This is a genomic window from Variovorax sp. F042, from assembly GCF_057814215.1.
Genome location: NZ_JBVASX010000004.1, coordinates 1 through 444,766 on the forward strand (window position 1 = coordinate 1; position 444,766 = coordinate 444,766).

The following is a 444,766-nucleotide window of genomic DNA, read 5'->3' on the forward strand; positions in this document are numbered from 1 at the left end:
ATGGTGAACAAGCCTTCGGTGAATGTGTCAGGGCCGCGCATCGGAGCAGGTTTTGTGAGTCTGCTAAGACAACGCCTCAGGTCCACTTTCGCGGGACCATCCGGTGAGGTATTTCAGCAGCCTGCTAAGGGGGAGCGGAGCCGTCTGAATTCTGAACTTGTAGCGGATATCAGCAAGGGTCCAAGCCAAGACCATGAGCGCAAGTGCTGCCAAGAACTCAGAGAAGCCGAAGAACTTGGCCCCTCCCGCGTCAAGTGGAACGAAACACACAATCCATAGACACCGTTCGTTCACTGCTGCTCTCCTGCTTGTCGTCGGGTCTTCCGACCGGTTTGGCTCGGAACACCGGGCCGGTTCGGATCAAAGCAAGCCAGCTTGGCGCGGTCTGGCGGTCTCAACTGTATATGATTAGTTCCCGCCGCTCAGCTCGGATTGGGATGCGATGTGTTCCTTTAGTGCCTCGCGAGGTTGCTCAAAAATTGCGCATGATTTCTAACGTTGACCAGGTGCACCTTGGTCGGACGCTCAAGCCAACATCGTTCTTCCGAGTATCCCCGCAGCTGTTGCAGGCAATCCGACGGTTCGTGGAGACTGCACTGCTCCTGCTTTGTTCGCGACCGGAGCGACGCCATTGCATACGTGTCAGTTGCAGCGCAGCGTCGGTCCCGTGAGTCGAATTCAGTCCTCTGAGATGCGCCTGATTAGCTCAGCAACGGCCAAGGCAATAGGTGAGCGCAGGAGCATCTGAGGCTGCTCCATTGGCTGTATTTGCAGCAGCGCTCCCATGGTTCGACTCAGCTGGAGTCGCAGCGGCTTGGGCAACTGCGAGATTCTCGAATGCACCGCATGCGCAAGCGCGTTCTGGATTGGTGCCGCTTGCTGCGGTCGATTCGAGGCAAGTGCATCGAGGGCAGCCGAGAAATACTGGCGAAAGATCTTGGGGGATACGAGTTCGACCATTCCCAAGAGCATTTCGGCGGTCACATGCACGGCCGATGGCAGATCCAATTGAGGTCCGCGCATCGTGTTCAAGGCAGCCGTGACCGCGGGATCAAATGCGCCCGGATTGCGCCCGACCATGTACAGCAGATCCGCGGACCGAAGGTTGATGAACTCCTGGTTCCGCTCGATCTTGCTGCTCATCGCATCCACATACTGGGCATGGCTGATCAAGTCTTCGTCCAGCGCAGCCATCAACACGGGCTGCACGTTGACCGAGTTCGTGATCCCGACGGCAATGACACTTCGCCGAAGCCCAGCGTCTTCCGTCAGGAGGACCGCGTCACGCTCCAAGCAGAGGTACACGCAATCCAGCGTCGCATCGTCCAAAAGCAGTCCCAGCGTCCGGTGCTCGTCGGTCAAGATGGCTGGCCCCAACACGGGCGTGACCTCACACAGCTCGTCAATGCAGGACAGAATCTCCTGGAACAATTCAATGCGTCGAACGAGAAACCGGTGAGGCTGAGTTCGATGACCCGGGCCAGCTCCGTCATCCGGGAAGTCTTCGTGGGTCGGCAAACGCTTTTCTGTATCAAGCAGGCCAGAAAGCTCATCTCGAACCGATGTTGGAACGAGTGGCTTGCCGAGCAAGGGGGCAGCATTCCTGAATAGACCGAGGGCCACGAACTCCCCTAGCGTCAAGAGATCGAGCACGTAGCGTCGCTGGCGGGAGCGCAGTGTGGTGAGTTGTGCGTCGCGCTCCTCGGCAAGACCAAGGGAGACAAACATGGGGGCTTTGTCGTGAGGCCATCCCAGTACCAACTCGAGGGTGTGCTTCCCAAGCGTCTTGGCGAGCGTCGACAGAGGAAATTTCGAGTTCCGATAGCCCTCCAGGAGAACGCCTTCGCGTTGCTTCCTGGCCTGTGCTGGAGCGAGCAACTTGTCGACATCAATCTGCCCATCCGGGCCTTGAAGATTGACCGACCATGCGGGGCCGTCGTTGCTTGCCGCCGTGTGCAGCAGTATTCCGGCCCGTCGTGCCGCGAAGCTCAGGATGGTATCCATTCCTGCAATCTCGCACTCCACCGGGCCAAGATTTCTGTCAAGCACAACGATGTCGCCATTTGCCTTTCCCGCCAGAGCCTTTGCTACTGCGGAGTCGGCGCCGACGAGTTCGGGCCAGCTCGGGCGGGCCGACTGGTCCGTGTCTATGGCGATTTCGAACATTTCTCCGGGCGTCTTTAGGAGCACTGAAGTCCCGGGACCGGCCTGTTGTGCGGCAGAGAGTTCAGCGGGAAAGTTGCTGATGAATATCTGAGCCAGATAGGACCCGGCAATCATCGTGTCGCTGGGGTTGTCGCGCAGTAAGCGATAAAGCCGATGAAGTGCTTGCATCTGCAAGCCGTGCTGCAGCTCGTATTTGGCGAACTCGACTTCGGCCGCGGTGTGATTCCCGTCGAACGACGGGTTCGATGACAGGTAATCGGTGAGTTCACCCGGCACCGGCATCATCCGATACAGTGCCCCCACATAGTTCAGAGCCACCGTCGCATTCTGTGGGTATTGGGCAAGTTCCGTCCGAAGCAGGTCCGCGGTGCGCACCCAGTCGCCCTTGCGCCGAGCGAGCTCTGCCTCCAGTCTTCTGAAGTCCGACCTCTCCCGCACTGCGACCAGAAGCTGATCCATCAACTGCTGGGCTCTCATGCGTTGATCCGATTCGATCAGGCAATAGATGTACTTGTAAGTGAGCACATCAGCGCCAGGCGTATGCACAAGCCGTGCGTACAGCGCAGCCGCCTTTGCGTAGTCGCGCAGCTCCCGGAGCAGGTCCGCGGCCAGGGACACTTCGAGAGAGCTCGCGTCCTGGGCTGCTGCCAGTTCCTCAACGGCGTGAGCGCGCAATGCTGCGGCGAGATCTTCGCCCGAGCGGCTGAGCATCCGGGTCAGCTCGACCTGGCCTAGCATGTGCCTGGGGTGTGCGCTGACGTGCGCCTTGGCTTGCATGATGGCCTGCTCTTTGGCACCGGCAGTCCACAGCGCATGCACGGAAAGAACCGCAAGATCCTGCCGTTCGCGCTCGGACAGTGGGCGCGAGTCGAGTTGAGAAGCTGCGCGCTCGAATACATCCGGTGTATTGAGATTGGAGGCTGCCTCCGCGATGGCTACAAGTGCGACGTCGGGCATTTGCGCAAGTTGACCTTCGGCTAGCTTGCGCAGCCCATCTACATCCTTGGTCTCCTCGATCTCATCGATCCGCACGCGCAGGAGGTTGCTGGCGAAAGGGTGCCGCATCAGCGCCAGATTGGCGATCTTGCGCGCCCTTGCGACTTCGCCGAGCAAGAGCAGACAGACGACGGCATTGCTGGAAACCTCGAATGAGGCGGCGTCGTGCTGGATCGCGGGAATGGCGACTTCCAATGACTCATGAGCCAGCAATGCATCTCGGAGAGCCTGACTCTTGCCGGGCTCCAACTGTCCGAGCTGAGATGCCACAGGATCGCTCAGTGCCCAACTCAAAGCGGTTGCGAGCAGCAATCGGTTGAGCTCAAAAGACGGCTTCTCGTTCTTGGTGCAGCGTTGAATGAAGTCAAACGCCTCTTCAAGTCGCCCCTGTTGATGCCGGATTCCGGACATCGTGAAGAGCACATCAGTGGTATCGCGTAGGTGAGATGGAATGTCTTTTCCGGGGTCGGCTTCTCCGGATGCACGCTCGGCGGCAGCGCGCAACGCCCACAACAGGCTGCTTTGGGGGTACTTCTCGAGTCCTTCATCGAGAATCGCAAGGGCTTGCGGCGCGTCGCGCTGCAGCATGTGCGCATGCGCCTTGTTACGGTACGCTTTTTCCAGATCCGGCAGTATGGATGCGGCAACCAGATATTCGCGCGCAGCTTCTTCCGAGCGATTGGACATCAGCAGGGCCGACGCCTTGGTTGCATGCCAGCGGGACTGGGCGGGCGCATCGCCGAACAATGCAGGATCTCCGAGATTCTCCAGAAGCTCCAACACATCGAGCGGTCGACCCAGGAGAAGTTTTTCCCGGGCCAGATCCAGCTGCCGCGTGATCAAGGGTTGAGCTTGCGTTGCCTGCTTCGCTGCGGCCGCGTCGGCCAGTGCGCCAAGCACAGCGTCGGAAACGCCTTGCACCGCGACGAGTGTCGCCTCGGTCGTGTCCCGGATCTGCAGTAGCGCCCCGCCCGGAAATCCCGGGATGTATGTTCGGGCGACCTCCGGATGTTTTCGCAGCAGCGCCGACAGTTCACTCCAGAAGTGGACGGAGACTCCGCATTTGCCCTTCGTACGACGAAGACTATTGAGCTCCCGGACCTGGGTGACAAGGGCTGCCTTGTTGGCAGCGGTGGTTGCGAAGATGACGTGATCAACGACCACGGTCGATCCATCGAGCTTGTGGAGATCTCCCGTCACCGTCGCGAGGGTAAACGGTGTGCTGATGTAGTGCTTGCACTGGATGCCGACGTCTTTTCCGTTGACCGTGCCGATCAGATCCAGCCCGAACTGGCTCTGCCCTGTGCTGCCCAGCCGGTTGAGAAAGGGATCGTTCCAGTCCTTGCTGTACAGATGAAAGCACATCTCCTCGAAGAGCTCTTCTGTTTCAGGAAACTGGAGATCGTTGGAGACTGCCATTTTTTCTATAGTTTGCTGGGGACGGTGCGCTTCCGGTCAAACATCATATGAGGCCTGTGCTTACGGGTACTGCGATCGCCCCGGATCGCATAGGCCACATAGCATTCGCCGTTGTTGATGTTCCAGATGTGGACCTGCTCGTTCTCGGCCAGGTTGACCGCGTCGAGCAGGTCTTCGTCGATGGTGCAAGAGCCTTCGTAGTGCAGTTCGCAGTCGGTGACGGCGACGCGGTGGAGCGAGCGAAGGCTCGTCGAGCCACCGATGGCGTTTGCACTCGCAATCTTCATCCTTCGACCTCCGGCCCTTCGGGCCTTCTGGCCTTCTGGCCTGCGCGCTGCACTTGCTGAAAGGCAGGGGAGAGTGGTGGACGGGCTGGCTTGCTGTCCCTCTCACCGTAGCACGCCGTTCTCGCGGTCAAGGTCTGCGCGTGCTGTGCACGCTGGCGTCCTGGCGGCCGTCTGCGAACCCTGACAGCTGCGCTGCGCCGTGCGGCTTTCGGTTTCGGGCAATCCCGCCCGATTCACGGAGCCGACCATGTCGCACGATCTCTTTTCTTCTCTTGTTTCCTTCGAGTTCTCTGCTTCTGTTCCCCTCCTCGTTCGCGATGTGGCGGGCGAGTACCGCCCGGCCGAGGCCGACGAGGTGCTGCTCGCAGCGCAGCGACTTCTGGCGAGGCGGGTGCGTGGCAGCGACGCGCTGTCTTCGCCTGCTCTGGTGCGAGATTTCCTGCGTCTGCGGCATGGGGCGCTGGAGTGCGAGGTGTTCGCCGTCGCGCATCTGGATTCGCAAAACCGTGTGCTCGACTACGTGGAGATGTTCCGTGGGACGGTGGCACAGACCTCGGTGTATCCGCGTGAGGTGGTCAAGGACGCCTTGGCGCGCAACAGCGCCGCGCTGCTGCTGGTGCATGGGCATCCCTCGGGATCGGCAGAGCCATCGCTGGCCGACGAAGCGCTAACACAGACTCTCAAGACCGCGCTGTCTCTCGTGGATGTGCGGGTGCTGGATCATCTGATCGTCGGCGGCCGCGACATCTACTCGATGGCCGAGCATGGGCTGATGTAGCAAAGGGGGGCTTCGGCCCCTTTTGTATTGCCCACTCGCATGCGCGCTGCGCGCGTGCACCTGGCCAGCGGCCGATGCCGGCCGACCCCCTCGATCTGATCACTCCGGTGGCGGTATCCGCCACCTGCGCGCCGCGCTGTGCGCGGCTTGCCTGGCCTCTGCGTGCGCTCCTCCCGTCAAGGGTCGCTGCGGCGCCCGTGTCCTCGGCTTCGCCTGCGGGCCGCGCCAGCGCTTTCGCTGTTCTCCCTTGACGGCGCACTCGCGCCGGCCCCAGCCGGCCTGTATGGCCGCGAAAGGGCTTCGCGGCCCCTGCGGAGCCCAACACCCAAGGAGAGCGCCTATGCACAGACCTACGCCCTGAATCCAGTTTCGGTTTTTGTTTTCCCAGTTTTGTTTTCCAACGTCCCGACATGGGACAGGAGTTCGATCATGAATACTGTTGATGCGTCAGAAGTTTCCACCCTTGAAGCGGCCGTACCTGCGCAGAACATGGTGCTGGTGCCGCTTTCGCGGCTGCGTTCGCGGCCATCCAAGCGCAACGTGCGCCGCAAGGCACGCACGTCGATTGCTGCATTGGCTGCAAGCATCCGGCGTCTGGGCCTTCTGCAGAACCTCACCGTGATTCCTTGCGGCGATGACGGGGACTTCGAGGTCGTCGCCGGTGGGCGGCGCCTCGCGGCCCTAAAGTTGCTCGCCAAGAAGCGGCGCATCCCAGAGGATTGGTCGGTGCCTTGCATGCTGGTGGCCGACACGCTGGCGCGTACGGCCAGTCTCACCGAGAACGTGCAGAGGGAGGCGATGGGACCGGTCGAGGAACTGCTCGCATGGAAGGCGCTTGTGGCCGAAGGCCGTTCGGTCGAGGCCATCGCGGCGGACTTCGGTGTGACGCCGCTGGTGGTCAAGCGGCGGCTGCGGCTCGCCAACGTCTCGCCGCGCCTGCTGGCGGACTATCAGACCGGTGCTGTGACCCTCGAACAGTTGATGGCGCTCGCCATCACCGACGACCACGCGGCGCAGGAGGCCGCGTTCTACGACAGCCCGGCATGGCAGCGCAGCCCCGAGGCGCTGCGCGACCATCTGACCCACGAAGAGATCGATGCGAGTCGTGATGCGCTGGCCCGCTTCGTCGGGCTCGAAGCCTACGAGGCCGCAGGAGGCGGTGTGCGCCGCGACCTGTTTTCGGACGAAGAGCAGGGAGGCTATCTCACCGATGCCGGTTTGCTGGACACGCTCGCGCGCCACAAGCTCGCCGACGTTGTCGAGCAGGTTCAGCTGGAGGGCTGGGGATGGGTGGAGGTCGCGCCGCGCGCCACGGCTGCCGAGTTGCACGTGTTCCAGCGAGTGCGGCGCACGCGCCGCGACCCGAACAGAACCGAGGCCAAGCACATCGCCAAGCTCGAAGGGAAACAGAGCGAGTTGCAGGACCGCCTCGATGATGAAGATGCGGAACTGAGCGATGACGGCGTGCAGGCGCTGCAGGAGGAACTGGACCAACTCGGCAACGAACTGGAAGCGATCGAGCAGACCCTGATCGTCTACCCGCCCGGGACGGTGGAAGTAGCCGGTGCCGTGGTGTCGGTGGATCACATGGGCGGCGTGGTGGTGCATCGTGGACTGCTGCGCGAGGAGCAGTCCAAGGCGCTGCGGGCGCAGGAGCGGCAAGAAGCCAACGCGGCTGGTGTGGAACGCAACGGCCACGGTGGCGATGCCGATGAGCCGGCCAAGTCCGGTATCTCGGAGAAGCTGGCGAAGCGGCTGAGCGCCCATCGCACGGCCGCTCTGCAGGCCGAGGTCGCTCGGCATCCGCTGGTGGCATTGGTGGCCGTGGTGCATCGGCTCGCGCTACGCGTGGTCTTCAACAGCTACGGCTCGGGCGGCTCGCCCGTCGACATCATCGCCATCCCGCAGGACGGGCTGACGCAGCATGCCCCGGATGTGGGGGACTCGCCTGCGGCGGTGGGCATGGGCAAGGTCCGCGAGGCATGGGCGGCGCGCTTGCCGAAAGAGCCCAAGGCTCTCTTTGCCGAGCTGCTGGCCCTGCCGCAAGGCGAACTGTTGTCGCTGCTGGCGGTGTGCGTGGCTTCCACCGTCAGTGTGCTGGCATCCCGCGAGGACGAGGTGCCCGCCGCCGGGTTGGCCGAGGCCGTGAGCCTCGACATGCACGACTGGTGGGCGCCGACCGCCGAAGGCTACTTTGCGCATGTCTCCAAGGCGAAGGCATTGGAGGCGGTGCTGGCCTTTGCACCGGATCACGTGACCCGGCTGTCCAAGCTCAAGAAGGCTGAGATTGCGAGCGAGGCCGAAAGGCTCGCCGCCGGGACCGGGTGGCTGCCGGTGATGTTCAGGGCTGAGGCAGAACCGACCTCTGAGACGCCAACATCGTCGGGGATCGAAGCGGTGCTGGAAGCGGATGAAGCCGCTGCCGAGGCCGAAGACCGCGAGGAACTGGCGGCAGTCGTCTAAGCATGAGGCCCCGGCCGGAGGCCGGGGCCTTAGACGTGCGAGCGCAAACGCGCGCGGCAAGTGTGCCGCGCGCGTTTTCGTTTGCGGCGAGGGGGAGGGCGATGGCCACGCCGTGGCGGCGTTGCGTGTCCTAAGCAATCGGGATTTCCTGCGCCGTGGTGCTCCCCGGCATGCCCCGATAGGTTGGCTGCGCCAGCCCATCACGTGAGCATCGTGAGAGTTCCGATCCAGATGCGCACGCGTCTCTCGGATTCGGAGAGTTCGATGATTTCACCCCTCACATCCCCATGAATCAACAAGGCGTCAGCGAAATCAGCTTTGAAGAAACCTATGCGGTGTCGCATGACCAGACGGCACGGTCTTTGTTCGCGAGGCTGCCGCATGGCCGCGAATACGCGCAGACGTTGATCGAATGTCTGGCGACCGGGTACCTGGTCGCGGTTGTCGAGTCCATCTGCGTCCGCGAAATGCAGAGGCACATCGACGCGACGATGGAGGTGGTCGTAGGGCGCACCGTGCATATCGAGCATCTCGGCCCCATTCCACCGACGACACGTCTGCGACTGCGTGGATGGGTCGAGGGGTTGGGCGAGCGCAGTGCGACATTCCGTGTCCAGGCATATGACGACCACGAACTCGTGCTCGACGGAACCGTCACGCTGGTGGCGGCGCATCGGGCCAGCATCGAGTCGCGTATCGCCACGAAGGTCGATGCGCTTGCGGCGGCTCGCGGCGGCGGGCAGCGGGTCTGACGGCCGGGGACGACGGGTCATCCAGCGTCGGTCCCTCGCCGTGAATTTCTGACCTGCCTCCATGCCGCCGATGCCGATCACGTCTGTCGCCTCGACGCTGTGGGACGTTCCGGCGGCGCTTTCTTGGTCAGCCGGCTTGGACCTGGACTGCGTCCGAGTCCAGGCCGGAAAGCCGTTGCTGTGGGACCAGTGCCTGGGCCATGTGTCCTTTCGGGATCAGGTTCACGCCCACGGCCTTGTATTTGTCGTGAATCCTGGCGCGGGCACGGCGGCGCTTCTCTGCGTTGCGCTTCGCCTCGGGCTTCATCGCCGCAACCGTCCAGCCCGACAAATTTCCCCGCTGCTGTGCAGCTTCCTCGCGAAGCAAATTTCTCGGGCCTACCGGTCCTCCACTCGCGTTGCGGCCTTCGGTGCGACGCGCCCGGACCCGCGCCGTCCGGATCACGCCAAGGCCGCGACGGGCGCGGACCTGGTCAACTTCGAAAGGACTTCATCATGGCCAACATCGGCATCTTCACCGCACAGAACAACGGCTTCGCCGGCACGGTTCGCACCCTGACGCTCAACGTCAAGGTCAAGATTGCGCCCAGTGACAAGGAAAGCGAGAACGCCCCGGACTACCGCATCGTGGCGGGCACAGGCTACGAGATCGGCGCGGCATGGAAGAAGGTCAGCAAGGCAGACCGGCCCTACCTGTCGGTGACCCTGGACGACCCGTCGTTCCCGGCGACCATCTATGCCCGTCTGGTCGAGGGCGATGACGGCGCGCACAACCTGATCTGGTCGCGCAGCAAGGGCGACTGATCGTCGCCCGGCGCCCCGCCGACGGGCGGGGCGCTTCACCTCTGGACTCCAACAACGGCCCGCGCTTGTCGCGGGCCGTTTCACTGCTGCACGTCCGCACTGAATTCCGTAAGTACGGAATGGCGCCAATCCGTGTTTTTTCTGATTCCGTCATCTGCGGATCGGCGTCATCCCGACTTTGCGGTTCTACGGATGCACGAGCAGCAGTGGATGTGCGCTGGCGGTTCTGCGGACTCGTGGCTTTGTGCAAAGACGCATCACAGGTTTTGCGAGTCGGCGTAGATACGGATCGGTGTCGAAGGCATTCGTGCGTCTCCCGGCGGTGCCGGGCCGGGCTGTCGTGCTGCGCATCGAGCCGCCGATGGCGCCTCGCCCCTTCGGGCTTCCATCCCTGACGCCTGCGGCCTTCACTGCGCTCCCGGCCTGCGCGCTTCGCTTGCCACAAGGCAAGACGGGGAGGGGGCGGTTTGCTGTTCCCTGCATCGTTGCACGGCGTTCTCGCCGTCAAGGTCTGCGCGCACATCGTGCGCTTGCGGCCCGCGGCCGTCTGCGAACCCTGACGGCTGCGCTGCGTCGTGCGGCTCTGGTCTCGGGCAATTCCGCCCTGCATCCTTTCAAGGAAAGACCATGACGACGCTTCTTACCGACGAACAACGCGAGCAACTGCTGGCCAATGGCCGTGAATCGACCGAGAACCCCGACTTCGACCCGCTGCCGGTGGTCAAGCTGTTCACGCCCAACGCGGGCGCGACGTGGTTGCTGACCGAACTTGATTCCGAAGGCACCGCGTTCGGGCTCTGCGACCTTGGACAGGGCTTTCCCGAGCTGGGCTATGTGAGTCTGACGGAACTGGAGGGCTTGCGGGGGAGGTGGGGATTACCCATCGAGCGCGATCTTCATTTCGTCGCTGACAAGCGGCTAAGCGGGTACGCGCGTGAAGCGCGGCTGGCAGGGCGCATCGTGGCGTAGCGTGCCGCAGGCGCTGCTTCACGGCAGCGCCTTCACTCTGTCCGCGAGGTCTCGATGTCGAGCAACTCGCGATGTACACGCGCGAAAAGTTTGTCTACACCCTTGCCGTCACTGCCATAGGCCAGCGCCAGTAGCGTAAGTGGATGCACGTCCATGACATCGCAGAACTCGTTGATCTTGTTCAGGGTCGGACTCTTCAAGCCGCGCTCGAGCGAACTCATGTACGTACGACTCGACACATCCGAAAAAGCTTCCTGACTCAAGCCGCGGGCTTTCCGTACAGCTCTGAGAGCTGCAGGAAAGGAGTGCGTCGTCTTGGTCATTCAGGCGTTCGTAGGGGAACGGCAATGACAACCTATCGACCTCTATAGAGCTACAATCTATAGTGTTCAAATAAAAGTTTCGTGAGCACATCAGCTCTGCGCTGGCAATAAAGGCGGTTGTTGCAATGGCGTCGATTTGAGAGCCAATGGCATGACGCGACAACGCCTTGCTTGGTGCAGTGTGTCAATTTGACTTACAAAAATGCGCCCGGCGCATTAGCATGTCTCAGTCTCTAGGAGAAGCCATGGCATTCCTCACCGATGAGCAGCGTACCCAGATGCTGGCCAATGGGGCGGCCCGTGCTCGCGGTGAAGTGCTCGATCCGTTGCCGGTTGTCAAGCTCTACACGCTGGATGCGGGGCTTGTCTGGCTGCTCACCGAACTGGACGCCGATGGCGACAGGGCCTATGGCCTGTGCGATGCAGGGACAGGTTTTCCGGAACTGGGCGATGTGAGTCTGGCTGCCCTCGAAGCCGTACGCGGCCCCCAAGGTCAGCCCATCGTGGCCGATCCGCGCTTCAGGCCACGGCAGACCTTGTCGGCCTACGTGGCCGAGGCCCTGCGCGATGGGCAGATTTCAGACTGAACCGAAGCCGTTCAGGCTGCGAGTTCGGCAGGCGTCTTGCCACTTTCCAGCGCTGCCTTGAACCACGCCGGACGCGGGCCCCGACCACTCCAGACATTGCCGTTGCCGTCCTTGAATTTGGGAATGGAGGCCGTGGAGTGGGTCTTGGCCTTGACGGCCTTGACAGCCTTGGCGCGGCCGGCGGGTTTGGCTGCCTTGATGCTTGCGTTGCGCGCGGCAACGCCCAAGTCCTCTGCGGTGAAACCGTAGACCGCGATGGCCTCTTTGATGCGCGCGAGTACGCCGGCGGCTTCTTTCTTGCGCAGCACATCGGCTTGTGCCTGCAGTTGTGCAATCTGCTGCTGAACCTGGAGATACGTCTTTGCCATTGTTGAGTTGCCTCAGAAGAAAGAAATTGCGATTGTGATCCAAAGCAGAATTTCATCTTGCCGGGAGACGAACGTCCATTACCGTTGACGCAAAAGCGAACGGTCGTCGCAAAGGCGAGAAGGGAGGCCGCTCGGCATAGTTCGGCGGTCGGCATAGTCGGCCAAGCTCCACGGCCATGAGCCGTGCGCGTACCTCAAAGACCTGCTAAGGCCCCTGCCGAGGCAGCTGAATTGCTTCCCCACAACTGGCAACCCATCCGCTGACGCAGTCGACAGCTCTGCACCCCTCGTCGAGATGGGCGGCTCGCTGTGTACCCCACCCCTGTCCTGGCGTACGATGGATTTCCGTCCGTCCCGGACGGGCAAAGAATGTCACGATGCGCTTGGCAGACTTCATTGACGACAACGCCGAACCTATCCTTTCGGCTGCTGAGGCATTTGTTGCGACCATGCTGCCCGCTTCATCGCATCTGGATGCTGAGGCCCTGCGCGATCACTTGCCAATGATCTTGGCTGCGACGTCAAAGGATCTGCGCTCGGCCCAGACACCCCGTGAGCAACTTGCGAAGTCGCTCGGCCAACAAGCGCGTATCCATGGAACGCCGGAAACTGCCGCGCAAACACACGCACTGTTACGAGCAAAGGCCGGCTTCGATATTGAACAACTTGTGGCCGAGTACCGAGCACTGCGAGCTTCTATCCTTCGGCTGTGGTTTGACAGTGGCAAAGCAGGCGGCCCGGAAATGCAGGACGACCTGGTCCGCTTCAATGAAGCCATCGATCAAGCGGTTGCGGAGTCGGTCGCCTACTTCACCGCGGAAATGGATCGCTGGCGCCATGTCTTTCTAGGCGTGCTCGGACACGATCTACGTGGCCCCCTCAATGCGATTCTTCTTACGGCCGAGGTGCTCTCGAGAATGATCACGGTGGTCCCTTTGGAAAGTCACACCGTGCGGCTGATCCAAAGCGGCAAGCGCATGAAGACGCTGCTGGACGATCTGCTCGACTTCAGTCGCGCTTCACTTGGAATGGGGCTAGGCCTTCACCTTACCGAAATCGAGCTTGCAAGCGTTTGTGCTGAAGAGATCGAATTGCTTCGCACGGCCCTGCCTGACGTCGAGATCAGTTTCCATTCGGAGGGAGAAACCTTCGGTAGCTTTGATGGGTCGCGCGTGCGCGAGGCTCTTGGCAATCTGGTTACCAACGCAGCACGTTACGGTACGCAGAAGGCGGCGATCGACGTCGTGCTGATCGGCGATGACGGCCACGTGCAGCTTTCGGTAGCGAACGCTGGAGAGCCGATACCAGTGGAGAACATCCATGCGCTGTTCGAGCCGTTGCGAAGGGGACGTCCGTCGGACGAAGCGGCAGAGTCCACCAACCTCGGTCTCGGGCTGTTTATCGTCAGGGAGATAGCCAGGGCGCATGGTGGCCAGATCAATGTTATCTCGTCGTCTGGCACCACCGTCTTTACGCTGACGCTACCGCTTTCAGCGAGCGACAGCCAACGCGATCTGAACGTTCAACTCCCGTACTCGACCAAGCCGTAGCTGAGCGCGCAGTCGAACTGCAGCCAGTCGCTGTCGGGGCGCATGCCGCCGTAGCGGATCAGGTTGCGGGCGTCCTGCATCGAGAACAGGTCCTCGCCGGTCGCCATCGGGTTCTTGTAGTACTGGCGCAGCGTCGCCTGCAGCTCGAAATCGAGCGGGTCGCCCGGCTCCTCGTACCAGAACAGGTCGTACTGCGACAGCGCCTTGGCGTACTGGATGGCCGTGTCGAGGTCGAAGCGGCCGTTCGCGTCGACGCACAGCTTCTGGCCGTCCTGCAGCACCTCCATGATCGCGTCGATGCGGCGCAGGTCTTCGTCGAGCGAGGCGCCCCCGATCTTCTTCGTCACGACCGTGTAGCCGCGATCGATGTAGCTGCGCATCTCGTCCTGCAGCTTGCGATAGTCCTGGCCCGGGTAGTAGTAGCCGCCGGCCGCGTAGACGAAGATCTTGCGGTTGGGCCTGCCGTCGCCGTATCGGTCGGCGAGCAGTTGGAACAGCGGCTTGCCTTCGATCTTGGCCACGGCGTCCCAGACGGCCATGTCGATCGTGCCGATCGCCACCGAGCGCTCGCCGTGGCCGCCGGGCTTCTCGTTGGTGAACATCGCGTTCCAGATCTTGTGCGGATCGAGGTTGTCGCCCGTGTCGTCGACCAGCGAGGCGGGGTCCGCCTCCATGATGCGCGGGATGAATCGTTCGCGCATCAGCTTGCCCTGGCCGTAGCGGCCGTTCGAGTTGAAGCCGTAGCCGACCACGGGCTTGCCGTCGCGGATCACGTCGGTGATGACCGTCACCAGGCTGAGCGTCATCTTGCTAAAGTCGATGTAGGCGTTGCGGATGGGCGAGCTGATGGGCAGGGTCTTCTCGCGGATTTCGACGATCTTCATGGCTGTCTCCGAGGGTGTTTCGAGTACGAGCCTGAATGTTCGGAGCGTTCTGGTTTTGCGGCCAATGCTCAATTCCTCATCTTCCATGCGCTGGACGAACTGCTCATGAACCTGATCTGGCTTGAAGATTTTCGTGCGCTAGCCGCTTCGGGCAACTTTTCGCGTGCTTCCGAGGAACGCCACAGTTCGCAACCGGCGTTCAGCCGGAGGATCCGTAGCCTCGAGGAGTGGATTGGCGCCGACCTCTTCGATCGGACACACCAGCCCGCAAAGTTGACGGACGTCGGGGAATGGTTCGTCGGGGTCGCCGAGGAGGTGCTGGCCCGCGTTGCGAAATTGCCGGGCGAGGCCAAGCTGATCGAGGATGCCAGCGCCTCATCGCTTCGCATCGCGTCCACGCACGCGTTGTCCTTCACCTTCCTGCCCCGTTGGCTTCACAACCTCGGCCCGGCCAGCACTGTCGGGCAGATCCAGATCATGTCCGACGTCTTGCTCCGCTGCGAAGCGCTAATGGAGCAAAGCAAAGTGCAGTTCGTGATGAGTCACGTGCACGCGGCGGCGATCGGAGCGCTTGACGGCGAAAGCTATCGTTCCACACAAGTGGGCAACGACGTGATGGTGCCGGTCTCGCGGCCCGACGTTCATGGAGCACCGATTCACCGCCTCGAAGTCCCTGGCGGTGCCACCGTGTCTGCCCTTCTATACAGCGAGGAGTCCGGCCTCGGTCGAATACTGCGAGCGGTGCTTGGCCGTCGCTTGCAACGCCTGCCGTTGCACGCTGATTTCACGGCCCATGCGGCGTCCGTGCTTCGCACGATGGCATTGGATGGTCGCGGGCTGGGATGGCTTCCCTTGACATTGGTGGACGACGACCTGAAGCAAGGCCGGCTCGTGGCGGCCGCGAGCGAAGACTGGAACATCCCTCTCGAAATCCGGCTCTATCGCGAACGTGGGTCGAGCGGAAAGTCGGCCGAGGCCTTTTGGCGTGCCGTCACGGGCGAGCCCTCGCCGAACAGTCGCTAGCGCGCCCGGACCGCAAGCGTCAGCACTCTGCTTTCCTCAATTCTCAAGCCCTTCGAGTCGACCGGACTTTGTGCGCCCGCTGCGCGCGAGGGACGAGACCTGCGCGGTCACCGCCTAGCGTTGCGCGAATTGTGGCAAGGCGTCGTGTATCTCGTACCACTCGGCCTTCGAGCTGACGAAATAATGCGCGGTCGGCGGCGCCGGCAGCGGCGTATCGAGCGTCCCCAGCCGCAAGCGCACAACTTCGGGCATCGCATCGCGGCGACTGAAGATCGGCGAACCGCAGTTGAGACAGAAGAGGCGATGAACACCTGGCGAAGAATCGAATGCCTTCAGCGCCGACTCGCCCTCGACAACGACGAAGTCACTGGCCGCGACGGGCGCATTGGTCGCGAATGCGGTAGCGGTCGCCTTGCGACAGAGCGAACAGTGACAATAGATCGCCGCACCAAGCTTGCCGCGAACTTCGTATTTCACTGTGCCGCAGAGACAGCTGCCTTTATGCATGAAAGCTCCCATCATTGATTCGCCATCTTGGCGTGAACGTTTCCAGAAGATTGAAAAGCGATGTCCAGGGCGCACCGTGGTTCAACTAACGAAGTGCGATCTTGTCCTCGACCCGCACGGGCCGACCGTTGCTTCAGTCGTGGAGCGCACGATTGACGCGCAGCATGTCGTCGTTCGTGATCGTCGACCCGAGTTGGCCCAATCGCTGAAGTGCCAAGTCGCGCAAGCCGGGGGCTTTGTCCTTCACCGCCCGAGCTAGCGCATCCTTCAGCGCTGCGCTGCCCGCGATGTCCGTGCAGTACGCGGGCGTCCCGGGCTGCTGGCGCCAAGACTCGCCGAGCGTGCCCGCATCGACGCCCTCGAACCCGGCATCGTTGACAAGGCCGATGACGATCTTCTTCGCGTCGGCCTCATCGCCTGCCACCGGCAGCGCGATGCGTCCCGGCGAGCCAGCGGGTTGCCCCTGGGTCGCCAGGCTATGCGCCAGGATGCTGTTGAACGCCTTTACAACAGGGCGGCCAAGTTGCTCAGCCACCCACTGGCTCTCGGGCATCCCGCTTTCGATTGCTGCCACCGGCTCGTCGCGCATCCCAGGATAGTAGTTACCGGTGTCGATGACGACCACGTGCCTCGGCAGGCTGGCGAAGAGATCCTTCGGCAACTGCGGGATCGCCTTCTCCGGAATGGAGACCACCACGACGTCGGCGCCCTTGACCACGTCTGGCAGCGCAACCGCGGTCGCATCGGCCGCGCTCGCGATCTCGCGGAGGCTCGCGGGCCCGCGCGAGTTCGCAAGCGAGACCTGGTGCCCCGCTGCGCTGAACTTGCGAGCGAGGGTGGCACCAATGCTGCCAGCGCCGATGATTCCGATTTTCATGGTCATTCCTGTTTTGCCTTGAGGGGACGGATCACGCCCTGTGGGCGATTCCGATTCGCCTCCGCGCCCATGCTTCGGGTTGGGACTGCGTGCTCGCCGTCCCGCCTTTTCAAATGCTTGATGAGGTCGGCCTTCTGCGCAACGGCCAACGCGTTGCGAGAAGGCGGACACGATCATTCAACTGCGCGGCGCTTTGATGGTTGAGAACATGGTCAGCAGATTGCTGTACGCGCCACTGGCTGCCGCGTCGCGTATGGGCTTGGCGTGCTCCACGACAATTTCCTGCGCCTGCGGCGTGGCTTGCAGGAGATTCATGGCCTCCGAGAGGAAGTCCTCCAACGGCATGGCCTGTTCGCTTTCCTGCTGGCCCAAAAGAGTTGTCCGGACGCCCGGCGGCACGATCTCTATCACCTGGATCGAGGCGTCGGCAAGCTGGACACGCAAAGCCTCGGTGAACGAGTGGACGGCGGCCTTGGTTGCGCTGTACGTCGGCGTGGCGGGAAAGGGGACGAAGGCCAACGCCGAGGAGACGTTTAGGATGGCTGCGTCGGCCTTCTTCGACAGTTGCGGCAAGAAGGCGTAGACCATCCGAATCGAACCGAGCAGGTTGGTCGCAATGGTGTCCTCGGCGATCTGGAGGCAGCTAGGGTCGCGGACATCTTCCCAATGCATGATGCCGGCGTTGTTGATCAGGACGTTCAATTCCGGGTAGCGGGCGGCGATCGCTTCGCTTGCGTGGGCGATGGAAGCGCGGTCAGCGACATCGAGCACGACCGCTTCGATTCCCGGGTGGTCGGTCGTGATCCGGTCGAGCAGTTCCTTGCGTCGGCCGGCAACGATCACCTTGTTGCCAGCCTTGTGGAAGCGCAGGGCGAGGCCGAGGCCGATGCCCGAAGTGCCGCCTGTGATCAGGATAGTGTTGCCAAAAGTCTTCACGGGAGCCTTTCAAGATGCTTTGGGTAGAATCACCAATCGGACACCTGTCCGCTTGTTCGTGAAGCATAACGGACAATTGTCCATTTAGCAATCGGTTCGATAGGAGCACAAGTGCCGGAGATGGAAACACGCCTGCGTTCTGACGCGCTGGAGAATCGCGAGCGCATCCTGAAAGTGGCCATCGCCGAGTTGACTCAGCACCCGGACGTCGCCCTGAGCGCCATCGCCAAGAAGGCAGGGGTCGGCCAAGCGACCTTCTACCGAAACTTCCCGAGCCGGGAGGCGCTGGTCATCGAGGTCTACCGCTTCGAGATGGAGCGGGTCGCCAATCTCGCGACCGAACTGCTTCGGACCCGCCCGCCGGAGCAGGCCTTGCGCGAGTGGATGGATGGTCTTGCCCAGTACGCGGTGACCAAGGCAGGCTTGCCCGACGCGATCCGCCAGGCCGCCAGTGACCGCGCATGTCCGGGGACTTCATCGGGGTACGCTTCCGTGCCTGCTGCAGCCCAACTCCTCCTGGACGCCAACCACCAAGCAGGAACGATCCGTCCGGGAGTCACCGTGGATGACTTCTTTCTCGCGACCGCAGGCATTTGGCAGATCGATTCCCGAGGAGATTGGCAATCACGCCTTACTCGACTCATGGACCTCGTTATGGACGGACTGCGGGTGGGTGCCCCGCGCCTAACAGGCCGCTGAACTACCGGGTTTGACAATCCACCGACATCAGCGTGGCGGTACCGAACGGTCGCACAAACGAGCACTCCCCGAGAGCGGCCTTCGACGAGCGTCCGCAACGGGCACCGCATCCGGCCCTCTGGACTGGCGCTATCCCCGCACCACCACGAAATGCAGCGACGTCTCGAACTGCTTGAGTCGGTCCGACAGGTGAACATGATCGTAGCGATCGCCCATCCGATCCATTTCGTCTGCGCAGTCGCTCAGGAACTTTGATATCGCCCGCAATTCAATCGGCGTCGCATTGAGGGTGACTTCCGCAAGCGGCTGCGACGGAACCGTGTCGGGCGGCTGCCCGTCCTTATAGCCGTAGATTCGCACGGCAACTCCTTGGCTGTTTAGCTGACACAGCCTACCCGAAACGAGACGTTCGCGAAGGACTGCTCAGGGGCCGACAAGCGCCGACAAGAGCCATAGCGGCAGGCCTGCTGTTTCGGCAACACCGGCAAGCCCGTGCAACCGCACGCGATGATCGCACGGCCCGCCTGCCTGGTCGCGAACGCCGAATCGCGTGATCAGAAAGGCAGGTCGGGATCGAAGTCCGGCGGCCCGGGGTCGGGCACAAGCTGATCACGCCAAGCCTGCTGAGCCTGCTGTCCGTGCACAGCCCAGACGGCCTCGCGCAGAATCTGCAGGACTTCGAGCACTGCCAACGCCTGTTCGCCTGTCCAATGGGTCGGCACCCCGAAGGATGCGGGCGGCTTCGGGCTCGGGTTCACGCTGCTGTCTTGCGTAAGCGGGGTGCCGTCTTGCGCGCAGCGCGTTCGACCTTGCGCGCGGCCTCCCGTTCATCGGCTTCCTTCTGCCTGTAGGACTTGCCCTCGATACGCACGACCTCGGCACGGTGCATCAGCCGGTCGATCAACGAGACGACGCAGGCCGCATTGGGGAACACCTCGCCCCACTCGGCAAAGGGCTTGTTCGTCGTCACCACCGTGCTTTTGTGCTGGTAGCGCCGGCTGATCAGCTCGAACAGCAGATCGGCATGGCGGTTCGAGTACGACAGGTAGCCGACCTCGTCGATCATGAGCAGGTCCGGTGCTGCGTAGTGCCGAAGTCGCCGACGCAAGGCAGAGTCGCTGTCCAACGACGCCAGCTCGCCCAGCAACTGTGCCGCCGTGATGAACAGGGCGGTGCGCCCGGCCAGTACCGCCTGGTAGCCCAGGTTGCACGCGCACATCGTCTTGCCCACCCCATTGGGGCCGACAAGCACGATGTTGCTGGCGTCCTCGAGGAACGCTAGCGTCATCAGCTCCTCGACAATGGCGCGGTCGCAGTGCGTCGGCCACTTCCAGTCGAAGTCGGCCAGCGGCTTGAAGGGGCCGATACGTGCAGCTCGCAGGCGCCTCTCCAGGCTCCGGCGATGCTGCTCGGCAGCTTCCCACGCCAGCAACTGCGAGACCCAGCGGGACTGTTCGGCGTTGCCCATCACCTCGGGCCAGCGACTGAGCAAGCTATGCAGCCGAAGTTCGCCAGCTTGCTCGCGCAGGCGCTGCTCCTGAGCCTGCGCATCGGCCAGTGTTGCTACATCAATCGTCGTCATCGTCGTTCTCCTGTCGGTCGTACGAAGCCAGGTCATGTGCACGCACCGGCGCATCTCGGCGGGCGACGTGCTCGGGGAGTACCAACGTCACCGGCGGCGGAGTGCCGGCCGCCTCGCGCGCGCGTTCCAACGCCAGGCGCACGGCGTTGGGGTGCGGCACGCCGCGCTGCAACGCCTCGGCGATGGCGGCCTCCAGCGCTCGGGCGCCGTAGCGATCGAGCAAGCCGGTCAACACCGTCGCGGTCGAACTCAGGATCTCCCCACGCTCGGCGGCGAGCCGCAGAAACTGGACGCTGGCCGGTGCCGCCTGCGCCAGGCGGTCGCTGGCACGGTGCGCGCGGGCAGCGTGCTTACGCTCGACCAGGGCTTCGATATGAACGGTCTGCTCGACCTGCTGACCTCGATCCCAGCTGCGCACGTGGCTCACCAACTCCTGCGCGCCGTCGAGGACGCGGACCCGGTGTTCGTCGGCCAGTACGGTCAGGGCTCCGCGAACGTGAGTGTGGGGAACCGAGTAGTCGTTCAGGTCGAAGCGGACGTAGGGTGTCTTGCCTACGGTGACGGCCAGGCGTTCGGCCAGCGCGTACTCGCGCTCGGGCAACGCCAGCAGGTTGGGCTGCTCGGCATGGAAGGCCTCTCGGACGGTCAGCGCCGGATCCTGCGGCCAGCGTCGATCCGATGCGGGGCCCTCGCACCATTGGCGCGCCTGGGCGTTCAGGTCGTCCAGGTCGGTGTACTTGCGGGCGGCGAAGAAGTTGTCACGAACGTAGCGGATCGCGCGTTCCACTCGCCCCTTCTCGTTGCCGCGCGCCACGGCCACAGGCCGAGGTTCGTAGCAGTAGTGGGCGGCGAATTGCAGCAGCACCGGGTTGAAACGGATGGCATCACCGCGGCGCTCCAGGACAGCACTCTTGAGGTTGTCGTACAGAACGACCCGGGTACAGCCGCCGAACGCGGCAAAGGCCTCGGCATGGCCGCGGATGAACGTCGCTCCGTGGGCGTCGAGGAAGAAGCGCAGGAAGATCCGGCGCGAGTAGCTCAGCACCATGACGAAGGCCATCAAAGGGCGGCGTGCGCGGCCGATCTGCAGGTGGCCAAAGTGCCCCCAGTCGACCTGCGCCTGCTCGCCTGGCAGGGTGTGCAGTCGCAGGTAGGCCTCGGGCACCGGGCGTGGGCGCATGTTCGCGACGTGATGGCGCAACTGCGAGGCGCTACCGACGTAACCGCGCTCCATCAGCATCTGCAGCAGGCGCGACGACGTGAGCGTGGGGAACTTGGTCAGCGTCTCCAGCATGAACGGTCGGTACGGATCAATGCGGCACGGGCGAAGTGGCGACGGGTGGACGGGCGCGCTGTTGCCGCCGATCACGCGCCGAACGACGTCGCGGTGGACACGCAACTGCCGCGCGATCGTTCCGACGCGCCACTTCTCAACCGTGTACAGGCGGAGGATCTGCGCGACCAGGTCAGGGGCTATGGTCACGGCGCCACCCGGGTGCCAACGTGGCACGTGTAGCGTGGCGCAAAAAGCTCTGGCGAAGCCAGTCCGCCAGTGGAGCATCGCAGCGGCAGCAGCGCCGTAACGGTGGAGATGCCGGTGCGCCGGTGGCGGTCGTGGTGGAGTCGGTGACGTTGCTGCATGCCACCAGTGGAGCAGCGGCAACCCCCGGCAAGGAACCCTGGTGCGTCACTTTATGTTCGGAGCCAAGGCTGACGGTGCCCGCGACGCCGTCGTCGCCCTGAGCAGCTCGCAATGCGATGCGCTCGCGCCACCGCTGGGATCGCGCGGCATGACGGGCGCGCCCGCCGCGCGAGCGCTGGTAACGACAGGCGGCCTCGCGCCGGGCGAGATCGTGCTGCTGCCAGCAGGCGCGGCTGCAGTACCGGTTGCCGCGATCGCAGCGGCTGCACAAGACGACCTGCACACGGCACCCGACGCACAGGAACAGACGGGCTGGACGGTCCAACGACACCACCAGACTGAGCCGGTAGTGCTGGACGGGATCGTCCCAGCGCGCCACACTGATGCGGCACCACCTTCATCGGCACGGTGTCGGGCGCGGCGCGGTCATCAAGCTGCCAGGCGAGAGAGGACTGCCGCCGTGCCCATCTTCTTCGGCTCGCCTCGGGTTGTAAGCGAATTGAGCCAAGCCGGGCAGCCGCGAACGGCGGCGCGCGCCGCATCACTCTCGACGTCCGCCCCGGGAAGTGATGGCGATAGCCGCGAGAGCTGGAACGCAGATGTCGCACTGACCGGCCTGGTCGCCCTGCAGGGCGACCAGGCAAACAAGCCACTCATTGATCAGTTGCTCAGCACGAATTGCCTCGAGCCGCCGAAAGTCGGGCACTCAAACCAAATCCGCGTCCTCGCCGTCAAAAAATGGCGGTTCCTGACCAGCGTTCACACTTGCCCAAAGTCTGAGAGATGTATTCCGGGTCCGGAAGCGATCCGGTCATTATCAAGATGGGGCCGATGACCCGTGCAATTTGAGATAGCCGCGTATTCCATGTGCTGGCGCAGATGGACATCTTCGCGTCTTCGCAAGAGAACGCGAAGCCGCGACTGTCGTCGCTGAAAACCATTCGATTGATCCGAGTGTTGAGTCTTGTGTCATCTTGCCTCCAGATTGCCGAAGACGTTCGACCCGGTCGCTCGCTCTATGCGCGAGGGTACCTCGCCGAAAAGGCGACCCGATTGACCCACAGCTGTGGCAGGTTCCTTCGCTCAGAAGGAACCTGTCCATGACGAAGCGTGACATTGACGATCTGCCGCGCGCACCCTGGTGCGTGTCGGCCGCCTACTTCTACGCGTTGGACCTCGACGGCCCAGCGTTGGCATGGGAATACCTGCGCCGCCATCCACGCTATCGCGCCGAGTACGGCACCTCGATGCGACTGCGCTCCGCATGGCCCAATCGATGGGGGCTGCGTGTCGCGGAAGATCCACGCCTGGATGCGCGCGAGGCGTGCCCGCAGTGGCAGGCCGATGCCGAGGGCCTGCTGCATGTGCGCGTGGGCCGGACGCGAGGCACAAACCAAGGCGATGTGGCAGATCGCCGTTTTGATCTCTGGCGCGTGCCCGGTCGCAAGAAGCTGACGCTCGGCGACACCGATTTCACGCTCACTACCGAACTGCGCGCGCGGCGCGTCCGTGTGTTGCTGGACTCTCGCCTTGGCGACGGTGCGGACTACGTCTGCGCCGCGCCGCTGGTGCCAAATCTGCGCTGCCAACTCGATGACTTCAATGCGCAGGAGAAAGTGCTGGTGGGCCGCACGCCGGACGCGGTGTCTCCGCGGACTGCAAGCCGCTCAGCGCTGCTGCATCACCGCGCCTTGCAGGCGCTCGACGCTGCGCAGGCTGGCGCTTCGCACCGAGACATCGCCAAGGCCTTGGTCGGTCTGGAGGCAGCTGCGGCGCGCTGGCACGCGGATGGCGAACTGCGCGCGCAGGTGCGGCACCTGCTGCGGCGGGCCGAGGCATACATGCACGGCGAATACCGGACCCTGGCCGGAGTTCGCCGTAGCGCGGCAGAGTATCCCGGAGACGAATCCCTTCACTGAATATCTCCCTGCCGGTCACCACGCGCATTCCCCAGACTGTCTCCATCCGACCGCGAATGGCTCGCGGCCGATCCACAACGATGGAGTTCTTCATGGCACTGGGCAGTTCTTTTTCCTCCCGCGCGACAGCCGCTGCTTCGCCGCACTCACCAGCGGACGGCCAGCTTGATACGGTGGCGACCACAAATCCTGAATTCCTGACCACCGAAGAAGCCGCGACCTTCTTGCGGCTGTCGCCGCGCACGCTGGAGAAGCAGCGCGTGCTCGGCGGCGGTCCGCGCTTTCGCAAATTCGGCGCCCGTGTGGTGTACGCGGCCGTCGACCTGCGGGCCTGGGCGGATCGCAACACCTTCGGCATGACCTCGGATCCGGGCTACGTGCAGCGCGACTCTGTGCGCTGACCCTTCCCACAGGAACAGGGGGAGGTCACCATGCCCAAGCCACGTATCGAACGCGAACAGCTCGCGCTGTTTCGCGCGCTCCCTGGCGATATGGCCCCGCGCGATGCGCAGGACCTGATGGCCTACCCATTCTTCTCGCTGGCGAAGTCGCGCCGCACCGTGCCGATCCGCTTCGAGGCCGGTGGTATCTCGCTCACGGTCGAAGGTGTGCCCGAGCACGGCATCGCCACCATCTGGGATGCTGACGTTCTGATCTGGGCCGCCAGCCAGATCGTGCAGGCGCGCGACGAAGGCATCACGCCTTCGCGGCTTATGGTGGCGACGCCCTACGAGATCTTGCGGTTCGCAAAGCGCAGCACCGGCCAGACCGACTACCTGATGCTCAAGGCCGCGCTCGACCGGCTGCAGTCCACCACGGTGGCCACGTCGATCCGCCAGCAGGGTCGCCTCAGCGGCGGCAAGCGCCTGCATCGCTTCTCGTGGATCAACGAGTGGAAGGAACACGTGCGGTCGGACGGTCGTTCCGACGGCATCGAGCTGATCCTGGCCGACTGGTTTTTCTCGGGCGTCATGGACAACGCGCTTGTGCTCACGCTGGACCCGGCGTATTTCCGGCTTTCAGGCGGCATCGAGCGCTGGTTGTACCGGCTCGTTCGCAAGCATGGTGGCCGGCAGCACGAAGGCTGGAAATTCGACCTGCGGCACCTGCACCTGAAATCCGCCAGCCTGCAGCGGTACAGCGACTTCGCGCTGCACTTGCGGCGCCTGGTTCGACGTCAGTCCTTGCCCGGCTACTGGCTCGCGATCGAACGTGTGGGAGGTGCCGATTGGCTGCGGTTCCGGAGCTGGCCCCGAGGCATGGCGGATTCAGACTTATCCACAGTAGATGTTGAGCAGTCTGTGGAAAACCTGTGAGTGGGCTCGGGGAATCGCCCGCACGCCATTCGGGTAATCGCCCGCAAAGACCTCGGGTAATCACACGCACGGACCGGCCGGCAGGCCACGTCCAGCAACGGTTTCGAGGTTCCTTAACTCTCTAACTGAATTCATAACTTATGGATAAAAGAGAAAACGGCACTGCCCAAGAAACGGGCAGCGCTTCAACCAGGGCACCAGAAAACCGTCGACCAGAAAGGCAAGACGGCCCGGGCAAGGTGATCGCGTTGCTCAACCAGAAAGGCGGAGCCGGCAAGACGACGCTCGCCACGCACCTCGCCGGCGAGCTCGCGACTACAGGACGCCGCGTGACGCTGCTCGATGCCGATCCGCAGGGGTCAGCTTTGGACTGGGCACAACGTCGCCTTCAAAACGGCCAGGGGCGGCTCTACGGCGTCTTCGGACTGGCAAGGGACTCGCTGCACCAGGAGGCACCGCAGATCGCCCTGCAGGCTGACTATGTCGTGATCGATGGCCCGCCTCGGGTCGCGGCGCTCGCGCGCTCCGCGCTGCTGGCCGCGGACCTGGTGCTGATCCCTGTGCAGCCGAGCGCCTACGACGTGTGGGCCAGTCATGAGATGGTGCAGCTCGTCATCGAAGCGAGGGTGTTCCGACCGCAGTTGCGCGCGGCCTTCGTGGTCAACCGACGCGTGGTTGGGACGGTGATCGGGCGCGAGGCACGCAGCGCGCTCGCCGACCAGCCGTTCGCAGCGTTGCCTGCCGAAATCTCGCAGCGCATCGTGTTCGCCGACAGCGTGGCCGCGGGCAGGCTCGCGTGCGAAGTGGCGCCCCAATGCGCGGCCGCGCGCGAAATCGCGGCGCTCGCGCAGGCGGTGCGGGAGTTGCTGCAATGACATTGCCACCAACCGCGCCCCTGCAACGGCGTGCGCCGATCGGCCGCAAGCCTGCGACCGATCCGGCGTCAGCCTGGATACGCCGAGCCGACGCGCCCGATGCACCGACCAAGGCATCGGTTTATACAGCGCGCCTCACCATCGATGTGACGCCCGCGCTGCGTGGTCGCATCAAGGTGACTGCGTTCAACCGCGGGGTCACGGCGGCCGACATGCTGCGTGAGTTGCTGGAACGAGAGTTCGATGGGGGAGCACCATGACGCTGTCGAATGTCCGTGTCGCGCAGCCTGCACCCCAGCACGCGCAGCCATCTCGTCCCGCGCACGTGCCTTTGCTCGTGAAGGTGTCGCTCGCATTCGTCGAGCAGCGCGTGAATGTCTGGTTGCGCTTCGGCAAGCCGGTGCGCGAGATCATTCTGGATCGCTGGCGGCGCGTTGCCGTGTTCGAGCCGAGTGCAGTCTGCTGCCGCGTGAAGTGGATCGGCAACGACTACGGCACGGCGCTCTGGCAGCTCATGGTGCTGCAAGCACCGATGCCGTTCGACGACGCACAGCGTGTCGCTGGCGTCCTGCCTGGCGCACGCATCCTGCTGCGCGCCGATGGCGAGCGGCAAGTCAAAGCAGTACTCGAAGTGATCGACGCCATCGAGGCGTCGGAGATCGATCCATGTGCGGTGGCGGTGACCTACTGGCATACGATCGCCAACCGGCTGGCCGCACGCCAGCCGTTACCTGAATACACCGCCGAGCGGCACGCAGCGCATCTCGCACGCGGGGCGCTGCAATGACGCGCCGCATGTTGTTCGCATGCATGGGCTTCGGCCTGGCGGCGCTGTGCGCGCCAGCCTTGGTGACGATGCCGGTAGCCATCGTCTACAACCCGAGCGACAGCGTGCCGCGCGGCTGGTATCGCATCAGTGGCATCAGGTGCCCCGACTCGCTGCACGTCGGCAGCATCGTGCTGGCGCGGATCCCCGCCGCCGCGGCCGCGCAGGCTGCGCAGCGCGGCTACCTGCCGGCCGGCGTGCCGATCCTCAAGCGTATCGGGGCTGTGGCGCCGCAGTCGGTATGCGTACGGGAACAGGTCGTTCGTATCGACGGCGCAGCCATGGCGACCGCCCGGACGCATGACGGCATGCACCGGCCACTGGCTGTTTGGCAGCAGTGCCGGCCCCTCGCCAGGAACGAACTGTTCCTGCTCAGCGACACGAACCCGGCGTCGTTCGACAGCCGGTATTTCGGCCCCATCGCGGCTTCCGCCGTGCTCGGCGTTGCGCGGCCGCTGTGGATATGGGGTACGCCATGACGTCTAGTTTCTTCTTGCAGTCCGGTCGGGCGCGGATCTGCACGGCACATCACTCCGACACGCCTCCGTTCGTGCGACAAGCATGCACCGCTCGTGCGCGGTTGTTGCGATCAATTTTGCGCTGGACGTGCAGCTCAACTGCAGCCGACCCTGTGTCTAGACAGCATTTCGACGTACAGAGAGCCCGGCGCCGGCGTGCAGCGCCTGCTGCACTAGCGCTGCTCCTCGGGCAGCGTTGCGCACGTGGTGCGCGGCTGGCGCTAGGTCGGAGCCGGGAGCGGATGCGGGAGGCGGAGACCGAGGGCAAGATAAAAAGGGCGGCACGCCTCGGTCTGCCAAGCCAGTCTGCACGTCGGGTTGACGCGGCACGGTATCTTGAAGTTCCGGTGCCGCGTAGACAGTCGGCGCCGCCCGCCATCAGGGATGTCCGCGTGTCGTCTGCGGCGCAGTGCGCCGCGCCTCGCTGGAGCTTGCGCAATGGCGTCGCGTAAAGATTCGCGGGATGGCGACCGTTTCCGCGTCAAGCCGGCGGCGCCGAAGTCGCGTTCGCAGCGTTTCGTATCGCAGACCCTGAAGGCGGTTTCGAAGGCTGGCGCGAATGCTTCCAGTCCGCGCGGTGCGCGGCCAGCATCCACCTTCGGTCGCGGCCGCGTGGCTGCCGGCATCGCTGGCAAGCGCCTCGGCGCGAATGCCCGGCGCGTGGTCGTCAAGTCCCGTTTCGTTGTTCTGAAAAAAGCCGCCGCCGGATCGGTCGCCGCGCACCTGCGCTACATCGAGCGAGACGGCGTCACGCGCGATGGGCAGCGCGGCCGGGCTTACGGTGCCGCTACGGACGCAGCAGATCTCGAGGCGTTCGCGGAGCGGGGGCAGGGCGATCGGCACCAGTTCCGCTTCATTGTGTCGGCGCAAGATGCCGAGAAATTGGAAGACCTGCGCGGCTTCACGCGCGAATTGATGCGGCGCATGGAGGTCGATTTGGAAACCCGTCTGGACTGGGTGGCGGTCGATCACTGGGATACGGACAACCCGCACACCCACGTTGTGCTGCGCGGCAGGATCGGGGAGGCGAGGACGGGACGGGATCTGGTCATCGCACCGGACTACGTGGCCAACGGCATGCGGATGCGCGCCAACGAGATCGCCACCGAGTGGCTCGGGCCACGCACCGAGCTGGAGATCCACCGGGGGCTCCAGCGAGAGGTGGCGCAGGAGCGACTGACCAGTCTCGACCGGATGTTGTTGCGGCAGGCGGTGGGTGACGTGGTGGATCTGACTCAGGCGCGAGATAAGCCCACGGACCTGCGGCAACGTCAGAACCTTCACCGTGCCCGGTTGCAGCAGCTCGAATCCATGGGGTTGGCCGAGCGGCTCCAGGCGAACCGGTGGCGTTTGGCGCCGGGCATGGAGCGGTCCCTTGCTGTCATGGGCGAGCGCCGAGACATCGTCCGCGCGATGCAACGGGCAATGAGGGGCGAGCGGCGCGAACTAGCGATCGAGACGGTGCCGGCTATGCCGGTCGTCGGGCGCATCGCGGGCAAGGGCTTGGCCGACGAATTCCAAGATCGAGGCTATCTGGTGGTCGATGGCATTGATGGTCGGGTGCACTACCTGAAGTTGGCGCCAGGCGCAGACTTAGCGGCACTTCCGATTGGCGGAATTGTGCAGACGAAGCCGCCGGCCCAGGAGCGGGAGGTCGACCGCAATATCGCGGCCGTCGCGAGAGATGGCGTCTACAGAACCGCCGAGCATCTGGCCCGGCTCGAGCAGGCCAACGACCGGAGTCCGCAATCCGTCGTGAATGTCCACGTGCGCAGGCTTGAAGCCTTGCGCCGTACAGGCGTCGTGGAGCGTGTGGCCGATGGCGTCTGGAAGGTGCCAACGAATCTGACGATGAAAGCGCAGCAGCATGATGCGCAGAAAGCCTTAGGATTGACCATCGAGTTGCGCTCGCACTTGCGCGTCGATCAACAGGTACGCGCCAATGGCGCCACCTGGTTGGACAGGCAACTGATCGAGGGGGGTAACGGCTTGGCAGCGCACGGCTTCGGTGTCCAGGTACGCGATGCAATGCGCAAGCGCGCGGACTTCCTGATCGAACAGGGCCTCGCTGAACGCAAGGGCTGGCGCATTGTTCTGGCACGTGAACTGTTGTCGACTTTGCAGAATCGGGAACTGGCAGCGGTGGGCAGATCCTTGCAGGATCAGACCGGCCTCACCTACAGAAGGCCAGCGGACGGCGGGCAGGTCAGCGGCGTCTACCGCCGGAGCATCCAGCTTGCCAGCGGGCGCTTCGCCATGCTCGAGGACGGAGTTGGTTTCAGCTTGGTTCCCTGGCGACAAGCGATAGAGCGCAGCTTGGGTCGACAGGTCTCCGCCGTGGTGCGTGGGCAGTCCGTCATTTGGCAGTTCGGGCGGCAGCAGGGTCTGTCCGTTTGAGGAGTCCGATTACCCGGGCCTCAACCCTGAATGTGTCTAGCGGCGCGGAGACCTCGGCTTCTTTCTTGGCGCAATAGCGCAGATCGCCAGCGCCGATGCGAGGGAGCCATGTAGCACCTCGAGCCTACGGACGTACTCCGCAGGCCAAATGGTAAGGCTAGGTGTTTCCTCCAGCCGGCCCGGCGCGAGTGCGCTACGGGGCATTCCCGTTGCGATCGCATACGAGCGCCGGGGAGAGACGGCGGTGTTGGGGCGCCGATCAGCACGCATCTGCCCGGGGCGGGAAACTACTTAGCATAGGCAGATTAGTCTGTGTGGGGAATAGCGCCCGGACCGGCGCTCCCCAACAATGCCGGCATGCCTAGATTCTTTCCGTCTGCCGGCGTGTCGTTGCCATGATCGGCTACCTGCTGCGTCGCCTTTCGTCGCTGGCGGTGATCATCACCGGCATGGTGGCGCTCGTCTTCGTGATGACACGTACGTTGCCCGGCTCGCCAGTGGAGACGATGTTAGGCGCCAAGCCAACGGCCGAGCAGATCGAGCAGGCGCGTCATGAGTTGGGGCTGGACCAGCCGTTGCCAGTGCAATTTGGTCGCTTCGCATGGCAGGCGCTACGCGGCGACCTGGGCACGAGCCTGCGCACGAATCGACCGGTGGGGGAAGAGATTGCCGTGCGCCTATCCGCGTCGGCCGAACTGGTGACACTCAGCCTCTTGTTGGCGATGTTGATCGGCATCCCGATGGGCGTGTGGGCGGCAGCCGGCCGCGGAGGCCCGGTGGATTATGTCTCGCGGGTCGCCTCCGTGTCGTTGGTGGCGGTGCCGGCCTTCTTCCTCGGCGTGCTGCTGCAAATGCTGTTCTACGGCAAACTGGGTTGGCTGCCGCTGAACGGCCGCATCGACTCCACCGTGGCGATGAGCCATCCGGTGGTCACGCGCACCGGCTGGCTACTGATTGATGCCGCTTTGGCCGGCGAGACCGAAGTGCTACGCAGCGCGCTGCGCCACCTGGTGCTACCGGTCGCCACGTTAGGCGGTGCGACGCTAGCCACCATCATCCGCGTCACGCGCAACTTGATGGTCGAGGTGCTGGCTACGGACTATGTGCGCACCGCGCGTGCCTACGGCGTGTCGCGTCGCCGCATTCTGTTTCGCTTCGCGCTTAAGGCCACCTTTGTGCCCCTGCTTACCGTGATCGGCCTTACCTACGGATACCTGCTCGGTGGGAGTGTGATTGTTGAGTACGTGTTCGACTGGCCCGGCATAGGAGGCTACATCGTCGAGTCGGTAGTCGGTAACGACTTTCCAGCGGTGATCGGTGTGACGCTGATCGTCTCCACCGCGTACCTGCTGATCAATCTCGTGGTGGACCTGCTGTATTTCCGCCTTGACCCGAAGCTGTCCAGATGAGTGCCGCGCCCCTTCAATCTCAGTCCACAGTGACCGTGCAACCCCGGCGGGTGGCCGCACGTGGTGTGCGTCGCGTTGCCTCCGTATGCGTCCAGCACCCGCTGGTCGTCGGCAGTGCTGCCGTGCTCGTGCTGCTGTTCGCTGCCGGACTGCTGGCTCCGTGGCTGGGGCTGCAAAGTCCCACCGAGATCAATTTCGCCGACAAGCTGCAGCCGCCGAGTGCGGCGCACTGGTTCGGAACCGGCGTGCTCGGCCATGACCTGTTTGCACAGGTGATCTATGGCGCTCGCACCTCTTTGCTGATCGGCGTGGGAGTCGTGACCATTAGCACGTTCATTGGCGTGCCGATGGGCTTGGTTGCGGGGTACGCCGGCGGATGGCTCGATAGCCTACTGATGCGCGTCTCCGACGTGTTTCTGGCTTTTCCGCCGATGCTGTTGCCGATCCTCATGGTGGCGCTGCTCGGCCCCGGACTGGAGAACGCGATGGCCGCAGTCGCGGTGTCGTGGTTCCCCTGGTATGCGCGCATCGCGCGGGCCGCGGCTCTGGGTGTGAAGAATGAGAACTTCATCACCTCGGCTCGGGCCTTCGGCGCTGGCCATGCGCGCATCTTGGCGCGGCATGTTCTGCCCAATTGCCTCACGCCGATCATTGTGCAGGCCAGCCTCGACTTCGGCTATGCCATCCTCGCGACCGCGTCGCTGAGCTTCATCGGCCTGGGTGCCCAGCCGCCGACGTTGGAGTGGGGGCTGATGATCGCCAGCGGCCGCTCGGTGTTCCTCGAATACTGGTGGACGGCCACCTTTCCGGGCTTGGCAATCTTCGTCACCGTGCTTGCGGCCAACCTGCTGGGCGATGGCGTCAAGGACGCGCTCGATCCCAAGTTCACAGGGCGCGGAGCATGAGCGGACTAGTCATCGACGAGCTCGGCGTTCGCTTCGCCAAGCGAGACGGCGGCGTGTACCGGCCTATCCGTTCATGCTCGCTCACTGTGGCGCCGGGCGAAATTGTGGGGCTGGTAGGCGAGTCCGGCTGCGGCAAGTCGCTCACGGCGCTGGCCTCGATCGGCCTGCTGCCCGCTAGTGCTGAGGCCAGTGGCCGCATCCGCGTGGACGGCCGCGACGTCCTCGGTGCCGCGGAGCGCGATCTGGCCGCACTCCGCGGCCGCCGGGTGGCGCTGATCTTCCAGAATCCCATGTCGGCCCTGAACCCATTCTTCACGATCGGCGAGCAGATCGGTGCCGTCATTGCCAGCCACTTCGATCTCGACCGTCAGGCGATACGTGCCAAGGTGCATCAAGCGTTGGAACGGGTGCAGTTGCCTGCCACTGTCGCGGCCAAGTTCCCGCACCAGATGTCGGGCGGACAATTGCAGCGGGCCATGATCGGCATGGCGGTGGCTTGCGAGCCGGCGGTGCTGATCGCCGACGAGCCCACCACTGCTCTGGACGTGACGGTGCAAGCGCGAATCATGCACTTGCTGCGCGAACTGACCGGCGATGGCATGGGCCTGCTGCTGATCACGCATGACCTGGCACTTGTGTCGCAATCTGCTGAACGCGTGTATGTGATGTATGCCGGCCGCGTTGTCGAGTCCGGCCCCACAGCCGACGTGTTCCTGCGTCCCGCTCATCCGTACACCGCCGGGCTGCTGAACACCCAGCCGGTGCTCGGCCGCGGTAGGGCGCGGCTGGCTACCATCGAGGGCCGCGTGCCTGCGGCCGATGCTGAGGTGGCCGGCTGCCGCTTTCGTGACCGCTGCTCGAACGCCAATCAGCGCTGCACTCAACTTGCTCCTCAATTGGTGATCGCGCCGGAGCGCGTCGACGGCCATAACGCCGAGTGTCACTACCCGGTGGATCCACCTCGACTGGAGGTCACATGAACCCATCACAACTGGTTCGCGTGGCGGGGCTCAACAAGAGCTATCCCACACGGCGGGGCCGCTTGCCGGTGCTGCGCGACCTGTCGTTCGATATCGCCGTCGGCCGGTCGTTGGCCATCGTCGGCGAATCGGGTAGCGGCAAGACCACGGCCGCGATGTGCCTGGCGCGCCTCACCGAGCCGGACAGTGGTGCCGTCTTGCTCGACGGCCAGGATTTGATGACCGCGCCGTCGTCTGCGTTGCGCCGTCTGCGCCGCCGCTTTGGCGTGGTGATGCAGAATCCGCTGACCTCGCTCGACCCGCGAATGGCGCTTTGGCAGAGCGTGGCCGAGCCGCTGCATGTGCACGAGCCCGGGTTGCCTGCGGCCGAGCGCAAGCGTCTGGCGATCGGTTGGATTGAGCGCGTGGGCCTGAGCGCCACGCAGGCACACAGCCTGCCGCACCAGCTCTCGGGTGGGCAGCTGCAGCGGGTGGTCATCGCGCGGGCGCTGATTCTGCAACCCAAGCTGGTGATCCTCGACGAGCCTACCTCCGCGCTGGATGTGTCAATCCAGGCGCAGGTCCTCAACCTGCTGTGCGACCTGCGCGACGAGTTGGGGCTGAGCTACCTATTCATCACGCACAACTTGTCACTTGTGGAGATCCTGGCCGACGACGTGCTCGTGATGTTCGCCGGCGCCGCGGTGGAGCGCGGTCCGGTGGACGAGGTCTTCGCGCGGCCGCGCCATCCGTACACCAGCGAGCTACTTGCCGCGATACCAGGCGTCGATCCGCGGGTACGCAACTACTTCGACGTCACCGACCGCCTCCCGCGGCCGGTAGCTGCCGCCACCGGATGTGCCTATGCGCCGCGCTGCGAGCGTGCGCAGCCCCGCTGCAGCAACGAACGACCGGAGGTGGCCAGTGAGCCTTCACCGGTGTCCTGTTTTTTTGTATGAGGTTGGTTTGACATGAGCAAGTTCTCCCTTTCGGCGCTGCAGTTGGCGCTGCCTCAAGGCGACAATCGCGAGCGCATCGCGGCTGCAGTGGCGTCTATGCTGCGCCGTTATCCCTGGGTGCAAATGGTGCTGCTGCCCGAGCTCGCAACCTATGGCCCTGGAATCGACCAAGCACAGCCGAGAGGCGGCGAGGCCGAACGCTTTTATCAGCAGCTCGCTCAACAGCACGGCATCTGGTTAGTGCCCGGTTCGCTGTACGAGCGCGAGGGCGACCGCGTGTTCAACACGCTGCCGGTCATCGACCCGAGCGGCCACGTCGTCACGCGATACCGCAAGATTTACCCGTTCCGCCCGTTCGAAGCCGGCGTGACCAGCGGTGACCAGATTGTGGTTTTCGATATCCCCGGTGTTGGCCGTTTCGGCGTCTCCATTTGCTACGACGGTTGGTTTCCAGAAGTCTCTCGTGCGCTGGTGTGGCGCGGCGCTGAGGTCATCCTGCATCCGACGATGACGGGAACCCTCGATCGGCCGAATGAATTGGTCATCGCACAGGCAAACGCAATCATGAACCAGTGCTACTTCATCGATGTCAACAACGCTGGCGCATTGGGCAACGGCCGCTCGATCGCAGTCGGACCGGACGGCGATGTGCTGCACCAGGCGGGCGAGCAAAGCGAGGAACTCGTGCTGACGCTGGACCTGCAGCGTGTACGCGACGCCCGTCGCGACGGGTTCAAGGGCCTCGGTCAGGTGCTCAAGTCGTTCCGCGACACGCCTGTCCGGTACCCCTGCTACAACGAGGCGGAACAGGTCTCCGCATCACTCGAAGCGCTCGGCCCGCTGGCCCTGCGAGAAAGGTCCGTTTGATGAACCAGGGCCCTGCGCTGCGTGAGTCCGGTTCGCCGTAGCACTTCTCTTCCTTCATCCCTTTTCTTCCCGCGTACCAAGTGTTGGCAGCCGGCGGGAGCTCTTTAGACCGCGCACTTGCGAACAACTGGAGTCAACATGTTGACCGCTGACCTTGCCGCCCCAGACAGTTCCGTGCATCGCATCGTGGTGGTGGGGGGCGGCGCCGCTGGCCTGGAGTTGGCAACGCTGCTTGGCGACCGGCTGGGCCGCCGTGGCCGCGCCCACGTCACGCTCATCGACCGCAACCGCAGCCACTTCTGGAAGCCGCACCTCCATGAGATCGCCGCGGGCAGCATGAACCTCGGCCTGCACGAGCTGAGCTACATGGCGCAGGCGCATTGGCATGGATTCACCGACCGCATCGGCGAGATGACCGGGCTGGATCGTGATCGCCGCACTGTTCAGGTGGCGCCGCATCTCGATGAGCACGGCCAGCCGGTGACGCTGGCGCGCGAGTTCCCATACGACACGCTGGTTATCGCGGTCGGCAGCCAGACCAACGACTTCGGCACGCCCGGCGTGCGCGAACACGCGGTGGCGCTGGAAACACCTGCGGATGCTGAGCGCTTCCACCGCCGGCTGGTCAACGCCTGCATCCGCGCTCATGCGCAGGGCACGCCGCTGGCGCCGTGGCAGCTGAAGGTGGCCATCATCGGTGCCGGCGCTACCGGCGTGGAACTGGCTGCCGAGCTGCAGCGAACGACGCGCGAGCTGATCAGCTATGGTCTCGACAGGATCGACCACGCGCAGCATATCGGCATCCACCTCGTCGAGGCCGGCCCGCGCGTGCTGCCTGCCTTGCCCGAGAGGCTGTCGGCCGGTGCCCTTCGGCAATTGCAAGCCCGGCAGGTGACCGTGCACACCTGCGCTCGCGTTGCCGCGGTGGACGGGCAGGGTGTGCAACTCGCCGATGGCCGACGCATCGACGCCGAGTTGGTGGTGTGGGCGGCGGGCATCCGCGCCCCCGCTTTCCTGGCCGGGTTGGGATTGGAAACCAATGCACTGAACCAGTTAAAGGTGCTGCCGACGTTGCAAACCACGCAGGACGAAAACGTGTTCGCTATTGGTGACTGTGCCGCCTGTCCGTGGCTGGGCCGCGAACCGGACACCGTGCCGCCGCGCGCGCAGGCCGCTCATCAGCAGGCGACGCATGTGGCCGATGCCCTGGTGGCATGCCGTCTGCTCGGTCGGCCGCTCAAGCCCTGGCGCTACCGCGACTTCGGCTCACTCATCTCGCTGGGGCGCTACAGCTCGGTGGGCAACCTGATGGGCAGCCTTAAGGGGCGCACGCTTTGGCTGGACGGGTACTTCGGCTGGGTGATGTACCTGTCACTCTATCAGATGCACCAGCAAGCACTGCATGGTCCAGCAAGGGTCGTGCTCAACGTGCTCGGACACTTCTTCACGCGCAGCACCCGTCCGCGTGTGAAGCTCCATTGAGCTTTTGGGGCGAGGCACCCCAACGGGTTACGCCTACGAGGGAATGGTCGAAGCGGCAAGGAATTCACACAATGGCTGCACGTACCCGGTCGACGACAGATCGAACGGCAGCCCCTCAAACGGGCCGACCGATACAGAGTATGTGACCGTCACCACCTGGAAGTGGCAACAAGGAAGAGACAAATGACATCATTTAGCCGCATGGTCATCGCACTGGCGCTGGCGGCGCCGTTGGGCGTCGCGCTGGCACAGCCCGATAAGCCGTTGGTGTACGCCATGTACGCCGACATCAGGGACTGGGATCCGTCGATCGCCGCATCGACCGAAGTCAACCTGCTGTCCAATGTCTACGAGCCCTTGGTTTGGTACAACCTGCCGGGCAGCAAGCAGGCGCTGACGCCCGGCTTGGCCACGGCCTGGACTTCCAACGCCGACGGCACGGAGTGGAAGTTCACCCTGCGCCGGAATGTCAAATTCCACGACGGCGAGACGTTCGACGCCGCCGCGGCCAAAGCCTCAATTGAGCGCGTCAAGAAACTCGGCAAGGGCTCTGCCTACATCTGGGACTCGGTCGAATCGATCGCCACGCCCGATCCGCACACCTTGGTCATCAAGACCAAGGTGCCGGCCCCCGTGGACTTGATCGCGTCCTCGCAGTACGCTGCCTACATGGTGTCGCCCAAAGCCTTGGCGGCCGGAACCGACTGGTTCAACCAAGGCAATGACGGCGGGAGCGGCCCGTACAAGGTCAAGAAGTGGGTACGAGGCCAAGAGGTCGTGTTGGAGAAGAGCGATGCCTACTGGGGAGGCTGGAAGCCTAATCAGTACAGCGTCGTGCTCCTCAAGGTGGTGCAGGAAGCTGCGACGCAGGCGCAGCTCATTCGCTCCGGTGAGGCCGACTTCATCACTCTGCCGTCGGTGGATCTCGTCAAGGCTCTGGCAAAGGACCCGGGTATCAACGTGATGCAGGGGACGTCCTGGAAGAACACGCAGTTCCTCATCAACACCAAAAAGTCGCCCACCGACAACGTGCAGTTCCGCCGCGCGCTGACCTATGCATGGGACTACGGCACTGTGATCGACAGGATCTATGAAGGGGGCGTCACCCGCTCGAAAGGCGTCATCCCGTCGAGCATGTGGGCCTACGACGCCAAGTTGAACACTCCATCGTTCGACTTGGCCAAGGCCAAGCAACTGGTCGAGTCTTCCGGCGTGCCGAAGGAGCAGCGCAAGCTCACCGTGGCCTATATAGGCAACAGCGAGGAGTACAAAAATTCTCTGCTGCTGTTCAAGGCCAACCTCCAAAAGATCGGCGTTGAACTGGAGCTTAAGCCGGGACCGTGGGGCAAGATCTGGGACGACGCAAAAAAGCCTGAGTCGGCGCCGAACATGATTTCCATGACCTGGTGGCCAACCTACGCCACGCCGTCAGACTGGCTGATTGGCCTGTTCCGCACCGAGAGCCCGACGGTATTCAACCTGTCGCACTACTCGAATCCCGCCTACGACGAACTGGTCAACAAGGGTGTCGAGAAGGAAGCTAGCGACCGTCCGGCCGCCACTGACTTTTACGTCAAGGCCCAGCAGCTACTGCTCGACGACGCCGCCGCCATCTTCGTGGCCGACCTGAAAGGCCGCGTCATCCACCGTAAGACGGTGAAGGGTGTGGTGCTGAACCCGGCCTATGACGCGGTGAACTTCTACGCGCTGAGCCGCTGACCCTTACGCGCTCTCACCCGGCCGGCCGCTGCACCGGCAGTGATCTGTTTCGTCCATCTTCTCTGCAGGGGACTGCTATGGCAGCAGCCCCAGACTAGCTGTCGCCTGGTGTTGGCTGAATCGAAGGCAGCTAAAAAAATCCGAACCGGAGACAAACAATGACAAGCATCCAACTTCTAAAAGACCTGTGCGGCGCGGCTTGTCTCATAGGGGGCCTGAGTGCCTGTGGAACAGCAGGGCAGGTTAGTGGAACCCAGATCTATGCGCCTCTACCAGGTACAGGCGCGGTCGCTCGCACCGACGCCAACCTCGGCTACGCTGCCTTGATGGGTAGCTCCACGAAGCTGGTCGACTATGCAGCCTTTGCCGTTCCAAAGAACGCAGCCAACCCCAGCCAGATCTTCAAGGGCACATTGACGCTGAATGATCTTGGTACCACTGGCAACTTCAGTGAACAAGGTACCTCGCGTGCGGCTTTCTATAAGGACCCGGACCACTTACCCGCCTTTTCGTTTCAGTTCATTCAGACCGGAACGCACATCGTCCCCATCACGCGCGGCTTGATCGACACCAGCCATCCCAACTGGTCCTACATCCTGGAACCGGGTCGAGTTTGGGAGGAAGCGGACGACCAAGGTTACGCTCGCGCAGCCATTCCTTTTTCCCTGCAGGAGAAAAGCGCGAACTGCACCCATAACGGGGTGATGAGCTTTCTGTTCAAGTCCGACGGCAGCGTCAGCAAAGTTGCCTACCAGATCGCTGGCGAGACCTGCCAATACTTCAAATTCAATATGTGGGGCCTTGCGGCGGCTAGCTACACGCCGCAAACGATCGACAACGCCGCTGAAACAATTAGCGCGTACCAGGCAGAAGTTGCTGCACGTATGCCCACGAGGCCGATCGAGCAATTGGCCACCGACTTCCCCGCCTCTGGAATCGTGCCGGCAAATATCGGCAGTGAGCAATCCCCTTCCGCGAGAAGTCTGTGGGGAGTTGCCATCGACGGCATTAACTACGTCGGCGGCTGCGAAACACGCCATGGAACCTATCCGTTTTGCGAAGTCATCGACCTGCCTTCCTACTCGCTGGCCAAGTCGGTGGCCGGGGCGATCGGCCTGATGCGGATAGAGAAGAAGTACGAAGGTGATCAGAGCGCAATGACCATACAGGCGACGGTAGGGCCGTGTACCGGCAACCAATGGAGTGACGTGACGCTACTGAATACGTTGGACATGTCGACGGGCAACTATGCGAGCGCCGGCTATGAGGTGGACGAAGGCTCCGCAAAAGCATCCAGCGATTTCTTCAGGGTCAATACGTACAGCCAGAAAGTCGCTCATGCGTGCAGCTACTCCAGGATGTCCGCACCTGGAACAACCTGGGTCTATCACACCTCCGATACCTTTCTGCTTGGCTCCGCTCTCAGCACGATCTATCAACAGCGGGAAGGCGATACCAAGGACTACTACCGCGATCTGCTGGTGACCGAGCTCTGGAAGCCGCTGAAAATGAGCCCGACCACTTGGACCTCCACCCGCACCGTCGGCAATGTCGCCTATCCCTTTACCGGCTATGGCCTCACCTTTCACCATGACGACATGGTCAAGATCGGTGAATTCCTGAACAAGAACAACGCGTCGATCGGTGGTGTCCAGATGCTCGACAGCACCCTCTACAACCAGGCCATGCAAAGAACCAGCAACCACGGCCTGATCGCCGGCGCTGCCAGTTTCAGGTATCTGCACGGGTTCTGGGCTTGGAACGCGGGTAGCGCGGATTCAGGCGCGGCTGTCTGTCCCACTGCGAAGTGGATTCCCTTTATGTCGGGATTCGGCGGCATCGGCCTTGTCCTGCTGCCAAACGACATGGTGTATTACTACGTAAGCGACAACCACGAATATGGGTTCAAAAAAGCGGTGATTGAACTGAACAAGATCCGAAGTATCTGCAACTAGAAGTTGTGGTGTTGTGAAGCGAGTTGACCGGGAGCTTTGGTTTCGTTTCCAGTGCCTACGGACTGACGTGTTGACTCTTCAAACACTACGAGGCAGGGCTGGCCATGGAGTGCTTCAGTCTCGCGCACCGCTGTGGCGGGGCGGCCGAGGAAATTTCGTTGCTGTTGGAAGCACATGTCGAGCGTGTCGAGGCCAACGGGCGCAAGATCGTCCTTCCATCGTCGGTTCTGGGCACGCTGAACGATCGGGCGCAGCCGCTGGACTGCACGGTCAGTCCATTGGACAGCCCCTCTGCGGCGCAGAGCCGCGAGATCAAGCAGGTGCACTGCCACCTGTCCAGTCTCGGGGGCATGCCCCGGCAGAACGCCGTTCTGGTCGGAGAGACTGCCGTAGTCTCCGAGGCACTGAAGATGCAGGCCACCGAACCGACGGGTACGCTGGGCTGCTTCATGGTCGCATAATGGCTTGGAACCATGGGAATATGCCGGCCTCGGCCCATGCGCAAGCGGTGTGCACGCGATGATCGGCGATGCCAACGTGGGGTATGTGGTATCTGCTGCCGGCGAACCTGCCGCCAGGCCGGCGCCGGCGCATCTGTTGACTACCGACATGACCCTCAAGATCGACAGCCCGTTATGGCATCGCAACGTTGGCGCATTGATAGACGCGCTGGAAAAGCCCAACTTCTGGAAGATCCTCGTACGCTATCTGTCTGACATCGTCCGGTTCGACAGCTGGGTCGTGCTGTGCTTTCATGCTGCAAACCGGCCGGATGTTTACGTCGAGAGCCCGGGGTTGGACGGCGGAGAGGATGAGCTGTTCCGCGATTACCTCCACGGCTTCTACCTACTTGACCCCTTCTATCTGTCTTGCATCGAGGATCAGCGCGCCTGCCTGCAACGACTGGACGACGTTGCGCCCGACAATTTCGAGGCCGAGGAGTACTACCAGCGATATTTCCGCCTCAACGTGGTGAAGGACGAAGTACAGTTCAACCTGCCCGTGGGCCCGGGCAAGGTGCTTGCGCTGTCGCTGGGTGCCACACATCGCTTCACGCCCGACGAGATGGCGGTGATGTCCACCATCGCGCCCTGGCTCCTGGCTCTGATGCGCCAGCGTTTTCGCATCGTGGAGGCGGGCGAAGATCACTTCCCGCGCGAACGCCTGCCCGACGAACCCGTGCTGCCGCCACTGCCGGGCACTCACGGCCTCACCAAGCGTGAAATGGAGGTCATGCACTTGATGCTCAGCGGCTCCTCGTCGAAGTCCATCGCGATCAAGCTCCGTGTCTCCCCCGAGACGGTGAAGGCGCACCGTCGGCACATCTACTTGAAGCTCGGCGTGAAGTCGCACCCGGAGCTGTTTGCGATCTTGTTGAAGTCGCGTGAGCTTGCCTCCGGGCCCGTGGAGTGATCCCCACGTGACGGCGCTTGCGGCCGGGTTCTAGCGACATCAGGCCCAGCCAGCCGGTGGTCAATTTGATTGGCCCCGCTGATCACGATCGCACTGGCACGAACAGCCCATCGCATTGATTTGCTTGGCGGGCGTCGTGGCATATCGACGTACCGCATGTCGTCAATGTGCGCGATCGATTGCGAGCACCCGCGTTGCCGTTCAGCGCCGAGACGCCTCTGCCGGCCGCAACTTCGCCGACGACCAACACGGCGCGTCACGACGCTCGTGCAATCCATCTGTCCGCATGCTCTGCTGCTCCAAGTGTTCAGTTGGCGCGAAGCCGAGTCATGCCCGCCCGAGAGCGCGTGCCGCCTCTATGACCAGCGGCGCGAACCGCTGGGTGAACGATTCGCTCGTCCACTCCGATAAAGAGCCGGCAATGTGCACTGCCGCGACAGGCTGATTGCGACGGTCAAGGATCGCGGATCCGATGGCAATCTCGCCCAGCAGGCTCTCTTCCAGCGACAGACCATAGTTGAGCGACCTGGCCTCGGCGACCTTCAGTTTGATCTGTGCCTTGTCGGTCAAGGTCTTCGGCGTCAGTGGGGCCAGCGTCGAGCGCTCCAAGATGCTGTCGATCGCTTCTTCGCTCAGAAACGACATGATGGCTCGTCCTCCCGAGGAACAGTAAGTCGGGATGCGTCGACCCACCAGGGTCGCGAAAAACGTCTCGCGCTTACTCTGCCGACGCATCGCATAGATGATGGACAGGTCATCGAAAAGACTCAGGTCCACGCGCTCACCCGTCTGGCGCTGCAAGTCCGCCAGGATCGGCGTCGCACGCTCCACCAGCGGATTTCCGCTCAGGAAGTCAAAGGTCCGTTCGAGCAGCTTCTTGCCAAGAACGTAGCCGCGGCCGTTCGGGCCTTTTTCCAGATAGCCCAGCGCGGCCAGCGTATGAGCCATGCGCTGGGCCGTGCTGCGGTCGACGCCCGCCTGCTCGGCAAGCTCGTTCAGGCTCAGCGGTTCGTGCCGCGCACCCACGGCTTCAAGGACGCCCATGCTTTTGGCGACGGACTGCACGAACAAGTGGTCAGGGGCAGACATCTTTTGATTTTTCGACGAGTGAAGGAGGGAATGCTACCTACCTTGGAATGAGGGAAACAACTGAGTGCATCCTTCAAAAACGGTCACATAATATTGTTATGTAATTCGAGTGTACTGCATAGTAATACACCATCCAAACGGCGAAGCCGCAGCGGGTATGCATTTCGGGGTTTTTGTTGGTCTCTTTGAAGGAGCATTGATATGAAGCGAATCGTGACGCGTCGCGCCGTGCTGGCACTGCTGGCCGCTGCAGTCGCTCCCGTCGTTGGCGCCCAAGGCACCAATGACCCGGTCCGGCTTGGCGTGATGCTTCCGCTGACGGGCCCGGCTGCACTGGCGGGAAGTTCCATCTTGGAAGGCATTCGCTTCGCAGCGGACGAGGCGAACGCAAAGGGGGGGGTCAATGGCCGCAAGGTCCAGCTTTTTGTTGAGAACGATGAGGGTTCGTCCACGAAGGGCGTGACCGCGGTGCGCAAGTTGGTCGAGTCCGACAAGGTGGTCGCCATCAGCGGCACCTATGTGAGTGCGGTGGCGCTGGCGGCCTCGAAGGTGGCACGCGAGTTCAAGGTGCCGATGGTGTCGGCAGGCTCGACCTCGTCGAACGTGACGGACGCGAATACCTCCGGAGACCCATGGTTCTTCCGCGCTTTCCCTGGCAGCGACGAGCAGGCCGAGCAGTCGGCGCGAGACATCGTGAAGAAGCTCAATGCGAAGAAGGTTGCGCTGATCCAGGAAAACTCGATCTATGGCTCGTCGCTGGCCGAGCAGATGAAAAAGGTCATTCCGCAGTACGGCGGTCAGATCGTTGGCGTCGAAACCTACAACCCCGACGAGCGTGATTTCTATTCGGTGCTTACCAAGATCCGCACCAGGCAGCCCGAGGCCATCTACATCGCCGGTCTGATGGACGCTGGCGCTCAAATCATCAAACAGTCGCGCGAAGCAGGCCTGAAGGCCGAACTCGTGGGGTCCGGTTCGATGATGAGCGACAAGTTGATCGAGCTGGCCGGCCCCGCGTCGGAGGGATTCGCTGTGTCGTCGATGTTCGAGCCTTCCACGCCGAACAAGGTCGGCCAAGCCTTCGCGGCGAGCTGGCGCCAGAAAATGAAAAAGGACCCCGATGTGTACAGCGCGCTGGGCTACGACTCGATGCACCTGCTGATCGAGGCAGCGCGCCGCGCCCCGAAGGTCGACGGAGCATCGATGCAGTCGACCTTGAAGGGAATGAAGGACGTACCGTTGGTCCAAGGTCCGGATGGAACTCTCGCCAAGTTCGACGACAAGGGCAGCTGCAGCTTCAAGATCGGCTTGGCTGTGGTGCGCAATGGCAAACGTCAGTGGCTCCCGTTCGACTGAACGGAGCCGACCGGCAATGGAATCGCTCAGTCTGTTTCCGCAGTTCTTGGCCAACGGATTGGTCAACGGCGCCGGCTACGTGCTCGTGGCCGTAGGCCTGACCCTGGTCTTCGGCATCCTTCACATCGTCAACTTTGCGCACGGCGAGTTCTACATGCTGGGCGGCTATGCGGCCGTTACCGCTTCGGCAGCATTCGGTCTGCCGCTCATCCCGGCATTGTTCGTGGTGGTGATGTGCATGGCCGCTTTCGGCATGGTGGCCGAACGCGTCGTCTTCCAGCCCTTGGCCAAACGAGATTCGAGCAACGCGATCATCGCGTCCTTCGGCCTGTCGGTGCTGCTGCAGAACGGCGCCTTGCTGGTATTCGGCGCGCAACCGCAGTCTCTCAAAACCGATCTCGCCAGTATTCCCGTGCAGTTCGGCTCGGTCTTCCTGACGGCCCAACGCCTCCTGATTGTCGTCGTCGCCGTCGCAATCGTCACCGCGCTGATACTGGTCCTTCGCTTCACCTGGACTGGTCGCGCGTTGCGTGCCATGGCTCAACATCCGGTGGTCGCGCACATCAGCGGCGTGAACGTTCGCAAGATCGCCGTCATCACCTTCGCCATCGCCGCGGCCATGGCTGGCGTCGCTGGAGCGCTGATGTCCTCGGTGTTCCTGGTACAGCCGACTTCCGGCGCCATGCTGGTGATGAAGGCCTTCACCGTCGTCATTCTTGGCGGCATGGGCAGCGTTGGTGGCGCTGTCATCGCCGGTGTCGGTTTGGGGGTGATCGAGGCGATGGTCTCAGGCTACATCGGCAACGAACTGCGAGACATGATCGGCTTCTTCCTGGTCATCGCGATGCTCCTGATCCGCCCACAGGGACTTCTGGGCCAATCCACGGAGCGTTCCTGAGATGCGTCGATCTCCAGTGTTGCTGTTTGCCTTGGGCTTGCTGGCTCTTCTTCCAGCGATGGGAGTGGGCGGTTACGTCCTCAACATCCTGGTGATGATCTTCATCTTCGCCATCCTGGCGGTGAGCCTCGATCTGGTCATGGGCTGGGCCGGCCAGTTTTCATTCGCGCATGCGGCCTTCTTTGGCATAGGTGCCTATACGACGGCGATCCTCCAGAGAGAGTTCGGCACCAGCTTTTGGGTAAACCTGCCAGCAGGCATGGTGCTCGCAGGGCTGTGCGGTCTGCTCCTCGGGTTGCCTGCGCTGCGGCTCCGCGGTCATTTCCTGGCGATCGTGACCATAGCGTTCCAGACCATCGTCTATCTCGCATTGACGCAGTGGAAAGGGCTTACCGGCGGTCAGTTCGGCATCGAAGTGCAGCCAGTGCCCGGTTTCGCCTCGATCGGCCGCTTCTACTATCTGGCTCTTGGTCTGAGCGTCTGCAGCATTGCGATCGGCTGGTGCCTGACGCATTCGCGCCTGGGCATGGCTTGGCAAGCAGTGCGCGACGACGAAGTGCTGGCGCGCGCGATCGGCTTGAACACGACGGCCAGCAAGCTCGCCGCGTTCGTGATCGCTTCGGCACTCGCCGGTGCAGCAGGCGTGCTCGTCGCGCACCACATTCGCGGCGTGACGCCCGATGACTTCACGGTGCTGACCTCCGCAACCATTGTGGCGATGGTCGTCGTGGGTGGGCGCGGCACGATCTGGGGCCCGTTGCTGGGCGCCGCTGTGTTCACCGCGTTGCCAGAAGTGCTCGGCTTCGCGGCGGATTACAAATTGATCATCTTCGGTTTGCTCATGGTCCTTATGGTGATCGTCATGCCTCAGGGCGTGTTCGGCGCATGGGTTGGAAGGACGAAGAAATGAAGGCGCCACTGCTGCGATTCGACACGGTGACGCGCCGCTTCGGTGGGCTTGTGGCGCTCAACGGCATCAGCTTCGATGTCAGCGACGGCGAGATCGTTGGTCTGATCGGGCCCAATGGATCGGGCAAGTCGACCCTCGCGAACATCGTGACGGGCGTGCTGCCGCCGACCTCTGGGGCGGTCTACATGGGAGACACCCGCGTTTCCGGCATGGCTCCCTGGCGCATCGCTAGAGCCGGTGTCGCGCGCACCTTCCAAATGCTGCGCCTGTTCCCGACCATGTCGGTAGCCGAAAACATCGCCTTGGCAATGCACCCTGGTCTGAAGACGGGATACGGCGCATCGATCCTCCGTCTGGCGACAGCCGGCCACGAAGATGCCGCCGTCCGCGCCAAAACCATCGAGATGCTGGCGCTTTTCAACCTTGAGAAGTTCATCGACCAACCAGCCATGGCGCTGTCGATCGGCCAGCAACGCATGGTCGAACTCGCCCGCGGCTTGGCCACGGCGCCGCGCCTATTCGTGCTCGACGAGCCGGCCGCAGGTCTCTCACCCCCAATGGTCGACCGCCTGATCGAGGTAATTCATCGAATGCGCGCCGATTACGGTGTGACGGTGCTGTTGGTCGAGCATGTGATGCGCGTGGTGCAGGCCGTATGCGACCGCGTGGTGGTGCTTGACTACGGCGAGAAGATCGCCGACGCGGCGCCGTCGGTAGCGATCAACGACCCGAGCGTGGTCGAGGCGTATCTGGGAACAGGACGAGCGAAACATGCTTGAAGTCAAGAACATCGAGGCCGGTTACGGTCGATCGAAGGTGCTGTATGGCGTTTCGTTCTCTGTACCAAACGGCGGGCTGACGGCCGTGCTGGGCGGCAATGGATCAGGGAAGTCGACCACGCTGAAGGCCTTGGCAGGGTTGGTTGTGCCTGCAGCCGGCGAGATCCTGCTCGACGGCCGCCGGGTCGACCGAGTGCCGGCGCATGAGATGGCCGGAAGCGGGCTCGTGCTCGTGCCGCAGGGCAAGGAAGTTTTCGCTGGCATGTCGGTGGAAGAGAACATCCTCATGGGCGCCTACCACCGGCGCAGCGAGAAGGCGCAAATTCGCAGGGACCTCGACGAGGTCTATGGGCTCTTTCCCAGACTGGTGGTGCGCAAGAAGGCGCTGGCCGGCTTGCTGTCGGGCGGCGAACGCCAGATGTTGTCCATCGGCCGCGCGCTGCTTGCCAAGCCCAGCCTGCTGCTGCTCGATGAACCGTCGGCCGCGCTGTCGCCGAAGGTGGTCGGAGAAATCGCGGACATCATTCGCGATCTGCGCCAACGGGGCCTTTCAATCCTGCTCGTTGAACAGAACGTGTCGATGGCGTTGGAGTTGGCAGACGAAATACACATCTTGCGAGAAGGCCGCGTCGCGCATTCGTGCGTGAACGGGACGAATGTCGACTTGGCATCCCTTCAGCAGTTTTATTTGGGCGCTTCCCCGATGCCCGCCGCAGCTTGAAGGTGCCGAAGCCAATGCGTTTCAAGGACAAAAACGTCATCGTCACGGGCGCGGCCCGAGGCATCGGCCGGGCGACCGTCGAGCGCTTCGTCGCCGAAGGCGCGAACGTCTTGGCCGTCGATCTCGATTTCGGCGAAGCGGGCGGCATTGACATCGTGCACAAAGAGAACGCCGCGCAGACGCACACGCTGGCGCTAGATCTTTCAGGTGACGACGCGCCCCGGCGCGTCGTGGAGGCCGCGCGGCAACTCGGAGGCCATGTCGATTTCTTAATCAACAACGCTGGCGTCGGTGGCTCCAAGGCACTCGCGCTGTCCGACGACGCTCTGATCGATCGCATCCTGGCGATCAACCTGCGCGCGGTGCTGCGGCTCACGCGCGACATGCTGCCCGGCCTGGCAGACGGCGGCTGCATCGTGAATGTCGCCTCGGTATTCGGCGAAACCGGCTTCCCGGGGTCCACGGCTTATGCAGTCTCCAAAGCCGGCGTCTCGCAGTTCACGCGTCAACTCGTGGCGGATCTGTCGTCTCGCGGCATCCGGGTCAATGCAGTGGCGCCCGGCGTCATCCGCACGGCGATGACTGCACACCGACTGTCCCACGACGCGGACTACAACAAGGCCATGGTCGATGCCACCCCGCTGAAATCGATCGGCACCGGCGCACAGGTTGCCTCGGTCATTGCCTTCCTATGCAGCGAGGACGCCTCCTATGTCACGGGCCAAGTCATCGCTGTCGACGGCGGCTGGCTGGCCTGCCACTCGCACGCCTGAACACCACCTGGCGATCGTCAACTATTCCAAGGACAACTCTGATGAATGCTGTTTCTCCTGTGATCTGGCCGAATGGCGCACGTTGCGCGGTTATGTTGGCCTTTGATTTCGACGCGGAGACGCTATGGCTCTCCCGCGACCCCGCCAATGCCAAGCGGCCCGGCACGCTCTCCCAAGGCACCTACGGAGCCAAGGTGGGCGTGCCGAAGATCGTCGAGACCCTCAAGGATGCTGGCGTGCCCGCTACCTTCTTTGTGCCGGGTTGGACCGCCGAGCACCACACTGACAAGGTCGAGTTGGTACTCAAGGATGGCCATGAGGTCGGCCATCATGGCTACCTGCATGAATGGATCGACCCGGATAAGCCGGAACTCGAGGAAGAGGTGTTCGTCAAGGGCCTCGAAGCGCTGCAGGCCACCGTCGGCATCAAGCCCCTGGGCTACCGCTCTCCAGCGTGGGAGACGAGTCACAACATGATCTCGTTGATCCAGAAGTACGGACTGCGCTACGACAGTTCCCTGATGGACCAGATCAATCCGTATCGCCATGTACTGGCGGACGGCGCGGCGGGCCCGATTGAGCTGCCGGTGCATTGGAGCCTGGACGATGCGCCCTTCGCGCTCTTCTCGATCAAGACGCCTCGCACGATCGTTTCCAACGAGCAGGTGCTCGAAGTTTGGAAGGACGAGTTCCGCGAGATCTACCGCTGGGGCGGTCTGTACTCGCTGACGATGCATCCGCAAGTCATCGGCCGACCATCGCGCATCGCAATGCTGCGCGAGTTCATTGCATGGATGCAGGGCTTCCCGAACGTCTGGTTCGCCCGCGGCGGGGAAGTCGCCCAGGCGTGGGCCAAAGTGGAGGCCCACGCCTGAGTTCCATGCAAAATCAAGAGTACGTGAAGCTGGACGGCCTGGGCTTGGCCGCGCTGCTGCGAGCTGGCGAAGTTACTCCGAAGGAGTTGATGGAGTGCGCCATCCGCCTTGCCCGTGAACTCGCGCCGACATTGAACGCGCTGAGCTACGAACAGTATGAAGCGTCATTGGCGCTCGCTCGTGAATGGTCGCAACGCGGGACCTTCCGAGGCATTCCTTTCCTGTTGAAGGACTCCGGTCTCGCATCAACGCGATTGGCGTCGAGTCTGGGTTCGGCGCTGTTCAATGACATGCGGTACACCCATAACGCGACCTTGGTCGACCGTTTCGAAACGGCGGGTTTCATTCCCTTCGCGCGGACAACCGTGCCAGAGCTCTGCATGGCGCCGACGACCGAAGCGCTGCGCAATGGCGGCGCTACGCGCAATCCGTGGGATCCGGGCCGTTCTGCTGGCGGCTCTAGCGGCGGCGCCGCAGCGGCGGTGGCCGCGGGCATCGTACCCGTGGCTCACGGAAGTGACGGCGGTGGGTCGATCCGCATTCCTGCATCGTGCTGCGGCATCTTCGGCTTGAAAGCGTCGCGCGGGCTGGTCCCGATGGGTCCCTTCCGCGGCGAAGGGTGGGGCGGTCTCGCTGTCGATGGCGTATTGAGCCGCACGGTGCGTGACACTGCCGCCGCGATGGATGCCATCGCGGGAGCGGAAGCCGGTGCGCCCTATGTCGGTCCGGTGTTTGAGACAAAGTTTCTGGCCTCGGTCGAAGAGGGCTTGACGCGGCCATTGCGCATCGGGCTGTGGCGCAAGCCGTTTGGCGACTTGGCGCTGGCGCCCGAGTGTCTCGCGGGACTCGAGGTGACAGCCAAGTTGTGCGCATCGCTCGGCCATGACATCGTCGAGATGGAGACACCTTCTTTCGATTACGACGGCTTCGTCGATGCGCATGCCGAGGTGCTGGCGGCGAACATCGTTCTGTCTGTTGATGCACGCCTCAAACTGCTCGGACGGTACTTGCGCGAGGAAGATCTCGAGCCGGCTATTCGTGATGGCTACGAAATGGGAAAGTCGGTGTCAGCGAGCGTGTACGCCGCCGCCATCAATCGCTTCCATGCCATCGGTCGCTTGATGGACGCGTGCATGCACGGCGTCGACGTGTTGATGACGCCTGGACTCGTGCAGTTGCCAGCGCGACTTGGAGAGCTGGCAATGACCGGAAGCTTCAGCGGCTTCCGTCGTCGGGTGGGTCGCTACTCCACCTTCTTCGCGCTGATCAACGCCTCAGGCCAGCCGGCGGCAAGCCTCCCGACCTACTGGACAGCAGATCGTTTGCCTGTAGGCACACAGATCATCGCCCGCCTGGGGCGCGACGACCTGATTCTCCAGCTGGCGGCTCAGATCGAAGCTACTGGAGCCTGGCAGCCCACCTTAGGAACTCCATGACGAGCACCGTCCTGATTCGACTCTTAGCTTCAGAAGACTACGACGCGTGGTCGTCGCTGTGGAAAGGCTACCAGCGGTTCTACAACGTCGACATCGCGGAATCTGTGACTGCACGCACTTTCGCCCGACTACTGGATTCCGTCGAGCCGATGCACTGTGCGCTGGCGGAGCGGGATGGCACGGCCATCGGTTTGGTGCACTTCATCTTCCATCGCTCGACCTGGACTGAGGGCGATTACTGCTACCTACAGGATCTCTTTGTCGATCCTGCAAGCCGCAATACCGGCTCCGGGCGCAAGCTGATCGAGCACGTGTACGACGCGGCCCGGCGACGCGGTGCTTCGCGCGTCTACTGGCTCACCCACGAATCGAATATCGATGCAATGAAGCTCTACGACAAGGTGGCCGAACGACCGGGCTTCGTGCAATACCGGCGAGCTATCCCTTAATCCCTAGTGTGCATCATCCATGACTCGACGTTTAGAAGGCCGCGTGGCGGCCGTGACCGGGGCCGCGAGCGGCCTTGGAAAAGCCACCGCGTTGGCGCTGGCAAAGCAGGGCGCACGTGTGCTGCTGTTCGACCGCGACGAAGTCGGCTTGGCTGCTACGGCTGCCGCGTGCCCTCACTCCGTGACCGTTGTTGGGGACGCCTCATCGTCTGTCGATGTGGCACGCGCAGCCGAAACGGCCCTTCTTACTCTTGGGCCGGTGGAGTTGCTTGCGGTAGCGGCGGGGATCTTGGGGCCCGCGAAACCCGCAATCGAACTGGCTGAGGAAGAATGGGACCGATTATTCGCGATCAACGTTAAAGGTCCTTGGCTTGCAGCACGAGCGTTCATCCCACAGATGCGAGAGCGAGGCCGGGGTTCGATCGTGCTGTTCTCGTCAACGGCTGGATTGATCGGTTCTCGCTTCCTCTCTGCCTACTCCGCGTCAAAGGGCGCGGTCACGATGCTGACGCGCAGCCTTGCCCTTAACCACGCGGCTGAACATATCAGGGTGAACTGCATCTGTCCGGGAACGATCAACGGCCCGATGACTGATGCAAGCTTCGCGCAAGCTGGCGATGTCGCCGCGCAGGAGGCTCGTGCACAAATCATGCTTTCGGGCATTCCGTTGAGGCGATTTGGCGAGCCCGAAGAGATCGCAACCGCTGTGCTCTACCTGCTCGGGGACGAGGCAGGCTTCACAACTGGCATTGCACTTCCCGTCGATGGCGGTCGCACTGCTTAGCCATCTGTCCCGCGTTTGCGGCAGCGTCGAACCAGTCATAACGGCCGCTGTGTTGATCGTGCTGACACCATTGGGAGTGATTGCCGCTGCGCGATCGGCCATCGACCGCGTATGCCCGCGAAAGAACAAGCATATGAGTGCGTTATGAATTTATTGTCAAAAGCACAGAGCTACGAGTAAGTAGCTGAATCTGGCCGGCTTTCGAGTACGGACCACGAACGCCAGCTTCGCGACTACCCCGGCCCAATCTAGCGGGCCAAAGTCGCCTAACCAGGAGAAACCCACATGAGCAGTTACCTTCTTAACCGTCGCATATTTCAAGTCGCCCTAGCGGCCGGACTTGCGATGTCCACGACTCTTGCGCCGGCGCAAACGAACCCCGTCGCCGGCGGCGTCCTGAACGCGATCATCAATCCTGAGCCTCCGAGCCTGAATCTGGCGTTGCAGCAGGTCCAGTCCACGCAGATCGTGGCATCGAAGATCTATGAGAGTCTCTTGATCTACACGCAGAAGCTGCAGCCCACTCCGGGGCTGGCGCGAGCGTGGACTATGTCGGACGACCGTCTGACCTACACGTTTCAGCTCCAGCGCGGCGTGAGGTGGCACGATGGAAAGCCCTTCTCTTCGGCAGATGTGGTCTTCACGTACAAGAAGATTCTGGCGAATACGGCACGTGCCAAAGCGCTGATGGAAAACGTCGCGGATGTGATCGCGACTGACCCCAATACTGTCGTCTTCAAGCTGAAGCAGCCCTACTCGGCGTTTCTATACGCCTTCGACATTGGCGGCGGGGCCATTCTTCCCAAGCACTTGTACGACGTGCCGACCGAACTCGGCAGGAACCCATACAACAACGCCCCCATAGGCACCGGGCCTTTCAAGTTCTCCAAATGGGAGAGGGGGTCGCACATTGAGCTGGTGAGGAACAACGACTACTGGCGCCAAGGCCTTCCGTACTTGGACGGAATCACGTACCGCGTCATTCCGGATTCCGCTTCGCGGCGAGTCGCCCTGGAGCAGGACACGGTGCAGCAGGCGGTGGCTAGCGATCTCGAGCCGATCGAAGGTCCACGTCTGCGTAAGTTGCCGACCCTTACCGTTTCGACGGCGGGATCGGAGTACTGGGCCCCATTGCAGTGGATCGAGATGAACAACTCGATCGCCCCGTTCAACGACAAGCGGTTCCGCCAAGCCGTGATGCACGCCATTGACCGAGAGTTTGTGGTCAACAAAATTTTCTTCGGCCTTGGTACCGTCGCTACCGGCCCCATTAACCACATGACCCGCTTCTACGACCCCAATGTGAAGCAGTATCCATATGACCCCAAGCTTGCCGCCAAGCTGCTGGACGAGATGGGACTGGTCGCTGACTCGAACGGCGTGCGAGTTCGCACCACATTCATTCCGATGCCTTACGGCGAGGCCTACAGGCGGTTCGGGGAATACCTCAAGTTGTCACTTGGCAAGGTGGGGATCGCGGTAACGATCGAGAACGTCGATGTCGGCACCTGGGTCAAAAGGATGGGGGACGGCGACTACCAGATGGTGGCTAATGGTGTCTTCCAGTATGGCGATCCTGCGATTGGCGTGGCGCGGACATACCTGAGTACGAACATCCGCAAGGGCGTCGCTTTCACGAACACCTCGCAGTACCGCAATCCCAAGGTGGACGAGCTTTTCCTGAAGGCGGCGACGGTTCCGGATCAGGAACGGCAAGCGCTCTACTCTGAAATCCAGCGAATCCTTGTCGAAGATGTTCCGGTCGCCTGGATCGTGGACGCACAACAGCCGGTCTACCTCAGCAAGCGGGTGCAGAACGCGAACATCACCGCACTCGGTGCCGCAGGTTCTTATGCCGAAGCTTGGTTGTTGAAGAAGTAGTCCACATGCGGAGGCCGTAATGAGGGCTTGTGCTCGTCGTCACACCAGGCAGTTCTCGCTCTCGTTGACCAAAAAGAGGCATACGGCAGCCACGCTTTCAGCGCAGATCGCCACCGATTTCATTGTCCGGATGATGTCCGTGCTGTCTGCACAAGAGCGCGCTGTTCTAGACAAAGCACTGGAAAAGATGATCGCGCTCATGCATGAGGACTTCGATGGTGCCACCGCGCACTGAAGGTCAAAAGGAACGCAAGGCGCCGGCCGGCGCCAGCCATCTCGCGAGAAGCGAGCGAATCGAAATCAATTGGAGATAGCAATGGAAAAACAGCAGGAGCCGCTGCAACGCGGCGAGATACTGGGGGCGGTGGAGGCCCTCCGCGAAGAGGCGGTGAGCAAACTGTCCGAGCTGGTGAGCTACCCCTCGCTGCTCGGACAAGAGGCCGAAGCCCAGGCCGCCGTCGCGCGGACATTTAAGCAGCTGGGTCTGGAAGTCGAGCAATTCGAAGTAGACAAGGAAAAGATCCGCCATCACCCCGGGTACTCACCATCGCTTATTGAGTACAAAGGTAGAAACAACGTGGTTGGCGTTCACCAGCCCAAAGGTCCCGTGCAAGGTCGATCGCTCATCCTGAACGGGCACATTGACGTTGTCCCTGTTGGACATCCCAAGCTCTGGTCGACTCCTCCGTTCCAGCCCCGGGTCGTCGGCGACCGCCTCTACGGAAGAGGAGCTGCCGACATGAAGGCGGGGATCGTCGCGTATATGACCGCGTTCACCGCCTTGAGGAACTTGGGCTACGAACCTGCAGCGACCGTCTATCTCCAGTCGGTCATCGAAGAGGAATGCACCGGCAATGGTGCTCTCGCCTGTCTGGTGGAGGGCTATACGGCGGATGCCGCACTCATCCCCGAACCATCCGATGAGGGTGTAATGAGCGCCCAACTCGGCGTGTTGTGGCTTTCCATTGAAGTGTTCGGGATTCCGGTGCACGCGGCGCAGGCCCAGGAAGGGATCTCGGCCACCGCCTACGCGCAGTACCTCGTCGAACAACTGCGCGAACTTGAGCGGGCGTGGAACGAACCATCAGCCCGGCATCCGGTGTACTGCAATCACACCCACCCCATCAACTTCAACCTGGGGCGGATCCAAGGGGGGGAGTGGCCATCGTCGGTCCCGACCCACTGCAAAGTGGATGTTCGCATCGGCTACTACCCTGGCAAGAAGGCGGCGCAAGTGAAAGCCGAAATCGAGGAGGTGCTGCGGCAGGCCCACGCCAGCCACCCGCAAGCAGCTGCCTTGCAGTATGAGGTGGGATACGGCGGATTCCAGGGTGACGGGCTGGTGGTGGATATGGAGCAACCACTGATCGCCATGCTAATGGGCTGTCACAGTGACCTGTGGGAACGCCAGCCCGCACAGCGCGCCTTTACCGCCACGACAGACGTGAAGTTTTTTCACCTCTACGGGTCTATCCCGTCGACCTGTTACGGGCCCAGCGGCTCCAGCATCCATGGAATCGACGAATGGGTGTCTATCGACAGCATGCAGCGCGTGGCGGCTGTTTATGCCCTGTTCATCGCCCGCTGGTGCGGACTGAACCGCCTGCACTAAGGAAAGAACCCATGACAGACACCAGTCTCCCGGCGAGCTCCCCTCTCGGGGCCTCTCATAGCAATCGCGTGCGTGTCGCACTGAGATTTTTTGGAAGCCGTGCCATCAAGTCGGCCATCGTGCTTGTACTGATCGCGGTGTTCAATTTCATCCTCGTGCGCGCCGCGCCAGGCGACCCTGCAGAAATCATGGCGGGACTGTCTGGAGGAGCCGACGCAGCCACGCTGCAACAGCTTCGACGGGACTTCGGGCTGGACAAGCCTGTCTCAACGCAGTTGTTGAATCATCTCGAAGGGGTCTTTACCCTCGACCTAGGCTATTCATTCCGACAGCAAGAGAAGGTTGCGACATTGATCTTCGCGCAACTGCCCGCGACATTGTTGTTGACAGTATCCGCATTTGTGCTGGCAGTGGGTGTCGGCATTCTTCTGGGGATCACGGCTGCGCTCCATGCGGGCCGGTGGAAAGACACCGCAGTCACAACGATCGCACTTCTGGTTTATGCGACACCGAGCTTTTGGATCGGCCTGATGCTGGTGCTGTTGTTCGCCGTCAAGCTTGAATGGCTGCCGCTCTTCGGCTATCAGACGGTAGGCGCAGGCTACACGGGGATCATGCACGCGCTGGATGTGGGGCGGCACCTGTTGCTTCCTGCCGTGACACTGGGACTGTTCTACGCGGCAATTTATACCCGGCTCACGCGCGCATCGGTCCTCGAGGTGCTGAACATGGATTTCGTGAGAACGGCGCGTGCCAAGGGGTTGAGCGAGCCGCAGGTCATTCGGCGGCACGTCTTGAGAAATGCCTTGCTTCCCATCATCACGTTTGCCGGCCTGCAAGCCGGCGGTCTGGTCGGTGGCGCAGTGCTGATCGAAACCGTTTTCGGGTGGCCTGGGATTGGCCGGTTGGCATTCGAGGCTCTTGGCCAGCGCGACTACAACCTTCTGCTCGGAATTTTCTTCGTCGCGTCGGTCTTGGTCGTGATCATCAACATGCTTACCGACGTTCTCTACACCCTGGTCGATCCCAGGATCGAACTCAAATGAACTCGTACCTTCGACTCTTCCTGCGTCACCGCAGCGGCGTAATGGGGCTTGCCATCATCGCGCTGGTTTTCGTTATAGCGCTGGGGGCAGGCTTTGCTTTCCCCAGCGGCCCGTGGGACATGGTGAACGCGCCGTTCACGCCCCCATTCAGCGACGGTTCGCTTCTCGGAACCGACATGCTTGGCCGGGATATTGCGGCCGGGGTCGCGCACGGTGCGCGCATGTCGTTGCTCCTTGGCGTGGTCTCGACCGTCGTGGCCCTTGTCATCGGAACGACGATTGGCGCATTTGCGGGCTACTTCGGCGGGCAAGTTGACAACCTCCTTATGGGACTGACAGAGATATTCCAGACGATTCCCAGCTTTCTGCTGGCGGTCGTCCTGGTGGCAACCTTCAAGCCAAGCGTGGCGACGATCGTGTGGACCATTGCCATCGTGTCGTGGCCTCCATTGGCCAGGTTGGTACGTGCCGAATTCCTCACGCTGAAGCAACGCGAGTTCGTGCAAGCCGCAGCCCTATCAGGCCAATCCAACATGAGGATCATCTTTTCACAGGTATTGCCCAATAGCTTGTCGCCGATCATCGTATCCGCCTCGCTGATGACGGCATCCGCCATTCTGCTCGAATCGGGTTTGAGCTTTCTCGGCTTGGGTGACCCCAATGTCATGAGCTGGGGCTTCATCATCGGGGCCTCACGCAGCGTCATGGCGGACGCTTGGTGGATGAGTGCCTTCCCCGGCTTTGCGATCATGCTGACCGTGCTCGCGCTGAATCTTATCGGCGAGGCGCTCACCGACGTGATGAATCCGAAACTGTCTCAGGCGAGAGGAAAGTGATGGACATGCGTGTGTCAAAACCGATATTGCAGCTTCAAGGTCTTTGCGTCTCACAAGCAGGAGGCGACCGCCGGAAAGTTTTGCGCGGCGTCAGCTGGGATGTCCGGGCGAACGAGATCCTGTGCGTGGTTGGCGAGTCCGGCTCAGGGAAATCTGTGGCCGCTCATGCCGTGATGGGGCTGTTGCCCAAGGAGCAGCTCCATGTGACCGGCGGCAGCATCCGGTACGCCGGAGAGGACTTGATGACGGTGAGTGCAGACGAGCACAGGGGACTCCGCGGCAGCAAGATATCGATGATCTTTCAGGAGCCGATGTCCGCACTCAACCCGATCATGCGCATCGGGGCCCAGGTCGAAGAATTGTTCGAGCTGCACACGCGGCTGACGAAGCAGGAGCGAACGGCGCGTGTCATTGATCTCTTTCGGTCCGTGTTGCTACCCAATCCCGAACTCATTTACCGCGCCTACCCCTTTGAACTCTCAGGGGGCCAGCGACAACGCGTTGTGATCGCCATGGCCCTGGCCCTGGAGCCCGACATCATCGTTGCCGATGAGCCTACGACCGCGTTGGACGTAACAACCCAGGCCCAGATACTTCGCCTGCTCAAGGATCTACAGCGTCGTTTGCAGATCGGGGTCGTGATGATCACTCATGACTTTGGGGTGGTGGCGGAAATAGCGGATCGCATCGTAGTCATGAGAAACGGCGAAGTCGTCGAATCGGGCACCGCTGCCGAGGTCCTGCGAAGTCCCGTGCAGCAATACACGAAGGATCTGATTGATGCCGTGCCCGGTTTGCCGCAGAGCAACGTCGCCCGTTCATTCGATTCCGAGCCGTTGCTTTCGGTCAGCAATCTTGAGAAGAGATTTGGCCGACTTGGCCAACGCCAGGTGTATGCGCTCAAGGGTGTTTCCATGGCAATTCGCGCGGGAGAGATTGTCGGCGTCGTAGGCGAGTCCGGCTCAGGCAAATCCACCTTGGGGCGGGTCATCGCCGGGCTGACGGTGGCAGATCAGGGCAGCATCAAGCTGCAGGGCACCGAATTAGCCGGCAAGTCGCTTCAGCAGCGCGGACTGCATCGCAAAGACATCCAGATGGTCTTCCAAGACCCGTATGGATCCCTCAATCCCAGGCATCGTGTTGGCGATGCGGTCGCACAAGGACCGATCGCCTTCGGTGCGGACCCGAGCGGCGCACGCCAGAGAGCACTCGAACTCCTGCAGCTCGTCGGCTTGGGTGCTGATTCCGCCAACCGATTTCCGCACCAGTTCTCCGGCGGTCAACGACAGAGAATTGCCATTGCTCGTGCCTTGGCGCTCGATCCGAAGCTGCTGATCGCGGATGAAGCCGTTTCGGCACTCGATGTCTCGATCCAGGCGCAAGTCCTCGACCTGCTGGTCGGTATCACCAGGGATTTGAACCTGGCTGTCCTGTTCATCACTCATGACCTGCGAGTTGCCGCCCAGATTTGCGATCGCATTGTGGTGATGAAAGAGGGCGAAGTATGCGAGACCGGGCCTGCGTCACAGATCTTCTTTTCTCCTCACCATCTGTACACGCAAAAACTGCTGGATGCGATCCCAGGGCGCGAGAAGGAAGCAAGTACGTCGAGTCCTGCGGAGGTGGACGCGTAGCCGGAAACTGCGCGAGCGCGCGGAAGCGGAGGATCGCCAGGACCAAGGCCGCTCTTCAGTTCTGGAAGCTCATTTGTCGTCATGATTCACCCCGAGGTTGGCGATAGCGTGGTGAGGCACATCTTCAGCGCTAAAAACGCAGGTTCTATGCGCTCGTCGCTTACGCACGCATAGCCGAGCAACAGACCCCGGCGCGTACCGCCCGTTCGAACGTAGTAGCGTGAGAGCGGTCGCGTCAGGACTCCGCGCACCTCAGCTGCGCGCGAGATAGCTACGTCATCGGTGCCGTCCGGCAGGCGCAGCACCAGATGCAGCCCCGCGTTGCTGGCTTGCGGGTCGAGATATTCGGGACCGAGGTGCCGCAGGATCAAAGAGACCAGCAGCGCCCGGCGGCGCGCGTAAACCACGCGCATGCGACGGATGTGCGCGGCGTAGTGACCCTGTTCGATCAGTTCGGCGAGTGCCAAGTGCGTGAATGCATGGCCTTCTCGGTAGAGGTCAGCATGCGCTGTCCTGAATGAGCCGGCCAGCGCACGGGGCAGCACCATATAGCCGACGCGAAGACTTGGAAACAGAGTCTTGCTGAAAGTCCCGATGTAGATCACAGGCGCGTTGGGTTCCAGCCCCTGCATCGCCGGAATGGGGCGACCCGAGAATCGAAATTCGCTGTCGTAGTCGTCTTCGACAATCCAGCTTCCTGCCGATCGCGCAAAGTCGAGCAGCTCGCGCCTTCGAGCCAGGCTCATCACCGACCCAAGCGGGTATTGGTGAGATGGGGTTACGAAGATCAGCCTGGGCGGCTTGCTGCGGTGGGGCCAGCCGGTGTCGTCGCCCTCCACGTGCATGGGGCGGATCACCGCCGAGCCCATTTGCAGCACTTTATGAAAACCCCAGTAGCCGGGCTCTTCCACCCATACCGTATCGTGCGGGTCGACCAGCATTCGCATACTCAGGTCTATCGCTTGGTGCACCCCTTCCGTGACTAGGATCTGATCGGGCTCGCAGCGCACTGAGCGGGCCACGCGCAGGTGCTCGGCGATGGCTGAACGCAAGGCAGGATGGCCGCCCCCGTGTGAATATGTCAACAGTTCAGGGCGTGGCGATCGCCAGAGCCGCGCCAGAATGCGGCTGAATTGGCGATGGGGAAACAAGGTAACGTCTGGAACCCCGGGCATGAAGGCGCCCCATTGCACTGGCGCCGCCGAGGCATTGGCCAACAAAGACTGCGCTCGGCGTGAGAAACGCACTGATGCGCTTTCGTCTTCCATGCCGATGGCGTTCCGGCCCGTGGCGAGGAAGCTCTCGGGTGTGATGTTGGCTACGAATGTGCCGCTACCAACCCGTGCGTGCACGTATCCCTCTGCCTGCAGTTGATCGTATGCGTTGACGACCGTGTTGCGGGACATGCCCAGCTCGCGGGCCAAGTCACGTGATGCTGGCAACAGGCTCAGCGGCTGCAAGCTGCCATCGAGGATTGCCGCGCGCAGACATTCGTAGACCTTGCGGTTGAGCGTCGTGTCAGCGGTGCCTGACATGCGTTGAAGCACGAGGTCTGCGCAGAGGGACTTCATGAAACTCGAATTGGTTCCAATCATTTTACAGAAGTGGACCTTTCACATGGGACCAATGACAGTTCCAATTCGAGCCAAAGGAGCAAGACATGACAGTAACGACACTCACCAACGCCGATCTGCATCAGCGCCGCCTCGCCTCAACCGCTCGGGGCGTCGGCGTTCTCACCGATTTCTTTGCCGCCCGCGCGCGCAATGCCGAAATTTGGGACGTGCAGGGCCGACGTTTCATCGACTTTGCCGGCGGCATCGGCGTGCTCAACACCGGACACCTGCATCCGAAAGTCACTGCAGCAGTGCGAGCGCAGCTCGAATGTTTCAGTCATACCTGCTACCAGGTCGTGCCCTACGAGGGATACGTCACGCTCGCGGAAAAGCTGAACGAAATTGCCCCGATCGATGGGCCCGCGAAGTCCGCGTTCTTCTCGACCGGAGCTGAGGCCGTGGAGAACGCGGTCAAAGTTGCACGGGCGGCCACAGGCCGACCAGCTGTCATCGCATTCTCGGGAGGATTCCACGGGCGCACGATGATGGGTATGGCACTTACTGGCAAGGTAGCGCCTTACAAGATTGGATTCGGGCCGTTTCCGGCGGAAGTTTTTCACGTGCCGTTTCCAGGACCGAGCACCTCAGTAGCGGACTCAATCGCCGCGATTGATCAACTGTTCAAGAGTGATGTGGACCCTGCACGGGTGGCCGCCATCATCTTGGAGCCTGTCCAAGGCGAAGGTGGTTTCCATGTCGCTCCTGCAGATCTGTTGCATCGCCTGCGTGCGTTGTGCGATCAGCATGGGATGCTGCTCATCGCGGACGAAATCCAGTCCGGTTTCGGCCGCACAGGCAAGTGGTTCGCAGTCGAACACAGTGGCGTGCACCCTGACCTGATCGTTGTGGCAAAGAGCCTTGCGGGCGGCTACCCACTTTCAGCCTTGATTGGCAAGGCGGCCGTATTGGACTCGGCGGCTCCTGGCGGCCTAGGTGGAACCTACGCGGGCAACCCAGTTGCCATTGCGGCCTCCCATGCCGTGATCGAGGTGATGAATGAGGAGGGATTGCTCAAGCGCTCAACAGCGTTGGGCGAACGCTTGGTGACGCATCTCGAGCTATTGCGTCCGCGTGCACCTCAACTGGCAGAAGTCCGGGGCTTGGGTAGTATGGTTGCGGTGGAATTTTGTGAGGACGGAAATGAGATGCGACGCCCAGATGCCGCCTTCGCGAAGCGGGTTCAGCAGGCTGCGCTTGACGCTGGGGTGATCCTGCTGACCTGCGGCTCGGGAGGCAACGTGATCCGCTTTCTCTATCCGCTGACCATCGAAGATGCAACGTTTGACGAAGCTTTGACGATCGTTGGGAACGCGATTCTGGGCGCTGTGCAATGAGTAGCGAGTCTTGCATGCTCTCTCTCCCGTTCGAGCCTTCCGACCTTGCCTTGATTCGCGACCGGGCGATGATCGGCGGAACTTGGGTGTCTGCCAGTGACGGGGCCAAGTTTGCTGTTTGCGATCCTGCAACCGGTAAGCACTTGGCCCAAGTCGCCGACTGCGGCGCCGAAGATGCGGAGCGCGCAATAGAAGCCGCGCGTATCGCGCTGCCAGGATGGCGTTCGCGTCCGGCTAAGGAGCGGGCGAACCTGCTGCGTTGCTGGTTCGACCTCATCGTCTCCCATGGCGAGGATCTCGCGAGGTTGATGACCGCGGAGCAGGGAAAGCCACTTGCGGAAGCTCGTGGCGAAGTGGCTTATGGAGCAAGCTTTGTGGAGTGGTTTTCGGAGGAGGCCAAGCGCATCGCCGGCGAAACGTTGGCCTCCACTTGGGCTGACAAGCGCCAATGGGTGTCGCGCGAGCCCATCGGTGTCTGCGCCGCCATAACGCCGTGGAACTTTCCGATCGCGATGATCACGCGCAAGGTGGGCCCGGCCCTGGCTGCAGGATGCACGATTGTGGTCAAGCCCGCCGAACAAACACCGCTCTGCGCATTGGCGCTGGCCGAGCTCGCGACACGTGCCGGGATTCCCCCGGGGGTGCTGAACATCGTCACGGCGGGGCCCGCGAGGTCCGTGGAAGTGGGGATGGCGCTTTGTGCCAGTTCCACGGTGCGCAAACTCTCGTTTACCGGTTCCACGCCGGTTGGCCGCATTCTGATGCAGCAATGCGCGCCGACCATCAAGAAGCTGTCCTTGGAGCTCGGCGGGCTTGCGCCTTTCATCGTATTTGAAGACGCTGACATCGATGCCGCCGTTGAGGGTGCCTTGGTGTCGAAGTACCGTAACGCGGGCCAGACCTGCGTATGCACGAACCGCTTCTATGTCCACCGCAGTGTTTATGACGAGTTCGTAGCCAAACTCAGTATCCGGTCCACAGCGCTCAAAGTCGGCAATGGCTTCGATGAAGGCGTTCAAATAGGCCCATTGATCGATGCAAGCGCCGTGGACAAGGTCGACGAGCATGTTCGAGATGCGCTAGCTCACGGAGGTCGCGTACTCTGTGGTGGGCGAACGTTGGAAGGCCTGCTGTATGCGCCCACTGTTATTGCGGACGCCAGCGCGGCAATGCTGGTTGCCCGCGAGGAGACTTTCGGGCCGCTCGCGGCGGTGATCCCATTCGACACGGAGCAGGAGGTCGTTGCAGCTGCTAACGCAACTGAGTTCGGGCTGGCCAGCTACTTTTACAGCCGTGACCTGTCGCGCGCCATACGAGTGTCAGAGGCGTTGGAGTACGGCATGGTCGGCATCAATACCGGTTTGATCTCGAACGAAGTTGCGCCATTTGGTGGCGTCAAGCAGTCTGGGCTGGGCCGAGAAGGATCTCGCCACGGCATCGACGAATACCTCGAAATGAAGTACGTCTGCGCCGGGATCGGTTGACTATGGTGACAACTCAAGAATCGAGATGACGTCGCTGCGGGCTGGGAGATGTCCGCAGTCCCGGCAAAGTTCGCGTGCGCTACGGCTCCGAATCTCCCGATCGGGATTCATAGCGTTTTCGTCTTGAGCCGGGAGCTTTGGGGGATAAAAATCGATGGACTACCTCGATGTTGCGCTTTCGCGTCCGAACTTCGCTCGCGGCTTACGTCGCAAATCTCACCTGCGCTGAACAGCTCGACGAGGCGTCATGATTGAAATGAGGCATCTACGCTGTTTTATCGCCGTCGCGGAGGAACTGAACTTCCGTCGTGCTGCCGAGCGGGTGCATATCGACCAGACTCCGTTATCGCGCACCATTCGTGACCTGGAGGACCGACTGGGGGTGAAGTTGTTCGTTCGGGCGCAGAGGAAACTACATCTGACGCCCTCCGGGCAACTGCTGTTGAAAGAGGCCCGCGACATCTTTGTTCAAATTGAACGCGCCTATCGTGCGGTGAGAGAAACCGACGCATGCTACCGGGCGCCGCTTCGCATCGGCGTCGCGGACGGAATCGCCCAACCCAAACTCTCCAGGTGCTTCGCCAACTGGCGGGCCTTGGCATCCAGCATCCCGCTCGACATTGCCGAGATGCGTGCGGCCGAGTTGCTGGCTGCGTTGCGACGCGAGGAACTCGATGTCGGATTCTCCTTCGGTTTGGCCGACGATGAGGCTGTCGTTCAAGAGGTGGCATGGTCCTATCCGTTGGTTGCATTGCTCCCGCCCGGTCACGAACTGGCGATGCGTGACGCCCTGCCGATCTCTGAACTCCTGGCGTTCCCGATGATCGCCTTTCACCCCGACCGTCTGCCCGGGTTGCGCCGTCAGACGGACGCTGTGTGTCGGCATTGCACGGCAAACCCCATCATCGCTGGCGAAGCTAGGACACTCGCGGGCTACATCACCCGTGTGGCCGCAGGACTGGGAGTTGGAGTCGCAGATGCCGGCCATATGGAAACCCTGCGGCGTTCTGACGTGGTGTCCGTACCTTTGGCCGAGGACATGCGTGTCATCACGTACGTGCTGTACAAGTCTGAGAGCTACGATTTGCACGACGGTCTGCAACGCTTTTTGGCGCATGCCAAGACGCAGCATTGAACCGTGTGACGCGCTGTATTTGGCGCGACGCGACCTCGCGCCAACGGCGTTGGACAAGTCCGCGGTCATCTGAAATGCTATCGGCCGCCTGTTAGGCCGCGATCCTTCGCGCTCGGCCGTCGACAGGCTCAAAGCCACAACAACACACCCGACCAAGTACGCCGCGCCACGCTCGCGTGGGTGTGCGCGGCGGCACTTCCAATCCAGACTTCAGAGCGCGGTGCCGCTTCGGCATGCGCGCAGGGATGAACGCGGAGGTGACCTATGCCGAGAGGAGCGAACGGCATCCTGTTCGGACAGATTGTTGTAGTGGTGAGCGTCACGACGGGTGGCCTGTGGGCGGCTACCCAGTGGACGGCGTATGCACTGGGCTATTCGCCACGGCTCGGAGATCCTCGGTCGGAACTCTGGGGCGTGCCTGTCTACGCACCCTGGAGTCTTTTCGAGTGGTGGTACTGGTTCGATGCCTATGCACCTGGCGTCTTCTTGCGAGGTGGGATGATCGCGGCGTCGAGCGGGATCTTCGCTACAGGGGCCGCCATCGGCATGGCAGTGTGGCGCTCGCGCGTGACAGGGCGCGTTACGACCTACGGGTCGGCACGCTGGGCGGAAGCTGACGAGATCGCTAAGGCCGGTCTGATGAGGCCCGCAGGTGTATTCCTCGGCAGAACATCGGACAAGCACGGCGCCTATCTGCGTCATAACGGTCCTGAACATGTGATGACCTTCGCGCCCACACGGTCCGGCAAGGGCGTCGGACTCGTGGTGCCAACGCTTCTGTCCTGGCCTGGCTCGGCCGTGATCCACGACATCAAGGGCGAGAACTGGCAGCTCACGGCGGGCTGGCGTGCGCGCTTCTCACACTGCCTCCTGTTCAACCCGACCGATGCGCGCTCCGCGGCCTACAACCCGCTGCTCGAGGTGCGCCGCGGCGCGCACGAGGTGCGTGACGTGCAGAACATCGCGGACATCCTGGTCGATCCCGAGGGCGCGCTCGAGCGGCGCAACCACTGGGAGAAGACCAGCCACGCGCTGCTGGTCGGGGCGATCCTGCATGTGCTCTACGCGGGTGAGGACAAGACGCTGCGCGGGGTCGCGAACTTCCTTTCCGATCCCGCATGCCCCTTCGAGGTCACGCTGCACCGGATGATGTTGACGCCGCACCTGGGCGATGCAGTCCATCCAGTCGTGGCCTCGGCCGCCCGCGAGGTGCTCAACAAGAGCGACAACGAGCGCTCGGGGGTGCTGTCCACGGCCATGTCCTTCCTGGGGCTGTACCGCGACCCGACTGTGGCCGAGGTCACATCGCGCTGCGACTGGCGCATCGCCGACCTGATCTCGGCGAAGCACCCGGTCTCGCTGTACCTGGTCGTTCCGCCCTCGGACATCAGCCGCACCAAGCCGCTGATCCGTTTGATCCTCAACCAGATCGGCCGGCGGCTCACCGAATCGCTCGACGGCTCCGACGGCATCGCGCGCCTCCACAAGTTATTGCTGATGCTCGACGAGTTCCCGGCGCTGGGGCGACTGGACTTTTTCGAGTCGGCGTTGGCGTTCATGGCCGGCTACGACCTGCGAGCCTTCCTGATCGCGCAGTCTCTCAATCAGGTCGACAAGGCTTATGGCCCGAATCACTCGATCATCGACAATTGCCATGTGCGCATCGCGTTCGCCACCAACGACGAGCGCACGGCCAAGCGCATCTCGGAGGCGCTGGGGACGGCCACCGAGTTGCGTGCGCAACGCAACTACGCGGGGCATCGGCTCGCGCCATGGCTGGGCCATCTGATGGTCTCGCGCCAGGAGACGGCGCGGCCGTTGCTCACGCCGGGCGAGGTGATGCAATTGCCGCCCGACGAGGCAGTGGTGATGGTCTCGGGCCATCCGCCGATCAGGGCGAAGAAGCTGCGCTACTACCAGGACCGCAACTTCATACGGCGCGTGCTGGCACCACCGGCGCTGGCGGCGGGCTCTTACGCGGATCGTCCTGCGACACGGCCCGACGATTGGAGCGGACTGGCGCCGCTGATCGCGCCCGAGTCTTTGTCGTCTGCCGATGCGGCTGGTCTCGCCGACGAGGGCGGCTACCAGCTCAAGCCCGAGCTGGAGGTCGTGCGCGACCCGTCGGTGCTACACGAGGACGACGGACTGCTGGTGCTCGATGACGAGGACGACGTGCCGCTGCGGCCGCGCGACGTGGACCGTCAGCTCTCGCGTACGGCGCGCCTCGCCGCGCTGGACCCTGACGACGGGATCACGCTATGAGCCGAGCTCGTCTCAATATCTTCATCGAGCCGGAGCACGCCAAACGCCTGGATCGGCTGGCGGTGCACAAGGGTGTCTCGAAATCGGCCGTGGTCGCCGCCGCATTGGCTTCGTTCCTGTCGCCCGATGGCGGTGACCAGCGCGAAGCGGCGATCGCCAAGCGCCTGGACCGGCTCTCGCGCCAGTTCGACCGGCTCGAGCGCGACCAGAACATCCTGATCGAGACGGTGGCGCTCTATGTCCGCTACTTCCTCACCGTCTCGATCCCGGTGCCCGAAGGGCAGCAGGAAGCCGCTCGGGCGCAAGGGCGGGCCCGCTTCGCCCAGTTCATCGAGCAACTCGGCCGGCACCTGCAGCGCGGGCGCAGCCTGGTACGCGAGGTCCACGAGGAGATCGAGCCTGAAGCGGTGCCAACGCATGCAAGGCAGGGGGAAGCAGAGGAGGCCGCCGATGGTCCAGCCGTCTGATCGTTCTTCTGAGTCATCTCCAGGCGCCGGGGACAGCGCGGTGGCCCGACGTATCCGCATGCTGCGCACGGCCATGGGGCCGGAGATAGGGGCGGCCCTCGCGGATCCCGAGGTCGTGGAAGTGCTGCTCAATCCCGATGGCTCGCTGTGGGTGGACCGGCTCGGCACAGGCCGCGCGCCGACCGGCGCGGTGCTGCCGCCGCCGGTGGCTGAACGCATCATCCGTCTCCTGGCTGCGCACGTGCGCGCCGAGGTGCATGCCGGTACACCAATCCTCTCGGCCGAGCTGCCCGAGACCGGCGAGCGTTTTCTGGGCGTGTTGCCGCCGGTGGTGCGCGCGCCCTCGTTCGCGATCCGCAAGCGGGCACTGCGCATCATGAGCCTGGCGCAGTACGTCGCCGACGGGATCCTGACCGAGGAGCAGGCCACGTTCCTGCGACAGGCCGTCCGCGAGCGCCTGAACATCGTGGTGGCCGGCGGCACCAGCACGGGCAAGACCACGCTCGCGAATGCACTGCTCGACGAAATCGCCGAGACGCGCGACCGGGTACTGATCCTCGAGGACACAGTGGAGTTGCAGTGCCGCTCCGACGACCACGTGAGCCTACGCAGCGAACCGGGCGTGACCACGATGGCCGACCTGGTGCGCGCCACCCTGCGGCTGCGGCCCGACCGCATCGTCGTCGGCGAAGTGCGCGGCGCCGAGGCGCTGGACCTGCTCAAGGCCTGGGGCACCGGCCATCCGGGCGGCATCGCCACCGTGCATGCCGGTTCCGCGCTGGGCGCGCTCACGCGGCTGGAGCAGCTGGTGCAGGAAGTCTCCGTAACCGTGCCGCGCGCCCTGATCGCCGAGGCGGTTCACGTCATTGTCTTCATCGCCGGGCGCGGCCGCGCCCGGCGGGTGCGCGAGATCGCGCGCGTCGTCGGCCACGACGGCGAGGGCTACCAGCTCGATACCTCGACGGTGCCTGGATTTCCGTTGCTCTCTTCATCTCGTCCTGCCCCTTCAACCCCGTCGTCTTCTGGAGAACCGTCATGACGATTTCACGCAGTTCCGCAAAGCCGCTGCTGTACGCGGCCGCAGCGGCAATGCTCTTGCTGGCCGTCGCGCTGCCTGCGCGTGCGGCCGGTTCCAACATGCCCTGGGAAGCACCGCTGCAGTCGATCCTCGACTCGATCCAGGGGCCGGTGGCCAAGATCGTCGCGGTGATCATCATCATCGTGACCGGCCTGACGCTGGCCTTCGGCGACACCTCGGGGGGCTTCCGCCGACTGATCCAGATCGTGTTCGGCCTGTCGATCGCGTTTGCCGCGTCCAGCTTCTTCCTGACCTTCTTCAGCTTCTCGGGCGGAGCGGTGCTGGCATGAGCGAGTCGACTGCTTTCTCGGCGGGTGTTGCGCCCGGTTTCGAGATCCCGCTGCACAGGTCGCTCACCGAGCCGATCCTGCTGGGCGGCGCGCCGCGCACCGTGGCGATCGCCAACGGCACGCTGGCCGCCGCGGTCGGGCTCGGGCTGCAGCTCTGGCTGCCCGGCGTCGCGCTCTGGATCGTCGGCCACGCGCTGGCCGTCTGGGGCGCACGCCTGGACCCGCAGTTCATGCAGGTCTTCGCGCGGCACATCAAGCAGCGGCCGCTGCTCGATGTCTGAGGCGAGCAGGGAAATGCCATGCTGAACCTCGCCGAATACCGCAAGCGCCCGGCGCTGCTGGCCGACTGGCTGCCCTGGGCCGGGCTGGTCGCCCCCGGGGTCGTGCTCAACAAGGACGGGTCGTTCCAGCGCACCGCGCGATTCCGCGGGCCGGACCTGGACAGCGCCACGCAGGGGGAACTGGTCGCCACTTCGGCGCGGCTGAACAACGCGCTGCGCCGGCTCGGCTCGGGCTGGGCGCTGTTCGTGGAAGCCGAGCGGCGCGAGGCGGCCGGCTATCCCGAGTCGTCGTTCCCCGAGGCGCTGTCCTGGCTGGTCGACGAGGAACGCCGCGCCGCGTTCAAGGAGGACGCGAGTCATTTCGAGAGCCGCTACCACCTGACCTTGTTGTACCTGCCGTCCGAGGAATCGAAGGCGCGCGCCGCGGGGCTGCTCTACGAGAACGCCGGAGGTGAGAGCAAGGATGGGAAGGGCGGATCGGGTGGGTCGAACGGGTCGAACTGGAAGGCCCGGTTGGAAGCTTTCATTGACGAGACCGAGCGCTTCCTTGGCCTGCTCGAAGGCGTGATGCCCGAGATCGATTGGCTTGACGATGCGCAGACCTTGGCCCACCTGCACGGCTGCGTGTCCACGCGCCGGCATGCGGTCGCGGTGCCCGAGGTCCCGATGCACCTCGATGCGCTGCTGGCCGACGAGCCGCTGACGGGCGGGCTCGCGCCGATGCTCGGAAGATTGCATCTTCGTGTGCTCTCGGTGCGCGGATTTCCAACCGCGACCTGGCCTGGGCTGCTCGACGACCTGAACCGCCTCGGCTTCGCCTACCGCTGGAGTACGCGTTTTCTTTGCCTGGACAAGGCCGAGGCGGAGAAGGAGCTCGTGCGCCTGCGCCGCCAGTGGTTCGCCAAGCGCAAGAACATCGTGGCGCTGCTGCGCGAGACCATCTTCCAGCAGGAGAGCGCGCTGGTCGACTCGGACGCCTCGAACAAGGCGGCCGATGCCGACGCGGCGCTGCAGGAACTCGGCAGCGACCAGGTGGCGTTCGGCTATGTGACGGCCACCGTGACCGTGCTCGATGCCGACGCCACCGTTGCCGACGAGAAGCTGCGCGCGGTGGAGCGGGCCATCCAGGGCCGGGGCTTCGTCACGATCCCCGAGACCCTCAATGCGGTCGAGGCCTGGCTGTCGTCGATCCCGGGCCATGCCTATGCGAACGTGCGTCAGCCGATCGTCTCGACCTTGAACCTCGCGCACATGATGCCGGTGTCGGCCGTGTGGGCCGGGCCCGAGCGCAATGCGCATCTCGAGGGCCCGCCGCTGATCGTCACGCGCACCGACGGCGCGACGCCGTTCCGGCTGGTCACGCACATCGGCGACGTCGGGCACACGCTGGTGGTCGGGCCGACCGGCATGGGCAAGTCGGTGCTGCTCGCCACGCTTGCGCTGCAGTTCCGCCGCTATCCCGGCTCGCGCCTCTTGGCCTTCGACATGGGGCGCTCGCTGCGCGCCACAATCCTGGGGCTGGGCGGCGAGCACTACGACCTCGGTTCGGATGGCGAGATTGCCTTCCAGCCGCTCGCGCGCATCGACCAGGACGGCTACCGCACCTGGGCGGCGGAGTGGGTGGAGGGACGGCTTCGGCAGGAGGGCCTCGAGGTCGGACCGGCCGAGCGGGAGATGGTGTGGTCGGCGCTGACCAGCCTCGCCACCGCGCCGCCCGAGCAGCGCACGATGACGGGCTTGGCGGTGCTGCTGCAGTCGAATGCCCTGCGCCAGGCGCTCGCGCCCTACGTGCTCGGTGGTGCGCACGGGCGGCTGCTGGACGCGGACCGGGACCGGCTGGGGGCGTCCTCCATCCAGTGTTTCGAGATGGAGGAGCTGATGCACAGCAAGGCGGCCGTGCTGGCCGTGCTGGGCTACCTGTTCGCGCGCTTCGACGAGCGTTTCGACGGTGCGCCGACGCTGCTGATCCTCGACGAAGCCTGGCTGTTCCTGGACGACCCGGTGTTCGCCGCTCGCATCCGCCAGTGGCTCAAGACGCTGCGCAAGAAGAACGTCTCGGTGATCTTCGCGACGCAGTCGCTCGCGGACATCCAGAACTCCAGCATCGCGCCGACGATCGTGGAGAGCTGCGCGAGCCGGATCTTCCTGCCGAACCCACAGGCGACCGAGCCGCAGATCCGCGTGATCTACGAGGGTTTCGGGCTCAACCGCCGGCAGATCGAGATCGTCGCCACGGCGCAGCCCAAGCGCGACTACTACTACCAGTCGCGCCTGGGCAACCGGGTTTTCGAGCTCGGGCTCGGGCCGGTCGCGCTGGCGTTTGCCGGCGCGGCCTCGCCCGAGGATCAGCGTGAGATCGACCGCGTGCAGGCCTCGGTCGAGGCGTCGCCGTTCGCGCGCATGCCTTCGGTCTTCGCGGCCGCCTGGCTGCGCCATTCCGGTCTCGGCTGGGCGGCCGACCTCATTGCTTCGTTTCCATCTGCATCCCCATCTCTTTCCTCAACCCCGCAGGAGCCAATGCCATGAACCTCCCGTCTTCCTTCAAGCCCCGGATCGCCGCGCTGGTCGCGGTCAGTGCGATCGCTTTCGGCGTCGCCCCGCCGGCGCATGCCATCTTCGGCGTCGGCGACACCGTGTTCGATGCGTCCAACTTCATCCAGAACATGCTGACGGCGGCCCGCGCGCTGGAGCAGATCAACAACCAGGTCGAGCAGCTGCAGAACGAGGCGCAGATGCTGCGCAACCAGGCGAGGAACCTGCAGGGCCTGGACTTCAATGCGCTGTCCGAGCTCAAGTCGACGCTGTCGGCGACCAATCAGCTGATCCAGCAGGCGCAGGGGCTCGCCTTCAACGTCTCACGCATGGAGGACGAGTTCAAGCGGCTCTATCCCGAGTCTTTTTCAGCGGCGATCTCCGGTGCGCAGATGGCCGGCGATGCGCGCCAGCGCTGGCGCAACTCGCTCGAAGCCCTGCGCACCGCGACGCAGGTGCAGTCGCAGGCGATGCAGAACTTCGCCTCAGACGAACGGGCGCTGACCGATCTCGTGAACCGCAGCCAGTCGGCCACGGGCGCCTTGCAGGCGATGCAGGCGACGAACCAGCTGCTGGCACTGCAGTCACGCCAGGCGATCCAGGCGCAGCAGCTGCAGATCACGCAGGACCGCGCCGCGGCGCTGGAACAGGCGCGGCAGGTCGCGGTGCAGGAGCGTGCGCGCGAGGTGCGCCGGCGCTTCATGGGCAGCGGCACGCCGTACACGCCCTACAGCGTGAATTTCTATGGCAGCTGAGGGGAGACGTCCATGAAGAACCTGCCTTTCATCATCCCGGCCGTTGGCGTCCTCGTGCTCGCCGGCTGCGGCAAGTCCGAGCCTTCCCGGCCCGCGATCGAGTCCGTTGAATCCCTGGTCGCGAATCCCGAACGGCTGAAGGATCTGCGCGCGCAGTGCAAGGCCGACCATGCCGGCATGGGCGACGCGCAGTGCCATGCGGTGGCCGAGGCCACGCGCCAGCGATTCATGAGCGGGGCGCAGTCGCCGTACGCGAACGACCCGGTCCCGCCACGGGCGGCACCGGCTTCGCCGCCGGCCAGCTCGGACGCCAAGGACTGACGCGATGAAAGATGTCGCGGTCATCGATCGCTTTCTCGACGTTTTCTCGCGCTACATCGACTCGGGGTTCGGGCTACTGCACGGCGAGGTGGCGTTCCTGACGGCCACGCTGGTCGTGATCGACATGACGCTGGCCGGGCTGTTCTGGGCCATGAGCCAGGCGACGGGGCAGGGCGACGACGTGATCGCGCGGCTGATCCGCAAGGTGCTCTATGTGGGGGCGTTCGCTTTCATCATCGGCCACTTCAACCAGCTGGCCGGGGTCCTGTTCCGGTCGTTCGCGGGGCTCGGCTTGGTGGCGTCGGGCTCCGGCCTGACGCAGGCGCAGTTCCTGCAGCCCGGCCGGCTTGCGCAGGTCGGCATCGAGGCGGGCCGGCCGATCATGGAACAGATCAGCGAGATGACGGGCTTCCCCGAGACTTTCGCCCACCTGGACACCATCGCGGTGCTGTTCCTGGCCTGGCTGGTGCTGATCGTGAGCTTCTTCGTGCTCGCGGTGCAGCTCTTCGTCACCCTGATCGAGTTCAAGCTGACGACGCTGGCGGGCTTCGTGCTCGTGCCCTTCGCACTGTGGAACAAGACCGCGTTCCTGGCCGAGAAGGTGCTGGGCAACGTGGTGTCCTCGGGCATCAAGGTGCTGGTGCTGGCCGTGATCGTGGGGATCGGGACCGGCCTCTTCGCGGAGTTCCGCACGCCGCCCGGGGCCGAGCCATCCATCGACCATGCGCTGACCGTCATGCTGGCGGCGCTTGCGATGCTGGGCCTGGGGATCTTCGGGCCGGGGATCGCGACGGGGATGGTGTCGGGCGCGCCGCAGCTCGGGGCGGGCGCGGCGGCGGGCACGGCCCTTGGTGCGGCGGGCCTGGCCGTTGCCGGCGGCGCGGCCGTGGCAAGCGCGGGTTCCGCCGTGGCCGCGGGGACGCGCATGGCGCCCGGCGCAGCGCGTGCAGCCATCGGCGGCGGCGCTGCGGCCGCGCGCTCGGCCAGCGGCCTGGCGAGCGGTGCGAAGTCGGCCTATCAGGACGGCGCCGCGGCATCCGGCGGCGGTGGTGGTGGTGTGCGCGCGGCCGGTGCCGGCCTCGCCCATCTCGCGAAAACCGGTGCCGGCGCTGTCGGCCAGCGCGTCGTGTCCGGCGCCAAGGCGGTCAAGGACCGCGTGGCGAGCTTCGTGGCCGATGCCGCTGAGCCTGCCGCCACGGCCAGTGTTGCATCCACCGGTGCGGCCGAGGCCGGCGCACCGTCCCCCGAGCCCGCATGGGCCAAGCAGATGCGCCACAAGCAGCAGCTGAGCCATGCGGCCTCGACGACGGCGCATGTCCTGCGCTCGGGCGACCACGGCGGCAGCGGCACCGGGCCGAGCCTGCGCGACGAGTCCAACGCCTGATCCGGCTTCTTGAGGAGAACCATCCATGCGATTCAAGCGACCCCAGGTGCGGTACTCGGACACGCCCGAGCCCGTCACCCCGTATCAAGCTGCGGCGCAGGTCTGGGACCGGCGCATCGGCAGCGCGCGCGTGCAGGCGAGGAACTGGCGCCTGATGGCCTTCGGCTGTCTCTCGCTGGCGTTGCTGATGGCCGGCGGACTGGTCTGGCGCTCGGCGCAATCCATCGTGACGCCTTATGTCGTCGAGGTGGACAGCGCCGGCCAGGTGCGCGCAGTCGGCGACGCGGCCACGCCCTACAAGCCCAGCGACGCGCAGATCGCGCACCACCTGGCGCGCTTCATCACAGACGTGCGCTCGCTGTCGATCGACCCGATCGTGGTGCGGCAGAACTGGCTCGAGGCCTACGAGTACACGACAGACCGCGGCGCCGCGACGCTGAACGATTACGCGCGTGCCAACGATCCGTTCTCGCGCATCGGGGAGAGCTCGGTGGCGGTGCAGATCAACAGCGTGGTGCGCGCGAGCGATTCGTCGTTCCAGGTGCGCTGGACCGAGCGGCGCTACGTCAACGGCGAAGCGGCCGGGCTGGAGCGCTGGACCGCGGTGCTCGCGATCGTGCTGCAGGCACCGCGCACCGAGGAGCGGCTGCGCAGGAACCCGCTGGGCATCTACATCAACGGCTTGTCCTGGAGCCGCGAACTCGATGCGACGGACACAGTGAAAGGAACCAAGCCATGAAGACGGATTTCCGTAGAGGCGTATCTGCGCCGATCCTGCTGAGCGTAGTGGCGGTCGCCGCGGGCTGTGCCACGCAGGGCAAGCTGCCGCCGGCGATCCCGCTGGACGAGCCGGTGGCCGCCGCCGCGCAGCCGGTGTCGGAACCGGCCCCGCCCGTCGAGGTGGTGGAGGTACCAAAGCTTCTTCCGCTGCCTGGGCAGATGAAGGCACTGCCGAGCGCGCAGGAAGCCAAGTCGCCGCCTGAGCCCCTCGACGAGAAAGTACGGGTCTCGCGTGCCAATGAGGAGGCCCGCGTCGCACCGACGCGCGAGGGCTACGTCAATGCGATCCAGGTCTGGCCGTATGCCGACGGCGCGCTGTATCAGGTCTACACCAGCCCGGGCCGCGTCACGGTGATCGCGCTGCAGGCGGGCGAGGAGCTGGTGGCGGTCTCGGCCGGCGATACGGTGCGCTGGATCGTGGGCGACACGGTCAGCGGCAGCGGTGCGAACCAGCGGGTCCACGTGCTCGTGAAGCCCACGCGCGTGGGGCTGAAGACGAACCTGGTCATCACGACGAACCGGCGCACCTATCTGCTGGAGCTGTCCTCGACGCCGCGGGCCTGGATGGCGTCGGTGTCCTGGGAGTATCCGAAGGACCGAATGCTGGCGCTGCAGAAACAGGCGCGGGAGGCGCAGGCCGCGGCGCCTGTAGATTCGGGCCTGTCGGTGGAACAGATCCGGTTCCGCTACGCGATCAGCGGCGATGCGCCGTCCTGGAAGCCGCTGCGCGCCTTCGACGACGGGCAGAAGGTCTACATCCAGTTCCCGGGCGGCATCGCGCAGGGCGAGCTGCCGCCGCTGTTCGTGATCGGGCCGCAGGGCGACGGGCAGCTCGTGAACTACCGCTTCCGCTCGCCGTACTACGTGGTGGACCGCCTCTTCGGCGCGGCGGAGCTGCGGCTGGGCGGCTTCCAGGGCGGCAAGGCCGAGGTCGTGCGCATCGAGCGCACGGATGGTGGTGCCTCGGGGGCGCGGAGCGATGGGTCATGAGTCCGGAGGAAATCCAGCCACCGCCATCGGCCCAGGTCGCGTCCAAGGTCGCGCCGGAGACCGTGGCCCTGCGCGCGCAGCCCCGGTCGGTCGTGCGGCTCAACCGTCGCATGCTGGCGGTCGGCGCCGGCACCCTGGCCGCGGCCGTGTTCGGCGGCACGATGTGGTCGCTGCAGTCGCAGAAACGCGAGCGCAACCCGGCGGCCGAGCTGTACAACGTGGACCGCGTGGCGAGGGCGGATGGCTTGGACCAACTCCCCAAGGACTATGCCGGGATGCAGCCCGCATCGAAGCCGGTGCCACCGGTGCTGGGGCCGCCATTGCCGGGAGACCTCGGGTCGGCCATGGCGAAGGCACAGCAGCCGATGGAAATGCGTGCGGCGGGCAATGGTGTCGACCCAGCCCAGGCCGAACGGCTGGCGGCCGAGGAAGCGGCGCGATCCCCGGTGTTCTTCCGGCGCAGCGGCGACGGTGCCGCTGCGAAGCGCGGGGCTGTTGCCGAGAACGCCATGTCCGCGACTGCTACCGATGCGCCTGGACTGACGCCGGGCCAGCAGCCGTTCAATCCCTTGGGCGTGATGAACCCTGCCGTGGATTCGCCGGGCGACCCCGTGGCGGCGCAGAACCGCCAGGACCGCAAGGAAGCGTTTCTTGCGAAGGCCGGTGACACGGCCACGCGCAATCCCGGCAGCCTGCAGCTGTCGACTTCACCGTACCAGGTCATGGCGGGAACCATCATCCCGGCGGCGCTGGTGACGGGCATCAACTCCGATCTGCCGGGGCAGGTGATCGCCACCGTGACCGGGTCGGTCTACGACACGGCCACGGGGCGTCATCTGCTGATCCCGCAGGGCTCGCGGCTGATCGGGCGCTACGACAGTCAAGTGGCCTTCGGGCAGCGCCGCGTGCTGCTGGTGTGGACGCGGTTGATCCTGCCGGACACATCGTCGGTGACGTTGGATCGGTTGCCGGGGATCGACTCAGCCGGCTACGCCGGGCTGGAGGACGGCGTCGACTGGCACTGGGACCGCATCCTGGCCGGCGCGGCGCTGTCGACGCTGCTCGGTATAGGGGCAGAGCTGGCGGCACCGCAGAACCAGACGGATCAGGACGGCAATCGCCTCGTGATCGCCGTGCGCGAGGGGGCGCAGGATACGGTGAACGAGGTGGGGCAGGAGATCACGAAGCGCAACGCGAGCATTCAGCCGACGCTGACGATCCGGCCGGGGTTTCCGGTGCGGGTGATGGTGAGCAAGGACCTCATCCTGCGGCCGTACCAGCCGTTGTTCTTCAAGCGCGGGAGTTTGCAATGAGCAAGGGTGCGAGTCGTTTGAGTTTGGGCGCGCTGCCACGAGTGGAGAGCGTGAAGCTGACAATCGTAGTGCCGGTAGAACTCAAGGCGCAGCTCGAGGCCTATGCCGAGGTGTACAGCCGCTTGCATGGGCCGGCCGATGCGGTGGCGCTGGTTCCGCACATGCTCGCCGCGTTCATTGCGCGGGATCGAGGGTTTAAGGCCTTGTCCCGCAGCAGTGAGCCTCGACGCCGTGCCTCGATAGAGCGTCAGCTTCCCCCCGCCGGAGCAGAAGCAGCCTGAGCTGAATACGAAGGATCACTGGTGTGGAAACGGCCGTAACTCTGTTTTGACAACCGGTATTCAGCATTGAAGCTGCCCTATGGAGCGCATTCCTAGCTGGATACGGCATTTGAGACAGCTCGGCTCTACGGCTTGCGGTGCGATGGCTCATGCTGCAACATTAAATGCAGAGCATCGTCTGGTTGAACCGCTACTGTGCCCTTACCGATGAGCTATGGGAGCAGGTCGAAACAGACACGAACGCGATCGTGCACCGGATCGCAGACGGCAGATTGAAAGTGCTGCGGGCGTCGCTCTAGGCTCTTGAGAAGCTGGTGTTGTGGGCCTACTAGGTGGAACGCACGCACCCATGCAAGCTTCGGCCAGGACGGAGGACGTCTTGGGGAGCGAACGCGACTAACGCTCGCTTTCGAGAGATGCGTACTTCTACAATGGGCGTGTTCGATACCCTGCGCTTTGAACCTGCGGTTCCGAGAAGGGCGGTAGTGACCGCCTTACCGCAAATCCCTTATCCGCAATCGGGCGATATGCTCTCTTCGACGGTAGCTCCGGGAGTCAACGGAGACGGTAAGTTGCTGGTTCATCTCATGCATTGGGATCAAGGAAGTCTGATCCGCGCGACTGGCTGTTGTTCATGCCGAAGGGTTTGCCGCGTGTTGGTGGCTGGCCTGTCGTGTTCGCCGGGTCAGCCGCCCAGCCACCTTGCAGGACCTGTCACCAGCCATGGAAAGAACACCAGCACGAACATCACGATGAACTCCGCGAGCATGAAGGGAAGCACGCCTTTCGTGACTTCGTCCAGCTTCATCCGGCCGACTCCAGCCACCACGTTCAGCACCGTACCCACCGGCGGCGTGATCAGGCCAATGGCGTTGTTCATGATGAAGAGAACACCGAAGTAGATCGGGTCGATGCCCGCGGCCTTGATGACCGGCATCAGCACGGGCGTGAGAATGAGCACGGTCGGGATCATGTCCATTGCCGTTCCGACCATCATGACCAGCACCATGATGGCGATCAGCAGCAGTGTCTGATTGTTCATGAAGGGCTTCAGCAGATCCACCATCTGCCCCGGGATATCGGCGACGGTGATGAGCCAGGCAGAGACCATTGCGGCTGCGGTCAAGAACATGATCACCGCCGTCGTTTTGGCGGCACTCACGAACACACCATACAGCTGCTTCAGCGAAAGTTCACGGTACACCAGCGTAGACACCAGCAGCGCATACACGGCGGCAACTACCGCCGCCTCCGTCGGCGTGAAGACACCGAACTTCAAGCCCACGATGACGATGACCGGCAGCACCAGAGCCCAGGTGGACTCCTTCAGCGCTTGAATGCGCTCCGGCCAAGATGCCTTAGGGGGCGGAACAATGTCTTCTTTGTTGGCCACCAGGTACCACGTGACGGCGATGCTCAATCCCATCAGCAGCCCCGGCACGATGCCGGCCAAGAACAGCTTGGAGATCGATAGGTTGGCCGCAACGCCGAAGATCACAAAGCCGATGGATGGCGGAATGATGGGGGCAATGATGCCGGCGGATGCAATGAGCCCGCCTGCGCGCCCCTTGTCATGACCTGCCCGTACCATCATCGGCAACAAAAGCGCAGCCAGCGCCGCCGTGTCTGCCACGGCCGAGCCCGACAGCGCTGCCATGATGCACGCTGCCACAATGGCCACGTAGCCAAGGCCGCCGCGTCGGTGACCGACGAGTTGGAGCGCCAGGTTGACGATGCGCCGTGAAAGACCTCCCACGTTCATGATCTCGCCAGCAAGCATGAAGAACGGCACTGCCAGCAGCGGGAACGAGTCGGCGCCATTGATGACGTTCTGGGCGAGGATCTGAGCATCGAAGATGTCCAGGTGCCACATGAGGGCCACGCCAGAGAGCAGCAAGGCATAGGCGATCGGTACGCCCAGCGCCATCACGCCCAGCAGCGATCCGATGAAGATGAATATCGTCATGTCGTATGTCTCCGCGCGCTCAACGCTTGCTGGAGGTCTGGTTCTGACCGAAGTGCAATGCTTCAACCTGTGCCATGTCTTCGCTTTCCTGGCTCATGCTCAGATCAGCTTCAGTGGCGGAGCCTGAAACGATCAGCCAGAGCTGCACAAGCAGCAGGAGCGCACTGCAGCCGGCGAAAACCAGACCGGAACCGTAGAAGATCGCCATCGAGGCACCCGAGACAGGCGCCAATACCTCGCGATTGATGACGACCTGGGTCCAACTGCCGGAGAACAGCAGCCAGGTGACATAGAGCATCGTCGCGTGGGCCACAACCGCGAGCATCTTCTTTCCCCCCAGCGGCAGGCGCGAAACCAGCATGTCGGTCCCCAGGTGTCCATGCTCCTTCAGGGCCACTACTGCGCCGAGGAAAACCATCCAGACGAACAGCCACCTCGAAACTTCTTCGCTCAAGGCAATGCCCGAGTTCAGCGCGTATCGAAGGACCACATTGCCGAACACCAGAATCACCATCAGTGCAAGCAAGATGACCAACACTGCTTCAAGTAGGCGGCAAAAGCTGTCGATGAGTCTGTTCACGATGGGTCTCCAGTCGATCACTTGCGCATCTTGGCCAGTTCGGCATGGGCTTCCTTGACCAGCGCTTCGCCCACGACACCGGCGTACTTGTCGACGACGGGTTTGGCTTTCTCGCGCAGCCTGGCGCGTTCGGCCGGCGGCACGTCGTTAACGGTCATGCCGTTCTTGGCAAGTGCTGCCAACGCCTGGGAGGTGTACTCCGGAATCTTCATTCGCTGGAACTCCTTCGCCTCCATCGCGGCCTGGATGATCAGCGCCTTCTCGTCGGCGTTGAACCGATCCCAGCTCTTTCCGCTGACGAGCAGAACGATGTAGTTGTACATGTGCGCTGTCAAAGACATGTACTTCTGCACTTCGTACGCTTTCATGCTCGACGCGATCAGCGCGGTGTTGGTCATGCCGTCGATGGCCTTCTGCTCCATCGCGTTGTAAACCTCCGTGAACGACATGGCCACGGGATTGGCGCCCAGTGCGCCCATCAGGTCGACGTACACAGGGCTTTGAATCACGCGCAGCTTCAGCCCTTGGACGTCATCCGCCTTGTTGATGGGCCGCTTGCTGTTGTGGAGATGCCGGAACCCGAAGGCCGAGATCGGCATGCCGACCAAGCCCTTGGTGGCGAGCTTGTCGAACATCTGCTTGCCCACAGGCCCATCGATAAGGGCGGAAGCTTCCTTGTCGCTGTCGAGCAGAAACGGAAAATCGAGAAGTCCGAATTCCTTGACGACGCCGACGAGCGCATTGGTACCCATCACGGTCATGTCGATGGTGCCGCCCTGCAAGGAGGAGATCATCTGGACGTCGCCTCCGAGTGTGCCGTTGGGGAACACCTTGATCTCGATCTTGCCGCCGCTCTTTTGCTTCACGAGTTCGACGAACTTGTCGACACCGTTGAGGGCGCCCGTGTCAGCGGCCGTGACAAATGCAAGCTTGACCTTGTGATCCCTGATCTGCGCTTGCGCATGGCCTGTTGCAAGGGCCAGGCTGCATGCAAGTGCGGCTGCGATCCCTCGGAGGATCGACCGCGTTGAAATCGGTTGTGTACGAATGACCATCATTGTCTCCGGTGCGTTGAGTGCTTGGATTGATTTATGGATGCGGTACGGCCTGCCCACGCGGTGCGCAGGCATACGCTTGGAGGAAATCCGTCGTGTGCCTGGCAGCCGACTTGGCTCGCTCCAGCGTCGAGAAACCGGCTTCAGTTGCTACGGGTGTCTCGATGACCAACTGAAGGCCGGCCGGGAGCAGATCGAGTATTTGTTGCAGCGGTATCGCGCCTTCGCCAAGGTGCAGCCGCGAGGTGCGCGCTTCGGCCGCCAGCTTCTCCGGTGGCAAAGGCGCTGCAACGCAGTCGGACAACTGTGCGTAGGCGATTCTTTCCGCCGGTATCTGAAGCAGATCGGATGGCGCTGCACCGGCGCGGAAGAAGTGCAGGACATCGAGGATCAGGCCGGCATTCGCGCGCCCCGCCGCCTCGATCATCGCCAAGGCATCTCGCCAGGACTGAATGTCGCGATACATCATGAATTCGACGCCGACAGTGAGCCCAAACCGGGCAGCCTCGTCGCACAGGCGTCCGAACAGGTCGATGCGCTGTTCTCTCGACAAGTAGGTCGCGTTGTCGGCGAACTCCGTGCCGATCGACGAGATGTGCGTTGCGCCGAATTCGGCCCCGAGCTCCAGAGTAGGCCTGAAACGCTCGATGTCGGTTTGCGGGGACAGGACGAAGGCCTCCACGTCGAAGACGCCGACGCCCGTGTCCTTGGAAGCGGCCTTGATCTCCCGGATCGCGTCGGGCCGGCCGATGACTTCATGCTGCAGCGGCTGTGCGGTGGCGGTCATGAGCAGCAAGCCGACCTTGCCGAAGCCCGCTCCGGCTGCCGCGCGAATCAGTTCGGTTTGAGTGGTGCGGCCTACCGTGAGGTTGGCCAGGGACACGTGGTTGAGTTGGGTTTCTTTGATCATGGCTGATAGGGGCTTTGGGACGACGGCGCGAGCCGGGCTCGCTCGGAGTGGCACCTGTGCTGTCAATAGGTTGCTCGTCCACCCGTGAGATCGAAGGTGAAGCCGGTCGTGAAGCTGCAATCCGCGCTCGCGATCCACGCAACCATCGCCGCGAGTTCGTCGATCTCCATGAGTCGGCGCATCGGAATCTTCGCCTTTATCGATGCGATGAACTCGGGCGTCATCTGCTTGAGCAGGTCGGTCTTGGCCATCGTCGGCGCCACGCAATTGACCAGCACACCGGATTGCGCGAGTTCCTTCGAAATTGATTTCGTGTAGGCAATCACGCCACCCTTGGCTGCGGCATAGGCGCTTCCGTTTGGATTACCCTCTTTGCCCGCGACCGATGCGACATTGACGATGCGGCCGTAGCCGTTCGCGATCAAGTGCGGTATTGCCGTGCGACAGCAGTTGAAGACCCCGGTCAGGTCGATATCGAGCACGCGCTGCCACTGGTCGACGGGGTACTCCCAGGTCGGGGCGATGGGGCCGTTGATGCCCGCGTTATTGATCAGGATGTCGATGCGCCCGGCCGCCAGAAGGGCTTCGTTGAAGGCCTTCGCCACGGACGGCAGATCGGCCACATTGACCTGCTGCATCAACAAGGGTTCGAAGCCGGCCTGGGATGTGGTGAAGTTCTTGAAATCCAGATCCCACAGAATGATCCTGCGTCCTTCCGAGGCCAATCGCTTGGCGATGCCGAGCCCGAGTCCGCGGGCGCCACCGGTGACGATGGCGGTCTGAACTGGATGATGTGTCGTGGTCACTAGCTGTTCCTGATGCTGTGTTGCGAAAATTCGAAGCCCGCTGCGTGGCGGCCCGCGATGTATCCGAAGGTCATGGCCGGGCCGAGATTGATGCCGCCGGATGGGTAGTGGCCGCCCATCACGCTGGCCATGTCCGTCCCCACGGCGTACAGGCCGGCGATCGGCCGGTCGCTTCGGTCGAGCACCTGGGCCGCGCCATTCGTCTTGAGGCCGGCGAAGGTTCCGAAACTGCCGGGCAGCACTTTCACGGCATAAAAGGGTCCTCGCTCGATCGGTGCCACGCACGGGTTCGGCCCCGCGTTTCGCGGGTCCCCCTGCTTGCGGTTGTAGGGCGTGGAGCCACGGCCGAACTCCGGGTCCTCGCCGCGTCGCGCGTGCTTGTTGTAGAGCCCGACCGTTTCGGTCAGGCCCGCGGCGTCGATGCCGCAGAGCTTGGCAAGGTCTTCGAGCGTGTCGGCTCGCTGGAGATAGCCGCTGCGAATGGAAGGTCCTACGGGAATCGGAAACGGCCGTGCATGGCCGAGGCCATAGCGTCTCTGGAAGCGGTGATCGCAGATCAGCCACGACGCCACTTCCTGACCTTCAGGCACCTTCGCAACCATGGCCGCGGTGTAGTCGTAGTAGCCGTCGGCTTCATTCACGAACCGTTTGCCGTCCGACAGCACGCCAATCAGCCCAGGCTTGGCCCGGTCGATGATGTGCGGGAAGTGCCCGACGCTGCCATCGCCGTGTCGAACCCGCGAGACCGGCGCCCATGCCACAGGTGACGCGAGATCCGTCACCAGGCAACCGCCTGCCGATTCGCCGAGGGTGATGCCGTCACCAGCGCATGCGGTGGGTGGCAGCGCGAGATGCTCTTCGCCAGTCGATGTGCGAGGGAACAGCGCCTTGCGGCGGTTCGCGTCATGGGGGAATCCGCCTGCCGCGAGGACCACGCCTTTGGTCGCGCGAATTTCGATATCGCCTCGTGCCGAGGCCACGATGGCACCGCGCACTGCGCGGTTCTCCACGATCAAGCGCTTTGCGGGCGTGGACTCGATGAGTGTCACGCCCAGTTTCTCGGCGGACTTTGCCAGCCGGCCGATGAGTGCGACGCCATTGACCAATTGCATCGCACGTCCATACAGCGCCAGGTCTACCAGGTGCCGGATGAAGCGCCTGCTCACGTGGAGCAGCGACTTCAGCGAACGTGTCACGTTCAGGAAGGCCGCGAGGTCGGCGCCCGCCATGATCGGCATGCCCATGAACGAGGTTTCGCGCAGCGTCCTGCGCAGGCGCTTCACCAACGCACCGAGTTCGCGGCCGTCGTAGGGCGCGGCAATCACTTGGTGGCCTTGTGTGCCGGCGCCTGCGACCTTGCCGTGGATGTCGGGAATTCCGTTCCCATCGACGAACTGCAGGGCGGTTTGTTCCTCGAAAAAGGCGACCATGCGCGGGCAGTTGTCCAGGAACGCATCGATCCGCGCGGCGTCATATCGCGCGCCCAGTTCATTCTGAAGATAGGTTCGCGGCTGCTGTGGGTCTTCATGGATCCCTGCGCGCTTGGCGAGTGGATTGCCAGGAACCCACATCCAGCCGCCCGACCAGGCTGTGGCACCGCCGAAGACGGCTTCCTTTTCCACCACCACCACCTTGAGGCCATGCCACGCGGCCGTCACGGCCGCCGCCAGGCCCGAGGCACCGGAGCCGACCACGAGCAAGTCGCACTGCAGCGACTCGACATCGCTGCGCGTCTCGCTTGCCAAGGGCTCTGACATCCGCATCTCCTGTTCTTGCAACGACCCACCGTCGTCGCGAGAGCAGAATTTAGTGATCCGGCGGCGAAATCTCGCCTATCCGCCACCTGCCGAAAGATAGGTTGGAAAGCCCGTTCCGGGTAAACACCTACAGGAGCTTCGACTGGCGCGCCTTGGCAATCGCCTGGGCGCGATTGCGCACGCCGAGCTTCTCGAAGATTTGGCTGACGTGCCACTTGGCCGTACCCAACGTGATCACGAGCCGTGTCGCAATCTGTTGATTGGCAAGCCCTTGACTGACCAGGCGTAGCACCTCGAGCTGGGTCCCGGTGAGGCCTGCCGTGTTCGCCTCGACAACGTCTTCTTCCGCCGGTTGACGGAACTGTTCGAGGAGGCCGGTGACAAACGCTGGAGCGGTGCTGCTCACTTGGCGCAGCAGTCCGGCCAATGTGGCATCGCCGTCGAGGAACGGGCGAACATAGCCGCCCGAAGCGGCCAAGGACACGGCCTTCTCGAGATGTTCGAGCGTTGCGCTTCGGCCGCCGTTGGCGCGATGCCCCATCGCCTGTAGCACATGGACCGTGACGAGCATGCCGGTTTGCCCTTGGCTGCGACATGACCCCTCGACCGTGCCGAGCATGCGAAGCGCTGCAAGCGCGTGGTTGTTCGCGAGGAGCAAGCGAGCGTGCAGGAGTTGTCCCTCGACTGAAGAATCGACAGCGGCGCGAATCTCCTCGAAGGTTTCTTTCGCCGCAGCGACGTTTCCCTCACGAAGCTGGAGGTCCGCGATGGCGATGCGCACCATGCGCTGGCGCCGTGGATTGCGCGAGCGATCCGCCAGACCCTGGGCGGCCGCCAATGCGTTCCACGCCTGCTCGCGCGCACCGCGTGCATGGTGGACCTTGGCAAGGGAACATTCTCCCGCCAGCGTGTGGTACAGGTTGCCAAGCTGCCTGCAGAGCGCGACACCCGCCTCGAGCAGCTCGACCGCCTCATGCAATTCGTTTCGTTCATATGCCAGCATGCCCATCGGTATCAGGATGAGGCCGCTGATTGGTGCCTGCGCTTCGTCGGAAGGCGAACAGCGCTCCAGCGACGCACGGCAGAGCAACTGCGCCTCGCGCAACTGGCCCTGAGCACTCATCAACGGTGCAAGATGGGCTAGCGCGTCGAGCGCGGTCATGCGATGCCCGAAGGACCATCCCAGCTCGAGAGCCTGCCGCAGCATTTCGGTCGCCGGCTTCGGAAGGCCGGTGCGAAGCAGACCCAGCCCCTGGTAGAAGAGCGCCCAAACCCGGAAGAAAGAAGTGCTGCTTCCCAACTGATCCAGCGCCTGGCGCGACAGCTCGATCGCGCGGGCCGGATTGTCCGACGTGATCGCGAGAAAGGCCTGGAGCGCAAACAGGATGCCCCTGTGTTCCTGGGAGCTTTCCGCCGCATTCGGTGCGCCGGTCAAAGCGTAGTACTCCTCGGCTTCTACGGTGCGGCCGCTCATGAACAGAAGCCACGCCTGATACCCCGCAAGATCCTGATGCCCACGCACAAGGGACGTCGGCAGCATCTCGAGCCATGCCAGCAGCGTGGGCAGTTCGCCACGGGCAAGCATCTCCTCCACGAGACTGCGAAAGAGTCGCACTGCATCCGCGTCGCTGCGAGCCGCGAGTGCGTGCTTGATCGCGTCCTTTCCCATACCCTGCGATTCGAACCACGCGCTGGCTCGACGATGCAACTCGATCCTCTCCGACTCGGCAAGGCCTTCGCGAAGAAAATCCGCCAAGAGCTGGTGATACCGAAACCAGCGACCCTGGTCATCCAGCCGCCGCAAGAAAAGGTTGGCGCGCTCCACCTGGACCAGCATGTGCCGGCTGTCGGTGCGCTCGGTGACCGCATCGCAAAGATCGGCAGAGAAGCGATCGAGGATGCAGGTTTTCCGCAGGAAGTCCTGCAGCATCTGAGGTTGTTGGCGCATGACCTCGGCTGCCAGGTAGTCGATCACGTGCCGGTGCTCGCCACTGAATGCAGCGGCAACCTGTGCCAGATTCGCCGCCCCCTGCAACTGCACGTGCCGCTGTAGCGAGAGCGCGGCGATCTGGAGCCCCGCCACCCAGCCTTCGGTGCGGGCTGCAAGCGTCCGAGCCGAATCGGCGTCGAGTGCCAGCCCCATGCTCCGCACGAGGAATGCCGTTGCTTCGTCTGGCGTGAATCGAAGCTGGTCGATTCCAACCTCGTCAACCCATTGCCGAGTACGCCATCGGGAAAGCGGCCACTGCGGATCCTTGCGGGTCGCGACGATCAGACGCAAATGCTCTGGCAGGTGCTCGACGAGAAACGTCAGCGCCGCATCGAGTTCTGGGTTGTCGATCGCTTGATAGTCGTCGAGCACCAGTACCACTGGATGGTCCAGGTCGGTGAGATCGTCCAGCAACGATGCCATTCGATCCTTCGGGCTCGGCGAGCCTGCCCCGGAGAGGGGGGGCGTCGCGGAGTATTCCACGTCGACGCTGGCGCCTTGCAAGGCAGCTCTCAGATAGTCGAAGAAGCGCACCGGGTCGCTGTCGTCCTCGTCCAACCCGAGCCACGCCACGGCAGGTCGATCCACGGCTTCGTTGACCCAGGTCGAGAGCAATGTGGTCTTGCCGAATCCTGCTGGAGCGCAGAGAAGCGTCAACGGCTGCTTCAGTGATCCGGCCATCAAATCAAGCAGACGCGGACGCGACAAGCTCATCGGCTGCGCAGGCGGGAGTGCAAGCTTTGCCTTCAACAAGAGAGTTTGACCTGGGGTTCGCATTCCGTTTCGCCGTCCCGGCTTGCGCGATCCGCCCAGCCAACCGAGGCATTTGAACTTGGGCTTCGCATTCTGACTTTACATGCGCAGGTATCAACCGGTTTACTCGAGCTTACAGCACGGTCACTCCCATGACGTTCGTCTAGAAATGTCTGCAAATCGGTCCCTCGGGACTGGGCTTGGCGCGAGCGGGCGAGCCCGAGCAAGCTCGATCCCTATGCCGACCAGCTCGCGATCGGCGCGTGCCGCATCGGCGAATTCCTTCAGGTTGCGGGCGGCAATGGAGGGGTGGATGGCCAGCACCATCCGCCGCCTTGAAAATGAGTAGATGGGGCTTTGCGTGGGTCGGTCTTGGACGGAAATTAGTCTGTTAGCCGGGTCAGTTCTCGGTGGCAATCAAAACCCAGCATTCCGACCGAGCGCGAAGAGAATTAATAAATATGGGGTTTGTCCCAGGTCAACCAATCTGAGAAGCATCCTTTAATAATTATCCAAGTGGAGTACTTTGCTGAAGTTGCGAACGATGGCCGAAAACGTGACGCCGCGACCGGGGAGCCTGCAAAAATTTGCTACGCAGTTGAGCGGGGCGCATGTACTTGGTTCCGATTTGTCGCGGGTTGTTCGCTGGGATCAATGTCTTCATTGAAGGCGGCATGGATGCGAACGGTGCGGTTCGGAAGTTGCTGGTACTGGCAGCAACTTTGGCCAGCTGTGGGCGTATGCCGAGAACTGCTTCGCCAGGCGCTGGGCGCCCGGATGATTCAGGCATTACCATGTTTCGGTCACTGGGAGAATAAGGGCCATGCGCATTTGGAAAAGAGCTATGTCCGTCGAAGAAATCTCCACCAGCAACAAGGACACTGCGGCCAGCCATCTCGGCATCGAGTTCCTCGAGGTCGGCGACGATTTCATCCGGGGACGTGTGCCAGTAGACGCCCGAACCCGGCAGCCATTTGGCTTGCTGCATGGCGGCGTTTCCGTGATGCTGGCCGAAACGCTGGGATCTGTCGCGGCGCAGCTTTGTTGTGGAGAGGGCCTGCTCGCGGTGGGATTGGACATCAATGCCAACCACCTGCGTGGCGTGACGCATGGCTGGGTCACTGGCACTGCTCGGCCGATTCACATTGGGCGCAAGACGCACGTCTGGCAGATCGATCTGACGAATGAAGACGGCGAGCCGACCTGCGTGTCGCGTATCACCGTAGCCATCGTTGAGGCGCAGTAGACCTCGTGTGGCGCCTTGCCATGCAAGGCTTCGGCGGCGAGTCTGACGATGCGATCAAGCGATGTGAGCTTCGGATGTCAAGAAGGGATTTCAGGCCTTAAGGGTTGTGCTTCGGACACGAGCCTGTTCGAGTTGGCCCGTGCACGCTTTTGGCTCGCGAGCCCGACTGCCTCGCTCGAAGCTTCCGCTCGTGCTTCTGGGTGGAGTGCTGCTTTTGATCGACAACCCTGAGCCCGTCTCGAAGGACTTGCTCCACGGAGTACGAGGCCGGGCGTTACGGTCGTACGCATGTGCCTTGTTGGTGTCGATCGGAAGATCAGACAGTTTTGCGGTGCGTGCCGCAGTAAACGCGAGCCAGGTGTTCAACCTACCCCGCTGCTTATCTAAGCGGCGGGGTTCGAGAAGTGAGCACCATAGTCATGATTGGCAGGATCAGACCGCTGCGTGAGAGACAAGCTGGCGGAGTGCGAGATAGCGAGGATGACAGGGCTGTCGCGCAACACGGTGGCGAAGTGGCTACGCACCGTTAGTTCGAGGAGCCGAAGTACCGGCGCGACGCGTGTCTGAACAAGCTCAGCGCATTTGAGGCGACGCTGAGGCAGGCATTAACGGCCGAAGTGCGACGGCCCAAGAACGAACGACGCAAGACTCGTGCGCTGCATTCCGAGATCACTATTCAATCAGCGCGGTGGCACGCTTCTGCTTCGTCGCGCAACAGTTCGGCATGCACGGCGCGGAGGGCGCTATGGGTCGCGTGCGAAGCGTCCTTGGGCGGCTTTTTCGTATGTACACGGAATTCGCCCGGGAGGCCGTTGCCGGGTCGTAGATGGCGTCCTTCGCGTAGCTCAACTGGGGGCTGTGGGCTGCGCGACGCGATCTCCAAGGATCACCGGGCTTCTTGCTGGTCCAAGCTGAGCCGATCGGACATGAAGTCCAGAAAAGCGCGGATCTTGCTGGGCATGCCCTTGCGGCCGAGCACCAATGCGGTGGCATGCATCGAAGGGCTCTCCCAGCCCTTCAGTACTCGCAGCAGCCGCCCCGATCGCAGGTCGTTCGCACACATCACGTTCGGCAGCATGCTCAGCCCTACGTGGCCGATCGCCATCTCCCGCGCAATCGAGATATTGTTGACAACGACCTTGCCCTCAATGTTCGCAAATCGGTGCGTGGCCTCATTGCGCAAGGTCCAGATGCCGTCCGCACGCTGCTGCGTCGTGATGATGCAGTCGTGCCTGTGCAGTTCGTCCACTGATAGCGGCACGCCGCGGCGCTTGAGGTACTCCGGGCTCGCGTATACCCCACGCGTGATCGTGGCGAGACGGCGGTAGGTCAGCTCGGTGTCCTTGAGCGGTCCCAATTGGATCGTGAGGTCGTAGGGGTCTTCCCGGGGATTCACTGCGCGGCTGTTCACATCGACCTCCAGCTCGAGCTCCGGGTAGGCCAGCACGAACTCGGCAATGGCCTTGCCGATCCACGACACACCGAAGTCGATGGGAATGCTGACGCGTAGCGCGCCGCGCATGGCCGTTTGCAGCTGCAGCGTATCGACGCTCGCTTGGGCCACCTCGTCCACCACCCGCCGGCAATGCTCATAGAACCGCGCGCCGATTTCTGTCGTCGTCAGGCGGCGCTGTCCCTTCTTCAGCAGGATCGTGCCCACGTTGAGCTCGAGTTGCGTGAGCTTGCGGCTGATCGTGGACTTAGGCATTCCGAGTTCGAGGGCCGCGCGCGTGATGCTTTGCGCGTTGACCACGTCATAGAACAGCTGGAGCGAGTTCAGATCGAGTTTGTCGTTCATGGCGTGTTGTCTGTCGGCATCGAGGCAGGCGCGAGGTTAGTTGACAACGCCGCCGCTGCGCGTCTTTAGCGTTCCACGTCTGGAACGCCCGGTCCACATCCGATGCTATTCGGAACGCTGCGCGCTTCCTAACATCGCCACAAAGAGAGATACCGAGCGCAGGTCGCAAGACCAGCGACGCGCCATCCAAATCAAGAACGGAGACAACCAGTGAACAACTATCCAATTTCGCGCCGGGTGTTGCTGAAGGCCGCGTCGGCTTGGGCACCAGCCTCGGTGCTGGGCGTCGGCCTCGCGTCCGCGGGCGGCGTCAGCGCCCAAACAGGCCTCAAATGGGCCAACCTGTCGCCTGGCTTCACCACGCTGCTGACCGACTACATCGTCGCCAAGGGCCTGGACAAATCGAACAACCTGCAGCTGGGAAAACCCACGGCGTACACGGCCGTCACCACCTACTACAACGACTTCGTCGCCGGCAACTACGACGTGTGCATCGGCAGTTGGGATACTTTCGCCTCGCGCTACATCGCAGGCGTGCCGATGCAATACGTGTGCTCCGTGACTACGGGCAACATGATCAACATCGTCACGCAGGCCAAGGGTCCGGCGACGATCCAGGACATCAAAGGGAAAACCCTCGCCGCACCGCAGTCGACTGGCACCTACCGGATGATGCGCGCCGTGGTCAAGGAACTCGCGGGCATCGACCTCGAGACCTATGCGGTAGTGCAGAACGTGGACAACCCCGCCGCCTCAGTCACCTTGGTCATGGCCAACCGCGCGGACGCCGGCCTGACCTGGGAGCCCAATGTGTCGGTGGGACTCAAGCGCGTGCCCGACATGCGCGTGCTCTACAACGCGGGCGAGGAGTATCGCCGCCGCGTCAACCTCGACTTGCCGTACTTCGGCGTGGCCGTTCGCAAGGAGGCCGTCGCGCGCGACCCCCAACTCGTCGCTCGACTGAACAAGGCCTTTGCCGAGTCCATCGAGGGCATCAACGCCAGAACGCAGGACGCCGTGACCATCGCCGGCGCCAACTCGGGCATTCCCGCGGACGTGCTGACAACGGCCATTGCCTCGAAACGTCTCGAGTTCAAGCACGTGTCGATGCAGAACGAGCAGGGGCGCCGCAGCATCCTCTCGGCCAACGAGTTCCTGGTGCGCAACGGCGCGCTCACGAAGCTGGTCGACAACGGCTTCTTTGCGGCATGAACGGCATGAAGCACGCAGAACTCCCCGCCGGCGCCGCGGCGCCTGAAGGCCCACCACGCGCACCGGTGGCCACGGCGACGATGGCAAAGGCGCCCAAGGTGGCGAACGGGCGTGACCGCAGCGAATTCAAGGCGCTGGCCGTTGTCGTGGTGCTCATCTGCGCCGCAATGGAAGTCGCGAGCTGGTACGTGCCCGACTATGTGATGCCCTCGCCGCAGGCCATCGCCAAGGCGCTGGGCCAGCTGCTCACGACCGACTTGCTCCATGTGGCCATCACGTTGGGCCGTTTGTGCGTAGCGATCTTTTTCTCTGCGATTGCAGGCGTCGCCATCGGGCTGCTGATGGGCACGTCCAAACGGGTGGGGCCGTACCTGAAGGCGCTGGTGGTGGTCGATACCGGCATCCCTGCGCTGTCATGGATGCTGCTGGCCGTATTCTGGTTCAAGGACCCGGAGGCGCGGATCTTCTTCATCCTCACAGTGATCCTCCTGCCGTTCTATGCGCTGAACGTCTACGAGGGCGTGCGGGCGCTGTCGAGCGATTGGGTCGACATGCTGGAGAGCTTCCGCCCGACGCGCTGGCAGATGCTGCGTTACCTGGTCGCGCCGCACATCGTTCCCTACATCTTCCTGACCACCAAGTCGGTGATCGGCTACGCGATCCGCATGGTGATCTTCGCGGAGCTGGTGGCCTCGGCCTTCGGCATCGGCTCTCGCATGAGCTTTGCGCAGTCGACCTTTCGCATTGACCAGGTGCTGGCCTGGACCGTCCTGCTGGTGGCGCTCAACCTCGTCATCCAGTGGCTGGCCACCGTGGCCGAATCGCACTTGCTGGGCTGGCGCAAGGAAGTGAAGGTGCGCTGATGACAACGACCATCAATACACCCGTTCCCATCATTGAGCTGCGCGACGTGAGCAAGCGCTTCGGCAGCCACACCGCCATCGACCATCTCTCGATGGTGGTGCGCGAGGCCGAGACGGTGGCCTTGCTGGGGCAGACCGGGGCTGGTAAGAGCACCGTGATGTCGCTGCTGATGGGTACGTCGTCAGCCGACGAGGGCTCAGTGCAGGTGGCCGGCGTCGACCCGGCGATCGATTTCACCGCCTTGCGCGGCAAGCTCTCCGTGAGCTTCCAGACCGATCGCCTGCTGCCTTGGCGCACTGCGCGCGAGAACGTCGAGCTGGGCCTGCTGCTGCTCAAGCGCCCCAAGGCCGAAGCGCGCCAGCGCGCGCAGGAATGGCTGGAGCGCGTGAAGCTGGGCGACGCGGCGCACAAATACCCGTCGGAGCTGTCGGGGGGCATGCGCCAGCGGGTGTCGCTCGCGCGCGCCCTGGCCGTCGATCCAGCGCTGGTGCTGCTGGACGAATCGTTCAGCCAACTCGACCATGTGACCTCGCAGACGCTGCGGCGCGACTTTGCGGAGATCGTGCGCGAGCAGCGCAAGACCTGTGTCTTTGTCACCCACCGCATCGAGGACGCGCTCGAGATTGCCGACCGCATCCTCGTGCTCGCAGCCCCTGCGCGCGTCTGCCTCGAACTCGCGATCAGCGCCGAACAGCGCCAGGACGCGCAATGCATGGCGCACATGCACCGCCAGGTGGAGCGCGCCATCGGCGGCGAAGCGCCGCTGGCTTCCCCCATCTCCCCAACACACCACTAGTAAGAAAGCGGATCTTCAAGATGAGCTACCAGGACATCATCGTCGAGCAGGTAGAAGGCTGGCTGGAAATCACCATCCACCGTCCCGAGAAAATGAACTCGTTGCGCGAGACCACGGCCGAGGAAATCCTCGACGCGCTGGGCGAGGCGGAGTCGAACCGCGAGATCGCCGCCGCGATCCTGCGCGGCAGCGACAAGGCCTTCTGCACCGGCATCGACACCAGCGAATTCACCATCGGCGACAACGAGTACTTCGACTTCTATCGCAAGCGCCGGCGCTCGCGCAAGGTCAACGAACTGTTCCGTTCGCTGCCCGGCTACAGCAAGCCCATCATCAGCGCCATCGAGGGCTTCGCGCTCGGCGGCGGCCTGGAGCTGGCACTGGTCGGCGACATGATCGTCGCCGGCGCCAACGCCAAGTTCGGCCTGCCGGAGATCCGCCTGGGTCTGATGCCTGGCGGCGGCGGCACGCAAACGCTGCCGCGCCTCGTCGGCCCGGCGCTCGCCAAGGAACTCATGTGGACCGGCCGGCGCATCACCGCGGCTGAGGCGCGCGAGTACCGCTTGGTCAACCACGTGACTGAGGCCGGCAAGGCGATCGACAAGGCGCGCGAGCTGGCACGCACCATCGCCGGCAACGCACCGCTGTCGGTGATGTTCACCAAGGCCGTGATCGATCGCGGGATGGACCTGCCGCTGGCCGAAGGCATGGCCGCCGAAGGCGACGTGTCCTTCATGCTGTATTTCACCAAGGATCGCCAGGAGGGCTTGAGTGCCTTCCGTGAGAAGCGGACCCCCGATTTCCGAGGAGAGTAAGAGATGAAGAAGAGAGACATCGTGATAGGCGGCTACGCCGAGACCGCCATCGATTTCAAGACCGGCCGCAGTGCCTACGACCTAGCGGGCGAAGCGCTCGACCAGCTGCTGGAGCGCACCGGCATCGACAAGAGCGAGATCGACGGACTGTCGGTGACCACTGCGCTGTCGGAGGCGCAGAACCCCTTCTTCGCGGTCTACATGACCGAGGCGCTGGGCATCACGCCGACCTGGCTCAACTACGGCGGCATCGGCGGCTGCTCAGCCACCGGCGGCGTGGCGCGCGCCATGTCGGCCATACGCGACGGCATGTGCAAGCTGGCGGTCGTGATGTCGTCCGACGCGCCCAGCTCCGACTGGCGTTCCAACTACGGTGCCTACCGCAGCGAGTTCCAGGACCCGCCCGGCGTGCAGGGCCCGCCCGCGACCTTCGGCCTCTTGATGAGCCGCTACATCCACCAGTACGGGCTCGACCCCGAGGCGCTGGGCAAGATCGCGATTACCCAACGCGCCCACGCTTTGCACAACTCCAACGGCTACAAGAAGTTCCAGAAGGAACTCACGATGGAGGAGTACCTGAAGTCGCGCGTCATCTCCGACCCGCTGCGTGTGCTCGACAGCGTGATGTTCTGCGACGGCGCCAACGCCTTCATCGTCACCACTGAGGAGAACGCCAAGCGCCTCGGCCTGAAGAAGATGGTCTATCCGGTGGCCTACGGCGAGGTCACCAACTTCAACGGCGCCGACCCGCTGGCCGACATCACCCTGTCCGGCTTCACCAAGATTGGCCCCGAGGTGCTGCGCAAGGCCGAACTTGCGCCCAAGGACGTGCGCATGTTCCAGCCCTACGACGACTTCACCATTGCCGTGATGATGCAGTTCGAGGCTTTCGGCTTCTGCGAGCGTGGCGAAGGATCGGCCTACACGCTGCGCACCGACCTGTCCTTCAACGGCGACCTGCCGCTCAACACCGGCGGCGGCCAGATCTCGGCCGGCCAGCCCGGCCTGGCCAGCGGCGGTCTCAACCTGGCCGAAGCCGTGCGGCAGATGTTCGGCGAAGGCGGCAGCCGCCAGGTGTCAGACCCGCGTAACGCGCTGGTCACTGGCATCGGCGTGATCCCTTACGGTCGCAACTGGGGCACCAGTTCGGCCTTGGTCCTGGAGGCATGAAAAACATGAGCGATACCACCCCCACCACCGCCCCGGCCGCGCCGGTCCGACCCGTGCCGAAGCAGGGCGTCTACGTTGACAGCAAGCCCTTCTGGGACGGCATCGCGCAAGGCAAGCTGGTGCTGCAGTACTGTACCGTCGCAAAGCGTTTCCAGCACTACCCGAAGCCGGTCAGCGGCTTCACCGGGCGCCGCACGCTCGAGTGGCGCGAAGTCGCAGGCACCGGCACCATCTACGCCTGCACCGTGGTGCGCATTCCCGGTCCGGGGGTCGAAGGCCGCATCCCGCTGTGCGTCGCAACGGTCGAGCTCGACGAGGGCGTGCGCATCATCGCCAACGTGCTGAACTGCGCGCCGGCGGATCTGGCGATCGGCAAGCGCGTGAAGCTGGCGGTGGACCATCTGACGCCCGAGCAGCCATACCCCGCCTTCGAACTCGCCTAGGAGCACCATGCGTCTCGAACACTTCATGGCGGCGCACGCCCTGCGCACGCCGGCGAAGCCGGCCGTGGTCGTGGGCGCGCAGCGCCTGAGCTACGGCGAGTTGCTGTCGAGCTCGCGCTCTCTGGCCGCTGGGCTGCGGCGCGCCGGTGTGGTCCAGGGCGACCGCATCGTCGTGTACCTGCCCAATTGCGTCGAATTCGTGCAAATCATGTACGCGGCCTTTTCGGTCGGCGCCACGGTGATCCCGGTCAACACCCGCAACACCCCGCGCGAGTTGGTTTATTTTGCACAGGACAGCCAGGCCCGCGTGCTGGTGTTTCATGCCGAGAGCGCCGAGGCGATCGCAGCGCTGTCGGCCGAGTTCGTGGGCATCCGCCGCGTGGCGGTGGGCGGCGACGTGGCCGGCGCGGAGTCGTTCGAGATGCTTCGAACCCACTCCGACGAGCGCCTGCCGGAGCTCGCGCTGTCGCCCGACGACGCGATGATCCTCTACACCTCGGGCACGACCGGCAAGCCCAAGGGCGCGGTCCTCACGCACGCCAACTTCGTGATTGGCAACGCCTTCGTGAACGCGGTGGAGTGGGGCGTTACGGCGCACGACGTGTTCCTGGTGACCACGCCGCTGGCGCACCGCACGGGCTTGGCCCGGCTCATGAACTCGATGTGCCTGGGCGCCAAGCTGGTGGTGATGGAGCGTTTCGACGCGCAGGCCGCGGTCGAGACCATCGAGCGCGAGCAGGTTAGCGCTGCGGGCATGGTGCCCACCGTGGCCCGCATGCTGATGCCGGTGCTCGAGAAGGAGGCCGCGCGCTGCGCCAGCCTGCGCCACATCATCGTCACTGGCGAGGCGTTTCCGGTGGAGCTCAAGCGCCGCATGATCGGCTATCTGCCGCAGGCGCGGCTGCATTCCTTCTTCGCAATGACCGAGGTCGGCTCGGTCACAGTGCTCGACCACGAGGAGCAGTTCACCCACCCCGCGTCAGTGGGGCGCGTCACGCCGGGCGTGCAGGTCAAGCTGGTGGACGACAAGGGCCAGCAGGTGTCGGTAGAAGAGGTGGGCGAGATCCTGGTTCGCTCGGGCGAGGCCGGGCGCTTTACCACCATGAAGGGCTATTTCGGGCGCCCCGACGCCACCGCTGCGACCATCATCGAAGGCTGGGTCCACACCGGCGACATGGGCCGCTTCGATGTCGATGGCTACCTGTACATCGTGGACCGCAAGAAGGACATGGTGCTCAGCGGCGGCTTCAACATATACACCAAGGAGGTCGAGCAGGTGCTGATAGAGCACGCCGACGTGGCCGATGCCGCGGTGGTGGGCGTCCCCGATGAGATCTTCGGCGAGGCGGTGACCGCGTTCGTTGAGCGCCACCCGGGCTGCACGCTGAGCGAACAGGCGCTGCAGGAGCACACGAAATCCCGTATTGCCAGCTACAAGAAGCCCAAATACGTATTCTTTGTCGATGCACTTCCGCGAAACGGCATGGGCAAGGTGATGAAAGCCGAATTGCGCGAGATGGCGCTGGCGCGTTTGGCGCCGCGCGTGGTATGAGCGGCACCGCGGTGCCGTGGGACACGCAGGCAGCGCACTGGATCGGCGGCCAGTGGCTGCCGTCAGGCCACGCCTTCACGTCGATCAATCCGGCTGACGCATCGCTGCTAGGCCAGGCGCCGGATGGCGGCGTGACCGAGGCGCAGGCCGCGATTGACGCGGCGCGCCACGCCTTCGAGACCACCCCCTGGCGCCATAGCCCGAGGCTACGGGCGCAGGTGTTGCTGGACATGGCGGCGCGCCTCGCTGCCGATGCAGCATCGCTGGCGCTGCTGCTGACGCTGGAAAACGGCAAGGTGCTGCGCGAGTCGACCGGCGAGGTCGAAGGCGCTGCTTCGGAGTTGCGCTACTACGCGGGCATGGCCCGCAGCGCAGCCGGCCGCGTGGTCGAGCCGGCGCCAGGCGTTCGCTCGCTCATCACGCATGAAGCCGCGGGCGTGGTGGCGATCATCGTGCCGTGGAACGCGCCCCTGATCCTCTTTGTGCGGTCGCTCGCGCCGGCCCTGGCGGCCGGCTGCACAGTGGTTGTCAAGGCGGCGCCGCAGGCCGCGCTCTTCATGCACCGCGTGGCGCGGCGCATGGCCGAGACCGAGGGGCTGCCGACTGGCACGATCAATATCGTGCACGAGGCGGGCAGCGCCGTGGCGCAGGCTTTCGTCGCCTCGCCGGTAGTCGACGTCCTGAGCTACACCGGCAGCACCGCCGTGGGCAAGGCCATCATGGCGGCGGCCGCGCCTCAGCTCAAGCGCCTGTCGCTGGAGCTTGGTGGCAAGGCCCCCTGCGTGGTGTGCGAGGACGCCGACCTGAGCCTCGCGGTGCGCGAGATCCTCGCCGCCGGCATCATCCTGTCGGGACAGCAGTGCACTGCCGCCAGCCGGGTGCTTGTGCACCGCCGTGTGTATGCGGTTTTTCGCGATGCCATGGCGTCGGCCATGCGCGCGCTGCGTGTGGGCCCAGGTCACCTCGCCGAGAACGCGATGGGGGCAGTGATCGATCTTGCGAATCGCGACCGCATCCTGCGCCTGGTCGACGAACTGGGCGAGCGCCACCGTGTGGTGGTACGAGGGGGGGCCGTACGGGGCCTTCCCAGGCACGGTGCCTTCGTGTCGCCCACGCTGGTGGAAGTCGACGACCCGCAAACGCCGGCCGTCCAGGACGAACACTTCGCGCCATTGATGACCTTGGAGGTTTTCGACGACGACCGTGGCGCCGTCGCACTGGCCAATGCCACATGCTTCGGGTTGGGCGCGAGCGTGTGGTCGCGCGACAGCGCACGCGCGCAGCGCATCGCGCGCGAGATCCGCTGCGGCACTGTATGGATCAATGCGCACAACAAGCTCTTCGCGGAAGCGGAGGTCGGTGGCTACAAGGAAAGCGGATTCGGCCGGCTTCACGGCGCCGAAGGCATGCACGACTTCCTTGAGATCAAACACGTCTACCAGGAGATCGGCTGCCTCTGAGGCGGCCGCTATTTGCCACGATGCTCAGACCCGAATCGGCCGCGGACGCGGCCTTCCGCAACGAGGTACGCGACTGGCTCGCGACCCACGCGCCCGACGCGCTGCGTCACCGGACCTTCCGGCCGCTGCCGGTCGAGGGCATGCCCTGGTACCGCGCGCTGTCGCAGCGCGGCTGGATTGCGCCGCATTGGCCGCGCACGCATGGGGGCATGGGTGCCAGCGCGGTGCAGCAGGTGATCCTCATGGAAGAAATGGCGCGCGCGGGCACGCCCGACTTTCCGACCCAGGGCCTGAACCACATCGGCCCGCTGCTCATCGCGCGTGGTACGCCGGCGCAGCAACAACGCCACCTGCCGGCCATTCTTTCAGGCGACGCCATCTGGTGCCAGGGCTATTCCGAGCCGGGGGCGGGCTCGGATCTGTCGAGCCTGCGCACGCGCGCCGAGGTGCGCGGCGGCCCGGACGGAGACAGGCTCGTCATCAACGGCCACAAGATATGGACCACCTGGGGCCACCATGCCGACTGGATGTTCGCGCTGGTACGCACCACCACTGCCGGCAAGCCGCAACATGGCATCACCTTCGTGCTGATCGACATGAAGACACCGGGCATCCGGCGCCGGCCGATCCGCACCATCGCGGGCGACGACGAGTTTGCCGAAGTGTTCTTCGACGAGGTGGCAGTGCCGCTGGACAACGTTGTCGGCGAGATCGACAAGGGCTGGCTGGTGGCCACCGCCGTGTTGAGCGAGGAGCGGTTGCGCATTGGCTCGCCGGCCCAGGCGCTGCGCGCGCGGGAGCGCCTGCGCATGATGCTGCGTGCCACGCCTACGGACCGCTTGCCGCCCAGCGTGCGTGAGGCCGCCGCACTTGCCGAGGTGGAGGTCGAGACGCTCATCGCTGCCTACCTCGAAGCGGCCGAAGCCGCCGAACAGGGCATCGCAGCTGACAGCTCCTACCTGAAATTGCTGGCCACGGACACCGTGCACCAACTGCTCGACCTCGTGCAGCGCGTGGCGGGACCCGCCGCCGCGTTGCGAGATCCGGTTCGCCGGGGTGACGACCTGCTCGATGCCACCGAGATGTTCCTGCAGGCACGCCGCCTGGGCATCTACGGCGGGAGCAGCGAAGTGCAGCGCAACATCATCGCGACGCGGGTGCTCGGCCTGCCGGTCGCCGGAGCCAAGTCATGAATGCCGAATACAGTGCGCCCCTGCGCATGATTGCCGAGAGCGCAGCGGACGCCGCTGCCTCGTTCGGTGGCCCGGCCCGGGCACGCCGGGTGCATGAAGGCGGCCCCGCGTGGGAGCCCGCCACGTGGAGCGCAATCGCTCAACTTGGCTGGCTCGGGATCGCGGTCCCCGAATCGGCGGGTGGCCTGCAATTGGGCGCGCCGGCGCTGTGCGTGGTCGCCGAAGAAGGCGGTCGCGCATTGCTGGCGCCACCGCTCACGATGGGCATGGCCGCCGCTGCGGTGTTGGCCGAGGCGGGCGAGGTCGCGGTGCCGACGTTGCTGGCGCTGATCGAGGGATCGGCACACGTCGTGCTGGTGGATGCCGCCGGGTCCGCTGACGTCACCCTTGCGGCGCATTTGGCACCCGACGGCGACGCAGCCACGCACTGGCTGGTGGCTTGCGGCTCGGGGCACGAGTTCAGTGCGCGGCTGCTGGACCCCGGCGCACCTGGTGTTGCGCTCACCGTGCGCCACGCCGTGGATGGCAGCCGCTTGGCCGATCTGCACGTCGGCCGCGCCATCTGGAACGATGCGCCGCAGGTGCTGTCGGGCAGCGCGGGCGAGGCCGCCTGGCGGCACGGCCGGCACCTCGCGTGGCTCGGCGATGCTGCCTACCTCTGCGGCCTGATGGACGCGGCCCTTGCCCTCGCGCTCGACTACCTGCGTCTGCGCCGCCAGTTCGGCGTGCCGATCGGCAGCTTCCAGGCGCTGCAGCACCGTGCCGCAGCCTGCCATGTCGACGTGACCGCCACGCGCGCGCTGGTACACGAGGCAGCGCGCACGGCCGGCACCAGTAAGGAAGGCTGGGCTGCCGCGGCCGCCGTGCATCGTGCCGGCGCCGCGGCGCTGCGCGTGACCAAGGAGGTGGTGCAGTTCCATGGCGCGATCGGCTTTGCCGAGGAGCACGACGCCGGCCTGTACTTGCGCCGCGCCATGACCATCGGCGCGCGCCATGCGGGCGCAGCGCTGGCGGCGCTGCAAAGCCGCTGAGACACCCAAGAACAATGAGGAGACAACCGAAGTGAGCTATCCGACGATCGTTTTTTCAGGACGCACCTTCACCGCCGAATGGATGGAGGCCGAGGTTGAGCGCTTGTGCGCCGGCCTGGAGGCGGCTGGCGTGGCGCACGGTCAGACCGTGGCCATGATGATGCGCAACTGCCCGGCTTACGCGGCGCTGGTCCTGGCGTGCCGCCGCGCAGGTGTCTATTTCGTCTCGCTTAATTGGCACTGCAAGCCGCCCGAGGCGGCCTACATGCTCGAGGATAGCGGCGCTGCGATGCTTTTCGTGCACGACGACCTGCTCGCGCAGGTTGTGGCCGGGGTACCGACCGGCGTGGCCATCGTCGCCGTGCCGGCCGACGAAGAAAGCCCGGAGCCCGACGCCGGTGGCCGCGCCATGCGCTGGATCGACTTCGGCGTCGGCGTGCCGCCGATGGCAGCGCGCCCGCGCCTGCACTTCGGATCGGTGCAATACACATCGGGCACCACCGGCAAGCCCAAGGGCGTGCGACGGCTCACGCTTGCGCCGCAGGAGCGCGATGCGCTGGAGCTGGAGTCGCGCCGAATCGGCCGCATCGCCTCGGGCATGGCGCTGGGCGTGACCGCGATGTTGTGCGCCCCCATCTATCACAGCGCCTCCACCATGTACCTGGTACAGGCTTGCGACGCCGGTGCCACGCTGATCCTGGAGCCCACTTTCGACGCGCTGCGCGCGCTCGAACTGATCGAGCGGCACGCCGTCACCCACGCCTACCTGGTGCCCACCATGTACCGCCGGCTGCTCGCGCTGGGCGATGAGCAGCGCGCGCGCTTCAGCGTGGCCACGCTGCGCCACGTCACCTCCACCGGCTCACCTTGTGCACCCGATGTCAAGCGCCGCATGATCGACTGGTTCGGCCCCGTCATCACCGAGGCCTACGGCGCCAGCGAGACCGGCTACGTCACCTTCATCGATTCGCCCACCTGGCTGGCCCATCCCGGCTCGGTCGGCCAGGCGCTCGGCCCGGCGCGGCTGCGCATCGTCGATGACGAGGGCCGCGAGCTGGCCCCGGGGCAGATCGGCGCCATCTACGTGCGCCAGCCGGCGCTGCCCGATTTCACCTACGTGAACAACCAGGCGGCCCGCGACGCGATGGAGCGCGACGGCCTGGTCGCGCTTGGCGATGTGGGGTACCTGGATGAGGAGGGCTTTCTCTACATCTGCGACCGGCGCAACGACATGATCATCTCGGGTGGCGTGAACATCTACCCGGCCGAGGTCGAGTCCGTGCTGCAGGGCTTGGCGGGGGTGGCCGACTGCGCGGTGTTCGGCATTCCCGACGAGGAGTTCGGCGAGAGCGTGGCCGCGGCGGTGCAGCTGCGCCCCGGCGCGCAGCTCGATGCGGCCAGCATCCAGCACTTCCTGCGCGCGCACATCGCCAATTTCAAGGTACCGCGCGTGATCGAGTTTCATGCGCAGCTGCCGCGCGAGGACACCGGAAAGATCTTCAAGCGCCTGCTGCGCGAGCCGTACTGGCGCGAGCAGAACCGCAGGATCTGAAACATCCTTTGGCCGATGTGCACCTTGTGCGAAAGCGCGCCGTCGGCATGCCCGTCCAACCCCTTTCAGGAGCCTTCGCATGACATTTCCACAACTCCTTTCGGGGCGGCTTCGGCTGCCGCTGATCGCCTCGCCGCTGTTCATCATCTCGACGCCCGAACTCGTCATCGCGCAATGCAAGGCGGGCATCGTCGGCTCGTTCCCGGCGCTCAACGCGCGCCCCCAGGAAGAACTCGCGAACTGGCTGCAGCGCATCACAGATGCGCTGGCGGAGCATGACCGAGCACACCCGGAGCGGCCCAGCGCACCCTTTGCCGTGAATCAGATCGTGCACCGCTCGAACGACCGGTTGCAGGACGATCTCGAGGTGTGCGCCCGCTTCAAGGTGCCAATCGTCATCACCTCGCTCGGCGCGCGGCCCGAGGTGAACGACGCCATCCATGCCTATGGCGGCATAGTGCTGCATGACGTCATCGACAACGCGTTCGCGCGCAAGGCGATCGAGAAGGGCGCCGACGGACTGATTGCCGTGTCGGCGGGTGCGGGCGGGCATGCGGGCACGCAGTCGCCCTTTGCGCTGGTGCAGGAAATACGCCAATGGTTCGAAGGCCCGCTCGTGCTGTCGGGCGCCATTGCCAGCGGCCGTTCGGTCTTGGCAGCGCGCGCGATGGGCGCCGACTTCGCCTACATGGGCTCAGCCTTCATCGCCACCGAGGAGGCCAATGCGGCGGCGGCCTACAAGCAGATGATCGTCGACAGCGCGGCGCGGGACGTGGTGCACACCAGCCTTTTCACCGGCGTTCACGGCAACTACCTGCGCCCCTCGATCGTCGCGGCCGGACTCGATCCCGACAACCTGGCTGGCGGAGACCCCGGCAGCATGAATGTCGCCTCCGGCCGCATGAAGCCCAAGGCCTGGAAAGACGTCTGGGGCTGCGGCCAGGGCATCGGCATCATCGACCGGGTGGTGCCGACCGCCGTCCTGGTCGACAGGCTGGCCGCGGAATATGACGCCGCGCTCGGCCAGGTGCTGGGCCGTCAGGCCATCGCCGCCTGAGCCGCAACCATCGAATCAACAGCAGGAGACAAAAAAATGAAGACCGATACCCTCTGGACGCGGGCCGCGTTGCGGGCTGCCTTGTGCGTCGCAGCCGCGATATCGTTGCAGGCGGTGGCCTGGGCGCAGGGCGCCCCCGCCACCCTGGGCACCCCCGGTGCCGCCACGCTGACCAAGCCCGCGCGCATCATCGTCACCGTGCCGCCCGGCGGGGGTATCGACACCATCGCGCGCCGGCTCGCGACCCGCATGGCGCCCGTGCTCGGCCAGTCCGTGATTGTGGAGAACCGGCCCGGTGCCTCGGGCGTGCTCGGCGTGGACAACATCGTGCGCTCCGCGCCCGACGGGAGCTCGCTTATTCTGGCAGCGGGCTCCACCATCACCGTGCTCCCGCACCTGATAAAGAAGCTGCCGTACGACGCGACCAGGGACCTCACGCCGATTGCGCAGATCGGCGTGACGCCGCTGGTAATGCTGGTCAATGCCGACAACGTCGCGAAGACCGTAGCCGAATTCGTGGCCGCGGCCAAGAGCAGCCCGAACACCATGAGCTACGGCTCCTACGGCAACGGTTCGCTCGGCCATCTGATTGGCGAGGCTTTCAAGCACGGCGCGGGCGTCACCATGGTCCATGTGCCCTACAAGGGCTGTGCGTCGGCCATCAACGACCTGATCGGGGGACAGCTTAGTGCGGTGGTGTGCGACGTGGGTTCAGCCGCCGCCTTTCTGCAGCCCGGCAGCCGCCTGCGCGGACTGGCCATCACCGGCACACACCGCCTGGCATCGTTTGCGGCCATCCCGACCTTCCCCGAAGCCGGTTATCCCACGCTCGGGCCGCTGGTTGGGTGGATCGGCATCTTCGGACCTGCGAACATGCCCAAGCCGCTCGTCGCGGCGCTGGTGAAGGATTTCGCGGATGTGATGAAAACCGACGACATGCGTTCCGCGCTTGCGCAGATTGGCTACGACATCGGCGACCCATCGGCGGCGAATTTCGCAAGGACCGTCCAGCAAGACGGCGTGGTCTGGGGCCAGTTGATCCGCAGCATTGGCGGCATCACGCTCGAATAGTTAACGAGAAGAGAACCATGCGCGAAGCCGTCATCGTTTCCACCGCCCGCACGCCACTGGCGAAGTCCTTTCGCGGCGAGTTCAACATCACGCCCGGCCCCGAGCTCGCCGCGCACGCGGTGCGCGCCGCCGTGGACCGCTCGGGCATCGACCCCGAACGCATCGAAGACCTGATCCTGGGTTGTGGCTTTCCCGAAGGCACCACCGGCCGCAACGTCGCGCGGCAGACGGCCCTGCGCGCCGGCCTGCCGGTGGGCGTGGGCGGCGCCACCATCAACCGCTATTGCGCCTCTGGGCTGCAGGCCATCGCGATGGCAGCAGGCAACATCGTGGTGGACGGCATGTCGGTCGTCGTCGCCGGCGGGGTGGAAAGCATCTCGCGCATTGCGCCACGCGGCCCGGGCCCCGGCGATGCCGATCCTTGGCTGCTCGCGCAGCAACCCGGACTCTTCCTCTCGATGATCGAGACGGCCGACATCGTGGCCGCACGCTACGGCATCACGCGCGAGGCGCAAGACCGCTTTGCGACGCAGAGCCAGCAAAAGACCGAGGCCGCACAGCGCGCGGGCCGCTACCGCGAGGAGATCGTGGCCGTGACCGCTACCATGGCCGTGCAGGACAAAGCCACAGGCGCGGTGTCGCACCGCGAGACGACAATCGGCGAAGACAATTGCAATCGGCATGGCACCACCTACGAGGCGCTGGCGCGGCTGCAGCCAGTCAATGGGCCCGAGCGCTTCGTCACCGCGGGCAATGCCTCGCAAATGTCGGACGGCGCGGCTGCCTGCGTGATGATGGAAGCGCGCGATGCCGAACGCGCCGGCTTCGCGCCGCTGGGGGCCTTTCGCGGACTGGCCGTGGCGGGCTGCGAACCCGACGAAATGGGCATCGGGCCGGTGTTCGCGGTGCCCAAGCTGCTGGCGCGCCACGGCCTCGCGATCGACGACATCGACCTGTGGGAGCTGAACGAGGCCTTCGCCTCGCAGTCGCTCTATTGCCAGCAGCACCTGGGCATTCCGGACGAACGCCTGAACGTCGACGGCGGTGCCATCTCCATCGGCCATCCCTACGGCGTGACCGGTGCGCGCCTTGCTGGACACGTGCTCATTGAAGGGCGCCGCCGCGGCGCGCGCTACGCGGTGGTCACGATGTGCGTCTCCGGCGGCATGGGCGTGGCCGGCCTGTTCGAGATTTTTCGCTAGACCCGCATGGACCTGAACTTCACACCCGAAGACGAGGCCTTTCGCGCGGAAGTCTGTGCTTTCCTGGCCGAGCGCCTGCCACCGGTGCTGCGCCGGCGGGTGGCGGAGGGCCGCACGCTTCGCAAGGATGAGATGCAGCAGTGGCATGCCATCTTGCAATCGCGTGGCTGGCTCGCGGGGCACTGGCCGCGCGAGCACGGCGGAGCCGGCTGGAATGCGGTGCAACGCTTCATCTTCGAATATGAATGCGCGCTGGCCGACGCGCCGCGTATCGTGCCTTTCGGGCTCCTCATGCTCGGGCCGGTGCTGATCCGCTACGGCACCGAGGCGCAACAGCGCCACTGGCTGCCGCGCATCCTTGATGGCTCCGACTGGTGGTGCCAGGGCTACTCGGAACCGGGCGCGGGCTCCGACCTGGCGGCGCTAAAGACGTCGGCAGTGCGCGGGCACGATGCAGCGGGTCCGCACTACATCGTCAACGGCCAGAAAACCTGGACCACGCTCGCGCAGCACGCCGACATGATCTTCTGCCTCGTGCGGACTTCCAAGGACCCACGGCGTCAGCAGGGCATCAGCTTCCTGCTGATCGATATGCGCTCGCCGGGGGTCGAGGTGCGGCCCATCGTTACCCTAGACGGCGAACACGAGGTGAACGAGGTCTTCTTCACCAACGTGCGAGTGCCGGCGCAGAACCTCGTCGGAGAAGAGAACGATGGCTGGACCTGCGCCAAATACCTGCTTACGCACGAACGCAACGCGGGCATCGGCTTTTCGGTGGCGGCGCTGCAGCGACTGAAGGCCGTGGCGGCCAAAGTCGTGAGCGGCGGCCAGCCGCTGGACCGCGACCCGGCGTTCGCGGGGCGCATGGCGCGCGTGGAAATCGACCTGGAAAATCTGAAGACGACCAACCTGCGCGTGACGGCCGCTGTGGTCAACGGCGGCAGCCCCGGCGTAGAAAGCTCGGCCCTAAAGCTGCTCGGCAGCGAGATCCGCCAAGAACTCGCCGCGCTCGTGCGCCGCGCGGTCGGCTTGCATGCACTGCCGCACCTCGGCGATGCCGAAGCCCTGGCCGGCGCGCCCGCTGAATCGGTGAGTGCCGCCGCGCAGTACCTGAACAACCGCAAGCTCTCGATCTTCGGGGGCTCCAACGAGATCCAGCGCAACATCATCGCCAAGACGGTGCTGGGGCTATGAAGGACGCCGCATGAACTTCGAACCCACAGACGACCGGCGCATGCTGGACGAAGCGCTGCGGCGCATGCTGGCCCGGCACTACGATTTCGCACAGCGCCAGCGCATTGCGCAATCGGGCGAGGGGCACAGCATGGAAATGTGGCGGCATCTCGTCGATCTGGGGGCGCTCGGCGCGCTCTTCGGCGAGGCAGACGGCGGCCTCGGCGGCAGCGGTTTTGACATCGCACTGGTGTTCGAAGCGCTGGGCGGCGCGATGGCGCTGGAGCCCATGCTTGCAGCGCTAATGGCCGTTGCCGCGCTGGCCGAAGCGAAAACGGATGTGCAGCGTGCGATGCGGCGCGACATTGTGGCCGGCCGCAAGCTGGCCGTCCTTGCGCACGCCGATCCCGAGGCCCGCTACGAGGTTTCGCACGTGACGACACGTGCGCGGCCGAGCGATGGTGGCTGGCAGCTCGACGGCCTGAAATGCGTGGTGCGCCATGCGGAGCAGGCCGACTTTTTCATCGTCTCGGCCCGCACATCAGGTCGCGACGGCGACTCCGCGGGCATCAGCCTGTTCGTGCTTCCCGCCGCGACCTCGGCCATCATGCTGCGTGGCTACCCGTTGGCCGATGGTGGCCGGGGCGCGGACATCGCGTTGGACGGCGTGCAACTGCCGGCCGATGCGGTGGTCGGCACCGAAGGCCAAGCCTTTTCGAGCATCGAAGGCGCCGTGGGCGCCGGCGTGCTGGCACTGAGCGCACAGGCATTGGGTGCGATGGAGTCCGCCAAGCAACTCACCCTCGACTACCTGCGCACCCGCGAGCAGTTCGGACGATCCATCGGAGGCAACCAGGCGCTGCAACACCGCATGGTGGACCTGTGGTTGGGTATCGAGCAGGCGCGTTCAGCCGTCATCAACGCGGCAAACGCGCTGCAATCGGCCGACCGCGTCACGCGCGAGCGAGCGTTGTCGGCCGCCAAGGTGACCACCGGCCGCGTCGGGACGCGTGTGGCCGAGGAGTGCATCCAGATGCATGGCGGCATCGGCATGACGTGGGAGCTCCCGCTGTCACACCTAGCCAAGGGCCTGGTGCTGACCGAACACATGCTCGGCGACGAGGACCATCACTTGGCGCGCTATGTGTCGCTTGGCTGCGCGTGAGGGTTGCAACCTGGCGCGTGCGCATGGCTGCGGCCATGTCCTGCGATCGACGCATTGAGCTTCGCCTCTTCATTCGCGCCAATGAGTGGCAGCTTTTCGGCCGCCACGGCAACTGGACCTAGGCGCATCGGCGGTCAAGAAGTCAATCTCGCGCCGATCCGCGCAGGCGCTGGTGGCGGCGCTGGCCAGCATGTATCCGGAAAATCGCACGGAGACAACGCGTCTGGCCCGATCCATTGTGTGGCTTATACGTGAATGACAATCCTTCACTGGGGCGGGCGTGGCAAGCGTCGAGGCGCTGTCGGCGCGGCCTTGAAGCCTCCGCCTTTATGCGGGCGCGCCAAAGTGCCGCATCAGCACGGCGTCGAATGCCTCAGGCTGGTCGATGTTGGGCAGGTGTCCCGCCTGCGCGATGACCACGAGGACGGATCCGGAGATGCGCCCATGGATCTCGGTCATCGCTTGTGGCAGAACCCCATCGTTCGCACCCACGATCAGGGTTGTGGGCAGCGCGATCTCTGACACCCGGGCCAGGTAGTCGAGTCCCTGGATGGCGCGCGCGCATCCGACGAATCCGTCCACCGATGTCGACGCCGCGACTTGGAGCAGGCGCTGCGCGATGTCGGGGTGGGCATCGAGAAAGTCGCGGCCGAACCAGCGTTCGAGGGTGGGCCGCGCGAGCGCCGCGCAGCCTTCGCGCTCGGCGATGGCGATGCGCTCGTTCCAGGGTGCGGACGCCTCCGGTGGTGTGTCTGCACGCGCATCGCACAGGCATAGGCTCGCCAGCCTGTCGGGATGCGCAAGCGCCAGGCCGAAGCCACTCATGCCACCCAACGACAGCCCGACGTAGTGCGCCTTCGCGATGCCGAGTGCATCGAGCACCGCGACAGTGTCGGCCACCAGATGCTGCATGGAGGAGGGCGGTTCGTGGGCCACCGAGCCGCCATGGCCGCGCGTGTCTGCGCACACCACATGCCAGCCGCGCGAGGCCAGCAGCTGCGCCTGCTTGGACCACATGGCACTGCTGGAGAGGATGGAGTGCGCCATGTACACGGCGGGCGCGCGGGCGTCGCCGTGGCGATGCACCTGGATGCTGCCGGCCCCTGAGGGGAGGGCGATGTTCTGCGTGGTGACCTGCATGGGAGAAATTCTGAGCGCTTGAAGAAAATGGGATCAGTAGCCGGCGAAGAACTCGATCGCCACCTGCTCGGGCGGCACACCGCAGGCATCGAGACAGTCCTGCATGACTGCGACCATGGCGGTCGGGCCGACGATGTAGTAGCGGCAGGCCTGCCAGTCGGGCACTTCCTGCTGGATGAGCGCGGCATCGATCATGCCGTCGCGCCAGACGTGTGCGTCCTGGCCGCCCGATGAAGGGGGCGCGCGTTTATCCTCGGCAATCACATGCACAACGCGTAGTCGCGGCAGGTCGGCGCACAGCTGCGCGAGCTCGCTGCACCAGGCGGCGAGTGCGTGCGTGCGGTTGCCGTAGAGCAGTGTGACCGGCGGCACCGCCTTGCCGCTGACAGCCTGATGTTGCAGGTGGCGCAGCATGCTGTAGAACGGTGTGATGCCGATGCCACCGGCGAGCATCACGAGCGGCTGGCGCGGGTCTTCGGGCAACACGAAATCGCCCATGGCCGGGCTCAGGCTCACGAAGGCGCCGTCGGCACCGAGGGCGCATTGCGAGAGGTGGCGCTTGAATGCCGTATCGCGCATGCGCATCGCAACCATGAGGTGCGGATCATGGGGGGCGCTGGCGATCGACAGCATGCGCTCGCCGTCGTCCGAGCCGTCTTCCGGCGCATCGAAATCCGGCAGCTGGAGGCTGACGAACTGGCCCGCCTCGAAGTCGAAGCCGGCAGGGCGTTCCAGGAAGAAAGCCATCGTGTCCGTGGCGATGGGGGTACGCGCCAGCACGCGCACAGGGAAATTGTCGGGGTCTGTCATGGATAGATGTTCGATGTTGTCGGCCCGGCGAACGTGCGCCGCTGCCTGAATGGGAATTACCACGAGACGCTGATGTCCCCGTTTACGAAGGTCTGGCACGCCATGCGAAAGCCTTGTTCGAAATCCGCTTCCGAAAGGTGCTTGCGTTCTTTCGGCTTGACAGCGTCGGTGTGCTCCAGGCCGCTCTCGATGCGACATTTGCAAGTGCCGCACACGCCGCCGCCGCACTTGAAAGGAATGCCGCCTTGCCCGCGCAGCGACACGCGCAGCAGGTTGCTGTTTTCCGGCGCAGTCAGCACCTTGTTCGCATTGGTGATAAAGGTGACGCTGATCATGGGCGGCCGGCCTCCTGCGCGTCGACATGCACGAGGCGCACGTCCAGGCGGCCGAAGTTGACCAACAGCGCGAGTTCCTCGCGCGCGGCCTCGAGCGTGTCGAATCGCGGCAGAAACTTGGAGGGAACGAGGTTGCGCGTGGGCGGGTCGCCCTCGTCCACGATCGCGACTTTCACTGGCCGTTCAAGCTCGGCAATGACGAAGCGCGCGCGCCGCTGGCCGTAGAAGAAGTAGTCGTGGCTCTCGACGGGACGAAGGCCGTCGCACAGCTCGGTGCGGAACTGGCCGTCCTTGTTCGTGAGGATGACATATGCGTTTGGCATGTGTGTGTAAAGCGGGCGGTGTCAGGCGAGCGCCGTCTCGTCCTGGCTCAGTTCGATGTCGTGGTGGATCCAGAGCTGGCAGGCAAGCCGGAAGCCAGCGTCGAGCTGGTCGCCCAGCTGCTTCTGCTCTTTCCAGTTGGGTGCGGCCAGGTGTTCTCCGCCGTGCAACACCTTGCACACGCACTTGGAGCACTTGCCCATGCCGCAGCCGTAGTTGAGGTGCGGAAAAGGAAATTGCTTGATGCCGGCGCGTACGACAAGGTTGGTGTTCGGCCGCACCTCGCCCTCGAAGCACTGGCCGTCTTTCCTGATCACAACTTTGGGCATGAGCACTTGTTCCATGGTTCGCGGTGGAGGGGCGAATCGGCCGTGGTCCTCCCAGGCCGGATGCTTGGTGGCTAATGTCCAAGCGAAGCCGCTGCCGCGTCAAACAACATCACGACGGCCAATGCAAGGGATCAATAAAAGTGATATGAATTGCAGTTTTGCATCGCGCATACGTAGGATCACGCCATCCCCTCCAGGGGCCTTGTGCCGCGCGCCTCGCAGCTGCCGCGGACCGTGTTCATACCAACGAAGGAACAACCCATGACGGCATTGATGAGCAAAGAAGACTTCCGCCACGCGCTGGAGGAAACGGTGCGCGGAAAGAGCGCGAACAAGTCGCCCTTCAGCATGGCCTGGGCCGCGGGTCGGCTCTCGCGCAAGCACCTGGCGCGCTGGGCCGAGAACCACTACCACTACGTGGGTCCGTTCGCAGACTATCTGGGCTTCATCTACTCGCGCACGCCAGCGCACCTGATCGAAGTGAAGGACTTCATGCTGGCGAACATGTATGAGGAGGAGATCGGCGGTGACCGCCACACCGACCTGCTGATCCGCTTTGCCGAAGCCTGCGGTTCGTCGCGTGCTCGCGTGACCGACCCCGACAACATGCTGCCCTCCACACGCGGCCTGCAAAGCTGGTGCTATTCGATGTCGATGCGCGAAAACCCGATCATCGCAGTGGCCGGCATCGTCGTGGGACTCGAATCGCAGGTCCCGTCCATCTACCGCAAGCAGGCGCCCACGCTGCGCGAGCAGTACAAGTTCACTGACGAAGAGGTCGAATTTTTCGATCTGCACATCGTGTCCGACGAGATCCACGGCGAGCGCGGCTACCAGATCGTGGTCGAGCATGCCGATACGCCCGAACTCCAGGCTGCCTGCCTGAAGGCCTGCGAAGTGGGTGCGCAGATGCGGCTGCTGTACACCGCGGAGCTTTTCCGCGAGTACGTCGAGAAAGACTTGGCGCAGGAAGCGCTCGCATTGGCCGACTGAGCGGCCGATGCACTGCGGGCGCACCCGATGTGCCACTGCCCGATGAGAGAGCCGGGCGTTCGACGAGCGCCCGCGAGTTCCCCGATGAAGGAGACACACTATGCCGGTATCACGCCGCGGCGCCACCGCCGCCTTGCTCGGCAGCGCGTTCGCCCCCGCGCTCTGGGCGCAGCCCGATGCGGCCGGCAGCTACCCGGCCAAGCCGTTGCGCATCGTGGTGCCGTACCCCGCGGGCGGCTTCAACGACACGCTGGGGCGCATTGTTGGCGTGCACCTCACTACCGCGTGGAAGCAGTCCGCCGTGGTCGACAACAAGCCCGGTGCCGGCACGGCCATCGGCACGCAGGCCGTGGCGACGTCGCTGCCGGACGGCTACACGCTGCTGGTTGTGCAATTTCCGTTTGCGGCCAACCCGTGGCTCTACAAGCTCCCCTACGACACCGACAAGGCCTTCGACCCGGTGATCCTGGCGGGGCGATCGCCGATGGTGCTGGTCGCTCACGCGGGAAGTTCCTATCGCAGCGCGGCCGACGTGCTGGCGGCCGCCAAGGCGAAGCCGGGCGCCATCAACTACGGCACCTCGGGCCCGGGTTCATCGAACCACTTGGCCATGGTGCTGTTCGAGAATCTGGCTGGTATTCGAATGAACCAGATTCCCTACAAGGGCAGCACGCCGATGTTGACTGACTTAGCCGGAGGCCAGGTGGCGGTGGCGATGGACCTGCTGCCCAATGCGCTGCCGTTCATCCAGTCCGGCAAGGTGCGTCCGCTGGCCATTGCCGGCGCGCAGCGTTCGCCGCTGATGCCGGAGATTCCCACTGCAGCGGAGGCCGACGTCGCGGGCTACGAGGTGTCGTCCTGGCACGGCATCGTGGTGCCCGCAGGAACGCCGAAGCCGGTGGTCGACAAGCTCAATCGCGAAATGAACAGCATCCTCGAAATGGCCGACGTGAGGAAAATCTTCGCCCAGCAGGGCGTGGTGCCCGACGGCGGCACGCCCGCCCAATTCCACAGCTTCGTCGAAACCCAGAAGTCGCTGTGGAAGCGCGTTATTCAACAAAACCACATCACCGCAGCATGACCATCCAACAAGACGCTCTCAACCTCATCGACGGTTACTGGCAGCCAGCGGCTTGCGGCGCATGGGGCGAGCGCAACGATCCGTCCGATGGCACACCGCTCGGGCGCCACGCCGCATCGCAGTGCAGTGACGCCGAAGCCGCCGTGGCCGCCGCGCGCCGCGCGTTCGAGCAGCCGCAGTGGGCGCACGATCCGCGGCTGCGCCAAATGGTGATGTTGCGCTGGGCCGATCGCCTGGAAGCTCAAGCCGAAGTCCTAGCCGTACTGCTCACGCGCGAGAACGGCAAAGTGCTGGCGCAGTCGCGCGGCGAGATCGCCGGTGCAGTGTCGGAGATCCGCTACTACGCAGGCTTGACGCGCTACATGCCGGGCCATGTGTTTGAGGTGGAGCCTGGTGCGTATTCAACGTTGCTGAAAGAACCCGCCGGCGTGGCCGGCATCATCGTCCCGTGGAACGCGCCGGTGGTGCTGCTGATTCGCTCGCTGACCCCCGCGCTGGCAGCGGGCTGTACTGTGGTGATCAAGCCGGCGCCGCAGACGGCGTTGATCACCGCGCGGGTGATAGAGACGCTGCATGCCTGCGAGGGTCTGCCGCCCGGTGTGGTCAATCTGGTGAGCGAAGACGGTCATGCGGTCGCGCAGTACCTGACCGAGAGCGCGCAGGTGGATGTGTTGAGCTTCACAGGCTCCAACGCCACCGGTCAGCGCATCATGGCTGCGGCGGCGCCCACCATGAAGAAGCTGTCCCTGGAGTTGGGCGGCAAGTCGGCCTGCCTAGTGTTCGAGGATGCCGACGTCGAGAAGACGGCCGGTGCGATTGCCGCGGCCGCGACCATCATCAGCGGCCAGCAGTGCACAGCGGCGCGGCGCGTGCTCGTCCATGCACACCACTACAGCGCCATGCAAAAGGCGCTGACCGAAGCACTGGCTGCGCAGCGCGTGGCACCGGGGCTGACGCTGGGCGCGCAGATCGGCCCGCTGATCGACGCGCACGCCGCCCAACAAGTTAGCCAGCGCATCGACGACGCGCTGGAGGCGGCCGATGCGGTGCTGCTGCGCGGGCGGCGCGACGTGAACTTCGTCCACCCTTCCCTCGTCGCGCATCGTGATACGCATGCCTTCTTCGTGCAAGAGGAAATCTTCGGCCCGCTGCTGGTACTGGAACGCTTCGAGGACGAACGCGAGGCCATCGCCCGCGCCAACCACTCGGAGTACGGCTTGTCGGCTAGCGTCTGGACGCGCGACGGCGCGCGCGCCATGCGGGTGGCGCGCGCATTGCGCAACGGCACGGTCTGGATCAACGACCACAACAAGCTGTTCGCAGAAGCCGAGACGGGCGGCTATCGGCGCAGCGGGCTGGGCCGGCTGCATGGGTACGATGCGCTGATCGACTTCCAGGAAATCAAGCACATCTATCAGCAGGTCGGCACGGCCTGAGCCCGCACCGCAGCGTGCCACCGGCCTTCTACAATTGCTCTCCCTTGCGAGCCCGGTCAGCGGGGCAATTTCCAAGAAGGCCACCGTGGACCTGAGGCAAATCCAGTACTTCCTTGCGCTGTTCGAAGACGGCTCGATGACGCAGGCCGCCAAGCGGCTGGACGTCGTGCAGCCGACGCTGAGCATGCAGATCGCGAAGCTGGAGGAAGAACTGGGGCAGCCCTTGTTCGAGCGCAAACGCCGAGGCATGTCGCCCACCGCGCACGGACGCCTGATGTACCGGTTGTTTCTGCCGATCGTGCGCAACATCGACAACGCGCGCGAGCAACTTGCGCAGCGCAGCGAGGCCGTGACCGGCCACGTCTCGCTGGGGCTCATTTCCTCGGTGGCCGAGAGCGTGCTGGCCGACGCGCTGTCGCGGTTCAACGAAGCCTACCCGCATGTGGAGGTCACAGTATCGGTCGGCTACAGTGCCATGCTGATCGATTGGGTAACGAGCGGACAACTCGACGTCGCGATCATCAACGAGCCGCGGGCCAAGCTGTCGCTGGCCACGGAATCGCTCGCCGAGGAAGACATGCTGCTCGTAACGAGCGTGCAACACGGCCCGCGCCTGCCTGCCAACGTGCGCCTCGCGCGACTGGCCGAACTCGGCCTGGACCTGATCCTGCCCACGCGCCGTCACGGGCTGCGCGGCGTGTTGGAAGCGGCGGCTCGCCAGGAGGGCATTGTGCTTGCACCCAAATTCGAGGTCGACGTGCTGAGCACCATCGTGCGGCTCGTCGAGGAAACGCGATTCGCGACCATCCTGCCGCGCATCGTGGTGCAGCGCGCGGTCAATGAGGGCACATTGGCCATATGCCCGATTCTGTCGCCGCGCATCGTGCGCCATGTGGTCCGCGTCAGTGACCGGCGCAAGCCTCTGAGCGCTGCAACGCATGCGCTCGTGGACCTTGTGGCGGACGAGATTCGAAGGATACTGAGCGTTGGCAAGGCGAACAAATAGAGGTTCAATGCGCGGCGCGGCAAGCCCATCAGCTCAAGCGCGTCGGCGTAGACGCAGTGACGAGCCTCAGAATAAACTACCGCAACCCGGCCGATCTTCCAGACGGCGTGTGCGCAGGCTTCTGAGTTGTCATGCTCCCAAGAAAAAGCAACCGATGGCGGTCCGCTCGTCCAGCCAGTGAGCTGCGATCGCGTCAGGCCAGAGCCAGTGGTCATCGAGTTGCTCCGTGTCCAGTCGCAACCGACCGACCTATCCGCCGGCGGACTGGCTGATCCAGAATTTCCAAGCCGCGCGTGAGCGGATCGAGCAGATCGCGGCGACCGGGGCGCCCACGCCTCTGGAACAAGTGCAGTTGCTGTCCCCGGCGGCCAACCCCGGAAAGATCATCGGCGCACCCATCAATTACAAGGATCACATCGACGAAGCGAACGCCGATACCGAGATCAACCACGGCAAGACGTACACGGAACTCGACAAGTTCGGGTTGTTCCTCAAAGCCAACAGTTCCCTCATCGGCTGCAGCCAGGAGATCCAAATTCCCTTCGCGGACCGGCGTACCGACCACGAGGTGGAACTGGCTGTCATCATCGGTAGAACGGCAAAGCGCGTGTCCCGGGCCGTAGCACTCGACTATGTTCTGGGGTACTGCATCGGGCTCGACATGACGGTGCGTGGACCCGAATTTCCAACCTTCCGCAAATCGGCGGACACGTTCTGCGTTCTGGGGCCTTGGATGGTGACCAAAGACGAGATACCTGATCCGAACAATCTCGAGCTCAGCATTCGCGTCAACGGTGAGGTCAAGCAGTCATCGAACACGAAGACCTGATCTTCGACGTCCAGCGACTGATCGAGTATGCGTCTGCCATCTACACGCTGCATCCAGGGGACGTGATCATGACGGGGACCCCGGCCGGCGTCGGGCCCGTGGCCCCCGGCGATGTGCTGAACGCCTCGGTGCAGGGGATAGGTGCGATGTCGGTCCGCGTAGCCCGGTGAGCGGCGCGGCTATTCGCCTCACGTGCGGGCGCACGCATCACAACCGCCCCTAGGCCATGCCAAACGGAGCCGCAGTTCTGCCAACTTAAGGTTCAGGCGTTCGAACAAAGCGGCGGCAGGATGACTTCTCCACGTGCTCACGTTCTGCATTGTTTGCGTGTCCGGCTCGTACCGCTCTGATGGCGTGGACGATCACAACGTCGGGTGAAAGGTCGATGCGCCGTACTTCCATCCCGACATAGCGAGCATTCTTCGGAATCTCCATGCGGAGTCTCAGCCGCGCCTCAATGTCTGTGATGGCGCCTCGCCAAATTTCCGTCGATAGGCCCCGGCAAAGTCGCCAACATGAGTGAAGCCGTACTCGAGAGCGATGTCGGCCACGCGAATTCCGCCGCGGCTCGGCTTTTGCAGCGCGCCCCGAGCCGCTTCGAACCGCCTTTCTCGTAGCCACGTCATCGGACCTACACCGTGGCAAGACTGAAAGGCGGCGAACAGCGTGCGGCGAGACACGCCGCATTCGATGCAAAGCTCGTTCACCGAAACGTGGGCTTGCAGCCGCCGCATCATCAGCTCCTCGGCCTGCCTGACCACCCGCAACGAAGCTGAAAAGGTTGCATCTGCATGAAGCGCGGACTGCTGGTTGTGGGCATGCTGGGTCAGCAGAAGCGAGGCCAAAGCGTCCGCCAGCGATGCTTGCGCGAATTGCCGCGCCTTGCCGGCAAGCGGGAGCGCCGACGCGATGCCAGCCAGGGCGACGATACCGTGCCACGCCTGGATCAGCGGCGGTCGCGCAGGCAGGGAAATGTCGAAAACCAAGGGTGCCGTCAGCGGCCGGCCGGTCAGCCCCTGCCAGGCATCTGCAATCAATGAGCTATCAACGCGGATCAGCAGCTGGTCATATCCCTCGTGCACTTCCATCGAGAATGCGCGAACTGGACTGAACACGCCCGGACTGTGCGCAACCAGCTGGTGCAAGTCGCCGCCCTGGCGTACTTGCGCGGCTCCTCGAGTCGGCAGGCTGATCAGGTAGTAGCCCTGCAAGGCCTCTGACAGAGGCTGAAGCGAAACACGCGCTCCCCAGCGTGTGCGGTTGAATGACACCGGTCCCATTGGCACGCAGTCGAGCGTGCCATGGAACACATCGTCACGCCGCAGCCGCTGAAGCCGGATTTCGCCAAAGAAGGGCGCGGTTTGCAGAGGCGACTCGTCAACATCATGGCTGTCCGCCACACGGAAGCCCTGCAAGCTTGTGCCTCCATGATCGAACTCGATGGGAGGGAACGGTGTTATGGAGCTCACTGGAAACGACGATGGTCCGGCAGTAGTCGACTCACAAGAGCGTAATCCCAATTCGATGATTTGCTTGCACTCAATCCGCTGAATTGCACTGAGGCAGTAGAGCCAATGCCGCACACCACCGATGCTCCAGAACCCATTCCACGGAGACATCGCGATGCTTCATTCTCGACGCGCCATCATTTCATCTGCCCTCGCAGCCTCCGGCGCGGCCCTGGCCGGCTGCTCCGGAGCGCAGGCAGAACCGGCGCGCGTGCTTGCGCCAAAAAGCCCATTCCTGCTGGTTCACGGCGCCTGGCACGGCACCTGGTGCTGGGGCAAGATCAGCCCATTGCTGGCTGCCGCCGGCCACCCGGTGCTGGCGATTGACTTGCCAGGGCATGGCCTCAATGCGGCATTTCCGGCGGCGTTCGACGTTCAACCCCGCACGGCGGCACTGGCAACTGAGCCCTCACCGGTCGCGGGCATCACGTTGGCCGACTACGCTCGGGCCGTGTCCAATGCCGTTGAATCCCTGCTGGCCGCCGGCTTCCCGGCGCCGATCGTCGTGGGTCACAGCATGGGCGGTGGTGCAATCCATGCTGCCGCCGAACTGCTGGGCCCCGGCAAGATTGCGCGCCTGGTCTACCTCGCGGCATTCATGCCCAAGGACGGCCAGCCGATGGTGGCATTCCCCCCTGATGAACAGGCGCCCCCATCGCTTTTGACACCGCTGCTGCGCAGCGATCCTGGGGTTACTGGTGCTCTGCGACTCGACCCCGCATCCACGGACGAAAGCTATCGAGCGGGGCTCATCAACTTGTTTTACGGGAAAGTGGACACTGCAACAGCGCGCGCCGCGCTCAATCTGCTGTCGCCCGATATTCCGATCGGTGCAATGGTCACGCCAATTGCGACGTCGGTGCAGCGCTGGGGAGCCATCCCGCGTACTTATATCCGGACCGGCGCGGACAACACCATCCCGCCGGCGATCCAGGACCTGATGGTGGCGCAGGCGGACACCGCGACGCCTGCCAACAAGACGCAGGTGCTGCAACTGGACTCGGATCACAGTCCGTTCCTGTCCATGCCGCAGCAGTTGATTCGAGCGCTGCTCTCGGTGGCTTGAAGCGGAGGCGCAAGCAATGCGCCAGGGCCAAATGCATCGCCCGATCACCGATGTCTACAATGGGATGTCGACTGTCATCCAGATGGTCGGATTGCATGGGGGCATTTGCCTTGGGACATTCGCAGGCCGAAAAAGCGCAAAGTCGAGAGCGGATCCTGAGGGAGGCTGCCGACCAGATTCGAGACGGTGGACTCGAGTCCGTGAGCGTGGGCAAGCTCATGAAGAGCGTGAACCTTACGCATGGCGGCTTCTATGGCCATTTTGCATCTCGTGCGGATTTGCTCGCGCAGGCCCTGAGGCGAGCCCTGGTTGATGGTGTACGTCGGTCGGCGGTGAGGCAGAAATCGGCGCGTCCGCTCGGCTTCGCGGGCTTCGTCAGCGACTATTTGAGCACCAGGCATCGGGACTCCCGCAGCACTGGGTGCGCAGTCTCGGCTTTGATCTCCGATGTCGGACGCGCCGATGACCAGTCCAAGTCGATCATGGCCGGTTCCATCGAGGACTATATTGCCGCCGCTCGGCGCCACCTTGGCGACGACGACGATTCCAGAGCGATGTTGGCCGTCAGCGCCATGGTGGGTGCTCTGGCCCTGTCGCGGGCGATGACAGACCCTGCCCGTTCGGACGACCTGCTCCGCTGCGTGCGCGAGCAGTTGGTGGCGGTTAACGAGCCCAATGTGCGGGCGCTCTCAGGCACCCAGAACAAAGCCTGAGTCGCGCCTTGGGCGTGCAGCGTTTCCTTTGGCGCGCGCTCAGCACCAGCAACGCGACCAACAAGGACCATGGTGGCGCATCCTGCTTGATGCATCCCGTCTCCGGGTAAACCAGTGCAGTTGAAACATCTTCTGGCGAACAAATGCGACAGACAGGATGATAAGCGTCATGCAGAATGGGGCATGAACAGTGGATGGAGTCGGCAGTCGCAGACCCCACGGCCCGCTGGACGAACAACTGCGCCACCGGCTTGAAGGCGCACCATGGAGACTCGCAATGGCCGAGGTCCGGATCTTTTCCTACTTGCCCAATCCTCGTGTGTGGAAGGCGGTCATCGCCGCACGCATCGGCGGCGTCGATTTGGAGGTGCGGGGTGCTGCTGGCGCCGAACTCGTGGACTGGCTCTGGGACTTCGACGCACGCCCGTTGAGCGAAGTGTCTGCCGAGGAGCGCGCCGCCGCCGAGCGCGTGGGCCGCATCGGGTTCAAGGGCCGCAAGCTCTACAAGACCGACGCCTTTCTTGCAGCTCAGCCGTTCGGAACGGTGCCCGCGGCTTTCAGCGGGGACGGGCAGGTCGGCATCTTCGAGTCCAACAGCATCATGCGCGCAGTCGCCCGCCAGGCGGAGCAGAGCGGTCTATACGGCTGCGATCCATTCGAGGCCTCGCGCATCGACAGCTTTCTGGATGTCAGCCTCGTGTTCGGGCGCGACGCGCAGATATACCTCCTTGCCATGCAAGGCTCCGAACTCGCAGCGGACGTCCACGCTCGCGCCGACGAGGCGTTCACGACCTACATGACCGGCATCGACCGGGCCCTAGAGCCGGCCCGCCAAGTGCTTGTTGGCGAGGGGGTGAGCTTGGCCGACATCTGCTTCGCCTGTGAGCTCGCGCTTTTCCACAATGAACTGAGCCGAAGCGAAGCGCTGATTGCGCTCGGCAAGGCGCCGTTCCTGGCCGACGCCGATGAGCGGTTTCCGCGGGCCATGGCGCACTTCGATCGCCTCGCGAACGATCCGGCCTTTGCGCCCGAGTTCGGCCCCTATCTCGCGAAGTTCACAACCGAGCGCGGAGCCGGCCGCGAACGATCAACAACATTCACAACAACGGACCATCAAAGGAACCCCCAATGAAAACGATTGACTTCTACTTCGACTATCGCAGCCCCTACAGCTTCCTTGCACTGTCTCAGGTCCGGAAGATGGATGTCGAGATCGCCTTCCATCCGTTCGAGATCGGCGCCCTGATGAAAGCGGTGGGGAACGTACCGACGAGTATCACCTGCGCACCCAAAGGGCGCTACGTGATGACCGATATGGGGCGATGGGCGGCCCACTATGGGGTTCCGCTCAACCGACATCCCCATGGCTCGGAAATCGACGCCGGCCGCCTGTTGCGCGCCACGCTCGTGGCCGAGCAATTGGGCGCCATGCCTGCGGCGGTGGACGCGATCTTCAAAGCGTTTTGGTCGGTTCCGGCGCCGCTGGGGACGGCAGGCGAAGTCGCGACCCTCCTTGGCGCCGCGGGGCTCGACGCGGAGACGCTAGAAGCGCGGATGGACTCGCCGGCCGCGCAGGCCCTCTTGGACGAGGCAACCGCCGGGGCGGCATCGCGCGGCGTGTTTGGCGCGCCGACCCTGTTCGTCGGAGACGACATGTTCTTCGGCAATGACCGCCTGCACTTCGTGCAAGCTCGCCTGGAGCAGGCTGCATGAGGCCGCTTGTCATCATCACTGGAGTAGGGCCGGGCACTGGCTCGGCAATGGTCCGGCGGTTCCACGATGGCGGCTACCAAGTGGCCATGCTCGCGCGCACGGCCGAGCGCTTGACCGATCTCGAGAGCGAACTTCCGAACGCCTTTGCGGTCCCCTGCGATGCGGCCGACCCTGCGGCGCTAGCGGCCGCCCTCGACGCCATCGAGCAACGTGCCGGCGTCCCCAAGGTGGTGATCCACAACGCCGTGGGTGGGGCCTTCGGCAACTTCCTCGACATTGATCCGCAAGTCCTCCAGCAGAATTTCCAGATCAATGTCATGGCCCTGCTGCACCTGGCCCGGTGGGCGGCGCCGCGAATGGAAGCAGCTGGGGGCGGCGCCTTGCTGGTCACAGGCAACACCTCGGCCGTCCGTGGCAAGGCCGCTTTTGCGGGCTTCGCGCCGAGCAAGGCGGCGCAGCGCATCCTGGCCGAGTCCATCGCCCGGGAGATGGGGCCCCGGGGCGTGCACGTGTCCTTCATGATGATCGATGCAGTCATCGACGTGCCTTGGGCCCGCGCACGGATGGCGGACAAGCCGGATGAGTTTTTCATCAAGCCGTCCGACATCGCCGAAGAAGTCTGGCACGTAACCCACCAGCCGCGCTCGGCTTGGTCGTTCCTCACCGAAGTGAGGCCTTTCCGCGAGTCCTGGTGATCGGAGGCGTTCAGCTTCCATGAACCCGACTTCGCCCAACTCACAAGACACTCACATGCCGCTGCAACTCCGCTCCATCGTCCGCACCGGCGGCGAGCTTGAACTCTCGCTCGCCGAGGTGCCGATGCCCGAACCGAAAGCCGACGAGGTCCTCGTGCGCATCGACGCGGCCCCGATGAATCCGTCGGACCTGATGGTGCTATTCGGCATGGCCGACATGTCGACCGCGAGGGCCTCCGGCACGGCCGACCGGCCGGTCATCACCGCCACCGTGCCGCCGCGCATGCTGCCGGCCGTGGCGGGCCGTCTGAACGAGTCGGTGCCGGTCGGCTACGAAGGCGCCGGCGTCGTGGTCGGCGCCGGGCGTTCACCGGCCGCGCAGGCCTTGCTCGGCAAGACTGTGGGCGTGATCGGGGGCGCGATGTATTCGCAGTACTGCGCAGTCAACGTCGGGCAGTGCCTGCCACTGCCCGAGGGCACGACAGCCGCCGAGGGCGCCTCATGGTTCGTCAATCCGGTCACCTCCCTCGGCATGATCGAGACGATGAAGCGGGAAGGCCACACCACGCTGGTCCACACCGCGGCGGCGTCGAACCTGGGGCAGATGCTCAACAAGGTCTGCCTGAAAGACGGGATCGACCTCGTCAACATCGTACGCAAGCCCGAGCACGAGACGCTGCTGCGCGAGCTCGGCGCGAAGTACGTCTGCAACAGCACGTCGCCGACCTTCATGGCCGACCTGACGAATGCGCTGGCCGAAACCGGCGCGACGCTGGCCTTCGATGCCATCGGCGGTGGCAAGCTGGCCGGCCAGATCCTCATGGCGATGGAAGCTGCCGCGAACCGTAACGCGAAGGAATACAACCGCTACGGATCGACCGTGCACAAGCAGGTCTACATCTACGGCAGCCTCGACCGAGGGGCGACGGAATTCACCCGCGGCTTCGGCATGACATGGGGCATGGGTGGCTGGTTGCTATTCCCGTTTCTGCAGAAGGTCGGCGCGGCCGAGGTCGAGCGGCTGAAGCAACGCGTGGCATCCGAACTCAAGACAACCTTCGCAAGCCACTACACGCGGGAGGTGTCGATGGTCGAGGCACTGCAGCTCGACGCCATTGCGACCTACAGCAAGGCGTCGACCGGAGAGAAGTACCTGGTCAATCCGAACAAGGATCAGGGCTGACCGAGTCAGCATTTTCAACAGATGCCGATCTAAAATTAAGGAGTCATTTCCGTGAGCAACCGAACCCAATTTCAGGTACGCGCGGTATCGCCGTCCTACTGGAAGGTGACCTTCGAGAACGGGCCGATCAACCTCATCGATCCGGACACCATCGATGAGCTTGGCGATCTGGTGACACGCATGGAGCAGGACCCCGATCTGACCGTCGTCGTGTTCCAGAGTGCCAATCCCGACTTCTTCATGGCGCACTTCGACCTGAAGTCCGACATCCAGCGTGTGTACACGACGGCGCCGGGCCCCACCGGGCTCCTCTCCCATCCGGACACTCTTTTGCGCCTCAGCAGAGTCCCGGCCCTCACTATCTCGGCCATCAACGGCCGCGTCCGTGGGGCAGGAAGTGAGTTCGTCCTGCACACGGACATCCGCTTCGCCGGGCCCAACGCCATCCTGGGGCAGCCCGAGATCGGCTTCGGCGCCGTACCCGGCGGAAATCCGATGGGGCGACTGGCCGAGTTGGTGGGCCGAGGTCGCGCGATGGAGATCGTGGTGGGAGGAGACGACTTCCCGGCCAAGCTCGCCGCCGAATATGGCTACGTCAACCGCATTCTCCCCGAGGGCGAGCTGGACGAGTTCGTCGACACCTTCGCCCGCCGCATCGCCGGCTTTAGCAAGGCCGGAGTCGCCGGCACGAAGGAGTTCGTTGATGCGGCCACCGCAATTCCGGCGGGGGACTACGCAGCCGCTATGGCCGCCTTCAGGCGCACGGCGGGGCGTCCGGAGAACGCAGATCACGTGCGCAGCCTGTTTGAGCGCGGCTTGCAGCAGCCTAACGGAGTCGAACTCGACCTCGGAAAGCACGTCGCTGAGAAGTTCTGAGCCGCGCGGCCTGAACCGTCAGCCGGAAATACTGTTGTTCGGGCTCATGGCTGGCTCTAAGTCACGCGGAAAAGCCCTGCACAATCAGCCGCAGGCCGGCAGCCAAGTGCGGCTTCTGACCCTTCATGTGCGCTCGACCCGTCTAACTCTGCATCGGCTGCATTGCTTCTTCATGCGACGATGACCCGAGGGTGTCGCTGAAGTGGACGCACGTTCGTTCAAGCGCATTGCGCAAGTGCCCAACCCATCTGCGCAAGCGGCCGCGCACCGGCGCTCGCTTGCTTTGCCTGCGCGCTCGACGCCGTCCCGGCCTCCACACGTTTGGCAATTCCTTGCAGGATGCCGGCGAGCCGGAACATGTTGTAGGCGAGATAGAAGTTCCAATCGGCCATCACTGCGTCGGGGTCGGTGCGGCCGGTCCGCTTGCAGTAGCGGCGCACATAGCTCTTCTCGTCGGGGATGCCCAGAGCGGCGTGGTCAAGGCCGCGGATGCCGAGGGTAGGGCCCGGCTGGATGTGCCACGACATGCACTGGTAGCTCAAGTCGGCCAGCGGATGGCCGATCGTCGAGAGCTCCCAGTCGAGCACTGCGATCGCCCGTGGCTCGGTGGCGTGGAACATCAGATTGTCGAGCCGGTAATCGCCGTGCACGATCGACACCTGGCTCTCGTCGCGCGCGCTGGCCGGTATGTGCGCAGGGAGCCAGTCCATCAATCGATCCATCTCGGGGATCGGCTGCGTGATCGAAGCCTGGTACTGCTTCGTCCAGCGACCGATCTGGCGCTCGAAATAGTTGCCCGGCTTGCCGTAGTTCTCGAGACCCGCCGCCTTGACGTCTACGTTGTGCAGCGCCGCGATCACCCGGTTCATCTCGTCATAGATTCGGCTCCGCCGCGTGTCGTCGGCATCGGGGATCGATTGGTCCCACATCACGCGGCCGGACATGTACTCCATCAGGTAGAAGGCGCAGCCGATCACGGATTCATCTTCACACAGCAGGTACATGTCCGGGACCGGCACGTCGGTCGCGCGCAGCGCCCGCATCACAGTGAATTCACGATCGATCGCGTGCGCCGAGGCCAGCAGCTTCGCTGCCGGGCCGGGCTTGCAGCGCATCACGTAAGAGCGCTCCGGCGTGCTGAGCTTGTAGGTTGGGTTCGATTGCCCGCCCTTGAATTGCTCGACCGTGACTGGCCCCTGGAAGCCGTCGACTCGCGACTCAAGATAACCCCGCAGCGCAGCCAGGTCGAACGGATGAGACCCGGAGATGGGCTTGGTGCCGGTTTGAGCTTCTGTCATGTCCATGGTCTCGTGTTTGCCGTTCAATCGGTAGGTGCGGGGCAGTGGCTTGCCGGAAGGCAGTTCAGCCTTAGGTCGTCTGAAGGTAGACGCCCGGCTCGGCCGACAAGCCCTGCTTGATCTGCCGGGTGATCTCGTCGGCCAGCACCTCCTCGGCCCCGGCTTCGAGGGCGTCGAGGCTGCGGCGCACCACCTCCTCGGGGCTGGACTTCGGCTGATCGTTGCCGCGCGCCATGTCGGTGTCGACGAACCCCATGTGCAAGCCCAGCACTTGGGTCCCCTGGGCGCGCAACTCGTGGCGCAGGCTGTTGGTCAGCGACCAGGCCGCCGATTTGGTGGCGGCATAGGTCGCGAGACGCGGCGCGGTGATCCAACTCGCGAGCGACAGGACGTTCAGGATCGCACCGCCCCCGTGGTCGGCGAGCCCCGGCGCGAAGGCGAGCGCCATGCGCAGCGGTCCAAAAAAATTGGTCTCGAACTGGGCACGGGCAGCTTCGACGCTGCCCTCGGCCAGGAAGCCGCCAAGCGTCGCAATACCGGCATTGTTGATCAGCAGAGTGACATCGGCGCAATGGCGTGCCGCTGCGGCAATGTCATCGGGCCGAGTGACGTCGAGGCGGATGGCTTCGACGCCAGCCAACGTGACGCTGGCCGGGTCGCGCGCTGCCGCGTAGACCTTGCGCGCGCCGCGGGCCAGAGCGGCGCGGGCGAAAGCGAGACCGATGCCGCGGTTGGCACCGGTGATGAGGACGGTGGCGTTGTCGAGCTTCATGGTCGGGTCCTTGGAGGAAGTGGAAGAGACTGGGGTGCGGCGGTGAGGCGCCGAGTGAATACGACGTTCGTAGGCTTCATCGCTCTAGATCTGCGCAATGCCACCGTCGACGAACAGCTCGATGCCGGTGACGAAGCTCGATGCGTCCGAGGCCAGGAAGACTGCGGCCTTGCCGATTTCATCGGGTTCTCCAACCCGGCCCATCGGGATCTGGCCTGCAAAACCGTCGAGCAATCCCTGCTGATGTTCGACCGGCACCAGTCCCACCAGTCCAGGCGTCTTCGTCGGTCCGGGACTGAGGACATTGATGCGGATGTTGCGACCTTTGAGATCCAGAATCCAGCTACGAGCGAAGTTCCGAACTGCCGCCTTGGAGGCGCTGTAGACACTGAATGCAGGTACGCCATGTATCGAACTGGTCGAACCAACCAGGATGACTGTCGCGCCATCCGCCAACAGGGGAAGTGCCTTTTGAACTGTGAAGAGCACCCCCTTCACGTTGGTGCTGAACGTCTGGTCGAACAGCTCTTCCGTGATCGCGCCAAGCGGAGCCATGCGGCCGCCTCCCGCATTGGCAACCAAGACGTCGATGCGTCCATGGTGTTGCTTGACGGTATCGAAGAGGGCGTCGAGATCCTGCAAGCTGGAGACGTCGGCGCGGACGGCGGAGGCTTGATTCCCGATTTCGGCCACCGCGGCGTCTAACTCTTGCTGGCGCCGACCGGTGATAACGACGTTTGCGCCTTCGGCTGCAAACCGCTTGGCAATAGCCAAACCGATACCGGTGCTTGCGCCCGTCACGACGGCGATCTTGCCTTGGAGGGAGAGGGTCATCAATGGGCCTTTGGAATGGTCAGGCATGGAGGCGCTGGAGGGTGGATGAAGGACGTCATCGGCAAAGCCTTTACTCAACAGCCTTGCCCATCTCCTCGACCACCTTCTTCGCATCCCCAAAGACCATCATGGTCTTGTCCATGTAGAAGAGTTCGTTGTCCAGGCCGGCATAGCCCGCCGCCATGGAGCGCTTGTTCACGATCACCGTCTTGGCCTTGTAGGCTTCCAGAATCGGCATGCCGTAGATCGGGCTGCCCTTGGTGTGCGCCGCAGGGTTCACCACGTCGTTGGCGCCCAGGATGATTGCGACATCGGCCTGGCCGAATTCGCCGTTGATGTCCTCCATCTCGAACACCTGGTCGTAGGGTACCTCGGCCTCGGCCAGCAGCACGTTCATGTGGCCCGGCATGCGGCCCGCCACCGGGTGGATCGCGTACTTCACGGTGATGCCCTTGTCGGTGAGCTTCTGTGCGAGTTCTTTCACGGCATGCTGCGCGCGTGCCACCGCAAGGCCGTAGCCCGGAACGATGACCACCGTCTCTGCGTTGCCCAGGACGAAAGCCGCGTCGTCGGCACTGCCGGTTTTCACCGGCCGCTGCTCTTTCGCGCCGCCGGCCGCACTGACCGCCTCGCCGCCGAAGCCGCCCAGGATCACGTTGAAGAACGAGCGGTTCATGGCCTTGCACATGATGTAGCTCAGGATTGCGCCCGAAGAGCCCACCAGCGAACCAGCCACGATCAGCATCGCGTTGTTCAGGCTGAAGCCGATGCCCGCGGCCGCCCAGCCCGAGTAGCTGTTGAGCATCGACACCACCACCGGCATGTCGGCCCCGCCGATCGGGATGATGATGAGCACGCCCATCACGAAGGCCAGCGCCAGCATCGCGAAGAACGCCGGCCAGCTTTCGGTGAACATGAACACCAGCCCCAGGCCGATCATCGCCAGGCCGAGCACGAGGTTCAGCATGTGCTGGCCCGCGAACTGCACCGGCGCGCCCTGGAACAGGCGGAACTCGTAGGTGCCCGAGAGCTTGCCGAAGGCGATCACCGAGCCGCTGAAGGTGATGGCGCCGATGGCCGCGCCCAGGAACAGCTCGAGCCGGTTGCCGGCGGGAATGGGTGCGCCCTTGGCGATGCCTTCGAGCATGGCCGCGGGTTCGACCACCGCCGCCACCGCGATGAACACCGCCGCCAGACCGATCATGCTGTGGAAGAAGGCCACCAGCTCGGGCATCTTGGTCATCTCGACCGTCTTGGCGCGGTAGGCGCCGTAGCCGCCGCCGGCCACCAGCCCGAGCAGCACCCAGCCCAGGCCCATGAGGTGGCCGCCGGACAGGTTGTAGATCAGCGCGCCGGTGGTCACCACCGCGATGGCCATGCCAACCATGCCGAAGAGGTTGCCGCGGATGGAGGTGGTCGGATGGGACAGGCCCTTCAAGGCCTGGATGAAGCAGACGCTGGCAACCAGGTACAGCAGCGTGACGACGTTCATGCTCATTGGGCGGCTCCCGACTCGGCCTTGGGTGCCGCGGCCTTCTTTTCCTTCTTCTTGAACATCTCGAGCATGCGCCGGGTGACCAGGAAGCCGCCGAAGATGTTCACCGCCGCCAGCGCGACGGCCAGCACGCCCATGGTCTTGCCCAGGGTGGTTTCGGTGAGCGCGGCCGCCAGCATGGCGCCCACGACCACGATGGCCGAGATGGCGTTGGTCACGGCCATCAGCGGCGTGTGCAGCGCGGGCGTGACGGTCCACACCACGTGGTAGCCAACATAGATGGCCAGCACGAAGATGATGAGGTTGATAACGGTATGGGAAACGGGATCCATGATTTCTTCTCCTCGCGTGTTCGCTTATTTCTTCGTGACCTGGCCGTCCTGCGTGACGCGGCAGGCGGCGACGATGTCGTCTTCCAGGTCGATCTTGAGCGCACCTTCCTTCGTGACGATGAGCTTGAGGAAGTCGAGCACGTTGCGCGCATAGAGCGCCGATGCGTCGGCCGCCACGAGCGCCGCGAGGTTGGTCTCGCCGACGATGGTCACGCCGTGCTTCACGACCGTCTTGTCGGCTTCCGACAGCGGGCAGTTGCCGCCAACGCCATCGGCGCCCTTGCCGGCTGCGATGTCCACGATCACCGAGCCGGGCTTCATGGACTTGACCATGTCCTCGGTGATGAGCGTCGGCGCGGCGCGGCCGGGAATGAGCGCGGTGCTGATGACGATGTCGGCCAGCGCCACGCGCTTGGCGACTTCGACCTGCTGGCGCGCAAGCCAGCTCGGGGGCATCGGCTTGGCATAGCCGCCGACGCCGACGGCGGCTTCCTTTTCTTCATCGGTGTCGTACGAGACCTCGATGAACTTGCCGCCGAGCGATTCGATCTGCTCCTTGACGCTCGGGCGAACGTCGGAGGCTTCGATGACCGCGCCTAGGCGCTTGGCCGTGGCGATCGCCTGCAGGCCGGCCACGCCAACGCCGAGGATGACGACGCGCGCCGCCTTCACGGTGCCGGCGGCGGTCATGAGCATCGGGAAGAAGCGCTGGTATTTGTCGGCCGCGATCATCACGGCCTTGTAGCCCGCGATATTGGCCTGCGACGAGAGCACGTCCATGCTCTGGGCACGGGTGGTGCGCGGCGCCGCTTCGAGCGCAAAGCCGGTCAGGCCCGCGCCGGCCAGGCGTTGCAGGCCGGCCGCGTCGAAGGGATTGAGCATGCCGATGACGACAGCGCCGGACTTCATCTGTGCGGCCTCGGCATCGCTGGGCGTGCGCACCTTGAGCACCATGTCGGCGGAGAACGCGCCGGCCGGGTCGGTGATTTCCGCGCCTGCGGTCTGGTAGGCCGCATCGGTGACGCTGGCTGCAACGCCGGCCCCCGATTGCACGCGAACGGTATGTCCTGAAGCGACCAGTTTTTTTACCGTTTCGGGTGTAACGGCCACACGGGTTTCGCCGGCTGTCGTCTCGGCAGGCACGCCTATCTTCAACGTCACAGCGCGGCACCCAGCGAAGCGCGCAGCAATTTGCCGACGGCCGACCGAGGGAGCTTTGTCCGAAATTCGATGATCTTCGGCCGCTTGTACGCGGTGAGGTTTGCCGTCATGTGTTGTCTTATCGACTCTTCAGTGAGCGCGTCACTGCGAGGCACCACAACCAGTTTCACGGCTTCCCCCGTGAGCTCATCCGGAACGCCGACAGCCGCGCACTCAAGCACCTGGTCCATTTCAATGGCCACGGCTTCGATCTCGCTGGGATAGACGTTGAAGCCGCTCACGAGCATCATTTCTTTCTCCCGGCCAGAAATGCACAGATAGCCGTGTTCATCAATGCGGCCCAGATCGCCTGTCAGGAAAAAGCCGTCTTTCGTCATGAATCGGGCAGTTTCTGCGTCGTGCTGCCAATAGCCTTTGAATAGCTGTGGGCCTCGGACTGCAATTTGTCCAATCTCTCCCAGCGGCAGGGTCTCGAATTTCTCGTCAAGGATCAGTACTTCGGTCGACGGTGCTGGCGGCCCGACGGTTCCTTGGCGAATATCGCCGTGAGGCGGGTTGCAGCTCACCGTCCCGGATGTCTCGGAAAGTCCGTATCCCTCGCTGACGGCACAACCCGTTCTTTCGAGCCATCGGGCGGCGATAGGACGCTGCGTGGCCATTCCGCCAGCTGTTGTAACCCTCAGATGCTGCCAATCGACTGTGTCGAACTCAGGGTCATTCATCAAATTGCTGAACAGCGTGTTGATGCCGGGCAGCATGTGAAAGGGGGCTTCACGCAGTTTCGCCAGCATCTTTCCCGAATCACGAGGATCGGTAATCAGGAGCATGATTCCCCCCAGTTTGATGCTCGCCAGAAGTGTTATGAAGGAAACGATGTGATAGAGCGGCAATGCACATGCGAACACGGGGACAGGTATGTCTGCCAACGCGGGCTGAAACCAGGCGGAGTTCTGAGCAGTGTTGGCCAGTAGACCTTCATGAGAGAGCATGGCTCCCTTGGAAACTCCCGTGGTCCCGCCGGTGTATTGCAGAACCGCGGTGTCATTCTTGTCCAGCTTGGGTGTTGAATAGGTCGCGGACATCCCCAGGGAGAGCGCTTGAGGCATGTCGATGACTGATTTGGCGCCGGCACGGTCTGCGCGAAGGCTTTCTCGTGCGGGTTCCAAGGCAACGCGCAGGTTGCACAGAATCAAATGATCAATCTGCGTCTGGGTGAGGCCGTCCTTCACTGCATCGAACTGACTCTCGAGCAATATGGCCGCCTCAGCTTGAGCGTCCGAGACTTGCAGCAGGTACTCCCGAGCGGTGTAGGCGGGATTGACGTTGACCAATACCATCCCCGCTCGAATCACACCGATTGCCGCTATCACGTACTGGGGTGAATTGGGAAGAGCGACAGCTACTTTTGCCCCCGCTTCGAGTCCCAGCGTCTGCAGATACGCTGCGATTCCCAGGCTCAATGAATCCAGATCTGAATAGCTGAGTTCACTGCTTTCGTGACGAATGGCAATGCGATCGCCAAACTGATAAAACAAAGCACCGAAGAAGTCGGCAAGGGTCTGGTACTCTTTCAAGGGCTCGATGGTGTGAGGAACATGAGGCGGATACCATGCCAGCCATGGGCGGTTGTTCATGAGTTGCTCCCGCTACTTCGCAGTTGCAGGAAGGCCAGCGGTTGCCGGGAGCTTGATGAGCATCTTTCCGGTGTTTCCACCCTCGAACATGCGCTGGAGGGCGGTGGGGAAAGTCTCAATGCCCTCGAGCACGTCTTCGTAAGACTTGATCCAGCCGGCGGCCAGCCAACCGCGCAATGCATGCAGTGCCTCGGGATACCGCTTTTCATAATCGAAAATGACGAACCCTTCCATCGTGGCTCTGTTCATGAGCAGAGACATGTAGTTTTTGGGTCCGCTGCCACGGGCCACGTTGTTGTATTGCGAGACAGCCCCACAAACCACAATACGCGCACCGCGGCGAATGCGAACGAGAGCCAAATCGAGTACTTCGCCACCGACATTGTCGAAGTAAACGTCGACACCTTCCGGGCATGCTTTTGACAACTGAGCACGTGCGTCGGGCTGCTTGTAGTCGACCGCAGCATCAAACCCCAGGTTGTTGACGAGGTGAGCGCATTTTTCTGCGCCCCCCGCAATACCCACGACGCGACATCCCTTGATCTTGGCGATTTGCCCTACAACTGAGCCCACGGCCCCTGCGGCGCCAGATACCAAGACCGTGTCGCCGAATTTGAGTTTGCCTATTTCGAGAAGGCCGAAGTACGCCGTGAAGCCCGGAGTGCCAAGGGCGCCCATGTAAGCCGTTGCCGGAACATTTGAAATATCGATCTTCGTGAGATCGTTAGCGTCCATGGTCGCGAACTCTTGAACACCAAAGGCCCCTAGAACAGCGTCACCGACACTGAATCTCGCGTCCTCGGACTGCAGGACCAGACCCGCCCCGGCGGCCCGCATGACATCGCCGATGGCGATGGCCTCCATGTAGGACTTGCCTTCATTCATCCACGATCGCATGGCGGGATCCACAGAAATGAAGGTGACTGCCACGAGTACCTTCCCTTTTTCCGGTGCCTTTACGGCCGTCTTTACCTGCTGCCAGTCGCTTTCTTTTGGCAGCCCACTGGGCCGTTGCCGGAGAATGAACTGGTTGTTGGATAGTTGCGAAAAGTTGGTCATGGGATATCTCCAGAGTTCGGATTGTTTAAAGTTGTCGATGGGTGGAAAGATTCGCGAATTCAACAACCTGGCTTGCCATCAGTTGAATTTGCTGTACAACGGAAATCGATTGGCAGATGCCCTCGGAATCGAGCGGAGCTTCAGCGATGTTGATGGCGACGCCCATCGGGGTAGGCCACCCTCTCAGGGCATGCACGATCTCCCTCAAGGAAGCCATCGTTCCGACGGCCGCCTGCCATCCCCCCGCTACGGCCATGCACCCGACCGCTCGCTCGCTGAAATAGGGGCGCTTGTCGCTTCTGGTTTCCTCGGCATAGTCCAGCGCGTTCTTCATGAACCCGGAGACGGTGCCGTGATAGCCAGGCGATGCGATGATGATTCCGTCGGCTCTGCGCAATTCTTCAACGAGCTGCTGTGCTGCACCGTCTGCGGCGACGCTGGGCTCGTAAAGCGGTAAACGAAGCGAATGGGCACCGAGGAAGGTCGTCGTTGCTCCCGCCTTTTCAGCGGCGCTCAGTGCAAGCTGCAGATAGCGCTCGGCACTTGAACCGGGTCTTGTCCCACCCCCAATGCCAAGGATGCGTGGCGAGGAATTGGTCATCATGCGGCCTCGAAATACTGCAGTCGAGGTCCGCTTTCAACGGCGGACCAGTACTCGCGGATCAGCCTGTCCACCAAAGCGGCGGTCGGCTCAATCGCATTGAGCGATCCCACGCCATGGCCGGCTGACCACACCTTCGTCCAACGCTCGATGTCTGCGTTGTGCACCGGCTCAGCAGAGGCGAGTTCGTCCGCATTGATGCCGACCGCGGCCAAGCTTTTGCGCAACCAATACGCCGGCACGCCAGAAACAGCTTTGGTCAGGATCAGATCGTCGATGTCCGAGTCCAGCAACATTCGACGATAGGAGTCGCTGGCCATGGATTCTGGGCAAGCGATGAATGCCGTACCCATGGATGCGAGGTCCGCGCCGAGCGTTTCCGCAGCCCGAATACCCGACCCATTGATGATTCCCCCGCCCAAGACGATCGTCCCGCTGAAAAACTCTCGAATGGCGGGAACCATTGCAAAGGCGCTCATCATCCCGGTGTGTCCCCCCGCGCCGGCAGCGACCAGGACAAGTCCGTCGACTCCCAGCGACACGGCTTTCCGGGCATGCTGAACAGAGTTCACATCGGCAAACACCCGTCCGCCATACGAATGCACGCACTCGATGACCTCTTTCGGACTTCCGAGGGCCGTAATGATCAGTGGTGGCCGATAGCGCGCCACTACCTCAAGGTCTTGGTTGAGCCGCTGATAGCTTTTATGCACCAGCAGGTTCACGCCCCACGGCGCATCGGCCGGTCCGAGCTGGGTTGAGATCCGATCAAACCATTCGTCCAGGATTTCAACAGTCCTGGCATTCGCCGCCGGAACGGTCCCAATGGCACCTTTACGGCATGCAGCCACTACCAGCTCGACGGTAGACACCAGAAACATCGGCGCGATCAGGAGCGGCAGTTTCAACCGGCTGAGCCAGTCTTCAGGCATTGTCATTTGCGTCCTCAGAGCATTGCTGCGTTCGTCGGAAGGCCGAGATACAGCCGGCCCGTGAGTTCATACGTGGACTCGCTGACCATCATGTGTTGCGAGGCAGTCAAGACATCGCGCAGGCAGCGCTGCAGTGGAGAGTCGTCAAAGATCGCGCTGCCGCCCGCACAGGAATACACCCGGGTGACGACTTGGACCGCCTCTTCGCTTGCGTGTGTCGTCGCCAGTCGAAGGTCTCGGCGTAGCGCTACAGAAATCTTCCCCGAGTCGGTGGACGCCGACCATGCACGGTCCACTGCGTCAATCAAGAAAGCCCGAGCGGAGCGAAGCTGGGCTTCTGCCCTTGCGACATGCTGCTGAGTTGAGGGGCGCTCTGCCAGAAGACGGGCGCTGCCTTGGGGCGTCTTTTTTGTTGCGAGCTCTATCAAGCTGTCGATGGCCAGACGCGCAATGCCGAGCGCTACCGCCGCAATGCCGACGCCCAGAATGCAAAACACCGGAAACTTGAACAACGCACCTGGGATCGGCACGTCGGTAAGGATGGATGCCGACAGTCCGGCAGGCACGAATGCATTCTTTACGCTGTATTCATTGCTCCCTGTTCCACGCAAACCGAGCGTGTGCCACGTGTCGGCAATCGATACTTGCTCCGCCCGAAAAACCATGGAACGATTTTCAAGTGTTCCGTCCGCCAATTTTTCTGGCTTTCCGTCCTCGCCCAAAATCATGCACCCACCAGTGATGAAATCAGCGTTGTACGAGGCGGAGCCCCACATCCAACTGCCATTCACCAGGAAGCCGGATACCCCGTCGACTACCGTGCGGACCGCAGTCCCGCGCGGCGCGAATACGCCGGCCATTTTGATGTTCGGATTCTCGAAGAGTAATTTCGCTTCGGGACTGGGGAGATAGCCCCCGATGATGGTCGACGTGTTCGAGATAAAGGTGCACCATGCCGCCGCAGCATTGGCTTGCGCCAGCTTTTCTACGACGGCCACGAATGTATGTACGTCCGCCTCCAGACCGCCGAGCGCGCGTGGAACGAACATTCGATAGAGGCCGGCCTGAGCCAATCTTTCGGCAAGTTCGTTCGGCAGATGTCGTTCTTTTTCTACGGTGTCGTTTGCCGCTTGCAAGAGGGGGGTCAATTCTTGGCATGCGTAGAGCAGTTCATCACGCTGCGTCAACTCTGATGGTTCGTAATCAAACGTCATGGGTAATCCTTCGTTCGTTGGCGGATAGAGATTTCTGCAATCACGCGCCGATCACCGCACTGGTGCCGCCATCGACAACAATGGCATGACCGGTCATGTGTTTTCCGGCTGCGGAAGCCAGCAAAAGAGCAGCGCCTTTGAGGTCGTCTGGATCGCCCAGCCGGCCAAGAGGCGTGGTGCTGATGATTCTTTCCTCACCAAACGCCGCAATCACCCCATCGGCCATCTTGCTTGGGAACAGCCCGGGAGAGATCGCATTGACGTTGATGCCATGCTTGCCCCATTCGGCGGCAAGTGCACGGGTGAACGTGATGACGGCTCCTTTGCTGGTGTTGTAGGCGACGCATTCCATTGGCGCCGGATTTCCGCCGAGCCCGGCAATTGAGGCGATGTTGATGATGCGACCCCGCTTGCGCGGGATCATGCTGCCCACGGCAGCCTGTTGGCTAAAAAGAAAAAGACTTCTGATATTGAGATTCATGACGCGGTCCCACGCTTGAAGCGTGTGGGTCTCAGCCGAGGCACCCCAGGAAGTCCCCGCGTTGTTGATCAATATGTCCAGATGGCCGAGCGTTTCGATGGTTTTGGTGCAAACGCGTTGAACTTCGGACGGGTCGCTGGAGTCCGCCGCAATCCAAGAAGCCTCGATGCCAAGCTTGCGCAGATGGGCAGCTGCAGCCTCGAGTTCGGCCTCCTTTCTGGCTGTCAGCATGAGCCGCGCACCAGCACTGCCGAGCGCTTCGGCAATTTGAAGCCCTATGCCTCGTGACCCGCCGGTAATGAGAGCGGTGGAACCTTCAAGATCAAAAAGCGTGTTGGAATAGTTATTCATGGTTTCGCACTTGTGCTCCAAGTGGAGTAGTTGAGGGTAAAATTTTTTGACTTGACGATCTCGAGCGTCGATCAGGGGCGAGTCATCCGACAGGTTGAAGGTCGTGAAACCTCGTCAGCGGTGAACTCGCGAACGGGAGCGAATGTCTTGCCCGTGCCTTCGGCGCTGTAGGGAACTTGAGCGCTGACGCTCGTCCAGACGGTTACGAACAACGGCTGCTGGAGTTGGTGGTCCGATTTTCTCATTTCGACCACCCCGTTGAAGCCTTTGAATTTGGCTCCTTCCATTTGCTCTGCGACCCGAATCACTTCCGCAGATTGCGCCTGCTGGATCGATTTGCTTAACAGCTCGAATACAAGCGCAACACCATGCGTATAGAAATCCTCGTTGAACCGTTTCTGGAATTCCTTCATCCAGACGTTCATTTGACCACCCATGTTGTAGTGGCTGTAGGCGACCTGAAACACGCGATTGTCATCAACTTGGCGCAGGGCTGTTGGGGTGCCTGCGACGACTGCATAGTAGGTATAGAAAGTGCCTTTCCAGCCACTTTCTTCTGCGGCCTTGATCAGCAGTGAAAGGTCTGTTCCCCAGCTTCCTGTAATGATCGTGTCCGCCCCGGAAGCGCGAACTTTTGTCATGTAGGGTGAAAAATCGCGTATCTGCGCAAGCGGATGACGGTCGTCGCCAACAATTTCGACATCAGGCCGCTTCGCTCTCAAACCGGCCTTGGCGGCCTCTGCAATCTGGATGCCAGAGGAATAATTCTGGTTGATCAGGTAGACCTTCTTGACCGATGCCCGGTCTTTGATGAAGCTCGTCAACGCCTCCATTTTCATTGCGGTGTCGGCCTCGAAGCGAAAATGCCAGTAGCTGCAGTTGCTGCCAGTCAATTCCGGATCGGTCGCGGCATGATTCAGGTAAAGGACTTCTTTGCCAGGATTGCGCTGGTTGTGCTTTTCGATCGCGTTGATAAGCGCCAGCGCCGGCGCCGATCCGGTGCCTTGCGCAATGAATCGAATATCTTGATCTATCGCACTCTTAAGAGCTCCGAGAGTTTCGGTTGGACTCAACTTGTTATCGAAGCCAACGATTTCGAACTTCACGCCGGCGGGATTGGAGGCGTTGAACTTCTCCGCTAGGTATTGATATGACTTCAGGAGGCTGGTGCCGACGGAGCCCATGAGCCCGGACAAGGGTTCGATCACCGCGATTTTCACCACTTGGCCCTTCAGCACCGGCTTCTGGTTTTGCGCGAGTGCTTGTCTCGAAAGACCCAACCCAGCCACTGCCCAGGTCGCGATGCGGGCAAAGTGCCTCCGCGTGAAGGTTGTTGGTGTCATCTGGAAAGTACTCCAAGTGGATAAGTTTTAGTCCGGCTAATCTAGCTGCCGAGAGGGCGGGCGGAACTAGTACTTACCCGAGAACAGTCGCGCAGGTGATCAAGGCAGGGCTCTACGACCCACAACGCGGTGCCCTGATCCAACCCTCGAGCCCAAAAGCTCGGCCGAGGGTGCGAATCCCGAAGTTGGGTGACCGGGATCGCCATGGCTCTAGGGGCGACGCGACGGCCTGGTGCGCTGGGTGCCGGAGGGCCGTGGCCTCAGCAGCGCGCCAGACTCGTGAGAGCCGTGCGAACTCTCCATCTCGTCGTGCAGCGTTGATCTTTTGGTGCTGTGTGGCTCGCGAGGCGGAACTGCACGCGCTCGCCGTGACGGCGAGGGCTTCGTCGCGCTTGGCCTCTACGGCAGCTTGCGCAAGCCGAGAGCGAGATTCTGATGCGGACTCAAGCACATCCGAAGACGTGGGCGAGAAGCTCGAGTACATGCCGGCTTTGTCCGCGGTTCTACCACTTGAGGCCCGATGATCGAACGTCCTCTTCTGCTAAGCTGAGGATTCAGACGACTTTTAAGACCTTCCGTGAGCGCCTTTGCTGAACCCGATTTGCCACTAAGCGCGCGTGGAAGTCAGCGTCACAAAGACTTGATCGCAGCGGCGCTTCGCGTACTGGTTCGCGACGGGCATCATGCTGTAACTTTGCGAGCGGTTTCAGTCGAAGCCAATGCAAGTCATGGGGCGATCAACTATTACTTCGGTTCCCGAAGCGCCCTGATGTGCGCACTCGCCGAAGATGTTTGCCGTCGAATTGCAAACAACATTACCCTCGTCACACCTAAACTCGGGAAGTGCGCGGACGACGCCGATCGGTTCGCCACCATCCTTGCGGAACACAACATCAAGTACATGGTCAATGATCATGCGATGGGCATGGCGATCACCGAACTTACGCTCGCGGGATCGCGCGACTTAGAGTTAGGTAGCGTACTGGTGAAGTGGGGAAAGATACATGCCCGTCTGATGCGGGACAGCTTTCTGAAACTTGGGTCCAGTGATCCAGATTTGGACTATGCGTTTGTGTTGAATTGTGTTAATGGACTCATCATGGCGCAGCTCGCGATACCGCGCCGCGATTTCGAAGCACGTATTCTGCAGCCCTCATTGCTTCGGCTTGTTCGCGCGATCGCCAACGAAAAATCGACTGCCACGGAAGAAAAATAGCCCAGTCTCCGATAGTGACCTGCCCCGGTTTAATCGAGACTGTTTCCTCAACGCCGTGGCCGGTGGCGAGTCAATTTACCTCGGCCACCGATGGTCGGCCTACTCAGGCCGGGTGCCCTCAAAGGCGTTCTGCAGCAGTCGCCGGATCTCGCAGCGTTGTGCCGGTCCTGTCTCTCGCGGGTTCCAGTAGGGGTTGTTCACGACGAGATCCGCCGCGCGGTCGAGGTCAGCCTCCTTCATGCCCAGGTCCCGCAGCGCCACCGGCGCTCCGTTGTCTCGCGCCAGGTCGAACAGGCTTGCCGCGGCGCTGCGCGGCTCTGCCGACCCGAGTGCGCGTTCGATGCGGGACATGGCCTCAGGCACTGCCGGCGCGTTGAAGGCAATGGCCTGAGGCAGGACCACGGTGTGCACCTCGGCATGCGGCAGGTTGAAGCTGCCGCCGAGGATGTGGCACAGCTTGTGGTGAAGCGCCATTCCCACGCTGCCAAGTACCGTACCGCACAGCCATGCACCGTACAGCGCGTCTGCGCGGGCATCGACATCGTCGCTGCGCTGGCGGATGGCCGGCAACGACTTGGCGAGGGCGCGAATGCCTTCCTCGGCCATCAGGCTCATCACGGGATTGCCGTCGCGCGCATACAGACCTTCGGCCGCGTGTGCAATTGCATTCATGCCGCTCGTCACGCTCAAGGAAACCGGCAGCGTCAGCGTCAACTCCGGGTCGTAGATCACGGTACGAGGCAGCACGCGTGCGTCCTTGCCGGTCTTCTTCAAGCCGCCCTCGGTGATGCCGTAGATCGGCGTCATCTCGCTGCCCGCATAGGTCGTGGGGATGGCAAGGATCGGCAGGCCGGATTCCAGCGCAATGGCCTTGCCCAGGCCGGTGGTCGAGCCGCCACCAATGGCGATGGCGCAGTCCGCGCCCAGGCGCCGCGCCTCGTCGCGGGCCTCGCGTGCCGTCTCGATGGGTACATGCATGGCGGCGCGCGCAAATATGCCCACGGCGCGACTGCCGAGACACTCGGCGACCATCTGCGCCTGCCGCTGCTGCTCGGGCGTGCACAGCACCAGCGCACGGCGCGCCCCGAGAAGCTCGATCTCTCGTTCCAGATGCGCCAAGCTCCCGGCACTGAACACCACCCGCGATGGCCGGCCGTTATAGACGAAATCCTTCATGCGATCCCCGCCGTGTCGTGCTCAGCCCAGGCCTGGCCGGGCCGGAATTCGTAGTCCACCTGATGCCGGGCGATGCGGACGCCAGCCAATTCGTCGCGCACCCGCAGATGTTCCGGATGCACCGCATACCCAGCCAGTGCTTCCCACGATTCGAACTCGCTGTACAACACGACGTCGCAGGCATAGTCAACGTTGCTGGCATCTATACCGATCTCCAGGTGGAGCAACCCGGGAATGCAGCCGCGCAGGCCATGGAAGCCGCTTTGAATGCAGTCCATGTTTCGCTGCTTTTCTTCGGCCATGTCGCCGCTCACGTCCCACATGACGATGTGCCGGATCATTGCGCATCCTTTGCAGTTGCTGAAAAAGGCGAGATGTCAGGCATCCGCAGCGTCCCGCTTGTTCAGCACGAAGTCATATTCAACGACGTAGGAGCCGTCGGCCTGCTGCTTCCAATCGGCGATCAGCGACTGGCACACGCCGAACACGGCATCTGAATCAAGGTATTGGTCGTCGCTGCGGAACACGTGCGTGATCAGCTTCTCGTAGCCGTCGGCCTCGATCAGGAAGTGCAGGTGCGCGGGACGCCACGGATGCCGGCCGGTCGCCTTCAGGAGATTGCCCACAGGGCCGTCGTGCGGAATGGCGTAGGGGACGGCCAGGATCGAGCGGAAGTGATAACGGCCTTCACTGTCGGCGTGCACGATGCCGCGTGCCTGCGCATGGCCGATCTCCGGATGCTGCACGTCGTACAGGCCGTCCTCATCCGATTGCCACACGTCCATGCGGGCGTTGGCGATCGGCTTGCCGCCCATGCCGCGCACGGTGCCGCGCACCAGGCACGGAATGCCGCGCGCACCGTTGGAGATGTCGGCGCCAAGTTCGTAGTGGGGCGCCCCCTCCACGTGAAACGGGCCGAAGACGGTCGCCTCGGTGCAGCCGGCGGGCTTGTCGTTGTTCTGCGCCACCGTCAGCATCGACAGGCCCAGCACGTCCGACAGCAGGATGAACTCCTGGCGTTTGTCGTCCGTGATGTGGCCGCAGCGGGTCAGGAACTCGATGCCCTGGAACCACTCCTCTTCGGTCAGCGCTACGTCGCGTGCAAAGGCATGCAGGTGCTTCACGAGACTGTCCATGATGCGCTTGTGCCGCGGGTCGGCCGTCTGCGCCTGCCGCGCAAGCACGGCGTCGGTGATCGTGTGATGGTTCAGATTGCGCATGAGCGCTCTCCTTCAGTCCAGCTGCAGCTGGGTCCGCTGCGCGACCCTACCCCATTTGGCGAAGTCCTCCTGGCTGCGCCGCTCTGCCTCCTGCGTGCTGTAGCCCTCGACGCGCAGGTCCATCTCGGCCAGACGCGCCTTCACGGCCGGCGCCAGGAGCGCGGCACGCACGTCGCGCTGGATTTTCTCGACCGTGGCAGCCGGCAGGGCGGACGGTGCCATCAGGGTCTCGAAGAAAGTGGCATCGAATCCCGGATGTCCGCTCTGCGCGATCGTCGGAACCTCGGGCAGCAGGCCCGATCGTTCCTTGCCGGACACGGCGATCGCGCGCAGCCGCCCGCTCTGGACATGCGGCAGGACGACGGAGGAGACGATGAAGCCGCAGTCCACATGACCGCCCATCACGTCCTGCGCGGCCGGGCCGGGGCCTTTGTAGGGCACATGGGTGAGCCGGGTTCCGGTCGTGGCCAGCAGCATCTCCATGGCCATGTGGCTCGGTGTCCCGGCGCCGCCGGAGGCGTACAGCCGCGTCGAGGGCAACTGGACGAACTTCGCGAGAGACGGAACATCGGCCGCGGGATTGCAGACCAGCATCTGGTTGAAGCTCGCGAAATAGGTCACCGGCTTGAGCGAAGCCCTCGGATCGAAGCCCAGCTTCTTGTACAGATGGGGGTTGATGGTGAGGATCGTGTCGGGTCCGACGAGCAGCGTGTGACCGTCCCTGGCGTGCGCGACTTCCCCAGCGGCCAGGTTGCCTCCCGCGCCTGTCTTATTCTCGATAACAACTGGCTGATTCCAAGCCGCCTGGAGCGCGGGCTGTATCAGCCTGGCGATCACGTCGCCGGGCGTGCCCGGCGGAAATGCCGCCACCAGGCGGACCGGCTTGGTCGGCCAGGCCTGCGCGAAGACCGAAGGCGCCACCGCCAGGGCCATCGCAAGGGCGGCGAGACGAAGAAGCGGGGTGCTGACTTTCATGCCGGGTCTCCTCTCGTCGCATCGACGGAGATTGTTGAAGGGGTTGAAGTGACGCGAGACAGCACACGTGCCGCTTCGTCCGCGTCCGCGTCCGCGTCCGCGCCGCGCCATGCGACGATCTGGTCCGGGCGGATCAGCGCGAGCGGCGCTTCGTAGAGCTCGCGCAGGGCCGGCTGCGCCAGCCGGACGACGCGCAGGTCCATTGCCAGTTCGCGTGCCGCGGCTTCGAAGGCCTCGGTCGCGGGCGCATCGGGCCCCAGCGCGAGCAGGGTCCATTCGGTGTGGAAAACGTCGAACAGCGAGCGCCCGTCGTCGAGCCATGCATGCGGCGGCCGGCCGCCCGGACTGGCGGTGGGTGTGTAGGCATTCGGCTCGTCCGGCGGCAGCACGGCACCGTCGCCGACGATGATCGGCGAGGCGTCGTAGCGGCCGCCGAAGGTCACGCCCGGGATATTGAATTCGAGCCGGGCATGCGCGTCGAAGTGCAGGCCCGCGAGCTTGCGCTCGGCATCGCCCCGCGGGGAGGCTTCTTCCAGTTCGGGCTTTGCCGCGAAGAGCCCCACCGAGTCGGCGAACTTGCGCGCATAGCCGGTGTTGCGTTCGGCCAGCGGCCTGCGCTCGGCCTCGTAGCTGTCGAGCAGCGCCAGCGGTGCCTCGCCGCGGATCACGCTCGCGAGCTTCCAGCCCAGGTTGACCGCGTCTTCGACCGCCGTGTTGTAGCCCAGCCCGCCGGTGGGCGTGAACAGGTGGGCCGCATCCCCCGCGATGAAGACCCGGCCCTTCTGGAAGCGCTGCGCCACCAGCGCATGCCCGGCGAGCCAGGTGCCCATCGAAAGGATCTCGATCGGCACGTCGGCGCCCACCGCCTCGGAAAAGACACGGCGCGCATCGGCCTCGGTCCAGTCGTCGGCATCTTCGCCGGGGCGCAGCGCCGCATGGAAGGCGTACTCGGACACGCCGTCCACCGAGGCCATGAAGGCGCGCCTTTCGTGGTTGACGGCCACGTACATCCAGGCCTTGGGGTGGCGCAGCACGTCGATGAACTGCGGCGCGCGCAGGTAGATGGCGAACATCTTGCCGCCCATGAATTCGCGCTGGATGCCGCTCACGCCGCCCCATTCGATGCCCAGCTGTTGTCGGACTAGGCTGCGCGCGCCGTCGGCGCCGATCAGGAACTTCGCGGCCACCTCCTGCGCAGGGCCGCCTTCGCTCGGCCGCACCGTCGCGCTCACCGATCCACCGTCGTCGCTGAAGCGCTCCAGCCGCCAGCCATAGCGCACATCGGCCGAAGGCCAAGCCTGCGCATGGCGGCGCAGCGCCTGCTCGACGAATTTCTGCGACACGCGATGCGGCAGCTCGGCGGCGCTCCAGGACCCGGTCATCGTCTTGACCCTCACCGCGGCCTCTGCGGCCGTGGGCAGGCTGATGCGGGCCAGCTCATGGCCGGCCAGGCGCGTGAAGTAGGCGATGTCCGTCGGGTGGTCGGCCGGCAACCCGAGCGCACGGATCTCGTGCGCGAAGCCGAGCCGGCGGAAGTGCTCCATCGTGCGGGCCTGGGTCGCGTTGGCCTGCGGATTGAAGGCCGTGCCCGGCTTGGCATCGACCAGCAGGCAGCGGATGCCGCGGCGGCCGAGCTCGTTGGCGAGCATCAGGCCGCAGGGGCCGCCGCCGGCGATCAGCACGTCGGTGGCGATCAGAGGAGGGTGGCCGGCTGCAGGCCGGGGCGGAGCGGTCATGGGCTGTCTTTCTTCTTCTTGATGCATCAGTCGGCGCGGATGCCGCGTTCCCGGATGACGGCGCCCAGCCGCTTGAAGTCGGCCGCGCCCTTGTCGCCGAAGGCGGCGGGCGTGAGCGGCTCCGGCACGTTGCCGAGGGTCTCGATGGTTGCCCTGACGGCCGGCAATGCCAGCGCGCGGTTGACTTCGGCATTGATCCGCTGGATCACGGCCGGCCGCGTGCCGGCCGGCGCGTAGAGGCCGAACACCGCATCGGCGTCGAAGCCCTTGAGGCCGAGTTCGTCGAGCGTCGGCACCTCGGGCATCTGGGGCGCGCGCTTGAGGCTTGCGACCGCCAGCATGCGCAGCTTGCCGGTCCTGACGTGCTGGATGCTGATGCCCGGATCGAAGAGGAAGTCGATCTGGCCGCCCAGCAGGTCCGTCAGCGCGGGCGCCGCGCCGCGGTAGGGCACATGGATGGCCGTGGTGCCCGTCTGGCCCGTCATCATCTCCGCCGCGAGATGGGGCGAGCTCCCGTTGCCGGGCGATCCGAACGAGCGCTTCCCGGGGTTCGCCTTGAGGTCGGCGACCAGCCCCTTGAAGTCCTTGACCGGGCTGTCGGCGCGCACCACCAGGTAGAACGGCACCCGTGCAACGGATGCGACCGGGACCAGATCCTTCGCCGGATCGAAGGGCATCTTGGCGTAGATGTGCGGGTTGATCGACACCATGCCCCCGGAACTCATCAGGAAGGTATAGCCGTCGGCCGGCGACTTGGCGACGAAATCGCCGCCCAGGTTGCCGCCCGCGCCGCCCCTGTTCTCCACGAGCACCGGCTGCCCGAGTGCTTCGTGCAAGGGCGCGCTGATCACGCGAGCCAGCTGGTCGGCCGCGCCGCCGGGCGCGAAGTTGGCGACGATCTTGATGGGCTGCCGGGGCCAGTCCTGGGCGTGGGCGATGCCGCACGGTCCGAGGCCGAGCGCCAGCGCCGCGGTGGTGAGCAGGGATTTCATGGTCTGTCTCCTGCGCTTCATCAGAACGGATAGTGGCGGTCGGTGGTCTGCACCGTGAGCCACCGCAGCTCGGTGAAGGCGTCGATGCCGGCCTTGCCGCCGAAGCGGCCGTAGCCCGAGTCCTTCACACCGCCGAAGGGCATCTGCGCCTCGTCGTGCACGGTCGGGCCGTTCACGTGGCAGATGCCGGAGTCGATGCGGTTGGCCACATCCCAGGCACGCGCGATGTCGCGCCCGAACACGGCGGAGGACAGCCCGTAGGGGTTGTCGTTGGCCACGCGCACCGCTTCGTCCACGCCGTCCACACGCACCACCGGCTTCACGGGACCGAAGCTCTCTTCATGGTAGATGCGCATCTGCGGCGTGACGTGGTCGAGCAGCGTCGCGGGCATCAGCGTGCTGTCGGCCTTGCCGCCGCACACGAGTTTCGCGCCCTTGGCGAGCGCATCGTCGATCAGCGCGTTGCAGCGCTCGACGGTGCTCGCATCGACCACCGAACCCAGCACCACCGGCCCCTCGCGCGGATCGCCCAGCGGCAGCTGCACGGCCTTGGCGGCGAGCTTCGCGACGAAGGCGTCCGCGATCTTGCGGTCCACGATGATGCGCTCGGTGCTCATGCAGATCTGGCCGCTGTTGGCGAAAGCGCCGAAGGCGGCGCCGCTGACGGCGGCGTCGAGGTCGGCATCGTCCAGCACGACGAGCGGGGCCTTGCCGCCCAGCTCGAGCACCGCCGGCTTGAGGTACTTCGCGCAGGTCTGTGCGATCAGCCGCCCGACGCGGGTGGAGCCGGTGAAGTTCACACGGCGCAATGCCGGATGGGCAATGATTGCTTCAACCACCTCGGCCGCATCGGCCGGCGCATTGGTCACGAAGTTGACGGCGCCCGGCGGGAAGCCCGCATCGTTGAAGGCCTCGACGATCAGGCCGTGCGTGGCCGGGCTGAGTTCCGAGCCCTTGAAGACGACCGTGTTGCCGCAGGCCAGCGGCGTCGCGATCGCACGCACGCCGAGGATCACGGGCGCGTTCCACGGCGCGATGCCCAGCACCACGCCGGCCGGTCGGCGCAGGCCCATGGCCAGGCTGCCGGGCACGTCGGAGGGGATGACCTCGCCGCTGATCTGGGTCGTCATGCCGGCCGCTTCCTGCAGCATGCCGGCGGCCAGGTGCACGTTGAATCCGGCCCACGGCGCGCCAGCACCGGTCTCGGAGGCCATGGCCTCCGTCAGGGCCTGGGCCTTCGCCTCGATGGCCTGTGCCGCCTTCAGCAGCAGCGCCCTGCGTTCGCCCGGGCCGGTGCGGGACCAGGCCGGAAAGGCGGCAGCGGCGGCTTCGACCGCCGCCACCGCGTCGGCCTTCGTGGCGGCCGGCGCAATGGTCGCCACCGCGCCGTCGAGCGGATTGCGGCGCTCGAAGGTGGCCCCGTCCGAGGCCTGCCGGCTCTCGCCATTGATCAACATCGATATCGTGCCCATCGTCTTGTCTCCTTGTAGATATGGAAATGCGAAAAACCGTCAGGCCACTTCGATCTCGACCAGCATCGGTGCGGTCGAATGCAGCGCTTGTTGCAAGGCGGGACGCAGCTGCTCCGCGGTGTTGACGCGCAGCCCCTTCATGCCTTGCGCGCCAGCCAGCGCGACGAAATCGAGATCAGGCAGATCGGTGCCCGGCACATGCGCGTCGGGCCGGTAGCCGAAGATGCGGGCGAACTCGTACAGCGCGGCGTAGCGGCGGTTCTTCAGGATCAGCACCGTGACCGGCAGCGCCAGCTGGGCTGCGCTCCACAGCGCCTGGATCGCGTACATCGCCGAGCCATCGCCCACCAATGCAATGACCCGTGCGCCGGGCTTGCCAAGTGCCACACCCACTGCGGCCGGCAGGCCGAAGCCCAGGCCCCCGCTGCACATCGTGTAGAAGGTTTCCGACTCGAAGACCGGCAGGTGGCCGTGCATCACGGGCCGTGCGCTCGGGGCTTCCTCGACCAGGATGCTGTCCCGCGCGCGCACGTCGGCCAGCGTCTGCAGGACCCAGGCGACCGGCAGGCGTTCGCCGGGGTCGGGCTCTGCGACGCGCGGCGGCCGCACGTGGGCAGGTGGTGGCGGGCGATCCCGCGGCGTGCTGCACTCGAGCAGGTCGAGCAATCCCAGACGGATGCTGCCGACCACGGAAGTTCCGGTCGGCGCCCAGGCTGCGACCTGCGGATCGTCCGTGAGCTGCACCAGCTCGCATCCTTCGGGCAGGTGAGGCCCTTGGCCCGGCACGTGGTACGTGAACGCCGGCGCACCGAGCGCAAACACCAGGTCATGGCCGCCGAGCCGCTTGACGATGCGCTCGCGCATCGGCGGCAGGAAACCTGCCCACAGCGGATGGTCTTCCGGAAAGCTGCATCGGCCCGACATGGGCGCGACGTACACGCGGGCGTTGTGCCGCTCGGCCAACTCAACCGCTTCTTTCCAGGCCTCGTCGCGATCGACCGCGGCACCGACCACGAAGGCGGGGGAGCGGGCGCCATCGAGGGCCGCGGCAATGCGCGCGAGAAGGTCGGGGTCTGCGCGCACGTGGCGGCTGACCTCGCGTGCATCGACTGGCAGGGTCTGCACGTCCCAATCGTCCGACGGAATCGAGACCAGCACCGGGCCGCGCGGCGGCGTCATCGCGATGTAGTAGGCCCGCGCAATCGCGAGCGGAACGTCCTCGGCCCGCGCCGGCTCGACGCTCCACTTGACGTAGGGCCTCGGCAGCTCGGGCGCCTGCGTGGAGCCGAGGAAGGGCTCGAAGGGCAGGATCGATCGCGCCTGCTGGCCGGCCGTGATCACCAGCGGCGTGCGGTTGCGAAAGGCCGTGAAGATGTTGCCCATTGCGTGGCCGACCCCTGCCGCGGAATGCAGGTTGATGAATGCCGCGTTGTGGGTGGCCTGCGCGTAGCCGTCCGCCATGCCCACGACCACGGACTCCTGCAGCCCGAGTACGTAGTGGAAGTCTTCCGGAAAGTCGATGAACATCGGCAGTTCCGTCGACCCGGGGTTGCCGAACACGCTGGTCATGCCGAATGCGCGCAGCAGCCTGAAAACCGCGTCCCGCACGGTCAGGGTGCTGCCAGCCGAGAGGGATGCTTGCGCGGGAAGTTCGACGCGTCTGTCCATGAATGCTCCTAGATGAGGTCCGCAGTTTTGCGGTTCATCCGGTATTCATCAATACAATGAAATGTCTAGAACAAAATAGGCGGTATGCATACTGAAAAGCTCGACATGAACCTGCTCCGCCTGTTCGAGGCGGTGTACCGCCTGGGCAGCGTCAGCCGCGCGGCCGATGCGCTGGGGCTGTCGCAGCCCGCGGCCAGCCAGGGGTTGACGCGGTTGCGGCTCGCGCTGGGCGATGCGCTGTTCGTGCGCGCCAACGGGCGCATGCGGCCGACCCTGCGCGCGGAGCGGCTCGCAAGCGTCGTTCAGCCGGCCGTGGCCGCCATCGAGGATGTGCTGCGGGACGAAGACACCTTCGACCCTTCGCGCTCGCGAATGACCGTCCGGCTGCACATGAACGACATCGGCGAGGCCCGGCTGCTGCCGGAGCTGATGGAAGCCTTGCACCGCCAGGCGCCGGGCATACGGGTGCATACGACACCGCTGCAGCACGGGGAGATCACCGATGCCCTTGAAACCGGCGCCATCCATTTCGCGCTCGGGTTTCTGCCCTCGGTCAGCGGCACGGAGCGCGTCGATCTGCTGCGCGATCGCTACGCGGTGGTCGTGCGGGCGGGGCATCCGATGGCCAAGGCTTCGAAGGCCGCGGATGTGCGCATGACGATCCAGGACCTGCGGCGCCTCGAGTATGTGGCCGTGCGCTCGCACTCGGAGACCTTCCGCATCCTGCAGCAGCTCGGCCTCGACGGCCGGCTGGTGCTCAACTCGGCGCACTTCCTGGCGCTGCCGGCGATCATCGCGCGCACCGATTTTGCCGTCGTGATGCCGCAGGCGATCGCGCGCAGGTTCATCGAGCCGAAGCGCTATGCGGTGCTTCCGGCGGAGCTTCCCCGCAGCGCCTTCACCGTGTCGCTGCACTGGAGCCGCCGCTTCGAATCGGATCCGGCGCACCACTGGATGCGCAATCTCTTCATCGGGCTTTTCAAGGACCAGGGACGCTGATGGTGTGTGTGTCCCATGGGACACAAAGTGTCCTATAATGGCGTTCCTTCATCAGATCGGCTGGATCGCCGTTATCAAGGAGCGTGGCACATGCTTACCGCAGCAACTCACCAGCAGCAACTCGGCGATCGGGAAGCCGTTCCCGCCTGGACCGGCGTCGTGCGACACCTGCACATCACGCCCCGCGCCTTCCTTCCCATGGAGTCGTTCGACGAGTTGACGCTCGTAGCCGGCAAGGGCATCGAGGGAGACCGGTACATGATCGGCCGCGAGTCGGGCTTCTACTCCCACAAGCCGGAGGAGGGGCGGCAGATCACGCTGTTCGAGATCGAGACGCTGGAAGCCCTGGCGCGCGATGCAAACGTCCAGATGCTGCCTGAGGAGCACCGAAGAAACGTGACCGTGCAGGGTGTGCCGCTCAATCATCTGGTCGGCCGCCAGTTCTGGGTGGGCGAAACGCTTCTCGAAGCCACCCGGCTGTCCACGCCGTGCCGCCACATCGAGGAGATCCTGGGCAAGGCCGTGTTCGATCCGTTGATCAACAGGTCGGGCCTCAACTGCCGGATTCTGAAAGGCGGCGTCATCCGCGTGGGCGACGCTGTCCGCGGGGCGTGACATGCCGAAGGCGATCAAGCATCTCCAAGCTGTCGTCCGGCACATCGATGAGCCTCTGCCGGGCGTCAAGCGGCTGGTATTGGCCGACCAGGACGGCTGGCGCCTGCCTGCCTTCAGGCCCGGAGCGCACATCGATCTCCATCTGGCCAACGGGCTCGTACGCACCTATTCGCTCTGCAACGATCCTGCGGACTGCAGGAGATACGTTTTGGCCATCAAGCGCGAAGAACAGGGGCGCGGCGGCTCCCGCCACATCCACGACGAGCTTTGCGCGGGGCAGGTCATCGGTGTTTCGGTCCCGCGCAGCGGGCTGGAGCTGTCGTCCACCGGAATGAACATCTTTGTGGCGGGCGGCATCGGCGTCACGCCATTCGTCTCGGCCATCCTGGCGCTGGAGCGTGAAGGCAAGTCGAACTATCAGCTGCACTGGGCCAGCATGGGCGAGCCGAGCCTGATCGACATGCTGGAGCCGGCGGTCCAGGGCGGACGGGTCCACCTGTACAACACGCTCGAGGTCAGTCCGCCGGACATCCGATCCATCGTGGAGGGCTCCGGCCCTGACGCGAAGGCATTCTGCTGCGGACCCACGGGAATGCTCGATGCATTCGAGTCCGCTGTCGCCGAGTGGCCTGAAAGCCGCAAGCACGTGGAGCGGTTCACCGCGCCCAGGCTTGCTCCAACCTTGAACGCACAGCCATACAGCGTGGTGCTGGCCAGGAGCGGTCGCGAGATGGAAGTGCGGCCCGAGGTGGGCCTCCTGGCCACGCTGGAAGCGATGGACGCCGATATCTCCGTGTCATGCGCAGGCGGCATCTGCGGCGCATGCCGCACACGCTGGACCGAGGGGCCGCCGATCCATCACGACCGGGTATTGAGCGCGGAGGAGCGCGCCCATGAGGTGATCGTGTGCGTTGCGGAGTGCGCAGGGCCCCGGTTGGTGCTCGACCTCTAGGCTGCCGGGCGACACACTCGTGCCAGAATCGGACCCCGCAGCAATTTACAGAGGGTTGCAAGCAGCCGACCGGCCTGCCGCAGACCCGTTCAAAGCCTTGGCACTACACCTCAAGTACCTGCGCGTCCAAAGCGGATTGACGCTGGAGAACCTGGCGCGAGACTCGGGGCTCACGCGCAGCTATCTGTCGAAGATCGAGCGGGGCGTATCGACACCGTCGATCGAGTCGGCGCTCAATATCGCCAAGGCGCTGGGTGTGACGGTGGACCGGCTCTTCGGGCAACAGCCGGAGGAAGATGTCGTTTCGATCGTCCGGGGCAACGGGTCCATCGCGGGAGACCCCACGACGCATCTCTCGCTGGTCGCGGGCCTTCGCGACGACCGCGTGATGCGGGCATTCATCGTGCGGCCGGGAAAAACCCAGAAGCGCGGCCGGATCATGAGCCACCATGAGGGCGAAGAAGTCCTCTTCGTTCTCACCGGCCACATCGAGATGCAGATCGGGGCGCGCAAGGAGCGCCTGGAGCCAGGCGACTGCGTGCAGTTCGACTCCACCATTCCGCACAAGCTCACGGCGCTCACCGACGAACCGGCCTCGGCCCTTGTCGTGATTGCCGCCACCGCATAGGTCCTCGGTCGCGGCTCGCCCCGCAGCCTGAACCTCGGCATCAGCGCGGTGGCGCGAGCACCCCATCCGAAGAGAATCGCCTCAGCGTGGGCGCCGGCTTCAGCGGCGCTCCGGTGAGCTGCTGCACGGATTCAAGCGATGCCCCCTCAAAAAGCGCCTGCACGACGAATCCATCGGCGGTGACGTCGATGATCGCGAGATTCGTGAACACCTTGGCCACGACACCCACTGCCGTGAGCGGCAAGGTGCAACGCTCGACCAGGCGCGGCTGGGCGTCGCGCGTGGTGTGCTCCATCATCACCCAGATCTGCTTTGCTCCCACCGCAAGATCGATGGCTCCGCCGATGGCCGGCGGCGCACCGTTCAGATCGCCCGTGGTCCAGTTGGCCAGGTCGCCGTGCTGGGAGACCTGGAACGCACCCAGGATGGCGATGTCGAGGTGCCCTCCGCGCATCATCGAAAACGACAGGCTCGAGTCGAAGAAAGATCCGCCACGGGCGAGCGTGACGGGCATCTTCCCGGCATTGATCAGGTCCAGGTCTTCCTCTCCCTCGGCCGGTTTGGGACCGACATTGAGAATGCCGTTCTCGCTGTGGAGCATGACCGAGGCATCGGAGGGAAGATGGTCCGCCACGCCCGTCGGAGCTCCGATGCCGAGGTTGACGAAGCCTTGCTTGGGAAGCTGGTGGGCGACCAGGCGCGCGAGTTCCAGTCTGGATAGCGAGTTCATGCGGGCCTCGAGAGAAAGACGCGATCGACAAAGATGCAGGGGGTGATGATGCCTTCGGGATCGAGCTCGCCGGGCTCCAGGAGTTCGTCGACTTCCACCGCAACCACCTCTGCGGCAGTGGCCATCACCACAGAATGATTTCGTGCCGTCTTGTTGTAGTTCAGGTTGCCGAGCACATCGGCCTGTCGGCCCTTCAGCAGCGAGAACTGCGCGCGCAAGGGCTTCTCCAGCAGGAACTCGCGGCCATCGACCACGACCTTCTGCTTGCCCTTTTCGAACACGGTGCCCACGCCCGTCGGAGTCAGGAATCCGCCAAGGCCTGCGCCGCCGGCTCTGATGCGCTCCACCAGCGTGCCCTGCGGAACCAGCTCGAGTTCGACGTCTCCGGCCCGGTATTGGTCGGCGAACACGTCCGCGCTTCGCGGGTAGGAGCAGATGATCTTCCGGACGATGCGCGCACCAAACCAAAGCGAAAGATCCTGGCCCCCGGAGCCTGCGTTGTTGGAGATGACGGTCAATTCGCGCACCCCCAGGTCCAGGACTGCCTCGATCATTCCGCGCGGAACCCCCGCGCCGCCGAAGCCTCCGACCATCACCGTGTCTCCGTCGCGCAAACCGCTGACTGCGGCATTCGCATCCTTGACGACCACATTTCTCATCGATCAGATTCCTTTTGCGCGGGCGAAGGCCCATAGTCTTTGGCCAGACCCTTGGCGATGCGGTCGAGCAGCATCTGGCTGGTACCGTCGCCGAATGCCGCCAGCCGTGTTTCGCTCGACAGCATGGCAAGGCGGTGATCGGCGCTCGCGCCGGTGGCGCCCATTGCACGCTGGCACTGATCGAGTGCCCAGACGGCCACGTCGACGGCGAACTTTTTCGCCTGGGCGGCCAGCGTCAGGGCCGCCTTTCCTGTTTGCACGGCAATCGCCGCGCGCAGCACGAGTGCATTGGCCGCCTCCAGGCGCAGTGAAACCTCTGCGAGCTCCCACCCGAGTCCCTGGTGCCTGAGCAGCGGCTTGCCGAAGGCTTGCCTTGATTCCGCGTAACCGACCGTCTCTGCCAAGGCCGCCCTGGCAGAGGCGACGCACATTGCCGCGACATGAACGCGTGCGGCATTGACCGATGCCATGGACGACTTGAACGCCTGCCCTGGTGGGTCGAAGAGACACCACTCGGGAACGAAATGATCCTGGAAAACCAGGGATGCGAGCCTGAAGGACCGGGCGCCCGGCATGACGAGTTCTTCCCTTCGCAGCGTCGGCCCGTCAACCAGAGGCACCAAAAAAGACGCGATGTCGCCGGCCTCCGCGCCGACTGGGTCCTCAACTCTTGCAAGCAGGTTGGCGCACTGGATGATCGAACCGTTGGTGACCCACGACTTCGTGCCGCTGATCAGCCATCCACCGTCCACGCGCCGTGCCTTTGTCTTCAGCGCGGCCAGATCGCTGCCGCCGTCGGGCTCGGACATGGCGGGGGCGCACAGCGTTCGCCCGCCCAGCATGGCGCCCAGGAGCTCGGCACGTTGCTTCTCGGAGCCGAAGCGCGCCACGCGAGACACGGAGCCCTGCAGGTTGTTGATCGCAAAGGCGGCGGCAAAGCCATGCTCCGCCATCGTCTGGGCCACACGGATCTTGCAGAGGAAAGAGGCATCGTGGCCGCCGAATTCCCTTGGCGCTTGAAGCCCCAGGAAGCCTTCCTTTGCCCACCTGGCAATCCATGAGGCATCGTAGGCGCGACCCTGCGTGTGCGACTCCAGGAGGTGGGCACTGAATTCGCCGCGACAGAAGTCGCCGGCGGATTGAACGAGCGCTCGCTCCGCCGCGGACAGTCTCTCGTCGTAGAGGTCGTAGAAGTTCATCGGTTCGAATACTCGACAGTCGATCAGCGGGCCAAGGGAGTCGTCAGTGTTTTCGCCCAATCGTTCCAGAACACGATCTCCTTGGCCACCTGCTTGGTATACAGATCGGGTGTCGACACCTTCACCGGAACGGCGCCGAGCGTCTCCAACTGCGCCAGGAACTCGGGGCTCGTCACCACCTTGTCCAGCGCCGCCGCAATCTTCTGGACCACGGGGCCCGGTGTGCCGGCAGGCGCCGCAATGCCGAACCAAGGCGAAAGGTCGATCGGCTTGCTGCCAGCTTCCTGGAGCGTGGGAAGGTCCGGGAACGCGGGCGAGCGCTCCGGCGCGGCGACCGCAAGGGCCTTGATCTTTCCGGCCCGGATGTGCTGGGCGACTGTCGCCTCGGTGAAGAAGCCGACCTGCACCACGCCGGCCATGAGATCGGTGATGGGTTGCGCGCCGCCCTTGTAGTTCACGAACGTGAGCTGCGTGCCGTTGCGTGCATCAAACAGCGTTCCGCCGATGTGCGATGTCGCGCCGAAGGTGCCGCCGAAGTTCAGCTTGCCGGGGTTTGCCTTCGCGTAGGCGATGAGTTCCTTGATGCTGTGGATCGGCACGTCGGGATTCACGACGACGAGATTGCGCTGCTTGGCGACGTTCCTGACGTAGGCAAAGTCCTTGAGCTGGTCATAGGAAAGCGTCGGATTCAGGGCTTGCCCGCGCGTCTGCGAGGACTCCACCGCGACGAGCAGGGTGTAGCCGTCCGGCTTCGACTTGGCGACGGCATCGGCGCCGATGACGCCGCCGGCACCTGCGCGGTTGTCAACGATGACCGTGCCGTTGAGCTCCTTGCCGAGGCCCTGCGCAATCACGCGCGCAATGATGTCCGTGGGACCCCCTGGCGGGAAACCCGCCACGAGCTTGATCGGCTTTGACGGATACGGCTCGTCGGCCAGCGCGGTGGTGATGGCCAGGCAGGCGAGGCCGGCGGCGACAAGCCATTTCTTGATGGAGTGGGGCTTCATGAGGCTTCCTTCTGCAGAAGTGAGGAGGTGGTGGAAGTATTGGCTACAGGACACATTGTGTCAATTAGGACTCGTATCGGGGTTTGCGAGCAAGACTCGGGCCTGCGATCAAGTCGGGAAAAATCCGCAGATTCAATCCGCAGGCCCTGCAATGAAGTGCAGGTCGCCCAATGAAAGTGCATGCGTGTTCGCATGTTGGTGCGGCTTCGGCGGATGCGCGCACGCCTTCGAGAAAGCAGTGGATGATCACTAGACGATCGGTCTAGAATTGCCGCATGACAGAAAAACCAAAAACAGCCCTGGCGCGCGGCAGGCGGCCTTCGCCGGCGTATGCGGCAACGCGCGATGTACTGATCCGATGCGGGATGGAGCTGCTCACCGAGCAGGGCTTCAGTTCGACGGGCCTGGATGCCGTGCTGAAGCGGGCGACCGTGCCCAAGGGCTCGTTCTATCACTACTTCGCGAACAAGGATGCGTTCGGAGCGGCCGTGATGGACGCCTACGACGACTACTTCAAGCGCAAGCTAGACCGGTGGCTGTTGAACCAGGAACGCGCACCGCTCGATCGGCTTGCCGACTTCATTGCCGATGCATCCAGGGGCATGCGCAAGCACCACTTCACGCGGGGATGCCTGGTTGGCAACCTGAGCCAGGAACTGGGTGCCCTGCCTGCGAATTTCCGCGAACGTCTCGACGCCATTCTTGTCGGCTGGCAGGAGCGGGTGGCTCGCTGCCTGCGAGAGGCTCAGGCCGCAGGAACCATCTCGGCAACGCTGGACGTCGAGCAACTCGCCGAGTTCTTCTGGATCGCCTGGGAGGGGGCTGTGCTCCGAGCCAGGCTGGTGCAGTCGGACCGTCCCCTGGTGACCTTCATCGAGGCATATCTGTCCAGCCTGGGCGCGCGCGCCTCGGCCTCGCCCCGCCACGCGGCGGATCACTGATTTATTACTGGAGCGAAAACATGTTCAAAGGCATCGTCGTGGAAAAAGACGCGGAAGGCTACCGCGCCTCGCTGGCCGAGATCGATGAAAACCGCCTGCCCGCAGGCGACGTCACGGTCCGTGTCGAATACAGCACGCTGAACTACAAGGACGGCTTGGCCATCACCGGAAAGGGTCCCGTCGTCCGGAGCTTCCCCATGGTGCCCGGCATCGACTTTGCGGGCGTCGTGGAGCAGAGCGACCATCCTGAATTCAAGCCGGGCGACACGGTGGTGCTCAACGGCTGGGGCGTTGGCGAAGCGCATTGGGGCGGGCTTGCACAGCGGGCGCGCGTGAAGGGCGACTGGTTGATTCCGCTTCCGAAGCGTTTCAGCACCAGGGATGCCATGGCCATCGGGACCGCGGGGTACACCGCCATGCTGTGCGTGATGGCCCTGGAGCGGCACGGGCTCAAGGCGGGCGATGGGCCAGTGCTCGTGACGGGTGCGAACGGCGGCGTCGGAAGCGTTGCGATCGCGCTGCTGGCCAAGCTCGGGTACACGGTCACCGCGTCCACGGGGCGGCCGGGCGAGTCCGACTATCTTCGGCGCCTCGGTGCTGCCGACGTGATCGATCGCAAGGAGTTGAGCGAACCGGGCAAGCCGCTGCAGAAGGAGCGCTGGGCCGCCGCCGTGGATTCGGTTGGCAGCCACACGCTGGCCAACTTATGCGCACAGCTTCGATACAACGGCGTGGTCACTGCGTGCGGCCTGGCCCAGGGGCTCGACCTTCCTGGGTCGGTCGCGCCGTTCATCCTCCGCGGTGTAAGCCTCGTCGGCGTTGATAGCGTGATGCGGCCAAAGGCAGACCGTGTCGCGGCGTGGGAGCGGCTGGCGCGCGATCTGGATGGGCCGATTCTGGAAGACATTGCGGCCGAGATCGCCCTGCCGCAAGCGATCGACGCAGCCGCCAAGCTCATGCGAGGCGAGATCCAGGGCCGCTTGGTCGTCGACGTGAACGCGTCTTAAAAGAAGGCCGTTCATGACGTATCGAGTTGCCGAGGCCATCGTCGACAGCATGGTCGCGCATGGTGTGGACCGTGCATTCAGTGTTCCCGGTGAAAGCTTCCTGGCGCTGCTGGACGCGCTTCATGCGCGGGAGGACTTCGATCTGGTGACATGTCGCCACGAAGGCTCCGCGGCCTTGGCTGCGATCGCGGACGCCAAGCTGACGGGCCGTGCCGGCATCGTCATGGCGAGCCGGGGGCCGGGGGCTTTCAATGCCGCGATCGGCGTCCACGTGGCGGCCGAAGAAGCAGTCCCGTTGATCCTCTTGATTGGCCAGGTCGAAACGACGAACCTGGGCCGCGGCGCCGTTCAGGAAATCGATTCCGCCAAGGCTTTCTCCGGCTTGCTGAAATGGTCGGGGCGCATTGACAAGGCGGCAGCCGTCGCCGAAGTGATGGCCCGCGCCTTTGCCGCGGCTGCATCGGGAACGCCGGGGCCGGTCGCGGTCGAACTGCCCGAAGACGTGCTGACCGAACTGGTCGACCGGCAGCCCGCGCGCGGTCACCGCGTGGCGCTCGCCGAGGCGACCGTGGAGGACGCGGCGCGCGTGCACGCGCTGATCTCCAAGGCTAGCCGGCCGATCCTGATCGTGGGCGGTGAGTGCCGGACCGATGATTTCCGCAACAATCTCCAGGCGCTCGTCGGCCGATGGAACATTCCCGTTGCCGTCACCAACAAGAACCAGGATCAGTTCTCCAACGCGGACCCTCGCTGGGTGGGCCAGCTGAGCTTTTTCACGTCACCCGCGCACACGGCGCTCTTCAGCGAGGCCGACCTGATCGTCGCGATCGGCAGCCGCATGGGCGACGTGTCGTCCCTGGGATTCGCCTTTCCGCGGCAAGGCACCAATCCGCAGAAGTTCGTTCACGTGTATCCCGATCCGTCCATCATCGGGCGCCATTTCTCGGCGGAACTGCCGATCGTCTCGACGGCGCATGGCTTCGTGCGTGCCGCATTGCGCCATGGCGGATCCGGGGCGGTGTCGAGCCAGTGGCTCGAGCGGGTGCGCGCTGCGGCCGACCGTGCGCACGGCTGGCAGCCACAGAATGTGGTGGCGAACGACGTCCTGGGCCATACGATCATGGCGATCGCACGGTTGGCGCGGCACGATGCAGTCCTGACGACCGACTCGGGCAACTTTGCAGCCTGGGTTCACCGCATCTTCAAGATGACGCCGGCGAACCGGCTGCTCGGTTCGGCATGCGGAGCCATGGGAACGGGCGTCCCTGCCGGCATCGCGGCTGGCTTGCGCCATCCAGGGCGCGAAGTCCTCGCCTTTGTCGGTGACGGCGGATTTCTCATGAACGGCAACGAACTGATCACTGCCGTCGACAGGGGGCTGAACCTGCGCGTGGTGGTGTCGAACAACGGGTCATACGGCACCATCCGCACCCACCAGCAGCGGCACTTTCCCCATCGCGTCAGCGGCACGGACCTGGCCAATCCGGGGTTTGCAAGGCTTGCCGAGGCATTCGGTGCCCGCGGGTTCAGGATCGAGCACTCCAGGGATGCCGCAGGCATCGTCGAGCAAGCCATGAGCGTCGAGGGCCCGGTGTTGATCGAAGTCTGCAGTGATCCGGACATGTCGGTGGAGCGCTCACTCAAGTGGGAGTGAGCGCAGGTCCGTTGATTCGAAACGTCGTCGCGCGAAGCTCATAGCTGCTATGAGCTGTGCTGCATGGTGTCCCGTGCCGCAGCCCAGGATACTTTGTGTCATTACAAAGACACGGAGACACACCACATGGCTGAAGACTTGCGGTCCAAGGACTACTTCGACGATCGTGCCACCCAAGAGATGGCCAGGCATCTGGTGTCACCTCGCCGGACCATGAAGGAGACCTTGGCTTGCGCTTGCCGGATTCTCGCCATGACGGGGCAAGAAGCGGGTCTTGCAGGCCAGATCAGCGGACGCTCCGACAGGGCAGGCGCGTACTGGACGCTCAGGTTCGGGCTCGGCTTCGACGAAGCCACGCCGGACGACTTCATCGAAGTCGATGGCGACCTGAACACGCTGACGGGCAGCGGCATGCCGAACCCCGCGACGCGTTTCCATCTGTGGGTGTATGAGGCGCGGCCCGACGTTCAGTCCATCGTCCATACGCATTCGCCCTGGGCGTCCGCGCTCGCTGCAGCCAGGCAGCCGCTGGTCGTCGCCCAGATGGACATGACCCCCCTGCATGACGATTGCGCGTTCCTCGCAGAGTGGCCGGGGGTGCCCATTGCGGATGATGAAGGCGTCATCATCTCGCGGGCGCTCGGATCGAAGCGAGCCATCATCCTGGCGCATCACGGCTACCTGACGGCGGGACAGACGACACAGGAAGCCACCTACCTGTCGGTATATCTCGAGCGTGCTGCACGGATGCAGATCCGGGCGCAGTCCGCATTCGGCCCTTTGACGCCGGTGGACGACACGCTGGCCCGCGAGGCGCACGACTATCTGCTGAAGCCTTCGATCGTGAACAGCACCTTCGACTATTGGTGCCGGCAGGCCGAAGCAGGCTCGGCGCCGCCGCTCGCCGGTCGGCCGCGCCTCTAGATCACTCGTCTTGCCCCTTCGCCTTGAGTCCGATGGACATGCATCCGGCATGCACCTCCCGGACCTCGTTCGCCCGCCCGCTTTCCATGCCCAGCGCTCCGCGCTGAAAAGACCTCCGTTCGCCACAGAAAGATCGCCATGAAACTCGTTCGCCTCGCGGCCGCCGCCCTGATGGGCCTTTGTCTCTCAGGCATGGGCCATGCCGGCCAAACATTCGACACGGTGAAGAAGCGAGGCTTCGTGCAGTGCGGTGTCTCGACGAACCTGCCTGGATTCGCATTCACCGACAGCAAGGGGGAGTGGCAGGGCATCGACGTGGACACCTGCCGTGCCATTGCCGCCGCGATGTTCGGCAATGCGACCAAGTTCAAGGTCATCCCGCTCACCACGCAAGCACGCTTCACTGCGCTGCAGTCCGGCGAGGTCGACGTCCTGACGCGCAACACCACCCAGACGATGTCGCGCGACACCACGCTGGGCCTCATCGGCGTGGGCGTGAACTTCTATGACAGCCAGGGCATCATGGTGACCAAGGATGCCAACGTCAGCAGCGCGAAAAATCTGGCCGGCGCCACCATCTGCGTCCTGCCCGGAACCACCACCGAACTGAACCTCACCGACTGGTTTCGAGGTCTCAAGCAGAGCTTCAAGCCGGTGCTGCTGGACACCGTCGACGAGATCAAGCGCGCGTTCGCGGCGGGCCGCTGCGATGGCATCACGATGGACAAGTCGCAGCTGGCTCTGGCGCGTATCGCTTTCGGAAACACGGACAAGTATGTGATCCTGCCGGAGCCGCTGTCCAAGGAGCCTCTCGGACCCATGGTCCGCCAAGGCGACGAAGCCTGGTTCAACGTCGTGCGGTGGTCGCTCAATGCGCTTCTGGAGGCGGAGGAATACAACCTGACCTCCAAGAATGTCGACGAGATCGCGAAGGGCAGCATCCCGCCCAACATTCAGCGGATCCTCGGTACCTCTCCCGGCATGGGCAAGGGGCTCGGGCTTGACGACAAGTGGGCCTACAACATCATCAAGCAGGTTGGCAACTACGGTGAGATGTTCGACCGCAGCCTGGGCGCAGGGAGTCCGATGAAGCTCGATCGCGGCCTGAATGCCTTGTACACGAAGGGCGGCTTGATGTACGGGTGGCCCATTCGATAGCCCACGTTTGAGCGACAGGCACTCGACCTCCCCATGAGTTCACATCATCGCGCTCCGCTCAAGTTCAGCTGGAACAATCCGGAGTTCAGGGCACTTGCCTATCAACTGGTCGTCGTTGGGCTGGCCGCCCTCTTGGCGTACTACCTCGTCTCCAACACCTTGCACAACCTCGCGACGCGCAACATCGCGACTGGTTTTGCATTTCTGGAAAGAGAAGCGGGGTTTGCCATCGGCGAGTCGCTGATCGAGTATTCGCCATCCGACACCTACGCCCGCGCCATTCTCGTGGGACTAACCAACACGCTGCGGGTCTCCGCCGTCGCATTGGTCCTGGCCACGATGCTCGGCGCCGTTGTCGGAATCGCGAGGTTGTCGAGCAACTGGCTCATCGGGCGGCTCGCAAGTGCATACGTCGAACTGATCCGCAATGTGCCGCTTCTGCTGCAACTATTGATCTGGTACGCCGTCATCGGTGAACTGCTGCCCGGTCCGAAGGCGGCCTTTCATCCGCTTCCGGGCATCTACCTGTCGAACCGCGGGATGCTGATGCCGTCGGTCGACGGACCGGCCGTTGCGGGAATCCTTTGGGGATTGGTGCTCGCCGTAGTCACGATCGTGGCGATTGGCCGCTGGCAGCGCTCCACCCGCCGCCGGACCGGCGCCCAATGGAGACTTTGGCCTTTCGCGCTGATGCTCTTGCTGCTCATGCCGGTGGCGGGCTGGCTGGTCGGAGCGCGTGAAATCTATCTCAGCATTCCTCACCGGAGCGGATTCAACTTCGAAGGAGGCTGGGCGCTCTCTCCCGAGCTATTCGCACTGCTGGTCGGACTCGTCACCTACACCGCCGGGTTCATTGCAGAGATTGTCCGTGCTGGCGTCCAATCGGTGGGCCATGGCCAATGGGAGGCGGCACAGACGCTCGGGCTTCCCCGGTCGCGCGTGCTTCGGCTCGTCATCCTGCCCCAGGCGCTTCGCGTGATCGTTCCACCCACGACGAGCCAGTACCTGAACCTCGTCAAGAACAGCTCGCTCGCCGTCGCGATCGGCTATCCCGACCTTGTTTCCGTCGTCAACACCGTCCTCAACCAGACCGGCCAAGCAATCGAAGGCGTCCTGATCATCATGGCGGCCTTCATGACCGTGAGCCTCACGGTCTCGCTGTTGATGAATTGGTACAACAAGCGCATCGCGCTGGTGGAAAGATAAGGATGAGCACCGCCACCCATACAGACCGGCCCGCTTTGCTGGCGCCGCCCAGAGTCCGGGCCAGGCTCATGACCAGGCTGCGCCAAAGCCTCTTCCAGTCTCCTGCGAGCGCGGTCTTGACCATCCTGACGATCTGGCTCGTCCTGATGCTGGCACCGCCACTTGTGCAGTGGCTGCTGGTCAAGGCGAGTTTCCGGGCCCCTGACGCACAGGCCTGCAGGGAGGTCGGCGGGGCTTGCTGGGCTTTCATCCGGGAGAAATATCGGCTGATTCTCTTCGGCACCTATCCGCATGTCGAGCAATGGCGGCCGCTGCTGGCGACGGCGTTTCTCGTCGCGTCGATCATCTGGACCGCCACGCGCCGGCTGGCCGGACTCCAGATTGTCGGCCTGTGGGTGTTCACGATTCTGGCGGTGGCGACGTTGATGTGGGGCGGATTCCTCGGCTTGACGTTCGTCGAGAACACGCGCTGGGGCGGCTTACCGTTGACACTGATCCTGTCGACATTCGGAATCGCGTTTGCCTTTCCTATCGGCATCCTGCTCGCCCTGGGGCGGCGCTCCCGGATGCCGGCCATCAAGGCAATGTGCGTTGCATACATTGAGCTGATACGCGGCGTGCCCTTGATCAGCCTGTTGTTCATGTCTTCGGTGATGCTGCCCCTGTTCTTACCGGAGGGCTTCAGCATCGACAAGCTGTTGAGGGCACAACTGGCGATCATCTTCTTTGCGGCGGCCTACGTTGCGGAAATTGTCCGTGGCGGACTCCAGGCCATTCCTAAGGGTCAATACGAGGGCGCCGAGTCCATCGGATTGAGCTACTGGCAGCAGACGCGCAAGATCATCCTGCCCCAGGCCCTCAAGGTCGTGATCCCGCCGCTGGTAAGCACCTTCATCGCACTGTTCAAGGACACCTCCCTTGTCGTCATCATCGGAATCTTCGACCTCACGCAAGCAGCGAAAGCGGCTCTCGCGGATCCCGCATGGACGGGCTTCGGCGTGGAGGCCTACCTTTTCATCGGCCTGATCTATTTCGTCTTCTGCTATTCCATATCGAGGTACAGCCGGTCCCTCGAACGGAATCTGAAGCGCTAGCGTCCAGAGGGGACATCAATGAGCGAAGTCATCGTGAGTCTGCAAAAGGTCAACAAATGGTACGGGGACTTTCATGTCTTGCAGAACATTGATTTGAACGTGCAGCGGGGAGAGCGGATCGTAATTTGCGGACCTTCCGGGTCGGGCAAGTCCACGATGATCCGCTGCATCAACCGGCTCGAGGAACATCAGTCGGGGCTCATCACGGTGGATGGCGTTGAACTGATCCACGACCTGAAGCGCATCGAGGCCATCAGGAAGGAAGTCGGCATGGTGTTCCAGCACTTCAACCTGTTTCCTCACCTCACCGTTCTGGAGAACCTCACGCTGGGGCCGACCTGGGTTCTGAAGAAACCGCTCGCCGAAGCGCAGGCAATCGCAATGAAGTACCTGGAGCGGGTTCGCATTCCCGACCAGGCGCACAAATACCCGGGCCAGCTGTCCGGCGGGCAGCAGCAGCGTGTTGCGATCGCAAGGTCGCTGTGCATGTCGCCCAAGGTCATGCTGTTCGACGAGCCCACTTCGGCGCTTGATCCGGAGATGGTCAAGGAAGTGCTCGACGTGATGGTGAGCCTGGCCGAGGAGACGAAGATGACCATGCTCTGCGTGACGCACGAAATGGGCTTCGCCCGCAAGGTGGCGGACCGGGTCATCTTCATGGACCGAGGGGAGATCGTCGAAGAGAACGTTCCCGAGCTGTTCTTCGGCAACCCGCAGACAGATCGCGCCCGCCAGTTCCTGAATCAGATCGTCCACTAGGCGCTGCCGCTGCCGTCGCCGCTGCCGCCGGGATGCCCGCTTGTTTTTATCGACAGACGTAAAAATGAAAGAGTCAAGCATGAAAGAGGATTCGCAAGCTCTGGGGTTCCAGACCCGCGCGCTGCATCATGGCCACGACAGATCCGATCCCTATGGAGCCGTTTCTCCGCCGATCTACATGACGTCCACCTTCGCCTTCGACAACACGGCGGAGGCGGCAGCAGTGTTCTCTGGAGAAAGCGACCGTTATGTCTACGGCCGGCAGCACAACCCGACGCAGCATCTCCTGGAGACGAGGCTCGCAGAGCTCGAAGGGGCCGAGGCCGCGCTGGCCACCGGCTCGGGCATGGGGGCCATCTGCTCCACTTTGCTCACGCTTCTTTCCGCCGGTGACGAACTGATCGTGCATCACACGATGTACTCGACGGCGACTTCATTGATCGACGAGGGCCTGCCGCGTTTCGGGGTGAAGGTCACGAAGGTTGACCTCACCAGGCCCGAGAAGCTGAAAGAAGCACTGTCCGATCGCACACGGATCGTGTACTTCGAAACGCCCGTGAACCCGACGGCTCAGCTCTTGAACATCAAGGAGTTGGCCGAAGTGGCGCACAGCCGTCCTGGTGTTCGGGTCCTCGTCGATTCGACCTTCGGCTCGCCCGCCCTGCAGCGGCCGATCGAGCACGGTGCCGACCTGGTGGTGCACTCCATGACGAAATACATCAACGGACACGGCGATCTGCTTGCGGGGGTCGTGCTTGGAGATCTGCCCACGATCAAGCGGATCAGGTCGGCCGGCCTCAAGTACATGACCGGCGCGACGCTCTCGCCCATGCTGTGTTTCCTGGTCCTGCGCGGACTGAAGACGTTGACGCTGCGGATGCGTCAGCACAGTGAGAGTGCATTGAAGGTTGCCCGCATGCTGGACGCCCATCCGGCGGTAAAGCTCGTGAGGTATGCCTACCTCGAGGGCAGCCCCGATCGTCCACTCGGCCTCTCGCAGATGACGGCGGGTGGTGGCATGCTCTCGTTCGAGCTGCATGCCGGCGCTGACGGCGCCATTGCGATGATTGACCAGTTGAAGCTTGTCTCCAGGGCCATCAGTCTGGGCGACACCGAAACCCTGATCACCCATCCCGGCACTCTGATCCTGGCGCGCCAGAAGGTCGAGCCTGCCGCGCGTCTCAGCGTCGGCGTGACGATGGACCTCATCCGGTTGTCTGTCGGGCTGGAAGATGTGGATGACATCCTCGCTGACCTTCGGCAGGCGTTGGATTCGTTGCAGTAGCGAGAGGGGTGGGCCTCGCCAAGGCGATCGCTGCGGCGCTGGAGAGATTGATGCGGGCTCCACTCACACCCGTTCCCGGACTGAAAGATCAGGTCGAGCGTTGCAGTTGTTCGGCGACCTGCAAGACGGAAGCGAGCAGGTCGGAGGTCAACGGTGCCATCGCCTTGCCTGTGCTGGAGATGGCCACCACCCGGCGGCGCAGCGCGGGGCGCTCGATGGAGACCTTGCGAAGCCCGTAGTCGGCAAGAAGCCTGTCGGGAATGCGCGACGGCAAGATGCAATGGCCGACTCCGGAAGAAACGAGCTTGAGCATGGCGTCTATGGTTTCTGCTTCGGCAACATACGTGGCCTGCAACCCGGCGCTATGGATCATCCGCCTCAGAGCGTAATGGGCTGGAAAGCCGACCAGGCGCAGGCTGAGGGTCGACAGGTCCTGGGGCGATTCCAGGGGACTGCTGTCGAGGACGACCAGCGCCATTTCGTCCTCGAACAGGGGCTTCGATGTCAAAGTTCCGCAGTCCACCGCGGAGTCGTAGACGAAACCCAGGTCCGCCTTGCCGTTCTCGACCAGAGCGACGACTTCGGGCGAGCTGCGGCTCAGCAGCGAGAGATTCACATCCGGGTGCGTGCTGACGAAGAGCGAAAACACTTCAGCGACGAAGTAGTAGCTGAGTGTATGGACCGTCGCCAAGCGGACCGTGCCATGCGTAACCCCTTGCCGGCGCACGCTGTCGACGGCGCGATCGATCTCTCTGAAGGCCGGCGCCAGGGCGTCATAGAGTTTCGTGCCGGCTTCGGTCAGTTCGACGCCGCGACCAGTACGGACAAACAGTGGCTGGCCAAGGTTCGACTCGAGCGAGCCCAATTGCTTGCTCAATCCGGACTGTGTCTGGTCGAGCTTGTCGGCGGCCTTGGAGAGCGAGCCCAGTTCCGCGATGCAAAGGAAATACCGCAGCGGTCGGTCAAGTGTTTCGATCGCCATTGTGCTTCGTGGTCAATAGTGGTGTGCGCGATCGAATCGGAATGCCATGGGGCTGGTCAGCCATCGGGGCTCCGCGCCGCATTGCATCATTATCGGCGCGATGAGGGGCGACGCGAAATATCTCTTGTGAGATCCGCGCGTTCGGGCTGACGCCGTCGCCATGAAGTTCCGGCCTGTCATTTCGACGATTGATGACGGCGCTCTATTGGATCGTTCTACGGGCCCTGCGCCGTCCTGTTGGAGCGGCAGCATTGATGATGGAAGCCAGTCGCCGCGCGGCGTCCGCAAACTCATCGGCAGTGAATGCTCCCAGGCCCAAAATCAAGCCGGAACGCTCGCTGCCTTCTGCGTACATGCGAGACACCGGGCGCACAGCCACGCCGGCTCTGGCAGCCTGAACGGAGACGGCTTGGTCATCGATGCCAGGCGCCAGCCAGAGCACCGAGTGCATGCCCTGATCGCTGGGTTGCAGCCATGCCAGGTCACTGGGAAGCATCTCCTGAAATAGCTGCGAAAGCTGGCTGCGGCATTCTCCATAGACGCCACGGATCCGTCGGATGTGCCGGTCCAGATGCCCCTCGGCGATAAACGCCGCCAGGACATGCTGATCGGCGCTCGGGGGATGGCGGTCCAGCAGCATGCGAGCACCACAGAACGCGTCGACGAGCCTGGGAGGCACGATGGCGTATCCGAGCCGCAGCGAGGGGAAGAGGATCTTGCTGAATGTTCCCAGATAGATCACATGATCAGGATCCAAACCTTGCAACGCTGGAAATGGATGGCCCGCATATCGCAACTCGCTGTCATAGTCGTCTTCCACCACCCAGGCTGCGTTGTTGCGTGCCCAGGTCAGCAGGGCGTTTCGGCGCGCCATGCTCAAAGGCATGCCCAACGGATACTGATGCGACGGGGTCACAAACGCGGCGCGCGCATCGGGTCTCAAGCGCAAGCCCTCGTCGACGATCAAGCCTTCCGAATCAACCGGCACACGGACCATGCGACCTTCAGGTCCCAAGGTTTCCAATATTGCCGTGATGCCCCAATAGGCCGGGTTCTCGACCCACGCATAGTCCTCGTTGCCGAGAAGCACCAGGCAAGCCAGATACAGCCCTTGTTGCGTGCCGGTAGTCACAATCACCTGAGCAGGGTCGCAACGCACCGATCGAGACCGTCGCACATATTCTGCGATCGCTTGGCGCAGAGGCAAGGCGCCCTGGGGGTCTCCATAGCCGCTTGGCATCCCCTTGCCGCGTGCGCGGATCTGGTTCCCCAGACGGCGCCAGACCTCACCGGGAGCGGCAGCGCCGGCAGGCACTGAAACAGCAAAAGGCACCGGTGGCAAAGGCATGAACTGCCGAGCGATCTGGGCGAACGCCGCGGATGGCAAGGGAAGTGGCAGAGGCTTGGCGCTCGTCTTGCTTTTGCGCGCGTCGGCAGCAACCAATGGCATGTCAGCCAAGGATGCGGCAATGCGCGTGCTGCCGCCTTGTTCGGCCTCGAGGAATCCTTCTGCAATCAGCTGTTCGAAAGCCTCCAGAACGGTGCCGCGTGCAACCCCCAACGACTTGGCGAGCGCCCGTGTCGAAGGGAGGATTTCGCCGGGTCGGAGGTCGCCTCTCTTCACGGCCTGACGCAGCTTGTGGGCGAGCTGCCGTCCGAGACCGCCGGCCTCACGATCGAGTTGCCCGATCGCTGGAACTTCCGGCGTCTTGGCTGTGCGCGGCATGGATTCTGGTCTCCTGAGATAAGTGAATACTGGTTCATCTCACTGAACCTGAATACACCATACTACTTTTTGACGACGGCTTGTTTCGAAGCCGGCATGACACGAGAGCGAGGCACCCCATGAGTGATTGCGTAACCGAGAAAAACCAAGCCTTGGCCTTCAAGAGTTGGCTTTGTGTGCTCTGTGGATTCGAGTACCACGAAGAGCAAGGCCTGCCCGGGGAAGGCATCGCATCCGGAACGCGCTGGGAGGATGTGCCGAACGATTGGGTGTGCCCTGAATGCGGTGCCGGCAAAGCCGATTTCGAAATGATCGAGATCTGAATCGAGCCTGGTCGAAGTTTTCTTCCTTAGCAATCAACTACAGAGATAGAGATATGTACGTTCCTGCCCACTTCGATGAATCGCGCCCTGAAGTTCTGCACGACCTGATCGCCAAGAATCCACTGGGTATTTTGTTCACGCACGGAAAAAGCGGCTTGGATGCCAACCACATTCCGTTCGAGCTGGACGCCAAGGAGGGATCCAAGGTGGTGCTGCACTCGCACGTCGCGCGCAACAACCCGGTGTGGCAGGACATCGCCAGCGGCGACGAGGTGATGGTTGTGTTCCGGGCTGGAGATTCCTACATCTCGCCCCAGTGGTATCCGAGCAAGCAGGAGTTTCACAAGCAAGTGCCCAGTTGGAACTACATCGTGGTCCATGCCTACGGGCGAGCCACGATTCGGGACGATGAGCGATATGTCCGCGGCATGGTGGCCCGGCTCACCCGCACTCACGAGGCGTCGCAACCCACGCCATGGAAGATGACCGATGGTCCGAAGGACTACATCGACACGATGCTCAAGGCGATCGTCGGCATTGAGATCGAGGTCACGCGCTTGGTGGGCAAGGCCAAGCTGAGCCAGAACAAAGACGTGCGCGATATCCAAAGCGCCGGGGAAGCCCTGAATGCGAAGGGCGAGCGGGTCATCGGCGACGCCATGCTGGCGTGCGCAGAAGCCAAGGCAGCACAGTAAAGACGGGCGCGAAGAGAGAACGCCATGACCACTCGCCAAGAGCCCATCGTGATCGTTGGCGCAGGTCATAGCGGATCTAGAGCCGCAGCTGCTCTTCGCAAGCACGGTTGGACGGGGGGCATCAGCCTGATTGGTGAGGAGAGTTGCATTCCCTACGATCGCCCCCCGCTGTCCAAGGCCGTGCTTCTAGGCAAGAAAACAGGCGAACAATGCGCCTTCTACGCCGACTCCTGGTACGCGGAGAATGAGATCGATCTGCAGCTTGCCCAAAGTGTCGTGCGCATCGATCGAGAGGCCGGGCGCGCGATTTTGGAAGGCGGGCGGGAGATCGCCTACCAACGTCTTCTGCTGGCGACCGGGGCGAGCATCAATCCGCTCACGGTGCCAGGCTCGGATCTGAGTGGGGTATTGCCGCTGCGTACGCCCCAGCATTCAAAAGCGATTGCGGACTCACTGCAACATGGCTGCCGCCTGGTGGTCATCGGCGCCGGCGTGATTGGCCTGGAGGTTGCTGCCGCGGCTCTGGAACGCGGCTGTACGGTCACAGTGCTGGAGCGCGCACCGCAAGCAATGGGCAGGAGTGTGCCGGCGATTGTCTCGGATGCAGTGGTGGCTGAGCATCGACGACGAAGCGTGGATGTGCGATTCGGTGTCGGGATCGTGGCGCTGGAGGGGACGGACAGGGTGCGAGCCGTTTGCCTTTCGACCGGCGAGGCCGTGGCATGTGACATCGTGGTCTATGGCCTTGGCGTTCGGCCGAATGTCGATCTGGCTGAAACCGCGGGTTTGACAACCGACAACGGCATACGGACAAATCAGTATCTGCGAACCGACGACGAGCAAATTTTTTCGTGCGGTGACGTGTGCTGCTATGACAGCCGACTCTACGGGCGCGCCGTGAGAATAGAAAACTGGCGCAATGCCGAGGATCAAGCAGATACCGCGGCGCGAAACATGCTCGGCCAGCAACTCGAGTTCGATGCGGTGCCTTGGTTCTGGAGCAATCAGTACAACTTCGCACTCCAGGTCGCAGGACTTCCCTCCCTGGGCTCCGAAACCAAGGTCGAGACGATTGGACGTTCGCGACTTTTCCTCTCCTCCGATGCAGAGGGAGTTCTGCGCGGCGTGAGCGCAATCGGTTCGGTTCGAGACATTGCAGGCCCCATCAAAGACTTCAAAGGCGTGCTTGCACGGACTTTGAACCACGGATCGTCCGCTTCGGAAGGTCCTCCCCCCAAGCCCCCCGACTGCGCGCACGCATAGCACCGTGTTGCGCTGGCATTCACCATGGCGGGTGGACATCGCCAGGGGAAGCCGCGCCCGCTCTAGATATTTTCAGCGCATCCGAATGCATGCCAGTTGGAGAACTTCATGAAGCAATTCCGCTCCCCGCTCTTGGATGCCGATCCGCTTTGCCGCGTCGGCGTGGCGGACCTGACTGCGCTGTATCACTCAGGCGAAGTCTCGCCCGTGGAAGTCGCGCGGGCATCCCTCACTAGGGCCGAAACGATCAACGGGCCCTTCAACGCATTCACGTACATCGATCACGACGGCGCAATGGAGCAGGCCCGTGCGTCCGAACAGCGCTGGCGGACCGGTACCCCGCTGTCGCCGATCGACGGCGTTCCGGCAACGATCAAGGACATCGTCTGGGTCAAGGGCTGGGTGGTTCGCTTCGGCAGCCTGACAACGCAGCCGCAAGCGCAACGTGAGGACGCACCGGCGGTCGAGCGACTGCGCTGCGCCGGGGCTGTTCTCCTGGGCCTGACCACCACGCCCGAGTTCGGATGGAAGGCGGTCACGGACAGCCCGTCGAGCGGGATCACGCGCAATCCATGGATGCCCAGCGTGACCGCCGGAGGATCGTCTGGTGGTGCGGCCGTGGCGGCCGCCACCGGCGCCGGTGTCCTTCATCTCGCCACGGACGGCGGAGGATCGGCCCGCGTTCCTGCCTCCTTCACCGCAACGGTGGGATTCAAGCCGACCTACGCGCGCGTTCCCACCTTTCCGGTGAGTGCCTTCGGAACCCTGTCGCACGTCGGGCCCATTGCCAGATCCGTTGCTGACGCAGAGGCCATGTTCAGGGTGATGGCGGGCAGGGACATGCGCGACTGGACCCAGTGCGCGCATGGCGCCACATCGTCTGACTGCGGCCAGACCGCGCTCGCCTGCACGCGAGTTGGCTACTGGACGGAGCCCGCGACGGGGAAAGTCGAACCGGAGGTCGTGCAGATCGTCGAACGAGCCGTTCGAAAAATTGAACGCGCCGGTGCCCGCGTAGAGCCCGTGCAACTGCCTCGCAGCGATGTCCTGGACATTTTCAAGCACCACTGGCTCTGCGCTGCAGCGGCCCGCATCGACTCGATACCCGAGCAAGACCGAAGCCGCATCGACCCCGGCCTGCTGGAGGCCGCACGCGACGGCGGAAAGATGACCGCGGGCCTGGTTTCTGCACAGATGCGGCGGGCCGAGTTCGGTAGCGCAATGGATCGGTTGCTGCACGAGCACGACGTCCTCGTCTCTCCCGCCACGGCAGTGGCCCCCTTCGAGGCGGGTCATGAGGTGCCGCCGGGCAGCGGCATGACCCGGTGGACCGATTGGGCCGGCTTCAGCTTTCCCATCAACCTGAGCCAGCAACCCGCCATCGTGATCCCTTGCGGGCTGACCGCGGACGGTCGCCCGGTCGGCATTCAGCTGGTCGGGGCACGAGGCGAAGACAGCCGATTGCTTTCGGTAGCGGGCGCCATCGCGCAACTTCTCAACTCGCCATAGGTTCCCTCGCGGCGATTCCCGGGTCGCCGCGGCCGTCGTCACTTTCCCCAACTGAAACTTCAAAGAGAAAATATGAATAGACGTGACCTACTAGCGCTGGCCGCGGCCGGCATTGCCCCGATGTCGCTTTCCCGCGTCGCTTCGGCGCAGGCGACCGACGGGATCGAGTTCGGGGCGCCTTTCCCCATGTCGGGCCCATTTGCCGTCAACGGCAAGTATGGGGAGCTCGGTGTTCGCATGGCAATCCAGCGGTATGGGACCGTGATCGGTCGTCGCCTCGCGTACAGCGTGTTTGACACGGAGGCAAAGCCGGCGACGGCAGTGCGCAAGGTGCAGGAGGCTGCGCAGCAAAAGAACACCAAGTTCTTTGTCGGCGGGATCCTGTCCCCCGAAGCTCTGGCGATGGGCAAAGAAGTTCACCGACTCGGGGGCGTCTTCTTCTGCTATTCCGGTGCTGACGAGATCACGGGCAAGGAATGCAATTCGGCGACGTTCCGGTGGCCCGTGCCTGCCTATGGTGCCGTCGCACAGACGGTGCGGCCACTCATCGAGGCACAACCCAAGGCGAAGCGCTGGTACACCATCACCGCCCAATACGTCTTTGGCGAAGGAATGCTGGCCGCCACCAAGGATGTGCTGAAGGAAAAGGGCGTGGAGCTGGTCGGCAACAGCTACCACTCGCTGGCGGAGAAGGAGTTCAGCGGCTATCTGACCAATGCCATGGCGGCCAAGCCGGACGTCCTGGTGCTGCTCAACTTCGGTACGCAGTCAACCGATGCACTGCGCCAGGCCATCAGCTTCGGGCTGCACAAGAAGATGAACATCCTCGTGCCTTGGACGTCCGGGTTGGAGCAGTTCCAGTCGCTGGGCGCAGAGTCCACCGAGGGCATCTACTTCGGGGCGCAGTACTGGCACAGCGTCGATTCTCCGACCAACCGCGAGCTGATCGCGCAGGTCACCAGAGAGCTGAAGGTCACGCCGAACTACACCTTGGCCGCCGCGTTCATCTGCACCAAGTGCGTCATCGACGCGATCGCCAAGGCGGGTTCGACCGAGCCGAAGGCGGTGATCTCGGCGCTGGAAGGCATGAAGTTCGAGGGCCTCACGGGCCAGGAGCAGATCCGCAAGGAAGACCACCAGGTCATCAAAGACTACTACCTGCTTCGCGGCAAGGCCAAGAAGCAGATGAAGGATGCGGACGACTATGTGGATGTCGTCAGTTCCGGACAGTCGTTCCTGAGCGTCGAACAAGCCGGCTGCAAGCTGAGCTGAAAAGCCGGCCGCGAACTACCGGAGTCGCCGTATATGAGTGTTTACCTTCTGCAGACTGTCAACGGCATCGGAATAGGAATGTTGTATTTCCTGCTGGCCGTTGGACTGTCCATCGTCTTCGGCTTGCTCCGATTCGTCAATTTTGCCCACGGCGTTTTCTATTTGCTGGGGGCATATTTTTGCTTCGAGGCCGTCCGGCAAGGGATGAGCTTCTGGGCCGCCTTGCTCGTGGTTCCGCTGTTCGTCGCGGCCGTTGGGTGGGTCGCCGAGAAGACCCTGCTGCGGCATGTCTACGCCAAGCCGCACGAGTTTCACATCCTCATCACGGTGGGCGTCGCGCTGATCATCCAGGAACTGGTCATCGTGCAGTGGGGACCGCTGGGCGACAGCGTGGCGGTCCCGACGAGCCTGGAAGGTGTGGTCATGTGGGGCGACTTCATCTATCCCAAGTACCGGCTCTTCGTGATCGGAGTGACAGCCGGTTTGGCGGTATTGCTTTGGTGGGTGCTCGAAGGCACTCGCCTGGGTAGTGCGGTGCGCGCCGGGAGCGAGTCGCCCGAGATGGTCTCTCTGCTCGGCATCAACGTCTTTCGTCTCTTCAGTCTGGTTTTCGCCCTCGGCGCGGCGACGGCGGCGATCGCGGGTGTCCTTGCGGCACCCATCCGAGGGGTCGAACCGTTCATGGGGATCGAGGCGCTCGCCGTCGCGTTCGTCGTCGTGGTCGTCGGTGGCCTGGGAAGTTTCACCGGAGCACTCGTCGGCGGCATTCTGATCGGCGTGGTGCAGAGCGTGATGAGCACCCTTTGGCCTGAGGGGGCCCGTCTGATGATCTACGTTGCCATGGCCGCAGTTCTGCTGCTGCGACCCAATGGCCTACTTGGAAAGGGAGGCTGAATCATGCGTCGAAACATCGATATCGCAGTTGCTCTTGGCATCGTGGTGGCTTTGCCGCTGTTGTTGAGTTCAGGCTCGTTGGCCAGCGAAGTCCTCATCTATGCGCTGGCCGTTCTGGGTTGCAATCTGCTGCTGGGCTATACAGGTCTGCTGTCCTTCGGGCAGGGCATCTTCTTTGGACTCGGAAGCTACACGATCGGCCTCATGCTGACTCGCACCGGGCTGCCCATGCCCCTTGCGCTGGTGGCCTCGATCATTCTTGGCGGCCTCGCTGCGGGGCTGGTCGGGATCGTGTCGATTCGACAGAAGGGGACCTACTTCGTCATGCTGACGCTCGCCTTCGCGCAGATGTTCTACTTCCTGGCCTATAGCGTTCCGTCTCTGACGGGAGGCGACAACGGGCTGCTCAACATTCCAAGACCGCCGTTGTCGGCGTTCGGCATGGTTCTCTGGGACAACACCACGGCGTGGCAGTTCTATGCGATGGTGGCGGTCATCTTCCTGTTGGTCTTCGTCGCTCTGCACCGCGTGACGACATCGATCTTTGGGCGCACGCTGCTGGCAATCCGCGACAACGAGGTACGCGCCAGCGCCATTGGCTACAACGTACCGCGCTTCAAACTACTCGCTTTCGTGCTCTCGGGTGCCGTGACTGCGCTGGCCGGTGCACTCAACGCGATGATGGTCGGCGTCGCACCGCTCGCGAACGCCGAATTTCATGTGAGCGAAATGATCCTCGTGATGACGGTGATCGGTGGCGCCGGCAATCTCGCCGCGTCGTTGATCGGGGCCCTGTTCTACGTGCTTGCGGCCGATTGGCTGTCGACGCTTTGGCCGCGCTGGCTGATGTTGCTGGGCGTGCTGCTCGTGGTCATCAGCCTGGGTATGCAGCGCGGCTTATGGGGCCTCATCGAAGACGGCTTCCTCGCCTTAATTGCGCGGTTCAAGCGGCCCGGTGAAATTCGCGTCGAGGAGAAGCAGGTATGAGCGCGGAATTCCTTCTGGAAGCACGGCAGGTTACCAAGCACTACGGCAAGTTCGTGGCCCTGGGCGGCGTGGACCTGCGCGTGAGGCGCAACACGGTGCATTCGGTCATCGGCCCCAATGGCGCCGGCAAGACGACGCTGTTCCACATGCTCACCGGCACGCTGGGTGCGACCGGCGGCAGCATTGCCTTCGATGGCCAGGACGTCACCCGTGAACCCGCCCATGTCCGAGTGCGCAAGGGCATGGCCAGGTCGTTCCAGGTTACGAGCCTGTTTCCCACGCTGACAGTGCGCGAGAACTTGCGCCTTGCGGCGCAGGGCGTGAACGCAAGAATGGCGTTCAATCTCTGGCGTTCGCCGCAGGGCCACTGGTCTTGCGCAGAGATGGTGGACCGAGTGATCGAGCGCCTTGGGCTGCGGAATCAGGAGCGTACAGCGGCTGGTTCGCTGTCGCATGGTCAGCAGCGCCGATTGGAGGTCGGCATGGCCCTGGCGGCCGAGCCCAAAGCCATCTTTCTGGACGAGCCGACCTCCGGCATGGGGATCGACGATCTGGACGACATGAAGACGCTGATCGCCGATCTGGGCCGCGACTACACGGTCGTTCTGATCGAACACAACATGGGGATCGTCATGGACATATCGCACACAGTGACGGTGATGCAGCAGGGTCGGGTGCTGGTCGAGGGAACGCCCCAGTCGGTGCGCGATGACGAACGCGTGCGAACCGCGTACCTGGGAAGCATGATCACCGGAGGCCGCAAATGATTCTTCGCCTGGATCGGTTACACAGCCACTATGGCAAAAGTCACATCCTGCAAGGCGTCGACCTTCAGATCGGTAACGGCGAACTGGTAACCCTGCTCGGCCGCAATGGGGCTGGCAAGTCCACCACGCTCAAGACGATCGCCGGCGCGGTTCGCGCCACGGGCGGCAAGATTGTGTTCGGAGGCGTCGAGCTGCAAGGCTTGCCTTCTCACCAGATCGCTTCGCGCGGCGTTTGCCTGGTGCCCGAGGACCGGGGAATCTTCAAGCTGCTGTCGGTCGAAGAAAACCTCCTGCTCGGGCAGCGCCGAGGCTCTCCGTGGTCGCTGACCGACATCTACAGGATCTTTCCGCGTCTGCAGGAGCGGCGGAAGAACGGGGGAGGGCAGCTCTCTGGCGGGGAGCAGCAGATGCTCTCGATTGGACGGGCGCTGCTCAACAACCCCAAGCTTCTGATGCTGGATGAACCGGTCGAGGGGTTGGCCCCGGTCATCGTCGAAGAGATCGTTGCCCAGCTCAAAGAGATACGGCGTGCTGGCGTCGCGGTCCTGCTGGTGGAGCAGAACCTGGAAGTCTGCACCCAGCTCGCCGATCGGCACTATGTGATCGAGCAAGGAACGATCGTGTATCAGGGCACCAACGCGCAGTTCTTGGCCGACGATGCGGTCAAGGATCGATACCTCAGCGTCGGTGCCAGCTGATCAACGAAATTCACTTCTTCAACTGGAAGCAGCCATGCATACTTTTTAAGAAAAGCATCAACAACCGTCCCTCAGCCTGGATCCGCAATGGATCGATGGCTGCTGGATGCCATTCACCGGACACCGCCAGTTCAAGGAATCGCCGCGGGTCATCGTTGAAGCCAAGGGAGCGTACTTCACGGATATAGATGGCCGGAAGATCTTCGATGGGCTCTCGGGTCTGTGGTGTTCGGGGTTGGGGCATGGCCGAGACGAAATCTCCGAAGCAGTCTCCAAGCAGATTGCGAAGCTGGATTACTCGCCTGCTTTCCAGCACGGTCATCCTGCCCAATTCGAGCTCGCGAACAAGATCAAGGCACTCGTGCCGCAAGGGTTGGACCACGTGTTCTTCACCAGTTCCGGATCGGAGGCTGTGGATACCGCGCTGAAGCTGGCACGTGCCTACTGGCGCCTGCGGGGGCAAGGAACCAAGACCCGCTTCATCGGTCGGCAAAAGGGCTACCACGGAGTCAATTTCGGGGGGATATCTGTTGGCGGCCTCGGCGGCAACCGCAAGCTCTTTGGCCCCGGTGTCGACGCTGACCATCTTGCTCACACACAGCTTGCAAGCAACGCCTTTGTTCGTGGCCTACCGCAGGATGGCGCCGAGCTTGCCAACGAACTTCTCGACCTGATCGCGTTGCATGATGCCTCGAACATTGCCGCAGTGATCGTCGAGCCGATCTCCGGTTCGGCCGGCGTGATCCTGCCGCCCCAGGGCTATCTCAAGCGGCTGCGGGAGATCTGCACGGCGCACGACATCCTGTTGATCTTCGATGAGGTCATCACGGGATTCGGCCGTCTTGGTGCAATGACGGGTGCGGAAGCATTCGGCGTTGTGCCAGACATGATGACCATCGCCAAGCAGGTGACGAATGGCGCACAGCCATTGGCCGCTGTTGTTGCCTCGGGTAACGTCTACGATACTTTCATGGGAGTGGCGGCCCCCGACTTCGCGGTCGAGTTTCCCCATGGTTATACCTATTCGGCCCATCCGGTCGCTTGCGCGGCAGGGATCGCGACGCTTGACGTGATTGTGAACGACGAGATCGTTGCTCGAGCGGCGGCCCTGGCACCCTACTTTGAAGATGCGGTGCATTCACTTGTCCATGCGAAGCACGTCATCGATATCCGCAACTTTGGATTGGCTGCTGGCATCGCCATAGCCGGCACTCCTGACGCTCCTGGCCGGCGGCCCTATGACATTGCCAAGGCGTGCTGGAGCAAAGGCTTCTATGTGCGTCAGGGCGCGGACTCCATCCAGCTTGCGCCGCCGTTTATCTCGGAGAAGGCGGAGATTGATCGCCTCGTCGAGGCCCTTCACGACGCCCTCGCCGAAACGCGCTGATGCTTGACGCCGCGAAGTGACGGACCTCTTCAGTTTTCTATGGAGACATGCATGAGTATTTCCACAATCAACCACTTCATCGGAGGCACTGCTGTCGCAGGGACGTCGACCCGTACGCAGGAAGTGAGCAACCCCGCCACGGGATGGGTAACCGGCCGAGTGGCCTTGGCCAACCATGCCGACGTCGATGCCGCCGTGGCCGCCGCGCAGGCCGCCTTTCCCAAGTGGGCCGACACGCCGCCGATCCGTCGTGCCCGCGTGATGTTCAAGTTCCTAGAGCTGCTCAACAAGAACAAGGATGAGCTGGCGCATGCGATTATGGGTTCCCCATTCCTATGCCGCGTGCTCGCAGCACGCGCCGAATGAACACCTCTTGGGCTCGGTGGCGCGTGAGGCCTTGGCCTTGATGGCCGGAATTTGGTGGGGTCTTGGAGACGACGGGGCCGACGTCGCCGCATCGCGCAAATGCCGATCCGCAGCCTAGGTCCCAGTGTCCGCTGTTCCAGGGCCCGGTAGCAGCCGGTTAATCTGGACCGAATGGGCCGTGTTTCGTGTCCCGCTCAATGGCTGAATAGATCCATCGGCGTCACGGGCTCTTGCGACGATGCTCACCGAGCCGGGCGTTCGCGGCAGCGCAAGCGTGGCCGCGAACTGCTGCCATTCGAATTCTCGGCGGGGCCGGACCTCGGCCTCTTGCCAGGTTGCCCCGCCATCGGCGCTGAGCGCCACGCCGCCGATGCCGTTGTTGCTCCAGGCCCAGCCCATGACCTCCACCTTGTCCGTGGAGATGGTGTCGCCGTGGGCAGGATGGATGATCATCGAATTGGGCTCGACGGCCCACACCGGCTCTCTATCGACTTTGCCTTCTTGCTCGGTGTCGCGGTTGTACCAGACGGTTGTGAAGGGGGAGTTCGCACGCCGGCCTCTGACCGACAGCCGGCAGAGCCACTTGGTCATGTTGGTGCCGAACCAGCCAGGCACCACGAGGCGAACCGGGCCGCCTCGTTCGCGCGTCAACGGTGCGCCATTCATCTCGTAGGCCACGAGCACCTCGTGAGACAGCGCCTTCGAGATCGGCAGGTCCTTGCGGTACCGGTTCATCTTGCGACCGCCGAACTCGCCGCTGTCCAGGCCGTCCGACCAGACATGGGTGGCACCCGCCTCGAGCTGCGCCTGCTCGAGCAGCACCGCCAGTGGCACGCCAGTCCAGCGGACGTTGCCTACGCGCCAGAGATTGCTGTCAGCCGGCGCGAGCGGGCTGCCAAAGCACTCGTGGAAAGCCGTGACGGAGACTGAAGGCAGGCGCCGGAGACCGTCCAGCCCAATCGAGAAAGGCCTGCGGACGAGCCCGTCGACTTGCAGCCGCCACCGCTTGGCGTCGACTTCTACGGAGCCCATGTGGATGGTCTCGAAGAGCTGCGCATCGGAGGTGATGAAGTCGCGCAGCACCGCAGGGGCGGGTGGCGGCTTCAGGTGGAACCCCGGAGACCGGCCAATGACGACCGATCGCTCCGCTCCTTCGGGCAGCGGTGGCAGAAACGCGGAGCTATTCATCCAGCACCCCGGCGGTGATCTCATCGTCGAGCAGCCGCGGAAACTGCGGATCGGACGGCCCTGACCACGTGACCGGCTCGTGGCGGCGGCGTTCGACGCCCAGAGAGAAGACGTCGAACCGGTTGTAGTAGCCCACCACGTCATGGAACTGCTTTGGCTCGATGCACTTGTTCAGGTCGAACTCGGCATAGGCGATCCCTTCCTCGTTCTGGAGCGTGTCGCCGATCTGCGTGCCGGTGGGGTCCACGAACATCGATGCGGCGCGCGGCGTGCCGTCGACCACTTCTGCCACCGCCGGATCGCGGTCCACCAGGAAGTCACGCATCGCCTTGTCCATGAAGCTCGCGCAGATGATTCCGAACGCCTTCGCTTCGAACGAATGGGCGGACGCCCGAATACGGTTTGCCGCAACGTTGTCGAAGTTTCCGCCGCCCGACGGCTTGCGCGTGGGCCACATCGGAGGCCAGCTGGAGACATGGATCTGCTCTGCCTGCGCCATGAGCGAGAAGCGTGCGAGCGGGTTGGTGTTCTCCCCGCAGATCAGCCCACCGATGCGCCCGAAGCGGGTCTCGGCGACGCGAAGCCCCTGTCCATCTCCCGCCGCCCAGACCAGCTTCTCGTAGAAGGTCGGCACCAGCTTGCGATGATGGTTGAGCAACTCGCCCGTCTCGCCGATCAGGATGTTCGAGTTCCAGATGCAGCCGGCGCTGACGGTGCTGCGTTCACTGATCCCCATCGACACGCACACCCCGAATCGCTTGGCGGCCGCGGCAATCAAGGCCACCTCGGGCCCCGGCACGTAGACGCTGTTCTCGACCATCGCCTCGAACAGATCGTGGTTGTAGATCGGCGCCCACAGGGCCGCCCAGACCGGGAACGCCGGAATATAGGTCTCTGGAAACGCGATCACCTGCGCGCCATGAAGGGCGGCCTCCTTGATGATGGACACGGCCTTTTCGGTCGTGGCGGTCTTGTCGAGCAGCACCGGCGCTGCGTGGGCGGCGGCAACCTTCACCCGGGGCAATGAACTCATGTCAGGTACTCGCTGTGCGTTGCTGAGGCCCACAGGATAGTTGCGGGTACAGCCGCACAGATGCTCAAAAAACGCAACAAGAGGTGCGTTTTTGCAGGCTCCACGGGCCATGCAGGATCTGCGCACAGCGGGTTGTGAATTTCCCAGCGGCTACTTGTGCGGAACATGCTCACCATTGCCGTGTCGCGGACCTGATCCGTTCAACCCACCGGAGGGCCCATGGACCCATCACATGAGTATGTTCGCCTTTCCCGCACCGGCCCCTGCGCATGTGGCAGCACCCACGGCGACGATAAGGAGTGCCTCGCGGAAAAGCCTGCGAATGCCGATGATGCGCTGGCCGGCGCCATGGCCCAGGGCATGCTGCACGGTCTCTTTCCCGAGCGCGGCCTGCGGCGGGCATTCGTCAAAACGCTGGGGAGGGCAGGGGCGCTGGCCGCACTCACGGCGCTCACGCCGCTGACCCAGCTTGCCGCCGTCGCGCAGGAGCGCAACAGCAAGGGCGCCCCGGAGAAAAAGCGGCTCGCTGTCGGCTTCCTGCCCATCACCTGCGCGACGCCGTTGATCTATGCGGAGCAGCTCGGACTCTTCCCGCGCGAGGGGCTGGAACTGAGCCTGCAGAAGATCGCCGGAATCGCGCTGATCCGCGACAAGATGGTCAACGGCGAACTGGACATCTCCCAGCAGGTGATGCCCGTTGCGCTGGCCATGTCGGCCGGCATCGGCGGCGCTCCCATTCCGGCCCGTGTGATGACGGTGCTCAATCAGAACGGCAACTCGCTGGTCCTTGCGATGAAGCACAAGGACAACCGCGACCCGAAGAACTGGAAAGGCTTCAGGTTTGCCGTGCCGTTCGAGCAATCCCATCAGATGCTCCAGCTGCGGCACTATCTCGCATCGGCAGGGCTGGACGCGGACCGGGACGTGTCCTACCGTGTCGTGCCTCCGTCCGAGTATGTCTCCAACCTGCGGGTAGGCAACATCGACGGTTTCTTCGGCGGCGAGCCAGGCGGCCAGCGCGCCGTGTACGAAGGCGCGGGTTTCATTCACCTGGTCTCGAGCGAGATCTGGCCGGAGCATCCTTGTTGCTCGGTGACGGCAACCGAGGCCTGGATCAAGACCCATCCGAACAGCTTCATGGCGGCCTACCGCGCGATCATCGCGGCGAGCCTGCATGTGTCCGAGCCTGCCAATCGCACGGGGATGGCCAAGATCCTTGCCCAGCCTCAGTATCTCAACCAACCAGAAACGGTCGTGAACCAGGTCCTCACCGGCAGGTATGCGGATGGCCTCGGCAACGTGAAGACCCTGCCGCGCCGCATCGACTTCCAACCCTTTCCTCATTACTCGAGCGCGGTCTGGCTGCTGACCCAGATGCGCCGATGGAACATGATCAAGGAGGACCTGGACTACAAGGGACTCGCCCGGCAGGTCATGCTGGCCACCGATGCAAAGCGTCTCATCGAGGAACGCGGCGGCAAGGCACCGGAGGTCGGATTCCGCAAGGAAACCATTCTGGGCAAGAGCTTCGACTCCGACCGTCCCGCCGACTATCTGAAGTCGCTAGGCAAGGCGTGATCATGCATAGCGCGATCTCGACCTCACGCTCCTGGCTGGCCACCTTGGCCATCGGGTTGCTCTTGCTGGCGGTCTGGCAGGCACTCGCCTCCAGCGGCGGCGGCAGCGCGCCGGTGGAGCTTTCGGACTACGACAAGCTGATGGGCAAGAGCCCGGGTGCGTCTGTGGAGCGTTCGGCCATTCCGACGCCAATCGATGTGTTCAAGCGCGCCGGCGAACTGTTTGCGGATCCATTCCGCCGCAATGGCGAGAACGACCTGGGCATTGCCTGGCACTTGCTCGACTCGCTCAGGCGCGTGTTCAGCGGCTACGCCCTGGCCGTGCTGGTCGGCGTTCCCCTGGGCTTCTTGCTGGGGCTGGTTCCATGGCTGGGCCAGGCGCTGAATCCTTTCATCCAACTGCTGCGACCCGTCTCCCCGATGGCCTGGATGCCGCTCGCGCTCTACACGCTGAAGGACAGCGGCGCCTCGGCGATCTTCATCATCTTTATCTGTTCGATCTGGCCCATCCTGATCAACACCCTGTACAGCACCGCGAGCGTGCGCCAGGACTGGACCAATGTCGGCCGCGTCATCGGACTCACGCCGCTGGAGCGCGCGCGCAAGATCGTCTTTCCGGCAGCAGTTCCCATGATCCTCACGGGCATGCGCATCTCGATCGGCATCGCATGGCTAGTGATCGTGGCGGCGGAGATGGTGGTGGGCCAGAGTGGGATCGGCTTCTTCGTGTGGAACGAATGGAACAACCTGCAGATCTCCAGCATCATCGTCGCCATCGTGATGATCGGCATTGTTGGCCTGGTGCTCGACCAGTTGCTGGGCGCATTGATGAAGCAGCTGAGCTTCCGTGAATGAAAGGTCAGACGATGTTGCGGCCAGCTTTCTCAACTGTTTCGACTGCCTCGACCGCAACGCCCGGGTTCCTGCGGGTTTGCGGTGTGCAGCAGACCTTCAGCACGCCCAACGGCGAATTTCCTGCGCTCAGCGAGATCAATCTGGAGATCCGCAGAGGCGAGTTCGTCGCGTTGATCGGCCACTCCGGCTGCGGCAAATCCACGCTGCTCAATCTGCTCGCCGGGCTGGCATCGCCGACCGCGGGAACCGTCTCATGCGACGGGGAGGTCATCCGGGGACCGGGACCTCGGCGGGCGATGGTGTTCCAGAACCATTCTCTCCTGCCGTGGCTCAGCTGCTTCGACAACGTGCGCATGGCCGTGTGCAGTGTGTTTCGTGCCGAGTCTGCTTCCGCGGTCGATCGCCGCACCGAGGCGGCGCTCGAGATGGTCGGCCTGGCGCATGCCGCGCACAAGAAGCCCAGCGAAATCTCAGGCGGCATGAAGCAGCGCGTCGGCATCGCCAGGGCACTGTCGATGGAACCGCAGGTCCTGCTGATGGACGAGCCCTTCGGCGCGCTCGACGCGCTCACGCGCGCCAAGTTGCAGGACGAGCTGCTCGGCATCGTCGAGAAAACCGAAAGCACCGTCGTCATGGTCACGCACGACGTGGACGAGGCGGTGCTCCTTGCGGATCGCATCGTCATGATGACCAACGGTCCCGCGGCACGGATCGGGGAGATCCTGGACGTGCCCATCGGGCGCCCGCGCGATCGCGTCAGTCTGGCGACCGACTCGACCTATGCAGAGTGCCGGCGCGCACTGATGGACTTTCTGTACCGGCGCCAGGCGCACGTCGAGCAGCTGACGGACTGAATTCAACTTGGCAATCTTCCATCGCCAAGGCACTGTGCCCGGACTGAGAAGCGGCCACGCTCGGCCGCGCTTTCCCTTGTATTGCGCATCTCGATGTGAAATGCTATCCAGGAGCCACCGACCGGCCAGGCCGATGGAGGATTGCATACGACAACGCACGAGAAGGCCGCATGACGACCAAGAAGGTACCCCTCGCCAACCTTGATTGGGACGATGTGCGCCTGTTCCTGCATATCAGCCGTACCGGGAGCCTCTCCCAGGCGGCCAGGCGGCTTCACATCGATCATTCCACGGTCAGCCGCCGGCTCTCGCAGCTGGAGCTGTGTCTGGGCGGCCCACTTTTCGAGCGTCACCGCGCCGGACTCAAACCCACCGAACTGGCGCATGTCCTCGCCCTCCAGGCCGAGAACATGGAGCGAGCGGTCTTGTCGCTGCAGGAGGAACTCGGCGGAACCGACAGAGAGCCTTCAGGCAGTGTGCGTGTGGCCATGATGGAGGGGATCGGCACCACCTTTGTAGCTCGGCATCTCGAATCGCTGCTGTGCAAGTACCCCAAGCTGCGGGTGGAACTGGTGACTTCTTCTTCCATCGTCAATGTGAGCCGCAGAGAAGCCGATGTCTTCGTCAGCTTTTTTAAACCGATCGGCCAAGGGTTGGCATGCGAGACAGCGGGCTCGTTCGCGCTGTATCTGTATGCCTCCCGGAGTTATCTGGAGAAGCACGGAACACCTGCGAGTCTGGCTGACCTTCCCAAGCATCAGTTCGTGGGATATCTGGACGACCTGATCCAACTCGACGCCGTACGCTGGCTCGATGAACTGATCACCCGGCCTCAAATGAGCTTTCAGTCCAACAGCATGCTGGCGCAGATGACGGCCTCTGCGTCCGGGCTGGGCCTGGTGCTGCTTCCCAAGTTTTCCGTGGTGAAGGAGGACACGCTGGTGCCCGTGCTTGCCGACACGGCAAGGGTGATGCGAACGCTCTGGGTGAGCGTGCACCATGACCTCCAATACTCGGCCCGGATCCGGGCCGTCACCGAGTATCTTCGGCGGCTTTTCGAGTCGAAGCAGGAATGGCTCAACGGCCCTGCGGACGCGGAGCCACGCGGCTAAGCTGGTGAGATAGAAGCCTGTTGACAAGCGTTCCTCGCTTGCAACGGTGTCTTCAGCAACGCTGCGGTGGCGCCAATGCAGAACCCCGCGACGGGTTCGGTTGCAGCATCTGGCTCATCCTCGTGCCCGGCAAGTTGCGTCAGCGTGAACCAAGCGCTTTCCCTCGAGAACACGACCATCGATGACAACGACTAGGTTGATCGCAGCCACGGCTGTCACGTTCTTGGCGTTCTGCTGAGCGGAATGCTTGTTGTTATTTTAGAATTGTTCTAGACTTTCGAACATCGACACACGAGAGACATGCGCATGAAGCGATACCAGCTGTTCATCAACAACGAATGGATCGACCCGGCCTCCGGTGTCTGGTTCGAATCGACCGAGCCCTACTCTGGCAAAGCTTGGGCCGAGGTTCCGAGAGGCGGGGTGGTAGATGTCGAACTCGCGGTACGCGCTGCGCATGACGCGCTTGAAGCACCCGCTTGGCGCGATCTGACGGCAACGCAGCGTGGCGCCTTGCTGCGCAAGCTTGCCGACCTGGTGGGCCAGAACGTCGAGGTTCTGGCACAGACCGAGCAGCGCGACAACGGCAAGCTCATCGCAGAGGTCAGCGGGCAAGTCCAGAACGTTGCGCAGTGGTTCCACTATTACGCGGGCCTGGCAGACAAGGTCCAGGGCGCGGTGGTGCCAATCAACAAGACCGGCGTCTTCAACTACGTCAAGCACGAACCCCTGGGTGTGGTCGCGGCGATCACACCGTGGAACTCTCCGCTCGCCCTGACGGTATGGAAGATTGCCCCGGCACTTGCAGCAGGCAACACCATGGTGATCAAGCCTTCGGAGTACACGTCGAGTTCGTTGTTGGAACTGGCTGCCTTGGTGAAGTTGGCGGGCTTCCCGCCTGGCGTCTTCAACGTCATTACCGGCTTCGGCGCTGAAGTGGGGGAGCCGCTCGTGAGCCACCCCCTGGTGGCCAAGGTGGCCTTCACTGGCGGCGACGCCGCCGGCCAGAAGATCAACGAGATTGCCGCCAGGGACTTCAAGAAGGTCACGCTCGAACTCGGTGGCAAGTCCGCCAACATCGTGTTTGACGACGCGGATCTGGACCAGGCCGTGATGGGCGCGGTGGCCGGCATCTTCGGTGCGGCCGGGCAGACCTGCATGGCCGGCTCGCGGCTTCTGGTACAGCGCGGCATTCACGACCGCTTCGTCGCGATGCTGATCGATGTGGCAAGCAAAGCCATCGTGGGCGATCCGGCAAAGATGGAAACCCAGGTCGGGCCCATCGCTACAAAAGCGCAGTTCCAGAAAATCCTGGACTACATCGAGATCGCCAAGGACGGCGGCGCCCAGTGCGTGCTCGGCGGCCACGCGCTTACCGGCGAAGGCTACGGACAAGGCCAGTTCGTGGCGCCCACCATCTTCACCGGCGTCAGCAATGACATGCGCATTGCGCAGGAAGAAGTCTTCGGACCCGTGCTCTCGGTGATTCCTTTCGACGATGAGGCCGATGCGCTGCGCATCGCCAACGACACCCAGTTCGGTCTCGCAGCTGGCGTATGGACGCAGAACCTGCATCGTGCGTTCCACATGTCGGACCGGTTGAAGGCCGGCACGGTGTGGGTCAACAACTACCGCGCCACCAGTTTCACCACGCCCTTCGGAGGCTACAAGCGCAGCGGCATCGGGCGCGAGGGCGGCGTCGACGCGATCAAGGAATACCTGCAAAGCAAGAGCGTCTGGATCACCACACAACCGTCGCGCACCAACGCGTTCGTGCTCGGCTGACCCCCAACCCGGCGCCTGCGCGCCACCCCCGGAGACAACATGAATTCAAAGATGGAAACCGACCTGCTGATCGTCGGCTGCGGCGTCGCGGGCCTCTCGGCCGCGGTCACTGCATTGGAAGCGGGCCTCAAGGTCGTCAACCTCGAGCGCTCGGAGGAAGAGCACTTCGGCGGCAACTCGCGCTGGACCGAAGCCTACATGCGCATGAAGAACGACTCGGAAGTCTCGGACGACTTCGAAGAGCATTTCGCTCATAACGCTGGCTGGAACATCGATCCCAACGTGCTCAACGCATTGACGGACGACGCGGCGCTTCAGCCGGCTTTCGCAAAGGCGCATTCGCTGCCCGATCCGGAAGTGATCTCGGCCTTCGCACAGTCGGTGCCATCGACGCTGGCGTGGCTGAAAGAACTGGGAATGAAGTTCGGCCCCCAGCCAATCTATCTGTTGACGCAGAACACCACACGCATCGCGGCCATGGGCGGAGGATTGGCGCTGATAGAAACCCTGCGCGCGAAGGCACTCGCGCTGGGTGGCGAGATTCGATATCGGACCACTGCGATCGACTTAGTGCGCGGGGAGGAGGGCGCCGTGAATGGCGTCGTCGCGATCCGTCCCGACGGCGTGCGCGAGGTGCTGCGCGCCAAGAGGGTGCTGCTCGCCAGCGGCGGCTTCCAGGGCAACCCCGAGATGATGACCCGCTACGTAGGACTTCGCAGCAAGCACATCCGCCCTGTGGCCATTGGCGGCTACTACAACAAGGGCGAAGGCATTCGCATGGCGCTGGATGCCGGCGCGGCGCCCGCCGGCGAGTACGGTTCGTACCACGCGGAGCCGGTGGACCCACGCTCGAAGATGGCCGAAGCAGTGGTCTTCATCTATCCCTACGGCATCTTGGTCGACAAGGACGGGCACCGCTTCACCGACGAGGCCCCTGGCACGGTGGACGCGCACTACGACAACATCTCACGCTGCATTGCCGATCAACCCGACGGCATCAGCTACGTGATTTTCGACGCGAAGGTCGAGGACATCCCGCGCTGGCGAACCAGCATCCGCTCCGACCAGCCCTCCATTACCGCGCCCACGTTGGAGGCATTGGCCGCCCAGATCGGCGTGCCCGCGGACAGCCTCGCGCGCACCGTCAACGAGTTCAATGCGGCTTGCCCGAAAGACCAGGACGACTTCGATCCGCTGCACGTCGACCACCGCGCCACCACCGGTCTGGCGGTGCGCAAGAGCCACTGGGCGCGGCCGATCGACAAGGGCCCGTTCCAGGCCTACCCGATCATTTCCACCAACTGCTTCACCTTCGGTGGCCTCAAGGTCAACAGCGACGCACAGGTGCTCGACCAGGACGGCCGGGTCATCACGGGGCTGTATGCCGCAGGCGAAACCATGGGCATCTATCACCAGGTCTACACGGGCTCGACCTCGGTGCTGCGGGGCCTGGTTTTCGGCCGCCGCGTGGGCCAGCATGCCGCAGCCGCGCAGCTGGCCTGAGCTGCGAAAGCGGCACGCACATCCCTTACAAAAAACCCTAACGGAGACAAACCATGGACCGTCGTTCCTTCCTCACCGTCGCTGGCAGCGCCGCGACCGGCTCGTTGATGCTGCCGCGCTTCGCCATCGCACAGGCCAGGCCTTTCAGCTACTACAGCGTCAACGCCTTCTCGGGCAACTTCGCCACGAGCGGCAAGTACAGCGATCTTGGCGTGCGCGCGGCTGTCACGGCCTTCGGCAACGGGCTGGGCCGGCCCATCGACTACCGCAAGATCGACAGCGAAGGCAACCCCGCCATCGCGGTGCGCAAGGTGCAGCAGGCCATCGACCAGGACAAGGCGCGCCACTTCGGCAGCGCCGCGCTGTCGAACGAAGCCCTGGCCATCATGAAGGAAATCGACAAGAACAAGGGCGTCTACATCACCTATGTGGGTGCCGACGAAGTCACCGGCAAGGACTGCAACCGCTCCACGTTCCGCTGGGGCCTGCCGACCTACGGCGCGGTCAACACGGTGATGCGGCCTCTGATCCAGCAGAACCCCAAGTGGAAAAAGGTCTACACCATCACCGGCCAATACGTGTTCGGCGAAGCGCTGCTGCGCAATGCCAAGGCGGTGATGCAGGAAACGAAGCTGGAACACGTGGGCAACAGCTACCACTCGCTGGCCGAGAAGGAGTTCTCGGGCTACCTCGGCAACGCCATGGGGTCCGGCGCCGACGTGCTGGTGGTACTGAACTTCGGCGCCAACACGCTCGACCTGCTGCGCCAGGCCGCGACCTTCGGCCTGAAGCAGCGCATGGCTGTGGTGGTCGTGTGGTTCTCGGGACTCGACACATTCCAGGCCCTCGGCGCCGACGTGACCGACGGCATGTACTTCGGATTGCAGTACTGGCATACGCTGGAGACCCCCGCGAACAAGGATTTCGTGCGCGTTTACAAGGGCGAGTTCAAGGAGAACCCGCGCTTCTACTCGGCCGCCGACTACCAGGTCGCCACGCTGATGTTCGACGCCGCCAAGCGCGCCCGCAGCGACGAGCCCGCCGCGATCGTGAAGGCGTTGGAAGGCCACAGCTACCAGGGCCTCACGGGCGACGAGCAGATCCGCCCCTTCGATCACCAGGTGTCCAAGAACTACTTGCTGGTGCGCGGCAAGAAGAAAGCGGCGATGAAAGACGCGGACGACTACGCCGACATCCTGTCCTCGTCCCGCGCGCTGGTTCCCCAGGCAGAGTCCGATTGCAAGCTGGTGTGAGCGGGCCATGAACATCTACCTGTTCCAGGCGCTCAATGGGCTCGGGGTCGGCATGGTTTACTTCCTGCTGTCCGTGGGCCTGAGCATCATCTTCGGGCTGCTGGGCTTCGTGAACTTCGCGCATGGTGCGCTGTTCCTCATCGGGGCGTACACCGCGATGTTCGTCACTGCGCAAACCGGCAGCTTCCTGCTCGGCCTTGCCGCGTCGTTCGCGGCTGTGGCCGTCATCGGGGTGGTGGCGGAGCGCTGGCTGCTGCGCCGCACCTATCGCATGCCGCACGAGTCGCAGATCCTCATCACGGTCGGCCTGACATTCATCCTGACCGAAGGCGTGGTGATGATCTTCGGACCCGAGTCGCAGCAGGTGCCCATGCCCGACATGCTCGCCGGGGTGTTCATGCTCGGCGCCTATCCGGTGCCGGTCTACCGCATCTTCATCTTTGGGGTCTGCGCGGTGGTGGGGTTGGGGCTGTGGTTTCTCTTCGAACGCACGCTGTTCGGCGCTCGGGTTCGCGCGGGCAACGAATCGTCCGAGATGCTCAACCTGCTCGGAATCAGGGTCAACAGGGTCTATGCCTTGACCTTCGCATTGGGAACAGGGCTGGCCGGACTGGCGGGCGGCCTCGCTGCACCGCTGCGCGGCGCCGATCCCTCGATGGGTGCGGAGGCGATCGTGATCGCTTTCGTCGTCGTTGTCCTCGGCGGCATCGGCAGCTTCAGCGGGCCCTTGGTGGGCGGACTGATCATCGGCGTCACGCAAAGCATGATGAGCGCGATCTGGCCTGAGGGTGCGCGTCTCGCCATCTTCATCGTCATGGCGGGCATCCTCCTCGTCATGCCCAAGGGGTTGTTCGGCCGTGCTTGAAAAGATCAAACATTCTTCCGGCCTGTTCTGCCTGGCGCTGGCTGCCTTTGCGCTGACCATGCCGCTGGTGATGGGATCGACGGCCACGGCCGGCGTGGTGCTGGTGTTCGCGATTGCGGCGGCCGCCTGCAACCTGTTGCTGGGCTACGCCGGTCTGTTGAGCTTCGCGCAGGGCAGCTTCTTCGGCGTGGGCTCCTATGCCATCGGCATGGTGCTGAAGGTGGCGCCGGGCGCGGGCATGGCGGCGCTGCTCGTGTGCATCGTGGCCGGCATGGTCGTGGCCCTGGCGATCGGCATGCTGAGCATTCGCCAGCGTGGCATCTATTTCGTGATGATCACGCTCGCGATGGCGCAGCTCGCCTACTTTGCCGCGCTGTCATTCCCCCAGTTCACCGGCGGCGAGAACGGATTGCTCGACATTCCGCGCCCCGCCACGGGCCTCGAGGGCATCGTCGGCGAAGGCGCTGGCCAGTATGCGTTGATCGCTGTGGTTTTCGTGCTTGCGATCGCGTTCTTGCGCCTCGTGGTGCGCTCGCCCTTCGGCCGTGCACTCGATGCGGTGCGCGAGAACGAGGTGCGCGCGCAGACCGCCGGCTACGACGTTCAGAAGCTCAAGCTGCTGGCTTTCTGCCTCTCCGGGGGCATCACCGCTCTGGCCGGCGCGCTCTACGCGCTGCAACTGCGCTCGGCGCCGCTGTCTAACATCGACCTCATGACCTCCGAGACCATACTCATCATGGCAATCCTCGGCGGACGCCGGTCGCTTCTTGGCGCGGCCTTCGGCGCGCTCGCGATGACCTTGATGGCTGAGCAGCTGTCCCAGTTGTGGCCCCGCTGGCAGTTGATCGTCGGTTTCGTGCTGATTGCCGTGGTGCTGTTTGCGCCCCGCGGACTCGGTGGCGCCTGGGCGCATTGGCGGGCCCGGCGCAGCGTGCATGCAGGAGATCACGCATGACCGCGAGCAACCCCTTCCTGGCTGCGCACGGGCTTGGTCTCGACTACGGCCGCTTCACTGCTGTCGGCAAGGTCGATATCGAACTGGGCACGACCGGCCTGCACTCGCTGATCGGTCCGAACGGCGCAGGCAAGACATCCTTCTTCAACATCGTCAGCGGGCGCCTGCCGGCCAGCCGTGGCAGCTTGATCTTCGAGGGGCAGGACATTACGCGCTCCGGAGCGCATCGGCGAGCCCGGTGCGGCATGGCGCGAAGCTTCCAGGTGACGAGCCTGTTCGGCGAAAGCAGCGTGCTGCACAACCTGCAGATGGCGGCGATGGGCGTCGAGCCGTCGCGCTCCTACAGGTTCTGGAGCAACTGGACGCGCGAGACGCAAAGGCTCGACATCGCCATGGACGTACTGCGCGAGCTGGAGCTGACGCGCCATGCCGCGACCCCTGTCGCTGCACTCGCACACGGTGTCCAGCGCGTGGTGGAGATCGGCATGTGCCTGGCCGCCCGACCTCGCCTGCTGTTGCTGGACGAGCCGTTGGCTGGACTCGGCCTTGCGGACGTGCCCCGCATCACCGAGTTGCTGCAGCGGCTCAAGGCGCGCTACTCGGTGTTGCTGGTCGAGCACAACATGCGCGTGGTCATGGGTATCAGCGATCGCATCACCGTCATGTTCCAAGGCAACGTGATTGCCGAAGGTGAACCTGCGGCCATCCGAGAGAACGCCCAGGTGCGCCGGGTCTATCTGGGGAGTCATTCATGAGTGAGGCCATTCTGGTGCTGGAGAACGTGAATGCGTCCTACGGCAAGAGCCATGTGCTGCATGGCGTTTCGATGCATGTGAATGCAGGCGAGATCGTGAGCGTGCTCGGGCGCAATGGCATGGGCAAGACGACGACGATGCGTACGATCGTCGGGCTGCTGCGTGCGCATGCCGGGTCGGTGTGCTTCGAAGGCGTCGATCTCGCAGGCATGGCGGTTGACGACATCGCGCGCCGCGGCATCTCGCTGGTGCCCGCACATCGGGGCATCTTCACCTTGCTGTCGGTGCAGGAGAACCTGCAGATCGCACAGAGAAAGCATGCGGCGTGGACGTTGGAGCGTGTTTACGACGAGTTTCCGCGCCTGCGCGAGCGTCGACGCAACCTCGGCGGTGCGCTCTCCGGCGGCGAGCAACAGATGCTCGCCATTGCGCGGGCGTTGGTACAGGGGCCCAGGCTGCTGCTGCTCGACGAGCCGACGGAAGGCCTTGCGCCCGTGATCGTGGATGAACTCACGGAACTGATTCGAGGCGTCGGCGTATCGGGCATCTCGATCGTGCTGGTGGAGCAGAGCTTTGCAGTCTGCCGCGCGCTCGCCCGGCGCCACTACATTCTCGAGGAAGGCGTTGTTGTCTACGAAGGCCGAACTGAAGAATTTGATGCCGATGCCTCGGTGCTCGAACGGTTCCTGGGCCTGGACGTCGACGCACATTGAGAGTGGTCTACGTGTCTGTGGTGTCCAGAAGGGTCGCGCTAAACTCGATCGATCTTCTTCTGGGTGGCATTCGATGGCTGATGATTCCGGTGTGAGCGCGGTGGAACGAGCCCTGAGCCTGCTCGACGCATTCAACGAGCTGGACTATGCGTTGACGCTCGCCGATCTTGCGCGCCGTACGGGGCTCTACAAGAGCACGATCCTGCGATTGGCGGAGTCGCTGCAGCGCACGGGCTATCTCAAGCGCCTAGCTGACGGATCTTTTCAGCTGGGTGCAGCGCCGTTGCGGCTCGGTGCGATCTACCAGCGGCAGTGTCGCACTTCGGAACACGTCCCCGAGGTGCTTCGCGAAGTGGTCGAAGCCACCTACGAGTGCGCATCGTTCTACATCCGGGACGGTGAGCACGCGGTGTGTCTTCATCGGGTCGACTCGGCCCGCATGATCCGCGATGCCATCCGCGAAGGCGATCGCTTGCCAATCGACAAAGGCGCCGCCCCGCAGGTGCTTTTGGCTTTTGGTGAGAAAAAGGCCGGAAAGAAATTCGACCGTATCCGCGCCGAGATGTCTTGTGCCTCGTTCGGCGAGTACGACGCGGAGATCGCGGCCTTGTCGGTGCCGGTGCTGAGCGTGAATCGGCAGCTGGTAGGAGCGCTGACGATTTCCGGGCCGCGTTATCGCTTCGAGAACGTCAATCAGGCGCCGATGCTTCAGGCGCTTTTCGCCGGGGCGCGCAAATTGACTGACCTATTTGGTGGTGACGCCAAGTGGTTCGATACCGCGCCCTAGCTGCGCGTGTGATGCGGGTCTGCATTGTCCTTGCCACATCGCCGCAACCCGATGTGCGATTTTGCCCAGTGCGACGACGGGGCGGCGGCTTCATGTTCCGATACATTGAAGCTCCTGATCCTGCAGAAGAGTTCCCGCCATGTCTCAAGACATCAGCACCCGACTGATCCACCACGGCTACGTTCCACCGGCCGGCTACCAGGCGGTTCCGCCGGGCGTGTTCAAGGGCTCGACCGTCTTGTTCCCGAACGTGGCAGCGGTGCGCAAACGAGCCAAGGCGTTCGGCCACCGTGACGGGTACAGCTACGGCCTCTATGGCACGCCGACGACGTATACCCTTGAACAGCGTCTTTGCACGCTCGAAGGCGGTCGGCACTGCCTGCTCTGCCCGAGCGGGCAGGCAGCCATCGCCTCGGTCAACCTCGCTTTGCTGTCGAGTGGCGACGAGGTGCTTCTGCCCACCAACGTCTATGGGCCCTCGCTGCGCCATGCACGTGCGACTCTATCGCAGATGGGGATCACCCATCAGTGCTACGACCCCTTGGATGTTGCCGATCTGCAGGCCAAGCTCAGCGTGCGTACCAAGCTTGCCTGGGTCGAGGCGCCAGGCTCGATCACCATGGAATTTCCGGACCTTCGCGCACTGGTGGCAACGGCCAAGAGCGCAGGCGCAATTGTGGCGCTCGACAACACCTGGGGGGCGGGCATCGCATTCGCGCCGTTCGAGATGGGTGTGGACATCAGCGTTCACGCGTTGACTAAGTACCCTTCAGGCGGTGCCGATGTCCTGATGGGCTCGATCATCGCCAACGACGACCAACTGCATGACAAGCTCCGCGTCGCCTACCTGGACCTGGGCATGGGCGTGGGCGCCAACGACGCAGAACTGGTGCTGCGGGGCTTGGCGTCCATCAAGGCGCGTTACGACCTGCACGACGCCACGGCTCGGGCACTCGCCTCATGGTTGGCCAGGCAAAAGGGGATCAGCCGGGTCCTGCACCCGGCGCTGGAATCCTGTCCAGGGCATGAACACTGGGCGACACACTGCAGTGCGGCTGCCGGCCTCTTTTCGGTGCTCATCGACGAGTCCCGCAGTCCCGCACAAGTCGATGCCTTCTGTGACCGTCTTCATTTGTTCGGGATCGGTCTGTCCTGGGGCGGCCCCATGAGTCTGGTCATGCCCTATGACATGAAAAGCATCCGGAGCGGCAAGCAGAGCTATGCCGGACACCTGTTGCGCTTTTCGGTCGGCCTGGAGGGCGTTGACGATCTGCGGGAGGATCTGGCACAGGCTTTGGCCTGGGCGTTGGCTGCATAGACACGCAGACGCAGAGCCGGAGGCAGCTTCCCTGAAGGTCGGGTGTGTCGGCCGCAAGAACTTACGCGGTGCCGCGTAGGTCGGTCATATGGCTAACTGCGTTAAAGACCGCGCCACAGTACCCAGTTGTACCAGGTTCAACAACATCCCGGCGACGCGAAGCCAGCGGAGCCTTGATTCCGAAAAAATTGTTGAAGAGGCTAGCAGATGACTGAAAAGAGAAGTTGGTTGCTGAAACCATCGTCCAAGTATTTCCCATTCGATGCGAGCAGGTGGCGAGCCATCTCGATCGCGGTGGTTGCGGGCACTCTATGCGCGCTTTGTGCGTGCTCGAGCCCGCCTGATTTGGGTCCGTCATCTTCACGGCCAGCAACGGGTCCAGTTCCTTCTGCTCAAGGCGGCACTGCGAGTCTGCCCGCAGCTCCCGAAGTGGCCTCGGGGTATCGCACCGGTCTTACAACCACGTTTGCTGCAAAACACATGGCAGCCGCGGCTAACTCTTTCGCGTCCGAGGCGGGACGTGAGATGCTTCGCGCCGGCGGGTCTTCTATAGACGCTGCGATAGCAATGCAGGCGGTCCTTACGCTGGTCGAGCCTCAAGCAAGCGGTATCGGCGGTGGGGCGTTGATCATGTACTGGGACGGACAACGGGTTCAATCGTATGACGGCCGCGAGACAGCCCCCGCAGGTGCCACCGGGAATCTGTTCCTGCGGTCCGATGGTACGCCGATGACCTTTAGCGAGGGACAGATCGGCGGCAGATCGGTTGGTGCGCCAGGGGTCCTGCGTGCTCTGGAGCTCGCACATCGCGAGCATGGGAAGCTACGGTGGTCGCGGCTGTTTAAACCGGCGATTGAGCTTGCCGAAAAGGGATTCCCGATTTCCCCGCGTCTTTATATGCAGATCGTCGCGGACAAGTTCATACCGCAGTCCCCGGCCATGGCCGGCTACTTTCTTACGGCGGACGGCAAAGCCAAGGCGGTCGGCACAATTTTGCGCAATCCTGCACTGGCAGAAACGTTGCGCACGATCGCACGGGACGGAGCTCAGGCGATCTACGAGGGGTCGATTGCGAGCGAGATCGTGCAGCAAGTCAATGCCAGCAGAAACAGCGGCACCCTGTCCCTAGCAGACCTGAGTGGATACCGCGCAGTGGAGCGATTCCCGATCTGCAGCGATTATCAGAAATGGAACGTGTGCGGTATGCCTCCTCCTTCGTCGGGAGGCATTGCGATTGCCCAGATGCTCGGTACGTTGCAGGCTCTTGCGATCAAAGATCCACGATACTCGCTCGAGACACTGAAGCCCAATGTCGTCACCTCTGCAGCTGGTTCAGAACCTAACGCCGATGCGCTACACATCATTGCTGAAGCAGGCCGCTTAGCGTATGCCGATCGCAATCTTTACGTGGCCGATCCGGATTTCGTTCCTGTCAACTTGAAAGGTCTGACGGATCCGCGTTACTTGGCAATGCGGGCAAACTTGATAGGTCCGAAGAGCATGGGCAAGGCGGAAGCGGGCATTCCTCCGGGGACGACGGCCGCCTTGGCCCCGGATCGATCCCCGATGCGTGTTTCCACTTCACATGTTGCGGCTGTCGACGACTTCGGCGGTGCGATCTCGATGACGACCACCATCGAGGCGTATTTCGGGTCGCACATCATGGTGGGGGGCTTTCTGCTCAACAATCAACTGACTGATTTTTCCTTTCAGCCGAGCGAGAACGGGAGGCCTGTCGCCAATCGCGTTGAGGCCGGGAAGCGACCCCGCTCGTCCATGTCGCCCACGTTGGTATTCGACAAGAAGTCCGGCCAGCTAGTTGCGGTGTTGGGCTCGCCTGGTGGCTCGCAGATTATCGAATATGTTTCGAAAGCTTTGATCGGGCTGCTCGATTGGGATATGGACGTGCAAGCGGCGATCAACATGCCGAACTTCGGCAGCAGAAATGGTCCCACTGAAGTCGAAGCCGGGCTCGTCAGTCCTGGTCTGATCCAGTCGCTCAAGGACCGAGGCCACGACGTGGCGCAGATTGAAATGACAAGCGGGATCCAGGCGATCATGCGTCGCACGAGGCCGGACGGCTCAGTTGTCTGGGCCGGTGGGGCGGACCCACGACGAGAGGGCGTCGCACGGGGGGACTAGTTCGGGCTAGTGGGCTTATACCTGGGGCGGGGATGAGCAAGCCGACCGCGGAATGTCATTGCGCAGGTACCAATCAAAAAACTGGTCGAGCTCATTCGACTTATCGAACAGTGCATCGGCGCCTAACTCCAGACTGCGACGACGCATTTCGTCGGTGGGGTAGTTCGTCAAGACAACCATCCTCTAGTGCGGGGCCCTGTCCTTGCAAGTTCGCAATACCGTGAGGCCCGAACCCTCGCGCAGGAAGAGGTCGACAACAGCCAAGTCCCAGGTATCGCCAAGCTTTTCCAGGACTGTGACAGCTTCGCTTGCGGTCTCGGCAACGGCGACAACTTCTGCCTCGGCAAGGTCAGCCAGTGCCGGGATCAGAGCCTCCCTGATGGTGTTGCTGTCCTCGATGAGAACCGTTTGGAGCGAAATGGCGTTGGAGCGTCGTTGCTCAATCCGACGTGTTGCGATAGGTTGCAAGTTGTGAACGGTTATACGTGGCGGCTGAGTTGATGATGTAGGCCAAAAGCCTGATCTTGCACAAGCGCCTGAGTCGTTGCTACGTGTGCCAACTAACATCGGATTTCAGACTGAAGGGTGTGCCATGGCTCGCCCGACGACAAAGACGCCGATTTGACCAAGGCGCTAGACAAGAGCAAGCAGGCTGTTGGATTCCATCGATCTCTGACCCGAGGGGGTCCGGATAAAAACTTGGACTGGTTTTATGCCGCAAGTCCAAGGCTCTCCCGGTATTCGATAGGGCTGAGAGAGCCAAGAGAGATCTTGATCCGCCGATTCTCGTTGTACCAGCGTATGTACGAGTCGATCGCTTCGATGAATTGCTCGATGATGGCGTTCTTCCAGTCGCGAGGATAGAACAGCTCGTTCTTCAGCCGACCGAAGAAGCCTTCGCAAGCTGCGTTATCAGGTGAGCACGCCTTGCGAGACGTCGAGCGAGTGAAGTTCGCGTCGCTCATTTTTGCTAGCCAACCTGGCCAGCGGTAGTGGCCGCCCCGATCGGAGTGATCCACAGGCCGGTCAGTGGTTTCGGCCACTTCTCGATGGCTGCATCCAGCATCGATTGACCAATACATGAACTACCTCCTAGTAGTCCAAGTTTTTGTCCGCACCCCCATCAACAGCCGTAAGCGGTGCCCAAGGGCCCTCTGTTGAGATCGCCAGCCGATGAGCACGATCGTTTGATCGAGCGCACCTGCGATGGTGTGCATCAAGGCGGTAATGCACATCATGAACGATCGAGTCACTCGAGGCGCCCATGGGCGGCGCGAACACAGCCCGGAACTGAAGCGCGAGCTGGTTGCGCGGAGCCTATTGCCCGGTGCGTCCGTATCGGCTATCGCGTTGGAAGCCGGCATCAACGCGAATCTTCTGTTCACTGGTGCCGCGCGCACCGCAAGTCGGCAGAGCACACCCCGGGGCCGTCAACGCCCGTGCTGCTGCCGGTATCGATCGAGGCGCCACAAGAAGTCGAATGTCGTCGCGCCCACACCGGCGCCGCCGGAGAGTCGCCCCGCAACCGGCTCGATCGAGATCGACATCGCAGGCTCTCGTGTTCGCCTGCGCGGTGTTGTCGATGAGGCGACCCTCCGCTGCATTCTGCATTCTGCATTCTGCATTCTGCATTCTGCATTCTGCATTCTGCATTCTGCATTCTGCAGTCGCTGCGCGGCGCCGCATGATCGGCGCGCCGGCCAACACGCGCGTGTGCATCCTCGCTGGCCACACCGACATGCGCAAGGGCTTCGACGGCCTGGCCGCGATGGTGCAGACCGCTCTCGCGGCCAACCCGTTCTGCGGTCACGTCATCGTATTCCGCGGTCGACGCGGCGACATCCTCAAGGTGCTGTGGTTCGACGGTCAGGGACTGATGTTGCTGTCCAAGCGGCTGGAGCGCGGTCGCTTCGTCTGGCCGCAGGCAGCGTCTGGCAGTGTGTCGCTGACGCCCCCGCAGTTGTCGATGCTCCTCGAAGGCATTGACTGGCGCATGCCGATGCGCACGCGCGAGCCGAAACTCGCAGCCTGAACCACTGCATGAACTCGGCTCGGGGGTGGACCCGATGTCGAGGCCCGTTGAGCCGAGCACAATAGATCCCTGTGCCGACCACTTCGACCCCGCCCCACACCGTCGATTCGCTGCTGCGCGTCGTCGAGGCGTACGAGGCGGAGGTGGCGCTACTCAAGCTGCTGATCGACAAGCTCAAGCTGCAGGTACTGCGGCGCGATCGTGCCCGGTTCGGGGCTTCCAGCGAACAGCTGAAAAGCCCTCAGATCGCCCTGATCGAAGGCCAACCACTGGATGAACCTCTGGCATCCAGGACGCCCCCGAAGAAGGATGGTGCCAACGCGCTAGAGCCCGATCGCAAGTTGCCGGCGCACCTGCCGCGCGACACGAAGACTTATCGCCCCGAGACGACTGCCGACCACCATGACGCGAACAGTCGGCAGTGCGGCTGCATCGCTTGCGGTGGTCGACTGCGCCCCATCGGCCAGGACGTCTCCGAGCAGCTCGAATACGTTCCCGCGCACTTCAAGGCGATCTGCCATGTCCGGCCGAAGCTTGCGTGCGTGGCCTGCGAGACGATCTTCCAAGCCGCCGCGCCGAGGCGGCCGGTCGCGCGTGGCGTCGCCGGGCCGGCGCTCCTTGCGCATGTCATGGTGTCGAAGTATTACGACCACGTTCCCCTGTACAGGCAGAGCGGCATCTACGCTCGCGATGGCGTGTTCATTGATCGCTCCACGATGGTCGATGGGTCGCCAGGGCGACGAGTTGCTCGCCCCCCTCGGGCCGCACTCGGGCGCTACGCGCTGGCGGGTGCGAAGGTGCATGCCGACGACACGCCGGTGGGTGTCCTCGACCCGGGGTGCGGGCGCACGAAGACAGGGCGGCTGTGGTTCTACGTGCGAGACGATCGCCCGGCAGCGAGCCAGGACGCACCTGCTGTCTGGTTCCAATACCCTCCCGATCGCAAGGGCGAGCATCCGCAGACGCACCTTAAGAACTTTACTGGCATCCTGCAGGCCGACGCCTACGGTGGCTGGGGCAAGCTGTACGGCGGCGGCCGTGTCAAGGAAGCCGCTTGCTGGGCTCACGCGAGACGACCGTGGTGGGATCTGCACCTGAGTCTGGGACGAGCGCCGGGTTCGGTGGCCGAGCAGGCGCTCAAGCTCATCGCTGCCTTGTACGCTGTCGAGGCTGACATCCGTGGCCAGCCGCCCGACGAGCGACGACGACAGCGCCAGGCACGCGCAGGCCCGTTGCTCGACGAGTTGCACGCCTGGCTGAGCGCCATGGTGGGCCGCGTGTCGGCGAAGTCGGAAATCGCCGCCGCCATCGGCTACTCGCTCACACGCTGGAAGGCGCTGACGCGCTACGTCGACGACGGCCGCATCGAGATCGATAACAATGCCGCCGAGCGCGCGCTGCGCGGCGTCATCCTCGGCCGCAAGAACTACCTCTTTATGGGGTCGGACGCGGGAGGCGAACGCGCTGCGGCGATCTACAGCCTCGTGGAGACGGCCAAGCTTAACGGGATCGATCCCGAGGCCTATCTGCGCGATGTGCTGACGCGCATCGCCGACCATCCCATCAACCGCATCGACGAGTTGCTGCCGTGGAACATCGGCCGACGCGCCGACGACCAACGAGAAGCAGCCTGAGCATGGCGACCAAGGTACATCGGATCAAGACGTCCCCGGCGATCCTGCAACTGCACATCGAGTTGCGCGGCACGAAGCCCAAGGTCTGGCGCCGCGTGCTGGTGCCCGAGACGATCACGTTGCTCAAGCTTCACCTGGTCATCCAGGCCGCGTTCGGATGGGGCCACTCGCACCTGCACGAGTTCATCGCGGGCGACGGCGAGCGCTATGGAACGCCCGATCCGATGTACGACGATCCTGGCTCGATCACCAGCGAGAGCAAGCGACTGACCACTGCCCTGAACCGGTCGACCGTGAGCTACGTCTACGACTTCGGCGACTACTGGGGCCGCCGTATCAGGGTCGAGAAGAAGCTCGCACCGGATCCGCTGCTGCCCCTGCCGTTCTGCGCCGGCGGCGCCTGCGCGACGCCGCCCGAGGACTGCGGCGGCATTCCAGGCTATGTCGACTTCGTCCAGGCCATGGCCGATCCCGATGACCCGGAGCACGAGAACTTTGCCGAATGGATCGGTGTAGAGACCTGGGATCCCAAGGCGTTCGATTCCACCGAGGTCAAGGACCGCCTGACCGCGATCAAGCTCTGACGCTGCCATGGCGCAATCGACGAAGAACATCGAGGCGTTGATCGCCAATGGCGGTGACATCAGCATCGGCGCGCTGCCGCCTCACGAGTGCGCTGCCACAGCGGCCGACGGAAGCACCTGCCTGGCCATGCTCGTGCGCCGTGATGGCTTGGTCGGACGACCTCTTCATCGACGAGGTCAACGACGGCGAGAGCGATCTGCTGTAGTCGCTACGAGGTTCGACTGTCAAGAGGGCTTGGGCGCTCGCTTACCAACAGCCTTCGAGCAAAGAAGGAGAAAAAGCCTGCTATTTCATCAACAGCAGGCTTTCAAAAGGTGACCAGGAGCCGCGCCTCCAGCAATTCGGACGCCGAATTTGCGAGCTACGAGTCCGAGGCCAACTCTGGAAAATCACGACGCTTGGTGTTTGTAGACCGTGCCGCCGCCTCGATCTTCGCCTTGACTTGGGTTGTCACGCGCGGAATGCCCTTGCTTGAGACATTGAAAACGCGGCCGGGCGCGGCCGTGGCTGCCTTTGCGGGCTTCCTGATGGCTGTGGGGCTAGTCATGGGGACCTCCGACAGAGAATTTCTCACCTGTATAGGTTAGCAGTTTGCGCCAAGACCTGCTGCCAGGCCGCAGATCGAAGGTCATCAGGCGCTGTGATCCTTCCGCCTCCCACCATCCCGGATCGACGTCCAGAATATCCTGGACGGTATGACAGCCCTGTAGGTGCGGCGCACTGCGCTGCTCCTCTGGCAAGAGCGCGGCGTCAAAACCAAGCTTCGGCCAGACTTTGAACCCGACGTGGCGTTCCTGGAACCCTTTGCCGCCCGCGGCGACCAGCGAGATTTCGTCCAGCCCGGCCAAATGGGCGGTGATGGCACCCAAGGTGAAAGCAATGGCGCCCAGACCGTGGGGCGTCTGGTGCTTGTCCAGGAAAAAATGGTCGATGTGGATTCCCTCGATGAAGAGACCCGCGGTGCCAGTCTCTTCACTGAAGATCCCCAATCTGTTCTTGTGGCCCGCCTGAATGACCTTGGCGTTGATCACCGTGAAGTACATGCCGGGCGGCGCATCGTCGCGCCCCGGCCGTCTCTCGGCTTGTCCGTGCACGCGGCTGCCGTCGAAAACGGAGAACAGGTGGACGAACTCCAGCGTCGACAAGGTTCCGAAAGCGAAGTCAAAACTGTTTGTAGGCCCCAGCTCAACGCCATCAAATCTGACGCGCGTGCCAGTCAGGTAGGTTTGCGTGATTTCATGGGCAAGCAGGACTTGGTGCAAGTCGGCCAAGTGTGATTGATAGAAGAGCGTCTGTTGAAGTGGCACGATCCAAAGTCAAACTAGATTGAAGCGCTCAGGCCGAGGACTTCATGTTCATGATGTGGATTTACAAGTTGCGAGGAGTGGGCCGAGTTGGGCGACGGGGCACGGCGCTCGGGGTTGCTCCACGCACCCAACGCGATGTCTGCGGGCGTGGGGCCAGTGGGTAAATCGAGCGAAGGTGGCATGTGCTTAGGCCTGACGCCGCGCAGGTGTTCTGGCCTCAGATGGGTGTATCGCTTGAGCATCTTCCAGTCCTTGTGCCCGGTCACAAGCGCAGCCTGTTCGATGGTGAACCCGGCCTCGAAAAGGCGACTGGCTGCTTCGTGCCGTAGATCATGGAACTTGAGGTCCTTGATCCTCAATTCCTTGCAGGCCCGACGGAAGGCGGTACCGACGGAGCGGCCGTTGTACGGAAAGATCAGGCTGCTGTTCCCGGAGAACGGTTTCTGCTCCTCGAGAATGGCCCAGGCATCGAATCCCGTGATATCGAGCAGCGGCACTTTCTGGTCATTGCCGTTCTTGTCTCGTGGGTCTTTCCGGTCACGCACGATCACAGTACGGGCCTTGGCGTCGATGTCCTCCCATCGGATGCGGCAGATCTCGTCCTGGCGCATCGCTGTGGCGACCGCGAACCGCATGATTCGTCCCAGGGGGATGATCTGCCGCGAATTGCTGGCGAAATAGCCGGCAAGCGCCTGCAGTTCGTCGAGGGTAGGGCGCCGGTCCCGTTCCCGCCCCTTGCCGACCAGGCCCAGGCGCTTGAGCGCGATGCGGGCCAGATCGATGGGCTCTACCTGAACGCGAACGCCGTGAACGGCCGCCGCGTGAGAAACTACCAGCTTGATGTAGCCGATGTCCATGCTGATGGTGACGGGGCCGGCACCTTCCTTGGCGCGGTCCTTGCCGAACTGGATGAGCCGCTCGCGCGTGAGGTCCTTCAGCTTCAGCTTGCCCAGTTTCGCCTTGAGCGCATCGAGGGTGAAGGCCTTGGAGCGCCGAGGCGCCCGCAGCACTTCCTTCATGTCGGTGACATGCAGATCGATCAGGTCGCCGAAGGTGGTCGGGTCCTTGACCTTTGAACGGGTGGCGGGCTCGCCTAGATCGATGCGGCGCTCGGTTGCGAGAGCCCACTCCTGGGCGTCCTTGTGCCGTCGAAAGGTTTCGCTCGCGTAGACACCCTTGCGGCGGACTTGCGCGCGCCAGTTGCCGGACGGAAGCTGCTTGAAGGTGGGCATTTCGTGTGCGCTATGTGTGCACTGACAGGGCGAAATGGGGCGTATTCGGGCGTTTTGGAGTGCACACGAGCGTGCACACGCGGGGTTCTAAGTGTATGAATGATATCGCTAAGTCGTTGAATTTAAAAGAGAAAATTGTCTCAGTCGCTCCTATGATGGACTGGACGGACCGCCATTGCCGGTACTTCCATCGCCTGCTGTCGCGCCACGCGCTGCTCTACACCGAGATGGTGACGACCGGCGCGCTGGTGCATGGCGACGTGCCCCGTCACCTTCGCTTCAGCGCTGAAGAGCATCCGGTGGCGCTGCAGCTCGGCGGCAGCGAGCCGGCTGACCTTGCGCATTGCGCGAAGCTCGGCGAAGAGTGGGGCTACGACGAGATCAACCTCAATTGCGGCTGCCCGAGCGAGCGCGTGCAGCGCGGCGCGTTCGGTGCCTGCCTGATGAACGAGCCGCAACTGGTGGCCGACTGCGTGAAAGCGATGGTCGACGTGGTGAGCGTGCCCGTCACGGTCAAGCATCGCATCGGCATCGACAAGATCGAGAGCTACGAATTCGTGCGCGACTTCGTCGGCCAGGTGAGCGAGGCCGGCTGCCGGACTTTCATCGTGCATGCGCGCAATGCGTGGCTGCAGGGCCTGAGCCCGAAGCAGAACCGCGAGATTCCGCCGCTGCGCTACGAACTGGTGCACCGGCTGAAGCACGAGTTTCCGGCGTTGTGCTTTTCCATCAACGGCGGCATCTCGGTCAACGCGCAGGTGCATGAACACCTGCGTCTGCTCGACGGCGTGATGGTCGGGCGCGAGGCGTATCACAACCCTTGGTGGCTGGCCGAATGGGACGCCGAGTTCTTCGGCGCCGAAGCACAGCCGCTGACGCGCGAAGAGGTCGAGTCGCTGATGTGCGACTACATGGCCCGCGAGGCGGCCGAGCACGGCACGCAGTGGTGGTCGATCGCGCGACACATGCTGGGCCTGCGCAACGGCCTGCCGGGCGCGCGCCGCTGGCGCCAGGTCTGGAGCGATCACCGGCTCAAGACGCTGCCTGCGCACGAGGTGATGGCGATGGCGCGCGAACCTGTCGCGCAAGCCGCCTGAACCCGAAGCGCATCACGCGCTTTCTCCCCGGGAAGCGGGCCTGTCACGGCCCGCAAATTTTCAGTTGAAACGTTGTTCCAAAAAACGCTACTTCACGATAAGTGGCGCGTCAACCGTTTTTTGCTGAAAAATGAGGAGCATCAGGGACATAAAAAGGTTTGGATACATGAATGACGCGATTGGCGGCAAAGAAGAAGTAAGTGCGCTCGCCAGGGGATTGGCCCTTCTCCGGGTCATCGGCATGGCATCGGCACCGATAGGCAATCGCGAACTGGCAGACACCACGGGCATCCCCAAGGCCACGGTGTCGCGGCTCACCGCCACGCTGGTGAGTGCGGGGTATTTGCGACAGTCGCAGGACAGCGAGCGCTTCAGCCTCGGCCCGGCGCTGCTGGACATGAGCAGTCGCTACCTGCGCCATTTCGACCTGCGCACGGTGGCGCGGCCGCACCTTGCGGCGTTGTCGGAGTCGGCCGGCGTGAGCGTGCACATGGGCGTGCGCGACGAGCTCGACATGCTCGTCATCGATTCGCTGCGGCCGCGTTCCGTGGTCATCAGCTCGCGCATCGAGGTGGGCACGCGCATGGCCATCGCCACCTCGGCCGCCGGGCGCGCCTACCTGGCGGCGCTGCCCGCGCCGGAAAAAGCCGAACTGCTGGAGCAGATCCGGACCGAAAGCGGGGAAAGCTGGAGCGCCATCGAGGCTGGCCTGATGGCCAGCCTCGACGAGTACGACCGGCTGGGCTACTGCGGCTCTTTTGGCGAATGGAATCCGCACATCCACGCCATCGGCTTCGCCCTGGAGGGCCCGCGCGGCGAGCGCTACTCCGTGAGCTGCGGCGGCCCCGCCTATCTTCTGCCCAAGGACACGATGGTTGTGCGCATCGCGCCGCTGCTGCTGGAGACGGCGCAGCGTCTCGTCGGGGAAACCGGTACGTCGACCTAGAACTGAGGGCCGTCCGGTCCTAGTGGTCGTTGCGTAGCGCCAGCACGTAGCCCTCGCCGCGCACGGTGTGGAGCAGCTTCAGGTCGAACGGATCGTCCAGTTTCTGGCGAAGCCTGAGGATGCCGACCGTGACCATGTTGTCCCGCTCGCCGGTGCTTGATCCCCACGCGGCCTTGATCAGCTCGGCGCGCGACAGCACCTGGCCTCTGCGTGCCATCAGCGCGTCCAGAAGCTCGAACAGCGTGGCACTGAGGCCGAGATCGACGCCTTGACGAAACGCCTTGCCGCTCGCGCGATCGATGGCCAGGTCCGCCAGCCGCAGGACGGCCGCCTCCGGACCATGACCGCCTGACGCCAGCGCCCAGGCTCGCGCCACCAGATCGGCCGGTGCACAAGGCTTGACCAGGTACTCGGTCGCGCCCTGCGCCAGTCCTTCGAGACGGTCGGCCACCTGGTCTCGTTGCGTCAGCACCAGCAGCGGGGCACTGCTGCTGCGGCGAATGGAGCGTATCGCCACGTGCGCGGCGGCCGGTTGCGCGGCATCGAGAAGAATCAGTGCGTACGGCTTACCTGTGAAGAGCCACGCGTCGGCATCGCGGGAGTCGATCACGTCGACAGCCAGGCCACATCGTCCGAGCACGCCGCCAAGTTCGTCGCGCGTTCCGTTTCCGGATCTGAGAAGCAGGACATTCATGGGTTGGAACCCTTTGCCGGTGTCGAAGCCAGCGCGGCTGGAGCATTCGGGGACATATCGGGTTGCCTGTGCGCGCAACCGTCCATCAGAAAGACGCCGACCACCATCGCGAGCACCGCGGCGTGGGCAACTGCAAAGCTGGAGAGGTACTTCATTTCCTGTCGTTTGCCCTTGAGTGTTTCAGTCGAGAAGGACGACGCGATCGCCGCCGGTGGGCTGGCAGCCGTCGGAGACGGGTTCCCAGCCGCGGTGAACCACGACCTGCCTGCTGTCGTGGCACAGCTCGGTGCGCTCGCTTGCGGGGCGCTGTTCGCGCACGAAGGCTTCCACGGTCGAGGGCAGGCTGACGCGCAGCTTCAGCGCATAGATGTCGTCCTGCGGGTGGTCGTCCAGGTGCAGCAGCGGCACGAAGCTCGACGCGAAGACGAGCGCATGCGAGCCGACATCGACTGGCTCGGGCTTGTAGGGCGCCTCGCGCAGCCATTGCTGGGCGCGCTCGCGCAGGTCGTCTCCGTCGGGCAACTCGCCCCAGGCCACGGCTAACAGTTCCATGACCCACTGGTTGCAGTTCTGGTAGCGCAGGCTGAACGGATAGGCATTGGCGCTGTAGCGCGCAGCCAGCAGATGCAGGGCGCGCGGCGTGTCGAGCGCCGCGCCGCGCAGCGCCTGTGCCGCTTCGGAGGGCAGGGCAACGATGGAGACGTAGCCCAGCGCGGAGTCGTCGATGCCCATGACGAAGCCGGCCAGGCCCTGGTCGTAGAGGCGCGGGTGTCCTTCGTCGCAGGCGTAGTACAGCTGCCGCGCGGACCATGTGCCGTCCGCGGCTTTCCAGGCGATGGCGGCGTGGGAGTAGCGGATGTGAAAGCGCGAGAGATCGAGTCCGGAGCGGCTGATCAGCACGGCATCGCTGCCTGTGTTCGAAAGCGCTTCTTGCACCACGGCGGTGAAGCGCAGCAGGCGATCCTGCTGGCTTGCGGTGAGCGGTTTCGCGCGATCGCAGAATTGCGACGACGCCGCGTGCGCAACGCCACCCGCCAAGGCGAGGAAGGCCGAGAGCCCCAGCAGCAACAGACGGCGGGCGACGGTCAAAGGCTCACGGGGCGCGCGGCAAGCCCCCCGTACCAATCGTCGGCAAGCACGAGGTAGAACGCCTCGCGCGTGTCGCCACGTGCGAAGGCGGTGCCGTAGGTGCGCTGTTGCGCGTGCACGAGGTCGCCGAGGCCCAGGCGCTCCTTCGCGAAAGTGGCTTGCGGCAGTTCGAGCACGATGCGCTGCTGGGCGTCGCTGTCGCTCTGCATCGCGACGCGCGTGAAGCCCTCGCGACCGGTGGCTTGCGCGACTTCGGTGATGCGGTAGTCGCCTTCGGCCACCTTGTCGCCGTCGAACGAACTCTTGCTCGAACCGCGCAGCGACGCGGACACGCTACCGCTCGATGCCGAGCCGGCACTGGAAGCCACGGACGACGTGAAGCTGTCGGCCTGTGCATTGAAGGCCGTGGCGAGTACGGCTGTGATACCCGCGAGGCGGAAGAAATGAAGGAAGGTCATGGAATGCTCCGGCTGTGTGTGAGGGAGGAAGTCATTTCGCGTGGAAGATGCCGAGCCTGGACCGGCGGGCCCGTGCGAAGGCGCACTGCAACTTGATGCAGGCCCTGCGCAGCCGTCTCCAGAGCGCCGTCGTCATTGCAGGTACGCGACCAGCTGGTCGGCGCCGTTTTCAATGCCTGCGATGGAAGCGCTCCGGGCCCCGATGCCGGCCTTGAGATTCCATGCATTCGGGTACTGCTTGGTGACGTAGGCGCCGAGCAGTTCGTTGGTCGAGGCGTCGTAGATTTCGACGGCAAAGCTCACCGAGCCCGTCATCGCGCCTTCCTTGCCGCGGATGGCCTGCACGGCGTTGTACGGGCCGCCCAGCAGGTCGACGCGCGAGAAGGTGCTGAGAACGGCGGTGTTCGTCTTGGCGCCGGTGAGCGTCAGCTTGATCCGTACAGCGTTGGCGTTTCTGCCAGGAGCGTTCCGGAAGCGCGCATTCAGCTTGTCGGTGAACTGGTTCTGCATGTAGCGCGCCAGGAATGCCTTGTCGTCTTCCGACACGTCTTCGAACTGGCCGTCGCTGCCGCGGTAGATGGCGACCGGATCGAGGATGAAATCCGAATACCGCCGCCAGTCGATGTTTGCCTTGTATTCGAATGGAATGCGGCCGGAGTCGTCATGCTGGCTGGGTCGCAGCTGGGACGCGGAGGCGATGCCGGCATACGGCACCGGCTGTGTGCTGGCACACGCCGTCAGGATCAGGCAGACCGCCAGGGTGATGGCCTTGGGAGCATCGGAAAGAGCACGCATCGCGTTCCTTGAATTGGGAAGAAGTGAATGGACAAGTGAATGAAGAAGGCAACGACCGTGTCCAGATTTAAAACTGTACGGTACGGTTCATTATTGAGGTGGATTTTGGCGATGTCAAGAAAACTGTACAGTTGGGTATTCTTTTGAGGGAAATGCGATGAAGGTCAGGACAGAAGCGCGGCGCAACGTCATCCTTGAAGCGGCGGTGGCGCTGTTCAAGGAGCTGGGTTACGAGCGCACGTCGATGAACGAGCTCGCAAAGCGCCTGGGTGGGTCGAAGGCCACCCTGTACGGATACTTCGCCTCGAAAGAGGAGCTCTTCAGGGCGGTCGTGCAAACCGTGGCCGTTTCGCATCTGGCTGAGGCCGCGGCCGAGTTACAGGAGGCGAACGAGACCGCCACGCTCGAGGCGCAGTTGATGCGGTTCGGCGAGCGGATGCTGTTCGTGTTGACCAACGACGCGGACGCGCTGGCGGTCTACCGGATGGTTCTTGCCGAAGCCGGGCGCTCCGACGTGGGGCAGCAGTTCCAGGAGTCGGGGCCTGCCGAATACATCCGAACCCTCGCGGGGTTCATGGATGCGGCGATGAAGCGTGGCGAACTACGGCGCCGGGACCCACACGTGACCGCGCTGCAGTTCACCACGTTGATCACGGCGGAGACCCAGGCGCGGCTCTTCCAGGTCGACCCCGAGCCCGTGTCGGTAGAGCAGATTCACGCGCTGGTTCAGCGCGCCGTCGACATGTTTCTCGCCGGCGCCGCGCCGCGCTGACAGGCGCTAGTTCGCGGCTTCGAGCCCGTTCTGGAAGTGCTCGCGCATGCGGGCCATGGCGGCCTCCGCGTCCCGCGCCTCGATGGCCGCCATCACCGAGCGGTGCTCCGCCAGCGACTCGGCGATCCGGCCGGCTTTCAGCAGCGAGTTGTGCCGGTTGAGCTTCATCACCTTGCGCAGGTCGGCCACCATCTGGTCGCGCCACTTGTTGTTGGCGATGGCCAGCAACCGCATGTGAAAGCGCTCGTTCAGGGCGAAGAAGTGCTCCCGGTTCTCGGGCGAGGCTGCTGCTTCCAGCTCGGCGTGCAGCGCCTTCAGCTCGGCGCGCTGCGCGTCGGTGGCGCGCTCGGCCACCACGCCGGCGGCGTCGCTCTCCAGCAGCGAGAGCAGGTGGTACACGTCGGTCAGGTCCTGCTCCGACACCTCGGTCACGTACGCGCCGCGCCGCACCTTCATCGTCACCAGGCCTTCGGCCGCCAGCACCTTCAGCGCCTCGCGCAGCGGCGTGCGGCTGATGCCGTATTCCTCGGCCAGCTTGAGTTCGTCGATCCAGCTGCCAGGCTCCAGCTCGCGGCGAAAGATCCGCTGGCGCAGCAGCTCGGCCACCTCTTCATAGAGGGCGCGGGGGGTGAGGGTGACGGCGGACATGGGCCGGACTGTACTTCAAAAACGGTGTTTGAATTAATAATTATGGATCGGTTAGACTCGCGGCCGGCTTGCAAATCCGTGCAGGCGAATTTGCGAATACCCTGCAAGACACTGCGAACGGCCCCTTCATGAGCAGCACACCCGAACCCTCTTTCAAGCCCGCCGACCTCGAAGCCTGGGCCAAGGCTGCTGCCAAGTCCGCACCCGGCGGCGACGTGAACGCGCTGAACTGGATCACGCCCGACGGCATCGCCGTGAAGCCGCTGTACACCGCCGCCGACCTGCAGGGCCTGAAGTACACCGACACGCTGCCCGGCTTCGAGCCCTACCTGCGCGGTCCGCAGGCCACCATGTACGCAGTGCGCCCCTGGACCATCCGCCAGTACGCCGGCTTCTCCACCGCCGAAGAGTCGAACGCCTTCTACCGCAAGGCGCTGGCCGCCGGCGGGCAGGGCGTGAGCGTGGCCTTCGACCTCGCCACGCATCGCGGCTACGACAGCGACCACCCGCGCGTGACCGGCGACGTCGGCAAGGCAGGCGTGGCAATCGACTCGGTCGAGGACATGAAGATCCTGTTCGACCAGATCCCGCTCGACAAGGTCTCCGTGTCGATGACGATGAACGGCGCCGTGCTGCCGGTGCTCGCGGGCTACGTGGTCGCGGCCGAAGAGCAGGGCGTGGCGCAAGACCAACTGAGCGGAACCATCCAGAACGACATCCTCAAGGAGTTCATGGTCCGCAACACGTACATCTTTCCGCCAGCGCCGAGCATGCGGATCATCGGCGACATCATCGAGTACACGGCGCAGAACATGCCCAAGTTCAACTCGATCTCGATCAGCGGCTATCACATGCAGGAAGCCGGCGCCAACCAGGCGCTGGAGCTCGCCTTCACGCTGGCCGACGGCAAGGAATACGTGAAGACCGCGCTGGCCAAGGGCCTCGACGTCGACGGCTTTGCCGGACGCCTGAGCTTCTTCTGGGCCATCGGCATGAACTTCTATCTCGAAGTGGCCAAGATGCGTGCGGCGCGCCTGCTGTGGTGCCGCATCATGAAGGAGTTCAACCCCAAGAACCCCAAGAGCCTGATGCTGCGCACGCACTGCCAGACCTCGGGCTGGTCGCTCACCGAGCAGGACCCGTACAACAACGTGGTGCGCACCACCATCGAGGCGATGGCCGCGGTGTTCGGCGGCACGCAGAGCCTGCACACCAACGCGCTCGACGAAGCCATTGCGCTGCCCACCGAGTTCAGCGCCCGCATCGCGCGCAACACGCAGCTCATCATCCAGGAAGAGACGCACATCACCAACGTGATCGATCCCTGGGCCGGCAGCTACATGATGGAGAAGCTCACGCAGGACATGGCCGACGCGGCCTGGGCCATCATCGAAGAGGTCGAGGCGATGGGCGGCATGACCAAGGCGGTCGACAGCGGCTGGGCCAAGCTCAAGATCGAGGCCGCCGCCGCCGAGAAGCAGGCGCGCATCGACTCCGGCAAGGACGTGATCGTCGGCGTCAACAAGTACAAGCTGAAGAACGAAGACGCGATCGACAGCCTCTCGATCGACAACGTGAAGGTGCGCGACCAGCAGGTGGCGCGGCTGCAGAAGATCCGTGCCTCGCGCGACACCGCCAGGGTGCAGGCCGCGCTCGACGCGCTGACCGCTGCTGCCGAGAACAACACCGGCAATCTGCTGGCGCTGAGCATCGACGCCGTGCGCCTGCGCGCCACGGTGGGCGAGATTTCGGACGCGCTCGAGAAATCATTCGGCCGCCATCGGGCCGACACGCAAAAGGTGACCGGTGTGTACGCAGCTGCCTATGACTCCGCCGAAGGCTGGGAAGCCCTCAAGACCGAAATCAACGCCTTCGCAGAGGAGCAGGGCCGCCGTCCGCGCGTGATGATCTCCAAGCTCGGGCAGGACGGCCACGACCGCGGTGCCAAGGTGGTGGCCACGGCTTTTGCCGACCTGGGTTTCGACGTGGACATGGGACCGCTCTTCCAGACGCCCGAAGAGTGCGCGCGCCAGGCCATTGAAAACGACGTGCACGCAGTGGGCGTGAGCACACTCGCAGCCGGCCACAAGACTCTTGTGCCGGCCATCATCAATGAACTCAAGAAGCAGGGCGCGGACGACATCATCGTGTTCGTCGGCGGTGTGATTCCGCGGCAGGACTACGACTTTCTCTACGAGGCCGGCGTCAAGGGCATCTATGGACCGGGCACGCCCATTCCGGCCAGCGCCAAGGACGTGCTGGAGCAGATTCGCGCGGCGGTCACGGCCTGAGGCGCGACGTGGGCGATCTCTTGTCGCGGCTGTCGCTGCAGCCGGTGGATTCCAGCGATTTCGAAGCCATGCTGGCCCTGCGCATCGACGCGATGCGCCCGAGCCTGGAGCGCGTGGGCCGTTTCGATGCAGCGCGTTCGCGCGAGCGCCTGAGCGCGGGCTTTGTCGTTCCGTACATGCACCACATCGTGCTCGACGGCGACCAGCGCATCGGCTTCGTCACGCTCAAGCCCGAGGACAGCGACGCGCTGCGCCTCGACCATCTCTACCTGCGCACCGGCTTCCAGGGCCTGGGCATCGGTGAATGGGTGCTCGAATGGGCCAAGTCGCAGGCGCGCGCGCAGCGGCTGGACATCAAGCTCACCGCGCTCGTGAAGAGCGACGCCAACCGCTTCTACCTGCGGCACGGCTTCGTGCTCGAGGGCGGGGAGGGCGTCGACCTGCACTACCGCTGGCGCGTGGCTTCGGAGGCTGCGTGCTGAACACGGCACAGGCGCTCGAACGCGCCGTTGCCGAAACCGATGGCATGGCGCAACGGCGCGCCATTGCAAAAGCCATCACGCTGCTCGAATCGACGCGCGCCGACCACCGCACGCAGGCCGACGAACTGCTCACGGCATTGCTGCCGCGCACGGGCAACTCGTTCCGCCTCGGCATCTCGGGCGTGCCGGGCGTCGGCAAGTCGACCTTCATCGAAACGCTGGGCCTGCTGCTGATCGGCAAGGGCCATCGCGTGGCGGTGCTCACCATCGACCCGTCGTCCACCGTGTCGGGCGGCTCCATCCTCGGCGACAAGACGCGCATGGAACGGCTCTCGGTGCACGAGCGCGCCTACATCCGGCCGAGCCCTTCGAGCGGCACGCTGGGCGGCGTGGCCGAGAAGACGCGCGAGGCCATGCTGGTGTGCGAAGCGGCCGGCTACGACATCGTGATCGTCGAAACCGTCGGCGTGGGCCAGAGCGAAACCGCCGTGGCCGGCATGACCGACATGTTCGTGCTGATGCAACTGCCCAATGCCGGCGACGACCTGCAGGCGATCAAGAAGGGCGTGATGGAGCTGGCGGACCTCGTTGTCATCAACAAGGCCGACATCGACAAGGACGCCGCCACGCGCGCGCAGGCTCAGATCACCTCGGCGCTGCGGCTTTTCGGCCACCAGGGCAACCCAGACCATGCACACGCGGTGCATGACGCGCACAGCGGCGCTGAAGTGCGCTTCTGGCTGCCCAAGGTGCTGCAGCTGAGCGCGCTCGCCAACACCGGCGTCGATGCCTTCTGGGACGCCGTCACGCAATTCAGGCAACTGCAGACCGCCAACGGCAAGCTCGCCAAGCGCCGCGAGAAGCAGGCCACCGCGTGGATGTGGGAGCGCATCGACGCAGGCCTCAAGCACGCCTTCAGGCATCACCCGCAGGTGCGCGAGCTGCTGCCCCAGCTTACGCAGCAGGTGGCGCAGGGCACGTTGCCGGCATCGACTGCGGCGCGCAACCTGCTCGCCGCGGCCGCCATCACGGCCAGACCATGAGACACGAAATTCAGGACCACAGCTTCGGAAGCACACCATGCAAGAACTGATCGAACAACTCGAAAAGCGTCGCGCCCAGGCGCGTCTCGGCGGCGGGCAGAAGCGCATCGACGCGCAACATGCCAAGGGCAAGCTCACGGCGCGCGAGCGCATCGAGCTGCTGCTCGACGACAACACCTTTGAAGAGTGGGACATGTTCGTCGAGCACCGCTCGGTGGACTTCGGCATGGCCGAGCAGAAGATCCCCGGCGACGGCGTGGTCACCGGCTACGGAATGATCAACGGCCGCCTGGTGTTCGTGTTCAGCCAGGATTTCACCGTCTTCGGCGGCGCGCTCAGCGAGGCGCATGCCGAAAAAATCTGCAAGGTGATGGACCAGGCCATGAAGGTCGGCGCGCCCGTCATCGGACTGAACGACTCGGGCGGCGCTCGCATCCAGGAAGGCGTGGCCTCGCTCGGCGGCTATGCCGACGTGTTCCAGCGCAACGTGATGGCCTCGGGCGTGGTGCCGCAGATCAGCATGATCATGGGCCCCTGCGCGGGCGGCGCCGTGTATTCGCCCGCCATGACCGACTTCATCTTCATGGTGAAGGACAGCAGCTACATGTTCGTCACCGGCCCCGAGGTGGTGAAGACCGTGACGCACGAAAGCGTCACGGCCGAAGAGCTGGGCGGCGCCATCACCCACACCACGCGCAGCGGCGTGGCCGACATGGCGTTCGAGAACGACGTCGAGGCGCTGCTGATGCTGCGCCGCCTGTACAACTACCTGCCGCTCAACAACCGCGAGAAGCCGCCGGTGCGCCTGGGCAACAACGGCCTGGGCGACCCGGCCGACCGGCCCGACTACTCGCTCGACACGCTGGTGCCCGACAACCCGAACAAGCCCTACGACATCAAGGAGCTGATCCTGAAGGTGGTGGACGACGGCGACTTCTTCGAGCTTCAGCCCGACTACGCGAAGAACATCGTGATCGGCTTCGCCCGCATGGAAGGCCAGACCATCGGCATCGTTGCGAACCAGCCGTTGGTGCTCGCGGGCTGCCTCGACATCAAGAGCAGCATCAAGGCCGCGCGCTTCGTGCGCTTCTGCGATGCGTTCAACATTCCGGTCGTCACCTTCGTCGACGTACCCGGCTTCATGCCCGGCACGGGGCAAGAGTACGGCGGCATCATCAAGCACGGCGCCAAGCTGCTCTACGCGTATGCGGAGTGCACGGTGCCGAAGATCACCGTCATCACGCGCAAGGCCTACGGCGGAGCCTATGACGTGATGGCCTCCAAGCATCTGCGCGGCGACGTCAACCTTGCCTGGCCGCGTGCCGAGATCGCGGTGATGGGCGCCAAGGGCGCGGTGGAAATCATCTTCCGCGAGGACAAGAACGACCCCGAAAAACTCGCCGCCCGCGAGGCTGAATACAAGGCCCGTTTCGCCAACCCGTACGTGGCGAGCGCACGCGGCTACATCGACGACGTGATCCTGCCGCACGAGACGCGCAAGCGCATCTGCCGTTCGCTGGTGATGCTGCGCGAGAAGAAGCTCGAGAACCCGTGGCGCAAGCACGGGAACATTCCACTGTGAGCGGCACGGAGAAGAAGAACATGTTCAAGAAGATCCTGATTGCGAACCGTGGCGAAATCGCCTGCCGCGTCATTCAGACAGCGAAGAAGATGGGCATCCTCACGGTCGCTGTCTATTCCGACGCCGACAAGGAAGCCCGCCACGTCGAACTGGCCGACGAGGCCGTGCACATCGGAGCTGCGCCCAGCCGCGAGAGTTACCTGCAGGCCGACCGCATCATTGCCGCCTGCAAGAAGACCGGCGCCGAGGCGGTGCACCCGGGCTACGGCTTCCTGTCGGAGAACGAAGCCTTCGCGCGCAAGGTCGAGGAAGAAGGCATCGCCTTCATCGGGCCGAAGCACTATTCGATTGCGGCAATGGGCGACAAGATCGCCTCGAAGAAGCTCGCTAACGAAGCCCAGGTCAACACCATTCCGGGCTGGAACGACGCCATCGAGACGGCTGAGCGCGCCGTCGAGATCGCGAAAGACATCGGCTACCCCGTGATGATCAAGGCCTCGGCCGGCGGCGGTGGCAAGGGTCTGCGCGTGGCCTTCAATGACAAGGAAGCCTTCGAGGGCTTCACCTCGTGCCGCAACGAGGCGCGCAACAGCTTCGGCGACGACCGCGTGTTCATCGAGAAGTTCGTCGAGGAGCCGCGCCACATCGAAATCCAGGTGCTGGGCGACTCGCACGGCAACGTGATCTACCTGAACGAGCGCGAATGCTCGATCCAGCGTCGCCACCAGAAGGTGATCGAGGAGGCGCCGTCGCCCTTCATCTCCGACGCCACGCGCAAGGCGATGGGCGAGCAGGCGGTGCAACTGGCCAAGGCCGTGAAGTACCAGAGCGCCGGCACGGTGGAGTTCGTGGTTGGCAAGGACCAGAGCTTCTATTTCCTCGAAATGAACACGCGCCTGCAGGTGGAGCACCCGGTAACGGAGTGCATCACCGGCCTCGACCTGGTCGAGCTGATGATCCGCGTGGCCGCCGGTGAGCAACTGCCGTTGACGCAGGAGCAGGTGAAGCGCGACGGCTGGGCCATCGAGTGCCGCATCAACGCCGAAGACCCGTTCCGCAATTTCCTGCCCTCGACCGGCCGGCTGGTGAAGTTCCAGCCGCCGGGCGAGACCATGTTCGCGAGCGACACCGAGCACCTGCAAGGCGTGCGCGTGGACACGGGTGTGTACGACGGCGGCGAGATCCCGATGTATTACGACTCGATGATCGCCAAGCTCATCGTGCACGGCAAGGACCGCCAGCATGCGATCGCACGCATGCGCGAGGCGCTCAACGGCTTCGTGATCCGCGGCATCAGCAGCAACATTCCGTTCCAGGCGGCGCTGCTGGCGCATCCGAAGTTCGTGGCGGGCGACTTCAACACCGGCTTCATCGCCGAGCACTACGGCAAGGGCTTCCACGCGGAAGACGTGCCGCATGCCGATCCGTCGTTCCTGATCGCGCTCGCGGCCTACGTGCATCGCCGTTATCGTGCGCGCGCCTCGGGTATCAGCGGGCAGCTCGAAGGCCACGGCGTGAAGGTGGGCGAGCAGTTCGTGGTGGTCGAGTTGGGGCCCGAAGGCAAGCACGTGCACCATCCGGTGTCGGTCACCGACTTCCATGGCAAGACCGGTGCGAGCGCAGTGGCCGTGGGCGGCAAGACCTACAAGATCGACAGCAGTCTGGCGCTGGGAGCGATCCGCGTGCAGGGCACCGTCAACGACAAGCCCTTCACCGCGCAGGTGGAGCGCGGCGCGGGCAAGAGCCCGCTGGCACTGCGCGTGTCGCACGACGGCACGCAGATCGAGGCGATGGTGCTGTCGCCGCTGGGCGCGCGGCTGCTCGAGCTGATGCCCTACAAGGCACCTCCGGACCTGAGCAAGTTCCTGATGTCGCCGATGCCGGGCCTGCTGGTCGAGGTGTCGGTGCAGCCGGGCCAGCAGGTGCGCGCTGGCGAGAAGCTGGCCGTGATCGAGGCCATGAAGATGGAAAACGTGCTGTTCGCCACGCAGGACGGCGTGGTCGGCAAGATTTCGGCGGGCAAGGGCGAATCGCTCGCCGTCGATCAAATCATTCTGGAGTTCAACTGATGGGTGCCAACGACTTGCAACAGGCGATCACGCTGCACCGGCCCGCGAAGGCCGCTGCCCCCAAGACCGAGGGCCCGTGGTCCGTCGAGGCGATCCAGACGCTGCTCGACAAGCCGCTGATGGACCTGCTGTTCGAGGCGCAGACCGTGCACCGCCAGCATTTCCCCGAAGGCGACATCGAGCTGGCCACGCTGCTGTCGGTCAAGACTGGCGGCTGCCCCGAGAACTGCGGCTACTGCCCGCAGTCGGCCCAGTTCGATACCGGCGTGAAGGCGCAGAAGCTCATGGAGGTCGACGAGGTGCTGCGCGCCGCGCAGGCCGCCAAGGACGCCGGTGCCACGCGCTTCTGCATGGGCGCTGCATGGCGCGCGCCGAAGGACCGCGACGTGGAGAAGGTGGCCGTGCTGGTCGAGGCCGTGAAGGGGCTCGGCATGCAGACCTGCGCCACGCTCGGCATGCTGGAGCCGCACCACGCGCACCAGCTCAAGGCTGCCGGCCTCGATTACTACAACCACAACCTCGACACCGCGCCCGAGTACTACACCGACGTGGTCGACACGCGCACTTATCAGGATCGTCTCGACACGCTGGCCCATGTGCGCAGCGCGGGCATCAGCGTGTGCTGCGGCGGCATCGTCGGCATGGGCGAAGCACCGGTGCACCGTGCGGGGCTGATCGCGCAACTGGCCAACCTGAATCCGTACCCGGAATCGGTGCCGATCAACAGTCTGGTGCGCGTGCCCGGCACGCCGCTGGCCGACTCGGACCCGGTCGACCCCTTCGACTTCGTGCGCATGATCGCGGTTGCGCGCATCACCATGCCGACCGCGCGCGTGCGCCTGTCGGCCGGCCGACAGCAGATGGGCGACGCGGTGCAGGCGCTGTGCTTCATGGCGGGCGCGAATTCGATCTTCTACGGCGACAAGCTGCTCGTTACCGGCAACCCCGACGTCGAAGCCGACACGGTGCTGCTGCGCAAGCTGGGCCTGAATGCGCGGCAGGTTCAGGAGCAGCCGGAAGGCTGTGCCGCATGACCACTGTCGCACGCCCCTTCAAGGTGCTGGGCATCCAGCAGATCGCCATCGGCGGGCCCGACAAGCTGCGGCTGCAGAAGCTGTGGGTCGACATGCTGGGGCTCGAAGTCACGGGCACGTTCAAGAGCGAACGCGAGAACGTGGATGAAGACATCTGCGCGATGGGCGTGGGCCCGTTCAAGGTCGAGGTCGACCTGATGCAGCCGCTCGATCCGGAGAAGAAACCCGCCGTTCACACGACGCCGCTCAATCACGTCGGGCTGTGGATCGACGACCTGCCCAAGGCCGTCGAATGGCTCACGGCGCAGGGCGTGCGCTTTGCGCCGGGTGGCATCCGCAAGGGTGCAGCCGGCTTCGACATCTGCTTCCTGCACCCGAAGGCGAACGACGAATTTCCGATCGCGGGCGAGGGCGTGCTCATCGAGATGGTGCAGGCGCCGCCCGAGGTGGTAGCGGCGTTCAGCGCGCTCGCAGCTACGCGTTGAGCACCTTCTTGATCGGCGGCTTCACGTCCGAGCGCTGAGGCGGCAGCATCGCCTGGTGCTCGCGCGCCGGGTTCAGGATGATCGAGGTCGCCGTCTCGGTAAGGATGCAGAACTTGGTGACCACCGCGTCGAGGTGGCTCACGTCGATCACCGCGATCTCGAGGATCCAGCTGTCCTCTCCGGTCACGTTGTAGGCATTGACGCATTCGGGCGTGTCCTGCACCAGTTTCACGACGAGGTCGTAGTCCGCGCGCCCGACGCGGATGATGGCGCGGATGCCGTAGCCCAGCTTGCCGAGGTTGACGGTGGCGCGGTAGCCGCTGATGACGCCCGCAGCCTCCAGTTTCTTCACGCGCTCGGTTACTGCCGGCTGGCTCAGGTGCACGCGGCGGCCCAGTTCGGCCATGGTCAGGCGCGCGTCGGCCTGCAGTTCGGCGAGGATGCGGGTGTCATGGGCGTCCAGCACGGGGTTCAAGGGAAAGTCCATGAAACTCCTTCAAATCGACGGTTTGGCGAGGGCAGAACCATGAAATCTGCATGGCTGCCGAGGGACGGCTTTCATACCATGACCGGCACCCAATACCAAGAATCAGAAGAGACACCTTCGACATGCCTACCCTCGCTTCTCCCGCCCATGCCACGCCAGCCGCGGGCCGCCCCGGATTGCCGCCGCTGCTGTGGCTTTGCCTCGCCGCCACCTGGGTGGTGTGGGGCTCGACCTATCTTGCGATCAAGTACGCGCTGATCAGCTTTCCGCCGTTCCTGCAGATGGGCTCGCGCTTCCTGGTCGCGGGTGTGCTGCTGGCAGCGTGGATGCGCTGGCGCGGCGCGCCGTGGCCCTCGCTGGTGCAGTGGCGCAATGCCTTCATCGTCGGCGCGCTGATGCTGGGCGGCGGCATGGGCGGCACGGCGAACGCCGAGGTGTCGATCGGTTCGGGGCTGGTGGTGGCGTTCATCGCGGTGATCCCGCTGCTGATTGCGCTGCTCAATCTGATCTGGGGTGTGAAGCCGTCGCGGCTCGAAGCTGCGGGCATCGCGCTCGGCCTCGTCGGCGTGCTGATGCTCACGCAGGGCAGCGGCTTCCGCTCTTCGCCCGAGGGGCTGGTGGCCATCTGCATCGCCTGCGTCTGCTGGTCGCTTGGCAGCGTGCTGAGCCAACGCAGCCTGCCGCTGGCGTCCGGCGCGATGGGCTTCGCGAGCGAAATGCTCTGCGGCGGCGTGGTGCTGATGGGGCTCGCCGCGGTGTCTGGCGAAACGATGAGCTGGCCGCCACAGGCTGAAGCGGTCGCTGCGTGGATCTATCTGGTGGTGTTCGGCTCGCTGATTGCCTTCAACGCCTACATGGTGCTGCTGGCCAGGGCGCCGGCCGCGCTGGCGGCGAGCTACACCTTCGTGAACCCGGTGATCGCGATGCTGCTGGGCGTGTGGATCGCCAACGAGGCGGTCACGCGCTTCGAGTGGTACGCGGTGGCCGTGGTGCTGGCGGGTGTGCTGCTGTTGCTCTTCAAGCGCCGGGGCGGCGCCACACCGCAAGCGTAGCCGCGAGCAGCCACATGCCGGCCGCGCAACCGCGGTTCATTGCCCTGAGGCCGCGCTGCGAGAGGAAGCGCACGGCCTGCGTGCCGGCCGATGCATAGGCCAGCATCACGCAGGTATCGAGCACGACGAACACTGCACCTAGCAGCAGGTACTGCGGGCCTTGCGGCTTCGCGATGTCGACGAACTGCGGCAGGAATGCCGCGAAGAACAGCACCGTCTTCGGGTTCGACAGCGCCACCATCAGGCTGCGCAGCAGCGCGACACGGCCCTGCGGACGGACTTCGAGCGGCGACTTGGCCAGCGCGGTGCGCAGGTCGGTGGTTTCGCTGCGCCACAGCTTGATGCCCAGCCATACGAGGTAGGCCACGCCTGCGACGCGGATCGCATTGAAGAGCCACTCCGAGGCCGCCAGCAACGAGCCCAGTCCGAGCGCGACGACGGCGATCAGGGTGATGCTGCCGAGCGACGCACCCGCAATGCCCCAGCTCGCGCGGCGCATGCCGCCCTCGATGCCGTTGGACAGCGCCAGCAGCATCGTTGGCCCCGGAATCAGGGCCAGCGCGAGCGAAGCGACGATGTAGATGAGCAGGGTATCGAGCGTCATGGTTTGGTGGCTGGTGAGCGTTGTTGCGAGGCGGCGCGGGCACGCGCCAGTGCGGCTTCGACGATGGCGCGCTTGCGGGCGCCGGCGTCTTGCGGGGCTTCGGGCTCGGGCGCCGTTTCGGCCAGCCGGGCGTCGGTGTTGCGGTGCCTGCCATGCACTTCGTAGCGGCGCCTCGCACTCTCGGCCTGCTCGGCCGACCAGGCTTGCCAGCCGCTGAGGCCCGGCGTCTCGACTTCGAGCGAGATGCAATCGACAGGGCAGACCGGAATGCACAGTTCGCAGCCCGTGCAGTGGGCTTCGATCACGGTGTGCATGCGCTTGTTGATGCCGACGATGGCGTCGGTGGGGCAGGCGTCGAGGCACAGCGTGCAGCCGATGCACCAGGCCTCGTCGATGACTGCCATGGCACGCGGGCCTTCGGTGCCGAACTGGGGATCGAGGGGGAGCGTTGCGCGGCCGGTGAGCAGTGCGAGTCGCTCGATGCCTTCCGCGCCGCCCGGCGGGCACTGGTTGATGCCGGCCTCGCCGTCAGCCACGGCCTGTGCGTAGCCTGCGCAATCCGGGTAGCCGCACCGTGTGCACTGCGTTTGAGGCAGTGCATCGTTGATGCGTGCGGCCAGCCCGTTCACTTGGTGATGAGGTTGCGTGCGCGCTTCTTCAGCGCGCCGCACCGGTGCCGGGCTTCTTGCGCGCAGCGGGCTTCTTCACTGCCACGGCCGTGGCCTTCTTTGCCGGCAGCTTTTTGGCCGCGACGGCGGGCACCTTGCGGCCGGGCTTGATGCTGTCTTCGGCGGCCAGGCCGCCGCGGTTGCCGGCGCGACTCTGGGGCTGGTCGTTGGCCGCGATGAATTTCAGCACCTTCGGGTAGACCAGTTCGCGCCAGCGGCGGCCGCTGAAGATGCCGTAGTGGCCGGCACCTTTCACTTCATAGTGCTCGCGCTTGTCATTGGCTATGCCGGTGCACAGGCTGTGCGCCGCTTCGGTCTGGCCCGAGCCCGAGATGTCGTCGAGTTCGCCTTCGACCGTGAGCAGGGCGGTCGAGTGGATGTCCTGCGGGTGCACGCGCTCCACCTGACCCTGGGGGTTCTTGACGTCCCAGGTGCCGTTGACCAGGTCGAATTCCTGGAACACGGTGCGGATGGTCTCGAGGTAGTAATCGGCGTCCATGTCGAGCACGGCGTTGTACTCGTCGTAGAACTTGCGATGGGCCTCGGCGCTGGCGTCATCGCCCTTGATCAGGTCCTTGAAGTAGTCGTAGTGGCTGCTGGCGTGGCGGTCGGGGTTCATCGCCACGAAGCCGGTGTGCTGCAGGAAGCCAGGGTAGACCTTGCGGCCCGCGCCCGGAAAGCCCTGTGGCACGCGATAGATCACGTTGTTCTCGAACCACTCGTAGCTCTTGTTCATCGCGAGGTTGTTCACCGCGGTCGGCGACTTGCGTGCGTCGATGGGGCCGCCCATCATGGTCATGGTCAGCGGCAGCTGTTCGCCGCGGCTGGCCATGAGCGACACGGCCGCGAGTACCGGCACCGTCGGCTGGCACACGCTCACCACGTGGCAGTTACCGTATTCGGCCTGCAGGCGGCGGATGAACTCCTGCACGTAGTTGATGTAGTCGTCGAGGTGGAACTCGCCTTCGGACAGCGGCACCAGGCGCGCGTTCTTCCAGTCGGTGATGTAGACCTTATGGTCCTGCAGCATGGTGCGCACGGTGTCGCGCAGCAGCGTGGCGTAGTGGCCCGACAGGGGCGCCACGATCAGCACCACGGGCTGGCTCTTGAGCGTCTTGAGGATGTGCGGCTCGTCGGTGAAGCGCTTGAAGCGGCGCAGCTCGCAGAACGGCTTGTCGAGTTCGACAGCCTCCTGGATCACGACCTCTTCGCCGTCGACCTTGACGGACTTGATGTTGAACTCGGGCTTCTCGTAGTCCTTGCCGAGGCGATAGAGCAGGTCGTAGCCGGCGGCCATGCGCTGGGCCATGGGCAGCTGGCCCCACACGGCGCCCTGGCCGTAGAGCTTGGAGGCAGCCTGTGCGAAGTCCGAGAACGGCTCCATCAGGGAACGCTGGGCTTCGTAGAGTTGATAGAGCATCGCTGGTCTTGGAGTGGAATGTTGCGGTGCAATATATCAGCGCATTCGCTGCATTGCAGGGGGCCTAACCCCTACATCGGCCCCGCCGCGAGGGGCCTTCTTCCACAGAATGTGAAGGAATCGTCGCGAAGGCGATTCCCTCACACCTTGCTGTCACCTAGATGACTTTGGCGATCGAGGCACAGACGAACTCGATATTCTTGCTGTTGAGCGCGGCCACGCACATGCGGCCGGTGTCGGTGCCGTACACGCCGAACTCATTGCGCAGGCGCACCATCTGGTCCTTGCTCAGGCCCGAGTAGCTGAACATGCCGATCTGCGTGGTGATGAAGCTCATGTCTTCTTTCACGCCGGCGGCCTTGAGGCCGTCGACCAGCTTCTGGCGCATGGCCTTGATGCGCACGCGCATCTCGCCCAGTTCTTGTTCCCACAGGGCGCGCAGTTCGGGGTTGCCGAGCACCGCGGCCACCACGGCGCCGCCGTGCGTGGGCGGGTTGCTGTAGTTGGTGCGAATGGCGATCTTGAGCTGCGACAGCACGCGGCCGGCTTCTTCCTTGCTTTCGCACAGCACCGACAGGGCGCCCACGCGTTCGCCGTACAGGCTGAAGCTCTTGGAGAACGAGGTCGAGACGAAGAAGGTCAGGCCGGCATCGACGAACTTGGCGACGGCGGCGCCGTCTTCCTTCAGGCCGTAGCCGAAGCCCTGGTAGGCCATGTCGAGGAAAGGCACGAGACCCTTGGCCTTGACAGTGGCTACGACCTGGTCCCACTGCTGCGACGTGATGTCGTAGCCGGTCGGGTTGTGGCAGCAGGCGTGCAGTACGACGATGGTGCCGGCAGGGGCTGCGTTGAGCGCGGCCAGCATGCCGTCGAAGTTGATGCCGCGCTTGGCGGCGTCGTAGTAGGGGTAGCTTTCGACTTCGAAGCCGGCGTTGGTGAACAGCGCGCGGTGGTTTTCCCAGCTCGGGTCGCTGATCAGCACCTTGGCGTTGGGGTTGAGCTTCTTCAGGAAGTCAGCGCCGACCTTGAGGCCGCCGGTGCCGCCGATGGCCTGGATGGTGGCCACGCGGCCCGAGGTGATGGGTTCGCTGTCGGCGCCGAAGACCAGCGCCTTGACAGCGTTGTCGTATGCGGCAATGCCATCGATGGGGAGGTAGCCGCGCGCCGTGGGCGCTTTCATCATGTTCTGCTCTGCCGCTTGCACGCACTGCAGCAGTGGCAGCTTGCCGTTGTCGTCGTAATAGACGCCGACGCCGAGATTGACCTTGTTGGGGTTGGTATCGGCTGCAAATTGCTCGTTGAGGCCGAGGATCGGGTCGCGCGGCGCCATTTCGACCGCGGTGAACATAGACATGGAAAGGTCCTTTGGGATGAAAGCTTCGCTGCAACCGGAGGAGGCTTTATCCTTTCCGGTTGCCTTGAATTTTACCGGCGCGAGCGCCACCTGTCGGGAACAGCCATGCCAGAGAACAACGAAGCCATAGCAGACCTGAAGAAACTGGACCCGATCGGGCCGGCGAAACAGGGAGAATTCATCCGCTATCCGGACTCGCCTTTCGAGCTTTTCCAGCCCTATCCACCGGCCGGCGACCAGCCGAAGGCGATCGAGGGGCTGGTCGAGGGCGTGATCGATGGCGAAGTGTTCCAGACCCTGTTGGGCGTGACCGGTTCGGGCAAGACCTTCACCATGGCCAACGTGATCGCCCGGCTGGGCCGCCCGGCCATCGTGTTTGCGCCCAACAAGACGCTGGCGGCGCAGCTCTACAGCGAATTCCGCGAGTTCTTCCCGAAGAACGCCGTCGAGTACTTCGTGAGCTACTACGACTACTACCAGCCCGAAGCCTACGTGCCGCAGCGCGACTTGTTCATCGAGAAAGATTCATCGATCAACGAGCACATCGAGCAGATGCGGCTGTCGGCCACCAAGAGCGTGCTGGAGCGGCGTGACACGGTCATCGTGGCCACGGTGAGCGCCATCTACGGCATCGGCACCCCCGAGGACTACATGGAGATGCGGCTGATTGCCCGCGTCGGCGACAAGGTCGGCCAGCGCGACCTGATTTCGCGGCTCATTCGCATGCAGTACCTGCGCAACGAGCAGGACTTTGCCCGCGGCACCTTTCGCGTGCGGGGCGACACTATCGACGTGTTCCCGGCGGAGCACAGCGAGCTGGCGATCCGCTTCGAGCTGTTCGACGACGAGATCGAGTCGCTGCAGCTCTTCGACCCGCTGACCGGCCGCATCCGCCAGAAGGTGCCGCGCTTCACCGTGTATCCGTCGAGCCATTACGTCACGCCGCGCGACAAGGTCATGGCGGCGGTGGAAACCATCAAGATCGAACTGGGCGATCGGCTCAAGGAACTGGTGGGGGCGGGCAAGCTGGTCGAAGCGCAACGGCTGGAGCAGCGCACCCGTTTCGACCTCGAAATGCTCGCCGAAATCGGCCATTGCAAGGGCATCGAGAACTACACGCGCCACCTCTCGGGCGCTGCGCCAGGCGACCCGCCGGCAACGCTGACCGATTACCTGCCGAAGGACGCGCTGATGTTCCTCGACGAAAGTCACCAGATGATCGGCCAGCTCAGCGCCATGTACAACGGCGACCGGGCGCGCAAGACCACGCTGGTCGAGTACGGCTTCCGCTTGCCGAGTGCGCTGGACAACCGGCCGCTCAAGATGGAAGAGTTCGAAAAGCGCATGCGCCAGTGCATCTTCGTTTCGGCCACGCCGGCGCAATACGAGAAGGACCATGCCGGCAACGTGGTCGAACAGCTGGTGCGGCCCACCGGACTGATCGACCCCGAGGTCGAGGTGCGGCCCGCCACGCATCAGGTGGACGATGTGCTGGGCGAGATCCGCGTGCGCGTGGACAAGAACGAGCGCGTGCTGATCACCACGCTGACCAAGCGCATGGCCGAGCAGCTGACCGATTACCTGGGCGACAACGGCGTGAAGGTGCGCTACCTGCACAGTGACGTCGACACGGTCGAGCGGGTGGAAATACTGCGCGATCTGCGCCTGGGCACCTTCGACGTGCTGGTGGGCATCAATCTGCTGCGCGAGGGGCTGGATATTCCCGAGGTATCGCTGGTGGCGATCCTCGACGCCGACAAGGAAGGCTTCTTGCGCGCAGAGCGCTCGCTGATCCAGACCATTGGCCGCGCAGCGCGGAACCTGAACGGCAAGGCCATCCTCTACGCCGACCGGATGACCGAGTCGATGAAGAAGGCCATCGGCGAAACCGAGCGCCGCCGTGCCCGGCAGATTGCCTACAACGAAGCCAACGGCATCACGCCGCGCAGCATCGTCAAGCAGGTGCGCGACCTGATCGACGGCGTCTACAGCGAGAAAACGGGCAAGGAAATGGCCAAGCTCGACCTGGAACGCGCCAAGGTCGAGGACATGAGCGAAAAGGACATCGCCCGGGAAATCAAGCGGCTGGAAAAGCAGATGCTGGAACACGCCCGCAACCTCGAATTCGAGAAGGCAGCCCGGGTGCGCGACCAGTTGGCGCTGCTGCGGGAGCAGGCGTTCGGGGCGTCGGGCGGCGACAACATCGCGATCCCGCCGCAGTAGGTCAGACGTTCGCATTCTTCAAGCGAACCGCGCTGGGGTTTACCCCAGCAGACCTCGGGGGCTTCTGTTATACTTGAGCGAAACAGTCAACAACAAGAAAAGAACTTCGCGATGAAGGACCGACTCCTACCGACTGGTTCACCAGCGTCAGGGGTCGGGCAGGGCGGAGACGAAGTCACCGCGGTCCAGGACCACGGTGTCATTTCAACGGTAAGCACTTGAAGGAGCTTGCGATGCGTCTCACTACCAAAGGCCGTTTTGCGGTCACAGCAATGATCGATCTGGCGTTGCGTCAGAACACCGGTCCGGTCACGCTGGCTGCGATCAGCCAGCGGCAGCAGATTTCGTTGTCGTACCTTGAGCAGCTGTTCGGCAAACTGCGCCGTCACGAGCTGGTCGAGTCGACTCGCGGCCCCGGCGGCGGCTACAGCCTCGGTCGCAAGGCCGCGGACATCACCGTGGCCGACATCATCGTTTCCGTCGATGAACCCATCGATGCCACCCAGTGCGGCGGCAAGGAAAACTGCCTCGGCGAAGCCGGCCGCTGCATGACGCACGAGCTCTGGGCCTCGCTGAACCAGCGCATGGTCGAGTTCCTCGACTCCGTCACGCTGCAGAAGCTGGTCGACGACCAGATCGCCAAGGGCGTGCAGATCGAGAACAAGCCGGTCGTCAAGCGTGCGATCTCGGCCCAGCCGGTGGTCAAGCCGATCCGCGTGAACGCACCGAATTCGGTGTTCGCCCTCGGCAACGCCTTCGCCAAGTCCTGAGTACTGAGTCCCCGGCGGCGCCTTCGGGCGCCACCTTGAGCAGCCCAGATCAAAAAACAACCCCCACGCCAGCACGAGCCAGCCATGGACGTAACTCCTCATTTCCCGATCTATCTCGATTACGGCGCGACCACGCCGGTCGACCCGCGTGTGGTCGACGCCATGATTCCCTGGTTGCGCGAACACTTCGGCAATCCGGCGTCACGCAGCCACGCATGGGGCTGGGAGGCTGAAGAGGCGGTCGAGAAGGCGCGTGGCCAGGTCGCCGACCTGATCAATGCGGATCCCCGCGAAATCGTCTGGACGTCGGGTGCGACCGAATCGATCAACCTCGCGCTCAAGGGCGCGGCCCAGTTCTACAAGGGCAAGGGCAAGCACCTGATCACCCTGAAGACCGAGCACAAGGCGGTGCTCGACACCATGCGCGAACTCGAGCGCCAGGGCTTCGAAGTGACCTACCTCGACGTCGAGGAAAACGGCCTCGTCGACCTGGAGAAGTTCAAGGCCGCGATCCGCCCCGACACCATCCTGGCCAGCGTGCTGTTCGTGAACAACGAAATCGGCGTGATCCAGAACGTGGTCGCGATCGGCAATGTCTGCCGCGAAAAGGGCATCATCTTCCACGTCGATTCGGCCCAGGCCACCGGCAAGGTCGAAATCGACATCACGAAGCTGCCCATCGACCTGATGAGCCTCGCCTCGCACAAGACCTACGGCCCCAAGGGCATCGGCGCGCTGTACGTGCGCCGCAAGCCGCGAGTGCGGCTCGAGGCGCAAATGCATGGCGGCGGTCACGAACGCGGCATGCGTTCGGGCACCTTGCCCACGCACCAGATCGTCGGCATGGGCGAGGCCTACCGCATCGCCAAGCTCGAAATGAAGGACGACATCGCCCATGCGCGCCGCCTGCAGAAGCGTCTGCTCGATGGCCTGAAGGATGTCGAGCAGGTGTTCATCAACGGCGACCTCGAACACCGTGTGCCGCACAACCTGAACATGAGCTTCAACTACGTCGAAGGCGAGTCGCTGATCATGGGCATCAAGGGCCTGGCGGTGTCGTCGGGTTCGGCCTGCACTTCGGCCAGCCTGGAGCCCAGCTATGTGCTGCGCGCCCTGGGCCGCAGCGACGAGCTGGCCCACAGCAGCCTTCGCATGACCATCGGCCGTTTCACGACCGAAGAAGAAATCGACTACGCCATTTCGACCATCAAGCACAACGTTGCCAAGCTGCGTGAGCTGAGCCCCCTGTGGGAGATGTTCCAGGACGGCGTCGACATCAGCACGATCCAGTGGTCGGCCCACTGACGCAGGCCCGCACCAGGCTCCACGATTGAACAAAGTTTGAGAGGTACACCATGGCATATTCTTCCAAGGTCATCGACCACTACGAAAATCCACGCAACGTCGGTTCCTTCGAAAAGGGCGACGACTCGGTAGGCACCGGCATGGTCGGCGCGCCGGCCTGCGGCGACGTGATGAAGCTGCAGATCAAGGTCAACCCCGAAACCGGCGTGATCGAAGACGCGCGCTTCAAGACCTACGGCTGCGGCTCGGCCATCGCGTCGTCGTCGCTCGTGACCGAATGGGTCAAGGGCAAGACGCTCGACGAAGCGGCTGCGCTCAAGAACGCGCAGATCGCCGAAGAGCTGGCGCTGCCGCCCGTGAAGATCCACTGCTCCATCCTGGCCGAAGACGCGATCAAGGCCGCCGTGAGCGACTACAAGGCCAAGCACGGCGTCAAGACCGAAGCTGCTGCTGCCGAAGCTGTTCACTGACATGGCCGTCACGCTGACCGAAGCCGCTGCGCGACACGTCACCCGCTACCTCGGCAAACGGGGCAAGGGCGTGGGCGTGCGGCTGGGCGTGAAGACCACGGGCTGCTCCGGCCTGGCCTATAAGCTCGAGTATGTGGACGAGTTCACGCCTGAAGACGTGGTGTTCGAAGACCACGGCGTGAAGGTGCTGGTCGACCCGAAGAGCCTGGCCTACATCGACGGCACGCAGCTCGACTTCGTGCGCGAGGGCCTGAACGAGGGTTTCAAGTTCATCAACCCCAACGAACGCGACCGTTGCGGCTGCGGGGAAAGTTTTCGCATCTGATGCGCCGTCGCTGACCGCGACAACAGCCGCCACCATGTCATGTGCTGGCGGTTTTTTCTTGCCATGAACCTGAACGACACCGACTTTCAACTGTTCGCCGTCCCGGCGACTTTCGCGCAGGACCGTGCGGTGCTCGACGCGCGCTGGAAAGAGCTGCAGCGCGAAGCCCACCCGGACCGCTTTGCCGCGCAGGGCGCCGCCGCGCAACGTGTGGCCATGCAGTGGTCGGTGCGCATCAACGAGGCTTACCAGCGGCTCAAGGACCCGATCCGCCGCGCCAGCTACATCTGCGAACTGCACGACGCACCGCTGAACGCCGAGAACAACACGGCGATGCCGCCGGAGTTCCTGATGCAGCAGATGGAGTGGCGCGAGGCGCTCGACGATGTCGAAGACGCCGCTTCGCTTGAAAAGCTCCAGGCCGAGGTCGAGGCTGCCCGCGCCCGCGCACTGTCGTCGCTCGACTGGCTGATCGACGAAAAAGGCGACTACCCCGCCGCCGCGCAGCAGGTGAGAGCCCTCATGTTCATTGAGCGCTTCGGACAGGACGTCGAAGCCAAATTCGATCAGTTGGGACAATAGAGGCATGGCTCTTCTTCAGATTTCAGAACCCGGCCAGGCGCCCGACCCGCATCAGCGTCGCATTGCCGTGGGCATCGACCTCGGCACCACCCATTCGCTGGTGGCCGCGGTGCGCAACGGCGTGGCCGAATGCCTGCCCGATGACCAGGGTCGCGTGCTGCTGCCTTCGGCCGTGCGCTACCTTGAAAACGACCGCCGCCAGATCGGCTTCGATGCGCTGGCGGCGCGCGCCAAGGACCCGGCCAACACGATCACTTCGGTGAAGCGGCTCATGGGCCGCGGTCTGGCCGACATCGCGAACCGCGAAGCGATGTCGTACCGCATCGGCAGCAGCGATGGCGGCATGGTGCAGGTGCAGACCCTGGCGGGCGAAAAGTCGCCGGTCGAGATCAGCGCCGAGATCCTGGCCACGCTGCGCTTTCGTGCCGAGGACACCTTCGACGACGAGCTCTACGGTGCCGTCATCACCGTGCCGGCGTACTTCGACGAAGGCCAGCGCCAGGCGACCAAGGATGCCGCGCAACTCGCCGGCCTCAACGTGCTTCGCCTTATCAGCGAGCCCACGGCGGCCGCCATCGCGTATGGCCTCGACAACGCGAGCGAAGGTGTCTACGCGGTCTACGACCTGGGCGGCGGCACCTTCGACATCTCGATCCTGCGGCTCACGCAGGGTGTGTTCGAAGTGATCGCCACGGGTGGCGATTCGGCCCTGGGCGGCGACGACTATGACCACGCGCTGGCCGGCTTCGTGCTCGCGCAGACGGGCCTGCAAGCCGGCAGCGATGCCGACAAGGCGGCGTTGCTGGTCGCCGCACGGGCCGCGAAAGAGGCGCTGACCGATTCGGAATCGGCCCTGTTCAAGGCTGACGTGGCAGGCAAGACCGCTTCGTTCGACCTGACCCGCGAACAGTTCTACACCGCCACGCGGCCACTCACCGATCGCACCATTGCTGCCGTCCGCAAGGCGCTGCGCGACGCGAAGCTCAAGCCCGACGACCTGCAGGGCATCGTGCTTGTCGGCGGCTCCACCCGCATGCCGCAGATCCGCAGCGCCGTCGCCGAGTTCTTCGGCCGCGAGCCACTGGTCAACCTGAACCCTGATGAAGTCGTGGCCCTCGGCGCAGCCATCCAGGCCAACCAGCTTGCCGGCAACAACGGCGCGGGCGAGCTGCTGTTGCTCGACGTGATCCCGCTCTCACTCGGCATCGAGACCATGGGCGGTCTGGTCGAGCGCATCGTGCCGCGCAACCAGACCATCCCCACCGCGATGGCTCAGGACTTCACGACCTATCAAGACGGCCAGACCGCGCTGGCACTGCACGTGGTGCAGGGCGAGCGCGATCTCGTGGCCGACTGCCGCAGCCTCGCGCGCTTCACGCTGCGCGGTATCCCGCCGATGGCGGCCGGCGCGGCACGCATCCGCGTGACGTTCACGGTCGACGCAGACGGTCTGCTGAGCGTGAGTGCCCAGGAGCAGGGCAGCGGCGTCGAAGCCAGCGTGGCGGTCAAGCCGTCATACGGCCTGTCGGACGACCAGATCGCGACCATGCTGCAGGAGAGCTTTTCCACGGCGCAGCAGGACATGCTGGCCCGTGCGCTGGTCGAGGCGCGCGTCGATGCCGATCGCATGTTGCTCGCCACGCAGAGCGCGCTCGATGCCGACGGCGACCTGCTGAGCGACGGAGAGCGCGCCGTCATAGACGCATCGATGGCGCAGTTGCGTGAAACCGCCAAGGGCAGCAACGAGGCCGCCGCCATCGAGGCTGCCACCAAGAAGCTGGCCGACGACACCGAAGCCTTTGCCGCACAGCGAATGAACGCGGGCATTGCGCGCGCACTTGCCGGCCGCAAGGTCGAATCTCTCTAGAACAACAACATGCCCACGATCAAGATCTACCCGCATCCCGAGTACTGCCCGCAGGGCGCTGAAATCACCGCGCCCGCCGGCACCTCGATCTGCGAGGCGCTGCTCGACAACGACATCAACATCGAGCATGCCTGCGAGATGAGCTGCGCCTGCACCACCTGCCACGTGATCGTGCGTGAGGGCTTCAACTCGCTGAACGAGGCGGAAGAGGGCGAAGAAGACTTGCTCGACCGCGCCTGGGGCCTGGAGCCCCAGTCGCGCCTGAGTTGCCAATCGATCCTGGCGCAGGAGAATGTGACCATCGAGATTCCGAAGTACTCGATCAATCACGCCAAGGAAAACCACTGATGTCGCGCCAGATCGTTCTTGATACCGAAACCACCGGCCTCTCTGCGGAGAACGGCGACCGGGTCATCGAGCTCGGCTGCGTGGAGCTGTTCGCCCGCAAGCTCACCGGCAACGACCTGCACATCTACTTCAACCCTGAGCGCGAGAGCCACGAGGACGCGCTCAAGGTCCACGGCCTGACGACTGACTTCCTGCGCGACAAGCCGAAGTTCGCCACATTGGCCAACGACATCGTCGAGTACCTGCGCGATGCCGAGCTGATCATTCACAACGCGGCCTTCGACGTCGGCTTTCTCAACAAGGAATTCGAGCGTGCCGGTTTGCCGCCGCTGCGCACCTTCGTCAGCGAAGTGACCGACACGCTGGCCATGGCCAAGCAGGTGTACCCGGGCAAGCGCAATTCGCTGGACGCGCTGTGCGACCGCTTCGGTGTCGACCGCTCGAACCGAACCTTCCACGGCGCCAAGCTCGACGCGCAGCTGCTGGCAGACGTCTACATCAACCTCACGCGAGGCCAGGATGCGCTGCTGATCGACGTGGCTTCGAACGAGCCTCAGCTGGGCACCACCGTGGTGGCCATCGACCTGAGCCAGTTCGAGCTGCCGGTGATCCTGGCCGCCGAGCACGAACTGACAGCGCACGAAGCGGTGTTGGGGCAACTCGACAAATCGAGCGGCGGTCGCACGCTGTTTCGCGAAAACGGCTGAAAAGCTATGGCATAATCTGAGGCTTCGCACAACGCGATACGTTTTCAGAACGCTGCAGTCAAACAGCAGCGTTTCGGGCGGTTAGCTCAGGGGTAGAGCACAGCATTCACACTGCTGGGGTCGGAGGTTCGAAACCTCCACCGCCCACCATTCAAAGCAACGACTTACGGCACCTTCGGGTGCCGTTTTCGTTTGTCGCGCCGACTTCATTCATCGACTGAACTGTCGGCCTGCACCGACGGCAAGTGCAGCCAAGGGCTGTTGAACTTCCCGTAGTGGCGGCCTAGAACTGAGGGGCAAGGAGCACCGCCATGGCCACTCATCCAGATCTTCCGACCCCCGTCACGCCAAACCTGCCCGTCGAGCCCGACGAAGGGGCCGAGACGCCACCCGACGAACCCACCGATCCGGAGCCGCCGCCCTCCGTGCAATGAGGAAATCCGCGAGCGAGCCGCGCTAAGCTCGCGCAATGGACGAAATAGATTGCGCCGTCATCGGCGCTGGTGTGGTGGGGCTGGCAGTGGCGCGCGCCTTGGCGCTCGCGGGCCGGGAAGTGCTGGTGCTCGAATCCGAAGGTGCCATCGGCACGGGGACGAGTTCGCGCAACAGCGAAGTCATTCACGCCGGCATCTACTACCCGCAGGGCTCGCTCAAGGCGAGGCTGTGCGTCGAAGGCAAGGAAATGCTGTACGCCTACGCGGCGGAGCGTGGTGTGCCGCACCAGCGCTGCGGCAAGCTGATCGTGGCGACCTTGCCCGAGCAGGCGGACCAGCTCGATGTCATCCGGACGAAGGCGGCTGCGAACGGCGTCGGTGATCTGACGTTGATCACCGCGCAGCAGGCTGTGGCGATGGAGCCGCAGCTGCATTGCGTGGCGGCGCTGCATTCGCCGAGCACAGGCATCGTCGATAGCCACTCGCTCATGCTGAGCCTGCTCGGCGACCTCGAGAACGCGGGCGGCATGCTGGCACTGAAATCGCCCATCGTGCGTGCCGAATGCGGCGATGGTGCCATCGTCCTGATGGCTGAGGATGGCACTGCGCTGCGTTGCCGCAGCGTGGTCAATGCAGCGGGTCTCGGTGCCCCTGCGCTGGCGCGGCGTTTCGAGGGCCTGCCGGCCTCGGCGGTGCCCAGGGAATACTTCGCCAAGGGCAACTACTTCACCCTGTCGGGGCGAGCGCCGTTCGGGCGTCTGATCTATCCCGTGCCCGAGCCGGGCGGGCTGGGCGTGCACCTCACGATCGACCTGGGCGGCCAGGCCAAGTTCGGGCCCGATGTGCAGTGGGTGTCTTCGGCCGACGAACTTGTGGTGGACCCGGCCCGCGGCGAGGGCTTCTATGCCGAAGTGCGCAAGTACTGGCCCGCGCTGTCCGACGGCGCCCTGATCCCGGGCTACGCGGGCATGCGGCCGAAGATCTCGGGCCCGGGCGAGCCGGCGGCCGACTTCATGATTGACGGACCTGCATCGCACGGTGTGCCGGGGCTGGTCAATCTCTTCGGCATCGAGTCGCCAGGCCTCACGAGCAGCCTGGCCATCGGGCGCCATGTGGCCGGCTTGCTGGCGGACGCGTGAAGCGCGCTTTGCACGTCGCGAAGTGGCATCTCGCGTCAAAGTCTGCACATCTGTAGCGCCTGAGGGTCTTTTGAGCCTGTAACATGACAGCACGCCATTTGCTGGCGCGAAGCCGCCGGCGCGGTGCCGGTGTCATCACGGAGGAAAGTTTCCAATGAGTGCATCCCAAAATCTTGAAGCAGCAGCCGAAGACATTGCAAGCGACGTGCGCGGCGTGCTGGCAAGCAAGGACCTGGATTCGGTTCCCCACATCAAGGCGCTGCGCCAGCGCATCGACACCAAACTGGCCATCGCACGCGAACTCGCGGCCGAGAAGAGCAAGCTCGCCGCCAAGAAGGCCCGTGAAGCGGCCACTTCCGCCAACGCCTACGCCCACGACGAACCATGGCAGATCGCCGGTGCCGCACTGGCCGTCGGCGTGCTGGTGGGCCTGCTGCTTGGCCGCCGCTGACCTGAGCGCGCACGGCAGCAAGATCGTTCATCCGGACATGGCCGGAGCCAGCCCATGAGGCTGCTGTCCCTGTTCGGGCTGAACGCCCGGATTCGCCGGCTGCGCATTGCCGCGGCCGAAGGCGCCTTGGCGGCCGAAGACCGGGTGCAATTGCTGCGCATGGCCTGGGAGGACGAGAAGCAGCGCCTCAAGCTGATGCTCGTCTTCAGTCTGGCCGTGCTGGGGCTCACCACGGTCACGGTGGCCTTGCTGTCCGTGGCAGTGGTGGTTCATTTCTGGGAAACACCGTACCGCATCACCGCTGCGTGGTCGGTGGCAGGCGTGTGGATCGTGCTCTGGCTGGCCGCTGCCATCGGCTTGCTGCTGACCCTGCGCAATGCCTCCAACAGCTTCGTGCCGGCGCGCCACGAGTTCGAGCGCGACTGGGCCTGGGTCCAGGACAGCTTCGGCCTGGGCAAAGATCCGGAGCAGGACGAAGAAGCGCCGCGCCCCCCGCGGCCGGCCACGCGCGAAGAGTTGCTGGCGCGCATGGAGCGTCAACGCGAGCGCATCGCGACGCTGCAGGGTGGACGCGAGGCACAGCCTGCGGGCGGCTCGGGCGAAGGCGAAGCGCCTCCGCCCAATGAATCGGCTGCTGCTGCGGCGTTGCGCATCGCCCGTGCTCATCCCGTGGCCACCGGCGTCGTTGCCGCGGCGGCCGTGGTGGTGATCAAGCCGAGGCGCCTGCTGCGCTGGGCTGCGGTCATCGCGCCAGTGCTCTGGCGCATGCGCTGAAGAGGAAAGAAAGAAAAAGCTCTCAGGCCTTGCTGCGATCGCGCAGCAGCGCCTGAGCTGCTTCGCGGACCAGCGCCGGTCCGCGATAGATCAGGCCAGTGTAGATCTGCACCACGTCCGCACCCGCGGCGATCTTGGCCTTGGCATCCGCGCCACTGAGGATGCCGCCCACCCCGATGATCGGAAAGCCCGAGCCCAGCGCCGCGCGCAATTGGGCGATCACGCGGTTGCTTGCCTCGCGCACCGGTGCACCCGACAGTCCACCCGCTTCTTCGGCATGCGGCAGGCCCTTGACGGCATCGCGCGAGAGCGTGGTGTTGGTGGCGATCACGCCGTCCATGCCGTGGCGCTTCAGCGTGGCGGCGATGACTGCCACCTGGGCTTCGTCGAGATCGGGCGCGATCTTCACGAACAGCGGCGAGCGCTTGTTGTGGCGTGCTGCCAGAGCCTCGCGCCGTTCGGCCACCGCGCCGAGCAGCGCATCGAGAGCTTCGTCGCTCTGCAGCGTGCGCAGGTTGGCCGTGTTGGGGCTCGAGATGTTGATCGTCACATAGTCGGCATGCGGATACACGCCGTCGAGGCAGATCAGATAGTCGTCCACCGCGCGCTCGATCGGCGTGGCGGCGTTCTTGCCGATGTTGAGGCCCAGCAGCATCGGCTGCTTCGCACCGCCGCCGCCCTTGCGAAAGCGCGCCTTCTGCACGTTGGCCAGGAAGGCGTCGAGCCCTTCGTTGTTGAAGCCTAGCCGGTTGATCAGCGCGTCGCGCTGCGGCAGGCGGAACATGCGCGGCTTGGGATTGCCCGGCTGGGCCTTCGGCGTCACCGTGCCGACCTCGACGAAGCCGAAGCCCATGGCGGCGAAGGCGTCGATGCAGCGGGCGTTCTTGTCGAGCCCGGCCGCCAGGCCCACGCGGTTCGGAAAGGTCAGCCCGGCGAGCTGGACGGGGTCGTCGATGCGGGGCGCCGAGTAAGCGCAGGCCAGCGGCGTGTTCTGGGTGCGCGCCAGCCCGTCTAGCGTGATTTCGTGGGCATGCTCGGGGTCGAAACCGAACAGGAAAGGGCGGGCCAGGCCGTAGAGCGAGGAGGGCATCAGCAGGGGCATCGGATAATTCGGGGCTTCAATGAGCCAAGGATTCTCCGCGATGACCGCACCCGCCTCCCCAAACCCTCTTTCTCAGGACGAACTCAAGGCCCAGGTCGGCCTTGCCGCGCTGGCCTATGTGGTCAAGGGCGAGATCGTCGGCGTCGGCACCGGCTCGACGGTGAACAAGTTCATCGATGCGCTGGCCACCATCAAGGACGAGATCAAGGGCGCCGTCTCCAGCTCGGTCGCCTCGACCGAGCGACTGCGCGCCCTCGGCATTCCGGTGTTCGACAGCAACGAGGTGGAAGAGCTGGCGGTCTACATCGACGGCGCGGACGAAATCGACCACCGCGGTTTCATGGTGAAGGGCGGCGGTGCTGCACTCACGCGCGAGAAGATCGTCGCGGCCCAGTCGCGCAAGTTCGTCTGCATTGCCGACGCATCCAAGCTGGTAGAGGTGCTGGGCGCCTTTCCGCTGCCGGTGGAAGTGATTCCGATGGCCGCGCGCCGCGTGATGCGCCAGTTCGCCAGCATGGGCGGCATCGCCCAGGTGCGCGAGAAAGACGGCCTGCCGCTGGTCACGGACAACGGCCAGCACATCGTCGACGTGACGGGTCTTCGAATTACCGATCCGCTGGCTTTCGAGTCCGAAGTGAGCCAGTGGCCGGGCGTGGTGACGGTCGGCGTCTTCGCGCACCAGAAGGCCGACGTGTGCCTGCTGGGCACCTCGACTGGCGTGAAGACGCTGCAGTTCGGCGCCTAGGAATGAAAGGCCGCGCGAGCGGCCTGGTTCAGAACTTGATGCCGGCGGGGTTGCTCGGGCTCGGCTCGCTCGATGCGGGGGGCGGCGGCGCCGGCTGTGCGGCCGGTGCTGCGGCGGCACGGGGCGCGGGTGCTGCCTGCTGCGCGACCAGCGGTCGCGTGGGGCCGTTGCGGTAACCGGCGGGCAGGCTGTTGCTCTTGGGGTAGCCGGCCGCGTCGAGGTACTGCGACCACTCGACATCCGAGAAGCCCTTGAGTTGCTGCGACCCGATGGTCAGCAATGGCAGCGAGCTCTGGCTGCTCAGGCGCTGCAGCGCCTCGATTTCCTCGTTGCTCTTGACGGTGCGTTCCTCGAACGGAATGCCCCGCGTAATGAGCAGCGAGCGAGCCGTGCTGCACGGCCCGCATTCGTCGCTGCTGTACAGCGTGACGGGGTAGCGCTGAGCCACTTGCCGCAACTCGTAGGGCAGGCCCGCATTTGCCGGCGTGGTGGAGCCGCCTTGCGAGGCCGAGGCCGGCTCGGTGCTGGCCGTGGGGGCGCGGTCCGAGAACGTGACCTTGCCATTCTTGTCGACCTGGCGATAGACCTGTTGTGCCATGGCGCCCGTGGCAACGAGCACAAGGGCCAGGCCGGTCAGGCGATGCAGTGAGAATTTGTAAATCGGATGCATCGCCCGAGTATCGCAAGCTTCAGCGCCGCATCAAGCGGGCTGAGGCTCCGCCATGCCCTGGTGTCGCAGCAGCGCATCAAGCTGGGGCTCGCGGCCCCGGAAAGCCTTGAACGAATCCATGGCGCTGCGGCTGCCGCCGGCCTCCAGGATGGCCTGGCGGTACTTGCGGCCGGTTTCGATGTTCGGCTCGCCGTCGGCGCCCACGGTTTCCTCGAAGGCCGCGTAGGCGTCGGCGCTCAGCACCTCGGCCCACTTGTAGCTGTAGTAGCCGGCTGCGTAGCCGCCCGAGAAGATGTGGCTGAAAGTATTCGGCGTGCGGCTGAACGGCGGCGAGGGCATCACAGCCACCTCGGCGCGCACCTTGCCGAGCAGCGCCATCACGTCGCCGGTCTTGGCGGCGGCCGCGTGGTACTCGGTGTGCAGCAGCATGTCGAACAGCGAGAACTCGATCTGGCGCAGCGTCTGCAGGCCGCTCTGGAAGTTCTTGGCAGCGGTCATCTTGTCGAACAGCGCGCGGGGCAGCGGTTCGCCGGTGTCGACGTGGGCGGTCATGTGCTTGAGCACATCCCACTCCCAGCAGAAGTTTTCCATGAACTGGCTCGGCAGCTCGACTGCATCCCACTCGACGCCGCTGATGCCCGACACGTCGCGCTCGTTCACCTGGGTGAGCATGTGGTGCAGGCCGTGGCCGAACTCGTGGAAGAGGGTGGTCACGTCGTCATGCGTGAGCAGCGGCGGCTTGCCGTCGACGCCGCTGGCAAAGTTGCACACCAGTTGCGCGATGGGGGTTTGCAGCGCACCGTTGTCGGGGCGCAGCCAGCGGGCGCGCACGTCGTCCATCCAGGCACCACCGCGCTTGGCGGCGCGGGCAGAAGGGTCGAGATAGAACTGGCCGACCTTCTGGCCGGCGCGTTCGATGCGGTAGAACTCGACGCTCGGGTGCCAAGTAGGCGCCGAGTCGCGACGGATCGACACCTCGAACAGCGTCTCGACGATCTTGAACAGCCCGGCCATGACCTTCGGCGCGGGGAAGTACTGCTTCACCTCCTGCTCGCTGAAGGCGTAGCGCGCTTCCTTGAGCTTCTCGCCGATGTAGCTCCAGTCCCAGGGCTGGGGGTCGGTGATGCTCAACTGCTCCGAGGCGAAGACCCGCAGGTCGGCCAGGTCGCGCTCGCCATAGGGCTTGGCCTTGATTGCGAGATCGCGCAGGAACTTGACGACCTGCTCGGGCGACTCGGCCATCTTCGGCACGACCGAGAGTTCGCCGTAGTTCCTGTAGCCCAGCAGCTTCGCTTCTTCCTCGCGCAGCGCGAGGATTTCGGTGATGAGCGCGGTGTTGTCGAAGGCAGCGTCGCCGAACTCGCTGGCGCGGGTGACGTAGGCGCGGTAGAGCTTCTCGCGCAGCGCGCTGCTCTTGGCGAACTGCATCACCGGCAGATAGCACGGCATCTTGAGCGTGAGCTTGTAGCCTTCCTTGCCATCGGCCTCTGCGGCGGCGCGCGCGGCGCTCACCACGTCTTCGGGCACGCCTTCGAGTTCGCCGAGCGCGGCGTAGTAGGCGAAGGCATCGGTTGCGTCGAGTGCATTTTCGCTGAACTTCTGGCTCAGCTCAGCCTGGCGTTCCTGGATCTCGGCGAAGCGCTTCTTGGCGTCGCCCTGCAGCTCGGCACCGCCCAGCACGAAGTTGCGCACCGCATTGCGATGCGCCTGGCGCTGCTCTGCGTTGAGCGTGGCGACGTCGATGGCCTTGTACTTAGCGTACAGCTGCTCGTCGCAGCCCAGCCGGGTCCAGAAGGCGGTCACGCGCGGCATGGCTTCGTTGTAGGCGGCGCGCAATTCGGGCGTGTCGGCCACTGCGTTGAGGTGGCCGACGGCGCTCCAGGCGCGGCTGAAGCGTTCGGAGGCCACGTCGAGCACCTTCGAGATCGCATTCCAGTCAGCGGGAAAGCCGGGCGCCGTCACGGTCTGCAGCGCGGTCTCGGCATCGGCCAGCAGCGCGTCGACGGCGGGCGCGACGTGCTCGGGCTTGATGCGATCGAACAGCGGGAGATCGTTGAAATCGAGGAGAGGATTGTTCGTCATGGCCATGAAAGTTACTTGGCGGCGCGTTCGGCCGCTTCAAGGGTGTTTGCCAGAAGCATGGCCCGCGTCATGGGGCCGACGCCACCAGGCACGGGCGTGATCCAGCCGGCCACTTCCTTCACGCCGTCGAAATCGACGTCGCCGGCCAGCTTGCCGTCTTCCTTGCGGTTCATACCCACGTCGATGACGACCGCGCCCGGCTTCACCATGTCTGCGGTCAGGAGATTGAGCTTGCCCACCGCCGCGACGATCACGTCGGCCTGGCGCGTGATGGCGCCCAGGTCTTGCGTGGCGCTGTGGCAGATGGTCACGGTGGCGCTCTTGGCGAGCAGCATCATGGCCATCGGCTTGCCGACGATGTTGCTGCGGCCGATGACCACGGCGTGCTTGCCGCGCAGGTCGTAGCCGATGGATTCGAGCATCTTCATGCAGCCGTGCGGCGTGCAGGGCCAGAAGCCCGGGGCGCCGGTCATCAGCGCACCGGCGCTGGCGACGTGAAAGCCGTCGACGTCCTTTGCGGGCGAGATTGTCTCGATGACCTTCTGGCTGTCCATGTGTTTGGGCAGCGGCAGCTGGACCAGGATGCCGTGCACCTTCGGGTCGTCGTTGAGGGTGCGGATGCGGGCCAGCAGATCGGCCTCGCTCATGTCGGCGGGGTAGGTTTCGAGCGTGGCTTCCAGGCCGGTCTGGGCGCTGTCGTTGACCTTGTGCTTCGTATAGACCTGGCTGGCCGGGTCTTCGCCCACGAGGATGATGGAAAGGGCCGGGTTCACGCCACGGGCCTTGAGTGCGGCGGTGCGGCCGGCAACTTCGGCGCGAATGGTTTTGGCGAGGGCGTTGCCGTCGATCAGTTGGGCGGTCATCGGTTTCGATTTTCCAAGTAAAAACGCCCGCTTGCGCAGGCGTGGGATTCATTCGTCGCTATCTGTCGGATAGCTTCTAGGCCTTGGCAGCGGGCGCCGCCTGTCCCAGGGCGATCTTGAGCAGATCGGCCACGGTGTTGGCGTTGAGCTTTTCCATGATGTTGGCGCGGTGCGCCTCGACCGTCTTGATGCTGATGCCAAGGTCGTCGGCGATCTGCTTGTTCAGGCGGCCGGCGACGATGCGTTCGAGCACCTGCGCCTCGCGGCCCGTGAGCTTGGACAGCAGCGCGTCGCGGCTGGCCGACTGCTGGTGCTGCGTGAAGGCGCCGCGTGCGTGTTCGAGCATGCGCTCGACAAGCGTGACCAGCTCTTCGTCGTTGAAGGGCTTCTGGATGAAATCCATCGCGCCTTTCTTCATGCTGTCGACCGCCATCGGCACGTCGCCGTGGCCGGTGATGACCACGATCGGCAGCGGGGAGCGCCGTTCGATCAGTCGATCCTGCAATTCGAGGCCGGTCATGCCGGCCATGCGGATGTCGACGATCAAACAGGCGACTTCGCGCGGGTCGTATCGGGAGAGAAAGGATTCGGCGGAATCGAAACAGCGGACTCTGTAGTCCTTGCCTTCGAGCAGCCATTGCAGCGAATCGCGTACGGCTTCGTCGTCGTCGACGACATAGACCGTGCCCTTCTTCGGAATCAAACTCATGCAGGTACCTTTGCCTCGTCGCTAGCTACGGAACTGATAGCGTCCAACACCGGAATCCAGAAGGAAAAGCGGCATCCGATCACATCCGGGCCATTGTAGATGTTCTCCGCCTGCATCCGGCCGCGGTGCGACTCGACGATGGTGCGGCACAGATTCAGCCCGATACCCATGCCCTCGGGCTTGGTCGAGAAGAAGGCTTCGTAGAGCCGGTCCATCACTTCGGGCGCCAGGCCCTTGCCCGTGTCCTGCACCGAGAACTCGATGGCGTTGTGGCCCTCGATCACCTTGGGCAGCACGCGTAGCTCGACGCTGCGGCGCGCCAGCGGACGGTCGGCGATGTCGATGGATTCGGCGGCGTTCTTCAGCAGGTTGACCATCACCTGCTCGATGAGGATCGGGTCGACGCGCACCACCGGCAGCCGCGCGGCCACGTAGTGATTCAGGCGCACGTTGCGCCGGCGCAGCTCGATGCCGGCGAGTTCGACCGCTTCGCTCACCATGGTGGCCACGTCGGCCGGCGTGCGGTTGGGTTCGCTGCGCTTCACGAAGGAGCGGATGCGCTGGATGATCTGGCCCGCGCGCTGCGCCTGCTTCGAGGTTTTTTCGAGCGCGGCGAGCAGGGCCTCGGTGTCGATCGACTGGCCCTTGATGCGCGACATCATCCCGTTGCAGTAGTTGGTGATGGCGGTCAGTGGCTGGTTGAGCTCGTGCGCCACGCTTGACGCCATTTCGCCCATCGTGATGAGGCGGCTTGCGGCCTGGGCCTTGTCGGCCTGCGCGGCGGCCTGCTCTTCGGCGTCGCGGCGCGGCGTGATGTCGGTGGCGATGACGAGCTGTGCCAGGCGGCCGTCGACCCAGGTCAGGTAGCGCGAACGCACTTCGAGCCACTTGCCGAGGTGGGGCACGAAGATTTCGTTGTTGGCAGTCTGCGCGGCGGTGAGCGTGTCGATGGGCAGGCCGGCATACGGGTCCACGTCGTCGAGGCCTTCGTCGTGTGCATTGGATGCGGGCACGCCCGCCTGCGCGACCATGCCCAAGTGCCCTACGGTGTCCGAGCCGAACCACAGGCGATACAGCTTGTTGGCGAACAGCAGTTCCTCGCTGCCGATGGGGGCGACCGACACCGCTGCGTCGAGCGCTTCCAGCACGGTGGTGAAGCGCTCGTAGGAGGCCGACAACTGCTCGCGGATGCGCGTGGGCTCGGTGATGTCGGTCATCGACGTCATCCAGCCGGTCTGGTGGCCGCGCGCGTCGATCAGTGGCGACACGTATAGCCGCGCGTTGAACACGCTGCCGTTCTTGCGCTTCACGCGCACCTGGAAGCCGCCGGGGAGGGCGCGGCCGTGCAGCTCTTCTTCAAGCCGCTCGTTCATCACCTCGCGGTCGGATTCGAGCCAGTAGGGAAAGGGCGGCGTCTGGCCGACCAGTTCTTCCTCGCTCCAGCCCGTCATGGCGCAGAAGGCGGCGTTCACGTAGGTGATGCGCCCTTGCAGATCGAGCACGCGCATGCCCGTGAGCATGGAGTTTTCCATTGCCCGGCGGAAATTGGTCTCGGCCACCAGCCGCTGCTGTGCCTGGAGCCGTCGCCGCGTGTGGCGCCAGGTGCCGATCAGCATCCAGCTCGTGAGCACGCTGAGAGCGCAGACCAGCCAGAACAGGCCGTTGCCGACCACGCCCTGCGAGGTGCGGTAGGCCTGCGCCCGCAGCACCAGCGCATTGCCCACGGGCGATACCGGCACTTCGTACTCGTTGGTTCGTTCGCTCCAGGGCAGCAGGCGCGTGCCGCTGTCTTTCAGGTTGGTGGTGTTGCCGGCGATCACATGGCCCTTGGCGTCGAGCAGCGACACCGCGTAGCGCGCCTGGACCTCGGACGGCATGCCGTAGCGCAGCAGCCCGTCGACCGAGAACTCGCCCAGCACCACGCCCGCGAACAGGCCCTGGTCGAAAAGGGGAATGTGCAACTGCAGCATCGCCGCTGGATCGCCTCCGGCCACAGGCTGCGAATACACCGGCTGGCGCAGTTCGCGCGCCAGCGCGTAGTTGCTCTCGATGTCGCCGGGGCGCAGCACATCGCCGATCAGGTGCTGCTGCGCCGGGTGCACGCTGGGCGCCGCATAGCCGGCCTTGAAGCGGCGGCGGTCGTCGATCCAGGTGATGGTCTGCAGTTCGGGGAACTGGCTCACCAGGGACTCGGCGCGGCTGGTGAATTCGACCGGGTCGATCTCGCGGTTAGAGGCATCGCGCGCGATGCGCATCAACTGCTCTTGCCGCTCCAGCAGCCGCAGCCGCATGCGCTGCTGGGCGTACTCGACGTCGCGGCGTACCGACTCCTGCTCGCGCTCGACTTCTTCAGTGCGCAGGTACCAGAAGGCGGAAACGATGGCGGCAAGAAACAACAGCACGGCCGCCATCGGCGCGAGCATGGCGACCGCGTCCTGCAGCACCGGCGTCTGCCGGCGCCACCACCTGCGCCACCAGGACAGGGGTGAGGCACTGCGGGCAACGGCCAGCGGGGAGGAAAGAGGCATCACCCGAGTTTAGGTGAAGCCCCTCTCGGAAGCGATGTGGGCTGCCGTGGGATGAGCTCGGTAGCGGTTGCGGGATGGTTGCCGTCCCGATCGGTGCATTGTCATAAATATCACATTAAGAAATCGTCACGCACTATTTGAAATCCCAATGTTTCTATGAGAAACTCCGCCGCGCTGATCCCATAGCGCACTAAATTACCGCCACAGCCCTAAAAGGAGAGACAAGCATGTCGGCAAATCCCGAGAACCTGTTCGGCTCGGCCGCAAACGATGCGGACGCCCAGGAAACCCGTGAATGGATGGATGCACTGTCCTCCGTCATCCAGAGCGAGGGTCCGGAGCGGGCCCACTTCCTTCTCGAGCAGCTGCTCGAGCATGCCCGCCAGAACACGGTCGACATGCCGTTCTCGGCCAACACCGGCTATGTCAACACCATCGAGCCTTCGCAGGAGGCTCGCAGCCCCGGCAATCTCGAGATCGAACAGCGCCTGCGCGCCTACATGCGCTGGAACGCAATGGCCATGGTGGTCAAGGCCAACCGCCACCATCCGGCCGAAGGCGGCGACCTGGGCGGCCACATCGGCTCCTTCGCGTCGCTGGCAAGCATGTTCGGCGCCGGTTTCAACCACTTCTGGCACGCCGAGAGCGAAAACCACGGCGGCGACCTGCTCTACATCCAGGGCCACGTTTCGCCCGGCATCTATGCCCGCGCCTACCTCGAAGGCCGCCTGTCCGAAGAGCAACTGCTCAACTTCCGCCAGGAAGTGGACGGCAAGGGCCTGTCGAGCTACCCGCACCCCAAGCTGATGCCGGAGTTCTGGCAGTTCCCCACCGTGTCGATGGGCCTGGGCCCGCTGATGGCGATTTACCAAGCGCGCTTCCTCAAGTACCTGCACGCACGCGGCATCGCCAACACCGAGAACCGCAAGGTGTGGGTGTTCTGCGGCGACGGTGAAATGGACGAAGTGGAATCGCTGGGCGCCATCGGCCTCGCGGCACGCGAGAACCTCGACAACCTGATCTTTGTCATCAACTGCAACCTGCAGCGCCTGGACGGCCCGGTGCGCGGTAACGGCAAGATCATCCAGGAGCTCGAAGGCGAGTTCCGCGGTGCCAACTGGAACGTCGTCAAGCTGATCTGGGGCAAGGGCTGGGACGCTCTGCTCGAGAAGGACCATGACGGCGCGCTGCGCAAGATCATGATGGAGTGCAACGACGGCGACTACCAGTCGTTCAAGGCCAACGACGGCGCCTACGTCCGCAAGAACTTCTTCGGCCGCGACCCGCGCACGCTGAAGATGGTCGAGCACCTGACCGACGATGAGGTCTGGAACCTCCAGCGCGGCGGCCACGACTCGCAGAAGGTGTTTGCCGCCTTCCACGCCGCCCAGAACCACACGGGCCAGCCCACGGTGCTGCTCGTCAAGACCGTCAAGGGCTTCGGCATGGGCAAGATCGGCGAGGGCAAGAACACGGTCCACCAGACCAAGAAGCTCAGCGACGAGGACATCAAGGCCTTCCGCGACCGCTTCAACATCCCGATTCCGGACAGCCAGATTGCCGAGCTGCCGTTCTACAAGCCGGCCGACGACACGCCGGAAATGCGTTACCTGCACGAGCGCCGCAAGGCCCTGGGCGGCTACCTGCCGCACCGCCGTGTCAAGGCCGACGAAAGCTTCACGGTGCCGTCGCTCGACACCTTCAAGGCAGTGATGGAGCCCACGGCCGAGGGCCGCGAGATCTCTACCACTCAGGCCTATGTGCGCTTCCTCACGCAACTGCTGCGCGACAAGGCGCTCGGCCCGCGCGTGGTGCCGATCCTCGTGGACGAGGCGCGCACCTTCGGCATGGAAGGCCTGTTCCGCCAGATCGGCATCTACAACCCGCACGGTCAGCAGTACACCCCGGTCGATAAAGACCAGGTCATGTACTACAAGGAAGACAAGGGCGGGCAGATCCTGCAGGAAGGCATCAACGAAGCCGGCGGCATGTCGAGCTGGATCGCGGCGGCAACGTCGTACAGCACGAACAACCGCATCATGGTGCCGTTCTACGTGTACTACTCGATGTTCGGCTTCCAGCGCATCGGCGACCTGGCCTGGGCGGCCGGCGACATGCAGGCGCGCGGCTTCCTGCTTGGCGGCACTTCGGGGCGCACCACGCTGAACGGCGAAGGCCTGCAGCACGAAGATGGTCACAGCCACATCCTGGCCAACACCATCCCGAACTGCGTGAGCTACGACCCGACCTTCGCGCACGAAGTCGGCGTCATCCTGCACCACGGCCTCAAGCGCATGGTCGAGAAGCAGGACAACGTCTACTACTACCTGACGCTGCTCAACGAGAACTACGCGATGCCCGGCCTGCAGCCCGGTACCGAAGAGCAGATCATCAAGGGCATGTACCTGTCGAAGCAGGGCCCAGCGCTCAAGGCCAAGGCCCCCACGGTGCAACTGCTGGGCAGCGGCACCATCCTGCGCGAAAGCTTCGCTGCGCAAGAGCTGCTCGAAAAGGACTGGGGCGTGTCGGCTTCCGTGTGGAGCTGCCCGAGCTTCAACGAGCTCACCCGCGACGGCCAGGATGCCGACCGCTGGAACCTGCTGCACCCGGACCAGACGCCGCGCGTGCCCTTCGTGGCCGAGCAGCTCGGGGCCTCGACCGGCCCGGTGGTCGCATCGACCGACTACATGAAGGCCTATGCCGAGCAGATCCGCCCTTTCATCCCGAAGGGCCGTACCTACAAGGTGCTCGGCACCGACGGCTTCGGCCGAAGCGACTTCCGCAACAAGCTGCGCGAGCACTTCGAGATCAACCGCCACTACATCGTGGTGGCCGCGCTCAAGGCGCTGAGCGAAGATGGCACCGTGCCGGTTGCCAAGGTGGTGGAAGCGATCAAGAAGTACGGCATCAATGTCGACAAGGTCAACCCGCTTTACGCTTGAACATCAACAACCAACGAACGAACGGCGCCTTACGGCGGGAGACAACGATATGGCAGCAGTGGAAGTGAAGGTGCCGGACATCGGCGATTTCGATGAAGTCGCGGTGATCGAGGTGCTCGTGAAGGTGGGCGACACGGTCAAGGCCGAACAGTCGCTCATCACGGTCGAATCGGACAAGGCGTCGATGGAAATCCCGTCGTCCACGGCCGGTGTGGTCAAGGAACTGAAGGTCGAAGTCGGCAGCAAGGTGAAGGAGGGCTCGGTGGTGCTCGTGCTCGAGGCCGAGGGAGCGGGTGCTGCTGCAGCGCCGGCCCCTGCGCCTGCAGCGGCCCCCGCAGCCGCCGCGCCTGCGCCGGCCGCCGCAGCTCCTGCTGCCGCCCCGGCAGCCTCGGGCCCGGTCGAGATCAAGGTGCCGGACATCGGCGATTTCAAGGACGTCGCCGTCATTGAAGTGCTTGTGAAGCCGGGCGACGCGATCAAGGTCGAACAGTCGCTGATCACGGTGGAGTCGGACAAGGCCTCGATGGAGATTCCGTCGTCGGCTGCCGGCGTGCTCAAGGAACTCAAGGTCAAGGTGGGCGACACGGTCAACATCGGTGACCTGATTGCCGTGCTCGAAGGTGCTGCGGGTGCTGCAGCCCCGGCGCCTGCGCAGGCTGCGGCTGCCGCACCGGCAACCGCAACCGCCAGCGCGCCCGCACCAGCCGCCGCATCGGCGACTGCTGCAGCCGCTCCGGCCCACCAGCCGACGGTCGCGCCCAGCGCCAGCCTGCCGCACGCCTCGCCCTCGGTGCGCAAGTTCGCCCGCGAACTCGGCGTGCCGCTCGAAGAGGTCAAGGGTTCCGGTCCCAAGGGCCGCATCACGCAGGAAGACGTCCAGAGCTTCACCAAGGCCGTGATGAGCGGCCAGGCCAGCACCAAGGCCTCGGCGGCCAAGGCGCCGGCAGGTGGCGGTGCCGACGGCGCGGCGCTGGGCCTGATCCCGTGGCCGAAGGTCGACTTCACCAAGTTCGGCGCGGTCGAGCGCAAGGACCTGTCGCGCATCAAGAAGCTCAGCGGCGCGAACCTGCACCGCAACTGGGTGATGATTCCGCACGTCACCAACAACGACGAAGCCGACATCACCGAGCTCGAAGCCTTCCGCGTTTCCACCAACAAGGAGAACGAGAAGTCGGGCGTCAAGGTCACGATGCTGGCCTTCGTGATCAAGGCGGTGGTTTCGGCACTGAAGAAGTTTCCCGACTTCAACGCCAGCCTCGACGGCGACCAGCTGGTCTACAAGCAGTACTTCCACATCGGCTTCGCGGCCGACACGCCCAACGGGCTCGTGGTGCCGGTGCTGAAAGATGCCGACAAGAAGGGCATCCTGCAGATCAGCGCCGAGATGGGCGAACTCGCCAAGAAGGCGCGCGACGGCAAGCTCGGCTCGGCCGACATGCAGGGCGGCTGCTTCTCGATCAGCTCGCTCGGCGGCATCGGCGGTACGCACTTCACGCCCATCATCAACGCTCCTGAAGTGGCCATCCTCGGCCTCTCCAAGGGCCAGATGAAGCCGGTGTGGGACGGCAAGCAGTTCGTGCCGCGTCTCACGCTGCCGCTGTCGCTGTCGTACGACCACCGCGTGATCGACGGCGCCCTGGCTGCGCGTTTCAACGCCTACCTGGGCCAGGTGCTCGCGGACTACCGTCGAATCCTGCTATGACCACCGTAGTGGCCGTCCGCAAAGGCGGCCAGGTCACGATGGCAGCCGATTCTCTGGTGACCTTCGGCGACACGCGGCTTTCGCACCGCGCCGAGGCGAACCAGAAGATCTTCACCGTCGAGGACGCGGCGGGGCAGAGCCTGTTCGCCGTGGCCGGCGCCGCCGCGCACTTCCTGGTGCTGCAGCACGCGCTGGCCGCGCAGGAGCGCGAGAAACTGCTGTTCGGCAGCAAGCACGAGATCTTCCGCACCTTCACGATGTTGCATCCGGTGCTGAAGGACACGTTCTTCATGCAGACCAAGGAAGACGAGCACGAGCCCTACGAGTCGAGCCAGTTCACGATGCTGATGGCCAACCAGAGCGGCATCTACGGCATCTACAGCTACCGCGAGGTGTTCGAGTTCAAGGAGTTCTGGGCCATAGGCTCGGGACGCAGCTTCGCACTCGGCGCCATGCACGCGGCCTATGACATCAAGTCGCGCAGCTCGCGCGACGTGGCGGAGGCAGGCATTGCCGCCGCCTGCGAATTCGATCGCAATTCGGCCCCACCGGTCGACGTTCTCACACTCAAACTGAAAGTGTCCAAATGAGCGAACAACAAATCAAGGTGCCCGATATCGGCGACTTCGACGAAGTCGCGGTGATCGAGGTGCTGGTCAATGTCGGAGACACGGTCAAGGCCGAACAGTCGCTGATCACGGTCGAATCGGACAAGGCCTCGATGGAGATTCCGTCGTCCGCTGCCGGCGTGGTGAAGGCGCTGGCCGTGAAGGTGGGCGACAAGGTCAAGGAAGGCTCGGTCGTGCTGACGCTGGAGGTGAGCGGCGCCGCGGCGCCCGCTCCCGCAGCGGCGGCGCCTGCGCCAGCGGCTGCAGCCCCGGCACCGAAGGCGGCTGCGCCGGCTCCGGTATCGGCACCCGTGGCATCCACCTACGGCGGCAAGGTCGACGTCGAGTGCGACGTGATCGTGCTCGGCGCAGGCCCTGGTGGCTATTCGGCCGCTTTCCGCGCGGCCGACCTCGGCTTGAAGGTGGTGCTGATCGAGCGCTACGCCACTCTCGGCGGCGTGTGCCTGAACGTCGGTTGCATCCCGTCGAAGGCGCTGCTGCACGTGGCTTCCGTCATGGACGAGGTCAAGCACTTCGCCGATCTCGGTGTGAGCTTTGCCGCGCCCACGGTCGACCGCGCCAAGCTGCTCGGCCACAAGAACAAGGTGGTGGGCAAGCTCACCGGCGGCCTCACGGCCATGGCCAAGATGCGCAAGGTGACGGTGCTGCGCGGCGTCGGCAACTTCATCGACCCGTACCACATCGAGGTCGAGGAAACCTCCGGCACCAGTTGGGACACCACGGGCAGCAAGCAGACCGTCAAGTTCCGCAACGCGATCATTGCGGCCGGCTCGCAGTCGGTGAGCCTGCCCTTCATGCCGAAGGACCCGCGCGTGGTCGACTCGACCGGCGCGCTCGAGATGGGCACCGACCCCAAGCGCATGCTGGTGCTGGGCGGCGGCATCATCGGCCTCGAAATGGGCACGGTGTATTCCACGCTGGGGGCGCGCCTGGACGTGGTCGAAATGCTCGACGGCCTCATGCAGGGCGCCGACCGCGACCTCGTGAAGGTCTGGCAGAAGATGAACGCGCCGCGCTTCGACAACATCATGCTCAAGACCAAGACGGTCGGCGCCGAGGCCACGAAGGAGGGCATCAAGGTCACCTTCGAGGGCGAGCAGGCGCCGAAGGAGCCGCAGGTGTACGACCTGGTGCTGCAGGCCGTGGGCCGCAGCCCCAACGGCAAGAAGATCGGTGCCGAGAAGGCCGGCGTGGCCGTGAGCGACCGCGGCTTCATTCCGGTCGACATCCAGATGCGTACCAACGTGCCCCACATCTTCGCCATCGGCGACATCGTGGGTCAGCCCATGCTGGCGCACAAGGCGGTACATGAGGCGCATGTGGCGGCCGAAGTCATCGCTGGCGAGCAGAAGGGCGACAAGGAGCTTTCCAGCGCCGCCTTCAACGCCCGCGTGATCCCGAGCGTGGCCTACACCGACCCCGAGGTGGCGTGGGTGGGCCTCACCGAAGACCAGGCGAAGGCCGAAGGCATCAAGGTCAAGAAGGGCCACTTCCCGTGGACTGCTTCGGGCCGCGCCATCGCCAACGGCCGTGACGAAGGCTTCACCAAGCTGCTGTTCGATGCCGAGACGCATCGCATCCTTGGCGGCGGCATCGTCGGCACGCATGCCGGCGACATGATCGGAGAGATCGCGCTGGCCATCGAGATGGGCGCGGACGAGATCGACATCGGCAAGACCATCCACCCGCATCCGACGCTTGGCGAAAGCATTGGCATGGCGGCGGAAGTGGCGCACGGTACCTGTACCGATCTGCCGCCTGCGAAGAAGAGCTGACAAGACAGAAGGGCGCTGCTGATCGAGCGCCCATGAAAAATCCCGCCGAGGCGGGATTTTTTTCGTTCTGAATTCGGAGGGAGGCTCAGTTGCCGGTATTGGCGACGGCCGCAGCCTTCACTTCATCCGTCGGGCCGCCGAGCACGCGGCGGGCGCCGTCGAAGCGGCGTTGCCAGTAGCTGCCGTTCATGTCTTCCACGCGAACCTGGGCGCCGGAGCGGGGCGAGTGGATGAACTTGCCTTCACCGACATAGATGCCGACATGGCTGAAGGCGCGGCGCATGGTGTTGAAGAACACGAGGTCACCGGGCTTGAGCTGGCTGGCATCGATCTTCTCGGTGGCGGCGGCTTGCTCTTCGGCGCGGCGCGGGAGCATGTGGCCGACCGTCTGGTTGTACATGGCACGGACGAAGCCGCTGCAATCGAAACCCGATTCGGCGGTGTTGCCGCCGCGGCGATAGGGGACGCCCAAGAAACCGATGGCGGTCACCACCAGGTCGGAGGTGCGCTCCGTGACGGTTTGGCGAACCTGCTTGAGCTGCCCGATGATGCCCTTGTCGGCGAGCATTCGTGCCAACTCGTCATCGGTTTTTTCCTGTTGGGGGGCCGCATGGACAGCGACGGCAAATAGGAGGGACGCGGGTAGGACGAAAAAACGCATGGCGCGTAGGATATTGATGACGCGCGGTTATGTCAATTTAATCAGAATTAGCGAATGCATCTGTAAGTCATTGATTTACATGAAAAATTTTGATCCGGCCGAAGAAAAAATGTAACGGTGAACGTTTATTGCCCATAAGTGGTTGACCGCGAATGGGCCCTCGGACTTCGGGTGAACAGGCGGTCGGGCTGGATTCGGTCGCTATTTCTCGCCAAGATCGCCGAAACTACCCGGAAAAGTCATGAACTTGCAGATCCAGCCGTCCTTTTCTCTTGTTTGCCGCTTTGCAGCGGTTGCCGCGCTGGGTTTTTGTGTCAATGCGATGGCGCAGATGCGCCCCGAAACGGTGGCTACGGGCCTGGAAAACCCTTGGGGCGTCGCCTTTCTGCCGGGCGGTCGATTCGTGGTGACGGAGCGGCCGGGCCGTCTGCGACTGATCGGTGCCGACGGGAAAATCGGCGCACCCATCGCAGGTTTGCCTCCCATCGCGGCGGGCGGCCAAGGCGGTTTGCTCGACGTGCTGGCTGACTCGGGCTTCGAGAAAAACCGCACGCTGTACTTTTGCTTCTCCGAACCCGATGCGGGCGGCTCAGCCAACAGCACGGCGCTGGCCCGCGCCAATCTGTCGGCCGACGGCACGAAGCTCGAAGACCTGAAGATCATCTTCAGCCAGCAGCCCAAGGTGGCGAGCCGCAATCATTTCGGCTGCCGCATCGTCGAGGCGCGCGACGGCACGCTGTTCCTCACGCTCGGTGACCGTTTCAGCCGCAAGGAAGATGCGCAGAAGCTCGACAACCACCTTGGCAAGATCGTGCGCATCGGCAAGGACGGCGCGGTGCCTAAGGACAACCCCTTCGTTGGCGAGGCGGGTGCATTGCCAGAGATCTGGAGCTACGGCCACCGCAACGGGCAGGGCGCCACGCTCGCGCCCGACGGCCGCCTCTGGATGACCGAGCACGGCCCGCAAGGCGGCGACGAAATCAATATCCCGCAGGCCGGCCGCAACTACGGCTGGCCCGTGATCACCTACGGCGAGAACTACGGCGGCGGCAAGATCGGCGACGGCATCACCGCCAAAGACGGCATGGAGCAGCCGCTGCACTACTGGGTGCCGTCGATCGCACCGTCCGGCATGGCGTTTCTGACCAGCGACCGATATGGCGCGGGCTGGAAGGGCAATCTGTTCGTGGGTTCGCTCAAGTTCGGCTACCTCGACCGCATCGAATTGAAGGGCGGCAAGGTAGTGGCCGAGCACAAGCTGCTGGCCGAGGGCCGTGCCCGCATCCGCGACGTGAAGCAGGGGCCCGACGGATTGCTCTACGTGCTGACCGACGAGGCGGATGGCAAGCTGCTGCGCCTGCGGCCGAATTGAAGCGCGGCGCCGTCAGCTGGGGCAACCGGGCAGCGGCAGGGTCGGCAGCATGCGGCGCCAGAGGCGAGTCCATTCGGGCCAGTCGTGGCCGCCCTCGGTCGTGAATGCGCGTTCGGCCGGCAGCACTTCCGCAAGCAAGCGGTTGCTGAAGGCAAAGCGGTCGTCGACGCCATAGCCGAGATAGAGCGGCGGCCGGGCGCCCGCCGTGTTCGTGAATCCCGCATAGCCGCGCAGCCATTGCCAGAGCTGTGTTTCGTTGGGCGTGCGGGGCGGGCGCTCGGCCGGATCGACAAGCGGTCCGTTCCACTTGGCAAGGCCGCCGGCATTGGCGATATCGGTGCCAAGCGTGCGCTCGCCGAGGTAGGGCGCGAGCGTCACCAGCCCCGCGAGTTCGCCCGGGTGCGTCTGCGCATAGAGCATTCCGCCGAAGCCGCCGAGGGAAATTCCGACGAACCAGATGTGCTTGTAGCCGTGGTTGCGCGCCGGCGCCATCACGTCGGCGCTCAAGCGATCGAGGATGGTCTTGTTGTTGTAGTAGCCGAGATGCGCGTCGACCAGCATCACGTCCGCCGCGATGCGGTTGTCGCGGACGGCGCGGACGAAGCCTTCGCGCTCGAACTCGTTGGGCGTCGAGTACGCGCCGGGAAGCATCACCAGCAGCGTGTCGACATCGCTGCGCGCACAGCTGCTTTTTTCGAGCGAGGTCGCCATCGGCACCGTGGCCTTGCGCACGCCGCCGCAGGCCACGACGAGCAGCGCGGCACCCACGCCCAGCGCTGCGAGGCACAGCCGCTTCGAGAAGATCTTCATCCGCCTGAGTCTAGGCGCGCCGCGATGCCGGCAGATCGACCATCACGGGTTGCCCGGGCGTGGTGCAGCCGGTGTCGCAGCATTTGCCGGGCTGGCGGTTGCGGGTGATGGCACGGCCCGGGTCGTGCGGCGCGGCGGCGGGCGAGCCGTCGGCCGCGATGCCGCGTTCGAGGATGCGTTCGACCAACTCGACCTTGGAGCCGACAGGGTAGTTGCGCCAGATTTCCTGCTTCATCGCTGCGGGCGAACCGCCGCCGTGCAGGCTGATCACGCTGTACCAGCCGCCCTGGTAGCCAGCCGTCAGGTCTTCGATGAAGCGGGCTGTTTCGATGCGCTGCTCGTAGGGAATGGCCGGGTTGGCCCGCAGCACGTCCGAAAGGCGGGCGGCGGTCTCGGGGTTGTGATCCTCGTCGGGGCCGGGGAGGGTGACGATCAGGCCGCCGCTCACGTAGTGTGCGATGCGGTGCATGTCGTAGATCTTCGTGGCCAGCAGCAGCTTGCCGATGTTGCTGAATACCGGGTCGGGCATGAAGACGTCGCAGTGCTCGTCGGCCTTGCCGTAGACGCTGGCCGCCACGCCGCAGGCGAAGAAACTCTCGGTGATGGTGATGAGCTCGACCATCTGCTCGCGCAGGTGGCTTTCCTTGCCCGGGTCGAAGCCGTTGGCCTCGCACATCAGTGCGCCGGCGCCGATCAGCAGGTCGCCGAAGCCGGCGCGGGCGCCGATGCAGCTGTGGCGGTGGTGCGTGGCGTAGCTGTAGGTCAGGTGGCCGGAGTGCTCCCATTCGCCGGCGTAGAACACGCGCTCCCACGGCACGAAGACCCTGTCGAACATGCACACGCCGGTGCTTTGGCCGTACTTGCGGCTGAAAAGCGCATCGCCGTGCTCGAGCTTTTCACCGGGCCGGCCGGCTGGCCGGGCGACGATGGTGAGGCCGGGCGCGTCCAGCGGCACGGCGCAGCAGACGGCGAAATCTGCGTCTTCCTTGCCCATGTTGCGGCAGGGCATGACCAACAGTTCGTGCACATAGGGCGCGCCGGTCACGATGGCCTTGGTGCCCGAGATGACGATGCCGCGTGCGTTGCGCTCCACCACGTGCAGGTAGCTGTCGACGTTGGCCTGCTCGTGCGGCCGGCGGCTGCGGTCGCCCTTGGCGTCGGTCATGGCAACGCCCAGCGTCAGGTCCTGGTCCTGCACGCGGTGCAGGTAGTCGTGGAAGCGGGCGGTGTGCTCGGTGCTGCCGCGGGCGTCGTCGATGCGGGCCGACACCTGGGCGATGGCATTGAGCGCATCGTGCGTCAGGTAGCGCTGGGCGCAGCCCGTTTCCTGGCAGACCAGCCGCACGGCCTCGAGCTTGTTGAGCAGGTCACTGGAGCCCGTGTTGATGTGGGACAGCCGGTTGACCCGCTTGCCGCTGGTGTGCTGCACGGCGGTCATCAGCGGCGCGTATTCCTTCTTCAGGGCGTAGTCGTAGGTGAGGGCGATGGCATTGATGCCGGGCTGGAAGGCCGGTTCGTCGGCCACGCTGTCGACGCGGCGGCCGTCGACGAAGACGTTGGGGGTGTAGCGGCGCAGCGACTCGCGGTAGTCGGTGCCGGACATGAGGGTGGCGCTGGGGAGCGGGGCGTTCATCGTGCTTGTCTCCTGGGTTTTGGCTCAAATTTAAACATCGTTCAATTTTTCAATCAACGATTAAAAAATTGGAGCTGTGATCAATTCAAGGGCTATAGTCCCGCCCATGCACGCCAAGCTCCAACGCCGCCAGGCGCTCACCGACGCCCGCCGCACGCTCGTGCTCGACGCCGCTCGCGCGGTCTTCCTGGAGGCCGGCATCGAAGGTGCGAGCATTCGCGAAATTGCCCGCAAGGCCGGCTACACGCCGGGCGCGATCTATTCGTACTTCGAGAGCAAGGAGGCGATCTACGCGGCCTTGCTCGGCGAGTCGATACAGCGCTTGCAGGCGGCCGTGGCCGATGCCCCCGTGGCGCCGGACAGCCCCGCCCAGACGCTCGCCGCCAAGGCCCAGGCGTGGTTCGACTTCTATGCCGCGAACCCGCGCGAGCTCGACCTGGGCTTCTATCTGGTGCAGGGCATGCGCCCGCGCGGCCTGACCAGCGAGCTCGATCACGAACTGAATGACCATCTCTACCAGGCCTTGCGCCCGTGCGAAGAAGCGCTGCAGGCGATGGGGCTCGATGCGGACAACGCCCTGCGGGAAAATACTTCGCTGTTCGCGCACGGCGTCGGCCTGCTGCTGATGCAGCACACCGGGCGCATCCGCATGTTCAGGCAGTCGGCCGATGCGCTGTTCAAAGCCTACGTGGCGCAACTCGTGCAACGCGTCGATGGCGGCCCGCGCCAAGCCGGTCTTTTCGGTGGTACGGTTCAGCCCAATTCAACCGATACCTGAAAGAAACTGTTCATGCTGCTCGACGCCTCGCAATCCCAACTCGTTCTGGTCGACTACCAGGCGCGGCTGATGCCGGCGATCTTCGAGGGGGAGGCGGTCGCGCAGAACGCAGTGCGGCTCGGCAAGATGGCGCGGCTGTTCCAGGTGCCGGTGTTCGGCACCGAGCACAACCCATCCAGCCTGGGCGAGAACCTGCCCGACATCCGCGCGCTGTGCCAGCGCACCCTGTCGAAGATGCACTTCAGCGGCGTGGAGGAAGGCCTCGGAGAGTGGCTGCGCGTGCCGGCCAAGGCGCCGCAGGGCAATGCACGCAGCCTGCCCAAGCATCTGCAGAAGCCCGCTGCCGCGGCCGAGGAGCGCAACAGCATCGTGATCGCCGGCTGCGAAGCCCATGTCTGCCTGCTGCAGACCGCGCTCGACCTGCTGGAAGACGAATTTGAAGTCTGGGTCGTTACTGATGCCTGCAGTTCGCGCACCGAGCGCAACCGTGACGCCGCCTTCGACCGGCTGGCCGGCGCCGGTGCTGAGCTCGTGACGACCGAGATGGTCGGCTTCGAGTGGCTGCGTACGGCGGAGCACCCCGCATTTCCTGAACTGCTTTCGCTCGTCCGGTAATCGGACCGCAGGCCCTGCAGCCTGCGCGGCAGGGCTCGGCCGGATTGTTCCGGCCGTCAGCTTGCTGCAAGATCGGTCTCCATAATTATGAATTCAGTTTTGGCGCTGCCGCCGGAACGGAATAAATAACAGGAGACAAATCAAGATGAGCCGCTACGAAGAGTTCTATCGCCAATCCGTCGATGCGCCCGAGGCCTTCTGGGCCGAGCAGGCGAAGCTGATCGACTGGCAGGCGCCCGCGCAACAGATCCTCGACGCCAGCCAGCCGCCGTTCGCGCGCTGGTTCGTGGGCGGCACGACCAATCTTTGCCACAACGCCATCGACCGTCATCTGGCGGCACGAGGCGACCAGCCCGCGCTGATCTTCGTTTCCACCGAAACCGGCGTCGAGAAGAGCTACAGCTTTACTGAGCTGCACGCCGAGGTGCAGCGCACTGCCGCCAGCCTTGTCGAGCTGGGTGTGGGCAAGGGCGACCGCGTGCTCATCTACATGCCGATGATTCCGGAAGCCGCCTTTGCCATGCTGGCCTGCGCGCGCATCGGCGCGATCCACTGCGTGGTGTTCGGCGGCTTCGCGAGCGGCTCGCTGGCCACGCGCATCGAAGACGCCGAGCCCAAGGTGATCGTGAGCGCCGATGCCGGCTCGCGCGGCGGCAAGGTCATCGCATACAAGCCGCTGCTCGACGACGCGATCCGGCTGTCGAGGCACAAGCCTTCGGCGGTGCTGCTGACCGACCGCGGTCTCGCGCCGATGGAACTGACGGCGGGTCGTGACCATCTCGCCGCCGAACTGCGGCAGAAGCACATCGATGCCAAGGTGCCTTGCACGTGGCTCGCCTCGACCGACATCAGCTACACCATCTACACGAGCGGCACGACCGGCAAGCCCAAGGGCGTGCAGCGCGACGTGGGCGGCTATGCGGTCGCGCTGGCTGCGAGCATGAAGCACATCTTCGATGGCCGGCCCGGGGAAACCTACTTCTCCACCAGCGACATCGGCTGGGTGGTGGGCCATAGCTACATCGTCTACGGCCCGCTGATCGCCGGCATGGCGACCATCATGTACGAAGGCCTGCCGACGCAGGGCATCGAACGGCAGCCCGATGGCGGCATCTGGTGGCGCCTTGTCGAGAAGTACAAGGTCACGGTGATGTTCAGCGCGCCCACGGCCGTGCGCGTGCTCAAGAAGCAGGATCCGGCACTGCTGAAAAAATACGACCTGTCGACACTGCGCGCGCTGTTCCTGGCCGGCGAGCCGCTCGACGAGCCGACCGCCCGCTGGATCAGCGAGGGCCTGGGCGTGCCGATCATCGACAACTACTGGCAGACCGAATCGGGCTGGCCGATGATCACGATCGCCAACGGGGTGGAGGCCAAGGCCAGCAAGTTCGGCAGCCCGGGCGTGCCGATGTACGGCTACAGCATCAAGATCCTGCACGAGTCGACGGGCGAAGAGCTGACCGGCGCGAACGAGAAGGGCGTGGTCGTGGTCGAGGGGCCGACCCCGCCGGGCTTCATGCAGACCGTGTGGAAGGACGACGCGCGCTTCGTCAATACGTACTGGAAAAGCGTGCCCGGCAAGATGGTTTATTCGACCTTCGATTGGGGCATTCGCGACGAGGATGGCTATTTCTACATCCTCGGGCGCACCGACGACGTGATCAACGTGGCGGGCCATCGCCTTGGCACGCGCGAGATCGAGGAAAGCATTTCGGGCCATTCCAACGTGGCCGAAGTGGCGGTGGTCGGCGTGGCCGATGCCCTGAAGGGGCAGGTCGCGATGGCCTTCGTGGTCCCCAGGGACGGCAAGGCCGTGATTGACGCCGACGTGGCACTCAAGCTCGAAGGCGAGATCATGAAAGTAGTCGCCGACCAGCTCGGCGCCCTGGCGCGGCCGGCCCGCGTGCGCTTCGTCAGCGGCCTGCCCAAGACCCGCAGCGGCAAGTTGCTGCGCCGCGCCATCCAGGCCGTGTGCGAGCAGCGCGACCCCGGCGACCTGACCACCATCGACGACCCCGCCACGCTGCAGCAGATCAAACAGTTACTTTCTTCGGGCTGAGTGAGCAGGGCAGGGGGTTGCGAAGCCCCGTTGAACCGTCATATGGTTGACGTGGCACAATGCCAAGGTACTCAGGCCCTTCCCCAGCCACAGTCGCATCCGCCAATCGGTTCAGCCGTGTCGCGGAAGGTTTCTTAACCAGCTAGTGCTTCCTTCAGGGAAGCGAAGGTCAGCGGATCATGAGCGATTCATCGACGCCATCGGCGTATACCGCCTATCAAGGCAACACGTACCTCTTCGGCGGCAATGCGCCCTATGTCGAGGAGATGTACGAGAACTACCTCTCCAACCCCGGCAGCGTGCCTGACAACTGGCGTTCGTATTTCGACGCGTTGCAGAACGTTCCCGCCGCCGACGGCACCAACACCCGCGATGTCCCGCACCTGCCGGTCATCAACGCTTTCGCCGAACGCGCGAAGCAGGGCACGACCAAGGTCGTGCAGGCCAGCGGCGCCGATTCCGAACTCGGCCGCAAGCGCACTTCCGTCCAGCAGCTGATTGCCGCCTACCGCAACGTCGGCGCCCGCTGGGCCGACCTCGACCCGCTCAAGCGCGCCGAGCGTCCCGCCATTCCGGAACTCGAGCCCTCGTTCTACGGCTTCACCGACGCCGACCTCGAGACGGTGTTCAACACCAGCAACACCTTCTTCGGCAAGGAGACCATGTCGCTGCGCGACCTGCTCAACGCCTTGCGCGAAACGTACTGCGGCACGATGGGCGCCGAGTACATGTACACCACCGACCAGAACCACAAGCGCTGGTGGCAGCAGCGGCTCGAAAGCGCCCGCACCAACCCCAAGCTGAGCGCCGAGCAGAAGAAGCATGTGCTCAACCGCCTGACCGCGGCAGAAGGCCTCGAGCGCTTCCTGCACACCAAGTACGTCGGCCAGAAGCGCTTCTCGCTCGAAGGCGGCGAGAGCTTCATCGTCGCCATGGACGAGCTGATCAACCAGGCCGGCGTCAAGGGCGTGCAGGAAATCGTGATCGGCATGGCCCACCGCGGCCGCCTGAACGTGCTGGTCAACTCGCTCGGCAAGATGCCGGCCGACCTGTTCGCCGAGTTCGACCACACCGCCCCCGAAGACCTGCCCAGCGGCGACGTCAAGTACCACCAGGGCTTCAGCTCGGACGTGACCACCCCCGGCGGCCCGGTGCACCTGAGCCTCGCGTTCAACCCCTCGCACCTTGAAATCGTGAACCCCGTGGTCGAAGGCTCGGTGCGCGCCCGCATGGACCGCCGCGGCGACCCGCTGGGCAAGCAGGTGCTGCCCGTGATCGTGCACGGCGACGCCGCCTTCGCAGGCCAGGGCGTCGTGATGGAAACGCTGGCGCTGGCCGAAACCCGTGGCTACTCCACCGGCGGCACGGTGCACATCGTCATCAACAACCAGATCGGCTTCACCACCAGCGACCCGCGCGACAGCCGCTCGACGCTGTACTGCTCGGACATCGTCAAGATGATCGAAGCGCCGGTGCTGCACGTGAACGGCGACGATCCCGAAGCCGTGGTGCTCGCCACCCAGATCGCGCTCGACTTCCGCATGGAGTTCCAGAAGGACGTGGTCGTCGACATCATCTGCTTCCGCAAGCTGGGCCACAACGAGCAGGACACCCCCTCGCTCACGCAGCCGCTGATGTACAAGAAGATCGCCCAGCACCCCGGCACGCGCAAGCTGTACGCCGACAAGCTGGCCGCTCAAGGCCTGGGCGACACGCTCGGCGACGACATGGTCAAGGCGCAGCGCGCCGCCTTCGACGAAGGCAAGAACACCGTCGACCCCGTCCTCACCAACTTCAAGAGCAAGTACGCCGTCGACTGGAGCCCGTACCTCAACAAGAAGTGGACCGACGCCGGCGATACCGCCATCCCGTCCACCGAATGGAAGCGCCTGGCCGAGAAGATCACCACCGTGCCGCAAGGCTTCACGGTGCATCCGCTCGTGAAGAAGGTGCTGGACGACCGCGCAGCCATGGGCCGCGGCGACGTCAACGTCGACTGGGGCATGGGCGAGCACATGGCCTTCGCCTCGCTGGTGGCCAGCGGCTACCCGGTGCGCCTGTCGGGTGAAGACTCGGGCCGCGGCACGTTCACGCACCGCCACGCCGTGCTGCACGACCAGAACCGCGAGAAGTTCGACACCGGCACCTACACGCCGCTGCAGAACGTGGCCGACAACCAGGCTCCGTTCGTCGTGATCGACTCGATCCTGTCGGAAGAAGCCGTGCTCGCGTTCGAATACGGCTACGCCTCGAACGACCCGAACACGCTCGTCATCTGGGAAGCCCAGTTCGGCGACTTCGTGAACGGCGCGCAAGTGGTGATCGACCAGTTCATCGCCTCGGGCGAAGTGAAGTGGGGCCGCGTCAACGGCATCACGATGATGCTGCCGCACGGCTACGAAGGCCAGGGCCCCGAGCACAGCTCGGCACGCCTGGAGCGCTTCATGCAACTGAGCGCCGACACCAACATGCAGGTGGTGCAGCCGACCACGGCCAGCCAGATCTTCCACGTGTTGCGCCGCCAGATGGTGCGCAACCTGCGCAAGCCGCTGATCATCATGACGCCGAAGTCGCTGTTGCGTAACAAGGACGCGACCTCGCCGCTGTCCGAGTTCACCAAGGGCAGCTTCCAGACCGTCATTCCCGACAGCAAGGGCCTGAAGGCCGAGAAGGTCAAGCGCCTGATCGCCTGCTCGGGCAAGGTGTACTACGACCTGGCCAAGAAGCGCGAAGAACGTGGCGACGAAGACGTGGCGATCATCCGCGTCGAGCAGCTCTATCCGTTCCCGCACAAGGCTTTCGCCGCCGAGATCAAGAAGTACCCCAACCTCGTCGACGTGGTCTGGTGCCAGGACGAGCCGCAGAACCAGGGCGCCTGGTTCTTCGTGCAGCACTACATCCACGAAAACATGCAGGACGGCCAGAAGCTCGGCTACTCCGGCCGTGCCGCTTCGGCATCGCCGGCGGTGGGCTACTCGCACCTGCACCAGGAACAGCAGAAGGCGCTCGTCGATGGCGCGTTTGGCAAGCTCAAGGGCTTCGTGCTGACCAAGTAAAACCAGTTTCCTTTCACACGAATACCCTGAAGAACAAAACGGAGCTCACTCCAAATGTCTATCGTAGAAGTCAAAGTCCCCCAGCTTTCCGAATCCGTGGCCGAAGCCACCATGCTCACGTGGAAGAAGAAGGCCGGCGAAGCCGTCGCCGTCGATGAAATCCTGATCGAGATCGAGACCGACAAGGTCGTGCTCGAAGTGCCCGCCCCTTCGGCTGGCGTGCTGGCTGAAATCGTGCAGCCCGATGGCGCCACCGTGGTGGCCGATCAGCTGATCGCCAAGATCGACACCGAAGGCAAGGCTTCGGCTGGCGCCCCGGCGGCAGCGCCCGCAGCAGCAGCTCCGGCTGCCGCTACGCCTGCCCCGGCAGCAGCTGCTGCCGCCACCGGCGGTTCGAAGTCCGACGTGGCCATGCCCGCCGCAGCCAAGCTGCTGGCCGACAACAACCTGAAGACCAGCGACGTTGCCGGCACCGGCAAGGACGGCCGCGTCACCAAGGGCGACGTGCTCGGCGCGGTTGCCTCGGGCGCCAAGCCTGCCGCGGCTGCCGCCACCATCGCGGCACCGGCCGCCAAGCCGGCTCTGCCGCAAGTTGCTGCACCGACTGGCGCGCCCGACCTGGGCGAGCGTCCGGAACAGCGCGTGCCGATGAGCCGCCTGCGCGCCCGCATCGCCGAGCGCCTGCTGCAATCGCAGTCGACCAACGCCATCTTGACCACGTTCAACGAAGTCAACATGGCGCCCGTCATGGAGCTGCGCAAGCGCTTCCAGGACAACTTCACCAAGGAACACGGCGTGAAGCTCGGCTTCATGAGCTTCTTCGTGAAGGCCGCTGTGCATGCGCTGAAGAAGTACCCGGTGATCAACGCCTCGGTCGACGGCAACGACATCCTGTACCACGGCTACTTCGACATCGGCATTGCCGTCGGTTCGCCGCGCGGCCTGGTGGTGCCGATCCTGCGCAACGCCGACCAGATGAGCTTTGCCGACATCGAGAAGAAGATCGCCGAGTTCGGCAAGAAGGCGCAAGACGGCAAGCTGGGCATCGAAGACATGACCGGTGGCACGTTCTCCATCTCGAACGGCGGCACCTTCGGCTCGATGCTCTCGACCCCGATCATCAACCCGCCCCAGTCGGCCATCCTCGGCGTGCACGCCACCAAGGACCGCGCCGTGGTTGAAAACGGCCAGATCGTGATCCGTCCGATGAACTACCTCGCCATGAGCTATGACCACCGCATCATCGACGGCCGCGAAGCCGTGCTGGGCCTGGTTGCCATGAAGGAAGCGCTGGAAGACCCGTCGCGCCTGCTGTTCGACATCTGAGGAGAAAGAACCAGATGGCAAACAAGCAATTCGACGTCGTCGTCATCGGCGGCGGCCCCGGCGGCTACATCGCGGCCATTCGCGCCGCGCAACTCGGCTTCAACGTGGCCTGCATCGACGAGTGGAAGAACGGCAAGGGCGGCCCCGCACCGGGCGGCACCTGCACCAACGTCGGCTGCATCCCATCGAAGGCGCTGCTGCAATCGTCGGAGCATTTCGACCAGGCCGGCCATCACTTTGCCGACCACGGTATCAAGGTCGAAGGCCTGGGCCTCGACCTCGACAAGATGCTGGCCCGCAAGGACCAGGTCGTGAAGCAGAACAACGACGGCATCCTGTACCTGTTCAAGAAGAACAAGATCACGTTCTTCCATGGCCGTGGCTCGTTCGTGAAGACCGACGAAGCCGGCTATGAGATCAAGGTGGCGGGCGCCGCCGAAGAGTCGATCAGCGGCAAGCACATCATCGTGGCCACGGGCTCCAACGCCCGCGCACTGCCCGGTGCGCCGTTCGACGAGGAGAACATCCTCTCGAACGACGGCGCGCTGCGCATCGGCGCGGTGCCGAAGAAGCTGGGCCTGATCGGCTCGGGCGTCATCGGCCTCGAAATGGGTTCGGTGTGGCGTCGCCTCGGCGCGGAAGTCACGGTGCTCGAAGCACTGCCGACCTTCCTGGGCGCGGTGGACGAGCAGATCGCCAAGGAAGCCAAGAAGGCCTTCGACAAGCAGAAGCTCAAGATCGAACTCGGCGTGAAGGTCGGCGAGATCAAGTCGTCGAAGAAGGGCGTGAGCGTTGCGTGGACCAATGCCAAGGGCGAAGCCCAGACGCTGGAAGTCGACAAGCTGATCGTGTCGATCGGCCGCGTGCCCAACACCATCGGCCTGAACGCCGAAGCCGTGGGCCTGAAGCTCGACGAGCGCGGCGCCATTGCCGTGGACGACGAGTGCAAGACGAGCCTGCCCAACGTCTGGGCCATCGGCGACGTGGTGCGCGGCCCGATGCTGGCGCACAAGGCCGAGGAAGAGGGCGTTGCCGTTGCGGAGCGCATTGCGGGCCAGCACGGTCACGTCAACTTCAACACGATCCCGTGGGTGATCTACACCAACCCCGAGATCGCGTGGGTCGGCCAGACCGAGCAGCAGCTCAAGGCCGCGGGCCGCGCCTACAAGGCCGGCACCTTCCCGTTCCTCGCGAACGGCCGCGCGCGCGCGCTGGGCGACACGACCGGCATGGTCAAGTTCCTGGCCGATGCTGCCACCGACGAGATCCTGGGCGTGCACATCGTGGGCCCGCAGGCCAGCGAGCTGATCTCCGAAGCCGTCGTGGCGATGGAGTTCAAGGCCAGCGCCGAAGACATCGCGCGCATCTGCCACGCTCACCCGTCGCTGTCGGAAGCAACGAAGGAAGCGGCACTCGCCGTGGACAAGCGCACGCTGAACTTCTGATCTCGCGATCTTTCTTTTGACCAGCGTCAAACAGGCCTATGAGGCGGAACTCGCAGCGCGCGGGTTCCACAGCGATCCAGCGCAACTGCACGCCGTGGAGGCGCTGGATCGCTGCGCCAACGAATGGGCCGAGTACAAGGCCCAGCGCTCGAATGCGCTGAAGAAGTTCATCAACCGGCCGGAGCTTCCGCGCGGCGTCTACATGTACGGTGGCGTCGGGCGGGGCAAGAGCTTCCTGATGGACCTGTTCTTCAACGCTGTGCCGCTGCGGCGCAAGACGCGCCTGCACTTTCACGAGTTCATGCGCGAGGTGCACCGCGAACTGCGCGAGTTGCAGGGCACGGTCAATCCGCTCGACGAGCTTGGGCTGCGCATTTCCAAGCGCTACAAGCTGATCTGCTTCGACGAGTTCCATGTGGCGGACATCACTGACGCGATGATTCTTCATCGGCTGCTGGTGTCGCTGTTCGAGAACGGCGTGGGTTTCGTCACCACCTCGAATTTCAAGCCGGACGATCTGTATCCCGGTGGCTTGCACCGCGACCGCATCCTGCCGGCCATTGCACTGCTGAACGAAAAGCTCGAAGTGCTGAGCGTCGACAACGGCACCGACTACCGGCGCCGCACGCTCGAACAACTGCGCATGTACCTCACGCCCAACGATGCAGCGGCCGAGAAGGAAATGCGCAAGGCCTTCGACAAGCTGGCCGAGACGGCCGACGAAAACCCGGTGCTGCACATCGAGCAGCGCGAGATCCGTGCGCGGCGCAAGGCTGGCGGCGTGGTCTGGTTCGATTTCAAGACGCTATGCGGTGGTCCGCGTTCGCAGAACGACTATCTCGAAATCGCGAGCCAGTTCCACACGGTGCTGCTGTCCGATGTGCCGCACATGCCGGTGCGCATGGCTTCGGAAGCACGCCGTTTCACTTGGCTGGTCGACGTCTTGTACGACCGGCGCTGCAAGCTCATCATGTCGGCTGAGGTTCCGCCCGAGGCGTTGTACACCGAGGGGCCGCTGTCGCACGAGTTTCCGCGCACGGTTTCCCGGCTCACCGAAATGCAATCGAGCGAGTTTCTCGCCCTGGAACGCCGCATCGTCGACACCCGACTCACATGAAAAAATTCGCTCTTGCCCTGCTCATGACGTTGGCCAGCCTGCCGCTGTGGGCGCAGTCCAACGCCGCCGCGGGCAATGCCGACCTCGAGGGCGAAAAGCGCCGGCTTTCCACCGAGCGCGAGGCCATCGAGAAGCGCTTCGTCGAAGAGCGGGCTGCCTGCTACAAGAAGTTCGCGGTGGAAGACTGCCTGCGCGAGAGCCGCAGCCGTCGCCGCACGGAAACCGACAACATCAAGCGGCAGGAAACCGCGATCAACGACATCCTGCGCCAGCGCAGCGGCGCGGCCGAGTTGCAGAAGCTCGACCAGAAGGCTGGCACCCAGCGCCCGCAGGACTCTCGCGAGAAGCAGGAACAGTCGATCCAGGGCCAGAAGGAGCGCGAGCAGCGCGCTGCCGACCACGCGACCAGCCGCGCGGCTACAGCGGCCGAGGCGGCCGAGCGCGAGCGCCAGTTCCAGTCCAAGCAGCAGGCGCATGCCGACGAGCAGGCCAAGGCGGCCCAGCGTCAGGCCGAGGCGCCCACGGCCGCCAAGCGTTTCGAGGACAAGCAGAAACGCGCCGAAGAGCATAGGGCCAGCCGCGAGCGGCAGAACGCCAACCGCAGCAAGCCGCGCGGGGCACCACTGCCGGCGCCGGCAGCTTCGTCGCCCACGCCCTGACCGGGCACCGCTCAGGCGGCGACTGGCAGCGGATCGAGCTTCAGAACGGCAATCGAGATGTTGTCGCCCGTGCCCCGGGCCCGGCGGCGCGCTTCACCCACCAGGATTTCGACCGCATCGCGCGGCGGCTGTGCATACAGCACGCTCGCCAGTTCTTCCGGGCTGAAGTAGTGCCAGAGCCCGTCGCTGCAAGCCATCAACAGGTCGCCCGGCGCCAGCTTCGGGATGTAGTAGGGGTCGATGGGTGGCGGCGTGGTCGTCATGCCCAGGCAGCCGAGCAGGATGTTGCCCTGCGGATGGATGTTGGCCTCGGCCTCGGTGATCTGGCCGCGGTCGATCAGCACCTGCACGTACGAATGGTCGCGCGTGCGCCTGATGAGCTGGCCGTCGTGGAAGTGATAGATGCGCGAGTCGCCGGCGTGGATCCAGGCGCAGTCGCCCTTGGGGGTCATGAGGAAGGCCGCCAGCGTGCTGTGCGGCTCCTGCTCGCTGGAGACGGCGGTGAGCTTGATGACCGTGTGCGAATCTTCGAGGATCTGCTTCAGCACGGTTTCCGGGTCGTCGCGGCCGGGCTGGTAGCGGGTGAAGAGCTGGCGTGCCGTCATCAGCACCTGGTCGGAGGCCTTGCGCCCGCCGCTGCGGCCGCCCATGCCGTCGGCCACGATGCCCAGCACGCAGCCAGGCACGCGCGGATGGCTCATCAGCAGCACCTGGTCTTGTTGGTACGGGCGGTCTCCCTTGTGGAGTCCGGTGGCCGCGGCGAGTCGAAAGCCTTGGGTCATGAGGCATATGCGCCTGAAGCGCGTGTTTCTGTCTGCTCGGAGATTCGTGTCAGGACGTATTATCGAATGAACATGTGCCGCAAAAACCTCGCGCGCGCTCCCCACCGTTGGACTCCAATCTTCACTCCCTTTCCCGTCAGCTGATCGAACTGCGTATCGAGCACGCCGATCTCGACGCCACCATCGACCGGCTGGCCGAGGGCTCGCCGCAAGACGAGCTGCTGCTGCGGCGCCTGAAAAAGCGCCGCCTCGCGCTGCGTGACCAGATCACGCGCCTCGAAAACGACCTCGATCCGAAAGAGCCGGCGTGACAGGTGCGCTCGAAGACAAGGTGCGCGACGCCTTCGCGCAGGACGGCGCGCTGTCGCGTGCCGCCGACCAGTTCCGCGAACGCTCGGGACAAACCGAAATGGCAATGGCCGTCGCCCGCACCATCGACCAGGGCGGCGTGCTGGTAGTCGAGGCTGGCACCGGGGTGGGCAAGACCTTTTCGTACCTCGTGCCGGCCCTGCTGAGCGGCGAGCGCGTGCTGCTGTCGACCGCCACCAAGACGCTGCAGGACCAGCTGTTCGGCCGTGACCTGCCGCGTCTTGTCGAAGCCTTCGGCCTGCCGGTGCGCACGGCGCTGCTGAAGGGGCGCGCCAGCTACCTGTGCCTGCACCGACTCGACCAGGCGCGCCATGACGCTTCATTGCCGGAGCGCGGCAGCCTGCGCACGCTCGCCAAGATCGAGCAGTGGTCGAAGGCTACGCGCACGGGCGACCTGGCCGAGCTGCCGGGGCTCGACGAGCGCTCGCCGCTGATTCCGCTGATCACCTCCACGCGAGAGAACTGCCTGGGCGCGCAATGCCCGCAGTTCAAGCCCTGCCATGTCAACCTGGCGCGGCGCGAGGCGCTGGCGGCCGACATCGTGGTCATCAACCACCATCTTTTCTTTGCCGACCTCGCAGTGCGCGAGACCGGCATGGCCGAGCTGCTGCCGACAGTGAGCGTGGTGGTGTTCGACGAAGCCCACCAGCTCAACGAAACCGGCGTGCAGTTTCTTGGCGCGCAGCTCGGCAGCGGCCAGGCGCTCGACTTCGCGCGCGACATGCTGGCGGCCGGCTTGCAGCATGCGCGCGGCCTCGTCGACTGGCAGCAACTGGTCGGCGCGCTCGAACGGGCTGCGCGCGAACTGCGGCTGGTGGTCGGCAAGCAATGGCCGGGCGCCAAGCTGCGCTGGCTGGGTGCGTCGCCCGAGGGCATCGATCCCGACGCATGGCAGCGCGCATTGGACGATCTGCTGCACGCGTTCGAGCTGGCGGCGGAGGGACTTGCCACCGTCAGCGAAATCTCGCCCGACTTCGTGCGGTTGCACGAGCGGGCCCGCCAACTCGCGAAACGTACCGCGCGCTTCGCCTTGCCATGCGAGGTCGATTCGGTGCGTTGGGTCGACGTCGGCACGCAGTTGCGGCTCATCGAATCGCCGCTGGACATCGCCGATGCCATGCGCAAGCGGGTGCTCAAGATCGTCGAGGCAGACGCTGATGTTGGCGACGATGGCGACGACGATGACCTCGATGGCTATGGCGAGCGGCCGGCGCGCGAGGCAGCAGCGGCGGTGCAGGAAGACAGCGGCCGCGCCTGGGTCTTCACCTCGGCCACGCTGGGCGATGAGCCCACGCTGCGCTGGTTCACCGAGCCCTGCGGACTGCAGGACGCGGAAGTGCTGCGCGTGCAGAGCCCGTTCGACTATGCCTCGCAGGCCGCGCTCTATGTGCCGCGTGCGTTTCCCAAGCCCAACGATCCGTCGCACAGCCAGCGCGTCGCGGAATTGGCTGCGCGCGGCGCGACGGAGCTCGGCGGTCGCACGCTGGTGCTGACGACCACGCTGCGCGCGCTGCGCACCATCGGCGATGCGATGAAGCAGCAGTTCGAACTGCTCGACGCGCAAGTGCGGCCCGAGGTGCTGGTGCAGGGCGAGTTGCCCAAGCGCGTGCTGATGGACCGCTTTCGCGAAGGCGCGAGCGCCGGGCGCGCTGGCTGCGTGCTGGTGGCATCGGCTTCGTTCTGGGAGGGCTTCGATGCACCGGGCGATGCGCTGCAGCTGGTGGTGATCGACAAGCTGCCGTTCCCGCCGCCCAACGATCCGCTGGTCGAGGCGCGCTCGCAGCGCCTGGAATCACAGGGGCGCAGTTCGTTTGCCGACTATTCGCTGCCCGAGGCGGCCGTGGCGCTCAAGCAGGGAGCAGGGCGGTTGATTCGGCGGGAAACCGACAGCGGCGTGCTGGCGATCTGCGACACGCGGCTGGTTGCCATGGGCTATGGCCGCCGGTTGCTGTCGGCGCTGCCGCCGATGCGGCGGCTCGAAAACGAATCGGATTTCGAGGCCGCGCTGGACGCGCTCAAGACCTAGCTTCTGGCCAGGAAGAGCGCGTGCTCTGGTGGCTTACCAGAGCTTCCACCAAGGGTCGTCCTTGCCCTTGAAACCGTTAGCGAGGTAGGTGCTCTGCGGATAGTTGGTGGTCAGCACGCGCTGGGCGTCGTCGCGCAGGTCCTTCATGCCGAGGGCGTCGTACGACTTCACCATGATGAACAGGGCTTCCTCGAGCGCCGGCACTTCGCGGTAGTCGGCCAGTGCGATCTGGGCCCGGTTGATGGCTGCCAGGTAGGCGCCGCGCGAGTAGTAGTAGCGTGCCACGTGAACTTCGTACTGCGCGAGCGAGTTCACGATGTAGTTCATGCGCTGGCGCGCGTCAGGGGCGTAGCGCGAATCGGGGAAGCGCGTGACGAGGTCCTTGAACGATTCGAACGATTCCTTGGCGGCCTTCTGGTCGCGCTCGGACAGGTCCTGGCGCGTCATGAACGCGAACATGCCGAGGTCGTCGTTGAAGTTGATCACGCCCTTGAGGTACAGCGCATAGTCGAGAGCCGTGCTCGCCGGATGCAACTTCATGAAGCGGTCGATGGTGGCGATGGCGCTCGCCTTTTCGCCCGACTTGTACTGGGCGTAGGCCTTTTCCAGCTGCGCCTGCTGCGCGAGCGGTGTGCCGGCAGCGCGGCCTTCGAGCTTCTCGTAGAGCGGAACGGCCTTGTCGTAGGCGCCCGATCCAGCCTCTTCCTTGGCTTCAGAGTAGATGCGGTTGGGGCTCCAGTTGGCAGTCTTGTCGACGGAGGTCGACGAGCAGCCAGCTGCCAGCAGAGCCGCCGCGCTGAGCGCGATCCAGCTGGGGACCGATAATTTGGCGCGAAACATCACATACGGCTTTCGTGAAACAGTTGCCCTCAATTATATCGACCGACCCTTTGGGCAATATCCCCGAGACCGCCGAGGTGGCCGAGCTCGAAGAGGGCGCCGATCCGATCGAGCCCAGCGAGCAACGGCCTTTCGTCATCGATCCGGCCCAGCACGGCCAGCGGCTGGACCGCGCGCTTGCCGCGCTGGTACCCGAGTTTTCCCGCAGCTATCTGCAGCAATTGATCGAGGCTGGCGCGGTGGAGCTGCAGGGCCGCACACTCACCAAGGTCTCGGCCACAGTGAAGGCGGGACAGGCCGGTCGCATCGAATTGCGCCCCACGCCCCAGAGCCAGGCCTTCCGGCCCGAGGCGATGGACATCGTCACCGTGTACGAGGACGAGCACCTGCGCATCGTCGACAAGCCGGCCGGCCTCGTGGTGCATCCGGCACCCGGGCACTGGAGCGGCACGCTCCTGAATGGCCTGCTGGCGCTGGACCCGAAGGCGGTGCTGCTGCCGCGCGCCGGCATCGTGCACCGGCTCGACCGCGACACCAGCGGCCTGATGGTGGTGGCGCGCACCCGCGCCACCATGGACGCGATGGTGGCGCTGATCGCCGCCCGCGAGGTCAAGCGGCAGTACCTGGCCATCGGCCACAAGCCGTGGGAGGGCGCCGCGGCCCGCCAGGTCGACGCCCCCATCGGCCGCGACCCGCGCAACCGGCTGCGCATGGCCGTGGTCGATCTCGAGCGGCATGCGGGCAAGACGGCGCGCACGCTGATCGAGCGGCTCGACAGCAACGCCGAAGGCTGCGCTGTGCGCTGCACGCTCGAAACCGGGCGCACCCACCAGATCCGCGTGCACATGGCGTCGATCGGTCATCCGCTGGTGGGAGACGCGCTTTATGGCGGCGCGCCGGCTGCCGGGCTGTCTCGCCAGGCGCTGCATGCATTCAGGCTGGCCTTCGTGCATCCCGTCACGCAAGAGGCGATGGAGTTCCGTTCGCCGCCACCGCCAGATCTCGTCCAGGCTTTGCAGTCCTGGGGGCTGGATTACAATCGCGCCTGACGGCCCGAGGGCCGCGCCGGTCACCCAAGGCCGGCCTTGCGTTGCATTTGCCGTGTGCCTGCAGCGCCTACTCCTTTCATCCTTCTGAACAAGCGTCCCTGAGGCGCCTTTTCCCGGATAACGCGAACCATGAATACGGCGGATGCCAAGCGCATTCTCGAAACCGCCTTGATCTGTTCGAGCCAGCCGTTGCCGGTGCGCGATATGCGCGTGCTGTTCGACGACGAACTGGGCGTGGACACCATCAAGGTGCTGTTGCTTGAACTGCAGGAAGACTGGGCGCAACGCGGCCTGGAGCTTGTGAGCGTCGGCAGCGGCTGGCGCTTCCAGAGCCGGCCGGAGATGCGCGATCACCTCGACCGCCTGCACCCCGAGAAGCCGCCGCGCTACACGCGCGCCGCACTCGAGACGCTGGCCATCATTGCCTATCGACAGCCGGCCACGCGCGGCGACATGGAAGACATCCGCGGCGTCACGATCAACTCGTTGATCCTCAAGCAGCTGGAAGATCGCGGCTGGGTCGAAGTCATCGGCCACCGCGAAACGGTCGGCCGACCGGCGCTGTATGCAACCACGCGCCAGTTTCTTGACGACCTGGGCCTTGCCTCGCTCGATCAGCTCCCGCTGATCGAGACGCCCGCGCAGCAGGCCGCGCTGGTCGATGCGCTCGAACGGGCGTCGGGTGAGCAGCAGGGGCTGCCTATCGATGCCGCACCGGAGGCCGAAGCATTGGCCGAGGGCGATGCCGATGCATCGGCGATGGCAGAGCTGGAGCCCGCCGCAGCCGAAGCCGACGCCGAAGTTACTGAGGCGGAGCAGGAAGTCGCTGCCTCGCAGCAGGACGAAGCAGTGCCGGCAGAAGAGCCCGCCGTCATCGACATGGCGCCAGAAGTCGCCGAAGAAGCGGTCGAAGCCGCCGAAGCGCAGTTTGCCGAGAACGCGGCAGACACCGAATCCCCCGCCGAGCCCGCCCAGGCGCCGTCGCCAGAACCCGATGCCCCGTCCCAGGACGAGGCCGACCCTCACGCTCCCTCTCCCGGAAAAACCTCATGAGCACAACCGACACCGAAGACGCGGCGATGCTGCCGGCCGAGCCCGAAGTCAAAAAGAAGAAGAGGGCGACCACGCCCAAGAAGGCTGCGGTTGATGCTATTGAATCGGTAGCGCCAGAGGTCACGGCGCAGGAACTCGCTGCACCGGCAGAGGCTGAAGCACCCAAGAAGCCGCGCGCGCCCCGCAAGAAGAAGCCAGTGGAGCAGGACGAGGCTTTGGTGTCGCCTGGTGCGGAGCCGCCCGAAGTGGCTGAGCCAAAAGCCGCTGCTGCTGTTGTCGCCGAGGAAGCCCCGATTGCCGTCGCCGCTGCCGCAGAAGAAGTTCGTGAGCCTGCGCCGGTAGAGGCCGCCTCCCAGGCACCTCAGCCCGAACAAGTCGATCGCATCCACGACCAGGACGACGAAGAGCGGGACGAAGACGAAGAAGAGCCCGACGAGGAAGAAGACGACCTCGACCGTGCCCGCCGCGCCGCCGAGCGCGAGCAGCGCAATGCGTTGCCGCCCGAGCCGATCCGCTTCGCGGACGTCATCTCCGGCCAGTTCGATGCCGACGAAGAAAGCCCCGAAGTCCCGCCGCTCAAGCGCGTGCTGCTGCCCGAGGCCGATTCGCCCAAACTGCACAAGGTGCTGGCGCAGGCTGGCCTCGGCTCTCGGCTCGAAATGGAGCAGCTGATTCTCCAGGGCCGCATTTCCGTCAACAACGAGCCGGCCCACATCGGCCAGCGCATCCAGTTCGGCGACCAGGTCAAGATCAACGGCAAGCCGATCCGCTACCGCATCGCGCCCCCGCCGCCCCGCGTGATCGCGTATCACAAGCCCGTGGGCGAAGTGGTCACGCATGACGATCCGCAGAACCGCCCGACCGTGTTCCGCAAGCTGCCGCGCCTGCAGCAGGGCAAGTGGCAGTCGGTCGGCCGTCTCGACCTGAACACCGAAGGCCTGCTGCTGTTCAGCAGTTCCGGCGACTTGGCCAATCAGCTCATGCACCCGCGCTTTGGCCTGGAGCGCGAGTACGCGGTGCGTGTGCTGGGTGCGCTCACCAGTGAAGAAAAGCAGAAGCTGCTCGACGGCGTGCGCCTCGACGACGGTATGGCGCAGTTCGGCACCATCGAAGACGGTGGTGGCGAGGGCTCGAATTGCTGGTACCGCGTGACCATTTCCGAAGGCCGCAACCGTGAAGTGCGCCGCCTGTTCGAGTCGGTGGGCCATGCTGTCAGCCGGCTGATCCGCATCCGCTACGGTGCCATGGTGTTGCCGCGCGGCCTGAAGCGCGGTGCCTGGATGGAGCTCGACGAGCGCGACATCCGAGCGCTGTTCCAGGCCTCCGGTGGCGCGGCTGCCCGGCCCGGTCCGCAGCAGCAGCGCGGCCCCGGGCAAGAGGGCGGTGGCGGCAATGGCCGCAACGGGCGCAACAAGAAGCGCCGGGGCAACCGCAATGGTGGCGGTGGTGGACAGCCGCCGCGCGACATGCGCGATGCACGCGAAGATGGCGGACGCGAAGCGCCGATTCCGAATCCGCTTGGCGATGGCCGTCCGCCGCGCGGCGACCGGGGTGCCCGCCCCAATCGTGGCGGTGGCAATGGCGGCCCGCCCCAGGGGCAGGGACGCCGTGGCAACAGCGGCAACCGCCAGGGCGGCGGCAATCGCCAGCAGGGCGACGACCGTCAACCGAGTGGCGCCAATCAGCCCGATCCGATGAAGACCTCGTTGGGGTACATCGGTGCCGACAGCTTCTCGCGCCAGCGCAAGGAGCAGCGCGGAGGCCCGCGTCGTGGTGGAGGCGGGGGCGGTGGTGGCGGCTTCGGCGGTCAGGGCGGCCAAGGCGGCGGACGCCGTCGCGGGCGCTGAAAGCCAGCCGTCGGAGCGCGGCCTTTCGCGGGGTTTTCACCAATCCGCAAGGCTGCGCCGGTTAAAATCAGAGGCTTTGTCGACATGTGACGCAACAAATTCGTTGCAGTTGTGACAAAACACTTCAAAATCAAAGCTCCAGGAAGCATTTCAATGGCTATCGAACGTACCCTCTCCATCATCAAGCCCGACGCAGTTGCCAAGAACGTCATCGGCAAGATCGTTTCCCGTTTTGAAGCTGCTGGCCTCAAGATCGTCGCCGCCAAGCTGGTGCACCTGTCGCGCAACGAAGCCGAACAGTTCTACGCCGTGCACAAGGAGCGCCCCTTCTTCAAGGACCTCGTCGAGTTCATGATCTCGGGCCCCGTGTTCGTGCAAGTGCTCGAAGGCGAAAACGCCATCGCCAAGAACCGCGATCTGATGGGCGCCACCGACCCCAAGAAGGCAGCCGCCGGCACCATCCGCGCCGACTTCGCCGACAGCATCGACGCCAACGCCGTGCACGGTTCGGACGCTGCCGAAACCGCAGCGAACGAAGTCGCTTTCTTCTTCGCCGGCCTCAACGTCTACGCACGCTGAAGCCGCATCTCGACCGATTCCATGACCACGGCCAATCTGCTCGACTTCGATCTCGAGGGGTTGGCTGCGTTCTGCGAAAAACTCGGCGAGAAAAAATTCCGCGCCACGCAGCTGTTCCGCTGGATTCACCAGCGTGGCGCCAGCGACTTCACCCAGATGACCGATCTGGCGAAGTCGCTGCGCGAGAAACTCGCGACCACCGCGCGCGTGGAGGCCTTGCCGGTCATCACGCAGCACGAATCCAAGGACGGCACGATCAAGTGGCTGTTCGACGTCGGTGACGGCAATGCCGTCGAAGCCGTATTCATTCCCGAGGACGATCGCGGCACCTTGTGCGTGTCGTCCCAGGCCGGCTGTGCGGTCGGTTGCCGCTTTTGCTCGACTGGGCATCAGGGCTTCAGCCGCAACCTGAGCACGGGCGAAATCGTCGCCCAGCTCTGGTTTGCCGAACACTTCCTGCGCAAGCACCTGAAGCGCGACGAGCGCGTCATCTCCAACGTGGTGATGATGGGCATGGGCGAGCCGCTTCAGAACTACTCGGCGCTGGTGCCCGCGCTGCGCACCATGCTCGACGACAACGCCTACGGGCTGTCGCGCCGCCGCGTGACGGTGTCGACTTCCGGCGTGGTGCCGATGATCGACCGCCTGGGCGCCGATTGCCCGGTGGCCATGGCCGTTTCGCTGCATGCGCCGAACGACGCGCTGCGCGACGACCTCGTGCCGCTCAATCGCAAATACCCGATCGCCGAACTGATCGAGGCCTGCAAGCGCTATCTGGCGCATGCGCCGCGCGATTTCATCACCTTCGAATACTGCATGCTGGATGGCGTGAACGACCAGCCCGAGCATGCGCGGCAGCTCGTCGAACTGGTGCGCACGCACGGCATCTCGTGCAAGTTCAACCTGATTCCTTTCAACCCGTTTCCGGCCTCGGGTCTGCTGCGTTCGCCGCAGCCGCGCGTGCTGGCATTCGCCAGGACGCTGAGCGAAGCTGGTCTCGTGACTACGGTGCGCAAGACGCGCGGCGACGACATCGATGCCGCCTGCGGCCAGCTCGCCGGCGACGTCAAGGACCGCACCCGCGCGGCCGAGCGCATGGCCCAGCGCCGTGCAACGGAGCGTCCCGTTGTTTTGCATCCGGTCCGCAAGGCCGCCCCCCAGGAGCATTGAACTGATGAGCATGGTCATTCCGACGACGACCGCGAATGTGCAGCGGATGCTGACTACAGGTTTCGCGGGTGTCGCCGTGGCGTTGCTGCTTGCGGGCTGCGTGAACACGCGCACCACCACCACCAGCCTGGCCGACACCAGTTCGGGCAAGGGGACCGAGGTGGTCACCGAATCCGACGAGTCCAGCCGGCAGCGCCGCGCGCGCCTGCGCATGGAACTGGCCGCCGGCTATTTCGAGCATGGCCAGACCACCGTCGCGCTCGACGAGATCAAGCAAGCGCTGGTCGCCGACCCCAACAACGCCGACGCCTACAACCTGCGCGGCCTGGTCTACATGCGGCTCGACGATGCCGGCATGGCCGAAGACAGCTTCCGCCGCGCCATCGCCATCAATCCGCGCGACCCCAACGCGCGCCACAACTACGGCTGGCTGCTGTGCCAGCAGAACCGCTATGGCGATGCGGCTGCGCAGTTCACCGAGGCATTGGCAGTGCCGAGCTATGCCGACCGCGCCAAGACGCTCATGACGCAGGGCGTGTGCGAGCTCAAGGCCGGGCAGCGCGTGCAAGCCGAGCGCAGCCTCATGCAGGCCTACGAGATCGACGCCGGCAATCCGGTTGTTGGCTTCAACCTTGCTTCGGTGTTGGCGCAGCGCGAAGAATGGTCGCGCGCGCAGTTCTACATTCGCCGCGTCAACAACAGTGCCTCGGCCAGCGCCGAGACGCTCTGGCTCGGCATCAAGATCGAACGAAAGCTGAACAACCGCGAGGCAGTCGCGCAGTTGGGAGGCCAACTGCAACGACGCTTCCCCCAGTCGCGGGAGGCAACAGCGTACGAGCGCGGGAATTTCAATGACTGATCGGGTTTCGGAGTTCGGCACTTCCGCAGCGCTGCCGCTGGAAGAAGGCGACATCACGCACAAGACCGCCGGCGATCTGCTGCGCGAGGCGCGCGAGGCCCATGGCCTGCACATCGAGATGGTGGCGGCCGCCCTCAAGGTGCCGCCGCAGAAGCTCATGGCGCTTGAAGCAGACGACATTGCCTCGTTGCCGGATCCGGTCTTCGCTCGCGCCCTGGCGAGCAGTGTCTGCCGTGCTTTGCGCATCGACCCGGCGCCCGTGCTTGCGAAGTTGCCCAGCACGCAAAGGGTGTCGCTGGCCGAGGCCGACCGAACCCTTCGAACGAACATCACTTCGGGCACGCCGCGCTGGAACAGCAGCGGACGCTCCAGCGGACTGCCTTCGCGCGGGTTGCTGATCGTGGTGCTGGTGCTGCTGGTTGGCGCGGCTGCGTTGTTCTGGTTGCCGCAATCGGTGTTCGACCAGATCAGTGCTTCCGTGTCGCGCCTGACGGCGCGTAGCGAGGCCGATACGGAATCGGCGCCAGCGAACGGACCGGCTTCGGCCAGCGCAACTGGCGCCGTGGCCGAAACGGTGCCCTCGCAGGCTGTGGCACCGAGCGCTCCGGTGGGCCAAGCGCCCGCCGCAATCGCTGCCAATGCGCCATCTGCCCCCGCAGCGGTTGCGGTTGCCCCCACCGCGCCCGTGGCGACTGCCGCAAGCGCAAGCAGTCAGCAACTCGTTTTCGTGGCACGTGAAGAGTGCTGGATCACCGTAACCGAAGCCGGCGGCAAGCAGTTGCTGCGTCGCAGCCTGCAGGCCGGCGAAACGGTCGGCCTGTCGGGCGCGCTGCCACTGTCGGTGGTGGTGGGCCGTGCGTCGGCGGTCGATGTGCAGGTAAGCGGCAAGCCTTACGATCTGACGCCTGTCACGCGCGGCGGTGGCGTGGCGCGTTTCGAGGTGAAATCGTGACCGACTGCTATCCCGATCCCATTCCATCGGCGGCGCCCAAGGCGCGCCGCTCGCGCCAGTCCAGCGTGACCTGGGGCTCGCGTGTGGTTACGGTGGGTGGCGACGCCCCCGTGCGCGTGCAGTCCATGACCAACACCGACACCGTGGATGCCATCGGCACCGCGATCCAGGTGAAGGAGCTGGCCATCGCCGGCTCGGAAATGGTCCGTATCACAGTCAACACGCCCGAAGCCGCGGCGCAGGTGCCCTACATCCGCGAGCAGCTCGATCGCATGGGCATCGACGTGCCGCTGATCGGCGACTTCCACTACAACGGCCACCGTCTGCTCACCGACTATCCGGCCTGCGCCGAAGCGCTGAGCAAGTACCGGATCAACCCCGGCAACGTAGGCAAGGGCGACAAGCGCGACCGCCAGTTCGGCCAGATGATCGACGCGGCCATGCGCTGGAACAAGCCGGTGCGCATCGGCGTCAACTGGGGCAGCCTCGACCAGGAACTGCTCGCCAGCCTGATGGACACCAACAGCCAGCGCGCCGAGCCGTGGGACGCCAAGCAGGTGATGTACGAGGCGCTGATCACCTCGGCCATCGAGTCCGCGAAGCTCGCCGAATCGATGGGCATGGCTGGCAACCAGGTCATCCTGTCGTGCAAGGTGAGCGGCGTGCAGGACCTGATCTCGGTTTACCGCGAGCTGGCCCGCCGCTGCGACTATGCGCTGCACCTGGGCCTCACCGAGGCCGGCATGGGCACCAAGGGCACGGTGGCATCGGCCACGGCGCTGTCGATCCTGCTGCAGGAGGGCATCGGCGACACCATTCGCGTGTCGCTTACGCCGCAGCCGGGCGAGTCGCGCACGCAGGAGGTGGTGATCGCCTCCGAAATCCTCCAGGCGCTGGGGCTGCGCGTGTTCGTGCCCAGCGTTACGGCCTGCCCGGGCTGCGGCCGCACCACCAGCACTACTTTCCAAGAGTTGGCCAAGCAGATCGACGACTATCTGCGCATGCAGATGCCGGTCTGGCGCAAGAAATATCCGGGCGTCGAGACGATGAAGGTGGCCGTCATGGGCTGCATCGTCAACGGCCCTGGCGAAAGCAAGCATGCCGACATCGGCATCAGCCTGCCCGGCACCGGCGAGGCGCCCGCCGCGCCGGTCTTCATCGACGGCGAAAAGGCACTCACGCTGCGCGGCGACAATATCGCCAACGAGTTTCACCAGCTCGTCGAAACCTACATCGAAAAGCGCTTCGGCGGCGAACACGCTGTCGCGGCCTGACACCTCCGCAGACTCATGGCTGAAAAATTGAATGCCGTCAAAGGCATGAACGACATATTGCCGCCCGAATCGGCGCGCTGGGAATGGCTCGAGGCCACCGTGCGCGACCTGATGGGGCGCTATGCGTACCGTAACGTCCGCACGCCGATCCTCGAGCACACGGCGCTGTTCGTGCGCGGCATCGGCGAAGTGACGGACATCGTCGAGAAGGAGATGTACTCCTTCCACGACCGGTCCGACAAATACGGCGACAACGACCACCTGACGCTGCGCCCCGAGAACACCGCCGGCATCGTGCGGGCCGCGATCGAGCACAACATGCTCTACGACGGCGGCAAGCGCCTGTGGGCCATCGGGCCGATGTTCCGGCGCGAAAAGCCGCAGCGCGGGCGTTTCCGGCAGTTCCACCAGATCGACGTCGAGGCGCTGGGCTTTGCCGGTCCCGACGTCGACGCTGAATTGATCCTGCTCGCGAGCGCGCTCTGGAAGGCGATCGGCCTGACCGACGTGCGGCTGGAACTCAACAGCCTTGGCCAACCGGCAGAGCGGGCGCAGCACCGCGCCCAGCTCATCGCGCATTTCGAGGCACATGCCGACAAGCTCGACGAGGACGGCAAGCGCCGCCTGCACAGCAACCCGCTGCGCATCCTCGACACCAAGAATCCGGCGATGAAGGATGTGGTCGAGTCGGCGCCGAGATTGATGGATTTCCTCGGTGCCGAATCGCTGGCGCACTTCGAGGGGTTGAAGGCCATCCTCGATGCCAACGGCGTTGCCTACACCATCAACCCGCGCCTCGTGCGCGGCCTCGACTACTACAACCTCAGCGTGTTCGAGTTCGTGACCGACCGGCTCGGCTCGCAGGGCACGGTGTGTGCCGGCGGCCGCTATGACGGCCTGTTCGAGCAACTCGGCGGCAAGCCGGCGCCTGCAGTGGGATGGGCGATCGGCGTGGAGCGCGTGCTCGACCTCATGAAGGAGCAGGGCACCCAGATCCCGGTACGGGCCCCCGATGTCTATGCCGTCGTGCCCGATGCCTCCGCCATGCCGGTGGTGCTGCGCACGCTGCAGCAGTTGCGTGACGCCGGCACACGTGTGCAGATGCACGCCGCCACGGCGGACGGCCTCGGCAGCTTCAAGTCGCAGTTCAAGCGGGCCGACAACAGCGGCGCCACCTATGCCCTGATCTTCGGCGCCGATGAACTTGCACGCGGCGAAGTGACTCTCAAGGCGCTGCGCGACGGAAGCGGCGCGCAAACCTCCCGGCCACTTGCTGAAGTGGCCGCATGGGCCGCCACCCTACAATCGCCGGCTCCCAACAACTGACAGCGCATGGCAACCCACCTCGACCTCGAAGAACAGGAACAGCTCGACCAGCTCAAGCATTTCTGGAATACCTACGGCACCCTGATCACTTCGGTCGTGCTGCTCGTCGCTGGCGCCTTCGTGGCCTGGAACGGCTGGCAATGGTATGGCCGCAACAAGGCGGCGCAGGCCTCGTCGCTCTACGACGAGGTCGAGAAGACGGCGCAGGCGGGCGACCCGGCACGCATCGCTCTCGTGCTCGACGACATGAAGAAGCGCTTCGCCGGCACTGCCTATGCGCAACAGGCCGGCCTGCTGGTCGCCAAGACGCTGTACGAGAAGGGCAATGCCGCAGGCTCGCGCGCCGAGCTCGAATGGGTCGCGCAGAACGCCATCGACCCTGGCTACAAGGCCATCGCCCGGCTGCGGCTGGCGGCCGAACTGCTCGACAGCAAGTCTTACGACGATGCCCTCAAGCAGCTCGACGGCAGCGTGCCCAAGGAATTCGAACCGCTGGTAGCCGACCGCAAGGGCGACATCTACCTGGCTCAAGGCAAGCGGGCCGAAGCGCAGACCGAATACCGCAAGGCGTGGACCGGCCTTGGCGTCACCTCGGACTATCGCCGTCTGGTTGAAATCAAGCTCAACGCGGTCGGTGTCGATCCGAAGAGCCTGGCACCCGTCGTCACCGTCACACCCGCAGCCCCCAAAACTCCCTGACCGCATCATGAATTTCAAGCGTTTCATGCCTGAATCGACCGCCTTGCGTGCGGGATCAGCTCTTGTTTTGGTAGCGTTTCTCGCCGCCTGTTCTGGCACCAGCAAGCCGAAGCCGGCCGAGCTGCCTGCCAACCCGGCCTTGATGGGCGTGCGCCAGGCCTGGACTGTGCGCATCCCCGATGTCCAGTTCCCGCTCAGCACCGACGTCAGCGGCGACACGGTTACCGTGGCTGGCAGTGACGGCACGGTGGTCGCCATCGACGCCCGCGCCGGCCGCGAAACCTGGCGCGTCAGTGCCGGTGCCCCACTGGCTGCAGGTGTCGGCAGCGACGGGTCGATGGCTGCGGTCGTCACCACCAGCAACGAGCTGGTCGCCATCGAGAACGGCAAGGTCCTGTGGAAGCAGAAGCTCTCGGCCCAGGCTTTCACCGCACCGCTGGTGGCAGGCCGCCGCGTGTTCGTGCAGACCGCCGACCGCAGCATCAGCGCCTGGGACGGCCAGAGCGGCCGTCGCCTCTGGATTCAGCAGCGCGCCGGAGAAAACCTGGTGCTGCGCAAGTCGGGCGTACTCATCGCCGTGGGCGACACGCTGGTGGCCGGCATCGGCGGCCGGTTGGTTGGCATCAACCCCGCCAACGGCACTTCGCGCTGGGAGTCGCCCATTGCGGCTCCGCGCGGCACCAACGACGTGGAGCGCCTGGTCGACCTGACCGGTAGCGTGAGCCGCTTTGGAGACACGGTTTGCGCCCGCGCTTACTACGCCAGCGTCGGCTGCGTCGAGACCGTGCGAGGTTCGCTGGTCTGGAGCAAGCCGGCTTCGGGCGCGGACGGCGTCAGCGGCGACAGCGGTTTTGTCTACGGCACCGAGTCCGACGGCAGCGTCGTGGCCTGGCGCCGTGCCGATGGTGAACGCGCCTGGCAGATGAGCCGTTTCAAGAGTCGCAACCTCACCGCACCGCTGGCCGTGGGCCGTTCACTGATCGTCGGCGAAGACACCGGCACGCTGCATTTCGTCTCGCGCGAAGACGGTGCGCTGCTCAATCGCATCACGCCGGATGGCTCGGCCATCACCGTCACGCCGGTACTGGCCGGCAACACGGTCGTGGTGGTGACTGCCAAGGGTGGCGTTTTTGGCTATCGCCCTGAATAACTTTTCTTTCTTTTTCCAAGGCCCGACCATGAATACCGAGCCATCGAAAGGCCGGCCATGAAGCCGGTCGTGGCCCTGGTCGGGCGGCCCAACGTTGGCAAGTCGACCCTCTTCAACCGCCTGACCCAGACGCGCGACGCCATCGTCGCCGACTTCGCCGGACTCACGCGCGACCGTCACTACGGCAACGGCCGCCTGGGCAAGCACGAGTTCATCGTGATTGACACCGGCGGCTTCGAGCCTGACGCGGGCAGCGGTATCTACAAGGAAATGGCCAAGCAGACTCGGCAGGCCGTGGCCGAGGCCGACGTGGTGATCTTCGTGGTCGACGCCCGTGAGGGCCTCTCGGCTCAAGACCACGACATTGCCAACGAACTGCGCCGCCTTGGCAAGCCCTGTGTGCTGGCGGCCAACAAGGCCGAGGGCATGCACGACGGCACCAAGCTGGTCGACTTCTACGAACTCGGCTTCGGCGACGTGCATGGCGTGTCGGCTGCGCACGGGCAGGGCATGCGCGACCTTGTCGAGCTTGCGCTGGAGCCGCTGAACCTGCCTGATCCCGACGACGAGACGGACGAGGACGAGGTCAACAAGCCGATCAAGCTGGCCGTGGCCGGCCGGCCCAATGTGGGCAAGTCCACGTTGATCAACACCTGGCTGGGTGAAGAGCGCCTGGTGGCCTTCGACATGCCGGGCACCACGCGCGACGCCATCTCCGTGCCTTTCGAGCGAAACGGCCAGCGCTTCGAGCTGATCGACACGGCCGGCCTGCGCCGCAAGGGCAGGGTGTTCGAGGCGATCGAGAAGTTCTCGGTGGTCAAGACGCTGCAGGCCATCGAGTCGGCCAATGTCGTGCTGCTGCTGCTCGACGCCACGCAGGGCGTGACCGACCAGGATGCGCACATTGCCGGCTACATCCTCGAGAGTGGCCGCGCGGTGGTGATCGCCATCAACAAGTGGGACGCGGTCGACAGCTACCAGCGCGAGCAGATCCAGCGGCAGATCGAGACCCGGCTGCCGTTCCTGAAGTTCGCGGCGCTGCATTTCATCTCGGCCATCAAGCGCCAGGGCCTGGGCCCGGTGTGGCAGGCGATTGCGCAGGCCCACAAGTCGGCCACGCGCAAGATGTCGACCCCTGTGCTGACACGCCTGCTGCTGGAGGCGGTGCAGTTCCAGGCGCCCAAGCGTGGCGGCATGTACCGCCCCAAGCTGCGCTATGCGCATCAGGGGGGTATGAACCCGCCGGTGATCGTGATCCACGGGAATTCGCTGGAGCATGTCACCGACGCTTACAAGCGCTTCCTCGAGGGGCGCTTCCGTAAGGAATTCGACCTTGTGGGTACCCCCTTGCGCATCGAGTTCAAGAGCTCGCACAATCCATTTGCCGACAAGGACGATTGAGGGAGCTTGGCCGCCGATGGCGGCCAATGAGTTGCAGCAGCAGTGGAAGTTCCGCCTTTTGAGAACCGTTATTTTCTCAAGGCTTTTGACCCCGATTGCTGCAGCGCAGAAACCCTGTGTTAAGGTCATCTCTCCAACAACTACTCTTGAACACGGAGAATATCGTGAGCAATAAAGGGCAACTTCTGCAAGACCCGTTTCTGAACACCCTGCGTCGTGAGCACGTGCCGGTTTCCATTTATTTGGTGAACGGTATCAAGCTGCAGGGCCAGATCGAGTCTTTTGACCAGTACGTCGTGTTGCTTCGCAATACGGTGACGCAAATGGTCTACAAGCACGCCATTTCCACCATCGTGCCGGGTCGTGCCGTCAACTTCTCGGCTGCCGAGAACGACGACGCCGCAGCCTGATCGCGCGGAGCGCGGCAGCTCTGCTGCCGCGCTTTTTCCCAATTTCTGATCCCGCTTGTCTGAACTGATCCCCCGCCAGGAAGGCGCCGCCGTTCTCGTCGGCGTCGATTTCGGGCTGCCCCATTTCGACAGCGAACTCGAGGAACTCGGCCTGCTTGCGCAGACCGCGGGCCTGACGCCCGTCGCCCGTCTTGCGTGCAAGCGCAAGGCGCCCGATGCGGCATTGTTCGTTGGCAGCGGCAAGGCCGAAGAAATCAAGGAGCTGGCTGCCCTGTACAGGGCGAGCGAGGTCATCTTCGACCAGGCCCTGAGCCCCGCGCAGCAGCGCAACCTCGAGCGCCAGCTCGACGTTGCCGTCTACGACCGGACCTTCCTCATCCTCGAGATCTTCGCCCAGCGCGCGCGTTCGCACGAAGGCAAGCTGCAGGTCGAGCTGGCTCGCCTGCAGTACCTCAGCACGCGGCTGGTCCGTCGCTGGTCCCACCTGGAGCGCCAGACCGGCGGCGCCGGGGTGCGCGGCGGCCCGGGTGAAAAGCAGATCGAGCTCGACCGCCGGATGATCAGCGAGTCGATCAAGCGCACACGCGAGCGTCTCGCCAAGGTGCAGAAGCAGCGCGGCACGCAGCGCCGCCAGCGCGAGCGCCGCGAGACCTTCAACATCTCCCTGGTGGGCTACACCAACGCGGGCAAGTCGTCGCTGTTCAATGCGCTGGTCAAGGCCCGCGCCTATGCGGCCGACCAGCTGTTCGCCACGCTCGATACCACCACGCGCAACCTCTACCTGGGCAATACCGAAGATGGACGGAGGCGGCAGGTATCGATCTCCGACACCGTGGGCTTCATCCGCGACCTGCCGCACGGCCTGGTCGATGCCTTCAAGGCCACGCTGCAGGAGGCGGTCGACGCCGACCTGCTGCTGCACGTGATCGACGCCTCCAACCCGCATTACCCCGAGCAGATGGCCGAGGTGCAGGCGGTGCTGCGCGAGATCGGTGCCGACACCGTTCCGCAGCTTTTGGTATTCAACAAGCTCGACGCCCTTGAAAGCGCGCAACATCCGCTGCATCTGCAGGACGAGATGGAAATCGACGGCGTGCAGGTTCCCCGCATCTTCCTCAGCGCCAAGAGCGGCGAGGGCGTGCCGCTGCTGCGCACCGAGCTCGCCCGGCAGTCGGGCTCTGTAGCCGATACGATGACCCCTGGGGCAAACGCTGAATTGCACGATGCAGCCGATTGATTGGGCACAATCCCGCCACTGACAAGAGAACGAAGCGAATGAATTCAAAGCCAGCGCGGAGAGGGTTTCTGGGCATGTTCAACCTGAACGATGGCCGATGGGGGCGCGGCGACGAACCGTCGTCCTCCAACGGCGACCGCCCGGCCGGCAACCGCCCCCCCGATGCCAATCCCCCCGGCGCACCGACGCCCCCGCCTCCGGGCAACAACAACAGCAACGACAACCGTCCCCGCGGACAAGGCCCCAACCAGGGCCCGCCCGACCTCGACGAACTCTGGCGCGACCTCAATCGCAAGCTCGGTGGCTTCTTCGGCGGCAAGGGTGGCGGCAACCGTCCCAACGGCGGCAGCAGCGGCGGTGGTGGCAACGGCTACAGGCCCGACATGAAAAACGCAGGATTCGGCCTAGGCCTCGTGGCCGCAGTGGCCGTCCTGATCTGGCTCGGCACCGGCTTCTTCATCGTGAACGAAGGCCAGCAGGCCGTCGTCACGCAGTTCGGCAGCTACAAGAGCACCGTGGGTGCAGGCTTCAACTGGCGCCTGCCGTATCCCATTCAGCGCCACGAAGTGGTGGTGACCACGCAGATCCGCTCCGCCGACGTGGGCCGCGATGCCATCGTGCGCTCCACCGGCCTGCGCGAATCGGCCATGCTGACCGAAGACGAGAACATCGTCGAGATCAAGTTCGCCGTGCAGTACCGCCTGAGCGACCCGCGCGCCTGGCTCTACGAGAGCAAGTCGCCCGCCGACACCGTCGTGCAGGTGGCCGAGACCTCCGTGCGCGAGGTGGTAGGCAAGATGAAGATGGACGCCGCGCTGGCCGAAGAGCGCGACCAGATCGCACCGCGCGTGCGTGCGCTGATGCAGACCATCCTCGACCGCTACAAGATCGGCGTCGAAGTCGTCGGCATCAACCTGCAGCAGGGCGGCGTGCGTCCGCCCGAGCAGGTGCAGGCCGCGTTCGACGACGTGCTCAAGGCTGGCCAGGAGCGCGAGCGCACCAAGAACGATGCGCAGGCTTATGCCAACAACGTGGTGCCGCTCGCCACTGGTACGGCTTCGCGCCTGAAGGAGGAGTCCGAGGCCTACAAGGCGCGGATCGTGGCGCAGGCCCAGGGTGATGCAGGCCGCTTCAGCGCGGTGCTGGCTGAATACCAGAAAGCCCCGCAGGTGACGCGCGACCGCATGTACACCGACGCCATGCAGCAGATCTACGCCAGCACGACCAAGGTGCTGGTCGACAGCAAGCAGGGCTCGAACCTGCTGTACCTGCCACTCGACAAGCTCATGCAGATGAGCGGCAACAGCGGCGCCGCCGCGGCTACCCCGGTCGATGCGGCCAGTCCCAACGTTGCCGGCACCGCGCCGGCCCAGTCCTCGGTGATCCCGGTGGCCCCCGCGACGACCGATGTGCGTGGCCGCGATGGCCGCTCGCGTGACCGCGACGTGCGTTGAGAAAGGCCCGAAAGAATATGAACAGAATCGGATTCATCGCTACGTCGATCCTCGTGCTGCTCGTGCTGGCAAGCTCGACCCTCTTCGTGGTCGACCAGCGCCAGTTCGGCGTGGTCTATGCCCTCGGCCAGATCAAGCAGGTCATTACCGAGCCCGGCCTGAACTTCAAGCTGCCGCCGCCGTTCCAGAACGTGTCGTACATCGACAAGCGCCTGCTGACTCTGTCGAGCGTGGACACCGAGCCCATGCTCACCGCCGAGAAGCAGCGCGTGGTGATCGACTGGTACGTGCGCTGGCGCATCTCCGACCCGCAGGCCTACATCCGTAACGTCGGCCTCGACGAGAACGCCGGTGCAATGCAGCTCAACCGCGTGGTGCGCAATGCGTTCCAGGAGAACATCAACAAGCGCACCGTGCGCGACCTGATCTCGGTGCGCCGCGAAGCCCTCATGGCCGACGTGCAGCGCGAAGTGCTGTCGGTGGTGAAGGGTGCCAAGCCCTGGGGCGTGGACGTGGTCGACGTGCGCATCACGCGTGTCGACTACGTGGAAGCCATCACTGAATCGGTCTATCGCCGCATGGAAGCCGAGCGCAAGCGCGTGGCCAACGAGCTGCGTTCGACCGGTACGGCTGAAGGCGAAAAGATTCGCGCCGATGCCGATCGCCAACGCGAGGTGATCGTGGCGAACGCCTACCGCGACGCCCAGAAGATCAAGGGCGAGGGCGATGCCCAGGCCGCTTCCGCTTACAGCGAAGCCTTCGGCCGCGATCCGCAGTTTGCGCAGTTCTACCGAAGCCTCGATGCCTACAAGCAGAGCTTCAACAAGAAGAGCGACGTGATGGTGCTCGACCCGTCGTCGGACTTCTTCCGCGCCATGCAAGGCTCGGGCTCGACCACCAACGCGTCTCGTCGTTGATTCTTCGCCAGGAGCCGTGAGCGCCGACACTTTCTGGAGCGCATTGGCGCTCGTCCTGGTGATCGAAGGCATCCTGCCTTTCGTCTCGCCGGGAGGGTGGCGGCGCGGCTTCGGGCAGCTCATGCAGCTGCGCGACGGCCAGCTTCGTTTCTTCGGACTTTGCAGCATCCTGCTGGGTTTGATACTGCTCTGGATCCTGGCCTAGTCTTGGGCTGGTCGCGGTCCCGGTAGAATCCCGGTTTAACCACGCCCCCGATCCCCATGTCCGCCTGGGTCCTCCCGGATCACATTGCCGATGTGCTGCCCTCCGAGGCGCGCCACATCGAAGAACTTCGACGCCAGCTGCTCGATACCGCCCGTGGCTATGGCTACGAGCTGGTGATGCCGCCGCTGCTCGAGCATCTCGAATCGCTGCTCTCGGGCACCGGCGAGGCGCTCGATCTCCAAACCTTCAAGCTTGTCGACCAGCTTTCCGGCCGCAGCATGGGCCTGCGTGCCGACACCACCCCCCAGGTGGCGCGCATCGATGCCCACCTGCTGAACCGTGACGGTGTTGCCCGCCTGTGCTATTGCGGTCCGGTGCTCCACACCCGGCCTGATCGCCCGCACGCCACCCGTGAGCCCCTGCAGTTCGGCGCCGAGATCTACGGCCATGCCGGTCTCGAAGCGGACATCGAAACCTTGCTGCTGGCGCTCGACTGCCTCGATGCCGCCGGCCTGCGCGACGGCGTGATCGTCGACTTGGCCGATGCTCGCATCGTGCGCGCCTTGTTCGCTGGCGTGCCGGTCGATGCGGCCGCGCTGGCCCGGGTGCATGCAGCGCTGGCCGCCAAGGACGCGAGCGAACTCGAATCGCTCACCAAGGATTTCCCCGCCGCCTCGCGCGAGGGGCTGCGTGCCCTCATCCAGCTGTACGGCGACGCGTCGGTGCTCGACGAGGCCGCCAAGGCCCTGAAAGGCACGCCCGCCGTGGGTGCTGCCCTGGCCGACCTGAAGCAGCTCGCCGCCGGTTTGCAGGGCGTGGCCGGTCGCCAGATCAGCTTCGACCTGGCAGACCTGCGCGGCTATGCGTATTACAGCGGCATGCGCTTCGGCATCTACGTGCCCGGCGCGGCCGATTCGCTGGTTCGTGGTGGCCGCTACGACGAAGTGGGGGCCGTGTTCGGCCGCAACCGTCCGGCGGTCGGCTTCAGCCTCGACGTGCGCGAACTGGTTGGCGTGCTGCCGGCCCGCCCGCTGCGCGCCGCCATCCGCGCGCCCTGGAGTGACGCGGCCGGGCTGCGTCAGGCAATTGCCCAATTGCGCAAGGCCGGCGAAACGGTAGTCTGCGTGCTGCCGGGCCATGGCAGCGAAATCGATGAATTCCACTGCGACCGCGAGCTCGTCGAGCAAGCTGGCCAGTGGAATGTCCGAGCGATCTGAATTTTTGAAGTAATGGAACGAGCATGAGCGTAACCACCGGAAGAAACGTGGTCGTCGTTGGCACCCAATGGGGCGACGAGGGCAAAGGCAAGCTGGTCGACTGGCTGACGGAAAGCGCCCAGGGCGTGGTCCGCTTCCAGGGCGGCCACAACGCGGGCCACACGCTGGTCATCAACGGTGTGAAAACCGCGTTGCACCTGATCCCGAGCGGCATCATGCGGCCCGGCGTCAAGTGCTACATCGGCAACGGCGTGGTGCTGTCGGCCGCCAAGCTGTTCGAGGAAATCGAAGGGCTGGAGAAGGCTGGCGTCGAGGTGCGTTCGCGCCTGCGCATCAGCGAGGCCTGCCCGCTGATCCTGCCGTTCCATGCCGCGCTGGACATCGCGCGCGAGGCCTACCGCGAAAAGGGCGGAATCGAGAAGATCGGCACCACCGGCCGCGGCATCGGCCCTGCCTACGAAGACAAGATCGCCCGTCGCGCGCTGCGCGTGCAGGACCTGAAGCACCCCGAGCGTTTCGCGACCAAGCTGCGCGTGTTGCTCGACCTGCACAACCACGTGCTGACGCAGGTGCTGAGCGCCCCGGCCATCGACTTCGACGAAGTCTTCAACGAAGCGATGAAGCACGCCGAACTGCTCAAGCCCATGATGGCCGACGTTTCGCGCGAGCTGAACGACGCGCACAGGAACGGCGCCAACCTGCTGTTCGAAGGCGCACAGGGCACGCTGCTCGACGTCGACCACGGCACCTACCCGTACGTCACCTCCAGCAACTGCGTGGCCGGCAATGCCGCTGCCGGTTCGGGCGTGGGCCCGGGCATGCTGCACTACATCCTCGGCATCACCAAGGCCTACTGCACGCGCGTGGGCGGCGGTCCGTTCCCCACCGAACTCGACTGGGCCACGCCCGGCACCCCGGGCTACCACATGAGCACCGTGGGCGCCGAAAAGGGCGTGACCACCGGTCGCAGCCGACGTTGCGGCTGGTTCGACGCCGCGTTGCTCAAGCGCTCGGCGCAGGTCAACGGCCTGTCGGGCCTGTGCATCACCAAGCTCGACGTGCTGGACGGCCTCGAAAAGCTCGAGCTGTGCACCGGCTACGAGCTCGACGGCGAAATCACCGACATCCTGCCGATGGGCGCTGACGAGATCGAGCGCTGCACGCCGATCTACGAAACCCTCGAAGGCTGGAGCGAAAGCACCGTCGGCGTCACGCAGTACGACAAGCTGCCGATCAATGCGCGCCTGTACCTGCAGCGCATCGAGCAGGTCACCGGCGTGCCGATCCACATGGTGTCGACCAGCCCCGACCGCGACCACACGATCATGATGCGCCACCCCTACCTGGCCGACTGAAGAGGAAAAGAAGAACCATGTTGACCGAAGACGGCAAGCATCTCTACGTCAGCTACGACGAGTACCACAACCTGATCGAAAAGCTCGCGATCAAGGTGCATCAGTCGGGCTGGCAGTTCGACACCATCCTGTGCCTGGCGCGCGGCGGCATGCGCCCTGGCGACGTGCTCTCGCGCATCTTCGATAAGCCGCTGGCGATCATGTCGACCAGCTCGTACCGCGCCGACGCTGGCACGGTGCAGGGTCACCTCGACATCGCCCGCTTCATCACCACGCCCAAGGGCGAGATTGCCGGCCGCGTGCTGCTGGTGGACGACCTGGCCGACTCGGGCCACACGCTGCATGCCGTGATGGACATGCTGCGCAACAACTACCCGCCCATCACCGAGCTGCGCAGCGCGGTGATCTGGACCAAGGCACTGTCGACCTTCACGCCCGACTACCAGGTGGAATTCCTTGCCACCAACCCGTGGATCCACCAGCCCTTCGAAGGCTACGACTCCATGGGCGCCGAGAAGCTGATCGAGAAGTGGTCGGTCTGATCCATCGGCCGACCCTTCGGCAATAAGCAGCGCCGCCGGCTCACCCGGCGTCGCTGAGCATCGCGGTGTAGCGCCGCTGCATTTCTTCCGGCGTCAGCTTCTCTATGCTGTGCCCCACGTTCCAGCGATGGCCGAAGGGGTCGTGGAAGACGCCGGAACGTTCCCCATAAAACTGATCTTGCGGCGCCATGTTCAACGTGGCGCCCGCGGCGACCGCGCGCGCCACCACCGCGTCGGCATCGTCCACGTGCAGGTGCAGCGTGACGGCCGTGCCGCCCAGCGTCTTTGCGCTGTGGATGTTGAATTCGGCGAATTCGTCCGAGATCATCAGGATCGCGCCATTGTTGAAGTCCAGCTCCGCATGGCCGATGCGGCCGCTCGGCTCGGTCAGGCGAAAGATTTCCTTCACTTCGAAGACCTTGCAATAGAACTCGATGGCTGCGCCGGCATCGTGGACGCAGAGGTACGGAAACAGTTCGTGGATGGCCATGCTCTTGTCCAGTCGGGTTGATGAGACGGCTGCGATTCTGGCGACCGTTGCTTTTCAGGTCTTGAACAAATTTGACCTGCGGGCTCGTAGTCAGATTCGCACATGCCGGGACGATGCTGGCGCTGCCCGCCGGTACGCCTGCGGCGACATGCCGGCGATGGCCAGGAAATCGCGGTTGAAGTGCGCCTGGTCGCTGTAGCCGGCCTGCAGCGCCAGATCGACCCAGGGCTGGGTGGGGTCCATGGCGAACTGCCCGATCACGCGGTCGAAGCGCAGCATGCGCGCGTACTGCTTGGGCGCCAGGCCGGTCATGCCGCGGAACAGCGCGATGAAGCGCCGGTGGCTGTAGCCGCTTTGCTTCACCAGTTCGCGGATGGCGCCGGCCTGCGCATCGTCGTCACGGGCGCTCGCGCTTGCCATGCTGGCCAGTGCCTGCGCCACCGCAGGATGCAGTCCGTGCATGGCGGAGGCGGCGAGGCGTGCGCCCAGCAGGGCATCGGCGATCGCTAGTTGCCGCGCCAGCGAGTCGGTGCCGTGGAACTGCTCTAACGCGAAGTCAGCGTCCGCGCCCCAGAGCGCGTCCAGCGATGTGTGGCGGTCGGCCAGCGCGTCCTCGGGTACACCGAGCAGCGCCTTGGCCGCACCCGGCTGCAGCATGGCGCCCACCGAGCGTGTTTGCACCGACACGTCGCGCACGAAGAACGCCGAGCGGGCTCCGCCCACCATGGCATGGCCCACCGTGAAGCCCCGCGCATCGGCATCGTCCTGGAACAGGCGCAAGGGCGGCCCCGAAAGCCGGAACACGAGGTGCATGCCACCCGTGGGCAGCACGTGTTCGCGCGCGCCCGGCCGTCCCTCGTGCGGCTCATCGGGCGCGGAGGCCCACAGGAGCCGCACAAAGGGCCGCAGATGGGGGGAGGGTGGTCGGGTCAGCTGCATGACGCGGGAAGTGTCTGCCGAGCCGCCACGCGGCGCAATCACCGCGTCCGCGAAATCCCCGGATGCGGCGCTCGCGCTAGCATCGCTCCATGAGCAAGCCTTCCACGACCCTGATCCACCACCCCTACGTTCCGCCAGCCACCTTCGCCGCGCCGCAGCCCGGCGTGTTCAAGGCATCGACCGTGTTCTTCGCCGACGTGGCCGCCATGCGCGCGCGCGACTGGCGCACCAAGGCCGGCTACACCTACGGCCTGCACGGCACGCCCACCACCTTCACGCTCGAAGAGCGCCTGGCCACGCTCGAAGGCGGCACCGAATGCCTGCTCGTGCCCAGCGGGCTGGCGGCCATCTCGCTGGTGTCGTTCGCCTTCCTCAAGACCGGCGACGAGGTGCTGATTCCCGACAACGCCTACGGCCCCAACAAGGCGCTGGCCACCGGCGAGCTGGCGAATTTCGGCATTACCCATCGCATGTACGACGCGATGAATCCGGTCGACCTCGCGGCCAAGCTGTCGGACCGCACGCGGCTGGTCTGGGTCGAGGCGGCGGGTTCGGTGACGATGGAGTTTCCCGACCTGCCTGCGCTCGTGAACGTTTGCCGCGCGCGCGGCGTGATGACCGCGCTCGACAACACCTGGGGCGCGGGCCTGGCCTTTGCGCCTTTCGATTTCAACGACAGCGGGCAGGGCGTCGACATCTCGGTGCACGCGCTCACCAAGTACCCGAGCGGCGGCGGCGACGTGCTCATGGGCAGCGTGATCACGCGCGACGAGCGGCTGCACCGCGCGCTCAAGCTCACGCACATGCGCATGGGCTTCGGCATCGGCGTGGGCGACGTAGAGACGCTGCTGCGCTCGCTGCCCAGCATCGCGTTGCGCTATGCCGCTCACGACCGCGCGGCGCGCGAGTTGGCCGGCTGGCTCAACGGCTGCGACGAGATCGCGCAGGTGCTGCACCCCGCGCTCGAAGACTCGCCCGGGCACGTGCACTGGCGCGCGCTGTGCGGCGAGACCGACCTGGCCGCAGGCCTGTTCTCGGTGGTGTTCGACGAGCGCTACAGCACCGAGCAGGTCGACCGCTTCTGCGACAGCCTGCAGCTGTTCCGCCTCGGCTATTCGTGGGGCGGTCCCATCAGCCTGGTGGTGCCGTACGACATCGGCTTGATGCGCGATGCCTCCGTGGCACGCTGGCCTTACAAGGGCACGCTCGTTCGTTTTTCGATCGGCCTCGAAGACGTGGAGGACCTGCGCGCCGACTTGCAGCAGGCGCTGGCGCGGATGTAAAAAATCGCTTCTCACTCTCTGGGAGCGTCAGTGGGTACCGTCTTGGGACTGCACCGTTATCGCTTACAGTAGGCCACGCGCAGTCACCCTGACTGCCTCGCCCAAGGAGAAGCAGTGGCAACACCCAATTACGGCTACGAGAAGCGCCAGAAAGAGCTGGCCAAGAAGAAGAAGAAGGAAGAAAAGCTCCGGGAAAAGGCGAACCGCAAACTCAATCCGAGCAGCGACGGCTTGGCCCCCGGAGATCCGGAAACCGACGTGGCCTCGCTCGAACGCGATCCACCCACGGTGCCCGAGTTGCCCACCAAGAACGGTTGATCCGCTCCTGGCGTACCCATCAAGAAGCCGCCGCAGGCCTGCGCCTGCGGCGGCTTTTTTCTTGATTATTTCGGCAGCAGCTTGCGCAGCTCGGGCCAGACGTTGTCCAGCAGTTGCGGCTGTGCCGCGGCCGTCGGGTGGATGCGGTCGGCCTGGAACAGCGAGAGCGCGTCAGGCGCATCGGCCACGCCCTTGAGCAGGAAGGGCACGAGCGCGGACTTGGTCGCGCCCGCCACCTTGGAGAACACCGCCTCGAAGCGCCGCGTGTAGTCGCCGCCGTAGTTCGGCGGCACCTGGATGCCGACGATCAGCACCTTCGCGCCCGCGGCCTGCGCGGCCTTGGTGATCTGCATCAGGTTGCTTTCGGTGTCCGAGAGCGGCAGGCCGCGCAGCGCGTCGTTGGCGCCGAGCTCCAGCACCACGTGGCTGGGCTTGTGCTGCGTGAGCAGCGAAGCAAGGCGCGAGCGCCCGCCGGAGCTGGTGTCGCCGCTTATGCTGGCGTTGACCACGGTGGCCGCGATCTTCTGCTGCGCAAGCCTTTTTTCCAGCAAGGGTACCCAGCCTTCGCCGCGCTTGAGGCCGTACTCTGCGCTCAGCGAATCGCCGAGCACCAGGATCACCGGCTTGCCAGCCGTCGGTACTTGGGCCTGAGCCTGGGCCTGCGCCGCGGTCGTCCATAGCCCCGCGCTGCCGAGCGCGGCGGTGGTCAAGATAAAGTCACGTCGATTCAAAACCAAAGCCTTTCCATGTCCCAACCCCCGTCTGATGCAATTGTCGCCGTCGAGCATGTCTTCAAGTCCGTCACCGATTCGGCCGGCACGCTGGACATTCTGCAGGACATCGATTTCACCCTCGGCGCGCGGGAAACCGCGGCCATCGTCGGCGCCTCGGGCTCCGGCAAGAGCACTCTGCTGTCGATCATCGCAGGGCTGGACACGCCCACGCGCGGCACGGTGCGCATCGCCGGCGCAGACATCTTCGCCATCGACGAGGACGAGCGCGCCGCCGTGCGCGCGCAGCGCGTGGGCTTCGTGTTCCAGAGCTTCCAGCTGCTGGGCAACCTGAGCGCGCTCGAAAACGTGATGCTGCCGCTGGAGCTGGCCAACCGCAAGGACGCGCGCAAGGCTGCCACCGAAATGCTCGGCCGCGTCGGCCTCGGCCAGCGGCTCGGGCACTACCCCAAGGTGCTCTCGGGCGGCGAGCAGCAGCGCGTGGCGCTGGCCCGTGCCTTCGTGGTGCAACCGGCGCTGCTGCTGGCCGACGAGCCCACCGGCAGCCTCGACTTCGCCACCGGCGAGCAGGTGATGCGGCTGATGTTCGACCTCAACCGCGAACTCGGCACCACGCTCGTGCTCGTCACCCACGACCGGGGCATCGCGGCCCGATGCGAGCGACGCATCACCATCGAGGCCGGTCGTGTCGCACTTAATGAAAAAGTGGCTCTGGCGCCCGCCTGACAAGCGCAATAAGCTATTAAACATAAGTAAATAGCCAGCCACACAGGAGATATTCATGGAGGAGCTTCCGCCCGACGCCGTCCTGGCGCTGCAGCGCGGCAGGATGATTGAGGCCATCAAGATCGTGCGCGCCCGCACGGGCGTGGACCTCAAGTCGGCCAAGGACGCTGTCGATCGCTACGCCGACAGGCTGGAGCGGGGGGAAGGCGAAGCCAGCGGACGCGGTGCGCCCGCCGCCGCCATGCAGGACCGCGGCTTCGCCTCCATGCCCTCCATCGCACTCGCAGCCCTGGCGCAGGGCAACAAGATCGAGGCCATCCGCCTCACGCGCGAAGCCACGGGCCTGAGCCTGTCTGCGGCCAAGCGGCTGGTCGACAACCATGACGATCCGGCGCTGGGAAGTTTCAGCCCCCTGACCCAGCACATGCCCCGCCGCCAGATGGAGGAACCGGGCCGCGTGCATGGCGACGGCTACAAATGGCTGCCGGCGTTGATCATCGTGCTGGCGGCGGTCATGGCCTGGTTGTTGATTGCCGGAAAGGCTTGAGTCGATGATCGTTCCCCAGTTCTGGGCCGAAGGCCGTATCCAGGAGAGCGTGGCCGGCAAGCAGTTCACCGTGCGCCGCTTCGGCTGGTCCGACGAGAGCCCGCTGGCCGCGCAGGCGCACGCCGACCAGCGCACGCGCGATGCCTTCGATCGAATCGTCCACAAGGGCGAGAAGCTCGAGCGCCGCGAACGCAAGATGCCCTACAACGGCGCCGACGGCATGCCGATCCGCGAGGAAATCGTCGAGCGCCAGGGCGACACCGTCATCACGCGCAACACCTACGGCGCGCGCTGCCTCAACACGCCCGACGTGCTGTTCGTCGACATCGACTTCGAGGAGCCCTTGCGCGGCAGCGTGTTCGGCTTTGCGCTGGTGCCGGCGCTGATCGCCGGGGTGGTCGGTGGCTGGGCCGCCAAGACCTGGCTGGGCGGGCTGATCGCGGGCATCGTGGTGTTCGTCGTGGCATGGGTCATCGGCCAGCGCAAGAAGCGCGGCGAGCACAGCGGCAACCCCGCGCCTGAGAAGCGGGCGGCCGAGCGCATCGGGCGCTTCATGCAGCAGCACCCCGACTGGCACCTGCGCATCTACCGCACGCCCGCAGGCTTCCGGGTGCTGGCGATGCACGATGTCTTCGATCCGACCGACACCGCGGTGGCCGACTGCTTTCATGCAATGGGTGTCGACAAGGTCTACGCACGTATGTGCCGCAACCAGAAATGCTTTCGTGCCCGGGTGAGTGCCAAGCCCTGGCGCATCGGCATCGGCGAACACATGCGGCCCCAGCCGGGCATATGGCCGGTGTCGCCCGAGAAGCTGCCTGCGCGCGACGCCTGGATCGCGCGCTACGAAAAGGCAGCTGAGGGCCATGCGGCCTGTCAGTACCTGGAGAGCGTGGGCAACGGTGCGAAGGTGCATCCGAGCGCGCTGGCGGTGCAGGAACTGCACGACGAGCGCACTCGCGCGCTCAGTGGTTTGCCGATCGCCTGACCACGCGAAATGGCCAGGTCCCGGGGGTAGGGATAATCCAGGGATGTCTTCCCCCAAAGTGATCTTCGGCTTCCATGCCGTAGGCGTGCGCATCAAGACCGCGCCTAAATCGGTGCTCGAAGTGATGTTCGACGCCAGCCGGCGCGATGCGCGCATGAAACAGTTCATCGCGCGTGCGCAGGAGGCCGGTGTGCGGCTGGTCGAGGCCGACGGCCTGCGGCTGTCCAAGCTCAGCGGCAGCCACGGCCACCAGGGCGTGGTGGCACGGGTCGAACCCGTGGCTCAGGTCCGCTCGCTCGACGAACTGCTCGAAGGCCTCGAAGAGGCCGGCACCGTGCCCCTGTTGCTGGTGCTCGACGGCGTGACCGACCCGCACAACCTCGGCGCCTGCCTGCGCGTGGCCGACGGCGCCGGCGCGCATGCGGTCATCGCCCCCAAGGACCACGCGGCCGGCATCAACGCCACCGTGGCCAAGGTGGCGAGCGGCGCGGCCGAGACGGTGCCGTACTTCATGGTCACCAACCTCGCGCGTACCCTGAACGAACTCAAGGAACGCAACATCTGGTGCGTGGGCACCAGCGACGATGCCCCGGGCACCATCTACCAGAGCGACTTCAAGCGCCCCCTGGCGCTGGTGCTGGGCGCCGAAGGCGAAGGCATGCGGCAGCTCACGCGCAAGACCTGCGACGAGCTGGTGAGCATTCCGATGGCCGGTGCGGTCGAGAGTCTGAATGTCTCGGTGGCCAGTGGCGTGTGCCTCTACGAGGCGATGCGCCAGCGCGGCGCCTGAGCGCCGTCTCTTTTAGCTTTTGGGCAGCGATCCACCCTTGCGGTGGAAGTAGATGAGCTCCGCCACCCGCCGCATCTGCGGCGTGCCCAGCAGGTGGTCGAACATCCAGTCGCTCTGGAAATGGTCGAAGGCCCAGCGCAGCGCGCGCTTGAGCCGGAAGCCCGGGTAGCCACGAACGAACCACGTGGCCGGGTCGCCGGCCTCGCCGCGCACGAAGCGCGCTACGGCCTCGCCCGCGCGCTCCCCGTGCAGCAGCGCTGTGTGGATACCGCCGGCAGTCACCGGCGACACCATGCCCGCCGCATCGCCCACCAGCAGGGCCCGCTCGCGCGCCACCACCGGCAGCACGCCGCCGCACGGGATCATTCCCGCACGCACCGCGACCGGCGGGGCGTCGCCGGGCGTGACCACCGAGGCAATCTTGCGCAGCAGCGGATCGAGCTTCAGCGCGCCCGCGCTGTTGTGCACCATGCGGCGCGCCAGCCCGATCTGGCTCACGCCGACCCCGTCGAGCGCCCAGCCGATATAGCCGGGCGCGAGCTTGCGGTCGATGAAGCAATGCAGCAGGCCGGGCGCCATACGCGCGCCCTGGTACTCGTGCTCGATGCCGTAGAGGAAGCGCGTGTTGCGCGACAGGCCCAGGGCCTTGGCAACGCGCGAGTGGGGGCCGTCAGCGCCCACGAGGTAGGTGGCCGTGATGCAGGGCCCTTGCGTCACCGGCACTTCCCACCGGCCGTTGAGCCACAGCGCCTGCTCGAACAGCGTGCCCAGCCGCACGTCGACGCCGCTGGCGCGGGCCGAGCCGACCATCCAGTCGAGCAGGGCGGGCGCGTCGGTGGCCCAGAACCAGTAGCCCGGCGCGTGCAGGTCGACGTGGCGCATGTTGGGCGCATAGAGCCGCACGCCTTCGATGCGGCGCACTAGCGCGGGTGGCACTTCGGCCAGCCACGGCACGCTGTCGACCGCGTCCTTGACGATGATGCCGGTGGTGTGCAGCTTGGCGCCGGCGGTGGTCTTCTTCTCCAGCACCATCACGCTGAGACCTGCAAGGGCCGCGGCCCGGGCACAGGCCAGGCCCGCAAAGCTCGCGCCCACGACGAGAAGGTCGACCTTGATGTTGCCGGGGCTTGCTGCCGGAGCCGGGGCCGGCTGGGGCGCTGTGCAGGATGAGGAGGCGAGGGGAGAAAAGAAGCTGGAAGAAGTGTGCATGGGGCAGCCAACTGGATTCGATGCGCACCGCGGTCTGCGGTGCGCATGCGAAGTTAGCTACGCCATGTGCGCGCGGCGTGAAGCCTGTGTGAACCTGCTGGATGCACCCGTCCGCTCAGGACGGATCCTTGCCACGCGTGCGGCTCACCGCGCTGAAGATGCCGATCCCCAGCAGGATCACCGCCCCGATGCCGATGTAGAGCGTCGGCACGCCGGCGACGGAGGCGCCCCAGATGAGGCCGCCCAGGAAGATCACGAAACCGATCATGTAGAGCGCGAATGACATCGTCGTTCCTCTGAAGCTGAGATGCCTTGCAGTATCCCGAGGGGTGGCAGGCGCCGCACAGGCGTCGACCGCCAGTGCGTGTCGGAGCTTGCCTACCCTGCGCGTGCGGCTACTCCGGGCTTGCCGCCAGCAGATAGCGGCAGGCGGTGCGCCCCAGCGCCTTGAAGACCAGCGGCCGGTCCACGCCGAAGTCGAGGCAGTCGCCCGGTGCGAGTTCGAAGCGCTCGTCGCCGTAGTCCACCCGCAGCGCGCCTTCGAGCATCCAGAGGCATTGCCGGTAGGGCTTGCCGCTCCAGCGCGGGTAGTCGACCTGCGCCGAGCGCGGCAGCTCGACCTCGACCAACTCGACGCCGCTGCCCGCATGACGCTCGGCGACCTGCCGCCGCAGGTAGCCGGCCTTCGGGTCGCGCCAGACCTCCTGCTCGGCGCGCGTGCGCAGGCGCTGTGGCTGCTCTTTCTCTTCCGTCAGCAGCTGCGCCAGCGGCACCCCGAGCCCGGCGGCCAGCCGGCCCAGCAACACGGCCGTGGGGCTGCTCTGCGCACGCTCCACCTTGGAAATCATGGCCTTGCTCACGCCCGAACGCTCAGCCAGCTCCGCGAGGCTCAGTGCTTGCGCCTGCCTCAGCGCCAGCAGCCGGGTGGCGATGAGCATGTCGATGTTCTGGCCGGGCGTGTCGGCGGGAGATGAATCGTTTCTCATATGAGATTATTATTCTCCTATATTGAACGAAATTTCAACGAGGACACCATGCGTCTCATCCCCTGCACAGAAGAAGCGCACTCCGCCGCGATCCTGGCCATCCTCAACGAGGCCATCGTCACTTCCACCGCGTTGTACGACTACAAGCCGCGCACGCCAGAGAACATGGTCGCGTGGTTCGCCACCAAGCGCGCCAACGGCTTTCCCGTGATCGGTGCCGTGGACGATGCCGGCAAGCTGCTGGGTTTCGCCAGCTACGGCACGTTCCGTGCCTTTCCCGCCTACAAGTACACGGTGGAACACTCGGTCTATGTCGACAGCGCGCACCGCGGCGAGGGCCTGGGCCGCACGCTGATGGAAGCGATCATTGCCGAGGCCATCGCGCGCGACGTGCATGTGATGGTCGGTGCCATCGATGCAGCCAACGCCGGCAGCATCGCGCTGCACGAGCGCCTGGGCTTCGAGCATTCGGGCACGGTGCGGCAGGCCGGTTTCAAGTTCGGCCGCTGGCTCGACGTGGCCTTCTACCAGCGCATTCTTGCGACGCCGATGAATCCGGTCGACGGCTAGCAGCTAGACCAGCGCAAAGAAGCGCATCACCACCTCGGCCGGGTGGCGCACACCGGCGCCGACGAACATGCGCTCGTTGATCCATTTCAGCGAAGGCGAGGCGGTCTCGAAGCGCGGGCTGCAGCGGAAGTACACCTGCGACGGATCGACCGTCTCGCCGCGCAGCAGCTTGCCCATCACCTCGGGCGAGGCCGAACGCATCGCATGGTTCTGCACGTAGACCATATCGCCGGCATCGGTCTCCAGGCCGTAGCGCGCGTCGAGCTCGGAAAGCGTGTCGCTCACTATCAGCTGAAAGTCGCTGCCGCCCGGCAGCACGCGCGCCCGCCAGCCGTGGCCGATGGCTTCGCCACCCGTGATCGGCACCACGCGGCGCAGTCCGCGCGGGCTGTTGCCCAGCACCTGCGGCACGCCCACCTCGACGCGCAGGTCGACGAAGTGCTCGAGTGCGGGCGCTGCAATGGTGTCGAACACGCTCATCGCCGGGAGCCGCTCAGGCAGCGTGTTTTGCTTCGGCGCTGGCGCGGTCGAGCATCTCGATGGTGCCCGCGTCGAGCTTCAGCTGCGTCGCGACCACGAGCTCTTCGAGCTGCGCGATGGAGGTGGCGCTGGCAATGGGCGCCGTCACGCCCGGCCGAGCGATCTGCCAGGCGATGGCGACCTGGCCCGGCTTGGCGTTGTACTGCTGGGCCACCTTGTCGAGTGCGTCGAGGATGCGCAGGCCGCGCTCGTTGAGGTACTTCTTCGTGGTGTTGGCGCCGCGCGCGCTCTTGGCGGCATCGGCCTCGGTGCGGTACTTGCCCGTGAGGAAGCCGGCGGCCAGAGCGTAGAAGTTGATCACGCCCACTTCGCGCTTGATGCACAGCGGCTCCAGCGCATCTTCGAACACGGCGCGGTCGTACAGGTTGTACAGCGGCTGCAGGCTTTCATAGCGGGCGATGCCCAGGCGTTCCGACACGTCGAGCGCCTCGGCCAGCCGCGGTGCGCTGTAGTTCGAGGCGCCGATGGCGCGCACCTTGCCTTCCTTGATCAGGTCGTCGAAGGCGCCGAGCGATTCTTCGAGAGGCGTGCCGGCATCGTCGTCGTGCGACTGGTAGAGGTCGATGTAGTCCGTCTGCAGGCGCTTGAGCGAGGCCTCGACCGCTTCGCGGATGTACTTGGGCGCCAGGCCCACCTTGCCTTCGCCCATCGGCTTGCCGACCTTGGTGGCCAGCACCACGCGATTGCGCTTGCCGCTGTGCTTGAGCCACTTGCCGATGATCGTCTCCGACTCGCCGCCGGTGTGGCCCGGCACCCATGCCGAATACACGTCCGCGGTGTCCACGAAGTTGAAGCCCGCATCCAGCCAGGCATCGAGCAGCTTGAACGACGCCGCTTCGTCGACGGTCCAGCCGAACACGTTGCCGCCGAAGGCGAGCGGGGAAACCAGGAGGCCGGAGCGGCCGAGCGGGCGGAGTTGCGACATGTCGAGTGTTCCTGAAGAAGAAATAGATGAGACGAAGGATCAGACGAAGCCCACGGCGCCCAGCGCCGCCCCGGCGCCGAGCAGCCAGAGCAGGTGAATGCGCGTGCGCCAGACAATAAGGGCGGAAACGCCGGTCAGCAGCCACAGGTGCCAGGCAGGCGCATTGCCGGCATGGTTTCCCGCCGCCAGCACCCAGCCGGTGGCGATCAGCAGGCCCACCACCACGGGCGCCATGCCCTGCTTGAAGGCGCGCACCTCGCGGCGCGTGCGGTTGCGGTGGCCCCAGCGCGTGGCGAAGTAGGTGAGGGTGGTGCTCGGCAGCATGATGCCGACCATGGTGAGCATCAGCCCGAAGAAGCCGAGCAGCCAGGCCGAGGGCCCGGCGCCGATGCCGCCGCCCGCGTTGAGCCCGACGTTCCAGCCCATCAGCGCCACGAACAGCACGTTGGGGCCGGGCGCGGCTTGCGCGATGGCAATGGAGGAGCTGAACTGCGCATCGGTGAGCCAGCTGTGCTGGACTACGAGGTAGCGGTGCATGTCGGGCACCGTGGTGATGGCGCCGCTGATCGACAGCAGCGACAGCAGCGCGTATTGACCGAACAGGGCCAGCCAGTCGTGCCATTGCATCGTGATGGTCATGGCGCGATCTTCTTCCAGGTCCACACGCAGGCGACGCCACCGACCACCAGCAGCACCCATCCGAGCGGGATCTTGAACACCGCAATGGCCACGAACACCAGCGCCATGAAGGAGAGGCAGGTTGCAAAGCCCAGCGGATGCTTGCGCAACTGCGGCACCAGCTTGATACCGGTCGCGGCAATCAGTCCGCCCGACACCGCGCCCATGCCGCGCAGCGCGGCCGCCACCTGCGGGTTGCCGGCGAAGTGCGCATACAGCACGGCCAGCGCAAGGATGACGACCAGCGGAATGGTCAACATGCCCGCCAGGGCGGCGAGTGCGCCGCGCAAGCCGAAGTAGCGGTCGCCGATCATCAGAGCGAGGTTGATCACGTTGGGACCCGGCATCACCTGCGCCACGGCCCAGTCTTCGAGGAACTGCTCGGGCGTGAGCCATTTCTTCTTCTCGACCATCTCGCGCTGGACGATGGCGAGCACACCGCCGAAGCCCTGCAACGCGAGCCAGGTGAATGAAACAAAAAGGTCGCGTGGCGACTGGGGCTGGGCAGCGGGGGGAGACGGGTGCATGTGGAGCGATTATCGTAGGCACGCTTTCAACATGCCGGGCGCCGGATCGACATGGCGCCGGGCGATTCCACAGGGACACTTCAGCATGGTCAAGCAACTGCGCGCACTCTTCGATCTCTGCCAGCGGGCCTTCAACTCCTGGTCGAACGATTACGCCCCGAGCATGGGCGCCGCGCTGGCCTACTACACAGTGTTCTCCATTGCACCGCTGCTGCTGATCGTGATTGCGGTGGCCGGCCTGGTCTTCGGGCAGGAGGCCGCGCGCGGCGAGATCTTCGCGCAGCTCTCGGGCCTGATGGGCGAGCAGGGTGCGGCTGCGGTGCAGGGCATGCTGAAGGCCGTCAACAAGCCGGCCGAAGGCATCGTCGCCACGGTGATCGGCATCGGGCTGCTGGTGCTGGGCGCCACCACCGTCTTCGGCGAACTGCAGGACGCGCTCGACCGCATCTGGCGCGCGCCGGCCCGCGCCAAGAACAAGGGGCTGTTCAACATGCTGCGCGTGCGGATGCTGTCGTTCAGCATGATCATGGGCATCGGCTTTTTGCTGATGGTGTCGCTGGTGGCGAGTGCGGCGCTCGCGGCCCTGGGCAAGTGGTGGTCGCCTGTGTTCGGAGCGTGGGAGACAACGGCGCAGGCCGTCAACTTCGTCTTCAGCTTCGCGATGGTGACGGCGATCTTCGCGATGATCTACAAGATCATGCCGCGCGCCAAGGTGCAGTGGCGCGACGTGTGGGTGGGGGCGGCGGTCACGGCGCTACTCTTCACTGTGGGCAAGCACCTGATCGGGCTGTACATCGGCAAGAGCAGCGTGGCCTCGGGCTACGGGGCCGCGGGCTCGCTGGTGGTGGTGCTGGTGTGGGTTTACTACTCGGCGCAGATCTTCCTGCTGGGGGCCGAGTTCACCTGGGTCTATGCGCGTACCTACGGCTCGATGAAGGACACGAAGGGCATCGCCGACCCGAACCCGTCGCCGACGCGCAACGTGCCGCTGCCGCACAACGACACCTGAGCCTCGCTTCAGCCGGCGAAGCCGCCTTCGTCGAGGTACTTCTGCTCTTCCGCCGTGGTGCTGCGCCCCATCATCCTGTTGCGGTGCGGAAAGCGGCCGAAGCGCGCAATGATGTCCCGGTGCAGCACCGCGTAGCGCTGCGTATTGGCGTCGAGCGCCGCGTTGAGTTCGACCGAGCGCTCCTGCTCGGCCAGCACTTCGGAATGCATGAAGGGCAGGTAGAAGAAACGTCGCAGCACCGGTTCGCACTGCAGGTCGAAGCCTGATTCGACTGCCTGCTTCGCCACGGCCAGCGCCTTGCCGTCGGTGGCCAGCATGTGCGGGCTGCCGCGCCAGGTGTTGCGGGGAAACTGGTCGAACAGCACCAGCAAGGCCAGGGCGCCTTCGGCGTCGGATGTCCAGTGGTCGAGCTCGCCGCGGGCTGCGGCCTGATGGGCGTGCGAGAAGCGGGCGGCGAAGTCGGCGTCGAAGGCGTCGTTCTTGGCAAACCAGCGGTCCGGGCCGGCTTCGCGCCAGAAATCGACCACGTCGCGGGCGGTGGGGAGGGCGTTGAAAGTCATCGTTGCATTTTCTTTCAGCCTTTCAGCCCTTTTTCAGCCCTTTTTCAGCCGTTGGGCGGCCGTCAAAGTCGGGGTGGTGGCCGACAAGCCAAGCCCGCCGTGCTGCCTATGCTGTGGAGGCTTTCATAACTCAGGAGATCAAGCTCATGACCAAATATGGCACCCTTTTGCGCGCAGCCCTCATCACCGGGGTGGCCAGTGCCGCGCTGGTCGGCTGCGGAATGATGTCGAAGTCGAACGTCGCGAGCTTCAGCGGCGCGATGAACGCAGCCAGCGAAGTCCCGCCCAACATGACGCGCGGCAGCGGCATGGCCGAGGCCTGGCTCGACCGCGACACCAACGTGCTCAAGTACAAGATCACCTACACCGGCCTGAGCGGTCCGGCCACCATGGCGCACTTCCACGGCCCGGCTGCCGCGGGCGCCAATGCGGGCGTGGTGCTGCCCTTTGCCAACCCGGCGAGCCCGATCGAAGGCCAGGCCACGCTCACGCCGGCACAGGCGGCCGACCTGTCCGCGGGCAAGTGGTACGCCAACGTGCACACCGCCGCCAACCCGGGCGGCGAGATCCGCGGACAGATGCTGCCGAAGATGTGACATCGTCCCGGGGGCAACAACCCCTGGTCAGGTTGGTGTCGCGGGGCTGGTGTCAAATGACCGCATGACGACGACACCACCGAAGAAGAAACCCCGTGCCGCCTCCTCCAAGCCCCTGAACCCTTTTGCTTCGCGCCGCGAAGACATGCGCACCGCCCGCAAGGCGCTGGTGCTGCAGGGTGGGGGCGCGCTCGGCGCCTACCAGGCCGGCGTGTATGCGGCGCTCAGCGAAACCGAGCTGCAGCCGCACTGGATTGCCGGCGTCTCCATCGGCGCCATCAACGCGGCACTGATTGCGGGCAATGCACCGGAAACGCGCGTCGACCGGCTGCGCGAGTTTTGGCACCTTGTGTCTTCGGGCCCCTCGCAGCGCCTGCCCTCTTGGCTGGGCGACCGGGCCCTGCAGAACCAGTACAGCGCCACCATGGCCTCGCTGGTGGGCATTCCGGGCTTCTTCGAGCCGCGGTACTCGCCGGCCTTCCTGATGGGCGGGGCGGCGCCGCTGCTGAGCTATTACGACACCTCTGCCCTCAAGTCCACTCTGGAGCGCCTCGTCGACTTCGACCGCATCAATGCCTGCGAGGCACGCTTCAGCGTGGGGGCGGTCAATGTGCGCACCGGCAATTCGGTGTACTTCGACAACACGCGCCAGCTCATCGGGCCCGAGCACATCATGGCCAGCGGCGCGCTGCCGCCGGGCTTCGCGCCAATCAGCATCGATGGCGACGACTACTGGGACGGCGGCATCGTGTCGAACACGCCGCTGCAGTACGTGCTCGACACGCATCCGCGCAGCGAGCCGCTGGTGGTGCTGCAGGTCGACCTGTTCAATGCGCGCGGCGAGATGCCGCGCACCATGGCGGGCGTGATGGAGCGGCAGAAGGACATCACCTACTCGAGCCGCACCCGCATGAACACCGATGCGCTGGCCGCCAACATGAACCTGCAGCAGGCGATTGCCGACCTGATCTCCAAGCTGCCGGCAGGCCTGCGCAACGACCCGAGCGTGCTCGCGGTGCAGTCGCAGCTCACGCACGAGCCCATAGACATCTTCCACCTGATCTACCGCGACAAGCCCTACGAGTTGGAGTCCAAGGACTACGAGTTCTCGCGCGCCGCCGTTGAAGAGCACTGGGATTCGGGTGCGCGCGACATGCGCAACACGCTGGCCCACCCCGAGACGCTGCGCGCCGACGCAACCGTCAACGGTGTGACCACTTTCGACCTTGGCGAGCACGGCTCGGGGCGCGTCAAGCGGCCGGGCCTGTCGCGCTGACACGGACGATTCAGCCTCAACTAAGAAACCAGCGCGAGACTGGGCCGTCACTTCAACAGGAGGAAATGTTTTCATGAACATTGAAGATGTGCGACGAACGGCATTCGCGATGCCGCTGACCAATCCCGCCTTTCCGCCCGGTCCTTACCGCTTCGTGCGGCGCGAATTTCTCATCCTCACGTACCGCACCGACATGGACGCCCTGCGCGCCGTGGTGCCCGAGCCGCTCGAAGTGGTCGAGCCGCTGGTCAAGTACGAATTCATCCGCATGCCCGACTCCACCGGCTTCGGCGACTACACCGAGTCGGGCCAGGTCATTCCGGTGCAGCTGCGCACCGCCAGGGGCGTGGAGAAGGGCGCGTACGTGCACGCGATGTACCTCAACGACCATCCGCCCATTGCCGGCGGGCGCGAGCTCTGGGGCTTTCCGAAGAAGCTCGCCTCGCCGGTGCTCGACTACGAGACCGACGTGGTGGTCGGAACGCTCGACTACGGCAAGGTGCGCGTGGCCAAGGCCACGATGGGCTTCAAGCATCGCGCGCTCGACCCGGAGCCCATCCTCGCGGGCATTGCGCAACCCAACTTTCTGCTCAAGATCATTCCGCACGTCGACGGCACGGCGCGCATCTGCGAACTGGTGCGCTATCACATGGTCGACGTCACGCTGCACGGCGCATGGGGCGGGCCCGGCTCGCTCGAACTGCACCCGCACGCGCTGGCACCCGTGGCCGACCTGCCGGTGCTCAAGGTCGAATCGGCCGTGCACTACATCGCGGACATGACGCTCGCACTCGGCACGGTCGAGCACGACTATCTCGCCTGATTCTTGCTGCCCTTTTCAAACCCGACTCTTACCAAGGAACATCACCATGCAACTCAAGGACAAGGTCGCCTACATCACTGGCTCGGCCAGCGGCATCGGCAAGGAAATCGCCATCCTGTTCGCGCAGGAGGGCGCCAAGATCATCATTGCCGACCTCAACAAAGAAGCGGCCGACGCCACCGCGGCCGAGCTCAAGGCCACCGGCGCACAGGCCATCGGCGTGGGTGTCGACGTGACGAACGAAGACCAGGTCAACGCCTCGGTCGAAGAGGGCGCTGCGGCCTTCGGCGGCATCGACATCCTCATCAGCAACGCCGGCATCCAGATCGTTCACCCGGTGGAAGAGTTCAGCTTCGCCGACTGGAAGAAGATGCTCGCCATTCACCTCGACGGCGCCTTCCTCACCACGAAAGCTTGCCTGAAGCACATGTATGCACAAGGTCGCGGCGGCAGCGTGATCTACATGGGCTCGGTGCACTCGAAGGAAGCCTCACTGCTGAAGGCTCCTTACGTCACCGCCAAGCACGGTCTCATCGGCCTGGCCAAGACGGTTGCGAAGGAAGGCGCCAAGCACGGCGTGCGCGCCAACGTGATCTGCCCGGGCTTCGTGCGCACGCCGCTCGTCGAAAAGCAGATTCCCGAGCAGGCCAAGACCCTGGGCATCAGCGAGCAGGAAGTCATCAAGAACGTGATGTTGAAGGAAACGGTCGACGGCGAATTCACGACCACGGAAGACGTGGCGCGCGTCGCGCTGCTGTTCGCGGGCTTCCCGACCAATGCACTCACCGGCCAGTCGCTCGTCGTGAGCCACGGCTGGTTCATGCAATAAGCAGACGCTACAGCTTCAACTCCCAGGTTTCACCGACCTGTGGCGAGCCGTAGCCCTCGTGCGGCTCCGACTTGGTGAGCTGGAAGCCGCGCTTGGCGTAGATGCCGCGTGCGGCCACCAGGCAGCTGTTGGTCCACAGCACCATCTTCTTGTAGCCCTTGAGGCGCGCGAAGGCGATGCATTCGTCCACCAGCTTGCCGCCCAGGCCGAGCCCGCGCGCGGCGGGCGCGAGGATCAGCAGGCGCAGCTGCGCCACCGCGGCCGACTTGCGCACCACGAAGATCGCGCCCACCCGCTCGCCGTTGAGCTCGGCAATCCAGCAGCGCTCCCACTCGGGCTGGAACTTGAGCAGGAATTCACCCGCGATGCCGGCCACCAGCGCTTCGAAGGTGCTGTTCCAGCCGTACTCGCGCGCATAGATCTCGCCATGCTGCTGCACCACCCAGCCGATGTCGCCGGGTGCCGGGTCGCGCAGGATGGCCGCCTGGGTCTTGGCCGGGGCGGCTTCGGGGTCGAGCAGCGACTGCACCGTGCCCATGGCCTGCACCAGCTGCTGGCGCTGTGGCGGCGCGAGCGAGGCGAGCAGGGCGGTGGCTTCTTCACGCGATTTCTGTTGCAGCGGCGCGAATGCGGCGTGGCCGGCCTCGGTCAGGCGCAGGACGCTCTGGCGCGCATCGCGCGGATGCGGCTCGCGCGTGAGCCAGCCTTCGTTTTCGAAGCGGCGCAGGATGCGGCTCATGTAGCCCGCGTCGAGCCCGAGGTCACGCCCGATTTCGCTCGCGACCGCCACCTCGCGGTGCGCCAGCTCGTACAGCACGCGCACGTCGGTCAACGACATGGCGCTGCCGAGGTAGGGGTCGAGGGCGCCGATGCGGCGGGTGTAGAAGCGGTTGAATTGACGGATCGCCTTGACGGCGGCGGGGTCGATGTTGGGTAAAGTGGCTGACATGGTTGCCATTGTCATTCAGAAGGTTGACTTTGGCAATCAATTGAGGCTTCGAAGAGGCCCGGTCACAGGATGTTTGCCGCGACAGACATGATGGAAAACCCTAAAATCGAGGGTTGCCCACAACGGCGCTCCCACGGCGCTGTCTACTCCCTCCGATGAACGCCCCCGTCGACGTCTCCTTTTTCGCGCGCGCCGCCAAGCCGCTGACCAGCTACCGCAAGTACTGGGCGGCCCGTTTCGGTACGGCCAAGTTCCTGCCGACTTCGCGCAAGGAAATGGAAGCGCTCGGCTGGGACAGCTGCGACATCATCGTGGTCACGGGCGACGCCTACGTCGACCACCCCAGCTTCGGCATGTCGGTCATCGGCCGCATGCTGGAGGCGCAAGGTTTCCGCGTCGGCATCATCGCGCAGCCCGACTGGCAGAGCGCCGAACCCTTCAAAGCGCTGGGCAAACCGAACCTGTTCTTCGGCGTGACTGCCGGCAACATGGATTCGATGATCAACCGCTACACGGCCGACCGGAAGATCCGCAGCGACGACGCCTACACCCCCGGCGACGTCGGCGGCTCGCGCCCCGACCGCGCGGCCATCGTGTATTCGCAGCGCTGCAAGGAAGCCTGGAACGACGTGCCGATCATCCTCGGCGGCATCGAAGGCAGCCTGCGCCGCATCGCCCACTACGACTACTGGTCGGACAAGGTGCGCCGCTCCATCGTCGTCGACTCGAAGTGCGACCTGCTGCTGTACGGCAACGCCGAGCGCGCCATCGTCGAGATCGCGCACCGCCTGGCCGCCAAGGAGCCGGTGCAGCAGATCACCGACGTGCGCGGCACCGCCTATGTGCGGCGCGAAACGCCCGAGGGCTGGTTCGAGATCAACTCCACCAGCGTGGACGAACCCGGCCGCGTCGAGGCGCACGTCAACCCCTACCTGATGGTGTCCGACCAGGCCAAGGCCAACGGCGCCACCTGCGCGAAGGAAGACGAGGCTGACGCCGTTGCCAAGGCGGCCGAAGCCGCTGGGTCGGCCGCCGGCTCGGTGGTCAACCCAGCCATCAAGCCGCTGAACTTCGTGCCCAACCCGGCGCTGCAGCCCCGCGGCAAGATTGCCGTTCCTCCGCGCGACCGTTCGGTGATCCGCCTGCCGGCCTACGAGCAGGTGCGCAGCGACCCGGTGCTCTACGCGCACGCCAACCGCGTGCTGCATCTCGAAACCAACCCGGGCAACGCCCGCGCGCTGGTGCAGGCGCACGGCGAGGGCGCCACGGCGCGTGACGTGTGGATCAACCCGCCGCCCATTCCGCTCACCACGGCCGAGATGGACCACGTGTTCGATCTGCCGTACGCACGCAGCCCGCATCCGCGCTACGCCGACGAGAACGGCAGCCACGACGGCGCGACCAAGATCCCCGCGTGGGAAATGATCCGCTTCAGCGTGAACATCATGCGCGGCTGTTTCGGCGGCTGCACCTTCTGCTCGATCACCGAGCATGAGGGCCGCATCATCCAGAGCCGCTCGGAAGATTCGATCATCAAGGAGGTCGAGGCCATCCGCGATTCGGTGAAGGGCTTCACCGGCACCATCTCCGACCTCGGCGGCCCCACGGCCAACATGTACCGCATCGGCTGCAAGTCGCCCGAGATCGAATCGGCCTGCCGCAAGCCCAGCTGCGTGTACCCGGGCATCTGCCCGAACCTCAACACCAATCACGACCCGCTGATCAAGATCTACCGTCGGGCGCGTGCATTGAAGGGCATCAAGAAAATTCTCATCGGCTCGGGCCTGCGCTACGACCTGGCCGTGCAGTCGCCCGAGTACGTGAAGGAGCTGGTGCAGCACCACGTTGGCGGCTACCTGAAGATCGCGCCCGAGCACACCGAGCAAGGCCCGCTCACGAAGATGATGAAGCCCGGCATCGGCAGCTATGACAAGTTCAAGCAGATGTTCGAGAAGTACTCGGCCGAGGCGGGCAAGAAGCAGTACCTGATTCCGTACTTCATTGCCGCGCATCCGGGCACCAGCGACGAGGACATGATGAACCTCGCGATCTGGCTCAAGAAGAACGGCTTTCGCGCCGACCAGGTGCAAACGTTCTACCCGAGCCCGATGGCCACGGCCACGACGATGTACCACACCAACAAGAACCCGCTGCGCAAGATCACGCGCGAGAGCGAGACGGTGGACATCGTGCGCGGCGACAAGCGCCGCCGCCTGCACAAGGCCTTCCTGCGCTACCACGACGCCAACAACTGGCCGCTGCTGCGCGAGGCGCTCAAGAGCATGGGCCGCGCCGACCTGATCGGCAACGGCAAGCACCACCTCATCCCGACGTGGCAGCCGCTGACCGACGGCGGCTACACGAGCGCGCGTCGCAAGAACTCGACCGTCGCACCGGCGGTCAACAAGTCCGCACCGGTCAAGCTGGCGCCGGTGAAGCCCTCGAAGGGCCGCATCCTTACGCAGCACACCGGCCTGCCGCCACGCGACAACGGTTCGGCCGCGGCGCCGCGCAAGGCTGCCGGCCCGGTGCGCGGCAGCATCCGCAAGCCGCGCTGAGCTTCAGAACGCCAGCAGTCCCGCTGGCAGCAGCTTGCCGACCCAGGCGCCCACGGCCGCCATGTGTGCCAGCACCGTGGCCCAGTAGCCCGCCATGAAGCTCGCCTTGCGCACCTTGTGGCGGAACAACCGCTGCGCGACCCAGGCGCCCGGCCAACCCCCGATCAGCGAGAGCAGGTGCAGCGTGTTCTCCGCGGTGCGCCAGCGGCCTGTTTCGGCTGCGTTCTTGTCGAAGCCGTAGATGAAGAAAGTCAGCAGGCTGAGCAGCGCCAATACGCCAAGCGCGATTGGCGGAAGGCGTGTGGTCCAAACGCCATAGCCGAGCAGCGCGCCGTACGCCACGAGCAGAAGAACCATCGGCAAAGGGGACGAAGAAGAGGTCGAGGAACGCACCGAGCGATCAGGTTGCCGGCGAGGCGGCGCGGACCTCCGCTGCGGTTGTGATTGCGGCTGCCGCACCGCACCGGCTACCTGCACCGACATCGCACGCGGCCCCTTGCCGCCCACATGGATCTCCTCGAAGTTCACCCTCATGCCGACCTGCGGCGCGGTGCCCCGGTCGGTGAAGTCGCGCAGGTGCACGAACACATCGGCGGAGATTTCGGGGCAGCGGATGAAGCCGAAGCCCCGATCTTTCTCCCATCGAACTAGCGTGCCCTGGCGTTTCATCGGCGGGATTCTCGCCGCTATGCGTACTGCATCTCGCCATTTCCGAACGACCAGTTCTCCTTCGCCACCTCGACGAGGTTGATGAAGACATCCTCGCGCCGGATGCCCTGCCGGGCGTGCAGGTCGTCGGCCACGCGCTTGTAGAAGGCTTTCTTCATCTCCGTCGTTCTTCCGTGATTCAGCGTGATCTGGATCAGCACGAAGCCCGGCGAGTAGACAACACCGAGGTAGCTTGCCGGATGGACCAGCTCGCGTGCCTCGTGCCGCGTGATGACCTGGAACTTGTCGTCTTCCGGCACGTTGATGGTGTCCCGCATGGCCTGATAAATGAGATCCCCGATGGCCGGACCCAGGGTCTCGGGGCTGCCATTGGAAAGATCGATCCGGACGAGTGGCATCTTTGGTTCCTCGAAAAAGAGTGGAAGCCTAAGGTACATCCCGTGTCGATCGGCCATGGCGGGCGCAATGCCGCTGTTGGTGCGGCGCAGCAAGCCCACGCAGTCCGACTGAAGGCGAGGGTGGGGCGGTCCGCTGTATGGTGTGGTCCATGAGCAGTTCGTACTACCCGTCGGCTTCATGGACGATGCGCACCCTGACGGGAGCGCTGCTGCTACTGCTTGCAGCCTCGGCGCAACAGGCGCTTGCCGCCGCACCGGAGAATTCTTCCGCCCAGGCGCTGCGCGCCACCCACCAGCGCTTGAGCGACAAGCTCGACAAGAGCAGCTTCGGGCGGCCCGTGCAGCTCGATTCCATGGAGACGGCGGATGGCCTGCAGGGCGACGTCTACGCCGTGGTCGAGCATCCGCTCGCGGAAATCAGCACCGCGCTGAAGGGGTCGGCCCACTGGTGCGAGGTGCTGACCCTGCACATCAACAACCGGCGCTGCAGCACGGCCAGCGGCCCGCAGGGGCGCGAGATGCTGACGCTCTACGTGGTGCGGCGCTATGACAAGCCCATCGACCAGGCCTTCGAGTTGCCGTTCGTCTACCGGGTCGCCAGTGCCACGCCCGAGCACCTGATGGTCGAGTTGTCGGCCGAGAGCGGGCCGCTGGGCACCAGCAACTATCGCGTCACGCTGGAGGCCGTGGCGCTCGACGAGCGCAAGAGCTTCCTGCACTTCAGCTACAGCTATGACCACAACACCATGGTGCGGCTGGGCACCATGGCCTACCTGGCGACCTTCGGCAGCGACAAGGTGGGCTTTACCGTGCTGGGCAAGACGCCGGAAGGCCAGCTCGACTACATCCGCGGCCTGCGCGGGCTGGTGGAGCGCAATGCGATGCGCTACTTCCTGACGCTGGATGCCTACCTCTCGGCGCCGGGGCCGGAGCAGGCCGACCGTCGTCAGCGTCGCTGGTTCGCGGCGGCCGAGCAGTACCCGCGCCAGCTGCACGAAGTCGATCTCGACACTTACCTCGCGCTCAAGCGCGAAGACCGGCAGCGCGACGGCGCCAGTCGCTGATGAATCAGCTGGCCAGCGTGAGCAGCGGCACGTCGCGCTCGCGACTCATGGCTTCGAGTTCGGCGCGCGTGCACGTCGCCAGCCATGCGGCCAGCGCTTCGTGCGTGGCAGGCGCCAGCATGTCGCGCGAGTCGATCTGCGCCGCCTCGCAGAGCCGGCTGGCGAAATGCGGCTCCAGCGCGGCAACGGCCACGCGGCCATCGGCGCAGGGGTAGACGCGGTAGCCGGCATGCGCGCCGCCGACCGTGCCCGAGGGCTGCGTCAGCCCCCAGGTGCGGGGCAGGGCGAGCCAGTCGGCCGAGGCGTTCAGCGCTACTTCGAGGTATACGCCGCCCGCCTTGCGCGACTGCAGCAGCATGGCCTTCAACACCGCTTCGCTTGCGAGCAGTGCGCCGCCCATGTCGGCGTAGAGCGTTGGCGGCAGTTCGGTGCCGGTGACCAGTCCGCTTTCGGCGAGATAGGTCAGGTCATGGCCCGGCTCCTCGGCGCGTTCGCCCGGCGCGCCGACGATGGCCACTTGCGACAGCGACGGATGGCGCGCCTGCAGCGCAGGCCAATCGAGGCCGAGCTTGCGCAGCGCGGAAGGGCGGAACGAGGTGAGCAGCACGTCCGTCTTCGCGAGTTCGGCGTGCAGTTGCTGCTGGCCCGCGTCCGTTTTCAGGTCGGCTGTTTCGATGGCGATGCCTTCGTGCAGTGCGGCATACGCGGGCTTGTTGTAGAGCGCCATCGGGTCGCCGCCCGGCGGCTCGAGCTTCAGGCAGGTGGCGCCCATTCCGCGGCAGCGCAGCAACGCGGCCGGCCCAGGCAGGTTGAGCGCAAGGCTCAGCACGCGCACGCCTTCTAGCGGCTGGAAGGAGTCTTGGGTGGGGCTGGACATGGGGCGTCGATCCGGAAAACAGGCCAGCAGCCATTCTCACCCGTGCGGAGTGGGAAGCCAGATTCCGCAAGCCGCCATCGAGGCGGCGCGCGTAGCATGCGCCATGGCAGCGCTTGTCCTTGCCGCTGCCGCAACGACCAAGGAGACAAAGCATGTTCGAAGCTTCCCTGATGAACGGCCAGCGCATCCTCGTGACCGGCGGCGGCACGGGCCTCGGCCGCGCAATGGCCGAGCGCTTCCTGAGCCTTGGCGCCGACGTGGCCATCTGCGGCCGGCGCCAGTCGGTCTGCGAAGAAACCGCGGCCGAATGGCGGCAGCAGTTCCCGGGCCGGCGCATCGACACCTTCGGCGTGGACATCCGCATCGCGCAGCAGGTCGACGAGATGGTCGAGAGCCTGTTCCAGAGCGGCGGCCTCACGGGGCTCGTCAACAACGCGGCGGGCAACTTCGTCTCTCCGACCGAAAACCTCTCGCCGCGCGCCTTCGACGCCATCGCCAACATCGTGTTCCACGGCAGCTTCTACGTGACGCAGGCCGTGGGCAAGCGCTGGGTGGCCCAGGCCAAGTCGGGCCAGTGGAAGCAGGGCGATGCCTTCCGCAGCGTGATGAGCATCATCGTCACCTGGGTCGACAACGGCAGCCCCTACGTCGTGCCCTCGGCCATGAGCAAGGCCGGCATCGAGGTGATGACCAAGTCGCTCGCGGTGGAGTGGGCGCGCCACGGCATTCGCCTGAATGCCGTAGGCCCCGGCGAGATTCCGACCGAGGGCATGAGCAAGCGCCTGAACCCTGGCGAGGAGCCCGGCGCGCGCAGCAAGCAGAGCAACCCGATGGCGCGCACCGGCCGCATGAGCGAGCTGCAGAACCTCGCGTCCTTCCTGATGGCGCCGGGGCAGTGCGACTGGCTCACGGGCCAGAGCATCATGATGGACGGCGGCAATGCGCTGGCCACCGGCGGCAACTTCTACGAACTGCGCCAGTGGAGCGATGCCGACTGGCTGGCCGCGCGCGAACGCATCGAGGCGCAGAACCAGAAGGACAAGGCGCAGCGCTGACTACTTCCTTGGCGTCCTGGCCGCCTGCACGGTGACGTGCTTGTTCACCGGGCTCGACAGCACCAGCGATGTCGTCACCGAGCCGTCGACCGCCAGCGCGTCCACCACGCGCTCCAGGTCGGCCGGCTCGGCGATCGCGCAGCGCACGATGAAGCAGCTTTCGCCGGTCACGCGGTCGGCGCTCAGCACCTCGGGCATGGCGTCGAACAGCTTCAGGTACTTGGCGATGCCCGCGTGCGTGGTGTCGATGCGGATGATGGCCTGCAGGCCCACGCCCAGCGCGCGCAGGTTGACGCGCGCGCCGTAGCCCTCGATCACGCCGGCCTCTTCGAGCTTGCGCACACGCTCGCTCATGGCCGGCTGCGAGAGGCCGATGCGCTTGCCCAGCGCGGCCAGGCTCTGGCGCGCGTCGGCCTGCAGCGCTTCGAGGATCTGCCGGTCTTTCCTGTCGATGTTCATGCGAGGTTCGCCTTGCCCTTGCCCTTGCTCAGTCCGCAATGTCCGCGCCGCGCTCGGCCAGGAGGCTGCGCAGCACGGAGCGGTGGCAGTGCGCTTCGTCCTCGCAGTAGCAGCCCACCGACAGGGCCGTGCCGTGCGACAGCGCGGCCAGCAGGTCGAGGCTGCGGCTCGCGTCGGACTCGGCCATCTCGGCCCTGAACTTGCGCACGAAGGCGTTCCATTGCGCGGGCGAGTCGGCTTTCTGGGCCTCCTGCGCCTGCTTCATCGTCTCGACGGAGGGCGCGAGGTTCGGGTACCACACGTCGTACCAGTCCTGCGAGGCGAACTCGGTCTTCGGAACGCCGCGCGGCGGGCGGCGCACGGTGCCGACGCGCAGGCCTTCGCCGGGCGCACGCGGGGTGCCCAGGCGGACGATGCGGATGCTCATGGTGTTCTTCCTTTTCCCTTGGGCTTTGAGCCGATGTCTCAGGTGCCGACGATACCGCCGTCGCGCCGGCGTATTGCCAGCGTTGCCGAGCGCGGCCGCGCGCTGCCCGGCTCGGTGCCATCGGGCCAGGCGCTGTTGTGCCTGGTGTCGCCGTCGTCGCGCGCCTCGCCCGGATGCTGGATGTTGACGAACAGCGTGTGCCGGTCGGGCGTGACCACGCAGCCCGTGATCTCGCAGCCGTTGGGCCCGGTAAGAAAGCGCTTGATGCGGCCCGAAGCCGGGTCGGCGCACAGCATCTGGTTGTTGCCCAGCGAGGTGTAGGGCGGCTTGCCGAGCACCTGGCCGCTCAGGTCGGTCTGGATCCAGAGCAGGCCACCCCGGTCGAAGTGCAGGCCGTCGGGAGCACCGAACATGTCGGCATCGCCCGACGGATAGCGTGCGCCGCTGCCGGGCTGTGCCGGATCGCCGGCGAGCGCGAAGTGGTCCCAGGCGAAGCCGGTGCTGGCGGCGTCGCCGCCGTCCTCTCGCCAGCGCAGGATGCCGCCGAAGAGGTTGTTGGCACGCGGGTTGGCCGCGTCGGGGGCGGGCTTGCCGGCGTCGCCGCGCTGGCTGTTGTTGGTGAGGGTGACGTAGACCTCGCCGCTTTGCGGGTGGATGGCAATCCACTCGGGGCGGTCCATCTTCGTGCCGCCCACGACGTCTCCCGCCAGCCGCGCATGGATCAGCACCTCGGCCTGGTCGGCGAAGCCGTGCGCCGTGTCGAGGCCATCGCGACCGTGCACGAGCTCGAGCCATCGGCCGCGGCCGCCGGCGTCGTAGCGCGCCACGTGGAGGGTGCCGTCGTCCAGCAGGTGGCTGTTGGCGGCACGAGCGGCGGCATCGGTGCCGGGACGCACCTTCTCGCGGCTGATGAACTTGTAGATGTATTCGAAGCGCGAGTCGTCGCCCATGTAGACCACCAGCCGGCCGTCCCGGGCGACGGTGCAGGTGGCGCTCTCTTGCCGCTTGCGGCCGAGTGCGGTGCGCTTGATGGGCGCGGCGGTCGGATCGAAGGGGTCGATTTCGACCACCCAGCCGAAGCGGTGCGGCTCGTTCGGATGCCGGCTCAGGTCGAAGCGCTCGTCGAAGCGCCAGTACTCGACCCACTGCGAGCCGGCCACCGTGCCGTAGCGGCGCTGCGCCGCCGTTGCGCCCTGAGCCGCTTCCTTCGGGCCGCCGAAATAGCCATGGAAGTTTTCCTCGCAGGTGAGGTAGGTGCCCCAGGGCGTGACGCCCATTGCGCAGTTGGCAAAGGTGCCGAACACTGCGTCGCCCGCCGGGTTGGCGGCAGTGCGCATCAGCGGCGTGCCCGCGGCGGGGCCGGTGATGCGCATCGGCGTGTTGCCGTGCACGCGACGCGCAAAGGGCGAGGGCCGCACCTGCTGCCACCCCTGGCCGGTGCACCGGATCTCGATCACCGAGACACCCATGGCGTGCAGCGACTTGCGCACCTTCTCGGCAGTCCACGCCTTGACGCCGTCGGTGTGCAGCAGTTGCTCGTCGGTGTATTCGTGGTTCATCACGAGCAGGCCGCGGTCGCCGCTTGCGTCGAGCGCGAAGAAGTGCATGCCGTCGTGATGCATGCCGGCCTGCACGGCCTGGTCGTCGGCGCTGTTGCCGGCATCGGGCGCGAAGGCCGGCATGCTGCCCGCGACGCCGGTGGGCGTGCCCCAGGGATAGAGCAATTGCCACTCGTATTCGGGCGGCACGACGATGCCGTCGCGCAACGAGGCCGGCACGCCCGTGAAACCCAGCACGTTGCCGCGGCCCGTGGGCGAGGAAGGCACGGCGCAACCCTGGCCGAAGAGCGCCACCACGGCAGCGGCGGAGCCCGATTGCAGAAGAAAGTGACGACGATCCAGGGGCATGGCAGTGGGTGTTGTTGTGTAGGCGACAGCCACGATCATCGCCGGGCGCCGCACCCGGCGATACTGGCGCGGCAACCGCCCAGGAGACATCGAATGACCGACCGCATCGAATGGACCCGCCACGCCGACGGCGTGGTGGAACTGCAGCTCGCACGCGCCGACAAGATGAACGCGCTCGACCCCGCGATGTTCGACGCGCTGATCGAAGCCGGCGAGGCGCTGCGCGACGACAAGGCGGTGCGGGCCGTGGTGATCTCGGGCCGCGGCAAGGCTTTCTGCGCGGGGCTCGACATGGCGTCTTTCGAGCGCATGCAGAAGCAAGGCGCGGGCTCCGGAGTGCTGGGCGAGGGCGCTGCCGGCGCCGACCTGCTGGTGCGCACGCACGGTATCTCGAACGCCGCGCAGCAGGTGGCGATGGTCTGGCGCGAGGTGCCGGTGCCGGTCATTGCCGCCGTGCATGGCGTGGCCTTCGGCGGCGGCTTGCAGGTAGCGCTGGGTGCGGACATCCGCATCGTCGCGCCCGACACCAAGCTTTCGGTGATGGAAATCAAGTGGGGCCTGGTGCCCGACATGGCCGGCATGGTGCTGATGCGCGAACTCGCCCGCAGCGACGTGGTGCGCGAACTCACCTTCACGGGCCGCATCTTCTCGGGCGAGGAAGCCCTGCGCATCGGCTTCGCTACCCGCGTCATAGCCGATCCGCTGGCCGGGGCGCTGCAGATGGCACACGAGATCGCCGGCAAGAGCCCCGACGCGATCCGCGCCGGCAAGCGGCTGCTCAACGCGTCGGCATCGCACAGCGCAGCCGAGATGCTGCTGGCCGAGTCGGTAGAGCAGAAGGCCCTGATCGGCAGCCCGAACCAGGTCGAAGCCGTGAAGGCCAACATCGAGCGGCGCGCGCCGCGTTTCAGCGCTCCGGCCTGATCCGCCGGGCTCCCGGGCCCGTGCGACTCATCATTTGTGCCCGGGCAGCCGGGTAATCCCCCAGCCCGCCGGGGCCGAACTTCGCGCACCCTCGCACCCCATCTTCTACGGGTGCAGTCGAGCCCGCGTTTGCCTGTGGGCGGGCCCTTCAATCTCGCGCCCAAACAGCCGAAAAGAATGCAAAGTGCTTTTTAAGTGTCTTTGTGTAAGAATTAAGTAGTTGTTTTAAAGGGAGAATGAACGGGAATGGAGGCAATTTGTGTGCAGAAGGTCACGTCTTCCTCTCTGATGGCTTCCGCGGAGGATGGCTCCTGACAGCGCACTCATTAACAATTGAAAGCTTTGCTTAGCGACGGCGATCCTGCATGTCGACGACCACGTTTTTTTGCAACCTCAGCGTGCCCATTCTGGTGGGCGAGGATCGCTACAAGTACATCCCCATCGTGGGGGTCTTTCGCAGCATTCCATTCGATCAAGTCGATGAATGGGTGATGCACCCCGACGGCCAGCCGCGCAGTGACCGCGAGCTGGCGGCCGAAGTTCTTGTCGAGATCCGCAAACCACTCGGTTCGAGTGGACGCACAGCGCCGCACGCTTTCGAAGTGGGAGACATCCTGCAGCTCGACCGCGCCGCCGCGATTGTCGTGTCCACCTTCCTGGCGGCGCTTCCGCGCGTCTGACGCACTCCCTTCAGTCGCACCTGAAGAGCACGCCGTTGCCCGGTGTGTTCGGCGCATCGGCCTGCTCCAGGAAGCGGATCGGGTTTCCGTCCTTGCGGCAGTAGGCCTCCGCTTCCTGCGGACTCGCCGCCCGAAGGATCCCGTCGTAGAGACGCACCACGCCGGTCACGGGAGTGGCGCAGCCGGCAATGACGGTGGCGAGGGGAAGAAGGGCGAGCAGCAATCGGCGCATGAAAGAAGTCGGGTCCGGTGAAAGACCCGCGACTTTAAGCGCTGCTGCTTCCCACCGCCCAATAGAAAGTCGGCCTTGCCCCGTTGAGCAGATGGTCGCCCACCACGCGCCCCTTGTAGATGGTCGGGTTGTGCGACGCCAGCGTGCGCGCATTGCGCCAGTGCCGGTCTAGCCGTCGGTCTTCCTGCAGCGCCGAGGCGCCGCCGATGTCGAACAGCCGCGTGCCCGCCTGCAGCACCGCATCAACGATGCCGGCCTGTGCCTTGGCGGTGTTCAGCTCTACCTCGAACAGCAGGCTTTCGGGCACGGCTTCGCCGCGTTGGCGGAAGCGGTCGACTTCGCCCAGCCCGCGCGCCACGGCCTGCACGGTCGAGGTCGCGATGAACGCCGTGCTCGCAAGCTGGCCGATGACCTGCTGCACCAGCGGATCTTCGCGCGGCGTGTCGCCGCTGCCGTGGCTGTAGACGCGCTTGCGTGGCTGCACGAAGGCCACGGCGTCGCGCACGATGGCGCGGGCAATGCCGGCCAGCGTGGCGAGGTGCGTGAGCTGGAAATGCGCGGTCAGCGGCGTGGGCTGGTCGCGCACGTACAGCAGCACGTTCTCGGCTTTCACCCGTACGTTGCGAAAGCGCGTGGTGCCCGATGCACTCAGCCGCTGGCCGAAGCCGCGCCAGTCGTCCACGCGCTCCACGCCCTGTGCTTCGGCCGGCACGAGCGCAATCACGCGATCGCTGCTGCCGTCGTCGTTCAGGCGCTGGGCTGAAACCGAGATCCAGTCGGCGTACAGCGTGCCGGTGCTGTAGTACTTGTCGCCATCGAGCCGCCATGCGTCGCCGTCGCGCTTCAGCGTGGTCTGCAGTGCCCCGAGCGGGCCTTCGCCAAGCTCGGTGGTGGCGTTGCCGAAGATCACACCCTCGGCCGCGAGGCGCATCCATGGGCCGTGCAGGGCGGGGTCGATCTCCGCGAAAAGCCGCTCGATGAAGCCGAAGTGCGCGCGCAGGATCTGCGGCAGGTTGGAGTCGGCCTCGCCAAGTTCGATGAGCAGGTCGTAGAGCTGCTCGACCGAGCCGCCCAGGCCGCCATGTTCGAGCGGCACACGCAGCGCGCCGAAGCGCTCTGCGTTGAGCCAGGCCACGGGCTCGTAGGCGAGCTCGCGTTCGTTCTCGCGCTGCGCCGCATGCTCGGCGGTGCGCTGGAAGATGGGGCGGAAGCGGGCTGCGAGCTGCTGCGAGGAAGGCGCTTGCACGCCCAGGGCATGTGTTGCGGGCCGCGTCGTTGCTTGGATGGATTCCATGGAGGCAGGGCGTCCCTGGAAGGGCGCCCGGAAGAGAGAGACAGGCGCCCGACTGTCCCCCGCGGCGGGGCCCTTGTGAAATACGCTTTTCGAGTTTTCTTATGCCGCCCGTTCCTATCCCTTACCGCCGGCCGCGCGCGTCCACCGGCCAGATGGCGACCAGCGTGCCGCCTTCGACCACGTGGTATGCGTCATGCAGATTGACTGTGGGGTCGCAGTGCGGGGTGATGAACTCCACGCGAGCGCCCAGCGCCGGCCGCTGCGCCTGCGAGCCCGGGGGCAGCATCAGCTTGCCGTGCTCGTCGCCGAAGAAGGCGTAGCGGCTCGACGCGTCGGCGCCTTTCGCCACCAGCGGCACGCCGCTGTCGGTCGAGAAGCACTTGGTGCCGCCGTCCACCGTCACCCAGTCGGGCGCATTCGTGCTGACCACCGCCGTCTGCACGAACAGCGAGACGTCGAAGGGCGAGGGCTGTTCGCCGCTGGCCAGCACGCTCGTGTATTCGGCGTCCATGAACACATACGAGCCCGCCTGCAGTTCGGTGAACGCGTTCTCCTGCGAATCGAGGTCGTGCGTGCCGGTGCCCGCGCCCGTCACGATGTCGAAGTTCAGGCCCTGCCGCTTTGCCGCCGCGACGATGCCCGCCACGGTTTCGCGCAGGCCGGCCGCCGCCGCGCTGCGCTTGTCGCGCGACACGATGTGCTGCAGGTTGCCCGCATACGACTGCAGTCCGCGCAGTCGCAGGCGTGGCTCGGCAGCTGCCAGCGCCGCCAGCTCGAGCACCTTCGCCTGCGTGGCGGCGCCGGTGCGGTTGTAGCCCGCGCCGTAGTCCACGAGCACGTCGAGCGGATGCGTGAGTTCGCTCGCGGCGCGCGCCAGATCGGCCAGGTTCTGCGGGTTGTCGACCACCACCATCACGTCGCCTGGGCGCGCGCGCTGCGCCAGCTTGATGAGCCGCGCGATCTTGCTCGGCGTGACTGCGGGCGAGGTGATGAGCACGCCCGGAATACCGCCCTGGACCATCACCTCCGCCTCGCCCAGCGTGACGCAGCTCACGCCGACGGCGCCGGCCGCCACCTGGCGCCGTGCGATCTCGACCGACTTGTGCGTCTTCACGTGCGGGCGCAGGTTGACGCCGCGGGCCTTGGCAAAGGCGGCCATTCGTTCGATGTTGCGCGTCATCGCGGGCAGCTCGATCAGCAGGGCGGGGGTGTCGAGAAGATGGCGTCCGCCGGGAACGCCGATCAGCGGCGCGTTGACTTGCAGCAGGTCTTGGGGCATCGGGGAAAAGCCTTCGTGGAGGCGCTTTGTGGAGGAGATCGGGGCGAGATGATCGCACCGAAATGCCTGCCTCCTATCTGTCGGCCGGCGGGTTCGTCTTCAGCGCCGTCATCAGCAGGCGGCCGGTGGTCTGCAGGTGCTCGGCAATCAGCGTCTGCGCCGCCTGGATGTCGCGGTTGAGCACCGCATCGAGCAGCGCCTGGTGTTCGGCCCCCACGTCACGCGCCTGCTTCGACAGCGGCGCCGACAGCTGCCGGTAGCGTTCGCTCTGCTGGTAGAGCATCTGGTGCATGCGCAGCAGCCAGCCGTTCGGGCAGCCCGCCACCAGCGCGTTGTGGAACTCCGCGTGGCTCGCCGTCCATTCGGCGCTCAGCATCGTGGGCATGGCCGCGTCGCGCTCGGCCAGCCGCGAGAGGCGGTGGTGCGCCGAGACCACGCTGCCTTCCCAGGCGAGGTCGCCGTGGCGGATGGCTTCAGCGAGGCACAGCTTTTCGATCTCGATGCGTGCCTTCACCAGCTCTTCGAGGTCGGTCGCCGAAATGGGGCTCACGCGGTAGCCGCGCGCCGGCTCCGACACCACCAGCGCCTCGGCTTCCAGCATGGCGAGGCCTTCGCGCACCGCGCCTGCGCTCACGTCCAGCTCTTCGGCCAGCGCGGCGATGTTGAGCTTCGAGCCCGGCAGCAGCCGCCCGCCCACGATGGCCGTGCGCAGCTCGGTGAACACCTGTCGTGTCTGGCTCATGCCTTTCGTTTTTTCGTTCATTGCACTCCCGTCACCGCGGAAAACGGCCTGATGTTACTTGTTAACCCTAATGATCCATGGATGGCTAAACAATAGACTAACGTTGAAAGAATATATTATTTGTTCCAACATGGATAGCCGATTGGAGACATACGACATGGCCGATATCCAGCTTCGCACCCACAAAAGCCCCGAGCGCGCGGCGTTGCACAGCGTTCATTCGCTCGATGCCTTCGTCTTCACCGTGCCCGATCTCGACGAGGCCGCGCGCTTCTACGACGCCTTTGGGCTGGAGCCGAAACGTGAGGGCGACCGGCTCGACCTGTACACCGCAGGCCACCCGCACGCCTGGGGTTCGCTGTACCAGGCGCCCGGGGTGAAGAAGCTGCAGTACCTGCGTTTCGCCTGCTTCGCGGAAGACTTCGACGCCATCGCCGCGCGCATCGAGCGCCTGGGCGTGCCGCGCTGCTCGCCGCACCCGCTGGGCGACGACCGCGGCCTGTGGGTGCTGCACCCGGACGGTTTTCCGGTGCAGGTCGTCGTGGCCGCGAAGAGCGCGCCAGACGCGGGCAGCGAGCCCGTCGTCGCGCCGCGCCCGCCCGTCGGCACTGGCGCCTCGCCGAACCGCGCGCGCATTCCGAAGGTGCATCCGCGCCGGCTCTCGCACATCCTGATGTTCTGCGCCAAGGTGCCAGAGGCTTTGCGCTTTTACGAAGACGCGCTGGGCTTGCGCGTTACCGACCGCTCGGGCGATCTCATCGTGTTCATGCACGGCGTGCACGGCAGCGACCACCACCTGATTGCGATGGCGCATTCGAACGGCCCGGGGCTGCACCACCTGAGCTGGGACGTCGCGAACATCGACGAAGTCGGCCGGGGCATGGAGCAGATGTATGCAGCGGGCCACGTGCGCGGCTGGGGCGTGGGGCGCCACGTGCTGGGCTCGAACTACTTCCACTACGTGCGCGACCCGTGGGGCAGCTACTCGGAGTACTCCTGCGACATGGACTTCGTGCCCGGCGACTACGACTGGCGCGCCGCAGACCACCCGCCCGAAGACTCCTTCTACGCCTGGGGCCCGAAGGTGCCCGAGGACTTCGTCACCAATTTCGAGGTCGAGGCCGCCAAGGCCTGAGACCGTTTCTTCTCTGCATCCGAATCACAAAGGAATCCCATGCGTCTCCTCGCCTTCAACCATAACGGCAAGCCGGCCCTCGGCTTGCGCCTCGGCCAGGAGGTCGTCGACCTCACCGCCGAAGGCCTGCCCGCCACGCTCGATGAACTGCTGCGCGCCGGCCCCGAAGCCATGGCCGCCGCGAAGAAGGCCGGCGACGCGGCCCGCGCGCGCCTGCCGCTCGCAGGCATCGACTGGCTGCCGCCGGTGCAGTCGCCCTCCAAGGCCATTGCCGTGGGCCTCAACTACATCGACCACGCCGCTGAAAGCAAATTCGACCCGCCGACCTACCCGGTGCTGTTCCATCGCTTTCCGTCGTCTTGGGTCGGCCACAACCAGCCGATCGTGCGTCCGCACGTGTCGACGCAGTTCGACTACGAGGGCGAGTTGCTGGTGGTCATCGGCAAGGCCGGGCGCTACATCAAGAAGGGCGATGCGCTGAGCCACGTGGCGGGCTACTCGGTGTTCAACGACGGCTCCATCCGCGACTACCAGTTCAAGTCGGCGCAATGGATGATGGGCAAGAACTTCGACCGCTCGGGCTCCTTCGGCCCCGAGTTCGTCACCGCCGACGAGCTGCCTGCGGGGGCCACGGGCCTGAAGTTGCAGACGCGCCTGAACGGCACCGTGCTGCAGGACGCGAACACGCGCGACATGATCTTCGACGTCGCCACGCTGGTGTCGGTGTGCTCCGAGCCCTTCGCGCTGCAGCCGGGCGACATCATCATCGCCGGCACGCCCTCGGGCGTGGGCCTGGCGCGCAAGCCGCAGATCTTCATGAAGGCCGGCGACGTGTGCGAAGTGGAGATCGAAGGCGTGGGCCTTCTTTCGAACCCCGTCGTCGACGGAGACTGAGCAGCGGCAGCAGCACCAAGGCCGCGCTGACCAAAACAATTACGGAGACAAAAAATGAGCATCGATCGTCGTTCCTTCGTCGCGGCCGCCAGCGCTTTCGGTGCCCTCGGCACTGGCGCGCTGTTCAGCGGCACCGCCGCCGCACAGCAGCCTTCGGGCAAGCCCATCCGCGTGGGCGGCACGCTGGCGCTCACCGGGCCGCTCTCGGCCACGGGGCTCGTGCACAAGCTCACGGGCGAGATCTACGTGGAGTCGCTCAACCAGCGCGGCGGCCTGCTCGGCCGGCCGGTGGAGTGGGTGCTGAAGGACGACCAGTCCAAGCCCGACCTCGCGCGCACGCTGTACGAGCAGCTCGTGACGGCCGACAAGGTCGACCTGCTCATCGGCCCGTATGCCACGGGCGCGATTCTTTCCGCCATGGGCGTGGCCCAGCGCTACAACAAGACGCTGGTGCACCACACCTTCGGCATTCCGAGCCTGGCCAAGTACGACCAGCAGTTTCCGGCGTGGTCGCTCGGCCCCGACCCCGAGAAGACGATGCCCGCCATGGTCATGGATGCGCTGGCCACCTCGCCCAAGCCGCCGAAGACCATCGCCATCGTCACCAGCAAGTTCCCCTCGGTGCACTTCGTGGCGCTGGGCGCGCGCGAGGTGGCGAAGCAGCGCGGCCTGAAGGAGGTGTTGTTCCTCGAATGGGACTTCGGCAACCGCGACTTCGGCCCCATCGCAGGCCGGCTGAAGGAGGCCAACCCCGACTTCATCTGGAACGGCGCCATCGGCCTCGAGGGCAATCAGCTGCTCGATGCGATGAAGAAGATCGACTACGCGCCGCTGCATCACTTCTATCACGTGCCCGCGCCCGCGCCGATGCTCAAGGCGCCCGAGGCCAACGGCGCATTGGCCACCACCATCTTCGAAGACCATCCGCCGTTTACCGACAACCCGACGGCCGCCGAGTTCGTGAAGGTCTACCGCGAGCGCGCGGCGAAGGCCGGCATGCCCGACACGGCGGTGGAGACGCAGGCCGCCGCGTCGTTCTCGGCCTGGCAGATCATCGAGGCCGCCGTGGTCGCCACCAAGGGCATCGACGACAAGGCCATGGCCACCTGGCTGCGCGCCAACAAGGTCGACACCATCCAGGGCAAGCTGCGCTTCAACGAGCGCGGCAACTTCGGCGACGACCTGGGCAAGGTGAAGCAGGTGCAGAACGGCAAGTGGGTGGTGGTGTGGCCGAAGGAGTGGGCCGCCCCCGGCACGAAGCTGCAGACGCGCGGGGTGACCAGCTGATGAGCTTCCCCAGTGCCACGCTGCTGGCCCAGTCGATCCTGGCGGGCCTGTTCACCGGGGCGCTCTACGGCCTGCTGGGGCTCGGCCTCAGCCTGTCGTGGGGGATGCTGCGGCAGATCAACCTCGCGCACTTCGCGCTCGCCTTTCTCGGCGCCTACCTCACGTACGAACTGTCGAGCCACCATGGCGTCGATCCGCTGCTCACGCTGGTGGTGATCGTGCCGCTGTTCTTCGTGCTGGGCGTGGCATTGCACTGGGTGCTGACGCGCTTTCGCGTGAGCCCCTTCAACTCGCTGCTCGTCACCTTCGGCATCACCGTGATCATCGAAGCGCTCTTGCAGTGGACCTGGACGGCCGACTACCGCAAGCTCGAATCGAGCTACGCGGAGCACAAGCTGCAGATCGGCCCGCTCTACCTGCCGGTGCCCGAGCTCATCACGCTGGCGCTGGGCGTGGGCATCTCGCTTGCGGTGTGGTTCGCGCTGCGCCGCACCGACCTGGGCAAGGCGATGCGCGCCGCTGCCGAAGACGCACCCATCGCCGCCGCCTTCGGTGTGAACCAGAACGCGCTGGCGCTGATGCTTTCGGGCCTCAACGCGGCGCTGGCCGGCGTGGCGGGCGTGTGCATTGCGCTGGCGTACACGCTGTCGCCCTCGCAGATCTATGCGTGGATCGGCGTGGTGTTCGCGGCCGTGATGCTGGGTGGGCTCGGGCGGCCGCTCGGGCCGCTGATCGCGGGTTGCATCATCGGCGTGACCGAGGCCGTGACCATGACAGTGACCGCGCCATCGTGGGCGCCGCTGGTGTCGTTCTCGCTGCTGATGTTCGTGCTGCTGGTGCGGCCGGGGAGGGTGGCATGAAGCGCTCGTTCCTGCTGATTCTTGCGGCCGGCGCGGGGCTTGCTGTGGTGCCGTGGCTCGGGCTGCCGGCGTTCTACGAATCGATCCTGTACCTGGTGCTGCACTGGGTCGCGCTGGCCACGTCGTGGAACCTGCTGTCGGGCTACTCGGGGTATTTCTCGTTCGGGCACGGTGCGTTCTTCGGCATCGGCATGTACACCACGGCTACGCTGGCAACGCGCTTCGACATTCCGTTTCTCTGGACGTTGCCGGCCGCCGCCGTGGTGGCCGCGCTGTTCGGCACGCTGCTGGGCGCCGTGGCTTTCCGCGTGCAGGCGGTGCGCGCCGAGCTGTTCTCGCTGCTCACGCTGGCGGCCACCTTCGTGGTGGCGACCATCATCCTCAACACGCCCATCGACGGCGGACCCGGCGTGTACATGAGCGCGGTGGCGGTGCCGCAGATCGGACCGACAGCTTCTGGCACCTTCTACCTGCTGGCCTTGGGCGTGGCGGTGCTGACGGTGCTGGCGTCGCTGGCCGTGTACCACTCGCGCTTCGGCACCGGGCTGTTCGCCATTCATGACGACGAAGATGTGGCCGAAGTGATGGGCGTGCCGACGTACCGCTTCAAGCTCGGCGCCTTCGCGCTCTCGTGCGGGCTGGCGGGCGTGGTGGGCGGCGTGCATGCGCTCTTCGTGTCGTACGTGACCACGGGCGATACGTTCACCATCGCGATGCCGCTCACGGTGGTGCTGATGTCGGTGCTCGGCGGCACGCGCCACTGGGCCGGGCCGATCGTCGGCGCGACGGCGATCACGCTGCTGCTGTATGCCTTCACGGGCGGCGACAGCGCAATCATCGGCAAGGGCATGACGGGGCTGGTGCTGATTGTGGTGATCCTCTTCATGCCCGAAGGCCTGCTGGGGCAGGCGCTGAAGTGGTGGAACGCTCGGCGCGGTGCGCCCGCGGCCTCGTCCGCGCCGGTCCATGTGGCCGTGGCTGATGAAGCGAAAAAGCCCGCTGCCATCACCGGCGAAGTGCTGCTGCGTGCCGAGGGCGTGCGCAAGTCCTTCAAGGGCGTGCACGCGCTGCGCGGCGTGAGCCTCGAAGTGCGGCGCGGCGAGATCCTCGGCCTGCTCGGGCCCAACGGCTCTGGCAAGTCGACCTTCATCAACGTCGCGAGCGGCCACTATGCGGTGACCGCCGGGGTCATCGAGTTCGAGGGGCGACGCATCTCGGGCGTGCCGGCGCACCGCATCGCGCAGGGCGGCATTGCGCGCACGTACCAGATCCCGCGTCCCTTCGCGCACCTGACGGTGCTGGAGAACGTGGCGCTGCCGGCGATGTTCGGCGCCGCCGCGCTTGACCGCAGGACGGCGGAGGCCGAAGCCTGGCAATGGCTGGCCTTCACTGGCCTGACCGAGCGCGCGCACGCCTTGCCGGCGGAGCTGAACCTGCACCAGCGCAAGTTCCTGGAGTTCGCGCGCGCACTGGCCTCGCGGCCGCAGGTGCTGATGCTCGACGAGGTGCTGTCGGGCCTCACGCCATCGGAAATCGACGAGGCCGTGGCGCTCATCCGCCGCATCCGCGACCAGGGCGCGACCATCGTCTTCGTCGAGCACGTGATGCGCGCGGTGATGGCGCTGTGCGACCGCATCGTGGTCTTCAACCGCGGCGAGGTGCTGGCCGAAGGCGCGCCGCATGACGTGATGCAGCGGCCCGAAGTGGTGTCGGCCTACCTGGGCCAGGCCATGGAGCCGGAGGCGCCCGCCGCGCCAACTGCCGCGTCGTCCGTGGCGGGTGTCGAAAGGGAGCTGGCCCATGCTTGAACTCGAATCCATCCGCGTTGCCTACGGGCAGGCCACCGCGCTGTGGGATGTGTCGCTGTCCATCGGCAAGGGCGAACTGCTGTGCATCGTCGGGCCGAACAGCGCGGGCAAGAGCACACTCATCAATGCGGTGGCGGGGCTGCACCGCATCAGCGCCGGGCGCATGCGCTTCGAGGGACAGGACATCTCGCGCCTGGCGCCGCATCGCTTCTGCGCCCAGGGCATCGCGCTGGTGCCGGAGGGGCGGCGCCTGTTCACCGAGATGACGGTGCGCGAGAACCTGGAGCTCGGCAGCTACCTGCGCGCGGCGCGGCTGGAGCGTGCTCGCTCGATGGAGCACGTCTGCACGCTGTTCCCGGCGCTGACCGAAAAGCTGGAGCAGCCGGCCGGTTCGCTATCGGGCGGCCAGCAGCAGATGGTGGCCATCGGCCGCGCGCTCATGGCGCGCCCCAAGCTGCTGCTGCTCGACGAGCCCTCGCTGGGCCTGGCGCCGAGCATCGTGCTCGACATGTTCACCGCCATCCGGCGCATCCATGCCGACGGCATCGCGGTGCTGCTGGTGGAGCAGAACGTGGGCATGGCGCTCGACGTGGCCGAGCGCGCCGCGGTGCTGGAAGAAGGGCGCATGGTCGCGCTGGGCCGGCCGGAAGAACTGATGGCGCGGCCGGAGTTGCGGCGCGCCTACCTGGGGCTGGATGCCGATGCCGCAGAGGGTGGCGCTATGCCGGGTGCGACGGCCCATGGTGCCCGGGCCGCCGCAGCGCCAGCCACCACAGCAGCGCGGCATTGATCGCCCAGCTGCCGGCCAGCATCATCAGCGCCGTGTTTGCGACGCCGGGCGAGAGGTCGAGCGTCAGCAGGCTCAGCGACCACGGCAACCCGCCCGCGATGGCGACCAGCATGCCGGCCTCGCTGTCGGGCACGACAGCGCAGGCCAGGATGCAGACGGCGCCGGTGATCGTGTAGATCAGTGCGGCGGCGCGCCATCCGGGGCGTTGGGGCGGTCGTGAATTTGCGGGCATGCCTTGAGCATCGCCGATCCCGCACCAAGCCGTGAAGGCCTGTTACGCGAAGGGGCGTAGTGTTTTGGCGACGCCGCGTTCAGTGGCTTGCCAACTTCTGCACGCTTGGGGCGATTGGTGCTTCAGGCAGCGCGGCTTCGATGCCGAGCGCCAGTGCCAGCAGCGCCGTGTCGGTGCCTTGCGCGCCGGTCAATTCCAGCCCGGCAGGCAGGCCGTTGGAGGCGAGGCCCATCGGCAGGCTCACCGCCGGCAAGCCCGCCATGCCGGCCGGGCCGGTGTTGCGGATGTAGGCCGAAAAAGCAGAGGTGGGGCGGCCGCACAGCGTTACTTCCACGTCTTCTCCGATGCGCGCGGCGGTCAACGGGCTGGTCGGGAAGACGAGGGCGGCCAGGTCGTGCCGCGCGAAGCAATCTCGGTACGCCGCCTGCATGCGCGGGCGCAGGGTGTGCAGCGCGTGGGCGTAGGCCTCGGGCGTGATGGCCGTCGCGCCGAAGAGGCGCTCGAACAGCGGGCGCACGTCGGGGCTGACCACCGCGTCGGTGAGCGCACGCGCGTCGAAGGGGCGGTCGTGCCGCGCGAAGTAGGCGGCCAGCGCGGGCAGGATCTCGTGCAGCGAGATCGTCATCGATCCTTCCCGGAACAGTGCGCCGGCTTCGGCCAGGTCGCAAGGCACCAGCACGGCGCCGGCTGTGCGCAGCAGCTCGAGGCGCTCGCGGGCCAGTTCGGCCACGGGCGGATCGACCTCTTCCCAGAAGTAGGCCTCGGGCACGCCAAGGCGCACGCCTGTGAGCGGTGTCGGGGCAATCTGCAGCGGCCCGCCGGCCACCGCGTGGTCGACCAGCACGCAGTCGTCCACGCAGCGCGCCATGACGCCGGCGGTGTCGAAGGTTGGCGATATCGGCACCAGCCCTTCGTCCGGCCAGCGGTGCACCGTCGGCCTGAAGCCCACCAGCCCGCACAGCGCGGCCGGCACGCGCACCGAGCCGCCCGTGTCGGTGCCGATAGCCACCGGCGCGGCGCGCAGACCCAGCAGCGCAGCGTTGCCGCCGCTGGAGCCGCCCGTGACGCGTGCAGCGTCGAACGGATTGCGCGACGGCCCGAAGCCGTGGTTGTTGCCGGTAACGCCCTGCGACCACTCATGCAGATTCGTCTTGCCGAGCACCAGCGCGCCTGCGTCGATCAGCCGCTGCGTCACGCCGGCGTGCATGCGCGGCCGGTGGTCCGCCATCCACGGGCTGCCAGCCGTGGTCGGCATGCCGGCGACGTCGATGTTGTCCTTGAAGGCCAACGGCACGCCATATAGAGGCAGCGTTCCCGGCACGGGGCGCGGCGCTGCATCGAGCGCGGCGGCGGCTGCGCGAAGCGCCGCGGGGTCCTGGTGGAGCAGGGCGCCGAAGGGTGCGATTGCGCCGGCGCGTTCCAGCAGCGCCTGCGCGTAGTCGGTGGCGCGCAGTTCGCCGCGCGCCATCTGACCGGCGGCCTCGCGGGCGGAAAGATCAGTCAGCGCATGGATTCGGTTCATGAAGGCTCGAAGTGGGGCGGAAGCTGCACTCCGGTGCATGTTTCGGGCCAATTCGCGCTTCTGGCGCCAGAAAACAGGCTGAAATTGTATGGCATGAATACTGCTATGAGAGTTTTTTGTATCCATGAGGCCATCCAATGTCTTTCAAGTCCTTGCGTATCCTGGCCGCCGTCGCAACGTCGATGGCTCTTCTGGCGGGCATGCCCGCGTCTGCCGCCGAGAAGGTCTCGCTGCGCCTCAAGTGGCTGGCGCAGGCGCAGTTCGCCGGCTTCTACGTAGCCAAGGCCAAGGGCTTCTATGACCAGGGCGGCCTCGACCTGACGATCAACCCGGGCGGTCCCAACCTGAACGTCGAGACGCTGGTCGCCTCGGGCAACGACACCTTCGGCCTGGCCGGCGGCACCGAGACCGTGCTGCTCGCCCGCGAGAAAGGCCTGCCGCTGGTCTGCATCGGCGTGACCGTGCAGAACACGCCCTTCACATACGTGACCTACAAGGACTCCGGCATCACCAAGGTGAAGGACTTCGCGGGCAAGAAGGTCGCGACCTGGTTCACCGGCACGCAGTACACGCTGTACTCGATGCTGGCCTCGGCCGGCGTGAAGCAGAGCGACCTCACCATCGTTCCCCAGTCGGGCTCCATGGCGCCCTTCGTCGAGAAGCAGTTCGACGTGGCCGCGGCCACCTACTACAACGAGCTCAACACGCTGAAGGAGCAGGGCCTGGGCGACAAGCTCACGCTCATCAAGCCCGACGACTACGGCGTGGTCGTGCAGCAGGACACCGTGCTCGTGTCGGAGAAGTACCGCAACGAGAAGCCGCAGCAGGTGCAGGCCTTCCTGACCGCCACCATCAAGGGCTGGAAGTACGCGCTGCAGAACAAGAAGGAAGCCATCGATATCGTCATGGCTGCCGCCCCCAGCCTGAACCGCGCGCACCAGGAGGCCATGCTCGACGAATTCGAGAAGCTCGTGAAGGCCGGCAAGGGCACCACCGACGGCATCCTCGCCATCGACCTGCCCACGGTGGAGAAGATGCAGGCGCAGCTCGTCGGCTACAAGGCGCTGAAGGCGCCGGCCGACCTGTCGAAGGCCTACGACGCCAGCTTCTGGACGCAGGTGCCCGCGGCCGACAAGAAGTTCTGAGCCGCATCGCCGCAGCCATGAAATTCATGCCTCACGAAGTGATGCCGCCCGCCGTGAGCGACACGGCGCCGCCCATGCTCGAGCTGGTCAACGTATGGAAGCGCTTCGGCGAAGCGCAGGCCAGGACCGTCGCGGTGTCGGGCGTCAACCTGCGGATCGCGAAGAGCGAGTTCGTCACGCTCGTGGGCCCCTCGGGTTGCGGCAAGTCGACCCTCTTCAACATGATCGCGGGCCTGCTGCCGCCTGACGACGACGGCTCGCTGCTGTTCGGTGGCGCACCGCAGCGCGACGGCCAGCTGCTCGGCAAGGTGTCGTTCATGCCGCAGCGCGACTTGCTGTTTCCATGGCGCACCGTGCTCGACAACGCCATCCTCGCGCTCGAGGTGGAAGGCGTGCCGCGCAAGGAAGCGCGCGAACGGGCCCGCGCCATGCTGCCCGAGTTCGGCCTGGCGGGTTTCGCCAACCACTATCCGCACCAACTCTCGGGCGGTATGCGCCAGCGAGTCGCGCTGATGCGCACCTTCCTGTTCGAGCGCGACCTGATGCTGCTCGACGAACCCTTCGGCGCGCTCGACGCGCTCACGCGCACCCGTATGCAGCACTGGCTGCTGGAGCTCTGGGCCAGGCACCGCCGCACGGTGCTGTTCATCACGCACGACATCGACGAAGCGATCCTGCTCGGCGACAAGGTGCTGGTGATGACGGCGCGCCCCGGCACGGTGAAGAGCGAGACCGTGATCGACCTGCCGCGCCCGCGCGACCCGTCGGTGGTGCTGTCGCCGGAGTTCATCCGCATCAAGCAGCGCCTGCTGGCCGAGATCGAGGAAGAAAGCCAGAAGACCTTCGCGCAGGAGGGCACCGCCTCGTGAACGCCCTCTTGCAGCGCGCAGTGCGCTCGCCCGCGCTGGCCTTCGTGGGCCTGGCGCTGGTGTGGGAGATCTGCGTACACGCCTTCGCGCCTTCGCCGCGTTACCTGCCGGCGCTGAGCGCCATCGCGCAGGACGCGTGGTCAGTGTGGCCGCAGCTTGCGCGTGGCTTCGGCCGCACGCTGCTCGAAACCGTGCTCGGCTTCGCGATGGGCGCGGTGTTCGGCTGCGCCTGCGGCACGGTGTTCACCTATTCGCGCTGGATGGAGCGCTCGGTGTTCCCGCTGTTCGTGGTGTCGCAGACGGTGCCGGTGGTGGCTTTCGGCGCGCTCATCGTCATCTGGTTCGGCAATTCGCTGCTGGCCAAGGTGATGACGGCGTTCTTCCTGACCTTCTTCCCCGTCACGGTGAACACGCTGCGCGGCCTGAAGTCGTGCGACCCGCAGCGCATCGCGCTGATGAAGAGCTTCGGCGCCAACCGCCTGGTGATGTTCTTCAAGCTGGCCGTGCCTTCGGCGCTGCCGCAGATCATGGTCGGGCTGCGCGTGGCCGTTGGCCTCAGCCTGATCGGCTCGGTGGTGGGTGAATGGTTCGGCGAAACCGTGGGCCTGGGCGTGATGCTCATGGAGGCGATGAACGCCGACCTCGTGGTGCGCCTGTGGGTGGTGATGTTTGCCTGTGGGCTGATGGGTGCGCTGCTCTACGGGCTGCTCACCTTCGTGGAAAGGAGGCTCGTATGGTGGCGCAGCGAAAGCTGATGGAGTCGCCCGTCGTGCCGGTGGTGCTGGGCATCGTCGTGCTGCTCGCGGTGTGGGAGGGCGCGATATTGCTCTTCAATATTCCGCCGTTCGTGCTGCCGAGCCTGGGCACGATCGTGCAGCATGCGTTCACCGACCCGGGGCGCTTGATGAGCGCATTGCTGGCCACGCTGGGCGAGGCGCTCGGCGGCTATGCACTGGGCAGCGTGCTCGGGCTGTTGCTGGCCGTGGTGTTGCTGCTGGCTCCGCCGCTGGAGCGCATCGTGATGCCGCTGGCGGTGGCGGTGAACGCCGTGCCGACCGTGGCCTATGCGCCGCTGTTCCTGATCTGGTTCGGCCTCGGCGCCGCTTCGAAGATCGCGCTGGTGGCGCTGGCTGTCGGCTTCACCATGCTGGTGAACGCGCTGCACGGCCTGAAGCAGGCCGACGTCGCGGCCGTGAACCTGATGCGCAGCTTCGGGGCAGGGCAGTTGAAGATCGTGTGGCGCCTGCGCCTGCCGGTGGCAATGCCCTCGGTGGTCACCGCGCTGCGCATCGGCGTGCCGCGCAGCATGATCGTCGCGATCGTCGGCGAGATGCTGGGCGCCTATGCGGGGCTCGGGCGAATGATCTATGAATCGACCCAGCAGGTCGACTTGCTGAGCGTGTGGTCGGCAGTGCTTGTTGCATCGATTGCGAGCATGGTCTTCTACGGCCTGCTGGTATGGATCGATCAGAAACTCGTGTGGTGGCGCTGATGGCAAAGACGAATCCCGCGGCATACCCCGACACCGAAGCCGGGCTGCGCGTGCAGCTCGCCGCCTGCTATCGGCTGGTGGCGCACTTCGGCATGGACGACCTGATCTACAACCACATCTCGGCACGCGTGCCGGGGCCGGAACATCATTTCCTCATCAACCCCTACGGGCTGCTGTTCTCCGAGGTGACGGCTTCGTCGCTGGTGAAGATCGACCTCGACGGCAACAAGGTGGACGACACGGACGCCGAGGTCAACCAGGCCGGCTTCGTGATCCACAGCGCGATCCATGCAGGGCGCCCCGATGCGCTGTGCGTGCTGCACACCCACTCCGAGGCCGGCACCGCCATTGCCGCCATGCCCAACGGCCTGGCGCCGCTGAGCCAGTTCGCGATGCGCTACCAGGGCCACACCGCCTTCCACGACTACGAAGGCGTGGCGCTGGAAACCGGCGAGCGCGAGCGGCTGGTGCGCGACCTGGGGCCGCACCACACGCTGGTGCTGCGCAATCACGGCATCCTGACGGTGGGCCGCACGATTCCCGAGGCCTTCATCCTCATGTATTACTTCGAGAAGGCGGCCAAGGTGCAGCTGCTCGCACAGGGCGGTGTGGCGCCCGGCGAATCGCCGGTGTACCCGCAGCCCGAAGTGAGCGATCTGGCCGCGCGCCAGTTCACCGAATTCGCCGGCGACATCCTGCCGCCCGGCACGCGCGAATGGCCTGCGTTCCTGCGCATGCTGGAGCGCACCCAACCCGACTACCGGCTTTGAGTGCCGGCACTTTCCTCTTCATTCCCAGAGACACATTTCGACCATGCAACTCGAGAACCTCACCTCTTTCATCGGCACCGAAGTCAAAGGCATTGACCTGCGCGAGCCCGTGAGCGACGCCGACTTCGCGGTGCTGCGCGACACGCTCAACCAGCGCTCGGTGCTGCTGTTGCGCGGTCAGAGCATCAACGAATCGCAGCACGTGGCCTTCTCGCGCCGTTTCGGTACGTTGCTGGGCCACGTGCTCACGCAGTTCCTGAAGAAGGAGCACCCGGAGGTCTACGTGCTGTCGAACGTGTCGGAGAACGGCAAGCCCATCGGCAACCACAAGGAGGGCTGGAACTGGCACTCCGACCTCTCGTACAAGGCCGAGCCCTCGATGGGCGCGCTGCTCTACGCGCTCGAAGTGCCGCCGGTGGAAGGCGACACCTTCTTCGCCTCGATGCACGCCGCCTACGAAGCGCTTGACGACGACATGAAGGCGCGCATCCGCCACATGACGGCCACGCACAGCTACGCCAACTACTACGGCAAGGCTTTTGCCGACCGCAACCCGCTCACGCCCGAGCAACTGGCGGCCACGCCCGACGTGGTGCATCCGCTGGTGCGCACGCATCCTGAAACCGGCCGCCTCTCGCTGTACGTGGGCGAAGACGTGGTCAAGCACATCGACGGCCTGCCCGCCGATGAGAGCACCGCGCTGCTGGCCGAGCTGAACGCGCACGCCATCTCGCCGGAGTTCAGCTACCGCCACAAGTGGCTCGCGGGCGACCTGCTGGTGTGGGACAACCGCTGCACCATGCACCGCGCCACGCCTTACGACGACAACGTGTACCGCCGCGTGATGCATCGCACCACCGTTGCCGGTGATCGTCCCTTCTGACATTCCGATCCGCCGAGCAGGCCCCGCGTTTGAAAACCGACAAAGACAAGCACAACAAGGAAGGCAAGAACATGGAACCGAACGAACCCGAGATGGCAGCAGAACCTCCGGCGCTGCGCGGACGCGAGCGCCAGCGCGGCAAGGGCGCCACGCTGTCCGACGAACTGAAGGACACGCTCGAAGACCTGATCGTCAGCGGCGTCATGAAGCCCGGCGCGCGGCTCGACGAAGCCGAGCTGGCCGAACGCTTCAAGGTGTCGCGCACGCCGGTGCGAGAGGCGCTCAAGGCGCTGGCCGCCACCGGCCTCGTCGACCTGCGCAGCCGCCAGGGGGGCGTGTGCGTGGCGCGCATCTCGCTGCCCATGCTCATCGAGATGTTCCAGATGATGGCGGTGATGGAAGGCCTGTGCGCCAAGTTCGCCGCGCGCCGCGCCACCGAGGCGCAGAAGCAGCGCATGAGCCAGCTGCACGACGAGCTGACGAGCATCCTCGCCTCGGGCGACCACTCGCGCTTCTACGACGTGAACCAGGACTTCCACGACGCGCTCTACGAAGCCTCCAACACGCATTACCTCGCCGAGCAGACGCGCGCGCTGCGCAAGCGCGTGCGCGTGTACCGCCGCTACGTGACCTTCCAGCCCGGTCGCATGACCGCCACCATCGGCGAGCACGGCGCCATCCTCGATGCCATCCGGCGCAATGACCCGGGGGCAGCGTTCAACGCCGCCATCGACCACGTGAGCCTGCTCGAGGACGACATCGTCGACCTGATCGCCGCGCTGTCCGAGCAGGACAACGGGGCTGCCTGAGCCCCTTCTTTCAACGCACTCAACGCCACCCTTTTTCGATCGCATCCCAGGACATCACTCCATGAAACTCGAACTCGAAGGCAAGACCGTACTCATCACCGGCGCCTCCAAGGGCATCGGCCTTGCGGCCGCCCATTCGTTCGCGGCCGAAGGCTGCCACCTGCAACTGGCCGCACGCGACGGCGCCGCCCTGGCGGCCGCCAAGGAAGAGATCGAGAAGATCTACCCGATCAACGTGCGCGTCCACCCGATGGACCTGGCCGCGCCCGGCGCGATGGCGCAGCTGGCCGAAGCGGCCGGGCACGTCGACATCCTCGTGAACAACGCGGGCGACATTCCGGCCGGCCCCATCGAATCGCTCGACTTCGCCGTGGTGCGCCGGGGCTTCCAGCTCAAGGTGCTGGGCTACATGGAGCTCAGCCAGATCTACTACGCGCGCATGAAGGCCGCGGGCGGCGGCGTGATCGTGAACGACATCGGCAACTCCGGCGAGAACTGGGACGCCAACTACATCGCCGGCTCCACCGGCAACGCCGCAGTGATGGCCTTCACGCGTGCCCTGGGCGGCGTGAGCCTGGACGACGGCATCCGCGTGGTGGGCGTGAACCCCGGCCCCGTGGCGACCGACCGCATGGTCAAGCTCATGAAGCGCCGCGCCTTCGACACCCATGGCGACGAAGGCCGCTGGGAAGAGCTGTTCGACAACTACCCCGGCGGCCGCCCGGCCACGCCGGAAGAAGTGGCCGAGCTGATGGTGTTCCTGGCTTCACCGCGCGCCGGCTACATCACCGGCACGGTGGTGACCATCGACGGCGGCATCGCGGCGCGCGGCTCGATCATCAAGACCAGCAAGAAGGTGGTCGAGGCCGAACAGGCCCGGAGGCTCGCGGCATGAACGCGGCGCTGAACCCCGCCGCTGCAGTGCCGGCCGTGACGAGCGACGCCGAAACCCGCAACCAGTATTTCGACCGGCTGTTCACCAACCCAGACCTGATGTGGCTGGGCCAGAACACCAATCACTTTCCGCTGCACCCTGCCGTGCGAAAGGCGCTGCACGACGCCATCGACGACGAGAGCTTTCACGCCTATGCGCCGCCGCTGGGCATGGAAGCTCTGCGCTCGGCCATCGTGGAAGACCTGGGCGTGCCGGACCAGTCGGCCGTGGTGACCGACGGCGCGGTGTCCGCACTGGCGCTGGCCTGCCGTGCTTTCTGCGGGGCGGGCAAGGGCTTCGTGACCACCGACCCGGGCTGGAAATGGCCGCTGCAGTTTGCCGCCAAGGCCGGTTCGGCGATCACCGAGATTCCGATCTACGGGCCGGAGTACGGCTTCAAGTTGTCGGCCGAAGCGCTGGCCGCGTCGACCGACGTGAACACAGCGGTCATCTACCTCGTGGACCCGAACAACCCGCTGGGCACCACCTACACCGAAGATGAGATCCGTGCCTTTGCAGACCGCGCGCGCGAGATCGGCGCCATCCTCATTCACGACTGCACCTACCGCGACTTTGCCGACAGCCACACGCTGGCTTCGCGCTTCTACCCGGAAGGCACCGTGACCATCGTGAGCTTTTCGAAATGGCTCGGCCTCGCGGGCCTGCGCCTCGGAGCACTGGTGGCTTCGCCCGAACTGCTCGCGCGCATCCTTCCGCATTCGCAGGCGCCGCTGGGTGCGAGCGTGCTGGCGCAGCGCGCGGCCATCGCGGGCCTGGGCGTGAAGGACGAATGGATGGCCGAAGTGATCGCGCAGCAGCGTGAGAACCAGCGAATGATCGTCGACGCTTTCGCGAAGCTGCCGGGCTTCGAGGTGCCGGTGTTCCCGTCGCAGGCCAACTTCATCGTGGTCGAGTGCAGCAAGGCTGGCGTGACGCCCGAGGCGCTGGTCAGCGCGCTGGGCGAGCACGACATCATGGTGCGGCAGGGCACGTATCACACGCCGCGCTTCGGACATCGCTTCGTGAAGATCTCCACCACCGTACCGAAGGCCTGGGCGCAGGCGCTGTGCGACGTGCTGCCGCAGGCGGTCGAGCGTGCGCGCAGCCTGCCGGCCACGGCAGCGCTGTTCTGAGCGTCCTGAAGAAGAAAGGCCGACGATGAGTTTTGCCATCACCCCCGACGGCGTTCGCCTCTACTACGAGACCGCCGGCAGCGGCACGCCGATCGTGTTCGTGCACGAGTTCGGCGGCGACCACCGCAGCTGGGAGCCGCAGATGCGCTACTTCGCGCGGCGCCACCAGTGCGTGACTTTCGGTGCGCGCGGCTATCCGCCGTCGGACGTGCCGGCCGACATGGAGCGCTATTCGCAAGCCACCGCGGCCGACGACATCGCCGCCGTGATGGACGCGCTGGAACTGGAGCGCGCGCACATTGTGGGCCTGTCGATGGGCGGCTTCGCTACGCTGCACTTCGGCCTTCGCCATGCGAAGCGGGCCTCGTCGCTGGTGATTGCCGGCGCGGGCTACGGCGCGGAGAAAGAGCACGAGGAATATTTCCGCGGCGTCTCGCTCGAAGTGGCCAAGCAGTTCGAAGCGCAGGGCTCCGAGAAATTCGCCCGCACCTATTCGCTGGGCGCGAGCCGCGTGCAATTCCAGAACAAGGACCCGCGCGGCTGGCAGGAGTTTGCGACCTGGCTCGGCGAGCACGACGCCGTCGGCGCGGCCAACACCATGCGCGGCGTGCAGGCGCGGCGCCCGTCGATCTACGACCTGGAGAGCGATCTGCGCGCGATGAACGTGCCCTCGCTCGTGGTGGTCGGCGACGAGGACGACCATTGCCTGCAGCCCGGCGTCTTCCTCAAGAAGACCGTACCGGCCTGCGGCTTGGCCGTGATGCCCAAGACCGGCCACACGCTCAACCTGGAAGAGCCAGCCGCGTTCAACGCCTTGCTGGCCGAGTTCTTCGCGCAGGTCGAGGCCGGCCAGTGGAAGCCGCGTGATCCGCGTGCGCTCCCCAGCCAGATCATGAAGACCGACTGATGACCGCCGAAACCGCCACCGAAGAAGTCGCCGGAGAGCAAGGCATCTGGCGCATCGATGCCGATCGCCTGTGGGACCGGCTCATGACGCTCGCCTGCATCGGCGCCACGCCGGGCGGCGGCGTAGACCGGCAGGCGCTGAGCGCGGAAGAGATCGCGTCGTGGCGCACGATGATCGACTGGGCCCTGTCGGCAGGGCTGGAGCCTTCGACCGATGCGGCCGGCAATCTCTTCATCGCGCTGCCGGGCGCCGACCGCGACGCGCCACCCGTGCTCGCGGGCAGCCATCTCGACAGCCAGCCCGGCGGCGGGCGCTTCGACGGCGTGTACGGCGTGGTGGCTGCGCTGGAGGTGCTGACCACGCTGGCCGGGCGTGGCGTGCGTCCGCCGGTGGACATCGTCTGCGTGGCGTGGATGAACGAGGAGGGCTCGCGCTTCGCGCCCGGCATGATGGGCTCGGAGGCCTTTGCCGGCGTGCGCAGCCTCGAGGCCGTGCGTGCGGTGCGCGATGCCAGCGGCATCTCTGTCGCCGATGCGCTCGATGCCTTGCACGCTGCGTTCCCGTCGCTGCGGCGGCGGTCGCTGGGCTTTCCGATGGCGGCTTATGTAGAGGCGCACATCGAGCAGGGGCCGATACTGGAAGCGCAGGAGTGCGTGATCGGTGTCGTCACCGGCATCCAGGGCAAGAAGACATTCGATGTCGTGATCGAGGGTGAGCGTGGTCACGCCGGCACGCTCGCGATGGTCGAGCGGCGCGATGCGCTCGCAGCCTTCACGCGCATCGCGACGGCGCTCTATGCCGAGATCGGCGGCCACGACGACGCGGTGAAATTCACCATCGGCCGGCTGCAGGTCGAGCCGAACGCACCCTCGGTGGTGCCCGAGCGGGTGACGCTGCGCATCGACCTGCGGCATCCCGACAACGCGGTGCTCGAACATCTGGGACAGCGATTGGCCGCGCTGTGCGATTCGCTTGCCGCGCCCTGCCAGGCGAGCGTGACCCCCTTGGTCGATGCGCCGTCCAATGGCTTCGATCCCGCCTTGCAGCAGGCGATTGCGCAAGCCGCCGAGCGCATCGGACAGCCGCACATGCCGATTCTTTCGGCTGCCGGCCACGACGCGCGCCACATGGCGCCGCTGTGCCCGAGCGCGATGATCTTCATTCCCTGCCGCGACGGCGTGAGCCATGCGGAACACGAGTGGGCGGAGCCGGCGCACGTGGCGGCTGGCGCGAACGTGCTGCTGCGTGTGGTGATGCCCTATGTGGGAGCCGGAGCATGACTGCCGCAGACATCGCCACCGTCGTCGACATGGCCGATCTGCCGATGCAGCATCCGCGCGCGCCGGCCAGCGTCGCGCAGGCCAGGGCGCGCTTCTTCAATTCCGGCAACGCCTTCAACGTGAAGCTGCCAGAGGTGCCCGCGCGGCTCTTCTCGCCGCCGCCGGAAGGACGCTATGGCATGTTCGATTGCGACCAGTCGCGGGCGCTGGGCTGTGGCTTCCCGGCCACCACGCCGCTGATGCTCGCGCGCTACGTGCGCATTGCCGCCCGCGATGCGCTGCTGCCGCTGGACGTGTGCGCCACTGGGTCGGTCTGGTACGTGATTTCCGGCAGCGGCAGCCTGACAGGCGCGGTCGACAGGTTGACTTTCGGCAAGGGCGACGTGTTCCTGCTGCCCGGCGCGCCGGGCTACCGGCTCGAAGCGGGCGCCGAGGACGTGCTGCTGTGGACTGTCGGCAACGAGCCGCAGCTGGCTTTTGAACGCGCGCAGCCGGCGCCCGTGGCCAAGGCGACCATCGACGCCGTGCACTATTCGGCCGCGGAGATCGAGCACCAGTTCGCGCTGATTTTTTCGAGCGGCACGAGCGAGGAGACCTCGGGCCGCGCGCTGATCTTCTCGTCCGACCGGCAGGCCGCCGCACGCAACCTTACGCCCACGCTGACATTGAGCTTCAACACGCTCGAGCCGAACACGCACCAGCGCACGCACCGCCACAACTCCGCCGCCATCACGCTGGTGGTGCAGGGCGAGGGCTGCCATTCGGTGGTGGGCGGTGCGGTGTGCCCGTGGGCGCCGTGGTCCACGCTGGTCACGCCACCCGGTGCGCCGCATTCGCACCACAACGCAGGCCCGCGCGGCGCGCTCTTCCTCATCGTGCAGGACGGCGGGCTGCACTACCACGCGCGGACGATGGGCTTCGAGTTTCTGGAGGCCGCCGGCTGACCGGTGAGCGGTGGCCGGCGGAGAAGGCAACGTAGAAGCCGAACGTTCACACCCGCTTCTTCGGATTGTCATTTGGGCGCGCCACCATGCGCGGATGGCTGGTCAACTTATCTCCATCGCCCTGACAGTGGATCAACACGACGAGGGCGACTATTTCTGGGTGCTGCTGGAATCCTTCGACAACTCGATGGAGTTCGAACCGCTGATGGAGGCGGCCAAGGGCTTTCATACCTACGCCGAGGCGTTGCAGGCGGGCTACACCGTGCTGCGCGGCCTGTCGGAAGACCTGAACGTCGGCCCGCGCGAAGAGGTCGACGAATCGGTGTTCGCTGAAGAAGACGACGCTGTCGGCGAGCTCGACTAGCGGCGCATCCCCCCAATCTTTCGCTGTCGGCGCGCAGAAGTTGGTCGCGCCGAAATTTGCGCCCGCCTGCGCGCCTATACCGATTGACGGAACCCACAAACATGGGTGGTGTTAGCCAATTGGCGGATGTCCAATGGCTGTCAGCAAGCGTAGGCTCTGACCGACACGTATCCCCGTGGCCATGCGCAGACAGTGCATCACTGCATGTCGCAGGTGTCGCGGCCGGTGGGTGTGTCCTGTCAAGACAGCCGCCGATGCGAGCCACAAGAAAGTCGGGGAATCAAATGGTCGAGTATTTCCGGGTAGGACTGCCCTACATCCGTGTGCGTTTCAAAGTGCCCGCGCGACGCGGAAGCCGTGTCGAGCTCAACGGCAGATTCGGTGTCATCACCGGTGCCAGCGGGGAACACGTCCTCGTCAAGTTCGACGGCGAGTTCGCCGCGGCAATTGTTCACCCTGTTGACCTCAACTATGTGGAGGCAGGGGAGGCAACTGAGCCGGTGAAGCTTCAGCCGTCGGTGCCGGGGGGCACAGCCAGGCCTTGCGCCGAGTAGGGCGCGGCTATGCTCGGCGGCAGTGTTTGATGCAGCCGAATGAAATGAAGAAAACCAACCCACCGAAGAAAACCAGCAGCTACGACGTCAAGAAGCAATGGCACTGGGGTCGCGCCATGCGCGAACTGCGCATCGCCGATTTCCTGAAAGACGGGCGGGTGCTGGTGCCGGGCGAATACACCGGTGAAGGCCCGGCCACCGACGACGGCACGGGTGCGCTGCGAACTGTGGGCGGCATCCAGGTCGGGGCTGCCGACTACGCGACGGGAATGATGTGGGTGGGCCGCAAGCTGCGTGAGGGCGACCTGCCTTCGAAGCCCGACTGATCGCCCCCCATTTGGTCGCCAGCGGTCGCTGAATCGACTGCCCAAGCAGCCGCAGACTGGTTAACAATGGCAAAAAACTGTATATTCGTACAGTATTTTGGCCGCAAGCCTTGTTCAGCGCGGTACGCGCTTGGGGGCGATGAACCATGAACCAGTTTGAGCTTTTCTTCCCGCGGGTCGCAGCAACGGCATTGCCCATCGCACTGTCGCAACAAGCGCCGCCGCCGTCATTGCCGCAAGAAGATCGCGAGGAGCCGTTCCAGTTCGAAGACGTCGAGGTCGAGGCGCGTGTCACGTACGCCGTGCGGCTAGCCGACTATCCGCACCCGGCAGCCGATGCCGTGAAGGTCGCCGAGCAGCGCTTCCGGCGCGAGATCGACCGGCAGCTGGGCGCCGATGTGGTCGAGGCGCTGCGCGCATTCCAGAACGCGAGCGAATCGAGCGAAAGCGATCTGTCGAAGGCGGAGATCGCGATGGCCAAGCGCTGGGCCAAGGCCTACGACGCGGCGCGTACCGCGGGCTTTCGCGACCTGGGAGACACCGACGAGGCGTTTTTCGACGTGCGGTCGATCTGAGCCGCGCTGACGACCGCGCCTGCAGATTGCGCGGAGGGTGACGATTCGGCCGCAGCTGTGTCAAAGTCGGGCAAGGCTTCAGACATCACTGCTTCGAAAGTGCATCGTGTTTCGTCGACGATCCATCACCTTCCGGACGACGGCCTTCGTGGCCGTGGTTTGCCTCGCCCTCGTGGCGCTCGACGGCTTGAACAGCTGGCACTCGCGAAGGGTCCAGCTTCAGCAGATGAGCGTTGCGACGTCGAATCTCGCACGTGCAATGGCACAGCAGGCGGACGACACGATCAAGCAGGCCGACACCGCGTTGGTCGGCATGGTCGAACGCATGGAATACGACGGCACGGGGCCGGCCGCCATCGAACGGCTTCGCAAGGTGCTCGCGATACGGGTGGCCGAGCTCCCGCAGCTCGACGGGCTTCACATCTACGACAAGGATGGAAACTGGGTCGCAAACTCCCGGCAGACACCGCCGCAAAACCTGAACAACGCGAGCCGGGAGTACTTTCTTTATCACCGCGAACACGAGGAGCGGGGACCGCACATCGGTGTGCCGGTGAAGAGCCGCGTCAACGGCAAACTGCTCATTCCCGTGTCACGGCGCATCAATCGCGCGGACGGCAGCTTCGGCGGGGTGGCGCTCGCGACGATCGACATCAGCTTCTTCACGAAGTTCTACGACAGCCTCGACATAGGCCAGGCAGGCGCAGTCGCGCTGGTTCTCGAGAGCGGGACGATGATGACTCGCCGGCCGTACAGCACAGACATGGTCGGAAGAAACATGCTGGACACCGGCCTCTACCGTTCGTACGTGACCCAGGGCCCGGTCGGGACGGCTGAAATCCTGTCGGCGCAGGACGGCATCACGCGGCTGAACAGCTTCCGGCGCCTCACCAACTACCCGCTGTTCGTTGCGGCGGCCCTCTCCAAGGACGAGATCCTGGCCGCCTGGTGGCGGGAAACGCTTTGGCATACAGGAGGCGTCATTCTCCTGGCGTTGATCGTCGGTTTCGTGGGATGGCGGCTGGTGAAGCAGATGGAGCTGCGCAGCAAGACCGAGGCCGAGCTGCGGCGCGCACGCGACGCGCTGGAGACGCTCAACAAGACCCTGAACACCCTCGCGATGGAGGACGGCCTTACGGGTTTGGCAAATCGCCGGCAGTTCGACGTGACGCTCGACAACGAGTTCAGCCGTGCCATGCGAGACGCGAGCACCCTGGCGCTCATCCTGATCGACGTCGATTGCTTCAAGCAGTTCAACGACATCTACGGCCATACGGCCGGGGACGAGTGCCTGCAGACGATCGGCCGCACTATCTCGGGCCTCGCATCCCGCCGCCCGGGAGACCTCGCGGCTCGCTACGGCGGGGAGGAACTGGCCGTGCTGTTGCCGAACACCGATGTGGCTGGCGCGGCCGTGCTGGCGGAAAGAATCCGCAGCGCGGTGCGCGACCTGGCAATCGTGCACGCCGGTGCTCCCGACGGCTTTGTGACACTGAGCGCCGGCGTGGATGCGCTCAGCCCCTCGGTCACCCACGGACCGCCGAAGGAGTTGATTCAGTCCGCCGACAAGGCCCTGTACGCGGCCAAGATGGGAGGCCGGAATCGCGTTTGCACGGCGGAGATACGCCCTACGACGGCGTGAACGGCTTTCCGCGCTCCCGCTGCGAGGACAGGCGGCGATACACGCAAACCGCATAAACAAGCGCGAAATCCGGATTTCCCTGCGGACCGCATCACGGGCAAGACTCGAAGGCTTTCGACAACCCAGCCTTCTTCTCTTCGGATGCCCGGCACTTCTCACTCCCCGCGCCAGCTTCGCCTCGGCTTCTTCAGCCGCCTGCTCGACGACGCGACAGCCGCCGAGCGCTACCGTCTCGCCGCTGCGCAGATCGCCCACGCCGAGGCCTTCGGCTTCGATTCGGCCTGGGTGGCGCAGCACCACTTTCACGAACACGAGGGAGGGCTGCCGTCGCCGTTCGTCTTCCTGGCCTATGTGGCCTCGCGCACGAAGCGCATTCGCCTGGGCACGGGCATCGTCACGCTGCCGCTGGAAAACGCCGTGCGCGTGGCGGAGGATGCGGTCGTGCTGGATCTGCTCTCGCAAGGCCGGCTCGAGGTGGGCGTGGGAACCGGCGGCACGCCCGAATCTTTCGCGGCCTTCGGGCTGGATGGCAACGACCGTTCGGCCATCTTCGCGAGACAGCTTGCCGCGGTGCGCGCAGCGTGGGCCGGCAAGCCGCTGCAGGGCGGCGACACGCTGTACCCCGCGGGCTCGCCGCTGCTGGACCGCATCTGGCAGGCCACGTTCTCGGTGAGCGGCGGCACACGAGCGGGGGAGGCTGGCGACGGCCTGATGCTCTCGCGCACGCAGCCGCGTCCTGAGCACGCGCCCGACGCGTCGCTCGCCGACATTCAGAACCCGATCGTCGATGCCTACCTTGCTGCATTGCCGCCCGGCAGCACGCCGCGCATCGTGGGTTCGCGCAGCGTCTTCGTCGCGGAGACCCGCAAGGAGGCGCTGCGCCTGGCCGACATCGGTCTGCGCCGCTCGGCGGCCCGCTTCGCTGCTTCGGGACAGATCGGCCTCGCTGACCGCGCCGGCCCTGATGCCCCGCTCGAACAATTGATCGCCGCGTACGACGTGCACGTTGGATCGCCCGACGACGTGATCGCCTCTCTGCGCGCCGACAGAACGCTCGCACGCGTGACCGACCTGGTCTGCCAGGTGCACTCCGTCGATCCGCCGCACGAGGCGATCCTGCGCTCCATCGAACTGACCGCCACCGTGGTCGCGCCGGCCCTCGGCTGGGCGCGCGATGCGAGCGTGTCGGACCTTCAATCCCTTGCACTTCTATAGGCTGGATTTCATGAACGCCACCGCTTCTTCTTCTGCGTCTGCTGTGCCTGATGTCATCGACCGGCTCGTCGGCATCGAGCCGGGCAGCCACCTCGACCAGATCCGCGTGCAGCGCGAGCAGGCGCGTACCCATGCGCAGCAGAGTTATCTCTCGCTGTTCGCGCCGACGCCGCCCGTGTTCGGGCATTTCGAAATCGCAGACCGGTTCGCCGTTGCGGCCTTCGTCGCCGGACTGCACGGGCGGGCCGATGTGGCGCGCTTCTATGCCGATGCGCTGGCGGGGCAGGGCGCTCGCGCCGGGGTGGCGGAGGCCATCGCCATCGAAACGAAGCGGGGTTCCACGCAAGGGCCGTACGGGCGCTATCCCGCAGGCCCGCTCAGCGCCGAAGATGCCCCTGGCCCTTCGTATGCGGTGGGCGCCGCGCAGCGTCCGGTGCTTGGCGAGCGGCTTTCGGCCGGCCTCGTGCATGCGCACCTGCTGGTCTTTCATCCACGCGACGCGAGCCCGGCCGCGCTGCAGTCGCTGCTCGATGCGGGGTGGTCGAGCACCGAGATCGTGACCCTGTCGCAGCTCGTGGCCTTCCTGGCATTCCAGATCCGTGTCGTCACCGGCCTCAGGGCGCTGGCGCAACGCCCCGTCACCCTTGTCGATTGACCCGAGGAACACCATGACTGCCGAATCGGTCCTGAGCCATCCCCACAACACGCATCCGAATGCCTTCACGCAGGCGCAGCTCGAATGGCTGCCCTGGCTCGAACCGCTGCCCGAGACTGAACTGACCGAGCGGCATTTCGCAGGGCTGGTGGACGCATCGCGCGCCAAGTCGCCGTACTTCCGCCTGCTGGCGCGCGACCCGGACATATTGGGCGCGCGCACCCGCACCGACAAGGACATCTTCTACAACCCCGAAGCCGGCCTGCCGCGCGCCGAGCGCGAACTCTCGGCCGCTGCGGCCTCGCGCTACAACGGCTGCATCTACTGCGCCTCGGTGCATGCGCGCTTCGCCTCGCATTTCTCGCAGCGCACGGACGATGTGCAGCGCCTGCTGGACGAAGGCGTGAAGGCCGACCTGGGCGAGCGCTGGAATGCGATCGTGGCGGCCTCGGTCGCGTTGTCGGCTACGCCATCTGCGTTTGGCGCGGAGCACATCGAGCAGCTGCGTGCGCAAGGCCTGGACGACCTCGCGATTGCCGACGTCATCCACGGCGCGGCGTTCTTCAACTGGGCCAACCGGCTGATGCTGTCGCTGGGCGAGCCGCAGGAGCGTGGAGGAGATTGAGTCACGCCAACAAGCTCAGGAGCCAGTTGAAGAATTGACCAATGGCGACCATTGCCGCCCATAAAGCCCGGAGTGCGTCCAGCAAGTTCACCGCCCTGCAATGCAACAGATGCGCTGTTTCAGCGAGGACCAAAACCTGGCCCCGACCCGCCATGGCCGCCATGTCCAAAAAATGCAGCCAGGAAAGTCGCAGCGATGATGCCGGTGGCTACGGCCACGAGCACATATTGACCGTCGACATAGCGCCAGGCGTAGCCCTGTGGAGGCGCATAGAGACCTCTGGACTGCCAGTCGCTCACGACATACACCTCGCCTTGATACCCGGGCGGCAGGGGCGAGCCAGGTGCCAGGACCACATTGGTGGAAACGGGAGTTGGCGCGACCACGCAGCCGCCGAGAGTGGATGCCGCAACGATGGCGGCCATGGAGACCGCGGTAAGTTTCTGGGTGATGTATCGCATGTTGGTTGAGCTCCTTTGAACAACGGAGGCTCAGCCTATGCCACCACTTGGGCCGAAATTTGGAGATGGGATGAGAGGTGCCGGTTGACCGGTCTCCCGGAGGGGATTGAAGGTCGAGTTGCAGGCCGCGACAAAGCCCCGATGTCTGTTCCCAGCCCCAACGCGGCGAACCTCACAGTCACTATCTACAAACGCACGTTGAATTGATTTCGTTGGTTTTCCAGCTCGGTCCGACGTACTTCTCTCCCTCCAGAACTCCGACAAGTGGCTTGCACTGAGCAGTGCAAGCGTTGCGGCGCTTTTCACCAGCTCGATCCGGGGAGACTCCGAAATAGAGAAGAACTCCGACCCAAACTACCGCCACGCTGCTGAACACAACGAGTCTTCGCCACTTCACAAAAAAATCTCTCATGGATGACTTGCTAGGACTGTAGCGACGGGACTCACGACGAGGTTGGAGGAAGAGGGCCTTAATCTACTTCTTCGACGCGAATCACGGCCGCGTGAGCATTGTTGTGCGGCAGAGCAAGGTCTAGGAGATCAAAAGATCCGAATCGTCATTGACCATGGAGACCATGAAGCCCCAGCACACTGCGGCAAGAATCTCCACGAGCCCGATAGGCTGCCAAACAATACCTCGTCTGCCGCGCAGATCTTGAAGACCCAGTTCTCGCAGCGCGAAGGCATGACCATGCATCGCAGCTTCTTTCAGGACTTCATAGGACCGCTGAAGATCGCGTGAAACGCCTTTGCCATGAGCCAACGAATAGCCGACACGAAACATCGAGGGCAGATGTCGCTTTTCTGCGCCCATCGCATAGAAGCGATGGGCCTTCGCATGTTCGCCAGCTCGCGTCAACCAACGGGCGAAGTAGAAGCAGCCCAGCGGATGCCCGTGAACTGCTGCTCGCTCGTAGTAGGCAGCAGCTTGGCTCTCGTCTTTCTCGCAGCCAACCCCTTGAGACAACATCCAGGCGACAAAAACCTGGCTTTCGACATGCCCTTCGTCTGCCTGCACTTGATAGAGATCAAAGGCCAGATAAAGCAGGCCGTCCGTGTATGCCTTGCGGGCGGCGACCAGTTTTTCTTCGCGGTCTGCATGCATGCGTTCAGGGCCTTGTCTCATCGAGTCGCTTCGGCAACCGGTCCGCAAACAGTTCTACGGCCGGCATCTGCAGATGCATTGGCCGACTTTGTCGGGCACACAGATCGTGCCGCAATGACCGGAACAAGCGTAACGACATGCTCAATGAGGCAATCAAAAGTCCTTTTCTGGTTTCTGTGATTGCTCCTCGAAAGGATTACTTTGGCCTCCTTGAGACCTTGTCGAAGGCCTCGAGGTCGCGCCTCACAGGACGGCAGGTATCGTTTTACAGAACTCCCGCACAGACTCCACGTTGGTTTCGATGGGGGCGCGCACACTGCCTCTCGACAGTGGTTCGGCGCTGGTAGAGGCCAGGGAGAAAAAAGCCGCTCAGGGAAACCGCCTCGATGCCGACCGCTGTCACTTTTCCTCTCATACTCAGGCGCTGCCCCTGCGATAGATGATGCGTCGGTGCCGACCTCTTCCATGCCGCTTGGATAATGCGGTCTTTGTGTCAGCAGCAAAGCAAGAATGAGTGCCGCGGATTTCCTTTTCTCTCCCGAAGTACAGAAGCTCCTCACGGTCCTGTACGCGGCGCCCGATCAACAGTTCTCGACGAGTGAGCTTGCGCGGCGGGCGAAGCTGGAGGAGGCCGAGACCGCCCTCACCGTGGAGCATCTCGTCCGCAGCGGCATCGTGAAGCGGCTGGCGGCGAAGGCAGACCAGGGCGATACCGTTCAGGTCGATCGCTCGTTCGTCTTTCACAACGAACTGCGGAACATCGCATTGAAATCGTTCGCCGCGGCAGAGCCGATCCGCGCCATGCTGCGTTCCAAGTTCAAGGACTCGGTCGTGCGCGCGTTCGTTCTGGGAGAGGACGCGCAAGGCACTGTGGAACTGCTGGTCGTGCATGGTCGGCTGGTCCCTGACGAAGCCACCATGACGACAGCTTGTCAGAAGTTGTCGAAGACCATGGGCCGCCACCTCAAGGTGCACGTCATCCCGATCAACAGGCTCAATGGCATGTCGCCGCGCGACCCGTTGTCTTCGAAGCTCTCCGCGACCACCGTGCATGAGGTCGTCGCGCTCGGAGATACCAAGGCGGCACTGCCTGTCGAACGGGGCAGTCTTTTGCAGGCGGCCAGGAAGAAGCTCGCTACGCTGGCCAGACCATCCGCGCGATAGGCTTCGGCGATGCGAGCCGTGCTCAGCGTGCGGCCGACAGCCGACGAAACATGGTTCGCCCCGTGTTCCGGAAAGCGGGGCGAATCCGCGAGCTCCAAGGCGTTGCACGCACGGCCAGCCACTCGGGGCTGCCCAGGGTCTCGGCGCCCGCGAGGTCGTAGCAGGCGTAGTAGCGCGGCGAGCCTGCGGTGTCGATGTACCGGGCCGCCCGGATGGTCCCCGGCACGGCGGCCAGTCCGGGCAGGTGTTCCTGCGCGTACCAGGCGTTGAGGTCGTCCTCGAACTCGGGAAGCACGTCCGTTTCCACAACATAGTGGTGCGAAGCAACCTGGCCGGCCGACGCGCCCTGTACCTCCTGCAAGCAGGCGAGCCGTTTCCACTCGCCGGCAACCCCCTGGGGCGTGAGCACCGGCGGCGTGCTCCCTGCCGCGTAGAAATAGACCCAAGTGCCATTCATTGCCTGCCATGGCTGAACTCCAGGCAGCAGCGTGCGGACCGGCGCGAGCGGCTGTTCGGCCATGGATGTGTCGGACTTGAGAAGCCATAGATCCTGCATTCCGGGCTCCTCGTTCAATGCGCGACGTTCAGGGCAACGAGCAGGCGCGACACCATGTTGTAGGCCGCCACTGTCGCCACGACTTCCACCACGCCCTTGGGGTCGAAGTGCTGCTGGATCCGGCCCATGAGCTCTTCCGGAACCACGACCTGGCGGGTCATGGCATCCGTGAGTTCGAGCACCAGGCGCTCCAGCGGCGCGAACACGCCGGGCAGCACCTCTTGCCGGACGGCGTCGATCTTCTCCGCGCTGACGCCTGCCTTCTGTGCATGCGGCACGTGCGCGTCGTACTCGAAGCTGGCGCCGTTGAGCACGGCGACCCGAAGGATCATCAGTTCGCGAAGATCGGCGGGTACGCCAGTCTGGTTGCGAACCGCCGTGAGCATGCGCTCCCAGCCCGAGGCGATCGGTTCGCTGTTGAGGAGCACCTGATAGAGCAGCGACACGCGACCGCGCTGCGCCATGATGCGGGACTCGATCTCGGCCAGCTCGGGGCGTGTGCCGGGCTGTACGAGGGGTACGCGGACAGGGGTGGTCGTCATCACTCGGCCTTGATGTTCTTGGTGTGGATCAGCTTCGCCCACTTCTCGGTGTCCCGCTTCTGGATGGTCGCCAGTTCCTGGGGCGTGGACCCGGCAGGCTCCGTGCCCGTCTTCAGCAACTTCTCGCGCACGCCCGGGTTGGCCAGCGTGTTACGCACCGCCTTGCTGAGCGCCTCGACGATCTCGGGCGGCGTCTTCGCGGGCGCAAACAGCGCATACCAGTTGTTGGTGTCGACGCCCCGGATGCCTTGCTCCTCCAGTGTCTTCACGTCCGGCAAAGAAGGGTGCCGCTTGTTCGAAGCCACACCCAGCGCCTTGAGCCGTCCGCCTTGCAGATGTCCAAGCAGCCCGGGCACGTCGCCGAAGAATCCGCCGATCTGGCCTCCCATCAGGTCCGTGATGGCCGGCGCTGCACCCTTGTAGGGGACATGAAGCAGCCTGGCGCCGCTCGAATCGGCCAGCTGCTCGATTGCCAGATGCGGAATGCTGCCCGTGCCGGAGGAGCCCATCGGTGTCGCTTCGGCGCGCTTCTTCGTTGCTGCCACGAAATCGGCCGCGTCCTTGGCCGGGTTGCTCTGCTGGGTCACCAGCAGTTCGACGTTGTTGACGACCAGCGAGACCGGCGCGAAGTCGCGCTGCATGTCGTAGGGGAGCTTCTCGTACAGCGAAGAATTGATCGCAGCCGCGCCGACGCTGGTGAACCACAGCGTGCCGCCGTCCGGGGCCGACTTCATGACATCGACGGCGCCGATCGCGCCGTTGGCGCCAGGTTTGTTGTCGACGATGACCGTGCGGCCCAGCTCCTTGCCGAGCTGTTCGGAGAGGATGCGGGCGACCGAGTCGACAGGTCCCCCGGAGGTGAAGGAAACGACGATCCGCGTCGTCTTCGGCTGTGCATGGACAGCGGGCGCCAGCGCCATGGCAAATGCTGCCGCGAGCAGGATGCGTTGGATGGTCATGAATGTCTCCGTCTTTTTTTTGGGTAACTCGAATCTCAGTCGCAGCGCGCGGTCATGCCACCGTCGACGATCAGTTCGGTGCCGGTGATGAATCGTGCCTCGTCGCTGGCCAGGAACAGTACCGCGCTCGCGGTGTCCCGGCCGTCGCCCATGAAGCCGAGTGGAATGCGTTTCTGGCGCTGGGCCAGCAGTGCGTCGACGTCGCCGCCTGCGCGCTGCTTCGCCAGGCGTGTTTCGACCATTGGCGTGTGCAGCTGTCCCGGCACGACGCTGTTGACCCGGACACCCTTGGCCGCGTGCTGGACCGCGATCACGCGCGACATCTGGATGACGCCGGCCTTGGTCGCGGCGTACGCCACCTGTGCACTGCCGGTCCAGCGCAGGCCGGAAGTCGAAGAGATGTTGACGATCGAACCCGCGCCCTTCGCCAGCATCGTGGGAAGTACATGCTTGCAGGTCAGGAACACGCTCTTGAGGTTGGTGTCGACCTGCAGATCCCATGCTTCTTCGGCCAACTCCACCGGCCCGCCCGCCGCGGACCCTCCCACGTTGTTGACGAGGACGTCGATGGTCCCGTACGCGTCCAGGCACGCGGCCGCCATGGCCGCCACGCTCTCGCTGTTCGTGACGTCGCAGACCCATGGCGTGATCGACGCGCGGACGTCACCGGCCAGCTCGAGCGTCTCGTCGAGCCGGGCGCGATCGCGATCGACCGCCAGGACCCTGGCGCCCTCCTGGGCGAGGCGCACGGCGATGGCGCGGCCATTGCCCCAGCCGGCGCCGACGCAACCGGCGCCGGTCACGATGGCGATCTTGTTCTCGAATCGGAGGCTCATGGCCTGTCTCCAAACTGATAGAGGCGTTCCGGATTGCCGACCAGCAGCGCATGGCGCGCAGATTCCGTGGGGGCGATCTCGGCAATGAGGTCGACAAGTTGCTGCTCGTCGGGAATGGGGCCGGCGTGGTTCGGGTGCGGCCAATCGTTGCCCCATACGACCCGGTCGCCGAACTCGGCGACCAGCGTTCGGGCAAAGGGCTGGGCGTCGGCGTAGGGTGGGCCCAGCCGCGTGATGCGGTCCATGCCGCTCACCTTGACCCAGAAGCGCTCGTCCGCCATCAGCCGCAGCAGCGCCTGGAAGTCCGGCTGGTCAAGACCCAACGCCGCATCGATGCGCCCGATGTGGTCGATGACCACCGGCGTGGGCGAGCGACGCAGTGCGGGCGCCAGGTCCGTGAGCAGCGCGGGATCGCCGTGAATCTGCAGATGCCAGCCAAGCGGCGCGAAGCGGCCCGCCAACGACAGGATCCCCTCCATGTCCGCGTGCCGGCCGAGGTGGCCCATGAAGTTGAAGCGGACGCCACGAAAGCCTGCGGCGTGGAGCCGCTCGAGTTCTGAGTCGTCGACGTCGGTCGGCAGCAGGGAGATCGCGCGGTAGCTCGAGGGCCGCGACGCAACGGCGTCCTCGGCGGCGCGGTTGTCGAAGCCGTGGCAGGTCGACTGCACGACCACGCAGCGTTGCAGGCCGAGGCGGTCGTTCAGCGCATACAGGGCTTCCTTGGGCGCATCTGTTTCGGGAATGGAGGCGGCGTCCGGGGCGTAAGGAAAGCGCGCGCCGGGCCCGAACACATGACAGTGGGCGTTGCAGGCGCCTGGGGGAAGGGGGAAGGTCATGCAGGCAGTTTCCCCATCGATAGCCACCGGCGTAAGGACAACATGCCTATATCAGCTATGCTGAATTCCTATGGAATTGCGCCAGCTTCTGTATTTCGTCACCGTGGTCGATGCGGGGAGCTTCAGCCGCGGCGCGGTAGCGCTCAACCTCGCGCAGCCCAGCTTGAGCAGGCAGATCGCCTTGCTGGAGGCAGATCTCGGGCAACGCTTGCTGGTGAGAACCGGACGCGGCGTGACCACGACGGATGCAGGCGCTGCGCTGCTCGTTCACGCACGCGCGATGCTGGACATCTCCCGCCGTGCCCGCGACGAATTGCAGGAACTGGATGAGAGTCCCGGCGGCCGTATCGTGGTCGGCATGCCGCCGCGGGTGGCCCTGGGCTTGAGCACGCCCCTGATCCAGCAGTTCCGGGAGAGGTTTCCGCGCGCAGTCATCACCATCCTCGAAGGCCTGAGCGTCTCGCTGCGCGAATCCCTGATCGCGGGGCGGCTGGATCTGGCGTTGCTGTTCGATCCCGCCGCTTCGCCCCAGCTGAGCTTTCAGCCCTTGATGCGCGAAAAGCTATTGCTGGTCGCGCCGCCCAAGAGCAAGCTGCCGGCTCGCGTCGGACTGGCGGCACTCGCGAACTACCCGATGGTGTTGCCCAGCGCGCCAAACGCAATCCGGCACCTGCTCGACTCCGTCCTTGGCCCGCGTCGCATCGAGCTCCAGGTGCTTGCGGAGGTGGGAGCTGTCCACACCGTGCTTGCGCTCGTTGCAACCGGGGTCGGGTGCACGATTCTTCCGGAGAGTGCCCTCGGCGCACCCGGCGGCGAGGCATTGCCGCGGGCGCCGATCGGGCCGCCCAGCATCTGGAATGCATTGGTGCTTGCGACACCGACCGCGCGTCCGGCCACCCGTCTTGTCCGCGGCACGGCAGAAGTTCTTCAGGAGCTGGATTTCCGGCGTCGCGAGACGGATCCGGGAGATATCTATCGCTTGTCGAAATAGGGAATGAAGACATCGTTGGCGGATACGCCTACTTGCTTCACCCAATCCAGCGAAAAACGTTCCCCGAGACGCTTGACGTCTCGGCCGAACAAATAGGAAGGTGATTCGATCTTCATGCCGCTTCGCTTCAACTCTTCCAGGGACTGAGCGGCAACCGATGCGCTGTTGGACCATCCGCGAAGTTCTGCCGCTGCGCTCGCGTTCTTCAATGCCTCGCGCAATGGGGCGCCAATGGCGTCCCATGCCTTCTTGTTGGCAAACACAATGTTCTTGGGAAAGAACGCATTGATTTCGTAGAAGTAGTGCATGGACTGCCATGCACGGCTTTCCACTCCAGTTACGGCGGACGTCATCATGCAGTCGATGCGTCCATCAGCGAGTGCCTTGTTGAGTTCTGTAGCTGGAACATCGACGGCTTCGGTGCCCATGAGCGTTGCGATCTTTGCAGTGTTTGCGTTGAACGTGCGCATTCGCATGCCACGCATGTCCCCCAATCCGCCAAGCGGTCGGGTCGAGTACAAGCCTTGCGGTGGCCACGGCACGGCATACAGAACCTCCAGTCCCCGGCTTGCGAAGGCTTTCTCGATCAGGGGGCGCTGAATTCGCCAGAGCCGAAGTGCATCGGCATAGCTGTCGGTGATGAATGGAACCGAATCTGCGCCCGCGATCGGAAGGTCGGCGACAAGACTGCTCATGATGACTTCGCCAGCTTCGACTTTTCCATCCTGCACGGCGGATTGGATGGCATTCAGCGCATACAGGGAGTTCTTGGGATAGACGTCGATATGAAGCTGCCCCTGCGTCGCGAGCTCAACATCCTTGGCCATTGCGATGAGATTGGCCGTGTGAAAGTTCTCCAGCGGGTATCCCGTTGCAATCCGCCAAACAGTTGCACCGCGTACGGAGGAAAGAGCCCCCGCGCCGCACGCCAGCAGGGTAAAGGTACGACGAGTGACTCGATGGTTCATGAATGGCCTCGGTTGATGCTGCGAAGGGGGGGTCACATGCCCAGATACACGCGACGTACTTCGGGGTTGTCGCGCACCTCGGCTGCCTTGCCTGACAGCATCAGCCGGCCTGTCTGCAGCACGTAGGCACGCTCCGCGATCTCCAGGCTTTCAGCCAGGCGCTGCTCGACCAGAAGCACAGTCACGCCAGCCTTGCGAATCGTCAGGACCGCCTCGAAGATTTCGTCGACCAGCTTGGGCATGATTCCTTGCGAGGGTTCATCAAGCATCAGAAGACGCGGCCGCGTCATCAAGGCGCGGCCGATGGCCAGCATCTGCTGCTCGCCACCCGACAGCGTCTCCGCCCGTTGCTTCAGGCGCTCCTTCAAGCGCGGAAACAGCGTGAACACCTGGGCCAGCGGTGCGTCGCGGTCTGCCTTCTTGCGATGCAGGTAGCTGCCCAGGCGCAGGTTGTCTTCCACCGACAGGCGCGGAAACAGCCGCCGGCTCTCGGGAACGAACGCCAGCCCGCGCGCGGCGATCTGGTGGCCGGGCAGGGCATCGATGGCCTCGCCGGCGAAGCGGACCTGGCCCGACTGCGTCTTGACCAGCCCGGCAATCGACTGGAGCAGGGTCGACTTGCCGGCACCGTTGGCACCGGCGACGACGACGATCTCGCCTTCGTTCACGGACACCGAAATATCGGCGATGGCGACCATGCCGGCGTAGGCCGTTGTCAGGCCATTGACTTCAAGCAGCATGGCGTGTTCCAAGGTAGGCGGAGATCACCGCCGGGTCGCGCACGACGTCGGCGGGGCTGCCGCTGGCAAGGACGGTGCCCAGGTTGAGGACGATGGCGCGGTCGACCAGCGGCATCACGATCTGCATCACGTGCTCGACCATGACGACGGTGATGCCCGCGTCGCGCACGCGCCGGATCAGCTCGACGCCCATTTGCGCCTCGCTCGGCGTGAGGCCCGTGAGCACTTCGTCGAGCAGCAGCAGCTTGGGTTCGGTGGCCAGCGCCCGTGCAACCTCCAGGCGGCGCTTCTCGGGTGGCGTGAGTTCGCCGGTGAGGGTGCCGGCCGTGCGCGAGAGGCCGGTGAAGTCGAGCACCTGCAGTGCGGCCAGGCGAGCCGCCTTCGACGAGGCGTGGCGCACGAAGCCGCCGACCATCACGTTCTCCAGCACCGTCATGGAATCGAAGGAGCGCGGGACCTGGTAGGTGCGCGCAATGCCGAGCGCGCAGCGGCGCGTGGCCGGCAGTTCGGTGATGTCGCGGCCGTCGAAGCGGATGCTGCCCGAGGTCGGCAGATAGGCGCCGGCGATCAGGTTGAACAGGGTCGACTTGCCCGCGCCATTGGGCCCGATCAGCCCGAGGATCTCGCCCCGGTGCACGCGGATGCTCACGTCACGGTTCGCGACGAGGCCGCCGAAGCGGCGCGTGACGTCGATGGTCTCCAGAAGAATGTCGATGCTCATCGTGCAGCCTCCCGGATCCGGGTCTTCCTGGCGAACAGCTTGATCAGCCCTTCGGGCTTGAGCAGCGCCACAGCCATGACGAGGCCGCCGTACAGCATCAGGTCGAGGCCGCCGCCGGAGCCGCCGACGTAGCTGCGTGTGAACTCCGACAGCGGCACGAGGATCGCAGCGCCGAGGATCGGCCCCCACAGCGTGCCGATGCCGCCGAGCACCACGGGCAACACCATCAGCAGCGAGAACCGGAAGTGCATCACGCTGTCGGGATCGACGTAGGACACGAAGGCCGCATAGAAACCGCCGCCAATCGCGGTGAAGAAGGCCGACAGCGCGGCGGCCGCCATCTTGGACCGGAACACGGTCACGCCGAGGCTTTCGGCAGCTTCGGGGTGGTCCTTCACGGCGCGCCACCAGTAGCCCCATTTCGAGCCTTCGATGAAGAAGGTCAGCAGCCAGGTCACGACGAGCAGCCCGAGCGCGAAGAAGATGTAGGGCGTCTTGTCTCGCGCAAACTGCAGCGTGGCCCAGCTGTCAGGGCCGAAGGGCCATTGGATGCCCGTGGCGCCGCCGAGCCAGTCCCAGTTGTGGACGATCAGCAGCCCCATCTCGGCAATCACCAGGGTCGCGATCGAGAAGTAGTGGCCCTTCAGCCGGAAGGTGCCGTAGCCGAGCGCCAGGGCCAGCAACACCGCCAGCCCGCCACCGGCGAGCATGCCGAACCAGGGCAGCACGCCGTAGCTCACATAGAGCTTGCTGACCGCATACGCACCAACGCCGAAGTACAGCGCGTGGCCGAGCGAGATCTGGCCGCAGTAGCCGCCGAGGATGTTCCAGCTCTGCGCAAGGGCGGCGTACATCAGCGTCAGCACGATCACGTTGCGCAGGTAGGCGTTCTTCACCAGCAGGGGCAGCAGGGCGATGAGTGCGAACACCACCACCGCCTCGATGAGCTGGCGGCGCCGATGCCGGGTGACGCCGGCCAGCAAAGAAGACGAAGAAGACGAAGAAGACGGCACGGCCGCAGGGGAAGATGGGATGGACATCAAAGCTTCCCGAACAGCCCCTGCGGGCGAAGAAAGATGACGACCAGATAGAGCGCGTAGATGCCCATCGATTTCATGGCCGGCGGCAGGATGTTGGCAGTGAGGGCTTCGACCAGCCCGACGACGATGCCCGCGACGAGCGCGCCGAACACGCTGCCGAAGCCGCCGAGCGCGACAGTGATGTAGGCGATGGTCGCAAAGCCTGCGCCCACCTGGGGATGAATGGCGTACGAGGTCGCGAGCACAGCGCCTGCCACGCCGACCAGCGCCGCACCCAGGCCCCAGCCGAGCGCGAACACGCGGTTGCTGTCGATGCCGACCAGCGCGACCGCGCCCTTGTCCTCGCGCGTGGCCTCCAGCGCCCGGCCGAAGTCGGTGCGCGTCATCATCAGGTACAGGCCGCCGAAGGCGACCAGCGAGATGAGGCCACCGAAGATCTGCGACCAGGGCAGGAAGATGCCGCCGAGATCGAGCGTCTTCGCGCTGAGCCAGGTGTGGTCGACATTGCGGAAGTCCGGCGTGAAGAAGAACTGCGCACCGCCCTGGATCAGCGTCGCCAGGCCGAAGGTGGAGAAGATCTGGACCATGCCCGTGTTGACCTTGGAGCGCATCGCATGCCGCACCACGCCTGCATAGACGCTCGCGCCGACGATGAACATGACGGCCGCCACCAGCGGCAGCGAGAGCACCGGATCGAGGTGCGCGAACACCGCGAAGCCGAAGGTCGCGTACATGGCGAGCATGAGGAACTCGCCGTGGGCGAAGTTCACCACGTCCATCAGCCCGAAGATGAGCGAGAGCCCGGCGGCGATGAGGGCATAGATCAGCCCCATCAGCAAGCCGGTGGCCAGGATCTGCGGCAGGGTGGAGGCGGTCATGGGTTCATCGGCCAGACCGGCGTCGCGGTTGCGACTTCGAACGGAAACACCGTCGAGAACTTGCCTGCCTTGAACTGGATCAGCACGGGGCTGGCAAATGTGTTCTGGCCCGTGGCGTCGAACTTCACGCGCTTCCACGGCATGATGGTTTTCTCGCCGGGAATGTCGGTGGCAACCAACGCTTCGCGGATCTTCTTCGGCTCGACCGATCTGGCGCGGTCTATGGCCTCCGCCAGCACCATCATCGCGGTGAACACCCGCGAGGTCTGGTCGTTGAGGTCGCGTCCGGCGCGCGCCTTGAACATGTCGTTCACGGCCTTCGCCGACGGCCGCTTGTCGCCCATGTCGGCGGAGAAGCTGGCGCGCGAGATCATGCCCTGGAGCTTGTCGCCCACCGATTCGAGCGTGGGCTTCTCGATATAGCCGGCCGCTTGCGTCACGAGGTTCTTCGGCTTGTAGCCGATCGACGCCATCGCATTGGTCAGCAGGATCGCATCGCTGGTGTAGCTGGAGGGCAGCAGGACGTCAGGGTTGGCCGTCTTGATCTGCTGTGCCTCGGCGCTCAGCGAGGGCGAGTTGGCGCGGTACTTGATGTCGCAGGCGATCTTGTAGCCCCGCTCGTTGGCCAGCTTGCGCTGCACGGCGGACGAGTCCGTGCCGAAGATGGTGTCTTCGTAGAAGATGCCGACGCTGCCGATCGGCTTGCCCTTGCTCTTCATCGCGTCCATGAAGTCGAACATGGCCTCGCTGAACATCTCGTCATGCGCCGAGGTGCGAAAGAAGTACTTCAGGCCGCGCCGGCTCAGGCTCGGGGAAGACGAGTCGGCGCAGAGATAGGGCACCTCGTAGCGCTCGCAAGTGGCGCTCACCGTGGCGGAGACGGCCGAGTGGAATGCACCCACGATGGTGCAGACGTTTTCCTGCGTGATCAGGCGTTCTGCCTCGGAGCGACCCTTTTGCGGGTCGCCCTGGTGGTCGGCGTAGACCACCCGCACCTTTGCGTTCCCCAGGCCTGCAAGGCCGGCATTCCGGGCACCCGGCAGGTCGAGCGTGCTGGCGGTGTTGATGATTTCAAGTGCGGTGTCGATCGCGTGCTTGCTGTCCACGCCGACCTGCGCGCTGGACCCCGTCAACGGGTAGATCACACCGATGACGACCTCGCCTTTCTGGGCCAGGGCCTGGGTGAAGGCGCCGTTCAATGCCACGGTGCCGGCAATGCCAATGAGGGCTTGTCTGCGTTTCATGAATGAATCTCCGGTACTGCAGGGGTGAATCGGGGAGGAAGCGTGAAGGCGATGAAAAGTCAGAACACCGCGAGGTGGCTGTTGCGGACGTCCGAGACCAGCATCTGCCCAGGCTTGTGGGTGATTGCAAGTTTCGGGCGCGCTGTGCGAATTGCGCGTTGCGGTGTCACGCCGCAAGCCCAGAACACCGGCACTTCGCCGGGCCGGATCTCGGAGCGCTCGCCGTAGTCGGGCTGCTCGATGTTCCGGATGCCGATGGCCGCCGGGTCGCCGAAATGCACCGGCGCGCCGTGCACGCCAGGAAAGCGCGATGTGATCTGGATCGCCCGGATGGCCTGCTGCGGCGTCATCGGCCGCATGCTCACGACCATCGTGCCGCCGAAGCGGCCGCTCGGGACGTTGGCGATGCTGGTGTCGTACATCGGCACCGTGGTGGCCTGCTCGATGTGGCGTATCGGCAGTCCGGCCTCCAGCAAGGCTTCTTCGAAGGACATCGAGCATCCGATGACGAAGCCGACCATGTCGTCGGTCCACAGTTCGCGCAGGTCGAGCACTTCGCCGGCCGGCTCGCCGTCGCGGAAGACGCAGTAGGCCGGTGCATCGGTGCGCAGGTCTACCTCGCCGAGTTCGGGCACGCGCCAGTCGCCGGGCTCGCTGACGCCGATCACCGGGCAGGCCTTCGGATTGAGGCGGCAAAAGCGCAGGAACTCTTCGGAGAATTCGCGCGGCAGGATCGCCAGGTTGCCCTGTGTATAGCCGGGGCTGTGGCCTGCGGTCGGGCCCCTGAAGCGGCCTTCCCGAATCTCGCGGCGCAGATCGTCAGGATTCATCCAGATCGTGGAGTTCATCGGGTTCTCGAGGGAAGTGAGCAAGGAATTTGCTTACTGTAGAAATCGCAGTGAACCGCGTCCATCGAGGAATTTGCGCGGGCACTGTTCAGAGAAATTGAACAGCGCACGCCCCACACCGGGGAATGAGGCTGCAACGTAGTGCGCTCGCGCACTGGATCAGGAGCAAGTGAACACCAAATTCATCGAGACCTTCGTGATGCTGGCCCGCATCTGCAGCGTGCGCCGCGTGGCGGAGCACCTCAATGCCACGCCCGGGACCATCTCGATGCGTGTGCGCAGTCTCGAGGAGGAACTGGGCGTCACGCTGTTCGACTACGACCACAAGACCATGCGCATCACGCCGGATGGCGCGCGCCTGCTGCGCCATGCCGAAGGTGTGCTGGAGGCAACGCGCGCCATCCAGGCTGCTGCGGCCAGCGGCAGCGCGATCGGCGGCCGCATCCGCGTCGGCGTGCTCGAGACGGCCGTGCATACCTGGTTGCCCGACTTCATGAAAGCGATGCGGACCCAACTGCCGCAGGTCGAAGTCGATCTCACGGTCGACCTCACCGTGGATCTGGCCGACCAGTTGATGCGGGGCACCCTGGACTTCATCCTGCGGGTGAGCAACGAGGTCGGCAGCAGTTATTCGGTCATGGAAGACCTGATGTCGTTGCCGATCCACTGGGTCGCCAGGCGCGGGCTCATCCCCAAGCGCGACGCACTGCGCAAGACACTCTCGCACCAGTTGCTGACGCAGGTGCGCGGTACGACACCGCACATCGCCGCGGTCAATCTCGCGCAGCAGCTCGCGGCGCGCCAGGGCATGGCGCAGGGCGATCTGCGCATCTCCGGTTCACCGTCGCTGGCGGCATTGGTGTCGCTGGTGCGGGAAGGCGTCGGTGTCGGCATCATCCCCGGCTTGCTGGTCAGGGAACACATCGAACGCGGCGAGCTCGTGGTGCTGCCGTTGCCCGCGCCACCCTCACTCGGCGTGGCGCTCTCGCACCAGTCCAATGCGACGCCCATCGTGCTGCGCACCGCCGACATCGCGCGACAGGCGTGCAAGGCGTATTGCAGGCGTTGCGGCTCCCAGTGGGTGCAGCACCTCGGCTGACTGGCATACCAAACCTGAAAATACCTTCAACCAACATGCAAGATGCGATGCCGACGATTCCTCCCGGTCGGGCCAGCGGCTCAGCGCACCGTCTCACGGGCTGGCAAATCGAACCGGTGGGCGATCGATGCCTCCTGGTGCGTCTGGGCGATCAGGTCGGTGCAGAGACCAGTCGCACCGTGCAGAACGTCGCTGCATACCTGTCATCGGCAAACCTGCCTGGCGTGTTCGATGTGGTGCCCGCATTCACGACCGTGGCCTTGCACTATCAGCCGCTCGCATTCGCGCGACGCCAGGGGGCGGCGTCCCTTCAGTTGGCACGGCGCATCGAGCGGCTGCTGGGCGGTGATATTCCCACGCTGCCAGTGAACGACCAGGTGATCGACATCCCCGCCTGCTATGGCGGCGAATACGGCCCCGACCTGGAGGATGTGGCCCGGCGCTGCGGCCTGACGGCCGACGAAGTCGTCAGTCTGCATTCCGCGACGCCGATGTCGCTCTACGTCTATTTCTTCTCTCCGGGCAACCCGTTCTTCGGTCCGGTCGATCCCCGGCTGAAGGTCCCGCGCCGCGCGACGCCGCGCCTGCTGGTGGAGGCAGGGTCGGTTGCCATCGCCAACGGCATCACGTCCATCTACCAGACGGCGCTGCCCGGCGGCTGGAACGTGATCGCCCGTACCCCGTGGAGCATGTTCGATGTGACGAAGACCCCGCCAACGCGGATGCAGCCCGGCGCCCGGGTGCGCTTCCATCCGATCTCGCCTTCGCAATTCGCGCAGATGCAGGAGCCCAGGTCATGACCAGGAGCTCGTTCGCGCACATGCAGGTTCTGCAGCCGGGCATGTTCTCGGTGGTGCAGGACCTGGGGCGCCTGGGCCATCAGCACCATGGCGTTCCGGTGACCGGTGCCATGGACGAGTGGTCGCACCGGGCTGCCAACATGCTGGTCGGCAATGCCGACGATGCGGCCGTGCTCGAATGCACGCTGACCGGCCCCGCCGTTCAATTCACCCGGGACACGCTGCTGGCCGTCTGCGGTGCGCAGGTCCGCATCACCGCTGGGGACCGGCCCGTTCCCATGGGTTGTGCCGTGCTGTTGCGCCGCGGCGTGACGCTGGCTTTCGGCGAGCGCAGCAGCGGCGCCCGGATGTACCTGGCGGTGCGCGGCGGCTTCGCGACGACGCCCGTGCTCGGCAGTCGCAGCACGTATCTGCCCGGAAACTTCGGCGGTCACGAGGGGCGGGCGCTACGCAAGAACGACCGGGTGCCGCTCGCTGCGTCGGACCCGGATGCGCCCACGCTGGCGCTCGAGCGCATCCTGGTGCAGAGCGGTCTGCCGTTCGTGGCGGCAGCGCGCGTCGGCACCGAACTGCCGGACGGATCGTCCGAAGGCGTTCGCTTCATACCGGGGCCGCAGTGGAACGCCTTCTCTGCCGAGGCGAGAGAGCGTTTTGTCAGCCAGCCCTTCGCGATCTCGTCGCGCTCCAACCGCATGGGCTACCGACTCGAAGGCCCCGGCCTTCAACTCACGCAGCCGCTGGAGATGATTTCGGAGGCCACGAGTTTCGGCACGGTGCAAGTGCCGCCCGACGGCCAGCCGATCGTGCTGATGGCCGACCGCCAAAGCGCGGGCGGCTATCCCAAGATCGCCTATGTCGCGAGCGCCGACCTCCCGCGCCTGGCCCAGGCGCTTCCGGGCGCGTCCATCCGCTTCACTCCGGTGGCCCAGCATGCGGCCGAGCAGGCATGGCTCGATCTCGAAGACCGGCTGGCGCTGGTGCGGGAAATGGCCGCGCACGCGCTCGCCTGAGCCCGCATCGAGCCGCACGCGCCCACTCACAAGGTACAAGGAAACACTGCCATGCCATCGATCGACATCAACTGCGACATGGGCGAGAGCTTCGGCCCCTGGGTCATGGGGCAGGACCTCGAGATCCTCCCGCACGTGACCTCCGCGAACATCGCCTGCGGCTTTCATGCGAGCGACCCCGACACCATGCTGAAGACCGTGCGTGCGGCCATTGCCAGCGGCGTGGCGCTGGGCGCCCATCCCGGTCTGCCGGACCGCCAGGGCTTCGGACGACGCGCGATGGACATGTCGCCGGCCGAGGTCTACGCGCTGGTGATCTACCAGGTCGGCGCGCTGCAGGGCTTTGCACGGTCCCAGGGCGCATCGCTGCACCACGTGAAGACCCACGGCGCTCTCTACAACATGACCGTGCGGCAGCCGGCGCTCGCCGAAGCGGTGGCGCAGGCGGTGTTCGATTTCGATCCGACGCTGCAGCTCTTCGTGGCGAACAGGAACATGGCCCAGGCCGCGCGCGACAAGGGCCTGGCGGTGTGCTCCGAGGTCTTCGCAGACCGTAGCTACCAGGACGACGGCACATTGACGCCGCGCTCGCAGCCGGGCGCCATGATCGAAGACGTCGAGCAGGCCATCGCACAGGTGCGGCGCATGGTGCTCGAGGGTGTCGTTCGCTCCGTGAACGGCGTGGACGTGCCGGTGACCGCCGACACCCTTTGCCTTCACGGCGACCAGCCCGGCGCCGTCGTGTTTGCCCTGCGAATCCGCGAGGCGTTGCTGGCCGACGGCATTGCCATCGCGCGGACCTGAGCGTTTTCCACTGCACGCCCTTGCTGTGGTCGGCGCGGCCTGCCTGGTCCCGCCTGGAGGTTCAGGCACCGGCTCGCGGACAGCAGGCGCAAACGCCACTCTGCCGGAGTCGCCGATAGCTCGAACCGTCGCTCTGCGCCGCAGCATGCCTCAACTTTTCGCCGCTTCGCTGCCCACCCAGTGAAGCGGGCACGCTCAGCACGCGGCCGGACTCCGACCCGCATGCAGGGCAGGGCGCTGGCCGATCGAACAGGGCCATCGGCCGCCGTTCGACGAATGGTCCGCAGCGCGGGCAGGCGTAGTCGTAGGTGGGCACGGAGCTACCAGCCGCCCGATTCACCACGCGCCACATAGCGGCCGCTGCCGGTCTTGCCGAGCCATCGGTCGCCGTCGACGATGAGTTCGCCGCGCAACAGCACCTTCTTCACCTGCCCCGTCACGCCCCGGCCTTCGAACAGCGTGAAATCGCAGTTGCCGTGCTGCGTCTTCGCCGAGATGACGTGCGGCGCATCGGGGTCGAAGATCACCAGGTCGGCATCGCTGCCGACGGCGATCGTGCCCTTTTGCGGAAACAGTCCGAACAGCTTCGAGGGCGCCGTGGACACCAGCTCGACGAAGCGGTTGAGCGAGATGCGGCCGGCGCGCACGCCGCCGTCGTAGAGCGTCGCCATGCGTGTTTCCACGCCGGGTACGCCGTTGGGGATCTTCGAGAAATCATTGCGGCCGTACGGCTTCTGGTTCACGCGCCCCAGGTGCCCTTCCTTCATGCAGAAGGGGCAATGGTCGGTCGAGACCAGCTGCAGGTCGTCGGTGCGCAGTGCGGTCCACAAGGCCTGCTGCGACTCCTTGGAGCGAAGCGGCGGACTCATCACGTAGCGCGCCAGGTCGAAGTCTTCGCTGTCGTAGGCGCTGTCGTCGAAGAACAGGTAGTGCGGACAGGTTTCGGCAAACACCGGCACCCCCATGTCCCGGGCCTCGACCACATGCTTGAGCGCTTCCCTGGCCGAGAGATGGACGAAGTACACGGGCGCGTCGGCGAGCTCGGCGAGCTTGATGCCGCGATGCGTGGCTTCGCCCTCCATGATCGCCGGCCGTGTGAGCGCGTGGTACTTGGGTGCGGTGTGCCCCTGCGCGAGCGCCTCCTTGATGAGGAGTTCGATGATGGTCCCGTTCTCGGCGTGCAGGGCGATCATGCCGCCGTGCTGCCCGACCATGCGCATGGCCTGGAAGATGGCCGCGTCGTCGACCATCACCGAACCCGGGTAGGCCATGAACATCTTGAAGCTCGAAACCCCCTCATGCCGGATCGCGTGCTGCATGTCGGCCAGCACCTGGTCGTCCACGCCGGTCACGATGACATGGAAGCCGTAGTCGATGCAGGCCCCGTCGGCGCCCTTCGCGCGGGCCCGCTCGATGGCCTCGAGCACGCTCACGCCCTTGCGCTGGAAGGCGAAGTCCACGATCGTCGTGGTGCCCCCGAAAGCGGCCGAACGCGTGCCCGACTCGAAGCTGTCGCAGGTGGTCGAGTCGCCGAAGGTGTTGTCCATGTGGGTGTGGCAATCCACCCCGCCGGGCAGCACCAGCATGCCGGCGGCGTCGATGACCTCGACGTCGGCTCCGACATCGAGTGCGCGGCCAATGGCGACGATGCAGCCATCGTCGATCAGCAGGTCGGCGGTGTAGTCGTCCACGGCCGTGACGATGCGGCCGTTGCGGATGATCTTGCGGGTCATGGGCGGGGCTCTCCTTGGTCGGCTCGGTTCAGGCGTGCACGCCGGCCTCGGCCAGCGCACGTTCCAGTGCCGCGACTTCATCGCGCGGCAGCGGTCCTATCGGGGGGCGCATGGCGTCGCTCGGAAAGCGGCCCAGCAGCTTGAGGCAGGTCTTCAGGCGCGCCGTGGCATATCCGCCGGGCGCGGTGCCGTAGATCGCCTTGGCGAGCGGGTAGATGCGGTCGTTGAAGTTGCGTGCCTGCGCGAGGTCGCCACGCTTGATCGCAAGGTCGAGGTCGATCACCAGTTCGGGAACGACCGCGGCCAGGCTCACCAGGCTGCCTTCGCTGCCGATCGCGAAGCAGGTCAGCAGATGCTCGTCGCCCGAGGCCATCATGGCGACGTGCGGCGCCACCCGCTTCACCAGGCGGCGGTTGGCCTCGTAGGCTGCCGCCTCCCAGCTTCCTTCTTTCACGCCGACCACATGCGGCATCTGGGCGAGCTCTGCCAGCACCTCGGGACGATAGGCGAGGGTGCCTGCATTGACGCCGGCCTGGTAGAGCATCAGGGGCATCTGCGCGTTGGCATTGGCAATCCGGTGGTGCGTTACCGCCATGCGCGAGTCCTGCGAGAGTGCCCACGAGAACGGCGGGAAGACCAGCGCGGCATCGGCCCGGGCCGCCTTGGCGTCGTCGACATGGCGCTGGGCCTCGAAGCTGTCTTCGGCATTGATGCCGCACACCAGCAGCGATCGTTCGCCGCAAACCTCGAATGCGATCTCGGTCACCCGGCGCTTCTCCTCGCGCGAGAGCGAGAAGTTCTCGCCGGCATGGCCGTTGATCAGCAGGCCCTTCATGCCCGGCACAAAGGCGTTGGCCTCGAGATGACGCGCCAGCGTCGCTTCGTCGATGCGGCCGTCGTCGAGCAGCGGGCACAGGGTGGCGGCATAGATGCCGTGGAAAGCGTCGGATTGTTGGGGAATCATGGGAACGGGTTATCAAGTGCTGGGCATCGGCATGCCCAACAGGCGGGCGGGATCGAAAAGAGGCAGTTCGGGCTGCTGCCCGAGGATGTGCTGGGCCATGATCCGGCCCATGAACGGACCGCTGGTGTAGCCCGAGTGGGCGCTGCCGACCACGTAGGCCCGCGGCACGCCGGGCACGTCGCCGATGATCGGCATGGCGTCGGCCGTCTCGGCCTCAAGGCCGAGCCAGATGCGCGCGATGCGGGCCTCGGCCAAAGCGGGGAGGGCATAGGCCGCCAGGCGCATGTTGCCCACGAGATTCTGCGGACGGGCCTCGACGCCACCGCGCTCGCGGTCGCCTTCGCCCTGCCAGCCACCGCCGATCAGCACGGTGCCGTTGGCGAACTGCTTGAGCGACAACAACCCGTTGGCGACGCTGAGCACGGTGCGCATCACCGGTCGCACGCGCTCGGTAATGATGAGCTGGTTGATCAGCACCTTGATCGGGATCTGCACGCCGAGCCAGGCGAGCATGTTCTCGATCCACACCCCGCCCGCGAGGACCACGCGCGTCGCCTGCAAGGGCAGCCGGCTCGCCGCGGCGCCAAAGCGGATTACGTGGCCCGCGTCCCCGGAGTCGATGCCTTCGACAGGCGTGTTCTCGATCACGTCGACGCCGGCGGCCGTGAGTGCATGGCGGAAGGCGCGGCCCGTGAGATAGGCGCTTGCGAAGCCATCGATGTCGCAATAGCCTGCCTTCAGCAGGCCGGGATGCACGCCGGGCTCGATCTCTCTCGCGCGCGCCGGCGAAATGACTTCGATCGGCGCACCGTATTCGCGGCGCGCCTTGGCGCGCAGCTCGACCAGTTCGCACTCGGCCTCGGTAAAGGCCAGCGTGAGGCCCGGCACATGGGTCGCGAGCACGCTCATGCCCAGCCATTTCTCGGCGTCCATCCACATTTGCCAGGCGCGCATTGCATAGGGCACCAGCGCGGCGCGTGTCATGTGCAGCGTCAGCGTGCCGGCGTTGACGCCGGATGCCTCGCGGCACAGGGGCCCGCGATCGACCAGTGCGACTCGCATGCCGCCTTGCGCGAGATGCAGCGCAGTCGAGCAGCCCATGACGCCGCCACCGATCACGACCGCGTCGTATGCGGCCGAGGAGCGCACGTTGCCGCTCACAGCGGCGCCGCCTTCGGGATCGGGATGTCGGCATAGGTGTAGTTGCCGGCCACCTCGGCGAGCGAGACCGGACGCAGCGGGGCCCGGCCCGTGAAGCAGCCCACGGCTTCGCGGCTGCCCGCGTGAGCAGCGAGCAGGGCGCCCGCGATGTCCCCGCAGGTACGGCCCTGGCAGGGGCCCATGCCGCAGCGTGTCCAGGCCTTGAGCTGGTTCATGTCGCGGGCGCCATCGCGCGCGGCGGCATCGATCTCGGCTCGGGTCACGTCTTCGCAGCGGCAGACCACCGTGTCGGGCGCAATGCTCGCGACGGCGCCTTCGCGCAGTGCCATCAGACCCGCCATCGCGCGCCCGAAGCGGGCGGGCTTGTGCCATTGCGCGAGCAGTCGATCGCGCTCGCGCGAGTGGGCCTCGGCCGTCAATCGGCCCAGATCGTGGGCGCAGGCCACGGCAGCAAGCTCGCCGTGGGCGCCGGCTGCGGCGGCACCGGCAATGCCAGCCCCGTCGCCCGCGACGTACAGACCGGAGACGGAGGTGCGGCCCTGCGCATCGGTCTCGGCAATCCAGCCGCCACGCGCCGCTTCGTAGCGGTGGCGCGCGCGCAGCAGCCGGGTGACGTCGGTGCCGGGCACAAGGCCGTGCCCCACCGCGACGGCGTCCGCCTCGAAAGCCACAGGCGCGGCATGCGCAACGGGCGCACCGGTCATGTCGACCTGCCGCGCGTGAACGCGGAATCCGTCGCCGAGCGCTTCGACTGACGCGATGCCGTGGCGATAGAGCAGCGGCACACGCGCCTTGCGCAGGAGCGCCTTCCATTGCACGCCTTGCCACAGCAGATCGGGCCGGCCTGCCAGCGAAGGCAAGGTCTGCAGCCAATCGGCCCGGCTGGCCTGGTCCAGCACGGCAGCGACCTCGCCGCCGGCCTTGAGGATGCCACTGGCCACAGCCAGCAGCAGGGGGCCGCTGCCTGCCACCACCGTGCGGCGCCCGGGCAGCATGTTCTGGGACTTGAGGAGGATCGTGGCGGCGGCCAGGCCGATGACGCCGGGCAGGGTCCAGCCGGCGAAGGGAACGACCCGCTCGGTCGTGCCCGTTGCCACGAGCAATGCACGCGGCTGCCAGCTCGTCACGCCCTGGGGGCCGATAAGGTCGGTGCGAAGGCTGCTGCCCACGTTCCACACCTTGTGGCCGAACAGGCATCGGATGCCGGATCGGCTCAGTTCGGCACGCAGGGCGTCGCCCTGTACGGCTTCGGCCGAGGGCCGAATGCCCGCCGCCCGCGTGAAGCCCGGGGGCAGGGGACGCCACACCTGTCCTCCCGCGTCGGAGTTCTCATCGACCAGCAGGACGTCGAGGCCGCAGGCCTGCGCGCGTAGCGCGGCGCGTGCGCCGGCCGGTCCGGCGCCGATCACCAGCAGATCGATGGGGGAAGGGGGCGCTTCAGCCAAGACGCTGCTCCCGGTAGTCGAGCGATTCGATCTCCAGGCCCGCCGCCGCCGGCACCTGGCAGGCCGGTAGCTTGCGCCCGCCCACCCATACGAGGCATTCCTGGCAGGAGCCCATGAGGCAGAACATTCCGCGCGGTGCGTTGTCGCGCGGACTGCGCCGGAGTTCGCGCTGTCCTGCGGCAAACAGCGCCGCCGCGACGCTCTCGCCCTCGAACGCGTCGACCGTACAGCCGTCGGCCATGAAACGCACCGCAGGTCCGCGCTGCACTGCCTGGTCGGCGCGCAGCGATGGCATCGCAGGAGTTGAGCTTTTCGTCATGAGAGGAAGTGACGGAATGAACGGGTAAACGCGAACTGGAAGCTTGGACTGGACCGCTCGAAGTTTATTGTATACATTCAATATATATATCTTATATTTTTTGAAGACAAAATGCGATCTGGCATTCGTCTTGCATCCGTTTTTCCCGACATCCGGGCCGCTTCGGCGACTGGTTCGACCTTCACCCTCTAGGAGTTTTTCTCGATGAAGCAGATAAGGAACACCATCCGCCGCACCCTCCTGGTTGCCGGATCACTCGCGCTGGGTTCGGCGCTGATGGGCCTGCCGGCCGTGAGCTCGGCCCGCACGCTCGATGAAATCGTGGCCAGCAAGAAGCTCGTGATCGGCGTCAATCCGACCTTGCCTCCGCTGGGCATCTTCAATGACAAGAATGAAATCGACGGCTTCGATGTGGACATCGCGCGCAAGCTCGGCGAACTGCTGGGCGTCAAGACCGAGATCGTGCAGGTCGGCTCGCCCGACCGCATTCCCTTCGTGAGCAGCGGCAAGATCGATGCGGTGCTCGGCGCCATGACGATCACGGCCGAGCGCCAGAAGGTGATCGACTTCACCGTGCCGCTGCACACCGAGGTGCTGGGCGTGCTGACCACCAAGGCCAAACCCTACAAGGACTGGATGGAGCTCAACGACCCGGCAGTGAGACTGGTCGAGGTGCGCGGCGCCACGCCCGTGAAGCTGGTACAGGAAAAGCTGCCCAAGGCGCAACTGCTGCTGCTCGACAACTACCCCGATGCGGTGCGCGCCATTGCCCAGGGCCGGGCCGATGCAATGATTGACGTGATGGACTTCATGACCGAGCACACGGCCAAGCACAAGGTCGACTGGCGCATCGTGGACGCACCGATCGAGGTCTACTTCTGCGGCATCGGCGTGCAGAAGGGCAATGACGCCTTGCGCGAGAAACTCAGCGCGGCCGTCAAGGAAATGCACAAGAGCGGCTACGTGGACGAACGCTGGAAGAAGTGGTTCGGCGGCCCGATGCTGCACGATCCGCGCACCGCACCGACCTATAAATAAGGCCGCGAGGGGAGGGCATGCAATTCGACTACACACCGGTGCTGGAGCGCCTGCCCTATCTGATCGGCGGCGCCTGGCTGAGCCTGCAGATCGCGTTCCTCGCGTTTGCCCTCGGAATGCTGCTCGGCCTTGGCGGTGCCTCGGTGCGCGCCTACGGCCCGCGCTGGGCGCGTCGCATCGTCGGCGCCTACGTGGTGTTCTTCACCAATACGCCGCAGCTGGTTCAGATCTTCTTCATCTTCTTCGCGCTGCCCGATGCCGGCATCCTGCTGTCGCCGTACCAGGCCGTGCTGATCGGCATGACGCTCAATGCCGGTGCCTACCTCACAGAGATCCAGCGCGCGGGCTTCGAATCGGTGCGCCTGCCTGAACTGGAGGCCGCCGAGACGCTGGGCTTCTCGCGCATCCAGACCATCCGCTACGTGATCCTGCCGCACATCGTGCGCGTGCTGTTTCCGCCGCTGTCCAACCAGTACATCCTGATGACCCTCGGCACGTCGATGGCGGCCGTATTCGGTGTCGAGGAACTCACCGGAAGGGCCTACAACATCAACTCCGAGACCTTCCGTTCGATCGAGGTGTTCTCGGTTGCCGCGGTGCTCTACATCGTGATCACGCTGATCGCCACGCTGTCGCTCGCTTTCGTCGGAAAGCGATTCTTCCGCGCCAAGATGAGGTGGTTCTGATGCTCGACCAGATCCTCCAGGAGCTGCCTCGTTTCTTCAGCTACTACAACCTGCTCTTCTTCGCGAAGGCGCTGGGCGTGACCTTTGCCTTGTCGGCCATCGGCTGCGTCGTCGGGTTCTCGCTGGGCTTTCTGCTCGCGGCCGTGAGGCTGGACACCCGGCCGGCAGGCCGGCCCCTGCGCGTTGCTTCGACGGTCTTCGTCGAGCTGTTCAGGCGCATCCCCTTCCTCGTTACCCTGATGCTGGTGTTCTTCATCTTCCAGGGGCTCAACGCCGACCTCGCCATGTTCACCGTGGCGTTGATCAGCGTCTGCTTGATCGCCACCGCATTCATCGCCGAGATCGTGCGAAGCGGGCTCGAATCGGTGCACCGCAACCAGTGGGACGCTGCGGCGGCGATGAACTTCAGCTACCTGCAGACGCTGCGCCTCGTGATCGTCCCGCAGGCCTGGAAGATCATTCTTCCGCCGGTCTTCGGCTTCTTCGTCCTGTTCATCAAGGACACCGCGCTGGCCTCGCAGATCGGTGTCGTCGAACTGGCCTTTGCCGGCAAGACGATGAACAACAAGGGCTTCTCGGCCACGCTTGTCTACGGCACCGTGCTGGCCCTTTATTTCATGCTGTCCTATCCGCTGGCCCGGTTCGGAAAACACCTGGAGAAAAAGCTTGCCCCAACTCGAAATCGTTGACCTGAAGGCCAACTACGGCTCACACACCGTACTCGAGCGCATCAACCTGTCGGTCGACAAGGGCGAGATCGTCAGCCTCATCGGCCCGTCGGGCTCGGGCAAGAGCACCTTGCTGCGCGTGCTGATGGGCCTGCTGCCGCCGATCGAGGGCCAGGTGCGCATCTACGGCCAGGCGCTCGACTACAACGACCGCGAACAGCTGCGCCGCCTGCGTTCGCAGATGGCCATCGTGTTCCAGCAGTACAACCTGTTCCAGAACATGACGGTGCTCGACAACGTGACCGTCGCACCGATCAAGGTCAAGGGACGCCCGCGCAAGCAGGTCGAGGACTATGCGATCCAGCTGCTCGAGAAGGTGGGCATGGGCGCCAAGCTGAAGGCGTACCCCGACCAGCTGTCGGGCGGCCAGCAGCAGCGCGTTGCAATCGCGCGGGCACTGGCGCTGCAGCCGGGCATCCTGCTGCTTGACGAAGTCACGGCCGCCCTCGACCCCGAACTCGTCAACGAAGTGCTGGACACGGTGCGGCTCCTGGCGGCCGAGGGCATGACGATGTTCATCGTCTCGCACGAGATGGGCTTCGTGCGCGAGGTATCGAGCAAGGTCGTTTTCATGGCCGACGGGCACGTGGTCGAGATCGGCGCGCCGCGGCAGATCTTCGACGAACCCCGCGAGGCACGCACCCGCGAGTTCGTCGGCAAGATACTGCGGCACTGATCGGCCCGTGCGCCGTTGCCAGCCCGGCCTACTGCGGGAGCTCGGTCACCAGCCCGTTGCTGAGCCTTGAGAGCGTATAGCGCGCAAGGTTGCGCAGGTGGGTGACGACCGCCTGTTCGGCTGCCTTCTCGTTGCCTGCGATGTAGGCGTCCAGAATCGCCAGGTGCTCGGCCCTGTCGTCCTCGATGCGATTGAAAGGGTCGACCACCTCGAAGAGGCGGCACAGCACGCGCAGATGAGCGATGGTCTCGGCCAGCATCGCGTTACCGGAGGCGCGCGCGAACATGCCGTGGATCTCGTCATCGGCGTGCCAGTGGCTGGAGCCCTGCTGGCTCGAATCCAGGGACAGGATGTCGTTGCGCAGGCGCTGCACCAGGTCTGCGGGCACATGCCCTATGGAGAGCGACACGGCCTGCGACTCGAGTCGTTCGCGCACCTGCAGGCACTGGAAGTAGTGCGACGCCGTGATGCGTCGCACCGCATAGGAGCGCGCGTTGGCCCGCACAAGCAAGCCTTCGCCCTCGAGTCGAAGCAAGGCTTCGCGCAGAGGCGTGCGCGACATCTGGAGCCGTTCGGCCAGGCGCCCCTCCACCAGCACCTCGCCGCCGGTCAGCTCGCGCTGCAGAATGAGCCGCCGCACGACCGCGTAGGCTCGGTCGGTCAGGTTCGTCGAGGCTTCGCCGGAGGCGTCCGGAGCGGTCTTCGCGCGCTTCACGGGCGCCTGCGCGGGCTTGCGAGCGCGCGAGACCTTGCCGGGCGAAGCCGTCTTTCCGGGCTTCGCATGCGGCGTTGGCTTGATCGCGGCTTTGGGTTTCATATGATTTGTCTACAAACTGTGTGCAATCGAAGAATGCCACAGCATACGATGTCCTATCGGCTGGTCCGGCAATGTCGCATGGTGATGACCAGATCGCGGCGGTCCTGAACATTGGGCAGGTGTTGGCGACGAACTACCTTGGTGAGTACTGGTGGAGACGGGGGCGGCGCAGTTGTCGCAGCCAGCGCGTTGCGGTTCGATTTCTGAACGGGGGAGGGGCTCGCCGAAGTCGAGCATCCAAAGGTTCAGGCGAGCACGTAGTCGGGGTACTGCCGGCAGATCTCGTTCACCGCACTGAGCGTGCCTGACAGATGCTTGCGAAGCGCGGCCTGGGCGGCGGCCGGGTCCTGTGCCTCGATGGCGCGCACGATGGCGCGGTGGTCGCGCAGGATCGCCTCGGTCTTGCCGGCGGTAGGCAGGTGCAGGCGACGCAGCCGGTCGACGTGCCCGGATACGCGGCCCACAAGATCCCACAGGCCAAGGACGTTGCCGGCTTCGTACATCAGGCGATGGAACGCGCGATCGGCGTCGACGAAGTCTCCGTAGCGCTGCCCCGCCGACAGCGCTGCCTGCTGGGCGATGATGGCTTTCAGCTGCGCGACCAGCCCGGCTGACTCCTGCTGTGCCAGCTGGTGCACCAGTTCCAGCTCGATGGAGCGGCGCAGGAAATGTGCTTCGCGCGCCGCCGCGATGTCGATGCGGCTGACCAGCGTCGCATGCTGCGGAAACACGTCCACCAGTGCTTCTTCGCTCAGGCGCAGCAGCGCTTCGCGCACCGGCGTCTGGCTCACGCCAAAACGGTCGGCCAGTTCCTGCCGCACCAGCACGGTACCGGGCGTCAGTTCCAGCGAGAGGATGGCCTCGCGCAGTTTTTCCAGCACCTGGGGCGCGGCCAGGCGGGTACGGTCAAGTCGGATCTTGGGAGGGGCGCTCATCGCTGTCGATTGTGTCATTGACCCAGCTGATATATTAGTGTTTTAATTTCCGGATTGCGATAGGCGAGGCGGCACCCATGGTGCAGCGCGCCCTGGAGACAACCCTGATGAAACGCCCCTACGAATCCCTTCGCAGCGCCCGCTGGTTCGCGCCCGACGACTTCCGCTCCTTCGGCCATCGCTCGCGCGTGCTGCAGATGGGCTACAGCTATGCGGACTGGATGGGCAAGCCGGTCATCGCCATCGTCAACACCTGGAGCGACGCCAACCAGTGCCACGCGCACTTCAAGCAACGCGTGGAAGACGTCAAGCGCGGCGTGCTGCAGGCGGGTGGATTCCCGCTCGAGCTTCCGGCCATTTCGCTTTCGGAAAGCATGGTCAAGCCCACCACCATGCTCTACCGCAACTTCCTCGCGATGGAAACGGAAGAGCTGCTGCGCAGCCACCCGATAGACGGGGCGGTGCTGATGGGAGGCTGCGACAAGACCACGCCCGGCCTCGTGATGGGCGCGCTGAGCATGGACATTCCCTTCATCTACCTGCCGGCCGGCCCCATGCTGCGCGGCAACTGGAAGGGCAAGGTGCTGGGTTCGGGCTCCGATGCCTTCAAGTACTGGGACGAGCGCCGCGCCGGCCGGCTGGGCGAGCAGGCCTGGGCCGAGATGGAGGCCGGCATCGCCCGCAGCCACGGCACCTGCATGACCATGGGCACGGCCGCCACCATGATGGGCATTGCCGAAGCGGTGGGCCTGAGCTTGCCGGGTGCCTCCAGCATTCCCGCGGCGGACGCCAACCACATCCGCATGAGCGCCGACTGCGGCCGCCGCATCGTCGAGATGGTGTGGGAAGACCTCACGCCCGCGAAGATGCTCACGCGCGCCAACTTCGAGAACGGCATCGCCTGCGCGATGGCCATGGGCTGCAGCACCAATGCCGTCGTGCACCTGATCGCGATGTCACGCCGCGCCGGCCATGCAGTGAGCCTGGACGACTTCGATGCCTTCAGCCGCCGCGTGCCCGTCATCGCCAACATCCGGCCCAGCGGCGACACCTACCTGATGGAAGACTTCTTCTATGCCGGCGGCCTGCCGGCGATGCTGGAGCGCATCCGCGGCCACCTGCGGACCGACGCGCGCACCGTCAATGGCCGCACGCTCGGCGAGAACATCGAAGGCGCCGAGGTCTACGACGACGACGTCATCCGGCCGCTCGCCAACCCCATCTATGCCGAAGGCGCGCTGGCCGTCTTGCGCGGCAACCTGGCCCCCGACGGCGTGGTGATCAAGCCCAGCGCCTGCGCGCCGCACCTGCTGCAGCACAGCGGCCGTGCGCTGGTGTTCGACGACTACCCCGCGCTCAAGAAGGCGGTGGAAGACCCCGAGCTGGACGTGACTGGCGACGACATCCTCGTGCTGCGCAACGCCGGCCCGCGCGGTGCCGGCATGCCGGAGTGGGGCATGTTGCCGATTCCGACCAAGCTCCTGAAGCAGGGCGTGAAAGACATGCTGCGCCTGTCCGACGCGCGCATGAGCGGCACCAGCTACGGCGGCTGCCTGCTGCACTGTTCGCCCGAGGCGGCCATCGGCGGGCCGCTCGCATTGGTGCAGACCGGTGACCGCATCACCGTCGACGTGCCCGCACGGCGCATCCACCTCGACATCAGTGACGAGGAACTCGCCCTGCGCAAGGCCCGGTGGACACCGCCGCCGCCGCGCTACGAGCGCGGCTACGGATGGATGTTCGGCCGCCACATCAAGCAGGCCAACGAAGGCTGCGACTTCGACTTCCTGGAGACCAGCTTCGGTAAGCCAGTGCCGGAGCCCGACATCTTCTGATTCGCCTTTCAACCCCAATTCATTCCCATTTCATTTCAGGAACGGAGACGACACGTGAATCCAGCCACCCGCGAGCTGCTCATGAAGGTGAGCACCGCCACCCTGTGCACGGCCCTGTTCAAGCGTGGCCTGCGCAGCCAGTTCATCCAGGACGTGCGGCCGCTCAACGCGGGCCTGCCCAACATGGTGGGCGAGGCCTTCACGCTGCGCTACATGCCGGCGCGCGAAGACCTGAACCCGATCAGCGTCTTCCTCGACCGTGACCATCCGCAGCGCAAGGCTGTGGAGCAGTGCCCCGAAGGCGCCGTGCTGGTCATCGACAGCCGCAAGGATGCGCGCGCCGCCTCGGCTGGCGGCATCCTGGTCACGCGGCTGATGAAACGCGGCGTGGCCGGCGTGGTGACCGACGGCGGCTTTCGCGACAGTCCCGACATCGCGAAGCTCGGCTTTGCGGCCTACCACCATCGCCCCAGCGCGCCGACCAACCTCACGCTGCACCAGGCCATCGACATCAACGTGCCCATCGGCTGCGGCGATGCGCCGGTGTTTCCGGGCGACGTGATCGTGGGCGATGCCGAAGGCGTGATCGTCATACCGGCCCACATGGCCGACGAGGTCGCGGCCGAAGCAACCGAGATGACCGTCTTCGAAGACTTCGTGCAGGAAAAGGTGCTCGAAGGTCGTTCCATCCTCGGCCTCTATCCGCCCACTGACGAGCAAAGCCGCACTGACTTCGCAACCTGGCGCCAGGCCAAGGGCCGCTGAGCCCATCGACAAGAAAACAAAGGAGACAAGACATGCGTTTCATCCGCCTCGCTGCGGCGCTGCTTTCGGCTGCGCTCGCCCCTGTGGCCGCACTGGCCCAGACCCCCGAATGGCCGGCTGCCAAGCCCATCGTCTACGTTGTGCCGTTCACCCCCGGTGGCTCCACCGACATCGTAGGCCGCACGCTGGCCCAGAAGCTGGGCGAGAGCCTCAAGCAATCTGTGGTGGTCGACAACAAGCCCGGCCAGGCTGGCGGCATCGGTGCCGCCTACGTGGCCAGGGCTGCACCCGACGGCTACACGCTCTTCGGCGGGACCATCAGCACGCACGCAATCAACGCCAGCCTGTACAAGAAGCTGACCTACGACCCGATGAAGGACTTCGAGCCTGTCTCGCTGGTCGCGCGCCTGCCCAACGTGCTGATCGTCAACAGCCAACTCGGCGTGAACTCGGTGGCCGAACTGGTGGCCCTGCTGAAGAAGGACGAGAGCAAGCGCACCTTTGCCTCTTCCGGTGCCGGCACCTCCACCCACCTGGCCGGCGAGATGTTCGCCGACCTCATCGGCGTGAAGCTCACCCACGTGCCGTACAAGGGCACGCCGCCGGCCCTGACCGACGTGGCCGCAGGGCAGGTGCCCTTCATGTTCGACCAGGTGACGGCCGCGCTGCCACTGGTCAAGAGCGGCAAGCTCAAGCTGCTGGCCGTGACCACCGGCAAGCGCATCGCGCTGGTGCCCGAGCTGCCGACCATGATCGAGTCGGGCATTCCCGGCTTCGAGATGTCGTCGTGGCAGGCGGTGTACGCGCCCAAGGGCACGCCCAGGCCGATCGTGCAGCGCCTCAATGCAGAGATCGTGAAGGCGCTCAGGCAGCCCGACGTGCAGGCCAAGCTCTCGGACCAGCTGGCGATGGAGATCGTGGGCAGTACGCCGGAAGAACTGCGTGACTTCATGGCCAAGGAAATTCCGCGCTGGGCCGAGCTGGTGAAGAAGTCGGGCGCGGTGGCCGATTGAGTTTTCGCAACCACATGAGGAGACCTCCGATGCAGAGCGATATCAACCATCGACGACGCCAGTTGCTCAGGACGGCTGCGGGCGCAGGGGCCGCGGCGCTCAGCGGCCTGGCCGGCGCGCAAGCTTTCGATTTCAAACCCAACCAGCGCTACCCCGATCCGTCCGTGATGATCCTCGACCCGAGCTTCGCCAAGTACCGGATCTACAGCAGCACGGTGGAGCAGCTCGGCACGGGCATGCGTTGGGCCGAGGGCCCGGTCTACTTTCCCGAGCATGGCTACCTGCTCCTGAGCGACATTCCGAACAACCGGCTGATGAAGTACGACGAGAAGACCGGCAAGTTCTCCGTGCACAAGACCAACGTGAACTATGCCAATGGCAACACCCGTGATCGGCAGGGGCGGTTGATCACCTGCGAGCACTCGGTGACGCGGCGCGTGGTCCGCACCGAGAAGGACGGGCGCATGACAGTGCTGGCCGACAACTACGAAGGCAGACGCCTCAACGCGCCGAATGACGTCGTCGTCAAGTCGGACGACACCGTCTGGTTCACCGATCCCACCTTCGGCATCAACGGCGAGTGGGAAGGTTTCAAGGCGGTGCCGGAGCAGGCGACGACCAACGTGTACCGCATCGCGAAGGATGGCAAGCTCACCGCGGTGATCACCGATCTCGTCAATCCGAACGGCCTGGCGTTCTCGCCCGACGAGAAGAAGCTCTACGTCGTCGAATGGAAGGGAACGCCAAACCGCAGCATCTGGAGCTACGACGTGTCACCGGACGGCACAGGCGTTTCGAACAAGACCAAGCTTATCGACGCCGACGGGCCGGGTGCTTTTGACGGCTTTCGCGTCGACCGCGACGGCAATCTCTGGTGCGGGTGGGGCTACACGGGCGCGGTTGCGGCCGAACCTACGGACATCGGTGGTGGCATGAAGGCCTACCTGCCGACAGGCAAGTCGGAAGAGATGGACGGCGTGAAGATCTTCAATTCGCAGGGCAAGCCCATCGGCTTCATCCGCCTGCCCGAGCGCTGCCCGAATCTCGAATTCGGAGGCCCGAAGCGCAATCGCCTCTACATGGCGAGCAGCCATTCCCTCTATGCGCTCTACGTCGAAGCCCACGGCGCCGTTTGAGGCGCTCCCGCGGCAATCGGCGGGTGGGCGTCTAGCGATGATTGGGCATGCAGCTTGAGAATGCCGCTCTGCGCCGCCGGGGACCCGGCTTGATGCCGCTGTTGCGAGGGTCTTGTCCGATGTCACCGGCGAACCATCGGAAGATGTTGGCGTGGTTTCTCCATCCGTCGCTGAAGCGCACGAAAAGAAAGCCCCGCTCCGCGTTGCCGAGCGCGTCGACCGGTATGCCTGCGGCGCGCAAGGCCCTGATCTCGGCGTTGGTCTCCATGTCGGATGGCAGCTTCAAGGTGATCGTTGCGTTGTGAATGGGGGGTCTAGGCATTGCTTCGCTTCCGTCAAACTTCCCGAAGGCGCAGTTGACCTGAAGAGAGCTTCTTCGGGATCCCGCATTTATAGGATGCGCAAAGCGACAGCCCATTGGACGCCGGGAGCCAGGTCTAGGCTGAGCCGCGCACCAGACGCTCGAACACGTCGTCCGAGCCCATCTGGCCACCCTTGAGCATGATTTCCAACCCGTCGAGCGCGGCGTCGTCGCTGTGCAGGCGACACAACGAGGTGCCGGCGCCCATGTCTGCCACGTAGGAAAGCCCCCAGGCATTGAGCGCCTGCACTGCATGACTCGAGGTGTCGCCTCCGGCAATGCCCACGCGTTGCAATGGCACCATTGCCAGCACTCTGGCGAGCAGATCGCCGCCAGCGCGCGCCAAGGCTTGGGGATCGATGCCTCTTTCGAGCGGCAGCGGCTTGGGGGGACGGGTGCAGGCCAGCACGTTGCGGCCGCTGACGAGCCCGTTCGCGATGTCTCGAGCATGACGTTCCAGCGTGGCTGCGTCCCGCTGCGCGATTCCTGGCGCATCGAGCCACACGGTATCGAACGATTTCGCCGCCGCTACCTGCCGCGCCGTGACAGGCGACAGGCTTCCCGCAAGTACCAGCACCGGCCCCTTCGCCGGAGGCACGGCGGTCCGCGCCGTCGGGGCACTGCCGCCTTCCTTGTGCGACGAGGGCATCGCCATTGCCAGCGCATCCACCACGCTGCTCGGCCCCGCAGCCAGCAGCGTGGCGCTTTGCGCCCTGGCCCACAGCACTTCGCCGATGGCCCGCAGCTGCGTCGCATCGGCCACGTCGAACAGCACTGCATCTGCTGGCGGCGAGTGCAGTGCCTGCCGCAGCGCGGTGTCGAGCGAATCGCTGCCGCGCGATGCGGCGGTGAACGGCATGGAGCGCACATCTGCCAGCCCCTGCTTCGCCAGGTGCAGCCGCAGATCCGCCTCGTCCATCGGTGTGACGGGATGCCGGCTCATCGTTGGATGCCGGTCGATGCGAAAGACCTCGCCGCCGCTCCCCGCCGCAGCGAAGAGGTTGCCGAAGAGGCAGTAGCGGCCCAGGTTGGGCTGCCCGCCGACGATGGCGGTCCATGGCTGTTGCACCGCTGCGCGCAGTACGCGCACTGCCGAGCCGATCGAACCGATGTGCGGGGCGCTGTCGAAGGTCGAACAGGTCTTGTAGTGCAGCACGCGCGCGCCGAGCGAGCGGAACAGCGTGGCCACGGGGCGGAGTTCGGCCTGCATTTCCTCGGGATTCATGGCGCGCGCCGCGCCCGCGATGCCCAGCACGTCGAGCGGCCCCGTGCGCTCCAGCCGCGCGGCATCGGGCGTCTTCAGGAACAGCAGTGCACGCAGTCCCGCGCGCGCCGCGGTACCGAGAGTGTCGGTCGCGCCGGTGAAATCGTCGCCGTAGTAGACGATCGGCGGGCAGGGCCTCATGGCTTGCCGAAGAAGGCGAGGGCGTGGGCCAGCTCGGGCTGGTCCTTGGCGGCATCCGCCAGCGACACGCCCGCCCGAGCGGCCGACCATGCTTGCCGGATGCTCGTCACACCCGCCGCCGCGCCGCCGGGGTGCGCGAGGATGCCGCCGCCGGCCATGAAGAGCAGGTCGTCGCTGCCGATGGCCTTCCACGTCGCAGGCACGGTGCCGGCCCATTGGCCCGAAGAAAACGCCGGCATCACGCGATCGTCCGCCGTATCGGTCAGCGGTGTGAAGCAGTCCTGCGCCGACTCGATGACTTCGCTGTCGGGCTGCGAGAACTTGCCCTGCAGCCCGTGGACATGCATGTGGTCCACGCCTGCCAGGCGCCACAGCGTCTGGTACGCCTGGAACGAAATGCCCAGCAGCGGATGCCGCGACAGCGCACCGTAGCCGTTGCGGTGGCCGTGCAGCGCAAGGCCGGTGTGCCGACGCAGCGTCTGGATACCCGAGTGCCCGCACCAGTTGAGACTGGCCATGACGCAGGAGCCGCCTTCGCGTTCGACGAGATCGGCATGCCGCTTCATTGCGTCGGTCTCGTCGGTGATGTTGAAGGCCACCATCACGTGCTTGCCGGTGCGCTGCTGGTGCGCGCGCACGACAGCCATCACGGCGGGCACGCGCTCGGCCAGCGGGGCGTGTGCGGGGTCGGCGCACACCTCGTCGTCCTTGATGAAGTCGACGCCTGCCGCACAGAGCCGGCCGACGAGGTCGGCGGTCTGCGCGGCGGAAAAGCCGACGTTCGGCTTGATGATGGTGCCGACCAGCGCGCCGCTCGCCACGCCGGTCGCGCGCCGTGTGCCGGCGATGCCGGCGCGCGGCATCTCGAACTGAGCGCGATAGCTCGCGGGCACCTGCAGCGATTCCAGCCGCAGCCCCGTCACTTCGCCCAGGTCATACAGGTTGCCCGACACCGTTGCGGCCAGGGTCGGCAGGTTGGCGCCGATGTTCGCTACCGGAAACGCGATGTCGACATGCGCACGCCGCCACGGGCCGCGCGTGCCTTTGCGTTCGAGCAGGGCATTGGGCAGCGATGGCGTCGCAGCTGGTGCCAGTTCGGTGATCGCCTCGACCGTGGCGCGTGCGCGTTCGCGCAGCGCATCGGTCTCGCCTTCGACACGCGTGAAGGTGCCGCACGATTGCTCGCCGGCCATCACCTCGGCCACGGCGGCCGGGTCCAGCGGCGTCTCGATGAGATAGCGAGCGCGGATGCGTTCAGGCGCCATCACGCTCACAGCTTGCTCAGGTCGGGAAAGGGCCGCACCGGCTCGCTGCCGTCCCAGCCTTCCGACGCGCTGCGGATCAGGTCGAACATCCTGCCCTTCGGGCCCGCGACTTCCGACAGCTCGATGACGGTGCCCGGGTGGTACTCGGTGTCGAAGTAGATGAAGCGCCCGCGCTCGCCCACTTCGCCACTCATCACCGGCTTGAAGCCCTGCTTGGTGAGGCGCGCGAGGTCGGCGTCGTAGTCGGCCGTCCAGTAGGCGACGTGTTGCAGCCCGGTGCGGCCGGCCTGAAGAAAGTCGCGGTACATCGAAGGCACGTCGTTGCGCGTCTGGATGAGTTCGACCTGCACATAGCCCGAGTTGGCGAGTGCTACCGAGTTGTGCGGCTCGTGCGCTTCGCCGTTGTAGCGGTAGTTCTTGATGGGCACGCGCGGGTTGTAGAACCAGGGGCCCACGCCCAGCCTGGTGCTCCAGTAGTCCATGGCGGCTTCGATGTCGTGCACGACATAGCCCAGCTGGCGGATCTCGCCGAGGAATCGACTCATTGCGGTTGGCTCCGGTGATGTGAGTGTGTTGTTGTGATCAGAATTTGAGGAAGCCGGTCGAGAACCACGGAAACGCGGCCACGATCACCAGGCCGACCAGCATCGCGCCGATGTAGCCCCAGATGTGCCTGATGCCTTCGTCGGGATTGACCTTGCTCACGGCGCAGGCGCCGTAGTAGCCGACGCCGAAGGGCGGCGCGAACAGGCCGATGCCCATGGAGAAGATCACGACCATCGCGTAGTGCACCTCGTGCACCCCAGCGGCCTTGGCGATGGGGAACAGCAGTGGCCCGAACAGCACGATGGCCGGAATACCCTCGAGCACGCTGCCCAGCACGATGAAGGCGACGATCGACACGGCCAGGAAACCGTAGGCTCCGCCGGGCAGCGTGCCCATGAGTCGCGCCAGGTCCTGCGAGAAGCCCGACTGCGTGAGGCCCCAGGCCATGGCCGTGGCGCAGCCGACGATGAAGATGATGGCGCCCGACAGCGAGGCGGTGTCGATCAGCATCGGCTTGAGCCGCTTCCAGTCGAACTGGCGGTACACAACCAGGCCGACGATGGCCGAGTAGACGATGCCGATGGTCGACACTTCGGTGGCCGTGGCTACACCCTCGACCACGGCGGCGCGGATCACGAAGGGCAACAGCACGGCGGGCAGCGCAACCAGCAGCAGCTTGCCGATTTCTCGTTTGCTGTAGCGCTGCACGGCGCTCAGGTCTTCGCGGCGATAGCGCCACCAGACCACCACGCACAGCGCGGCGCCCAGCACCACGGCCGGCAGCAGGCCGCCCGTGAACAGCGCCGCAATCGAGATGCCGGTGACCGAGCCGATGGTGATCAGCACGATCGACGGCGGAATGGTCTCGGTCTGCGCGCCGGTGGCCGCCAGCAGCGCCACCAGGTCGCCGGGCTTGGCGCCACGCTTGGTCATCTCGGGGAAGAGCACGGGCGCGATGGCTGCCATGTCGGCAATCTTCGAACCCGAAATGCCCGACACCAGGTACATGGCGCCGATCAGTACGTAGGAGAGGCCGCCACGCACGTGGCCCAGCAGGCTGGCCAGGAACTGGATCATGGCGCGCGCCATGCCGGTCATCTCGATGAGCGCGCCCAGGAAGATGAACAGCGGCACTGCCAGCAGGATGAGGTGCGACATGCCTTCGTCGAGCCGCCCGACCATCACCAGCAGCGGCGTGCGCGTGGTGAGCGCCAGGTAGCCGAAGGTGGCCAGCGCGAACGAGAAGGCAATGGGCACGCCCGAGAGCACCGTGGCCGCCACGATGACCACGAAGAAGATCACCAGGTTGAATTTGCCGAGCGTCGCGAACACCGGTGCGGCAAGCCAGAAGGCGCCCACCAGCGCGGCCATGCCGACGAGTGCGACCGCAATCTGCCGGCCGGTGCACACGCGCAACAGGCGCAGCATCGCCATCACCAGCATGATGCCGATGCCCGCCGGAATGGCCGCAGCGCGCCATGCGTTGCTGATCTCGAGTGCGGGCGTGACGATGAACGACTCTTCGTGCGCGTAGTCGATCGAGGGCCAGATGATCAGCACCAGGAACGTGACCGACGCGGCGATGGCGAAGGCGTCGAGCATGGCGCGCGTCTGCGGCTGCACCTTCTGCACCAGCGCGGTCATGCGCATGTGCTCGCCGCGCCGCAGCGCCACCACGGCGCCGAGCATCGACAGCCACAGGAAGAGGATGGATGCGAGCTCGTCCGACCACACCAGTGGCGCATGGAACACGTAGCGCGACACCACGCCAGCGAACAGCACGCAGATCTCGGCCAGCACCAGCAGCGCGGCCACGGCCTCGACCGCTGCGCCGAGCACGCGGTCGCAGCGCGACGCCATGCCGCTCAGCGGGTTGGCCGAAGCGCCGGCGCCAGCAAAGGCGGCCGCCTCGAAAGTCGATTCATGCACCATGGAGCGTCAGGCCAGCTTGCCGACCGCGCCTTCGAGCAGCGCCCAGGCCTCCGGGCCGAAGCGGCCCTTCCATTCGCCGTAGAAACCCGACTCGCGCAGCTTCGCGCGGAAGCTGTCGGCAGCCGGCCGGTTGATGGTGAGGCCCTTGGCCTGCAGGTCGCCGACCACCGACTCGTTGAGCTTCCTGATGTCGTCGCGCTGCTGCATGCCGGCGTCGTTGATGGCGCGCGCCACGATGGTCTTCAGGTCGTCGGGCAGGGCGTCCCAGGCGCGACCGTTGGCAATGAACCAGTAGCCGTCCCAGATGTGGTTGGTGAGCGAGCAGAACTTCTGTACCTCGAACAGCTTGGCCACCTGGATGATGGGCAACGGGTTTTCCTGCGCGTCGACGATCTTCGTCTGCAGCGCCGAATACACCTCGCTGAACTGCAGGCTTGCGGGTGCGGCGCCCAGGCCCTTGAACATCGAGATCGACAGCGGGCTCACGGGCACGCGGATCTTCAGGCCGTCCATGTCCTTGGCGTTCGCCACCGCGGCCTTGCTGCTGGTGGTCTGGCGAAAGCCGTTGTCCCACATCTTCTCGAAGGCATAGAGGCGTGACTTGGCAATGGCGCCGCGCACGTGCGCGCCGAGCTTGCCGTCCATGGCGGCCCACACCTGGCTGTAGTCGCTGAACGCGAAGCCCACTGCATTGATGGCAGCCACCGGCACCAGCGTGGCGATGACGAGCGCCGAGGGCGTGAAGAACTCGATGCCGCCCGAGCGCACCTGCGCAAGCATGTCGGTGTCGCCGCCGAGCTGGTTGTTGGGGAAGATCTTGATCTCGACGCAGCCCTTGGTTTCTTTCGCGATGCGGTCGGCCGCCTCCTGTGCGCGGATGTTCAGCGGGTGCGTCAGCGGCAGGTTGTTGCCGTACTTGTACGAGAACTCGGCGGCGCGTGCGATGCGCGGCAGGGCCGCGACGATGCCGGCGGCGGGGAGGGCGGAAAGGGTGTGCAGGGCACTCCTGCGGGTCAGCGAGGTCATGTCTGTCTCCGTTATGCGATTGATGCAATCTGATGCACCATGGGCTTCAAGGCCCAGTGAAGATAGAAGGATGCATGATTCGGGTCAAACTTCTGTCTGATGGTTTTTGATGTATGCGGGAAAACCCTTCACTCATTTCCGAGTCCACGGATTCGCCACGCGACGTGCGGCGTGCCCGCGTGGTCGACATCGCCCGCGCGGCGCAGGTCTCGACCGCCACGGTCGACCGCGTGCTCAACCGCCGCCCCGGCGTGCGCGACGCCACGGTGCAGCGCGTGCTCAAGGCCGCGGGCGAGCTTGACTACCTGCCCGGCCCCGAGCTGTATGCGGCGCTCACGCCGCCGCCGCTGCGGCTGGTGTTCCTGCTGCCGGCCGGCACCAACCGCTTCATTCGCATGCTGGGCGATATGGTGGGCTACTCGCAGGAGCACTGGGCGCCGTTCAACGTGCAGTGCCGTACGGTGTTCATCGAGAGCTTCAATCCGCACGAGCTGGCCGACGCGTTGCGCCGGCACGGCCAGCGCTGCGACGGCATTGCGATGATGGCGCTGGAGCATCCGGCGGTGCGCGAGGCCGTGGCCGCGCTCGCTGCACGCGGGCTGCCGGTGGTGACGCTGATCTCGGACCTGTCGAACTCCGAGCGCGCCGCGTTCGTGGGGCTCGACAACCGGGCCGCGGGCCGCACGGCGGGCTACCTCATCGGCCGATTCATCGGCGCACGCGCCGCCAAGGTCGCGCTCATTGCGGGCAGCCTGAGCTACAAGGCGCACGAAGAGCGCGAGGCCGGCTTCCTGCACGTCATCGACGAGATGTTCCCGCGGCTCGAAGTGGTGGGGCTGCGCGAAGGGCAGGACGACGCGGGCAAGAACTACCGGCAGACGCGTGCGCTGCTGGAGCAGTACCCGGACATGGGCGGCATCTACAACATCGGTGGCGCATCGGACGGCGTGGCGCGCGCGCTGAAGGAGGCAGGGCGCGAGCAGAAGGTGGTCTTCATCGGCCATGGGCTCACGCCCGATACGCGCTCACTGCTGATCGACGGCAGCATGGACGCGGTGATCACGCAAAGTCCGCACACCACGCTGATGAGCTGCGTGCGCATCTTCACCAACCTGCGCGACAAGCGCGAGGCGCTGAGCGGCGTGGAAACGACGCGCAGCCAGGTGATCTTTCGGGAGAATCTTCCGTAGATGCCGCGCATGGAAAGAGGGATGACGAGGCTGCGAAAAGCAATCCGCCTTCTCGCGACGCGTCGCTCAGGAATCCTCTTCATCCCCACCCAGATCAGCCCGCGGTGCTCGGCACCGGCGTGTTGAGCAGCTGCTGCTCCCACAGATAGGCTATGCCGCTGCCGCCGGCGTGCTGCTTGAGAACTTCCGTCAGCTCTGCGGCGTGCTCGGTGCGCGCCCAGTCGCGTTGCCACTCCGAGGCCACTGCCAACCAGGTCATCATGTTCGCGCCCGCGCGGATCATGCGCTGGATCGCGACCTCATGGGCCTCGACCGAAGTGCCGCCCGACGCATCCGTGACCACCGTCACATCCCAGCCCTCGCCCAGCGCCTGGATCGCCGGCATGGCGACGCAGATCTCCGTCCACAGGCCGGCGATGATCAGTTGCTTGCGGCCCGTCGCCTTGACCGCATCGACGACCTTCCGATCCTCCCAGGTGTTGATGAAGGTCCGGTCGATCACCTCCTGGCCGGGGAACACGTCAGTGATGTGCGGGAAGAGCAGACCGCCTCGCGCCGCGATCACGCTGGTCAGGATGGTGGGGACGCCGAAGGCCTTGGCGGACTTCGCCAGGGCGGTCGTGTTGTTCACCACGGCCTGCGGGTCGTGGCTGTTCAGATTGGCGAGCTGGTAGGGCTGGTGGTCGATAAGGACGAGTACGGAGTCCTCGGGACGAAGAAGCGAAGCCAGGCCGTTGCGAAAAGTCATTGATGGATCCTTTGTTGCCGTTGTGAGCGGGATTGGTTTTCGGGAAACATTCGCCGGCGGCGACGTTGCCCGAAGCAGGATTTTGTTGTTCCCCCTTTTGATGCGGTAGTAGCATTTCGCGGCGAGCTGTGTCGCGAAACGGGGAACGCCAAATTGGATATCGAAGAACTGCAGACATTCGTGGAAGTTGCCGATGCCGGGGGCGTTTCGTCTGCTGCGCTGCGGCTTGGGGTGTCCAAGTCGATCGTCAGTCGTCGTCTCGTCCGGCTTGAAGAAGAACTTGGTGTCCAGCTGCTTGCGCGATCCACCCGCGGGGCTGCTCTCACTGAAGCCGGGGCCACGTTCCGGGACTATGCAGCCAGGGTCTGCGCCGAGATCGACGTGGCCAGGGAAGCGATCCTGCCCGCCGGTGACCTTCGCGGCCGCTTGCGTGTTGCTGTGCCGTTTTCCCTGGGCCCGACTCACTTCGCGCCCATCCTCGCGGAAATGGCACGACGCCACCCTAGGCTTCACATCCAGACCTGCTACAGCGATCGCTTCGTTGATCTCATCGCGGAGGGTTACGACTGTGCGATACGGGTTGGCTATCTCCAGGACTCCAACCTGATTGCAAGACGCATCGGCCCGGTCCACGGGAAGCTCGTCGCGAGTCCGGACTATGTCAAGGCGCATGGGTCGCCCGAGACACCGGAGGAACTCGTCGCCCATCAGGCCCTCATGCAGGGAACCGAGGCCTGGCAGCTCACGGATGGCGACAAGATCATCACGGTTCGTCCGCAGGGGCGCTTCAAGGCCGACAACGGCACTGCTTTGGTCGCCGCTGCTACAGCAGGACTCGGGATCGCTTACCTGCCCGATTGGCTCACCCATGAACATGTGGCCTCCGGGGCACTCGTGCCGGTCATGACACGTCACCCACCACCCCCGGCAGGTGCATATGTCATCCGACCGCCAGGTCAGCATCCCGCACGGAAGATACGGGTCCTCACCGAACTCCTGATCGAGTATTGCGACCGGTCCCCGCACCCTGCGGGAGCTGCACCTGTTTGAGTGATGCATCGACCATGAATGTTCGGTAAGCGAGTCAGGCCTGGGTCAGGATTAATTCCTGTCGCCAATTGGCGGGTTAATTGCCGAGGTCGATTTCCCGGAATATTGAGTCAATGACTTGTGAATTCGTGCATTTCGCGCGGTAATTAATTCACGAAAACATCATATTTGGCAAATAAAGTTCCGCTTTTCGAAGTCGTTCGCAATTTCGCGGAAGAGCTTCGATGCGTTCCTGACTTTTATGCCATGACTGAAAATTACTCTCCTGAAGAAAATGCCGGCCTCGATCAATTGGCTTCCGTTCCGGAAAACAGGCGCCGGGAACTGCTGAAGCTCATGTTGGCCGGCTCGGTCACCGGCATGGCAATCGCGCTGCCCGGGTGCGGCGGCGGCAACAATGGCGCGGGCGCCACGGCCTTTCCGGCAACAGGAGGGAGCGGGACATCGGCAGGTGCGTCGCCGGGCAATTCGTCGCCCCCAGCCAGTTCTGGCGCCCCCGCTCAAAAGATATCCAGCTTCACCATTTCCGTGCTTCCTGATACCCAGTTCTATCCCAGGTATGCATCGGAAAAGATGGGCGAGCTCTATCAAAAACTGTATTCGGGAATAGATCCGAAATACGACAATCCATTCAAAACCCAAACGCAATGGATCGCGCAAAACGCCAAGCTGCTGAAAATGCCATTCACCATCCATCTTGGCGATATCGTTGACCAGTCCTGGTACTACACATCGGAAAAATCGACCCCCTGGAGCGCCTCGACCGATCTCGTTGGCAATGGCCAGATCGGCAATGGCCAGGTCACGAAGGAATGGGAGCTTGCAAGCCAGGCAATGCAGGTGCTCGAGGCGGCCCAATGCCCTTACTCAATCTGCGCGGGAAATCATGACGTAGGGGCCATCGACTCCGATATGCAATGGGGCCCGGACTGGGGCGTCGGAGTCACCGGCTTCGCCAACAACGACGGCTACCAGGACGGCGGCAGTCATCGGGTGGGCCTGTTCGAGCCCTACTTGCAGGTGTTCCCCGCGGAGCGAGCGAAGAGGCAGGCGACATTCGGCGGAAGGCACGCTTCCGGGTTCCACGAATATCACGTCTTCGAAGCCGAAGGAAACAAATTCCTTGTGCTGTCGATGTCGTGGCGAGCATCTGACGATGCGATCGGCTGGGCCAACCTGGTCATCCAGGCGAACAAGACGCTCCCCGTCATCCTGGTGAATCACCAGTTGGTCGGAATCGGCAGCGACGGGAAGACCGCAGCCGATACCGCCTATTCGAACTACATGTGGGACAAGCTCATCAAGGACAACGACCAGATCTTCATGGCGGTCAGCGGCCACTACCACGGCTCCTGCACGAGCACGAAGAAGAATTCCCGTGGCAACGATGTCTACCTGATGGTGGTGGACTACCAGATGGCCTACATGGGCGGCAACGGTCTCATGCGGATGTTCGAGTTCGATCTCACCAACAAGAAGATCATTGCCAGCTCGTTCTCTCCATGGGTTCCCTTGAAGCCGGCCGCCACGCTCAACGAGTTCGACGCCGCCTGGCTGTCCGACTCGAACCAGTCCTTCACGCTGGACCTGGATTTTGTCCAGAGGTTTGCTTTCTTCAATCCGAACTTCACCGTTCCGGACGGTTCATCGGACAGTGGCCTGACAGACGCGGCCAGGAAAATCATCCTGACAAACTACAGCCAGCCTCCACAGAAGGCTGCAAGGCTTCCGACGAGCACCGAGGATTACCCGAAGGTCGGCAGCACGCTGGCGCACTGGCGTTTCTTCAATGCGTCGGCAGCCGACGGGGATCTTTTTCCCTATCAGCCCGGGCAGCAAATCCAGGACAGTTCGGCTGGAGGAAAGAACCCGATTTCGGTGAACACGTGGATGGGCTCGCCCGGTGATCTGGTCTGGTCGACAAGCCATCATCCGCTGTCGGCCGCGCCCGGAAGCCTGCGTTTCCTGAATGCCACGAAGACCAAGTCTTCCTACTTCACCACCGACCAGAATTCGACGCTGAACGTGGAAACCTTCCCCTCGGGCTACACCATCGAGGCATTCGTCAATATCGATCCAGGTTTCGATGCGACGACGAATGGATGGATGGGCATCCTGTACCGCCTGGGCGCGCGATCGCAGCTGCCTGGTTTCGGATCGGGCGAGGGCGATTGCGCACTGATGTTCGCCTTTTCAAACCTGATGGAATTCCAGTGGGAAATTGTCCCGGTGAACCAGGCGACCAATCTGACCTGCTGGTCCGGAGGCGTGTCGGCCGGCCAGTGGCTGCACATTGCCATCGTGAACGACCCCTCCGCGTCGTACGCGACCACCATGTACGTGGAAGGAGCGCCCGTCCTGCGGAACAACACGAACATGCAGGGCATTCAATACGTGAGCCCCACCCAGCAAATTGCCATCGGCTGCGGTCAGTGGGCCGGGAACATGTCGACCGGCTTCTTGGGAAGCATTGGTGAAATCCGCATCGTTGGCGTCCCCCTGACTTCCGACAAGTGGCTGACGGCCAGGGCAACCTGACCTGACCGCCGGGGCCGCGTGCCGCCGTTTGGCCGACGCAAGTTATGTAAAGGTGCCATCCATCCGGCGAAGCCGCATGGCCATGCGGGCACCGCAGAGTCGCGTGACACCTGCCTCACTCGAAGGGGGCGGACGCTCCTTGGGAAGAAGGCAGGATCAGCTTCACCAAAAGGCCTCCGCCTTCGCGCGGCGATGCCGTGACGCTTCCGTTGTGCATCTGCATTGCGCGACGAGCAATGGCCAGGCCGAGGCCCACGCCGTGCACCTGCTCGCCTTCTTCGGCACGGAAGAAGGGCTCAAAAATCTTTTCCAGCAACGAGGGCGACACGCCCGGGCCTCGATCAGCCACCGCGATGACGAGAGCACCTGTCTGCGAATCGACCTGCACATTGACTTCCACGATGCCGCACGGCGGGCTGTACTTGACGGCGTTGCGGATGACGTTCTCGAAAGCGCGATAGATCAACTCGCCATGCACTTCAACGACAAAACTTCCGTGAGCATCGGTGCTCACGCGGCGACCCGTGGCGCGGGCTTCGAAGTCGGCGTCTTCCGTGATGTCGTCCAGCAGCTCGATCAGATCCACCCGCTCAAGTGGCGCGACAGACGCACCAGCCTCCAGGCGATGCAGTGTGAGCAACTCCTCGATCAGGCCATCCAGTCGCTCGCTTTCGTTCTTGATGCGAAGAAGCATGGCCTCGGTCAGCTCGGGATCTTGTCGTGACAGACCGATGGCGGCTTGAATTCGAGTCAATGGGGAACGCAGTTCATGAGAGATGTCGTGCAGCAGAACACGTCGCGATTCCACGACCAGTTGCAACTGTTCGGCCATCCGGTCGACGTCCCGTGCCAGATCGGCGATCTCGTCGCGCCGGCGCCCCATCAGCGGCGATATGCGGGTGTCGAGATGACCCTGAGCAACACGGTGAAGCGCCCAACGCAAATGGCGCAGCGGGCGAGACAGGTACCAGGAAAGTGCGAGGCCGATCACCAGTATGGCAATGAGCCCGGAAAGCAGCGGGACGATCGGCGTGTAGCCAAGGGACGGCATGCCGTCCGGCTGCGGCGGAGGGAATGGGTGGTTGGTGAGCATCAGGTAGGCGGCGGTGCCGACCATCGACAAGATCATGCTCAGCGACAAGGCAAGCAAGAGCTTCCAGAACAGCCTTCCGACTGTTGGCTTGAGTGGCATCAGCCCTCCAGCAACTGGTAGCCCAAGCCGCGCACGCTCTGAATCCAGGATTGGCCGTCCGAGCGGGTCCCCAGCTTCTGCCTGATGGCACTGATGTGCACGTCGATACGACGGTCAAAACGTACGAGCGAACGGTCGAAGGCTTGCAGCGAAATGTCCTGCTTGCTGACGAGCTTGCCCACATGGCTTGCAAGCACCTCCAGCAGGCTGAATTCCGTACCCGTGAGTTCGAGTGGCTCTCCGTGCCACGTCGCCCGGCGGCTGCCGGGCCACAACACAAGTTCTCCCGCCTTGAGTACGCGCGGCGCGGACGATGGCTCGGCTGCAGCCCTTGTTTCCGTGCGTCGCAAAATTGCGCGTATGCGTGCAACCAGCTCGGCCGGCGTGCATGGCTTTGACACGTAGTCGTCGGCGCCCATGTTCAGCCCGACGATCTTGTCGACATTGTCTCCGCGGGCAGTCAGCATGAGGACAGGCACTGCGCTGCGCTCCCGGATGCGCCGAAGCACCTCGATGCCGGACAGGCGCGGCATCATGATGTCCAGCACCACGATGGAATAGAGGTTGGTGGCTGCCTCGCCAGCACCGGTGCCGCCATCGTGCACGGCGCGGACATCGAAGCCCTCGTACGCCAGGTACTGGGACAGCATGGTGGTGAGTTCGACGTCGTCGTCGATCAGCAGGACTCGGTGCATTGCTTGGTTCTGGGCGAGAGCCGACAGTTTGGCATCAGATGCTGCGTCGATGGCGAACCACGGCCATCTTTTACCCAGCTTAACTCTCCCGAACCGCATCCAACAGAGGCTCTTCCTACGATGGGTTCGAACGAAGAACCCTATGCATGCTTCTCAAATTCTCTCCCCCGGAAGGCGGGTGCGCGCGATGGCGCTGCTCGCTCTTGGCGTCATGCTGGCCGGCTGTGCGGCCGGTCCGGAATATCACCCGCCGACGCCATCGGTGGCCGCAACCTGGCAGGCGGTGGTGCCGCACGATGGCAGTGTCAGTGCGATGGTCGACTGGTGGCGCCAGTTCGACGACCCGGTCCTTGGCCGGCTGATCGTGCAGGCGGAAGCCGACAGTCCGAGTCTGGACAAAGCCTGGACGAAGATCGAGAAGGCGCGCGCAACGCTGACCACGACGCGAGCGGGCGGTCTGCCCAGCCTGAGCGGCAGCGGTTCGCTATCGCGCGCCAGGCAGCAGACGACCGAAGGCAGCGCGCCGGTGCTTGCCACCAGCCGCAGCGCCGACCTCGATGCCTCCTGGGAACTGGATCTGTTCGGCAAGGTGCGCCGAAATGCGCAGGCGGCACAGGCGCGCATCGATGCGCGCGTGGACGATTGGCACGACGCACGGGTCTCGCTGGCGGCCGAGGTGGCCGACACCTATGTGCAATACCGCGCCTGCGGCCTGCTGGCCCAGGCCTATGAGCGCGAGCTGGCCTCGATGACCGAGACCGAAAAGGCCACCGCCGTTGCGGTGCGTGCCGGGTTCACTGCGCCTTCCGATGGGGCGCTCGCGCGAGCCAGCCTGGCGAGCACCACGTCCACGCTGTTGTCGCAGCGTGCCGAATGCGAACTGCTGGTGAAGTCGCTCGTCAATCTCACCGGCTTCGATGAGGCCGCGCTGCGAGCCCTGATGGCGCACGCTGGCGCACAGGTGCCGCAGCCAGCCGCGCTGGCAGTTCCGAGCGTGCCCGCTCAGGCCCTGCGCCAACGCCCCGACCTGGCCGCGAGCGAGCGGGAACTCGCGGCTTCGAGCGCCGAGATCGGCGCCGCGGTGGCGGATCTGTACCCGAGCCTTTCACTGACCGGATCGATCACGGTCTCGGCCTCCAATCTCTCTTCGTCGGTCACCACTTGGTCCCTGGGCCCGTCGCTGTCGATTCCGATCTTCGACGCCGGCAAGCGCCGCGCGGCAGTGGACAGCGCGCAAGCGAGCTACAGGTCGGCGCTGGCCGACTACCGGCAAAGTGTGCGCGACGCCGTGAAGGAGATCGAGCAGGCGCTGGTCCGCCTGGACAGTACAGCCCGACGCGCGGACCAGGCCGGGCAGGCGGCGCAGGAATATCGCCGCTACTTCGAAGCGACGGAAGTGAACTGGCGTGCCGGCGGCGCAAGCCTGCTCACGTTGGAAGAGGCGCGGCGCTCAGCGCTGTCCGCCCAGATCGATGAGATCGCGCTGCAGCGCAACCGCGTCCAGTACTGGATCGCTCTCTACAAGGCATTGGGCGGCGGCTGGCAGCCCGATTCGCCCGCATTGCCGCCGCAGGCGGTGGCGGCGCGGCAGACAAACAATCAATGAGGTTTACCGTGAATCGAAAGTTCTTTATCGGGACCGCGGCACTCGCCGTGGCGCTCGGGCTGGGGCTCGTCGCCTGGCTGGCCCGCCCGGCCGGGGACGCCCGCGTGCCCGATGCCGACGCCCGGGCCCCCAGCGTGCTGACAGTCGAGGTGGTCGTGCCCCAGACGCAGAATTGGCCGCAGACGTTGCAGGCGAGTGGACCGGTAACGGCCTGGCAGGAGGTCATCGTCAGCCCCGAGACCGGTGGCCTGCGCATCGCTGAACTGCTGGTGGATGTGGGCGCGAGCGTCAAGCGCGGCCAGCTTCTTGCGCGGCTGGCGGACGCGACCGTGAAAGCCGAGGTGCGCAAGCAGGAAGCCGCTGTCGCACAGGCCCGCGCCTCGCTCGACCAGGCGGTCTCCAACACGCGGCGCGCGAAGATCGCCGAAAGCAGCGGCGCGCTGTCGGCGCAGAAGATCGAGGAGTACCGGATCACCGAGGCCACCTCGCGCGCTTCGCTCGCTTCCGCGCAGGCCGAGCTCGACAGCAGCAAGCTCAAGCTCATCCAGACGCGCATCGTCGCTGCCGACGACGGCATCGTGTCCTCGAAGTCGGCGGTGCTGGGCAATGTGGTCAGTGCGGGCGCGGAGCTGTTCCGCCTGGTGCGGCAGGCCAAGGTCGAATGGCGCCCGGAGCTCGATGCCCGGCAGGTTGCTCTCGTTCGCGTGGGTCAGATCGCACGGGTCACATTGCCCGGCGGTGAGCAGGTGGAGGGCAAGGTCCGGCTGGTGGGCCCGACGCTGAGCACCACCACCGGCCGTGGCACGGTCTACGCGAGCCTGCCCGCCGCCAGCGCGTCGCGCTCGGGCATGTTCGCCAACGGCACGCTGGAACTCGACGTCAAATCCGCGCTCACGCTGCCGCAGTCGGCGATCGTGATGCGCGACGGCCGCTCGTATGTGTACGTAGTCGGCAGCGGTGACAAGGTCGGCAGCCATCCGGTCGCCACAGGACGTCGCCAGGGCGACCGCATCGAGGTGCTGTCCGGGCTCGCCGGCGATGCGCGCGTCGTTGCCGGCGGAGGCGCTTTCCTGTCGGAGGGCGTACAGGTCACGGTAGCCGGCGCAGCCAAAGCGCAGGCGGGGGGCTCGCAGTGAATTTTTCCTCCTGGTCGATCCGCAATCCGGTTCCCGCGGTTCTGCTGTTCATCCTCCTCACGGCCTTGGGTCTGATCGGCTTCAAGAGCCTGCAGATTCAGGATTTTCCCGACACGGATTTGCCGACCATCCAGGTCTCGGCCACGCTCGAAGGCACCGCGCCCTCGCAGCTGGAGACCGAGGTGGCGCGCAAGATCGAGGACAAGCTGGCCTCCCTGACGCGGCTGGACCACATCACCACCAAGATCACCGACGGCACGGTGAGCATCAGCGTCAGCTTCGAGATCGACAAGAACAGCGAAGAAGCGCTGAGCGAGGTCCGCAACGCGGTGGACAGCGCGCGTGCCGATCTGCCTTCCAGCATGGCCTCGCCCACGGTCTCGAAGCAGACCTCGGCGAGCTCGGCGTTGCTGACCTACACCGTCGAATCGACCAAGCTCGACGACCAGGATCTGTCCTGGCTCGTCGACAACACGGTGACCAAGGCGCTGCTGGCCGTCAAGGGCGTTGCCAAGGTCGAGCGCGTTGGCGGCATCGACCGGGAGGTTCACGTGGACCTCGATCCCACGCTGATGGCGGGCCTGGGCGTGACGCCGTCCGACGTTTCCACGCAGCTCAAGGCGGTGCAGAAAGAAAGCTCGGGCGGTGAGGGGGCCGTGGGCGGGCAGAAGCAGTCCACGCGCACCATCGTCACCGCTGGCACGGCCGAGGAGATTGCCGCGATCACCGTGCCGATCTCGAATGGACTCTACGTGCGGCTGGACCAGATCGCGCGGGTCAGCGACATCCATGCCGACCGCACGACCATGGCCTTTCGTGATGGCCGGCCGGTGATCGGCTTCCAGGTCACGCGTTCGCGCGGCTATTCAGACGTGGGCGTGGCCGAGGCCACGCGCAGCGCGATCGAGCGCTTCTCCAAGGCGCATCCCGAGGCGAGCATCACCGAGGCCTCGAACACGGTGACGCCGATCGAGGACAACTACACAGGCTCGATGCACCTGCTGTACGAAGGTGCATTCCTGGCGATCCTGGTGGTGTGGTGGTTCCTGCGCGACTGGCGTGCCACGCTCATCTCGGCCACCGCGCTGCCGCTGTCCATCATTCCGGCCTTCGGCTTCATGGCGCTGGCGGGCTATTCGCTCAACGTCATCACGCTGCTGTCGCTGTCGCTGGTGGTCGGCATCCTGGTGGATGACGCGATTGTCGAGATCGAGAACATCGAACGCCACCTGTTGATGGGAAAGACGCCATATCAAGCGGCAATGGAGGCGGCCGACGAGATCGGATTGGCCGTGATCGCCACCACCTTCGCACTTGTCGCGGTCTTCCTGCCCACGGCTTTCATGGGCGGCATTCCCGGCAAGTTCTTCCGGCAGTTCGGCGTGACCGCCTCGGTGGCGGTTCTGGCCTCGCTGCTGGTGGCGCGGCTTTTGACGCCGATGATGGCGGCTTATCTGCTCAAGCCGAAGACGCCGGGACATCACGAGATATCGACCGACGGTGCGACCATGACCCGCTATCTCGGCTGGGTCCGGGCGAGCCTGTCGCGGCGCAAGGCCACGGTGCTGGCGGCCACGGCCTTCTTTGGCCTGGCACTGCTCATCATCCCCTTCATTCCGACCGCCTTCATCCCGGCGCAGGACAAGGCGCAGAGCACCCTGACGATCAAGCTGGCACCGGGCAGCACCTTGCAGGACACCGCGGCGACCAGCCAACGTGCGTCGCAGATGCTGCGCACACTGCCCGAGGTGAAAGGCGTATTTGTCTCGGTCGGCACGGCCACGAGCGGTGGCGGCATGAGCGTCAGCTCTTCGACCGACGTGACCAGCGCCACGCTCACCGTCGACCTGGTGCCGCGTGGCGAGCGAAAACTCAAGCAATCGGGTGTCGAGGCCAAGATGCGCGAGATGCTGCGAGCGCTTCCCGGCGCCCGTATCACAGTCGGGGCCGGCGCCAACGGAGAGTCGCTGGACATCACGCTGGCGAGTGACGATCCGCAGATCCTTGCCAGCGCGGCGGCGCAGGCAGAGTCGCAACTGCGCACGCTCAAGGGCATCGGCAACGTGACCTCCAGCGCTTCGTTGCAGCGCCCGGAGATCCAGGTGCGCCCCGACACCGCTCGTGCCGCCGCGCTGGGTGTCACGTCGGAAGCGCTGGCCGACGCAGTGCGCCTGGCCACCTACGGCGACTATTCGAACTCGCTGCCCAAACTCAACCTGCCGGAGCGCCAGATCGCGATCCGCGTGCTCATGGATCCGTCGGTGCGCGGCAACCTCGATGCCATCGCGCAGCTGCGAGTCAAGGGCAGCGGCGGCAACGTGGACCTGGGCTCGGTGGCCGAGATCGTGATGGGCAGCGGCCCGTCGCAGATCGACCGATTGGATCGCTCGCGCAACGTGACGCTCAGTGTCGAGTTGAACGGACGCACGATCGGCGAGGTGCAGCGCGAAGCCATGGCGTTGCCCGCACTGAAGTCTTTGCCGGCTGGCGTGCACCAGGTGGAACAAGGCGAATTGCAGCGCATGTCCGAACTGTTCCAGAGCTTCGGCGTTGCGATGGCAATCGGGATCTTTTGCATCTATGCGGTGCTGGTGCTGCTGTTCCATGACTTCCTGCAACCCGGCACCATCCTCAGTGCCTTGCCGCTGGCGATGGGCGGCGCCATGTTCGCGCTATGGATCACGCACCAGGCATTTTCGATGTCGGTGGTCATCGGCGTTCTGATGCTGATGGGCATCGTCACGAAGAATTCGATCCTGCTCGTCGAGTACGCCATCGTGGCGCGCCGCGACCGAGGCATGGGCCGGTTCGACGCGCTGATCGATGCCTGCCACAAGCGCGCTCGCCCGATCGTGATGACGACCATCGCAATGGGCGCCGGCATGCTGCCCAACGCACTGGGCCTGGGTGCGGAGCCCAGTTTTCGCCAGCCGATGGCGATCGTCGTGATTGGAGGTCTGCTGACGTCCACCGCGCTGAGCTTGCTGGTCGTGCCGGTGATCTTCACTTACGTCGACGACCTCTTGCAGTGGGGGCGTGGCCTCGTGTCACGCAGGAGCGCCACACGCGCTGCGCCCGAGCAGGCCCTGCAGGCGGCCGAATGAAGACCGCGCAGGTCCGCTGATCAACTTTTTCCCGATCGCTGCAGCAACAAAAGGCCCAACGTGAACGAACAACAATCTGCCATCGCGCGATGGCTGCGTACCGCATGTCTGCTGCTCTGCGTGTGGGGAGGCGCAGCAGCAGCCCAGACGCAAAACGTGATCGAATCGGTCACGTCTTCGGTGCAATCCGGTGCAGAGGTCATCCGCATCGATTTTTCCCAGCCGCTTGCCACGGCGCCGACGGGTTTCACCATCCAGTCGCCTGCACGCATCGCCCTTGACTTTCCCGGCGTCACGAACGGCGTTGGCCGCGCGCCCATCGAAATCAACCAGGGCAATCTGCGCTCCGTCAACGTGGCGCAGGCCGGCGAGCGCACGCGCCTGGTGCTGAATCTCAAACAGGCAACGACCTACACGACCCAGGTTCAGGGCCAATCGCTGCTCGTGTCACTCGGTCCTGTCGCCGGTGCGGCGCTCAACGCGCCCATGTCTTCCACCTTTGCGGAGAACCGCAGCAGGGACACCTTGCCGCTGCGCGACGTTGACTTCCGCCTGGGCTCGGACGGCGCCGGCCGCGTGATCGTCGATCTGGCCAACAGCCAGGTGGGCGTAGACATTCGGCAGCAAGGCAAGAACCTGGTCGTCGAATTCACCAAGTCCACGCTGCCCGAAGGTTTGCGCCGCCGCATGGACGTGGCGGATTTCGGCACCCCCGTCCAGTGGGTGACGGTGCAGCAATCGGATGATCGCGTGCGCATGACCATCGAGCCCAAGGGCGACTGGGAGCACAGCGCCTACCAGAGCGAGAACCGGTTCGTCGTGGAAGTGCGCCCGCGCAAGATCGATCCGACCAAGCTCACGCAGGGCGTGAGCTACAGCGGCGAGAAGCTTTCGCTGAACTTCCAGAACATCGATATCCGCTCGCTGCTGCAGGTGATCGCCGACTTCACGAACTTCAACATCGTGACCTCGGACTCGGTGAGCGGCGCACTGACGCTGCGGCTGAAGGACGTGCCCTGGGACCAGGCCCTGGACATCATCTTGCAGGCGAAGAACCTGGGCGTGCGCAAGAACGGCGGCGTGCTGTGGATCGCGCCCAAGGATGAAATCAATGCCAAGGAAAAGCTCGAATTCGAAGCGCAGGCCACCATACAGGGCCTGGAGCCGATTCGTACCCAGTCGTTTCAGCTGAACTACACCAAGGCCGCGACCCTTGTGCAAGGCCTGACGGGTAGCGGTAGCGGTAGCGGTGGGGGAGGCGGATCGGGTACGCCCACACGCATCCTGAGTCCGCGCGGCAGTGTGATCGCCGAGGCGCGCACCAACCAGCTCTTTGTCTCGGACATCCCCTCGCGGCTTCAGCAGGTCGCCGAGCTGATCCAGAAGCTCGATGTGCCGGTGCGACAGGTACTGATCGAGGCGCGCATCGTCGAGGCATCGGACACCTTCAGCAAATCGCTGGGCGTCAAGCTGGGTGGATCGTCCAAGGGCAGCAACAGTTCGATCGGCACCCAGGCGACGACGAGCAGCGACGGCACCGTGTCGTACTCGTCGACCTCCAGCAGCAACTTCGTCAACCTGCCGGCCAGCAGTTCCAGTGGCACTTCCACGGGAACCTTCGCGGTTTCGCTCTACAACTCCAGCATGTCGAAGATCCTGAATCTGGAAATATCCGCGCTGGAAGAAGACGGCAAGGGCAAGGTCGTGGCGAGCCCTCGGGTCGTCACGGCCGACCAAACCAAGGCCCTGATCGAACAGGGGACTGAACTTCCTTACCAGTCTGCCACGTCGAGCGGTGCGACCTCGGTCTCCTTCAGGAAGGCGAATCTCAGGCTCGAGGTCACACCGCAGATCACGCCAGAAGGAAACATCATCCTGACGCTGGATGTGAACAAGGATTCCGTCGGCCAGTCGACCACTGCGGGCTACGCCATCAACACGAAGCACGTTCAGACCGAAGTGCTCGTAGAAAACGGAGGGACTGTCGTGATCGGCGGGATCTTCGAACTGTCGGAAACGAACGACGAGTCACGGATACCGGTACTCGGCGAATTGCCCTATGTCGGAGTGCTGTTCCGATCGCGCACCCGCGAGGTCAAGAAGAGCGAACTGCTGATCTTCATCACCCCGAAGATGATTACCGATCGGAATGCGGCCCGCTAGCCGCGATGCGATGTAGGTGCGAGAAATTCATGTCGGCAGTCACCTGGCCCTGTGCATCGATGCGTCCTGTACTTTGGTTCGGACGGCATGGCGCAAGCAGGCAGCGGTTCGATGAACATCACGACCTCTCCAGCGTGAATGCCGATCCTTCGAACGAACGCCCGGCGCGGCCATGCCATCAACTTTGCCTCCGGTGCGTACTCCGAGGGGGCCAAAAAGTTCACTGCACGCCCGCGTCCTTGGAGCGCCAGGCCGGCCGAGCGCACCAAAGGGCTAGGATGTGGACTGATCTGCGAGACCATCATGCACGCCCGTGTCGACGAAGAAATCACTTTCCGCAAGCTTGAGACGCTGATTGCGTTCATGGAAACCGGCAATCTTGCGCGCGCGGCCGAGCGGCTCGAGGTCAGCACGGTGAGCGTTCACCGTGCCTTGCACTCTCTGGAAGTCGGCGTGCGCTGCGCGCTGTTTCGTCATGAGGGTCGCAATCTTCATCCCACCGAAGCCGCGCATGCGCTGGCCGAAGTGGCGCGTGAGGTGCTGCACACCATGTCCGCGGGCATCCGCTCCACGCGCGAGGTCGCCGGCTACTCGGCCGATCGCATCCGCATCGGGTCGCTCTACTCGCTGACCATCCGCACTGTGCCCGCGGTCCTCGTCCACATGAAGGTGCGCAAGCCCAGCCTTGAGACCGAGCTCGTACTCGGCTCCAACGCGGATCTGCTGCAGAAAATTCGCGACGGCGCCGTCGATGCGGCGCTGATGGCGGTCCCGGAAGAGGCTGGCGACATCGTTTCGGAGCCGCTGTTCGAAGACGACATCTACTTCGCGGCCCCTATGGGATCGCGCTTCGCCACGCTCGATTGCGTCGATCTGAGCGAATGTTCCGACGAGAAATTCGTCAGCCTCAAGGAGGGGTTCGCTACCTACAACGGGTTCGTGGAGGCCTTTCGGGTGGCGAACTTCACTCCCAACGTGGTGATGAAGACCGGCGACATCTTCTCGCTGATGAACCTGGTCAGCGGTGGCATTGGCTACACGCTGCTGCCAGGGCGCGTGCGCGACCTGTTCTCGCAGAAGGTCCAACTGATTCCGCTGGCGCCCAAGTACCTGATGCGCCAGACCTTGGGAGTCAGCTTCCTGCGTACACGCGAGCGCGACCCGAACCTACTTGCGCTGCTCGCGGTATGCAGGAGCGCCAGAGCCGAACTGGCCTGAGCGCGCCATCGCATTGGCACCCTCGATCGTTTCGCTGAGAGTAACTGTCGTCGACTGCCGTTAATTGATTGCGGCCGGGCAAGCCGATACCGTACGTCTCCAGGAACAGCGCCCCTCGCGCGCCGTCACTCCGGAGACATAACCCATGATCATCTACGGCACCGCGCTGCTGGCCTTGTGCCATCTGCTGGGCATTTTTCTAGGCGACCTGCTGGGTCAGGCGCTGGGCGTAAAGACCAACGTCGGCGGCGTGGGCATCGCGATGCTGCTGCTCATCACGGCGCGCATCTACATGCACAGGAAGGGCGTCCTGCCCAAGCTGACCGAACTGGGCGTGGAGTACTGGGGCGCCATGTACATCCCGGTGGTGGTCGCCATGGCGGCGCAGCAGGACATGGTTTCCGCGTTGCGCGGTGGACCCGTCGCACTACTTTCGGCACTGGCGGCCGTTGCCGTCTGCGCGGTGGTGATCTCGCTGATCAATCGCATGGAGCATCCGGTCGCCAGCTCGCAGGCCGAGCCAGTGCGCAACGACAACCCTCTTCTCAACGAGGCGGAATGAGCGCCATGCTTGAAATCCTCGAAAAAGCGGCCTTGCAGAACGGCCTGGTCAGCGCCTTCATGGTCGTGGGGCTGATCGTGCTGCTTTCCGGCCAGATCTCGCGCCGCCTGACTTTCGGGCGCGTGCACGGATCGGCCATCGCCATCGTGATCGGACTGATCCTCGCCTATTGGGGCGGCACCCGGACCGGGGGCCACAAAGGCCTGGCCGATATGTCGCTGTTTGGAGGCATCGGCCTGATGGGCGGGGCCATGCTGCGCGATTTCGCGATTGTTGCCACGGCCTTTGAAGTGCAGGTGACCGAAGCTCGCCAGGCGGGGCTCATCGGAGTGATCTCGCTGTTGCTCGGGACGCTGCTGCCTTTTGTAGTGGGCGCGGCGATCGCCTGGAGCTTCGGCTACTCCGACGCGGTCAGCATGACAACGATCGGCGCCGGGGCCGTCACCTACATCGTGGGCCCCGTCACGGGGGCGGCCATCGGTGCCAGCCCCGACGTGATGGCGCTGAGCATCGCGACCGGCCTGGTCAAGGCCATCCTCGTGATGGTCGGCACCCCGATGGCCGCACGCTTCCTGCGCCTGAAGACGCCGCGCTCGGCGATGGTCTTCGGCGGCCTTGCCGGCACTGTGAGCGGCGTGTCGGCCGGCCTCGCGGCCACCGATCGCAAGCTGGTGCCCTACGGTGCGCTGGTCGCTACTTTCCATACCGGACTGGGCTGCCTTCTGGGCCCATCCGTGCTGTTTTTTGCCGTCAAGGCGGTGATGGGTTGAGGAATGGACGAATGGATCGCATGAACTGGAACACCAGGACCGAAAACCGCGCGGGCCGGTTGGCCCGCGCCGCGCAGGCGCTTGGCACGCAGCGCCAGGACAAGCTGGTGGCCACCGAAGCGATTGGCACGCTGCTGGAGGCCGTGCTGGAGCCGGGCGACCGGGTCTGCCTGGAAGGCAACAACCAGAAGCAGGCCGACTTTCTGGCCCGAGCGCTGGTGCAGGTCGACACGGCGCGGGTGCACGGCCTGCACATGGTGCAGTCGGTGCTCGCGCTGCCCGAACACCTGGACTTGTTCGAAAACGGCGTGGCGAGCCGGCTGGACTTCAGCTTCTCGGGGCCGCAGGGCGCGCGCCTGGCCAAGCTGGTGTCGGCCGGGCGCATCGAGATCGGCGCGATCCACACCTACCTGGAGCTTTTCGCGCGCTACTTCGTCGACCTCACGCCACGCGTGGCGTTGGTGGCGGCCCATGCCGCGGACGCGGAGGGGAACCTCTACACCGGCCCCAACACCGAGGACACTCCCGCCATTGTCGAAGCCACCGCTTTTTCCGGCGGCATTGTGATCGCGCAGGTCAACGAGCTGGTGGATGGCCGCACCACCACGCTGCCGCGCATCGACATACCGGCGGACTGGGTGAGCTTCGTGGTGAAAGCGCCGCGCCCCAATTTCATCGAGCCTTTGTTCACGCGCGACCCGGCGCAGATCAGCGAGATTCAGGTGCTGATGGCCATGATGGCGATCAAGGGCATCTACGCCGAATACGGAGTGCAGCGCCTGAACCACGGCATCGGCTTCGACACGGCAGCGATCGAACTGCTGCTGCCGACCTATGCCGAGTCGCTCGGCCTCAAGGGCAAGATCTGCAAGCACTGGGCGCTCAACCCGCATCCCGCGCTGATTCCGGCGATCGAGGCAGGCTGGGTCGAATCGGTGCATTCCTTCGGCTCCGAGCTGGGCATGGAGGACTACATCCGCGCGCGCTCCGACGTGTTCTTCACCGGCCCGGACGGGTCGCTGCGCAGCAACCGCGCGTTCTGCCAGGCCGCAGGGCACTACGCCTGCGACCTCTTCATCGGGTCGACGCTGCAGATCGACCTCGACGGCAACAGCTCGACCGCCACGCTGGGACGCATTGCGGGCTTCGGCGGTGCGCCCAACATGGGCGCCGACGCGCGCGGTCGCCGCCACACGAGCCCGGCCTGGCTCAAGGCGGGCCAGGAAGCGCGCGCGGGCCGCGGCGGCGCGGCCGGCACGCCGCGTGGCCAGAAGCTGGTGGTGCAGATGGTCGAAACCTTCCGCGAGCACATGCAGCCCGCCTTCGTCGACCGGCTGGACGCATGGCAGTTGGCGGAACAGTCGGGCATGGAACTGCCGCCGATCATGATCTACGGCGACGACGTGAGCCACATCCTTACCGAGGAAGGCATCGCCAACCTGCTGTTGTGCCGCAACGATGCAGAGCGCGAGCAGGCGATCCGAGGCGTAGCGGGCTACACGGCGGTCGGGCTGGGGCGCGACAAGCGCGCAGTGGAGAACCTGCGCGACCGCGGCGTGATTCGCCGGCCGGAGGATCTGGGCATCGACCCGCGCGACGCCACGCGCAACCTTCTGGCCGCACGCAGCATGCGCGACATCGTTCGCGCCTCGGGCGGGCTGTACCAGCCGCCCCAACGATTCAGGAACTGGTAGGAAACAACCATCATGAGCATTCCAGCAGGACTCGAAATCCTGGACTTTTCCTTCCCCGGGCAGCGCATCGCGGACACCTTTGCGCCAGTCCTGGTCGGCGTGGTCGGCTCGGGCAACCTCGAGGTGATGCTCGAGAGCGCTGCCGGCGATGACTGCACCGTGCGCATCGAGACCTCGGCGCGCGGCTTCGAACCCATCTGGCGGGCCGTGCTGGCGGACTTCCACGAGCGGCATCCGCTCGGAGGCATCCGCATCTCGATCAATGACATGGGCGCCACCCCCGCAGTGGTGGGCCTGCGGCTCGGCCAGGCCGTGGCCGAACTGCCGGAAGCATCGTCATGAGCCTCAGCTATGCCGAATGCACGGCGCGCGAGCGCCTGGCCCTTCTGCTGGATGCGGGCAGCTTCCACGAGTGGCTGCCGCCGTCCGAGCGGCTGACCAGCCCGCACCTTGCCCAACTGGGTGTGCCCTGTGCTTTCGACGATGGCGTTGCGATCGGCCGCGCCACATTGGCCGGCCGCACGGTTTTCGTTGCCGCGCAGGAGGGCGCCTTCATGGGCGGCGGCGTTGGCGAGGTGCATGGCGCCAAGCTCGTGGGCCTGCTGCAGCGCGCACTGCGCGATCGGCCAACGGCGGTGCTGCTGCTGGCCGAGTCCGGTGGAGTGCGGCTGCACGAAGCCAATGCCGGCCTGATTGCAGTGTCGGAGGTGATGCGTTCGGTGCTCGACGTGCGTGCGGCGGGCATCCCTGTGATCACGCTGATCGGCGGCGCGAACGGTTGCTTCGGCGGCATGGGCATCGTCGCGCGCTGCACCGACTACATCGTGATGAGCGACAGCGGCCGGCTGGCCATGTCCGGCCCCGAGGTGATCGAGGCTTCCTTTGGTGTGGAGGAGTTCGATTCGCGCGACCGCGCCCTGGTGTGGCGTACCACCGGCGGCAAACACCGTTGGCTGACAGGCGATTGCGACGAGCTCGTCGAAGACGATGTGCAGGCCTTCCGCGAGGCGGCCATCTGCGCGCTCTCGGCCGCGAAGCCGGTCACGCCGGCATTGCTGGAGGCCGAACACGCGCTGCTGAGTGCGCGCTTGCGCGATATGCCGCCACCCAGCGATGACCTGGACGACGCAATGGCGCTCTGGCAGCGCCTGGGCGTGGCCGATGCGCAGCGCATTCCCGACATTGACGTGGCCGCCATGCATGCCTTGCGCGTGGCCACGGAGGCACAAAGATGAAATGGAACACGTTGGTCACGCAACTTTTCGGCCCTTTCCACGGCATGCGTGAGGCCGGCGATTTTCTCCAGGGGGAGGTCTTGTTCGAGGGCGAGTTGCTCACGGTCATCGGGACAACGAATCATGCTTCGATCGGCGTTCGGCTCGCGTTGGCGCAAGCCCGCGTGGTGCTTGACACGATCTCGCAGCATCCGGGTCGACCGATCCTGCTGCTCATCGATACCCAGGGCCAGCGGCTGCGCCGACGCGACGAATTGCTCGGTATCAATCGCGCCATGGCACACCTCGGTATGTGCATCGACCTTGCGCGGCGGAATGGGCATCGAGTGATTGGACTGGTGTACGACCAGGCGTTGTCGGGCGGCTTCATCACCTCGGGACTGATCGCCGATGCCTGCGATGCGCTGCCTGAGGCGGAAATCCGTGTCATGCGCATCCCTGCGATGGCACGCGTGACCAAGTTGCCGGAGGCCATGCTCACTGAGCTTTCCGAATCGAATCCTGTGTTTGCGCCCGGTGTCGGCAACTACGTGGCCATGGGCGGAGTGCGCGCCCTCTGGGAGGGCAATCTGCAGGAGGCATTGCGTGCTGCGTTGTCCGAAGCGACAGGTGAGGACCGACGTGCCAGGGATGGCGCCTTGCGCGGCGGCCGCAAGCTCGCCGCCGACGTGGCGCAACGTGTGCTCGATGCTGCCTGAGGTGTTGGCATGAAGCTGCTGCGCCGCCATCGGCTCGCTCACCTGTCCGCCCAGGGCTGGACGCAAGTGCTGGCCCGCCCATGGGACTGCGAGGGCAAGGCGTGCATCGCGCACTGGGCAGAGCGAGGCCTTCCGCTCGTCGTGACACGACAGCACGAGCTTGCGACCGCTCACGAGGAAACTGTCTCGCTCGGCCTTCCCGCGCCAACTCACTGGGGCCGCCGCCGGCTCGGCTTGCAGGTGCCGCGTTCGGCCATCCTGTGCTTCGGTGAATTTCCGCGCGCACACGAGGTGCTGCATTTGCTGCCGCGCGATGCGCGCGCGGCCTGGCACAGGTTGGCGACAGCGTTCGAAATGGAGCGCGTCCAGGTGCGCGCCTACGGCAGCTATGGTTGGCAACAACTCACGGGCTTGCGGTACGTGCACCCGGGATCCGATCTGGACTTGTGGATTGCAGTCGACGATGCACGCCACGCAGACTTCGTGGCTGCCTGTCTGCAGGCCCAGGCACCCGGGCGGTTGCGGCTTGATGGCGAACTTGTCTTTCGCGACGGCAGCGCAGTCAATTGGCGCGAGTGGAGCGCCTGGCGGGCCGGCCATTCGCGCAGCGTGCTGGTGAAGCACGTGTGCGGTGCCCGCCTGGAGACAAACGCCTTCGTGCCCGAAGACAGTCAAGAGATGGGTCTTGCGGCATGAGCACTGCGCTACCTCTCGCCCTCATCTCGACAGCGTTCTCTTCGCCGCCTTCATCGTATGCAATCGGCTGCGCGGCAACGCTGGCGCTGTACGACGAGCTGGCGTTGGCACCGAAGCCAGGACTGGTGTCCTTCGTCGACAACGGCAGTCATGACGACATGGACGCACACACCTTCATGCGAAGCCTCATCGCGCTGCGGCACTACTTCGTGCAGATCGCTGAGTTGGGCCAGGCGCATGCACCTTTCAAGGCACTGGAAGCTTGTGGAATTGCCGCGGAGGCGCGGATGTTGGAGGCGACGGGTGGCGTGAACACACACCGTGGCGCCGTCTTTACCTTGGGCCTGCTCTGTGCCGCTGCCGGCGCGGCGCGGCGCGATGGCGAGCCGGCGCGTCCAGCCGCATTGCGGACTGCATTGCGTCGGCATTGGGGCGATGCGTTGCAGGCCCGCAGCCACCGCATTTCCACTTTGCCAGGCGGCATCGCGGCCCGCCACCATGGATTGCGAAGCGCATCGCAAGAGGCCGCGCTTGGATTTCCGGTGTTGTTCGACACAGCCGTTCCGACACTTTTTCGTTCAGTGCGGCGCGGTCTGAGCCCGGAGCAGGCGCGTGTCGATACATTGTTCGCCGTCATGGCTGTACTGGATGACAGCAACCTGGCGCACCGTGGCGGAATTCAGGGCCTGCGCAACGCACAGCAGGCAGCGCGCGATTTTCTTGCGAAGGGCGGTGCAGCAGGGCAGGGGGGCATGGAAGCCGCACACGCGGTTCACCGTGACTTCGTCGCGCTCCGTCTGTCGCCTGGTGGCGCTGCAGATACCCTGGCCGCAGCGTGCTGGATGCAGCGCATCTGCGGCGTGGCGGAATGAGCTACGCCATCGTCTTTTCGGGCCAGGGCATGCAGCACCCCGACATGCTGCCTTGGCTGGCGAATGATGAAACGGTGCACGCCATGCACCAGTTGCTCGGCATCGACGACTGGAGAGCATGCGTAAAAGATCCCGTCTGGGCAGGGTGCAATGCGAATGCCCAGGTTCTGCTGACAGGCCTGGCGTTGGCTGCGTGGGCCCAGCTTGCCCCATGTCTTCCAGCGCCAGCGGCGGCGGCTGGCTACAGTGTTGGCGAACTGGCGGCGTTCTCGGTCGCTGGCGTTTTCGATGCGAACACGGCCCTTGAGTTGGCGCATCGCCGCGCAGCGCTGATGGACTGTGCTGGTGAGTCGAATTCCACAGGCCTGATGGGTGTCAGCGGGGTGACCGAATCGCTGCTTGGACGGCTGTGCGAGGAATTCGATCTGGCCGTCGCCATAAGAAACGGCATCGACAGCGTTGTGCTCGGGGGCCTGCAAGTCGTGCTGCCGCTCGCAGTCGAAGCGGCGCAACGCCAGGGCGCGCACGCTTTGCTTCTCAACGTGCAGGTGGCATCCCATACGCGGTGGATGGCTGCGGCGGCGCAGGGCTTTGCTGCGCACATTGCGCCGCTGGCGTTTCGTGCTGCCGGAATTCCTCTCTTCAGCGATGCGGCGGGCCGCGTTGCCGAGCCGCCTCAACTCAAGCACGCGTTGGCCAGGCAGATCGATCACGCAGTGCGGTGGGACGAATGCATGGAAAGCATCGCCGGGCGACGAGTGGCATGCGTGATCGAGATTGGTCCAGGGCGGGCACTGGCGCGCATGTGGAGCGGCCGGTACGCCGATACGCCAGCACGCTCCGTAGACGAGTTTCGTAGCGTGGAAGCCATTGCGCGCTACGTTCAGAAATGCATGACAGCGGCTTAGCTCATTCGTACTTCTGCCCGTTGCGTATCAAATCTGGTGTACCGACCACTTCGTTGAGTTCCTCGAAGTCCAGCATCTGCGAGCGCCACGGCTGCGTGGTGCGGTGCTGGTGCAGGCTCGCGTAGTAGCCCTGCAGCGTGTGCACCACCGCGCGCGCCGTGCCGCCCGGAAAGATCGCGATGCGAAAGCCGTGCTTCTGCAGCGCGTCCGCGTCCTGGATCGGCGTCTTGCCGCCTTCGACCATGTTGGCCAGGAGCGGCACCCGGTCGCCGAAGCGCCGGCAGGCCGCGTCCATTTGCTCGGGCGAGCGCAGCGCCTCGATGAAGAGCGCGTCCACGCCGCAGGCGAGGTAGGCCTCGGCGCGGTCGAGCGCGGCCTCTAGGCCTTCGACCGCCACCGCATCGGTGCGCGCGAGGATCAGCGTGTCGCTCGAGGTGCGCACGTCCAGCGCGGCCTTGAGCTTGCCGACCATCTCGCGCTCGGGCACCACGGCCTTGCCGTCGAGGTGGCCGCAGCGCTTGGGAAAGGTCTGGTCTTCGATCTGCACCATCGCCGCGCCCGCGCGCTCGAAGCCGCGCACGGTGCGCTGGGTGTTGAGTGCGTTGCCGAAACCGGTGTCGGCATCGACGATCACCGGCAGGCTCACGCGCTCGGTGATGCGGGCCAGGGTATCGGCCACCTCGGTGTAGGTGGTGAGGCCGACGTCGGAGCGGCCCAGGCGCGTGTAGGCGATGGAGGCGCCCGAGAGGTAGAGCGCCTCGAAACCGGCCCGCTCGGCCACGAGGGCGCTGAGCGCGTCGTACACGCCGGGCGCAAGCACGATGTCGTGGCGCGCGAGCCGGGTCTTGAAGGAAGGGTTCGTCATGGAGACGCTTTCGTCGAATGGATCAATGCAGCGGCGGTGCGCGCCGCGATGTAGCCTCCGGCCACCGCGCTCAGCAGGCCGTTGCCGGAGAGATAACCCCACACCTCATCGCCAGAAACACCGCCCGCCGCGCCACCGGCGGCGAACAGGTTGGCGAAGGGCGTGCCGTCGTGCCGCAGCACGCGCATGTCGGGCGCGGTGTCGAGGCCGCCCTGGGTGTGGAACAGCGCGCCCGTGACCTTCACTGCGAAGTACGGCGCTTCGAGCGCGCGCGCGAACACGCGGCCATCGGGCGGTGGCGTGCTGGCGCGCATGGCGTCGAACGTGCCTTGCAGCGCGGAAGGCTCGCAGCCGATGCAATCCGCCAGCGCAGCCACCGATTCGCAGCGGCGCAACGCGCCCGCCGCTTCAGCCTCGCAGAAGTCGGGGAAGCCCCGCGCCAGTGCGAGCAGCGGCGTGTCGAACACGTTCCAGGCAATGCCGCCCGGTTGTGCGAGCACGTGTACCGCGGCCTCCGAGTAGCCCAGCGTCTCGTCGTGAAAGCGCCGGCCTTCGCAGTTGAGCTGTACGCCGCCTTCCATCATCACGGCCCACGACATCAGGGCCCCTTGCGGCGTGACCCACGAGCCATGGCCCTGGTAGCCTCCGAGGTCGCGCAGACGTGCGCCCAGCGATTGGCCCCACAGGATCGCGCTGCCGTCGTTGCCGGCGTGACCGCCGAAGGTGGCTTCGGCCATCTCGGGCAGCAGCGCGCGGACCATGTCCGCATTGCCGCCGAAGCCATTGCACGCGAGCAGCAGCGCATCGCAGGCCAGCGTTTCGCGGCTGCCATCGGGGCGCAAGTAGTCGGCGCCGATCACGCGGTCTTCGGCATCGAGTACCAATGTATCGACCAACGCTTGCGTCAGCACGGGAATGCCCGCCGCTTCGACGGCCGCTTGCAAGGCCGCCATCAGCGACGCACCGGTTTTCTGCGGCAGCGAATGCATGCGATGTGCGCTGTGACCCGGATAGAGAAAGCCGTCGAGCAGCATCCACTGCAGGCCGTGCCGTTCCTGCAGCGCGTCGAGTGCCGGACCGATGGACGCCGCATAGGCCTCGACCAGCGCAGGCGCGGCGTGGCCATGGGCCTTGGCCTGGATGTCGGCAGCGAAGCGCCCGGCGCTGTCGTCATGCACGCCATGCGCTCGCTGCGCACGAGTGCCGGGCGCGGGGATGAAGCCGGAGGACAGCGCGGTCGATCCGCTCGGCAGCGCGTCGCGCTCCAGCACCACGGAGGCCACACCCGCATCGCTCAGCATCAGTGCGGTCGTGAGCCCGCAGGCACCGCCGCCGACGATGGCCACCGGCACGTGCACTTCGGCCTCGACCTGCGCGGCGCGACGGATGTGGCGCGGAGGCTTTGTCGTCATGCGAGCGATGCGATGAAGGCCGCGCAGTCCGTCACCTCGGCCACGTTGCGCATGTCGGCCAACGAGGTCTGGTGGCGTTCTTCGCCGAAGGCCGCGCACCCATCGGACAGCACCAGCGTGCGATAGTCGCGCATGTGCGCATCGCGCACGGTGCTCGCGACGCCGCCATTGGTGACGATGCCGCAGACCGCCACCGTGTCGATACCGGCGTGGCGCAGCACCCAGTCGAGCTGTGTGTTGAAGAAGGCCGAGTACGCGACCTTGCTCACCGTCACGTCGACCAGCCCGGTCAACGCGTCGACGTTCGCCTGGCCCCAGCTGCCGGGCGCGAAGTCGCCCTTTTTCAGATAAGGGCGCATTGCCTTGAGGTGCGGCGACACCATCGGCTCGCCGGCCGCGTCCGGCCACAGTGTGAACTGGCTTGCGGCCACGAGGCCACCCGCCGCCTTGAGTGCGCGCGCCACCTCGACCACGCGCGCCGGCAGCAGCAGCGCCGGCGGATTGGTGTCGCCGCCGCGCGCATAGGCACCGTTGGCATCGAGAAAGTCATTCTGCAGGTCGATGACGACCAGCGCGGTCTTCGCTGCAACGAATGTCTTGCCTGTGCTCATGACAGCCTCACCAGAAGGTTGCCGTGCGCGTCGACCTCGGCGTGGAATCCGGGTTCGAGCCACACGGTGGTATCGGCCTGTTCGAGGATTGCAGGGCCTTCGATGCGCGCAGCCACTGGCAGTTCGAGCCGCGCGTAGCGCACGGCCTCATGCCACTGGCCGTGGTGGAACACGCGCTGCGTGCCCAGCGGCACGATGCTGCCTCGCCCTTCGGGTGCCAGCACCTTCAGGTCGAACTTCGGTCGCACGCCGATGCGTGCATAGCGCAGGTTCATCACGCGGATCGGGATGCCTTCGAGCACCCGGCCGAATGCGGCGGTGTAGCTGGCCTCGAATGCGACGCGGATCGATGCGGCCGTGATCGGCGCCTTGCCCGCGTCGGCGAGCACCACAGGCAGCGTGTGCGTCTGGCCCGCGTAGAGCATGTCGAGTGCGATGACCTCGCGCACCTCGTCGAAGCGCACGCCCGATGAATCCAGGCGCTGCTGGCAACTCGCGGCCAGCTCGTCGATGCGGCGCTGCAGGTCACCCACATCGAGCTCGGTCAAAGGCTTGTTGAGGGTCTGCACCGCGTCGTGGCGCATGTCGGCGATCACGCAGCCGAGGGCCGAGGTCACGCCGGGATAGCGCGGCACGATGCCGGTCGCGACGCCCACCTCGCGCATCATCGCGCACACATGCAGCGCACCGCCACCGCCGAAAGGCATGTAGGCGAAGCGACGCGGGTCGTGGCCGCGTTCGATGGACACAAGGCGGATCGCGCCCGCCATGCGCGCATTGGCCACGGTGAGGATGGCTTCGGCGGCCGCATGCACGTCCAGGCCGAGTGGCCGGGCGACGTGCTCCACGATCGCCTGGCGCGACTTCTGCGCATCCAGCGCCGCGAGCAGCCCTCCACCCAGCGGGCGATCGGCGGCGATGCGGCCCAGCAGCACGTTCGCATCGGTCACCGTCGGGCGCATGTTGCCTCGCCCGTAGCAGGCCGGCCCCGGCACGCTGCCGGCCGACTCGGGGCCGACCTGCAGCATGCCGCTCGCATCCACCGAGGCGATGGAACCGCCACCGGCGCCGATGGTCTCGATCTGGATCATCGGCGAGCGGATCACCATGCCAAACTCGATCGCGGTCTGCGCGGCCAATGCGGCTTCGCCGTTCGCCACCAGCGACACGTCGAACGAGGTGCCGCCCATGTCGCCGGTGATCGCGTTCGGAAAGCCCGCCGCGCGCGCAATGGCCGCGCAGGCGATCACGCCGGCCGCCGGGCCCGACAGCGCCGTGCGCACCGGCAGGTCGCTCGCGGTCTGCCGCGACATCACGCCGCCGTTGCTCTGCACCACCAGCAGCTCGCCGGCAAAGCCCTGGCCGCGCAGGTCGGATTCGAGCCGCTCGAGGTAGCCGCCCACCACGGGCTGCAGCGCCGCATTGAGCGTGGCGGTCGAGCAGCGCTCGAACTCGCGGATCTCGGGCAGCACTTCGCTGGCCGAGGTGACGTGCGGGTTGGGCCAGAGCGCGCGCACCGCCTCGACGGCCAGGCGCTCGTTCTCGGGGTTCGCGTAGGTGTTGATGAAGAACACGCACACGGCCTCGCAGCCGGCGTCGAGCAGCGAGCGGGCTTCGGCGCGCACCTGGTCCAGATCGACTGCGGTGTGCAGCGTGCCGTCGGCGAGCACGCGCTCGTCGACTTCGCGGCGCAGGTCGCGCGGCACCACCGGTGTGAAGCTGCCACGCAGGCCCCAGGTCTCGGGCCGGTCGCGGCGGCGCATCTCCAGCACGTCGCGAAAACCGCGCGTGGTGATGATGCCGGTGCGCGCCACCTTGCGTTCGAGCAGCGCGTTGGTGCCCACCGTGGTGCCGTGCACGATGGTGGCGATGGCCGCGGCCGAGTCGGCCACGCGCGCCACGCCGTTCATGAAGCCGCGCGCTTCTTCGCCGCGCGTGGAGGGCACCTTGACGATGCGCGCCGTGCCGTTCGCTTCGTCGAGCACGAAGAGGTCGGTGAAGGTGCCGCCGACATCGACGCCGACGACAAGGGATTTACCAGTGGAAGTCATTCGGACGCCTTCTTCTTGCTGCCGCCGGTGGGGGTGCCGGTTGTCACATAGCCCATCGCGCTGTCGGCCTCGCGCTGTTGCGCAGGCCGCTCGGCGGCGCTGCCCCAGCCGCCGCCGCCGGGCGTTTCGAGCCGCACGCGCTCGCCGCGCGTGAGCTGGATGCCGCGCATCTTCGACACCATTGGCGGCGTGTGCCACTCGCCCGCGTTCTCGTAGCTGAACTTGTTGACCGCGCCTTCGCCGCCGCCCGCGATGCCCTTGGGCGGCGAGGTGCCGCGCTCGCCGAAGACGAACACTTCGGCGTCTTTTTCCAGCAGCTCGATTTCGTAGACGGCGCCGAGGCCGCCGCGATGCCGGCCGTCGCCGCCCGAATCGGCGCGCAGCGACCATTCGGTGAAGCGCACCGGGTAGGCGGCTTCGAGAATTTCGAGCGGCGGAATCGTCGCGGTCGAGATCGGCGCATTGCCGTGCGAGAGCCCATCGCCGCCCGAGTGGCCGCCATGGCCGCCGCCAAAGAAGCTGAACATCACCCAGCGCTGGCCTTCGCGGCCCTTGTCGCTGCGGTGGCCCGCGATCGACAGCGCATTGATCGTGCCGTAGGCCTGCGCCACCGCGCGCGTCGGGTCGGCCTGCGCCGCCGCGCTGAAGATCACGTCGATCATGCGCAGGATGGTTTCGGTGTAGCCGCCGACCGGACGCGGGCGCTCGCAGCTGATCACGAGCTTGTCGGGAATGTTGAAGTCCACCGCATCGAGCACGCCGGCATTGGCGGGTACATCGGGGAACAGGTGCTTGAGCGCGACGTAGCAGGCGGCCACCGCCGTGGCGCGCGAGATGTTCACTGGCCCCGCGCATTGTGGCGAGGTGCGCGAGAAGTCGAGCAGCAGCCGGTCGCCGGCCACCGTCATGTCGAGCGCGATGGTCAGCGGCTCGTTCACGATGCCGTCGTTGTCGAGCACGTCCTGGAAGCTGTAGCGCCCGTCGGGCAGCGAGGCGATGTGCGAGCGCATCAGGCGCAGCGCGCGGCTGCGCAGCTCGCCGAGGGCGTTGAGCACCAGGTCGTCGCCATACTCGTCGAGCAAACCGTTCAGCCGCTTCTCGCCGAGCTCCAGCGCGGCGAGCTGTCCGTTCAGGTCGCCCCAGAGGCTGTCGGGCAGGCGCGTGTTGGCCTGCAGGATCGCGAGTACGTCAGCATCGAGCACGCCGCCCTGCACGATGCGCACCGGCGGAATCTGCACGGCCTCCTGCCAGCACTCGGTGGCGGCCGGGTTGTAGTTGCCCGGCACCGCGCCGCCCACGTCGTGCCAGTGCGCAGCCGAGGCCATGTAGCAGTAGAGCTTGCCGTTGCGAAAGAAGGGCTTCACCAGCTTGAAGTCGTTGGCGTGCGTGCCGCCGTCGTAAGCGTCGTTGCTGATCCAGATGTCGCCGTCATTCATGCCGCCGCGCGGCTCGGCTGCCTTGGCGGTGGCGCGCACCGCGAAGGCCATGGCGCCGACGAACACCGGCAGGCCCGACTTGCCCTGCACCAGCGTGTCGCCGCTCGCCGCGTCGTACAGGCCGTGGCAGGCATCGTGCGCCTCGGCAATGATGGGATTGAAGGCGCTGCGGTAGAGCGTGGCGTCCATCTCATCGGCCACCTGTTCGAGACGGCCGCGCAGGACGGCGAGCGTGACGGGGTCGAGGGTTGTGGCGGAAGAAGGATCATGCATCGGGGGCTTTCTTGAAGGCGGGGCGGTCAGAGCGCTGGCGCAACTGGTTCATCAATCCGCCGGCGCGGACCATGTCCATGAGGAATCCGGGCACCGGCTCGCAGGCCAGGCGCCCGCGGCCGGGTGCGACGATCTCGGGAACCGTGGTGTCGAAGGCGATCTGCTCGCCTTCGCTCAAGGTCTCGGCCTCGGCGCAGGTCAGCAGCAGCAGGCCCACGTTGAAGGCATTGCGGAAATACAGGCCGCTGTACGAGGGCGCGATGACCGCCGTCACGCCCAGGTGCACCAGCACGGCGGCGGCCTGCTCGCGCGAGGAGCCGATGCCGAAGTTGGGCCCGGCCACCAGCACGTCGCCGCGCTGCACGCCGGCGGCGAAGTCGGGGCGGATGGCTTCGAGGCAGTGCTTCGCGATGATGTCGATGCCATGCTTCATGGCATGGCCCGGCGCGAGCAGGTCGGTGTCGATGTCGGCGCCCAGGCGCCAGACGCGGTGCGTCGCTTTGGTTGCGCTCATGCAAGCACCTCGCGCGGATCGGTCACGCAGCCGCGCAATGCGGCCGCCGCCACCGTGTAGGGCGAGCCCAGGTAGACCTGTGCAGTCGGCGAGCCCATGCGGCCCTTGAAGTTGCGCGCCGTGGTCGAGATGACGGTGATGTCGTCGCCCATCGGGTCGCCGTAGCCCGAGCAAGCGCCGCAGGCCGTCGGGAAAAGTTCGCCGCCGGCATCCATCAGCACCTGCAGCACGCCTTCCTCGCGCGCCTGCTCCTGGTCGCGCAGGCTGGCGGGCGCCACGATGAGACGGATACCGCTCGCCACCTTGTGGCCGCGCAGCACCTGCGCGGCGGCGCGAAGGTCGTCCAGCTTGGCGCCGGTGCAGGCGCCGATGTAGGCCACGTCGACGCGCGTGCCCACGTACCGGCTCACGCCGTGGGCGTTGGCCGGGCTGTGCGGTGCAGCGATGTACGGTTCGAGCGTGGATGCATCGAAGCGGTGGTCCGTGAGCGCGGCATCGTCGTCGGTGAACCAGGGCGCCATGTCCACTGGCGGCGCGCCGGCCTCGGCCAGGAATTGCGCCGTGGTCGCATCGGGCGCGATCAATCCGGCCTGCGCGCCGAGTTCGGCGCTCATGTTGGAGAGCGTCATGCGCTCCTGCATCGACAGCGCAGCGACCGCAGGCCCGGCGAACTCGACCGCCTGGTAGCGCCCGCCGTTCATGCCGAAGCGGCCGATCATGTGCAGCATCATGTCCTTGGCGGTCACGCCCGCGGGCAGCGCGCCGTCCCACCACATGCGGATGGTCTCGGGCACGCGCAGCCAGATTTCGCCGGTGACCATAACGCCCAGCATCTCGGTGCTGCCGATGCCGAACATGTAGGCGCCGAAAGCGCCGCCCGTGGGCGAGTGCGAGTCGCCCCCCACGCACAGCATGCCGGGTCGGATGTGGCCGTGCTGCGGCACCACCACGTGGCAGATGCCCTGGCTGTCGTACACGTGCGGCAGCTTCTGGTCGCGCGCCCAGTCGCGTGCGATGCGCACGATGCGGCGCGAATCGTCGTCGCGCTCGGGCACGTAATGGTCCATGACGAGCACCACGCGCGAGCGGTCCCAGATCTGCGCGCCGAGCTCTTCCAGCATCGGCTGCAGCCGGCGCGGGCCCGAGGAGTCGTGGAACATCGCCATGTCGACGCCGCAGGTCACGATCTCGCCCACCGACACCCGCTCGCGTCCGCTCGCGCGTGCGATGAGCTTCTGCGCCAGGGTCAGGGCTGGCGCGCGGGTTGGAGCCATCGATGTCATTCCGGCTTGGCTCCCGAGAACTTGACGACCTCGGCCCAGCGCACGATCTCGCTCTGCACGAAGGCCGAGAACTGTTCGGACGAGTTGCCGACCGGAATCGCGCCCTCGGTATCGAGGCGCTGGCGCATGTCGGCCTGCTGCAGCGCATGGCGCGCCGCGTCGCCGATCTGCTTGACGCGGTCGGCAGGCATGCGGGCCGGGCCGAAGAGGCCGAACCACGCGCTCGATTCGTAGCCGGGCAGCGCCTCGGCAATCGCCGGCACATTCGGAAAGGCCGGCAGCCGTTTCGCCGTGGTCACGCCCAGCGCCTTGAGCTTGCCGGCCTGGATGTGCGCTTTGACGTTGCCCACGGCCGCGAACATCAGCTGCACCTGGCCGGCGAGCACGTCCTGCACGGCGGGCGCGGTGCCCTTGTAGGGGATGTTCACGATGTTCACGCCCGATTGCATCTTGAAAGCCTCGCCCGCCATGTGCAGCGACGAGCCCACCGCACCGATCGCGAAGTTGAGCTGGCCCGGCTTTGCCTTGGCGAGCGCAATGAGTTCACGCACGTCCTTCGCAGGCACCGACGGGTGCGCGACGAGGATCGAGGGCGAGGTCGCCACGCAGGTGAGCGCGGTGAAGTCCTTCACCGGGTCGAAGGGCAGCGTCGGGTAGAGCGTGGCGTTGATCGCGTGGCTGGTGAAGCTCATCAGCAGTGTGTTGCCGTCGGGCGCAGCCTTGGCCACCGCATCGGCGGCGATGTTGCCGCCCGCGCCCGGCCGGTTCTCGACGATGACCGTGCGGCCGAGTGCCGGGCCCATGCTGACGGCGAGCGAGCGTGCCAGCGTGTCGGTCGAGCCGCCCGCGGGCGCGCCGACGAGGATGCGCACCGGAGCATTGCCGATCTGTGCAAAGGCACTGCCGGCCCATGCCGCGGCCAGCGACGAGAGGAGGATGTCGCGTCTTTTCATGTGTTGTGTCTCCAGGGAGATGGGGTGCTTTTTTTGAGGGCTCAGAGCCCCAGGTACGCGCGCCGCAGTTCGTCGCTGCCGAGCAACTCGCCGGGCAGGCCCGAGAAGCGCACGCTGCCGTTTTCCAGCACGTAGGCGCGGTCGGCAATTTCGAGCGACTGGCCGACGTTCTGCTCGACCAGCATCACCGCGAGGCCGCCGTCGCGCAATTCCCGGATCAGCGAGAACATCTCTTCGACCAGCAGCGGCGAAAGGCCGAGCGAGGGCTCGTCGAGGATCAGCAGCACCGGCTCGGCCATGAGGCCGCGCGCGATGGCCAGCATCTGCTGCTCGCCGCCGCTCATGGTGCCGGCGTGCTGGTCCATGCGCTCGCGCAGCCGCGGGAAGATGTGGAACGACTTCTCCAGGTTCGCCGCACGGCGCTCGCGTGCCCGCGTGAAGGAGCCGAGCTCCAGGTTCTCGCGCACGCTGAGGTTGGGAAACACCTTGCGGCCTTCGGGCACCTGGATCAGGCCGGCCTTGACGACGTCGCGGTAGTGCGCGCCGCTCAGGTCCTTGCCGTCGAAGCGCACCGTGCCGCCCCAGGCCGGGCAGAGGCCGCAGACCATCTTGTTGAGCGTGGACTTGCCCGCGCCGTTGCTGCCGAGCAGCGCGACCATCTCGCCCGCGTTCACGTGCAGGTCGACGCCGCGCAGCACCTCGAAGCGACCGTAGCCGCCGCGCAGGCCCTGAATATCGAGCAGTGCGCTCATGCTGCAACTCCCGATGCGGCCTTGCGCAGCCGCGCCGCGGTGCCGTGGCCCAGATAGGCTTCGACGACCTTGTCGTCGGAAGTCACCTGCGCCGGGGTGCCCTCTGCGATCAACTGGCCCTGCGCCAGCACCCACACATGCTCGGCCAGGTGCATCACGGCCTGCATGACGTGCTCGATCATCAGCACGGTGACGCCGCTGTCGGCGATGCCGCGCACCACCGGCATCATCTCGGCGATCTCCTGCGGGTTGAGACCGGCGAGCACTTCGTCGAGCAGCAGCAGGCGCGGCCGTGTCGCGAGCGCGCGGGCCAGTTCGAGGCGCTTGCGGCCGGCCACGGTGAGGTCCGAGGCGGGCTTGTCGAGTTGCGGCGCGAGGCCCACGCGCAGCGCAACAGCTTCGGCGTTCTGCAGCGCCTCGGCGCGGCCGCGCACATGCAGGTGCGCGCCGACGGCGATGTTCTCGCGCACGGTCTGCGCGGCGAAGGGCTTCACGATCTGGAAGGTGCGGGTCATGCCGAGCGCGGCGTTGCGGTGCGGCTCGCGGCCGGTGATGTCCTGCCCCGCGAAGCGCACGGTGCCGGTGTCGGGCTTGAGGAAACCGGACATCAGCGCGAACAGCGTGGTCTTGCCCGCGCCGTTCGGGCCGATCAGCGCGCTCAGGCTGCCCTCGCGCACCGAGAGGCTCACGTTCTGCACGGCCTTCAGGCCGCCGAAGGAGCGCGAGAGGCCATCGATGGCCAGCAGGGCTTCAGTCATTGCGGTCTCCCTTCGCCTTCCACAGCTGCCGTACCGACAGCCCGATGCCCGCGATGCCGCGTGGCACGAAGATGACGATGAGCACCAGCACCGTGCCGTAGATCACCATGTTGATGCCGGGCAGTTCGCCGAAGAGGTTGCGCGTGAAGTCCGACAGCAGGTGCAGCACGACGGCGCCGAGCACCGGCCCCCACATCGTGCCCATGCCGCCCACGATGGCCGCGACCAGCGCCTCGATCGACACGGCCGGGCCGTAGGCGATCCCGGCATCGATGTACTGGAACACCTGCACGTAGAACGCACCGGCCGCGCCCATGAAGGCTGCCGACAGACCGATGGCCGCCAGCTTGACGCGGAACGGATTGACGCCGACGGCGCGCGCCGCATCCTCGTTGTCGCGCACCGCCTGCAGGTAGGCGCCGAAGCGGCCGTTGCGCAGCCACCAGGTCACGAGCAGCGCGGCGACGACCATCGCGAGCACCACCCAGAGGTAGCCAGCGCGCGTCGAGAACTGCAGGTTGGCCACCGACTCGCGCAGCGGCACCATGAGCCCGACGCCGCCACCGGTGAAGTCGACCGACAGTGCAAGGATGCGGAACACCTCGGCAAAGGCCAGCGTGACAAGCGCGAAATACGAGCCCTTGAGGCCGTAGCGGAAGGTGAGGGCGCCCATGAAGAGGCCGACGAGTGCGGCACCGATCACCGCGAGCGGCAGCGCGGCCCAGGCGTTGATGCCGCCCTGCAGCTGCGCGATCGCCTGGATGTACGCACCGGTGCCGAAGAACAGCGCATGCCCGAACGAGAACTGCCCGCCGAAGCCGCCGAGGATGTTCCAGGCCTGTGCGATGAGCGTGGCGTAGAGCGCCATCATCACGAAGTTGAGCGTGACGCCCGAGGTGGTGACGAACGGCACGCAGCCGACCAGCACGGCAAAGAGCGCAATGCCCGCGAGTTGCTTCAGGCCCGCGCTCATGCCTTGGCTCCGAACATGCCCTGTGGCCTGAAGAGCACCACGCCGATGAAGATCGCGAAGATGCCGATCTGGCCGAGCGATTCCCCGAGGTACAGCCCGCCGAGCGACTCGACCACGCCGACGAGGAAGCCACCGATCAGCGCCCCGACGAAACTGCCCATGCCGCCGAGCACGACGATGGTGAAGGCCACGAGCACGAAGCCGCCGCCGACCTGTGGGTTGACGTAGTAGGCCGGCAGCAGGAAGCACGCGGCCGCCCCGAGGCACGCGAGGCCGATTCCGAAGCTCATCGCGTAGACATGGTCGACGTCGATGCCCATGAGCTTGGCGCCCTCTTTCTCCTTGGCGACGGCGCGGATCGCGCGGCCGAGGTCGGTGCGGCCCATGATCCAGAACAGGATGCCCGAGACGACCAGCGCACCCGCGAAGGCGACGAGCTTGGGCACGGCGATCATCGCGGGGCCGATGGCGACGGTGCTCAGCGAGTAGGCGGTGTCGATGTTGCGCGTGTCGGACTTGAAGAACAGCAGCGCGAGGTTCTCCATGACGATGGCGATGCCGAGCGTGGCGAGCAGGATGTTCTCGTCCTTGCCGTGACCCGCGCGGTTGATGACCACGCGCTGCAGCGCGTAGCCGAGCGCGAACATGCCGAGCACCACGATGGGCAACGCAAGGTAGGGGTCGACGCCCAGGCGCTCCTTGAGGAAGTACACCGCGTACAGCGCCAGCATCAGGCTGGCGCCGTGCGCGAAGTTGATGATGTGCAGGACGCCGTAGATCAGCGTAAGCCCCAGCGCGATCAGTGCGTACACCGCGCCCGTCGTCAGCCCGTTCAGGACCGACGGGAAAAGAATGCCGAAATCGAACATCCTGCCTTCCGATCAGGCAGCGCGCAGCGGGAACACCGGCTCGACCTCGCGATAGTCGCGCGGAATGATGACCTTGATGTCGTTCTTCACCACCTGCGTCATGAGCGGCTGCGCGCCTTCGTTCTGGCCGTTGACGAACTTCGTGGGGCCATAGGGCATGAAGTGGTTGCCGAAGGTGCTCTTCTCGAGCGCGTCGACGATTGCGGCACGCTCCGTCGACTTGGCGCGCTCCAGCGCATCGGCCAGCAGCCACATCGCGGTGTAGGTCATGAAGACCTCGTAGCTGAAGAACTGGCCCTTGGCCTCGACGCGCTTGCGCAGGTCCTGCGCGCGCTTGTCCTTCGGGTTGAACCAGTGGTTGCAGTCGATGATGCCGTTGGCCGCATCCGGAAATTCCTTCACGAACTTGTAGCTCGATGCCGCGCCGCCCAGCACCGAGAAGATCGCCTTGGGCACCACCTTCTGCTGCTGCATGGTACGCACCAGCAGCGCGTATTCGTTGTAGTAGTTGGCCGGGATCACGATGTCGGGGTTGATCGACTTCATGCGCAGCACGATGTTGTTGAAGTCGCGCGTGGGGTTGGCGTGCTTCACCACCTCCCTCACCTCGAAGCCGTAGCCCGGCAGCTCGCGCGAGAGCAGCTGTGCGGTGCCGGCGCCGAACAGCGACTCTTCGTGGATGATCATCACGGTCCTGGCCGGGTTGCCCGCGGCCTTGTTGAGCACCAGCAGGTTGGCCATGGCCACCTCGGTCGACTTCTTGTAGCCCGGGCCGAAGCGGAAGGTGTTCTTCAGGCCGCGCTCCACGATCTGGTCGGCCACGCCCACGTCCACCACGTGCGGCAGGTTGTACTTGGCCGCGGCCTGCGTGGTTGCGAGGCAGATGGCCGAGGCATAGGCGCCGACGATGGCCGAGACGCCGGCCTCGTTCATCTTCTCGACCTCGGCCGAGCCGGCCTGCGGCTGCGATTGCGCATCGCCCAGCAGGGCCTCCAGCTTCGCGCCGCCGAGCGACTTGATGCCGCCCGCGGCGTTGATGTCCTCGATGGCCATCAGCGCGCCGAGCCGGCATTGCTGGCCCGAATAGGCCAGTGCCCCGGTGACCGGATGCAGCACGCCGACCTTGACGGTCCTGGGCTGCGCCCCTGCCACGAGCGGGAAGGCAACGGCAGTCGCCAGGGCGGCGGACTGCGACACGAAACGGCGGCGGTTCTGCATGGTGGGGCTTTCCTTTTCTCTTCAGTTGAACTGGGCTGACACGTCTTTGCTGACCCACACCTTCGCGTCGATGCTGCCCACGCGGGAGAGCTGCATCTCGTAGGTGTAGCGATCGGGGCGATAGAGGCCGTGCAGCCATTGCACGGGCCGCTCGTCTTCGTCGTAGATCAGGCGGCGCACCGCGAGCAGGGCCGAGCCGACCGAGACATGAAGGTGCTGTGCAAGAACGTTGTCGGCCAGGCGCGCGGAGATGGTCTGATGCGCGCGGCCCACCTTGACGCCCGACTCCTCGAGCAGCACGAGGATGGGCTTCTTCGACAGCTCGCGGCGGCCGAAGCGGCGCGCGATCGTGTCGGGCACGTAGGTGGTGATGTGCGAGAGCGGGCCCTCCTTGGTGGAACGCACGCGTACGGCTTTCTGCACCGGGTCGCCGAGCTGCAGCTGCAGCGCCTCGGCCACCTGGGTGGAGGCGGTGATGGTCGCGACCTCGATGACCTTGACCGAGGTGTGCAGGCCCATGGTGACCAGGTTCTCGAGCAGGCCGCGCAGATTGGCGCGTTCCATGCCCTTGGTGCCGGGGCTCTCACCGCTGACCGGCGGTGGCAGGGCACGCGTGCGGCGGCCGGGGTTGCGCGCGATCAGGCCTTCGGAAGACAGCTGTTCGAGTGCGCGGCGCACCGTGACGCGCGCCACACCGAATTGCGCCATGAGCGCGAGCTCGCCGGGCAGGCCCTCCGCGAAACGCCCTTCGTGCAACTGTTCACGCAGGACCAAGTAGATCTGGTGATATTTGGGCAAAGGCATTTGCGACATGCCTTTGATGTTTTTGCAGTTTCAATGTTCTGTCAATGGGACATTTGAGATCGAGATGGGTCTCGGGCCAGACTGGTGGAATCGCGCACCGTCGATGCGGCGTTTCAGACCCTCGACGAAGCGGGGGCATCGAACAGGGTGGGGGAGGCAGGCACCGGGCAAGCGTCGGCCCCCCGCCCGCATCAGAAGGCGCGCGATGCCCGAGTCTCGGACGGCCGCTCGCCGAAGCGGGCGCGGTATTGCGCCGCGAAGTGGCCCAAATGAAGAAAGCCGTACTTCTGCGCCACCTCTCGCACGCCGACTGCGACGACGCCGGCCGATGCCAGCAACTCGGCCCGCGCCCGGTCGAGCCTGATCTCGCGCAGAAACTCCATCGGCCCCTGGCCCGCGTGCTGGCGAAACGCCAGCTGCAGCGCGCGCGCACTGCAGCCGACTTCGCGGCAGACGTCGGCCAGCGACAGCGGCTCATCGGCATGGGCTGCCATGTATTCCTGCGCCCTGCGGACCACGCGCGGCAGCAGGCTGCGCTGCGCTTCGCCGGCCAGGGCGCGCGAATGGTTGTGCCCCGCCGACATCAGCAGGCTCGCCATCAGGTACGCCTCGGCATGCTCGGCCAAAGGGCCGCCGGCCTGCAGCGTGTTGCCGGCGTCGAGCGTGAGCCGCAGATAGTCGATGAAATGCACCACCGGCGCCAGCGCGGGGTTGTCCAGCGGCACGCCCAGATCGAACACCAGGGCCTGCCTGACGGGGGCCTGCAGCAGCGACTCGAGCCGCGAGAGCAGCGCCGAGCGCGCCAGCCGGACGATCAGGTGCGGGCTGTCGTCGGCCCAGCGCATCGACAGCGGTTCGGTGGGCGAGGGCAGCGATGCGAGACGGGGCGTCGCTTCCACGTGCTGCGCGCCGCAGTGGATCTCGGCGCCGCCGCGCAACGGGATCTGCAACAGGAAGAAATCCTGCAGGTAGCCGGGGTCGATCTGCACGCCGGGGCCGTACTGCACGTAATTGAGGCTCACGTCCCGATGCAGCCGCGCGCTGTGGTGGCAGGCGTCGAGTTCGGTGCGGGGTCGCAGCATGACCAGGCCGTGCGGACAGAACACGCGGGCCACGCTTTCACGGGCCTCGTCCATGTCGTGGCTCTCGAAAAGCCGGTAGCGCTGCAGCGGCAGCGGTGGGGTCGTGACGGTTTCCATGGGGCGCAGTCACCCTAGCAAAAACCATCCCCACCCACAATTCGGATCACCCCTCGACAAAAACCTGCGCGCCAGGGACAGGGCCTGCGTTTGCGGGATTCGCCGAACGCCTGCTTGCTCATAACGTTCGCCCCACAGGCCAGCCGGCCTGCCCGATCAACCGAGGAGAGCAAGCGTCATGTTCAAGGGACTCGAAGGCAGGAGCGCCATCGTCACCGGTGGCTCCACACTGATAGGCGCCGGCGTGGTGCGCGCGCTGCACGCGGCCGGCGTGAAGGTCGTTGTCGCCGATATCGATGCCGTCAACGGCCAGGCACTGGCCGATTCACTCGGCTCCGGCGTGCGCTTCGTGCGCACCGACATCACCGACGACGCGCAAGTGCAGGCCTGCGTGGCGCAGGCGGCCGCGCAGCACGGCGGCGTGCACTTTCTCGTGAACCTTGCGTGCTCGTATGTGGACGACGGCTTCAAGTCACCGCGCGCCGACTGGCTCACTTCGTTCAACGTGAACGTGGCGAGCGCGGTGGCGATGCTGCAGGCGGTGCACCCGCACATGGTGGCGGCCGGCGGCGGGGCGGTGGTCAATTTCACGAGCATCTCGTCGCGCGTGGCGCAGACGGGGCGCTGGCTCTATCCGGTGAGCAAGGCCGCCATGGCGCAGCTCACCCGCAACATGGCGATGGACCTGGCGCCGGATGGCATCCGCGTGAACAGCGTGTCGCCGGGCTGGACATGGTCGGCGGTGATGGACCGCCTCAGCGGCGGTGACCGCGCCAAGACCGACCGCGTGGCCGCGCCTTTCCATCTGCTCGGGCGAGTCGGCGATCCGGACGAGGTGGCGCAGGTCGTGCTGTTCCTCTGCTCGGACCACGCGAGCTTCGTGACCGGCGCCGACTACGCGGTGGACGGCGGCTATGCCGCCATGGGCCCCGAGCAGGCCGTGCCCGCCATTCCCAAGTTGATGGACTAGCTCCGAACGGAGCATCAAGGAGCAAGCAATGAAGCGAATCGCCATCGTCGGCGCGGGCCAGTCGGGCCTGCAACTGGGTCTCGGACTGCTCGCGGCAGGCTACGAGGTCACGATGTTCAGCAACCGCACGGGCGAAGACATCCGCCGTGGCAAGGTCATGTCGAGCCAGTGCATGTTCCACACCTCGCTGCAGATCGAGCGCGACCTGGGCCTGGACTTCTGGGCGCACGACTGTCCCACGGTGGACGGCATCGGGCTGGCCGTGCCGCATCCCGAGCAGAAGGGGGCCAAGGCCATCGACTGGGTCGCACGGCTGAATTCGAGCGCCCAGTCGGTTGACCAGCGCGTCAAGATCCCGGCCTGGATGGACGAGTTCCAGAAGAAGGGCGGCGAACTCGTCTTCAAGGACGCGGGCATCGACGAGCTCGAGGCCTGTACGCAAAGCCACGACCTCACGCTGGTGGCCAGCGGCAAGGGCGAGATCTCGAAGCTCTTCGAGCGCGACGCGCACAAGTCGAGCTTCGACAAGCCGCAGCGTGCATTGGCCCTGACCTACGTGAAGGGGATGAAGCCGCGCGAGCCGTACTCGGCCGTGTGCTTCAACCTCATTCCCGGCGTGGGCGAGTACTTCGTGTTCCCGGCGCTGACCACTACGGGGCCCTGCGAGATCATGGTGTTCGAAGGCGTGCCCGGCGGCCCGATGGACTGCTGGGCGGACGTGAAGACGCCGCAGGAACACCTCGCGCGCAGCAAGTGGATCCTCGACACTTTCACGCCATGGGAGGCCGAGCGCTGCAGGGACATCGAGCTGACCGACGACAACGGCATTCTCGCGGGCCGCTTCGCGCCGACGGTGCGCAAGCCGGTGGCGACGCTGCCTTCGGGGCGCAAGGTGCTGGGCCTGGCCGACGTGGTGGTGCTCAACGATCCGATCACGGGGCAAGGTTCCAACAACGCGGCCAAGTGCGCCGACACGTACCTCAAGAGCATCCTCGCACGCGGCGACGGCGTGGCCGATGCCGCGTGGATGCAGCAGACCTTCGACCGCTACTGGTTCGGCTACGCGCAATGGGTCACGCAGTGGACGAATATGCTGCTCGCACCGCCGCCGCCCCACGTGCTCAAGCTGCTCGGCACCGCCGGCGCGATGCCGCCGCTGGCCAGTGCCTTCGCCAACGGGTTCGACGATCCGCGCACCTTCTTCCCGTGGTTCGCGGACCCCGCGGAGGCGGACCGCTACATCGAAACCTGCGCGTCCGTCGCATAGCCTGGAGCGAACGCATGAAGCGACGCGTGGCCATCGTCGGCGCCGGACAGTCCGGCCTGCAGCTCGCGCTCGGCCTGCAGCGCGCGGGGCACGAGGTGACGGTTTTTTCGAACCGCACGGCGAGGGAGATTTTCGAAGGGCCGGTGATGTCCAGCCAGTGCATGTTCGAGACCGCGCTGCAGACCGAGCGCGAGCTGGCGCTGGACTGGTGGGGAGGCGAGTGCCCACCGGTGGAGGGCATCGGCATGACGGTGCGCAACCCGGAAGGCGGCAAGGCCCTCGAATGGAGCGCGAGGCTCGACGGGCCTGCGCAGTCGATCGACCAGCGGCTCAAGATACCCGCCTGGATGGTGGAGTTCGAGAAGCGCGGCGGGCGGCTCGTGCTGCAGGAGGTGGGGCTCGATGCGCTGGAGGCTTGCGCCGCAACCCACGATCTTGTGGTCGTTGCAAGCGGCAAGGGCGAGATCTCGCAATTGTTCGAGCGCGACACGGAGCGCTCGCCATTCGATCGACCTCAGCGCGCACTGGCGCTGACTTATGTGAAGGGGATGAAGCCGCGCGAGCCGTGCTCGGCCGTGTGCTTCAACCTCATTCCCGGCGTGGGCGAGTACTTCGTGTTCCCGGCGCTGACCACTACGGGGCCCTGCGAGATCATGGTGTTCGAAGGCGTGCCCGGCGGCCCGATGGACTGCTGGGCGGACGTGAAGACGCCGCAGGAACACCTCGCGCGCAGCAAATGGATTCTCGACACCTTCCTGCCGTGGGAAGCGGAACGCTGCACGAACATCGAGTTGAGCGACGACAACGGCATCCTCGCGGGCCGCTTCGCGCCGACGGTGCGCAAGCCAGTGGCGACGCTGCCTTCGGGGCGCAAGGTGCTGGGGCTGGCCGACGCTGTGGTGCTCAACGATCCGATCACCGGCCAGGGCGCCAACAACGCAGCCAAGTGCGCCGACATCTACCTGAAGCGGATCCTCGAACACGGCGACGCACCGTTCGACGCCGCGTGGATGCAGGAAACCTTCGACCGTTACTGGGAAGGCTATGCCCGCTGGGCCACCGACTGGACGAACAGCCTGCTCGCGCCGCCGAAGCCGCACCTGCTGAAGCTGCTGCAGAGCGCCACTCACATGCCCGCGGTTGCGAGCACCATCGTCAACGGCTTCGATGATCCGCGCATCTTCGCGCCCTGGTGGTTCGATGCCGTCGAGGCAGACCGTTTTCTGGAAACCCGGGCGCGCGAGGCGGTTGTCGACCGCTTCGACCGACGCGACTTCCGCAAGGCCCTCGGACAGTTCACCACCGGCGTGACCGTCATCACGACCCGGGCCCTCGACGGCCGTCGCGTGGGCATGACCGCCAATTCGTTCTCTTCGGTCTCGCTGGACCCGCCGCTGGTGCTGTGGAGCCTGGCCCGGCAGGCGCCGAGCGTGGCCGACTTCACCGGCGCCAGCCACTTCGCGATCAATGTGCTGGCGGCACATCAACACCACCTGTCGCGGCAGTTCTCGACGCCGCAGGCGGACAAGTTCGGCGGGGTGGACTGCTGCGAAGGCACGGCCGGCGTGCCGTTGCTGAGTGGCGTCATCGCCCGGTTCATCTGCCGCAACGTGAAGCAGTACGACGGCGGCGACCACCTGATCTTCATCGGCGAAGTCGAGCGCTACGACCGCTTCGACGGCGAGCCGCTGGTCTTTCATTCGGGCTACTACCAGGTGACCACGCGACACCCGGAATGCGTGCAATGAGCGCACGGCCCGCACCATCATCCAACCCTTGAACGGAGCAGTTCACATGCAGGAAAAAGCGCCCGACGCCACGCACCACATCCGCATCCAGGCCACCGACGGCAGCGGCAGTTTCAGCGGCTACCTCGCCGTGCCGAGCTCGGGCAGCGGCCCGGGCCTGGTGCTCGCGCAGGAAATCTTCGGCATCAACCACACGATGCGCGAGGTGGCCGACTACTACGCCGAAGAAGGCTATGTGGTGCTCGTGCCCGACCTGTTCTGGCGCCAGGAGCCGAACGTGGAGCTGGGCTACTCGCCAGACGACTGGCAGCGCGCCTTTGCGCTCTACGGCGGCTTCGACGAGGCCAAGGGTATGGAGGACATGCAGGCCTCGATCAGCGCATTGCGCCAGCGCCCCGAAGTGCAGGACGCCAAAGTAGGCGTGCTCGGCTTCTGCCTGGGCGGCAAGCTGGCCTACCTGGCGGCCTGCCGCACCGATGCGGACGTTGCCGTCGGCTACTACGGCGTGGGCATCGACGCCGCGCTCGACGAGGCCGACAAGATCAAGCGCCCGCTCACGCTGCACATCGCAGAGCTCGACAAGTTCTGCCCACCCGAGGCGCGCGACCGCATCGTCGCCACGCTCCGGGGCCGGCCCGGTGTCTCGCTGTACGTGTACCCCGGCATGGACCACGCCTTCGCACGCGCAGGCGGCGAGCACTTCCACAAGCCCTCGGCGCTGATGGCGCACGAGCGCAGCATCGCCACGCTGAAGGACGCCATCGGCCCGCACTACGACCTCTCGGCGCTGTGGGACAAGCACTGCGAATACGAGTTCGCCACCCGCAACGTCGACGACACCATGTCGACCATGGTGGCCGAGCCGTACGTCAACCACATCCCGACCATGACCGGCGGCGTGGGCTACAAGGCGCTGCATGCGTTCTATACGAACCACTTCGTCAACAGCAATCCGCCCGACACCTCGCTGGTGCCGATCTCGCGCACGGTGGGCGCCACGCAGGTGGTGGACGAGATGCTGTTCTGCTTCACCCACACCACCGAAATCCCGTGGATGCTCCCGGGCGTTGCGCCTACGGGCAAGCGCGTGGAAGTGCCGCTGCTCGCGGTCATCAAGTTCCGCGGCGACAAGCTCTATCACGAGCACATCTACTGGGACCAGGCCAGCGTGCTGGTGCAGGTGGGCCTGCTCGATGCGAAGCTGCTGCCCGTGGCCGGAATCGAGACGGCGCGCAAGCTGCTGGACGAGACGCTGCCGTCGAACACCCTGATGTACTTGGGTAACAGAGGTGGGCAAGCGAGCCTGGAAATCTACGCACAGACCACGTAAGCCCAGGTCGGGCATTCGAACACCGTCTTTGCGAACGCAGAGAGGCAACGCCGCCTCATCGGCAGAAATGATGAATTAGATCAATAACTCCTCGATGCATATAAAAGTGCAACGGCTCCACCTGGGCGCTGGAACAGGAGAACTTGTGCGACTGTATGTTTCCCCGCTTCCTTTTGAAACCGCACTGAGCGGCTCGTTTCTCGGCACCAGCCATGCACGCAGCGCAGAGCTCGACGAGGACATGGACCCCATGCGGGTCTTGCTCATCGACCATCAATCGACCCAGTGCAAGACCTTCAACGAAGGACTGGAGAGAAACGGTTTCACCGTGGACATCGTGAACAGCGAAAACGCAACCGTGAACCCGGCCATCGCACAGGACTACGCGCTCATCCTCCTGAACTCGATGCGACCTGGCCAGGACGGAGCCCATGCCGTTCGAACGATCCGGCGCAAGACGGATGCACCTCTGCTGGTTCTGACCGAACGCGACAGCGTTGCCGCTCGCATAGCGGGCCTGGAGCTTGGAGCGAACGACTATCTGGTCAAGCCGTTCCAGTTTTCCGAACTGCTGGCCCGCGTCAAGGCGCTGGCCCGCAGCACCGGTGTACGCCCGCAACCGGTGCTTCGCCTGGCCGATCTGGAGCTCGACGAGCGGCGCGCAAAGTTCTCCCGCGATGGGACCGAACTCGAACTGACCAGGATGGAGTTCACGTTGCTGGTGGTGTTGCTTCGCAACCAGGGCAAGGTACTTTCACGGTCCCAACTCGCCAGGCGCGTCTGGGATATGGAATTCAATGCCAAGACCAACGTGGTCGACGTAGCCATCCTTCGCCTGCGCAGCAAGCTTGACGCCCCGTTCGAGCCGAAGCTGCTGCATACGGTGCGAGGCGAGGGGTACGTCCTCGAGGAACGTACCGAACCCTTGTAGAGCAAGAGCAGGTGGACAGGCGGGTTGAAGAGAGGGGCGAAAACGCACACTGCGTGTCGCGGTTTGCCTCAAGTCACAGGACGATTTGGAGAGGTTTGAGACTGGAAATTGGCCCCGGAGGGGATCGAATAGACCTTACTTAAATCCGTGGAAACGCCGTTTTCAAGGCGGAGGCTTGAAAAGTACCGACATAGATACCGACAAATTCCAAAGTACGCAGTCAGTGGGGAAAAAGCTAAGCGATTGCTCCATCGCTTCGGCTCGGCGACACAGCCTCAACACTGACGGCTAACGCGGAGCATTCCAGCGCGACTTGTCGGGAAGGACACGGGCGACGTAGGGAGAGGCGCCCACGGCGCGGGGTGAGGTGGGTCACCTCGTGGCTTAACCTGTTCAACACGACAAGGCCACCCGCGAGCAGCGGCTACGGCGACAAGAATGGCGGGACGTAACTCCTGCTGCAGTCGATGCATGAGAGCAAAATGCGCTGGTCGGCACGCCATGAAAACGTCGTTCCAAGAACGGCTCGCGAGGCTGCGAGTTTCAACAGGACGGGTGCTACTCTCAAGAGACGACGCAGGCGCGTAGAAGGGAACCAAGTGCCATAGGGGCTGACTTCATCGGACGAGTAGCAAGCGCCCCAATTTTTCTCCGACCGCAGTTGCCCGTGAGTCGCCCAAATGCCCCGAGTTTTCGCGCCACTCGCTTCACAGCTGCGTATGCCGATAGGTCACTCTCATCTTTGCCAAAAGCGACTTGATTAAACCGAATGCGGCCTGTGAGGTATGTGTCGATTGGTCAATGCAGGCAACGGCACTCTGAGCCGAGCCTGCTCGTACGTGCGTCCTAGTTCAACTTAAAGACGATGTACCTCAAATTTGAATTTCGCGCCGTCTCTGAGAACAGTATTTTAAAAATTAATGAGCATAAAAAATAAAAACTCCTTCACAAAGATTGCCGCCACCGAATTGTTAGATCAAGAAATGCGCAAGGCTGACGCAAAAAACGAACGTGAGTACACCGTCCTTCGGGTTTCGTCGAATAAAAATTCGAAACGAGTTGTTGTTGATGGTAAAAAAGGTCCCATCGACATGGAATTTCATCGACATGCCCTTATAGGCGTCGGTGACCGCATTCGTGTGAGGGAAGGACTGGAGCGCCGCGTCTGGATTATCGCAGCAGAGAATCAAGATGCGTTACCCGTCGTACCGACTTTTGAAACGGAATACGCAGTCCCGTTTGCGGCCGAAGAGGTTTCTATAAGAATTATCCAGCCGTTGACGGCTAACGATCACCAGGATCATGCGGATTTAGAAGCATTTCATTATCGGGGACTGGATTTCACTGATTTAGAAAATGGAACAAAAAAAGGCGTGGGAGGGCGTCGCGTAGTATTACTGGCCCAAATGAGGATAAACGGACTTTGGGTAACCGTCGGCTACGTAGAGCTTCAAATGCCCTTGCTAATGGCCAAGCCCAGGCACGTCGCCTTTGATCGTCCGTTCCAGCACCCCTCTGGAGTGCAATGGGATGCCTGGCGTAGAGGAGGGCAGGACAACGTAAACCGGATAGTGCGAATCGCTCGCACTGTGGTTCACCCAGAATACAGAGGGGGAAAGTTATCTGCAACTCTCGTCCGAGCCGCAATGCAATTCGCACGCGAGCGCTGGCACGTCGCAGGCCGCCGGCCACTCTTCCTCGAAATTTCAGCGGAAATGCTTCGCCATATCGATTTCGTTTCTGGATGTGGTTTCCATTATCTTGGAAATACGGAGGGAAACTGGGAAAGAATTGCGAAAGATCTTAAAAGCATTCGCGGTGGAGCAAAGGGCGCATCCGGAATCATGAGTGCTCAGCGAAAATATTACGCGGCCTTTGAGGAGTATAGGAAGCTTACGGGAGACTCATTTGAGTCATTGCAAGCACGTATTGCTGAACTACTTGCATTGGCCAATCCATTTGCAGCAATGAGCAAGGACGAGTGGCTCGCGCTTCGACCAGTAATACGATCACCCATCCCCTATTATGTGGTGGGGCTCGATAAGTTCTCAGACGATTTTGTTAAGCAAGCTGCTGTCGACAAGCCTCAGAAAGTTTCTAATCCGCAGTCTAAGCGCCCAGATCAAATAGAGTTGCGTAAGATTGAAATATGGTCGAATTACAAAATTCCACCAACAGAGCATAACCGTCTTGTTATGACAAGCTTTGGTATTGTCACGGAAAGACTAATTCAGAGACTGACAGGGTCTGTAAATTTTACGGCACCTCTAGGCACAGTTACATTCGTTGCGGGCGCAAGTGGATGTGGAAAGAGCCTTTTTTTAGCGAGCCTTGATCCTAGTTGGAAGCAGGGCACCGTTACAGTACGAGGCGGTGTTTTTCCAAAGAACTATAAAGTCGGCTGGCTGCGACCTTTTCCAGCCAACGCTACGTTATTCGGATATCTCGCCGAGCAACATGGCGCCGAGCGGGCATTTGATGCACTGTCGCGTGTAGGCCTTTCGGAGGCGCTTCTTTTTCTCAAACCATTTGATATGTTGAGTCGAGGGCAGCGATATCGGGCGATGCTTGCTAATTTATTGCTTGGCGACGATGATGTATGGCTAATTGATGAATTTTGTTCCGATCTTGATCCTCTGTCCGCCCGCATTGTTGCTAGCCGGTTGCGTCACACGGTCAGAGCAGAAAAACGTATTGCATTCGTCGCAGCTGCAAACCATGGTCACTTTATACATGCGCTCCATCCAGCAAAAGTGGTAGTTCTTAGAACTGGGCGTGAAGCAATTGTTGGATCTTGGAGGGATTACGCAGATGGCCTTCTCTAATAAGTTGTCGGAAAGTTTTGGAAAAATCATTGAGCAAAGTCCATATACTGCTCTAGATCCGATCGTAAAAAGTAATTATATAACTAAAGGGCGTAATTTAATATTTGGGCGCAGTGGGCATCCGCAACCTCAAGATCTTATATATCTTGGGAAAGTTTTGGAAACAGCAACAGGCTCAAGCTTGCTCGGCGCTGATGCTTATCTCGATACAAGCTTTCCTCACGTGGCCTACATAACTGGAACACGCGGGTCGGGCAAAAGCATGGACTTGGGGGTCTTGTTGGAGGGGTTAAACACATTAACCGCGCCGTCTCCAATCTCGTTAGACGTTACTCCCGTTTCCACTTTCTTGATTGACACTCAAAGTCAGTTTTGGACATTAAGGTACGCACCACAAGGTGACGAAGGCGCGCGTCAACTGGAACAGCTAACCGAGTGGAATCTGACCGCCAATCCCCTTGCGCAGACTCGAATCTTTGTGCCTCCGGGGGCGGTTTCTTTTATGGGCGACGAAATTCCGCTCAAACTGAGACCACGCGATGTTCTTCATGAAGAGTGGTGCGGCTTGCTCGGACAAGAGGTCTACAGTCCGCAGGGACATTTACTCGCTGAAATTCTAGATAAGCTAGCGGGCCAAAATTTTGAGGTGGAGGAAATGATTCGCCTTCTGCGTGAGGGGCGCTTCAACACCACTATTGCGGAAACATCGAGAAATGTCGTAATTTATAGGCTGGCAGATTATGCTCGAACGGCATTGTTCAGCGCGAGCGGAATAAATATTGAAGATCTGTTGGTCGCGGGTCAATGCAACATATTTATGTTGCGGGACTTAAGGGACGAAGATAAAGCACTCGTGACAGCATTGCTTGCCCGCCAGCTTTTTACAATCATGGGGCGCTATCACCAGCAGCGGCGCGTCTCTGATTTCTTTAAAAAAGAGGTGGTCGGAAAAAAACTTCCAAGTCGCGTTTGGCTACTTGTAGACGAGGCACATGTAGTGTGTCCCGCGCAGGGAGCCTCCCCGGCAAGAGAAGCGCTCGTTGAATATGTGAAGCGAGGCCGTGATGCCGGTTTGTCGCTAGTTTTAGCCACGCAGCAACCTTCTGCGGTTGATGATCGCGTGTTAAGTCAAGTAAATTTATCATTCTCGCATCGCCTCACATTTCAAAGTGACATTAATGCGGCAATCGCTCGAATTCCAACAAAAATATTAACAGGAATGCGCGTGAGTGGAACTAAGGTCGCGGAATTTGGTGACATATTGCGCTTGCTGGAGGCTGGTCAGTGTTTTATCGGAGATCACGCTACTAGTCGAGCTGTTCTTATTCAGATGCGACCCAGGATTACTGCTCATGGCGGCCAAAGTCCAATCTAACGATTTTTCAATCTTCATGCGAAAGATCGGCTACTCGGTCGGTCTGGAGAATACGCTTGAGAGATTAAAAGATTTTGCACGGATTTATGCTGAAAAGGACTCCTTGTCCGTTGGAGATCTTAAGAGGCTTTTGCATAATCCCAAGCCAGAAGGATGGGGCCTTGAGCCGCAAAATGAGCACATTCTCGATTTTTTTCGTGCTATAGATGTATGCTTTTTAAATGGCGGTGATGTCGGCGTTTTGGAGCTAGGGGAGGCGTTGGGTATTGCGAAGAAATTATTATCCGAAGCCAATTTCGAATTGGCGGCACGTTTCTATCTGACTCATGCGCTTATTCGTGCCGATGGGGATATTTTCCTCAATGCTCTGGCTTCGGAATTTGAACCGAAAGAATTCTCGGCCAACGTTTTTAGACTCGTTGAGCACAAGTGGACAGTGCTCGAAAGTGTGTTCCGCACAAACCAGCAGCGTGCAGCAATCTATCGAGCTGTAACCATTGAAGTTCAAGAAAATAATCCAGGAAGCCGCGGAAAGCATATATCACGCTTTGGCCCGTTGATTTCCGCACCTGAAAGACGGCAGTTAGGGCCGCTTGCTGGTGAATTCGGGCGGCCAGATATCAGGATATCTGAAAACTACATTGAAAAAACCCTAGGCCGTCGGCGATTTTGGGCAATTTCTTTGGGCCTATGTGAGGAAGGGGGAGCGTTAAGTCCAACTGGAAGGCGGTTACTACGGTCACTCGCGGACGCGGGGTACGCAGGCCCCACGTGCATGGCGACTTGGCCGCTGGCACATGAGTTGGAAACTCCGTTGTTCTCTACGCTGACCCTTCCAAGTTCCGTCCCACTTTTGTCGTCGTGGGAGTTCATGCTGTTAGTAGGTCGCGGGCTTAATTTGTTTGGCGAAAGAAATCGCGAAGGTGGCGATAAAGAAATTTCAAATATCATTTCGGTTATCAGAGAGTTTCATTCGCTCAATAAGTCACGAAGCATTGTGAGGAACGAGGTCTCGATTCGCGTGGCATATCGTTGTTTGCTGGGGCTGTCTATTGGAATGCAAGAGGTTCCAGATTATCCGGCGCTCATTAAAAAAGAACAATCGCTTGATTCGCCAAGGGTGATCGCGAGACCCTCTAGGCTTGTTGAACTCGCCCTATCTATTAGTCGCTGATATGACAATTTACTTTTGTAAAGAGTTTATAAAAGACTTGGCTGAGCATCCTGATGCGCATTTTGCTGGAAAGGTCATGGCTAAAGTTTGTAATGCTGCTGGCGAGTTTGATCCAGCAATGGATGACCACCGGTTTAAGGGAATTCAGGATGCTTTTATCCGGTATATTTCACAAAAACCAAGCTACTATCGCGCGATTTATATTCGCCGCGGTGATGACATTTTTTGGTATCGAGCTGGCAGGCACCAAGTTGAAGATCGGCTGCAGGCTCCGGTTGAGCCGCTTCGGGGAGTTCCGATCGGCGTGACTCCGAGTGGGGTAGATGCAGCAGAAAACCATCGAAATCCTCGCTACACAAAGTCTACGAAGCCGCGCTTTCTACGTGAAGTTCTTTCTTCGCGCTCTCTAGTGCCGCACAAGAGTCTCATACTGGTTAGCCCGAAGCTATCAACAAATCTGATTGCTCCAACCGGAATAATTGGAAGTTTGATGGATAGGGCGCAAGAGTTTGGTGCGATGGTTACCGTAATCACATGCCCGCCCCGAGACAGCGACTTCAACGCGTATCGCTGGCTCGCAGCTCGTGGCGTTGACCTCAGATTTCACAATCGGCTAAATGCACGCCTTTACTACTTCGAGGTAGATGAGAAGCAGCTTGATAAAGAGCTTTCTCATATAAAGACGATGGCCATAGTCGGCTCGGCCGAGCTTACAGAGCGCGGCTTGAATCATCAAAATCCGGACGCCCTTACCGCAGAAGAAGAATTGTGCTACGAAATTAATGAAGATGATGTAGATGGCGCAATGGAGTTTTGTCTTGACCTTAGCAGTGACACGGTCGATTTTGTTACCTACGTGGCGCAACGCCACATCCAATGAAGGAAAATCATGCCAATGACAAATGCGCAATATTATGCGCTTTCTAATTTGAAGGCTAACCCCTTTAGGTCACAGGCAACATTTGAAGACGATCCGCGGCTTGCGATTTGGGCTGGTCAGGAGCGTGAGCGGCTTCTTTTGGAAAAATTTATTGCACGCTCTAGAGCTGAGCAGGTGGGAAATACAAATGGGTTGCTCTTGTATGGCCCTTATGGCACTGGAAAATCTCATGCTCTCTTGTGGAGTTTGCATTGGATAAGTGAATTCAAAGAATTCGGAGCTTCATCGGCTTATTACATCCCGACGCTTAAAAAGGACAAGGGTAAGCTTACATTTGCGGCGGCATTACGGGATGACCTTGTTGCGAGAACATCTTTTGTCGAAGATGTTTTTAATTTCAGACAGTATCTTGGGCGAGCAATTAAACAGTACATCGACGAACATGATCTAGGGGCCGATACGGCGGACGATTTTGTCATTGAGCGGTTGATTCCGCCTACCGAGCTTTTCAATTTTGCGAAAGAAATATATTCTTTGCAGGGAGATGCTCTTCGGGATTATCTTGCAAGAGATAGATCTGACTATCAGGCGATGCTACTTTTTACTCGTGTAGTCAATCTTTTTGTACAAGAGTTGCGTTTCAAAAACTCAACGACACGCTTTAGGCAGTCGGTTTACTTGATGATCGACGAGCTCGACGTCTTGGTAAATGCTTCGGCAAAAGAGGTCATTGAAGTAAATGAATTGATCAGGCATTTGTATGACATGTGTCCAAATTGCTTCGGATTGGTGTTGGCTTTGTCTGCGGAGCTTGAGCAAATTCCCACGGTATTTACTGAGTTTGTGCTTTCGCGAATGGGGCGGCAAATATCTTTTTCCCCGCTTGATCGACAAGCCGCAGTTGAATTTGCGATGGAAATTATGGATTCAGATGCAATGCGCGTAGAGCGCAATGATCCTCAGTTTATGGGAGCCTTTCCTTTTACATCGGAGGCCCTTGACGCTGTGCTAGGGGCAGTAACATTTCGGACGCCTCGTAAAATTGTGAATGTGCTTCAGCAACTTATTGAAGAGGCACGCCTAGCTGATTTGGATCCTAGCAAGGGCGCAATTACGGTACAGCAGCTAGACGCGAGCGGAATACTCGAAGACTTACTTTGATCTACAAGGCAGCGGCTTTGCGGGCCAATCGGACTGACGCACCGGTCTGCTAAGCGAGCACGCGCTGAGGTTGAGATCCACGGCTGCGGTTTCCTCCTGTGCTCATCCATCGATTGAAGCCGGCGTTACGGCTAAAGGTTGCAATCTGTTGAATTCCGGTGATCGCTGACCTTAGGGTGGGGGTAAACCTCATCGCGACTGGCCCACTGGAGAAAGATGGAATGGTTCCATGCCCTCAAAAGGTCCGCGTCGCAGGCACTCGGCGCAGCTCACGCTTCAGTTGTGTCATGACTCTCGCTCGGGCACCTTGGGTCGTCTTGTGCTCAGCGGAGATACGATCAAAGATCTCAATCGTTCGATTGATCAGGCCCAAGACGCGACGCGCCAGGCAGGGCTACGCTGTGACGCTTTGCCTTGGAGACACCTGCTTCACAGTAGTCAACCAGTAAGCGCTGTGGCTGTGCTGCTTCAGCCTCATTGCAAGAACAGAAAGTGCAGGAAGCGAGCCGATAGTTGATGCGGCGTTTGCTCTGGCTCACGCCATGCGCATATGCATTTTGGAGTCAGACACCTTCCGAACCCTGCTGTCGGCACGAGGCGGTGATGTATCGGGCGACGTTCAAGCCGTAGGTCGGGCACAACGATCAATGCCACCGCAGGAGCGGCCTCAAATACAAGAAAGAGCAGCTCGGTTAGTCCGAGCGGGTTGAGGAGGCTCGCGCGGCACCTTCGACGCCATGGGTGCTCGAATAGACGGCCCAAGTCGATATGGTTAGGCTGGCCACTTGGTATTCTTGAAGTAGCCTAGGTCGGCTTGGATCGCATTGATCTTGTCATTCTCAGCCGGGTCCCAGTTCGGCATATGCAAGTAGACGATGTCCGACGAGTGGCCGCGCTTTCTGCTCTGGGGCCGGTTCGTGGCAATACCGATGACGGTCCGCACTGACTGACAGCGCCCTCGGACAACAAGACAACGCAACATCAGTTCGTGTGCGCGACCGTCTCTTTTGGTCGAGTCGCCCGTTGTGAATACGAATGCAGTCTGGTTGTCTGCAACGATGACACGGGCAGCCACCAGCTTGTGCTTGGGTCGCAAGAAGTCCAAGAAGGCATCCGCGAGGTTTGCGCGGTGACCTCGTGGTTGCAGTGCCATGGCAACGAGAGCCAGTTCGTTCTCGGTGACTTCCTTTCGGAACATGTCGAACATGCCGTCAGTGAGCAGGTCGGACGCGAAGTGCTCAATCAGTTCATCCCACGCGTAGGATGTCTCAAAATCCTTGTTTCGTGCCAGATAGTCAGCCTGCTTCGTCAAAGTCTCCCACACGCCTTCGTGGATAAGAGCAAGTGCTGGTGCTCCGGTGTCCGGATCGAAGAGACCGAAATCATCGCCGTGCTGGACATAGAGCGCCATTAGATCTTCGGCGCCAGCACCCATAAAAAGCGGTCTTACCCCTCGTTCAAAGATGCTCTCAGCAGCAGAGAGATAGCGGACGAAGTCAGTGATAGTGGTGAGTTCTTTAAAGGTTGCCTCTAAGCTGTATTCGTCGAGCAAGTGAACAAAACCGTGCCCGAAATCACCCCATTTCAGAGGGGCGTTGCCTCTACCGCCCAGGGATACAGTTACCCGATGAAATTGGCGTTCCGTCCTCGGTGGAAGTGAAACTTCGCGCCCATCCTTCCGAATCACGCTATCAGCGACGCGCAGCCAGCGTTCGGCGCCCCAAATCTGTTGCACGGACTTCTCGATGGCAGCCTTCTGCCACCGTGCCCATCCAACAGCGTCTCCTGTGTCTCGGTATTCGATCTCTTTGACCGAAAGGATGATGATGTGCGGCCCGCAAACCACTAGGCAGTCGCAAAGTTCCTTTCCGCCTTTGCCTACTGGATTCGGATGGGTCCAGAGGCGCATGAAGCTGTTTATGCTGAGTTCGTTGACCAGTCGCTCTGATGGAGTAAGCCCTATGTTCATGGTGCAGATATATGAGTATCTCTGAGCAGAGATTGAGCGCCGTTTTTGTCAGAGGCGGCTGTTCACTCAGGGCCGATAGTAAGTGCGACACCGAGTCCACGGCATATAGCCGCGACAATCAGATATCTTGGCTTAGCGTAGCCGCGTGGATCTCGCGGTGGCGCCTAAGATAGGCAATCAGCCCAGGATATTGATGGAAGTCGCGGATGCAATCGGTCGGCTTGATACTCAGTGCAGACTGTATGTCTAAGCGGTGCCCGCGCTTCGATAGCAGGAGCTTGCCGCGGTCGTCGAATCCGATCAGCCCGAGCTCGAAGGCCTTGTCCAAGCCCGGCGGCAATAACAGCCCGTTGTCGGGGCCCCAGCGCTCGCGTGCCGTCGCGCATGCGCTCCAGGGCAGGATGTGCGATGCAATGAGCAGGTCTGGGTGGGGAAATCCGGT

Annotated in this window: 427 protein-coding genes, 1 tRNA gene and 8 pseudogenes (1 of these 436 cut by a window edge); 279 read left to right on the forward strand and 157 right to left on the reverse strand. The window is 64.6% G+C overall.

Going from position 1 to position 444,766, the window contains the following annotated elements; all coding sequences use genetic code 11:
* Positions 1-678 precede the first annotated feature (678 nt).
* Both ACZYSP_RS15270 and ACZYSP_RS15275 read right to left on the reverse strand, forming a co-directional pair.
* Positions 679-4,581 carry a PIN domain-containing protein gene (locus tag ACZYSP_RS15270; RefSeq protein ID WP_489015012.1) on the reverse strand — a complete coding sequence of 1,301 codons (3,903 nt, stop codon included), beginning with the start codon at positions 4,579-4,581 and terminating at the stop codon, positions 679-681.
* 65 nt (positions 4,582-4,646) lie between these two features.
* A pseudogene (locus ACZYSP_RS15275) lies at positions 4,647-4,868 on the reverse strand (aspartate 1-decarboxylase); the annotation flags it as partial.
* Between the two features lie 247 nt (positions 4,869-5,115).
* Here ACZYSP_RS15275 and ACZYSP_RS15280 point away from each other — a divergent pair.
* From ACZYSP_RS15280 to ACZYSP_RS15290, 3 genes are all read left to right on the forward strand, one after another.
* Positions 5,116-5,646, forward strand: a complete 531-nt coding sequence (locus ACZYSP_RS15280) for a JAB domain-containing protein (protein WP_489015014.1) — start codon at positions 5,116-5,118, stop codon at positions 5,644-5,646.
* 429 nt (positions 5,647-6,075) lie between these two features.
* Positions 6,076-8,109, forward strand: coding sequence for a ParB/RepB/Spo0J family partition protein (locus ACZYSP_RS15285; protein ID WP_489015016.1), 2,034 nt, complete (start codon positions 6,076-6,078; stop codon positions 8,107-8,109).
* 287 nt (positions 8,110-8,396) lie between these two features.
* Positions 8,397-8,861 carry a thioesterase family protein gene (locus ACZYSP_RS15290; RefSeq protein ID WP_489015018.1) on the forward strand — a complete coding sequence of 155 codons (465 nt, stop codon included), beginning with the start codon at positions 8,397-8,399 and terminating at the stop codon, positions 8,859-8,861.
* Between the two features lie 127 nt (positions 8,862-8,988).
* On the opposite strand, the gene ACZYSP_RS15295 is transcribed toward ACZYSP_RS15290, so the two are convergent.
* A complete protein-coding gene (locus tag ACZYSP_RS15295) occupies positions 8,989-9,192 on the reverse strand; it encodes a hypothetical protein (protein ID WP_489015020.1) in 204 nt (67 codons plus the stop codon).
* A 164-nt stretch (positions 9,193-9,356) separates the two neighbouring features.
* Here ACZYSP_RS15295 and ACZYSP_RS15300 point away from each other — a divergent pair, with 164 nt between their 5' ends.
* Positions 9,357-9,665, forward strand: a complete 309-nt coding sequence (locus tag ACZYSP_RS15300; protein WP_198084544.1) for a DUF736 domain-containing protein — start codon at positions 9,357-9,359, stop codon at positions 9,663-9,665.
* 627 nt (positions 9,666-10,292) lie between these two features.
* On the forward strand, positions 10,293-10,634 hold the full coding sequence (locus ACZYSP_RS15305) for a DUF2958 domain-containing protein (RefSeq protein ID WP_489015022.1): 342 nt from the start codon (positions 10,293-10,295) through the stop codon (positions 10,632-10,634).
* A gap of 32 nt (positions 10,635-10,666) precedes the next feature.
* On the opposite strand, the gene ACZYSP_RS15310 is transcribed toward ACZYSP_RS15305, so the two are convergent.
* Complete coding sequence (locus ACZYSP_RS15310) at positions 10,667-10,957, reverse strand: helix-turn-helix domain-containing protein (protein WP_489015024.1); 291 nt, start codon at positions 10,955-10,957, stop codon at positions 10,667-10,669.
* 245 nt (positions 10,958-11,202) lie between these two features.
* Between ACZYSP_RS15310 and ACZYSP_RS15315 the strand changes: the two genes are divergently transcribed.
* Positions 11,203-11,544 carry a DUF2958 domain-containing protein gene (locus ACZYSP_RS15315; protein WP_489015026.1) on the forward strand — a complete coding sequence of 114 codons (342 nt, stop codon included), beginning with the start codon at positions 11,203-11,205 and terminating at the stop codon, positions 11,542-11,544.
* A gap of 11 nt (positions 11,545-11,555) precedes the next feature.
* On the opposite strand, the gene ACZYSP_RS15320 is transcribed toward ACZYSP_RS15315, so the two are convergent.
* Positions 11,556-11,912, reverse strand: a complete 357-nt coding sequence (locus ACZYSP_RS15320; RefSeq protein ID WP_489015028.1) for an H-NS histone family protein — start codon at positions 11,910-11,912, stop codon at positions 11,556-11,558.
* 377 nt (positions 11,913-12,289) lie between these two features.
* On the opposite strand from ACZYSP_RS15320, the gene ACZYSP_RS15325 reads away from it, so the two are divergent.
* Entirely contained in the window at positions 12,290-13,462 is a 1,173-nt protein-coding gene (locus tag ACZYSP_RS15325) for a sensor histidine kinase (protein ID WP_489015030.1), read from the forward strand.
* Here the strand turns inward: ACZYSP_RS15325 and ACZYSP_RS15330 are convergent.
* Positions 13,444-14,346: pseudogene (locus tag ACZYSP_RS15330) on the reverse strand (enolase C-terminal domain-like protein); the annotation flags it as partial. The gene ACZYSP_RS15325 and the pseudogene ACZYSP_RS15330 overlap by 19 nt on opposite strands.
* Positions 14,347-14,451: 105 nt before the next feature.
* Here ACZYSP_RS15330 and ACZYSP_RS15335 point away from each other — a divergent pair.
* A complete protein-coding gene (locus ACZYSP_RS15335) occupies positions 14,452-15,369 on the forward strand; it encodes a LysR family transcriptional regulator (protein ID WP_489015032.1) in 918 nt (305 codons plus the stop codon).
* Positions 15,370-15,483: 114 nt separating this feature from the next.
* Here ACZYSP_RS15335 and ACZYSP_RS15340 read toward each other — a convergent pair whose 3' ends face one another.
* The 3 genes from ACZYSP_RS15340 to ACZYSP_RS15350 form a co-directional block, all read right to left on the reverse strand.
* Positions 15,484-15,876, reverse strand: coding sequence for a GFA family protein (locus ACZYSP_RS15340; RefSeq protein ID WP_489015034.1), 393 nt, complete (start codon positions 15,874-15,876; stop codon positions 15,484-15,486).
* A gap of 133 nt (positions 15,877-16,009) precedes the next feature.
* A complete protein-coding gene (locus ACZYSP_RS15345) occupies positions 16,010-16,930 on the reverse strand; it encodes an NADPH-dependent F420 reductase (protein WP_489015036.1) in 921 nt (306 codons plus the stop codon).
* On the reverse strand, positions 16,931-17,689 hold the full coding sequence (locus ACZYSP_RS15350) for an SDR family oxidoreductase (protein WP_489015039.1): 759 nt from the start codon (positions 17,687-17,689) through the stop codon (positions 16,931-16,933).
* A 120-nt stretch (positions 17,690-17,809) separates the two neighbouring features.
* On the opposite strand from ACZYSP_RS15350, the gene ACZYSP_RS15355 reads away from it, so the two are divergent.
* Positions 17,810-18,388: a TetR/AcrR family transcriptional regulator gene (locus ACZYSP_RS15355; RefSeq protein WP_489015041.1), complete on the forward strand. Its 579-nt coding sequence runs from the start codon at positions 17,810-17,812 to the stop codon at positions 18,386-18,388.
* 129 nt (positions 18,389-18,517) lie between these two features.
* Here the strand turns inward: ACZYSP_RS15355 and ACZYSP_RS15360 are convergent, their stop codons facing one another.
* The 4 genes from ACZYSP_RS15360 to istA all read right to left on the reverse strand — a co-directional run bounded on the left by ACZYSP_RS15360 (position 18,518) and on the right by istA (position 21,453).
* A complete protein-coding gene (locus ACZYSP_RS15360) occupies positions 18,518-18,748 on the reverse strand; it encodes an Imm32 family immunity protein (RefSeq protein WP_489015043.1) in 231 nt (76 codons plus the stop codon).
* Between the two features lie 194 nt (positions 18,749-18,942).
* Positions 18,943-19,146, reverse strand: coding sequence for a hypothetical protein (locus tag ACZYSP_RS15365; protein WP_489015045.1), 204 nt, complete (start codon positions 19,144-19,146; stop codon positions 18,943-18,945).
* Positions 19,143-19,970, reverse strand: a complete 828-nt coding sequence (gene istB, locus ACZYSP_RS15370; RefSeq protein WP_489015047.1) for an IS21-like element helper ATPase IstB — start codon at positions 19,968-19,970, stop codon at positions 19,143-19,145. Before istB ends, ACZYSP_RS15365 begins: the two co-directional genes overlap by 4 nt.
* Positions 19,957-21,453 (reverse strand): IS21 family transposase, encoded by a 1,497-nt coding sequence (gene istA / locus ACZYSP_RS15375; RefSeq protein WP_489015049.1) that lies wholly within the window; start codon positions 21,451-21,453, stop codon positions 19,957-19,959. The genes istB and istA overlap by 14 nt, the downstream gene beginning before the upstream one ends.
* Positions 21,454-22,712: 1,259 nt before the next feature.
* On the opposite strand from istA, the gene ACZYSP_RS15380 reads away from it, so the two are divergent.
* From ACZYSP_RS15380 to ACZYSP_RS15465, 18 genes are all read left to right on the forward strand, one after another.
* Positions 22,713-23,531 (forward strand): DNA -binding domain-containing protein, encoded by an 819-nt coding sequence (locus tag ACZYSP_RS15380; protein ID WP_489015051.1) that lies wholly within the window; start codon positions 22,713-22,715, stop codon positions 23,529-23,531.
* 92 nt (positions 23,532-23,623) lie between these two features.
* Entirely contained in the window at positions 23,624-23,932 is a 309-nt protein-coding gene (locus ACZYSP_RS15385) for a helix-turn-helix transcriptional regulator (protein WP_489015053.1), read from the forward strand.
* A 30-nt stretch (positions 23,933-23,962) separates the two neighbouring features.
* Positions 23,963-24,847, forward strand: a complete 885-nt coding sequence (locus ACZYSP_RS15390; protein WP_489015055.1) for a replication initiator protein A — start codon at positions 23,963-23,965, stop codon at positions 24,845-24,847.
* Positions 24,848-25,086: 239 nt separating this feature from the next.
* Positions 25,087-25,722 carry a ParA family partition ATPase gene (gene parA, locus ACZYSP_RS15395; protein WP_489015057.1) on the forward strand — a complete coding sequence of 212 codons (636 nt, stop codon included), beginning with the start codon at positions 25,087-25,089 and terminating at the stop codon, positions 25,720-25,722.
* A complete protein-coding gene (locus tag ACZYSP_RS15400) occupies positions 25,719-25,982 on the forward strand; it encodes a ribbon-helix-helix protein (protein WP_489015059.1) in 264 nt (87 codons plus the stop codon). The genes parA and ACZYSP_RS15400 overlap by 4 nt, the downstream gene beginning before the upstream one ends.
* Positions 25,979-26,509, forward strand: a complete 531-nt coding sequence (locus tag ACZYSP_RS15405; protein ID WP_489015061.1) for a DUF2840 domain-containing protein — start codon at positions 25,979-25,981, stop codon at positions 26,507-26,509. Before ACZYSP_RS15400 ends, ACZYSP_RS15405 begins: the two co-directional genes overlap by 4 nt.
* A gap of 8 nt (positions 26,510-26,517) precedes the next feature.
* A complete protein-coding gene (locus ACZYSP_RS15410; protein WP_489015063.1) occupies positions 26,518-27,027 on the forward strand; it encodes a S26 family signal peptidase in 510 nt (169 codons plus the stop codon).
* A gap of 477 nt (positions 27,028-27,504) precedes the next feature.
* Positions 27,505-29,463: a DUF3363 domain-containing protein gene (locus ACZYSP_RS15415; RefSeq protein WP_489015065.1), complete on the forward strand. Its 1,959-nt coding sequence runs from the start codon at positions 27,505-27,507 to the stop codon at positions 29,461-29,463.
* A gap of 395 nt (positions 29,464-29,858) precedes the next feature.
* Positions 29,859-30,872 carry an ABC transporter permease gene (locus ACZYSP_RS15420; protein ID WP_489015067.1) on the forward strand — a complete coding sequence of 338 codons (1,014 nt, stop codon included), beginning with the start codon at positions 29,859-29,861 and terminating at the stop codon, positions 30,870-30,872.
* Between the two features lie 29 nt (positions 30,873-30,901).
* Complete coding sequence (locus ACZYSP_RS15425) at positions 30,902-31,777, forward strand: ABC transporter permease (protein ID WP_489015069.1); 876 nt, start codon at positions 30,902-30,904, stop codon at positions 31,775-31,777.
* On the forward strand, positions 31,774-32,757 hold the full coding sequence (locus tag ACZYSP_RS15430) for an ABC transporter ATP-binding protein (RefSeq protein WP_489015071.1): 984 nt from the start codon (positions 31,774-31,776) through the stop codon (positions 32,755-32,757). Before ACZYSP_RS15425 ends, ACZYSP_RS15430 begins: the two co-directional genes overlap by 4 nt.
* Positions 32,754-33,695, forward strand: coding sequence for an ABC transporter ATP-binding protein (locus ACZYSP_RS15435; protein WP_489015073.1), 942 nt, complete (start codon positions 32,754-32,756; stop codon positions 33,693-33,695). Before ACZYSP_RS15430 ends, ACZYSP_RS15435 begins: the two co-directional genes overlap by 4 nt.
* Before the next feature lie 12 nt (positions 33,696-33,707).
* Positions 33,708-34,562 (forward strand): carbon-nitrogen hydrolase family protein, encoded by an 855-nt coding sequence (locus ACZYSP_RS15440; protein WP_489015075.1) that lies wholly within the window; start codon positions 33,708-33,710, stop codon positions 34,560-34,562.
* A 138-nt stretch (positions 34,563-34,700) separates the two neighbouring features.
* Complete coding sequence (locus tag ACZYSP_RS15445; RefSeq protein WP_489015077.1) at positions 34,701-36,044, forward strand: NAD(P)/FAD-dependent oxidoreductase; 1,344 nt, start codon at positions 34,701-34,703, stop codon at positions 36,042-36,044.
* 183 nt (positions 36,045-36,227) lie between these two features.
* Complete coding sequence (locus ACZYSP_RS15450) at positions 36,228-37,763, forward strand: ABC transporter substrate-binding protein (protein WP_489015079.1); 1,536 nt, start codon at positions 36,228-36,230, stop codon at positions 37,761-37,763.
* Positions 37,764-37,921: 158 nt separating this feature from the next.
* Complete coding sequence (locus ACZYSP_RS15455; RefSeq protein WP_489015081.1) at positions 37,922-39,718, forward strand: serine hydrolase domain-containing protein; 1,797 nt, start codon at positions 37,922-37,924, stop codon at positions 39,716-39,718.
* A gap of 104 nt (positions 39,719-39,822) precedes the next feature.
* Positions 39,823-40,179: a hypothetical protein gene (locus tag ACZYSP_RS15460; RefSeq protein WP_489015083.1), complete on the forward strand. Its 357-nt coding sequence runs from the start codon at positions 39,823-39,825 to the stop codon at positions 40,177-40,179.
* Between the two features lie 58 nt (positions 40,180-40,237).
* Positions 40,238-41,131, forward strand: a complete 894-nt coding sequence (locus ACZYSP_RS15465; RefSeq protein ID WP_489015085.1) for a helix-turn-helix transcriptional regulator — start codon at positions 40,238-40,240, stop codon at positions 41,129-41,131.
* Between the two features lie 327 nt (positions 41,132-41,458).
* Here ACZYSP_RS15465 and ACZYSP_RS15470 read toward each other — a convergent pair whose 3' ends face one another.
* Positions 41,459-42,220 carry an IclR family transcriptional regulator gene (locus tag ACZYSP_RS15470; RefSeq protein ID WP_489015086.1) on the reverse strand — a complete coding sequence of 254 codons (762 nt, stop codon included), beginning with the start codon at positions 42,218-42,220 and terminating at the stop codon, positions 41,459-41,461.
* Between the two features lie 228 nt (positions 42,221-42,448).
* Here ACZYSP_RS15470 and ACZYSP_RS15475 point away from each other — a divergent pair, with 228 nt between their 5' ends.
* From ACZYSP_RS15475 to ACZYSP_RS15525, 11 genes are all read left to right on the forward strand, one after another.
* Entirely contained in the window at positions 42,449-43,576 is a 1,128-nt protein-coding gene (locus ACZYSP_RS15475) for an ABC transporter substrate-binding protein (RefSeq protein WP_489015088.1), read from the forward strand.
* A 16-nt stretch (positions 43,577-43,592) separates the two neighbouring features.
* Positions 43,593-44,474 (forward strand): branched-chain amino acid ABC transporter permease, encoded by an 882-nt coding sequence (locus tag ACZYSP_RS15480; protein WP_489015090.1) that lies wholly within the window; start codon positions 43,593-43,595, stop codon positions 44,472-44,474.
* A 1-nt stretch (position 44,475) separates the two neighbouring features.
* The gene (locus tag ACZYSP_RS15485) at positions 44,476-45,384 is read left to right on the forward strand and encodes a branched-chain amino acid ABC transporter permease (RefSeq protein WP_489015092.1); all 909 of its coding nucleotides are present in this window, start codon (positions 44,476-44,478) and stop codon (positions 45,382-45,384) included.
* A complete protein-coding gene (locus ACZYSP_RS15490) occupies positions 45,381-46,163 on the forward strand; it encodes an ABC transporter ATP-binding protein (protein WP_489015094.1) in 783 nt (260 codons plus the stop codon). The genes ACZYSP_RS15485 and ACZYSP_RS15490 overlap by 4 nt, the downstream gene beginning before the upstream one ends.
* Positions 46,156-46,884 carry an ABC transporter ATP-binding protein gene (locus ACZYSP_RS15495; RefSeq protein ID WP_489015096.1) on the forward strand — a complete coding sequence of 243 codons (729 nt, stop codon included), beginning with the start codon at positions 46,156-46,158 and terminating at the stop codon, positions 46,882-46,884. The genes ACZYSP_RS15490 and ACZYSP_RS15495 overlap by 8 nt, the downstream gene beginning before the upstream one ends.
* Before the next feature lie 14 nt (positions 46,885-46,898).
* Positions 46,899-47,657 carry an SDR family NAD(P)-dependent oxidoreductase gene (locus tag ACZYSP_RS15500; protein WP_489015098.1) on the forward strand — a complete coding sequence of 253 codons (759 nt, stop codon included), beginning with the start codon at positions 46,899-46,901 and terminating at the stop codon, positions 47,655-47,657.
* Positions 47,658-47,698: 41 nt separating this feature from the next.
* Entirely contained in the window at positions 47,699-48,532 is an 834-nt protein-coding gene (locus tag ACZYSP_RS15505; protein ID WP_489015100.1) for a polysaccharide deacetylase family protein, read from the forward strand.
* 5 nt (positions 48,533-48,537) lie between these two features.
* Positions 48,538-49,968: an amidase gene (locus tag ACZYSP_RS15510; RefSeq protein ID WP_489015102.1), complete on the forward strand. Its 1,431-nt coding sequence runs from the start codon at positions 48,538-48,540 to the stop codon at positions 49,966-49,968.
* Complete coding sequence (locus ACZYSP_RS15515) at positions 49,965-50,417, forward strand: GNAT family N-acetyltransferase (RefSeq protein WP_489015104.1); 453 nt, start codon at positions 49,965-49,967, stop codon at positions 50,415-50,417. The genes ACZYSP_RS15510 and ACZYSP_RS15515 overlap by 4 nt, the downstream gene beginning before the upstream one ends.
* Positions 50,418-50,436: 19 nt before the next feature.
* Positions 50,437-51,201, forward strand: a complete 765-nt coding sequence (locus ACZYSP_RS15520; protein WP_018904352.1) for an SDR family NAD(P)-dependent oxidoreductase — start codon at positions 50,437-50,439, stop codon at positions 51,199-51,201.
* A 285-nt stretch (positions 51,202-51,486) separates the two neighbouring features.
* The gene (locus ACZYSP_RS15525) at positions 51,487-53,082 is read left to right on the forward strand and encodes an ABC transporter substrate-binding protein (protein ID WP_489015107.1); all 1,596 of its coding nucleotides are present in this window, start codon (positions 51,487-51,489) and stop codon (positions 53,080-53,082) included.
* 39 nt (positions 53,083-53,121) lie between these two features.
* Here the strand turns inward: ACZYSP_RS15525 and ACZYSP_RS15530 are convergent, their stop codons facing one another.
* The gene (locus tag ACZYSP_RS15530; protein ID WP_489015109.1) at positions 53,122-53,283 is read right to left on the reverse strand and encodes a hypothetical protein; all 162 of its coding nucleotides are present in this window, start codon (positions 53,281-53,283) and stop codon (positions 53,122-53,124) included.
* 115 nt (positions 53,284-53,398) lie between these two features.
* Here ACZYSP_RS15530 and ACZYSP_RS15535 point away from each other — a divergent pair, with 115 nt between their 5' ends.
* Genes ACZYSP_RS15535 through ACZYSP_RS15550 form a run of 4 tightly spaced genes read left to right on the forward strand, consistent with a single transcriptional unit; the run spans position 53,399 to position 58,210 of the window.
* Positions 53,399-54,694 (forward strand): ArgE/DapE family deacylase, encoded by a 1,296-nt coding sequence (locus tag ACZYSP_RS15535; protein WP_489015111.1) that lies wholly within the window; start codon positions 53,399-53,401, stop codon positions 54,692-54,694.
* 11 nt (positions 54,695-54,705) lie between these two features.
* Positions 54,706-55,740, forward strand: a complete 1,035-nt coding sequence (locus ACZYSP_RS15540) for an ABC transporter permease (protein ID WP_018904347.1) — start codon at positions 54,706-54,708, stop codon at positions 55,738-55,740.
* Positions 55,737-56,576, forward strand: a complete 840-nt coding sequence (locus tag ACZYSP_RS15545; RefSeq protein ID WP_018904346.1) for an ABC transporter permease — start codon at positions 55,737-55,739, stop codon at positions 56,574-56,576. Before ACZYSP_RS15540 ends, ACZYSP_RS15545 begins: the two co-directional genes overlap by 4 nt.
* Positions 56,576-58,210, forward strand: a complete 1,635-nt coding sequence (locus ACZYSP_RS15550; protein ID WP_489015114.1) for a dipeptide ABC transporter ATP-binding protein — start codon at positions 56,576-56,578, stop codon at positions 58,208-58,210. Before ACZYSP_RS15545 ends, ACZYSP_RS15550 begins: the two co-directional genes overlap by 1 nt.
* A gap of 86 nt (positions 58,211-58,296) precedes the next feature.
* Here the strand turns inward: ACZYSP_RS15550 and pdxR (ACZYSP_RS15555) are convergent, their stop codons facing one another.
* On the reverse strand, positions 58,297-59,781 hold the full coding sequence (gene pdxR, locus ACZYSP_RS15555) for a MocR-like pyridoxine biosynthesis transcription factor PdxR (RefSeq protein ID WP_489015116.1): 1,485 nt from the start codon (positions 59,779-59,781) through the stop codon (positions 58,297-58,299).
* Positions 59,782-59,870: 89 nt separating this feature from the next.
* Here pdxR (ACZYSP_RS15555) and gabT point away from each other — a divergent pair, with 89 nt between their 5' ends.
* The 17 genes from gabT (at position 59,871) to ACZYSP_RS15640 (ending at position 76,815) form a co-directional block, all read left to right on the forward strand.
* Complete coding sequence (gene gabT / locus ACZYSP_RS15560; RefSeq protein WP_489015118.1) at positions 59,871-61,160, forward strand: 4-aminobutyrate--2-oxoglutarate transaminase; 1,290 nt, start codon at positions 59,871-59,873, stop codon at positions 61,158-61,160.
* Positions 61,161-61,174: 14 nt separating this feature from the next.
* A complete protein-coding gene (locus ACZYSP_RS15565; protein WP_489015120.1) occupies positions 61,175-62,644 on the forward strand; it encodes an NAD-dependent succinate-semialdehyde dehydrogenase in 1,470 nt (489 codons plus the stop codon).
* Positions 62,645-62,891: 247 nt separating this feature from the next.
* A complete protein-coding gene (locus ACZYSP_RS15570; RefSeq protein ID WP_489015122.1) occupies positions 62,892-63,779 on the forward strand; it encodes a LysR family transcriptional regulator in 888 nt (295 codons plus the stop codon).
* A gap of 264 nt (positions 63,780-64,043) precedes the next feature.
* Positions 64,044-66,044 carry a conjugal transfer protein TraG gene (locus ACZYSP_RS15575; RefSeq protein ID WP_489015124.1) on the forward strand — a complete coding sequence of 667 codons (2,001 nt, stop codon included), beginning with the start codon at positions 64,044-64,046 and terminating at the stop codon, positions 66,042-66,044.
* Positions 66,041-66,511: a CopG family transcriptional regulator gene (locus ACZYSP_RS15580; protein ID WP_489015126.1), complete on the forward strand. Its 471-nt coding sequence runs from the start codon at positions 66,041-66,043 to the stop codon at positions 66,509-66,511. The genes ACZYSP_RS15575 and ACZYSP_RS15580 overlap by 4 nt, the downstream gene beginning before the upstream one ends.
* Positions 66,495-67,550 carry a P-type conjugative transfer ATPase TrbB gene (gene trbB, locus ACZYSP_RS15585; RefSeq protein ID WP_489015128.1) on the forward strand — a complete coding sequence of 352 codons (1,056 nt, stop codon included), beginning with the start codon at positions 66,495-66,497 and terminating at the stop codon, positions 67,548-67,550. Before ACZYSP_RS15580 ends, trbB begins: the two co-directional genes overlap by 17 nt.
* Positions 67,547-67,879: a TrbC/VirB2 family type IV secretion system protein gene (locus ACZYSP_RS15590; protein ID WP_489015130.1), complete on the forward strand. Its 333-nt coding sequence runs from the start codon at positions 67,547-67,549 to the stop codon at positions 67,877-67,879. Before trbB ends, ACZYSP_RS15590 begins: the two co-directional genes overlap by 4 nt.
* Complete coding sequence (locus tag ACZYSP_RS15595; RefSeq protein WP_489015132.1) at positions 67,876-68,160, forward strand: VirB3 family type IV secretion system protein; 285 nt, start codon at positions 67,876-67,878, stop codon at positions 68,158-68,160. Before ACZYSP_RS15590 ends, ACZYSP_RS15595 begins: the two co-directional genes overlap by 4 nt.
* A gap of 18 nt (positions 68,161-68,178) precedes the next feature.
* The gene (gene trbE, locus ACZYSP_RS15600; protein ID WP_489015134.1) at positions 68,179-70,686 is read left to right on the forward strand and encodes a conjugal transfer protein TrbE; all 2,508 of its coding nucleotides are present in this window, start codon (positions 68,179-68,181) and stop codon (positions 70,684-70,686) included.
* Positions 70,683-71,447, forward strand: coding sequence for a P-type conjugative transfer protein TrbJ (trbJ, locus tag ACZYSP_RS15605; RefSeq protein ID WP_489015136.1), 765 nt, complete (start codon positions 70,683-70,685; stop codon positions 71,445-71,447). Before trbE ends, trbJ begins: the two co-directional genes overlap by 4 nt.
* Before the next feature lie 12 nt (positions 71,448-71,459).
* Positions 71,460-71,768: an EexN family lipoprotein gene (locus ACZYSP_RS15610; protein WP_489015138.1), complete on the forward strand. Its 309-nt coding sequence runs from the start codon at positions 71,460-71,462 to the stop codon at positions 71,766-71,768.
* Between the two features lie 4 nt (positions 71,769-71,772).
* Positions 71,773-73,152 (forward strand): P-type conjugative transfer protein TrbL, encoded by a 1,380-nt coding sequence (trbL, locus tag ACZYSP_RS15615; protein ID WP_489015140.1) that lies wholly within the window; start codon positions 71,773-71,775, stop codon positions 73,150-73,152.
* 25 nt (positions 73,153-73,177) lie between these two features.
* Positions 73,178-73,891, forward strand: coding sequence for a conjugal transfer protein TrbF (gene trbF, locus ACZYSP_RS15620; RefSeq protein WP_489015142.1), 714 nt, complete (start codon positions 73,178-73,180; stop codon positions 73,889-73,891).
* A complete protein-coding gene (trbG, locus tag ACZYSP_RS15625; RefSeq protein ID WP_489015144.1) occupies positions 73,888-74,922 on the forward strand; it encodes a P-type conjugative transfer protein TrbG in 1,035 nt (344 codons plus the stop codon). Before trbF ends, trbG begins: the two co-directional genes overlap by 4 nt.
* Positions 74,919-76,235 carry a TraB/TrbI/VirB10 family type IV secretion system protein gene (locus ACZYSP_RS15630; RefSeq protein WP_489015146.1) on the forward strand — a complete coding sequence of 439 codons (1,317 nt, stop codon included), beginning with the start codon at positions 74,919-74,921 and terminating at the stop codon, positions 76,233-76,235. The genes trbG and ACZYSP_RS15630 overlap by 4 nt, the downstream gene beginning before the upstream one ends.
* On the forward strand, positions 76,232-76,516 hold the full coding sequence (locus tag ACZYSP_RS15635) for a DUF2274 domain-containing protein (protein ID WP_489015148.1): 285 nt from the start codon (positions 76,232-76,234) through the stop codon (positions 76,514-76,516). Before ACZYSP_RS15630 ends, ACZYSP_RS15635 begins: the two co-directional genes overlap by 4 nt.
* 164 nt (positions 76,517-76,680) lie before the next feature.
* Complete coding sequence (locus ACZYSP_RS15640) at positions 76,681-76,815, forward strand: hypothetical protein (RefSeq protein ID WP_489015150.1); 135 nt, start codon at positions 76,681-76,683, stop codon at positions 76,813-76,815.
* Between the two features lie 386 nt (positions 76,816-77,201).
* Here the strand turns inward: ACZYSP_RS15640 and ACZYSP_RS15645 are convergent, their stop codons facing one another.
* The 7 genes from ACZYSP_RS15645 to ACZYSP_RS15675 all read right to left on the reverse strand — a co-directional run bounded on the left by ACZYSP_RS15645 (position 77,202) and on the right by ACZYSP_RS15675 (position 86,294).
* Entirely contained in the window at positions 77,202-78,482 is a 1,281-nt protein-coding gene (locus ACZYSP_RS15645) for a TRAP transporter large permease subunit (RefSeq protein ID WP_489015152.1), read from the reverse strand.
* Between the two features lie 19 nt (positions 78,483-78,501).
* Entirely contained in the window at positions 78,502-79,062 is a 561-nt protein-coding gene (locus ACZYSP_RS15650) for a TRAP transporter small permease (protein ID WP_489015154.1), read from the reverse strand.
* Positions 79,063-79,079: 17 nt separating this feature from the next.
* Positions 79,080-80,117, reverse strand: a complete 1,038-nt coding sequence (locus ACZYSP_RS15655) for a DctP family TRAP transporter solute-binding subunit (RefSeq protein WP_489015156.1) — start codon at positions 80,115-80,117, stop codon at positions 79,080-79,082.
* 34 nt (positions 80,118-80,151) lie between these two features.
* The gene (locus ACZYSP_RS15660; RefSeq protein WP_489015158.1) at positions 80,152-81,027 is read right to left on the reverse strand and encodes a sugar phosphate isomerase/epimerase family protein; all 876 of its coding nucleotides are present in this window, start codon (positions 81,025-81,027) and stop codon (positions 80,152-80,154) included.
* Between the two features lie 62 nt (positions 81,028-81,089).
* On the reverse strand, positions 81,090-81,833 hold the full coding sequence (locus ACZYSP_RS15665; RefSeq protein WP_489015160.1) for an SDR family NAD(P)-dependent oxidoreductase: 744 nt from the start codon (positions 81,831-81,833) through the stop codon (positions 81,090-81,092).
* A complete protein-coding gene (locus tag ACZYSP_RS15670; RefSeq protein ID WP_489015162.1) occupies positions 81,833-83,611 on the reverse strand; it encodes an FAD-dependent oxidoreductase in 1,779 nt (592 codons plus the stop codon). The genes ACZYSP_RS15665 and ACZYSP_RS15670 overlap by 1 nt, the downstream gene beginning before the upstream one ends.
* A gap of 106 nt (positions 83,612-83,717) precedes the next feature.
* Positions 83,718-86,294: a winged helix-turn-helix domain-containing protein gene (locus ACZYSP_RS15675; protein ID WP_489015164.1), complete on the reverse strand. Its 2,577-nt coding sequence runs from the start codon at positions 86,292-86,294 to the stop codon at positions 83,718-83,720.
* 862 nt (positions 86,295-87,156) lie between these two features.
* Between ACZYSP_RS15675 and ACZYSP_RS15680 the strand changes: the two genes are divergently transcribed.
* Both ACZYSP_RS15680 and ACZYSP_RS15685 read left to right on the forward strand, forming a co-directional pair.
* Positions 87,157-87,579, forward strand: coding sequence for a hotdog fold thioesterase (locus ACZYSP_RS15680; protein ID WP_489015166.1), 423 nt, complete (start codon positions 87,157-87,159; stop codon positions 87,577-87,579).
* A 413-nt stretch (positions 87,580-87,992) separates the two neighbouring features.
* A pseudogene (locus ACZYSP_RS15685) lies at positions 87,993-88,250 on the forward strand (IS21 family transposase); the annotation flags it as partial.
* 215 nt (positions 88,251-88,465) lie between these two features.
* Here the strand turns inward: ACZYSP_RS15685 and ACZYSP_RS15690 are convergent.
* Complete coding sequence (locus tag ACZYSP_RS15690; protein ID WP_489015168.1) at positions 88,466-89,377, reverse strand: LysR family transcriptional regulator; 912 nt, start codon at positions 89,375-89,377, stop codon at positions 88,466-88,468.
* Between the two features lie 210 nt (positions 89,378-89,587).
* On the opposite strand from ACZYSP_RS15690, the gene ACZYSP_RS15695 reads away from it, so the two are divergent.
* The 16 genes from ACZYSP_RS15695 to ACZYSP_RS15770 all read left to right on the forward strand — a co-directional run bounded on the left by ACZYSP_RS15695 (position 89,588) and on the right by ACZYSP_RS15770 (position 107,133).
* Positions 89,588-90,589 carry an ABC transporter substrate-binding protein gene (locus ACZYSP_RS15695; protein ID WP_489015170.1) on the forward strand — a complete coding sequence of 334 codons (1,002 nt, stop codon included), beginning with the start codon at positions 89,588-89,590 and terminating at the stop codon, positions 90,587-90,589.
* Positions 90,590-90,594: 5 nt separating this feature from the next.
* Positions 90,595-91,452, forward strand: coding sequence for an ABC transporter permease (locus ACZYSP_RS15700; RefSeq protein ID WP_489015172.1), 858 nt, complete (start codon positions 90,595-90,597; stop codon positions 91,450-91,452).
* Positions 91,452-92,249: an ABC transporter ATP-binding protein gene (locus tag ACZYSP_RS15705; RefSeq protein WP_489015174.1), complete on the forward strand. Its 798-nt coding sequence runs from the start codon at positions 91,452-91,454 to the stop codon at positions 92,247-92,249. The genes ACZYSP_RS15700 and ACZYSP_RS15705 overlap by 1 nt, the downstream gene beginning before the upstream one ends.
* Before the next feature lie 20 nt (positions 92,250-92,269).
* Positions 92,270-93,064: an enoyl-CoA hydratase/isomerase family protein gene (locus ACZYSP_RS15710; RefSeq protein WP_489015176.1), complete on the forward strand. Its 795-nt coding sequence runs from the start codon at positions 92,270-92,272 to the stop codon at positions 93,062-93,064.
* A 3-nt stretch (positions 93,065-93,067) separates the two neighbouring features.
* Positions 93,068-94,234, forward strand: coding sequence for a thiolase family protein (locus tag ACZYSP_RS15715; RefSeq protein WP_489015178.1), 1,167 nt, complete (start codon positions 93,068-93,070; stop codon positions 94,232-94,234).
* A gap of 5 nt (positions 94,235-94,239) precedes the next feature.
* On the forward strand, positions 94,240-94,677 hold the full coding sequence (locus ACZYSP_RS15720) for a Zn-ribbon domain-containing OB-fold protein (protein WP_354398579.1): 438 nt from the start codon (positions 94,240-94,242) through the stop codon (positions 94,675-94,677).
* Between the two features lie 7 nt (positions 94,678-94,684).
* Entirely contained in the window at positions 94,685-96,229 is a 1,545-nt protein-coding gene (locus tag ACZYSP_RS15725; protein WP_489015181.1) for a class I adenylate-forming enzyme family protein, read from the forward strand.
* Positions 96,226-97,689, forward strand: a complete 1,464-nt coding sequence (locus tag ACZYSP_RS15730) for an aldehyde dehydrogenase family protein (RefSeq protein WP_489015183.1) — start codon at positions 96,226-96,228, stop codon at positions 97,687-97,689. Before ACZYSP_RS15725 ends, ACZYSP_RS15730 begins: the two co-directional genes overlap by 4 nt.
* 20 nt (positions 97,690-97,709) lie before the next feature.
* Positions 97,710-98,882 (forward strand): acyl-CoA dehydrogenase family protein, encoded by a 1,173-nt coding sequence (locus tag ACZYSP_RS15735; protein WP_489015185.1) that lies wholly within the window; start codon positions 97,710-97,712, stop codon positions 98,880-98,882.
* Entirely contained in the window at positions 98,879-99,913 is a 1,035-nt protein-coding gene (locus ACZYSP_RS15740) for an acyl-CoA dehydrogenase family protein (RefSeq protein ID WP_489015187.1), read from the forward strand. Before ACZYSP_RS15735 ends, ACZYSP_RS15740 begins: the two co-directional genes overlap by 4 nt.
* A 31-nt stretch (positions 99,914-99,944) precedes the next feature.
* The gene (locus tag ACZYSP_RS15745) at positions 99,945-101,465 is read left to right on the forward strand and encodes an AMP-binding protein (protein WP_489015189.1); all 1,521 of its coding nucleotides are present in this window, start codon (positions 99,945-99,947) and stop codon (positions 101,463-101,465) included.
* A gap of 79 nt (positions 101,466-101,544) precedes the next feature.
* Positions 101,545-102,522 (forward strand): NAD(P)H-dependent flavin oxidoreductase, encoded by a 978-nt coding sequence (locus ACZYSP_RS15750; RefSeq protein ID WP_489015191.1) that lies wholly within the window; start codon positions 101,545-101,547, stop codon positions 102,520-102,522.
* A 36-nt stretch (positions 102,523-102,558) separates the two neighbouring features.
* Complete coding sequence (locus tag ACZYSP_RS15755; RefSeq protein ID WP_489015193.1) at positions 102,559-103,593, forward strand: Bug family tripartite tricarboxylate transporter substrate binding protein; 1,035 nt, start codon at positions 102,559-102,561, stop codon at positions 103,591-103,593.
* Positions 103,594-103,610: 17 nt separating this feature from the next.
* Positions 103,611-104,795 (forward strand): acetyl-CoA C-acyltransferase, encoded by a 1,185-nt coding sequence (locus ACZYSP_RS15760; protein WP_489015195.1) that lies wholly within the window; start codon positions 103,611-103,613, stop codon positions 104,793-104,795.
* A gap of 6 nt (positions 104,796-104,801) precedes the next feature.
* Complete coding sequence (locus ACZYSP_RS15765; protein WP_489015197.1) at positions 104,802-105,989, forward strand: acyl-CoA dehydrogenase family protein; 1,188 nt, start codon at positions 104,802-104,804, stop codon at positions 105,987-105,989.
* Between the two features lie 10 nt (positions 105,990-105,999).
* The gene (locus tag ACZYSP_RS15770) at positions 106,000-107,133 is read left to right on the forward strand and encodes an acyl-CoA dehydrogenase family protein (protein WP_489015199.1); all 1,134 of its coding nucleotides are present in this window, start codon (positions 106,000-106,002) and stop codon (positions 107,131-107,133) included.
* A 327-nt stretch (positions 107,134-107,460) separates the two neighbouring features.
* Here the strand turns inward: ACZYSP_RS15770 and ACZYSP_RS15775 are convergent, their stop codons facing one another.
* From ACZYSP_RS15775 to ACZYSP_RS15795, 5 genes are read right to left on the reverse strand one after another with little or no spacing between them, the layout of a single operon-like run.
* The gene (locus ACZYSP_RS15775; RefSeq protein WP_489015201.1) at positions 107,461-108,273 is read right to left on the reverse strand and encodes an alpha/beta fold hydrolase; all 813 of its coding nucleotides are present in this window, start codon (positions 108,271-108,273) and stop codon (positions 107,461-107,463) included.
* A 33-nt stretch (positions 108,274-108,306) separates the two neighbouring features.
* Positions 108,307-109,083 carry a ferredoxin--NADP reductase gene (locus tag ACZYSP_RS15780; RefSeq protein WP_489015203.1) on the reverse strand — a complete coding sequence of 259 codons (777 nt, stop codon included), beginning with the start codon at positions 109,081-109,083 and terminating at the stop codon, positions 108,307-108,309.
* Between the two features lie 56 nt (positions 109,084-109,139).
* Positions 109,140-109,418 (reverse strand): 2Fe-2S iron-sulfur cluster-binding protein, encoded by a 279-nt coding sequence (locus ACZYSP_RS15785; RefSeq protein WP_489015205.1) that lies wholly within the window; start codon positions 109,416-109,418, stop codon positions 109,140-109,142.
* Positions 109,415-109,741, reverse strand: a complete 327-nt coding sequence (locus ACZYSP_RS15790; protein ID WP_489015207.1) for a ferredoxin — start codon at positions 109,739-109,741, stop codon at positions 109,415-109,417. Before ACZYSP_RS15790 ends, ACZYSP_RS15785 begins: the two co-directional genes overlap by 4 nt.
* Positions 109,742-109,762: 21 nt before the next feature.
* Positions 109,763-110,068: a 2Fe-2S iron-sulfur cluster-binding protein gene (locus ACZYSP_RS15795; RefSeq protein WP_489015209.1), complete on the reverse strand. Its 306-nt coding sequence runs from the start codon at positions 110,066-110,068 to the stop codon at positions 109,763-109,765.
* A 261-nt stretch (positions 110,069-110,329) separates the two neighbouring features.
* Between ACZYSP_RS15795 and ACZYSP_RS15800 the strand changes: the two genes are divergently transcribed.
* From ACZYSP_RS15800 to ACZYSP_RS15820, 5 genes and pseudogenes are all read left to right on the forward strand, one after another.
* Positions 110,330-111,061, forward strand: coding sequence for an iron-containing redox enzyme family protein (locus ACZYSP_RS15800; RefSeq protein WP_093012495.1), 732 nt, complete (start codon positions 110,330-110,332; stop codon positions 111,059-111,061).
* Between the two features lie 100 nt (positions 111,062-111,161).
* Positions 111,162-112,142, forward strand: coding sequence for a Bug family tripartite tricarboxylate transporter substrate binding protein (locus ACZYSP_RS15805; RefSeq protein ID WP_489015212.1), 981 nt, complete (start codon positions 111,162-111,164; stop codon positions 112,140-112,142).
* Complete coding sequence (locus ACZYSP_RS15810) at positions 112,139-113,578, forward strand: aldehyde dehydrogenase family protein (protein WP_489015214.1); 1,440 nt, start codon at positions 112,139-112,141, stop codon at positions 113,576-113,578. Before ACZYSP_RS15805 ends, ACZYSP_RS15810 begins: the two co-directional genes overlap by 4 nt.
* Positions 113,579-113,663: 85 nt before the next feature.
* The gene (locus ACZYSP_RS15815; protein WP_489015216.1) at positions 113,664-114,584 is read left to right on the forward strand and encodes a LysR family transcriptional regulator; all 921 of its coding nucleotides are present in this window, start codon (positions 113,664-113,666) and stop codon (positions 114,582-114,584) included.
* Positions 114,585-114,930: 346 nt separating this feature from the next.
* Positions 114,931-115,583: pseudogene (locus ACZYSP_RS15820) on the forward strand (fumarylacetoacetate hydrolase family protein).
* Between the two features lie 273 nt (positions 115,584-115,856).
* Here the strand turns inward: ACZYSP_RS15820 and ACZYSP_RS15825 are convergent.
* Positions 115,857-116,828, reverse strand: a complete 972-nt coding sequence (locus tag ACZYSP_RS15825; protein ID WP_489015218.1) for an AraC family transcriptional regulator — start codon at positions 116,826-116,828, stop codon at positions 115,857-115,859.
* A 208-nt stretch (positions 116,829-117,036) separates the two neighbouring features.
* Here ACZYSP_RS15825 and ACZYSP_RS15830 point away from each other — a divergent pair, with 208 nt between their 5' ends.
* The 7 genes from ACZYSP_RS15830 to ACZYSP_RS15860 all read left to right on the forward strand — a co-directional run bounded on the left by ACZYSP_RS15830 (position 117,037) and on the right by ACZYSP_RS15860 (position 123,167).
* On the forward strand, positions 117,037-117,987 hold the full coding sequence (locus tag ACZYSP_RS15830) for an alpha/beta fold hydrolase (protein WP_489015220.1): 951 nt from the start codon (positions 117,037-117,039) through the stop codon (positions 117,985-117,987).
* 95 nt (positions 117,988-118,082) lie between these two features.
* Positions 118,083-118,700 (forward strand): TetR/AcrR family transcriptional regulator, encoded by a 618-nt coding sequence (locus ACZYSP_RS15835; RefSeq protein WP_489015222.1) that lies wholly within the window; start codon positions 118,083-118,085, stop codon positions 118,698-118,700.
* A gap of 277 nt (positions 118,701-118,977) precedes the next feature.
* Positions 118,978-119,832 carry a glutathione S-transferase family protein gene (locus ACZYSP_RS15840; RefSeq protein WP_489015223.1) on the forward strand — a complete coding sequence of 285 codons (855 nt, stop codon included), beginning with the start codon at positions 118,978-118,980 and terminating at the stop codon, positions 119,830-119,832.
* Positions 119,829-120,413, forward strand: a complete 585-nt coding sequence (locus tag ACZYSP_RS15845) for a 2-hydroxychromene-2-carboxylate isomerase (RefSeq protein ID WP_489015224.1) — start codon at positions 119,829-119,831, stop codon at positions 120,411-120,413. Before ACZYSP_RS15840 ends, ACZYSP_RS15845 begins: the two co-directional genes overlap by 4 nt.
* Positions 120,410-121,108, forward strand: a complete 699-nt coding sequence (locus tag ACZYSP_RS15850; RefSeq protein WP_489015226.1) for an SDR family NAD(P)-dependent oxidoreductase — start codon at positions 120,410-120,412, stop codon at positions 121,106-121,108. The genes ACZYSP_RS15845 and ACZYSP_RS15850 overlap by 4 nt, the downstream gene beginning before the upstream one ends.
* A gap of 55 nt (positions 121,109-121,163) precedes the next feature.
* On the forward strand, positions 121,164-122,291 hold the full coding sequence (locus tag ACZYSP_RS15855; protein WP_489015228.1) for a zinc-binding dehydrogenase: 1,128 nt from the start codon (positions 121,164-121,166) through the stop codon (positions 122,289-122,291).
* Positions 122,292-122,342: 51 nt separating this feature from the next.
* The gene (locus tag ACZYSP_RS15860; RefSeq protein ID WP_489015230.1) at positions 122,343-123,167 is read left to right on the forward strand and encodes an enoyl-CoA hydratase/isomerase family protein; all 825 of its coding nucleotides are present in this window, start codon (positions 122,343-122,345) and stop codon (positions 123,165-123,167) included.
* 218 nt (positions 123,168-123,385) lie between these two features.
* Here the strand turns inward: ACZYSP_RS15860 and ACZYSP_RS15865 are convergent, their stop codons facing one another.
* From ACZYSP_RS15865 to ACZYSP_RS15925, 13 genes are all read right to left on the reverse strand, one after another.
* Positions 123,386-124,465, reverse strand: a complete 1,080-nt coding sequence (locus tag ACZYSP_RS15865; RefSeq protein ID WP_489015595.1) for a phosphotransferase — start codon at positions 124,463-124,465, stop codon at positions 123,386-123,388.
* Positions 124,466-124,535: 70 nt separating this feature from the next.
* Complete coding sequence (locus ACZYSP_RS15870; RefSeq protein ID WP_307641989.1) at positions 124,536-125,237, reverse strand: SDR family oxidoreductase; 702 nt, start codon at positions 125,235-125,237, stop codon at positions 124,536-124,538.
* A gap of 84 nt (positions 125,238-125,321) precedes the next feature.
* Positions 125,322-126,071 (reverse strand): SDR family NAD(P)-dependent oxidoreductase, encoded by a 750-nt coding sequence (locus ACZYSP_RS15875; RefSeq protein WP_489015232.1) that lies wholly within the window; start codon positions 126,069-126,071, stop codon positions 125,322-125,324.
* Between the two features lie 70 nt (positions 126,072-126,141).
* Entirely contained in the window at positions 126,142-127,569 is a 1,428-nt protein-coding gene (locus tag ACZYSP_RS15880) for an NAD(P)(+) transhydrogenase (Re/Si-specific) subunit beta (protein ID WP_489015234.1), read from the reverse strand.
* Entirely contained in the window at positions 127,566-127,898 is a 333-nt protein-coding gene (locus tag ACZYSP_RS15885) for an NAD(P) transhydrogenase subunit alpha part 2 (RefSeq protein WP_489015236.1), read from the reverse strand. Before ACZYSP_RS15885 ends, ACZYSP_RS15880 begins: the two co-directional genes overlap by 4 nt.
* 24 nt (positions 127,899-127,922) lie before the next feature.
* The gene (locus ACZYSP_RS15890; RefSeq protein WP_489015597.1) at positions 127,923-129,053 is read right to left on the reverse strand and encodes a Re/Si-specific NAD(P)(+) transhydrogenase subunit alpha; all 1,131 of its coding nucleotides are present in this window, start codon (positions 129,051-129,053) and stop codon (positions 127,923-127,925) included.
* Positions 129,054-129,055: 2 nt separating this feature from the next.
* A complete protein-coding gene (locus ACZYSP_RS15895) occupies positions 129,056-130,693 on the reverse strand; it encodes an AMP-binding protein (protein WP_489015238.1) in 1,638 nt (545 codons plus the stop codon).
* A gap of 12 nt (positions 130,694-130,705) precedes the next feature.
* Positions 130,706-131,752, reverse strand: a complete 1,047-nt coding sequence (locus tag ACZYSP_RS15900) for an NADP-dependent oxidoreductase (protein WP_489015240.1) — start codon at positions 131,750-131,752, stop codon at positions 130,706-130,708.
* A gap of 25 nt (positions 131,753-131,777) precedes the next feature.
* Positions 131,778-132,356, reverse strand: a complete 579-nt coding sequence (locus ACZYSP_RS15905; protein WP_489015242.1) for an NADPH-dependent FMN reductase — start codon at positions 132,354-132,356, stop codon at positions 131,778-131,780.
* Complete coding sequence (locus ACZYSP_RS15910) at positions 132,353-133,291, reverse strand: NAD(P)H-dependent flavin oxidoreductase (protein WP_489015244.1); 939 nt, start codon at positions 133,289-133,291, stop codon at positions 132,353-132,355. The genes ACZYSP_RS15905 and ACZYSP_RS15910 overlap by 4 nt, the downstream gene beginning before the upstream one ends.
* A gap of 8 nt (positions 133,292-133,299) precedes the next feature.
* Positions 133,300-134,499 (reverse strand): acyl-CoA dehydrogenase family protein, encoded by a 1,200-nt coding sequence (locus ACZYSP_RS15915; protein WP_489015246.1) that lies wholly within the window; start codon positions 134,497-134,499, stop codon positions 133,300-133,302.
* A gap of 40 nt (positions 134,500-134,539) precedes the next feature.
* Positions 134,540-135,331 (reverse strand): SDR family oxidoreductase, encoded by a 792-nt coding sequence (locus ACZYSP_RS15920; protein ID WP_489015248.1) that lies wholly within the window; start codon positions 135,329-135,331, stop codon positions 134,540-134,542.
* 71 nt (positions 135,332-135,402) lie between these two features.
* Positions 135,403-136,674, reverse strand: a complete 1,272-nt coding sequence (locus ACZYSP_RS15925; protein ID WP_489015250.1) for a branched-chain amino acid ABC transporter substrate-binding protein — start codon at positions 136,672-136,674, stop codon at positions 135,403-135,405.
* 577 nt (positions 136,675-137,251) lie between these two features.
* Between ACZYSP_RS15925 and ACZYSP_RS15930 the strand changes: the two genes are divergently transcribed.
* Positions 137,252-137,890 (forward strand): TetR/AcrR family transcriptional regulator, encoded by a 639-nt coding sequence (locus tag ACZYSP_RS15930; protein ID WP_307641849.1) that lies wholly within the window; start codon positions 137,252-137,254, stop codon positions 137,888-137,890.
* Positions 137,891-137,989: 99 nt separating this feature from the next.
* On the opposite strand, the gene ACZYSP_RS15935 is transcribed toward ACZYSP_RS15930, so the two are convergent.
* Genes ACZYSP_RS15935 through mdlC form a run of 8 tightly spaced genes read right to left on the reverse strand, consistent with a single transcriptional unit; the run spans position 137,990 to position 147,129 of the window.
* On the reverse strand, positions 137,990-139,066 hold the full coding sequence (locus ACZYSP_RS15935; protein ID WP_489015252.1) for a maleylacetate reductase: 1,077 nt from the start codon (positions 139,064-139,066) through the stop codon (positions 137,990-137,992).
* Positions 139,063-139,407, reverse strand: a complete 345-nt coding sequence (locus tag ACZYSP_RS15940) for a Dabb family protein (protein ID WP_489015254.1) — start codon at positions 139,405-139,407, stop codon at positions 139,063-139,065. The genes ACZYSP_RS15935 and ACZYSP_RS15940 overlap by 4 nt, the downstream gene beginning before the upstream one ends.
* A 36-nt stretch (positions 139,408-139,443) precedes the next feature.
* Positions 139,444-140,286 carry an intradiol ring-cleavage dioxygenase gene (locus ACZYSP_RS15945; RefSeq protein WP_489015256.1) on the reverse strand — a complete coding sequence of 281 codons (843 nt, stop codon included), beginning with the start codon at positions 140,284-140,286 and terminating at the stop codon, positions 139,444-139,446.
* Between the two features lie 12 nt (positions 140,287-140,298).
* Positions 140,299-141,261 carry a Bug family tripartite tricarboxylate transporter substrate binding protein gene (locus ACZYSP_RS15950; protein ID WP_489015258.1) on the reverse strand — a complete coding sequence of 321 codons (963 nt, stop codon included), beginning with the start codon at positions 141,259-141,261 and terminating at the stop codon, positions 140,299-140,301.
* Positions 141,258-142,997: an FAD-dependent oxidoreductase gene (locus ACZYSP_RS15955; RefSeq protein WP_489015260.1), complete on the reverse strand. Its 1,740-nt coding sequence runs from the start codon at positions 142,995-142,997 to the stop codon at positions 141,258-141,260. Before ACZYSP_RS15955 ends, ACZYSP_RS15950 begins: the two co-directional genes overlap by 4 nt.
* 26 nt (positions 142,998-143,023) lie before the next feature.
* Positions 143,024-143,989, reverse strand: a complete 966-nt coding sequence (locus ACZYSP_RS15960; protein WP_093081933.1) for a Bug family tripartite tricarboxylate transporter substrate binding protein — start codon at positions 143,987-143,989, stop codon at positions 143,024-143,026.
* 20 nt (positions 143,990-144,009) lie between these two features.
* Positions 144,010-145,461 carry an aldehyde dehydrogenase gene (locus tag ACZYSP_RS15965; RefSeq protein WP_489015262.1) on the reverse strand — a complete coding sequence of 484 codons (1,452 nt, stop codon included), beginning with the start codon at positions 145,459-145,461 and terminating at the stop codon, positions 144,010-144,012.
* A gap of 39 nt (positions 145,462-145,500) precedes the next feature.
* Positions 145,501-147,129: a benzoylformate decarboxylase gene (mdlC, locus tag ACZYSP_RS15970; protein WP_489015264.1), complete on the reverse strand. Its 1,629-nt coding sequence runs from the start codon at positions 147,127-147,129 to the stop codon at positions 145,501-145,503.
* Between the two features lie 84 nt (positions 147,130-147,213).
* Between mdlC and ACZYSP_RS15975 the strand changes: the two genes are divergently transcribed.
* From ACZYSP_RS15975 to ACZYSP_RS15990, 4 genes are all read left to right on the forward strand, one after another.
* The gene (locus ACZYSP_RS15975; RefSeq protein ID WP_489015266.1) at positions 147,214-148,128 is read left to right on the forward strand and encodes a LysR family transcriptional regulator; all 915 of its coding nucleotides are present in this window, start codon (positions 147,214-147,216) and stop codon (positions 148,126-148,128) included.
* A 90-nt stretch (positions 148,129-148,218) separates the two neighbouring features.
* On the forward strand, positions 148,219-148,743 hold the full coding sequence (locus ACZYSP_RS15980) for an MOSC domain-containing protein (protein ID WP_489015268.1): 525 nt from the start codon (positions 148,219-148,221) through the stop codon (positions 148,741-148,743).
* Position 148,744: 1 nt separating this feature from the next.
* On the forward strand, positions 148,745-149,695 hold the full coding sequence (locus tag ACZYSP_RS15985; protein WP_489015270.1) for a PDR/VanB family oxidoreductase: 951 nt from the start codon (positions 148,745-148,747) through the stop codon (positions 149,693-149,695).
* A gap of 55 nt (positions 149,696-149,750) precedes the next feature.
* Positions 149,751-150,323 carry a helix-turn-helix domain-containing protein gene (locus ACZYSP_RS15990; RefSeq protein ID WP_489015272.1) on the forward strand — a complete coding sequence of 191 codons (573 nt, stop codon included), beginning with the start codon at positions 149,751-149,753 and terminating at the stop codon, positions 150,321-150,323.
* 40 nt (positions 150,324-150,363) lie between these two features.
* Here ACZYSP_RS15990 and ACZYSP_RS15995 read toward each other — a convergent pair whose 3' ends face one another.
* Genes ACZYSP_RS15995 through ACZYSP_RS16010 form a run of 4 tightly spaced genes read right to left on the reverse strand, consistent with a single transcriptional unit; the run spans position 150,364 to position 153,918 of the window.
* Positions 150,364-151,053 carry a 3-oxoacid CoA-transferase subunit B gene (locus ACZYSP_RS15995; protein WP_489015274.1) on the reverse strand — a complete coding sequence of 230 codons (690 nt, stop codon included), beginning with the start codon at positions 151,051-151,053 and terminating at the stop codon, positions 150,364-150,366.
* Positions 151,050-151,712 (reverse strand): CoA transferase subunit A, encoded by a 663-nt coding sequence (locus ACZYSP_RS16000; RefSeq protein WP_319434986.1) that lies wholly within the window; start codon positions 151,710-151,712, stop codon positions 151,050-151,052. Before ACZYSP_RS16000 ends, ACZYSP_RS15995 begins: the two co-directional genes overlap by 4 nt.
* Complete coding sequence (locus ACZYSP_RS16005; protein ID WP_489015277.1) at positions 151,709-152,911, reverse strand: acyl-CoA dehydrogenase family protein; 1,203 nt, start codon at positions 152,909-152,911, stop codon at positions 151,709-151,711. Before ACZYSP_RS16005 ends, ACZYSP_RS16000 begins: the two co-directional genes overlap by 4 nt.
* 23 nt (positions 152,912-152,934) lie before the next feature.
* Positions 152,935-153,918: a Bug family tripartite tricarboxylate transporter substrate binding protein gene (locus ACZYSP_RS16010; RefSeq protein ID WP_489015279.1), complete on the reverse strand. Its 984-nt coding sequence runs from the start codon at positions 153,916-153,918 to the stop codon at positions 152,935-152,937.
* Positions 153,919-154,193: 275 nt separating this feature from the next.
* Here ACZYSP_RS16010 and acuR point away from each other — a divergent pair, with 275 nt between their 5' ends.
* The 9 genes from acuR to ACZYSP_RS16055 all read left to right on the forward strand — a co-directional run bounded on the left by acuR (position 154,194) and on the right by ACZYSP_RS16055 (position 163,946).
* A complete protein-coding gene (acuR, locus tag ACZYSP_RS16015; protein WP_489015281.1) occupies positions 154,194-154,859 on the forward strand; it encodes an acrylate utilization transcriptional regulator AcuR in 666 nt (221 codons plus the stop codon).
* 20 nt (positions 154,860-154,879) lie between these two features.
* Complete coding sequence (gene acuI, locus ACZYSP_RS16020; RefSeq protein WP_489015283.1) at positions 154,880-155,866, forward strand: acrylyl-CoA reductase (NADPH); 987 nt, start codon at positions 154,880-154,882, stop codon at positions 155,864-155,866.
* Between the two features lie 13 nt (positions 155,867-155,879).
* A complete protein-coding gene (locus tag ACZYSP_RS16025; RefSeq protein ID WP_489015285.1) occupies positions 155,880-157,520 on the forward strand; it encodes a thiamine pyrophosphate-dependent enzyme in 1,641 nt (546 codons plus the stop codon).
* 126 nt (positions 157,521-157,646) lie between these two features.
* Complete coding sequence (locus ACZYSP_RS16030) at positions 157,647-158,444, forward strand: aldolase (RefSeq protein WP_489015287.1); 798 nt, start codon at positions 157,647-157,649, stop codon at positions 158,442-158,444.
* A gap of 138 nt (positions 158,445-158,582) precedes the next feature.
* On the forward strand, positions 158,583-159,602 hold the full coding sequence (locus ACZYSP_RS16035; RefSeq protein WP_093024114.1) for an amino acid ABC transporter substrate-binding protein: 1,020 nt from the start codon (positions 158,583-158,585) through the stop codon (positions 159,600-159,602).
* Positions 159,603-159,635: 33 nt separating this feature from the next.
* Positions 159,636-160,808: an amino acid ABC transporter permease gene (locus tag ACZYSP_RS16040; RefSeq protein WP_489015290.1), complete on the forward strand. Its 1,173-nt coding sequence runs from the start codon at positions 159,636-159,638 to the stop codon at positions 160,806-160,808.
* 2 nt (positions 160,809-160,810) lie between these two features.
* Positions 160,811-161,902, forward strand: coding sequence for an amino acid ABC transporter permease (locus ACZYSP_RS16045; RefSeq protein ID WP_489015292.1), 1,092 nt, complete (start codon positions 160,811-160,813; stop codon positions 161,900-161,902).
* Positions 161,903-161,920: 18 nt separating this feature from the next.
* A complete protein-coding gene (locus ACZYSP_RS16050; RefSeq protein ID WP_489015294.1) occupies positions 161,921-162,661 on the forward strand; it encodes an amino acid ABC transporter ATP-binding protein in 741 nt (246 codons plus the stop codon).
* Positions 162,662-162,740: 79 nt separating this feature from the next.
* Positions 162,741-163,946: a trans-sulfuration enzyme family protein gene (locus ACZYSP_RS16055; protein WP_489015296.1), complete on the forward strand. Its 1,206-nt coding sequence runs from the start codon at positions 162,741-162,743 to the stop codon at positions 163,944-163,946.
* Positions 163,947-164,034: 88 nt separating this feature from the next.
* On the opposite strand, the gene ACZYSP_RS16060 is transcribed toward ACZYSP_RS16055, so the two are convergent.
* A complete protein-coding gene (locus ACZYSP_RS16060; protein ID WP_489015599.1) occupies positions 164,035-164,922 on the reverse strand; it encodes a LysR family transcriptional regulator in 888 nt (295 codons plus the stop codon).
* A gap of 208 nt (positions 164,923-165,130) precedes the next feature.
* The gene (gene pdxR, locus ACZYSP_RS16065; RefSeq protein ID WP_489015298.1) at positions 165,131-166,654 is read right to left on the reverse strand and encodes a MocR-like pyridoxine biosynthesis transcription factor PdxR; all 1,524 of its coding nucleotides are present in this window, start codon (positions 166,652-166,654) and stop codon (positions 165,131-165,133) included.
* Positions 166,655-166,773: 119 nt separating this feature from the next.
* Here pdxR (ACZYSP_RS16065) and ACZYSP_RS16070 point away from each other — a divergent pair, with 119 nt between their 5' ends.
* From ACZYSP_RS16070 to ACZYSP_RS16125, 12 genes and pseudogenes are all read left to right on the forward strand, one after another.
* Positions 166,774-166,977, forward strand: a complete 204-nt coding sequence (locus tag ACZYSP_RS16070; protein ID WP_489015300.1) for a rubredoxin — start codon at positions 166,774-166,776, stop codon at positions 166,975-166,977.
* A 53-nt stretch (positions 166,978-167,030) separates the two neighbouring features.
* Entirely contained in the window at positions 167,031-167,672 is a 642-nt protein-coding gene (locus ACZYSP_RS16075; RefSeq protein WP_489015302.1) for an FMN-binding negative transcriptional regulator, read from the forward strand.
* A 24-nt stretch (positions 167,673-167,696) separates the two neighbouring features.
* Positions 167,697-168,935: an NAD(P)/FAD-dependent oxidoreductase gene (locus ACZYSP_RS16080; protein WP_489015304.1), complete on the forward strand. Its 1,239-nt coding sequence runs from the start codon at positions 167,697-167,699 to the stop codon at positions 168,933-168,935.
* Between the two features lie 108 nt (positions 168,936-169,043).
* A complete protein-coding gene (locus tag ACZYSP_RS16085) occupies positions 169,044-170,444 on the forward strand; it encodes an amidase (RefSeq protein WP_489015306.1) in 1,401 nt (466 codons plus the stop codon).
* A gap of 72 nt (positions 170,445-170,516) precedes the next feature.
* Positions 170,517-171,716, forward strand: coding sequence for an ABC transporter substrate-binding protein (locus ACZYSP_RS16090; RefSeq protein WP_489015308.1), 1,200 nt, complete (start codon positions 170,517-170,519; stop codon positions 171,714-171,716).
* 33 nt (positions 171,717-171,749) lie between these two features.
* Positions 171,750-172,610 carry a branched-chain amino acid ABC transporter permease gene (locus ACZYSP_RS16095; RefSeq protein WP_489015310.1) on the forward strand — a complete coding sequence of 287 codons (861 nt, stop codon included), beginning with the start codon at positions 171,750-171,752 and terminating at the stop codon, positions 172,608-172,610.
* 3 nt (positions 172,611-172,613) lie between these two features.
* The gene (locus ACZYSP_RS16100) at positions 172,614-173,597 is read left to right on the forward strand and encodes a branched-chain amino acid ABC transporter permease (RefSeq protein ID WP_489015312.1); all 984 of its coding nucleotides are present in this window, start codon (positions 172,614-172,616) and stop codon (positions 173,595-173,597) included.
* A complete protein-coding gene (locus ACZYSP_RS16105; RefSeq protein WP_489015314.1) occupies positions 173,594-174,364 on the forward strand; it encodes an ABC transporter ATP-binding protein in 771 nt (256 codons plus the stop codon). The genes ACZYSP_RS16100 and ACZYSP_RS16105 overlap by 4 nt, the downstream gene beginning before the upstream one ends.
* Entirely contained in the window at positions 174,361-175,062 is a 702-nt protein-coding gene (locus ACZYSP_RS16110; RefSeq protein WP_489015316.1) for an ABC transporter ATP-binding protein, read from the forward strand. The genes ACZYSP_RS16105 and ACZYSP_RS16110 overlap by 4 nt, the downstream gene beginning before the upstream one ends.
* 76 nt (positions 175,063-175,138) lie before the next feature.
* Positions 175,139-176,449: an omega-aminotransferase AptA gene (aptA, locus tag ACZYSP_RS16115; RefSeq protein ID WP_489015601.1), complete on the forward strand. Its 1,311-nt coding sequence runs from the start codon at positions 175,139-175,141 to the stop codon at positions 176,447-176,449.
* 51 nt (positions 176,450-176,500) lie between these two features.
* Positions 176,501-176,767 (forward strand): annotated as a pseudogene (locus ACZYSP_RS16120) (aldehyde dehydrogenase family protein); the annotation flags it as partial.
* Positions 176,766-176,933, forward strand: a pseudogene (locus ACZYSP_RS16125) (M20 peptidase family dipeptidase); the annotation flags it as partial. The pseudogenes ACZYSP_RS16120 and ACZYSP_RS16125, both read left to right, overlap by 2 nt.
* On the opposite strand, the gene ACZYSP_RS16130 reads toward ACZYSP_RS16125, so the two are convergent.
* Both ACZYSP_RS16130 and ACZYSP_RS16135 read right to left on the reverse strand, forming a co-directional pair.
* A complete protein-coding gene (locus tag ACZYSP_RS16130) occupies positions 176,930-177,898 on the reverse strand; it encodes a molybdopterin-dependent oxidoreductase (protein ID WP_489015319.1) in 969 nt (322 codons plus the stop codon). The pseudogene ACZYSP_RS16125 and the gene ACZYSP_RS16130 sit on opposite strands and share 4 nt — an antisense overlap.
* A gap of 97 nt (positions 177,899-177,995) precedes the next feature.
* Complete coding sequence (locus ACZYSP_RS16135; protein WP_489015321.1) at positions 177,996-179,036, reverse strand: carbon-nitrogen hydrolase family protein; 1,041 nt, start codon at positions 179,034-179,036, stop codon at positions 177,996-177,998.
* Positions 179,037-179,255: 219 nt separating this feature from the next.
* Between ACZYSP_RS16135 and ACZYSP_RS16140 the strand changes: the two genes are divergently transcribed.
* From ACZYSP_RS16140 to ggt, 14 genes are all read left to right on the forward strand, one after another.
* Positions 179,256-180,614 carry a CmpA/NrtA family ABC transporter substrate-binding protein gene (locus ACZYSP_RS16140; protein WP_489015323.1) on the forward strand — a complete coding sequence of 453 codons (1,359 nt, stop codon included), beginning with the start codon at positions 179,256-179,258 and terminating at the stop codon, positions 180,612-180,614.
* A gap of 2 nt (positions 180,615-180,616) precedes the next feature.
* A complete protein-coding gene (gene ntrB / locus ACZYSP_RS16145) occupies positions 180,617-181,468 on the forward strand; it encodes a nitrate ABC transporter permease (protein WP_489015325.1) in 852 nt (283 codons plus the stop codon).
* Positions 181,469-181,479: 11 nt separating this feature from the next.
* Positions 181,480-182,322 carry an ABC transporter ATP-binding protein gene (locus ACZYSP_RS16150; protein WP_489015603.1) on the forward strand — a complete coding sequence of 281 codons (843 nt, stop codon included), beginning with the start codon at positions 181,480-181,482 and terminating at the stop codon, positions 182,320-182,322.
* Between the two features lie 170 nt (positions 182,323-182,492).
* Complete coding sequence (locus ACZYSP_RS16155; RefSeq protein WP_489015327.1) at positions 182,493-183,434, forward strand: LysR family transcriptional regulator; 942 nt, start codon at positions 182,493-182,495, stop codon at positions 183,432-183,434.
* A 306-nt stretch (positions 183,435-183,740) separates the two neighbouring features.
* Positions 183,741-185,219, forward strand: a complete 1,479-nt coding sequence (locus ACZYSP_RS16160) for an aldehyde dehydrogenase (RefSeq protein WP_489015329.1) — start codon at positions 183,741-183,743, stop codon at positions 185,217-185,219.
* A 39-nt stretch (positions 185,220-185,258) separates the two neighbouring features.
* Positions 185,259-186,722 carry an FAD-dependent oxidoreductase gene (locus tag ACZYSP_RS16165; protein WP_489015331.1) on the forward strand — a complete coding sequence of 488 codons (1,464 nt, stop codon included), beginning with the start codon at positions 185,259-185,261 and terminating at the stop codon, positions 186,720-186,722.
* A 53-nt stretch (positions 186,723-186,775) separates the two neighbouring features.
* Complete coding sequence (locus tag ACZYSP_RS16170) at positions 186,776-187,975, forward strand: ABC transporter substrate-binding protein (RefSeq protein ID WP_489015333.1); 1,200 nt, start codon at positions 186,776-186,778, stop codon at positions 187,973-187,975.
* A 7-nt stretch (positions 187,976-187,982) separates the two neighbouring features.
* Complete coding sequence (locus ACZYSP_RS16175) at positions 187,983-188,840, forward strand: branched-chain amino acid ABC transporter permease (RefSeq protein ID WP_489015335.1); 858 nt, start codon at positions 187,983-187,985, stop codon at positions 188,838-188,840.
* Positions 188,833-189,795, forward strand: coding sequence for a branched-chain amino acid ABC transporter permease (locus ACZYSP_RS16180; protein WP_489015337.1), 963 nt, complete (start codon positions 188,833-188,835; stop codon positions 189,793-189,795). Before ACZYSP_RS16175 ends, ACZYSP_RS16180 begins: the two co-directional genes overlap by 8 nt.
* A complete protein-coding gene (locus ACZYSP_RS16185; protein WP_489015339.1) occupies positions 189,792-190,550 on the forward strand; it encodes an ABC transporter ATP-binding protein in 759 nt (252 codons plus the stop codon). Before ACZYSP_RS16180 ends, ACZYSP_RS16185 begins: the two co-directional genes overlap by 4 nt.
* On the forward strand, positions 190,547-191,263 hold the full coding sequence (locus tag ACZYSP_RS16190; protein WP_369652104.1) for an ABC transporter ATP-binding protein: 717 nt from the start codon (positions 190,547-190,549) through the stop codon (positions 191,261-191,263). Before ACZYSP_RS16185 ends, ACZYSP_RS16190 begins: the two co-directional genes overlap by 4 nt.
* 73 nt (positions 191,264-191,336) lie before the next feature.
* The gene (locus tag ACZYSP_RS16195) at positions 191,337-192,050 is read left to right on the forward strand and encodes an IclR family transcriptional regulator (protein ID WP_489015342.1); all 714 of its coding nucleotides are present in this window, start codon (positions 191,337-191,339) and stop codon (positions 192,048-192,050) included.
* Between the two features lie 139 nt (positions 192,051-192,189).
* A complete protein-coding gene (locus ACZYSP_RS16200) occupies positions 192,190-193,368 on the forward strand; it encodes a PLP-dependent transferase (protein ID WP_489015344.1) in 1,179 nt (392 codons plus the stop codon).
* Between the two features lie 294 nt (positions 193,369-193,662).
* Positions 193,663-195,510 (forward strand): gamma-glutamyltransferase, encoded by a 1,848-nt coding sequence (ggt, locus tag ACZYSP_RS16205; protein ID WP_489015605.1) that lies wholly within the window; start codon positions 193,663-193,665, stop codon positions 195,508-195,510.
* Between the two features lie 183 nt (positions 195,511-195,693).
* Here ggt and ACZYSP_RS16210 read toward each other — a convergent pair whose 3' ends face one another.
* Together ACZYSP_RS16210 and ACZYSP_RS16215 are read right to left on the reverse strand one after the other, a co-directional pair.
* Entirely contained in the window at positions 195,694-195,978 is a 285-nt protein-coding gene (locus ACZYSP_RS16210; protein WP_489015346.1) for a hypothetical protein, read from the reverse strand.
* A 242-nt stretch (positions 195,979-196,220) separates the two neighbouring features.
* Positions 196,221-196,579, reverse strand: a pseudogene (locus ACZYSP_RS16215) (transposase); the annotation flags it as partial.
* Between the two features lie 615 nt (positions 196,580-197,194).
* On the opposite strand from ACZYSP_RS16215, the gene tnpB reads away from it, so the two are divergent.
* From tnpB to ACZYSP_RS16235, 4 genes are all read left to right on the forward strand, one after another.
* The gene (tnpB, locus tag ACZYSP_RS16220) at positions 197,195-197,542 is read left to right on the forward strand and encodes an IS66 family insertion sequence element accessory protein TnpB (protein WP_489015348.1); all 348 of its coding nucleotides are present in this window, start codon (positions 197,195-197,197) and stop codon (positions 197,540-197,542) included.
* 71 nt (positions 197,543-197,613) lie between these two features.
* The gene (gene tnpC, locus ACZYSP_RS16225; RefSeq protein ID WP_489015350.1) at positions 197,614-199,176 is read left to right on the forward strand and encodes an IS66 family transposase; all 1,563 of its coding nucleotides are present in this window, start codon (positions 197,614-197,616) and stop codon (positions 199,174-199,176) included.
* A 2-nt stretch (positions 199,177-199,178) separates the two neighbouring features.
* Positions 199,179-199,760, forward strand: a complete 582-nt coding sequence (locus ACZYSP_RS16230; RefSeq protein ID WP_489015352.1) for a plasmid pRiA4b ORF-3 family protein — start codon at positions 199,179-199,181, stop codon at positions 199,758-199,760.
* Between the two features lie 47 nt (positions 199,761-199,807).
* Positions 199,808-199,966 carry a hypothetical protein gene (locus tag ACZYSP_RS16235; RefSeq protein WP_489015354.1) on the forward strand — a complete coding sequence of 53 codons (159 nt, stop codon included), beginning with the start codon at positions 199,808-199,810 and terminating at the stop codon, positions 199,964-199,966.
* Between the two features lie 334 nt (positions 199,967-200,300).
* Here ACZYSP_RS16235 and ACZYSP_RS16240 read toward each other — a convergent pair whose 3' ends face one another.
* Together ACZYSP_RS16240 and ACZYSP_RS16245 are read right to left on the reverse strand one after the other, a co-directional pair.
* Positions 200,301-201,032: a hypothetical protein gene (locus ACZYSP_RS16240; protein ID WP_489015356.1), complete on the reverse strand. Its 732-nt coding sequence runs from the start codon at positions 201,030-201,032 to the stop codon at positions 200,301-200,303.
* Between the two features lie 50 nt (positions 201,033-201,082).
* Entirely contained in the window at positions 201,083-202,300 is a 1,218-nt protein-coding gene (locus ACZYSP_RS16245) for a site-specific integrase (RefSeq protein WP_489015358.1), read from the reverse strand.
* 95 nt (positions 202,301-202,395) lie between these two features.
* Between ACZYSP_RS16245 and dusA the strand changes: the two genes are divergently transcribed.
* Both dusA and ACZYSP_RS16255 read left to right on the forward strand, forming a co-directional pair.
* Positions 202,396-203,397 carry a tRNA dihydrouridine(20/20a) synthase DusA gene (dusA, locus tag ACZYSP_RS16250; protein ID WP_093078042.1) on the forward strand — a complete coding sequence of 334 codons (1,002 nt, stop codon included), beginning with the start codon at positions 202,396-202,398 and terminating at the stop codon, positions 203,395-203,397.
* 166 nt (positions 203,398-203,563) lie between these two features.
* Positions 203,564-204,343 carry an IclR family transcriptional regulator gene (locus ACZYSP_RS16255; protein WP_093078044.1) on the forward strand — a complete coding sequence of 260 codons (780 nt, stop codon included), beginning with the start codon at positions 203,564-203,566 and terminating at the stop codon, positions 204,341-204,343.
* 19 nt (positions 204,344-204,362) lie between these two features.
* On the opposite strand, the gene ACZYSP_RS16260 is transcribed toward ACZYSP_RS16255, so the two are convergent.
* The 5 genes from ACZYSP_RS16260 to ACZYSP_RS16280 all read right to left on the reverse strand — a co-directional run bounded on the left by ACZYSP_RS16260 (position 204,363) and on the right by ACZYSP_RS16280 (position 207,379).
* Complete coding sequence (locus ACZYSP_RS16260) at positions 204,363-205,037, reverse strand: response regulator transcription factor (RefSeq protein ID WP_093078045.1); 675 nt, start codon at positions 205,035-205,037, stop codon at positions 204,363-204,365.
* On the reverse strand, positions 205,034-205,192 hold the full coding sequence (locus tag ACZYSP_RS16265) for a hypothetical protein (RefSeq protein WP_177192810.1): 159 nt from the start codon (positions 205,190-205,192) through the stop codon (positions 205,034-205,036). The genes ACZYSP_RS16260 and ACZYSP_RS16265 overlap by 4 nt, the downstream gene beginning before the upstream one ends.
* A gap of 25 nt (positions 205,193-205,217) precedes the next feature.
* Complete coding sequence (locus ACZYSP_RS16270) at positions 205,218-206,126, reverse strand: DUF2145 domain-containing protein (RefSeq protein WP_093078047.1); 909 nt, start codon at positions 206,124-206,126, stop codon at positions 205,218-205,220.
* Positions 206,123-206,584 (reverse strand): hypothetical protein, encoded by a 462-nt coding sequence (locus tag ACZYSP_RS16275; RefSeq protein WP_093052388.1) that lies wholly within the window; start codon positions 206,582-206,584, stop codon positions 206,123-206,125. The genes ACZYSP_RS16270 and ACZYSP_RS16275 overlap by 4 nt, the downstream gene beginning before the upstream one ends.
* A 132-nt stretch (positions 206,585-206,716) precedes the next feature.
* The gene (locus ACZYSP_RS16280) at positions 206,717-207,379 is read right to left on the reverse strand and encodes a DUF3313 domain-containing protein (RefSeq protein ID WP_093078049.1); all 663 of its coding nucleotides are present in this window, start codon (positions 207,377-207,379) and stop codon (positions 206,717-206,719) included.
* 157 nt (positions 207,380-207,536) lie between these two features.
* On the opposite strand from ACZYSP_RS16280, the gene ACZYSP_RS16285 reads away from it, so the two are divergent.
* The gene (locus tag ACZYSP_RS16285) at positions 207,537-208,151 is read left to right on the forward strand and encodes a TetR/AcrR family transcriptional regulator (protein WP_093052382.1); all 615 of its coding nucleotides are present in this window, start codon (positions 207,537-207,539) and stop codon (positions 208,149-208,151) included.
* Positions 208,152-208,157: 6 nt separating this feature from the next.
* Here the strand turns inward: ACZYSP_RS16285 and ACZYSP_RS16290 are convergent, their stop codons facing one another.
* A complete protein-coding gene (locus ACZYSP_RS16290; RefSeq protein WP_093052379.1) occupies positions 208,158-208,799 on the reverse strand; it encodes a GntR family transcriptional regulator in 642 nt (213 codons plus the stop codon).
* A 128-nt stretch (positions 208,800-208,927) separates the two neighbouring features.
* On the opposite strand from ACZYSP_RS16290, the gene scpA reads away from it, so the two are divergent.
* The 7 genes from scpA to ACZYSP_RS16325 are packed head-to-tail and all read left to right on the forward strand — an operon-like array spanning position 208,928 to position 217,785.
* Entirely contained in the window at positions 208,928-211,090 is a 2,163-nt protein-coding gene (gene scpA / locus ACZYSP_RS16295) for a methylmalonyl-CoA mutase (RefSeq protein ID WP_093078282.1), read from the forward strand.
* Between the two features lie 8 nt (positions 211,091-211,098).
* Positions 211,099-211,572, forward strand: coding sequence for a GNAT family N-acetyltransferase (locus tag ACZYSP_RS16300; RefSeq protein ID WP_093078050.1), 474 nt, complete (start codon positions 211,099-211,101; stop codon positions 211,570-211,572).
* Complete coding sequence (meaB, locus tag ACZYSP_RS16305; protein ID WP_093052370.1) at positions 211,566-212,615, forward strand: methylmalonyl Co-A mutase-associated GTPase MeaB; 1,050 nt, start codon at positions 211,566-211,568, stop codon at positions 212,613-212,615. The genes ACZYSP_RS16300 and meaB overlap by 7 nt, the downstream gene beginning before the upstream one ends.
* A gap of 37 nt (positions 212,616-212,652) precedes the next feature.
* A complete protein-coding gene (locus tag ACZYSP_RS16310; protein ID WP_093052368.1) occupies positions 212,653-214,197 on the forward strand; it encodes an acyl-CoA carboxylase subunit beta in 1,545 nt (514 codons plus the stop codon).
* 20 nt (positions 214,198-214,217) lie between these two features.
* Positions 214,218-216,266 (forward strand): acetyl-CoA carboxylase biotin carboxylase subunit, encoded by a 2,049-nt coding sequence (accC, locus tag ACZYSP_RS16315; protein ID WP_093078284.1) that lies wholly within the window; start codon positions 214,218-214,220, stop codon positions 216,264-216,266.
* On the forward strand, positions 216,266-217,300 hold the full coding sequence (gene bioB, locus ACZYSP_RS16320) for a biotin synthase BioB (RefSeq protein WP_093078052.1): 1,035 nt from the start codon (positions 216,266-216,268) through the stop codon (positions 217,298-217,300). Before accC ends, bioB begins: the two co-directional genes overlap by 1 nt.
* Entirely contained in the window at positions 217,297-217,785 is a 489-nt protein-coding gene (locus tag ACZYSP_RS16325) for a VOC family protein (protein ID WP_093052362.1), read from the forward strand. The genes bioB and ACZYSP_RS16325 overlap by 4 nt, the downstream gene beginning before the upstream one ends.
* Here ACZYSP_RS16325 and ACZYSP_RS16330 read toward each other — a convergent pair.
* A complete protein-coding gene (locus tag ACZYSP_RS16330) occupies positions 217,775-218,272 on the reverse strand; it encodes an Lrp/AsnC family transcriptional regulator (RefSeq protein WP_093078053.1) in 498 nt (165 codons plus the stop codon). The genes ACZYSP_RS16325 and ACZYSP_RS16330 overlap by 11 nt on opposite strands.
* Before the next feature lie 122 nt (positions 218,273-218,394).
* Here ACZYSP_RS16330 and yedA point away from each other — a divergent pair, with 122 nt between their 5' ends.
* On the forward strand, positions 218,395-219,324 hold the full coding sequence (gene yedA / locus ACZYSP_RS16335) for a drug/metabolite exporter YedA (protein WP_093078055.1): 930 nt from the start codon (positions 218,395-218,397) through the stop codon (positions 219,322-219,324).
* On the opposite strand, the gene ACZYSP_RS16340 is transcribed toward yedA, so the two are convergent.
* From ACZYSP_RS16340 to ACZYSP_RS16355, 4 genes are all read right to left on the reverse strand, one after another.
* Positions 219,290-219,928 (reverse strand): LysE family translocator, encoded by a 639-nt coding sequence (locus ACZYSP_RS16340; RefSeq protein WP_093052353.1) that lies wholly within the window; start codon positions 219,926-219,928, stop codon positions 219,290-219,292. The two genes, yedA and ACZYSP_RS16340, sit on opposite strands and share 35 nt — an antisense overlap.
* Positions 219,925-220,557, reverse strand: a complete 633-nt coding sequence (locus ACZYSP_RS16345) for an RnfABCDGE type electron transport complex subunit B (protein WP_256216834.1) — start codon at positions 220,555-220,557, stop codon at positions 219,925-219,927. The genes ACZYSP_RS16340 and ACZYSP_RS16345 overlap by 4 nt, the downstream gene beginning before the upstream one ends.
* Positions 220,558-220,585: 28 nt before the next feature.
* The gene (locus tag ACZYSP_RS16350) at positions 220,586-222,016 is read right to left on the reverse strand and encodes a polyhydroxyalkanoate depolymerase (RefSeq protein WP_093052347.1); all 1,431 of its coding nucleotides are present in this window, start codon (positions 222,014-222,016) and stop codon (positions 220,586-220,588) included.
* A gap of 157 nt (positions 222,017-222,173) precedes the next feature.
* Positions 222,174-223,370, reverse strand: coding sequence for an amino acid aminotransferase (locus ACZYSP_RS16355; RefSeq protein WP_489015369.1), 1,197 nt, complete (start codon positions 223,368-223,370; stop codon positions 222,174-222,176).
* 105 nt (positions 223,371-223,475) lie between these two features.
* On the opposite strand from ACZYSP_RS16355, the gene uvrB reads away from it, so the two are divergent.
* The 14 genes from uvrB (at position 223,476) to ACZYSP_RS16425 (ending at position 234,765) form a co-directional block, all read left to right on the forward strand.
* Entirely contained in the window at positions 223,476-225,593 is a 2,118-nt protein-coding gene (gene uvrB, locus ACZYSP_RS16360; RefSeq protein ID WP_093052341.1) for an excinuclease ABC subunit UvrB, read from the forward strand.
* A gap of 233 nt (positions 225,594-225,826) precedes the next feature.
* Entirely contained in the window at positions 225,827-226,363 is a 537-nt protein-coding gene (gene iscR, locus ACZYSP_RS16365; protein ID WP_007828186.1) for a Fe-S cluster assembly transcriptional regulator IscR, read from the forward strand.
* An 84-nt stretch (positions 226,364-226,447) separates the two neighbouring features.
* On the forward strand, positions 226,448-227,668 hold the full coding sequence (locus ACZYSP_RS16370) for an IscS subfamily cysteine desulfurase (RefSeq protein WP_093078059.1): 1,221 nt from the start codon (positions 226,448-226,450) through the stop codon (positions 227,666-227,668).
* A 50-nt stretch (positions 227,669-227,718) separates the two neighbouring features.
* Positions 227,719-228,138, forward strand: coding sequence for a Fe-S cluster assembly scaffold IscU (iscU, locus tag ACZYSP_RS16375; RefSeq protein ID WP_093052335.1), 420 nt, complete (start codon positions 227,719-227,721; stop codon positions 228,136-228,138).
* 1 nt (position 228,139) lies between these two features.
* Positions 228,140-228,463, forward strand: a complete 324-nt coding sequence (gene iscA, locus ACZYSP_RS16380) for an iron-sulfur cluster assembly protein IscA (RefSeq protein ID WP_007828190.1) — start codon at positions 228,140-228,142, stop codon at positions 228,461-228,463.
* A 63-nt stretch (positions 228,464-228,526) separates the two neighbouring features.
* Positions 228,527-229,045: a Fe-S protein assembly co-chaperone HscB gene (gene hscB / locus ACZYSP_RS16385; RefSeq protein ID WP_093052332.1), complete on the forward strand. Its 519-nt coding sequence runs from the start codon at positions 228,527-228,529 to the stop codon at positions 229,043-229,045.
* Positions 229,046-229,049: 4 nt separating this feature from the next.
* Positions 229,050-230,912, forward strand: a complete 1,863-nt coding sequence (gene hscA / locus ACZYSP_RS16390; RefSeq protein ID WP_093078061.1) for a Fe-S protein assembly chaperone HscA — start codon at positions 229,050-229,052, stop codon at positions 230,910-230,912.
* Between the two features lie 9 nt (positions 230,913-230,921).
* Positions 230,922-231,260: an ISC system 2Fe-2S type ferredoxin gene (gene fdx / locus ACZYSP_RS16395; RefSeq protein ID WP_007828193.1), complete on the forward strand. Its 339-nt coding sequence runs from the start codon at positions 230,922-230,924 to the stop codon at positions 231,258-231,260.
* The gene (gene dnaQ / locus ACZYSP_RS16400) at positions 231,260-231,967 is read left to right on the forward strand and encodes a DNA polymerase III subunit epsilon (RefSeq protein ID WP_093052326.1); all 708 of its coding nucleotides are present in this window, start codon (positions 231,260-231,262) and stop codon (positions 231,965-231,967) included. The genes fdx and dnaQ overlap by 1 nt, the downstream gene beginning before the upstream one ends.
* Positions 231,968-232,042: 75 nt before the next feature.
* Positions 232,043-232,117 (forward strand) — tRNA-Val (locus ACZYSP_RS16405).
* Between the two features lie 161 nt (positions 232,118-232,278).
* The gene (locus ACZYSP_RS16410) at positions 232,279-232,401 is read left to right on the forward strand and encodes a stereocilin (protein WP_093052323.1); all 123 of its coding nucleotides are present in this window, start codon (positions 232,279-232,281) and stop codon (positions 232,399-232,401) included.
* A gap of 35 nt (positions 232,402-232,436) precedes the next feature.
* Positions 232,437-233,540: an NAD(P)/FAD-dependent oxidoreductase gene (locus ACZYSP_RS16415; protein WP_093078062.1), complete on the forward strand. Its 1,104-nt coding sequence runs from the start codon at positions 232,437-232,439 to the stop codon at positions 233,538-233,540.
* Between the two features lie 154 nt (positions 233,541-233,694).
* On the forward strand, positions 233,695-233,991 hold the full coding sequence (locus ACZYSP_RS16420) for a glycine zipper domain-containing protein (protein WP_093052316.1): 297 nt from the start codon (positions 233,695-233,697) through the stop codon (positions 233,989-233,991).
* A gap of 54 nt (positions 233,992-234,045) precedes the next feature.
* Positions 234,046-234,765, forward strand: a complete 720-nt coding sequence (locus ACZYSP_RS16425) for a phage holin family protein (RefSeq protein WP_093052310.1) — start codon at positions 234,046-234,048, stop codon at positions 234,763-234,765.
* Between the two features lie 22 nt (positions 234,766-234,787).
* Here ACZYSP_RS16425 and ACZYSP_RS16430 read toward each other — a convergent pair whose 3' ends face one another.
* Positions 234,788-235,867: a quinone-dependent dihydroorotate dehydrogenase gene (locus tag ACZYSP_RS16430; protein ID WP_093078064.1), complete on the reverse strand. Its 1,080-nt coding sequence runs from the start codon at positions 235,865-235,867 to the stop codon at positions 234,788-234,790.
* A 40-nt stretch (positions 235,868-235,907) separates the two neighbouring features.
* Here ACZYSP_RS16430 and rpiA point away from each other — a divergent pair, with 40 nt between their 5' ends.
* The gene (gene rpiA / locus ACZYSP_RS16435; protein ID WP_093078065.1) at positions 235,908-236,612 is read left to right on the forward strand and encodes a ribose-5-phosphate isomerase RpiA; all 705 of its coding nucleotides are present in this window, start codon (positions 235,908-235,910) and stop codon (positions 236,610-236,612) included.
* A gap of 28 nt (positions 236,613-236,640) precedes the next feature.
* Here rpiA and ACZYSP_RS16440 read toward each other — a convergent pair whose 3' ends face one another.
* The 5 genes from ACZYSP_RS16440 to ACZYSP_RS16460 form a co-directional block, all read right to left on the reverse strand.
* A complete protein-coding gene (locus ACZYSP_RS16440; RefSeq protein WP_093078067.1) occupies positions 236,641-237,282 on the reverse strand; it encodes a glutaredoxin family protein in 642 nt (213 codons plus the stop codon).
* 30 nt (positions 237,283-237,312) lie between these two features.
* The gene (locus ACZYSP_RS16445) at positions 237,313-239,370 is read right to left on the reverse strand and encodes a M3 family metallopeptidase (protein WP_093078068.1); all 2,058 of its coding nucleotides are present in this window, start codon (positions 239,368-239,370) and stop codon (positions 237,313-237,315) included.
* 5 nt (positions 239,371-239,375) lie between these two features.
* A complete protein-coding gene (gene folD, locus ACZYSP_RS16450) occupies positions 239,376-240,227 on the reverse strand; it encodes a bifunctional methylenetetrahydrofolate dehydrogenase/methenyltetrahydrofolate cyclohydrolase FolD (protein ID WP_093078070.1) in 852 nt (283 codons plus the stop codon).
* Positions 240,228-240,303: 76 nt separating this feature from the next.
* Complete coding sequence (locus tag ACZYSP_RS16455; protein ID WP_012747279.1) at positions 240,304-240,936, reverse strand: response regulator transcription factor; 633 nt, start codon at positions 240,934-240,936, stop codon at positions 240,304-240,306.
* The gene (locus ACZYSP_RS16460) at positions 240,933-243,464 is read right to left on the reverse strand and encodes a PAS domain-containing sensor histidine kinase (RefSeq protein ID WP_093052292.1); all 2,532 of its coding nucleotides are present in this window, start codon (positions 243,462-243,464) and stop codon (positions 240,933-240,935) included. Before ACZYSP_RS16460 ends, ACZYSP_RS16455 begins: the two co-directional genes overlap by 4 nt.
* 227 nt (positions 243,465-243,691) lie before the next feature.
* Here ACZYSP_RS16460 and aceE point away from each other — a divergent pair, with 227 nt between their 5' ends.
* From aceE to lpdA (ACZYSP_RS16480), 4 genes are read left to right on the forward strand one after another with little or no spacing between them, the layout of a single operon-like run.
* Positions 243,692-246,406, forward strand: a complete 2,715-nt coding sequence (gene aceE / locus ACZYSP_RS16465) for a pyruvate dehydrogenase (acetyl-transferring), homodimeric type (RefSeq protein WP_093052289.1) — start codon at positions 243,692-243,694, stop codon at positions 246,404-246,406.
* A 49-nt stretch (positions 246,407-246,455) separates the two neighbouring features.
* Positions 246,456-248,108 carry a dihydrolipoyllysine-residue acetyltransferase gene (aceF, locus tag ACZYSP_RS16470; protein ID WP_093078071.1) on the forward strand — a complete coding sequence of 551 codons (1,653 nt, stop codon included), beginning with the start codon at positions 246,456-246,458 and terminating at the stop codon, positions 248,106-248,108.
* Entirely contained in the window at positions 248,105-248,698 is a 594-nt protein-coding gene (locus ACZYSP_RS16475) for an MFS transporter (protein WP_093078073.1), read from the forward strand. The genes aceF and ACZYSP_RS16475 overlap by 4 nt, the downstream gene beginning before the upstream one ends.
* Entirely contained in the window at positions 248,695-250,512 is a 1,818-nt protein-coding gene (gene lpdA, locus ACZYSP_RS16480) for a dihydrolipoyl dehydrogenase (RefSeq protein WP_093078074.1), read from the forward strand. Before ACZYSP_RS16475 ends, lpdA (ACZYSP_RS16480) begins: the two co-directional genes overlap by 4 nt.
* Before the next feature lie 85 nt (positions 250,513-250,597).
* Here the strand turns inward: lpdA (ACZYSP_RS16480) and ACZYSP_RS16485 are convergent, their stop codons facing one another.
* Positions 250,598-251,173, reverse strand: a complete 576-nt coding sequence (locus tag ACZYSP_RS16485) for a C40 family peptidase (RefSeq protein ID WP_093052277.1) — start codon at positions 251,171-251,173, stop codon at positions 250,598-250,600.
* 241 nt (positions 251,174-251,414) lie between these two features.
* Here ACZYSP_RS16485 and ACZYSP_RS16490 point away from each other — a divergent pair, with 241 nt between their 5' ends.
* Positions 251,415-252,545, forward strand: coding sequence for a PQQ-dependent sugar dehydrogenase (locus tag ACZYSP_RS16490; protein WP_093078076.1), 1,131 nt, complete (start codon positions 251,415-251,417; stop codon positions 252,543-252,545).
* Between the two features lie 12 nt (positions 252,546-252,557).
* Here the strand turns inward: ACZYSP_RS16490 and ACZYSP_RS16495 are convergent, their stop codons facing one another.
* A complete protein-coding gene (locus ACZYSP_RS16495; protein ID WP_093078077.1) occupies positions 252,558-253,355 on the reverse strand; it encodes an alpha/beta fold hydrolase in 798 nt (265 codons plus the stop codon).
* Between the two features lie 10 nt (positions 253,356-253,365).
* Positions 253,366-254,988 carry a 4-hydroxyphenylacetate 3-hydroxylase family protein gene (locus tag ACZYSP_RS16500; protein WP_093078079.1) on the reverse strand — a complete coding sequence of 541 codons (1,623 nt, stop codon included), beginning with the start codon at positions 254,986-254,988 and terminating at the stop codon, positions 253,366-253,368.
* A 106-nt stretch (positions 254,989-255,094) separates the two neighbouring features.
* Here ACZYSP_RS16500 and ACZYSP_RS16505 point away from each other — a divergent pair, with 106 nt between their 5' ends.
* The 8 genes from ACZYSP_RS16505 (at position 255,095) to ACZYSP_RS16540 (ending at position 266,043) form a co-directional block, all read left to right on the forward strand.
* Positions 255,095-255,766, forward strand: a complete 672-nt coding sequence (locus tag ACZYSP_RS16505; protein ID WP_093078081.1) for a TetR/AcrR family transcriptional regulator — start codon at positions 255,095-255,097, stop codon at positions 255,764-255,766.
* Positions 255,767-255,778: 12 nt separating this feature from the next.
* Positions 255,779-256,381: an isochorismatase family protein gene (locus ACZYSP_RS16510; protein ID WP_093052261.1), complete on the forward strand. Its 603-nt coding sequence runs from the start codon at positions 255,779-255,781 to the stop codon at positions 256,379-256,381.
* 121 nt (positions 256,382-256,502) lie between these two features.
* Positions 256,503-258,440, forward strand: a complete 1,938-nt coding sequence (locus ACZYSP_RS16515; RefSeq protein ID WP_256216848.1) for a propionate--CoA ligase — start codon at positions 256,503-256,505, stop codon at positions 258,438-258,440.
* A 179-nt stretch (positions 258,441-258,619) separates the two neighbouring features.
* Positions 258,620-261,496 (forward strand): 2-oxoglutarate dehydrogenase E1 component, encoded by a 2,877-nt coding sequence (locus tag ACZYSP_RS16520; RefSeq protein WP_093052255.1) that lies wholly within the window; start codon positions 258,620-258,622, stop codon positions 261,494-261,496.
* 54 nt (positions 261,497-261,550) lie between these two features.
* Complete coding sequence (gene odhB, locus ACZYSP_RS16525) at positions 261,551-262,822, forward strand: 2-oxoglutarate dehydrogenase complex dihydrolipoyllysine-residue succinyltransferase (protein ID WP_093078084.1); 1,272 nt, start codon at positions 261,551-261,553, stop codon at positions 262,820-262,822.
* Positions 262,823-262,836: 14 nt separating this feature from the next.
* Positions 262,837-264,267: a dihydrolipoyl dehydrogenase gene (lpdA, locus tag ACZYSP_RS16530; RefSeq protein WP_093052249.1), complete on the forward strand. Its 1,431-nt coding sequence runs from the start codon at positions 262,837-262,839 to the stop codon at positions 264,265-264,267.
* 16 nt (positions 264,268-264,283) lie between these two features.
* Positions 264,284-265,384, forward strand: a complete 1,101-nt coding sequence (zapE, locus tag ACZYSP_RS16535; RefSeq protein WP_097199423.1) for a cell division protein ZapE — start codon at positions 264,284-264,286, stop codon at positions 265,382-265,384.
* Positions 265,381-266,043: a hypothetical protein gene (locus ACZYSP_RS16540; protein WP_093052244.1), complete on the forward strand. Its 663-nt coding sequence runs from the start codon at positions 265,381-265,383 to the stop codon at positions 266,041-266,043. The genes zapE and ACZYSP_RS16540 overlap by 4 nt, the downstream gene beginning before the upstream one ends.
* An 11-nt stretch (positions 266,044-266,054) precedes the next feature.
* Here the strand turns inward: ACZYSP_RS16540 and ACZYSP_RS16545 are convergent, their stop codons facing one another.
* Positions 266,055-266,825, reverse strand: coding sequence for a PP2C family protein-serine/threonine phosphatase (locus tag ACZYSP_RS16545; RefSeq protein WP_489015387.1), 771 nt, complete (start codon positions 266,823-266,825; stop codon positions 266,055-266,057).
* Between the two features lie 107 nt (positions 266,826-266,932).
* Here ACZYSP_RS16545 and ACZYSP_RS16550 point away from each other — a divergent pair, with 107 nt between their 5' ends.
* Positions 266,933-267,136: a YdcH family protein gene (locus ACZYSP_RS16550; protein ID WP_093052238.1), complete on the forward strand. Its 204-nt coding sequence runs from the start codon at positions 266,933-266,935 to the stop codon at positions 267,134-267,136.
* Positions 267,133-269,220: an ATP-dependent DNA helicase gene (locus ACZYSP_RS16555; RefSeq protein ID WP_489015389.1), complete on the forward strand. Its 2,088-nt coding sequence runs from the start codon at positions 267,133-267,135 to the stop codon at positions 269,218-269,220. The genes ACZYSP_RS16550 and ACZYSP_RS16555 overlap by 4 nt, the downstream gene beginning before the upstream one ends.
* Before the next feature lie 33 nt (positions 269,221-269,253).
* Here the strand turns inward: ACZYSP_RS16555 and ACZYSP_RS16560 are convergent, their stop codons facing one another.
* Positions 269,254-270,060 carry an outer membrane protein assembly factor BamD gene (locus ACZYSP_RS16560; RefSeq protein WP_093052233.1) on the reverse strand — a complete coding sequence of 269 codons (807 nt, stop codon included), beginning with the start codon at positions 270,058-270,060 and terminating at the stop codon, positions 269,254-269,256.
* Positions 270,061-270,083: 23 nt separating this feature from the next.
* Here ACZYSP_RS16560 and ACZYSP_RS16565 point away from each other — a divergent pair, with 23 nt between their 5' ends.
* From ACZYSP_RS16565 to ACZYSP_RS16660, 20 genes are all read left to right on the forward strand, one after another.
* On the forward strand, positions 270,084-271,109 hold the full coding sequence (locus ACZYSP_RS16565; RefSeq protein ID WP_371127556.1) for an RluA family pseudouridine synthase: 1,026 nt from the start codon (positions 270,084-270,086) through the stop codon (positions 271,107-271,109).
* Positions 271,110-271,238: 129 nt separating this feature from the next.
* On the forward strand, positions 271,239-272,162 hold the full coding sequence (gene scpB / locus ACZYSP_RS16570; protein ID WP_489015391.1) for an SMC-Scp complex subunit ScpB: 924 nt from the start codon (positions 271,239-271,241) through the stop codon (positions 272,160-272,162).
* A complete protein-coding gene (locus ACZYSP_RS16575; RefSeq protein WP_489015393.1) occupies positions 272,159-274,009 on the forward strand; it encodes a pseudouridine synthase in 1,851 nt (616 codons plus the stop codon). The genes scpB and ACZYSP_RS16575 overlap by 4 nt, the downstream gene beginning before the upstream one ends.
* A 153-nt stretch (positions 274,010-274,162) precedes the next feature.
* Positions 274,163-274,588 (forward strand): nucleoside-diphosphate kinase, encoded by a 426-nt coding sequence (ndk, locus tag ACZYSP_RS16580; RefSeq protein WP_093052220.1) that lies wholly within the window; start codon positions 274,163-274,165, stop codon positions 274,586-274,588.
* A 21-nt stretch (positions 274,589-274,609) separates the two neighbouring features.
* Positions 274,610-275,758, forward strand: coding sequence for a dual-specificity RNA methyltransferase RlmN (gene rlmN, locus ACZYSP_RS16585; RefSeq protein ID WP_093052217.1), 1,149 nt, complete (start codon positions 274,610-274,612; stop codon positions 275,756-275,758).
* Positions 275,759-275,762: 4 nt separating this feature from the next.
* Entirely contained in the window at positions 275,763-276,617 is an 855-nt protein-coding gene (gene pilW, locus ACZYSP_RS16590) for a type IV pilus biogenesis/stability protein PilW (RefSeq protein ID WP_093052215.1), read from the forward strand.
* Positions 276,610-277,569: a helix-turn-helix domain-containing protein gene (locus ACZYSP_RS16595; protein WP_489015396.1), complete on the forward strand. Its 960-nt coding sequence runs from the start codon at positions 276,610-276,612 to the stop codon at positions 277,567-277,569. Before pilW ends, ACZYSP_RS16595 begins: the two co-directional genes overlap by 8 nt.
* Entirely contained in the window at positions 277,566-278,843 is a 1,278-nt protein-coding gene (ispG, locus tag ACZYSP_RS16600) for a flavodoxin-dependent (E)-4-hydroxy-3-methylbut-2-enyl-diphosphate synthase (RefSeq protein ID WP_093052209.1), read from the forward strand. Before ACZYSP_RS16595 ends, ispG begins: the two co-directional genes overlap by 4 nt.
* Positions 278,844-278,858: 15 nt before the next feature.
* On the forward strand, positions 278,859-280,169 hold the full coding sequence (hisS, locus tag ACZYSP_RS16605; protein WP_440534174.1) for a histidine--tRNA ligase: 1,311 nt from the start codon (positions 278,859-278,861) through the stop codon (positions 280,167-280,169).
* 6 nt (positions 280,170-280,175) lie between these two features.
* Positions 280,176-280,868, forward strand: coding sequence for a YfgM family protein (locus tag ACZYSP_RS16610; RefSeq protein WP_489015399.1), 693 nt, complete (start codon positions 280,176-280,178; stop codon positions 280,866-280,868).
* Positions 280,869-280,875: 7 nt separating this feature from the next.
* Positions 280,876-282,018 (forward strand): outer membrane protein assembly factor BamB, encoded by a 1,143-nt coding sequence (gene bamB, locus ACZYSP_RS16615; RefSeq protein WP_093052200.1) that lies wholly within the window; start codon positions 280,876-280,878, stop codon positions 282,016-282,018.
* Positions 282,019-282,075: 57 nt separating this feature from the next.
* Positions 282,076-283,419, forward strand: coding sequence for a ribosome biogenesis GTPase Der (gene der, locus ACZYSP_RS16620; protein WP_056598124.1), 1,344 nt, complete (start codon positions 282,076-282,078; stop codon positions 283,417-283,419).
* A gap of 164 nt (positions 283,420-283,583) precedes the next feature.
* Entirely contained in the window at positions 283,584-283,829 is a 246-nt protein-coding gene (hfq, locus tag ACZYSP_RS16625) for an RNA chaperone Hfq (protein WP_012747311.1), read from the forward strand.
* A 55-nt stretch (positions 283,830-283,884) separates the two neighbouring features.
* Positions 283,885-285,066: a GTPase HflX gene (hflX, locus tag ACZYSP_RS16630; RefSeq protein ID WP_097199417.1), complete on the forward strand. Its 1,182-nt coding sequence runs from the start codon at positions 283,885-283,887 to the stop codon at positions 285,064-285,066.
* Positions 285,067-285,140: 74 nt separating this feature from the next.
* Positions 285,141-286,520, forward strand: coding sequence for an FtsH protease activity modulator HflK (gene hflK, locus ACZYSP_RS16635; RefSeq protein WP_093052194.1), 1,380 nt, complete (start codon positions 285,141-285,143; stop codon positions 286,518-286,520).
* Between the two features lie 17 nt (positions 286,521-286,537).
* Positions 286,538-287,437 (forward strand): protease modulator HflC, encoded by a 900-nt coding sequence (hflC, locus tag ACZYSP_RS16640; RefSeq protein WP_093052191.1) that lies wholly within the window; start codon positions 286,538-286,540, stop codon positions 287,435-287,437.
* A gap of 16 nt (positions 287,438-287,453) precedes the next feature.
* Positions 287,454-287,642, forward strand: a complete 189-nt coding sequence (locus ACZYSP_RS16645; RefSeq protein WP_081269108.1) for a DUF2065 domain-containing protein — start codon at positions 287,454-287,456, stop codon at positions 287,640-287,642.
* Between the two features lie 56 nt (positions 287,643-287,698).
* A complete protein-coding gene (locus ACZYSP_RS16650) occupies positions 287,699-288,859 on the forward strand; it encodes an ATP phosphoribosyltransferase regulatory subunit (RefSeq protein ID WP_097199416.1) in 1,161 nt (386 codons plus the stop codon).
* Between the two features lie 23 nt (positions 288,860-288,882).
* The gene (locus ACZYSP_RS16655; RefSeq protein ID WP_489015405.1) at positions 288,883-290,214 is read left to right on the forward strand and encodes an adenylosuccinate synthase; all 1,332 of its coding nucleotides are present in this window, start codon (positions 288,883-288,885) and stop codon (positions 290,212-290,214) included.
* 17 nt (positions 290,215-290,231) lie between these two features.
* Complete coding sequence (locus ACZYSP_RS16660) at positions 290,232-290,756, forward strand: phosphoribosyltransferase (protein ID WP_081269111.1); 525 nt, start codon at positions 290,232-290,234, stop codon at positions 290,754-290,756.
* A 40-nt stretch (positions 290,757-290,796) separates the two neighbouring features.
* On the opposite strand, the gene ACZYSP_RS16665 is transcribed toward ACZYSP_RS16660, so the two are convergent.
* Both ACZYSP_RS16665 and ACZYSP_RS16670 read right to left on the reverse strand, forming a co-directional pair.
* Positions 290,797-291,246, reverse strand: coding sequence for a VOC family protein (locus tag ACZYSP_RS16665; RefSeq protein ID WP_093052182.1), 450 nt, complete (start codon positions 291,244-291,246; stop codon positions 290,797-290,799).
* A 90-nt stretch (positions 291,247-291,336) separates the two neighbouring features.
* A complete protein-coding gene (locus ACZYSP_RS16670; protein WP_489015408.1) occupies positions 291,337-292,185 on the reverse strand; it encodes an AraC family transcriptional regulator in 849 nt (282 codons plus the stop codon).
* Positions 292,186-292,274: 89 nt separating this feature from the next.
* Between ACZYSP_RS16670 and ACZYSP_RS16675 the strand changes: the two genes are divergently transcribed.
* Positions 292,275-293,468, forward strand: coding sequence for a PLP-dependent transferase (locus ACZYSP_RS16675; protein WP_489015410.1), 1,194 nt, complete (start codon positions 292,275-292,277; stop codon positions 293,466-293,468).
* Positions 293,469-293,582: 114 nt separating this feature from the next.
* On the forward strand, positions 293,583-293,786 hold the full coding sequence (locus ACZYSP_RS16680) for a hypothetical protein (RefSeq protein WP_093052173.1): 204 nt from the start codon (positions 293,583-293,585) through the stop codon (positions 293,784-293,786).
* Between the two features lie 65 nt (positions 293,787-293,851).
* Here the strand turns inward: ACZYSP_RS16680 and ACZYSP_RS16685 are convergent, their stop codons facing one another.
* On the reverse strand, positions 293,852-294,496 hold the full coding sequence (locus ACZYSP_RS16685) for an arylesterase (RefSeq protein WP_426392643.1): 645 nt from the start codon (positions 294,494-294,496) through the stop codon (positions 293,852-293,854).
* 36 nt (positions 294,497-294,532) lie between these two features.
* Here ACZYSP_RS16685 and ACZYSP_RS16690 point away from each other — a divergent pair, with 36 nt between their 5' ends.
* Genes ACZYSP_RS16690 through rlmB form a run of 4 tightly spaced genes read left to right on the forward strand, consistent with a single transcriptional unit; the run spans position 294,533 to position 297,568 of the window.
* Positions 294,533-295,243: an ABC transporter ATP-binding protein gene (locus tag ACZYSP_RS16690; RefSeq protein ID WP_489015413.1), complete on the forward strand. Its 711-nt coding sequence runs from the start codon at positions 294,533-294,535 to the stop codon at positions 295,241-295,243.
* A 55-nt stretch (positions 295,244-295,298) separates the two neighbouring features.
* Positions 295,299-295,790 (forward strand): hypothetical protein, encoded by a 492-nt coding sequence (locus ACZYSP_RS16695; RefSeq protein WP_093078108.1) that lies wholly within the window; start codon positions 295,299-295,301, stop codon positions 295,788-295,790.
* Positions 295,791-295,794: 4 nt separating this feature from the next.
* Positions 295,795-296,778: an inorganic phosphate transporter gene (locus tag ACZYSP_RS16700; RefSeq protein ID WP_093052157.1), complete on the forward strand. Its 984-nt coding sequence runs from the start codon at positions 295,795-295,797 to the stop codon at positions 296,776-296,778.
* Between the two features lie 43 nt (positions 296,779-296,821).
* The gene (gene rlmB / locus ACZYSP_RS16705; RefSeq protein WP_007828317.1) at positions 296,822-297,568 is read left to right on the forward strand and encodes a 23S rRNA (guanosine(2251)-2'-O)-methyltransferase RlmB; all 747 of its coding nucleotides are present in this window, start codon (positions 296,822-296,824) and stop codon (positions 297,566-297,568) included.
* 12 nt (positions 297,569-297,580) lie between these two features.
* Here rlmB and ACZYSP_RS16710 read toward each other — a convergent pair whose 3' ends face one another.
* The 3 genes from ACZYSP_RS16710 to ACZYSP_RS16720 form a co-directional block, all read right to left on the reverse strand.
* The gene (locus tag ACZYSP_RS16710) at positions 297,581-298,777 is read right to left on the reverse strand and encodes an NAD(P)/FAD-dependent oxidoreductase (protein ID WP_489015416.1); all 1,197 of its coding nucleotides are present in this window, start codon (positions 298,775-298,777) and stop codon (positions 297,581-297,583) included.
* Between the two features lie 115 nt (positions 298,778-298,892).
* Positions 298,893-299,063: a hypothetical protein gene (locus ACZYSP_RS16715; RefSeq protein WP_176928733.1), complete on the reverse strand. Its 171-nt coding sequence runs from the start codon at positions 299,061-299,063 to the stop codon at positions 298,893-298,895.
* Between the two features lie 109 nt (positions 299,064-299,172).
* Positions 299,173-299,763, reverse strand: a complete 591-nt coding sequence (locus tag ACZYSP_RS16720) for a helix-turn-helix domain-containing protein (RefSeq protein ID WP_354337854.1) — start codon at positions 299,761-299,763, stop codon at positions 299,173-299,175.
* A gap of 48 nt (positions 299,764-299,811) precedes the next feature.
* Here ACZYSP_RS16720 and ACZYSP_RS16725 point away from each other — a divergent pair, with 48 nt between their 5' ends.
* Positions 299,812-300,333, forward strand: a complete 522-nt coding sequence (locus ACZYSP_RS16725) for a GNAT family N-acetyltransferase (RefSeq protein WP_093078113.1) — start codon at positions 299,812-299,814, stop codon at positions 300,331-300,333.
* 3 nt (positions 300,334-300,336) lie between these two features.
* On the opposite strand, the gene ACZYSP_RS16730 is transcribed toward ACZYSP_RS16725, so the two are convergent.
* Genes ACZYSP_RS16730 through ACZYSP_RS16745 form a run of 4 tightly spaced genes read right to left on the reverse strand, consistent with a single transcriptional unit; the run spans position 300,337 to position 303,003 of the window.
* Positions 300,337-300,813 carry a DUF3237 domain-containing protein gene (locus tag ACZYSP_RS16730; RefSeq protein ID WP_093078114.1) on the reverse strand — a complete coding sequence of 159 codons (477 nt, stop codon included), beginning with the start codon at positions 300,811-300,813 and terminating at the stop codon, positions 300,337-300,339.
* Between the two features lie 13 nt (positions 300,814-300,826).
* Positions 300,827-301,798, reverse strand: coding sequence for an aldo/keto reductase (locus ACZYSP_RS16735; RefSeq protein ID WP_093078116.1), 972 nt, complete (start codon positions 301,796-301,798; stop codon positions 300,827-300,829).
* Between the two features lie 39 nt (positions 301,799-301,837).
* On the reverse strand, positions 301,838-302,437 hold the full coding sequence (locus ACZYSP_RS16740) for a chromate transporter (protein ID WP_093053164.1): 600 nt from the start codon (positions 302,435-302,437) through the stop codon (positions 301,838-301,840).
* Positions 302,434-303,003, reverse strand: a complete 570-nt coding sequence (locus ACZYSP_RS16745) for a chromate transporter (protein WP_093078117.1) — start codon at positions 303,001-303,003, stop codon at positions 302,434-302,436. The genes ACZYSP_RS16740 and ACZYSP_RS16745 overlap by 4 nt, the downstream gene beginning before the upstream one ends.
* An 85-nt stretch (positions 303,004-303,088) precedes the next feature.
* Between ACZYSP_RS16745 and ACZYSP_RS16750 the strand changes: the two genes are divergently transcribed.
* On the forward strand, positions 303,089-304,012 hold the full coding sequence (locus ACZYSP_RS16750; RefSeq protein WP_093078119.1) for a YihY/virulence factor BrkB family protein: 924 nt from the start codon (positions 303,089-303,091) through the stop codon (positions 304,010-304,012).
* 8 nt (positions 304,013-304,020) lie between these two features.
* Here ACZYSP_RS16750 and ACZYSP_RS16755 read toward each other — a convergent pair whose 3' ends face one another.
* Positions 304,021-304,572 carry a DUF924 family protein gene (locus ACZYSP_RS16755; protein WP_093078120.1) on the reverse strand — a complete coding sequence of 184 codons (552 nt, stop codon included), beginning with the start codon at positions 304,570-304,572 and terminating at the stop codon, positions 304,021-304,023.
* A gap of 146 nt (positions 304,573-304,718) precedes the next feature.
* Between ACZYSP_RS16755 and ACZYSP_RS16760 the strand changes: the two genes are divergently transcribed.
* From ACZYSP_RS16760 to ACZYSP_RS16775, 4 genes are all read left to right on the forward strand, one after another.
* Positions 304,719-305,168: a CHRD domain-containing protein gene (locus ACZYSP_RS16760; RefSeq protein ID WP_093052127.1), complete on the forward strand. Its 450-nt coding sequence runs from the start codon at positions 304,719-304,721 to the stop codon at positions 305,166-305,168.
* 64 nt (positions 305,169-305,232) lie between these two features.
* Positions 305,233-306,444: a patatin-like phospholipase family protein gene (locus ACZYSP_RS16765; RefSeq protein ID WP_093052123.1), complete on the forward strand. Its 1,212-nt coding sequence runs from the start codon at positions 305,233-305,235 to the stop codon at positions 306,442-306,444.
* A gap of 73 nt (positions 306,445-306,517) precedes the next feature.
* Positions 306,518-307,267, forward strand: coding sequence for an acetoacetate decarboxylase (locus ACZYSP_RS16770; RefSeq protein ID WP_093052120.1), 750 nt, complete (start codon positions 306,518-306,520; stop codon positions 307,265-307,267).
* A 46-nt stretch (positions 307,268-307,313) separates the two neighbouring features.
* Positions 307,314-308,096, forward strand: a complete 783-nt coding sequence (locus tag ACZYSP_RS16775) for a 3-hydroxybutyrate dehydrogenase (RefSeq protein ID WP_093052117.1) — start codon at positions 307,314-307,316, stop codon at positions 308,094-308,096.
* A gap of 7 nt (positions 308,097-308,103) precedes the next feature.
* Here the strand turns inward: ACZYSP_RS16775 and ACZYSP_RS16780 are convergent, their stop codons facing one another.
* Positions 308,104-309,060 carry a bifunctional helix-turn-helix transcriptional regulator/GNAT family N-acetyltransferase gene (locus ACZYSP_RS16780; RefSeq protein WP_093078122.1) on the reverse strand — a complete coding sequence of 319 codons (957 nt, stop codon included), beginning with the start codon at positions 309,058-309,060 and terminating at the stop codon, positions 308,104-308,106.
* 140 nt (positions 309,061-309,200) lie between these two features.
* Here ACZYSP_RS16780 and ACZYSP_RS16785 point away from each other — a divergent pair, with 140 nt between their 5' ends.
* Positions 309,201-311,603 carry a YgiQ family radical SAM protein gene (locus ACZYSP_RS16785; RefSeq protein WP_093078123.1) on the forward strand — a complete coding sequence of 801 codons (2,403 nt, stop codon included), beginning with the start codon at positions 309,201-309,203 and terminating at the stop codon, positions 311,601-311,603.
* A 3-nt stretch (positions 311,604-311,606) separates the two neighbouring features.
* Here ACZYSP_RS16785 and ACZYSP_RS16790 read toward each other — a convergent pair whose 3' ends face one another.
* Together ACZYSP_RS16790 and ACZYSP_RS16795 are read right to left on the reverse strand one after the other, a co-directional pair.
* Positions 311,607-312,272, reverse strand: a complete 666-nt coding sequence (locus ACZYSP_RS16790) for a DUF1294 domain-containing protein (protein WP_489015422.1) — start codon at positions 312,270-312,272, stop codon at positions 311,607-311,609.
* Between the two features lie 17 nt (positions 312,273-312,289).
* Positions 312,290-312,670: a tautomerase family protein gene (locus tag ACZYSP_RS16795; RefSeq protein WP_093078126.1), complete on the reverse strand. Its 381-nt coding sequence runs from the start codon at positions 312,668-312,670 to the stop codon at positions 312,290-312,292.
* A 149-nt stretch (positions 312,671-312,819) separates the two neighbouring features.
* Between ACZYSP_RS16795 and ACZYSP_RS16800 the strand changes: the two genes are divergently transcribed.
* Positions 312,820-313,734: a hypothetical protein gene (locus ACZYSP_RS16800; protein WP_093078287.1), complete on the forward strand. Its 915-nt coding sequence runs from the start codon at positions 312,820-312,822 to the stop codon at positions 313,732-313,734.
* Between the two features lie 4 nt (positions 313,735-313,738).
* On the opposite strand, the gene ACZYSP_RS16805 is transcribed toward ACZYSP_RS16800, so the two are convergent.
* Positions 313,739-314,611 carry a CoA transferase gene (locus tag ACZYSP_RS16805; RefSeq protein WP_093078128.1) on the reverse strand — a complete coding sequence of 291 codons (873 nt, stop codon included), beginning with the start codon at positions 314,609-314,611 and terminating at the stop codon, positions 313,739-313,741.
* 152 nt (positions 314,612-314,763) lie between these two features.
* On the opposite strand from ACZYSP_RS16805, the gene ACZYSP_RS16810 reads away from it, so the two are divergent.
* Complete coding sequence (locus tag ACZYSP_RS16810; protein ID WP_093052098.1) at positions 314,764-315,666, forward strand: SDR family oxidoreductase; 903 nt, start codon at positions 314,764-314,766, stop codon at positions 315,664-315,666.
* Here the strand turns inward: ACZYSP_RS16810 and ACZYSP_RS16815 are convergent, their stop codons facing one another.
* From ACZYSP_RS16815 to ACZYSP_RS16825, 3 genes are read right to left on the reverse strand one after another with little or no spacing between them, the layout of a single operon-like run.
* On the reverse strand, positions 315,667-316,125 hold the full coding sequence (locus ACZYSP_RS16815; protein WP_093078129.1) for an Lrp/AsnC family transcriptional regulator: 459 nt from the start codon (positions 316,123-316,125) through the stop codon (positions 315,667-315,669). It abuts the gene before it with no gap.
* Positions 316,126-316,153: 28 nt separating this feature from the next.
* Positions 316,154-316,552 carry a DUF488 domain-containing protein gene (locus tag ACZYSP_RS16820; RefSeq protein ID WP_093078131.1) on the reverse strand — a complete coding sequence of 133 codons (399 nt, stop codon included), beginning with the start codon at positions 316,550-316,552 and terminating at the stop codon, positions 316,154-316,156.
* Between the two features lie 38 nt (positions 316,553-316,590).
* Positions 316,591-318,459: a PhoX family protein gene (locus tag ACZYSP_RS16825; protein ID WP_093078132.1), complete on the reverse strand. Its 1,869-nt coding sequence runs from the start codon at positions 318,457-318,459 to the stop codon at positions 316,591-316,593.
* A 93-nt stretch (positions 318,460-318,552) separates the two neighbouring features.
* Between ACZYSP_RS16825 and ACZYSP_RS16830 the strand changes: the two genes are divergently transcribed.
* The gene (locus tag ACZYSP_RS16830) at positions 318,553-319,383 is read left to right on the forward strand and encodes a crotonase/enoyl-CoA hydratase family protein (RefSeq protein ID WP_093078134.1); all 831 of its coding nucleotides are present in this window, start codon (positions 318,553-318,555) and stop codon (positions 319,381-319,383) included.
* A gap of 365 nt (positions 319,384-319,748) precedes the next feature.
* Entirely contained in the window at positions 319,749-320,063 is a 315-nt protein-coding gene (locus ACZYSP_RS16835; RefSeq protein ID WP_093052086.1) for a hypothetical protein, read from the forward strand.
* Positions 320,064-320,073: 10 nt separating this feature from the next.
* Here the strand turns inward: ACZYSP_RS16835 and ACZYSP_RS16840 are convergent, their stop codons facing one another.
* The 4 genes from ACZYSP_RS16840 to ACZYSP_RS16855 all read right to left on the reverse strand — a co-directional run bounded on the left by ACZYSP_RS16840 (position 320,074) and on the right by ACZYSP_RS16855 (position 323,610).
* Positions 320,074-320,295, reverse strand: coding sequence for a hypothetical protein (locus ACZYSP_RS16840; RefSeq protein WP_093052083.1), 222 nt, complete (start codon positions 320,293-320,295; stop codon positions 320,074-320,076).
* Between the two features lie 34 nt (positions 320,296-320,329).
* Positions 320,330-321,589 (reverse strand): acyl-CoA dehydrogenase family protein, encoded by a 1,260-nt coding sequence (locus tag ACZYSP_RS16845; RefSeq protein ID WP_093078135.1) that lies wholly within the window; start codon positions 321,587-321,589, stop codon positions 320,330-320,332.
* Between the two features lie 121 nt (positions 321,590-321,710).
* Positions 321,711-322,868 carry a DSD1 family PLP-dependent enzyme gene (locus tag ACZYSP_RS16850; protein ID WP_093078137.1) on the reverse strand — a complete coding sequence of 386 codons (1,158 nt, stop codon included), beginning with the start codon at positions 322,866-322,868 and terminating at the stop codon, positions 321,711-321,713.
* A gap of 73 nt (positions 322,869-322,941) precedes the next feature.
* Positions 322,942-323,610, reverse strand: coding sequence for a GntR family transcriptional regulator (locus ACZYSP_RS16855; RefSeq protein ID WP_177192811.1), 669 nt, complete (start codon positions 323,608-323,610; stop codon positions 322,942-322,944).
* Between the two features lie 157 nt (positions 323,611-323,767).
* Between ACZYSP_RS16855 and ACZYSP_RS16860 the strand changes: the two genes are divergently transcribed.
* From ACZYSP_RS16860 to ACZYSP_RS16885, 6 genes are read left to right on the forward strand one after another with little or no spacing between them, the layout of a single operon-like run.
* Entirely contained in the window at positions 323,768-324,745 is a 978-nt protein-coding gene (locus tag ACZYSP_RS16860) for a VOC family protein (protein ID WP_093078288.1), read from the forward strand.
* A 39-nt stretch (positions 324,746-324,784) separates the two neighbouring features.
* Positions 324,785-325,639, forward strand: coding sequence for a fumarylacetoacetate hydrolase family protein (locus tag ACZYSP_RS16865; RefSeq protein WP_093078140.1), 855 nt, complete (start codon positions 324,785-324,787; stop codon positions 325,637-325,639).
* 54 nt (positions 325,640-325,693) lie between these two features.
* Positions 325,694-326,926 carry an amino acid ABC transporter substrate-binding protein gene (locus tag ACZYSP_RS16870; RefSeq protein ID WP_093078141.1) on the forward strand — a complete coding sequence of 411 codons (1,233 nt, stop codon included), beginning with the start codon at positions 325,694-325,696 and terminating at the stop codon, positions 326,924-326,926.
* Positions 326,926-327,786 carry a branched-chain amino acid ABC transporter permease gene (locus ACZYSP_RS16875; RefSeq protein WP_176928731.1) on the forward strand — a complete coding sequence of 287 codons (861 nt, stop codon included), beginning with the start codon at positions 326,926-326,928 and terminating at the stop codon, positions 327,784-327,786. The genes ACZYSP_RS16870 and ACZYSP_RS16875 overlap by 1 nt, the downstream gene beginning before the upstream one ends.
* The gene (locus ACZYSP_RS16880) at positions 327,783-329,594 is read left to right on the forward strand and encodes a branched-chain amino acid ABC transporter ATP-binding protein/permease (RefSeq protein ID WP_093078143.1); all 1,812 of its coding nucleotides are present in this window, start codon (positions 327,783-327,785) and stop codon (positions 329,592-329,594) included. The genes ACZYSP_RS16875 and ACZYSP_RS16880 overlap by 4 nt, the downstream gene beginning before the upstream one ends.
* Positions 329,587-330,384 (forward strand): ABC transporter ATP-binding protein, encoded by a 798-nt coding sequence (locus ACZYSP_RS16885; RefSeq protein WP_093078144.1) that lies wholly within the window; start codon positions 329,587-329,589, stop codon positions 330,382-330,384. The genes ACZYSP_RS16880 and ACZYSP_RS16885 overlap by 8 nt, the downstream gene beginning before the upstream one ends.
* Here ACZYSP_RS16885 and ACZYSP_RS16890 read toward each other — a convergent pair.
* Together ACZYSP_RS16890 and ACZYSP_RS16895 are read right to left on the reverse strand one after the other, a co-directional pair.
* Entirely contained in the window at positions 330,314-330,616 is a 303-nt protein-coding gene (locus ACZYSP_RS16890; protein WP_093052060.1) for a hypothetical protein, read from the reverse strand. The two genes, ACZYSP_RS16885 and ACZYSP_RS16890, sit on opposite strands and share 71 nt — an antisense overlap.
* Positions 330,617-330,695: 79 nt before the next feature.
* Positions 330,696-332,138, reverse strand: a complete 1,443-nt coding sequence (locus ACZYSP_RS16895; RefSeq protein ID WP_177192812.1) for an amidase family protein — start codon at positions 332,136-332,138, stop codon at positions 330,696-330,698.
* 137 nt (positions 332,139-332,275) lie between these two features.
* On the opposite strand from ACZYSP_RS16895, the gene ACZYSP_RS16900 reads away from it, so the two are divergent.
* From ACZYSP_RS16900 to ACZYSP_RS16995, 20 genes are all read left to right on the forward strand, one after another.
* Entirely contained in the window at positions 332,276-333,283 is a 1,008-nt protein-coding gene (locus tag ACZYSP_RS16900; protein ID WP_093052056.1) for an ABC transporter substrate-binding protein, read from the forward strand.
* A 17-nt stretch (positions 333,284-333,300) separates the two neighbouring features.
* Positions 333,301-334,152: an ABC transporter ATP-binding protein gene (locus ACZYSP_RS16905; RefSeq protein ID WP_093078147.1), complete on the forward strand. Its 852-nt coding sequence runs from the start codon at positions 333,301-333,303 to the stop codon at positions 334,150-334,152.
* The gene (locus ACZYSP_RS16910) at positions 334,149-334,907 is read left to right on the forward strand and encodes an ABC transporter permease (protein WP_093078149.1); all 759 of its coding nucleotides are present in this window, start codon (positions 334,149-334,151) and stop codon (positions 334,905-334,907) included. Before ACZYSP_RS16905 ends, ACZYSP_RS16910 begins: the two co-directional genes overlap by 4 nt.
* Positions 334,886-335,644 carry an ABC transporter permease gene (locus ACZYSP_RS16915; protein ID WP_093078150.1) on the forward strand — a complete coding sequence of 253 codons (759 nt, stop codon included), beginning with the start codon at positions 334,886-334,888 and terminating at the stop codon, positions 335,642-335,644. Before ACZYSP_RS16910 ends, ACZYSP_RS16915 begins: the two co-directional genes overlap by 22 nt.
* On the forward strand, positions 335,611-336,414 hold the full coding sequence (locus ACZYSP_RS16920) for a class II aldolase/adducin family protein (protein WP_489015432.1): 804 nt from the start codon (positions 335,611-335,613) through the stop codon (positions 336,412-336,414). Before ACZYSP_RS16915 ends, ACZYSP_RS16920 begins: the two co-directional genes overlap by 34 nt.
* Positions 336,415-336,457: 43 nt before the next feature.
* A complete protein-coding gene (locus ACZYSP_RS16925; protein ID WP_093078152.1) occupies positions 336,458-337,297 on the forward strand; it encodes a TauD/TfdA dioxygenase family protein in 840 nt (279 codons plus the stop codon).
* Between the two features lie 71 nt (positions 337,298-337,368).
* Positions 337,369-338,106, forward strand: coding sequence for a GntR family transcriptional regulator (locus ACZYSP_RS16930; protein WP_093053149.1), 738 nt, complete (start codon positions 337,369-337,371; stop codon positions 338,104-338,106).
* Between the two features lie 61 nt (positions 338,107-338,167).
* Positions 338,168-339,001 carry an SDR family oxidoreductase gene (locus tag ACZYSP_RS16935; RefSeq protein ID WP_093052042.1) on the forward strand — a complete coding sequence of 278 codons (834 nt, stop codon included), beginning with the start codon at positions 338,168-338,170 and terminating at the stop codon, positions 338,999-339,001.
* On the forward strand, positions 338,998-340,173 hold the full coding sequence (locus tag ACZYSP_RS16940) for a pyridoxal phosphate-dependent aminotransferase (protein ID WP_093078153.1): 1,176 nt from the start codon (positions 338,998-339,000) through the stop codon (positions 340,171-340,173). Before ACZYSP_RS16935 ends, ACZYSP_RS16940 begins: the two co-directional genes overlap by 4 nt.
* A gap of 25 nt (positions 340,174-340,198) precedes the next feature.
* Positions 340,199-341,080, forward strand: coding sequence for an alpha/beta fold hydrolase (locus ACZYSP_RS16945; protein WP_093078155.1), 882 nt, complete (start codon positions 340,199-340,201; stop codon positions 341,078-341,080).
* On the forward strand, positions 341,080-342,360 hold the full coding sequence (locus ACZYSP_RS16950) for a Zn-dependent hydrolase (protein ID WP_093078157.1): 1,281 nt from the start codon (positions 341,080-341,082) through the stop codon (positions 342,358-342,360). Before ACZYSP_RS16945 ends, ACZYSP_RS16950 begins: the two co-directional genes overlap by 1 nt.
* On the forward strand, positions 342,357-343,304 hold the full coding sequence (locus ACZYSP_RS16955; RefSeq protein WP_093078158.1) for a cupin domain-containing protein: 948 nt from the start codon (positions 342,357-342,359) through the stop codon (positions 343,302-343,304). The genes ACZYSP_RS16950 and ACZYSP_RS16955 overlap by 4 nt, the downstream gene beginning before the upstream one ends.
* Positions 343,305-343,398: 94 nt before the next feature.
* Positions 343,399-343,668, forward strand: coding sequence for a hypothetical protein (locus ACZYSP_RS16960; protein WP_093052028.1), 270 nt, complete (start codon positions 343,399-343,401; stop codon positions 343,666-343,668).
* 284 nt (positions 343,669-343,952) lie between these two features.
* On the forward strand, positions 343,953-344,222 hold the full coding sequence (locus ACZYSP_RS16965) for a hypothetical protein (RefSeq protein ID WP_093078160.1): 270 nt from the start codon (positions 343,953-343,955) through the stop codon (positions 344,220-344,222).
* Positions 344,223-344,266: 44 nt separating this feature from the next.
* On the forward strand, positions 344,267-344,548 hold the full coding sequence (locus ACZYSP_RS16970; RefSeq protein ID WP_093078161.1) for a hypothetical protein: 282 nt from the start codon (positions 344,267-344,269) through the stop codon (positions 344,546-344,548).
* Between the two features lie 146 nt (positions 344,549-344,694).
* Positions 344,695-345,123: a hypothetical protein gene (locus ACZYSP_RS16975; RefSeq protein ID WP_093078163.1), complete on the forward strand. Its 429-nt coding sequence runs from the start codon at positions 344,695-344,697 to the stop codon at positions 345,121-345,123.
* 106 nt (positions 345,124-345,229) lie between these two features.
* Entirely contained in the window at positions 345,230-346,765 is a 1,536-nt protein-coding gene (locus tag ACZYSP_RS16980) for a GGDEF domain-containing protein (protein WP_093078164.1), read from the forward strand.
* A 141-nt stretch (positions 346,766-346,906) separates the two neighbouring features.
* A complete protein-coding gene (locus tag ACZYSP_RS16985) occupies positions 346,907-347,980 on the forward strand; it encodes a putative FMN-dependent luciferase-like monooxygenase (protein WP_093078166.1) in 1,074 nt (357 codons plus the stop codon).
* 10 nt (positions 347,981-347,990) lie between these two features.
* Entirely contained in the window at positions 347,991-348,635 is a 645-nt protein-coding gene (locus tag ACZYSP_RS16990; protein WP_093078167.1) for a CMD domain protein, read from the forward strand.
* Between the two features lie 13 nt (positions 348,636-348,648).
* Positions 348,649-349,260 carry an alkylhydroperoxidase domain protein gene (locus ACZYSP_RS16995; RefSeq protein WP_093078169.1) on the forward strand — a complete coding sequence of 204 codons (612 nt, stop codon included), beginning with the start codon at positions 348,649-348,651 and terminating at the stop codon, positions 349,258-349,260.
* A 119-nt stretch (positions 349,261-349,379) separates the two neighbouring features.
* Here ACZYSP_RS16995 and ACZYSP_RS17000 read toward each other — a convergent pair whose 3' ends face one another.
* Both ACZYSP_RS17000 and ACZYSP_RS17005 read right to left on the reverse strand, forming a co-directional pair.
* A complete protein-coding gene (locus ACZYSP_RS17000) occupies positions 349,380-349,721 on the reverse strand; it encodes an RcnB family protein (protein ID WP_093078170.1) in 342 nt (113 codons plus the stop codon).
* Positions 349,722-350,253: 532 nt separating this feature from the next.
* The gene (locus ACZYSP_RS17005; RefSeq protein ID WP_177192813.1) at positions 350,254-350,826 is read right to left on the reverse strand and encodes a tetratricopeptide repeat protein; all 573 of its coding nucleotides are present in this window, start codon (positions 350,824-350,826) and stop codon (positions 350,254-350,256) included.
* A 510-nt stretch (positions 350,827-351,336) separates the two neighbouring features.
* On the opposite strand from ACZYSP_RS17005, the gene ACZYSP_RS17010 reads away from it, so the two are divergent.
* Positions 351,337-351,990 carry a hypothetical protein gene (locus tag ACZYSP_RS17010; protein ID WP_093078173.1) on the forward strand — a complete coding sequence of 218 codons (654 nt, stop codon included), beginning with the start codon at positions 351,337-351,339 and terminating at the stop codon, positions 351,988-351,990.
* A gap of 22 nt (positions 351,991-352,012) precedes the next feature.
* Here ACZYSP_RS17010 and ACZYSP_RS17015 read toward each other — a convergent pair whose 3' ends face one another.
* From ACZYSP_RS17015 to ACZYSP_RS17035, 5 genes are read right to left on the reverse strand one after another with little or no spacing between them, the layout of a single operon-like run.
* The gene (locus tag ACZYSP_RS17015) at positions 352,013-352,510 is read right to left on the reverse strand and encodes a hypothetical protein (protein ID WP_489015440.1); all 498 of its coding nucleotides are present in this window, start codon (positions 352,508-352,510) and stop codon (positions 352,013-352,015) included.
* A 50-nt stretch (positions 352,511-352,560) separates the two neighbouring features.
* Positions 352,561-353,088 carry a carboxymuconolactone decarboxylase family protein gene (locus tag ACZYSP_RS17020; protein WP_093078176.1) on the reverse strand — a complete coding sequence of 176 codons (528 nt, stop codon included), beginning with the start codon at positions 353,086-353,088 and terminating at the stop codon, positions 352,561-352,563.
* Positions 353,088-354,047 (reverse strand): Bug family tripartite tricarboxylate transporter substrate binding protein, encoded by a 960-nt coding sequence (locus ACZYSP_RS17025; protein ID WP_093051989.1) that lies wholly within the window; start codon positions 354,045-354,047, stop codon positions 353,088-353,090. The genes ACZYSP_RS17020 and ACZYSP_RS17025 overlap by 1 nt, the downstream gene beginning before the upstream one ends.
* Positions 354,048-354,082: 35 nt before the next feature.
* Positions 354,083-354,883, reverse strand: coding sequence for an SDR family NAD(P)-dependent oxidoreductase (locus ACZYSP_RS17030; protein WP_093078178.1), 801 nt, complete (start codon positions 354,881-354,883; stop codon positions 354,083-354,085).
* Positions 354,880-355,719, reverse strand: a complete 840-nt coding sequence (locus ACZYSP_RS17035; RefSeq protein ID WP_093078179.1) for an amidohydrolase family protein — start codon at positions 355,717-355,719, stop codon at positions 354,880-354,882. The genes ACZYSP_RS17030 and ACZYSP_RS17035 overlap by 4 nt, the downstream gene beginning before the upstream one ends.
* 70 nt (positions 355,720-355,789) lie before the next feature.
* Here ACZYSP_RS17035 and ACZYSP_RS17040 point away from each other — a divergent pair, with 70 nt between their 5' ends.
* A complete protein-coding gene (locus ACZYSP_RS17040) occupies positions 355,790-356,710 on the forward strand; it encodes a LysR substrate-binding domain-containing protein (protein WP_093078181.1) in 921 nt (306 codons plus the stop codon).
* Here ACZYSP_RS17040 and ACZYSP_RS17045 read toward each other — a convergent pair.
* The 7 genes from ACZYSP_RS17045 to ACZYSP_RS17075 are packed head-to-tail and all read right to left on the reverse strand — an operon-like array spanning position 356,692 to position 363,149.
* Entirely contained in the window at positions 356,692-357,678 is a 987-nt protein-coding gene (locus tag ACZYSP_RS17045; protein WP_093078182.1) for a TRAP transporter substrate-binding protein, read from the reverse strand. The two genes, ACZYSP_RS17040 and ACZYSP_RS17045, sit on opposite strands and share 19 nt — an antisense overlap.
* 32 nt (positions 357,679-357,710) lie before the next feature.
* On the reverse strand, positions 357,711-358,418 hold the full coding sequence (locus ACZYSP_RS17050) for an ABC transporter ATP-binding protein (RefSeq protein ID WP_093051974.1): 708 nt from the start codon (positions 358,416-358,418) through the stop codon (positions 357,711-357,713).
* On the reverse strand, positions 358,408-359,139 hold the full coding sequence (locus ACZYSP_RS17055) for an ABC transporter ATP-binding protein (protein ID WP_093078184.1): 732 nt from the start codon (positions 359,137-359,139) through the stop codon (positions 358,408-358,410). The genes ACZYSP_RS17050 and ACZYSP_RS17055 overlap by 11 nt, the downstream gene beginning before the upstream one ends.
* Positions 359,136-360,179 (reverse strand): branched-chain amino acid ABC transporter permease, encoded by a 1,044-nt coding sequence (locus tag ACZYSP_RS17060; RefSeq protein ID WP_093078185.1) that lies wholly within the window; start codon positions 360,177-360,179, stop codon positions 359,136-359,138. The genes ACZYSP_RS17055 and ACZYSP_RS17060 overlap by 4 nt, the downstream gene beginning before the upstream one ends.
* Positions 360,179-361,057 (reverse strand): branched-chain amino acid ABC transporter permease, encoded by an 879-nt coding sequence (locus tag ACZYSP_RS17065; protein WP_093078187.1) that lies wholly within the window; start codon positions 361,055-361,057, stop codon positions 360,179-360,181. Before ACZYSP_RS17065 ends, ACZYSP_RS17060 begins: the two co-directional genes overlap by 1 nt.
* Entirely contained in the window at positions 361,054-362,301 is a 1,248-nt protein-coding gene (locus ACZYSP_RS17070) for an ABC transporter substrate-binding protein (RefSeq protein WP_093078188.1), read from the reverse strand. The genes ACZYSP_RS17065 and ACZYSP_RS17070 overlap by 4 nt, the downstream gene beginning before the upstream one ends.
* A 59-nt stretch (positions 362,302-362,360) precedes the next feature.
* Positions 362,361-363,149: a putative hydro-lyase gene (locus ACZYSP_RS17075; protein ID WP_093051961.1), complete on the reverse strand. Its 789-nt coding sequence runs from the start codon at positions 363,147-363,149 to the stop codon at positions 362,361-362,363.
* A 169-nt stretch (positions 363,150-363,318) separates the two neighbouring features.
* On the opposite strand from ACZYSP_RS17075, the gene ACZYSP_RS17080 reads away from it, so the two are divergent.
* From ACZYSP_RS17080 to ACZYSP_RS17095, 4 genes are read left to right on the forward strand one after another with little or no spacing between them, the layout of a single operon-like run.
* Complete coding sequence (locus tag ACZYSP_RS17080; RefSeq protein ID WP_093078190.1) at positions 363,319-364,248, forward strand: LysR family transcriptional regulator; 930 nt, start codon at positions 363,319-363,321, stop codon at positions 364,246-364,248.
* A 35-nt stretch (positions 364,249-364,283) separates the two neighbouring features.
* Positions 364,284-365,048 carry a 5-oxoprolinase subunit PxpB gene (gene pxpB, locus ACZYSP_RS17085; protein ID WP_256330809.1) on the forward strand — a complete coding sequence of 255 codons (765 nt, stop codon included), beginning with the start codon at positions 364,284-364,286 and terminating at the stop codon, positions 365,046-365,048.
* Positions 365,045-366,058 (forward strand): 5-oxoprolinase subunit C family protein, encoded by a 1,014-nt coding sequence (locus ACZYSP_RS17090; RefSeq protein WP_256216837.1) that lies wholly within the window; start codon positions 365,045-365,047, stop codon positions 366,056-366,058. Before pxpB ends, ACZYSP_RS17090 begins: the two co-directional genes overlap by 4 nt.
* Positions 366,059-366,109: 51 nt before the next feature.
* Positions 366,110-366,862, forward strand: a complete 753-nt coding sequence (locus tag ACZYSP_RS17095; protein ID WP_093078193.1) for a LamB/YcsF family protein — start codon at positions 366,110-366,112, stop codon at positions 366,860-366,862.
* A gap of 61 nt (positions 366,863-366,923) precedes the next feature.
* On the opposite strand, the gene ACZYSP_RS17100 is transcribed toward ACZYSP_RS17095, so the two are convergent.
* The 6 genes from ACZYSP_RS17100 to ACZYSP_RS17125 are packed head-to-tail and all read right to left on the reverse strand — an operon-like array spanning position 366,924 to position 372,484.
* Positions 366,924-367,214: an FmdB family zinc ribbon protein gene (locus ACZYSP_RS17100; RefSeq protein ID WP_256216838.1), complete on the reverse strand. Its 291-nt coding sequence runs from the start codon at positions 367,212-367,214 to the stop codon at positions 366,924-366,926.
* Complete coding sequence (hydA, locus tag ACZYSP_RS17105; protein WP_093051948.1) at positions 367,183-368,595, reverse strand: dihydropyrimidinase; 1,413 nt, start codon at positions 368,593-368,595, stop codon at positions 367,183-367,185. Before hydA ends, ACZYSP_RS17100 begins: the two co-directional genes overlap by 32 nt.
* A gap of 28 nt (positions 368,596-368,623) precedes the next feature.
* Complete coding sequence (locus ACZYSP_RS17110) at positions 368,624-369,559, reverse strand: dihydrodipicolinate synthase family protein (RefSeq protein ID WP_093078195.1); 936 nt, start codon at positions 369,557-369,559, stop codon at positions 368,624-368,626.
* A gap of 12 nt (positions 369,560-369,571) precedes the next feature.
* A complete protein-coding gene (locus ACZYSP_RS17115; protein ID WP_093078196.1) occupies positions 369,572-370,720 on the reverse strand; it encodes an NAD(P)/FAD-dependent oxidoreductase in 1,149 nt (382 codons plus the stop codon).
* Positions 370,717-372,165, reverse strand: a complete 1,449-nt coding sequence (locus tag ACZYSP_RS17120; RefSeq protein WP_093078198.1) for an FAD/NAD(P)-dependent oxidoreductase — start codon at positions 372,163-372,165, stop codon at positions 370,717-370,719. Before ACZYSP_RS17120 ends, ACZYSP_RS17115 begins: the two co-directional genes overlap by 4 nt.
* Entirely contained in the window at positions 372,158-372,484 is a 327-nt protein-coding gene (locus ACZYSP_RS17125; protein ID WP_093078199.1) for a (2Fe-2S)-binding protein, read from the reverse strand. The genes ACZYSP_RS17120 and ACZYSP_RS17125 overlap by 8 nt, the downstream gene beginning before the upstream one ends.
* A gap of 204 nt (positions 372,485-372,688) precedes the next feature.
* On the opposite strand from ACZYSP_RS17125, the gene ACZYSP_RS17130 reads away from it, so the two are divergent.
* From ACZYSP_RS17130 to ACZYSP_RS17145, 4 genes are read left to right on the forward strand one after another with little or no spacing between them, the layout of a single operon-like run.
* Positions 372,689-373,522, forward strand: coding sequence for a transporter substrate-binding domain-containing protein (locus tag ACZYSP_RS17130; protein WP_093078201.1), 834 nt, complete (start codon positions 372,689-372,691; stop codon positions 373,520-373,522).
* 17 nt (positions 373,523-373,539) lie between these two features.
* On the forward strand, positions 373,540-374,208 hold the full coding sequence (locus ACZYSP_RS17135; protein ID WP_093078203.1) for an amino acid ABC transporter permease: 669 nt from the start codon (positions 373,540-373,542) through the stop codon (positions 374,206-374,208).
* A complete protein-coding gene (locus ACZYSP_RS17140) occupies positions 374,208-374,897 on the forward strand; it encodes an amino acid ABC transporter permease (RefSeq protein ID WP_093078204.1) in 690 nt (229 codons plus the stop codon). The genes ACZYSP_RS17135 and ACZYSP_RS17140 overlap by 1 nt, the downstream gene beginning before the upstream one ends.
* Positions 374,875-375,612, forward strand: coding sequence for an amino acid ABC transporter ATP-binding protein (locus ACZYSP_RS17145; protein ID WP_093078206.1), 738 nt, complete (start codon positions 374,875-374,877; stop codon positions 375,610-375,612). The genes ACZYSP_RS17140 and ACZYSP_RS17145 overlap by 23 nt, the downstream gene beginning before the upstream one ends.
* A 28-nt stretch (positions 375,613-375,640) precedes the next feature.
* On the opposite strand, the gene ACZYSP_RS17150 is transcribed toward ACZYSP_RS17145, so the two are convergent.
* Positions 375,641-376,429 (reverse strand): GntR family transcriptional regulator, encoded by a 789-nt coding sequence (locus ACZYSP_RS17150; RefSeq protein ID WP_256216840.1) that lies wholly within the window; start codon positions 376,427-376,429, stop codon positions 375,641-375,643.
* 245 nt (positions 376,430-376,674) lie between these two features.
* Positions 376,675-377,364 carry a GntR family transcriptional regulator gene (locus ACZYSP_RS17155; protein ID WP_093078208.1) on the reverse strand — a complete coding sequence of 230 codons (690 nt, stop codon included), beginning with the start codon at positions 377,362-377,364 and terminating at the stop codon, positions 376,675-376,677.
* Positions 377,365-377,471: 107 nt separating this feature from the next.
* Here ACZYSP_RS17155 and araD point away from each other — a divergent pair, with 107 nt between their 5' ends.
* The 4 genes from araD to ACZYSP_RS17175 are packed head-to-tail and all read left to right on the forward strand — an operon-like array spanning position 377,472 to position 382,113.
* Positions 377,472-379,199 carry an L-arabinonate dehydratase gene (araD, locus tag ACZYSP_RS17160; protein ID WP_093078294.1) on the forward strand — a complete coding sequence of 576 codons (1,728 nt, stop codon included), beginning with the start codon at positions 377,472-377,474 and terminating at the stop codon, positions 379,197-379,199.
* Positions 379,200-379,253: 54 nt separating this feature from the next.
* Complete coding sequence (locus tag ACZYSP_RS17165) at positions 379,254-379,964, forward strand: ribonuclease activity regulator RraA (protein WP_093078209.1); 711 nt, start codon at positions 379,254-379,256, stop codon at positions 379,962-379,964.
* Positions 379,965-379,996: 32 nt separating this feature from the next.
* Positions 379,997-380,977, forward strand: coding sequence for a Bug family tripartite tricarboxylate transporter substrate binding protein (locus ACZYSP_RS17170; protein ID WP_093078211.1), 981 nt, complete (start codon positions 379,997-379,999; stop codon positions 380,975-380,977).
* Positions 380,978-381,006: 29 nt separating this feature from the next.
* Positions 381,007-382,113 (forward strand): SMP-30/gluconolactonase/LRE family protein, encoded by a 1,107-nt coding sequence (locus tag ACZYSP_RS17175; protein ID WP_093078213.1) that lies wholly within the window; start codon positions 381,007-381,009, stop codon positions 382,111-382,113.
* 31 nt (positions 382,114-382,144) lie between these two features.
* Here the strand turns inward: ACZYSP_RS17175 and ACZYSP_RS17180 are convergent, their stop codons facing one another.
* The 6 genes from ACZYSP_RS17180 to ACZYSP_RS17205 form a co-directional block, all read right to left on the reverse strand.
* A complete protein-coding gene (locus tag ACZYSP_RS17180; protein WP_257014828.1) occupies positions 382,145-382,381 on the reverse strand; it encodes a hypothetical protein in 237 nt (78 codons plus the stop codon).
* A gap of 169 nt (positions 382,382-382,550) precedes the next feature.
* A complete protein-coding gene (locus ACZYSP_RS17185; protein ID WP_093078214.1) occupies positions 382,551-383,879 on the reverse strand; it encodes a four-carbon acid sugar kinase family protein in 1,329 nt (442 codons plus the stop codon).
* Positions 383,876-385,144, reverse strand: a complete 1,269-nt coding sequence (locus ACZYSP_RS17190) for a ribulose-bisphosphate carboxylase large subunit family protein (protein WP_177192814.1) — start codon at positions 385,142-385,144, stop codon at positions 383,876-383,878. Before ACZYSP_RS17190 ends, ACZYSP_RS17185 begins: the two co-directional genes overlap by 4 nt.
* Before the next feature lie 5 nt (positions 385,145-385,149).
* The gene (locus tag ACZYSP_RS17195; RefSeq protein WP_093078216.1) at positions 385,150-385,689 is read right to left on the reverse strand and encodes a VOC family protein; all 540 of its coding nucleotides are present in this window, start codon (positions 385,687-385,689) and stop codon (positions 385,150-385,152) included.
* A gap of 37 nt (positions 385,690-385,726) precedes the next feature.
* Positions 385,727-387,622: a TRAP transporter large permease gene (locus ACZYSP_RS17200; protein WP_489015455.1), complete on the reverse strand. Its 1,896-nt coding sequence runs from the start codon at positions 387,620-387,622 to the stop codon at positions 385,727-385,729.
* 6 nt (positions 387,623-387,628) lie between these two features.
* Positions 387,629-388,648 carry a TRAP transporter substrate-binding protein gene (locus ACZYSP_RS17205; protein WP_489015457.1) on the reverse strand — a complete coding sequence of 340 codons (1,020 nt, stop codon included), beginning with the start codon at positions 388,646-388,648 and terminating at the stop codon, positions 387,629-387,631.
* A gap of 113 nt (positions 388,649-388,761) precedes the next feature.
* Between ACZYSP_RS17205 and ACZYSP_RS17210 the strand changes: the two genes are divergently transcribed.
* Complete coding sequence (locus ACZYSP_RS17210) at positions 388,762-389,838, forward strand: LacI family DNA-binding transcriptional regulator (RefSeq protein ID WP_093059018.1); 1,077 nt, start codon at positions 388,762-388,764, stop codon at positions 389,836-389,838.
* Between the two features lie 94 nt (positions 389,839-389,932).
* On the opposite strand, the gene ACZYSP_RS17215 is transcribed toward ACZYSP_RS17210, so the two are convergent.
* Positions 389,933-390,586, reverse strand: coding sequence for a hydrolase (locus ACZYSP_RS17215; RefSeq protein WP_093059017.1), 654 nt, complete (start codon positions 390,584-390,586; stop codon positions 389,933-389,935).
* A gap of 153 nt (positions 390,587-390,739) precedes the next feature.
* On the opposite strand from ACZYSP_RS17215, the gene ACZYSP_RS17220 reads away from it, so the two are divergent.
* Entirely contained in the window at positions 390,740-391,636 is an 897-nt protein-coding gene (locus ACZYSP_RS17220) for a LysR family transcriptional regulator (protein WP_093059016.1), read from the forward strand.
* 246 nt (positions 391,637-391,882) lie between these two features.
* Positions 391,883-394,174: a LamG-like jellyroll fold domain-containing protein gene (locus tag ACZYSP_RS17225; RefSeq protein WP_489015460.1), complete on the forward strand. Its 2,292-nt coding sequence runs from the start codon at positions 391,883-391,885 to the stop codon at positions 394,172-394,174.
* Positions 394,175-394,289: 115 nt separating this feature from the next.
* Here ACZYSP_RS17225 and ACZYSP_RS17230 read toward each other — a convergent pair whose 3' ends face one another.
* Together ACZYSP_RS17230 and ACZYSP_RS17235 are read right to left on the reverse strand one after the other, a co-directional pair.
* A complete protein-coding gene (locus ACZYSP_RS17230) occupies positions 394,290-395,366 on the reverse strand; it encodes a HAMP domain-containing sensor histidine kinase (RefSeq protein WP_093078222.1) in 1,077 nt (358 codons plus the stop codon).
* On the reverse strand, positions 395,366-396,061 hold the full coding sequence (locus ACZYSP_RS17235; protein WP_093078223.1) for a response regulator transcription factor: 696 nt from the start codon (positions 396,059-396,061) through the stop codon (positions 395,366-395,368). The genes ACZYSP_RS17230 and ACZYSP_RS17235 overlap by 1 nt, the downstream gene beginning before the upstream one ends.
* Before the next feature lie 187 nt (positions 396,062-396,248).
* Between ACZYSP_RS17235 and ACZYSP_RS17240 the strand changes: the two genes are divergently transcribed.
* From ACZYSP_RS17240 to ACZYSP_RS17305, 14 genes are all read left to right on the forward strand, one after another.
* Positions 396,249-397,667 carry an efflux transporter outer membrane subunit gene (locus ACZYSP_RS17240; protein WP_256216843.1) on the forward strand — a complete coding sequence of 473 codons (1,419 nt, stop codon included), beginning with the start codon at positions 396,249-396,251 and terminating at the stop codon, positions 397,665-397,667.
* A complete protein-coding gene (locus ACZYSP_RS17245; protein ID WP_093078226.1) occupies positions 397,664-398,803 on the forward strand; it encodes an efflux RND transporter periplasmic adaptor subunit in 1,140 nt (379 codons plus the stop codon). Before ACZYSP_RS17240 ends, ACZYSP_RS17245 begins: the two co-directional genes overlap by 4 nt.
* Positions 398,800-401,907, forward strand: a complete 3,108-nt coding sequence (locus tag ACZYSP_RS17250; RefSeq protein WP_489015464.1) for an efflux RND transporter permease subunit — start codon at positions 398,800-398,802, stop codon at positions 401,905-401,907. Before ACZYSP_RS17245 ends, ACZYSP_RS17250 begins: the two co-directional genes overlap by 4 nt.
* A 60-nt stretch (positions 401,908-401,967) precedes the next feature.
* A complete protein-coding gene (locus tag ACZYSP_RS17255) occupies positions 401,968-404,070 on the forward strand; it encodes a type IV pilus secretin PilQ (protein WP_489015466.1) in 2,103 nt (700 codons plus the stop codon).
* A 303-nt stretch (positions 404,071-404,373) separates the two neighbouring features.
* On the forward strand, positions 404,374-405,288 hold the full coding sequence (locus tag ACZYSP_RS17260) for a LysR family transcriptional regulator (protein ID WP_093078231.1): 915 nt from the start codon (positions 404,374-404,376) through the stop codon (positions 405,286-405,288).
* A 145-nt stretch (positions 405,289-405,433) separates the two neighbouring features.
* A complete protein-coding gene (gene madL, locus ACZYSP_RS17265) occupies positions 405,434-405,850 on the forward strand; it encodes a malonate transporter subunit MadL (protein ID WP_093078232.1) in 417 nt (138 codons plus the stop codon).
* Positions 405,851-405,855: 5 nt separating this feature from the next.
* Entirely contained in the window at positions 405,856-406,620 is a 765-nt protein-coding gene (madM, locus tag ACZYSP_RS17270; protein ID WP_093059033.1) for a malonate transporter subunit MadM, read from the forward strand.
* Between the two features lie 11 nt (positions 406,621-406,631).
* On the forward strand, positions 406,632-408,314 hold the full coding sequence (gene mdcA / locus ACZYSP_RS17275; RefSeq protein WP_093078234.1) for a malonate decarboxylase subunit alpha: 1,683 nt from the start codon (positions 406,632-406,634) through the stop codon (positions 408,312-408,314).
* A 12-nt stretch (positions 408,315-408,326) separates the two neighbouring features.
* Complete coding sequence (gene mdcC, locus ACZYSP_RS17280) at positions 408,327-408,656, forward strand: malonate decarboxylase acyl carrier protein (RefSeq protein ID WP_371258829.1); 330 nt, start codon at positions 408,327-408,329, stop codon at positions 408,654-408,656.
* The gene (locus ACZYSP_RS17285) at positions 408,653-409,549 is read left to right on the forward strand and encodes a biotin-independent malonate decarboxylase subunit beta (protein ID WP_093078237.1); all 897 of its coding nucleotides are present in this window, start codon (positions 408,653-408,655) and stop codon (positions 409,547-409,549) included. The genes mdcC and ACZYSP_RS17285 overlap by 4 nt, the downstream gene beginning before the upstream one ends.
* Entirely contained in the window at positions 409,546-410,247 is a 702-nt protein-coding gene (locus ACZYSP_RS17290) for a biotin-independent malonate decarboxylase subunit gamma (protein ID WP_093078238.1), read from the forward strand. Before ACZYSP_RS17285 ends, ACZYSP_RS17290 begins: the two co-directional genes overlap by 4 nt.
* A 9-nt stretch (positions 410,248-410,256) precedes the next feature.
* Entirely contained in the window at positions 410,257-410,943 is a 687-nt protein-coding gene (gene mdcG, locus ACZYSP_RS17295; protein WP_093078240.1) for a malonate decarboxylase holo-[acyl-carrier-protein] synthase, read from the forward strand.
* Entirely contained in the window at positions 410,940-411,815 is an 876-nt protein-coding gene (gene mdcB / locus ACZYSP_RS17300) for a triphosphoribosyl-dephospho-CoA synthase MdcB (protein ID WP_489015470.1), read from the forward strand. Before mdcG ends, mdcB begins: the two co-directional genes overlap by 4 nt.
* Positions 411,812-412,723 (forward strand): acyltransferase domain-containing protein, encoded by a 912-nt coding sequence (locus tag ACZYSP_RS17305; RefSeq protein ID WP_489015472.1) that lies wholly within the window; start codon positions 411,812-411,814, stop codon positions 412,721-412,723. The genes mdcB and ACZYSP_RS17305 overlap by 4 nt, the downstream gene beginning before the upstream one ends.
* A 1-nt stretch (position 412,724) precedes the next feature.
* On the opposite strand, the gene ACZYSP_RS17310 is transcribed toward ACZYSP_RS17305, so the two are convergent.
* From ACZYSP_RS17310 to ACZYSP_RS17380, 15 genes are all read right to left on the reverse strand, one after another.
* On the reverse strand, positions 412,725-413,588 hold the full coding sequence (locus ACZYSP_RS17310) for an isocitrate lyase/PEP mutase family protein (RefSeq protein ID WP_489015474.1): 864 nt from the start codon (positions 413,586-413,588) through the stop codon (positions 412,725-412,727).
* Entirely contained in the window at positions 413,585-415,000 is a 1,416-nt protein-coding gene (locus tag ACZYSP_RS17315; protein ID WP_489015476.1) for an FAD-dependent oxidoreductase, read from the reverse strand. The genes ACZYSP_RS17310 and ACZYSP_RS17315 overlap by 4 nt, the downstream gene beginning before the upstream one ends.
* Positions 414,997-415,611: a cysteine hydrolase family protein gene (locus ACZYSP_RS17320; RefSeq protein WP_489015478.1), complete on the reverse strand. Its 615-nt coding sequence runs from the start codon at positions 415,609-415,611 to the stop codon at positions 414,997-414,999. Before ACZYSP_RS17320 ends, ACZYSP_RS17315 begins: the two co-directional genes overlap by 4 nt.
* The gene (locus ACZYSP_RS17325; protein ID WP_093078247.1) at positions 415,608-417,662 is read right to left on the reverse strand and encodes a hydantoinase/oxoprolinase family protein; all 2,055 of its coding nucleotides are present in this window, start codon (positions 417,660-417,662) and stop codon (positions 415,608-415,610) included. Before ACZYSP_RS17325 ends, ACZYSP_RS17320 begins: the two co-directional genes overlap by 4 nt.
* A complete protein-coding gene (locus ACZYSP_RS17330; protein WP_489015480.1) occupies positions 417,659-419,371 on the reverse strand; it encodes a hydantoinase B/oxoprolinase family protein in 1,713 nt (570 codons plus the stop codon). Before ACZYSP_RS17330 ends, ACZYSP_RS17325 begins: the two co-directional genes overlap by 4 nt.
* Positions 419,364-419,885 (reverse strand): LeuD/DmdB family oxidoreductase small subunit, encoded by a 522-nt coding sequence (locus ACZYSP_RS17335; RefSeq protein WP_093078250.1) that lies wholly within the window; start codon positions 419,883-419,885, stop codon positions 419,364-419,366. Before ACZYSP_RS17335 ends, ACZYSP_RS17330 begins: the two co-directional genes overlap by 8 nt.
* Positions 419,882-421,168: a 3-isopropylmalate dehydratase large subunit gene (locus ACZYSP_RS17340; RefSeq protein ID WP_093078251.1), complete on the reverse strand. Its 1,287-nt coding sequence runs from the start codon at positions 421,166-421,168 to the stop codon at positions 419,882-419,884. Before ACZYSP_RS17340 ends, ACZYSP_RS17335 begins: the two co-directional genes overlap by 4 nt.
* Complete coding sequence (locus ACZYSP_RS17345; protein ID WP_093058993.1) at positions 421,165-422,121, reverse strand: tripartite tricarboxylate transporter substrate binding protein; 957 nt, start codon at positions 422,119-422,121, stop codon at positions 421,165-421,167. Before ACZYSP_RS17345 ends, ACZYSP_RS17340 begins: the two co-directional genes overlap by 4 nt.
* A gap of 41 nt (positions 422,122-422,162) precedes the next feature.
* Positions 422,163-422,873, reverse strand: a complete 711-nt coding sequence (locus tag ACZYSP_RS17350) for an ABC transporter ATP-binding protein (RefSeq protein WP_489015483.1) — start codon at positions 422,871-422,873, stop codon at positions 422,163-422,165.
* Complete coding sequence (locus ACZYSP_RS17355; RefSeq protein WP_489015485.1) at positions 422,870-423,631, reverse strand: ABC transporter ATP-binding protein; 762 nt, start codon at positions 423,629-423,631, stop codon at positions 422,870-422,872. Before ACZYSP_RS17355 ends, ACZYSP_RS17350 begins: the two co-directional genes overlap by 4 nt.
* Positions 423,624-424,604: a branched-chain amino acid ABC transporter permease gene (locus tag ACZYSP_RS17360; RefSeq protein WP_093058990.1), complete on the reverse strand. Its 981-nt coding sequence runs from the start codon at positions 424,602-424,604 to the stop codon at positions 423,624-423,626. Before ACZYSP_RS17360 ends, ACZYSP_RS17355 begins: the two co-directional genes overlap by 8 nt.
* Positions 424,601-425,473 (reverse strand): branched-chain amino acid ABC transporter permease, encoded by an 873-nt coding sequence (locus ACZYSP_RS17365; RefSeq protein WP_093058989.1) that lies wholly within the window; start codon positions 425,471-425,473, stop codon positions 424,601-424,603. The genes ACZYSP_RS17360 and ACZYSP_RS17365 overlap by 4 nt, the downstream gene beginning before the upstream one ends.
* Positions 425,474-425,485: 12 nt before the next feature.
* Positions 425,486-426,691, reverse strand: coding sequence for an ABC transporter substrate-binding protein (locus ACZYSP_RS17370; RefSeq protein ID WP_093078259.1), 1,206 nt, complete (start codon positions 426,689-426,691; stop codon positions 425,486-425,488).
* Between the two features lie 21 nt (positions 426,692-426,712).
* The gene (locus ACZYSP_RS17375) at positions 426,713-427,495 is read right to left on the reverse strand and encodes a GntR family transcriptional regulator (protein WP_489015488.1); all 783 of its coding nucleotides are present in this window, start codon (positions 427,493-427,495) and stop codon (positions 426,713-426,715) included.
* 191 nt (positions 427,496-427,686) lie between these two features.
* Entirely contained in the window at positions 427,687-428,694 is a 1,008-nt protein-coding gene (locus ACZYSP_RS17380) for an AraC family transcriptional regulator (RefSeq protein WP_489015490.1), read from the reverse strand.
* A gap of 178 nt (positions 428,695-428,872) precedes the next feature.
* Between ACZYSP_RS17380 and ACZYSP_RS17385 the strand changes: the two genes are divergently transcribed.
* From ACZYSP_RS17385 to ACZYSP_RS17435, 11 genes and pseudogenes are all read left to right on the forward strand, one after another.
* A complete protein-coding gene (locus tag ACZYSP_RS17385; RefSeq protein ID WP_489015492.1) occupies positions 428,873-429,664 on the forward strand; it encodes an SDR family oxidoreductase in 792 nt (263 codons plus the stop codon).
* Positions 429,665-429,692: 28 nt separating this feature from the next.
* A complete protein-coding gene (locus ACZYSP_RS17390) occupies positions 429,693-430,931 on the forward strand; it encodes a styrene monooxygenase/indole monooxygenase family protein (protein WP_489015494.1) in 1,239 nt (412 codons plus the stop codon).
* Positions 430,932-430,945: 14 nt separating this feature from the next.
* Positions 430,946-432,181: pseudogene (locus tag ACZYSP_RS17395) on the forward strand (styrene monooxygenase/indole monooxygenase family protein); the annotation flags it as partial.
* Positions 432,155-432,679: a flavin reductase family protein gene (locus tag ACZYSP_RS17400; protein ID WP_256330825.1), complete on the forward strand. Its 525-nt coding sequence runs from the start codon at positions 432,155-432,157 to the stop codon at positions 432,677-432,679. The pseudogene ACZYSP_RS17395 and the gene ACZYSP_RS17400, both read left to right, overlap by 27 nt.
* A 46-nt stretch (positions 432,680-432,725) precedes the next feature.
* Positions 432,726-434,009: a dienelactone hydrolase family protein gene (locus ACZYSP_RS17405; protein ID WP_489015496.1), complete on the forward strand. Its 1,284-nt coding sequence runs from the start codon at positions 432,726-432,728 to the stop codon at positions 434,007-434,009.
* Between the two features lie 145 nt (positions 434,010-434,154).
* Positions 434,155-434,940, forward strand: a complete 786-nt coding sequence (locus ACZYSP_RS17410) for a winged helix-turn-helix domain-containing protein (protein ID WP_489015498.1) — start codon at positions 434,155-434,157, stop codon at positions 434,938-434,940.
* 920 nt (positions 434,941-435,860) lie between these two features.
* Positions 435,861-437,765, forward strand: coding sequence for an ATP-binding cassette domain-containing protein (locus ACZYSP_RS17415; RefSeq protein ID WP_489015500.1), 1,905 nt, complete (start codon positions 435,861-435,863; stop codon positions 437,763-437,765).
* Positions 437,716-439,140 carry an ATP-binding protein gene (locus tag ACZYSP_RS17420; RefSeq protein WP_489015502.1) on the forward strand — a complete coding sequence of 475 codons (1,425 nt, stop codon included), beginning with the start codon at positions 437,716-437,718 and terminating at the stop codon, positions 439,138-439,140. The genes ACZYSP_RS17415 and ACZYSP_RS17420 overlap by 50 nt, the downstream gene beginning before the upstream one ends.
* Complete coding sequence (locus ACZYSP_RS17425; protein ID WP_489015504.1) at positions 439,118-440,314, forward strand: hypothetical protein; 1,197 nt, start codon at positions 439,118-439,120, stop codon at positions 440,312-440,314. Before ACZYSP_RS17420 ends, ACZYSP_RS17425 begins: the two co-directional genes overlap by 23 nt.
* A 1-nt stretch (position 440,315) precedes the next feature.
* A complete protein-coding gene (locus ACZYSP_RS17430) occupies positions 440,316-441,194 on the forward strand; it encodes a phospholipase D-like domain-containing protein (protein WP_489015506.1) in 879 nt (292 codons plus the stop codon).
* A gap of 9 nt (positions 441,195-441,203) precedes the next feature.
* Positions 441,204-442,355 (forward strand): hypothetical protein, encoded by a 1,152-nt coding sequence (locus tag ACZYSP_RS17435; RefSeq protein WP_489015508.1) that lies wholly within the window; start codon positions 441,204-441,206, stop codon positions 442,353-442,355.
* Between the two features lie 772 nt (positions 442,356-443,127).
* Here the strand turns inward: ACZYSP_RS17435 and ACZYSP_RS17440 are convergent.
* Positions 443,128-444,264, reverse strand: a complete 1,137-nt coding sequence (locus ACZYSP_RS17440; protein WP_489015510.1) for a hypothetical protein — start codon at positions 444,262-444,264, stop codon at positions 443,128-443,130.
* A gap of 178 nt (positions 444,265-444,442) precedes the next feature.
* A protein-coding gene (locus ACZYSP_RS17445) for an HNH endonuclease (protein WP_489015512.1) crosses the window boundary here: on the reverse strand, positions 444,443-444,766 show its 3' end. Its footprint extends 1,269 nt past the window's final position; the window shows 324 of its 1,593 coding nt (coding positions 1,270-1,593); the start codon falls outside the window, past its right edge; its stop codon occupies positions 444,443-444,445.

What these genes read in the sequence shown, in the direction of transcription:
- ACZYSP_RS15920 (WP_489015248.1), bottom strand. Translation starts at nt 135,331, where the DNA reads ATGAATAACTATTCCAACACGCTTTTTGATCTTGAAGGTTCCACCGCT.
- ACZYSP_RS16735 (WP_093078116.1), bottom strand. Translation starts at nt 301,798, where the DNA reads ATGTCGCAACTCCGCCCGCTCGGCCGCTCCGGCCTCCTGGTTTCCCCG.
- ACZYSP_RS17000 (WP_093078170.1), bottom strand. Translation starts at nt 349,721, where the DNA reads ATGCGATACATCACCCAGAAACTTACCGCGGTCTCCATGGCCGCCATC.
- ACZYSP_RS15610 (WP_489015138.1), top strand. Translation starts at nt 71,460, where the DNA reads ATGAAGAACCTGCCTTTCATCATCCCGGCCGTTGGCGTCCTCGTGCTC.
- ACZYSP_RS17350 (WP_489015483.1), bottom strand. Translation starts at nt 422,873, where the DNA reads ATGAGCGCACTGCTCGATATTCAGGGCCTGCGCGGCGGCTACGGTCGC.
- ACZYSP_RS15770 (WP_489015199.1), top strand. Translation starts at nt 106,000, where the DNA reads ATGAACTTCGAACCCACAGACGACCGGCGCATGCTGGACGAAGCGCTG.
- ACZYSP_RS17055 (WP_093078184.1), bottom strand. Translation starts at nt 359,139, where the DNA reads ATGAGCATCGACATTCTTCTGGAGACCATCGACGTCACGCGCCGCTTC.
- ACZYSP_RS15640 (WP_489015150.1), top strand. Translation starts at nt 76,681, where the DNA reads ATGCAGAGCATCGTCTGGTTGAACCGCTACTGTGCCCTTACCGATGAG.
- ACZYSP_RS15635 (WP_489015148.1), top strand. Translation starts at nt 76,232, where the DNA reads ATGAGCAAGGGTGCGAGTCGTTTGAGTTTGGGCGCGCTGCCACGAGTG.
- ACZYSP_RS16040 (WP_489015290.1), top strand. Translation starts at nt 159,636, where the DNA reads ATGAGTTCACATCATCGCGCTCCGCTCAAGTTCAGCTGGAACAATCCG.
- ACZYSP_RS16950 (WP_093078157.1), top strand. Translation starts at nt 341,080, where the DNA reads ATGACCGCCGAAACCGCCACCGAAGAAGTCGCCGGAGAGCAAGGCATC.
- ACZYSP_RS17180 (WP_257014828.1), bottom strand. Translation starts at nt 382,381, where the DNA reads ATGGAGACCAACGCCGAGATCAGGGCCTTGCGCGCCGCAGGCATACCG.
- ACZYSP_RS16545 (WP_489015387.1), bottom strand. Translation starts at nt 266,825, where the DNA reads ATGACCCAAGGCTTTCGACTCGCCGCGGCCACCGGACTCCACAAGGGA.
- ACZYSP_RS16255 (WP_093078044.1), top strand. Translation starts at nt 203,564, where the DNA reads ATGAATGACGCGATTGGCGGCAAAGAAGAAGTAAGTGCGCTCGCCAGG.
- ACZYSP_RS15755 (WP_489015193.1), top strand. Translation starts at nt 102,559, where the DNA reads ATGAAGACCGATACCCTCTGGACGCGGGCCGCGTTGCGGGCTGCCTTG.
- ACZYSP_RS15450 (WP_489015079.1), top strand. Translation starts at nt 36,228, where the DNA reads ATGACATCATTTAGCCGCATGGTCATCGCACTGGCGCTGGCGGCGCCG.
- ACZYSP_RS15710 (WP_489015176.1), top strand. Translation starts at nt 92,270, where the DNA reads ATGAGCTACCAGGACATCATCGTCGAGCAGGTAGAAGGCTGGCTGGAA.
- ACZYSP_RS15645 (WP_489015152.1), bottom strand. Translation starts at nt 78,482, where the DNA reads ATGACGATATTCATCTTCATCGGATCGCTGCTGGGCGTGATGGCGCTG.
- ACZYSP_RS16785 (WP_093078123.1), top strand. Translation starts at nt 309,201, where the DNA reads ATGAACGCCCCCGTCGACGTCTCCTTTTTCGCGCGCGCCGCCAAGCCG.
- ACZYSP_RS16170 (WP_489015333.1), top strand. Translation starts at nt 186,776, where the DNA reads ATGGACCGTCGTTCCTTCCTCACCGTCGCTGGCAGCGCCGCGACCGGC.
- ACZYSP_RS15780 (WP_489015203.1), bottom strand. Translation starts at nt 109,083, where the DNA reads ATGACAGACCCCGACAATTTCCCTGTGCGCGTGCTGGCGCGTACCCCC.
- ACZYSP_RS16870 (WP_093078141.1), top strand. Translation starts at nt 325,694, where the DNA reads ATGAGCATCGATCGTCGTTCCTTCGTCGCGGCCGCCAGCGCTTTCGGT.
- ACZYSP_RS16835 (WP_093052086.1), top strand. Translation starts at nt 319,749, where the DNA reads ATGTCGACGACCACGTTTTTTTGCAACCTCAGCGTGCCCATTCTGGTG.
- ACZYSP_RS15405 (WP_489015061.1), top strand. Translation starts at nt 25,979, where the DNA reads ATGACGCTGTCGAATGTCCGTGTCGCGCAGCCTGCACCCCAGCACGCG.
- lpdA (WP_093078074.1), top strand. Translation starts at nt 248,695, where the DNA reads ATGAGCGAACAACAAATCAAGGTGCCCGATATCGGCGACTTCGACGAA.
- hflK (WP_093052194.1), top strand. Translation starts at nt 285,141, where the DNA reads ATGTTCAACCTGAACGATGGCCGATGGGGGCGCGGCGACGAACCGTCG.
- rlmB (WP_007828317.1), top strand. Translation starts at nt 296,822, where the DNA reads ATGTCTTCCCCCAAAGTGATCTTCGGCTTCCATGCCGTAGGCGTGCGC.
- ACZYSP_RS15700 (WP_489015172.1), top strand. Translation starts at nt 90,595, where the DNA reads ATGAAGCACGCAGAACTCCCCGCCGGCGCCGCGGCGCCTGAAGGCCCA.
- ACZYSP_RS17095 (WP_093078193.1), top strand. Translation starts at nt 366,110, where the DNA reads ATGCCATCGATCGACATCAACTGCGACATGGGCGAGAGCTTCGGCCCC.
- rlmN (WP_093052217.1), top strand. Translation starts at nt 274,610, where the DNA reads ATGACCACGGCCAATCTGCTCGACTTCGATCTCGAGGGGTTGGCTGCG.
- ACZYSP_RS15900 (WP_489015240.1), bottom strand. Translation starts at nt 131,752, where the DNA reads ATGACCAACTTTTCGCAACTATCCAACAACCAGTTCATTCTCCGGCAA.
- ACZYSP_RS17380 (WP_489015490.1), bottom strand. Translation starts at nt 428,694, where the DNA reads ATGGAAACCGTCACGACCCCACCGCTGCCGCTGCAGCGCTACCGGCTT.
- ACZYSP_RS16325 (WP_093052362.1), top strand. Translation starts at nt 217,297, where the DNA reads ATGACCACTGTCGCACGCCCCTTCAAGGTGCTGGGCATCCAGCAGATC.
- ACZYSP_RS16025 (WP_489015285.1), top strand. Translation starts at nt 155,880, where the DNA reads ATGACGTATCGAGTTGCCGAGGCCATCGTCGACAGCATGGTCGCGCAT.
- ACZYSP_RS15410 (WP_489015063.1), top strand. Translation starts at nt 26,518, where the DNA reads ATGTTGTTCGCATGCATGGGCTTCGGCCTGGCGGCGCTGTGCGCGCCA.
- ACZYSP_RS17195 (WP_093078216.1), bottom strand. Translation starts at nt 385,689, where the DNA reads ATGAGTCGATTCCTCGGCGAGATCCGCCAGCTGGGCTATGTCGTGCAC.
- pilW (WP_093052215.1), top strand. Translation starts at nt 275,763, where the DNA reads ATGAGCATGGTCATTCCGACGACGACCGCGAATGTGCAGCGGATGCTG.
- ACZYSP_RS17035 (WP_093078179.1), bottom strand. Translation starts at nt 355,719, where the DNA reads ATGACCTTCCCCCTTCCCCCAGGCGCCTGCAACGCCCACTGTCATGTG.
- ACZYSP_RS16030 (WP_489015287.1), top strand. Translation starts at nt 157,647, where the DNA reads ATGGCTGAAGACTTGCGGTCCAAGGACTACTTCGACGATCGTGCCACC.
- ACZYSP_RS17200 (WP_489015455.1), bottom strand. Translation starts at nt 387,622, where the DNA reads ATGGTGCATGAATCGACTTTCGAGGCGGCCGCCTTTGCTGGCGCCGGC.
- ACZYSP_RS15690 (WP_489015168.1), bottom strand. Translation starts at nt 89,377, where the DNA reads ATGAACGACAAACTCGATCTGAACTCGCTCCAGCTGTTCTATGACGTG.
- ACZYSP_RS16085 (WP_489015306.1), top strand. Translation starts at nt 169,044, where the DNA reads ATGAAGCAATTCCGCTCCCCGCTCTTGGATGCCGATCCGCTTTGCCGC.
- ACZYSP_RS17370 (WP_093078259.1), bottom strand. Translation starts at nt 426,691, where the DNA reads ATGCAGAACCGCCGCCGTTTCGTGTCGCAGTCCGCCGCCCTGGCGACT.
- ACZYSP_RS16800 (WP_093078287.1), top strand. Translation starts at nt 312,820, where the DNA reads ATGAGCAGTTCGTACTACCCGTCGGCTTCATGGACGATGCGCACCCTG.
- ACZYSP_RS15570 (WP_489015122.1), top strand. Translation starts at nt 62,892, where the DNA reads ATGATTGAAATGAGGCATCTACGCTGTTTTATCGCCGTCGCGGAGGAA.
- ACZYSP_RS15335 (WP_489015032.1), top strand. Translation starts at nt 14,452, where the DNA reads ATGAACCTGATCTGGCTTGAAGATTTTCGTGCGCTAGCCGCTTCGGGC.
- ACZYSP_RS15510 (WP_489015102.1), top strand. Translation starts at nt 48,538, where the DNA reads ATGCAAAATCAAGAGTACGTGAAGCTGGACGGCCTGGGCTTGGCCGCG.
- ACZYSP_RS16880 (WP_093078143.1), top strand. Translation starts at nt 327,783, where the DNA reads ATGAAGCGCTCGTTCCTGCTGATTCTTGCGGCCGGCGCGGGGCTTGCT.
- ACZYSP_RS15810 (WP_489015214.1), top strand. Translation starts at nt 112,139, where the DNA reads ATGACCATCCAACAAGACGCTCTCAACCTCATCGACGGTTACTGGCAG.
- ACZYSP_RS16370 (WP_093078059.1), top strand. Translation starts at nt 226,448, where the DNA reads ATGGACGTAACTCCTCATTTCCCGATCTATCTCGATTACGGCGCGACC.
- ACZYSP_RS15870 (WP_307641989.1), bottom strand. Translation starts at nt 125,237, where the DNA reads ATGAAGCTCGACAACGCCACCGTCCTCATCACCGGTGCCAACCGCGGC.
- ACZYSP_RS15740 (WP_489015187.1), top strand. Translation starts at nt 98,879, where the DNA reads ATGAATGCCGAATACAGTGCGCCCCTGCGCATGATTGCCGAGAGCGCA.
- ACZYSP_RS16940 (WP_093078153.1), top strand. Translation starts at nt 338,998, where the DNA reads ATGAACGCGGCGCTGAACCCCGCCGCTGCAGTGCCGGCCGTGACGAGC.
- ACZYSP_RS16930 (WP_093053149.1), top strand. Translation starts at nt 337,369, where the DNA reads ATGGAACCGAACGAACCCGAGATGGCAGCAGAACCTCCGGCGCTGCGC.
- ACZYSP_RS16185 (WP_489015339.1), top strand. Translation starts at nt 189,792, where the DNA reads ATGACCGCGAGCAACCCCTTCCTGGCTGCGCACGGGCTTGGTCTCGAC.
- ACZYSP_RS15790 (WP_489015207.1), bottom strand. Translation starts at nt 109,741, where the DNA reads ATGCCAAACGCATATGTCATCCTCACGAACAAGGACGGCCAGTTCCGC.
- ACZYSP_RS16050 (WP_489015294.1), top strand. Translation starts at nt 161,921, where the DNA reads ATGAGCGAAGTCATCGTGAGTCTGCAAAAGGTCAACAAATGGTACGGG.
- ACZYSP_RS17100 (WP_256216838.1), bottom strand. Translation starts at nt 367,214, where the DNA reads ATGTGGCGCGTGGTGAATCGGGCGGCTGGTAGCTCCGTGCCCACCTAC.
- ACZYSP_RS16830 (WP_093078134.1), top strand. Translation starts at nt 318,553, where the DNA reads ATGACCGACCGCATCGAATGGACCCGCCACGCCGACGGCGTGGTGGAA.
- ACZYSP_RS17375 (WP_489015488.1), bottom strand. Translation starts at nt 427,495, where the DNA reads ATGCCTTTGCCCAAATATCACCAGATCTACTTGGTCCTGCGTGAACAG.
- ACZYSP_RS16850 (WP_093078137.1), bottom strand. Translation starts at nt 322,868, where the DNA reads ATGCCCCAAGACCTGCTGCAAGTCAACGCGCCGCTGATCGGCGTTCCC.
- ACZYSP_RS15855 (WP_489015228.1), top strand. Translation starts at nt 121,164, where the DNA reads ATGCCGCTGCAACTCCGCTCCATCGTCCGCACCGGCGGCGAGCTTGAA.
- ACZYSP_RS16350 (WP_093052347.1), bottom strand. Translation starts at nt 222,016, where the DNA reads ATGCTCTATCAACTCTACGAAGCCCAGCGTTCCCTGATGGAGCCGTTC.
- hscA (WP_093078061.1), top strand. Translation starts at nt 229,050, where the DNA reads ATGGCTCTTCTTCAGATTTCAGAACCCGGCCAGGCGCCCGACCCGCAT.
- ACZYSP_RS16445 (WP_093078068.1), bottom strand. Translation starts at nt 239,370, where the DNA reads ATGGCCATGACGAACAATCCTCTCCTCGATTTCAACGATCTCCCGCTG.
- ACZYSP_RS15400 (WP_489015059.1), top strand. Translation starts at nt 25,719, where the DNA reads ATGACATTGCCACCAACCGCGCCCCTGCAACGGCGTGCGCCGATCGGC.
- ACZYSP_RS15880 (WP_489015234.1), bottom strand. Translation starts at nt 127,569, where the DNA reads ATGAGCATGAACGTCGTCACGCTGCTGTACCTGGTTGCCAGCGTCTGC.
- ACZYSP_RS16070 (WP_489015300.1), top strand. Translation starts at nt 166,774, where the DNA reads ATGAGTGATTGCGTAACCGAGAAAAACCAAGCCTTGGCCTTCAAGAGT.
- ACZYSP_RS15580 (WP_489015126.1), top strand. Translation starts at nt 66,041, where the DNA reads ATGAGCCGAGCTCGTCTCAATATCTTCATCGAGCCGGAGCACGCCAAA.
- ACZYSP_RS17310 (WP_489015474.1), bottom strand. Translation starts at nt 413,588, where the DNA reads ATGACGAACCCTTCCTTCAAGACCCGGCTCGCGCGCCACGACATCGTG.
- ACZYSP_RS16700 (WP_093052157.1), top strand. Translation starts at nt 295,795, where the DNA reads ATGATCGTTCCCCAGTTCTGGGCCGAAGGCCGTATCCAGGAGAGCGTG.
- ACZYSP_RS16740 (WP_093053164.1), bottom strand. Translation starts at nt 302,437, where the DNA reads ATGACCATCACGATGCAATGGCACGACTGGCTGGCCCTGTTCGGTCAA.
- ACZYSP_RS17065 (WP_093078187.1), bottom strand. Translation starts at nt 361,057, where the DNA reads ATGACCGCCTCCACCCTGCCGCAGATCCTGGCCACCGGCTTGCTGATG.
- ACZYSP_RS16280 (WP_093078049.1), bottom strand. Translation starts at nt 207,379, where the DNA reads ATGCGTGCTCTTTCCGATGCTCCCAAGGCCATCACCCTGGCGGTCTGC.
- ACZYSP_RS16510 (WP_093052261.1), top strand. Translation starts at nt 255,779, where the DNA reads ATGCTGCTCGACGCCTCGCAATCCCAACTCGTTCTGGTCGACTACCAG.
- ACZYSP_RS16935 (WP_093052042.1), top strand. Translation starts at nt 338,168, where the DNA reads ATGAAACTCGAACTCGAAGGCAAGACCGTACTCATCACCGGCGCCTCC.
- ACZYSP_RS16710 (WP_489015416.1), bottom strand. Translation starts at nt 298,777, where the DNA reads ATGCACACTTCTTCCAGCTTCTTTTCTCCCCTCGCCTCCTCATCCTGC.
- mdcB (WP_489015470.1), top strand. Translation starts at nt 410,940, where the DNA reads ATGAGCACTGCGCTACCTCTCGCCCTCATCTCGACAGCGTTCTCTTCG.
- ACZYSP_RS16610 (WP_489015399.1), top strand. Translation starts at nt 280,176, where the DNA reads ATGGCAACCCACCTCGACCTCGAAGAACAGGAACAGCTCGACCAGCTC.
- ACZYSP_RS15730 (WP_489015183.1), top strand. Translation starts at nt 96,226, where the DNA reads ATGAGCGGCACCGCGGTGCCGTGGGACACGCAGGCAGCGCACTGGATC.
- ACZYSP_RS16075 (WP_489015302.1), top strand. Translation starts at nt 167,031, where the DNA reads ATGTACGTTCCTGCCCACTTCGATGAATCGCGCCCTGAAGTTCTGCAC.
- ACZYSP_RS17240 (WP_256216843.1), top strand. Translation starts at nt 396,249, where the DNA reads ATGGCGCTGCTCGCTCTTGGCGTCATGCTGGCCGGCTGTGCGGCCGGT.
- ACZYSP_RS16875 (WP_176928731.1), top strand. Translation starts at nt 326,926, where the DNA reads ATGAGCTTCCCCAGTGCCACGCTGCTGGCCCAGTCGATCCTGGCGGGC.
- ACZYSP_RS16670 (WP_489015408.1), bottom strand. Translation starts at nt 292,185, where the DNA reads ATGCAGCTGACCCGACCACCCTCCCCCCATCTGCGGCCCTTTGTGCGG.
- ACZYSP_RS16230 (WP_489015352.1), top strand. Translation starts at nt 199,179, where the DNA reads ATGGCGACCAAGGTACATCGGATCAAGACGTCCCCGGCGATCCTGCAA.
- ACZYSP_RS17130 (WP_093078201.1), top strand. Translation starts at nt 372,689, where the DNA reads ATGAAGCAGATAAGGAACACCATCCGCCGCACCCTCCTGGTTGCCGGA.
- ACZYSP_RS15270 (WP_489015012.1), bottom strand. Translation starts at nt 4,581, where the DNA reads ATGGCAGTCTCCAACGATCTCCAGTTTCCTGAAACAGAAGAGCTCTTC.
- ACZYSP_RS15500 (WP_489015098.1), top strand. Translation starts at nt 46,899, where the DNA reads ATGCGTTTCAAGGACAAAAACGTCATCGTCACGGGCGCGGCCCGAGGC.
- ACZYSP_RS16475 (WP_093078073.1), top strand. Translation starts at nt 248,105, where the DNA reads ATGACCACCGTAGTGGCCGTCCGCAAAGGCGGCCAGGTCACGATGGCA.
- ACZYSP_RS16915 (WP_093078150.1), top strand. Translation starts at nt 334,886, where the DNA reads ATGGTGGCGCAGCGAAAGCTGATGGAGTCGCCCGTCGTGCCGGTGGTG.
- ACZYSP_RS15905 (WP_489015242.1), bottom strand. Translation starts at nt 132,356, where the DNA reads ATGATGACCAATTCCTCGCCACGCATCCTTGGCATTGGGGGTGGGACA.
- bamB (WP_093052200.1), top strand. Translation starts at nt 280,876, where the DNA reads ATGAATTTCAAGCGTTTCATGCCTGAATCGACCGCCTTGCGTGCGGGA.
- ACZYSP_RS15680 (WP_489015166.1), top strand. Translation starts at nt 87,157, where the DNA reads ATGCGCATTTGGAAAAGAGCTATGTCCGTCGAAGAAATCTCCACCAGC.
- ACZYSP_RS15830 (WP_489015220.1), top strand. Translation starts at nt 117,037, where the DNA reads ATGCTTCATTCTCGACGCGCCATCATTTCATCTGCCCTCGCAGCCTCC.
- ACZYSP_RS17355 (WP_489015485.1), bottom strand. Translation starts at nt 423,631, where the DNA reads ATGACTGAAGCCCTGCTGGCCATCGATGGCCTCTCGCGCTCCTTCGGC.
- ACZYSP_RS17040 (WP_093078181.1), top strand. Translation starts at nt 355,790, where the DNA reads ATGGAATTGCGCCAGCTTCTGTATTTCGTCACCGTGGTCGATGCGGGG.
- madM (WP_093059033.1), top strand. Translation starts at nt 405,856, where the DNA reads ATGCTTGAAATCCTCGAAAAAGCGGCCTTGCAGAACGGCCTGGTCAGC.
- ACZYSP_RS15525 (WP_489015107.1), top strand. Translation starts at nt 51,487, where the DNA reads ATGAGCAGTTACCTTCTTAACCGTCGCATATTTCAAGTCGCCCTAGCG.
- ACZYSP_RS16715 (WP_176928733.1), bottom strand. Translation starts at nt 299,063, where the DNA reads ATGTCATTCGCGCTCTACATGATCGGTTTCGTGATCTTCCTGGGCGGC.
- ACZYSP_RS17135 (WP_093078203.1), top strand. Translation starts at nt 373,540, where the DNA reads ATGCAATTCGACTACACACCGGTGCTGGAGCGCCTGCCCTATCTGATC.
- ACZYSP_RS15915 (WP_489015246.1), bottom strand. Translation starts at nt 134,499, where the DNA reads ATGACGTTTGATTACGAACCATCAGAGTTGACGCAGCGTGATGAACTG.
- ACZYSP_RS16090 (WP_489015308.1), top strand. Translation starts at nt 170,517, where the DNA reads ATGAATAGACGTGACCTACTAGCGCTGGCCGCGGCCGGCATTGCCCCG.
- ACZYSP_RS15660 (WP_489015158.1), bottom strand. Translation starts at nt 81,027, where the DNA reads ATGATCAAAGAAACCCAACTCAACCACGTGTCCCTGGCCAACCTCACG.
- mdcC (WP_371258829.1), top strand. Translation starts at nt 408,327, where the DNA reads ATGAGCATTCCAGCAGGACTCGAAATCCTGGACTTTTCCTTCCCCGGG.
- ACZYSP_RS17235 (WP_093078223.1), bottom strand. Translation starts at nt 396,061, where the DNA reads ATGCACCGAGTCCTGCTGATCGACGACGACGTCGAACTCACCACCATG.
- ACZYSP_RS16035 (WP_093024114.1), top strand. Translation starts at nt 158,583, where the DNA reads ATGAAACTCGTTCGCCTCGCGGCCGCCGCCCTGATGGGCCTTTGTCTC.
- trbJ (WP_489015136.1), top strand. Translation starts at nt 70,683, where the DNA reads ATGAACCTCCCGTCTTCCTTCAAGCCCCGGATCGCCGCGCTGGTCGCG.
- ACZYSP_RS17435 (WP_489015508.1), top strand. Translation starts at nt 441,204, where the DNA reads ATGCCAATGACAAATGCGCAATATTATGCGCTTTCTAATTTGAAGGCT.
- ACZYSP_RS17110 (WP_093078195.1), bottom strand. Translation starts at nt 369,559, where the DNA reads ATGATTCCCCAACAATCCGACGCTTTCCACGGCATCTATGCCGCCACC.
- ndk (WP_093052220.1), top strand. Translation starts at nt 274,163, where the DNA reads ATGGCTATCGAACGTACCCTCTCCATCATCAAGCCCGACGCAGTTGCC.
- ACZYSP_RS16770 (WP_093052120.1), top strand. Translation starts at nt 306,518, where the DNA reads ATGAACATTGAAGATGTGCGACGAACGGCATTCGCGATGCCGCTGACC.
- ACZYSP_RS17440 (WP_489015510.1), bottom strand. Translation starts at nt 444,264, where the DNA reads ATGCGCCTCTGGACCCATCCGAATCCAGTAGGCAAAGGCGGAAAGGAA.
- ACZYSP_RS16775 (WP_093052117.1), top strand. Translation starts at nt 307,314, where the DNA reads ATGCAACTCAAGGACAAGGTCGCCTACATCACTGGCTCGGCCAGCGGC.
- folD (WP_093078070.1), bottom strand. Translation starts at nt 240,227, where the DNA reads ATGACCGCCCAACTGATCGACGGCAACGCCCTCGCCAAAACCATTCGC.
- ACZYSP_RS15980 (WP_489015268.1), top strand. Translation starts at nt 148,219, where the DNA reads ATGCTTACCGCAGCAACTCACCAGCAGCAACTCGGCGATCGGGAAGCC.
- ACZYSP_RS16900 (WP_093052056.1), top strand. Translation starts at nt 332,276, where the DNA reads ATGTCTTTCAAGTCCTTGCGTATCCTGGCCGCCGTCGCAACGTCGATG.
- ACZYSP_RS16340 (WP_093052353.1), bottom strand. Translation starts at nt 219,928, where the DNA reads ATGACGCTCGATACCCTGCTCATCTACATCGTCGCTTCGCTCGCGCTG.
- ACZYSP_RS15495 (WP_489015096.1), top strand. Translation starts at nt 46,156, where the DNA reads ATGCTTGAAGTCAAGAACATCGAGGCCGGTTACGGTCGATCGAAGGTG.
- ACZYSP_RS15720 (WP_354398579.1), top strand. Translation starts at nt 94,240, where the DNA reads ATGAGCGATACCACCCCCACCACCGCCCCGGCCGCGCCGGTCCGACCC.
- hydA (WP_093051948.1), bottom strand. Translation starts at nt 368,595, where the DNA reads ATGACCCGCAAGATCATCCGCAACGGCCGCATCGTCACGGCCGTGGAC.
- ACZYSP_RS15440 (WP_489015075.1), top strand. Translation starts at nt 33,708, where the DNA reads ATGAGCAAGTTCTCCCTTTCGGCGCTGCAGTTGGCGCTGCCTCAAGGC.
- ACZYSP_RS17415 (WP_489015500.1), top strand. Translation starts at nt 435,861, where the DNA reads ATGAGCATAAAAAATAAAAACTCCTTCACAAAGATTGCCGCCACCGAA.
- ACZYSP_RS17010 (WP_093078173.1), top strand. Translation starts at nt 351,337, where the DNA reads ATGAGTGCCGCGGATTTCCTTTTCTCTCCCGAAGTACAGAAGCTCCTC.
- ACZYSP_RS17015 (WP_489015440.1), bottom strand. Translation starts at nt 352,510, where the DNA reads ATGGCCGAACAGCCGCTCGCGCCGGTCCGCACGCTGCTGCCTGGAGTT.
- ACZYSP_RS16490 (WP_093078076.1), top strand. Translation starts at nt 251,415, where the DNA reads ATGAACTTGCAGATCCAGCCGTCCTTTTCTCTTGTTTGCCGCTTTGCA.
- ACZYSP_RS17030 (WP_093078178.1), bottom strand. Translation starts at nt 354,883, where the DNA reads ATGAGCCTCCGATTCGAGAACAAGATCGCCATCGTGACCGGCGCCGGT.
- ACZYSP_RS15725 (WP_489015181.1), top strand. Translation starts at nt 94,685, where the DNA reads ATGCGTCTCGAACACTTCATGGCGGCGCACGCCCTGCGCACGCCGGCG.
- ACZYSP_RS15545 (WP_018904346.1), top strand. Translation starts at nt 55,737, where the DNA reads ATGAACTCGTACCTTCGACTCTTCCTGCGTCACCGCAGCGGCGTAATG.
- hflC (WP_093052191.1), top strand. Translation starts at nt 286,538, where the DNA reads ATGAACAGAATCGGATTCATCGCTACGTCGATCCTCGTGCTGCTCGTG.
- ACZYSP_RS17260 (WP_093078231.1), top strand. Translation starts at nt 404,374, where the DNA reads ATGCACGCCCGTGTCGACGAAGAAATCACTTTCCGCAAGCTTGAGACG.
- ACZYSP_RS15340 (WP_489015034.1), bottom strand. Translation starts at nt 15,876, where the DNA reads ATGCATAAAGGCAGCTGTCTCTGCGGCACAGTGAAATACGAAGTTCGC.
- fdx (WP_007828193.1), top strand. Translation starts at nt 230,922, where the DNA reads ATGCCCACGATCAAGATCTACCCGCATCCCGAGTACTGCCCGCAGGGC.
- ACZYSP_RS15785 (WP_489015205.1), bottom strand. Translation starts at nt 109,418, where the DNA reads ATGATCAGCGTCACCTTTATCACCAATGCGAACAAGGTGCTGACTGCG.
- ACZYSP_RS16995 (WP_093078169.1), top strand. Translation starts at nt 348,649, where the DNA reads ATGACTGCCGAATCGGTCCTGAGCCATCCCCACAACACGCATCCGAAT.
- ACZYSP_RS15520 (WP_018904352.1), top strand. Translation starts at nt 50,437, where the DNA reads ATGACTCGACGTTTAGAAGGCCGCGTGGCGGCCGTGACCGGGGCCGCG.
- ACZYSP_RS16200 (WP_489015344.1), top strand. Translation starts at nt 192,190, where the DNA reads ATGTCTCAAGACATCAGCACCCGACTGATCCACCACGGCTACGTTCCA.
- ACZYSP_RS16520 (WP_093052255.1), top strand. Translation starts at nt 258,620, where the DNA reads ATGAGCGATTCATCGACGCCATCGGCGTATACCGCCTATCAAGGCAAC.
- ACZYSP_RS17155 (WP_093078208.1), bottom strand. Translation starts at nt 377,364, where the DNA reads ATGAGCGCCCCTCCCAAGATCCGACTTGACCGTACCCGCCTGGCCGCG.
- ACZYSP_RS15535 (WP_489015111.1), top strand. Translation starts at nt 53,399, where the DNA reads ATGGAAAAACAGCAGGAGCCGCTGCAACGCGGCGAGATACTGGGGGCG.
- ACZYSP_RS17170 (WP_093078211.1), top strand. Translation starts at nt 379,997, where the DNA reads ATGCGTTTCATCCGCCTCGCTGCGGCGCTGCTTTCGGCTGCGCTCGCC.
- ACZYSP_RS15480 (WP_489015090.1), top strand. Translation starts at nt 43,593, where the DNA reads ATGGAATCGCTCAGTCTGTTTCCGCAGTTCTTGGCCAACGGATTGGTC.
- ACZYSP_RS16420 (WP_093052316.1), top strand. Translation starts at nt 233,695, where the DNA reads ATGAGTGCATCCCAAAATCTTGAAGCAGCAGCCGAAGACATTGCAAGC.
- iscU (WP_093052335.1), top strand. Translation starts at nt 227,719, where the DNA reads ATGGCATATTCTTCCAAGGTCATCGACCACTACGAAAATCCACGCAAC.
- ACZYSP_RS15775 (WP_489015201.1), bottom strand. Translation starts at nt 108,273, where the DNA reads ATGCAGGTCACCACGCAGAACATCGCCCTCCCCTCAGGGGCCGGCAGC.
- ACZYSP_RS16985 (WP_093078166.1), top strand. Translation starts at nt 346,907, where the DNA reads ATGCCCGGCACTTCTCACTCCCCGCGCCAGCTTCGCCTCGGCTTCTTC.
- ACZYSP_RS17005 (WP_177192813.1), bottom strand. Translation starts at nt 350,826, where the DNA reads ATGCATGCAGACCGCGAAGAAAAACTGGTCGCCGCCCGCAAGGCATAC.
- ACZYSP_RS16595 (WP_489015396.1), top strand. Translation starts at nt 276,610, where the DNA reads ATGACTGATCGGGTTTCGGAGTTCGGCACTTCCGCAGCGCTGCCGCTG.
- ACZYSP_RS16290 (WP_093052379.1), bottom strand. Translation starts at nt 208,799, where the DNA reads ATGTCCGCCGTCACCCTCACCCCCCGCGCCCTCTATGAAGAGGTGGCC.
- ACZYSP_RS15705 (WP_489015174.1), top strand. Translation starts at nt 91,452, where the DNA reads ATGACAACGACCATCAATACACCCGTTCCCATCATTGAGCTGCGCGAC.
- acuI (WP_489015283.1), top strand. Translation starts at nt 154,880, where the DNA reads ATGTTCAAAGGCATCGTCGTGGAAAAAGACGCGGAAGGCTACCGCGCC.
- ACZYSP_RS17390 (WP_489015494.1), top strand. Translation starts at nt 429,693, where the DNA reads ATGAAGCGAATCGCCATCGTCGGCGCGGGCCAGTCGGGCCTGCAACTG.
- scpB (WP_489015391.1), top strand. Translation starts at nt 271,239, where the DNA reads ATGAATACGGCGGATGCCAAGCGCATTCTCGAAACCGCCTTGATCTGT.
- ACZYSP_RS16505 (WP_093078081.1), top strand. Translation starts at nt 255,095, where the DNA reads ATGCACGCCAAGCTCCAACGCCGCCAGGCGCTCACCGACGCCCGCCGC.
- ACZYSP_RS16750 (WP_093078119.1), top strand. Translation starts at nt 303,089, where the DNA reads ATGGTCAAGCAACTGCGCGCACTCTTCGATCTCTGCCAGCGGGCCTTC.
- ACZYSP_RS16500 (WP_093078079.1), bottom strand. Translation starts at nt 254,988, where the DNA reads ATGAACGCCCCGCTCCCCAGCGCCACCCTCATGTCCGGCACCGACTAC.
- ACZYSP_RS15380 (WP_489015051.1), top strand. Translation starts at nt 22,713, where the DNA reads ATGACGAAGCGTGACATTGACGATCTGCCGCGCGCACCCTGGTGCGTG.
- ACZYSP_RS16195 (WP_489015342.1), top strand. Translation starts at nt 191,337, where the DNA reads ATGGCTGATGATTCCGGTGTGAGCGCGGTGGAACGAGCCCTGAGCCTG.
- ACZYSP_RS17405 (WP_489015496.1), top strand. Translation starts at nt 432,726, where the DNA reads ATGCAGGAAAAAGCGCCCGACGCCACGCACCACATCCGCATCCAGGCC.
- ACZYSP_RS16815 (WP_093078129.1), bottom strand. Translation starts at nt 316,125, where the DNA reads ATGAACATCGACAGGAAAGACCGGCAGATCCTCGAAGCGCTGCAGGCC.
- ACZYSP_RS16140 (WP_489015323.1), top strand. Translation starts at nt 179,256, where the DNA reads ATGGACCCATCACATGAGTATGTTCGCCTTTCCCGCACCGGCCCCTGC.
- ACZYSP_RS15415 (WP_489015065.1), top strand. Translation starts at nt 27,505, where the DNA reads ATGGCGTCGCGTAAAGATTCGCGGGATGGCGACCGTTTCCGCGTCAAG.
- ACZYSP_RS17225 (WP_489015460.1), top strand. Translation starts at nt 391,883, where the DNA reads ATGACTGAAAATTACTCTCCTGAAGAAAATGCCGGCCTCGATCAATTG.
- ACZYSP_RS17340 (WP_093078251.1), bottom strand. Translation starts at nt 421,168, where the DNA reads ATGACATCGATGGCTCCAACCCGCGCGCCAGCCCTGACCCTGGCGCAG.
- ACZYSP_RS17020 (WP_093078176.1), bottom strand. Translation starts at nt 353,088, where the DNA reads ATGACGACCACCCCTGTCCGCGTACCCCTCGTACAGCCCGGCACACGC.
- ACZYSP_RS16650 (WP_097199416.1), top strand. Translation starts at nt 287,699, where the DNA reads ATGTCCGCCTGGGTCCTCCCGGATCACATTGCCGATGTGCTGCCCTCC.
- ACZYSP_RS16745 (WP_093078117.1), bottom strand. Translation starts at nt 303,003, where the DNA reads ATGCACCCGTCTCCCCCCGCTGCCCAGCCCCAGTCGCCACGCGACCTT.
- ACZYSP_RS16095 (WP_489015310.1), top strand. Translation starts at nt 171,750, where the DNA reads ATGAGTGTTTACCTTCTGCAGACTGTCAACGGCATCGGAATAGGAATG.
- ACZYSP_RS16855 (WP_177192811.1), bottom strand. Translation starts at nt 323,610, where the DNA reads ATGAGCCAGACACGACAGGTGTTCACCGAGCTGCGCACGGCCATCGTG.
- ACZYSP_RS16890 (WP_093052060.1), bottom strand. Translation starts at nt 330,616, where the DNA reads ATGCCCGCAAATTCACGACCGCCCCAACGCCCCGGATGGCGCGCCGCC.
- ACZYSP_RS16560 (WP_093052233.1), bottom strand. Translation starts at nt 270,060, where the DNA reads ATGTTTCGCGCCAAATTATCGGTCCCCAGCTGGATCGCGCTCAGCGCG.
- ACZYSP_RS16690 (WP_489015413.1), top strand. Translation starts at nt 294,533, where the DNA reads ATGTCCCAACCCCCGTCTGATGCAATTGTCGCCGTCGAGCATGTCTTC.
- ACZYSP_RS17140 (WP_093078204.1), top strand. Translation starts at nt 374,208, where the DNA reads ATGCTCGACCAGATCCTCCAGGAGCTGCCTCGTTTCTTCAGCTACTAC.
- ACZYSP_RS16920 (WP_489015432.1), top strand. Translation starts at nt 335,611, where the DNA reads ATGGATCGATCAGAAACTCGTGTGGTGGCGCTGATGGCAAAGACGAAT.
- ACZYSP_RS15875 (WP_489015232.1), bottom strand. Translation starts at nt 126,071, where the DNA reads ATGACCCTCTCCCTCCAAGGCAAGATCGCCGTCGTGACGGGCGCAAGC.
- hisS (WP_440534174.1), top strand. Translation starts at nt 278,859, where the DNA reads ATGGCTGAAAAATTGAATGCCGTCAAAGGCATGAACGACATATTGCCG.
- ACZYSP_RS16160 (WP_489015329.1), top strand. Translation starts at nt 183,741, where the DNA reads ATGAAGCGATACCAGCTGTTCATCAACAACGAATGGATCGACCCGGCC.
- ACZYSP_RS16660 (WP_081269111.1), top strand. Translation starts at nt 290,232, where the DNA reads ATGTTGACCGAAGACGGCAAGCATCTCTACGTCAGCTACGACGAGTAC.
- ACZYSP_RS15455 (WP_489015081.1), top strand. Translation starts at nt 37,922, where the DNA reads ATGACAAGCATCCAACTTCTAAAAGACCTGTGCGGCGCGGCTTGTCTC.
- ACZYSP_RS16655 (WP_489015405.1), top strand. Translation starts at nt 288,883, where the DNA reads ATGAGCGTAACCACCGGAAGAAACGTGGTCGTCGTTGGCACCCAATGG.
- ACZYSP_RS15310 (WP_489015024.1), bottom strand. Translation starts at nt 10,957, where the DNA reads ATGACCAAGACGACGCACTCCTTTCCTGCAGCTCTCAGAGCTGTACGG.
- ACZYSP_RS16135 (WP_489015321.1), bottom strand. Translation starts at nt 179,036, where the DNA reads ATGAGTTCATTGCCCCGGGTGAAGGTTGCCGCCGCCCACGCAGCGCCG.
- ACZYSP_RS17230 (WP_093078222.1), bottom strand. Translation starts at nt 395,366, where the DNA reads ATGCCACTCAAGCCAACAGTCGGAAGGCTGTTCTGGAAGCTCTTGCTT.
- ACZYSP_RS15470 (WP_489015086.1), bottom strand. Translation starts at nt 42,220, where the DNA reads ATGTCTGCCCCTGACCACTTGTTCGTGCAGTCCGTCGCCAAAAGCATG.
- ACZYSP_RS16440 (WP_093078067.1), bottom strand. Translation starts at nt 237,282, where the DNA reads ATGCATCCGATTTACAAATTCTCACTGCATCGCCTGACCGGCCTGGCC.
- ACZYSP_RS15805 (WP_489015212.1), top strand. Translation starts at nt 111,162, where the DNA reads ATGCCGGTATCACGCCGCGGCGCCACCGCCGCCTTGCTCGGCAGCGCG.
- pdxR (WP_489015298.1), bottom strand. Translation starts at nt 166,654, where the DNA reads ATGCCGCGCACAGCCAAGACGCCGGAAGTTCCAGCGATCGGGCAACTC.
- ACZYSP_RS15420 (WP_489015067.1), top strand. Translation starts at nt 29,859, where the DNA reads ATGATCGGCTACCTGCTGCGTCGCCTTTCGTCGCTGGCGGTGATCATC.
- ACZYSP_RS15290 (WP_489015018.1), top strand. Translation starts at nt 8,397, where the DNA reads ATGAATCAACAAGGCGTCAGCGAAATCAGCTTTGAAGAAACCTATGCG.
- ACZYSP_RS15925 (WP_489015250.1), bottom strand. Translation starts at nt 136,674, where the DNA reads ATGACACCAACAACCTTCACGCGGAGGCACTTTGCCCGCATCGCGACC.
- ACZYSP_RS17330 (WP_489015480.1), bottom strand. Translation starts at nt 419,371, where the DNA reads ATGCATGATCCTTCTTCCGCCACAACCCTCGACCCCGTCACGCTCGCC.
- ACZYSP_RS15490 (WP_489015094.1), top strand. Translation starts at nt 45,381, where the DNA reads ATGAAGGCGCCACTGCTGCGATTCGACACGGTGACGCGCCGCTTCGGT.
- ACZYSP_RS16675 (WP_489015410.1), top strand. Translation starts at nt 292,275, where the DNA reads ATGAGCAAGCCTTCCACGACCCTGATCCACCACCCCTACGTTCCGCCA.
- ACZYSP_RS17125 (WP_093078199.1), bottom strand. Translation starts at nt 372,484, where the DNA reads ATGACGAAAAGCTCAACTCCTGCGATGCCATCGCTGCGCGCCGACCAG.
- ntrB (WP_489015325.1), top strand. Translation starts at nt 180,617, where the DNA reads ATGCATAGCGCGATCTCGACCTCACGCTCCTGGCTGGCCACCTTGGCC.
- ACZYSP_RS16765 (WP_093052123.1), top strand. Translation starts at nt 305,233, where the DNA reads ATGACGACGACACCACCGAAGAAGAAACCCCGTGCCGCCTCCTCCAAG.
- ACZYSP_RS15865 (WP_489015595.1), bottom strand. Translation starts at nt 124,465, where the DNA reads ATGACAGAAGCTCAAACCGGCACCAAGCCCATCTCCGGGTCTCATCCG.
- ACZYSP_RS16925 (WP_093078152.1), top strand. Translation starts at nt 336,458, where the DNA reads ATGCAACTCGAGAACCTCACCTCTTTCATCGGCACCGAAGTCAAAGGC.
- ACZYSP_RS15305 (WP_489015022.1), top strand. Translation starts at nt 10,293, where the DNA reads ATGACGACGCTTCTTACCGACGAACAACGCGAGCAACTGCTGGCCAAT.
- ACZYSP_RS15885 (WP_489015236.1), bottom strand. Translation starts at nt 127,898, where the DNA reads ATGGATCCCGTTTCCCATACCGTTATCAACCTCATCATCTTCGTGCTG.
- ACZYSP_RS15515 (WP_489015104.1), top strand. Translation starts at nt 49,965, where the DNA reads ATGACGAGCACCGTCCTGATTCGACTCTTAGCTTCAGAAGACTACGAC.
- ACZYSP_RS16975 (WP_093078163.1), top strand. Translation starts at nt 344,695, where the DNA reads ATGAACCAGTTTGAGCTTTTCTTCCCGCGGGTCGCAGCAACGGCATTG.
- ACZYSP_RS16265 (WP_177192810.1), bottom strand. Translation starts at nt 205,192, where the DNA reads ATGAAGTACCTCTCCAGCTTTGCAGTTGCCCACGCCGCGGTGCTCGCG.
- lpdA (WP_093052249.1), top strand. Translation starts at nt 262,837, where the DNA reads ATGGCAAACAAGCAATTCGACGTCGTCGTCATCGGCGGCGGCCCCGGC.
- ACZYSP_RS15935 (WP_489015252.1), bottom strand. Translation starts at nt 139,066, where the DNA reads ATGAAGGATTTCGTCTATAACGGCCGGCCATCGCGGGTGGTGTTCAGT.
- ACZYSP_RS17430 (WP_489015506.1), top strand. Translation starts at nt 440,316, where the DNA reads ATGACAATTTACTTTTGTAAAGAGTTTATAAAAGACTTGGCTGAGCAT.
- ACZYSP_RS17175 (WP_093078213.1), top strand. Translation starts at nt 381,007, where the DNA reads ATGCAGAGCGATATCAACCATCGACGACGCCAGTTGCTCAGGACGGCT.
- ACZYSP_RS17365 (WP_093058989.1), bottom strand. Translation starts at nt 425,473, where the DNA reads ATGTTCGATTTCGGCATTCTTTTCCCGTCGGTCCTGAACGGGCTGACG.
- uvrB (WP_093052341.1), top strand. Translation starts at nt 223,476, where the DNA reads ATGCCAGAGAACAACGAAGCCATAGCAGACCTGAAGAAACTGGACCCG.
- ACZYSP_RS16430 (WP_093078064.1), bottom strand. Translation starts at nt 235,867, where the DNA reads ATGCCCCTGCTGATGCCCTCCTCGCTCTACGGCCTGGCCCGCCCTTTC.
- ACZYSP_RS15945 (WP_489015256.1), bottom strand. Translation starts at nt 140,286, where the DNA reads ATGCGCAATCTGAACCATCACACGATCACCGACGCCGTGCTTGCGCGG.
- ACZYSP_RS17070 (WP_093078188.1), bottom strand. Translation starts at nt 362,301, where the DNA reads ATGAAACGCAGACAAGCCCTCATTGGCATTGCCGGCACCGTGGCATTG.
- ACZYSP_RS16275 (WP_093052388.1), bottom strand. Translation starts at nt 206,584, where the DNA reads ATGACCTTCCTTCATTTCTTCCGCCTCGCGGGTATCACAGCCGTACTC.
- acuR (WP_489015281.1), top strand. Translation starts at nt 154,194, where the DNA reads ATGACAGAAAAACCAAAAACAGCCCTGGCGCGCGGCAGGCGGCCTTCG.
- ACZYSP_RS16055 (WP_489015296.1), top strand. Translation starts at nt 162,741, where the DNA reads ATGAAAGAGGATTCGCAAGCTCTGGGGTTCCAGACCCGCGCGCTGCAT.
- ACZYSP_RS15955 (WP_489015260.1), bottom strand. Translation starts at nt 142,997, where the DNA reads ATGACCGCTCCGCCCCGGCCTGCAGCCGGCCACCCTCCTCTGATCGCC.
- ACZYSP_RS15435 (WP_489015073.1), top strand. Translation starts at nt 32,754, where the DNA reads ATGAACCCATCACAACTGGTTCGCGTGGCGGGGCTCAACAAGAGCTAT.
- ACZYSP_RS16805 (WP_093078128.1), bottom strand. Translation starts at nt 314,611, where the DNA reads ATGTCCAGCCCCACCCAAGACTCCTTCCAGCCGCTAGAAGGCGTGCGC.
- dnaQ (WP_093052326.1), top strand. Translation starts at nt 231,260, where the DNA reads ATGTCGCGCCAGATCGTTCTTGATACCGAAACCACCGGCCTCTCTGCG.
- ACZYSP_RS17025 (WP_093051989.1), bottom strand. Translation starts at nt 354,047, where the DNA reads ATGACCATCCAACGCATCCTGCTCGCGGCAGCATTTGCCATGGCGCTG.
- mdlC (WP_489015264.1), bottom strand. Translation starts at nt 147,129, where the DNA reads ATGGACAGACGCGTCGAACTTCCCGCGCAAGCATCCCTCTCGGCTGGC.
- ACZYSP_RS16175 (WP_489015335.1), top strand. Translation starts at nt 187,983, where the DNA reads ATGAACATCTACCTGTTCCAGGCGCTCAATGGGCTCGGGGTCGGCATG.
- ACZYSP_RS15325 (WP_489015030.1), top strand. Translation starts at nt 12,290, where the DNA reads ATGCGCTTGGCAGACTTCATTGACGACAACGCCGAACCTATCCTTTCG.
- ACZYSP_RS16845 (WP_093078135.1), bottom strand. Translation starts at nt 321,589, where the DNA reads ATGGAATCCATCCAAGCAACGACGCGGCCCGCAACACATGCCCTGGGC.
- ACZYSP_RS16045 (WP_489015292.1), top strand. Translation starts at nt 160,811, where the DNA reads ATGAGCACCGCCACCCATACAGACCGGCCCGCTTTGCTGGCGCCGCCC.
- ACZYSP_RS15995 (WP_489015274.1), bottom strand. Translation starts at nt 151,053, where the DNA reads ATGAACTCGCTATCCAGACTGGAACTCGCGCGCCTGGTCGCCCACCAG.
- ACZYSP_RS15355 (WP_489015041.1), top strand. Translation starts at nt 17,810, where the DNA reads ATGGAAACACGCCTGCGTTCTGACGCGCTGGAGAATCGCGAGCGCATC.
- ACZYSP_RS16245 (WP_489015358.1), bottom strand. Translation starts at nt 202,300, where the DNA reads ATGCCCACCTTCAAGCAGCTTCCGTCCGGCAACTGGCGCGCGCAAGTC.
- ACZYSP_RS16150 (WP_489015603.1), top strand. Translation starts at nt 181,480, where the DNA reads ATGTTGCGGCCAGCTTTCTCAACTGTTTCGACTGCCTCGACCGCAACG.
- ACZYSP_RS16860 (WP_093078288.1), top strand. Translation starts at nt 323,768, where the DNA reads ATGGCCGATATCCAGCTTCGCACCCACAAAAGCCCCGAGCGCGCGGCG.
- mdcA (WP_093078234.1), top strand. Translation starts at nt 406,632, where the DNA reads ATGGATCGCATGAACTGGAACACCAGGACCGAAAACCGCGCGGGCCGG.
- ACZYSP_RS15975 (WP_489015266.1), top strand. Translation starts at nt 147,214, where the DNA reads ATGCATACTGAAAAGCTCGACATGAACCTGCTCCGCCTGTTCGAGGCG.
- ACZYSP_RS17060 (WP_093078185.1), bottom strand. Translation starts at nt 360,179, where the DNA reads ATGTCCATCCCATCTTCCCCTGCGGCCGTGCCGTCTTCTTCGTCTTCT.
- ACZYSP_RS15565 (WP_489015120.1), top strand. Translation starts at nt 61,175, where the DNA reads ATGCTCTCTCTCCCGTTCGAGCCTTCCGACCTTGCCTTGATTCGCGAC.
- ACZYSP_RS17150 (WP_256216840.1), bottom strand. Translation starts at nt 376,429, where the DNA reads ATGAAACCCAAAGCCGCGATCAAGCCAACGCCGCATGCGAAGCCCGGA.
- araD (WP_093078294.1), top strand. Translation starts at nt 377,472, where the DNA reads ATGAAACGCCCCTACGAATCCCTTCGCAGCGCCCGCTGGTTCGCGCCC.
- ACZYSP_RS16495 (WP_093078077.1), bottom strand. Translation starts at nt 253,355, where the DNA reads ATGAAGATCTTCTCGAAGCGGCTGTGCCTCGCAGCGCTGGGCGTGGGT.
- ACZYSP_RS15800 (WP_093012495.1), top strand. Translation starts at nt 110,330, where the DNA reads ATGACGGCATTGATGAGCAAAGAAGACTTCCGCCACGCGCTGGAGGAA.
- aceE (WP_093052289.1), top strand. Translation starts at nt 243,692, where the DNA reads ATGTCGGCAAATCCCGAGAACCTGTTCGGCTCGGCCGCAAACGATGCG.
- ACZYSP_RS16960 (WP_093052028.1), top strand. Translation starts at nt 343,399, where the DNA reads ATGGCTGGTCAACTTATCTCCATCGCCCTGACAGTGGATCAACACGAC.
- istB (WP_489015047.1), bottom strand. Translation starts at nt 19,970, where the DNA reads ATGACGACGATTGATGTAGCAACACTGGCCGATGCGCAGGCTCAGGAG.
- ACZYSP_RS15385 (WP_489015053.1), top strand. Translation starts at nt 23,624, where the DNA reads ATGGCACTGGGCAGTTCTTTTTCCTCCCGCGCGACAGCCGCTGCTTCG.
- ACZYSP_RS15960 (WP_093081933.1), bottom strand. Translation starts at nt 143,989, where the DNA reads ATGAAATCCCTGCTCACCACCGCGGCGCTGGCGCTCGGCCTCGGACCG.
- aceF (WP_093078071.1), top strand. Translation starts at nt 246,456, where the DNA reads ATGGCAGCAGTGGAAGTGAAGGTGCCGGACATCGGCGATTTCGATGAA.
- ACZYSP_RS15630 (WP_489015146.1), top strand. Translation starts at nt 74,919, where the DNA reads ATGAGTCCGGAGGAAATCCAGCCACCGCCATCGGCCCAGGTCGCGTCC.
- ACZYSP_RS17385 (WP_489015492.1), top strand. Translation starts at nt 428,873, where the DNA reads ATGTTCAAGGGACTCGAAGGCAGGAGCGCCATCGTCACCGGTGGCTCC.
- ACZYSP_RS15845 (WP_489015224.1), top strand. Translation starts at nt 119,829, where the DNA reads ATGAAAACGATTGACTTCTACTTCGACTATCGCAGCCCCTACAGCTTC.
- ACZYSP_RS16100 (WP_489015312.1), top strand. Translation starts at nt 172,614, where the DNA reads ATGCGTCGAAACATCGATATCGCAGTTGCTCTTGGCATCGTGGTGGCT.
- ACZYSP_RS17315 (WP_489015476.1), bottom strand. Translation starts at nt 415,000, where the DNA reads ATGACGACAAAGCCTCCGCGCCACATCCGTCGCGCCGCGCAGGTCGAG.
- ACZYSP_RS15795 (WP_489015209.1), bottom strand. Translation starts at nt 110,068, where the DNA reads ATGCCCAAAGTTGTGATCAGGAAAGACGGCCAGTGCTTCGAGGGCGAG.
- ACZYSP_RS16665 (WP_093052182.1), bottom strand. Translation starts at nt 291,246, where the DNA reads ATGGCCATCCACGAACTGTTTCCGTACCTCTGCGTCCACGATGCCGGC.
- ACZYSP_RS15950 (WP_489015258.1), bottom strand. Translation starts at nt 141,261, where the DNA reads ATGAAAGTCAGCACCCCGCTTCTTCGTCTCGCCGCCCTTGCGATGGCC.
- ACZYSP_RS16990 (WP_093078167.1), top strand. Translation starts at nt 347,991, where the DNA reads ATGAACGCCACCGCTTCTTCTTCTGCGTCTGCTGTGCCTGATGTCATC.
- pdxR (WP_489015116.1), bottom strand. Translation starts at nt 59,781, where the DNA reads ATGAAGTCCCTCTGCGCAGACCTCGTGCTTCAACGCATGTCAGGCACC.
- ACZYSP_RS15390 (WP_489015055.1), top strand. Translation starts at nt 23,963, where the DNA reads ATGCCCAAGCCACGTATCGAACGCGAACAGCTCGCGCTGTTTCGCGCG.
- ACZYSP_RS16865 (WP_093078140.1), top strand. Translation starts at nt 324,785, where the DNA reads ATGCGTCTCCTCGCCTTCAACCATAACGGCAAGCCGGCCCTCGGCTTG.
- yedA (WP_093078055.1), top strand. Translation starts at nt 218,395, where the DNA reads ATGCCTACCCTCGCTTCTCCCGCCCATGCCACGCCAGCCGCGGGCCGC.
- ACZYSP_RS16080 (WP_489015304.1), top strand. Translation starts at nt 167,697, where the DNA reads ATGACCACTCGCCAAGAGCCCATCGTGATCGTTGGCGCAGGTCATAGC.
- ACZYSP_RS16235 (WP_489015354.1), top strand. Translation starts at nt 199,808, where the DNA reads ATGGCGGTGACATCAGCATCGGCGCGCTGCCGCCTCACGAGTGCGCTG.
- ACZYSP_RS17205 (WP_489015457.1), bottom strand. Translation starts at nt 388,648, where the DNA reads ATGACCTCGCTGACCCGCAGGAGTGCCCTGCACACCCTTTCCGCCCTC.
- ACZYSP_RS16720 (WP_354337854.1), bottom strand. Translation starts at nt 299,763, where the DNA reads ATGAGAAACGATTCATCTCCCGCCGACACGCCCGGCCAGAACATCGAC.
- ACZYSP_RS17215 (WP_093059017.1), bottom strand. Translation starts at nt 390,586, where the DNA reads ATGACTTTTCGCAACGGCCTGGCTTCGCTTCTTCGTCCCGAGGACTCC.
- ACZYSP_RS15485 (WP_489015092.1), top strand. Translation starts at nt 44,476, where the DNA reads ATGCGTCGATCTCCAGTGTTGCTGTTTGCCTTGGGCTTGCTGGCTCTT.
- ACZYSP_RS16410 (WP_093052323.1), top strand. Translation starts at nt 232,279, where the DNA reads ATGGCCACTCATCCAGATCTTCCGACCCCCGTCACGCCAAACCTGCCC.
- ACZYSP_RS16155 (WP_489015327.1), top strand. Translation starts at nt 182,493, where the DNA reads ATGACGACCAAGAAGGTACCCCTCGCCAACCTTGATTGGGACGATGTG.
- ACZYSP_RS16425 (WP_093052310.1), top strand. Translation starts at nt 234,046, where the DNA reads ATGAGGCTGCTGTCCCTGTTCGGGCTGAACGCCCGGATTCGCCGGCTG.
- ACZYSP_RS16810 (WP_093052098.1), top strand. Translation starts at nt 314,764, where the DNA reads ATGTTCGAAGCTTCCCTGATGAACGGCCAGCGCATCCTCGTGACCGGC.
- trbF (WP_489015142.1), top strand. Translation starts at nt 73,178, where the DNA reads ATGCGATTCAAGCGACCCCAGGTGCGGTACTCGGACACGCCCGAGCCC.
- ACZYSP_RS15965 (WP_489015262.1), bottom strand. Translation starts at nt 145,461, where the DNA reads ATGGGCACGATATCGATGTTGATCAATGGCGAGAGCCGGCAGGCCTCG.
- ACZYSP_RS15530 (WP_489015109.1), bottom strand. Translation starts at nt 53,283, where the DNA reads ATGAGCGCGATCATCTTTTCCAGTGCTTTGTCTAGAACAGCGCGCTCT.
- ACZYSP_RS16725 (WP_093078113.1), top strand. Translation starts at nt 299,812, where the DNA reads ATGCGTCTCATCCCCTGCACAGAAGAAGCGCACTCCGCCGCGATCCTG.
- ACZYSP_RS15895 (WP_489015238.1), bottom strand. Translation starts at nt 130,693, where the DNA reads ATGAACAACCGCCCATGGCTGGCATGGTATCCGCCTCATGTTCCTCAC.
- ACZYSP_RS16190 (WP_369652104.1), top strand. Translation starts at nt 190,547, where the DNA reads ATGAGTGAGGCCATTCTGGTGCTGGAGAACGTGAATGCGTCCTACGGC.
- tnpB (WP_489015348.1), top strand. Translation starts at nt 197,195, where the DNA reads ATGATCGGCGCGCCGGCCAACACGCGCGTGTGCATCCTCGCTGGCCAC.
- ACZYSP_RS17290 (WP_093078238.1), top strand. Translation starts at nt 409,546, where the DNA reads ATGAAATGGAACACGTTGGTCACGCAACTTTTCGGCCCTTTCCACGGC.
- ACZYSP_RS17045 (WP_093078182.1), bottom strand. Translation starts at nt 357,678, where the DNA reads ATGAACCATCGAGTCACTCGTCGTACCTTTACCCTGCTGGCGTGCGGC.
- iscA (WP_007828190.1), top strand. Translation starts at nt 228,140, where the DNA reads ATGGCCGTCACGCTGACCGAAGCCGCTGCGCGACACGTCACCCGCTAC.
- ACZYSP_RS17305 (WP_489015472.1), top strand. Translation starts at nt 411,812, where the DNA reads ATGAGCTACGCCATCGTCTTTTCGGGCCAGGGCATGCAGCACCCCGAC.
- ACZYSP_RS15445 (WP_489015077.1), top strand. Translation starts at nt 34,701, where the DNA reads ATGTTGACCGCTGACCTTGCCGCCCCAGACAGTTCCGTGCATCGCATC.
- mdcG (WP_093078240.1), top strand. Translation starts at nt 410,257, where the DNA reads ATGAAGCTGCTGCGCCGCCATCGGCTCGCTCACCTGTCCGCCCAGGGC.
- ACZYSP_RS16895 (WP_177192812.1), bottom strand. Translation starts at nt 332,138, where the DNA reads ATGAACCGAATCCATGCGCTGACTGATCTTTCCGCCCGCGAGGCCGCC.
- ACZYSP_RS17335 (WP_093078250.1), bottom strand. Translation starts at nt 419,885, where the DNA reads ATGAGCGCAACCAAAGCGACGCACCGCGTCTGGCGCCTGGGCGCCGAC.
- hscB (WP_093052332.1), top strand. Translation starts at nt 228,527, where the DNA reads ATGAACCTGAACGACACCGACTTTCAACTGTTCGCCGTCCCGGCGACT.
- ACZYSP_RS16945 (WP_093078155.1), top strand. Translation starts at nt 340,199, where the DNA reads ATGAGTTTTGCCATCACCCCCGACGGCGTTCGCCTCTACTACGAGACC.
- trbE (WP_489015134.1), top strand. Translation starts at nt 68,179, where the DNA reads ATGCTGAACCTCGCCGAATACCGCAAGCGCCCGGCGCTGCTGGCCGAC.
- ACZYSP_RS15675 (WP_489015164.1), bottom strand. Translation starts at nt 86,294, where the DNA reads ATGAGCTTGTCGCGTCCGCGTCTGCTTGATTTGATGGCCGGATCACTG.
- der (WP_056598124.1), top strand. Translation starts at nt 282,076, where the DNA reads ATGAAGCCGGTCGTGGCCCTGGTCGGGCGGCCCAACGTTGGCAAGTCG.
- ACZYSP_RS15835 (WP_489015222.1), top strand. Translation starts at nt 118,083, where the DNA reads ATGGGGGCATTTGCCTTGGGACATTCGCAGGCCGAAAAAGCGCAAAGT.
- scpA (WP_093078282.1), top strand. Translation starts at nt 208,928, where the DNA reads ATGAGCAGCACACCCGAACCCTCTTTCAAGCCCGCCGACCTCGAAGCC.
- ACZYSP_RS16965 (WP_093078160.1), top strand. Translation starts at nt 343,953, where the DNA reads ATGGTCGAGTATTTCCGGGTAGGACTGCCCTACATCCGTGTGCGTTTC.
- ACZYSP_RS16540 (WP_093052244.1), top strand. Translation starts at nt 265,381, where the DNA reads ATGAAAAAATTCGCTCTTGCCCTGCTCATGACGTTGGCCAGCCTGCCG.
- iscR (WP_007828186.1), top strand. Translation starts at nt 225,827, where the DNA reads ATGCGTCTCACTACCAAAGGCCGTTTTGCGGTCACAGCAATGATCGAT.
- ACZYSP_RS16260 (WP_093078045.1), bottom strand. Translation starts at nt 205,037, where the DNA reads ATGAATGTCCTGCTTCTCAGATCCGGAAACGGAACGCGCGACGAACTT.
- ACZYSP_RS16970 (WP_093078161.1), top strand. Translation starts at nt 344,267, where the DNA reads ATGAAGAAAACCAACCCACCGAAGAAAACCAGCAGCTACGACGTCAAG.
- ACZYSP_RS16780 (WP_093078122.1), bottom strand. Translation starts at nt 309,060, where the DNA reads ATGACAATGGCAACCATGTCAGCCACTTTACCCAACATCGACCCCGCC.
- ACZYSP_RS16110 (WP_489015316.1), top strand. Translation starts at nt 174,361, where the DNA reads ATGATTCTTCGCCTGGATCGGTTACACAGCCACTATGGCAAAAGTCAC.
- ACZYSP_RS15345 (WP_489015036.1), bottom strand. Translation starts at nt 16,930, where the DNA reads ATGATCGTGTCCGCCTTCTCGCAACGCGTTGGCCGTTGCGCAGAAGGC.
- gabT (WP_489015118.1), top strand. Translation starts at nt 59,871, where the DNA reads ATGACAGTAACGACACTCACCAACGCCGATCTGCATCAGCGCCGCCTC.
- ACZYSP_RS15540 (WP_018904347.1), top strand. Translation starts at nt 54,706, where the DNA reads ATGACAGACACCAGTCTCCCGGCGAGCTCCCCTCTCGGGGCCTCTCAT.
- ACZYSP_RS16905 (WP_093078147.1), top strand. Translation starts at nt 333,301, where the DNA reads ATGAAATTCATGCCTCACGAAGTGATGCCGCCCGCCGTGAGCGACACG.
- ACZYSP_RS15840 (WP_489015223.1), top strand. Translation starts at nt 118,978, where the DNA reads ATGGCCGAGGTCCGGATCTTTTCCTACTTGCCCAATCCTCGTGTGTGG.
- ACZYSP_RS15850 (WP_489015226.1), top strand. Translation starts at nt 120,410, where the DNA reads ATGAGGCCGCTTGTCATCATCACTGGAGTAGGGCCGGGCACTGGCTCG.
- ACZYSP_RS17190 (WP_177192814.1), bottom strand. Translation starts at nt 385,144, where the DNA reads ATGGCGCCTGAACGCATCCGCGCTCGCTATCTCATCGAGACGCCGCTG.
- ACZYSP_RS15460 (WP_489015083.1), top strand. Translation starts at nt 39,823, where the DNA reads ATGGAGTGCTTCAGTCTCGCGCACCGCTGTGGCGGGGCGGCCGAGGAA.
- ACZYSP_RS15320 (WP_489015028.1), bottom strand. Translation starts at nt 11,912, where the DNA reads ATGGCAAAGACGTATCTCCAGGTTCAGCAGCAGATTGCACAACTGCAG.
- trbG (WP_489015144.1), top strand. Translation starts at nt 73,888, where the DNA reads ATGAAGACGGATTTCCGTAGAGGCGTATCTGCGCCGATCCTGCTGAGC.
- ACZYSP_RS15655 (WP_489015156.1), bottom strand. Translation starts at nt 80,117, where the DNA reads ATGGTCATTCGTACACAACCGATTTCAACGCGGTCGATCCTCCGAGGG.
- ACZYSP_RS16330 (WP_093078053.1), bottom strand. Translation starts at nt 218,272, where the DNA reads ATGGACTTTCCCTTGAACCCCGTGCTGGACGCCCATGACACCCGCATC.
- dusA (WP_093078042.1), top strand. Translation starts at nt 202,396, where the DNA reads ATGAATGATATCGCTAAGTCGTTGAATTTAAAAGAGAAAATTGTCTCA.
- ACZYSP_RS16885 (WP_093078144.1), top strand. Translation starts at nt 329,587, where the DNA reads ATGCTTGAACTCGAATCCATCCGCGTTGCCTACGGGCAGGCCACCGCG.
- trbB (WP_489015128.1), top strand. Translation starts at nt 66,495, where the DNA reads ATGGTCCAGCCGTCTGATCGTTCTTCTGAGTCATCTCCAGGCGCCGGG.
- ACZYSP_RS15465 (WP_489015085.1), top strand. Translation starts at nt 40,238, where the DNA reads ATGATCGGCGATGCCAACGTGGGGTATGTGGTATCTGCTGCCGGCGAA.
- pxpB (WP_256330809.1), top strand. Translation starts at nt 364,284, where the DNA reads ATGCAAGATGCGATGCCGACGATTCCTCCCGGTCGGGCCAGCGGCTCA.
- ACZYSP_RS16820 (WP_093078131.1), bottom strand. Translation starts at nt 316,552, where the DNA reads ATGAGCATCCGCATCGTCCGCCTGGGCACCCCGCGTGCGCCCGGCGAA.
- ACZYSP_RS16310 (WP_093052368.1), top strand. Translation starts at nt 212,653, where the DNA reads ATGCAAGAACTGATCGAACAACTCGAAAAGCGTCGCGCCCAGGCGCGT.
- ACZYSP_RS16285 (WP_093052382.1), top strand. Translation starts at nt 207,537, where the DNA reads ATGAAGGTCAGGACAGAAGCGCGGCGCAACGTCATCCTTGAAGCGGCG.
- ACZYSP_RS15750 (WP_489015191.1), top strand. Translation starts at nt 101,545, where the DNA reads ATGACATTTCCACAACTCCTTTCGGGGCGGCTTCGGCTGCCGCTGATC.
- ACZYSP_RS16005 (WP_489015277.1), bottom strand. Translation starts at nt 152,911, where the DNA reads ATGAACTTCTACGACCTCTACGACGAGAGACTGTCCGCGGCGGAGCGA.
- ACZYSP_RS15285 (WP_489015016.1), top strand. Translation starts at nt 6,076, where the DNA reads ATGAATACTGTTGATGCGTCAGAAGTTTCCACCCTTGAAGCGGCCGTA.
- ACZYSP_RS17090 (WP_256216837.1), top strand. Translation starts at nt 365,045, where the DNA reads ATGACCAGGAGCTCGTTCGCGCACATGCAGGTTCTGCAGCCGGGCATG.
- ACZYSP_RS15300 (WP_198084544.1), top strand. Translation starts at nt 9,357, where the DNA reads ATGGCCAACATCGGCATCTTCACCGCACAGAACAACGGCTTCGCCGGC.
- ACZYSP_RS15430 (WP_489015071.1), top strand. Translation starts at nt 31,774, where the DNA reads ATGAGCGGACTAGTCATCGACGAGCTCGGCGTTCGCTTCGCCAAGCGA.
- ACZYSP_RS16790 (WP_489015422.1), bottom strand. Translation starts at nt 312,272, where the DNA reads ATGAAACGCCAGGGCACGCTAGTTCGATGGGAGAAAGATCGGGGCTTC.
- ACZYSP_RS16840 (WP_093052083.1), bottom strand. Translation starts at nt 320,295, where the DNA reads ATGCGCCGATTGCTGCTCGCCCTTCTTCCCCTCGCCACCGTCATTGCC.
- ACZYSP_RS17075 (WP_093051961.1), bottom strand. Translation starts at nt 363,149, where the DNA reads ATGAACTCCACGATCTGGATGAATCCTGACGATCTGCGCCGCGAGATT.
- ACZYSP_RS16455 (WP_012747279.1), bottom strand. Translation starts at nt 240,936, where the DNA reads ATGAGTTTGATTCCGAAGAAGGGCACGGTCTATGTCGTCGACGACGAC.
- ACZYSP_RS16575 (WP_489015393.1), top strand. Translation starts at nt 272,159, where the DNA reads ATGAGCACAACCGACACCGAAGACGCGGCGATGCTGCCGGCCGAGCCC.
- ACZYSP_RS17320 (WP_489015478.1), bottom strand. Translation starts at nt 415,611, where the DNA reads ATGAGCACAGGCAAGACATTCGTTGCAGCGAAGACCGCGCTGGTCGTC.
- ACZYSP_RS16955 (WP_093078158.1), top strand. Translation starts at nt 342,357, where the DNA reads ATGACTGCCGCAGACATCGCCACCGTCGTCGACATGGCCGATCTGCCG.
- ACZYSP_RS15940 (WP_489015254.1), bottom strand. Translation starts at nt 139,407, where the DNA reads ATGATCCGGCACATCGTCATGTGGGACGTGAGCGGCGACATGGCCGAA.
- ACZYSP_RS17425 (WP_489015504.1), top strand. Translation starts at nt 439,118, where the DNA reads ATGGCGGCCAAAGTCCAATCTAACGATTTTTCAATCTTCATGCGAAAG.
- ACZYSP_RS15765 (WP_489015197.1), top strand. Translation starts at nt 104,802, where the DNA reads ATGGACCTGAACTTCACACCCGAAGACGAGGCCTTTCGCGCGGAAGTC.
- ACZYSP_RS15590 (WP_489015130.1), top strand. Translation starts at nt 67,547, where the DNA reads ATGACGATTTCACGCAGTTCCGCAAAGCCGCTGCTGTACGCGGCCGCA.
- ACZYSP_RS16760 (WP_093052127.1), top strand. Translation starts at nt 304,719, where the DNA reads ATGACCAAATATGGCACCCTTTTGCGCGCAGCCCTCATCACCGGGGTG.
- ACZYSP_RS17210 (WP_093059018.1), top strand. Translation starts at nt 388,762, where the DNA reads ATGCGGGAAAACCCTTCACTCATTTCCGAGTCCACGGATTCGCCACGC.
- ACZYSP_RS15985 (WP_489015270.1), top strand. Translation starts at nt 148,745, where the DNA reads ATGCCGAAGGCGATCAAGCATCTCCAAGCTGTCGTCCGGCACATCGAT.
- ACZYSP_RS17360 (WP_093058990.1), bottom strand. Translation starts at nt 424,604, where the DNA reads ATGAGCGCGGGCCTGAAGCAACTCGCGGGCATTGCGCTCTTTGCCGTG.
- ACZYSP_RS16165 (WP_489015331.1), top strand. Translation starts at nt 185,259, where the DNA reads ATGAATTCAAAGATGGAAACCGACCTGCTGATCGTCGGCTGCGGCGTC.
- ACZYSP_RS15595 (WP_489015132.1), top strand. Translation starts at nt 67,876, where the DNA reads ATGAGCGAGTCGACTGCTTTCTCGGCGGGTGTTGCGCCCGGTTTCGAG.
- ACZYSP_RS16105 (WP_489015314.1), top strand. Translation starts at nt 173,594, where the DNA reads ATGAGCGCGGAATTCCTTCTGGAAGCACGGCAGGTTACCAAGCACTAC.
- ACZYSP_RS15315 (WP_489015026.1), top strand. Translation starts at nt 11,203, where the DNA reads ATGGCATTCCTCACCGATGAGCAGCGTACCCAGATGCTGGCCAATGGG.
- ACZYSP_RS16755 (WP_093078120.1), bottom strand. Translation starts at nt 304,572, where the DNA reads ATGACTTTCAACGCCCTCCCCACCGCCCGCGACGTGGTCGATTTCTGG.
- ACZYSP_RS16010 (WP_489015279.1), bottom strand. Translation starts at nt 153,918, where the DNA reads ATGAAGCCCCACTCCATCAAGAAATGGCTTGTCGCCGCCGGCCTCGCC.
- ACZYSP_RS16415 (WP_093078062.1), top strand. Translation starts at nt 232,437, where the DNA reads ATGGACGAAATAGATTGCGCCGTCATCGGCGCTGGTGTGGTGGGGCTG.
- ACZYSP_RS15575 (WP_489015124.1), top strand. Translation starts at nt 64,044, where the DNA reads ATGCCGAGAGGAGCGAACGGCATCCTGTTCGGACAGATTGTTGTAGTG.
- ACZYSP_RS15735 (WP_489015185.1), top strand. Translation starts at nt 97,710, where the DNA reads ATGCTCAGACCCGAATCGGCCGCGGACGCGGCCTTCCGCAACGAGGTA.
- ACZYSP_RS15910 (WP_489015244.1), bottom strand. Translation starts at nt 133,291, where the DNA reads ATGACAATGCCTGAAGACTGGCTCAGCCGGTTGAAACTGCCGCTCCTG.
- ACZYSP_RS16695 (WP_093078108.1), top strand. Translation starts at nt 295,299, where the DNA reads ATGGAGGAGCTTCCGCCCGACGCCGTCCTGGCGCTGCAGCGCGGCAGG.
- ACZYSP_RS15280 (WP_489015014.1), top strand. Translation starts at nt 5,116, where the DNA reads ATGTCGCACGATCTCTTTTCTTCTCTTGTTTCCTTCGAGTTCTCTGCT.
- ACZYSP_RS17325 (WP_093078247.1), bottom strand. Translation starts at nt 417,662, where the DNA reads ATGACTTCCACTGGTAAATCCCTTGTCGTCGGCGTCGATGTCGGCGGC.
- bioB (WP_093078052.1), top strand. Translation starts at nt 216,266, where the DNA reads ATGGGTGCCAACGACTTGCAACAGGCGATCACGCTGCACCGGCCCGCG.
- ACZYSP_RS16000 (WP_319434986.1), bottom strand. Translation starts at nt 151,712, where the DNA reads ATGAGAAATGTGGTCGTCAAGGATGCGAATGCCGCAGTCAGCGGTTTG.
- ACZYSP_RS16825 (WP_093078132.1), bottom strand. Translation starts at nt 318,459, where the DNA reads ATGCCCCTGGATCGTCGTCACTTTCTTCTGCAATCGGGCTCCGCCGCT.
- ACZYSP_RS17285 (WP_093078237.1), top strand. Translation starts at nt 408,653, where the DNA reads ATGAGCCTCAGCTATGCCGAATGCACGGCGCGCGAGCGCCTGGCCCTT.
- odhB (WP_093078084.1), top strand. Translation starts at nt 261,551, where the DNA reads ATGTCTATCGTAGAAGTCAAAGTCCCCCAGCTTTCCGAATCCGTGGCC.
- ACZYSP_RS16730 (WP_093078114.1), bottom strand. Translation starts at nt 300,813, where the DNA reads ATGAGCGTGTTCGACACCATTGCAGCGCCCGCACTCGAGCACTTCGTC.
- ACZYSP_RS17185 (WP_093078214.1), bottom strand. Translation starts at nt 383,879, where the DNA reads ATGAGGCCCTGCCCGCCGATCGTCTACTACGGCGACGATTTCACCGGC.
- ACZYSP_RS16485 (WP_093052277.1), bottom strand. Translation starts at nt 251,173, where the DNA reads ATGCGTTTTTTCGTCCTACCCGCGTCCCTCCTATTTGCCGTCGCTGTC.
- ACZYSP_RS15550 (WP_489015114.1), top strand. Translation starts at nt 56,576, where the DNA reads ATGGACATGCGTGTGTCAAAACCGATATTGCAGCTTCAAGGTCTTTGC.
- ACZYSP_RS15760 (WP_489015195.1), top strand. Translation starts at nt 103,611, where the DNA reads ATGCGCGAAGCCGTCATCGTTTCCACCGCCCGCACGCCACTGGCGAAG.
- ACZYSP_RS15715 (WP_489015178.1), top strand. Translation starts at nt 93,068, where the DNA reads ATGAAGAAGAGAGACATCGTGATAGGCGGCTACGCCGAGACCGCCATC.
- ACZYSP_RS16795 (WP_093078126.1), bottom strand. Translation starts at nt 312,670, where the DNA reads ATGCCACTCGTCCGGATCGATCTTTCCAATGGCAGCCCCGAGACCCTG.
- ACZYSP_RS17345 (WP_093058993.1), bottom strand. Translation starts at nt 422,121, where the DNA reads ATGAAAAGACGCGACATCCTCCTCTCGTCGCTGGCCGCGGCATGGGCC.
- accC (WP_093078284.1), top strand. Translation starts at nt 214,218, where the DNA reads ATGTTCAAGAAGATCCTGATTGCGAACCGTGGCGAAATCGCCTGCCGC.
- trbL (WP_489015140.1), top strand. Translation starts at nt 71,773, where the DNA reads ATGAAAGATGTCGCGGTCATCGATCGCTTTCTCGACGTTTTCTCGCGC.
- ACZYSP_RS16355 (WP_489015369.1), bottom strand. Translation starts at nt 223,370, where the DNA reads ATGTCTATGTTCACCGCGGTCGAAATGGCGCCGCGCGACCCGATCCTC.
- ACZYSP_RS17245 (WP_093078226.1), top strand. Translation starts at nt 397,664, where the DNA reads ATGAGGTTTACCGTGAATCGAAAGTTCTTTATCGGGACCGCGGCACTC.
- ACZYSP_RS15505 (WP_489015100.1), top strand. Translation starts at nt 47,699, where the DNA reads ATGAATGCTGTTTCTCCTGTGATCTGGCCGAATGGCGCACGTTGCGCG.
- rpiA (WP_093078065.1), top strand. Translation starts at nt 235,908, where the DNA reads ATGACCGCACCCGCCTCCCCAAACCCTCTTTCTCAGGACGAACTCAAG.
- ACZYSP_RS16460 (WP_093052292.1), bottom strand. Translation starts at nt 243,464, where the DNA reads ATGCCTCTTTCCTCCCCGCTGGCCGTTGCCCGCAGTGCCTCACCCCTG.
- ACZYSP_RS17050 (WP_093051974.1), bottom strand. Translation starts at nt 358,418, where the DNA reads ATGCTGCTTGAAGTCAATGGCCTGACAACGGCCTACGCCGGCATGGTC.
- madL (WP_093078232.1), top strand. Translation starts at nt 405,434, where the DNA reads ATGATCATCTACGGCACCGCGCTGCTGGCCTTGTGCCATCTGCTGGGC.